Source organism: Nesterenkonia halotolerans (assembly GCF_014874065.1).
Taxonomy (GTDB): domain Bacteria; phylum Actinomycetota; class Actinomycetes; order Actinomycetales; family Micrococcaceae; genus Nesterenkonia; species Nesterenkonia halotolerans.
In genome coordinates this window covers 741414-1202786 of sequence record NZ_JADBEE010000001.1, presented here as the reverse complement: position 1 = coordinate 1202786, position 461373 = coordinate 741414, and the positions used below count along the sequence as shown (strand labels likewise).

Genomic DNA, 461373 nt, shown 5'->3' with positions numbered 1-461373 from the left:
CTACGCACACGTGGACGAGAAGGCGCAGCTGGTCTCCGAGGCGCTGACCGCGGCACTGGATGATGCCGGCGTCGACCACACCGTGCAGAAGGTCGGCTCGCTGTTCTCGGTGGCCTTCGGCACCTCTGCCACAGGGGTCCACAATTACGCCCACGCCCAGGCCCAGGAAGCCTTCCGCTACGGCCCGTTCTTCCACGCGATGCTCGACGCCGGGGTCTACCTGCCGCCGAGCGTGTTCGAGGCCTGGTTCCTCTCCTCCGCCCACGACGACGCCGCGATCGGCCGCATCCTCGATGCTCTGCCCGCCGCAGCGAAGGCCGCCGCGGACGCCCGCCCCTGACATTCGAAAAGCAGGGATTCCCCGTCGACCCACATGGGATGGTGACAGGAGGTACTGAGATGCGAGCCGGACTTTTTGTGCTGATCTTCGCTCTTCTGGTGATCGGCGCACGGATCACCGGGGTGGAGAATCTGGCCTTCGTGCTGTGCATGAGCGCATGTGTAGCTGCCATCGGGGCCACGGTGATGACTGCGAGCGGCCGGGAGGTACTGCGTCGGATTCGTCAGAATGTGACGCGAGGATGGTCTCTGCGCAGTTCCGATTGACAACATCCGATCACTCCAACGTGGGCGCTATCTGAGCCTGATCACGCGATCCCCGGGTTGATCATCGTCATCCCCGGGGTCGCGGAGCGCTGCATCTCTGGCAGCAGCACGGCGGCCTCCTGCAGCCCGACCACGCGGTCGATCAGGTCCTGCGGGCGCAGTGCGCCGCTGGCGATGAGACCGAGCATTCCGGGGTAGTCCACCGCGGCCATGCCGTGGCTTCCCAGGAGGTCGAGCTCCCAGGCGATGGCCCGGGCCATCGGCACCTGGGACAGGCCCGACTCCGTGGGGAGCAGTCCGATCTGGACATGCCGGCCGCGGCGGCGCAGGCTCAGGACGGCTGTCGCGCAGGTCTGCTCGCTGCCGACCGCATCGATGGAGACCTGGCTGCCCTCGCCGGTGATCTCGCGCACCGCATCCGGGACCTCGCGCCCGTCGGCAAGCACCACATGATCTGCGCCGAGCTGCTGAGCGGCCTCCAGTGCCGGGGCGCTGCGATCCACCGCGATCACCTGGGCGCCAAGTGCTTTCGCGATCATCACAGCGCTCAGTCCCACACCACCAGCACCCACCACGGTGACCCACTCCGCGGGCTTCACCTCGGCGCGCGCGGTCAGCGCCCGGTAGGCGGTGGCGAACCGGCAGCCCAGCGCCGCGGCCGCCTCGAAGGAGACTGTCTCCGGGATCGCCACGAGGTTGGTGTCCGCGGCGTGGAGGGCGACGGACTCGGCGAATGAGCCCCAGTGGGTGAACCCCGGCTGCTGCTGATCCGGGCAGACCTGGGCGTTGCCGGAGCGGCACCAGTCGCAGGCACCGCAGCCGCAGACGAACGGGACCGTCACGCGGTCCCCCACGGACCAGTTCTGCACCTCGGGGCCGACTGCTGAGATGAGGCCGGCGAGCTCATGGCCGGGCACGTGGGGGAGGGCGAGGTCTTCATGGCCCGCCCAGGCATGCCAGTCGCTGCCGCAGAGCCCGGTCGCGCGGACCTCCACCACGACCCCAGCCGCTGGCGGGGTGGGATCAGGCACCTCGCGGACCTCCATCGGGGCCTGCGTCTGGGACATGACTATTGCGCGCATGGGGATGCACTTTACCGAATGCGCAATCACCAAAGTCACCGCGCCTCAGGACGTCCCGAATCTCGGACGTCCCATCTCTGGCACCCTCATCTGTGGGGCACAAACGGGCGGAATGATCCGGTTTTCCCCGATCATTCCGCCCGTTGTCGCCCCAGGGATGTGCTCGGGCCCCCGGAAGCAGCCGCAAGGCTAGCCCCTCAGGGAGCGTCAGCTCAGCGGTTGCCGCCGCGGATCGTGCCGTACTCCAGTGAGCTCCAGAAGTCGCCGCGCACATACCGCTGCTCCGGATCCGGGTTGTGGTCGAAGGCGCGGATCTTGCCCATGGAGAGCGCCTCGGCGACCAGCCGGCGTCGGTCCTGGCTGGCCAGGATCCCGGACTCCAGCGCGGTCAGGTCGTAGCGGGCATCGAGCTCCCCGTGGAGCTGGGCCACCCGACCGGCATGCTTCTCCTCACTCGCCACATTGTGCAGCTCGTCCGGGTCAGACACCAGGTCGAACAGCTGCTCCGGGTCACCCGGGCAGAGCACGTACTTGTACTGCCCGCGCACCAGGGTCAGCTGCGGCCGGTAGGTCCCCTCGGCCAGGTACTCGATGACCACGGGCCGGTCTTCGGGCGTGATCTCACCGGCCTGCTCACGCGTGGCGATCTCCAGCAGAGAGTCACCGGCGGACTCGGTCTTCCGGGCCCCGGCGAGGTCGACCAGGGTGGGCATCAGGTCCAGCAGCGAGACCGGGGTCTGATACCGGCCTGCGGGCACGAGATGCTCGGGGCCATAGGCGATCATCGGCACCCGGGAGGAGCGCTCGTAGGGGGACATCTTGTACCAGAGGCCCTTCTCGCCGAGCATGTCCCCGTGATCGGAGGTCACCAGGATCACGGTGTTCTCGAGCAGTCCCAGGGTCTCCAGGCGCTCGCGGATCTTGCCCACGTGATCGTCGATGTAGCTCACGGCTGCGTAGTACGCGCGGCGGGCGTTGCGGACCTGCTCGATGTCCGGGTAGCGCTGATCGAAGCCGCTCATCGCCCGCAGCCGGTGGCTGTGCGGATCCTCGGCGGCATCGGGCACCTCGGGATGCATCGGGTCCGGGATCTCACCCTCGGCGAACCGGTCCCAGTGCTCCTGCGGCGGTTCATAGGGGTCATGCGGGTGGATGAAGCTGCTGACCAGGAGGAAGGGCTGCTGCTCTTCTCCCTTGGCAGCCGCCGCCTGGTTCGCGCGCACCCGGTCATTGAGGTGGCGCAGACTGCGGAAGCCCACCTCGTCGTCGAAGTCCTGCTGGACCGAGGCCTTGGAGACTCCTGCCGTGAAGACGGCGTCGGCGTCGTGGTACCACTGCAGCTTCTCCTCCAGCGGCAGCGTCCAGTCCGGGACCATGTCCAGGTCAGCGGGGTAGACGTCGGTGGTCAGCCGCTCTTCGAATCCGTGGTGCTGGTCCGCGCCGATGAAGTGCATCCGGCCCACCAGAGCGGTGTGGTATCCGGCATGGCGCAGGCGATGCGCGAAGGTCGGCACGGAGGAGGGGAAGTCATCGCCGTTGTCGAAGCAGCCAAGCTCCGAGGGCATGACACCGGTCATCATCGAGGCGCGCGACGGGGCGCACAGCGGAGAATTGCAGTAGGCGCGGTCGAAGACGGCGCCCTGCTCGGCAAGGGCATCGATGTGCGGGGTCTTCGCGGCGTCGTCGCCGTAGGCACCGAGAGCCTGGGCGGCCATCTGATCAGCCTGGATGACCACGATGTTCGGAGGTGAGACGCTGGGCGGGGGCGAGACGGTGGACGAGTGCTCCGGTGGAGACACGGTTCCGGTGTGGTGTGAGATGTTCTGTGGGTCAGACATAGTGTGTCCCTCCTTCGTGGTGAGCACTGGAATGGGCATTCGCGTACATGAGTGCAAGAGGCACGCTCGGCCAGGCTACAGGTCATTTTCAGCACCCACCCAGCAACCCCGGCTATCCGCTAGACGCAGCCGAACATCAGGAGGTCAGCCGCATGAGCAACCCTGAGACGGGACCCACAGCCGGTGCCTGCTGCGGTCCCAGCCGGACACCACCCTCCAGAGAGACCAAGCGAACGACGACGCCGGCCAGCCCCACCACGGATGCTGCCGCGAAGGCCGCAGTGGTCGCTGAGCTGGCCGCCAGCGCGGCAGGGGAGCTGCAACTCATCGGGCTCGGCGCGGCAGAATTCCGGATAGGCAGCGAGGAGGCCCTGGCCTACCCCGCGGACGGTGAGGGACCCGTGCGCATGGTCCGCGTCGAGTCCTTCGCGATCAGCGCCACCGCGGTCACGGTGGCCGAGTTCGCTCGATTCGTGCACGCCACGGGTCATGTCACCGATGCCGAGAAGTACGGCGATTCCCTGGTCTTCCAGGGGCTGCTCGCCCCGGAGATGCGGGACCGGATGCCAGCACCGGTGGCCTCCACGCCCTGGTGGCGGCAGGTGCTCGGCGCCTGCTGGTTCGCTCCCGAGGGAGCTGGCTCCACTGCGCGGGGCCGCGAGGACCACCCGGTCACCCAGGTGTCTCAGCGCGATGCGCTGGCCTACGCCGCCTGGGTGGGGGCCCGGCTTCCTCACGAGGAGGAGTGGGAGTACGCCTCTCGCGGTGGACTGGACCAGCAGACCTATCCCTGGGGGAACGTCCGCGATCCCGAGGGACAGCGCCGGATGAACATCTTCCCGGGCGAGTTCCCCGAGGGAGTCGCCGGGGAGGTGGGCACGAAGCCGGTGACCTCCTTCGAGCCCAACGGATTCGGGCTCTACAACACCACCGGCAACGTCTGGGAGTGGACGGCGTCAACGTTCAACGGCGCGACTGCCGATCCGGTGATGCGCGGCGGGTCCTATATGTGCCACAGCTCGTACTGCCGGCGCTACCGCACCTCGGCGCGAACCTCAGCCTCCGCCGACAGCTCGCTGGGCCACACCGGATTCAGGCTGGCGTTCACACCGGCCAGGCCGGGCTGACCTCAGCGTCGGGACGGGTGCGGCGCAGGTACTCTTGCAGGTCCGCCGACTGATCGACCTTCCACTCCGCCTGCAGCCGGTGCAGCTCGGGGGCGGGAATCTGCAGCTGGGGGAACCGCTCCGCCTGACAACCGGCCACCTCCACAGCGGCCCAGGCATCCGGGGCCGCGGAGTGGGCGCCGTCGAGCTCCACCTCATAGTGGGTGCACATATGACTCAGCGTGCGCTTTCCGCGACGATACTTGTCCACCTGTTTGTCGATCACCAGCGGGTCGATGATCCCCGCCGGCTCCGGGAACTCCACTCCGTGCCGCTCGGCCTCGTACTTCAGCACGGTGAAGTCATAGGGAGCGTTCATCACCACCACGGCGTTGCCCTCCGCGAACTCCTGCGCCAGAGCCGTGGTGATCTGGGCCACTGCCTCGGCCGCCGGCTGACCGTTGGCCTGGGCGTACTCTGTGGAGATCCCATGGATGGCGGTGGTCTCGGCTGGGATCTCCACCCCAGGGTCCACCAGCCATTCCCGCGTGCGCACGATCCGCTCAGGCGGTCCCGGGGTGGGAGCCGCACCGAGCGCCGAGGTGGTCTCGAGCAGGGGGTCGCGTTCCACCTCGGCATCGAAGATCACCAGCGCGGCCGAGACGATGCGAGCCACGCGCGGGTCCCGGGAGGTGGTCTCCAGGTCGAAGCCGACGCGACGCCGGGTGTGCCAGGAGTCGGTGCTGGGGGTGATCTCGAAGAGAGCGGGAGTCTCGGCCATGACACTACGGTAGCGCGCGGGTGGGACATGGCCGTGTCCGCCCCCTCTGATTGAATGAGGCCCATGGAGTTCGATGAGTCTCAGCAACAGGTGCTCGCCGCCGCGGATCACGCTGGACATGGGCCGATCCTCAGCTTCGGAGGCCCCGGCAGCGGGAAGTCGACGCTGGCCACGGAGCTGGCGCTGCGCCACCTGGAATCCGGCCAGGACTCCTCTCGGCTGCTGCTGCTCTCACCCACCCGCGCCACCTCAGCGACGCTGAGGGACCGCATCGAATCTGGCTGGGCGGTGCGCGACACCAGCGCCCGCGGAGGGTCACTCTCCGAACAGCCCTCGCGCTCGTTCTCCTCCTACGCCTTCTGGCTGCTCGGAGAGGCCCGTCGCCGGGAGATCCTGACCTTCCGTGCCCGTCGGCCGCGGCTGCTCTCCGGGGCGGAGCAGGACAGCATCATCCGTGAGCTGCTGGCCCAGGACGCCTCCAGCGGCATTCCGCTGATCGAGTGGCCGGCCGCGCTGCAAGAGGCGGCAGGCACCGACGGGTTCCGCAAGGAGATCCGCGAACTCTTCGATCGCGCCGCAGAGTACGGGGTCTCCCCGGAGCAGCTGCGTGGCCTCGCCGAACAGTGCCGCCGCCCCGAGTGGGCTTCCGCGGCGGAGCTCTATGAGCGCTACCGCGAGGACCTCGACGCCGGTGCCAACGCCGACGCGTTCGACCCGGCGGGGCTGATCAACGAGGCCTGCAACCTGCTCGAGGAGAACCCCGAGTTCCTCGAGACCGAGCGGGCGCGGCTGCGCCGGATCGTCGTCGATGACCTCCAGGAGGCCACTCCCTCCGTTTACCGGCTGCTGCGGCTGATCGGCGCCGGTGCCGACGTGCTGGCCTTCGCCAATGCCGAGACCGCCGTCCAGGGCTTCCGCGGAGCCCGCCCGGACAAGCTGCGCAGCTGGACCGTGCCGCCGCGCCGGGTCACCGCAGACAGCGTGCTGGGGCTCAACCCGGAGACCGACGCCGAGATCGACGGCATCATCCGGCGCAGCATCTCCGGGTCCATGACCCCCGATTCACATGGTGGGTTGCCCGGCGTCGATCCGCACGTGATGGTCCTCGAGCACAATCACCGGATCGCGCCCAATGTCGGCAAGGCCTACGCCAGAGCCCTGCGCCGGATCGCCCCGGCAGGGCCCCAGCAGCCACGCCAGCGCTGGCTGGAGCTGCTCAACGAGGCACCCGCGGAACCGGCGGAGGAGGAGACGCTGGAAGGAACGGCCGGCTCCTGCGCCGTGGAGATCGTCCCCGGAGACTACCTCGCCGAGCAGTTCGTCCTGCAGGAGGTGCTCGATCGGCATCACCGGCACAACGTGCCCTTCGATCAGATCGCCGTCATCGCGCGCAACGGCGCGCTGCTGCAGCGCCTGGTCCGGATGTTCCAGACCCAGGGCGTTCCGGTCCGCCAGTCCATGAGTGACGTCATCCTCAACCAGGAACCGGCCGTGGCTCCCTTGCTGCGAGTGCTGCGACTCGTCGCCGCCCACCACACACCTGCCCTAGACGCCGACGCCGACCGCGGAGACGGTGACCACCCCGAGGCGGTGACGCTTCCGGAGGTGCTGGCGCTGCTGACCAGCCGCTATGGCGAGACCGACTCCATGACCCTGCGCAGCCTGCGCCAGGTGCTGCGCGGCCAGGAACGCCGTCGGATCCGGCAGGCAATGAACGACGCAGGTGTCGAGCCGGAGGGCCCGGGTGCGGCGGAAGCTCCGGTGGAGCCGCGCAGCTCGGATGACCTGCTGGTCGTCGCCGCGAACGACGCCAACGATCCGGTCTTCCAAGCGGTCAGCTCGCAGAGCCGCTTCCAGCACCTGACCCGCGGCCTGCTCCGAGTCGCGGCGATGCTGGCCGCCGGCCGGGCCGCGTCCTCTCCCTCGGTGGGACCGGAGGAGCTGCTCTGGGAGATCTGGAACGCCGCCGATGTCAGCCGACACTGGGCAGGCCTGACCCGCCGCGCCAGTGCCGAAGGTCGCCGTGCCGATCAGGACCTCGACGCCGTGATGGCGCTGTTCCAGGCGGCCGAACGGTTCTCGGACCAGAACCCCGGAGCCTCCGCGCTGAGCTTCGTGGACCATATCGAACGTCTCGAACTTCCCATGGACACCCTGGCGAAGACCTCGGCCGGGGACGCCGCCATCGAGGTGCTCACCCCCGCCAGTGCCGCGGGCCGGGAATTCGACACAGTCATCCTCGCCGGTCTTCAGGAGGGCGCCTGGCCCAATCTGAACCCCCGCGGCCAGCTGCTGGGCAGCGGGCACCTGGTGGACGTGGTCGAGGGACGGGCGGAGGCGTCGGCCCAATCGCTGCTGGTCAAGCGGATGAACGTGCTGCAGGACGAATACCGGCTCTTCGCCTCCGCCGTCTCCCGGGCCAAGAACCGGCTCTACGCGGTGGCCGTTCATGCCCAGGAGGAGAGTCCCTCGCTGCTGCTGGACCTGGTGGTCCCACCTGGGGAGCGTGAGGCCCGCAGCGCCGCGATCCCGCGGCCCATCACCGCACCCCGACTGATCGCTGAGCTGCGCCGTCACCTGGAGATCAGCATCCAGGCCGAGCTCGACGACGACGCCGCTTATCCGGCTCCGAGTGACCCCGGCCAGGCCCGGAATGTCGAAACCCCGGACGCCACCGCCTCAGCCTTGACCGGCTCCGCAGACGCGAGCGCGCAGATCCAGTGCGAAGCCGCGGCCCGAGCTCTCTCGGTGCTGGCCGAGGGAGGCCTCACCGGAGCGGAACCCAGCACCTGGTGGGGCCTGCCAGAGCTCAGCACCACCGAACCCCTGCTCGGCCCTAAGGACACCGTGCGCGTGTCGCCCTCCTCGGTGCAGAACGCCATCGAGTCTCCGCTGCAGTGGTTCACCGGCGCGGCCGGGGGAGTGGAGGCCACCGACTTCAGCCGCATGCTCGGATCACTGATCCACGAGATCGCTGAGCATCATCCCACAGAGACCCGGGTCGAAGTCCTGAACCAGGAGCTCGACGAGCGCTGGGACGGCCTGGGCCGCGAAGAGGGCTGGGAGACCGAGAAGGACCGCAGCCGCGCTCAGGTGATGCTGAAGAAGCTCGCGGGCTACTTCGGGCACGCCGAGCGCGAAGGCCGCCAAGTCATCGCCCGAGAGCTGCAGGTGGAGGCAAGCCTCGAGATCCCGGTGGGCCAGGCCGACGCGCCGGGTGGGACAGAGGCGGGCGGGTCTGAGGCGGGGGCGGCTGAAGCCTGGGGAGAGACAAGGACAGAGACAGAGACGCGATCAGTCCTGATCCGCGGAGTGATCGACCGGGTGGAGCGCACCGAGAACGGCGAGCTCTTCGTGATCGACCTGAAGACCGGCAAGCACAAGCCAGTCAAGACGGAGATTCCCACCCACGGGCAGCTCGGGTCCTATCAGCTGCTGGTGGCGCTAGGGGCGGTGGACCAGGCGCTCGCCGAAGCTGCCGGGGCCACCGAAGACGGTGATCCAGCAACCACTACCGCCCCGTCACCAGGACGCGGTGCAGCCCTGCTGCACGTGGGAACCACCGTGGCCAAGCTGGATCTCCAGGAACAGCCTCCGCTGGGAGCCGATGACAGCTGGCCGCTGGAGCAGCTGACCCAGGCTGCCCGCGCCATGTCCGGATCCGAGTTCGCCGCCTATCATGCGCCGAATCAGCAGCGCTGTCTGGTGGGAGCGCTCTGCCCGCTGTGCGAGAACACGAAACAGGTGACCCAGCCATGACCACGACCCCCACCCTCCGGTACACCGCCCGCGACATCGTCGACGCGCTGCAGCGCGACACCCCCGCCGAGAAACGGCAGTACCCGACATCCGAGCAGCAGGCCGTCATCGAATCGGGACTGGACCCGATGCTCGTCGTCGCCGGCGCCGGCTCAGGCAAGACCGCGACCATGGCTGACCGCGTGGTCTGGCTGGTCGCCAACGGGATTGTCCGCCCGGATGAGATTCTCGGCGTGACCTTCACCCGCAAAGCTGCCGGAGAGCTGCGCGAACGAATCACCCGCAAGCTTGAGCAGCTGCTGGAGGCCGAGCTGATCTCTCCCGAGGACGTCATGCCGGCCGAGGTCGCCACCGCGGTGGAGCATGCCGATATCTCTGAGCTGCTGGCACCCTCGGTCTCCACCTACCACTCCTATGCCAACACGCTCGTGAGCGAATACGGCCTGCAGATCGGGCTCGAGCCCGAGACTCAGCTCATCGGCGAGGCCAAGGCCTGGCAGCTGGTCCACCAACTGGTCAGCGCCTACGACCGCGCCGATGTGCTCGTGGAGTCCGATCAATCCGCGGGAAGCCTCGCCGGGTACGTGATGCGTCTGGCCGGGGACTGCGCCGAACATCTGCAGACCCCCGAAGATGTGGAAGCCCACCTCAACGCAGAGCTCTCGCGGGTGGAGGCCTGGCAGGAGGCGGGCACGAATCCCAGCAGCGAACAGGCCAAGTTGATCCGCACCCTGCGGGTACGCCGGGAGATGACCGAGCTGGTGCGCCGGTATCAGCGCAGAAAGCTCACCGAGGGACTCATGGACTATGGGGACCTGCTGCGCTTTGCCGCGCAGATCGCACTCGAGGTCCCGAGCGCGGGTGAGGCCGAGCGAGAGAAGTACAAGGTCGTGCTGCTCGATGAGTTCCAGGACACCTCCTACGCCCAGTTGGCGCTGTTCAGCAGTCTCTACGGGGCGGGCGGCTCCGCGGGAGGGCTTGGGCATGCCGTCACCGCGGTGGGTGATCCGAATCAGTCCATCTATGGATTCCGCGGCGCCTCAGCAGGTCAGCTCTTCGACTTCCCGCAGTCTTTCCCTGCGCTGGATGCTGACACCAGTGTCCGCCGCCCCGCGGATCTGTTGCAGCTCACCGTGGCCTGGCGCAATGGGGAGCGGATCCTAGATGTGGCGAACCGCCTGGTCACGCCTTTCCAGCCGGACACCGCCGACTCTCAAGACAAGCCGTGGAGGCAGCACAACGCGCATCTGCGCGCTCAGCTGAAGCCGCTGAGTCCCCCCGAAGGTGCACACACAGCCACCGTGCGCTACGGGTGGTACACCTCCGAGGTGGAGGAATCCCTGGCGATCACCGAGCAGCTGGCGGCCGTGCTGGAACCCGATTCCCAAGGCGAGGTCCCCAGCTGCGCTGTGCTGGCCCGCACACGCGCCCAGTTGGAGACGATCGCCGAGCACCTGCGGGTGGCGGGTCTGGACTACGAGCTGGTGGGACTCTCAGGGCTGTTGAGCACCCCCGAGGTCGCCGAGGTGCTGGCGTACCTGCGCGTGATCTCAGACCCAGGTCGCTCCGACGCGCTGATCCGCATCCTCGGGGGAGCGCGCTACCGCATCGGCCCCCGGGACTTGATGCGTTTGCAGCAGTCCGCGCGCGATCTCGAGGGGCTGCGGAAACGCTCTCCATCGCCGGCCGAGCCTGACAACACCCCCTCGCCGGACGAGCCCCAGCGAGAGACGTCGACCGAGACCGACGCGGAGGACCGCCACGAGTCCACCGAGCTGGAGATGGACGAGCGGGCGTCGCTGGTGGAGGCTTTGGAACGCCTGAAGGATGCACCCGAGCAGGCGGAACAGCTGGGACTCTCCGCAGAAGGCCACCGTCGACTGCTGCTGGCCAGGGACCAGATCCGGCGACTGCGCCAATGGGCCACCCTGGACCTGGGTGTGCTGATCCAACGCATCGTCAGCGACACCGGCCTGGACATCGAAGTTGCTGCCCGCCCCTGGGAGGAGCAGCACTACGCGGCGCGCCAGCTGGACGCCTTGATCGATCAGGCGGAGAGCTACGCCGCGACCGAGACCACACCAGATCTGCGCAGCTTCTTGGACTGGCTGGATGCGGCGGAGGAGAAGGAACGCGGCCTGGAACAAGCGGACATCGAACCCACCCTCGGTGCCATCCAGCTGCTGACCATCCACGCCTCGAAGGGGCTCGAATGGGATGTTGTGGTGGTGGCCGGACTGCGGGAGGAGAAGTTCCCGAGCAAGAAGGCCGACCGCTGGACCGGCAGCAACGGAATGCTGCCCGCGCCGTTGCGCGGAGACCGGCGCAGCATTCCGCAGTGGGAATCCGAGCAGCCCGACATGCGGTCTTGGGCGGTGGCTGCCGGCGTGGGCGCCTGGAAGCCGTTCACCGAGGAGAACCGCGTCTACACCCAGGATGTGCAGGACTTCAGCCGTGAGGAGGAACGTCGCCTCGCCTATGTCGCAGTGACCAGGGCCAGGGCTCTGCTGCTGTGCACCGGTGCCTGCTTCTACGGGACGACTGCCGGAAAGGAACCATCAGAGTTCCTCCTGGAGATCCGGGAGATCGCCGACGGGTTCGGGGACGCCTCGGCGGCGCTGGAATGGGCCGAGATCCCGGATATGAAGGACAACCCCGTGGGCAACGATCTCTTTGGTGCACAGTGGCCCTACGACCCCTTGGCCCCACTGCCCATCGGCAGGTACCGGAAGAAGGCCGCCCCAGAAGGCGAGGTGCGGCTGCCGGAGATGATGGCCGTGGAGGCGCCGCAGAACCGGCCGGGACGCCGCGAGGCACTGACCCGCGCCGCGGAACTGGTGGAACAGGCGCTCGCGGAACGCTCCACTGCCTCCGGTGAGGAAGTGCTGCCGCTGACCCCATGGGAGCAGGAGGCCGCATGGGTGGTGGATCGGGCGCGCACTCAGCAGCGAGGCACCGGGAAACCCCGGTTCCCTGGCCACATCAGCGTTTCTGGAGTGGTGGGCATGGCGCGCAATGCTGAGTCCATGGCGGAGTTCGCCCGCAGGCCCGTGCCGGTCAAACCTTCGCAGGCTGCCCGCCGCGGCACGGTGATGCACGAGTGGATCGAGGAGTTTTACGAGACCCGCAGCCGTCTGCCCGGTATCGAGGAACCCAACCGAGGTGACGAGGACCTCGACGACGCCTTCGACCTCGCCACGGTGAAGGCGCGCTTCACGCAGACCGAGTGGGCTCAGCGTCGCCTCTACGCCGCCGAGATCCCGGTGGAGACCACCCTGGATGGGGTGGTCATCCGTGGACGGATCGATGCCATCTTCGGCAAGGACGACGCCGGCCGGGACCTGACCGCGGAGGACTTTGAGCGATGGGAGCTGAAGCCGGCCGCGGAGCGCAATGCCCAGATGCAGCAGTGCACTTGGGGTCTGGTCGATTGGAAGACCGGCATGGTGCCCACTGGCAAGGATCTGCGCGAGAAGCAGATCCAGCTGGCGGTCTACCGGCTGGCGTTCCACCGGCTCTATGGCGTTCCCCTGGAGCAGATCGAAGCGTCGTTCTTCTACGTCGAGCACGGTGAGACGGTCCCAGGTGTTGATCTACCGGAGGAGGACGCCCTTCAGGAGTACATCCGTGGGGCGCGTGACTACTTCAGCTAGAGGATGCAAATGAAGACATTCGCTGATTTCGATACTTCATCCGTGAGAATGGTGTCATGGCTCCCTTCGACCTGACTCAAGATCTTGAATTCCGCCGGCTGGCTTTCTCATGGCTTGATAGCAAATCCGCTAGAGGCAGCCGTTCATTAAGCCGGATCGAGATTAACGAGTTCAAGGATCATGTTCCCCAGGCGCGCCACAGGTTATTCAACCAGGAAGGCATCTGGAAGCCAGCAGACTTGGTCGGCACACTGTCTGTCACTTCCGGTCTCGCAAGCAGCCGACACAACCCGTATATCGATCGCATCACCAGCGACGGGCTTGTCGAGTACGCGTTCACCGATGCCCCGACGAAACAATCGCACAATGAGGGACTTCGACTCGCCGAAAAGTATGACCTGCCGATCATCTACTTTCGCGCGGTTCAGCGGTCTCTCTACGATGCATATTTTCCGGTTCGAGTTCGAGGAATTGACGAGAACCGAAGAGTGGCCCTCCTCGATCTAGCCTCGGGGATGACGTCCTCCAGTCGGGCGGATATCGACTTCGGTGCTGAAATCGCGGGAGTCAAGGTCTAGTACCGGGAGCAATTGGTGAGAAGGCGGTTGCACCAACGAGATTTTCGGTCCAATGTGATGGTTGCCTACACAACGAAGTGCTCTGTTTGCTCGTTGGGGTACGCCCAACTGCTTGACGCCGCGCATATCTTGGAGGATGCGCGCGGTGGTCTCGCTGAAATCAGCAACGGACTAGCGATGTGCAAGCTTCACCATGCTGCCTACGATTCGAACATCCTCGGCGTTGATCAAGACCATCGAATTCATGTCCGTGAGGACATCTTGCAACATGTGGATGGCCCCATGCTCCGCCATGGACTTCAAGAGGAGCACGGTCGGAAGCTCAGAATCATCCCGAAAGGGCCGAAACTCATGCCAAATCAGGAGCACCTCGCCGCTCGATTCGAGAAATTCCTATCCGCCGGCTAGCGGCCCAAGTGGCACCGAGGAGTACGCCGCATCGAAGAACGCCCGTTCAATCCCGACAACACGCTTCCACCGTTCGGACAACCGGGCGCCGTCGTCGGACTCCAGCGGAGGAGCCACACGGTTGAGCTCGTCGATCAGGAACTGAGTCCAGGCACGGAACTCATCGCCCCGGTGCAGCTCGATCCAGCCCCGGTGTTTCGGAGCCTCAGGCAGTGGCAGGTCGCGCTCGCCCCAGTCCAGGTACAGCCACTCGGCGATGACCAGCACCACGAGCAGATCCGCATAGTCTCGGGACTGCGCCACCTCCCACATTTGGGTGACGAAGTCCGTCGTGGGAGTCGCCGACTCCGGCGAGGTGACCTCGGAATCAGGCACGCCCAGCTCAGTGAAGGTCTGCCGGAAGTAGCCATCCTCATCCGCTGCGAGCATCCCGAGCTGCGCGGCGAAGCGCAGCCGCGCCGGTTTCGAATCGGTGGTGGCCACGCAGGCGCCGAGCATCGCGATGAACGCGTCGAAGAACTGGTAATCCTGCACCAGATAGCGGGCCAGGACCTGATCGCTGACAGTCCCGGCGAAGAGCTGATCGACAAACCGGTGATGCACCGAGGCGTCCCACTCGGCCGCAGTGGAGAGACGAAGCTGTCCGGCGAAACTCTCCGCGGCGACGTCGGCGGTCGTGCTGAAGGGCGTGGCTGAAGTCATGGCATCAGCCTAACCAGCAGCCGCCACACGCTGGGGCAGCGAGCGGCTCAGATCGCCTGGCGGGGGGACTTCATCCGGCGCGTCAGCCGGATCGCGTAAAGCGCGACCAGCACGCCCAGCGCGGCGGCCACGGCACCCACGTAGCTCGGGGCGCGCAGACCCAGGTCCGCGGCGATGACCTGTCCGCCCACCAGCGCGCCGAGCGCATTGGCGGCGTTGAATGCAGAATGGTGCAGCGAGGCCGCGAGCTGAGGAGCATCGGGGGCGGTGTCGATCAGGTGAGTCTGCATGGAGGGGCCCAAGGCGCTGGCGGAGACGCCCACCAGGAAGAGGAAGATCAGCATCAGCGCAGGAATGTGCGCGGTGGAGGCAAAGAGCACCATGAACACCGCCACGAGTCCCATGGCGACCACCACGGTGCCCAGCACGGACTTGTCCGCCGCCCAGCCACCGACGAAGGTGCCGACCACCATGCCAGCGCCGAAGAGCCCGACGATCCAGGGCAGTGAGCTCTCACTGAACCCAGTGACCTCGGTACTGAGCGGGGCGATATAGGAGTACAGCGCGAACATCCCGGAGAAGCCGACCACGGCGAGCATGATGCCCACCCAGAGCCGCTTGTTCTTCAGGCCCTTGATCTCGGAGAGCATCGTGGCCTTGGCCGGGGGCATCTGCCGCGGGGCGTAGCGGGCCACCGCCGCGATCGTGATCAGGGCGAGCACGATCACGCTGATGAACATCCAGCGCCAGCCGAACTGCTGACCCATGGCCGTCACCACCGGGACGCCGATCACATTCGAGATAGCCAACCCACCCAGGACGACGGCGATCGCGCGGCTGCGCTTGGCGGGTCCGGCCATCTCGGCGGCCATCAGCGCCGCCACAGCGAAGTAGGCACCGTGGGGGAGCCCGGAGATGAATCGGGCCGCCAGCATGGTCTCGTAGTTCGGGGCGAAGAAGCTCAGCACGTGACCCAGGACGAAGATCCCGAGCAGCAGCAGCGCATAGAACTTTCGCTCACGCTTGGCCCCGAGGATGGACAGCACGGGCGCGCCGATCACCACGCCCACGGCATAGGCGCTGATCAGCATGCCGGCCTGGGGGATGGTGATGCCCAGGTCCTGCACGGCCTCGAGCTGGAGGCCCATGATCGCGAACTCGGTGACGCCCACGGCGAAGCCGCCGATGGACAGCGCGAGAATGGCCATCGCCACCTGCTTGCGCGAGAACCTGCGCTTGGTCGAGGTCTGTTCCGCCGTGGTCATGATTGTCATCCTGTGCTGCAGCCGGTTGGGTGAATGCGCGCCCGTCACGGCGCAGATGTAGCCCCAGAGTCTGACGAGTCGGGAGACGACACTCACCCGACAACTGCGCGGCACGGGGGATCATTCCCGTGATCGCGCGTCACCTCGGCATTGAGGGTCAGACAGAGAAGCGTTTGGGAGACCCGGCAGCTCAGCAGTGAGGCGCCGAAGTCCGGTGAACCAAGTCTCAGGAAGGCAGGGGCTCAGGAGGTCGGCGGGCGCAGACCGGGGTGTCGCTGGTAGATCGACTCGTCCCCGTTCTGGTCCTGACCGGCATTCTGATCCTGCTCAACGCCGTGGGTCTCGTCCGTGGAGCCAGCGCGCTCGGAGCTGGAGGGCTCGGCAGCGGAGGCCGGCGAATCAGCGGAGGGAGCCGAAGGTGCGGAATCCGCTGAGTCTGCCGAACCCGCTGAATCAGCGGAGTGTGCCGAGGCCACCGACTGGGCCGAGGTCGCCGAATCCACTGAGGCGGCGGAGGCCGCAGAGCTGGCAGAGGTGGGGAAGAAGTTCTTCTGCTTGGCCCGTCGCTCGGATGTCTCGTCAGCGTGGATCGGCAGATCCGTGTCCTCATCGGGATTCGTGTCATGCACCATCGGGATCGCCCCGGTGGCGTCATCTGTGGCGTCGTCCGCGGGCTGCGGACGCGGATGGAAGGCCGGCACCTTGCCGGTGGCGTCTGGGTCGTCGATGACCTCTTCATGGTCAGCGGTCGCGGTGGACGCAGCCCCGGAGGCCGGGGAATCGGTAATGACGGCGGGCTCGTCGTCGTCCTCTCCGGACTCCGCCCACTCGCCGGTATCGGCCACCGTCGCGGCAGCGCCGGCGCGGGCCACGGGCCGGGAATCCTGCACCTCGGCAGGAGCCGGTGGTTCCTCGCCCTCCATCGGAGTCAGCGCGATCGGCTGACCGCCATAGGTCTCGATGTCGACCTTGAGCTGCTCCAGCAGCCCCTTGGCCTCGGTGACCATCTCCGGGTTCTCGCTGGCGTGACCGCGAACCAGCCACTGGGCCAGCGCGAACTCCGCGGTGAGCGCGGCACGTCGCATCAGATGCTCATCGGCCTGCCCGGTGCGGTGACGGTGATACGCGGCGAGCACCTTCTCGGTGAACTCCGCGTCTCCGGCGGCGGTCAGCCAGGCGAAGTCATCGGCCGGGTCTCCGCTGTGCAGATCGGTCCAGCCGGTGACGGCGACGACGCGCTCGCCCTCGATCAGCAGCGAGTCCTCGTGCAGGTCCCCATGGGTCACCGCAGGGGAGAACCGCCACAGTTCGCGGTCCTCCATGGCGTGCTCCCAGCGGCGCAGCAACAGAGCCGGAATCTCCCCGGTGGTCGCCGCCTGGTCCAGCTCGTTGAGCCGGCGCTGGCGGTAGCGCTCCGCGGAGTAGCGGGGCAGATCGGCGTTGTCCACGACTGCGTCATCGAGGTCATGGATGGCGGCGATGGTGCGTCCGATGTCATCGATGACGGCTTCGGACGCAGACGTGAGCTCGCTGAGCTCCAGCGAGGTGCCGGGCAGGTGGTTGTACACGAAGGTGCGCATCTCCCCTCGGCGGACGGCGCCGGCCACGGAAGGGACCCGGAAGGGCAGTTCGGCGCGGATGCCGGTGGAGAATCCGCGCAGCACCTGCAGCTCGGTCTCCAGGCGCATCGCTGCCTCCTGGTGCTGAGGGGAGCGGATCCGCCAGCGGTGGCCCTCGGAGTCGATGACGACGGCGGACGTGAAGTCGCGGGCATCATCAGCCGCCACGGCCACGCCGGTGGGGGAAAGGCCCGGCACTGCCGCGGTCGCCAGGGCCGCAAGTTCCATCGAAGTCCATCGCACGAGGACCAGCGTATGGGGTCAGAGCCCTCCACCGGTGCGCAGCCACGGCGTTTTCCAGAAATCAGGAGGATTTCGCCTGCGGGCATCGCGCCCGGGGCGCGCTCAAGGTCACTCTCCACAGCGGTCTGGACGGTGCTCGTCCCAGGGCCGGGCCAGTTACGGTAGTAGGTATGCATATGCGCCGCCGCGACCCTGGTGAAACTCTGCTCACGCTTCCCCAGGACGGGGCCCGGATCGACCGCCTCGACGCCGAACGCAAGCGTCCGGAATGGCTCAGCGAGGTCTGGGCCACCCCGGGGACCCGGGTGTTGAACCTCTATGGACGGCGCGCCCAGCTCAGCGGAGACCGGCTCAAATATGAGCCCGCCACCGGTGAGCTGCCCGCCGGTGCCGTGACCCTCGGCGCGGTGGACCCGGCTGATCTACCCGGGGGCGAGGACCTTGCCGAGGGAGAGCAGAACGGCCGCGTGCACGTGGTCGTGGTCGCGCATCCGAAGCCGGAGGAGAACGGCCACGCGAACGGGACCACCGAGCCCTCCGACACCACCGGAACCAGCTGGGCCGACCTGGCCTTCGCCGGCTCCCAGCTGACCCCGGTCGACGCAGCCCTGCTCACCCAGGCGCTGGCCATCACCACCTGGCATGCCCGCAGCTCCTTCTGCGCGGCCTGCGGCACCGCCACCGAGGTGGATGCCTCCGGGTGGCGCCGCGTCTGCCCGAACTGCGGCGCGCAGACCTTCCCGCGCACCGACCCTGCGGTGATCACCGCGGTCCTGGACGCCGAGGACCGGATCCTGCTGGGCTCGGCCTTCCGCTGGGATGCCACGCGCTACTCCACCTTCGCCGGATTCGTGGAGGCCGGGGAGTCGGTGGAAGCGGCACTGGTCCGGGAGATCGAGGAGGAGGCCGGCGTCGTCGTCTCGGAAATCCAATACATGGGCTCGCAGTCCTGGCCCTTCCCGCGCTCGCTGATGCTGGGGCACTTCGCCATCACCGAGGACCCCTCGATGGCGCGGCCCGATGGTGATGAGATCCGCGAGGTCCGCTGGTTCACCCGCGAGGAGCTCGCCGCTGCTGCCGCCGCCGGCGAGGTCTCGCTGCCCACGCGTTCCTCCATCTCCCGGGCGCTGATCGAACACTGGCACGGCTCACCGATCGAGGCCGCCGCCGACGCCCAGCCCCCGCAGCCCCGCGGATCCGCCCGACCGGCTCCACGCGGACAGCAGGCCCGATGAGTCGGCCCGCATTCACCTCCACCTCGACTCCCGGCTCCGCGCTGACCGCGGCCCAGCTGGCCGCCTCCCCGCCCGAGGCGATCCTCGACGGGCTCGATGAGGAACAGCGGCTGGCCGCCTCCACGCTGAACGGTCCGCTGTGCATCCTCGCCGGCGCAGGCACCGGCAAGACCCGCGCCATCACTCACCGGATCGCCTACGGGGTCCGCGCCGGGGTCTATGACCCGCACCGGCTGCTGGCGGTGACCTTCACCGCGCGCGCCGCCGCAGAGATGCGCTCGCGGCTCTCCGCGCTGGGCGCCCCCGGGGTGCAGGCGCGCACCTTCCACGCCGCAGCGCTGCGCCAGCTGCAGTACTTCTGGCCTATGTCGATCGGCGGCACCATGCCGCAGATCCTGGACCACAAGGTCCGCCTCCTCGCCGAGGCCGCCCGCCGGCTGCACATCACCACGGACCGTGCCACCCTGCGGGACCTCGCGAGCGAGATCGAATGGGCCAAGGTGTCCACGCTGACTCCGGAGTCCTATCTGGAGGTCGCCACCGCCGAGGGCGCGGGCCGCCCCGAGCCCGGGGGAGTCGACCACCGCACCTTCGCCAAGCTCTATCAGTCCTACGAGGACGTGAAGCTGGACAAGCACCTGATCGACTTCGAGGACGTGCTGCTGCTGATCGTGGGCATCCTCGAAGATGACGAGCGGGTCGCCGCCCAGGTCCGCCAGCAGTACCGGCATTTCGTGGTGGACGAGTACCAGGACGTCTCCCCGCTGCAGCAGCGACTGCTGGACCTGTGGCTCGGCGGGCGCGACGAGATCTGCGTGGTCGGCGACGCCGCGCAGACCATCTACTCCTTCACCGGCGCCACCCCGGACTTCCTCCTCGGCTTCAAGCGCCGCCACCCCGAGGCGAACCTGGTCAAGCTGGTCCGTGACTACCGCTCCACCCCCGAGGTGGTGAAACTCGCCAACGGTCTGCTGGCAGACCGCACCCGGGAGGCGTCCCGACTCTCCGATCCCGCCCCTTGGCCGGAGCCGCTGCAGCTGATCTCCCAGCGTGAGCGCGGTCCGATGCCGAAGCTGATCCAGCACGCCGACGACGACGCGGAGGCCGCCTGGGTGGCCGCCGAGATCGCGGCGATGCAGGAGCAGGGCGTGCCGCTCTCCGAGATGGCAGTGCTCTACCGCACCAACGGGCAGTCGCAGGCCTTCGAGCAGGCGCTGGCCACCGCGGGGATCTCGTATCAGCTGCGCGGCTCGGAGCGCTTCTTCTCCCGCCGCGAGGTCCGCGAGGCGCTCGCGGCCCTGCGCACCTCCTCGCTGGTGGTCGACGCCGGGGATGCGGTGTCCAAGAGCGTGCGCGACATCCTCTCCTCGCACGGGTACTCGGAGAAGGCCCCGCAGGCCACCGGTGCGGTGCGTGAACGCTGGGAGTCCATGTCCGCGCTGGTCGCGCTGGCCGATCAGCTCTCCACCGAGCGCGAGGGCTTCACCATGCGCGGGTTCATCACCGAGCTGGAGGAACGCTCGGCCGCGCAGCACGCCCCCACGGTGGAAGGCGTCACGCTGGCCTCGCTGCACTCCGCGAAGGGCCTGGAGTGGGAGGCGGTGTTCCTCGCCGGGCTCTCCGAGGGGCTGATGCCGATCACCTTCGCCAAGACGCAGAAGGAGGTCGACGAGGAGCGTCGGCTCTTCTATGTCGGCATCACGCGTGCCCGGAAGTACCTGTTCCTCAGCTCATCCTCCTCCCGCCACACCGGGGGACGCGGCCGACGCACCCCCTCGCGCTTCCTGCGCCCGCTGCGCCGCGAGATGGGGCTGGAGGAGCCCGGCCGCAAGATCGCGCCCTCGGCGGGCGGACTGAGTCCCAATGCCGCCTCGCGGAAGAAGAAAGCCACCACCTGTTCCACCTGCGGGAAGGTGCTGACCGTGGCCACCGAGGTCAAACGGCGGCGCTGCGAGGACTGCCCCGCACGCTACGACGAGGCACTCTTCGACAAGCTGCGCGCCTGGCGGATGGAATACGCCAAGGAGCTCGAGGTCCCGGCGTTCGTGGTGTTCACCGATGCCACGCTGGAGGTCATCGCGGAGCTGAAGCCCAGCACGGACGAGGAGCTGCTGAAGGTTCCCGGCATCGGGGAGCGCAAGCTCGAGAAGCACGGCGACCGGCTGCGCGAAGTCCTTTCCGAAGGCTGAACGGTCTTCCTCCCCGCCCCTGCGTTTTACCTCCCCTTGCGAGGAATACCGGCCCGACGGTCGACCCGGTAGAACTCGTAAGGCCCGGTAAAACGCTGGGGGGTGGGTCAGGGAGAGTGGTGGTCCGCCCAGCTCACCCCGGCGAGGAAGGCGTCCGCCTCCGCGGTGCGGGGGTACTTCGCCGTCAGAGCCTTGAACCGTGGACCGTGTCCGGGTTCGATCAGATGTGCCAGCTCATGGACCAGCACCGAATCCTGCACCCACACGGGCATCTCGCGAAGCCTCCAGGAGAGCCGGATGGTGCCGGTGGTGGAGGTGGTCGAACCCCAGCGCTGATGCTGCTGGGCGGACCAGTTCACGGACTCGGGCTGCGGCACGCCGTCCAGGTATCGGGTCGAGAGCGCGCGTGCCCGCTCCAACAGATCAGCATCGCTGCGCGGCTTTCGCGCCGCGCGTTGGCTGAGCTTCTTCTGGAAGGCCCGGGCATGCTTCTCCACCTCGCGCTGACTCAGTCGCAGCGGGACGCGCAGACGCAGCGTGCCCGCGACCTGATCGGCGCTGACCGTGCGGGTGCGGCGGGCCGAGCGGATCACCAGCACCGGCTGGTCATCCACTGTGATCTGCTGCTGGAGCTGCCGCGTCGCCATAGCAGGAGCCTAGCCCGGCCCTGATCTGTGGAAAACTCCGGCAGTCACGCAGGGGCTTGGCACCATAGGTGCATGGATCCCGCTCGACTCCTCGCCAGCTGGCAGCGGCTCATCATGCTTGATGAACGCACCGTGCAGCTCGGGGACGATGAGGACGCAGTGCGCATTATCGGACCTGCTCAGCGCGTCTTGGAACAGCTGCGACCCCACCTCGACGTCACCCGCGCAGGGCAGGGCCCCGACGCAGAGGGTTCCGACGGAGAGTCCCGTGCTTCCGAGCTGCGCCTCCATGCAGGCGCGCGCCGGCAGCTCGCCGCGGTGCTCCTCGAGGGGCTTCCCGCACCAGCGAAGCTCGTGGCCGAAGAACTCACCCGGCTGAACATCGGCATGTTGCTGCTCAGCGACGAACACCTCGTCTCATCCCGCGACATCGCCGCGGGGTATCCCGCGACGTCGCTCGGTCTCACTCGCACAGCCGCGGTGCGGCGAACCTGCCTGCGGCTGCGCCCGGACGCCACCATCGCCACGCGCACGTCACCGCGCCAGGAGGAGGCGGGCGGCGACGTCGTCGACATCCATGTGCTCTTCGCGGAGAAGGGCATCGCCCCTGCCCGACTGGCAGATGCGGCGGAGCGCGCCCAGGTGCTGCTGCCGGTGGTGCACACGCGGCACGGGTGGCGGATCGGCCCGCTGCTGAGCGGGGAACCGGGTCCCTGCCCGCACTGTCTGTTGCTGCATGGCCAGGACCGGGACCCGCACTGGGAGACGTTGCAGACCGCGCTCGCCGCACCCGGCGGGACAGAACTGGGGAGTACAGAACACGGGCACGGGCCCGGCGGCGCAGGACACGATCCCGCGCACCCCACCGACCCCGCGTCGGTGGTCGCGAGCATCGTCGCCCGCGAGGTCCAGCTCGCCGTGGACGGACAGCACGCGCCGCAGACCTCGTTCGGGATCCTCTGCCTCGCCGGCCCGGCGGGGCACATCAGCGTCGAACCGGTGCACCCGCACCCCGAATGTGAGTGCCGCCTGCGGGCATCGAGAACCCCGCGACTTCATCCTGTGGCGAACTGACCGCGCTCGTACAGACAGCACGGAGGCGCGCTGGATACGCTGGAGGTTCTCAGGCCGAACCAGGATCACCACAGGGAGCGTCCGATGAGCGAGAACAACTCCGGCAACAACAACCAGGGCAACGGGGATGACCCACGTGACCCCATGGAGGAGTTCTTCAAACAGCTCTTCAACGGTCAGATGCCCGGCCAGGAACCCGACGGCGATGACGCCAAGGACAAGAACGACGCCGGGAACCGCGGCCCCAGCATCGGCTTCACCGGCACTCCCGGATCCGGCCAGGGCAACCAGTCCGGAGCTGGCGGCCAGGGTGGATTCCCCGGATTCCCACCCGGCTTCGACCCCTCCCAGATCCCCGGCATGGCGGACATGAACCCGCAGATGATGCAGCAGATCATGGGCCAGGTGCAGTCGATGTTCTCCGCCATGCAGAACCCCTCGGACGAGGACAAGGGACCGGTCAACTGGTCCATGGCCCGGCAGGCCGCCCGTCAGGCAGCCGCCGGGGACGATCCCAGCGTCTCGGCCGCCGAGCGCAAGGAGATCGACGACGCGCTGCGCCTGGCAGACATGTGGCTGGACGGAGCCACCACCTTCGAGACCGCAGGCCAGATCGGCAAGGCCTGGTCCCGCGCCCAGTGGGTCGAAGAGACCTTCGACTCCTGGAAGCGGCTGACCGAACCCGTGGCGGAATCGGTGTCCAAGGCTCTCTCCGGCGCCATCAAGGACCAGCTGGGCGAAGAAGGCTCCGGCCTGCCTCCCGAGCTTGAATCCATGATGGGCGGAGCCGGAGCGCAGCAGATCACCGGCATGGTCGAGTCCATGGGCGGCATGGCCTTCGGCATGCAGCTGGGTCAGGCCATCGGCGAACTGGCCAAGGAGGTCGTCTCCTCCTCGGACACCGGTCTTCCGCTGGCGGGCCACACCACCGCGCTGCTGCCCAAGAACGTGCGCGAGTTCGGCAAGGACCTCAGCGTGGACAGCCGTGAGGTGCTGCTCTACCTGGCGCTGCGCGAGGCTGCCCGGATGCGGCTGTTCATCCAGGCCCCCTGGCTCGAGCAGGACCTTTTCAATGCAGTGGGCCAGTACGCCGCAGGGATCCACATCGACATGGGCCGCATCGAAGAGGCCGCGAGCCAGATGGACCCGAGCAACCCCGAGGCCATGAACTCCATCCTGGGGGAGGGGCTCTTCCCCGAGGAGCGGACTCCCATGCAGGAAGCCGCACTCAAGCGGATCGAGACCACTCTCGCCCTGGTCGAGGGCTGGGTCGATGACGTGGTGACCCAGGCGGCTGAACACCTGGAGTCACTGTCCCGGCTGCGCGAGACGATGAACCGCCGTCGTGCCTCGGGCGGGCCGGCGGAAGACACCTTCGCCGCCCTGGTCGGACTGGAGCTGCGTCCGCGCCGACTGCGCGACGCCGCAGCACTCTGGGCACACCTGCGCGAGACCGAGGGCATGGCCGGGCGCGACGACGTCTGGGGTCACCCCGACGTCCAGCCCGACGAGCAGGACCTCGACGATCCGACCGGCTTCCAGCAGCGCCGTGCTGAGCGCCAGGAGGAGACCGCCAAGATCGACGAGGAGCTGCAGAAGCTGCTCGACGGCGGATATGACGGGAAGTCTCCTGAGTCCTGACACACTTTTCGTGACTGCTCAGCCCAGATGAGAAGATGAGTGACGATCATCATGACTGAGCAGCCGCCGAAATCCCCCAAGCCCCGCCTGCGGAGAAGTCTGCAAGCCGTCGCCGGCACTTCAGCGCTCATCATCGGGCTGCTCAGTCTGCTGCTGCCCAGCCCCTATCTGATCGAAACCCCCGGACCGGTGTTCAACACCATCGGAGAGATCGAGGACGAAGCGGTGATCTCCGTGACCGGAGAGCCGACCTACCCCACCGACGGTGCGCTGAACCTGACCACCGTCTACGTCAGCGGCGAGCCCACCTCCACGGTCCGGGTCCCCGAGGCAGTCCTGGGCTGGGTCAACCCCGGCACCGATATCCAGCCGCACGAGCTCATCTACCCCTCCGGCACCACCGCCGAGCAGGTGCAGGAGCAGAACAGCGCCGCGATGACCAGCTCACAGGACCTGGCCGTGGCGGCGGCGCTGCAGGAGCTCGGCATCGACTACAGCCAGCAGCTCTCCGTGGTGGACTTCACGCCCGAGGCGGACGAGGTCGGCACCGACGAGCAGCTGCAGCCCGGTGACACGGTCACCGCCGCGGCCGGAAGCGACATCACCGGGCTCGAAGGACTGCGTGACGCAGTCAACACCGCCGCAGGTCAGCCGGTAGAATTGACGGTACGTCGGGAGGGTGAGGAGCTCGAATATGAGGTCCCCACCTACCAGGAGGCCGACGGGGCCTACTACGTGGGAATCATGCTCCAGAACGAGTTCTCCTTCCCGGTGGACGTGGACATCCAGCTGGACGGCGTCGGCGGACCCAGCGCCGGACTCATGTTCACCCTCGGGCTCGTGGACTCGATGACCGAAGAGTCCATGACCGGCGGCGTGAACTGGGCTGGAACCGGGACCGTTGATCCCGACGGGACAGTGGGACCGATCGGCGGGATCGCTCAGAAGGTGGTGGGTGCTCGATCGCAGGGCATCGAGAACTTCCTGGTGCCGAGCGAGAACTGCGCGGACCTTGAGGGACGGGTCCCCGAGGGCCTGCAGACGTACTCGGTCGCAGATGTCTCCGAGGCGAGGCAGATCGTCGAGGCGGTCCGCGATGAGGACGAAGACTTTCTCGCAGGACTCACGTCCTGCGGATCACAGTAGAAGAACGCAGCAGAACCAGCAGCACAGACGTATCCAAGCACCAATATAGAGACGAGGGTTTATCCGTGAGTTTCTCTCAGGGATTCGGGTCTGCGAACCCGTTCGGCGGGGGCCTCTTCGGCTCCGGCTCGGGCGGGGACGACGGCGACAACTCCGGCGGGTCCGGTTCCGAGCGGCGTGAGCGGGGGTCAGGGCCACGGCGCCCGTCAGCACTGGTGCTGACGATCATCATCATCGCCGTGCTGATCGGTGCCTTCGTGGCGTCCTCCGGCTTCTACGCGGAGATCCTCTGGTTCAACCAGCTGGGCTACCAGGACGTCTTCTGGACTGAGCGGATCGCCCGCGGTGTCATCTTCCTGGTGGCCTTCGTGCTGATGGCCGCCCTGGTCTGGCTGAGCCTGTTCCTGGCCTTCCGCAACCGACCCATGTCGGTGCAGAGCCAGATGAACGAATCGGTCATCCGGTATCAGCGCACGCTCAACTCCATGCGCCGCCTGTTCATGATCGGTCTGCCCGCGCTGATGGGCTTCTTCGCAGGCACCGCGGCGCAGGGCAGCTGGGAGACGGTGCTGCTGTTCATCAACCAGCAGCCCTTCGGCATGACCGATCCTGAGTTCGGCATGGACTTCGGCTTCTTCATCTTCACGCTGCCCTTCCTCGGGCTGCTCAACGGCTTCCTGGTCTCTGCGGTGCTGGTGGCCGGAATCGCCGGCATCCTCACCCACTACCTCTTCGGCGGCATCCGGATCGAGCCCAGCGGCAAGTTCGTGGTCGAGACGGCCGCCCGCTGGCACATCGCCGTCACTGCCGCGATCTTCCTGCTGCTGCAGGCAGTGAACTGGTGGCTCGACCGTTACGCCACCCTGCAGAACCAGAGCGGGAACTGGGCCGGCGCGCTGTACACCGACGTCAATGCTGTGATTCCTGCCCAGGCGATCCTCGCCGCCGCCGCCGTGCTGGTGGCCCTGGTCTTCATCGTCACCGCCGTCACCGGACGCTGGCGCTTCTCCATCATCGGTTCCGCGATGCTGCTGATCACCGCGATCATCGGCGGCGGGCTCTACCCCTTCCTCGTGCAGGAGTACCAGGTCCAGCCCTCGGAGCGGACCCTGGAGATGCCCTACATCGAGCGCAACATGGAGCTCACCCGCTACGCCTACGGCCTGCAGGAGCTCGAGCAGGAGAGCTACGACGCCGACTCCTCGGCCACCGAGGGAGCCCTGGCAGAGGACGCAGGAAACACCGAGAACATCCGCCTGCTGGACCCCAACCTGGTCTCCGCTGCCTTCGGTCAGTTCCAGCAGTTCCGCCAGTACTATTCCTTCCCGGACACGCTGAGCTTCGACCGCTATGAGATCGACGGCGAGCGTCAGGACACGGTGATCGCTGCTCGTGAGCTGAACATTCCGGACGACGCCTCCTGGGTCAACCGGCACCTCGTCTACACCCATGGCTACGGACTGGTCGCGGCCAACGCCAACACCGTCACACCCGAGGGCCGGCCGAGCTTCACCCTGCAGGGCATCCCCACTCGCGGTGAGCTCGCCAGCGATGACGACTACGAGCCACGCATCTACTTCGGTGAGAACTCGCCGGAGTACTCCATCGTGGGCGCCCCGGAAGAGGAGGAGCCGCTGGAGCTTGACCGCCCCGCCGCGGCTGACTCCGAGGCCGAGACCGTCTACACCTTCGAAGGTGACGGCGGTCCCGACGTCGGCGGACTGTTCAACCGACTGGTCTATGCGATCCAGTTCCAGTCCCCAGAGATCCTGCTCTCCGGAGACATGACCGAGGAATCCCAGATCCTCTACGAGCGCCAGCCACGCGAACGCGTGCAGGAGGTTGCGCCGTTCCTCGAGGTCGACCAGAACGCCTACCCGGCCATCGTCGATGGACGGGTCAAGTGGATCGTGGAGGGTTACACCACCTCCAACGACTTCCCGTACTCCGACCAGCAGCAGCTGGAGCAGGCCACCACCGACGCGCTGACCCAGGGAGCCCCCACGCTCGCCGGACAGGTCAACTACATCCGCAACTCGGTCAAGGCCACTGTGGATGCCTACGACGGCTCCGTGGAGCTCTACGCCTGGGACACCGAGGATCCGATCCTGCGTGCCTGGCAGGAGGTCTTCCCCGAGGCGCTGCAGCCCTACGAAAACATGTCCGCCGAGTTGATGGACCACGTCCGATACCCCGAGGACATGTTCCGCGTGCAGCGTGAGCTGCTCGGTCGCTACCACGTGACCGATCCCGGCACGTTCTACGAGAACAACGACGCCTGGTCAGTTCCCTCGGATCCCACCGCGGATGACGAGTCCGCCCAGACGCAGCCTCCGTACTACATGACCCTGCAGATGCCGGGCCAGGAGGAGCCGGCGTTCTCGCTGACCGGCACGTTCATCCCGCAGATCGCCGAAGGCGCCCAGCAGCGCAACGTGCTCTACGGATTCCTCGCCGCCGCAGGTGATGCGGGAACCGGAGAAGACGGAGTCAAGGCCGAGGACTACGGCCAGCTGCGTCTGCTCGAACTGCCCCGTGACACGGTCATCCCAGGACCGGGTCAGACCCAGGCGAACTTCGACTCGAACTCGCAGATCTCCCAGGAGCTGAACCTGCTGCGCCAGGGTGCCTCCGAGGTGATCAACGGCAACATGATCACGTTGCCCGCCGGCGACGGCATCCTCTACGTTCAGCCGGTCTACGTGCAGTCCACCGGCACCGAGGCCGCCTACCCGGCGCTTCGCAAGGTGCTGGTGGCCTACGGCGAGGAGGTTGGCTTCGCCGACACCCTCGATGAGGCACTCGATCAGGTCTTCGGCGGTGACTCCGGTGCCGCAGTGGCCGATGGTGCCGGTGTTGAGGGTGAAGCCGTGGACGACGAGCTCGATGTCCCCGAGGGCGAGGCCCCGTCTGACGAGGCCCCGGCCGAGGAAGAGCCCGCCGACGAGGCCGAGCCCACGGAAGAGGCGGAAGCTCCTGCCGCTCCCACGGGACCGGCCCAGGAACGGCTGAACGACGCACTGGATCGCGCAGGCCAGGCGATCCAGGACTCCGACGCCGCACTCTCCGATGGAGACTTCGCCGCCTACGGCGAGGCCCAGGAGCAGCTGCAGCAGGCCATCGACGATGCCCTGCAGGCCGAGGCTGACCTCGAGGAGTAGACACCTCCTCGCGGGGGTCCTGACCCCCGCAGCACCCGACGCCGTCCCCGCCCGTACCTTCCAGGTCAGGGCGGGGACAGCGGGTGTTGGAGGTCACGCTCCACTGAGTTCATCTCGATTTTGCACAGCAGATATGTGTGCGTAGACTAAACAAGTCGCAACGCGGGGTGGAGCAGTTCGGTAGCTCGCCGGGCTCATAACCCGGAGGTCGCAAGTTCAAATCTTGCCCCCGCAACTGTGAAGGGCCGTTGACTAGGAGTTTTCTAGTCAACGGTCCTTTTTTAATGCCTGGAATGCGGCGACCCTTGCTCAGAACCTTGCGCAGGACTCCGAAGAACAAGAGAAGTAGGGTTCAAGCGTGAGCTGTTCCCCACCGTGACAGTGGGTTTGCCCGTCTCCTCGGGTTTGCCAACGACTGCTGAGAGGCCTGTGTGCCCCAGACGTAGACGACGTGCGTTTCCATACGTCGTCAGGCATGCGCGTCCTTCAGCCCAGTAGGAGCGTGGTCACAATCCGGGGTAGCAACAGCGATTGCAGGCGTTTTGCTCAAACGTGGTCGAAGGAGCAAATGAGTCTTCACTGAGGTCTTGCTGGCGTTGAATCGTGCCTCAGCCTCACGAAGGACCTGGATCAGCAGGACCGGAAAATATTTCGCAACTGTCGTCCTAGACCAGCTTCACTGGAACTCCCGCAATGCTCTCGGAGGGCGCGCTGCGACTTCTCGTATCTAACGTCAATCAAAAATCCTGATCGACTCGGGTTCGCGGCGACGCACACGGAAACCGTCTGCGCGCCTGACTTTGTGCCCACGAAACAGTCACGATGTTCCGGGTGGGGTTGCACGCGGGTCCAGGAGCGTTCGGGTCGCCTAAACGCTGAGAGAGCGGCATCAAGGTGGGAAGGAGACCATTGACGCTCCATAACATCTGCCGATAGTGATCGATTGACTACGTCTCGAAGGCCTCGCGGTAGGTGGGGCGCCGCCTCCCAGATGTCCGGGACCTGGGTCTTGGCCAGGTCCGGGTATGACATGAGGGGCCTCGGTGGAGCCCCGGCGAGCATCCAGTACACGCAGGCACCGAGGCTAAAGACCTCGCTAAGAGCGCTGTAACATCTTGGCGGGGTCAAACCCGCCATCCCGGCACAGACTTCTGGAGCCATAGTCAAAGGACTTCCGGCGGCGAGCACGACTCCGTTCGGGTCTTCTAGTTGGGCCAGGCCTAGATCGCCGACCAGAGCGTCACCACTTCCGTTCAAGAAAATGTTCTCTGGCTTCAGGTCGCAATGGAGAAGCCCAAAGTCATGCAGTCGCGCGATGCCCTGGCACATCTGACGTCCCCAGCGGATGGCCCTGTCGATGGGCATCCCAACGTGGGGCGTGATTTGCTCCGCGATCGATCCATGCGTGGCCAGGTCTGTGACGATAAAGGGGACCCCGGCTGCGAGGTCGGCGTTCTGCACGGGAAGTAGGTGTTCTCCGGCTACGCGCCGCAAGACCTGCGCTTCCTCCCAGATGCCCAGCGGATGGGACTTCAGGAGCTTCAGCGCAGCAGTAGTCCCACCCAGGTGATGGTCAATGACTTCATACACCTCTCCAAAAGCACCGCCACCTAGGTCGCGAACCTTCTCATATCGGTCAGCGATCATCACTGGAGCCGGAGTGGATGTCATTGAATCATCGTATGCATAATGAAGCATGCGTGCGATGGGACTGGCAACGAGGATCAACGGCAATATGGCGTCCACGTCAGTGGTAGTTCTTAAAGATGTTGGAGGCCCAACTGGTCCCCTGGATCTCACACAAGTCACCGTTGAGACTGTCTTCGACATCAACAGCGGAGTGGGGGAGACGGCCGTCCAGCTAGGAGACTGTGCAAAGAACCTATTGGGACGTTTGCAATCGCTTCAGCCCGAAGCCGTCGTCGTAAGAAGGGCTGACCTGTCGGCGAAGGCGAGAAACACCGAAGGTCCGCGCTTCCGTCTCCTCATGGAGGGCGCGTTGACAGGTGCGGCCCAGCAAATTGTCCCGAACACGGTGATCCGCAATGGCAAGGACTGCGGTACCGCTTATGGGTCGTCAAAAGCTGACCTTGACGGTGACGCTGAATCCGTGAAGGGCGGCAAGTACAAGGAGGCGGCCGCGGCCGCGCTCTCTGAACTCGCTGCTCACCGCGCGAGGGCAGCATCGAATTCTTGAGAGGGTCGAGCACGTGGCGCGAAGTGGTTACGAAGGTTGCCCATCATGGGCCATACTGAGCTCATGGCCAGTTCGCTCAGCCTTCTGGACCGCGTTTTCGGGGCTCAGACAGGCAATAGCACCCTCCGTGGCGAAGAACTCAGCGCCGCTGCCCGCAACCTTGCGGACCGCGTAGCGCACGATGACTGGCGCCTAATGGCCGTGGATGGCGCCGGAGAGCGGATCATCGCCGCAGCACTCGACCTCTCGCCTCAGCTCCAACTTACAGACGCTTCGAGGCGTCTCGACGGTCTCAGCATCATGCTTGTGGCAGGTTATGCTGCGGGGGAGGCGGGCATCCAGCATAAGGCCGGTCTAGCGCGTCGGTTGGGTGCCGTGGCGGTGCAGGTGACGCACCTTGGCCAGGCGAATCGTGAGACAACCGCCTGAAGCCGAACCGTGGATTGCCCGCAGGTAGGTGGCGAGCCGTCGCTTACCTGTTTTCCTTGGTCTGGCCGTGTGGCTGATACGTGACCACTCTTGGAGGACGCTTCTGACACCTCGAAGCCCCTGTTCGGACGGCCATTGGCGCCCAAACAGAGAGCTCAGGTGGGAGACGTGACCTGGTGGCGGAGCAGCTGCGGGACATAATGAGGATCAGGAGGACACAGATCATGGCCACGACGGACATCCGAGAGATCACTCGTCAGCTCAACAGCGCCCTCGGACCGACCCTTGTCGCTGTACGGGGCCGTGTCACCGCACGAGATCTCCCCGGCAGGTGGGCCCGAGCAGACGGGCCTCTACCGGCGCCTGAAGCGCAGGAGAGGCTGCAGCTGGCTCACAGGGCGTGGAGGATGGTCTCCAGCTCGGAGAGCGACGACACAGCGCGTCTCTGGTTCATCGGGGCCAACCCGTGGCTGGGGGACATCTCGCCGGTCGAGGCGATCAGCCGGCTGCGCACATGCGAGGTTATGACGGCAGCTACAGCCATGGTCGAGGACACCTTCGCCGGGTAACGTCCCGCCTAGCGCGAGGTCTCCCCACAGACGGTCATTGGTGCCTGCACAGAGAGCTCAGGTGGGGGATACGACCTGGTGGGGGGAGCAGCTTCTGGAGATAATGAGGACCAGGAGGAAGCTGATCATGCCCGAGCAACCACACAAGCACACCACCAAGACCAAGGCGCAGATGTTCGTTACCCTGCGTCGCGAGATTCTCGCCGCGCGGCTGAAGATCACCCTCGATGAGAGACAGGGGCGCACGACAGCACCCGAGTTGCGCGATCTGGCTGCGATGGATGTGCCACCGGCGAGCTGGGCGATGCCCGATCACACAGCGCGCACAGGGGAGGGGTGACCATGGCTGCTGCTGCCGAGAGAAGCTACGACCCGAACAACCGGGATGAGGTCCAGGCGGTGCTGCGTCGAGAGATCCGCGCAGCACGCCTGAAGGTCACTCTTGACCGAGCGTTGAACCGCCCTACCTCGGCCGCTGTGAAACGCCTGGCATCCATAGGGCTGCCACCATTCGTGGATCCTAAGCCCGCGGGTCAGAGGCACTGATGCACCCTTCACCAGCGTGTGACACCTGATTTCAGTGACACTTTAGAAACCTCGCCGAACACGCGAGAACTCCCGCAGTGCGGCGGCTGCTCGACGGTGCCTCATGAGCACCGAGACTTCGCACGGTGGGTTGCGGGGGAGTCACTGCGCGAGACCCACAAAGCTGGGTGTGGTTGCCGGCGCGAACCCTGCACATCAGTGAGCGTTCAGCGCGAAGGTGGCGGATGAAGTCGCATCAACACCTCAACTCCACCGCACAGGTGGGGGTGCTGCTGGTCAGCGAGCGGGTGCTGCGGCCAGTTGTACCTCCGGAGGCTTCCCTGTGGTACAACCGCGGTACAACATGAAATTGCTCTGACCTGTGGTTTTGTAGTCACCTAGGGCATATGTACCGTTGTACCTTAATTTTTCGAGTGGTTATGAGCTTCTCTCTTACTCTCGATATGCCCAGGAAGTTCCCGAGCTTCAAGAAAACGCGGTCCATCCTGAGAGGCGATCGATTAGCACTCATAAACCAGCAGAAACGACGTACCGCGCGCACGCGGTACAACCACTGCAAAGCCGCTCCCATGTGCTGACTTCGGAGGGAAAAGTCCCCTGGAGCCGGCAAGCGATCGTTCGGGCAGCTGATCACGTCGAGTCAGCTCGCTGCCTGACGGAAGCCTCATCCCCAGCTGTGGGCTCACCTTCCACCTGAGCCCAAGTGAACCTCCACGCCCTCAGCGCGGCCTGCGGGGCTCCTGCGGCCCCCGGCGTGCCGCGCGCGCTTGAAGTAGCTCCTGAAGCCGGAAGGAGGGCCCCGGTGGCATCACCGAGGCCCTCCTGGGCTGATGTGCGCATAGCCTCAGTCTGAGACTGCTGCATCCGTGTCGACGGCATCCTCAGGGCCCTTCGCGCTGGATGCAGGGTTGCGTCGTAAGACGCCCCTGTAGTGCACGCGGTTGGGCACATAGGCCGAGCGCATTGCCGGGTTGGACCCGACGTAGTTGGCGTTCATCCAGTCTTTGAGGTCGTACTCCGTGATCAGCAGCTCTGGCTCGATCATTTTCTGGCCGGGACGATGCTTCTTGTCCTTGTCTTCGTAGTCCCACTTGTCACTGTTGAACAGGAGCGCGCTGAGCGAGCTGATGAAGGTGCTCCTGCCCACCGGGAGCCCCGAGGGGTTGTTCTTCTTGAACCAGGAGATGAAGAGGTCAAAGAGGAACGGGGTCGGCAGCAGATCCCAGACGAACTCGTCTTCGAGTTCGTGCCAGAACTCACGCACCGCGTTGTTCTCGCGCTTGGCCTCTTCCAAGAGGTCCAGGCAGGCCTGGGGTTCGGAGAACTTCGCCAGCGGCATGTGCAGGGCCTCCTTCAGCACGTACTCCAGCACGTCATTGCGAGCGAGGTATTCATCCTTGATGTAACTGCGCTCTACGTCCTCCCCGTCGACCTTTCCGCCGAACCACTTACGGAAGGGGATCCAGAGCTGCCGACGTGCGAAGGAGTCGGACTTGTCCCGGGTCTTGGGGAAGTCGTTGACGCACTGGAAGATGGGCCCGACGAACACGAACTCCAGCGGGTGCTCGTTCTTCCGCTCCAGGGAGAACTTGTCTCCGGTGGCCACCGTCTTGAAGTCCTTCAGGTCATCTGAGAAGGCTCCGACTGGATTCTCGTGAGCGATGATGGCCTGCGCGTGGAGCAACGAGCTCAGGGCGAACCGCTGACCAAAGCTGGCCAGGGGGATGGCAGCTGCCCCCTTGAGCCCCAAGAGATTGTCAATGACCTGGCAGTAGGCGCCCTTGCCGTTGTTGCCCCGCTCGGAGTGTAGGAACAGTGCTTTGTTCCTCTTGTAGTAGGGCCACACTGCTGCGGCGATGCCCTCCCAGAGCAACTCATAGACGCCTTCGTCATCGGTCAGTCCCTCCAGCCAGGTGCTGAAGGTCCACTTTTCACCGTCATGCATCGTGATCTCGGGATCTTCGGCGTCAGGGTTGTAGTTCATGGGGATCTTGTGGACAGCCACATAGTCCGGGGTGAACGGTTCCAGCTCCTTCGTCTCGTGGTTGAAGACCCCGTTGTTGACGGCACGGAGGTGTGGAATCCGTGTGATCTCCTTGATGGGCGCGTGCGCCTTCAGGGTGGCCAGCATGGACTTGACGGCGTTGGCCGACGCGCTGGGCTTGAGTTCGTGGATGAGCTGTTTTATCCGACGACTTCCGGTGGCGTAGATGCCGTGGTCACAGTCGCTCTTGTTCGCGTCGGCGGGAGGAGGAGACCAGATGCTGAGTTCGACGCGATCTTCGTCGCCCTGACCGTTGGCGAAGTCGAGACCGGCGATGGGATACCGGGCCAGCAGCACCTGGGCACAGGTGAGCTCGTCGAGGACCTTGGGCTTGACCAGCTTCGGGTGTTCGCCGCCGTTGAGCTGCTTGTCCCCGTCGCGGCGTGCCTGCTCGCGAGAGAACGCCTTGGAGATCCTGTTCAGCAGGTGGTCGCGGATCTGTCGAAGGCCGACGTCCTGGTCCTTGATGGATTCCAGGTATGAATGCGTCTCCATCTCCACGATGGTCTCTTCGGAGAGCGGCATGAACACGCCACCGAGAATGTTGGAGCTCGTTGTTACGTCGGGCGTGGTGGGGGCTGTTCCGCGCTGTTTCTGGGCAGTCGGGGCAGTGGGGTGATTGAGCTCGGCCGCGGCTTCGATACGGCTTACTAGGTCAGCCGCAGGGGAGGTCGACTCTTCGGTGGGGTCAGCGTAGAATGGGGACATCGTCGATGCCTTTCGTTGAGGTTGGTGCGTCGACTGATAACCGAGAGGAAGTGCTCCAACACTTCTCTCCCAGCTTCAGCCCCGGCCCCCTTTAGGGGGCCGGGGTTTTGCTTTGGGTCTTGACTTGGTTCATTGTTTCACAATTAATGTAATTATGCCTTTCTGTTTGTTTCTGTGAGATACCTGTGGGGAATGCCCGAAACTGGTTCAGGTTCGCGTAGCGACCGTGTGGGCCGCCATGATTTTCATGGCCAGGGCCCACATCACCCACACGACCCCTGTCATGGCGCCCAGGAAACACGCAGCGAAGATCGCCTGGCCCCAGAGGGTTTCGATGTCTGCGAAGATCCCCCAGATCCACTCGCTCAGCGGCGCGACACCCAGAAGCTGAGCAGCCGGTACGACCATAGCGACCAGTGCGAGCAGAACCAGTGCAAACGGGAGCAGCACCATCGACAGCCGGCCGAGGCCTCCCCAGAGCATTCCCGTCTTGACCCTGGAGGCCGTCTCTTCGGCCTTTCCTAGGGCCTCCAACGTCCTGTCCAGGTTCGTAGTACCGAGGGTCGCCATGCGTTCCTCCTGGGCCCGCAGAACGCCGTCCATGCGTGTGATGCTGTCGTCGATCATCCTGTTCATCCTCTTCTCCATCGTCTGGTCGAGGTTCTGCATCAGGATCCTGGCGAGCTTGTCGTGGTCGATGTCCACCGGCGCGCGCTTCCTCCGGACCTCCTTGCCCAGCTGCTCAGTCTCCGAGGCCACGGCCTTCATCTCGGCCTCGATCCGGCGCGACATATTGAGTGCGTCGAGGTCGCCCTGGCTGACGGTCTCCCCGCTGGCCAGCCTCACGGGCTGGCTGCTGAGGAGTTGGTCCTTCAGTGCGCGCACCGCTTCCTTCAGCTGCTGGAGTTCGTTCCGCAGCTTCTCGGCGTCGTTCTTCGAACTCTGCTCGGATCGACTCTGCGCTGAGATCTTCGCCAGAGACTTCTCGATCGAGGTCATCATCTCCTCGTTCATCCGCTGTCTCGCGGACAGGTCGGTCAGTCCGTTCGTCAGCGTCATGAGGCCCGAGGGGTCGATCTTCGGCGTCGAGGTAGATGTCCCCGATGCTGCCGTCGCGGTTGACCTCCTCTGCGGTGAGGAGCCCGATTCCTTGAGTGCCTGCTCCAACTCGTCCGTCTGCCCGTTCTTGTCCATGGATCCCATGCTGCTCGGCCTGCCTTTCTGCGTTGAGTTGTATGTTGCGTTCGAAGAGCCTCTGGGCTCCCTTGTGGGTGAAGTGCTGGCTCAGCGCCGACGCCTTGCGGCGCCGCATCCTGGACTTCTCGGTGGTGTCGTCGAACATCTTGTAGGTCCAGCCGACCGAGACCCTGGCGGGCTGCTCTCCGTCCGAACTGGCCCTGATCTCGTCCTCCCTCTCGACGAGTTCGATGTCTTTCTCTTTGAGGACCTTGCGGTAGCTCGGAGTGTCTACGCTGCGGAGGTCGAGGAGCGATTCTTTGATTCCGTCTCCGAGCTTGCGCTCGTAGCCGTTGATCGTCCCTCCTTCCCGGAGGCTCTCCCAGACCGCCCCGTTGTCCAGGCTCGCGCTGCCTCGTTGGACCACTGAGAGTCCGTTGCGCCGCATCACCCGATCGTTGACCGCCTGGTACTGCCAATACATCTCCTGGCCCTCCAGGGCCCGCCCGGTCTCGTTGCAGTGGTTGATCACCTTGCAATGCGAATGAGGGTGGCCACCCTTTGAGTCCATGTGAACGATCACCAGTACGTCGCTGTTGGGGTGGAGTTCCTTCATGTACTCGTAGCTGAGGTCTGCGACCTTGTCTGGGGTCTCCAGGTCGTTGCGGTCCATCTCTTCTTTGCTGAAGCTGTGGACATAGGACCGGGTCTCGATCTGTCGACCGTGAGCAACCGCCAGATCCTCTGACCTCTTCAAGAACTCCTCGACCGAATCGTGATCGCACCTGATCTCTGCGACCCGACTGGTGCCGTTCTTGATGTTCTCGTTGTACGTCGTGGTCCCACGGATGCCGTTGATCTCGTAGTCCACCGCCGGGCGAGTATTGCCCCGCGGCTTCTTCCTCATGCTTGAAGTGCTCACGCGTTCTCCGCCTTCTGCACCGGAGGCTTGATCTGCGGCTTCCCGACGAGGTCCTGCAGCTGGCGAAGAGATTCCGTGAGTTCAGCCATGACCCCGATGGCCTTGGGAGCGTTCAGCGTCTGGGGTCCCGCCTTGTTCACCTGTCGAGCGATCTGGTTGTAGTTGACCCCGATCCTGGTAATGGCAGTGCGGAGCTCTCGACCCAGCCTGATCTCGTCTGGGTTTGGAAATGATTCCTGCGAGGTCTCGATGGCGGCGGCGATCGAGGAGGGGACGGACTTTCCCTTGATCGCGTCCAGAGCCACGGCACGTACGAATGCTGACGAAGGAATGCCCATCGAACGAGCGCGCGCCCTAACCTTGGTGTCTTCGGCTTCATCGAATCTCACGGTGAGCCTATGACCTTTGCTCGATGGGCGGGTTTCCCGATTCGGGTTTGCCATAGTTTTCAACTCCTTCCCCGAAGAATGTTGTTTCGTACTGTGTAGCAATACATTAACACAGGCCGAAACAACGCGAGCTAGGGACTTGTCTGACAGCGCTTCGCTTGTCTTCCTCGTCCCGCCCGCTGGTAGGGCTCCGCCCTCCCAGACCCGCCCGGAATAGAACCGTCGTTCGCAAGCTCACTCCTCACCCCCCGCTGCGCGGGATCACTTCGTTTACTAATGCCCCGGTCCTCGACCACTGCGGCTCCGCCTCGTGCTCGTGTCCCTGGGCACGCATAGGCCCCAGCGCTGATCCGGTGCTGGGGCCTATGACCGCATCACTGCTGCTGCAGAATCACTGCTGCGGATCGCGCTTCGAGATCCCGCGTGGGTGCAGCTCGCCTCCCTGTCTCGTCGAGGAATCAATCACGCTGATCCTCTTCTGAGGTGCCGACTTCTGAGAAGCCGCCGCAGCGCTGAGGCTGCGCTTGATCCCCTTCGGCGCCTGGCCCCGCTGTGCTGCGGGCCGAGCACTCACGGTGCGCGTCCGCGTAGTGCTCGGCCGCATCGGTGGCGTGGTCGGTGCTCCCACCTTCTTCGGGGCCTGTGCTGTCCGTGCCTCCTGCTTCGGTGGTGTACTCCTGAGCCCACCGGTGATCGCTTCGCGCGCCGTACCAGTGGCAGTGCTCGCGAGACCGCGAGAGATGCTGGTCGGTGATGCCTTGGTGTGTCCGAGTGCTGCTCCCCTGATTCCGCCCCTGGTCGTCGCGCTCAGCGATCCCTTCCGAGGCTGCACGCCACGGGTCGGGTTCTTCGGTGCAGCGCTGTTGATCGAAGTGGGGGAAGGGGCCTTCCTGCTCGGGGTGTTGACCGCACCCGAGCCTGGGTTCTGCCCCGCCGTCTCGATCGTCGATGGTGCTGCTGGCCTCGGCTTCGGCTTTGTCGGGGTTGATGCGCTGGGCGCGGAGGTCTTCCTCTTAGAAGTCGACGGTCCCTGGTGGACGTCAGCACGGCGTGGAGTCTCCGTGCTGGTGATACCGGTGGACATGTCAGGGGTCGTGCCCATCGTGTTTGCGGTGGTGCGTTCCCTGATTCCCTGGACTGAACGATCCTCCGAGGCGACAGGCCTGGACTCCGTGTTCTGCTCGCTGGAGTTGTCCTGCTCGACCTTCTGCTCCTCGAAGCGCTTCTGGTCAGCACGGTTGTCCTGAGTGACCTTCTGCTCGCCACCCTGCTGCTTGGTCACCGTCTCGTGCGCGCTGTTCTCGATGGAGGAACCAGTGATCGGGCGTGGATCGGTCTTTTGGTTCTGTACCGAGACCGCACCTTCGTCCCGAGCCCTTGATGCATCGAGCTCTGCACGAGCAGACTCCGTCGAGCTATCACCGGCCTGGTCGGTGGTCATCGACTGAGAGGACGTGTGGTTCTGACGCTCACCCGGCTGCAGCTCCCGCTGAGGCCGGGTGGTGGTCCCTGCGGTCTCGGCACTCGTCCTCTCCAATGCCGTCTGGGCCTCCATGCGCTCACGCTCAGAGAGCTTCGAACTGGTCCCCCCGAGGTTGGTTGCCCCACGACGTTCCCCGGCCGCCACAACATCATTGCCCCGAGCGATGTTCTGCTCGTTGCTGTGGCTCTGTCGGCTCTTCTCCTGGCGCTGTGCCTCCGTGTGGGGCCTGCCGGTCTCATCAGAGACTGCCAGGCGCCGTGACGACTGCTCGGTCCCATTGGCCCTGCCCGATGTCTCTGTGGTCGCGACACGAGCCTGTGCTTCGGTCGTGGTGGAGGCGTCGGCGCTGCGGGTCGACTGTGTCTGAGAGTGCAGTGCCTCCGGGCGAGCGCGGTCCCCAGTGGCGCCCTTCTCTGAGCGTGCACCGTTGGTCCCGTTGAGGTTCTCCGGGCCATAGCCTCGACCATCGATGGACAGTCCTGACGCGCGGACCTTCTCTCCAAAGCTCTGCTCGTCAGAGGCATAACCCATCGTGGCGGTTCCGTAGCGTCCCTGCGGATCCCCGGGGCCCCCCTGATGGTCTGGACCCGAAGAGCCGCCGCGACCTCCCGACAATGCTGGAGTGTCGCCAGGGCCCAACGCGCGCCGGCCACCGCCCATGCCACCACCGTTGCGTCCCATGCTCGGTCCCGTCGTGATGTCTCCCGGGCCGTTGGAACCCGGAGCGTCAGAGTTAGTGCCCGAGACGTTGGAGTTGGTGGTGGGGTGTCCGCCCCTGCGGATGCGGTTGTGTGCGGTTGCGCTCATGCCGGCACCGACCCCCGAGGCGACGCCGTGGCCCATCCCACTCCCAGGGCCCGCTGTAGCGGGGGTCGAGTCCACGTCCATGAACTTCTCCACCAGCTTGGTGACTGCTTCGTCGGCGGCCTTGATGACTGCCTTGCGGGTGCGCAGCGCTGTGACGGTGAACGCGAGCAGCGAGACGATGCTGATGAACGTCACGATCATGGTGAAGGCGGGTCCACCGGTGATGAATGCCAGGAACCCAGCGAGTCCAGCGATCACTGCACCCTCACCATCGTCGTTGAGGATCCCGCTGAGTGGGGCCTCGATGATCTGGGGCAACGACAGCAGCATCTCGATGATGAACACATAGAGGAAGATCGTCAGAAGGATCTCCAGGATCGCGGCCACGCTGTAGATGACCACCTTCGCAATGCCGTGGAGAGCACCCAAGGTCGCGAACGGGATCGCTGCGATGATCTGGAAGCTGCGCTTCAGCGTCGTGAAGACCATGGCGAAGGCGAACACGAAGCCGAGCACCACGAAGGCAGCGAGCAGGAACGTGGCGTTGAGCCAGTAGAGCAGGCTCATGGTGCCGGTGCCGACCAGGTTCACCGAGGTGTGCATCTCCCGGGTGGCCTCGGACATGACGTTGCCGCTGCCGTACAGGGTGAGCTCGCTCTCCCCGAAACCGGTGTTCAGGTAGTTGTACATCGCCAACGAGGACATGTTGCAGTTCGCGGGAGCGCCGAGATTCGATCCGTAGGACATCCCACAGTTAGTGATCGAGGCGATGTTGCCCTGGTCCGTCCGGAAGGCCAGGACCCCGTCCCCGTCCTCGCTGGTCTGGAGCCCGGTGGCCTTCTCGCCCACAGAGACGACGGGGTTGCCCGCAAGGACCTCCGCGTTGAACGTTCCCCCAGACTCGGACCAGAACTGCGCGCGCTGCGCCATGTTCTGGAAGAGCCCGTCGATGGGCGAGGTCGTGTAGGAGCCGGCGGTGATGTTGCGGAACCATTCGACGACGGTTTCGGGGGAATCCATCCGATCCGACCACCAGGACTTGGTGCCTGTCTCATAGGCCGACGCAGTGATCTGCGCACCGCTCATGTGGCGCTGCAGCATGTCGGTGATGGTGCCGAAACCGGCCTCGTCGACGTTCGCGTCGTTGGAGTCGATCGCTGCCTGTGACCAGGCTGCGGGGTCGTCGCTCCCGACCACGCGTTCGAGATCGAAGTTGTGCGTCTGGTTGTTGATGGCCAGAGCAGTGTCCCGGGCGTTGCGCAGCGAGTCCCCGGAGGGTCGACCCTCGCTCACGTCCCACTCCACGATCGCGCCTTGGGCCGGCACCGCTAGGCGACCATTCTTGGCCCAGCCTTCGAAGTCCACGTAGGTGCTCGCAATCACCTGGGTGCCTCCGGTGCGTCCTGCGCTAAATCCCTCGTTCATCGTGTCGAGGGTGGCGGTGAACATCGAACCCAGCAATGGCAGACCGAGCCCCATGAACAAGAGTCGGATCAGCAGCTTCTTCAGTGCTGATCCCTTGTCGAGCTTCTTGAAGAAGACGATCCCCACGAGGAAGAGTGCGATGAACATCGGCACCATCGTCTGCCAGGCCATGGCGTCGAGGAAGCCGTACCAGTCGGCGATCCATGATGAGAGGCCACTGAGGAAGCCTGGAAGCTCATCGGCTCCGGTGGTGTACTGACCCCCGACCGTCTCCCGGATTGCTTCGTCGAAGAACCGGAACGGGTTGAGGAAGCTCAGGGTCGAGAGCACCGCGCGGAAGAGGAAGTCCACCGCGTAGGTCAGCAGGAAGAGCAGCAGCATGATCCCACCGCCGATCCAGCTGGTGATGTTCGACGAGAGGCCGGTGCTGGTGCCGTCGAGACCCATACCGTTGAGCGTGGCGCCGAAGAGGGCGAACTCCTGGAATCCTTGGCTGGCCGGCTCGGAGGAGTTCCCGTTCTCGTCGGTCAGTCGGATGTTCAGTGCCCCGTAGTCCATCGTGTTGGAGGAGGCCGACAGCTGCGAAGTGATCCAGCTCTTGTCGGAGTCTGAGTAGCCCAGGAAGGATCCGGCAGATCCGGGGTTCTGCAGGATGGTGTCCCAGCCTGCGTCGCTCCATTCCACGCTGTCGTCGTCGGGCTGCTGGGCAGTGGAGAACAAGTCCATCAGCGATGCGGAGACGCTGTAGAAGCTCAGGCCCTCGACCTCGTCGGTCTCCTCTGCGTGGGCGGCTCCGGAGAGTCCGAAGACCGTTGTCAGGCCCAGCAGAAGCATGATCAGCACGCTGACCACGCTGCGACGCAGAGTGGTGGGGCTGAAGAGAGCCCGCTTGGCGGTGTGCGGGCTCATTTTGCTCCACCGCTTTCGTTGGCGCGCAGAAACGCTTCCAGAGTCTCGATGCGGTAGACCACGGTGCGGCCGAGCTTGACGTATGCGGGCCCTGTGTCGCGGCAGCGCCACTGCGCGAGCGTGTTCTCGGAGAGTCCCAGGAACTCTGCTGCGGCGGGAGGCTTTAATGCCCCCCTGGAGATGCTGTGAATATCAGACACTCCTGATCCGTATTCACGCATGGGATTCTGTTCACAGGCGACGGACATAATAATTCCTCGTTCAATCTGGCGGGAAAAATTGTGTCGCCCTTGGGGCTGACCGGGTGTATATTAAAGACATTACGGAACACCTGTAAGAATTGCAATATAGGTCCAGACAACGAAAAAACCACAAGTTCACTCCCATGGAAAGGGCTTCCTATGAAGGCTCATCTGACACCAATCAAGCTCGTCCTCGTCGCTATGCTGTTCTTTTGGTCCACCGTCATGATGCTGGATTATGTCCCTGGCCTGACTGGTTCACTGATGGCGGCACCCCTTGCAGCGCTTGGCTTCTTTTCCATGGGCTGGGGAACGATTCTTCTGAGTCGCGAAGAACGAGCCGCCAAGCAAGTCGAAGCCGCAGAAGCGACTGATATCTGAGGAGATTCAATGAAGACCAAACACAGCTTTCTCGCCCTCTCGGTGGTCCTGCTGCTGGCTGGGACTGCCTGCTCTGCTGATGAGGCTCAGGCTGAGTCGCAGGAGACTCCTGCCCAGAGTCCAGAACAGTCCTCAGAGGAAGCCGAGGCTCAGGACTCGGAGCATCCACAGGAGACGGAGACGCTCCCGCCCGCCGATGGTTCGGGATTCGAGCCCATCCCCGAGTTCGAGTACTCGGTAGACGGCGGTTCTGGTGTCCCCGCCATCACCGAGACTCATATCGAGATCTATCGCGACCTCGTTGCCTTCATGGATGAGCAGGGCATTGCCGCCGATGAGACCAGCCTGGAAGAGTTCGGGTCCGTTGGGAACTACGGCCGCGCTGCTACTGAGCTGGAGTACTGGGGTGCTGGGCTGGCCATCCCGAACCACGACAGTGGCGACATGGGTGTCATCGAGGTCACCCTCTCTTCCGAGGACCTGGGCTTCGGTCCTGAGGTCACCCGAGACGACCGAGAAGCATTCGCGGATGAGTTGGTTCGGGTCCTCGTGGAGACGCCGCACATCGACGAAGTGCGAGACGCGCGGGTCACCATCCAGCCCGGCGATGATGTCGATCAGGTCGGAGTCTCCTGGACCGATGAGAACGGGTACTCGTCCGACCTCTGAGCCACCGGTGTGAATTCACGTCTCCTCTGGGCACAGATAAGCCCCAACATCGATTCGGTGCTGGGGCTTATGACTGTGTCAGTACTGGTGCGTCACAGCTGCAGACGTTGCGCTGAGCCGCCGGAGCCTAGGCTTCTTCCGTCTCCCGCGCCCCAGAATTCACAGCTCGTGTTGCGCCTGGCTCCGGAGGGTCTTTGGTGAAGCGGATCTTGAGTCTTCCGCACTGAAACATGAGTGGCACGGTCTGTCGTCGATGCAGTTGTTGCGTCGTTTGAGTACGTTACGTCCATCCGCCAATGGTCGCTTTTCGCGCGGTGAGACGTGTGCCAGATAAGGCACCTTTGCGGGCATCTTCTCCGGGCGGGTTAAACGGGCATCCCAACAGTGCCGCCGTCGATCGGTCTCTAGTGATCGAGTCGCGCGCGGTGAGCTACCGGCTTACGGGCGGGGGATAGCTCGCTTCGTCCGTCTGGCAGGATTGACACCATGGCTGTTGAATTGCGCCCTTGGAGCGATGAAGACGCTCCGGCTCTTTCGCATGCGTCCAGACAAAACCCCGACCTGAACGCCCAGTTCGGTGGCGTCGATCTTTCTACTGTCGAACGCGCCCGTCATTACATCTGCGGGTACCTTGTGTTCACTGAGTCCTGGCGCAACTGGGCTATCGTTTCGGACGGTGTTGCTGTCGGCAACGTCGGACTATCTGCCATCGAACGACGCCACGGCACTGCCTGGGTGTACTACTGGCTCACCGCCGAAGCGCGCGGCTACGGCTTCGCGTCACGTGCCCTCGCTACTGTCGCCGTTGAAGCCTTCTCGGATGGGCTTTTCCGAGTTGAGCTCGGGCATCGGGTAAACAACCCAGCCTCCTGCACAGTCGCTACCCGCGCCGGATTCCCAGCGGAGGGACTCGAGCGTCAGAAGCTGCGGTATGGAGCCGATCGCTTCGATGTGGAGACGCATGCACGTCTTCGCACTGACCCAAGGCCTGCTCTCGAGCTTCTTCTGATTGCGGGCTGAACGATCCTTTTCCGGGTGGATCAATCCTCGTAGGACGCGTGAAGGGTAGCCTCGTCACCATGAGCGGAACACCTCCGGCGCGGCGCATTATCAGGCTCTTTCCTGACTACTCGCGTGACTGGCCTCTGTGGGAGAACTCGACGCCGACTTGGGATGTCGGATACACCACTACGCCGGAAACATACGGGTTGTCGGAGGCTCTTACAGCCGATATGGCTTCCTGGAATGCGCTCTGGGAGCACCACTTCGATCCCATCGATGGGTGGGATGACGGTGTCAATTATGAGCGGTGGGCCGCAGCGGGTGAAGCCATTGCGGCTCGGCTGCAACGTGAAGTGAAGGCCTTCGCTAATGTCCAGTACGAGGGTGACCAGTACAAGCCATAACCGGCCAAACGTTGAATGCTCCCAAAGCTGATCATTCCAGTCAGATTTTCAGGAGCGTGCAGATCGGGTCCGTCTTGCGGGCGCCCGTGTCTTAGTAGAGCAGACGGTGCACGCTGAGGGATCGGTTTGTGAACGACCCGTACAGTCCACCGAGCGGCGAGGCCACGATCTCTCGACAGGAAGGCACTAGGGACCTCTGTATGCTTGGGTCACCGACCAACACTGGCGGCTAGGGTTCCGTCGACGCACTACGGGCGTCGAGTCTGGTTCAAGCGCCGCGGTAGCCCGCTCAAGAGCGGAATTGATCTCAAGGGATAGAAACCTGCAGGAATGGTGTCGGCATCTCACGATGCCCACCCACCAGAAGGTTTCAACACATGTCCCAAACTCCGCCACCTCAGACCAACCCAGCGCCGCACTTTGGTCGACTGATCTACCCGCTCGCATTGAGCGTCGGGGTCAGCTTTGGCGCTATTCTCTTCGGCACCTCCGTGCTGATCACCTCAACCGCGGCCGGCGCAGAGTTCTCCATTGCCCTTTTGTCCGCGGCGTTCTCGGGGTCCGTCCTGACCGGCGCGATCTTCGCCGTACCGGTAGGTCGCTACGGGGACCGTCATGGAATCCGCGGTATCACTGCGCTCGGAGGCACTCTGGTGGCCCTGGGTTTCATCGGGTTCGCTCTGAGTCAGACGCCGTGGCAGGTGCTCGGTTGCTGGTGGGCGTTGATCGGTCCCGGAAGCGCTATGGTGCTCTTCGAACCAGCCTTCATCGGGATCCAACAATGGTTCGACAGGACAGCCAGGAACAAGGCCGCTGGCACTCTGACCCTGATAACCGGGCTGGCCGGACCCATCTTCATACCCACCACCACTTACCTCGCTGAGGAACTTGGATGGCGGGCCACCGCAATCGTGCTCGGCACAGTCGTTCTCATGGTGAGTCTCGCGGTGGCGGGATGGTCCTTGCGCATTCACCCGCCTCCCCCGAGTACCGGCGGGGAGGAAGCCATTACGCCGCGCAAGTCAAAGTCTCTGAGAAGATTCCCCACGGGGTTTGTCCCGCTGACTCTGGGCGTGCTGCTGACGATGGCGGTCCTGGAGGCGTTCAACGTCCACCGCATCGCGCGATTCGAAGACAGTGGTTTTGATCCCACGATGGTGGCCTGGTGGGCCGCGGCTGTTGGATTGCTCAGTCTTCCGGCGAGGTTCTTGCTCCCGGTTCTGGCGAACAGGTTTGACCCGGCGAAGCTGTGGCTGATCATCACGGCACTGATCATGCCCTCAGTATGGATGGCGGTACGCGGGACCGAAGCCTGGGAACTCTATGGGCACTTCATCATCTTCGGCCTGCTATTCGGTGCCTTCATGCCGCTGCGCGCCGTGATCATGAGCGACTGGTTTACCGGTCCGCGTTTTGGGGCACTCATGGGTGTCCAGGCTGTGGCGATCGCTTTAGGCCGTGCCGGCGGTCCTGCGCTGGTGGGCTGGATGGCGGGTTCGCATCTCGGATACTCCACGGCGATGTTCTTACTGTCATTAATCCTGTTGGGTAGCGCGGTGATGACCGCGGTGGCGATCGCGAGACGGTCACAGAACCACTGACCATGAGCTACCAGTACGGAGCTGGCGCGGTGAGACCTCGCCGGGTTGATTGGTCAGCGCCCATGGCCTTTGATGGTCCCAGCTACGCGCGCTGTGTTCCTCAATGCCCGCTAGACCATCCTCCACCGTGCTGTTCTGCTCGATCTCCTTTGCTTGGCGCACGTTTGCTCCACGGACCCTCCCAACTCGTGTGTCTCCCTGGGGTTCTCACCGATCGCGCATTGTTGGACGACCTGTGTTGATGGCTACTCGGTATATGCAGATCCTGGACTGACGGCACCCGCAATTCTGGAGACTGCTGCGTCCAGTGCTGCCGTCACGGACTCAGTGTCTGTGGACTCTGAGTCATAAACGAATGCGGTTCCACCGCGTCGCATGCCGCAGAAATCGAAGATCCCGGTCTCGACCTGAGTGGCGAACGCCTGGGTGTATCCGTGTCTTTCGAAGGATCCGGCTGCCGTACCCGCAGTTGCCAGCACGTGGACTGTGAGGCGTCCCAGTTTCGGAACGAGCCGCCCAGCGGTGTCGAAGTCGAAGGCCCACCCTGCGATGAACACCCGATCAAACCACCCTTTCAACAGTGCAGGCATGGACCACCAATAGATCGGGAACACCAGGACCAGGTCAGAGACATGGTCCAACCGGTCTTGTTCGGCCACGACATCCGCCGCAGGGGCTCCGCGGCCCAGATAGAGCCGGCGGTCCTTGAGGGTGAACCTCGGATCGAAACCTTCCTGTGCCAGGTGACCAATCGTGGTGGTCTCGTGTCCCAGAGCATCCCGGAGGCGTGTGGCCGCGTGGTCGGTCAGTGATTCGGTGTCTGGGTGGGCGGTGATGATCAGAGTGCTCACTTCTGTCCTTCTGGGTCGTGTTGCGGCCTACCAGGGGCCTCCTCGTTGAGGGTGGTGAGGCTGTCGCGGACTTTCTCGAGGACGGCCTGCTGGGCCGGGGTGAGGTAGTTCGTGGTGTGTTGCTGGTAGATGCGCTCCGGGGGCTCCGAGAGGTCGGGCAGGTCTTGGGTCAGTGCAGGGAGTTCAGCAATGACAGGTAAGAACAGGTCGATGAGCTGGTCGGCAAGATCCAGGATCTCCTCCGATGTGCTCTCGACATCAAGGCTCGCCCAGGCCGTCATGGCCGCTGCCACGGAGGAGGCCCGGTCGGGGTGGCTGAGCAGCTCATAGATCGTTCTCAGGTAATCCTGTCCTTCCGGGCCGATGAGGTGCATCAAGAGAAGGGTGTGGTCCCGGTCGGTTGCTGCTGCGCTCTCGGGTAGACCAGATTCTCGAAGCACCCGGTGGAACGGGGCGAGCTCTGGGGGAAGATCGGGGAACGCTTCGTATCGTCTGAGATGGGCGAGCAGTTCGCGTTGGCGGGTCAGGTTCACGATCTGTGCCGCGTATTCAGCATCCAAGGCGTCAAAAACGGTATCTGGTGGGGGATCGGTGCCTTCTAGCATGGTCGCGATCTGAGGGAGGGAGAACCCGAGTCCGACCAAGCGGCGGATCCGCAGCACGGTGACCAACGCGTGAGTGTTGTAGTCGCGGTACCCGTTGCTGGACCGTGCTGGTTCCTGAAGGAGCCCTATCTGGTGGTAGTGGCGCAGTGTACGCACGGTGATACCGGCACGGCTGGCGAGGTCGCTGCTACGCATCCCGCATCACCTCTACCTCGTGATTGGTCCCCTCGGTGGGGACGGGTTTATCCAGGTTACGCATGGATCGGGCGCACATTGCCACGAGGAGCCCAAGGGACCACAGTGCGGCGAGCATCACCAGGGCAGTATGGAGACCCAGCAGCTCCGTCATGGCCCCAGCTAGGAAGATGCCCAAGGGCGAGGCTGCTGTGACGAACGTGTTCTGAGTGCCAAGGACACGTCCGCGTTTATCTTCTGGGATGCGTTCGATGGAGAGCACCCCGACCAGTGCCCCGAAGAGCCCGACCGAGAAGCCCAGCACGAAGGCGCCGAGAAAGAGTATCCACACCGACATCAGGGATGCCACGATCCCGAGGCCGAGCACACTGCCCAGAGAGCCTGTGACGAACCATCCGCGACGGGAACCTCGTGTTCCGGCCACGGCGTAGATCCCACCCCCGACCAGTGACCCTGCCGCGATAGCGCTCATGACCAGACCCAGCAGCCCGGGACGGTTGATCTCGGTGAAATACAGCGGAAGGATGATTCCTTGGAGCCCTCCAATGGCGATGACTGCGGAGGTGGTCAGGATGGTGGTGACCAGGACGAATTTGTTTCGGATCATCTCGGCCCACCCTTCACGCAGTTGCCCCCAGACCCGACGCACCGGGGCCCCGCTGACCGTGGTCGCCTCTTCGAGTGTCCCCACATGGTGGGGAATGAACAGGGTCAGCAGCGCAGCGGCCAACGAGGTGCCAGCAGTGACCCATAGGGCGGTGGTGCCGTCCCAGGTGGTGAGCATGAACCCTGCGGCTGCCGGGCCGACGAGGATAGCGACCGCGCCGAGTGCTTCGCGGGTGCCGGTGATGCGTTCCGCAGAGACCCCGCCGTGCCGGATCACGGCAGGCAACAGGGCTTCGCGTGCGGTGATCCCTGGGACATCCCCGATGGCGCCGATGATTCCAAACAGGACGAACCAGCCCACTGAGAGACCGGTGATCAGGTCAATCAGGGGGAGGGCTCCCATCGCGAGAGTGGAGATGAGGTCGGTCAGCACCGAAGAGGTGCGTCGATTGATCCGGTCGATGACCACACCCATGAAGATGCCGGCCAACACTGCGGGCACAATGGTCGCAGCCGCCACGGTGCCCGCTGCTAGGGCGCTGCCTGTTGTTTGGAGCACCAACAAGGGCAGCACGATGGCGGCGATCGAATTCCCCAACGCGGAAAGCGTGTAGGAAGCCAAGTATGTTGCGGGGAGAAGTGTCATGGGATGAGCTAAAACTATGACGCCGCGTCGGAGTCAACTGGATTAGCGTCAAACCTCATCGACTCCGGATCCACACCCGCCCGCTAGACCATCGGCTAGCGGGCGGCGGGGTGACATCGAACGCTGCGAATAGACCGCCACTCATAGAGGCGATTCACGCCATCGGACGTAAGGCCTCCCATGGAGGCGTGTCCCACCACCAGGAACTCGGACAGCCCTCACAGGCCCGCTGGGTAGGGTGATGGCAACTGCTACGAGCACTCCAGATCTGCGCGCACCTCTATGACCCGAGTCGGAGCATCCGGGTACCCGGCCTCCTCCAACCCCTCCCGCACCTTCAACCTCACTTCCTCGATATAGGCATACCCCTCAAGCTCATCCGGAGGAAGGTCTTGATCGCCGGACTGCGCATCAAGCAAGGTTTCCTCCCACCCTTCAATGTCTGCAGAGGAGACCGTCGCCTCTTCAAGAGCACGACTCGCCGCACTGGATGCTTCGGGTGGGACATCATCGGCCAAGGGGTCGAGCCACCATTGGGCGGTGCACTGGCTTCCCGCAGCATCGAAGGCTTCCATGCGGTCCGGCTCGCCTTGTCCAGGGATACAGGCAGTCAGTGCTCCAAGGCACACCGCGGCGGATATAAGCCGAACACCAGATCGCTTCATACTGTCACCGTACTAAGGGAAGCGCTTCTGGGTGAAGGTCCAGGTGAGGACGGGCCAGTCTGAGATGGCGGCGCGGTAAGTGATGACGCGCTGTCGTATCGGTGGCCAAACCGCCTCCGCTTGCCTAACACTGCTGTGATACGACAGGCCTGCTCACGGCATCCACCTGCGACATTTATCGTCGTGAGAACACCGCCACTTATCGCTGCGATTCACAGCCTCGATGCGCGTTGAGGGATGGCCTTACGTGCAACGGGTGATGCCCGACGCTGCGAATCACAGACGAATAGCACCGTGCACCAGCTAGCCCGATCATGCACTGCGACGGTCCTCATCAAGCCCGCTGATAACGTCGCCAGGTTCGCGCCGCGTGGAGCGATGACTACGGCTATTTATTCGAGAACTGAGCTGATCGCCAACGTCAAAATCTCAGTGGCAGATAAGCCCCAGCGCCGATTTGGTGCTGGGGCTTATGCCTGTGTCGAGCGCGAAGCGTTATTGAGGAGGATCCTGCGCCGGTCCACCCTGTTGCCCCCAGATGCCGCGATCCTCGGGTGTCTCGTTGTGCTGTGCTGGGCTCGCCGCGTTCTTGGCCCGCGCTCGGCGCTTCTCCGCAGCGTCCTCGAAGCGGCGTCGGGCCTTGGCCTCCACCTCAGCGAACAGGTCCGGGTGTTCCTCATTGAGGACCGTGATCATGATCTCTCTGATCCTGGAGGTCTCGGTCTCCTGACGGCGCTTGAGCACGGCGATCTTGGCGTCGTGGTCCTCCTGAGTCACCTCGATCTCGGCCTGGATGTGGGAGATTCCCTTGTTTAGCTTCTCGTTGATGCGCTCGTTGCGGGTTTTCTTCTTCGCCATGGGGTCCCTTTCAAAGGATCTTCACGATCCCAGTCAGCTATGAGCTGCTGGGTTGCTCGTGGCGATCGCGGTACCGCTTCTCTTCCGAACCCATGAGGGCTTCCTCTCGCTATCTCATAACAACTTCTCTAATTTTTATGAGTTAGGACCTAACTCATAACGCGCGACCCTGACCTGCAGTTATTCAGTGGTCGCGGTTTGTGGCGCGTCGCCGACCTGCTCGTATCGCCCAGTGCCTGCCAATGCTGCGTAGAGCGTGGAGCGTGAGACCCCGAGGTCACGGGCGACCGCAGCCTTAGGGACACCGAGGTCGATGCGCTCACGCGCCTCGGATATCTGTTCCTTGGTGAGCTTGGGTCCGCGGTCGTAGACGCCCCGCTCTTTAGCCAGCAGGATCCCCTCGGCCTGACGCTCCCGGATCGTGGCACGCTCCATCTCGGCCACGGCGGCGAGGATCGTGATCATGAAGCTGCCCATCTTGTCGTCGGTGTTCAGTTGCGGGTTATCCACGAACTCCACCGCAACGCCCTTGGCTTTGAGCTCCTTGATGATGTTCAGCAGGTCGATCGTGGAGCGGGAGAGCCGATCAGGACTCTTCACCCGGACGGTGTCCCCGGCTCGGGCGTAGTCGATCATCTCGGTCAGCTCCGGCCGATCACGGTTCTTGCCGCTGAGCTCGTCTGTGAAGGTCTTGTCCACGGTGCCGAGAGCGTCGATCTGCCGCGCAGGGTTTTGGTCCGCGGTGCTGACTCGGACGTATCCGATGATCTGGCCGGTGGCGCTCGACGACATTAAGACTTCCTCACATAAGTGTTAAAGGAAATATTACATCCACCCTGTTGTACACACAATAGCGCAACGAAAGAGATGTTTATTCAGGTGTACCCCGATGGACAGAGCTTGATGGATAGCCAGATAGCTGTGGAGATACCCCTAGCGAGACGGATAGTCAGCCAGGGAGCCGCCGGCGTTGCGCAGAAGATCTTCCGTCGTGACGCCCTGTCGCCGGGCGACCATATCCAGCGCGGCTGCGCTCTCCAGGCCGAAGATCTGAATCAGTGCACCCGGGTTCGACCCCACCACGCTGGGGTGCCCACCGTGGTGGGGCTTAGGTGGTCTCCGGCGTAGGCTGTGCTGACTCCTTCCCGAGCTCAGCGCTCGACGCCGGCGTCGGTAAGCTTCCTACCGCCGAATGCGGGGGCTCGGTAGAGCATGCTGGATTAGAGGCCCCTTTGCTTCCGGGGTTGGACGGGGTTCATCGAGAACGTCAGTCTCCATATTCCTGTTCACGAACATCCATGTAGGCCGACACAGAAATCTCGCTGGCTTGGACTCTGATGAGATCATCCATTGCATGAGGAACAAACAAATAGTCGCAGGCATCCTTGGAGTAGTCGTGCTTCTGAATACCGGGTGTGTGTCACCGGGAACGAATGGAACTTTCAAACCGACCCCCGAATCCTCGGAGACCCTACTCCCAGGAGGTCTGACGCAGGACTCCTACGACCGACATTTGCAGTGGATCCGAGGTCATGAGTATGCACCCCAGGGCACGACACTCGCTGATGCCCGGTTGGTCCTGCAGCAGTCGTACGACTACGAGGCGACGGCCCCGATGGGTATCTGTGACGGTGTTTCGATGACTGATCCGGATAGCGCCTACGAGCAACTCTTGCTCGATTCGGCGACCCGAGAGGGTTACCAGCTTGATCAGGTGTACGCAGAGAACGCTGGGGCGGACACCTTCCAGCCGGGTGAGGATTATTTGTTCGTGCAGGTGGCCTACGCGTTGTTCGTCGATTGTCCTGAAGAGACACCTGAGTATCACAAGTGGGTTGAGGATACGTTCCTCACCAGTTCTGAGACTGCGCCCGAAGATGATGAAGGGAGAACTTCCACTCCATCAACAGACTCCGATCCGGTTGAGGCTGAACTGACGGAAGACCCAGAGGCATGGCTCATGGAACATGAGCTGGCGCCACCTGGATTCGATCAGCGCGACGCCCGCGGGATCGTCAGGTTCTGGGATGGGGAGGGTCCTACGGACATATTGGACATGGATATGGAGGCGCTAGAAGGGCTCTGCACCATGCCCTCCACGGTTGACGACGAGGCGCTCAAGAAGGATCTGTACCAACTGATCGCCGATGAACTAGAGGTCATCAATGGAGACTTGTCCAAGTTCAGCCTCGTCTACCTCTACGCGTCACAGTGCCCGGAGAACCTCCCTAGCTACGAAGACTGGCTCGACGACGCGCTGTAGGCGCGGTCGTCTAGGCTGAGCTTGAACAGCACCGTAGGCACTGCCCGAGAATCCGCCTATCTGTCGATAGTGTTTAGGCATGGTGGATTTCTGGGGCGAAGGGGTGCCCAATTGGCTAATGTCTGTCAGCACGCTGCTCACACTGGTGGTAGCGGGCGTGGCCGCGTTCTTTGCGTATAAGGCGGCGCACTGGACGAAAGATCAGGCGGAAGCATCTCGGGACCAGGCGAAGTACGCGTTAGAAGCTTTGGAGGTCGCTCAGCGGGACTCGGAGTTGGCCAACGCGACCTCGGAGCGTCAACGCGCCGAGGCTGATCGCTCATACCGACTGCTGGTGGAGGCGCAGCTTGATTCTCTAGCCCCCGTCGTCTTGGCGACCGCCAGGCCCTCAAACTTTGGTCCGAACGGTGCCTATCTTTGGTCACACCGGTATGTGGGGGGTATTTGGGAGAGCAATTGGAACCCCATCACCGACGATCTTGAGGTCGGTGGCAATGAGCAACTCCAGTTCAGGTATAGCGCGGCCTTACGGTTCAGGAACGTTTCGGACACCGTGGCCCACATTGAGATCCTGGGCAACTCAGGAGGCAAGTTCCCTGACTACCCCGATTTCACCCTGCCCTCCGTCGTGGTGCCTCCCCACGAGGAGCGCTTCGTCAATTGGTCCCGCTACTGGCTATCAGATGCCCTGCGATCAGCGGAAATCCCGCAGGATCCGTGGCGGGATCACCTGAAGATGCAATTTCGAGTTCGCGACCAGGGCATGAATGTCCGAGACACCTATGAGTTCCTCGCAGACCTGAGGTTCTTCTCCCAAGACGGATCACGTCTCATCGTGAAGCCAAAGCAAGATCGCCCCTGGGATGAGAGCGTGGCGACTTCGATTCCCGGACGTGTGTATGAGCGTTTGGACCAACAAGGGACCCAGATGGCCCCCGAGCCGGGGGTTTAGAAATCTAGGCCTTGGTCACTTCGCCGTCGAGACCCTCGTAGAGGTCGAAGTTTCTTTCCCCGATGGGAGCTATGAGCGTGTCTATCGCGTCGGAGAGGGCCACCTCGGTGCCCCAGTCATTGACCTCGTAGGTGCGGATGCTCGGTGAGAACTGATTCGGGTCGGCCAGGAGCACTTAGAACTTCTGGTATTGCTCATCTCGGCCGGCCGGATCCTGCCTGCTGCCAGACGCCCGGCCTCGGCGATGGCCCCCTTGAGATCCTCGATCTGGGTCTCCGACGAGATGAGGCCATTGGTGAGGGCCTGGTTCTCATCGCCTGAGGAGGTGTGGACGTGAGTTCCTCGCGATCGACATCGAACTCAGCAGTCGCGGCGCGCTACTAAGGGTTCGCCCGGCCACCCTGTGCGAGGCGCTCAGCACCAGTCACAGCCTAGATCGGGCCCCAAAGCCGTGTGGTGCGTGCGATCGAGCTCAACTCCTCCGCTGAGAATGTTCGCTGCTACGAACGAGCCCTTCTGCGGCTCGCTGCCCCAGCTTGGCCCTCCGACCCTCGTGAGCCTGCAGGCCGAGCACTAGAATCTGTTGACTGGACTGTCCGGTCGCGACGGAAGGTGCGGGACATGGTGGAGATGAGACCCGAAGACGCCGCCCGGGGGACGCTCGATCGTCTGAACCAGGACCCGCAGACTCGACTGCTCACCGCGGATGAGATGGCTGTGTACGCCGATCGGAGTCGCAGCTGGCCCTCAGAGGCCGCGCGCGAGAGTCGACTGATCTCTGTCAGGCACGATGAGGAGACCTACTACCCCGCTTTCCAGATCGACCCGGTGCAGCGAGAGCCCTGGGACTGGGTCTCGACCATGGCCCGGATCTTGGAGAACGAGGAGATCACCGGCAGGTCATTCACCCTGTGGGCGGCGATACCTTCGTCGCGCTTCGGTCACGACACCCCGGCCACGCACACAGGTGACTCGGACTTCATGGCCAAGGCCGCAGCTGATCTGGCTGAACTATGAGTCGAATCCCGGCCATTCAGCTCCGCCAGCCCGATCAGCGCGTATCGCGGAAGCCCAGGCCTCTGCGTCGACGAGCAGGTACCGAGCTTTAAGGTTGCCGAGCGGACGCTGTTCACGCAAGAGGTCAACCACCGCCCAGCCCGCGAGAGCAACTCGGATTCAACGTGGTCCGCGAGCAGGCGGTGAGAGTCCTTGATGAAGCGGATCTCATCGTCAGAAGAAGAGTCACTGGCGCCTCTCTTTCATGAGACGCAGCGCAGCAGCCGTCGCCTTATTGGGCGATCGACGAGGTGGCTGTGGTGGACCTATCGAGAAGGTGAGACCAAGCGCGCGGACCACGTCGAAGAGCTTTGTCGCGTCAGGACCATCGATGGCACCGGTCTCGATGCCGATCAGCCATCGTCGCGAGACGTGGGCGAGCTTGCTCAGCTCTAGCTGGGTCAATCCGGCGGTCCGGCGGGCATCGCGAATCATGAGACCGACATCGCGAACGTTCCTCATCTCAGCCATAAATGTGACTGTACCTGCACTTTCGTGAAAGTGCACGTACGGTCACATTTGATCGAGAGCCCAAGCCCGTGACGATCCCGTAGACCGATGGGGCTCTAGTTGTACTGATTTGGTGTCGTTCTCGTGCCAATACTGTTCCTTGCTCCGGCTGAGCACCCGTTGTACTGATTTGGTGCGAATCTCGCCTCTTAATGGTGCAGATATCGCACCGACCCCGTATCGGCCTCACCTCGACCCGAGATCGGTCTCATAACGATGCGCCCCAGGGTGATAGCGATATGAGATCGACCTGATATCGGTGTCATACCGATGTGATCCCGGAGCGATAGCGATGTGCATTCACAGTGATAGCAATGTGCAGTCAGAGCGATAGCGATATGAGATCGACCTGATATCGGTGTCATACCGATGTGATCCCGGAGCGATAGCGATATGCAGTCAGAGTGAATGCGATGTGCATTCACAGTGATAGCAATGTGCAGTCAGAGCGATAGCGATATGCAGTCACGGTGACAGCAACGCAGAAGCGATCAGTACCCGAGGTCGCGGCGTCGGAACTGGGCTTCTCCCGGGTGCCGACGGGGCCTCAGAGAGCTCCATGAGAACGATCCTGGCGGAGTCTTGCTGGTGGTCCAGCAAAGACGCACTCTGCGATCACCGATCGGCGGCCAATGCGCGGTCATAGGTCCCCTGCAGGTTCACCCAGAAGCGCTCAGAGAGCTCGAAGCGCTGCGCGAGCAACGCGGCCACCTCAGCGGTGATGTCCTGGGAGCCCTGCGTGATCGAGATGAACTGCGCCGGGTTCAGGCCGAGCTCCTGTGCCACCTGCTCCGGTGCCAGCCCGAGCGGTTCGATGAACTCCTCCAGGAGGATCACCCCGGGGTGGATGATGTGTGTTGAGGAATCAACGGCAACAGTCTGTGGGCTGCTGGCCGCGTCGTAAGCCCGCGCACGCTCGAACTCAGCGTGGTCGGGGAGTTTCATCTTGGCCAGGCGCAGCACAGGACCTGGGGTGGTATGCCCGAGCTGCTCATCCAGTGCGACAGTGACGCGGGCACCCAGTATCTCTCGGTGCAGGAGCTCCAGAGCCTGCACCCGAGGAAGGTCTCGCCCGTACTGAGCACGTGCCAGGCCGCGTTGGGACGGAACCTTCATCTTGACCAACTTTCTCACGTTCTTCGGGCTCGGTCCGCCCAGCTGCTCATTCAGAGTGGAGGTGACCTGTGCAGACAGGATGTGCCAGCGCAGCTCGCTCCTGGCCAGCCATCGCCCGGGTTCTCGGGACGCTTCACCTGATCAGTATCCCGTGGCAGGAGCGAAGCAGGGAAGACCCTAACTCGTGCGTCCAAACGCCGATAAGCGACTCGTGCGTCGTCGTTTCCATGGAAAGGTGCCTCAAGACGATATTTACGAGTGCGGGCGACCCCTCCTAGAGAAAGGGGCAGGTCTGTTCTTGAGGTAGCTCGGAGATAGGCGGGACTGGTTGGGCAACGCACCTCCAGGGGCAAGTGGCAGATGGATGACCACACCGCCAGTTAGGTTTCACGAGGCGCCGCCGTTAGGAAACGAGTCCTTCGATCGATCGAACTGCCGCCGACGCGGCACCGCTCGGTGGCTGAATCGTAGGTCTTCCTTCCCGAAGTTCACACGCGGTCCGGGTCCGCGCATTATGAACAGGTAATGTCCAGTTATGACCGCTACCACTGAGAAACCAAACATGACGGCCCTACTTTCAGCAGTCGACTCTCTCCCTCTAGAATTTTTCACGGCCTACCGGGGTGGTTACCCGAATTCGATCGGGCTAGCACTCGTAGACGCCGTCTATTCCATCCAGGCCTCCTATGATTCGGAACACTCGGGCAAGGGCGTGCTCAACCGGGTGAAACAGTTCAGGTCCGATCACTCCAACGCGGTTGACGACCTATGTGTACTTGCCGATCTGGACGAAGATGCCATCCAGAAGGTCATGGGGGAGGGCAAGACCAGCCAGCGGACCAAGAGTGGGGCAGTCCTAGAAGCTGCGCGAGCATTAGCGGCGCTGGAACCTCCGATCGTCCGGGCTGCGGATTTCACAGCGGAACGCCGTGAGGACGCGCGGGGGGCATACACGCGGGTGCACGGACTCGGTAAGGTCACCTTCACCTACTTCACTATGCACCTGGGGGTGCCGGGGGTGAAGGCAGACTCGCTACTGACTCGTTTCGTCGCTCGCCACGCCTACGGAGATAAGTCTTTGAAGCTGAGTTCAGACCATGTCGTCGCTTTGGTCAACCAGGCCTACGAATCTCGTCCCCAGATCGCCGAGACCGTGACGCACTTTGAGCATGCGCTTTGGCGCGCGGAAAGCAAGGGTGACGCCAACTGACGGATCCACGCCAAGTGAAGTGCTTCAGTAAGAGTCCGAGAATCCTCACCGCTGAGTGGAGGGGGCTGTGTCGGGGAAGTGCCTGGGCTGATGGAGCGAAGGTCGCGAGTCCCCTGGGGCGGGTTTAGCCACTGGTCATCTGTTGCAGGCGCGTGTCCGGGGCGCCGGGGTCCCTTCGTGGGCAGGTGCAACTAGATGCCGGCGCAGGGCGCTGCATATGGACGGAGTTCAGAGCCCGGCGAGCAACTTCGTTTTGGCCGCAGTGAACTCATCGTCAGAGAGGATTCCGTCTCTGTGTAGGTCAGCTAGCTCGCGGAGCCGCTCCGAAAGGGTCGGACTCGTGGCGGTCGGAGCAGGGTGCGTCTCGACCTGATGAGGTTCTGTCGGAGCTTGAGGTGCCGCTACATCGACGATGTCGATGACCGAGTTCCCTGCGGTCTCTAGAACCAGACCCACCTCGTTGTGCCCTTTGAGGCTCCTGTTCATCACACCGTTGTGGACCTGATTTATCAGTGTGTAGATCTCTTTGTCAGTAACGATGGTCAAGAAGGACTTCCGCGCCTCGTTCTTGGCGAGGTGTGCGATCCCCGCGGCCGCGAGCCCAGGAGCACTGCTTTTCATGAAGGCCCTGCCGCCCTTCATCAGTCCGGACACCGCTGGGCCAAGTGAACTTTGAAAGCCGGAAGATTGCTCCTGCCCAGGCTGTGTGAACTTGATCGAACGCAGCTGTTCGTACGGCGTCTTCTTGGAGATCTTGGCGGGTTGCTGCGCATTGTCTGAGGCCGTCGCGACGCGGACGTAGCCGCCCTGGTAAATCTCGACTGCCGAGGTGCCGAAGACGCCACTTGTAACGAGCGGGCCAGCAGCCTCCGCGTCCGCCAGGAACTTGCGGCCCAGCTCTTCTCTCGCAGCCTGCCTGTCCGTGGAGGCCTTCTTGACCGCCGCTCCGAGCTTGGAGAAGGCGCCTTCCTTCTTCTTTCCCGAGTTGACGGTCGCCGGGTCTTGATCCGCGTTCCAGCCTGTCGGTGTCTGATCCTCCATGGATAGATTCTGACACAGCCCGCAGCTCACGCGAGGTCGTCGTCGGCGAGCCACGAAGCTAGGGCGCTCGTGATTCTGTCGCATTGCTTTCGAAGGTATGTTCGATAGATACTGAGGCTCCCATGCGTATCGAACAGATCCAGAGTCTCGATGAGACCGACGTAGCTCGGGGCCTCTTGCGGGCTCCTGAGTCTGTGGCTGCTGGTTATCCGTCCCCGGCTCAGGATTACCAGACGGCTCCGATCAACCTCTCTGAGTACCTCATCCGAGATCTCAACAGCACTTTCCTTGTCCGGGTCTCGGGTGACTCGATGGAAGGTGCGGGGATCAGTGACGGCGATGAACTGATCGTGGATCGTTCACTGACCGCGGGAGACATGTCCGTAGTGATCGCTATTCTCGACGGTGAAATGACCGTGAAGCGGCTGAGGCTCATCAATGGGGGAGTGGTGCTCCAAGCGGAGAACCCCTCCTACCCCCCGATCGAGGTTCAGGAGCTCTCAGAACTAGATATCTGGGGAGTCGTCGTCAAGTGCATCCACAACGTGTAGCCGACCCGACTGAGCGCGCGGGCCGTGACTTCATAGGCCTCATCGATGTCAACAGCTTCTACGTCTCGGCTGAGCGAGTCTTTGACCCCAAACTCCGGGACCGCCCCGTAGTGGTGCTTTCAAACAACGACGGGTGCTGCGTGGCGCTCAGCAAGGAAGCAAAGGCCCTCGGTATCCCGATGGGGGAGCCGTGGTTCAAACTCGCAGCCTCGGCCGCACGGTTGAACCTGGTGGCCAAGTCCTCAAACTATGAGCTCTACGGGCAGATGTCGGATCGCTTTATCTCGGTCCTGCTGGACTGCACGCCGGAGGTGGCGCAGTATTCGATCGATGAGGCGTTCGTGAAAGTCCGCGGCACTATGTCTGAGCTTTTGAGCTGGGCGAAGATGGTGAAGGACCGGCTCTGGAAGCACCTGGGTCTGCCGGTGTGCGTGGGGATCGGGCGCGCCAAGGTCTTGGCCAAGCTCAGCAACCGGGCAGCCAAGAAGCTCGACCATCTAGGTGGGGTATGTGTCTGGGAATCCGTGCCCGAGCGGCATGGAGAGCAGCTCCTGTCCAATCTCCCCGTGGATGAGGTCTGGGGAATTGCCGGTCGCATGGCGAAGCGGTTCAACGCAATGGGTATCGAGACGATCCAGCAGCTCCGGGATGCGGACCCGGTGATGATCCGGGACCGGTTTAACATCGTGATGATGCGCCTGGTCCTTGAGCTGCGTGGGGTGCCGTGTCTTCCCTTCGAAGAAGCCACCGAGATCAAGGATCAACTGATCTTCTCGCGGTCCTTCTCTGAGCCGGTGACTACTCGGGCGACGATGGAACAGGTTCTGGGGATCTATGCCCAGCGTGCCTCGGCTCGGCTTCAGAAGCATCATCGTCAGGCCAAGGTCGTCACTGTGTGGGCGATGACCAGCCACTTCAACGCTGATGGCGCCCATGGACCGTCGGTGACGATCAAGTTGCCCAGTGCCACGGCGGACCCAGTGATCTTGACGCGAGCGGTGAAAGCGATTCTGCCGAAGATCCACGAAGGGGTCCGCTACGCGCGCGCCGGGGTGGTCGTGACAGATCTTCGAAAGACTGGGCTGGAGCCGACCTTTGACGTGTTTGCGGACGCGCACGAGGACCGTGGGATCGGACCGCTGATTGAGTCCATCCGCACGAAGCTCGATCAACCGGCTATCGGCCTCGGTGCAGCGGGATTAAAGACTGGTCCTGCGTGGGAAATGCGTCGAGAGATGCGGAGCCCTCGATATACGACCCATTGGGACGAGCTGCCGGTCGTTCACGCGGTTTAGGATCGTCCTCCTGGACCGCGCCAGCGGGTTGCCTCCCGAATGTTGGACTAGACCAAGTACCCGGTGGAACGGTTGGCATGGAGATAGATGGGCAGCTAGATAGACGAGGAGATTGATGGGTAGCCAGATATCTACCCACCTAGAGGTTTGGCAACGTTGCCTGCGAGCAGTCTCTCCGGGTTGAAGTCCCACCCTGCATCACCGGTCCCAGAGGGGCGCACGGCTTAGGCCCAGGCCTCAGCGTCGACGAGCGGGTGCCGCACGTTGGGGCGGTAGGCCTGAATGTGATCCCCTCCGGTAGTCATCTGCAATGATTATTCTTCTGTTCTCTCTATGAATTCAGGAGTCTGGCTGAATGGCACTCGAAGACCAGAACGCGCAGGTCCTAGGGCCGTCGAATACCCGAAGCTGTCTCGGATGTGGAATCTTCACCGTGCTGGGGCTTGGCGGCGCAGCAGCAGGCGTGAGACTTGCGGCCTACTTACAAGAGGATCTCGGTCTTGCCTTTGGTTGGGCCGGCCTGGGCGGGTTCATAGTATTCGTCCTTCTTGTGCTCTTTGCCAGGGTGCTATTCACCCGGCTTCCTGTTGCACCTGATCGAATCATCTGGGTTACAGGGCAGGTTAGCGGGGTCGAAGAGCACGGGCAGGAGCCCCAATCTGGCGCACCGGGCACTGTAGCCGCTTTCAAGAACGGCACCCTCAGAATCGAGCTCGAAAACAGTCCCCTGGAGGAAGTACACGTCAACTCCACGCTTTCCGCGAGCGTTTCGGTGTACGAACCTGATATTGATGATGAAGGTGGTGAGAAGTACTACTGTTTGTACCTCTCTGACGCCTCAGACGAGAATTTGGAGATGGATCGATGGTTCTCCTACGCCGGGGAGTCCTACCCGTGCATCGCTGTAAAGCTGTCCGCTACTGACGGTGAACAGGCCGCCAAGATCATCAATGACTTCAACGCTGAGAACACCGGGCCCGCGCTTAGACCCCCAGAGCCTGCCGAACGCTTTGTAAACACTGCCCGGGAGGCCGAAGAATTGGCTGCTGAATGGATCAGGTGGATGGGCTGGAATGATGTCTCTGTCACGGTAACCACTGGGGATAGTGGTATCGACGTCGTGGGCGAATCGTCTGCTTTTGGCAAGGTAGTGGCGCAGGTGAAACTGGAGGGGCGACCCACAGGCCGGCCAGCATTACAGAGTCTGCGCGGGGCAGCTGTCGGCGAGAACGCTGAGCATTGGATGTTTTTCTCAGCAGCCGGGTATACCCGTACCGCAGCTGAGTGGGGCAACCAGGTCGATATGGCACTTTTTCAGTTCTCCCGCGATGGCAAAGTTGAACCTATGAACGCGCACGCCCAACGTTGTTTCGGTGACACTCGTCAGTGAAGCTGTCACGCTCCGGAGCGGGTATTAGGGCATCGTCCCAGACCGCTCGTATGCAAGCCAGATCCAGATGCCACCTATTGGTCCGGCAGGCCCAAAGAGGGGGTCGCGCTGGCACGCTCCAGGAACTGCCCGGCTTCGCGGTGGTGCCAGATGTCCAGCAGGTCTGGCGCAGGCGAATGCGCAGCACAACACACTTCGCCATGTAACGTTTTTGATACACGCCATCGATGAAGGGGATTAATGACTCCGAGCACGGCAGCACAGGCACAGAGGGCGGCCAACGCGGCCAGCGTCGTCTGGGCGACGGCCGACAAGTTCCTGCGCAATGTCGTCGAGGAGACCGAGTACGGCGACTATATCCTCCCCTTCACGGTCCTCCGACGGCTGGAGTGCCTCCTGGCCGACACCAAGGAGCAGGTGATCGAGGTCGTGGACGGCCTCGTCGAGAAGGACACGCCCGAGCGATTCATCGATGCCGAGGTCAAGCGCCGGTTCGGGCTCAGCTTCTACAACACCTCACTGCTGAGCTTGGCGACCATCGCCTCGACGGACGACAACGTGGAAGCCTCGGTGCAGGACTACGTTGCTGGCTTCTCGCACAACATCGCGGACATCTGGACCTCGTTCGAGTTCCCCCGCCTTGTGAAGAAGCTTGCCGACGCAAACCGTCTGCACGCCGTCGTGCGGCACTTCTCAACGCTCGACCTGTCGGCCGAGGCGATGCCGAACAACGCAATGGGTGACCTGTTCGAGAACGTCATGTACCGCGCCTTCGACAAGAAGGGGAAGGCTGCGGGTGGCTTCTACACCCCGCGCGACGCGATCCGTCTGATGGTCGATGTCCTGTTCGCATCAGATGAGGACTCCCTGGCCGGCCGCAACACCACGCGCTCGATCTACGACCCGACGGCCGGCTCCGGTGGCATGCTCCTGGTCGCCAAGGAGCATCTCGGCGAGCTGAACCCGGACATCGAGGTGAACCTGTTCGGTCAGGAGCTGATGGATCAGGCATACGCGCTCGGCAAGGGTGATCTGCTGGTCCAGGGTGGATTGCCAGATGCGATCCGCCAGGGCGACACGCTTCTGCGCGATGAGTACGCCGACCGGCAGTTCGACTACGTGCTGTCGAATCCACCGTTCGGCACCGACTGGAGCGTGCAGCACAAGGACGTCTCCGAGCAGGCGAAGGTGCCCGGCTCGCGCTTCTCCCACGGCCTGCCCGGCAAGGGCGATGGGCAGATGCTCTTCCTGGCCCACTGCGCCTCGAAGCTCGCGCCGGCCGGCACCGCGGGGCATGGCGGCCGGGCCGCCGTCGTCTCGAATGCCTCTCCCTTGTTCACCAGCGACAAGGGACCTAACGCGATCCGGCAGTGGCTCTTCGACGAGGATCTGATCGATGCGATCATCGGTCTTCCCACGCAAATGTTCTACGGCACCGGGATCGCGACTTACGTCTGGATCCTCGATACGAACAAGGACCTGGAGCGCCGAGGCAAGATCCAGCTCATCGACGCCTCGGATCAGTGGGAGCCGATGCGAAAGGGCATGGGCGACAAGCGTCGCGAGATGACCGAGGACAAACGCCGCGTCGTGCATGCGGCGTACAAGGCATTCGAGGACGCAGATCCGGCGATCTCGCGAGTGATGGTCAAGGAGGACTTCATGTTCCGCGACGTGCCGGTCTACAAGCAGGCGCGGCTGCGGACGGTATTCTCCGAGGAAGCCGTCGACGCCGCGCGCGAGCACAAGGCCTTCGTCGACGAGCACGCCGAGATCATGCGCGGGCTAGACGGTTTCGTGTGGAACAACCTGCCGACAGTCTTCCAGCAACGCTGCAAGGCCGCGAGGCTGAAAGCACCCATCGGGCTGGTCGATGCGGTGGCTCGGGCGATGGCGGTCCAGGACGACGGCGAACCGCTCGCCATCGACCGCAAGGGCGGCCCCGTCCTGCTCGACGGGTGGAAGATCACCGAGCGCGTACCGATGAGCGAAGACCTCGACGAGCACATGCAGCGCGAGGTGCTGCCCTTCGCCGAAGGAGCCACCTGGGACGAGTCGAAGGCCAAGGAAGGCAACGAGATCCCCTTCACCCGGCTCTTCTACGTGCCCGAGGAACCGTGGCCCCTGGAAGAGATCGACGCCGACGTCGCGCGGCTTATGGGTGAGCTCGGCGAGATGTTCGAGGCGGTGCATCGCGATGCGTGAGGCAGCCCCCTTCTGGTCGCTCGCAACGCTCGTGACGGATAGCGACGACCCGGCTGAGTTCCAGGTTTCGCTCGAAGACATGATCTCCGATAGCGGGGAGCTGGTTCAGGGCGAACTCTCTCAGTACAACGCGAAAGGCACGCCGTTCTCTGCAGGCGATGTACTCTTCGGCAAGTTGCGTCCTTACCTCGCCAAGTACTGGCTCGCTGACCGTGAGGGGACAGCGGGCGGAGACATCCATGTGTATAGACCAACGGATGACGTCGAGCCGCGCTTTCTGAGCTACGTCGTGGGAAGTCGCGGCTTCGTTCGGTACGCTGCTGCCGCGTCCAAGGGTGTCAAAATGCCTCGCGTCGAATGGATGGGCCTACGTGAGTTCATCGTGTATCGGCCGGAACTCATCGTTCAAAGCCGTATCGCCGACTACCTCGACCGCGAGACGGGCGAGATCCGCGCGATGCTGGGCAAGCTGGACGAGTTGGCGAACCATCTGGGGGCGCGACGGACATCGGTTATCGATCGGGAACTGATGCCGCACGTCGGTGTCTCAACTGCCCGCCTCGGACTGGTTGCCGAAGCGATCACAGGTCTGACCTATGTCCCAGCCGATGTGGTGGGCTCGGGCGGGACCGTTGTGCATAGGTCCGGGAGCATCCAGGACTCGCGGATGGACAGGAGTGATCTCGTCCGCGTTACCACCTCGATCCCTGAACGGCTCCGCCTTCGCGAAGGAGATTTGCTCGTGTGCAGCCGGAACGGTAGCGCGCACCTGGTCGGGAAAAACGCGCTGGTTGGCGCTGAAGAAGTGGGTGAGACCTGGGGGGCCTTCATGACCGTCCTGCGCTCACCCAACAACCGGTATGTGCGCTGGTATCTTCAGTCCACGCTGTTTGCGGATGAGCGCAGTCAGTACGCGACTTCCACGATCAATCAACTCACGATCGGAATGATCAACCGGATGGAGATCCCATACCCGGGATCCGACGAGCAAGAGCGCATCGCCGACCACCTCGACGAGGTTACCGGCAAGATCGACCAGATGCTCGCTAAGGTCGCCGAGCTGAAGGCTCTGCTCCTCGAGCGCCGTTCGGCACTCATTACCGATGTCGTCACGGGACGGAAGGAGATCGCGTGAGCGACCTGCAGCTACTCGAGCAGGAGTTCGAGGACAATCTCTGCGGCGAGCTCGCTGAGCGCGGCTGGCTCTACGAGGATGCCGGCAATCCGGCGAAGGCCGGTTGGGACATCGCCCGCGCCATGGTGCCCGCCGACGTGCTGCACTGGCTGGCTACGCAGTACCCGGATGAGTACGAGAAGGCCGTGCCGTCGGATCTCGCCAACGGTGCACTCGAGCAGTCGCAAACGAAGCTCCTCGAGCACATCGTCAAGGAGCTGAGGAAGCAGACTCGGATGGATCCTGTCTCGGGGCATCCGGTCGGCGGCTTGCTCGGGGTGCTTCGGAAGGGCTTCAGCTACGCGCAGGTGGGGCGGCCGGCGGCGCGGTTCGGTCCGCTCGTTGCGTTCCCACCTTCGAACCCGAACCTGACCAGCGTCGTCGAGCAGTCGGATGCAGTGCGCCTGCGAGTGCTGCGGCAGGTGCGCTTCGATACGGGGACGAGCGAGACGATCGACGTCGTGCTCTGCGCCAACGGCCTGCCGGTGGTTACCCTCGAACTGAAGACTGACAACACGCAGACGGTCAATCACGCGATCGCGCAGTACAAGAACGACCGTGTCCCCGGGCCCACACGCGCGCTGCTGGAGCCGGGACGCGCTCTGGTGCACTTCGCCGTGTCGAACGACCTGGCCTACATGACCACAAAGCTCGACGGTGGGAGTACCCGCTTCCTGCCGTTCAACAAGGGCGACGCTGGACATGAGGGAAACCCGCCGTCTGCCACGGGATCGGCGACTGACTACCTCTGGCGAGAGATCCTCGCCCGGCAGATGTTCCTGCGCATCCTCAAGGACTTCGCGCTCTATGAGCCGAGCAAGTCGGGCAAGAAGAACGACGGCCGGTTGATCTTTCCGCGATTCCACCAGCTCCGGGCCGTCGAGCGCGTCGTCGCCGACATCGAGCGTCAGGGTCCCGGTGGCCGGTACCTCGTGTGGCACTCGGCAGGGTCGGGCAAGACCAAGACCATCGCGTGGCTCAGCCACCGGCTCATCCGGCACATGGGGCCGGATGCCACCTCGACCTTCGACTCAGTAATCGTCGTGACCGACCGCACCGTGCTCGACGAGAACGTGCGCGACGATATGAACCTCGTGCAGTCCTCCTCCGGGCTCGTGGTGAACATCGGCACGGACTCGGGGGCGAAGTCGGCACAGGTCAAGGACGCCCTGCTCAACGGCGGGCACATCATCACCTGCACCCTGCAGACGTTCCCGCACGTCATGAAGCTCATCGAGGACACCGACTCCCTGCGCGGTCGGCATTGGGCGATCGTCGCGGACGAGGCGCACTCCTCGCAGACGGGATCGTCTGCCCGCGCTCTCAAGGGGCTCCTCGCAGACGTCGAGCTCGACGGCGACGACATCAGCGCCGACGATCTGCTGGCGGTCACCGATTCGGCGATCGCCGCCAGCGCGAACATCACCTTCATCGCGCTCACTGCGACGCCGAAGGGCAAGACGCTGCGCCTGTTCGGCACGAAGGTCGATGGCAAGGACCAGTGGGAGGCCTTCGACAACTACACGATGGCCCAGGCGATCGAGGAGGGCTTCATCCTCGACGTGCTGACCAACTACTCGACCTACGACATGTTCCTCCGCGTGAAGAACGAGCTCGAGGACGAGGACGCCACGGGCGAGGTCGAGACTGGTCGTGCCGTGAAGGACATCGTCCGCTTCGTGCGGTTGCATCCGACGGCGATCGCGCAGAAGGTGCAGGTCGTCGTCGAGCACTTCCGCCGCAACGTCGCGCACATGCTCGATGGGCAGGCTCGTGCGATGGTCGTCACCTCCGGCCGCAAGGACGCCGTGCGGTGGTCGGAGAAGATGAACGCCTACATCGCCGATCGCGGGTATCAGGGACTCGAGACCCTCGTTGCTTTCTCCAGCTCCGTAGCGAACGACGCCGGCGACGAAGTCACCGAGGTCGGCATGAACGAGCGCAGCGACGTGGCCCGCGCCTTCCGCGAGGAGGACGAGGCTCGGGTCCTCATTGTCGCCAACAAGTTCCAGACCGGCTTCGATGAGCCGCGGCTGATGGCGATGTACGTCGACAAGGTGCTCACCGACATCGCCACGGTGCAGACATTGTCGCGGCTGAACCGGATCTACCCCGGCAAGTCCGCGCCAATGGTCGTGGACTTCATGAACTCGCCGGAGAACATCCAGAAGGACTTCGCGCGCTACTACACCGACGCGCACGTTGACGGCGAGGTGGACGCGAACGCACTCTTCGAGCTCGCTGATCGCCTGGACGCCGTCGGCCTGTACACGGAGGCTCAGCTGCGCGCGGTCGCCGAGGCGTACATCGAGAACAAGGGCGGCGAGGCCATCCAGCATGCGCTTGGTCCGATCAAACGCGCATGGAAGACCCAGCTGCATCAGGCCAGGCTCACTGGGGACAAGGAGCGCTCCGAAGCCCTGAAGCAGTTCCGTTCCGACGCGATCAGCTATCGCAACGCCTGGCAGTTCCTCTCCCAGATCGTCGACTACCAGGACGAGGAGTTGCGCCTACGCGCCGTGCTCATGACCCTTCTCAGCCGGAATCTGCACCTCTCCCCCGTGGCGTACGACGACAGCTACATGGAGGGTGTGCAGCTCGGCGGCGTCAAGCTGGTGCCAGCGATGGTCGGCGAGAACTATGCCGTCGGACAATCGGACGGGCAGCAGGCCATCGACCTTCCGGACTTCGTAGGAGAGCCGCGCGGCGAGACGGCGAAGCAGAAGGGCCCGCTCGACGAGGCGATCGAGAAGGTCAATGAGATGTTCAGCGCCAAGGGCATCGATGCGAACCCGACGAGCATCGAGGGCTTCATCACGGCCTACTGGGGCTATCTCGATGCGGACGACGAGGCGGTCGCGATGGCCAAGAGCAACACGGTCGAGCAGCTCAAGGGTTCGACCAAGTTCTCCGACGCCGTCGACTACGCCATGTACCAGGCGTTCCAGGCCTCGGACGAGATCAAGAAGGCCCTCGCCGACACCGATGTCCTGCGCCAGCTTGCGGCGATCAGCGCCGAGACTCTCCACGCCCAGCACCACAACAGCGGCGACGGCGATGCTGATGCCCGACAGTAGCGCTCCGATGCTCGAGATCGCCGGGCGGGTGCCCGAGGCCCGCCTGGCTCTCGGGTTCACACAGCACGAACTCGCCGAGCGTGCGGGATATCGCGTCCGTCCATCGCGCGGGTTGAGGCCGGCGAAGACGTGAGCACAGCGACGCTGTCCGTGTATGGGTGCGTGTAGGAGAGCTTGTTGTGCATCGGTTCCTGGGCCTTATGGACGGCCGTTGCGGCGGCCCCTCAACCTCGGACTCACTCCAGCGACGCAGTAGGGGACTGTGGAAGTGCTGACGTTGCGCTCCGACGAGAACAGCTAAGGCCTCCCGGGCCGGTGAATCGTCGCCAAAGATCCTTTGGCGTGAAGCCAGCTACATGCCGCTGGGACGATCCCAAGGTACGAGTGTTCCGCATCAGTTGCCACCGACCATGTGGCGCTCCAGGTAATCATCGAGGTCTGAGACGCGATAGGTGATGCTTCGACCGTCCTGGACGAACGGCGGGTCGGTGATGCCCAGGGAGCGATTGTTCTTGAGAGTGCCTTCAGCCTTGCCAATGTAGATTGCGGCGAGTCTTGTGTTGAGGGCTGCACGATCCTTCAACGGCGTGGACGCGGCGCAGCCACAAGTGGACTGCGCGGCGATAGGGCTGGCGAGACGAGTATTCGCTGACACGGAAAAACCTCACGTGAATATGAGTATTCTTCCGGACCTCCGGGGCTTCAGATGCCCTTTTACCGATTGATTATCGGGCCATCTGAGGGCCCGTGAGGCGTTTTAGTATGACCTTAAGGTAGCAAGCGTTCCCCCAGGTGTCTAGCTGGATTGAACAACTGATAAAAACTATGCTCAGACCATGCCCAAGAAACTCGAGCCTGGTGAGCACTCTGATCTCGCTGACAACAAGATGTCGCAGCTGGAGAACGGCTCGTGGCAGATGTGGTGGACTGTCAGGCTCCACGATGGCCGAAAAGTCAGGCGTCCATCCCAGGGTCCCACCAAGGGTGAGGTCAGGCGTCGGGCCAGGGCGGCGATCGCGGAGCTTCTTGCCACGTCGGGAAGCAGCTGGAAGACCTCTGCCAAGCTGACGGACTACATCACAGAAGTCACCGTGCCTGCCATCGAGAATGCTCGTCTTTCGGAGAACTCGAAGCGTCAGTACCGACGGGGTGTGGCGATGCTCACCGGTGAGTGCGAACTACACCGACACAATGACAGCCTCAAGGGCCACAGCATCGCTTCCGGTACCAAGTTTCGAGCCTTGGAGCGCTGCCTCAAGGAGGTCGCGCAGCTACATGGACACGAGAGCGCACACCAGTCACGGAGCGTGCTCAGCAGGTATCTGATGCAGGAGCTCCTCCGTGATGAGCTGATACCTGGCGATCCCATTCGAGGTGTGTCTCTGGACTTCGGGGCCAAGCCGGAACGCAGCAGGGGAGGGAGGGCCCTGACCGTGCTGCAGCGACGCCAGGTCATCGACTATCTGCTTGAGCTGGATCCGTCCGATGGGCTCAAGGTGAAGCAGCAGGGCCGTTGGTCATTGGAACACCGGGTGGCCAAGCGTCAGTCGGCGATCGACCTGACTCTTCTCCAGGCCACGACCGGGGTGCGTGTCTCCGAAGCCAACGCGTTGACTGTAGACGACCATCTACTGGAAGAGGGGAAGCATCTGGTCGTCAACATCACCGGCGACATCGCCAAGAACTCTGTAGCACGGAGAGTCCCCCTTCTCTTAGACTCCGGCGACGCGGTGGCCGAGCGACTGCGTCGCCGTCGGAGTTCTGCTCCAGCAGGCGGCTTTCTCATCGGTGCACCGGCGGACCGGACCAAGATGTGGGAGAGCGGCAACTGCAACAAGGAGACGGCGAAGCTGTACCAGGAAATGGGTGAGATGCTCGGTATCGAGGCCTTCGAGAAGGAGCGAACGCATATCTGGCGGACCACTCTGAATTCCCTTCTGGAGAGTCAGGTCTCGGAAGGCCGGCGGGCTGCGCTATTCGGGCACGATGCGGAGATCAATCGGCAGCACTACACTGACCTCGACGACATATCGCAGCTCGTTGAGGTACGTGGGTGAGCTGCTGAAACCTTGCCCAGAACCTTGCTCAGAGGGTGTGATGTCGGGTGATCTACAGTGACCTGCTGTTACCTCGGCAGCTTCGGCAGTGCGGCACTGACATGGGTATATGCAGGTAATACCAGGGTTCAACCCACTTCACTCTTGATAACCCGGAGGTCGCAAGTTCAAATCTTGCCCCCGCAACGAATGCCTCGCAAGAGGACAAAGAACCCCCAGCACTTCGGTGCTGGGGGTTCTTTCGTGTCCGCTAAGCTCGCGCCATGGAACCTGTCTCGGAGAACGTGGACGCCTACCTCCGCTCCGCCGACCGTGCCGAAGAGATGACGGCTCTGGACGCACTGATCACCGCGGAGGCGCCTCGGCTGAGCAGGGTGCTGTGGCGCGGGACCATGTGGGGCGGCACCGAGCAGGCCATCATCGGCTACGGCAGAATGCGCCAGCCGCGGCCGCGCGGCGCCGACGTCGAATGGTTCCTCATCGGCCTGGCCGAGCAGTCGAAACACCTCTCCGTCTACCTCAATGCGGTCGAGGACGGCAGATACCTGCTCAAACAGCGAGCGGCACGGCTCGGGCGGGTCAAGATCGGCGCCGCCGCGCTGACCTTCACGAAGCTGGAGAACCTGGAGCAGGCAGAGTTTCGCAGCATGATCGCCCGCGCGGTCGAGCTGCACCCTGAGGTGCAGGGATGAGCGAGATCCGGATGAAGACGGCTCCGGGGCGTTGGATCCTGCTGGCCACCGTCCTCGGCTCGGGCATCGCGGGGATCGACGCGACCGTGGTCAACGTGGCACTGCCGACCATCGGCGCTGACCTCGGCACCGACTTCGCGGCCCTGCAGTGGATGGTCACCGGCTACACGCTGACGCTTGCCTCGTTCATCCTGCTCGGTGGCTCGCTGGGGGACCGGTACGGACGCCGACGCATCTTCGTCATCGGAGTCGTGTGGTTCGCGGTGGCTTCCCTGCTGTGCGGCCTCGCACCGGATGCGGGACTGCTCATCGCCGCGCGGGCTCTGCAGGGCATCGGTGGTGCGCTGCTCACGCCGGGAAGCCTCGCCATCATTCAGGCCAGCTTCTCCGGCGAGGACCGGGCCAGGGCGATCGGCGCCTGGTCCGGCCTGGGCGGGGTCGCCACAGCGATCGGCCCGTTCTTGGGCGGCTGGCTCGTCGAAAGCGTCTCCTGGCGCTGGGTCTTCCTGATCAACGTGCCGATCGCCGTCGCCGTCGTCTGGATCGCGGCGCGCCATGTGCCGGAGACGCGCGACCCCGATGCGACGGGCCGTCTTGACATCCCCGGCGCCGTTCTCGGGGCCCTGGCCCTCGCCGGGACCACCTATGCCTTGATCGAAGCCCCCGCGCAGGGGGTGACGGCTCCGGCGGTCCTTGGATCAGCGGCCGTGGGCCTCGTCGCCGCAGCGTTGTTCCTTCTCGTGGAACAACGCACGGAGCACCCGATGCTGCCCCTGCGGATCTTCAGGAATCGACAGTTCACCGCCACGAACGCCGTGACATTCCTGATCTACGCGGTGTTCGGCGGGACCTTCTTCCTCCTCGTCCTCCACCTCCAGGTGGTGGCAGGATTCAGTCCGCTCGCTTCCGGCATTGCGATGCTGCCGGTCACTGCCTTGATGCTTCTCCTCTCCCCGTGGGCCGGCGCCCTGAGTTCGCGGATCGGCCCGCGCCTCCCGATGACGGTCGGGCCACTGGTGTGCGCCGTCTCCCTGGTGCTGATGCTGCGCATCGGCCAGGACGCCTCCTACCTTCTCGACGTCCTGCCGCCTGTGTTCATCCTGGGCCTGGGGCTTTCACTGCTGGTGGCGCCGCTGACGGCCACCGCGCTGTCCTCAGTGCCCGAGCGGCAGGTGGGTCTGGCCTCGGGTGTGAACAACGCCGTCGCCCGTGCCGCCGGCCTGATCGCCATCGCGGTCCTGCCTGCCGCCGTGGGACTCACCGGCGAGGTGTACAGCGACCCGGTCCAGTTCGCTGCAGGGTTCGACGCCGCCTGCCTCATCGGGGCAGTCGTGCTCGTCCTCGGTGGGCTCCTCGCGGCATTCGCCATCCGCGATCCCGGACCGGCACCCGTGGGCACTTCCGAAGCCGCGCATCCGGCGCACTGCGCGGTGGACGGGCCTCCGACGGCGCCTGGTGCGCTGGAGGATCGCCCGCACCAGAACTGAGCTGTTGGAAGTCTGAGACCGAGTCAGTAGGTGGCGTTGCGGCTGGCCGAGAGGTTGATCCCCTCACCGGTGAGCTGGTTCCAGCAGGACATCTGTGACTGGAATGACGAGCAGGCGAAGAACTCATTCGAGGCGGTCTGCCCGTAGCCGAGCTCGGGCTGACCTGCTGGCTCCACCGGGTCCCCGCAGTCCGGCTCGGCCGCTCGGTCCACCTCGATCGCGTAGGTGACGCCGCCGGTGCAGCCCTCCGGGGCGGAGAAGCTGTGTTCCAGGACCGTGCAGCGCAGCGCATCCCCAAGCTCGCAGACCACGTTGCCTCCCGGCGCGGCGAAGCTCTCCAGCGGCTGCCCCTGGGCGGGGAAACCGGTTCGAATCCACGCCGGGCCCATCGACTCGACTGTGGCACGCAGCGCCGCAGGCACGTCCTCGGCGGATCCCTGCAGGTCCAGATAGATCCGTGCGGCATGGGAGCTGCCGCAGCTCTCCTGCAGCGCCAGCAGGGTCTCCTCCACGAGACTCGCGTCAGCAGGGTCGCTCCAGGCTGCATCCTCCCCGGCGGTGGCACCGAAATCGGTCAGTGCGGCACGGTCCTCCTCCGCAGCCTCGCAGCTGCTCTCCTCGGGCAGAGCAGCGACCGTGTCCCGCAGCTCGTCTTCAGTGGGCGGAGTTTCGGCCTCGTCAGTGGACGCGGCGTCAGGCTCCGATTCCCCCAGTTCCGATTCCTCGGTCGCCGATTGTCCGGACTCAGCGTCCGGCGGGGCGGCCTCCACAGCGCTGGTGTCTGCCGAGGAGTCACCGGCGGCGTCTGAGCCGGTCCAGAGGTTCAGCACCAGCGCCGCCACGGCGACGAGTGCCACCAGTGGCAGCGCCACCGCGAGCAGGAGCCGGCTGGTGGAGGGCCGCCTCCGCCGGGCCGGTCCGGTCGAGGGCGGGACAGTCTCACCGGGAGCGGGAGTGGGAGTGGGTGCGGTGAAGGAATCGGAGTCCGAGGATCCAAAGCCGAACCATTCCTCCTCCGCGTCGGAAGTCGTCTCGACCGGGGGCGAAGGGGTCGCTTCCTCCGGTGTCGCGATCCACCAGGACGACGATCCTTCCTTCGCAGAACGTGCCGGTCCTCCCGAGCCCGCGGCAGTCTCCGGAGGCACCGGAGTCCGCGGCTGGCTGTGACGACGGGCGAGTGCCGAGTCGATCTCAGGGTCGCCGATGGCCCTCAGCGCATCGAGCAGTTCGGGATAGGTGGCGGGATTCTCCGCCACGGCGGGGCGCAGCTCAGGATATTTCTCCGCGATCCAATGCAGCGTGTCCCAATCAGTGTGGGGATCAGCAGCGATCGCCGCGAACTCGTCATAGATCGAAGCCATGCGTTCCCTTTCGGTCCCGTCGGTGGCGCGCCGAACCCCCGTGCTGAGTGGACAGTCCACGTCGGGTGAAGCCTACTCCGATTGCTGCCGCTGGGTGCTTCGAGTCGGCGAATCACCTGCTCAGAGCCAGTGCAGCGCTGAGCGGTTCCAGAAGCCGACTGTGTCGTCCTCGGCGGTCTCGAACTCCGTCCAATGGAAGTATGGCATCAGACTGGTGGCCTCACCCTGGGTGATCTCAAACTCGAGCTCCCAGCAGGTCTGCTCGTCCCAGGGGAGCGCGGTGTCGGTGCCCTCGGGCGGCCGCAGGCACTCATCGGACTCCACCAGCTCGTAGCGGCTCTCCAGCAGCCAGGCCGGTTCATCGAGCTCTGTGGAATCGAGCATCGATTCGAGTTCACGGACATTGCCGCGGTCCACCACGCGGGCAAGCTTCATGGAGATGTCCGTGCCGCCATGCTCCTCCGCGAGCAGCTCACCCAGGTGGTAGAGCTGATTGAGGTACCAGTACTGGTCCAGGATCTCCTGCGGCTCGTCCTCGGCGCTGGCAGTCTCCACCGGGTTGTAGGCATCGAGCCCCTCCTCCGGCGCGAAGTGCTCGGCATAGTCGCTGCTCAGCTCCGCGTAGTGCCAGAGCAGCTGGAACCGCTGCTCGCGGCTGACCTCACCCGAGCGGAACTGCTCGTAGGGCATGTCCTGCAGCTCAGCGAGGCTGAACTCCTCGGCCTGCGCATCTTCACGCGGTGCACTCGAGGTCTCGGACTCGGCCGGACGCTCATCGGCTTCGGTGTGCGGACCCCGATCCAGCACCAGCACACTCTTCTGGTCCTGCTCGGAATCGGCCTGCACGACCTCCCCGCAACCGGTCAGCGCCAGCACACAGATCAGGGAGCCTGCAGAGATCGCCGCGGAAGTCAGAGCACGCTGATCTCCCACGCTCAGTCCTGGAGCTGGTAGCTCTGCCGGGCCATGAAGAAGCCGCTGCCGGTCTCGGTGTTCCAGCACTCGAACCCGGACTCCGAGGAGACGCAGGCGAAGCGTCCGTTGCTCGCGGACTGACCGTACTGCAGCGTCGCAGACTCGGCGCCGCCGGTCTCCCCGCAGCCCAGCTGGGCCTCCTCGGAGGCCAGCGAGAACCGCGCGGGGCCGTCGCAGTCCTCGGGGCTGTCGAAGGTGTAGTCGAGGATGCTGCACTCGAGCTCATCGGCGTTCATGGTGCAGTTGATGTTGCCCGAGGGCGCGGTGAAGGCAGGGATGTCCTGGGCGCCGTCGGGCGCGGGACGAGTCGTCCCCTCTTCGGTCTCTGCTTCGGGATCTTCCTCTGCGGGGGTGCTCTCCTCCGCGTTCGGCTCCTCCTCGGGGGCCTGCTCCTGCTCACCGTGGACCTCGCCCTGGGAGACGGTGTCCTGGTCGGCGTCGTCGTCCCCGCTGAACACGCCGCCGAAGATCAGGAAGTAGGCGGCGACCACGGCGGCGACGGCCAGCAGGATGATCAGGAAGACGATCGCACAGGTGCCTCCGCTGCGACGGCGCGGCTCCTCCTCGCGTTCGACCGGATAGGCGCCGGCAGGGTACGACGCCGCCGGGTGCGGTGCCTGCCACGGAGCACCCTGCGCGGGAGCCGAGGGGTAGTAGCCGGCTCGGGGCTGCGGTTCGGCGTAGCCCTGGGAATAGCCGGACTCGTAGGGCGCCGGCTGACCAGGCTGCTCATAGTCAGCGGGCCGATCCTGCCGCACTGCGGAGAACTCTTCGGTGCCGCCGCCCTGGCCAGGGCCGGTGGCCGGAAGCATGGTGGTGTTCTGCTCGGCGGGGTCGATCCCCCCGCCATGGCCGGCGCGGCGCGCCAGGGCGGCGTTGACGGCTGGGTCATCGAGACCGGCGAGCCATTCGAGCAGCTCGGGGTAGGTGTTGGGGTTCTCGGCGATCAGCGGGCGCAGCTCGGGATGATCCCCGGCGAGCATGTGCAGCTGGACCTGAGGCGTGTTCGGATCGGCGGCGCGGGCCGCTGGCCCCGTTGAACTCTGCCCGTTCTCTGGTCCATCTGTCATGGTCTCTCCTATATATAGGGTCCCGTGGGTCCGTTCAGCATCCCTGAGACATCATGCCTGACCCCGGCCCAGTTTTCAGGTCAGCTGCTGAGCCGAGCTCCGGCGATCTGGACGAAATGCTCGTGAAGGCGGTGATCCGGAGTCAGCTCCGGGTGGAAGCTGGCGGCCAGCACCCGGCCCTGCCGCACGGCCACCGGTCGGTCCTGCCAGGAGGCGATGACCTCGACCTCGGAGCCCACAGATTCGATGATGGGAGCCCGGATGAACACCGCCTGCAGCGGGGTGAGGTCGGTTCCGGGCAGTCCGCTCACGGTCAGCGCGCCGGTGAAGGAGTCGAGCTGGCTGCCGTAGCCGTTGCGACGCACGACCACATCGAGCCCGCCGATCCGCTCGAAGCCGGTGAGCGCCTCCGCGTCGAGGATCTGATCTGCCATCAGGATCATGCCGGCGCAGGTGCCGAACATGGACATCCCCTCGGCGTGACGTTCGCGGATGGCTTCCATCAGGTGCACCGGGGCGGCGAGCCGGGCCATCGTGGTGGACTCGCCTCCGGGGACGATCAGTCCGTCGAGGCCCTCGAGCTCGGCCGGACGGCGCACCGTGGAGACCTGGGCCCCGGCGGCCTGCAGGGCGCGGGCATGTTCTGCCACGGCCCCCTGCAGCGCCAGGACCCCGATGTGGGGTGTGCTCACCAGCCGCGCTCGGCGAGGCGGTGGGGTGCGGGAAGATCGGCCACGTTGATGCCCACCATGGCTTCGCCCAGGCCCTTGGAGGCCTCGGTGACCACGGCAGGGTCATCGAAGTACGTGGTGGCCTTGACGATGGCGGCCGCACGCTCCGCGGGGTTGCCGGCCTTGAAGATGCCGGAGCCGACGAACACGCCGTCCGCGCCCATCTGCATCATCAGGGCGGCGTCGGCAGGGGTGGCCACGCCACCGGCGACGAAGAGCACCACGGGAAGGCGTCCTTCGCGGGCGACCTGCTTCACCAGGGCGTACGGGGCCTGGAGGTCCTTGGCGGCGAGGTAGAGCTCGTCCTCGGCCAGGGAGGTCAGCCGGGCGATCTCGGCGTTGATGGTGCGGATGTGCTTCATGGCCTCGGAGACGTCTCCGGTGCCGGCCTCGCCCTTGGAGCGGATCATCGAGGCGCCCTCGGTGATGCGGCGCAGCGCCTCGCCCAGGTTGGTGGCGCCGCAGACGAAGGGCACCTTGAACTTGGACTTGTCGATGTGGTGGACATAGTCGGCGGGGGAGAGGACCTCGGACTCGTCGATGTAGTCGACCTTGAGGTGCTCCAGGATCTGCGCCTCGACGAAGTGACCGATGCGTGCCTTGGCCATCACCGGGATGGACACCGTCTCGATGATCCCGCTGATCAGGTCCGGGTCAGACATCCGGGCCACACCGCCGGTGGCGCGGATGTCGGCGGGCACACGCTCCAGAGCCATGACGGCGACGGCGCCGGCCTCTTCGGCGATGCGCGCCTGTTCGGGGGTGACCACGTCCATGATCACGCCGCCCTTGAGCATCTGGGCGAGCCCGGTGTTGACGGCGGTGGCGCCGGTGGCCTCGGTGGCGGGCGTGGTGGCCTCAGTGGTCACGAGTATCTCCTGAAGTGTTGAGTGCTGCGGTGTCGACGGGGTGCCGGGGTGATGAACGACGGCGGCGACGACAATGGGGAGTGAACATCGCGTTCACTCCCCATTGTTTCATCACTTCGGCGCCGCTCTTCGCGGGCGCGTCATACTCGGTATCAGCCGCGCTCGCGGTCCTCCGTCTCGAGCTGGGCAAAGTCCCGCTCGTCGACTCCGGCCTCGGCGCTGCCAGTGTTCTCGGCGCTGCCGGTGCCGGCGCCCAGGGCACCCTGGGAGGAGCTGCCGCTCTTCAGCGCTGCCAGGCGGGCATCGACCTCAGCCTGCTCGCCCAGGTCCTCCAGGGACTCGAACTGCGCATCCAGGGAGGAGGCGGCGAGCTCGTTGCGTCCGCGCACCCGGGCCTCTTCGCGGCGGATCTTCTCTTCGAAGCGTCCGACCTCCGAGGTCGGGTCCATCACGTCGATGGACTTCACGGCGTCGTGGACCTGGGACTGCGCGTGGGCGGCGCGGGAGCGTGCGATGAGCTCATCACGCTTGGACACCAGCTGCTGGCGCTTGGTCTTCATCTGCTCAAGACCGGTCTTGAGCCGGTCCACGATCTCGCGCTGGGAGGTGATGGTCGGCTCGGCGGACTTGGCCGAGGACTCGGCCTCCATCTGGCGCTGGATCGCGACCTTGGCCAGATTGTCGAACTTCTGCGCGTTGTCGGTGTTGCCGCTGTCGCGGAACTCGTCGGCCTTGCGGGAGGCGGCGAGGGCCTTCTGGCCCCAGGAGCGAGAGTTCTCGAGATCCTCGCTGTAGTCGTCCTCCATCATGCGCAGGTTGCCGATGGTCTGAGCGATCGCCTCTTCAGCCTCGGAGATGTTGTTGGTGAAGTCTCGGACCATCTGGTCGAGCATCTTCTCCGGGTCCTCGGAACGATCCAGCATGGCGTTGACGTTCGCGCGTACCAGCTGGGACATGCGACCTAGAATGGACTGCTTGCTCACGGTGCTCACCTTTCCTCAGGCGTCAGGTTCTATGAATTGCTCTCGGTGTCGATACTAGTCACGGCTCCTGGTCACGGCCATGACACTGGCGCAGAAGTTCTCGCAGGGAGTATGGCCGGGGCGGTGGCACGGGGTGGGTCAAGGCGTGGGTGACAGCGTCGGGCCCAGGGTCAGAACATCCGACGACGGCGCCCGAATCCGCCCATCGAGCCGCGGCCGAAACCTCCGCGGCCCATGTGTCCGTAGCCGCCGGGCATGCCGAAGCCGCCGAAACCACCTCCGTAGCCGCCCCCGCCCCCGTTCATCAGCGCGTCCTCGGCTGATTCCTGCCGGGCGATCTGTGCCGCCTGCACTGCAAGGGTCTTGGCCTGGGTCGCGAGCTCCAGGGCCTTGGCGGGTTGGCCGTCACCCAGGGACTCGGCTTCGGCGAGGCTGCGCTCCGCCTCGGCCATGCGGGTCCGGGAGGTCGACCCGCCGCGTCGGGCCCCCAGGTAGTCGCGCGAGGACTGCACCTGGTGCCGGGCGGTGAGGATCTCGGTCTGCAGCACCTCCCGGGCGCGTCGGTCCCGGGCCTGCTGGTCGCGGACCGCGTTGAGCGGCTCGTCCAGCTCCCGGTGCGCCACCTCCAGGGAGTTCAGCAGCTCCAGCGGGTTGATCTTCTCCCCGGAGTCCAGGTCCCGGCGGACCTGGGTGACCGCGGCCTGGGCGGCGGCGATGGGTCCAGCCAGATCATGAGACTGGCCCGCCTCCATGGTGGCGCGCGCCTGGGCGATGTCCTGCTCGGTCTGATCCAGGCCGACGCTGAGGTTCTGTTCTGCGCTGCGCAGCCTCAGCTGAGTCTCCTCCAGGGATTCGATCAGCTTTCCTGCCTCCCCGGCGGACTCCTCGCCGGTGTGGATGGCGACCACCGCCTCTGAGGGCTCGGCGGACTCGAGGGCTGACTCTGCGGCGTCGGCCGCGGTCGCGGCTGCCTGCAGACTGTGTGCAGAGCGGTCGAGACCCTCGGTGAAGGAGGTGAGTGCCTCGTCGTCGTACTTGGACTGCAGGTCCGAGAGGCGCTTCTGTGCCTGTGTGCGGCGCTGGTCAAGCTCCTCGATGCGTGTCCGCAGCTGACTCAGTGCCGGCCGTGGGTCAAGCTCGAGGCTTCGCAGCGATTCGAAGTCCTGCCGGTGGGATTCCAGCGTCTCGCTGACACGCTGGCAGTTGGCGATGACCTTGCGCAGCAGATCACGGGCCTCGTCCTCGGACTCCGGCGGATCACGATCCACCTGATGCTGCATCCGGAAGGACTCCTGGAGGTGTTCGCGGGCCTCTTCGACGTCGCGCTGGAAGGGTGCCACCTGGTCATCTCCGTAGGCGGCGCTGGCGAAGAGGATCTCCTGCTCCGAGGAGTTCACCGCATTGTCTGCGGCGATCAGCAGCGACCCCGCCTCGCGCCGCAGCTCCTCGAGGCTCATCTGCTGCAGCCGCCGCTGCTCGGCGGTGAGCTGGCGGGCTGATTCTCGGCGGCCGCCGATCTCCTGCCCGCCCCCGGCGCCCTGGAGCCGGCGGGTCTGCTTCTTGCCGCCGGAGAGCCATACTGCCCCGAGTCCGATCAGGCCGAGGATCACTGCGCCGATCAGCAGGGGACCGATGAAGATCGCCCCGAGGGTGATGGGTGGATTGAGGACTGCGTCGGGCACCATGGACCGAGTGTATAAGTGCCCCCTGACACCGTCCATCGAGGACCTGTGAAGCTGTGGAGCGAGGGCCTGTGAGGCTGACCTGTGCCGAGCGCGGCGGCGGACTCCGCGTCCACTGGAATCGTCCAGCAGACGTCCAGGAGGCTATCGTCATCGGTACAGGATGAGCGCAGACAATAGCAGGCAGGCCAATCGTGGAGTGCTCGCATCACACTCACGCTCTATTGCTTCGCAAGACCGCAAAGGTAGGTTTCACCATGAGCTCAGATCCGAACAACACCGGAGATCGCGATCCGGTCCATCCCGCTGAGGATGCCACGCAGCGGATCGACCCGGTCTCCTCCGCACACGACGCTCCGCAGGACCCTGCGCAGGACGCGCCCCAGGACACTCCACACGATTCCGCGCAGGGCGCCCCGCAGAATCCCGTTCAGGAAGCCCCGCAGGAGACGTACTCCGCGGGATGGCCCGCCGCCGCGTCCACGCCGCCGCAGGGAGAGCCGACCCAGCACGGCCAGCCCGCTCACCAGGGTGAGCCCGGCCAGCAGGGTCAGCCGTTCTATGGCCAGCAGTCCTACGGTCAGGAACAGTATGGTCAGCAGCCCTACGGCCAGAACCAGTACGGGCAGCAGCCTTATGGCCAGCAGCCCTATGGGCAGGATGCACACGGCAATGAACAGTATGGCCAGCAGGCCTATGGGCAGAATGCCCACGGCCAGCAGGCCGGATTCAGCCCCTACGCCTACGGTCAGGCCCCAGGCGCCGCGCAGACTCCTCCCGGACAGCGGCCTCCACGCCCCAAGCGCACCGTAGGTGTGGGGGGAGTGGCGCTCGCCGTCGTCCTCGCGGGTCTGCTGGGCGGTGGAGTCGGAGCCGGCACCGCTGCCCTGCTCGATGACGATGGTGTGACCACGTCCTCCTCCGGCGGCGTGGAGATCAACAATCCCGAGACTGCCACCGTCGTGACCGCGGCCGCCGCCAAGGCATCGCCCTCGGTGGTGACACTGGCCGTCAGCGAGGGCGGACAGGGCGGGTCCGGCTCCGGAATCATCCTTGATGATCAGGGCCATGTCCTGACGAACACCCACGTGGTGACCCTCGGCGGCGCCGCAGCCGATCCCGAGATCCAGGTGCGGATGAATGATGGTTCGGTCACCAATGCGGAGGTCGTCGGCACCGACCCGCTCAGCGACCTCGCAGTGGTCCAGCTCGAAGACGTCGAGGGCATCCAGCCCGCCGAGCTCGGCTCCTCCGCAGACCTCAATGTGGGCAATCAGACCATCGCCATCGGCTCCCCGCTGGGTCTCGCGGGGACCGTCACCGATGGCATCGTCTCCACGCTGAATCGCACGATCTCCGTGGCATCCTCCGCTGTGGAAGACGACGCCGCAGACGCCCCCGACGCTCCGGAGGAGACCCCGGAGGGTGAAGGCTTCGAGTTCTACTTCCCTGACATGGAGGGCTCTCCCACCCAGGGCTCGATCCACCTCAACGTCATCCAGACCGACGCCGCGATCAACCGCGGAAACTCCGGCGGTGCCCTGGTCGACGATCAGGGTCGCGTGATCGGTGTCAACGTGGCCATTGCCTCCTCCGGCGGTGCCGCCGAGACCGACGCGGGCTCGATCGGCGTGGGCTTCGCCGTCCCCATCGACTACGCGCAGCGGGTCGCCGAGGAGATCATCGCCAACGGCGAGGTCTCCCATGGTCTCCTCGGAGTCACTGTCGCGGCGGCAGGCTCCCAGTCCGGTGCCGAGCAGGACGAGTCCGGAGCACCCACGATGTCCGGCTTCACCGTCGGCGCCCTGATCGACGACGTCCCGGAGGGCTCACCGGCGCAGGAGGCCGGCCTCCAGGCGGGAGACATCATCACCGCGGTCAATGATCGTCGGATCGAGGATTCCATCGCGCTGACCGCCACCATCCGCGAATATGCCGCCGATGAGTCCGTCACCGTGACCTACCAGCGCGACGGACAGCAGGACGAGGTCGAGGTGACCCTTGGCACCATCTGAGTCGGCGCTGATGACTCCGGATCAGCTCGTCCAGCAGCATGGGATCACTCGGGTCCTGGCCTTCGGAGCCCACCCCGATGACATCGATTTCGGGGCGGCCGGCACGATCGCCGGGCTGACCGCCTCCGGCGTCGAGGTCACGGTGTGTCTGCTCACCTCAGGTGACGCCGGTGGCTTCGAGCTGGGACGCGACTCCGCAGAGATGGCTCGGCTGCGCGAGGTCGAGCAGTGCGAAGCCTCGGCGCTGCTCGGAGTCCACGACGTGATCGTGCTTGATGAGCGCGACGGATTCGTGAGACCCACCGATGAGCTCGTCGGCAAGATCGTGCGGGTGATGCGCCAGGTCAGACCCGAGGTGGTCATCTCGCCGCATCCCGAGCGGGCCTGGGACAGGCTGCAGAAGTCTCACCCGGACCATATGGCCTGCGGGGAGGCCGTGGTCCGCGCGGCATACCCGTATGTGGAGAATCCCTTCGCCTACCCGGAGCTGCAGGCCGCGGGTCTGGAGGCGTTCAAGATCGGGCACCTGCTGCTCACCACGGCGCCGCAGCACCAGGTGAACCTGCGCCTGGACGTCACGGGTCAGGAAGCCGTGAAGATGGCGGCCCTGCGCCAGCACTTCAGCCAGCACCCGGACGCCGAACGCATGGAGGGCTTCGTGCTGGATCAGATGCGCGAGATCCATGCCGGAGACGGATTCGCCGAGGAGTTCCACTGGGTCACCGTCAACGCTCCGGACACGATCAGCGGATTCTGATCCGCCAACCCGGTGGATGCACCGGTGTCTCGGCCGAGGCGGGTCTCGCCCGGGCCCGTCTCAGGCGGGGGTGACCAGCACTCCGTCCTCGTCGGACCACAGCGTGGCTCCCGGGACGAAGGTGACGCCGCCGAACTGCAGCGGCACGTCGATCTGCCCCAGGCCGTCCTTGACGGACTTGCGCGGATTGGACCCCAGGGCGCGCACGCCGAGGTCCATTCGCGCGAGGTCCACCCGGTCGCGGATGGCGCCGTGGATGACGACCCCGGACCAGCCGTTCTCGATCGCGGAGGCGGCCATCAGGTCTCCCATCAGCGCGGAGTCGACCGACCCGGCGCCGTCGACCACCAGCACCGAACCGTCGCCGGGGGAGTTCAGCACCTCCTTGACCAGGCCGTTGTCGCGGAAGCAGCTGATCGTGCGCACCCGGCCGGTGAAGCGTGGCTTCCCGCCGAGGTTGAGCAGCTGCAGCGACAGCGACTGCAGCGACTCATCGGCGTCGTAGAGGTCGCAGGTGGTGAAATCGGTGTCCATGAAGTCTCCCGCCCTAGGGTTGTGGCTGATCAGCCGCTGCTGCTCAGTTCTGCTCCTCGTCCTCCGGTGACCCGCCGTACTGGGGGCCGTCGGTGATCCTTTCGCGCAGCTGGACCTCGGCGACGGTCTCGCCCATGGGCCTCTCGACCCCGCGGATGTCCTCCACGGTGATCTGCAGCGCACGGTGGGAGGATATGCCGTCCACGGTGACGACCTCCTCCTCCAGCTCCTCGGCGGTGAAGTTGCCCAGCGAGCTGGGCTGCCCGGTCTCATGCGGCATCAGCCACAGCTGGTAGGTGTCATCACCCTCGAGTTCGCCGACCTCGGAGAAGTCCACGTAGCCGACATCCTCGGCGGAGGACATCACCGCCCGGGCGGTGCCGCCCTGGGAGAGTTCGATGCCCTCGGTGACGCGGGCCTCCGGATCCCCATCCGCAGTGGCCTCGATGTCCTGACCTGCGGTGAACCCCCAGATCAGCAGCACCGCGGCCAGCACCACGACGGCGAGGCCCGTCAAAATCATCCACCGCTTCATCAGCGGCTCCCGCTTCGGCGCCTCTTCGGTATGGCTGGAGATCGATTCGACCATTCCCATCCCGACCTCCTGGTCGGAGAGGTTGTGCAGCACCTCATCGAGCAGGTGGCTGGGCGGGACCACCGGATGGGCGGTGAAGATCTCGGCAAGCGTGCGTCGAGCGGCCAGCACGCGGGTGTCCCAGGCGCGTGAGGTCGCCTCGTCCGCGGTCAGCGCCGCCTCGTCGAGCAGCGCGCGTTCGCGGGTGTCGATCGCGTCCAGCGCGTGGATCTCGGCGAGCTCCACGAGCAGGCCGTGCTCGACGTCGGAGCCGATGTCCTCGGTGAAGTTGCGGTTCACCGCCCCAGAGCGTTCCACGTCTCGCTTGGTCACCGCCGCGCGCAGGATCGGATCGAGCTCCGATTCCCGCGTGGTGCGCTGGGCGTGCATGCGGGTCATGCCGTCACGCAGCCGCGACTTCACGGCGGGGACGGCGGCACCGACGGCCTCGGCCACCTGCTGGTGGGTTCCGCCGGCCAGGTAGCTCAGCGCAAGGGCCTGGGTCTGTGAGTCCGAGAGCGAGTCGATGTCCTCGATGATCTCCTCGGGCAGGCCCGCCACCCCTCCACCCTGTTCGGGGGGCACTGCGGAGAGCGTGATCGGGGTGGCCACACCCTCGCGGAAGCGCTCCACCATGATCTGGTGCGCCAGCGGAATGAGCCACTCCAGCACGAGCTCATACTCCGTGGGCCGGTAGGCGTTCTCCGGATCCACCTCGTCGGCGGCGTGCTCATCGGTGAGCAGCTCCGAGGCCTGGGACTGCAGCCGCAGATCCTGGGCGCGCTCCTCCGCCTGATCCCATAACTGGTGGTAGACGGCCAGGGTCGAGTCCTGGGCTCCCTCGGCGTCGGCGTGCATGAGCAGCGCAAGACCATAGACGACGTCGGAGGTCGCCTCATAGAAGGTGGCGAAGGAGGGCTGGTCGCCGCGCGCCGAGCCCGCGAGCAGCTCACTGAGCGTGGGGTCGCTCAGCTGCTCCGGCGCATCCTCCTCGGGCATGTCCTCCGGGAACGTCTCCTCCTCGGATTCGACGTATTCGGCGTGCTCATCCTCGGTGTGATCCGAGGGTGTCGCGGCACCGTCAGGACGGTCCTCAGGACGGTCCTCGGGGCGGTCCGATGCGGGGCGGTCAGAGGCGGTGTCCATGATTGCTGAGTTTAGCGATGCTCAGCTGGTCCCAGCGCCACCAACACCCTGACAGGGATCAGACGGAGCCGGTGAAACCGTCTTGGCGCCAGGCCTCATAGACGGCGATGGACACCGAATTCGCCAGATTCAGCGATCGTCGGGAGGCCAGCATGGGGATCCGCACTCGTTCGGTGATGCGTGGATCTGCCTTCACCGTGTCATCCAGCCCGGTCGACTCCCGTCCGAAGAGCAGCACATCGCCCGCCCGGTAGCTGATGGAGGTGTGCGAGACCGAGCCGTCCCCGGTGAAGGCGAAGATGCGCTCGGGGGAGAGCGCGGCGTAGGCGTCCTCCAGGCTCGGATGCACCGTCATCACCGCAAGGTCGTGGTAATCCAGTCCCGCCCGGCGCAGCTTCGCGTCGGCGAAGTCGAAGCCCAGCGGCTCCGCGAGGTGCAGCTCCACCCCGGTGACCGCCGCCAGCCGGATCAGGTTGCCTGTGTTGCCGGGGATCTCAGGCTGGTCCACCAGCACACGAATCGGAGTCTTCACGCCGGTCATCCTACCGTCGGTCCTTCTGGCCCCTGGTGGGATCGCCGTTGAATCCTCGACCGGGGCGGCGGGTCATTCTCGCCTCTGACGGGACCGCTGCTCAGTCCTGCGTGACGGGACCGCTGCTCAGTCCTGCCTGACGGGACTGCCCTTCAGTCCTGCGGGTGCTGAAGCTGATCGCGCAGTGCGGCGAGCAGATGTCGGTCGATCACGTTGGCCTGCGCGGAGGCGGCGAGCTGCTCGCGAATGCTGCGGAAGGCCCGCGCCGGAGCCAGCGGGGTGCGGACACTGCCGGACGGCGTGCCGCGGGCCTCCACCACCGGACTCTGCATGCTTCGGTCCGGGGCGTAGAGCACGACCTGCTGGCCCAGGTTCAGACTGGTCTCGCGACCGGTCTCGCGCATCGCCGCCTCCAGGAGGGTGCGCAGTGCGCGGGACTGTCCGGTGAGGTCCGGCAAGGCGAGTGAACGGCCGGCTGCGTGCAGCGAGCGTCCGTCAAAGGACGCGGTGGCCGCGTGGACCTCCAGCGAAGAGACGACGACGAGCGTGTCACCGCACACCAGCACGTGCTCCGCTGCTCGGCCCTTCGGCGGCCGAGCCTGGCCCCAGCGGTCGCGCCCGGAGGGCTGCAGCGCCACCGTGTTGAAGAGCCGCGCGGTGGGCAGATCGGAGAGCACATGCTTCTCCAGCAGCTCCGCAGTCTGCTGGGCCCGGCGCAGGGCGCGGCCCCCACCGAAGAGGCCACCGGATCCGAAACCTCCGTGGGTCCGCTGACTGGTCAGCGGAAGCGAGAGCGGTTCGGGGCTGGAGAGATCAGGAATGTAGACCGGTGCGAGGTGCGCCGCACCGGAGGGCGTGCGCGCTGATTCGGAGCCGCTCCGAGTGGGGGAGGTGCTGCCTGCGGCAGTGGTCCTGAAGCCCCCGAAGCTCGAGCCGCGACCGTAGTGCGGTGCGTCCTCCGCCTGGTCTGCGTCCTCGGCGGAGTCGGCTCCGCGCGCTGGGCGGCGCAGCTCGCGGTCATAGGCGGCTCGGGCTTCGGAGTCGCCGAGGACCTCCCAGGCAGACTGCACCTCGTGGAACCTCTCGGCAGTGCCCCCGGCATCCGGGTGGGCACGTCGCGCCTGCTTGCGGTAGGCCGCGCGAACGGCCTGCGCGTCGGCGTCGGGGCCGATGCCCAGGACGCTGTAGAGATCTGTGGGTTGACTGCTCATCGAGGATTCACGATATCCCCAAAAGCGTAGAATCGTGGACACGATGTCATCTGCAGACCACACCCTGAGCTCCTACTTCGACCACGCGGCCACCACGCCGGTGAAGCCCACCGCCATGCGCGTGCTCACCGAGGTCATGCCGGCGCTCTCCAACCCTTCCTCGCTGCACGGATCCGGGCGGCGTGCTCGCCTCGCGGTCGATTCGGCCCGCGAACAGCTGGCACGTGCGGTCGGCGCCCACGCCTCCGAGGTGATCTTCACCTCCGGCGGCACCGAGGCGGACAACCTCGCGGTCAAGGGACTCTACTGGCAGCGCCGCGGGCAGGACCCCGCCCGGGCGCGGGTGCTGCTGCCGGGGATCGAGCACCACGCCGTGCTCGAGACCGCCGAGTGGCTGGAAGCCCACGAAGAGGCCGAACTGGGGATCATTCCGGTGGATGCTGAGGGGATCGTGGATCTGGTCCAGCTGGAGGCGATGCTCACCGAGTCTGCGCCCAGCGTGGCGCTGGTGACCGTGATGTGGGCGAACAACGAGACCGGTGCCGTCCAGCCTGTGGCCCAGATCGGGGAGCTCTGCGCCCGCTTCGACGTGCCCCTGCACACCGACGCGGTCCAGGCCCTCGGGTCCGTGCCTGCCGGTGCCTCGCCGATGAGCTTCCGCGAGTCGGGAGCCGCGACCATGGCGATCAGCGGTCATAAGATCGGCGCTCCGGTGGGAGTCGGCGCGCTGCTGGTGCGGCGCGACGTGTTGCTGACTCCCGTGCTCCACGGTGGGGGACAGGAGCGCGATATCCGCTCCGGCACCCTGGATGTGGCCGGAATCTGTGCCTTCGCCGCCGTGGCCGAGGAGCTGGTGGCCGCTCAGGCGGAGGAGTCCCAGCGGCTGGCGCAGCTGCGCGATCAGCTGCTGGCCGCCGTCGTCGGACTTGATGGTGTGACCCTGCGCGGACCGGACCCCAGGACGCACCCGGAGCTGCGGCTGCCGAACAACCTGCATATCACCGTGGATGCGGCGGAGGGGGATTCGCTGCTGTTCATGCTGGACATGGCCGGATTCGACACCGCCACGGGCTCCGCCTGCACGGCGGGGGTGCCGCGTCCTTCGCACGTGCTGCTGGCGATGGGCCTGAGCGAGGAGCAGGCCCGTGGCGCGCAGCGTTTCACCCTGGGGTGGACCACCACCGAGCGCGAGGTCGAGGCGCTCGCCGAGGCGCTGCCCGCGGTCATCGCCCAGGCGCGCACCGCGGGAATGGCTGCCGGACGCCGCTGAGCTGAGTCCCCGCATCCTGGGTCCAGTAACCGTGTCCCTGCCCCACGGATGGGGAGCCGGGGCAGAAGGGTGGGGAGTGGACGATCAGTCAGCGTGGGGAGCCGGAGGCAGCACGATCTCGTTGACCTCTCCCGGTGCCCATGCAATCTCCCAGCGGAATCCATCGGGATCCGCGAAGTACCCGGTGTAGCCGCCCCACGCGCGGTGCTCAGCCAGGCGGACCTCCTCCGCGCCGGCGGCACGCGCCTGGTCCAGGACCTGATCGACCTCCCGCGCAGAGCTCACGTTGTGCGCAAGCGTCAGCGGCGCGATGCCGGAGCCGATCGGCCCGACCTCGGCCTCGAATTCGCGGCGATCCCAGAACGAGAGCAGCAGGTGCTCGCCCGCCCGCAGCATGAGGACTCCCGGTGCCTCCACCGCAGGCTCCCATCCGAGGCCGTCGATGTAGAAGGCCCGGGTGGTCGGCAGATCTCCCACGGCCAGTGTCACAAGAGACAGTCGCTGGTCCATGGTGAGGCCCCCTTGGTCTTATTGACGGCTTGTCGGCGATCGCCGACATCCATTGGGCGAGAATCGTCGGAATGAGGCCCAGACGAGGACGCTATTCCGACAGATTATGCCCAATAGATGTAAGCGGGAGAAGGGGTCAGGCCTCGCGGATCTGCTCGCGCAGCGCCTCGGCGGTGTCCCGGACGCGGGTGATCACCCGCATCGCGGAGGGTTCGCTCAGCGAGGCGAGCTGGGACCTGGCCGGCTCTCCGCGGTGGCGATCCGAGGAGCCCACGAGCAGGAAGTTCTCGAGCCCGTCCAGCGGCATCCCGAGCCGATGCCAGGGCTGCTGCACGCGCCTGGCCAGCTCGCTGACCTGGGGCAGCCCAGTGGTCGCGGCGGCGGTCTCCGCGCCGGTGAGCGTCGAGGCGAGCACCGTCGCGCCGGATTCGACCAGTTCGGCAGTGCGCTCCCACCCCGCCGCCTGCATCACGGGCAGGTCCACGCCGAAGCCATGCACCGAGGGGCCGCGGCCGGCACGGAAGTCCTCGAGGTGCTCAGACTCCACCGCGCCGCCGAGGTCCAGCAGGATCTCCTCGACGCCGGAGCTCTGCAGCGCCTCGATCATCAGCCCGATATGCGCCCGGGTCTCCTCCCGGCCCAGGGAGCGGATGGTCCGGTAGCCGCTGACCGTGGGGATCTTCCCTTCCCGGGCGCGGGCATAGTCGGGTTCGGTGATGATCACGGTCAACGACGACGGCGAACAGGCCCGCCTGACGTGGGCGACATGTTCTGCGGCCCCGTTGGCCAGAGAGGCGGCCAGATCGCGGCGTGCCCCGTGATCGATGAGGGTCTTCTCGCCGGAGGGCAGCGCAAGCCCCGCCATGAGGCTGATCGGGCCCATCAGTTCGAGGACCAGGGGAGGGGCGAAGCCGTCGTCGTCGGGGTCTGCGCCGCTCTCGGCACGGTCTCCGCGCACATCGGCGAGGGTGTCCACATCCGAGCGCAGCCAGCCGCGGATGCGCTGATCGTCCGCGCCGGGCCGCTGGGTCAGCCGCCAGCCGTAGGAGGTCAGCTCGGCGGAGAGCTCGGAGAGCTGGGCCAGGCTGCGGGCGAGCAGGCCCGAGTGCAGCCCGCGGTCGGGAAGCTCGGGCAGGCTCGGAAGATGTGGCGCGGGCAGCTCGGCGGCCTGCAGTCTGGCGCTGCGCATCAGATCGATGCCGGGCATGACTCCGGCTGCGGCAGAACGCAGCGTCATCGGTTCTCGGTCTCCGCCGCGTCGTATGCGGAGCCGGCCTCAGACGTGTCGGCAGAGCTGTGGGCGGCGGTGTCCTCGGTGGTCGCCCCGGCAGAGGCGGAGATCGCCTGATGGTGGCGGATGACCTCTTCGATGATGAAGTTCAGGAACTTCTCCGCGAATTCAGGATCCAGCTGAGCGTCGTCAGCCAGCCGCTTGAGCCGTTCGATCTGCTTCTTCTCCCGGGCAGGGTCTGCCGCGGGGAGCCGATGCTTGGCCTTGAGCACGCCCACGCGCTGGGTGGCCTTGAAGCGCTCCGCGAGCAGATAGACCAGAGTCGCGTCGATGTTGTCGATGCTGGCACGCATCGACACCAGCTCCTCGAGGATCTCGGGCTCTACATATGCTGCGGCCTCGCCGGCGCGGGGATCTGTGCTCATGCGTCCAGCCTACTTGCCGGGCACGGGTCGGTTCAGCTGGCGACCGGGTGGTAGTTCTTCGAGCGGGCGGTGTCGATCGTGGCCTGTCCCAGCACGCGCGTGCCCTGGTACATGACGGCCGTCTGACCGGGCGCGACGCCCTGAAGGGCCTCCTGCAGCTCGACCATCAGTCGCGGGGCGCCGTCCTCGGTCTCCGGGTCCTGTGCCTCGACCCGGGCGCGTGCCGGGACCGGGTCGGCGTGGGCGCGGATCTGCAGATCCAGGTCGAACCAGTCGCCCGTGGAGGCCTCCGCCACCGGGGTGCCCGCCCAGGAGAGCCGGATGCCGGAGAGCCGGTCGATCTCGAGCAGCTCGCGGGGACCGGCGACGACGGTGTTCTCCTTCGGCCGGATCTCCAGCACGAACCGCGGCTTGCCGTCCGGTGCAGGGTGTCCGAGCTTGAGTCCGCGCCGCTGTCCCACCGTGTAGGCCTCGGATCCCCCGTGCTCGCCGATCTGTGCACCTTCGGCGTCGACGATGGGGCCGTTGCGCAGCTCGATCTGCTCGGCGAGCCAGCCGCGGGTGTCACCATCGGGGATGAAGCAGATGTCGTGGGAATCCGGCTTCTTGGCCACGGAGAGTCCGCGCTCTTCGGCCTCGGCGCGGACCAGGTCCTTCGAAGGGGTCTCACCGAGCGGGAACATGCAGTGCTCGAGCTGCTCGGTGGTGAGCACGCCGAGGACATAGGACTGGTCCTTGGTCCAGGTGGCGGCGCGGTGGAGCTCAGGATTGCCCTCCGCATCGCGGAAGACCTTGGCGTAGTGCCCGGTGGCCACGGCGTCGAAGCCCAGCGCGATCGCCTTGTCCAGCAGCGCCTCGAACTTGATCTTCTCGTTGCAGCGCATGCAGGGGTTCGGGGTCCGGCCGGCGGCGTACTCGCTGATGAAGTCATCGACGACGTCGGCCTTGAAGCGCTCCGAGAAGTCCCACACGTAGAAAGGGATGCCGAGCTTCTCACAGGCGCGCCAGGCGTCGGAGGAGTCCTCGATCGTGCAGCACCCGCGGGAGCCGGTGCGGAGCGTGCCGGGCATGCGGCTCAGCGCCAGATGCACGCCGACCACCTCGTGGCCGGCCTCGACGGCGCGGGCTGCGGCCACGGCGGAGTCGACTCCGCCGGACATGGCTGCCAATACCTTCATGAGATGACTTTCGGTTTGAGGATGCGCCCGGCGGCCGTGCCGAGGCTGGTGCCCAGTATTCAGCAACCCAGGGGGTCAGCGCATTCCCGCCGGTCAGGACTGTCTCAGAACCGCCCGGAGCAGGTGACAACCAGCAGGGGCAGCTCAGAGCCCGCCAGAGCAGCTCAGAGCCGTCCGGACGCCTTGAGACGGATGTAGGTGTCGGCGAGCTGGGGCGGCAGCTGGTGCGGGGTGGCTTCGACGACTTCCACACCGAGCGAGCTCAGCTGCCGACGCAGCGCCTCCTTCTCGATCAGTGCGCGTTCCGCGGCCGCTGCCCGGTAGACCTCGCTGGTGGTCTCTCGTGCGTGGGCTCGCCGGTCGAGTTCGGGATCGCGCACCGCGGCCAGGACAACGAGGTGCCGCTGCACAAGCGCCGGCAGCACCGGCAGAAGTCCCTCTTCCAGGGAACCGGAGTCTAGCGAGGTCAGCACCACCAGCAGGCTGCGCTGAGCGGAGATCGCCCGCACCTGGGCCGGGAGCTGAGAGAAGTCCGCCTCGACCAGCTGCGGCTGGACCCCAGACATCGCATCGGCCATCCGGTGCAGCAGGTCCCCGCGCATCCCAGAGCGAGCCTGCCCGCTCAGCCCGCGGTCGAAGGCGAAGAAGTCCACCCGATCGCCGGCTCCGGAGGCCAGCGCGCCGAGCAGCAGGGCCGCCTCCATCCCCGAGTCCAGGCGTGGCTCGTCCTCGATCCGCACCGCGGAGGTGCGGGAGGAGTCCAGGGCGAGGATCACCCGGCGATCCCGTTCGGGACGCCAGGTCCGCACCACCAAGTGCTGACCCTGTGAGGACTGCCGGCGTGCGGTGGCGCGCCAGTCGATGGAGCGGACATCATCGCCGCGCACATAGTCCCGCAGCGAATCGAACTCGTGTCCCGCGCCGCGGATCTGCACCGCGGTGGCGCCGTCGAGCTCGCGCAGCCGCTGCAGCTTCGAAGGCAGGTGCCGACGGGAGTGGAACGGCGGCAGCACGCGCAGGGTGTGCGGCACCCGATGGACCACCTGACGCCCGGCCAGACCCATGGGTCCGATCGAGCGCAGGCTCAGGTGCTCGCTGTGCAGATCTCCGCGGCGCGAGGGTCGCAGCGCGGTCTCGATCCGGCTACTCCGCCCCGGGCCCAGGTCCACGGAGGTGATCGGTCGGCGCGCTCCGGCGGAGGGCTGCCACCCGTCCTTGACCTGCCCGCGCAGCCGACGCGAGCCGTGGTGGTGCAGCGCGGTGCTCGCCGTCGTCGGCTGTCCGAGCCGCACCGGGGTGCTCGGCAGCCGTTCCACGCGGACGCGGCGCGGCGAACCTGCCAGCGCCATGTCGAGCGCCGCGAGCAGGATCAGCAGCACTGCGCAGCCGAGCAGAGCCTCCCACCCGGGCAGCACGACGACGACGGCGCTGAGTCCCAGCGTCAGGTAGAGGAACCGTCGGGTCAGCACCATCGGGATCCCTCAGCGAGGAACCGGGACGGTGGCCAGGATGGACTGCAGCACATCATCGATGCTCACCCCGTCCATCGCGGCCTCGGGGCGCAGCGTTACGCGGTGGCGCAGGCAGGCCGGGGCGAGCGCCTTGATGTCATCAGGGGTGATGAAATCTCGTCCGGAGAGCCAGGCCCAGGCGCGGGAGGCGTTCATCAGAGCCGTGGCGCCGCGCGGGGAGACGCCCAGCTGGAAGCTCGGGGTCTCCCGTGTGGCCCGGGCGAGATCGACGACGTAGGCGAGCACCTCGGGCGCGATCGAGACCTGACTGACCTGGGCCCGGGCTGCGATCACATCGGCGGCACCTGCCACGGGGGTGACTCCGGCGCCGGCGAGGTCTGAGGGGTTGAAGCCTGCGGCGTGGCGGCGAATGACCTCGATCTCCTCGCCGCGCTGGGGCAGGTCCAGGTGGACCTTCAGCAGGAAGCGGTCCAGCTGCGCCTCTGGCAGCGGGTAGGTGCCCTCGTATTCGATGGGGTTCTGTGTGGCGGCCACCAGGAAGGGATCCGGCAGCGGGCGGCTGATCCCGTCCACCGAGACCTGACGCTCCTCCATGGCCTCGAGCAGCGAGGCCTGCGTCTTCGGCGGCGTGCGGTTGATCTCATCGGCCAGCATCAGGTTGGTGAAGACCGGGCCTTCGCGGAAGCTGAAGTCTCCCGTCGTGGAGTCATAGACCAGGGAGCCGGTGACGTCACCGGGCATCAGGTCCGGGGTGAACTGGACCCGAGCGGTGTCCAGGCTCAGCGAGGCTGAGATCGCGCGCACGAGCAGGGTCTTGGCCACCCCGGGGACGCCCTCGAGCAGCACGTGGCCGCGCACCAGGAGTCCGATCAGCACGCTGGTCACCGCCGTGTCCTGACCGACCACGGCCTTGGCCACCTCGACGCGGACCTGCTGAAACTTTTCGCGGAGCTGGTGCTGCCCCTGCGCTGACGCTCCTGTGGGCGCGGAGTTTTCCTGGATGTGCTGGGAGCCGTTGTGAGGTTCAGTCATTGCTGCGGTTCTTCCCTTGCTGAGAGTCGGGCTGGGTGTTCGGGGGTGGATTCTGCTGGACGTCCGACCGGAGGTCTGCTGGTGAATCCGACGCTGGCCCTGGTGGGTGGTCGGGCTGGGCGGGCACGTTGCGGGCCCGGGTGTGCACAGTGAGCACTGCGCGCTCGGCGTCCTGCTCCAAGCTCGCCAGCGCCTGGGCATAGCCCACCAGTTCGGCGTTGTTGCGCGGACGCTGGGCGAAGAGCCCTGCCACCTCGGCGGGATCACGACGCACCTGCCGCGCGGCTGCCTCCAGGACGCTTGATTCGTCGGGAGCGGAGCCCAGCCGGAGCAGCCGGGCGAGTCGGATCAGGTGCGCGCTGCGCAAAGTCTGCGCCGAGGCCTCCACCGCATTGGCGCTCTGATACATGCGACCGCGTCCCTCGGCCGTCTCCGCGCCGGGAACCCGGACCGGCAAAGGTTCACCGACCACGGGGCCCGGACGCCGTCCCACCACGAGCATCAGCACGAGGGCGCACAGCAGCAACCACCAGGCCAGTGGAATCACCCAGCCGGGAAGCAGATCAACGGGGGAGGCCCAGCCCTCGGCGCCCATCGCGTCCAGGCCCATCGGGGTGTACCAGATGAGGTCCTCGCGCTCGCCGAACAGGGCGAGCGCCAGGGCGGCGTTGCCGGCCTCGGTGATGTCGTGATTGCTGAAAGCCTCAGGGGCGCCGAAGAGCAGGCCGGCCGGGGTCTCCACAAGAGCTTGGGCTGGGCCCGCGCCGTCCTCGAAGCCGGTGAAGCATCCGGGATCTTCGCTGTAGAAGAGTGCTCCCGGAGCGCGCAGGTCTCGCGCATCGACCGCACCGGGCAGGGGACATTGCTCACCTGCGTCCAGTGTTGCCTCCTCCGCGGGGCCGCCGCCTGCATGAGCCCCGGCGTAGCTGACCTCTCCTTCGAGAAACAGGGCGCTGACCAGCTGTGCGGATTCATCCAGCAGCACCACCGGCCGGTCCGAGCCTTCGCGCAGCTGCGCCAGGAATTCCTCATCCGGGACGTCTCCGCGGGAGAGGACCACCAGCGCGGCCTCGGGGTGCTCCTGCATCAGCTCCTCGGCGGTCTGCGCGGAAGCGGCTGGGTGCAGGGTCACACCCTGGTCCGCCAAGACCTGTGCCAGTGCGGCGTAGCCGTCCAATGAGGTGTTCTCCAGGCCGTAGCGGTCCATGTCCTCCTCTGCCATGGCCTGGACCAGCATCACGGAGAGCAGACCGAGCACCAGCAGCAGCAGCCAGAACTGCCAGCGCTGGAAGCCTGAGCGCACTGCGGAGCCCAGCGTCGCCGTCGTCATCTGCTCACCGCCTGTTCGTCACGGTGCTCTCCCGAGAGCTGCCCGGGACGTGGACCCGACGACTGCTCGAGGCGCTGGTCGAAGGCGAGCAGCGTGTCGTAGTCGGCTCGCTGCAGGGACCGGCCGCCGTAGCGGGAGTAGTTGAACAGCTCCGCGGCGCGCACTGCGGCTGCGGCCTCGTCCGAGTGGACCCGCGCCAGTGCCTGACCTGCCTCGGTGGCGGTGCGTCCGGCCTGTTCCGCGAGATCCTGGCGCTCCTCGGCGGCGCGGATGATCGCGCGGAAGCGCTCGCGGCAGGCCTCATCGAAGCGGCCGACGGCGGCGTGAGCCTCTGCCCGCTCGCGCAGCGCCCCGGCGGTGACGCCCGCCGGGCTGAGGCTCAGCTCCTCGGCCTCTGCGCCGCGCTGCAGCCGCGGGCGCACGAGCACGATGCAGAGGATCACTGCGGCCAGCAGCAGGACCAGCAACAGGATGGGGCCCAGTGGAAGCTCCACCGGCCCCAGGTTCAGCTGCATCTGGTCCAACCAGGCGAAGAACCGGTCGGCGGCCTCGCGCAGCGGACCCGTCGCGTCGCGCTGGTAGCGCGGGTGGCTCAGCTCCTCCTCGAGCAGCCGTCTGGCCTCATCGCGTTCCGGCTGCATGCTGATCCACCCCCTGAGGGGACTGGGTGGCTGGGTGCTGGGGAGAGCCTGGCAGGGTGGCCGGATGCGTCGACGAGCCTGGCGGGGTGCTCTGGTGCGGAGCAGAGGTCTGCTGGAAATGCTCGCGAAGGTGCTCGATGGACCCCGGCACCAGGCGGTCCTCCGCGTTCTGCTCCCGCCGGTTCGGCGCCTCCGCGGCGGCGAGCAGCGTCACGTCCAGAGCCTCCTGCCGGATTCTGGCGTTGAGGTACATCAGAGCGACCACGGTCCCGACGACACCGATGAACAGCGTGGTCACCACGGTGCCGTAGAGCTCGGTGAGCGCGAAGACCAGGAACGAGGCCCATTCGCCGGAAGCGGGGGGCAGCGCCGATCCCTGCAGGATGTCGGCGGCGGCCACGGTGATCATCAGTGGGGCGGAGGCGATGGTGAACACGATGCCCAGGATCACGTAGAGCAGCGCCACCAGCCCGATGTTCCTCCACCAGCGGCCCCGGTTGAGACGCCAGGACCGCGCGATCGCAGCCAGCGGACCCAGCCGTTCCACGATCACCGCGGCGGGGGAGTACATGACCGCCGCCGTGACCCAGCACAGCGCGAGGAAGAGCGCGGGGAAGACGACCACGGCGCCGATGAACAGCGTGATGACCAGCAGCAGCACAGCGACGACGATCACCGGCAGCGTGAAGATGCTCAGCAGCAGGCCGAGCACGATCAGGTTGACCACCACGGGGCCGAGCCTGCCCCATCGAAGTCGCATGGTCTGCGCCATCGAGGTGCGCAGACCGTAGGCGGCGCGCAGCGTCGGGAGGACCATATAGGCCGCAGCCGCCGTGAGCACCAGCGAGGTCAGCATTCCGCTGGCGAGTGTGAGCCAGATGAATGCGGTGTCGGCGGCTATGCCCAGGGCGAGGTCCGGATCCTCGAATGCGGAGGGATCGGTGAGCATGCGCATGAAGGAGGATGAGGGCAACAGCACCATCAGCGCGAGCGTGAAGCCGAAGTTCAGCAGACCAGCCAGGAACGGGACGCCGAGCACTGCACGCGGGGAGCGCCTGATCACCGCCACAGCGGCGCTGAAGAGCTCATCGGCGACCATTCGGCGCAGCGGGAAGACGCGCCCCGGACTCAGCGGCTCCGCTTCGGGTGGATCCTCGGGCCCGCTCGGAGCGGACCACGAAGAAGTGGTGCTCGACTGACGCCGAGCACCACGGTGTGTCGCCGCCGTGCGGATCATTGCCCCTCCTCAAGCGCGCCTGCGCGAGTGCCCTCCGCGCCCAGCCTACCGCTCTCATATATCCTGAACGCGGTGCAGCGTGGAAACGCGCACCAACCTGTGCGCGGGAGGGACTGTGCCGCAGGACCTCAATGGACGGAGAGCAGATGAAAGCCAGGATCCTGGTCGTCGATGACGACGAAGCGTTGGCCGAGATGATCGGCATTGTGCTGCGCAATGAAGGATTCGAGCCGACGTTCTGCTTCAACGGCGATGACGCCCTGGAGACCTTCCACAGCTCCAAGCCCGATGTCGTCCTGCTGGACCTGATGCTGCCCGGCAAGGACGGCATCGAGGTGTGTCGCGAGATCCGGGATGAGGCGGACACGCCGGTGATCATGCTGACCGCCAAATCTGACACCGCCGACGTCGTCCGCGGACTTGAAGCCGGTGCAGACGACTACGTCCCCAAGCCGTTCAAGCCTGCCGAGCTGGTCGCCCGCGTACGTGCCCGACTGCGTCCGGCCGATCACGGCGCCCGACCGGAGGGGGAGACGCTCTCCATCGGTGACCTCAGCATCGACGTCGCCGGCCACGAGGTGCGCCGCGGCGAGAGCCGCATCTCGCTCACCCCGCTGGAGTTCGACCTTCTCACCGCCCTGGCGAAGAAGCCCTGGCAGGTGTGGAACCGGGAGATGCTCCTCGAGGAGGTCTGGGGCTACCGCCACCAGGCCGATACTCGTCTGGTCAACGTCCACGTGCAGCGACTTCGTTCCAAGATCGAGAAGGATCCGGAGAACCCCGAGATCGTACAGACCGTGCGCGGCGTGGGCTATAAGGCCGGAGGGCAGGGGTAGTCATTCCTCCTGAGTCGGAGAACTCCACAGAACACCTCGCTTCCCGAGCCTCAGCGGCTTCGACGGGCAGCATTCCGGTCATCCGTGACCGGGTGAGGCCTCCCCAGTCCGGTGACCAGGACGCCAAGGCCGAAAGCGGCGGCACCAGCGCAGCGGCCGGGCGTGCAGAGACTGACGCGTCGGGGGCTGACCGGGGCAGGCTCATGCACGGCGTTCGTCGGGTCACGGAGTTTCCCAGGATCTGGGCGCGTTCGCTGCTGATCCGTGCGGTCTTCTTCACGGGTCTGCTGACCATGATCAGCACGCTCGCAGTGGCGGCCTTCCTGGTGCAGCAGGTCACCTCCGGCCTCTTCCAGGAGCGCTTTGACCAGGCGGAGCGCGAGGCTACGGCTGGCCTCGAGGAGGTGCGAAGCAACATCTCCGCGCTGAACACCGGAAGCCGTTCGGAGGCGCAGCAGGACATCGCTGCCATCCTCGAAGATGTGGGTGACAGCGGCGCAGACATCCGGCGCGACACCGTGCTCACACCCCTGGAGAGCGGAGAGAACCTCTCCGTAGCTGGCATCTCCACCAATGAATCCCTCGACACCGAGATCTCACCGGAACTGCGTGACGCCATCGCTGAGGGCCAGGGTCAGTACTGGCAGGCGGTGGCCCTCCAGGACGAGGAGAGCGCCGGCGTGGCGCCCGGGGTCGCCTTCGGCACCCAGGTGGATGTGCAGGGCAACCCCTACGCGCTCTACTTCGTCTACGACTTCTCCCCGGTCCAGGAGAACGTGTCCTTCGTCTTCCGCACCATGCTGGCCGCAGGAGTGGCGATCCTGCTGATCAACATGGCCATCGCCGCCTGGGTGGCACGTTCAGTAGTGCGCCCGGTCTCGCAGGCGGCAGAGGTCTCGGAGCGCATCGCCGATGGCCAGCTCGATCAGCGTCTCGCAGTGCGGGGAGAGGATGAGATCGCCCGACTGGGGCTCTCCTTCAACCGCATGGCCTCGAATCTGCAGGAGCAGATCACTCGGCTGGCGAATCTCTCCAAGATGCAGCAGCGCTTCGTCTCCGATGTCTCCCACGAGCTGCGAACACCGCTGACCACCGTGCGGATGGCCGCTGAAGTGCTGCATGAATCACGCGATGACTTCGATCCCATCAACCAGCGCTCCGCCGAGCTGCTCTATCACCAGGTCGAGCGATTCCAGGCGCTGCTCTCGGATCTGCTGGAGATGTCGCGCTTCGACGCCGGAGCCGCTGAACTGGCCACGGCGGAGGTGGACCTGCTGGCCCTCTCTCGCGAGGTGCTGGTGAGCTCGAAGCCTCTCGCGGAGGGCTCGCACACGCCACTGGGGCTGGTGATCCAGGGGGAGAACTTCCTGGCCGAGGTGGATGCACGCCGGATCAGCCGAATCCTGCGAAACCTGGTGAACAACGCCATCGAGCATGCTGAGGCTCGGCCGGTGGATCTCATCATCGCCTCCAGCCCGACCGCCGTCGGCATCTCGGTGCGCGACCACGGCATCGGCATGAGCCCCTCCGAGGTGGCCCACGTCTTCGACCGCTTCTGGCGCGCCGACCCGGCCCGGGCGCGCACCACCGGCGGCTCGGGGCTCGGTCTGTCCATCGCCACCGAGGACACGCGTCTTCACCAGGGGGCCCTGGACGCCTGGGGCCAGAAGGGCCAGGGGTCCTGCTTCCGACTCGTGCTCCCGAAGCGGCAGAGCGTGCCCTACCGCGCCTCACCCATGGCCCTTCCACCGGTCTACCGCGCCTCTGACCGGCACCGCATCGAGGCCATCCCGCTGACCACCACGACGGGCGACCCTGAACATGACCGGATCAACGAGCAGGCGCTCTATCAGCACAAGGAGGAGTCATGAGTCATCGTTCCTCCACGCGTATCCACACCCCTGCTCGTCTGCTGGCTCTCATGACGGCGCTGATCATGGTGCTCGGCGCGTGTTCTCCGATGCTGCCCACCGACGGTCCAGTGGGGACCTCGGCTCCCGATGCCGATCGCGGATTCAACTACTCCACTGTTCCGGACTCGCCGCAGCCGGACGCCTCACGGGAGGAGATCGTCGATGGATTCATCCTCGCCGGCGCTGGCCCCCAGGACGACTACGCCGTGGCGAGAGAGTTCATGGCGCCCGAGGCAGCGAGAGAGTGGCGGCCTGACGCGCGCACTGTCGTCTACACCGAGGATGGGTTCCCCAACCAGTTCTCTGGGGATAACACCCGGAACGTCCAGCTTTCGGTGGAGTCGATCATCGACTCCAGCGGCATCCGGACCCGTCTTCCAGAACGCTCCACGGAGAGCCTGGACTTCACGTTGGAGCAGATCGAGGGCCAGTGGCGCATCACCGATGCGCCCGACGGGACGATGCTGCCTGCAGGCACCCTGGACCAGGTGTTCCGGCCGCACACGCTGTATTATTTTGATCCGCAGCTGCGCTATGCGGTGCCGGATCAGCGCTGGTTCCTCAACCGCCCGGGCATCTCCTCCGCGATCGTCGCCGGGCTGCTCGAAGGACCGGCTCCCTACCTGGAGCCCGCCGTGGTCTCGGCCTTCCCCGAAGGCGCTGAGCTCCATCGCGCCTCGGTGCCGGTGTCTGAAGGCACCGCCGCGGTGGACCTGGCGGCCGAGGGCGTGGCGGATGCCGAACCCGCTGAACGGGCGCTGATGCAGGAGCAGCTGAGCCTGGCGCTGGGATCACTCACCAGCATCGAGGAGGTCGCGCTCACGGTGGAACAGCGCGAGCTGGAGATTCCCGTGGAGGATGACCTCCCGGAGGAGGACCGGCTGGACATCAATGCCTCGCCGCAGGTGGAGTCCACTCAGGTCGGCATTGTCGACGGGCAGCTGCGACGGCAGAATGACCAGGTCACCCTGTCCGTTGGCAGTCTGCCCGACATCTCGGACCTTGACCCGCAGGATCCTGCCGTGCCCAATGATGCCGATGACGACGTCTTCGCCTTCCTCGACGGCGACGCAGAGGAGCTCTATCATCTGCGCCCCAACCGAGAGCCCGATCTCGTGCTGGAGGAGGAGAACCTCACTCGGCCGTCGATGGACAACTTCGGCTGGACCTGGGTCGCCTCGGAGTCCGGGGGCGAAGCGGCCGTCCACGCCGTGGCCTATGACGAGTCCCTCGAGCCGAGTCGCGCAGAGGTCAGCGTCGACTGGCTGGCAAGCCGGACCATCACCTCGCTGCGCATCGCACAGGATGGCGCCCGGGCGGCCATGGTTCTGGATGACGACGGCGAACGTGGGCTCTATGTGGCAGGCGTCATCCGCGATTCGGCCGGCGCCCCGCAGGGCCTCGGCCAGCCGATGCGCGTGCAGACCTCTGTGGAGCTCGAGGAGGTCCGCTGGCAGGGCCCGGACGCACTCTACGTGTGGGCCAGCTCCGAGGAAGAGCCGATGACCCCCGAAAGGGTGACGCTCACCGGGGGCAATCGGGTGGACCCTGCGCTGCTGGGACTGTTGAACGTCTCAGTGGGCGAGGGTCAGGACATCATTTTCGCAGAGACGGTGGATGTGCCCTTCCAGAATCTTGCCACTGACGCCTGGGTGGCGAACGAGGAGATCGAGATTCGGGACCTGGCGTACCCCGGCTGATCCCGAGCCACGGGGTTCGGCGGTATGAGTGCGGCGGCACGAGCGCTGCGCCCCGCGCTGTGCGGGGTCTTCCCGATGTTCGGTCTTCCCCAGGGTGGGTGCCGAATCCAGGGTGCCTTCTGATCTCCACAGCTGCAGCCTCTTGGTCGGACGCAGGGCATGGCCCGTCCACGCTGTGAACATGCTTCGTGGTCTTGCGGGTTCTGCGGACCGAGCCTGGTTCTCCGCCGCCGGTCGGTCGGCGCGTTCCGCGCTCAACGCTGCTTTGGGCCTGCTCAGCCCCACCTGGTGCCACGGCTGCGGTGCCGAGGACACGGTGTTCTGCCTCGCCTGTTCCGAAGACCTCCATGCGCTGACCCGCGCCCCGTTCCCGGCGGAGCAGCAGGCGCTGGCTCTGCCGCTGCTCTTTCAGGGGGAGGAGGTTCTGGTCCTTCCGGTCGCCGCGGCAGGCCGATACGAGGGCCTGCTCTCGCGTGCTCTGCTGGCGTTCAAGGATCATGGCTCGATCACGCTGGCCGGGCACCTCGCACCGGGGCTGCGGCGTTCACTGGAGCTCGCGCTCGAGCGGGCCGCACCTGGAACACGCGGCACGGGACCCGCCGTCTGGACGGTGGTGACTCCGCCGCCGTCGCTGAAATCTCGGCTCAGCCGCGGATTCGATCCGCTGCAGCTGCTGCTCCGCCACGTTCTGGCGTCTCCCGGTGGGGGAATCCTGTGCGGGCATCGGCAGCTCGTCTATGCGCCCGGGGTGATCCGGCAGTCGAAGCAGGCGTCGCTGCGGTCCCTGGCTCCACATGGAGGCAGACAGAAGTCCCGTGGGGCTCGCGCCCGGCGTCGTTCCCTCGGTGGTTCGTTCGAGATCACCGCTCACGGTGCTCGCATGCTTCCGGGCGCCGATGTCCTGCTCCTCGATGACGTGCTCACCAGCGGTTCCACGCTGGGGGAGCTCTACCGGGTGCTCGACGCGGCAGGCGCCGCGGTCCACGGGGCCGCCGTGATTGCTGCCACCCCGTCACCCGGTGCTGAGGACGAGTTTCTGCTGGTGAGCGCTTCGCCCGACGCATAAAGGGTGACGTGAATCGCTTCGTGCATCTAGTCTGAGGTATGGGTACTTCGATACGGTCCCATCGCGACGGCGAGGGGAACAGCACTCCCGTCACCGTTGCGTCTGACATCGGATACGAGGAGGACAGAATGACTCTGCAGGTCAACTACACTGGCCGAAATATCGCGATCCCCTCCACTTTCAAGGAGCACGTCGAAGAGAAGCTCGGCAAGATCGAGCAGCTCGCTGATAAGGGACACCGCCTTGAGATCAAGGTTTCCAGCGAGAATTCCCACCGCCGAGCCGATACCAGCATCACCGTTGAGCTGACGGTCATCGGACGCGGCAAGGTCATTCGTTCCGAGGCGCAGGCGGGGGACAAGTTCGCCGCCTTTGAGATCGCCATCAACAAGCTCACCGAGCGTCTGCGGCGCACCAGGGACAAGAAGAAGTCCCGCGCCCACGCCTCCCATAATGGGGCCCCCGACGTCGCCGCCGCCATGGCGAGCGTCGCTCCGGCTGCCACCGACCGGCCGCTCTACGAGCAGGTCCTCGACGCGGAGCAGGCCGATGACGTGCCGCCCACCGAGGAAGAGGCCGAGTCGCAGTCCACGGTCAAGATCCGGCGCAAGGTGTTCCCTGCACGGCCGGTCAGCGTGGATGCCGCGGTGGACGCCATGGAGCTGGTCGGGCACGACTTCTACCTGTTCGTGGATGCGGAGACCGGTCAGCCTTCGGCCGTGTATCGCCGCCGCGGATGGACCTACGGCGTGATCTCGCTGGACGAGCACTCCGACGGAGCCGAGGCTCCGGTGGTGGAGGAGCGCGACTACCACGCCGACAACGGCGCACCGGCGCACTACGCCGACGCCGTCTGAGCTGTTCACCACCCCACCCCAGCGTCGAGCGGCGGATTCTCGGGGCATCTCATGCGGAGATGAGCCCCATATGGTCGGAGAATCCGCCGCTCACGTGTGGGTGGGAGTGAGCGCGTAGACTTGTTGCTGGCGTTTCATGTCCGACGTGAATCCCTGCCGTACCAGTAGACACCGATGGAGAACTGGCTGTGCCCACTCTGCTTGAACGAATCCTCAAGACTGGGGATAAGAAGGTCCTGAGGACTCTGCGCGCCTATGCGGACGCGGTCAACCTCCTGGAGGACGAGTTCAAGGAACTCAGCGACGCCGAGCTGCGCGCCGAGACTGAACGCTTCCGTGAGCGTCTGCGCGACGGCGAGTCGCTGAACTCGCTGCTCCCGGAGGCCTTCGCGACGGTGCGTGAGGCGGCAGACCGGACACTCGGTCAGCGCCATTACGACGTCCAGCTGATGGGCGGCGCGGCCCTGCACCTCGGCGACATCGCCGAGATGGGCACCGGCGAGGGCAAGACCCTGGTCGCCACGGCACCGGCCTACCTCAATGCGCTCACCGGCAAGGGCGTCCACGTGGTCACGGTGAACGACTACCTGGCCAAGTACCAGGCCGAGCTGATGGGCCGAGTGCACCGCTTCCTGGGCCTGGACGTCGGCATCATCACCAATGACATGTCGCCCGCGGAGCGCCGCGAGGCCTACGCCGCCGACATCACCTATGGCACGAACAATGAGTTCGGCTTCGACTTCCTGCGCGACAACATGGCCCAGTCACTGGATGACCTGGTGCAGCGCGAGCATCACTACGCCATCATCGACGAGATCGACTCGATCCTCATCGACGAGGCTCGTACGCCGCTGATCATCTCGGGTGCGGCCTCCGGAGACATCTCCCGCTGGTACACCGACTTCGCGACACTCGTGAAGAAGCTGACCATCGACGAGGACTACGAGGTCGACGAGAAGAAGCGCACCATCGGTGTGCTCGAGTCCGGGATCGACAAGGTCGAGGACTACCTCGGCATCGAGAACCTCTACGAGACGCAGAACACCACCCTGATCCAGTACCTGAACAACGCGATCAAGGCCAAAGAGCTCTTCAAGCGCGACACCGACTACGTGGTGGCCGAGGGTGAGGTGCACATCGTCGATGAGCACACCGGTCGCATCCTGAAGGGTCGCCGCTACAACGAGGGTCTGCATCAGGCGATCGAGGCCAAGGAGCAGGTCCGGATCAAGCCCGAGAGCCAGACCCGGGCCACGGTCACCCTGCAGAACTACTTCCGCAGCTACGCGAAGATCTCCGGCATGACCGGCACGGCCGAGACCGAGGCCGGGGAGTTCATGTCCACGTACAAGCTCGGCGTGGTCCCGATCCCCTCGAACCGGCCGCTGCAGCGCATCGACCACAACGACCTCGTCTACAAGAACGAGGTCGTGAAGTTCGATGCGGTCCTCAAGGACATCATCGAGCGCCATGAGAAGGGCCAGCCCATCCTTGTGGGCAGCGAGTCCGTGGAGAAGTCGGAGTACCTCTCCAAGAAGCTCGCCAAGGCCGGCATCCGCCACGAGGTGCTCAACGCGAAGAACCACGAGCACGAGGCGGCCATCGTGGCCCAGGCCGGGCGCAAGGGCGCGGTCACCGTGGCCACCAACATGGCCGGTCGAGGCACCGACATCATGCTCGGCGGCAACGCTGAGTTCAACGCCGTCCGCGAGATGGAGAAGCTGGGTCTGGATCCGGTGGAGGACGGCGAGGCCTACGAGGCCAAGTGGGACGAGGTCTTCGGCAAGGCCAAGGCCGAGACCAAGGCCGAGGGTGACCAGGTCCGCGAGCTGGGCGGGCTCTACGTGCTCGGCACCGAGCGCCACCAGTCCCGCCGCATCGACAACCAGCTGCGTGGTCGCTCCGGCCGCCAGGGGGACCCCGGCGAATCCCGGTTCTACATCTCCCTCACCGATGATCTGATGCGCCTGTTCAACCAGGCGGCTGCCGCCCGCATCATGAACTCCAAGGCGATGGACGACGAGATCCCGGTGGAGCACAAGTTCGTGTCCTCGGCGATCGCCAACGCCCAGCAGCAGCGCGAGGGGCAGAACACCGAGACGCGCAAGAACGTGCTCAAGTACGACGATGTGATGAACCGCCAGCGCCAGGCGATCTACTCGGACCGCCGTCGCATCCTCGAAGGCGACGACGTCCACGAGAAGGTCCAGCACTTCATCGAGGACGCCGTGACCCTCATGGTCGAGGAGAAGACCACCGCCAATTCCTCCGAGGACTGGGACCTCGAGACGCTCTGGGAAGAGCTGAAGTCCCTGTACCCGGTGTCACTGAGCATCGAGGACCTGGTCGAGGAGGCCGGCGGCATCGATCAGCTCAGCGTGAAGATGCTCAAGCGCGAGCTCATCTCCGACGCCAAGATCGCCTACGAGAAGAAGGCCCAGGAGATCGGCGAGACCGCCATTCGCCAGCTCGAGCGCCGCGTGCTGCTGACCGTCATCGACGAGAAGTGGCAGGAGCATCTCTACGAGATGGACTACCTCAAGTCCGGCATCGGCCTGCGCTCGATGGCGCAGCGCGATCCGCTGGTCGAGTACCAGCGCGAAGGTTTCCTGCTCTTCCAGACCATGGCGGACAGTGTTCGAGAAGACTCTGTCCGACTGCTCTTCAGCGCCGAGGTCACCGCGGCAGCACCAGCGACGAAGGCGCCCAACCTCCCCGGAGTCAAGGACGGCCGCATGTTCGCCGCAGGCAAGCGACTTCGGGTCCCCGGCCTCCAGGACACCACTTCCACTCAGGGCTGATTCCCGCCGCTGCCGCCGGGCGTCGGTGGTCTTCGCGGTTCAGCCGAGCTCCATGGCGACCACGCGCCAGCGACGGCGGTGCGCCTCCAGGCGCATGGCGCAGGCTCGGATGCGTGTGGCGTCGCCGAACACCACGGAGACCTCCCACGCGCCGCGGGCTGCTCGATGTGCGCGGACCGTGCCGAACCGCAGCGGCTGGGGTCGTGGCACTGTTGCGCCACGGTCAGCCCCAGTCCGCTCAGGCGGTGATGCAGGGGTGCGGTGGCCAGCAGGACCCCGGCGCGCGTCCGCCAGCACTGCAGCACGCTCCTGCACCTTCTGCTGGACTTCGAGATCCATCCACCGAGTCAACTGGTTCGCGGGCCGAAGCCCCAGGAGCACTTCACTGGTCACCTGGCACACGATCCTGGAGATGGCGCAGATCTGTCGACGTTCCTCCCGAAAGGTGGCCAGGGCCGTCGGCGGCTCGGTGGGCTTCGATGGCTGAGACTCGCCGCGCGGATCGCCACGGAGTCGTCGGATGAGGGCCGGCACCTCGTCCTCACGCCGCAGTCGGTACCTGGCGCGGTCGTGGTCGGACGGACCGGTCGCTGAGGGCCCCATGGGTCGTGGGGCCGGTATGACTGTGGTCTGACCGCGCAGGAGCGGGTCGGCGTCGAGGAGTGTCCTCAGCAGCGTGATCGCCTCCTGCGCCTCGGACTGTGCTGGCGAATCTTGTTGACCTGCAGGACTGGCAGACATGGTGTTCTCCTGGGTGGACGGGGTGGCTGTTCTTGAGGTGTCGGGCTGCGTCAGAGGGCTCGCTGTACAGGCTCTCTGGACGGGCAGGTGCTGAGACTCAGGTGGGCGGGAGCAGGCTCATGCCGGGCTGGATGAGCCCGGGGTCATCGCCGATCGTGTGTCGGTTCGCCTCGTACCAGCGCGGCCAGCTCTCAGCGATCTCCCAATCTGTGGCGCCCGAGCCCAGATGCTCCGCCGCGATATCCCAGAGGGTGTCGCCTGGCCGCACGAGAACTTCCTCCCCGGAGCCCGAATCCTGCTGAGGAGGTCTCACGTCCGGTGTCGAGCCCCGGTGACGTGGCGTGAAGAGTCCGGACATCGGTGTCTCCTTCTCTCGTGTCTCTTCTGCGGGTCCTTCTCTGAAGAGGGCCGTGTCGAGACTGGCGTCTTTCGGCTCAGCGGTCAGCACGACCGCGGGTGTTGCGTGGCTCGGTGGACCTGCCGTGTGATTCGGCAGACCCGTCCAGGCGCCCGCTGCAGTGGAGGACAGGGCGAGACCTGCGCCCAGCGTGAGGGCTGCGGCTCGCTGGAGAGACTCCGGGGTCAGCCGTGCCAAGACATGTTCGACTCGAGCCGCTCCGTGGTGGCGGGCCAGAGCCTGAAACAGACATGCCCCCATGGCCAACACCGAGAGCAGCGAGCCCAGCAGTCCGGCGCTGACGGCGAGCAGCCCGATCACCACCTCCGCCGAGTGCATCCCCGACCGGTCCAGGCTGGACCACGTGCTGGCCACGATTTCGATCAGGGCCGTCCCCGGACCTTCTGTGCTGGAGGACGCGGGTCGGGTGGAGGGGAGGCGGCTGTTCAGAATGATGTTGCTGTAGGCCCAGAGGGCTGGACCGCCGCCGATCATCGCCGCGCTCGACAGCAGATCAAGGAGGGCCTGTCGGCGCACCGACCGAGCGGGTGATGGTGCTGGAAGTGGAGACACGACGTTCACCGAGGGATTCTTTGAGTGACGTTTGATAACGTTTGGTATTGATGAATTGTACACAGCGACCCGGGGTCGTCAATAGTCACAAGTCACGGGGTGTGTACGCTGGGCACCTGACGGCCGGTTCTGGAGACGAGGCAGTGATGCGCTGGGACGCCCTTTTCGCTGATCTTCAAACACAGTTGGACGCAGCACAGAAGGCGGAGTTCGACGCCGCCGTCGTCGAGGCCGCCCGCCTGGAGTCCTCTCGGGTGGAGCTGGCCGACCGTCTCCGTGCCCACCAGGGCCAGCAGCTGAGTCTTGTGCTGCCGGGGAACCGCCGGCTCTCGGTGCGCGTCGGGGCCGTCGGCAGTGACTGGCTCTCCGGGACACTGGCGCAGCAGAGCGTGCTGGTGCCGCTGTCGGCTCTGCGCGCCGTCGATGGGATGCACCGATCTGCCGCTCGGGCGGAAGCTGGCGCGACTCGTCGTCGCCTGGGAATCATGGAGCCGATTCGACGGCTGAGCCGGGACCGCTCGGTGGTTCAGGTGCAGGGCAGTGAGGGGCTCCTGGCGCAGGGTCTGATCTCCGGCGTCGGTCGAGACTTCCTGGAGATCGCCGATGTCACGGCGTCCGAGTCGCGTGGCTCAGCAGCCTTCTCCGCTGCCCGTCGTACGCTGCCGCTCCACTCCATCTGTTGGCTGCAGAGCGAGGAGCAGGGCGCGGAGCCCGGGTGAGTCAGGAGTCGGAGGGCTCTCTGGCAGACGTCGAGTGGGTCGCGGAGTCCGAGGCACGCGAGGCGCGCTGTGCGGCGTACTGCCGCTCGATGTACTCGTCGAGCTTCGCCTCCTCGACTCGCCACTGGCCGCGTCCGCCGATCTGAATTCCTTCGAGGTCACCGGTCTTGATCAGTGCGCGCGTCTGTGACATCGAGATGTTCAGTGCTTCTGCCACATCTGGCAGGGTCAGAAAGCGACGCATGGTGATCCTCCGTGGTGCTGGGCAAGTGGATCGCTGGCCTCAAGGGTCCAGGACTTGATGGTGACGTTTGATGGTGTTTCATTCATCATCCCATAGCGGCCAGCGCCTCTGGCGGGTATTCCCACCCGGGAATTGCGCCTTCTCTCCACATTTTTTCATTCACCGGTTCCATGCCGGGCGAGCTGTATTATTCTGAGCCTGTGCGCCCCCGTCGGCGGCATCCGGAAGCGCGCTCATCCCCGCCGAAACACGAGCAGGGCGACGTGCAGGGAGGCCTCATGCCGAAACCGTATTCGCCGAACACAGACTCGAGCCCCGGGGTGCGCAGCCATGGGTCACGTCCTGAGGTCCTGCCGGCCGAGCGGCTTCGACGGCCGAGCTGGCGGGATCCGCGCTTATTGGTCGGACTGCTCATCGTTGCGCTCTCGGTCTCTGGGGTGATCGCCCTGCTCGCGGCGCAGAATCGCACCGCACAGGTCTATGCCGCGGACCGGCTGCTCACCGTCGGGGACCAGCTGAGCGCGGAGGACCTGCGCGTGGTCGAGGTGCAGATCGACGAGGTCCAGGACTCTTACCTCTCGGCCTCCGAGCAGCTGCCACAGGAGTCGCAGATCATCACCATCGTGCAGGAGGGTGAGCTGGTCCCGCGGCGTGCCGTCGGCCCGCAGGATCCGCAGGGCCGGCAAGCGGTGACGGTCGAGGTCGATCACACCCTTGCCCGTGGCGTGGAGCCGGCGCGCATGGTCGACGTGTGGGCCGCCGACGCCGGAGCTGTGGGTCAGCAGCAGGAGGTCGAGGTCCAGCGCATCGCCAAGGGGGCCCAGGTCGCCGCGCTGAGCGAGGCGAGCAACACCTTTGGGGCCCAGGCTGCCGTCACGGTGGAGCTGCTCGTGGATCCCGAGGAGCTGCCTGCGCTGCTCGCGGCGAGGAGCTCAGCGGCGTCGCTGTCGGTGGTGCCCGCCGGTGTGGAGCCTGCTGCGGATGAGTCAGAGTCAGAACCGGAGTCAGAGCCAGAGGCTGAATCGCCCGAGCCGGAGTCACCCGAGTCCGACGCCGACGAGGAGGGCTAGATGCAACGGTGGGCAGTGGTGACCACGGGGCAGCTGCGCGCCGACCATATCGCCGCCGTGGAAGGCCTCCAGGGACCCGTGACGATCGAGCGTCGCTGTGCGGACCTTGCGGAACTCGTGGCCGTCTGTCGCACCGGCCGCTCCGATGCAGCACTGGTCATCGGCAGCACCGAGCTGCTCACCGCCACGGTGCTCGCGGACCTGCAGGAGGGGGACCGCCACGTGGTCGCCATCTCAGCCGTGGCCGAGGAGCGCGCGAGACTTCGCAACCTCGGACTCACCTGCTTCGATGACGACGTCGGCGCCGAGGCCCTCGCTGCGGCGCTCCAGGGACGAGAGCCCGCCCGACCCGGTGCATCCGCTGAGGATTCCGGGGATCCCGAGGAAACCGGGGATCCCGAGGAAACCTACCAGTCCAACGGGGGCGAGCCTCGGGGTGGCGTATGGTCCGACCGGAAGCACGGTGAGGAACAGTCGCCTCACGAAACAGCAGATCCGGCCACGGCCCAACGCGCCTCAGCCGCCCCGCCCAGCAACGTCCGCTCCAGCAACGTCCCCTCCAGCGATGACCAATTGACAGGCGACTCGCCCACAGAGGACCGGGAGGCCGTGCGCGGCATCCACGGCATCACCGTGGTCTGGGGTGCGCCCGGCAGCCCTGGTCGCAGCACGGTCGCCGTGAACCTGGCCGCTGAGATTGCGCTGCAGGGTACGGAGGTCCTGCTTGTCGACGCCGATACCCTGGCAGCCTCGCTCGTGCCTCAGCTGGGTCTCATGGAGGAGACCGCGGGGCTTGCGCAGGCCTGCCGAGCCGCGGATCTCGGGCGCCTCGATACGCAGGCGCTGCATGCGGCCACCTCGGCCGTTCAGGTCAGCGGCGCTCGACTCTCCCTGCTCTCGGGCCTGCCGCGCGCCGCCCGTTGGCCCGAGATCCGTGAGCGCAGCCTCCAGACTGTCCTCCAGCTCGCCAGAACCCGGTATGACTATGTGATCGTCGACGTCGCCGCCTGCGTGGAACAGGATGAGGAGCTCAGCTACGACACCCTCGCGCCGCAGCGCAACGGTGCCGCGCTGACCTGTCTGCGGCAGGCGGACCGGATCCTCGCCGTCGGCGCGGCCGATGCGGTGAGCTTCTCGCGGTTGGTCAAAGCGATCGAGGACCTCCAGCTCAGTCTGCCGGAGACTGCAGCAGCTCAGGTCGAGGTGGTCATCAACAAGGTGCGCAGTGAGGTGATCGGACGGTCGCCACGGGATCAGCTCGGGCAGACCTGGCGCCGACTGGGACCTGATCGCGAGATCTCGGCGTTCCTGCCCTGGGACGGTTCCGGCTGCGACGCAGCTCTGCTGACCGGGCAGGTCCTGGCCGAGGCCGCCGCTGAATCACCGCTGCGACGGGGCATCGCGGCCCTTGCGGGGGTGGATCAGGGGTCCCGTCGGAAGGGTCTGCTCAGTCGGCTCAGAAGGTAGGCTGAATCACACAGGCAGCGTGCGCCCTCCCCGGCGACGGGAAGCTCAGCGCGCACTCGCAATCCGAGGAAAGAGTGAGAGTACAGATGCCCGCTGAGAAGACTCTATGGACCAGCAATGACGCCGATCTTGAGACTTTGACCGATGCCTACTATGCGCACATCGCGCAGGATGACCTGCAGCTGGTGAGCACGGACCATCAGGTGCGCAGGGTCAGCGAGCACCTGACACTCGCGGAGTCCCGCACGGACTCCTCACCTGTCGTGCAGGTGAGCACCGTGGGTGGCCGCAGCGTCGTCCAGGTCGTCACCGATGACATGCCCTACCTCGTCGATTCGGTGACCGCCGAGGTCACCCGCCACGGGCACGGCATCTCTCTGGTGGTCCACCCCATCTTCCTGAGCAGCCGCAGCACCGGCTCCGGGGAACTGGCGGCGGTGAAATCGCTCCCCGCGGAGCACCGTGGGGTCTCCTCGGGGGACACCCAGACGCTGCCGAACCTGAAGGCCCTGCTCAACGACGACCACCAGGTCAAGATCGAGTCCTGGATCACCGTGGAGCTTGACCGCGTGATCTCTGCAGAGGACGCAGACGAACTGATCGACGGGCTGCGACGCGTCCTTGCCGATGTGCTGGCAAGTCACCGGGATCAGGACCGAATGGTCGCTCAGGTGATGACGGCGGGACGTTCTCTGCGCGGGGCCGAGGACCTCCCGGAGGCGGAAGAGTCCGCTGATCTCCTGGAATGGATGGGCTCCGGGAACTTCCTGTTCCTGGGCTACCGCGAATACGAGCTCGCCGAATACCCGGACGGCTCCGTGCACCTGGATCCGGTCACCGGCACAGGCCTGGGGATCCTCGCAGACAAGAACGGCAAACCGATCGCGCGGCGCTCCACCGAGCTCTCCGCCGCCGGACGCGAGCGCGCCGGGCAGCGCCGAGCGCTGGTCGTGACCAAAGCCAATTCCCGCTCCACCGTGCGGCGGCGCACCTACATGGACTACGTCGCGGTCAAGACCTTCAACGTCGACGGCACCGTCAAAGGCGAACGCCGCTTCATCGGACTCTTCAGCGAACGCGCCTACAGCCAGTCCATCGTCAACATTCCGCTGCTGCGCTCCCGCGCGGAGGAGCTGCTCAAGCGCTCCGGCTTCGCCGCCGACTCGCACTCGGGCAATGACCTGATGCAGATCTTGGAGACCTATCCGCGCAATGAGCTCCTGCAGATGGAGATCGACGAGATCGAGCAGGCCACCTGGCAGATCATGCAGCTCCAGGAGCGCCGCAGGGTCAAGCTGTTCCTGCGGCGCGACCACTACGGGCGGTTCATGACGGCGCTGGTCTACCTCCCCAGAGACCGGTACAACACTGCTGTGCGACGCAGGATCGAGCAGGAGCTGCTCGACTACGTGCAGGCCGAGTCCATCGACTTCACCGTGCGACTCACCGACTCCGTGCTGGCGCGGGTCTTCTTCCGGCTGCGCCTGGCCGACGACGCCGCAGAGCCGGCCTGCACCCAGGAGGAGCTCGAGAACCGACTGACCAGGGCCGTGCGGTCCTGGGCCGAAGGCATCGCGGCGGAGGCGCAGGAGCGCTACTCCAGCCGACATGCCGAGGCGGTCGCCGCGCGATGGAGCGATGCGTTCCCCGATGACTACCGCGTGCTCTACGAGGTTCAGGACGCGCTCGCCGATGCCGCGCAGTTCGAGGCCCTGGAGGAGGCGGCGCAGCAAGGCGAGGCGGTGCCGCGGATGAGCTTCTACAGCTCGCGTGACGGCGGCACGGCGGATATGCGTCTGAAGCTCTATCTCACGGAGCAGAAGACCCTCACCGACACCCTGCCGGTGATCGATGACTTCGGGCTGGAGGTCCTCGATGAGCGGTCCTATACGCTCAACTGCCCGGATGGGGCGACCTTCCACCTCTATGACCTGGGACTGTTCTACCCCGAGGGAGTCACCGCCGAGGACACCGTCTCGCTGCTGCAGGAGGCCTATCAGCAGGTGCTGATGGGCAAGGCCGAATCAGACGTCTTCTCCCAGCTCGTGCTCCGCCTGGGTCTGAGCATCCGCAGCGTCACGGTCCTGCGCGCCTACGCCAAGTACTACCGTCAGCTCGGCAGCACCAACTCCTACACCTTCGTCGCCGAGTCGCTGCTGCAGAACCCCGAGATGGCCACAGCGCTGGTCGAGTACTTCGGGACGCGCTTCGACCCGGACCTCGAAGGGGACCGCGAGCAGCTCAGCTCCTCGGCCCGCGAGAAGGTCACCGAAGCGCTGGAGCAGGTGCGCACCCTGGATGCGGACCGCGTGCTCAGCGCCCTGCTCAATCTGATCGACTCCACCCAACGAACGAACCTCTACCAGGGACACGACTGGCTCTCGCTGAAGCTGACACCGGCCACCATCGACGCCGCACCCAAGCCGCGCCCGGCCCATGAGGTCTGGGTCTACTCTCCAGTCGTCGAAGGTGTGCACCTGCGCTTCGCCAAAGTCGCTCGCGGCGGCCTGCGCTGGTCCGACCGGCGCGAGGACTTCCGCACCGAGGTGCTGGGCCTGGTCAAGGCTCAGATGGCCAAGAACGCCGTGATCGTTCCCTCCGGAGCCAAGGGAGGGTTCTACCCCAAGCAGCTTCCAGACCCTGCCGCCGACCGCTCGGCCTGGTTCGAAGCTGGCCGGGACGCGTACAAGATCTATATCCGGGCGCTGCTCGACATCACCGACAACCAGAGCGAACGAGACTCTCAGATGGTGATCACCCACCCGGACCGGGTCGTTCGCCACGACGGCGACGACGCCTACCTGGTGGTCGCTGCGGACAAGGGCACCGCCACCTTCTCCGACACCGCGAATGAGATCAGCAAGGAATACGGGCACTGGCTCGGCGATGCCTTCGCCTCCGGCGGTTCCGTGGGCTATGACCATAAAGAGATGGGCATCACCGCCCGGGGGGCCTGGGAGTCCGTGAAGTCGCACTTCTCTGAGCTCGGCGTGGACACGCAGAGCGAAGACTTCACCGTCCTGGGGATCGGCGACATGAGTGGCGACGTCTTCGGCAACGGGATGCTGCTCTCCGAGCACATTCAGCTGGTCGCGGCGTTCAACCACCTGCACATCTTCATCGACCCGAACCCTGACGCCGCCGCCAGCTTCGCCGAAAGGCAGCGGCTCTTCCACGCCCAGCGCTCCGGCTGGGGAGAATACGACTCCGAGCTGATCTCCGCCGGCGGCGGGGTCTTCTCGCGGACCGCCAAGAGCATCGAGATCACCGAAGAGATGCGCCAACGGTTCGACCTTCCCGCAGATCAGGACAAGCTGACCCCTCCGGAGCTGATCAAGGCGCTGCTGCAGACCCCGGTGGACCTCTTCTACAACGGCGGCATCGGCACCTACGTCAAGGCCTCCCACGAGACCCATGAGCAGGTCGGCGACCGGGCCAACAACGCCATCCGCGTGGATGGGAACCAGCTGCGCGCCAGGGTCGTCGGAGAGGGCGGCAACCTCGGCTTCACCCAGGCCGGTCGGATCGAGGCCGCGCAGACCGGGACCCTGCTCAACAGCGACGCCATCGACAACTCGGCCGGGGTGGACTGCTCCGACCACGAGGTCAACATCAAGATCCTCATCGACCAGCTCGTGGAATCGGGACACCTCGAGGCGGACGAGCGCAGCGAGCTGCTGGGCTCCATGACCGAGGATGTCGCCTCCCATGTCTTGGAGACGAACCGGGACCAGAACGTGCTGCTGATGACCGATCGGCATCGTGTGGGGGAGTGGTCCCCCAGCTTCCAGCGGCTCATCGCCTGGTTGGAAGAGACGGTGGACCTGGACCGCAGCATCGAGGTGCTGCCCAGCGATGACCTCTTCGCCGAGCGCGCGGCGGCGGGCCAGCGCATCCTGACCTCGCCGGAGCTCGCCGTGCTCGCCGCCTACGCGAAGATCCAGCTCAAGGCAGCGCTGGTGGAGAGCTCGGTGCCCGACGACGACTGGTTCACCCTCACCCTTGAGGAGTATTTCCCTGCCGCACTGCGCGAGCGGTTCTCTGAGGAGTTCTACCGTCACCCGCTGCACCGCGAGATCATCGCCAACGTGGTGGCCAATGATGTGGTCAACGTCGGGGGCGCGGCGTTCGTCTTCCGTGCGATCGAGGAGACGTTCGCCGCCGAGGAGCAGGTGGTCCGCTCCTTCGTGGCAGTCCGTCAGATCTTCGCCCTGGAGGCCTTCGACGAGGCCATGCGAGAGCTTCCGGTGAGCTTCGACCGGGATGCCTGGGCGAACACCTACCGCGACATGCGCCGGCTGCTGGATCGGGCGGTCCGCTGGTTCATCAACCACGTCAGCCGTGGAACCTCCGTGCGGGAGGATGTGGAGGCGTATGCCAAGCACATCTCTCCGCTCTACGGAGACCTCACCAGCTATCTGCGTGGTGAGGACCGCCGGCGGGTCGAGGAGCGTCGCGCCGAGGCGAAGGAGGCAGGCATGCCCGAGGAGCTTGCCACCTGGGTCTCCGAGCTCTTCGAGGCCTTCTCGCTGTTGGACATCGCCTCGCTCTCCACCGCCCACGTTCTCGACTCTCGAGAGGTCGCCGCGGTCTACTACGCGGTCTATGCGGAATTCAGCGCGGACTCGCTGCTGAACCGGATCACGAACCAGCCGCGCGAGGACAAGTGGCAGGCACTGGCCCGCGGAGCGCAGCGCGACGAGCTCTACTCCGCCATGGCCGAGATCACCGGGTCGGTGCTGCGCGGGACCTCCGCGGAGCAGGACCCGACTGAGCGGCTGGAGGAATGGAAGCAGGCGAACGGGGCGAAGCTGGCTCGCACCGAGCGGCTCATCGCCGAGGTGGATGCCCTCGCCGATGACAACATCGCCTCACTGACAGTTCTGCTGCGTCATCTGCGGGGCCTGATCGACTCCTGAGCTTCCGGCTCCGGGCCCGTGGTCGACTCCCGAGCCGCACACGGGCCCGCACGATGACCTTCCCTTCCCCGCCATCACTCATCGAGGAGAACAGACATGGCCGTCTTCCAGGATCCGCTCGTCGGTCATCGGTATCTCACCCAGGACGACGTCGAGTGGCTCCATGCCCTCGTCGGGGACTGGCAGCTGCTCTCTGATCTGGCGTTCTCGGATCTGGTGCTGTGGTTCCCGCACACCGAGGAGGGGTTCCTCTCCGCCGAGGGGCGTTCCTTCATCGCGCTGGCGCAGGCGCGGCCCTCCACCACACAGACGCTGATCCACCGTGACGTGGTCGGGGACCGGATCCGGGCCGACCTGAAGCCGATGGTGGAACGCGCCTGGACCTCACAGGTGGAGACGAACTCCTCCGATCAGGGACAGCCCTCACCCGCGCGCATGCGGGTCCAGGCGCTCCCGCTGCTGCACCGCGGCCGCACGGTCGGCGTGATCACCCTGCACTTCGCGGTGGCCGCCATGCGCAGCCCCTCCCGACTGGAGCTGACCTATCGACGCTGTGCGGATGACCTGCTCGCCATGGCAGCCGAGGGACGCTGGCCCGACGCCACCCAGGAGTTCACCGGCTACGGGGGAGCGCCTCGGGTCGGGGACGGGCTGCTGCGCCTCGACGAGGAGGGCCGGATCACCTTCGCCTCGCCCAATGCCGTGTCCGCGCTGCTGCGCCTGGGCGTCTCGGACACCCTCGAGGGGCGCTCCCTGGCGGGCATCGGCTCGGAGCTCCAGCGCGCGACCGGCGTCGTCGTCGATGAGTCTCAGCCGATGATGCTGACGGGTCGTCGGGCGATGCGTGCGGAACTTGAGGCACATGGGGCCGCGGTGACGCTGCGCTCGATCCCGCTCTATCACGCGGCCGGCAGCGAGGCGGCGCGACAAGCTCATGGAGAGCGCTACGCGGCCCTGGTGCTCTGCCGCGATGTCACGGAGCTGCGCCGCCGTGACAAGCAGCTGATGAGCAAGGACGCGACGATCAAGGAGATCCACCACCGGGTGAAGAACAACCTGCAGACCGTCTCCGCGCTGCTGCGCATGCAGTCGCGGCGGATGGATTCCCAGGAAGGCAGGGAGGGTCTGCGCCGTGCCATGCGCCGGGTGGAGACCATCGCCATGGTCCACGATTCGCTGTCGAAGGGCCTGGAGGAGAGCGTGGACGTCGATGAGCTGATGCGCCGACAGCTGCGTCTCGCCGCGGAGATGGCGCAGTCGGACCGGCAGGTGGTCACCTCGCTGGAGGGAAGCTTCGGTCAGCTTCCCCCGGACATGGTGACCCCGCTGGCGCTGGTGATCACGGAGATCGTGGCCAATGCGGTGGAACATGGATTCGGCCCGGTTCCGCAGCGTCGCGAGCTCAAGGTCGCGATGACGGTGCACCGAGCTGCCGACGCCGCGGGACGTCAGCGGCTCGAGCTGGATCTCACCGACGACGGCGTGGGTCTGCCCGAGCAGGAATGGGAGCCTGGTCTGGGACTGCAGATCGTGCGCACCCTGGTGCGCGGTGAGCTCTCCGGCTCCATCGAGTGGGAGACCGCCTCGGACGAGGAGCCGGACATGAAGAACGCGGTGAGGACCGGCACACGGGTCAAGCTCCGTGCTCCGATCCTCACCGCGTCAGCAAAGTCTGGTGGGTGAGGCGAAGGACCTCAGGAGGCGCGGCGGGCGCGAGCGGCCCGGCGCTTGAGCGCGCGGCGCTCGTCCTCGCTCATGCCGCCCCAGACGCCGGAGTCCTGACCGGTCTCCAGAGCCCACTGCAGGCAGGTGTCCATCACGGGGCACCGGCGGCAGACGCTCTTGGCCTCTTCGATCTGAAGCAGAGCTGGTCCGGTGTTGCCGACGGGGAAGAAAAGTTCGGGGTCCTTGTCCAGGCAGGCTGCTCGGCTGCGCCAATCCATGGGATCACTACTCCTAGGGCACCTCGTGGGCGCCGCTGTTCGGGTCTTGGGGCTTTGCGCGGAGCTTCCTCGACCAAGCCTTGATCTGTGGCGGCCGTCGGTGTTGCTTCGGGAGTCACCTCCGCGTCCAGGGGGCAGAATGTTCCCCGGTCGAATGACCGTGGTGCCTGGACGGCGGTGCATTTCCAGACCTCGGGCGAGGTATTCTGCCATCCCGAATAAGTACGAACTCAAGGCTGGCATGTTAACGCCTGGCAAACAAGACTTCGCACTGCCGAAATGACCGCGAAACAGTGTGTACTTTGTCACATGCTCATCCGTTCCAAACGTTGCACCAGGTCAGCGGTCGGGCGGCTGCTCCACGGGTGAACCCCGCGCCGAGTGGTTCAATGGAGAGATGGCCCCTGGAGACTCCGTCACCCCGGATTTCAATGCACCGCGTCCGCCGCGACGTTTCACTCAGGCACGGCCCCGGCCGGTGGCCGTCTGGGTGCTGTTTCTGATCCTCTTCATCCAGGGCATGGCGCTGGCATTCAATGCCGTGGCCAGTGCGCTGACCTCGCAGGCCCAGGTGCTCGATGCCGCCGGAGCCATCGCGCTGGTGGTGCTCTACGTCCTCTTCGGACTGGTCCTGGTGCTGCTCGGCTTCAGGATCTTCCTCGGGGCACAGGGTGCGCGGACCCCGGCGATGGTCGTGGAGCTGCTGATCGTCGTGCTGTCCTTCAGCTTCTTCTCCGGCGGGCTCCCCGCGGTGGGGGTGGCGTTCGTGCTGCCTGCCGCCGTCGCGCTGTTGCTGCTGTTCATCCGCCCCACGCAGGTCTGGCTCAGCGAAGCAGATCCGCAGGACTGAGCGGCCCGGTCAGCGCCTCGGCCCAGCGCAGGTAGTGCTCCTGCTGGTCGCTGCTCTCGGCCCCGGGAAGCAGTGACAGCAGCACGGCGGCGGTCCGTGCACGCAGGTCCTCCGAATCGTGCTCGCTCAGGCAGTGTGCCAAGAATCTGCGAGCCAGATCAGGGACAGCACAGTACGCCGCCCGGTCGAAGCTGGGCAGGGTGATCAGGTGTCCCAGCATCGTGGCGAGGTCGTCGACTCTGTAGCCCGGCCCCACCGTGTCAGCATCGATCAGTGCCTTGGCTGTGCTCGCTGGTTCGTCCAGAAAGAGGTTCGCCGGATGGAAGTCGCCGTGGGTGGGCACCACCGGTCCAGGCGTCGTGCTGAGCTTCGCGGCGATGCCATCTCCCAGCTCTCGGACTCGTTGTGGATCTGCGCCTGCACCGATGGCACCAGGTTCGAGGCTGCGGTGGCGCTGCGCAGGTGACTCTCGAGCCGGCAGCTCCAAGGTGTGCGGCATCAACGAGTCCAATGCCGAGGTGATCGTCTTCGGGTGTATATGCGGCGCGGGTTCGTGATGGTGTGCCGGGCCGCTCGTCGCCGTCGACGGTGCGGGCCGGTACAGATGGTGGGTCAGAGACCTCCCAGGGGCCTCTGGAATGACCAGGATCCCGTCGCCGGCGTCGGCGGCCGACGGGATCAGCATGGAACAGCGGTGTCGCTGCAGCAGGCCGGGCATCTTGGCGGGTTTCACGACCTTGAGGTAGAGCACCCTCTCGCCCCGAACCGAGGAAACCACCGCTCGGTACACGGCGCGTCGCAGCGGGCGCAGCACCAGGCGGCGCAGCTCCGTGAGGCTGCACTGTTCACCGAGCAACCGGCTCAGGCGTTCTTCAAGGGTCCCGGATCCACTGTGCTCGGCACCCGCTTCGACCTCGGCACCCGCTTCGACCACGAGCAGGCCAGGCAGCTCCGGGTCTACCGGATGCGCCCAGATGTGCACAGTCCCCTGAGCAGATTCGGCGCGCACCGCCCCCATCGCCTCGCGGTCCTGATCGGTCAGTGAGGCCGTGCTGATCACCAAGGTCAGCAGCATCCCCGGGGTTTCCACATGGTAGAGGGCGGATGCCTCCGCCCCCGGACGTGCGTAGACCTGTTCCAGCTTCCAGGCACTCGGGGCGACATCTGCAGGTTCAAGCACCAGCCGCAGCAGCTCGCCAGCGGTGGGACCGCGCAGCACCGAGACGAGGGCGGCGAGCTGATCCATGCCGTCATCCTGCCGTATTCAGATGAAAGAACTCTCATCGCGAGAGAGCCCCCTCGGCTCTCTGCGGGTGAGAAACTGAAGCTCATGAGCCACACGACTGCGCCGGGTGAGCCGGAGGTGTCCGCGCGTTCACCACGGCGTCGGCTGCGAAGGCGCGCAGCCCTGCGTCCGCTGAGCGTGCGGGCCAGGATTCTGGCGGCCGTCGTCGGTCTCGCTGCACTCGCGCTGGCCGCTGCCGGCTATACGGCTTTCGCGATTCAGCAGGCTCAGGTTGAGGGCCGAATCGATGCGGAGCTTGTCGCCGATGCCGAACAGTTCCGGGTTCTGCACGAGGTGGGAGTGGATCCCAGCACCGGTGAACCCTTCACCTCGCCCACGGAGCTGGTGCGCACAGCCATGGAACGCATCATCCCCACGCGCAACGAGGGGATCGTCGGACTTGTCGACGGGCAGGTGGCCTTCACCTCAGCGGTCACCCGGGTGCGTCTGGAAGAGGATCCTGAGCTGCTGAACCTGCTGGAGGATTATGCCGTGGCGGAACGTGCGACCGTGACCACGCTCAAGACAGAGACGACCACCTATCGCGTGGCGATCGTGCCGATCCACGGCAGCGCTGCGCCCGAGGATTCGGAGGCGGCGGAAGAGTCTCAGGTGGGAGCCCTGGTCATGGGCTACGACATGACTGCCGAGAAGGGAGTCTTTGCGGATGGATTTCTGATCTACGCCGCGGTGGCGGCGCTCTCCCTCGGGGTCGTCGCGATCGTCGGAGGGGTCATCGCCGGACGGCTGCTTCATCCGGTCGGAGTGCTGGCCTCCTCGGCCCGCCACATCGGGCGTGAGGACCTCTCGGAACGGATCCCGGTCACCGGCAAGGACGACCTCACGGAGATGACCAAGTCGGTCAACGAGATGTTGGACCGGCTCGAGGCCTCCTTCCGCTCGCAGGACCAGCTGATCCATGATGTCAGCCATGAGCTGCGCACACCCTTGACCATCGTGCGCGGTCATCTCGAGGTGCTCGACGCCGAAGATCGCGATGATGTGCTCTCCACCCGTGAACTGACTCTCGATGAGCTCACGCGAATGAACCGGGTGATCGATGACCTGACCACTCTCGCGCAGGCAGGCAGGCCTGACTTCCTGCGAAGGGCGTTTACCGATGTCGGGAAGCTCACCGATGAGGTCTATGACAAGGCGATCGCGCTGGGGGAGCGGCGGTGGATCGTGGACTCGCGCGCCGAAGGTGACTCCTGGCTCGACCGCGAGAGACTCACGCAGGCCTGGTTGCAGCTCGCTGCCAATGCCGTGAAGTTCTCTGCACCCGGGTCGGTCATCTCGTTGGGTTCGGAGCTCGCGGCTGGGGAGGTGCGGCTCTTCGTGCGTGACCAGGGCCAGGGCATCGCGGAGGAAGATCATGAGCGGGTGTTCCGGCGCTTTGGGCGCACCGACTCCAGCAAGCCGGGGTCGGGACTGGGGCTTCCCATCGTGGATGCGATAGCGCAGGCCCATGGGGGCTGGGTGAAGCTTGAATCGGCCCCCGGCATGGGTGCCCGTTTCACCATGGTGCTGCCGCATTTGGACGAGGACCCTATGGACCTGGTGTCCGAGGTCGCCGACTCGCGAGCGGCCGACAGCCCGGAGGTCTTGACCGCCTCTGAGCATTCCACGCAGACGAACAGCATTGGAGGCCGAGCGTGACGCAGATCCTGCTCATCGAGGACGAAGACCGGATCGCCTCCTTCGTGGAGAAGGGGCTGCGTGCGGCGGGCTACGCGGTCCTGCGCGGCGCCACGGCGGCCGAAGGTTACGAGTACGCGCTGAGCAGCGCTGTGGATCTGACCGTGCTGGATCTGGGGCTCCCGGATGACGATGGCCTGCGCCTCTTGGGCCGACTGCGCGCGCAGGGGTTCACGGCGCCGGTCATCATCCTCACGGCGCGCAGCACGCCGGCGGACACCGTGGCTGGACTGGATTCCGGGGCGGACGATTACATGGCCAAGCCCTTCAGCATCGATGAGCTGCTGGCTCGGATCAGACTTCGGCTGCGCGGTGGTTCCGCGGAGGAGCCGACCAGTTTGACTGCTGGCTCACTCACGCTCGATCTCCACGCGCGGCGGATCACGGCGGGAGAGAAGCAGCACGATCTGTCCTCACGGGAGTTCGCTCTCCTGGAGACCTTCATGCGTCATCCCGGACAGGTCCTCTCCCGGGAGCAGCTGTTGGAACGAGTCTGGGGCTACAGCTTCGATCCCGGGTCAAATCTGGTGGACGTCTATGTCCGCTACCTGCGCGCCAAGGTCGGGGCTGAGCGGATCAAGACCGTGCGCGGCGTGGGCTACCGGCTCGAGGCCTGAGCGGTCCCTCGCAGGTGTCGCGCGGGTCAGCTGCCCGCCGAGGGCGCTGACCAGCTCTGGGCGGACACCGAGCTCACCGGTGTCCACGCCGAGTCCGAAGCCAGTGGGGCAGGCTGATAAACCGCCGGTGGAGTGGGGCTGATAGTCGCAGGACCGGGCGCGGGCTCGGGCACTGGATCGGGGGCTGGTGCTGGTTCCGCCGCGCGAGTCGGTGTCGAGCTCGCGCGCGGTGCTGCCGATGCACTGGGGTCCTGATCCGCGTCGGTTGCGCGCGAGGGGGACGGACTCCGGCTCGGGGAGGGCTTTGGACTCGCCGAGGTTGGTGCAGCGCTCTGCTCGGCCACTTCCATCGCCGGTCCGAGGTCCTGTTCCGCGCTGTCTGAATTGAGCTGCGCCACTGCGGCGGTCCCACCGAGGGCGACTATGCTCAGGGCGCCGGTGAGGATCCAGCCTGTCTGCCTGCTCATGATGCACGTTTCCTTGCTCTGGTGATCCTCACCAGTTCGACGACGCACGCTGGTGCTGGTGCTGGTGCTTGGTCCGATCTGTTCTCATCCTGTACCTCGAGAGTGAGCGGACCGTGAGGTCGGGATGAGAAAGTTCTCATCTTCACGCTCCGGAGCGTCGAGCAGACGCAGCCCAGCGGTCACTGCGGAATAAGCCGGGCGAACCGCATAGACGCAGCCCAGCCGGAGAGCGGCGGCCTGCTCGTAGACGCGCAGCGCGGAACTCGACACGCCGATCTGAGCGGCCGCAGCCTCGACGGCGGCCACCACGGTTCTCGCCTCGTGTGGCGCCCACAGCTGCTGCAGAACGCGCAGGCGGGCATGGGCGCGGAGATTGCCCAGGTCCAGTGCAGGATCCGCGAGACATGCAGTGTCGACGTCAAGCAGTCCGGGACCTGCGCTCGGGCTCCACAGGAGCTGCTTGTCGTGCAGGTCGCGGTGTGCTGGCCGCAGCGGCACGTCGGGAAGCCCGCGCAGCCGCGCGGAGACGGTCTCGACATTCCTCCAGAGCAGATCAGGGTTCTCGATGAAGGGCTGCACCAGACCGGCCCAACGCTGCAGCACCTGGACCTCTTGGGCGGGCCCGTGCGTCACTGTCCCTGCGCCGTCGGTCAGTCGAGAGAGTCCGGGAACTTCGAGGCTGCTGGCCCCATCCCGGACTGCTCGCGTCCACGCCCCCATCACCTGGTGCCACGCGTGCCCCCATTCCACCGCGGAGAAGAGAGCGGGGTCGTGGAGGGTCAGACCCTGCAGCGCGGAGAAGGTCACGGTTGAATCATCCAGCTCCAGCACCTCCGGTGTCCTGAACGTCTCCGCGAAGACCCCGGCGCGGGCGATGCCCCGCATGATGGCGGAGCTGCGGCCGCGCCTCACGACTTTGATGTAGCGCTCGCCCTGATGCACGACCGCGCGTCTGCCCCATCGATGGGAGACGACGACGCCGCCCGGTGCAGCTTCTGCCAGTGCGCTGAGCTTGGTGTCAGTGGGTTGCAGTCGCAGTCCAGACTGGTCCCAGAGCGCGGCCCTGCGCTGTTCCCCATCCGCGCATTCGAGAATGAGGGCCGACTCTTCCGGGAGGGGCCAGGCGCGGGTCACGCGCAGCGCGACGCCCGCCTGGGTGAAGGTCTCTGGTGGCAGTGGCAGTGGCAGAGGAGTCATCGGTCCAGAGCCTCCTGTCCGAGCTGCAGCATGGTGTGCATCTGAGCGGGCCAGTCGGGTGCACGGTGCCGAAACGGGTCGGAGGCGGCGGCCAGCTGAGCGTAGGCCTCCCAGGTCGCTGCGCGGCGATCGTCGAGCTCCGCGTGTTCGCGGTAGCCATCCATGAACCCCGCACTCATGGACTCCAGGTTCTGTCGGCGGCAGGAGGCCAGCCAGCTTCCCACATCGCGCATCGGGTCCCCCGTGCCGGAGCGGTCGAAGTCGATGAGTCGGATCTTGTGGCTGCCCGGAGCAGCCATCACGACCTGGTCCGGCGAGAGGTCTCCGTGAAGCTCGCACGTATGGTCACCCCGTTCGGCGGTGAGCCGTTCCTGGACCCCTTCCGCGAGATGACTGGCGGATGCCGCCAACCAGGGAGCGATGGTCGAGATCGACCGCTCTGAGCTGCGCAGCTCAGAGGGGAGCGGCATGCGCTGGGAACCCCGGGTGAGCCGATGCAACCGACCCACGACCTCTCCCGCGGTCTGCGCGGCCGGCGGGTGCGGGGTGCTGTTCAGGTCGTCCCAGCCCCAACGTGGTGAACTCATGGCGGTTCCCCGACCTCCCAAGGAGGTGCTGCGCACCAGCGGAAGTCCCAGGGCTCTCCACCGCTGAGTCGCCTCGAGCGCAGCGGTCGTTCCCCTGGAGGCCACGCGCACGATCTTGTCCCCATGCCCCGATCGAGGATCCGGCACCACGGCCACCACTCGGCGCCGGGGATTATGCCGCAGAACCTGCCATGGCAGCGTTGCACCGGCCGTGGCTTCGATAGCCCGGCGTGCCTCCGCAAGGTCTTTGCCGAGCACCGGATCTGTCCAGAGGCTTCCGCTGAAGAGGTACGGGCCGATGTCTGTGTGGACACGGAAGGACGGCGACCCTCCGCGCTCTGCGGCGCGCACGCGAGCCTTCGCAAGCTTGTCGGTGTCCAGGGTGAGCATTGCCCAGCGTGGGTCCCTGGCCTCGGTCTGAAAGGCCGCGACGAGCGAATGTCCGGGTTTGGCGCGGATTCGGGTGATGGTCACCGGCTCCTCCACCAGTGTGGAGAGCTCCCCAGGATCGAGCAGCAGTCGGGCGCCGGGCAGACCCACAGCCCTGGCCGCGACCTCGTCTGCCTCGGTCCACAGTGATACATCCTGGTTCATCTCGACACCTCTTCTGCGCGCCGACGGGACCATGACCCCGATGCCGATGCCGATGCCGATGCCGATGCCGATGCCGATGCCGATCTCGGCTCTGCTCCGGCATCTGCCGTTGCGGGTTCAGCTTCGTCCGCCGTCGCTCCGGGCTCTGCGCCAGCTGCTCCTCGCTGACTCGCAGCCCACTGAGCCAGTCGCGAGCGGGGATCTGCGAGCAGCTCGGCCGGGGATCCGTCCTCGCGGATCTCACCGGCCTCCAGCCACAGCACGCGATCCAAGCCTTGAATCATGCTGAGGTCGTGGGTGATGGCCACTGTGGTGCGCTCGCGGGTCAGCTCCCGGATCGAGGCCTCGACGACCTCTCGAGCGGCAGGGTCCAGACCCGTCGTCGGCTCGTCCAGCAGCACGATGGGGGCGTCGCGGACCAGAGCTCGCGCAATGGCGACGCGCTGACGCTGCCCCCCGGAGAGGGTGTCACCGCGGTTTCCCAGTTCGGTCTCGTACCCTTCGGGCAGCGCCATGATGAAGTCATGGGCGCCCGCTCGCCGCGCCGACTGCTCCACCTCCGCATCGGTGGCGTCCTGGCGTCCGTAACGGATGTTCTCGCGGACCGTGGTGCTGAAGAGCACCGACTCTTGAAGCAGGATCGCGATATTGCGTCGAAGATCTGCTCGAGTGAGGTTTCGGGTCGAGCACCCATCGATGAGCACAGACCCGGAGTCGGGGTCCGCCAGTCGCAGCAGGTAACCCGCCAGGGTCGACTTGCCTGCACCCGAGGGCCCCAGCAGACCCACCCGCTGCCCGGCCGGCACCTGCAGGCTCAGTTCGTGGAAGAGCGGTGACCCTCGATGGTCCCTGGCCGTGACCCGCCAGAAGGTGAGGTCGCCCTCGGCCCGTCCCATCGACAGCGGGTGTGGAGGATCCTGAATCTCGATCTCTTCGTCAAGGAGATCCGCGATGCGCTCGCCCGACGCAGTCGCGCGGGCGATCCGACCGGTGTACTTGGCCATATCCCGAAGCGGCTTCATCGCGATCTTGAGGTACATCAGGAACAGGACCATGTCGCCCGGCGTCATCCCTCCCTGCAGCACCTGCCACCCACCGAAGCCCAGCACCACGGCAGTGGCCGTCCCCACCAGCAGGTCAGTTGATCGTTCGAGGCGCGCTGCCAGTCGTCGGGCGCGGATCCCTGCCTTCAACGCCTTGTTGTTCCCGGCGGCGAACCCTGACGCGACGGTCTCCTCCAGGCCATAGGACTGCACCACCCGGATCGCGGCCAGCGCTTCGGCGGCGTCTCCCACCAATCGGCCCTCGCCTTTGCGGGTGGAACGCGAGGCCGCAGTGATCATCGGGCTCAGCACGTGGCTGGCCAACAGGTACCCCGCTCCTGTGACGATCACGATCACGGCAAGCAGCGGATTCAGGAGGAGCACGACCACCAGCAGCATCACGAGCGTCAACAGGTTTCCGACCAGCGGCAGACCTGCCGTCACGGCGACCTCCTGAAGCCGACCCATGTCCCCGACCAGGCGCTGGGAGGTGTCTCCGATGGATGCCTTGGAGTGATATCGCAGGGAGAGTGACTGGATGTGGTCGAACACTCGGGTGCGCAGTCGTGCCGCCACCTTTACGCCGGTCCTGGCGAAGGCGATGGTGGAGGCGTAGTTGCACAGAGCGCGGCCACCCACGATCAGTGCCAGAGCGAAGGCCCAGAAGATGAGCATGCCCTCAACGTTGTGGCTGGAATCGATGGTCTCGTCGACGCTGGCACCCAGCGCCTCGGTGACGGCGTCCACCGCGAACTTCACCGGCCATGGCTCCAGGATGCGGAAGGCTACATCGCCCAGCAGAGCCAGCATCCCGGTGGCCACCAGAAGCTTGTGCTCACCCAGGTGGGGGAGGACCATGCGAAGGGTCCGGGAGAGTCCTCGTCGGTGCAGCGTGCGGGAGGTCTTCGCCTCGGCCCGTCCTTCTCGGCTCATACCTGAGACACCTCCGCGCGGGACACGCCACGTGCCCCGGTCTCGGGATTCAACCGCGCAAGGTCCTGCAACAGGTCTGCGGCTCGCTGAACCCAGGTGTGTTCAGTCTCGACCTTCAGCCGACCGGCCGCCCCCAGCCGCGCCCTCTGCGCGGGATCTTGGATCAGTGAGATCAGCGAAGCGGTCAGCGCGTCGACGTCGCCTGCGGGGACAGCTTCTCCCGCAGGTCCCGTGGACGCCGAACCGGCGAGGAGCTCTGGAAGCTCCCCCACGGCTGAGGCGAGGATCGGCACTCCGGCGGCGAGGTACTCATAGACCTTCAGCGGTGAGAAATAGTGCGGTGTGCCTGCCGGGGGTGCGGGATACGGGGCGGCTGCGATGTCGAACCGCCGCAGCGCTGCCGGCACGTGCTCTGGGGCGACAGGGCCGGTGAACTCGACAACCTCGGTGATCCCCAGCTCCGCGGTGAGCTCTTCCAAGGCCCTTCGTTCCGGGCCCCCGCCGACGATCAGCAGCTTCAGCTTCGTCGTCTGCGGGCCGCCCCGGCCGCTCCGGGCGCCCGTGGCAGCTGGGACGCCTGGGGACGGCGCGAGCTGCTGGAGCGCCCGCGCGAACGCGTTGATCAGCAGGTCTGTGCCGTGCCAAGGTTTGAGCGTGCCCAGGAATCCGATGGTCACGGTCTCGAGATCTGACTGCCGCGACCGGGTGAGCACTGAGCTCGAGTGTCGAAACCGAGCCGGGTCCACGCCGTTCGCCGTGACCCGGACTCCCGGCGGCTGAGTTGACGTGCCGCTCATCGTGCGCGCCCATTCGGCGATGGGTGACGAGACGCAGGAGAGGAGATCCGCCTGGGAGAAGGTCTCGCGCGTGGCGATGGCGGCGCCGTCGACGTCGTGCAGCGTCCGATGTCTGGCCTGCTCAGCCAGCAGCGGAGCATTGACCTCCACGACCAGCTGGCAGGCGCGGGAGCGCTTCACCTGTGCGCCGGCGGTGGAGAACAGGGAGTAGCGCTCATAGAGCAGGTCGAATTCCCCGTCGCCTGCGAGCGCCGCCATGGCGGACGAGGCGCGCGCGACCGCGATCTCGCGGGCGGCAGCTCCCTTGGCCCCTGCCACCGGGATCACATGAACCCGAAGGTCGGCGAGATCGTCCGGCCGTGACTCGCTGGCGGGGTCACCGAACCTGTCGCCGCGTTTGGTGCAGAAGACAGTGACGTCGTGGCCCAGGCTCCGGAACGCGCGGATCATCTCCTGGGCATGCACGCTGGCTCCCTTGGTGCCGAAGATCCCGATGCCGGGGTCCGCGAGCAGATAGGCGATTCTCATGCCGGCGCCTCCACGGGCATCATCTCCAGCGGGACCGTGGTCGGCGCGGGGCCGCTGCTGACGCGCGCCAGGCCGTCCTGAGAGACCACACTCTGCGGATCCTCGACCAGGGCGCGGAGTCTCTGCGCCTGGGTCCCGGAATCGAAGTTCTCCTCGATGCAGCTGCGGGCGGCATTCAACAGCTCCAGGTGTCCGGCGTCGAGGGTGATCGCCTCGAGCAGGGCTTGGGTCAGGGCGGCGATGTCTCCGGAGGGCACCAGCCACCCGGTCTCCGCGCTGCGCACCACTTCACCGACCGCGGTCACCTGCGCTGCCACGCAGCGGATTCCTCGCGCCATCGCCTCCAGGAGGACGGTGGGAAGTCCGTCGGCGTTGCCATCGGCGCCCACCACGAACGGCGCCACGAACACATCATGTGTGCCGAGCAGCTGGCAGACCTCTTCCTGGGTGCAGGGGCCGAGCAGCCGGACCCACGAGGTGAGTCCCGCGTCGTCGATCGTCTCCTGCAGCTCCGACCGCAGGGGACCGTCTCCGGCGATGCTGACCTGGACTGGGACGCCGAGGCTGTGCAGTCGGGCCGCCGCCTCGATGAGCAGATGGAATCCCTTCTTCTCCACCAGACGTCCTATGCCGAGCAGGCGGGGCGGGGCCTCGTCGTCGCGGCGGTGGTGCAGTCGAGGGGTGAAGGGGAAACGGGAGAGCTCCACCCCGTTGCGGACCAGGTGCAGCCGAGAGGTGGCGGCGGGAAAGCGACGTCGCAGGTCGTCCAGGTTGAACCCGGAGATGGTGATCGCGTGATGCGCCTCGGCGAGCTTGGTCTCCAGATCCGCCGGATCGACGTCCTCGTGGAAGATGTCCTTCGCGTGCGCTGTGAAGGAGTAGGGGAGGCCGCTGATCATCCCCGCGAGACGGGCCACGCTGGTGGCCATCGAGGCGAAATGCGCGTGGAGGTGCGTGACGCCGGCCTGTTCTGCGGCCAAAGCGAGCGCGACCGCCTGCTGCGCGTCGTCGTGTCCTGCGTTGAGCAGCTCGGGCAGGGCCCGTTGGACCCCTTCGGCGAGAGGGGGTGATGCTGTCGCCTCTGCGAACTGCGCCCAGAACCGGGAGGCCACCGAGCTGCGCGGGATGTGGATGACGGGGGCGCTCACGCGGGCAAGTTCGGGGTGGAACCGGGCATCGGTGCTGGGACGCAGGGAGAAGATCACGATCTTCTCACCGGCCGCCTCGCGAGCGAGGATCTCCGAGACGATGAACGTCTCCGAGAACCGTGGGTACATCTTCAGCACATAGCCGATGGTGTGCCGTACGGGACTGGCCGGCTCGGCAGGGCCTGCAGCGCGGGCCGTGGGATCAGCTGACATGGGTCTCGAACCTCGCTTCGATGGCTGGGACGGGGTCACCCGTCGGTGCAGGTGATGCAGAGGCGTAGGCGAGGGAGTCGTGCACAGCGGGAACGCTCGCTCGGGCCATGACGGCAGGCGCCTTGGAGAGTTCGGCGGCCGCCAGCAGGCCGATGCGGCCCAGCCCGTCCAGGTCCACACGATCGCGCACGGTTCGGTGGGTCACTGCCCGGGTGAAGAATCGACTGATCCGTTGAGGGCTCAGATTCTCCGACTCCAACACCTCCACCGCTCCGACAGCGGTCAGTGCAGCCGCCCGGCGTGGCTGTTCTGCGCGCCGTCTGCATCGCGGGATGAGCAGGGCAGGAGTGGTGGTCGCCATGATCTCCGCCGTGGAGTTGTATCCGGCCATGGAGACGACGGCGGCAGCCTCACGCACCAGCTGCGGGACATGCGGAGCCGAACGGGTCAGCTGGATGCGGTGCTGATCCACGGAGCCGGCGACGGCGCGCAGCACCTGGTCGTGGTCCTCCGGGGGCATCTGCGGTCCGGTGAGAATGACGTGTCGGTGTCCAGCGGGCACTCGTGCCTGGGCGGCGGCGAGAGCCAGCGCCCCGCCGTCGGAGCCCCCGCCGACCATCGTGAGCACGTAGGGCCGAGCGGGCCGCAGGCTGGAGTCGGTGAGATCATCGGTGGGCCGGCCGCGGCTCAGGTAGCCCGTGAAATGGGTCCTCGCCGCCAGCGGAGCAGGAATCTCTCCACTGGCCACCGGGCTGTAGACCAGAGGATCGCCGTAGACCCAGACCGCTTGATAGAACGCGGCCGCAGCGGCGGCTCCGCCCAGTGCGCGCCACTCGGCCGCTGCGGCGGGCGGCGAGTCCAGCACATCACGCATGCCCAGGACACATCGCGCCCCCCGCGCTCGCAGCCCTTCCAGCGCAACCAGCAGCTCGCCCCCGACGCCGAACGGGTGGCGATCCGCGATGAAGAGGTCTGGGGACATGGCGTCGACCGCCGCCGCGGCCGTCGCGCTGCGAAGGCTGAAGAGGCGATCGTTGCTCACATCGAGGCGTCTCGAGGTGTAGCCGTCGGCAGTGCGGGTGAAACCTGGCAGCACGAGCCAGTCCCACCCCTGAGGAAGGGCATCCGCCGTGGCATCGGGGTGTCCCGCGATCAGCAGGCCGCGGACCGACTGACCCGTCAAGCGGGGCAGATCGGCGGCAAGCGCGTGGGCAAGTGCCCGGTTGCGGCGGGCATGACCCAGGCCGACTGAGTCATGCGAGTACAGGACGATGGTGATGCTCATAGATGAACATCTTGCTGACTCCGTGTGAAGCAACGATGAGAGGCGCATGAGAAAAACCGAGGGTTTCTCTCATGCGCCTCTCATCGGGCTCTCATACAACGACCTCAGCGAGGTCCGGCGCCTACCGGTGTGGGTCTGGAGCTGACGATGATTGACCGGCGGGTCATCAGTTGACCGGGCCGGTCCACTTCTCGCCGGGGCCCTTCCCCGGGGCGTCCGGGACGGAGGACTCCTCGCGGAAGGCCAGCTGGAGCGAGCGCAGACCATCGCGCAGCGGCGCGGCGTGGGTCGAGCCCACCTCAGGGGCGGCCGCGGTGATCAGCCCGGCGAGGGAGGTGATCAGCTTGCGGGCCTCATCCAGGTCCTTGAGCTCCTCTGCCTGAGGATCATCGGCCAGGCCGAGCTTCACAGCGGCGGCGCTCATGAGGTGCACCGCCACGGTGTTGATCAGCTCCACGGCGGGAACCTCAGCGATATCGCGGGACTGCTGGTTGACCGCCTGGGCCATCGACGACTCGGCGCCGTGCTCCGCGCCGTGGGTCTGGCCCACATCGTGGCCATGGCCGTTCTCTGCGCCCTCGGCGCGGTTACTCTGCTCACTCTGCATGCTGGTAAGCTTGTCACAGTCTCTTCGGCCGCGCTAAACGCGCTCAGGAGCGTCACATGGCCTCCTTCGAGTCCGCACAGCGCATCCGCCGAGGACTCCCCATTCACCGAATTCCTCATAAACAGGAGCTAGACAGATCAGCGAACCACGCATCAACGAACGCATCCGCGTACCAGAAGTCCGCCTTGTCGGCCCCCAGGGGGAGCAGGTGGGAGTCGTTCGTATCGAAGACGCCCTCCGGCTTGCCACGGAGTCCGATCTGGATCTGGTTGAGGTCGCGCCGCAGGCCAAACCTCCCGTCTGCAAGCTGATGGATTTCGGCAAGTACAAGTACGAGGCTGCGGTCAAGGCCCGCGAATCGCGGAAGAACCAGAGCACCACGGTGCTCAAGGAAGTCCGCTTCCGACTCAAGATCGATGACCACGACTACAACACCAAGGTCGGACACGCTCGCCGCTTCCTCGAGGCAGGCGACAAGGTCAAGGCGATGATCCAGTTCCGCGGTCGCGAGCAGCAGCGCCCGGAGATGGGCGTCCGCCTGCTGCAGCGCTTCTCACAGGATGTCGCGGACCTGGGTGCTGTGGAGTCTTCCCCGCGCCAGGATGGTCGCCACATGGTGATGGTCGTCGGACCGCTGAAGACCAAGGCAGAGGCCAAGGCGGCGGCGAAGAACCAGGCCAAGAACCAGGAGCCGGTCGCAGAAGATGCCGAGGCCGAGCAGCCGGCGCCCAAGAATGACCGTCGTGCCCGGAAGAACGCCGAGCGACTTCCCACGGAGAAGAAGGACGCTGCGCCGCTCTCGAACTCCATGGCCGATTACCTGCCGGATGAGCTGAAGAACCTCTAACCAGGGCTTCACTGATCGCGGTGAACCTGCGCGCCGGTCTCATGACGTAGACTGGTGCGCTGGTGTGTGACGCGATGTCTCGACGTCGTCGTCTCCGCCACCATAAAAGGGGTCCCACGCGTGGACTTCCATGTGCTGCTTGCAGCACCTGCCACGCCACGAGGACCCACCTCTGCGCCGCCGCGGCCATGAACTGGTTCAGTCCGTTCATGGCAGAGCACAGGCGTTGCAGGTCCGAACGACATAAGGAGAACGGCACCATGCCGAAGATGAAGACCCACAGCGGGGCCAAGAAGCGGTTCAAGCTGACCGGTTCTGGCAAGCTCAAGCGCCAGCAGGCCAACCGTCGCCACTACCTGGAGCACAAGTCTTCACGCCTGACGCGCCGTCTGGCCGGTGACCGCATGGTCACCAAGGCTGACGAGAAGCGCATCAAGCGGATGCTGGGCATCTGAGCCTCCAGCACATTCATCACCGAAGACTTTAAGACTCAAGGAGATATCACGTGGCACGTGTGAAAAGGGCCGTCAATGGCCACAAAAAGCGCCGCAAGGTCCTCGACAGGGCCTCCGGCTACCGCGGACAGCGCTCACGCCTTTACCGCAAGGCCAAAGAGCAGCTGCTGCACTCGTACGTCTATAACTACCAGCACCGCAAGAAGCGCAAAGGCGACTTCCGTCGCCTGTGGATCCAGCGCATCAACGCTGCTGCCCGCTCGCACGGCATGACCTACAACCGCTTCATCCAGGGTCTGAAGGCCGCTGGTGTCGAGGTTGATCGTCGCATGCTCGCCGAGCTCGCCGTCTACGACGCGAAGTCCTTCGGCGTCCTGGTCGAGACCGCCCGCAAGGCGCTCCCGCAGGATGTCAACGCCGCTCGAGTCTGAACCGGCACATCGTGAGAAGGCGCCGTCTCCTGTCGGAGACGGCGCCTTCTTCGTGCCTCGGCGGTTCTCTGGTGCCTGCACGTCACGACACCGCCCCCGCATCACCCGCGCAGTAGGAGAAGATAGAGACATGTCTCAGCCCCTTGACCCCGAGCTCGTCGACAACCCCCGGTCCGATCGCGTCCGCCGCGTGGCGGGTCTCGCGAGCCGCTCCCAGCGGACCAAACAGGGGCTCTTCCTGGCCGAGGGACCCCAGCCGGTGCGTGAGGCGCTGACGGTCTGGCTGCGCCAGTGGGAGCAGGAACAGGGTGAGCAGCCCTTCCCGGCGCTGGACGCCCTCTTCTTCGACCCCGTCGCCCTCGAGAAGCATCCCGACGTGCTGGCGCTGCTGGACCGCGTCCGCGGCGTGCTCTTCAACCCCGAGATCAAGCTGCCCTCGCAGGCCGGGATCTTCCTGCGCGAGGCCACCCCCGAGGTGCTGCGCGTGATGGGCGATGCCGAGACCTCTCAGGGAATGCTCGCCGTGTGCCGCATCCCCGGCAGAGTCTCGAAGCTCGAAGCGCTGGATGCGCTCCTGGAGCGGCTCTCACAGCGCGAGGCTCCAGCGCTGATCGCCTCCATGCTGCGCCTGCAGGACCCGGGCAACGCCGGCACGATCATCCGCACCGCCGACGCCGCAGGAGCCGGCGCCATCATCCTGAGCCCCGGCACGGTGGACCCCTGGAGCCCCAAGGTGGTCAGGGCCGCCGCCGGATCCCACTTCCACCTGCCGCTGTTCACCGGCATCGAGGCCGCGGATCTGGTCGACGCCGCACGCGCCCGCGGATTCCAGGTGCTCGCCGCAGACGGACGGGGCGAGACCTCACTCTCCGACGTGCAGCGTCCGGCGGCTTCCACGCTCTGGCTCCTGGGGCACGAGGCCCACGGCCTCACCCACGCCGAGCGGGAACTCGCCGATCAGCGGGTGTCCATCCCGCTCTTCGGTGCAGCCGAGTCGCTCAATGTGGCCACCGCCGCCACGGTCTGCATGTACTCCACGGCCATGGCCCAGCATGAGAGCGCCGTTGCTGTTGCGGCTCCGGCGACCGACACCGCTGCCCATGCCGCCGCTTCTGCCGAGACGCCTGTCGTCGCCGCGCCTGAGGGTGGCCCGAGCAGCACCGAGGTATGAGCAGGCAGGCCGAGAACACCGGCTTCGACTGCATCCACTGCGGGCACCCGATCCCCAAGCAGCTCGGCGGCAGCTATCGCAATCACTGTCCGCGCTGCCTGTACTCCAGGCATGTGGACATCAGCCCGGGGGATCGCGCCGCGGACTGTGGTGCCCCCATGGAGCCGGTGGGTGTGGATCACACCGGGAAGAAGGGGTTCCTGCTCCTGCATCGCTGCACTGCCTGTGGGCAGGTCGATCGCAACCGTCTCGCGCCGGACGATGACATGGACCGAGTGATCGAGCTTCAGCGGCCCCGCTGAGTCGGCCGACCCGCGAGTTCATCGCCTCGGTCACAAGTGGCCGCCTCGGTCCAGGTCAGCCGTTTCGGTTCAGGCGGGTTGGTTGGTGAAGTACACGCCTGAACTGCCCCGGCGATGGGAACCCACGACATGGGTGTCCACCATGCCGATGGCCTCCATGAGGGCGAAGGCGGTGGTCGGGCCGACGAAGCGGAACCCTTCGGCCTTGAGGCGCTTCGCCAGCGCCGCAGACTCTGATGATTGCGTGGGCACCTCCTCCAGGCTCCGCGGCACGGGGGTCTCCGCCGGTTTGAAGGACCAGATCAGCTCCGAGAGCCCACCGCTGTCTCGCAGGGCCAGCGTCGCCTGGGCATTGTTGATGGTCGCGGTGATCTTTCCGCGGTGACGAATGATGCCGGCATCGGCGAGCAGGCGCTGGACATCGTCCTCGGTGAACTCCGCGACCAGCTCCGGGTCGAAGCCGGCGAAGGCCGCCCGGAAGTTCTCCCGCTTGCTCAGGATCGTCGACCAGGACAGACCAGACTGGAAGCCCTCCAGGCTCAGCCGTTCGAAGAGCCCATGCTCCTCGCGGATCGGCAGGCCCCACTCGGTGTCGTAGTACCGGCACATCATCTCGCTGCCCAGTGCCCACGCCGTGCGCGGGAGGCCGTCGGAGCCGATCACCAGCCCGGGGGTCGCAGCGGAAGCAGTGTCCCGGGCGGATGCGGTTCCCGCAGCGGGGGCGGTGTCCTCAGGTATCGCAGTCACGACACCAGGCTACCGCCGACCCGCCACTCGGGTAGTTGTAATATGCAACCATGTAATGCGGATTGCTGGTAGAACAAGGGCATGACACAGCGCAGCGAGCATCTCTTCTCCGACCTGGACCAATACATCGCACATCCTCGGCTCAGCGGTCTTGCGCTCAGCCCGGACGGAACGCGTCTGGTCACCACGGTCTCCGCGGTCAACACTGCCGGGGACGGCTACGCCGGTGCACTCTGGGAGATCGACCCCACCGGAGCCGCACCGGCTCGGCGCCTCACCCACAGCGTGCAGGGGGAGGGATCGCCAGCCTTCACCGCCTCGGGGGACCTCTATTTCACCTCGGCCCGGCCCGACGCCGAGTCCAAGGACAAGGACCCGGCGCTCTTCCGGCTCCCCGCGGCCGGCGGCGAAGCCGTGGAGGTGCTGCGTCGGGCGGGCGGCGTCACTCGGGCGCACTCTGCCGAGAGGGCGGAGGTGACCCTGGTCAGCGCGCCGCTGCTGCCCGGAGCCGCCACTGAGGAGCAGCAGCGCGAGCTGCACGCCGGGCGCAGGGATGCCTCTGTGGACGCGATTCTGCACACCGGCTACCCGGTCCGCTTCTGGGACCGCGACCTCGGTCCCGCTCGGCCGCACCTCTTCGCCCTGGACTCCCCAGCGTCAGCACCGCAGAACACGGCCGACGACGGCGGCGCAGCCGGCACGACTGGTTCGCCGCAGGCGCGCCTGCGTCATCTCACCGCAGGCCTAGGCGCCGGGTTCGGCGGGGAGGTGCAGCTGAGCCAGGGCGGGACGGCCGCGCTGATCAGCATCACGATGCCGGAGGCGCGCGCCTCGCAGCGCAGCGCCCTGGCCATGGTGGACATCGCCACCGGAGAACGCCGGATCATCGCAGACGAGCCGGGCTATACCTTCAGCACCGGGCCGATCAGCCCGGACGGCACCAGCGCCGCCGTCGTGCGCTCGGCCCAGCCCACCCCGCAGCAGGCGCCGCAGCCCCAGCTGCACCTGCTCGACCTGCAGACCGGACAGCTGAAGCGGCTCGGCCAGGACGCCGATCTGTGGCTGATCCCTTCCGCCTGGCTTCCCGACGGCTCGGGGCTGCTCGCGCTGGCGGACCAGGGCGGCCGTGGCCCGGTATTCGAGGTCTCGGCGCAGACCGGCACCGTGCGCCAGGTGACCACCGAGGATGCCACCTACTCCGCGGTCCTTGCGGCCCCGAAGGGCGGGATCGCTTACGGGGTGCGCTCCAGCTACGCGCACCCCGAAGAGGTGGTGTCCATCGACCTGAGCAGCGGAGAGACCACACGCCTGCAGAATCCCACTCCGCGCCCCGAGCTTCCCGGCAGGCTCACCGAGGTGCAGAGCACCGGGATCGACGGAGCCCCCGTGCGGGCCTGGCTCGCGCTCCCCGACGGCGCCTCCGCCCAGCAGCCTGCGCCGCTGCTGCTGTGGATCCACGGCGGCCCGCTGAACTCCTGGAACGCCTGGACCTGGCGGTGGAATCCCTGGCTGATGGTCGAACAGGGCTACGCGGTGCTGCTGCCGGACCCTGCGCTGTCCACCGGCTACGGGCAGGACTTCGTCCAGCGCGGCTGGAACTCCTGGGGCGGACACCCCTTCACCGACCTCATGGCGATCACCGACGTCACCGAGGCTCGCGAAGACATCGACCCCACACGGACCGCGGCGATGGGCGGGTCCTTCGGCGGATACATGGCGAACTGGATCGCCGGACAGACCGATCGGTTCTCCGCGATCGTCACCCACGCCTCCCTCTGGGCGCTGGACCAGTTCGGTCCCACCACGGACATGGCCTCTTACTGGCGCCACGAGCTCGACGAGACGATGGCGGCCGAGCACTCTCCGCATCATCACGTGGAGAAGATCGTCACGCCGATGCTGGTCATCCACGGGGACAAGGATTACCGGGTGCCGATCGGGGAGGGGCTGCGGCTCTGGTACGAGCTGCTGGCGAACTCGGGGCTGCCCGCCGATGCCGAGGGACAGACGCCCCACCGCTTCCTCTATTTCCCGTCGGAGAATCACTGGGTGCTCAAGCCGCAGCACGCGAAGCTCTGGTATCAGGTGGTCTCCGGCTTCCTCTCCGAGCATGTGCTCGGCGAGCCCAGCGAGCTTCCGCCGGAGCTCGGGCTCTCGATGACGGAACCCGGTGACCCCGAGGCAAGCTGAGGCCGGAGGCCTTTTGACGCCACCTGTCGCATCCTCCTGCCATGTCCCATCCCTGTTTCCGTCCAAAGCCATGGGACATGGCATAGAGGTGCGACATTGAGTGAATGAGCGAGGTGCAGGACGCGAAAACGGCCCCGGGTGAGAGACCCAGGGCCGTTTTCGCGGAATCGTTCCTCAGGCAGGAGCCGGATCAGCTCCCGGCGGGAGTGAAGTCTCGGCTGCCCAGGTGCTCAGGGCGGGGCTTGGAGGCCGCGAAGGGCTCCTCCACCGTGAGGTTCTCCACCGAGTTGTAGACGATGAAGACGTTGGAGCGGGAGTAGGGGGTCACATTCCCGTTGGAGGCGTGCATGCAGTTGCTGTCGAACATGATGGCGCCTCCTGCGGGGCCCTCGAGGACGTCGATGCCGAAGCGATCGGCGAACTCGGTCAGCGTGGCCTTGTCCGGCACACCGGCGCCCTGCATCACCAGGGACTGCTCGTGGTTGTCGTCCGGGGTGGCGCCCACAGCACTGATGTAGTGCTTATGCGAGCCGGGCATGATCATCAGCGGGCCGTTGAAGGAGTAGTTGTCGGTCAGTGAGATCGAGATCGAGACCGCGCGCGGCCCCGGCATGCCGTCCTCGGCGTGCCAGGTCTCGAAGTCGGAGTGCCAGGTGAAGTCCTTGCCGGTGAAGCTGGGCTTGTAGTTGATCCGGCTCTGGTGGATGTAGACATCCGATCCCAGGATCTGGCGGGCGCGCTCGACCACACGCGGATCATTGGCGATCTTGGCGAAGATCTCGTTCGTGCGGTGGATGTCGAAGACGGAGCGGACCTCGTCAGACTTGGCCTCCACCACGGTGCGGTGGTCCTTCTTGACGTCTGGATCCTCGGCCAGGCGCTTGAGCTCGTTCTTGAACAGCTCCAGCTCATCGCCGCTGATGAGCTGGTCGATGGTCAGGTAGCCCTTCTCCTCGAAGGAGCGCAGCTGATCGCTCTCGAGCGGGCCGTCCTGCTCGGAGCCGTGGACCACAGGATCTTCGCGGGTGAGCACGGCGGGGCCGGTCTCACCACGGGTGGGGTAGCGGTCCACTGCGTCGCTGGGTGCGGTGTCGTGTCGCGTGCGTGAATTTTCGGTGATAGTCGTCGTCAAAAGCAGACCTTTCGTGCGTTTCATTCGTCATGTTTCTGGTTTCGTATGGTTCTTTATTCGACGCTCTGCGGGCCCGTTCAACAGTCAGGATCGAGATGCCGGTCATGAGACAGGGGCCCTTACAAGCTGTCCTTCGACCGTAGCAGGACTGTGTGGCTTGGCAAGCGCCTGCTGTCTCAGCGGCGGATCTCGAAGCCGCTGCGCGGCAGTGAGGCAAGCTCCTCTGAGCTGGCCTCGCGCTGAGTCACCTCGCTGACCTGGGCGGACTCGGGGCCATCCTCGGCCCAGCGCAGCAGCGAGTCCACCGCGGGACCCGCGCCTCCGACGAGGAGCTCGACGTTTCCGGACTCAGTGTTGCGGACCCAGCCGACCAGGCCCAGGTCATCCGCCTCGGTCTTCGCCGCCGCGCGGAAGGACACCCCCTGGACCTGTCCGGCGATGCTCGCATGGGTTCCGACGGTGCAGCCTGAAGGGGAGAGGGGCTGTTCGGACTCGGGTGCAGAAAGAGGTTCGGTCATGCGCCCAGTCAAACACTAGGAGGCGCACCCCCACCAGAGCCGGGCCCCCGAGTGCAGGCCGCGTCCGCCACGCAGGCTTCGGTCTAGTCCTCCGCGTGGGCGTAGACCTGTTCCCCGTCGATCCAGGTGCGCAGCACTCGGTTGCGAGTGTCCAGCGGGTCCCCGGACCAGAGCGCGAGGTCTGCATCCTTCCCCGGTTCCAGCGAGCCGATGCGGTCCGAGACGCCGAGGACCTCCGCCGGGTTCAGGGTCACCGCCTTCAGTGCCTCAGTCGGGTCCATGCCCTCCCGGACGGCCAGCGCCGCCTGGTGGATCAGGAACTCGATGGGCACCACCGGGTGATCGGTGATGATCGAGACGCGCACACCGGCGCGGCTGAGGATTCCTGGAGCCTTGGGGCTGCGCTCCCGCACCTCGACCTTGGACCGCGAGACGATCATGGGCCCGTAGAGCACCGGGATGTCCCGCTCGGCGATCAGATCGGCGATCTTATATGCCTCCGTCCCATGGTCCAGGACCAGGTCGTAGCCGAATTCGTCGGCGATGCGCAGAGCGGTGGCGATGTCGTCGGCGCGGTGGCAGTGCTGGCGCCAGGGGATCTTGCGCTCCAGCACCATGGCGAGGGCCTCGGAGACGAGATCGGCCGGCCTCTCGGCGGGATCCTTCGTCTGCCATCTCCAAGCCTCGGTGAAGGCCTTCCGAATGGTCATCGCGACGCCCAGGCGCGTGTTCGGCGTCTGTTTGCGCTCGCCGTAGATCCGCTTGGGGTTCTCTCCCAGGGCCGCCTTGAGGCCGGAGGGCGAGCGCAGGATCATCTCGTCCACGATTCGGCCCTGTGTCTTGATTGCCACGGCCAGACCCCCGATGGGGTTGGCCGACCCCGGATTGACGTTGACCGCGGTGATGCCTGCTGCGCGGGCGTCGGCGAAACCGATGTCAGCCGGGTTGATCGCATCAAGGGCGCGGGCGGCGGCCGTCACCGGATCGGTGGTCTCATTGACGTCGGCCCCGGCCCAGCCTTCACCCTCCTCATGAACGCCCAGATGCACATGAGCGTCCACGAGGCCGGGCAGAACCCACCCGCCGCCTGCATCGATGACCTCGTGGCCGGAAGGCTGTTCCACGGAGGCTCCGAGCTCTGCGATGCGCCCCTCGGTGATCACCAGGGAGCCGGTGAAGGGTGCTGCGCTGATGGGTACGATCTGCGCGTTGACGATTACATAGTTTCTTTGAGCAACCATATGTGAACTGTAGCAAGAGGCCAGCGCAGGCAAGCTGATGAGAACGCAACTCATTTCGACTCGCAGCTTAGGAGATCGGCGCCCGGCGCAGGAGAATGGAGCCACGATGCATTCTCATGACCATGGCGGCTCATCCGCCGCGCGCGCAGACGGCGGAGGCTCCCACCGACGCCGGCTGGCCATCGCCTGCGCGATCACCGTAGGCATCGTGCTGGCGCAGGCCACCGGCGCCTGGCTGACCGGATCCCTCGCCCTGCTCACCGACGCCGTGCATTCGCTCACTGACAGCATCGGGCTGGTCGTCGCGCTCATCGCGGCGTCACTGATGTTCCGGGCCGCCACCGCACAGCGCACCTGGGGCTTCCGTCGCATGGAGATCCTCGCCGGTCTCATCCAGGCAGCTCTGCTGCTGAGCATCGGGATCTACGCGGCGGTGGAAGGCATCGCTCGGCTCAGCTCCCCGCCCACCGTCATGCACCAGGAGCTGCTGCTCTTCGGCGCGGTGGGACTGCTGGGCAACATCGTGTCGCTGCTCGTGCTCTCCGGCGGGCGGAGCGCGAACCTGAACATGCGCGCGGCGTTCCTGGAGGTCGCCGCCGACGCGCTCGGGTCGCTGGGAGTCATGGTCGCCGCCGTCGTCGTCTGGACCACTGGGTGGCAGCAGGCCGACGCTGTCGCAGCCCTCGCCATCGCCGCGCTCATAGTGCCGCGGGCGGCGCTGCTGCTGCGCGAGAGCGCCCGCGTGCTCCTGGAATTCACCCCGCGCGGACTCGACCTGGAGAAGGTGCGGGCGCACATGCTAGCCCAGGAGCACGTCCACGAGGTCCACGACCTGCATGCCTCGATGGTGGCCACCGGTCTGCCGGTGATCTCCGCCCATGTGGTGGTCGATGACGAATGCTTCCAGGAGGGCTGTGCGCCCGAGACGCTCAGCCGGCTCAAGTCCTGCGTGGCGGAGCATTTCGATCTGTCCGTGGAGCATTCGACGTTCCAGCTGGAGACCCGCGGCATCGCCGCCAGCGAGACCCACACCCACGCCTGAACAGGCGGTGCGCGAGCTTTAGGGCAGAACCGATGGGGATCCGCTGGTCACCGACTCGTGGGGGAGGGGTGGTCCCGGTAAGCTGTGCGGTCATGAGCATTCCACGTGTCAGTTCCTCCTCGCGACGGGCCGCGCTGCCCTGGACCGGGATCGCCCTGGTCGCGGCTCTCGCGCTGAGCGGTTGCGGAGACTCCGCCGAGTCTGAGCCCGCCGCACAGAACGAGGACGACTCCGCTGCGGTGGAAGAGGACGCAGATCAGGCGGGCGATGGAGCCGAAGAGGACGAGGGTGAATCGGGTGACGCCGAGGAGTCCTTCGCCACCGCCGAGATGACCGATATGGCCCAGAATGGCATCGGCACCGTGAGCTTCACCGAAGTGGAGAACGGAGTGCTGATCGAGGCGGAGGTCCATGACCTCCAGTCCGGATTCCGTGGCATCGCGCTGCACGAGAACGGCGTCTGTGAGCCGCAGTCCACTTCCGAGGCCGGCGTGGTGGGAGACTTCGAGTCCTCTGGCGGACATCTGGTCGGGAACGCGGAGGGCGATGCCGGTGTGGTCGAGGGCGAGGAAGCCCCCGAGGAGTCCACCGAACCCGACCTCGATGACCTCTCCGAGGATGACCCGCTCCAGGAGCCGGCACCTGTCGATCACCCCGACCATGCCGGTGACCTGCCCAGTCTCCTGGTCAACGAAGACGGCACCGGGTGGCTGAGCGTGGTGACGGATCGACTGGTCGCCGAGGATCTGCTCGCCGCCGAGGGCGCCTCCGTGATCGTCCACGCGGCGGCAGACAACCACGCCAATGTGCCGGACCGGTACAACGGGTACGGCCCGGATCAGGAATCGCTGACCAGCGGCGATGCTGGCGCGCGAGTGGCCTGTGGGGTCGTGGAGGAGCAGTAGGAATCAGGTGGTAGCACGAAACGTTCCGGCGCGCGGACAGCCGTCCACGATGCAGACTCGATTGCTGGGAGATCGACTCGATGGATATAGTCGATCACTGGTGTGCCGGGAAGTCTGGTCGGCGATGAGCTTCACCGCGCCGTCATATCCGCACCGACTGGAGGCACCATGCATTCGCGAAGGCCTTTCATGCGCTTAGGTGCGCTGGCGGTGGCCCGCCGATGACGCTCACGGTGCTGCTCCTGCTGACTCTGGCCCTGGTGCCCATCGCCGTGCTGGTGCACCGCGCGCTGGGCCGAGACACCGGCTTCTTCGCCGCAGTCGCGCTGACCGGTATCGGAGTCTCGGCACTGCCGTGGCTGCCCACGCTGCTCGACGGCGGTGTCATCCAGGAGCACCTCCCGTGGATTCCCACCATCGACGTCGGCCTGAGCTTCCGCCTGGACGGGCTCGCGATGGTCTTCCTGCTGCTGGTGATCTTCATCGGCGCGCTGGTGATGGCGTATTCGGCGCGCTACTTCTCCGTGCAGAAGAAGACCTCGGACTACTACCTGTGGATGCTGCTCTTCGTCTTCGCGATGAGCGGGATGGTGCTGGCAGACGATCTGATCCTGCTCTTCGTCTTCTGGGAGTTCACCACGCTGTGCTCCTTCTTCCTGATCAACCGTTCCGGGGAGAAGGCGCCCGCCCCCGCGCAGCGCACGCTGCTGATCACAGCCGCCGGCGGCCTCGGACTGCTCAGCGCGGTGCTGCTGATCATCGTGGAGACCGGCACCACCCAGATCTCCGAGGCGCTGACGCACAGCGCCTGGCAGGACAACACCACCTTCACCTCCGTGGTGGCCGTGCTCATCGCCTTCGCCGCGTTCACCAAGTCCGCGCAGTTCCCCTTCCACCTCTGGCTGCCCGACGCCATGGTCGCCCCAGCACCGGTCTCGGCGTATCTGCATGCCGCGGCCATGGTCAAGGCGGGCATCTATCTGCTCCTGCGCTTCTCCCCGGTGTTCGAGGACTCCACGCTGTGGCAGGTGCTGCTGATCAGCGCCGGACTGACCACCGCGCTGATGGGTGCGCTCTTCGCGCTCCAGCGCCATGACATCAAAGAGATCATGGCGTACTCCACCGTCTCGCAGCTGGGCTTCCTGGTCGCCGTCATCGGCATCGGCACGCCCACGGCCCTGGTCGCAGCGACCATCCACGTGATCGCGCACGCCCTGTTCAAGTCCGCGCTGTTCATGATGGTGGGCATCATCGAACATGAGGCGCATTCGCGCGACATCCGCCGGCTGCACGGGTTGAGCCGGACCATGCGCGTCTCGCTGATCATCACGCTGATCTCCTCGCTCTCCATGGCAGGGGTCCCGCCGCTGCTGGGCTTCGTCTCCAAGGAACACCTGCTGACCGGCTTCCTCTCCGCAGACATGCCGGCCCCGCTGACCTGGACGCTGACGCTCCTCGCGGTGCTGGCTGCGATCGGCACCTTCGCCTACTGCGGTCGCATCGTGCTCGGTGCCTTCACCGGCTACACCGGCGCGGGCGCCAAGGACGAGGCGCACGAGCTGATCGACCCCTCCGAATCCAATGAGGCCCCCGCCTCCTTCTACCTCCCCGCGCTGATCCCCGCCGTCGCCGGCCTGCTGCTGGGCTTCGTGCCCTTCGTCTTCGACGGCCTGGTCACCGAAGCCGCCGACGCCGCCCATACCGAGACCTATGAGGCGCACTTCCTGCTGTGGCACGGCTTCACCGTGGAGCTGCTGCTCTCCGCGGTGATCATCGTCGGCGGTCTGCTCGCCGTGCTGATGCGCGCCCGGCTGGACAATCTCATCCCGCGCACGCTGCTTCCCTTCACCGGTGTGGAGGTCGTGGAGGCCATGCGCTCCGGCGCGATCAACTTCGGGCGCCGCGTCGGGGACATCACCCGCTCGGACATGCATGGGCTGCATCTCGCCGCTCCTGGCATCCTGCTCGCCGGTCTCTTCATCGCCGGACTGGTGGTCTCGCCCGAGGTCGGAGAATTCGATCCGGGCCATACCCGCATGACCGACTGGGTGCTGATCATCCTGCTGGTCTGCTTCCTGACCGGCACCGTCATCGCGAAGAACCGAGCCGCCGCAGTGGTTCTGGCCGGCGGCGCCGGATTCGTCGTCGCCGCCTGGTTCTTCGCCCTCGGCGCCGTCGACGTCGGAATGACCCAGCTGCTCGTGGAGATCCTCACCGTGGTGGTGCTGGTCCTGGTGCTGCGCAAGCTGCCCAAGACCTTCCACAAGATCACCCGCAGCCGCCAGCTCCTCGCCATCGCGGTGGCGCTGGGCTTCGGTGTGATGGCCTTCGGTGCCACCTTCGCGCTGACCGGGCGCCGCGGGCAGTCCCCGGCCTCGCAGTGGTACATGGAGAACACCTACGAGACCACCGGTGCGCTGAATGTGGTGAACTCGATCCTGGTGGACTTCCGCGCGCTGGACACCTTCGGTGAGCTCACCGTGCTCGGCGTCGCAGGATTCGCAATCCTGGCACTGCTGAACTCAGCGTTCTCCACCTCGGACAACGAGCCGCCGGATTCACGGCAATGGACCGGCACTCCGTTGGATCACGCCGGAGACAACACCACCGCGATGCGCAGCGTGTTCAACTGGATGGCACCGTTCATCGTGCTGCTCTCGCTGATCCTGCTGCTGCGCGGCCACTACGAGTCCGGGGGTGGATTCATCGCGGCCCTGGTGGCCGGCGGCTTCTTCGCGCTGCGCTACCTCGTCGCCCCCTCGGACTCGGCGGTCAAGCTGCGCTTCGACTATGCCCTGGTCATCGTGGGCGGGGTGGTGACCGGTGCCGCCATCGGACTGGCCGGCTACCTCGAGGGAACCTTCCTCCGCCCGGTGGTCATCGCCGAAGGGCTCCCGCTGCCCTGGGGCTCCGACTCCGGCTTCTCCTTCACCACGGCGCTGATCTTCGACGTCGGCATCTACCTTGCCGTCATCGGTGCAGTGCTCGTCGCCCTGGACCGGCTTGGCCAGGCTCAGCGCTACCCGGCGGAGCTGCTCCAGGCGCACCGCCGCGCCCACGGCACCAGCGAGGCCGAGCTGTCCACGCTGAAGGTCCCGGCCGGGTACCACGCGGACCCCGGAGACCTTCCCTTCGAGGTGCAGTCTGGTGAGGCTGCGCCGGGGATCCATGCAGACGCCGAGCCGAGAGGGGTGAATGACCGATGAGCATCGCCATCGCCGTCGGACTGCTCACCGCTGCGGCCGTGTATCTGTTCATGCAGCGCGGCATGATCCGGGTCGTCCTGGGCTTCGTGCTGATCAGCCATGCCGCGAACCTGATGCTCTTCGCCTCCGGCAACACCGCCTTCCGCGGAGTCTCCTACATCGGTTCCGGCGATCCCAGCGAGCAGGCGGACCCGCTGCCGCAGGCCTTCGTACTCACCGCCATCGTGATCGCGTTCTCGATCTCCATGTTCATGGTCACCCTGGCGATCACCACCACCACCGATGATGACACCGAGGACGTGGAGGCTTCACCTGCCAGGCTGCTCGCGGCGGACCGCGGTGATACCGACGACGCCGGCTACTACGGTCTGACCACCGAGTCCGGTGACATCGTGGTGGACCACGGAGAAGACGAGACCGGGGATGCCTGGCCGGAGAAGGCCTCCGGGGTCGAGAATTCCGAGCCGGCCGCCCCCAGTGCGGCAACACCAGACGCAGAGGCCCCCGAGGCCGCTGCCGAGACCAGGGAGGGGGAGACCCGATGATCCAGACGCTCCCAGCCCTGCTGCCCCTGTTGGTGGCCGTGCCGCTGCTGCTCGGTGCGGTCGGCGTCGCCGTGCGCAAGAAGCGGATCATCCGCCACGTGCTCAGCCTCGGCACGCTGATCGCGATGTTCGGCTTCGCCATCGTGCTCGTGATCGCGACCAGCGATGGCAGCATCCTCGCGCACCAGGTGGGACTGTGGGATCAAGGCATTGCCATCCCGTTCGTGGTGGACTCGCTCTCCGCGCTGGTGCTCATGGTCATGATCGTGCTCGCGATCGCCAGCGTGCTCTTCGCGATGGCCACCCACGAGGCGCGGGCCCGCTTCTTTCACCCCTTCGTGCTGATTCTGATGGCCGGGGTCTCCGGGGCGCTGATGACCGGAGACATCTTCAACCTCTTCGTGTTCATCGAGGTCATGCTGCTGCCCTCCTATGGCCTGCTCGCCATGATGGGCGCCAAGCTCGGGGCCCATGGAGCGCGGATCTACGTCTCGGTGAACCTGTTGGCCTCGACCCTGCTGCTGGTGGGCATTGCGCTGGTCTACGCCACGGCGGGCACCGTGAACCTGGCCGAGCTGCATGGTGCGGCCAAGGATGACCCCGCCGTCGCCCTGGCCGGCGGAGTGGTGCTGACCGCCATCTCCATCAAGGCCGCCGTGGTGCCGGTGCACGGCTGGCTGACCCGCACCTACCCGATGACCTCTCCGGCGGTCACCGCGCTCTTCTCCGGGATCCACACCAAGGTCGCGATCTACGCGATCTATCGCATCTACTCGCTGCTCTTCGACGGCGACGAGCGATTCCTCTGGGTGGCGCTGGTGATCACCTCGGTCACCATGCTCGTCGGTGTGCTCGGCGCCGTGGGGGAGAAGACCACCCGCTCGATCCTGGTCTTCCACATGATCAGCCAGATCGGCTACATCCTCATCGGCGTCGGCCTGTTCACGATGCTCGGACTCACCGCGGCGATCTTCTATCTGCTCCACCACATGATCGTGAAGGCCTCGCTGTTCCTCTCCACCGGCGCCATCGAGGAGACCTACGGCACCGGTGAGATCGACAAGCTCGGCGGCATGCTCAAGCGTGAGCCGCTGATCGCGGTGACCTTCATGGTCGCCGCGCTCTCACTCGCCGGGCTGCCGCCCTTCTCCGGCTTCGTGGCGAAGTTCGCGATCATCCAGGCGACGCTGGCCGAGTCCCACTACGCAGTGGCTGCGGTCGCGGTGGTGGTCTCGATCTTCACGCTGCTCTCCATGCTGAAGATCTGGACCGGCGTGTTCATGGGCGCCGAGCCCGACGACCTGCAGGAGCGCGCGCTGACCTACCAGCAGCGCATGCATGGCAAGCGCTACCTGCGCGTGGAGGCTCAGGCGGAGACCCCCACGCTGACCGTGGGGCCTCCGACGGCGACGACCTCGGCCGTGCTCGCGGGCAAGCAGGCGGTGAAGGTTCCGCTGAAGCTGATCATGCCGGGGATCCTGCTGGCCTGCATCACGCTCTTCTTCGGGCTCGGAGCGGAGCTGCTGATGGGCTGGTCCGCCACCGCCGCCGAGAACCTGCTCAACCCGATGGACTATGTGAGGGCGGTGAACGGAGCATGATGAGCTGGCCCTTCCGGATCATCGGATTCCTGCTGTGGTACGCCAAGGAGTTCCTGCTGGCCAATCTCTCGGTCACCGCCGATGTGCTGCGTCCGCGCCGTCGGATGAAGATGCGTCCAGCCATCGTCGCCGTGCCGGCGGCCTCCCGGACCGACAGCGAGTGGACGCTGATCTCCTCGCTGATCACGCTGACTCCGGGAACGCTGACCATCACCCTCTCGCGCGAGCACGGCATCCTCTACGTGCATGGAATGTTCGTGGATTCCCGCGAACAGCTGGTGGCTGAGATCCAGGAGATGGAGGACCGGCTGCTGCACGCGATGCGCCGGGAGCCCGGAGACCTTTCGCGTCCCACCGAGCGTCCCGTGGTCCGCCCGCTCGATGAGGCCGCCCCGCCCTCGGCAACCTCCGAGAGGACCGAGACGGCTCCCCATCCGCCCACCGAGGCAGGTGAGAACCCATGATCTCCGAATGGACCCTCGAGGTCGCCCTCTTCCTGCTGGCCATCGGCATGATCATCGCCTCCGTCCGCGGACTGCTGGGCCCACGGACCATGGACCGCGCCGTGGCTGCGGACCTGATCTTCTTCGCCACGATCGGCTTCGTCGCCCTGATCGGACTGCGCACCGGCATCGACGCGCTCTTCGACATCATCCTCATCGCCACGCTGCTGGGCTTCATGGCCGCCCTGTCGATGGCACGACTCGGATCAGGAGGTCGTCGCTGATGGAACTCACCGACATCATCGAGGCGCTCGGCCTGGTGTTCATCTTCCTGGGCATCGGCACGATCATCGTCTCGGCCATCGGGCTGTTCAAACTGCCGGACCTCTACCTCCGAGCCTCCGCCGTGGGAACCTCCGCAGGACTGGGGGTCGCATCGATCGTGCTGGGTGCGCTGCTGATGGACTTCAGCGGGATGAACCTGATCAAGGCGGTCATCGCGATCATCGCCCAGCTGCTCACCTCGGCGGTGGGATCCATGGCCATCGCCCGAGCCGGCTACCTCAACAACGCGCTGCCAGCGGAGATCACCCATATCGACGAGCTGAGGCTGACGCGGCGCAGTCCAGACAGGAGCTGACCGGCAGTTGGTCTTGTGCTCACATCCGGATAGTTTGAGACCATGAGCACTCATTCGGACCCGCAGGGTCAAGCATCCAATCCCGATACGCGCGACCGCGTCGAGGGCGTCCTGCGGGCGCACCGCGAGCGTCGCCATCCGATTGAGGACCACGGAGCCCCGAGCTCCTCGCCCACCTATGCAGATCAGCTGCAGGTCGGCACCATCTGGGCGGCCGCCGATCAGCCTTATATGGTCAAGAATCGGCAGCGCGAGGACTATGCGGAGTCACGGCAGGCCACCGAGCATTCCGGAGCGGGACGGAAGATCAGGCGTCGCAAGCTCAAGTCACCCACCAAGCTCACCGGCACCACCTGGAAGTACAGCATCAAGCGCACCTTCGCGGAGTTCGGCCGCGACGGCTGCACTGACTTGGCCGCTGGGCTGACCTATTACACGGTGCTCTCGGTGTTCCCCGCGCTGATCGCACTGGTCTCCATGATGTCGTTCATCGGCCAGGGCGACACCACCCGAGACTTCCTGCTGGAAACCGCCGCCGGCCTGGTCGAATCCGACACCATGGATCAGGTCCGTCCGATCATCGAGCAGATCACCAGCGTGCAGGGCGCCGGCCTCGGACTCATCCTCGGCATCCTGACCGCCCTGTGGACGGCGTCGAACTTCGTCAACGCATTCTCGCGGGCCATGAATCGGGTCTACGAGGTGGAGGAGGGCCGCTCGATCCTGAAGCTGCGCCCGCTCTTCTACGTGATCACCGCCGCCCTGCTCGTGCTGGTCGCCGTCTCGGCGGTGCTGCTCGTCGTCTCCGGCCCCGTGGCTGAGTCTCTGGGCAACACCGTGGGACTGGGCAGCACCGCGCTGACCATCTTCAACTGGGCGAAATATCCTGTGCTCCTGCTGGTCATCGCGATCAGCATCGCGCTGCTCTACTACGCCACCCCGAATCTGCGGCAGCCCGGCTTCCGCTGGGTCTCAGCAGGCGCCCTCGTCGCGATCGTGGTGATGGTCCTCGCCACCGCCGGCGTGGCGTTCTACATCACCAACTTCGGGAGCTACCAGGCCACCTACGGCGCGCTGGCAGGCGTCATCATCTTCCTGATCTGGATCTACATCATGAACCTCGTGGTCCTGCTCGGAGCGGAGTTCGACTCCGAGCTCGAGCGCGGACGCCAGCTGCAGAGCGGAATCGAAGCCGAGCGGACCATCATGCTGCCCCCGCGCGATATGAGCACGGCTGAGAAGAAGTCCAAGAAGTATGAGGAACTGGTCGCGCAGGGCCAGGCGCTGCGGGTGACCAGGGGAGAGACCTCGGACCCGGAGGCCTCATGGCGCCGCTGAGGTCCGGTAGAGCTGTCCCAGGCAGTTTCGTAACAGTCTGACTTATTCGCAGGTCGGTGCCACCTACCGGTCGGTAGTCCGCCGTGAAGCCGCGTGTTACCGGCAGGTTTCACCTGTTCGTGTGGCGACGGTCACAACCCCTTTGAGGAGTCCCACGAGCGGGGCTCTCGCCGGCTCCACGCCCACGTCATTCCGCGGCAGAGCTCCGTTCCCTCTGTTTTCCCGGACCGTGTTACATCATCGGCACGTCGTCGCGGCGGAGATTGCGGGCGCCACACGGCATGCGTCGCATGTCAGGGCGTAGGCCCGTGTAGGAGCTGAGTGGGGCGCGCCAGGGTTAACGCAGGCTGGACTCAACCTGGGAATTCGCCCTGCTAGGCTCACTGCCACAGGTGACCCATACAACACTCTCGTACAGGTCCCCGATGTGCCCATGAAGCTCGCATTCCTCTGAGGAGAAACAGAATATGCACGTGAACAACATTTCCCGTCGCCGTCGTGCGACGGGTGCGGTCGCAGTGACCGCGGCGGCAGCCCTGGTGCTGTCAGCCTGCGGTGGCGGCGGCGACAATGGCGGCGACAACGGCGAAGCCGCGCAGGGCGTCGAAGGCGGCGGAACCGTCTCGGCGTACAACTGCGAGCCCCAGTTCCTGGTGCCGGGCAACTCCACCGAGGTCTGCGGATCCTGGGTTCTGGACTCCCTGTTCACCGGACTGGTCCAGACCGATCTGGACACCAATGAGCCGATGCCCGGCGTCGCAGAGTCCTGGGACACCGAGGACAACCAGACCTGGACCTTCACCCTGGGCGAGGACTGGACCTTCCACGACGGTGAAGAGATCACCGCTCAGACCTTCGTGGACACCTATAACTGGGTCATCGATCCCGACAACGCACAGCAGAGCGCCAACTTCTTCGACAACTTCGTGGGTTACCAGGAAGTCGTCGACGGCGACGCCGAGGAGATGGAAGGCGTCCGCGCAGTGGACGACTACACCCTCGAGATCGAGCTCACCGAGCCCTTCTCCCCGCTGCCCGACATGCTGACCTACACCGCCTTCTACCCGATGCCCTCGGTGGCGTACGAGGACATCGACGCCTTCGAGCAGGCTCCGGTCGGCAACGGTCGCTACATGATGGACGGCGAGTGGGAGCACGACGTGCAGATCGCCGTGGAGCGCTTCGACGACTGGGCGGGCGAGGATCCGGGTCTGCCGCAGCGCATCGAATGGCGCATGTACACCGATATCGAGACCGCCTACCTGGACGTCCAGTCCGGCAACCTCGACATCCTTGATTCGGCGCCGCCGAACCGCCGCGCGACTGTGGAGTCTGACTTCGGCGAGAACTACGCCGACTTCGACACCTCCTCCTTCACCTACATGGGCCTCCCGCTCTACCAGGAGGAGTTCCAGGACGTGGACGTGCGTCACGCGCTCTCCATGGCCATCGATCGTCAGGCCATCATCGATGCGATCTTCGACGGCGCTCAGACTCCGGCGGCGAACATCATCCCGCCGGCTCTCTCCGACGCCGGTGAGGGAAACTGCGAGTACTGCGACTACGACCCCGAGGCAGCAGCCGAGCTCTACGAGGAAGCTGGCGGTCCCACCGACCTGACCATCTACTTCAACTCCGGCGCAGGTCACGAGGAGTGGGTGGAGGCAGTCTCCAACCAGTGGCAGCAGAACCTGGGCATCGAGAACGTGACCTTCGAGTCACTGGACTTCGCGCAGTACCTGGCTCTGCATGACGAGCAGGAGATCACCGGTCCGTACCGCCTGGGTTGGAGCCTCTCCTACCCCAGCGCGCAGTACGCCATGGAGCCCATCTACTCCACTGGAGCTTCTTCGAACTACGCGGACTACTCCAACGAGGAGTTCGATGACCTGATCAACGAGGCCAACGCTGAGACCGATCCGGACACCGCTGCCGAGATGTACACCGAGGCAGAGGCCATCCTGCTCGAGGACATGCCGGTCATCCCGATGTGGTTCTCCAACTACCTCGTGGTGCACAGTGACCGCGTCGATGGAGATTCGATCTTCATGGACCAGGCCACCTACACCCACCTTGAGGACGTTGTCGTCACCGAAGAGTAATCTTCTCCCTGGCAAGGGCGCGGCCTACGCGGACACCGTGTAGGCCGCGCCCTTTCCATGTCGACCTGGGTCGATTCAGCAGAATCGACCCAAGTCTCTATCATTGATCGCGGCGTCGACCCCGACATCAGGAGAAGACCTCTCCGTCGAGCCAGTCGCTTGGTGCACCCGCGCCACCGCCCGTACCCACAAGGACAGCAATGACCCGCTATATCATTCGGCGTCTGCTCCAGTTCATACCGGTCATCGTGATCTCCACGTTGCTCGTGTACGCGCTGGTCTTCGCCATGCCAGGGGACCCGATTCGAGCCCTCGCCGGTGACCGTCCGATGAGCGACGCCGTCAGAGAGACGCTCCGGGAGCAGTACAACCTCGATGACCCCTTCTTCGTCCAGTACGCCAAGTACCTCTGGGGCATCATCACCGCAGGAGACTTCGGCACCACATTCAATGGGCGCCCGGTCACTGAACTGATCACCCAGCGTCTGCCCGTCACCGCCACACTTGCCCTGGTGACCTTCGTCATCCAGTCGATCATGGGCATCATCGCCGGCATCCTCGCGGCGCTCTACCGGGACCGCTTCTTCGACCGCTTCGTCCAGGTGGCCACCGTGACCATGGTCGCGCTGCCCACGCTCGTCATCGCCTTCCTCATGCAGCTGGTCTTCGGACTGAACCTGGGGCTCTTCCCGATTGCCGGAATCAACGACGGATTGATCAGCTACATTCTTCCGGCGCTGGCCATGGCCTCGGTCTCCACCGGCATTCTGGCGCGGCTGGTCCGCAGCGAGCTGCTGGATTCATTGTCATCGGACTACGTGCGCACGGCCACCGCCAAAGGGATGAAGCGTTCCCGAGTGGTGACCCGTCACGGCCTGCGCAACTCGCTGATTCCAGCGGTCACGTTCATCGGCGCCGACCTCGCCAGCATGATGGCAGGGTCCATCGTCGTGGAGACGATCTTCAACCTTCCCGGGCTCGGTGAGCAGGTCTACCGCTCGATCCAGGGTCAGGAGGGCACCGTCGTCGTCGGCATCGTGACGCTCTTCGTGATCTTCTTCGTGCTGATCAATCTGATCGTCGATGTCCTCTATGGCCTTCTCGACCCAAGGATTCGTTATGAGTGAGATGCACAAAGCCGAGGCTCGCACGGAGCCGATCGACTCCCAGCTGGAGTCCTCAGGCAAGGCAAAGAAGAAGACCGAAGAGGCCAGCCTGCTGGCCGACGCCTGGCGATCGCTCCGGAAGAACCCCTGGTTCATCATTTCGGCGGTGCTGCTGCTGCTCTTCCTGTCCATGGCGGTATTCCCGTCCCTGTTCACCAACACCGATCCTCGGGAATGCCTGCTCGCGCGGAGCCGACAGGACCCCTCGGCGGAGTTCTGGTTCGGCACCGATGTCCAGGGCTGTGACTATTACAGCCGGGTCATCTATGGCGCGCGGAACTCCATCGCGGTGGGCTTCATCGTGGCCATCGGCACCTTCATCATCGCGGTGCTGCTCGGCCTGGTGGCCGGGTACTTCGGCGGCTGGGTGGATGCCGTCATCTCCCGGCTCACCGACATGGTCTTTGCCGTGCCCTACATCCTTGGCGCGCTGGTCCTGCTGAACGCTCTCCAGGCCTTCCAGGCCCAGGGCGTGCGTGAAGTGGCGTTCGTGCTGATCATCTTCATGTGGCCGACCATGACACGCCTGATGCGCGGCTCGGTGATCTCGGTGGTGAACTCTGACTTCGTGATGGCGGCCCGCGCGCTCGGCGCGGGACCGATCACCATCATGCGCCGGCACATCCTTCCGAACTCGCTGGGACCGGTCATCGGCTACGCGACGGTGTTCACCGGCATCATCATCGGTGCCGAGGCGACGCTGACCTTCCTCGGCGTCGGCCTGCAGCTGCCCGCGATCTCCTGGGGCCTGCAGCTCTCAGATGCGCGGCAGTATCTGCAGACCTCTCCGCACCTGCTGCTGTTCCCGGTGATCTTCGTCGGGCTCACAGTCTTTGCGTTCATGACCATGGGCGACGCTGTTCGTGACGCCCTTGATCCCAAATCCAAGAAGTGAAGGGCTGGATCTCATGACTGAATCCCAGACCTCGACCCGCACCGCCCCCGGCACCCGCCCCGGCGACGCACCCCTGTTGGAGGTCAAAGACCTGCAGGTGGAGTTTCGCACCAAGGCGGGGGTCGCCCAGGCGATCAACGGGCTGAATTTCACCCTCCATGCCGGAGAGACCCTCGCGATCCTCGGTGAGTCCGGCTCCGGCAAATCAGTGACCGCGCAGACCATCATGGGCATCCTGGACATGCCGCCAGGACGCATCGCGGGCGGCGAGATCCGCTACCGCGGAGATGACCTGCTCACCATGAAGGAGGAGGCGCGCCGCGAACTGCGCGGCGGGAAGATCGCCATGATCTTCCAGGACGCGCTGTCAGCGCTGAATCCGGTCATGCCGGTGGGTTGGCAGATCGCGGAGATGTTCCGCATCCATCGCGGGATGAAGCGCAAGGAAGCCAGGGCCAAAGCCGTCGAGATGATGTTGCGTGTCGGCATTCCCGCCGCCGAGGAGCGGGCGGGAGACTTCCCGCACCAGTTCTCCGGCGGCATGCGCCAGCGCATCATGATCGCCATGGCCATCGCCCTGGACCCCGACGTGCTGATCGCTGATGAGCCCACCACCGCTCTGGACGTCACCGTCCAGGCCCAGGTGATGCGGCTGCTGAAGGACCTGCAGACCGAGTTCAACATGGGACTGATCCTGATCACCCATGACCTCGGTGTGGTGGCCGACGTCGCTGACAAGATCGCGGTGATGTACTCCGGCCGCGTCATGGAGGCGGCTGATGTCTACGAGATCTACGGCAAGCCCGGGCACCCCTACACGCGGGGGCTGCTGTCCTCGATCCCGCGGATCGACGACGAGGGTGGTCGCCTCCGCGCGATCCCGGGTCTGCCACCCTCATTGACCGACCTGCCCTCCGGCTGCCCATTCAATCCCCGCTGCGAGTTCGCCACCGACCGCTGCCGGACCGAGCGTCCGGAGCTGCGGCTGGTGGCCGAGGGACACCTCTCGGCGTGCCACTACGCCGAAGAGGTCTACGCCGGCACGGCGACCACTACGCAACGCCCGTCACCCACTGGCACGGGCATGATTCCCGTCTCCAAGGAGGCACCAGAATGAGTCTCTCAGCACCCGCTGCGGCGGATCCGTTCGCGGACAAGAAGTCAGTGCTCCAGGTCGATGGCCTGGTCAAGCACTTCCCGATCACCCAGGGGATCGTCTTCCAACGCAAGGTCGGCGCCGTCAAGGCAGTGGACGGCGTCAGCTTCAACCTGCGTGAGGGTGAGACGCTGGGCATCGTGGGGGAGTCGGGCTGTGGCAAGTCCACCCTGGCAAAGCTGCTGATGCGGCTGGAGGAGCCCGACGCGGGCAGTGTGAAGTTCCGCGGCGAGGACTTCCTCTCCGTCAAGGGCGATGAGCTGCGCCGACTGCGGCGCAAGATCCAGATCATCTTCCAGGACCCGTATACCTCGCTGAACCCGCGCATGTCGGTGGGCGACATCATCGCCGAGCCGTTCAAGCTGCACCCGGAGGAGAAGCCCAAGCAGGGCATCCGCAACCGGGTGAAGGAGCTGCTGGACCTGGTGGGCTTGAACCCGGAGCACATCAACCGGTACCCGCACCAGTTCTCCGGCGGCCAGCGCCAGCGCATCGGGATCGCCCGCGGCCTGGCGCTGAACCCGGACGTCATCATCTGCGACGAGCCGGTCTCCGCGCTGGATGTCTCGGTGCAGGCGCAGGTGATGAACCTTCTCGATGACCTGCAGAAGCAGTTCGGGCTCAGTTACATCTTCATCGCCCACGATCTCTCGGTCGTCCGGCACATCTCGGACCGCGTGGGCGTGATGTACCTGGGCAAGCTCGCCGAGCTGGGCACGCAGGATGAGATCTACAACGTGCCTGCTCACCCCTATACGCAGGCGCTGCTCTCCGCTGTGCCGCTCCCCGATCCCACGCTGCGCGGCGAGCGCGAGCAGATAGTGCTCCAAGGGGACCCGCCCAACCCGGCGAATCCGCCTTCAGGATGCCGTTTCCGCACGCGCTGCTGGAAGGCCACGGAGATCTGCGCCACCGAGGAGCCCGAGCTGATCTCTCGGGGTCGGATCACCCAGGCGGCCGCCTGTCACCACGCGGCGCCGAACGAGCGGGTGGCCCCTGCACACGGCTAGCCTGGCGTCTGCGTGTCGGGTGGGGAGAGGCCCTGCTCGCCAGGTACCTGCGCGAGTGGGCGCAGGGGCCTACCCTTGCTAGTTCTGCGCCAGGGGAAGCTGGCATGCACGCTCCCCGCCAGGCTTCTGACCTCGAGATCCGGAACCATCGAGGCGAGAAGCTACAGCCACTGCTGGTCTGCCTGATATCAGCCTGGACTGAGAATCTGCAGGTGGCTGGGTGGGTTGAACTCGAAGTGCGGTGCGTGAACGGAACCTGGTCCAGGTACCACGCGAAAGCGCCAGCCGGCGCAGTCGATCTGCATCCGGCTGGCGCTTCCGCGAACTTCAACGGTGGGCCGCTAGTTCAGAAGGGCAAAGGGGTGTAGATGCTGTCGATCCCGGAGTACCTCAGGCTGTCGCCGCCGGCGCCTCCGCAGAAGCACATGGCCCCGGTATCACCTTGGTCTCCGTCATAGGTCAAAGATTCAGCGCTTTGAATGAAGACACCTGTCACAGCAGCCAATGTCGCCGCCGTGAGTAGAATTTTCGATCGCATATCTCGCTCCACATCTCCGCTGGTGATCCGCGGTCGTTGGAATCAACTAGTTGCATCTACCAACCTAAAATTCACCGATCGTCGACGCAATAGGTTTTACGGAATTCGCAGTTCGCGCCGAGCTGGCGTTCAGCTTCCTCCCCGCAGACGCCACTTCGTCGTGTGTCAACGGTGGTTGCGATCGAGACGCGTTGCCGGTCTCGCGGCTTCAGGCCGTACACTTGAATGGTGTGGTCGCGACACAGCCGCGTTGCTGTGCGCTCTGACCCACCCGAATCCACACTGAAAAACACTGTTTGAACTACGACGTGACGCGGACGAGTCAGGACACGACACTGACGTCCACGAAGTCACATCTCCTCTATGGAAGGCGTTGCCCCACTTATGACCACTGCCGCCGCTCGCGCACTTGCAGGCACTGACGAGCGCCAGGATCTGCGCAACGTCGCCATCGTCGCCCACGTCGACCACGGCAAGACCACACTGGTCGACGCCATGCTCACGCAGACCAAGTCTGTCGGTGGCCACGGCGACCTCGAGGACCGAGTCATGGACTCCGGTGAGCTCGAGAAGGAGAAGGGCATCACGATCCTGGCCAAGAACACCACTGTGTTCTACTCGGGCCCCGCCGCCAAGGAGCGCGCAGGCACCGATGAGGTCACCATCAGCGTCATCGACACCCCCGGTCACGCCGACTTCGGCGGTGAGGTCGAGCGCGGCCTCTCCATGGTCGACGGCGTGGTCCTGCTGGTGGACGCCTCCGAGGGCCCGCTGCCGCAGACCCGCTTCGTGCTGCGCAAGGCACTGAACGCTCAGCTTCCCGTGATCCTGGTGGTCAACAAGACCGACCGCCCCGATGCACGCATCGACGGCGTCGTCTCCGACACCATGGACCTGCTGCTCGGCCTGGCCTCCGACGTCGCCGAGGAGAACCCCGAGCTGGACCTGGACTCCGTGCTGGACGTCCCCGTGGTCTTCGCCTCCGGCAAGGCCGGCCGCGCCTCCAAGACCCAGCCCGCCGACGGCGGACTGCCCGACAGCGAGGACCTCGAGCCGCTCTTCGACACCATCCTCGAGCACGTCCCCGCCCCCAAGTACGACGCCGAGGAAGTCCTCCAGGCCCACGTCACGAACCTGGACGCCTCGCCGTTCCTGGGTCGTCTGGCCCTGCTGCGCATCTTCAACGGCACGCTGAAGAAGAACCAGCAGGTCGCCTGGGCCCGCAAGGACGGCACGATGAAGACCGTCAAGATCACCGAGCTGCTCGCCACCAAGGGCCTGGAGCGCGTCTCCGCCGATTCCGCCGGGCCCGGTGAGATCGTCGCCGTCGCCGGCATCTCCGACATCATGATCGGTGAGACCCTGACGGATCTGGACAACCCCAAGCCGCTGCCGAACATCGTTGTGGATGATCCTGCGATCTCCATGACCATCGGCATCAACACCTCGCCGATGGCCGGCCGCGTCAAGGGCGCCAAGGTCACCGCCCGCCAGGTGAAGGATCGCCTGGACAAGGAGCTCATCGGCAACGTCTCGCTCAAGGTGTTCCCGACCGAGCGTCCCGACACCTGGGAGGTCCAGGGCCGTGGTGAGCTCGCGCTCGCCATCCTGGTCGAGCAGATGCGTCGCGAAGGCTTCGAGCTGACCGTGGGCAAGCCGCAGGTCGTCACCCGCGAGATCGACGGCAAGCTGCACGAGCCGATGGAGAACATGACCATCGATGCTCCGGATGAGTTCATGGGCGCGATCACCCAGCTCATGGCGGCCCGCAAGGGCACGATGACCACGATGACCAACAACGGCACCGGCTGGATCCGTATGGAGTTCATGGTCCCGGCTCGCGGGCTCATCGGCTTCCGCACCAAGTTCCTCACCGACACCCGCGGCGCCGGCATCGGCTCCTCCTATGCGGCCGGCTATGAGCCGTGGAAGGGCGAGATCGAGTACCGGGTCTCCGGTTCGCTGATCTCGGACCGCACCGGCACCGCGACTCCGTTCGCGATGATCAACCTGCAGGAGCGCGGCACGTTCTTCGTGGACCCGCAGGAAGAGGTCTACGAGGGCATGGTCGTCGGCGAGAACGCCCGCCACGACGACATGGAGGTCAACATCACGAAGGAGAAGAAGCTCACCAATATGCGTGCAGCGGCTGCCGACTCCTTCGAAGGTCTGACCCCGCCCACCAAGCTGACCCTCGAGGAGTCCCTCGAGTTCGCCAATGAGGACGAGTGCGTGGAGGTCACCCCGCACTCCATCCGCATCCGCAAGGTCATCCTGAACTCCTCGGAGCGCATGAAGGAAACTCGTAAGAAGAAGAGCGCGGCACAGTAGTGACCGTTGCGCAGGACACCGGGCAGCCCGAGGCTCCCGCGCGGAGACGCCGCTCCGTCAGCCCAGTGCTGATGGGAGTGTGCTTCTCCGCCGGGGTGGTCCTCGGGATCCTGGGCACCGTCCTGCACGGCAACATCCTGGTGCTCGGTTCCACCGAGACCGGCACAGTCGTCCCCTGGGGAGCGCTGCTGGCGCTCCTGATGTGCCTGATGGCCCAGCTCTGGGCGGGGCTGAAGAGCGGGTCCCTGGCCGAACCCATGGTCATGGGCGTGACCACCTTCTCGGTGGCCACCATCGCCTATCTCTGGCCAGGCCCTGACCAGCTTGTGGTCCCGTACAGCTCCGAGGCCATGGAGCTGCTTCCCGGGCCCACGCTCGCCTCGCTGATCTGGTGGCTGGGCGCTGCCGTGGTGACACTGCTTGCAATGATCCTGGTCAAGTGGATCGTTGTGCGAGACCGCGCCTCATCTCGGTAGACTCAAAGCACGCACTCGTAGAAAGACTGAGGAGTCCATGACGTACATCATCGCCCTTCCTTGCGTGGATCTGAAGGACAAGGCCTGCATCGATGAATGTCCTGTGGACTGCATCTATGAAGGTGACCGGATGCTCTACATCCACCCGGATGAGTGTGTCGACTGCGGCGCCTGCGAACCTGTCTGCCCCGTGGAAGCCATCTATTACGAGGACGACACCCCGGAGCAGTGGTCTGAGTACTACCGCGCCAATGTCGAGTTCTTCGATGACGTCGGCTCGCCCGGCGGCGCCGCGAAGGTCGGCCTGATCCCGAAGGATCACGAGATCGTCTCCGCTCTGCCCGTTCAAGAGCACTGACCATCCGCCCCACCGGCCACCTCGGCGAAGGAAGCCATGCTCACTCTTCCTGAGTACCCCTGGGACGCGATGGCTCCCTATCTGGAGCAGTCCCGGTCTCACCCCGACGGGGCCGTGAACCTCTCTATCGGCACGCCGGTCGACCCCACGCCCGAGGTCGTCCAGCGTGCCCTGGCCGGGGCCGCGGATGCACCGGGCTATCCCACCACCCACGGCACGCTCGCGCTGCGCGAGTCCATCTCCGGGTGGTTCGCCCGTCGGCGTCGGGTGCCGGATCTCGACCCCGAGCACATCCTGCCCACGGTCGGTTCCAAGGAGCTCGTGGCATGGCTGCCCACCCTCCTGGGTCTCGGCGCGAGAGCTGGGGCTGGAGCCGCCGACGTCGTGCTGCGCCCGCTGGTCGCCTACCCGACCTATGACATCGGCGCGCAGATCGCCGGGGCGACGCCGATCGCCACCGATGACCCCTTCAGCCTTGACGAGGAGACGCTGCAGCGGGTCAAGCTGATCTGGATCAACTCACCCTCGAACCCCACCGGCGCGGTCGCCAGCCTGGAGTGGATGCGCTCCGTGGTGGCTCTTGCGCGCCGGATCGGTGCCGTGGTGGCCTCCGACGAGTGTTACGCCGAACTTCCCTGGGAGGTGGACGGGGACGACGTCCCCTCGATCCTGGACCCCCGGGTCTGCGGCACGGACTCCGAGACCGGTGCCAGCGACCACCGCGGGCTGCTCGCCGTCTACTCCGCTTCCAAGCAGTCGAACCTCGCCGGATACCGGGCAGCGTTCGCCGCGGGCTGCCCCGAGCTGATCGCCGGTCTGGTCAACACCCGCAAACATGCCGGCATGATCGTTCCGGCTCCGATCCAGGCCGCGCTGGCGGCCGCACTGGACGACGACGCCCATGTGCAGGCTCAGCGCGAGGTTTACCGCCGACGCCGGGACCTGATGGTGCCGGCGCTGCAGGCCGCCGGGCTGCAGATCGAAGACTCCCACGCCGGGCTGTACCTCTGGTGCCGCTCGGCGGAGGCTGATCCCGCTCAGGCCACGGCAGAGGACACCTGGTCCTTGGTGCGGGCGATGGCGGAGCGGGGAATCGTCGTCGGACCGGGGGTGTTCTACGGCGAGCACGGCAACGGCTATATCCGCGTGGCGCTGACCGCCACGGATGAACGGATCGCTGCTGCAGTGGCTCGACTCATGGGTTGACCGGCGAAGGTTACACCCAAATCCGTGAACCAGGACACAACTGGCAACCGGCCGTGACCTCACGGTAGGTTTGTCATGATGTCCCCCGAGTGTGTCTGATAAGGAGACCCATGACTGAGCAGACTCCTGCCCGCCTGAGCTACCAGGGGGGCGATCTGGAACTTCCCGTGCAGTCCTCAGTCGAGGGCAACGACGGCCTTGATATCGCGCCGCTGTTGAAGACCACCGGTGCGGTCACCTATGACCCCGGGTTCATGAACACCGCCAACGCGAAGTCCGCGATCACCTACATCGATGGCGATGAGGGCATCCTGCGCTACCGCGGATACCCGATCGAGCAGCTCGCAGAGCACTCCAGCTTCCTCGAGGTCTCCTACCTCTTGATCTACGGCGAGCTGCCCACTCAGACGCAGCTCACGGATTTCGACCAGGTCACCCGGCGGCACACGCTGCTGCATGAGGAGCTGCGCGACTTCTTCGGCGGCTTCCCGCGCGACGCGCACCCGATGCCTGTGCTCTCCTCGGCGGTCTCCGCGCTGTCCACCTATTACCCGGACTCGCTGGATCCCTTCGACAAGGACCACGTGGAGCGCTCGACCTATCGCATGCTCGCGAAGGTCCCCACCATCGCGTCCTATGCGTATAAGAAGTCCATCGGACAGCCGATGCTCTACCCGGACAATAACCTCACGCTCACCGAGAACTTCCTGCGGGGCTGCTTCGGCGTGCCCGCAGAGCAGTACGAGCTGGACCCGGACATCGTGAAGGCCCTGGACACGCTGCTGATCCTGCACGCGGACCACGAGCAGAACTGCTCCACCTCCACCGTGCGCCTGGTCGGCTCCTCGCAGGCGAACCTCTTCGCCTCGGTCTCCGCCGGCATCAACGCGCTCTACGGCCCCGCCCACGGCGGCGCCAACGAGGCGGTGCTCAAGATGCTGCGCCAGATCCAGTCCGGCGACGTCAGCCCGGAGGCCTTCATGGAGAAGGTCAAGAACAAGGAGGACGGCGTCCGGCTCATGGGCTTCGGACACCGGGTGTACAAGAACTACGACCCGCGTGCCCGCGTGGTCAAGGGCCTGGCCGATGACCTGCTGGCCAAGCTCGGCGGCGACGACGAGCTCTTCGACATCGCGCAGCGCCTGGAGCAGAAGGCCCTGGAGGACGATTACTTCATCGAGCGCAAGCTCTACCCGAACGTGGACTTCTACACCGGCCTGATCTACAAGGCCATGGGCTTCCCGGAGAAGATGTTCACCGTGCTGTTCGCACTCGGCCGGCTTCCCGGCTGGATCGCCCAGTGGCGCGAGATGATCGAGGATCCCTCCACCAAGATCGGCCGGCCTCGCCAGATCTACATCGGCGAGCCCGAGCGCAACTACCCGGGAGTCTGAACTCCCGTTCGTTGATCCCCCTTCGCTGACCCCTTACGTTGAGCGGCGGATTCTCCGACTAGTCACGGGGCCCTTCGGCCTCAACTACTCGGAGAATCCGCCGCTCAACGCGTAAAGGGGGGGGGCGCTGCAGCGGGTCTCGCGCTCAGTCGCGGGAGAAGCCGATCTCGACGGCGTCGTCGCTGGCCTCGTCCACGCGCTCCCAGCGTCCGGTGTCGCGCTGCCACTCGTGTGTCCCGGCGTGCACCGACTGCACGCCATAGGTCTCCGCGGCCGCCACGGCCCACTGCGCCACCAGCCAGAGCGGGTCCCCGCGCTCAGCGGAGTCCTCATTGACGGGATCATGGACCCCTGCTTCGGGGTCCACCTCGGCGACCGAGACGCTCAACGAGCCGTTCTCTCCGGAGCCCTCGACGGCGATGGACTCCTCGCCGAGCAGGTTCGGCAGTGTGGACCGCAGCTCCTCGCTGAGACCTTCCGCGTCGGGTCCGGGAACGTCGATCTGGCTGAGCTGGCAGGTCATCCCCAGCGGCTGCATGCCGGTCAACGGACGGGCGAAGGCCCGCGCGAGCTCCTCGTGCTGCGGGTAGAAGCTGGAGTTGTGCGGACGGCTCAGTGCCTCGGCGGCTTCGTCCAGATCCAGCTCGGCGGACCACTCCGTCTCGGAGGTGCCGTCGCCCCGGCTGCTGTTCGAGAGTTCCTGGTAGAACTCGTCCGCGGTCCGCGGGGTGGGGTTCGAGGCGTCCACAGCATCCCACTGGGCGCCCCCGGCGGCGAAGAGGATCGGAGCCGGCACCTCAGCGGCTTCCTCCTCGCCATTGTCCTCCGCGCCCTCCGCGTTCTCGTCCGCCGCCTCCGCAGGATCTGCCCGGTTCTCCAGCTCCGTCTCCTGCAGCGACATGGCCAGCGCGTCGATCGCCGCCTGCACCGGCATGTTTCGATCAGCGGCACCGGCGGCAAGATGCGCGGCAGAGTAGGTCTGCGCGGGAGTGAGCCGATGCTCGGTCTCACCCACCGTCACCTGGCAGCGCTCGTCGAGGAGGTATTCGTTCTCCTCGATGAACTGCCAGGCCCCGTATCCGGTCGCGGCAACGACGGCGGCGACCACCGTGATGGCCATGACCGCCCGGGCGCGGCGGCGACGGCGGTGGACCTTGCGCGTGACGGTGATGGGACGATCAGCTCGCGGGCTCATCAGGACCTCTCTGTGCTCTCTGCTCAGTTCTTGTGCAGAGCCGCGTTGAGCTCCACCTTCTGGCCCTTGCGGGGGACTGCCTGGACTGCGCCGGTGACCGAATCGCGGCGGAAGAGCAGATTCGGAACCCCGGAGAGCGCCGAGGCCTTCACGGTGTCCTCCACGCTGCGGTCATCGCCGAGCACCGAGACCTTCGTGCCGGCGGTGACGTAGAGGCCCGCCTCGACGACGCAGTCATCGCCGATCGAGATGCCCACACCGGAGTTCGCGCCCAGCAGGACCCGCTCACCGAGGGTGATCTTCTCCTTGCCGCCTCCGGAGAGGGTGCCCATGATCGAGGCGCCGCCGCCGATGTCGGTGCCGTCGCCGACCACGACTCCAGCGGAGATGCGTCCTTCCACCATGGAGTTCCCCAGTGTGCCGGCGTTGAAGTTCACAAAGCCCTCGTGCATGACCGTGGTGCCCTCGGCCAGGTGTGCACCCAGCCGGACGCGGTCGGCGTCGCCGATGCGCACGCCCGAGGGCGTCACATAGTCGACCAGACGGGGGAACTTGTCGATGGAGTAGACGCTGACGTGGCCGCGGGCGCGCAGGCGCAGACGCGTGGTCTCGAAACCGGCCACCGCGCAGGGGCCGAAGTTCGTCCACACCACGTTGCTGAGGTGGCCGAAGATGCCGTCCAGGTTGATGGTCCGCGGCTTGACCAGTCGGTGCGAGAGCAGGTGCAGGCGCAGCCACACGTCGGAGGCAGAGGTCGCCTCGGCATCGAGGTCAGATTCGACGGAGACCAGCTGAGTTCTCACCCCGCGGTCAGCATCCTCGCCGGTGGCGGCCTCGAGGCCGGCGATGAGCGCGGCGTCGTCGTTATCGGAAAGCGGGGACAGAACGGGGTTCGGGAACCAGGTGTCCAGGACGGTGCCGTCGGCGGTCACGCTGGCAAGACCATGGCCAGATGCAATTCGGGATTCAGTGCTCATGGGCCCCATCCTACTTTTTCCCGCTGGCCTCGGGTCCGGCGGCGCCGCTTCGCGCGTTCCCCGCCTAGGCTGGAGCCATGGATATCCGTGCCCAGCTCTCCGGCGATGTCGCCGCGCTCACCGAGGCGATCATCGCCTGCGAATCCGTCTCCGGCGATGAAAAGACCCTGGCCGACGCCGTGGAATCGGCTCTCGCCGGGCTCAGTGGCCTGAGCCTGCACCGCGACGGCGACACCATCATCGCGCGCACCGACACCGGCGCGGGGCAGCGGGTCATCCTCGCCGGGCACCTGGACACGGTGCCGCTGCCCACCACCGCAGGATCCCGCGGTACGGTCCCGCCGCGCTGGGAGCGCGAGCAGGGCGGGGACGTGCTCTATGGCCGGGGCGCCACGGATATGAAGGGCGGGGTGGCGGTGCAGCTGAAGCTGGCCGACGACGTCGCGGCTCACCTGGAGGCCGGCGGCTCCCTGGACCGGGACATCACCTGGGTCTTCTACGACCACGAGGAGGTCGAGGCCAGCAAGTCCGGGCTCGGCAGGGTCCTGAGCAGCGTGCCCGGGCTGCTCGCCGGTGATTTTGCGGTGCTGCTGGAACCCACCCACGGGGTTGTGGAGGGCGGGTGCAACGGCACCTGCCGCTTTGAGGTCAGCATCCCCGGGGTCGCCGCCCACTCGGGCCGCGCCTGGATGGGGGAGAACGCGATCCACGGTGCCGCCGGACTGCTGCGCGTCCTGCAGGACTACGCGCCGCAGACCATCGGTGTGGAGGGGCTGGACTACCGCGAGGGGCTCAACGCGGTGCGGATCCACGGCGGAGTGGCCGGAAACGTCATCCCGGATTCCACCGTGGTGGAGATCAACTACCGCTTCGCCCCGGACAAGACCGAGGAGCAGGCCCACGCCCACGTCTACGAGGTGCTCTCCGGTGCGGGCATCACCCGGGATCAGGTGCGGATCACCGACAGCTCCGCAGCCGCACGTCCCGGATTGGAGCACCCCGCCGCGAAGGCGTTCATCTCCGCCGTGGGCGGGGAGCCGATGCCCAAGTACGGCTGGACCGACGTGGCACGCTTCTCCGCCAGGGGAGTGCCCGCGGTGAACTTCGGTCCCGGGGACCCGTTGCTGGCGCACACCGATGACGAACATGTCAGCGCCGATGCGCTGCGCGCCTGCCACGAGGCGCTGCACCGCTGGCTGCTGGGCGACGTCCTCTAAGCTGAATCCATGACCGAACAGCCCCGCCCCGCCGCGTCCACCCAGTCATCCAGCTCCCGATCAACCCGCCCCGTCGCGCTGATCACCGGAGCGTCCCGGGGGATCGGCAAGGCCATCGCGGAGGAGCTCGGCCAGGAGCACCACATCCTGGTCGGCGGCACCAACCCCGAGACGGTCAACGCTGTGGTGCAGACCCTGCCCAGCGCCGAGCCGTTCCTGGTCGACCTCACCGACCTCGACGCGATCGCCCCAGCCCTGGAGGCAGCAGAACTCAGCCGGCTGGACGTGCTGGTCCACTCCGCTGGACTTGCCTGGATGAACCCGGTCGCGGAGACCTCCCCGGCACAGTTCCAGCAGATGTTCACCGTCAACGTCTTCGCCGTGGCCGAGCTGACCCGTGCCGCGCTGCCGCTGCTGCGCGAGTCCTACGGCCAGGTGCTGAGCATCAACTCCGGGGCCGGGTACACCGCTGGTCCGGGCAGCTCCATGTACTCGGGCACCAAGTTCGCGCTGCGCGCGATGACCGATGCGCTGCGGGAAGAGGAACGCGGACGCGTGAAGGTGACCTCGATCCACCCGGGCCGCGTGGACACCGACATGCAGGTCGCACTGCAGGAATCCATGGGGAACGAGAGCTACGACGGCGGCATCTACATCTCTCCGCGGGCCATCGCTGAGGCGGCGCGCACCGTGGTCGACATGGAGGACGCCTCCATGGTCGAGACCCTCTCGATCCGACCCGTGCAGAAGTAGCGTCGTCATGGGTGAGCAGGACTCGCTGACCTCTCCGGTCGAGATCATCGACCTTCCAGAAGACCTGGTGGACGCCGCCGTCGCGCTCTGGCAGCAGACCGGCCTGACCAGGCCCTGGAACGACCCCCACGAGGACTGCCGACGAGCGCTCGCCGGCGCCGAGTCCACAGTGCTCGCGGCGGTGGACGCCCGCCATCGGCTGCTGGGCACCGTGATGCTGGGCCAGGACGGTCATCGGGGCTGGATCTACTACACCGCGGTGGAGAAGTCGCTGCAGGGTGGCGGGATCGGCAAGCGGCTTTTGACCGCCGCGGAGGACTGGCTGCGCGATCGTGGAGTCCCGAAGCTCATGCTCATGGTGCGTCAGGAGAACGCAGAGGTGCAGCAGTTCTATCGGGGCATGGGCTATACCGATCAGGACACCGTCGTGCTGGGGCGCTGGCTGGACTCGTGACGGTCAGCCCGCGGGCGTCCAGGCGCGCAGCTGATGGATCAGATCCTGCGGGTCTGCGCTGATCACCAGGGCGTCGCGACGGGCGGGGGACATGAACCCCTGCGCGACCATATGGTCGACCATACTCAGCAGCGGGTCCCAGAACCCCTTCACGTTATAGAGTCCGACGGGCTTGGCATGCAGGCCGAGGTACTGCCAGGTCCAGACCTCGAAGAACTCCTCCAGCGTGCCCATGCCTCCGGGGAGGGCGAGGAACCCGTCGCCCAGCTCAGCCATCCGGGACTTGCGGGTGTGCATGTCGGGCACCAGCTCCAGCGAGGTCAGGCCCTGGTGGGCCACCTCCCGGTTCATCAGCACCTCAGGGATGACGCCGTGCACCTCGCCGCCGGCCTCCAGGGCCGCATCAGCGATCTGGCCCATCAGCCCGACCGTGGCTCCGCCGTAGACCACGCTGAATCCAGCGGCAGCCAGGGCAGCGCCGAGGTCTCTGGTGGCGGTGGTGTAGTCCGGGTCGGCTCCGGAGGCGGATCCGGTGAAGACGGTGAGGCTGCCGAACGCAGCGTTGCCGCCAGGGGAGCCGGCCAGGGTGCCGCCAGGGGTGTGTGGTGGGGCGCTTGTGGGGGTGGTTGCGGGATCGTGGCTCACGAGGAGATGATGTCACAGCGGATGCTGGCAGATCCACCGCGGGGATTTCACAGCGACCCGGAACCCCTGCTAGACTTTTTTAGTCGCAATCCTCCATAGCTCAACGGCAGAGCACTCGACTGTTAATCGAGCGGTTGTTGGTTCGAATCCAACTGGGGGAGCAGATTCGCCCTCGCCCTTCTGGGCGGGGGCGTTTTTCATGCCCTGTTTCGTGTCATAGTGTCCATGGCGCGGTCCCGTCCGCCCGCACTGACCTGGCGATCCTGATTCGGAGACCTGATGAGCACCCCTGAGACCCAGACCCACGACATCGCCCGACTGATCATCTCCTGCCCCGATCAGCCCGGGATCGTGGCCGCAGTCTCTGAGGTGATCGCCGAGGTCGGCGGCAACATCATCAGCCTGGACCAGTACTCCACGGGCGTGGAAGGGGGACGCTTCTTCCAGCGCACTGTCTTCCACCTGCCCGGGCTCGCGGCCGCCAAGCCCGCCGTGGAGCAGGCGGTCCAGACCAAGCTCGCGGACCGCTTCTCCATGGACTTCTCGCTGACCGCGGCCGATCAGCCCAAGCGGGTGGCGATCTTCGCGTCCAAGACCGATCACTGCCTGCTGGACCTGCTCTGGCGCCACCGCCGTGGCGAGATCCCGATGGACATCGCGATGGTCATCTCGAATCACGCAGACCTCGCCGAGGACGTGCGGCCCTTCGGCATCCCGTATTTCCATGTGCCCATCGTCGACGGCGACAAGGCCGCGGCCGAGACCAAGCACTTGCAGCTGCTGCGCGGGAACGTGGACATGATCGTGCTGGCGCGCTACATGCAGATCATCTCGGAGAACTTCCTGGACCAGGTCGGAGCCCCGGTGATCAACATCCACCACAGCTTCCTGCCGGCCTTCATCGGCGCCGGCCCCTACCAGAAGGCCAAGGACCGGGGCGTGAAGCTCATCGGCGCCACGGCGCACTACGTCACCCGTGATCTGGACGAGGGTCCGATCATCGAGCAGGACGTCATCCGGGTCTCACACAGCGACGACGTCGCCCAGCTCACCCGCTTCGGCGCCGACGTCGAGCGCGCCGTGCTCTCCCGCGCGGTGAAGTGGCACTGCGAGGACCGCGTGATCCGCAACGGAAGCACCACGATCGTCTTCTGAGCGGGACCCCCACCTTCCACGTGAGGGGCGGAATCTCCGGGCATCTGACCCCGCAATGGGGTCACACTCGTCGGAGAATCCGCCCCTCAGCGGTGGGTGGCCCGCCCCTCAGCGGGTGGCGTCAGGAATCGATCGTCTGCTGGCGCTCGGTGGAGGAGATCTGGATCTTGCGCGGCTGTTCGGCGGCGTAGACCCCGGCCACGCGGACATTCAGCACCCCGGACTCGTAGTTCGCAGTGATCGCATCGCCGGAGACCTCGCTCGGCAGGGTGATCGTGCGGGAGAAGGATCCGTAGCGGACCTCGCGAAGGCCATCGGCTTCGGTCTGGCTTCGGCGTTCTCCGGAGACCGTCAACGTGCGTCCGGTCAGCTCCACGGAGACATCCTTGTCCGGGTCGATGCCCGGAAGGTCGGCGCTCAGCACCAGATCCTCATCCTCACGGTGGGCGTCCACGGGTGGGACGAAGCCCGACTGGCGCTGCGCCGCGTCCACTCCTGGGCTGCGCATGGTGCGGAACACGTCATCGATGAGGGTGAACGGATCCAGGCGGGTCAGAGAGGTGTTCATCACAGCAATCAGCTCCTTCAACTCATTGCTCAACGGGTACGTTTCTTGCCTTGCGGCACCGGTTCCAACGGAACCTGGACTCAGTATATTCCAAAGTTGAGCATAGTGCACTCAACTTTTTCGGCCACTGGAGCAGGTGGTGTGCGACCGATCAAGCAACGCAGGCGTGCGTCATAGTTCGGGTCTCAACTAAGGGTCACCTGACCTGTTGCCGCAGAGTGGAATAGAGTGCGCTGGTGTCCAAGACAAAGAAACCACGCGTGCAGCACGTCCTCCGCGTCGAGGCCAAGAAGCAGCTCAGTCCACATATGACTCGGGTGGTCTTCGGCGGCCCCGGCTTCGATGCCATCGAGTTCAAATCGGTGGGCGAGTCTCCGGCGACCGACCAATACGTCAAGCTGCTGTTCCTGCCCGCCGCCCTGGAGCGCGATCCGAGCGCGCAGCAGGACGTGGACCTGAGCCGCCCCTTCGACATGGAGGCGCTGCGCGAGCAGCTGCCCACCGAGCTGATGCCGGTCACACGCACCTACACGATCCGCCACGTGGATCACCTGAACTCACAAATCTGGGTCGACTTCGTGGTGCACGGTGATGAAGGCCTCGCCGGAGTCTGGGCGCAGAACGCCCAGCCGGGAGACCTGATCAGCTTCTTCGGTCCCGGCAGCGCCTACGCGCCGCGTGGCGAGGCCGACTGGCACCTGCTCGCCGGGGATGAGGCCGCCCTTCCCGCCATCGCCTCCGCCCTCGAGTCCATGGACGAGGACGCGCGCGGAGTCGCCGTCGTCGAGATCCGTGATGAATCGGAGCGTCAGCCCTTGACGGTTCCTGCAGGCGTGGACCTGGTGTGGCTGCACCGCGAAGCCGATTTCAGCCCGGAGACGACCATGCTCGCGGACTACCTCGCAGAGCTGAGCATCCCCGACGGAGACGTGCAGGTCTTCGTCCACGGTGAGCGCGAGCAGACCAAACGGATCCGCCGACTGCTGGTCGAGGACAAGGGGCTGCCGCGCAAGGGCATGTCTCTCTCGGCCTACTGGGCCCACGGCCGCATCGAGGACCAGTTCCAAGCGGAGAAGCGCACCCCGGTGGGACAGATCGACCCCGACTGAGGTCCTCGACCTGAGATCTTCACCCCCGGCGGAGATGGCAGCGCCGCGGGCCGATCAGCCGGTGACGCCCGCACTGGTGCCGATCATCAGGGAGATCATCAGCACCAGGGCCAGCAGGATCACGGTGATCGCGGCGCAGAGCCCGGCCCGCTCACGGTGCCCCGCCAGTCGCAGATCCTCTCGGTCACGCATCGACCCGGTGAGCAGCATGATCAGATCGATCAACGTCCACACGAACACCACGGTCACGCAGAGCAGCCCGAGAGTCTGCTGCCCAGCGACAAGAAGCACGGCGCCGGCCAGGGTGCTCAGCAGCATCAGCAGCGCTGAGACCCACCGAGTGAGATACCACCGATGGGCGCCGGTCGGACCCAGGAAAAGTGTCAGGGCCCAAGCAGGCACAAAACGTTTCTCCGAGGTCGGCTCCGTCTCATGCGCCAGCTGGTCAGCAGTCGTATAGGTGTTGGCGTAGAGCTCTTCGAAATCGTACTGATCAGCCATATCCCTCATGGTATAGGTGGTAGTTTGTAATCAACTCACCTGTCACTCACAAGCATGGAGGCGCTGACTTGTCTCAGCCAGAAACTGGCCGCACCAAGGGCACGGCGCCCCGCACATCGTTGCTCGATGTGATCAAGGTCGTCCTGCGACTCGGCCCCAAGCAGATCAACGACGAGATCCAGCTGGCCATCAGCCAGATGAAGACCAAGGGTGTGGCCGCCGGCATCGCCGTGGCGCTCATGGCCGTCGGTGCCGTGTTCCTCGCCTTCCTCGTGGTGGCTCTCATCGTCGCGGCCATCGCAGCCCTCTCGCTGGTCTTCCACGCATGGGCCGCCGCGCTGATCGTGGCAGGCATCTTCCTGGTCATTGCGCTGATCTTCGCGCTGATCGGGCTTCTCAAGCTCAAGAAGACCATGCCGCTGCTGCCGGAAGACGCCATCCGCGGCTTCCGTCTGGACCTCGGTGTGGCCCGTGAAGGCACCAGCTTCGACCCGCAGAGCCTGGACCGCGAGGACGCTGAGCGTCGCCGCGAGAAGGAGGAGTCCAAGCGGGAGGCCGCCGAGCAGGCCAAGAAGGACGCCAAGACACCCGGCGCCGGAGAGCCCACGGCCCCGAGCTACAGCGAGCTGCTGCGCCGGACCGCGCTGCGCCGCGAACATCTCGCCACGCTCCAGGACCAGATCACCACTGGGACCAAGCAGATCGGCGAGACCGTTCGCGAGAAGACCAGCCGTGACAAGACCAGCAAAGACAAGACCAACAAGGACAAGACCAGCCGCGCCACCAAGGGCGGAACGGCCAAGCCGCCCCGCGCGGACCGTCGCAGCACTGGCTCGGCCGAGCCAGGAACTCATGAGTCCACCGCGCACGCGGCCGGAGAACACGTGGCCGCGCGGTGGAAGCCGCTCGCCGTCGTCGCCGGCTCTGCCGCTGCCGGAGCCGTCTTCCTTCGCGAGCTTGTGAAGAAATAAACTGCGCAGGTGAGATTCATCGGTGCCGGAACCCGAGAGGGTTTCGAGTACACCATCCATGAGGGCTTCTGGACCGCGCCCAATGTCGTGACCGTGCTGCGCTTCCTGCTCATCCCGGTGTTCGTCGGGCTGGTCGCACAGGACCGCTTCATGACGGCCTTCTGGGTTCTGGTGGCACTCTCGAGCACCGACTGGATCGATGGCTACATCGCCCGTCGCTTCGACCAGCTCAGCACGGTCGGACGATGGCTGGACCCGCTGGCAGATCGGCTCTCGCTGATCATCGTCACCGCGACGCTCGTGGTCTTCGACATCGCTCCGGTGTGGGTCGTGCTGGCGATCGTCATCCCGGACGTCATCCTCTCCATCAACACCTACGTGCTCTTCAAAGGGCCGCCGGACCTGGACATCACCCTGCTGGGCAAGCTCCGCACCGCCTGCCTGCTGATCGGTCTGCCGATGGCGCTGCTGGGCGCAAGCCTGCACCAGGGCATGCTCCCCGCCATCGCCGTGGTGCTCCTGGCCGCGGGCTCTGGGATGCATATCATTGCTTCAGCCGACTACTTCATAAAAGCCCAGAACAAGGCGCGGCGGCAGCGACGCGAACAGCGCCGGCCGGGCATCGAGGAGGATTCGACCGCCTGATGGTCAACACTGTGCCCGCCGAGGCTCCCCGCAGTGAGCCCCCTGAGAAACTCCGCATCCTGATCGCCGCCGACACCTACCCTCCCGACGTCAACGGGGCCGCAGTCTTCTCCCATCGTCTGGCGAAGAACATGGCAGCCCGCGGCCACGAGGTCCACATCGCGGCAGCCCGCACCGAGCGTGGACCGGACATGGTCGAACACACCGAAGAAGCCACCGTGCACCGGTTCAGGTCCTTCAAGGCGCCGACCCACGAGTACATCCGGCTCTGCCTGCCCTGGCTCATCGAGCCGGCCATGGGTCGGCTCATGGACGAGCTCAAGCCGGATGTGGTCCACGTGCAGTGCCACTACATGATCGGCAAGGCAGCCATCGACGCCGCGTCCGACCGTGGCCTGCGGACCATCGCCACAAACCACTTCATGCCTGAGAACCTGGACCCGTTCCTGCCGTTCCCCGCATGGTTCCGCCGGATCGTGGCGAAGAACTCCTGGCGCGATATGGGCCGGCTCATGGGCAAGGCGGCCGTGGTGACCACCCCCACGCCGCTGGCGGCGCGAACCATGATGGAACGCGCAGGATTCAAGAACGTGCTGCCGCTCTCCAACGGGATCGACCTCGCGCACTACCGTGTGCAGCCCGGTGAGGCGCTCACCCGACCGGACCGACCCACGGTGCTCTTCGTGGGGCGACTCGCGGTGGAGAAGAACGTGGACGTGCTGATCGACGCCATCGCGGAGACCGACCCGGCGCTGAACATCGGCCTGGACATCGTCGGCGACGGGGAGCAGCGCGATGTGCTTGCCGAGAAGATCGCTACCCTGGGGCTGGGCGACCGTGTGCGCATGCGTGGGCACGTGACGGAGGAGGAGCTGCGCCTGGCCTATCTGCAGGCCGATGTGTTCGTTCAGCCCGGCACCGCCGAGCTGCAGTCGCTGGTCTCCCTGGAGGCGATGTCCGCAGGCCTGCCGGTGGTGCTGGCCGACGCGCTGGCCCTGCCGCACCTGGTCGATGAGGGCGTCAACGGCTATCTCTTCGAGCCCGGAAACGCCAAGGAACTGGCCGAGGGTCTGGTCCGTGTTCTCTCGCGGGATGCGTCCGGTCGGGCGGCCATGGGGGAGCGCAGCCGAGAGATGGCGGGCCGTCACAGCATCACGACCACGATGGATGCCTTCGAAGAGCTCTACCGCGGCGCAGACTGGGTGGAGAACCAGTACAAGAACAGCGGCCAGTAGCGCACCCGGGGCTGGTCGGACTTCGCTGACGCGGAATGGCGCCGCCGGCGCTGACCGGGCCCTGCCCGCGCTGACCTAGGCCCTGCCCGAGCCTAGTCCGGGGGAGTCAGGCGCAGCAGCGCTGCCCCGTCACCGTCTTCGACCACCCAGATGCTCCCATCCGGGGCCTCCTCCACGTCGCGGATCCGCGCGCCCATATCCCAGATCTGCTCCTCGCCCGCTGACTGGCCGTCCAGGTCGACGCGCACCAGAGCCTGCCCGGAGAGCGCGCCCATCACGGCGTCACCGGTCCAGTCGGAGAACAGCTCGCCCTGATAGATCATCAGGCTGCCGGGGGAGATGGACGGTGTCCACGAGGTGGCGGGCGCGGCGAACCCATCGGCTTCGCTGTGATCGGGGATGTCGCCCCCGCCGTAGTGCGAGCCGTTGGAGGCCTCGGGCCACCCGTAGTTCTCGCCCTCCTGCAGCAGGTTGAGCTCATCGCCACCCTCGGGGCCCATCTCGGAGACCCACAACTGGCCATCTTCGGTGACGTCGATGCCCAACGGATTGCGGTGGCCCCAGGTCCAGATCTCGGACGAGACGCCGCCTTCCTCCGCGAAGGGATTCCCGTCTGCGGGCTCACCCTCGGGGGTCAGCCGCATGACCTTGCCGAGACCGCTGGCGAGATCCTGAGCAGGGCTCATCTGCTGCCGGTCGCCGGAGGTGACGAAGAGGTGCTCCCCGTCGGGGCTGAAGGCCAGCCGATGGGAGAAGTGTCCGGAGCCGGAGGTCTTGGGACGCTGTTCCCAGATCACGGTGAGGTCCTGCAGCTCAGCCGAGGAGCCCGAGACGACCAGGCGTGCGTGACCGACGACGGCGCCTGTGCCGCCATCACCGGAGGCGACCCAGCTCAGGTAGACCCGCTGGCTGTCCTCGAAATCAGGTGCGACGACGACGTCGCCCAGACCGCCCTGACCATCGACGACAATGTCCTCGGGCAGACCCTCCACGCTGGTCTCTGCTGCGTCGGTGGAATCCTCGGTGCTGCGGAGCAGGAGCTCGCCGGTGCGTGTGGTGATGAGCATCTGCTCGGTTCCGGGGAGGAACTCCAGCGCCCACGGGGAGTCGTAGCTGCCCTGTTCTTCCACGGTGAAAGGTTCGCCGTCCTCGGACGCCGAGCTCGTGTCTGTGTCTGCTGAGGCGGGGGTGCTTGCCGCGCCGACGGCGGAATCAGACTCGGCGTTCGGCTCTGCGTCAGCGCAGCTCGAAAGGAGGATCGCGGTGGAGAGTCCGGCGGTGATGACAGGAAGACGTCCCATGAACCGACCCTAGTTCATCGTGACCGGACCACTGCGGGTTGTGACGGCACTCCGGGTTGTGGCGGCGGAGGGCGCGCGGGGTGCTTGTAGGGCGTCTGGGACTTGAACCCAGGACAAAAGGATTATGAGTCCTCTGCTCTAACCGACTGAGCTAACGCCCCTCGTGTCCTCCGCCGTGCGGTCTTGATCTGTCAGCCGAGGACACTGAGACATACTACCGAGCCGGTCCGGCTAAAGCTGAACCCTGACGGAGGCTCGAGCGCGTGGGTGCTCCTCGGCCTCCACCTCGACCGCGCTGAGTCCATGACCGGCCGGAAGTCCGGCGGCCAGGCGCTGGGCGATGTGCTCGATGATGACCTCGGTGGTGGTGAACCGGTCCCGGAACTCTTCGAGCTCGTCCAGGTTCTGATAGCGCAGCGGCTCGAGCGTGCTGGCGAGCAGCTCCGAGGCTGCCCCGATGTCCATCACGACCCCGAACTCGTTCAGGCTGTCACGGAAGAAGCTGGCCTGGATGCTCAGCGTCGCACCGTGGAGGTTCTGCGCGGGCCCGAAGAACGGGTCGTTCAGGCTGTGCGCGATCATGATGTGGTCATCGACGGTCAGGCGGAAGCGGCTCATGGTTCTCCTTGGGGGTTCGTCGTGGTTCCGGCGCGAGGGGGGTGTCAGCCGAAGGCGTGGTTCTCGGTCAGCGGGTGGTCGATGATGTGCAGGATCTGGTCTCGTGTCCAGGGCGCCCCGGAGGCGACGTCGCGCATCACACTGGGAAGCTCGGCCAGCGGGGAGCGACCGCTGATGAGCATGTCGAAACGCGGGTCCAGCATTCCCAGTGCGGTGGCCAGTCGCTGTCCTCGGGTCCGGCGCATCCGTCGTGGACCGGGAACCTCGCCGACCTGGGTGGCGACGATCCGCAGTCGCCGCGCATGGAAATCGGCGCCGAGTGGGATCTGCTGCTCGCCCGTGCCGTACCAGGACTGCTCCACGATCACGGCGTCGTCGCCGGCGAGCTGCAGTGCCGTGGCCAGGCCCGCGGAGCTGGCGGAACTGTGGAGCACCGCATCGTTGTCTGCTGCGGCGTCCTCGGGAGCCACCGCCTCCAGGCCGAGTTCACGGATCAGCTCACGCCGCTCGGCGTCGATCTCCACCACCTGCAGGCGCTGCAGCGGGAGCTTCGAGGCGAAGAGCGCGGTGGTCAGGCCGATGAGTCCGCCGCCGACGACGGCGACCCGGTCACCTGCCAGCACAGGGGCCTCCCACAGCGCATTGAGTGCGACTTCTCCGATACCTGCGAAGACCGCACGTTCCGAGGGGCAGTCCTCGGGCAGCACATGGCAGTCCGCCTCCGGCACCACGACGTGTTCACGGTGACCCGCAAGGGTGAAGACCGTCCGGCCCAGCAGCTCCTCGCTGCCCTGGCGGACCACGCCCACATTGAGATAGCCGTGCGAGACGGGGAAAGGGAGCTCACCGAGCTGGAAGGGGGCCTGCATGATGGAGGTGACATTGTCCGGGACCTCGCCGCGGTGCACGACCGATTCGGTGCCCCGAGAGATCCCGCTGTGCAGCGTCTCGATGAGCACCTCTCCGGGGCCGGTCTGTGGCAGGCGGACCTCGCGCAGCGCCCCGGTGTGCGCGGCCTCCGTCCAGTACTGACGAGAGGTGCTGGGCAGTCCAGTCGCGCCCTGTTCGTGCTGACTGACACCGGTGACACGTGACTCGCTCATGACTGTCATCATGCCAGAGGTGTCCGCCTGAGATGATTCCAGGCGCTGTGCCAGAATCAGGGGGTGCTGAAGCTCTTCTTCGACTGCCGGTACACCCGCACCCGGGTCCACGACGGCATCTCACGGTTCACCGCCTCACTCGTGGAGGCTGCCGCGCAGAAGGCCGATGTCACCATGCTGATCCACGACCCGGAACAGCTCAACCTGCTGCCTGACCTGCCGCATCTGCGCATTTCCTCGCCCACCTCAGCGAGGGAGCCTTGGGTGGCCCGGCAGCTGAACCCGCACCGGCCAGACGTGGTGTTCTCCCCGATGCAGACCATGGGCGGAATTGGCCGCCGGTATCCGCTGATCCTCACGGTCCATGACCTCATCTACTACGAGCATCCCACCCCGCCGAGGAACCTTCCCGCCGCGGTGCGACTCGGCTGGCGGGCCTACCACTGGAGCTATCTGCCCCAGCGGCTGGTGCTCAACCAGGCTGATGCGGTGGCCACCGTCTCGGAGACCACCCGTCGGCTCATCCGGGAGCATCGCCTCACCCGACGACCGGTCGAGCTGGTCTCCAATGCCCCACCAGCCGTGGACTGCCCCCGGAACCCGGGCGCCCCGCCGAGCCGAGAGCTCGTCTACATGGGCTCCTTCATGGGGTACAAGAACGTGGAATCCGTGATCGCCGGGCTCAACCGGCTGCCGGAGTACACGCTTCATCTGTGCAGCCCGATCGAGAAGACCCGCGAGGGCCAGCTGCGCGCGCTCGCGGCGGATCCCGAGCAACTGGTCTTTCACCGCGGCATCTCCGAGCCGGAGTACCGCGAACTGCTGCAAAGCGCCACGGCTCTCGTCACCCTTTCCCGGGCGGAGGGCTACGGTCTGCCAGTCGTGGAAGCGATGGCGCACGGTACACCGTGCGTCCTCTCCGACCTGCCCATCTTTCGGGAGATCGGCGGAGCGGCAGTGTCCGAGGACGGTGCGCAGCTGGTGCCGCCTCAGGATCCCGCGGCGTTCGCCGCTGCGGTCCGCAGGCTCGAGGTCCCAGCCCATTTCGCCCGAGCCTCTGCCGCCGCGCGCGAGCGCAGCATCGAGTTCTCTTGGGAGGACTCGGCGGAACGTCTGGTAGCGCTGGGGCAGCGGCTGGCCGGACACGGCAACGCTGCCCGCTCCCGCTGAGTGCTGCTCAGCCAGACGGAGCTCCGCTGAGTCCGACCGAGTCTCTGCTAGCCAGAGACCCTGGGGTTCTCTTCCCCACCCTCGCGAGCTTGGCGCGCTGAGGCAACGTCGTCGACGACGATGACAAGGTGCCGGAGGCTGGAGATCAGGGACCCGTAGATCGGCCACGATGTCTTGGGCAGCCCCTTGTCCTCTGACATCTCGGTGGACAAGGAGGTCAGATCCTCGTGCAGGGAAGCGACCTCTGCATCGGGGTCTGCGATCGCTCGGCCGACGTCGCCGACGATCCTGGCCCACCGTTCGCGGAAGTCATGATCCCAGTCGCCGTCGGTGTATGTCGCTTCGCGCAGGGTGCGAGCCAGGTGGCGCAGGTGTGAGATGCCCTCGTCGGCGCGTTCGAGGATCTCTTCGTAGCTGGCCTCTTCGGCATTCCAGCTGCTCTGCTCGAGGCTCTGGCGTCCCTGGCGCGCTCGCGGATTCGCGCGCCGTGATTCCCGGGCGAAGCGGACGACGGTCCAGGCCGAATTCAGTTCCTGCGTCATCGATTCCGTCTCCTGGAACCAGGACTCAGCCTTATCGGTGTCCCAGGAGTCGGAGAATTCTCGGGAGATGCTCACCAGGACGCTGCCCATGCGCTCGTTGATGCTGTCCACGTAGCGACCCGCCTGTTTGTCCCGCAGCGGCGGCAGGATCAAGAGGTTGACGAGCACTCCTGCGGCCACGCCGATGGCGACCTCGAGGATGCGGTCGTTGAGCAGCGGAGCCTGATCATCGAAGCCGCTGCCCAGCACGAAGATCGCCGTCGTGGCGATCGCGACCCCCTCATCCCGGATCCAAGAGATCCGGGCCGCGGTGACGCCCACGAGCAGCGCCAGTGCGAAGGTCCACAGGCTCACGCCCAAGAAGTAGCCGATCACGAAGGAGAGGCCGACACCGATGGTGGAGGCGATGGTGGTCTGAATGCCGTGGGAGAGTGAACGGTGGACCGTGGCGTGGACCGTGAGCAGCGCGGTCCATGGGGCCAGGAACGCCAGTTCGGAATCCAGCACCGAGGTGGAGATCCACCAGGCGAGGGTTCCCGCGATCACGGTCTTCAGGACCTGCAGCACATCGGTGAGGAACTCCGGTCGCCTCCCCAGCTCCGTCAACCAGTTGGTGGGCTCGCGCAGGGAAGGGGCTCGCTGTGAGGAGTTCTCGGCGTCGCGCTCGCGCTGGTCCATCTCACGCTGGTCTTGATCGCGCTGTTCCCGGTTTCGCTGGTCCTGATCGTGCGGGTTCATCGCATCGTCGGTGGAACTTTGGGCCACTCGTGCTCCTCCTTCTGGGTCGATGGTCGCTGACGAGACTGATGAGAATATTCTGACACTGCGGCGGGAGGACGTCACCGCCTTCGTTCATCATCCCCCAGCGGAAGCAACACCGAGGGTTCGAGGTCCCCGGTGAGCAGCAGCGGATTGATGTAGTCCCCGTGCAGGCGCACACCCCAGTGCAGGCAGGGTGCTGTGCAGTGACCTTTGCTCGGGGCAAGGGTTCCCACCGGATCTCCCGTCGAGACAGCATCTCCGACCTCCAGGGATCCTTCCACCGGTTCGAAGGAGCTCAGGTACCCGGACCCGTGCTCGATCGAGAGCACGGGACGGTCCACCACCACCCCGGCGAAGCTCACCTGCCCATCGGCCGGAGCGCGAATGGTGGCACCTGCGGAGAGAGGACCCAGGTCCACCCCGCGGTGCCCAGCACCCCAGGGGGATGGCGGAGCAGCAAAGGGACGAAGTTCCGCGGCTGACACCGGGCTGCGCCAGGGACCCGGCGTCTGCTGGTCGATGCGGGAACTCGGTGCGGGGGGAGAATCCTCCCCCGAGGCAGGGATCGGGGCAGCCGAGGAGGTCGCCAGCGCCAGGGCCAGCAGAAGCAGGAAGAAGCTCGAGAGTCGGCGCGGAGACAGCGGCCGGCGCCTCGGAGGAACAGGCTCAATGGCGTTCATGGCATGAGCCTGCCGCGCTGAGCATCTCCATCGGGAGCATGGCCTCGATCTGGGGAGAGCCGACGGTGTCGAGGGAGCCTGGGGACGGTTGGGGAAAACGCCGTCGAGCCGCTAAGCTGAACCCCAGCAGTTGACACTGGTGTGCCTACGCACGCCTGGATCAGCTGACTACGCGCAGAGACTGCCCGAGCAATCGGGGCGATTCTCATCGGTCCGCATCCCAGGCGTCCATTCAGGTCGCTCAGATGTGGCGAGGATCGCGGGAGAACTCCCTTCTCTGCCAGGAGCCCGAGAGAACCGGGCCATTGTCCAACCGAGAATCCCAGCCGGAGCTGCACCAGGTTCACTCTGCGTGTTCCAAGCCCGGCATTGAAAGGAAATACCATGCCTGTCGTCACCATGCGCCAGCTGCTCGACTCCGGCGTCCACTTCGGACACCAGACTCGCCGCTGGAACCCGAAGATGAAGCGCTTCATCTTCACCGAGCGCAACGGTATCTACATCGTTGACCTCCAGCAGTCGCTGTCCTACATCGACAACGCCTACGAATTCGTCAAGCAGACTGTCGCCCACGGCGGCTCCGTCCTGTTCGTCGGCACCAAGAAGCAGGGCCAGGAAGCCATCGCCGAGCAGGCCACCCGCGTCGGCCAGCCCTACGTCAACCACCGTTGGCTCGGCGGCATGCTGACCAACTTCCAGACGGTCTCCAAGCGCGTCCAGCGCATGAAGGAGCTCGAGGAGATCGACTTCGACGACGTCGCCGGCTCCGGTCACACCAAGAAGGAACTGCTGCTGCTCCGCCGCGAGCTCACCAAGCTGCAGTCCAACCTCGGTGGTATCCGCAACCTCACCAAGACCCCGTCAGCCATCTGGATCGTCGACACCAACAAGGAACACCTTGCCGTCGACGAGGCCAAGAAGCTGGGCATCCCCGTGATCGCCATCCTCGACACCAACTGCGATCCCGATGACGTCAACTACCCGATCCCGGGCAACGACGATGCCATCCGGTCCGTGGACCTGCTGACTCGTGTGATCGCCGACGCCGTGGCCGATGGCCTTATGGCTCGCGAATCCAAGCGCGGCGGCGGCTCCGGCACTGCCGCAGAGCCGATGGCCGAGTGGGAGCGTGAACTGCTCGAGCAGCACGCCACCGAGCAGACCGCGACGGCCGAAGCGCCGGCGAAGACTGAGGAGCCTGCACAGGCTGAGCAGTCCGAGCAGGCTGCTGAAGCACCCGCCGCAGAGTCCACCGAGTCCACCGAAGCTTCGGCTGAAGAAGCCAAGTAAGAGAGGAACTGCGTTTCTATGGCGAATTACACCGCTGCTGACATCAAGGCCCTGCGCGAGCGCACCGGCGCCGGCATGATGGACGTCAAGAAAGCTCTCGACGAGGCCGACGGCGACGTCGACAAGGCCATCGAAGGCATCCGCATCAAGGGTCTCAAGGGCGCTGCCAAGCGCGAGGGACGCTCCGCCGCAGAGGGCCTGGTCACCGCCAAGGTCGTCGACGGCACCAAGGGCTACCTGATCGAGGTCAACGCCGAGACCGACTTCGTGGCAAAGTCCGCGAAGTTCGTCGCGCTGACCGACACGGTCCTCGCGACCGCCGTCGCCCATGACGTGGACACCGTGGAAGCACTGCTCGAGGCTGAGGTCGACGGCAAGAAGCTCTCCGACGTGGTCACCGAAGAAGGCGCGATCCTGGGCGAGAAGGTCGTCGTCCGTCGTCTTGCCAAGCTGGAAGGCGCCTTCGTGGACGCCTACCTGCACAAGACCTCCAAGGATCTCCCGGCACAGGTCGGCGTGCTCTTCGCCGTCGACGCTGACTCGGACGCCGCGAAGGAAGCTGCACACGACATCGCGGTGCACGCCGCCGCACTGTCCCCGCAGTTCCTGACCCGCGACGAGGTCCCCTCCGAGACGGTGGAGAACGAGCGCCGCATCGCCGAGGAGACCGCCCGCGCCGAGAACAAGCCGGAGCAGGCCATGACGAAGATCATTGAAGGACGCACCAACGCGTACTTCAAGGACAATGTCCTGGTTGACCAGCCGTTCGCCAAGGACCCGAAGAAGACCGTCACCCAGGTCCTCGAGTCCGCTGGCGCCTCGGCCAAGGGTCTGGCTCGCTTCCGCGTCGGAGCCTGACACGCGATACTGCTGAACTGAGCCTCGCGTCCCATTAGACTGGTCGCGATTCATCAGTCCAGACGTCAAGGGGGTGACCACTTCACACGAGGTGGTCACCCCCTTTTCTGTGCCCACACCCCTGGATCTCAGGGTCCAGCCCCGACGTCGTCCCGCCACGCCCTGCATTCCGCCCCTACACTCCTGGAGGAACTCCATGACCGCACAGACACCGCCACATCGCCGCCGAGTGCTCCTGAAGCTCTCCGGAGAGGTCTTCGGCGGAGGTGCCGTGGGAGTCGATCCGGCCACGGTCCGCGGGATCGCTGAGCAGATCGCCGCGGTCAAGGGGCAGGTGGAGGTCTCCGTCGTCGTCGGCGGCGGCAACTTCTTCCGCGGCGCTGAGCTCTCCAAGGCCGGCATGGACCGCGCCCGCGCGGATTACATCGGCATGCTGGGCACCGTGATGAACGCTCTGGCCCTGCAGGACTTCCTGGAACAGGCCGGGCAGCCCACTCGCGTGCAGACCGCCATCACCATGGGTCAGGTCGCTGAGTCCTACATTCCGCTGCGCGCGGTGCGGCATATGGAGAAGGACCGCGTCGTCGTCTTCGGCGCCGGCGCCGGCATGCCCTACTTCTCCACCGACACGGTCTGCGCCCAGCGCGCCCTGGAGACCCGCTCGGACATGGTCCTGATGGCCAAGTCGGGCGTGGACGGGGTCTACACCGCCGATCCGAAGACCACTCCGGATGCGCAGAAGCTGGAACACCTGACCTACACCGACGCCCTGCGCAAGAACATCCGGGTGATGGATCAGACCGCGATGACCATGTGCAATGACAACGACCTCGACATGCGCGTCTTCGGCATGGAGGGGGAGGGCAACGTGACCCGCGCCCTGCTGGGCGAGGAGATCGGCACGCTGGTCACGCCCTGACCTGGCGCTGCCCCCACTAGACTGAACCCCTACGCGATCCTCAACGTCATCCCCGACGTCGTTCAATAAGGAGACCCCCGTGATTGATGAGACCCTGGCAGACGCCAAGGAGCAGTTCGAGCGAGCCATCGAGGCGACATCGGTCGACTTCAGCACCGTGCGCACCGGCCGCGCCAACCCCGCCCTCTACTCCCGCGTGCTGGTCGACTACTACGGCTCCGCCACCCCGCTGCAGCAGCTGGCCGCGTTCTCCACCCCGGACGCCAAGACCATCCTGATCACGCCCTACGACATCTCGGCGATGCGCGACATCGAGCGGGCCCTGTCCGACTCCGAGATCGGCGCGAACCCTTCCAACGATGGCAAGCAGATCCGCATCACCATCCCGGACCTCACCGAAGAGCGCCGCAAGGAGTACGTGAAGCTGATCAAGTCCAAGGGCGAGGACCACAAGGTCTCGGTGCGCAACACCCGCCGCAAGTCCAAGGACGTGATCGAGAAGGCCATCAAGGACGGCGAGGTCGGCAAGGACGACGGCGAGCGTGGCACCAAGGAGCTCGAGAACCTCACCAAGACCTACATCGAGAAGATCGATGAGATGAGCAAGCGCAAAGAGGCGGAGCTGCTCGAGGTCTGATGACGACCAAAGTAGGGAGGAACCTTCCCGCGGCCATCATCACCGGCATCGTCCTGCTGGTACCTGCACTGCTCGGGATCTTCTTCTTCGAGCTGATGCTGATCTTCGTCTGGACGATCCTGCTCTCGATGGGCGTCTGGGAGGTTGCGCGCGCCCTCGAGACGCGCGTCGCACCCACCGGACAGCAGCTCCGGCTGCCCAAGATCCCGCTGTTCCTCGGAGCCATCTCCATGCCCACCGCCGCCTACTTCGGCGGGGTGGAGGCGCTGACCCTGGCGCTCATGGCCACCGGGCTGGCCATCATCGTCGCGGCCGCGCTGTGGAAGGTCCGGGACCCGGGCCGCTCCATCCTGGCCTCGGTCTTCGTGGCCAGCTGGGTGCCGTTCATGATGTCCTTCGCGGTGCTGCTGCTGAACCTGGACCAGGGCGACTGGCGCCTCGTCGTCGTCGTGCTGCTGGTGGTCTCGAACGACACCTTCGGCTACATCTTCGGTGTGTTCTTCGGACGGCATCCGATGGCACCGAAGATCAGCCCGAAGAAGTCCTGGGAAGGCTTCGGCGGCTCGCTGCTCGGCGCCACCGGAGTCGGGGTGCTGGCCTCCTGGCTGATCTTCGACGAGCCGCTCTACGTCGGCGCGGTCCTGGCGATCACCGTGGTGATCGCCTCCACCGCCGGCGACTTCTCCGAGTCGATGGTCAAGCGCGAGCTGGGCATCAAGGACATGTCTCGACTCCTCCCAGGTCACGGCGGGGTGATGGATCGGCTTGACTCGCTGGTCTTCGCCATGCCCACCGCGTTCTTCGTAGTGGTCGCGCTTAACGGGGATGCCGGCGGAGTTCCATTAGGCTTATGACCATGGCGCAGAACGAGACCGCACTTTTCACCCTCCTCGACGACGGGGAGCAGGGGTACAACCGTCGCGAGGTTGACGAATTCATGGGACGGGCCCGCGTGGCCTATGACTCCGGGGAGGGCATGGCCCTTTCGGAGATCCGTGATGTGAGCTTCTCGATGACCGGCGGCGGCTATGACCCCGCAGAGGTCGACGGTGCGCTGGACCGGCTGGAAGACGCCTTCGCCGGTTCAGAGCGGGACAAGTACATCGAGGCCCATGGTGAGGACGCCTGGTACGAGCTGCTCGCAGAGCGAGCCGAGCCGCTGCGCGGACGCCTCGCCCTGCCCGACGGCAAACGCTTCCGCGAGCCCGCGCACTCCTCCTCCAACGGCTACCGCAAGGAGCAGGTGGATGAGCTGTGCCGCCAGCTCGAGCAGTACCTCGACGGCGAGAACCCGATGAGTGTGGACGAGGTCCGCACGATCACCTTCACCGGTGCCCACGGCCACAACGGCTACGACGAGGCCCAGGTGGACGCCTTCCTGGACAAGATGACAGAGATCATGGCCTCCGTCGGCTGATAGCTGGTCTTCACCCCCCTCTCTCGCTGAGCGGCGGAATTTACGGGTACCTCATGCGGAAGTAGCCCCCAACCGTTCGGAGAATCCGCCGCTCAACGCGAGTAGAGGCGGTGGATTTCCTCAGGGGTTCACCGCTGCGGCGTAAAACCTTCCGTTGTCCACAGCTCGATGTCCGGCGCCGCGAGCTCATCCGACGAGGCATTGACTGGGCCGTGTGGAACTGCTCAGCCATCCTCCCGACCGTCGGCGACGCCCCGCGGTGATCATGCCCGCGCTGGGCCGACGCCGGGCGAGACTGCTCGAGGAGGAGCTGACTCGCCGAGACCTCGAACACTCCGCGGCCAACGGCCTGGTCCGCCGCGTCGCCCATGGCATCTACACCGGCACCGAACTTCCCGGCATTGGCGGGCTCCCTGGCGAGTCGGAAGTCCTTGGTGCGTCGGCGGTCCCGGCACATCACGCGCTGCTCCAGGGACTCACCGAAGATTCCGACCGGGTGATCAGCTTCGATACTGCGGCGGTGCTGTGGGGTCTGCTGCCGGGAGAGCCGGGGCTGCCATTCCACGTCACGAGTCCGCGTGAGGGACCACGAGTGGAGCGGCCCGGCCTGGTCCTCGGGCACCGCATCGAGGTCTCCGAGAGATTCATCGTGACGCTCGACGGCGTCCGGCTCACCCACCCGGCATGGACCTGGCTGGATCTCGCGCTCCACCGACCCTTGGAGCAGGCGCTCATTCTGGGTGACCGTGCCGTGCGCCGCCCACGGCGCGAATACGGGGAGGAGGGAGCTCCTCTGGCCACACTGTCCGAGCTGCGCCAGGCCGCCGTCGCCCGGGGCCGCACCAAGGGGATCCGGCAGGTACGTGAGGTGCTGGAGCTCATCCGCGTCGGGTCTGACTCGCCGCAGGAGACGCGTCTGCGCTATTACATGCACTTGGCGGGTCTGCCCGAACCGCGCGTGAACCCGGTGATTGCTCACCCCAGCGGCTACCCCTGGTTCGAACCGGATTTGGCGGTGGAGGAGTTCAAGGTGTCCATCCAGTACGAGGGCGAGGACTTTCATTCCTCCCCGGCGAGCGTCCGCAAGGATGTCCGACGCAGCGAGATCACCGAGGAGCTGGGCTGGGTCGAGGTGCGGATCACCCAGGACCACATGGCTGATCAGGGGCGTCTCGCCATCGCGCGGATCCAGCGGGCCCTGCTGCAGCGCGGCTGGCGCCCGCCGCACCTGCCCACACACGGTTGAGGGGCGGATTCTCCGAGCATCTCATGCCGCATACGGCATCAAGTACTCGGAGAATCCGCCCCTCGGCGCAGGGGGAGCAGGAGGGAGCGGCTTAGTGCTCCGTGGCCTTCTCCGCGCCCACGCCCGTGAGCGAGCGGATCTCCATCTCGGCCTGCTTGGCCGGGTCCTCCGCCACCTTGGAGGTCAGCGAACCGATCCAGCCCAGCAGGAAGGCCAGCGGGATCGAGACCAGACCCGGGTTGGTGAGCGGGTAGATCGCCAGATCCACATCCGGGAAGAAGGAGGTGTCGCGGCCCCAGACCACCGGGGAGAAGGCGATCAGCAGCAGCGCGGAGCTGAGCCCGCCGTACATGGACCACAGTGCACCACGGGTGGTGAAGCGCTTCCAGAACAGCGAGTACAGGATCGTCGGCAGGTTGGCCGAGGCGGCCACGGCGAAGGCGAGCGCGACCAGGAAGGCCACGTTCTGTCCCTGTGCGCCGATGCCGCCGAGGATCGCCAGGATGCCCACCACGATCACGGTCATGCGCGCGGCCTTGACCTCACCGGCGGAGTCCAGCTTGCCCTTCTTAATGACCTGGGCGTAGACATCGTGGGCGAAGGAGGCCGAGGCGGTGATGGTCAGCCCGGCAACCACCGCGAGGATCGTGGCGAAGGCGACGGCGGCGATGAAGCCCAGCAGCAGCGTGCCGCCGAGTTCATAGGCCAGCAGCGGGGCGGCCGAGTTCTGCCCGCCCGGTGCTGCCAGGATCGTCTCGGTGTCCAGCAGCGCCGCTGCGCCGTAGCCCAGCACCAGGGTGAACAGGTAGAACGCACCGATCAGCGCGATGGCCACCACCACAGACTTCCGTGCGTCCTTGGCGGTCGGCACCGTGTAGAAGCGGATCAGCACATGCGGCAGCGCAGCGGTGCCCAGCACCAGCGCGATGCCCAGGGACATGAAGTCCAGCTTGGTGAACAGGTCTGCGCCGTACTGCAGACCGGGCTCGAGCAGAGCCTCCTCACCGGTGTTCTCCACGGCCGCGCCGAGCAGCTCCGAGAAGTTGAAGCCATAGAGCGCAAGCACCCAGATGGTCATCACGGCCGAGCCGATGATCAGCAGGGTGGCCTTGATGATCTGCACCCAGGTGGTGCCCTTCATGCCGCCGATGAACACGTAGAAGATCATCAGCGCGCCGACCACGGCGATGATCAGCGACTGACCCACTCCGGAGTCGATGCCCAGCAGCAGCGAGACCAGCGCGCCGGCGCCCGCCATCTGCGCCAGCAGGTAGAACAGGCAGACGGCCAGTGTGGAGATCGCCGCGGCGATCCGCACCGGCTGCTGCCGCAGGCGGAAGCTGAGCACATCGGCCATGGTGAATTTGCCGGTGTTGCGCATCAGCTCGGCGACCAGAAGCAGTGCGATCAGCCACGCCACCAGGAAGCCGATGGAGTAGAGGAAGCCGTCGTAGCCGTAGACCGCGATGGCCCCCACGATGCCCAGGAAGGAGGCCGCGGAGAGGTAGTCCCCGGCGATCGCCGTGCCGTTCTGGGTGCCGGAGAAGGAACGCCCGCCGGCGTAGTAGTCCGCAGCGGTGTTGTTGTTCTTCGAGGCGCGGATCACGAAGAAGAGCGTGACGCCCACGAAGACGACGAAGATGGCGATGTTCGCGAGCGGGCTGCCGACGTCGGAGCCCGCCTCAGCAGCGGCATTGGCTAGCGGCGCCGCAGGTGCATTCGCGGTGAACGCGGTGATCAGGGAGTTCATCAGTGCTTCTCCTCCTCAGGCAGGCCTGCGCCTCTGGCCTCGAGCTCGAGCCGGATCGCCGAGGACTTCGGGTCCAGCTTGGAATTGGTGAACCAGACGTAGAGTCCGGTGATCAAGAAGGTGGTCAGGAACTGCGCGAGTCCCAGGATCAGGCCGAGGTTGATGTTTCCCCACACCTTGATGGCCATAAAGTCGGGGAAGAACGCGGCGGCGATCACGAAGGCGATGTACCAGAGCAGGAAGAACGCCGTCATCGGGAAGACGAAGCTTCGGTGCGTCTTGCGAAGCTCCTTGAAGTCATCTCGCTGCTGCACCTCCCGGTAGTCAACGGGCCCCGCGTGCGGGGCATTGACGTGAGTCATGGCTGGTCCTCCTAGGTCGTCTCGGCTCACTCACGCGAGCCAGATTCACGGATGTATGTCCCCAGCGTGCAGTGTGACCAGGGTCACGCTCAGCCATTTTCAGGGGTCGTGCGACGAGCGGTGCCGAATTAGCGATGAATGGTCGGTCCGTGAGCTGTGCAACATCCTCGGCTCACCCCTCATAGGATGAACACGATGAACTCACTGGCGGCGTTCGCCCCCTTCGTGCTCGCCCTGGCCCTGGTGGTCGGGGTGGTCGGTGCTGCCGTGCTGCTGTACCGGACCCACCGAGCCGAAGCCACCGACGACGACGCCGGCCGTTCCCGCGCGGGGGAGTCGGTCATCAGCCCGGAGATCCGCGCTGAGTTGAGCGAGGCCTCGGTGGATGAGGCGATGCGGCGTCAGCTGGTGGAGGCGGAGCTGCGCTCGCTGCGCGCGCAGATCTCCCCGCATTTCATCTACAACAGCCTCAACGCCATCGCCGCGACGATCCCGGCGGATCCGGTGCGGGCCCGCGAGCTGGTCCTCGACTTCGCCGATTTCACCCGATACAGCCTGCGTGCAGAAGGAGACTTCACGACCCTGCGCGAGGAGCTCGCCGCGATCGAGCGCTATGTGCTGCTGGAGAAGGCGCGCTTCGGCGATCGGATCCAGGTCAAGCTGCAGATCGCTCCGGAGGTGCTCGGCGTGCAGATTCCGTTCCTGGCCGTGCAGCCGCTGGTGGAGAACGCGGTGCGCCACGGGGTGGACTCCGAGACCGGATCAGGCACCGTGTGGCTGCGCGCCGCGGACGCCGGGACCCACGCGGAGATCAGCGTCGTGGATGACGGCCAGGGCGCCGAACCTGCCGCGATGCGGGAGGTGCTGCACGGTGAGGCCGGCAACGCCCATATAGGTGTGCGCAACGTGGATCTCCGTCTGCGTCAGGCCTATGGCGCCGAGGCGGGGCTGGTGGTCGAGACCGCTCCCGGGGAGGGGATGCGCGTCTCGATGCGCATCCCGAAGTTCCAGCCCGGCCAGCTCCCGCCCTGCACCTCCCAAAGTCCTGCGGCTTCCGAGACCCCGTCGACCTCCCCGACCCCACCGCCAGCCCAGGATTCACCATGATGGACGCCGCGCCACTCGCCCAGGGCCTCACCGTGCTGGTGGTCGACGACGAGCCGCTCGCGGTGACCCAGATGGAGTGGCTCCTGGCAGCCGACCCCCAGGCGGGGGAGGTGTTCACCGCTTCCGACGCGCGGGCCGCCGAGCAGCTGCTGCAGACCCAGCAGGTCGATGTGGTGCTCCTCGACATCCATATGCCGGCTATGAGCGGTCTGGCCCTGGCGCGGCGCCTGCGCGAAGAGAGCCCGAACGAGGGGGAAGGTGAGGACGGCGCCTCGACCCCCAGCCCCCAGGTGGTGTTCGTGACTGCCGACGCCCACCCGGCGGTGGAGGCCTTCGAACTCGAAGCCCGGGACTACCTGCTCAAGCCGGTGCGGGCGGAGCGGCTTGCGGAGGCGCTGCGCCGGGCGGCCGCGGCACAGCAGACGGCGAGGCCCGAACGCGCTGATCCGGTCCGTGTCTCAGTGCTGCAGGGAGACTCCACCGTGCTCGTCAACCTCCAGGACATCCGCTGGGTCCAGGCCCACGGGGACTACGCGCGGCTGCACACCCAGGCGGGGACGTACCTGCTGCGCGCGCCGCTGGCCGAGCTGGAGGACCAGTGGGAGGTCCACGGGTTCCTGCGCACTCACCGGTCCTCCATGGTGAACCTCGCCCACGTCCGACGAGTGACGCGGCGACAGGGCCGGATGCTCGTCGAGGTCACCGGCGCGGAGCTCGAAGTCAGCCGACGCCTGATGCCACAGGTCCGCGAGCGGCTCGAGGAGCGCAGGCTGTGAGCTCGCCCGAGGAGCCCTCCCCGGCCACGTGGAGTGCGGTGCGAGGACCTCGTGCTGTGCCCAGCGTGCGTGAGGCGCTGCTCAGTAGCGGCCAGGCGGCAGAGCACGCGCTGGGCGCGGAGCAGGGAGACCTCTCCCGTGCCGAGTCGGCCGCGGCAGTGCGCCGACTCATGCGAGCCCAGCTTCGGTTGGCTCTGGTCCTCGGCGTCGGATTCTTCGTGTTGCTCGTGGTGGTGGGACTGCTGCTGACCGCCACCTCGATCGGCGGGCTGCTGCTGGCCGGCGTGCCGCTGGCATGGGTGGTGCCCGGCGTGGGCTTCTTCCCGGTGCTGCTCGGGACGGCCTGGTTCTTCCAGCGTCGGGCCGAGGCCAATGAGCGGCGCTGGGTCGAGGTGGTCGGGCTCACCCCACCCACCCCTGACGCAGACGGTGAGCCTCGATGACCGGGGAACAGATCACGGTGCTGTTCGCCGTCGGAGCGGTCTGCGCGCTGACGCTGCTGCTGGGAAGCCCCGGTCTCTCGCGCAGCACCAGTGACTTCTTCGTGGCCTCGCGCCGGGTGCCGCCCTGGATGAACGCCTCGGCGATCGCCGGAGAATTCCTCTCCGCCGCCAGCTTCCTCGGCGTGGCCGGCCTGATCCTGGCCCACGGGACCTACGGGCTGTGGTTTCCGGTGGGCTACACCGCGGGGTTCCTGATCCTGCTGCTCTTCATGGCCGCACCGCTGCGCCGCTCGGGGGCCTATACGCTGCCGGACTTCGTGGTGCTGCGCTTCCGTTCGGCGCTGATGCGCCGGATGACGGTGATCGTCGTCGTCGCCGCGGGATGGCTCTACATCGTCCCGCAGCTGCATGGCGCCTCGATCGCGCTCTCCGCCACCGGCGGGGCCCCCGGATGGGTGGGGCCGCTGCTGGTCTCCCTGGTCGTGCTCTTCGTGGTGCTCACCGGCGGCATGCGCTCGGTGACGCTGGCGCAGGCCGTGCAGTACTGGGTGAAGCTCACCGCGCTGCTGGTGCCCACTGTGTTCATCCTGCTGCAGGTCGGACTGTGGGATCGCCTCCAGCTGCCAGCCTTCGACGGCGCGTGGTCCACCTCGCTGGCGGCGTTAGGTCCAGCAGGGGATCCGTGGGCCGAGTTCTCGCGCAGCACCTCGGTGCTGCTGGCGCTGATGATGGGAACCCTCGGCCTGCCGCACGTGCTGGTCCGCTTCTACACGAATCCCGACGGGGCGGCGGCCCGCAGGACCACGACGGTCCTGATGGGGCTGCTGGTCCTGTTCTATCTGCTGCCCGTGGTCCTGGGCGTCGTCGCCCGTCTGGTCTGGGGAACACCTGCCGCCGCCGGCGAGATCGCGCGCAGCGGGGGGCTCAGCCATGACACCGCGATCCTGCGGCTGCCCGCCGCGGTCTTCGATGGACTCTCCAGCGACCTGCTCACCGCGCTGATCGCCGGGGGCGCCTTCGCGGCCTTCCTCTCCACCACCTCGGGGCTCGTCGTCTCGGTCTCCGGGGTGCTCTCTCAGGAGTTCTTCTCCGGGACGGTGCGCGGCTTCCGGCTGGGCGCGCTGCTGGCCATCGCCGTGCCGCTGGCAGTGGGGACCGCCACCTCCGAGCTCGCCCTGGCCGGAGCGGTGGCCATGGTGTTCACCTTCACCGCCTCCGCCCTCGCCCCGGTGATGCTGCTGGGAGTGTGGTGGCGCGGGCTGACCGCCCAGGGTGCGATCTGGGGCATGGCCGTGGGTGCCGTGAGCTCGCTGACCGCTCAGGTGCTGGGGCTCGCGCTGGGGGAGGGGCCGGTGCAGCCCGGAGCGCTGCAGCTGCTCGTGTCCCCTGCGCTGTGGTGCGTCCCGCTGGCCTTCGTCGTGACCGTGGTGGTCAGCAGGTTCGGGCGCGGGCAGCCGCCGGCCCATACCGACGCGGTGATGCTCCGGCTGCATACTCCGGAGGTTCCCGCGCGGCGGGACCGGCGATGACGGCTCAGCGCAGGCGCGGCTCCCCGGGGTAGCGCAGTCCGATCTGTGCGCGGATCTCATCCAGGGTTCCCATGATCTTCACCGAGTCGTCGAGCGTGAGCAGCTCGCCCTCCAGCTGACCGCGGGTGACGTAGTCCTCGGCGGCGATGGCCTGGTGCTGCATGCCGAATCCCTGCCGGGGCGTCTCGAAGCGCTCGACGACGGTGCCGTCGGTGGCAGTGTGGGTGAAGTCCGTGGAGGTGTACCAGACACCATCGATGTCGATCCGACCGGTGGTCCCGACGATGTGCGCCGTGTTCGGGCCCTTGCCCCGGGATGAGGTCATCGTGGTGGACAGCGCACCGGAGAGGTGGGTCATCACCGTCGCCACCTCGGTATCCGCGCCGGTGGCGCCGAAGTGCGCGGCCGCCTGGACGCTGATGGGCTCACCCAGGATGTCCCAGGCGAAGGAGATCGGGTAGATCCCGAGATCGAGCAGGGCGCCGCCGCCGAGTCCGAGAGCGTTGATCCGGTGCTCCGGATCGGTGGGCATGAACTGGGTGTGGTCCGCGAAGACGGTGCGCACCTCACCGATGCCTCCGGAGGCGATGATCTCGTGGATCCTGCGCATATGCGGCAGATAGCGGGTCCACATCGCCTCCATCACCAGCAGCCCCTTGTTCCGCGCAAGGTTGCGCAGCGCCACGGCCTCCGCCCGGTTCAGCGTGAAGGGCTTCTCCACGAGCACGTGCTTGCCAGCTTCGAGCATCATCCCTGCCGTCTCGCGGTGCATCGGGTGCGGAGTCGCCACGTAGACGATGTCGATCTCCGGGTCCGCGGCGAGGGCCTCGTAGGAGCCGTGGGCCGTAGGAATTCCATGGGTTGTGGCGAAGCGCTGGGCGGATTCGGCAGAGCGGGAGCCTACGGCCCGCACATCCAGGCCGGCGAGCTGCGCATCGCCGGTGAACTGCGCCGCGATGAATCCGGTGGCGAGGATGCCCCAGCGCAGTCCGGGGGTGCGCGGGGTGGGGGTGGACTCGGGGAATGTTGTGTGGCTCACAGTCATGGCCCGAGAATACACCGAGGAGGAGTTTCACCTCTCACGGCGAGACGGACACGAGTCCGCATAGCGTCAAACCCTAGGGTGGGACCCCAGGGTGCCCCAGGGGGTATGGACAATAGTCTCTATTACGCACCACGGCCCGCCGGTCCTTCCGCCGGCGGGCCACCCTTTGCAGGATCGCCTGCTCGAGACCCGGGATGTCATCTCATGTCTGTTTCCCCTGAACCAGCCCTGCCCACGTCGGCGCCTCATGCCCGCACGTCCACTTCCGCCGTGCCCGGCGCGGCAGCCTCTGCCGCCTCGCCGGGCGTGCCCGAGGGTGCTGCGGAGACCCCTGCCGCAGCCAGGCGCCGCCGCCAGCTCGGCGCAGAACGCCGCACGGAGCCGCTGCCCGTCGTCCACCCGCGCCCCAGCGTGCGGCGGATCGTGCTCAGCCGCGTGGCGATCCTGACCACCATCCTTGCCTGGGTCGGTTACATCATCTCCACCGTGCTCTGGCAGTTCCTGGAGTACGGGTCGCAGAACTTCCGCTTCACCATGGAGACCGTCGGGTACCTGCTGGTGGTCACCATGCTGACCTTCTCCGCACTGATGTACCTGGTGGCCCGGCACGGAGCGCTGCTGCGCTTCCGGACCCACCGTCGCGCCTCGCGGGCGGAGCTGGATGCTCATTTCAGCGGTCACAGCACCGTGTCGAAGCGGTCCGAGAATGATGCGCCCATCGTCGTGCTGGTGCCCTCCTATGCCGAAGAGCCCAGCGTGGTCCGACAGACGCTCTGGTCCGCCGCCCTGCAGGAGTATCCAGAGATCCACGTCGCGCTGCTGGTCGACGACGCACCCTATTCGGACAGTCCCGCTCTGCAGGAGACCCGAGCGCTCGCTGCACAGATCGAGGCGGCGCTGGAGCAGCCGGCCACCCGGATGCGTGACGCGCAGATCGTCTTCGAGATGGGGCTGGATGATCAGCGTCAGGTGAACTCGCTCCAGGCCATGATCCTGGCCGGACACTATGCCTGGGGCGGGGAGTGGCTGCGGTCGATGGCCGCCCAGGAGCCGCGAGTCGATCATGTGGATGACTTCTTCACCACCCAGGTGCTGGGCGGCCTGGCCGCAGAGCTGGAGCTCACTGCCGAAGCCCTGGAGATGGCGGCCGAGTCTGGTGAGCTTCCCAGCGCAGAGCGCATGCTGCAGATGCACCGCCGACTTGCCTGGATCTTCAGCGCCAAGCTCAGCAGCTTCGAGCGCAAGCGCTTCACGAACCTCTCCCACGAGGCCAACAAGGCGATGAACCTCAACGCGTACCTCGGACTGCTCGGCGGCGACTACACGATCGAGCAGGGGTTCTCGGGTGCTTCCCTGGAGCCGACGCAGCCGGGAGCGACCCCCGATCTCAGCGTCCCGGACGCCGAGTTCGTGCTGACCCTCGACGCCGACTCGCTGCTGCTGCCCGAGTACTGCCTGCGGCTCGTGCACCTGCTGGAGCAGCCGGGCAACGAGCGTGTCGCTGTCACCCAGACCCCCTATTCCTCCTTCCGCGGGGCTGGCTCCCGGATCGAGCGTCTGGCAGGGGCCACCACTGACATCCAGCACCTGCTGCACCAGGGCATGAGCCACGCAGGAGCCACCTTCTGGGTCGGCGCCAACGCGGTCATCCGCACGGCAGCGCTGAAGGACATCGCCGAGGTCAGCTGGGAGAACGGTGTCCTGGTGCAGCGCTTCGTGCAGGACCGCACCGTCATCGAGGACACCGAGTCGAGCATCGACCTCGGGACCCACGGCTGGACGCTGCAGAACTACCCCGAACGGCTCTCCTACAGCGCCACCCCGCCAGATTTCGGATCCCTGGTGGTTCAGCGCCGCCGCTGGGCCAATGGCGGGCTGCTGATCCTGCCCAAGCTGGTCCGTGAGCTGCGCGCGCGCCGTCGTCGTGGGGAACAGATCCGGCTCAGCGAAGTGCTGCTGCGACTCAACTACATGGCCTCGATCGCCTGGGCCTCGCTGGGGCTGATCTTCCTGCTCGCCTACCCCTACGACTCTCGCCTGCTGAGCCCGCTGATCCTGCTCGCCGCAGTGCCCTACTTCCTGACCATGGGCGCTGACCTGCGGCAGTGCGGGTACAAGTTCACGGACATCTTCCGGATCTACGGGTTCAACCTGATCCTGCTGCCGGTGAACCTCGCCGGCGTGGTCAAGTCTCTGCAGCAGGCGCTGACCGGGGAGAAGATCCCCTTCGCCCGTACCCCGAAGGTGAAGAACCGGACCGCCGCACCGTGGCTGTATGTCGTGGCCCCGGTCCTGATCGTCGGATTCTCTCTGCTCACACTGGCCCGTGACATCGGCCAGCAGAACTGGGGCAACGCCGCCTTCGCTGCATTCAACGCCTTCTGGGGCACCTGGGCCTTCGTCGCCTACATCGGACCGTGGAACGCCTTTGTGGACGTGGTGCTGGCGGTGCGCGGATGGTTCTACGTGGAGAAGAAGACCGAGTCTCGCCGCAGCGCCAGGTCGGCGCGGAAATCGAACTCCAAGGAACCCGCGGAGCAGAACGTGGATTGGCGAGTCGTCCTGGATGAAGGGACCATCGGGTCGCTCTCCGCCCAGCGTGACCAGCGGCAGCTCCGGGCGCCGTCGTCGTCATCGAAGCAGCTCGTGGTGTCCATGAAGACCATGCGCCCCCAGGAAACCAGCTCGACTGAGCCGAACAGCATCATGAAGGACGCAGCATGAGCACCACCGCACGTCTGTCCCCCTGGCGAGTCCTTCTCGCCGTCGTCATTCTTCTGGCCACTGCGGTGGCCGGCGTCGTAGGAGTCCGCATGTATGAGGCTGGGGCTTCTCAGGAATCGGCACCTCGCTGGTTCGCCGGCTATGTGGATGTCACCGCCACCCCCAGCTACGCCTTCGAGGAAGGGTCCCCGGACGCAGAGGGCAACACCTCCGACGTCGTGCTGTCCTTCATCGTGGCGGACAAGGACGGGACCTGCACGCCGAGCTGGGGCACCTACTACGGCCTGGATGAAGCCGGCCAGGAGCTTGACCTCGACCGCCGCGTCGAACGGCTCCGCGAACAGGGAGCCGGTGTCGTGGTCTCCTTCGGCGGAGCCATCAATGATGAGCTCGCCACGGTCTGTGATTCGCCCGAGGAGCTCGCCGACGCCTACCGGCAGGTGATCGAGCGCTATGACCTCGACACCATCGACCTGGACATCGAGGGGCCCGCGCTCACGGATTCCAAGAGCAACGCCCTGCGCGCCGAGGCCGTGGCCTCCCTGCAGGCCGAGCGTCGCGCCGAGGGCAAGCCGCTCGCGGTCTGGCTCACCCTGCCCGTCATCCCCAGCGGGCTGACCGCTGAGGGACGTGACGTGGTCAGCGGGATGCTGGACTCCGGCACGGATCTCGCCGGGGTGAACCTGATGACCATGAACTACGGAGAGGCCCGCGAGTCGCGGACCATGTTCGACGCCTCCGCGGCGGCCATGCGCTCCACGCACCGGCAGCTGGGCATCCTGTACGACCAGGCAGGCATTCCGCTCAGCGACTCCGCCCTGTGGGGCAAGCTGGGTGCCACCCCGATGATCGGACAGAACGACGTGCCCGGTGAGGTCTTCGATCTGGACGACGCCGAGCGTTTCCACGATTTCGCGGTGGAGAACGGTGTGGGTCGGATGTCGACCTGGTCACTGAACCGCGATGCGACCTGTGGGTCGAACTACCCGGACGTCACCCGCGTCTCGGATGCCTGCAGCGGCGTCGAACAGGGAGACACGCGGTTCGCCGAGGTGCTCAGCAAGGGCTACACCGGCCACGCCGCCGAGGCGGCTGACGCCTCCACTGAGCCGGACCCGACCGCTGCCGCGCCGGCCGAAGACGACCCGGAGACCAGCCCCTACCCCATCTGGAACAAGGAAGCCTCCTACCTCGAAGGCACCAAGATCGTCTGGCACCGCAACGTCTACGAGGCGAAATGGTGGACTCGCGGAGAGCTGCCGGACAACCCGGTCCTCGAGGAATGGGACACCCCCTGGGAGCTGATCGGCCCGGTCCTGCCCGGCGAGACCCCCGCCCCGGTCTTCACCGTGGAGAAGGGCACCTACCCGGAGTGGAAGGGCAACGCCTCCTACGACAAGGGGGACAGGGTGCTCTCCGAGGGCACACCCTATGAAGCGAAGTGGTGGACCGAAGGCGACAGCCCGGACGCGTCAGTGGCAGACCCGGACAGCTCGCCCTGGGTCCCGCTGACCGCCGAAGAGGTCAAAGCGGACGCGGCCGAAGAGTCCTGACGCAGCGTCGACACGGTCTGGCCAGGAGCCAGGCCGTGTCGACCCTTCGCGGCCGCCAGGCCCCCGAAGCGGTGCCACCCCGGACTGGACCGCCGCAGCCGGTTCCGTCAGACGTGGATCCCGGGGGAGAACCCCGGGGTCTGGTCCGGAGGGCTGGTCCGCTGCGACGCCACGGCGGCGGCAGTCCAGAGCTCTCGGCGCGAGGAGATCCCGAGCTTGGGCAGCAGATTGGAGACGTGGTACTCCACCGTCTTCACCGAGACGAAGAGGTTCTCCGCAATCTCTCGGTTGGTCCGTCCCTGGGAGATCAGATACGCCATGTCGCGCTCGCGGGGCGTCAGAGAGGCGTAGCGTCCCGCCACGGAGAGCAGCCTGCTCTTGACGTCGCTGAGCTCCGGCGCCGCGCCCAGCTGCGCGAAGATGTTGCGCGCCGCCTCGAGCTGTTCCTCGGCCTCCGCATGCTCACCGCGCTGACGGTGCACCACGCCGAGCGCATGATGCAGCCGCGCGCGGATATGCGGGAATTCGGCGGCGAGCCAGATCGAGGCGCGGTAGTCCGTCACTGCTGATTCAAGGTCCCCCCGCTTCGCGAAGAGCTTGGCCTGCAGCGCCAGCGGATGACCGTAGGGAAGCGGCAGACCGGGTCGCACCGCCACCTTCTGGGTGAAGACCTTCAGCAGGCGCTCGGCCTCAGCCAGGCGGGCAGGTCCGGGGTTCTCCAGGTCGACCAGCGCGCCGATCTCCAGCGCCCGCCAGCCGATGAGCCCGACGGTGTCGGTCCACGCGTAGAGCCTGGTGCGGCGGAAGTTCGCGAAGACGTCGAGAGCACGCTCATGGTCCCCGGACATCCTGGCCGTCCACGCCAGTGCTGTCATCACGTTGTACAGCGGCAGCGCGCTCGAGGTGGTGACGTGGTGAGTGAGCCAGTCCACATGCTCGGCGGCGGCGGTCTCATCGGCATGCGCGACGGCGACCATCGCCAGCACCGCATGCGAACTCGCGAGACCGCGCCAGTCCCGGGTGGTGCGCGCCATGGAGATGACCCGTTCGGCGCGCAGAATCGCATCCGACCAGCGCCCGAGGTGGAACTCCATCACGGCCTGCTCCGCCATCCCGCGCTGCGCCGCTGCCGGGACCACCATCTGATGGCGGCTCTCCTCTGCACGTTCCAAGTCATCGAGCGCCGCGGCGGTGTGTCCCGCGTAGAAGTGCACCCGTCCGCGGAAGTAGAGCGCATCGGTGTGTTCGGCGGTGTCAGCGGCTTCGATCAGGAAGACATCGAGGCAGCTGATGGCTTCATCGATGGCTCCGGTGTTCCACAGGGCGTAGACCTCGTGCATGACCATCACTCGCGCCATCACCTGGTCGATCGGGGTGTTCGGCACGATGCCGAGATCGCGCGCTTGAGCCACCGCAGCCTGCGCCGACTGCTCATTGGCGGCGGCGATCTCCACGCTGCAGAGCAGGATCAGCATGCGCCAGCGAACGATGTCCTCGAGGCGCTCCTCCGCACGCGGGCTGCGCAGCTGGGAGAGCAGCAGGCTGCGCGCTGCATCGAGATGCCCGGTGAAGAAGGCCATTCCTGCCTGAAGGAAGGCCGCCATGGGGCCGTCCCCGAGCAGGTCGATCTCCTCAAACAGCTCCAGGACACCCGGGGGACTCTCGGCGAGTCCCATCGTCAGACCTGCGGAGATCAGCAGTCTGCGCCTCTCCTCCCCGCGGCTGACACGCATGGCCAGAGCAAGGTACTCAGCGCTGGCCGAGTAGTTGCCCTCCCGCAGGGCGGCGTCGCCCTGAGCCTCGAGCTCTTGGGCCAGCCCGGGGTCACTCTCCGGTGTGGCCGCCGCGAGGTGCCGGGCCCGGGGGAGTCCCGTGGTGCGTTCGGCCAGCAGCAGGTGGATCAGCTGCTGGCGTGCTGGGGTGATCAACGCGAGGGCGGCCTCGCGCCAGGTCTGATCGCTGAGCCGGACCTCTCGTCCATTGCCGGTGAGGATCGGGCTGAGCGCGTCGAGCAGACTGTCCGTCTCCATGGCCTGGTCCTCCTCCGGGGCGAAGGAACGCAGAGTCTGGCCCGCGACGTCCGCGAGCTGCCCGGCCCGCGCATTGCGACCGTCCAGAGCCAGGACTTCCAGGAACGTCCGCAGGGGAGGAGTGAGGTGCTCCACGTCAGGACGCAGATAGGACTGCGGCACCGTGGAGGCAGAGACGTCGTCTGCGGTCAGACACGCACCCGCCAGGGTCACCGCGATGCCGGGGTTGCCCGCCGAGCGGGTGTGGATGCGGGTGAGCATCTCCTCGCTGAGCCGGTGGCCGTGAAGCTGGAGCAGGTTGGACATCTCGGCTCGGGTGATGCCACTCAGCGTGATGCGCGTGCCGGTCTGCGCGGCGGTCTTGGCGAACCTGCGAGCGAGCGGGTCCACTGTGGGGGAGACGGTCATCAGCAGCAGCACGGGGCAGGTCGCTTCGGGGCCGAACGCGCCCGCGTCGAGGAGCTTGTTCAGAGCCGCGTGGACCTCGGGCTCGGCGCGGTGGAAGTCTTCGGCAACCAGGCAATAGGGCGCTGGGCCATGGCGCCGCAGGGCGTCACAGACATGTTCGCCGGCTTCGACATCGGCGAAGGAGACCACCGTGAGTCCTGCCGAGGCCGCTCGGGTGCGTGCCTCTTCGGCCAGCGCAGTCTTTCCCGAGCCGATCGTGCCTTCGAGGAAGCAGACGGTGCTGCGTCCGGCACGCGCGCTGTAGATGGCGCTGAGGACCTTGGCGCGCTGGGGATCACGACCGATCACAGCCTCAGCAGCTCTGGCACTCACGTGGTCGTCCCCCATTCCGATCACGGCACCCCCGGCGCCACGATGATCCATAGTAGACGCCGGACCACGGTAGACAATGTCGTGCGTCACACTTTGAGACCTGTGTGACGTTTCTGAGCAGGAGTTTTCTGCCTGAGGAGGTCTCCGAGACGGCTCAGTTCAGCTGCAGGATCTTTTCCTGCACCACCTTGGCGCGCACGTTGGAGAAGCTCGACTCCTCGCCGACCTCGGAGAAGCCGAGCGACTCGAGGATCTTCAGCGTGCCGAGGTTGTCCACCACGACCCGTGCGGTGACGGGGCGCTCGGGGAACTCGGTGAGGAACTTCTCCACGGCCTCGGTGGTGATTCCCTGGCCCCAGAAGCGCTTCTCGATCCAGAAGGTGATCTCTCGGCTGGACTCATCCTCGAAGGCTGCGATGGAGCCCACCGGCTGACCATCACGGTCGATCGTGCGCACGATGGTGTCATCGGAGTTCAGCAGCTCACCCCAGTGATGGTCGAACACGCTGCGGTCCTTGGGATTGGTGGAGGCGAAGGCTGCCATATGGGCGGCGTCGGCGTCCTGCTGGAAGATGAAGAACTGTTCCAGATCCTCGGTCTCCACTTTGCGCAGTGTGATCATCGGTGAGGCTCCTTCATCGGCTTGTGGCCGCGTGGGTCTGCATCTGGTGTGCCTCCAGACTACTGTGCGCTCACAGCGCGGGCGAGCTGGTGCGCCATGAGGCGCGGGGGATCTGGTGCGCCATAATGGTGGAATGGCTTCCCCCAAGCGCCGCGTGGCGATCCTCGGTTCCACCGGTTCCATCGGAACCCAGGCCTTGGAGGTCATCGCCGCGCATCCCGAGCGGTTCGAGGTCGTCGCGCTCGCGGCCGGCACGAATGCAGGTCTGCTGGCCGAACAGGTCCGCGAGACCCGCGCTCGCCTCGTGGGGATCGCCGACGCCGCAGCCGCCGGGGAGCTCGACGCCGCCCTGCGCGCCGCAGGGCAGACAGTCGAGATCCTCACCGGAGACTCCGCGGCGGTGCAGATCGCCGCGGAGTCCGGGGCCGACGTCGTCCTCAACGGCATGACCGGTTCCATCGGCCTGCAGCCCACCCTCGCGGCCCTGAACTCCGGTGCCACCCTCGCACTGGCCAACAAGGAATCCCTGGTGGTCGGCGGCGCGCTGGTCGCAGAGGCTGTGCAGCGGCCAGGCCAGATCGTCCCCGTGGACTCCGAACATTCCGCACTGGCCCAGGCCTTGAGCTCCGGGCGCCACGAGCGAGGCCTCTGCTCGCTGCCAGCCTCCGGGGCCGCCGGTCTGAGCGGCGCCTCCGAAGTTTCACGGCTGGTCGTCACCGCTTCCGGGGGACCCTTCCGCGGCTGGGACCCCGCGGCGCTCGCCGACGTCGCCCCAGCCCAGGCGCTCAAGCACCCCAACTACGCGATGGGCCGCGTGGTCACCACCAACTCGGCCACCATGGTCAACAAGGCGCTGGAGGTGATCGAGGCGCATCTGCTCTTCGACATCGGTCTGGAGGAGATTGAGACCGTGGTCCACCCACAGCAGTGGATCCACTCGATGGTCCAGTTCTGCGACGGCTCCACCATCGCCCAGGCGGGCCAGCCGCGGATGCTGATCCCGATCGCGCTCGGCCTCTCCTGGCCGGAACGCCTCACCGAGGTGGACGCCCCGATCGATTGGACCCAGGCCATGCAGTGGGACTTCGAGCCGCTGGATGAGCGCGCGTTCCCCGCCGTCGCCCTGGCCAAGCAGGCCTGCGCCGCCTCGGACACTCACATGGCGGTCTACAACGCCGCCAATGAGCAGGCGGTCGAGGCGTTCCACGACGGTCGGCTCAGCTTCCCCGCCATCGTCTCCACCGTGGAGGCGACGCTGGAGCGCTACACCCCGTCCGCCGGGACGCTCTCACTCGCGGAGGTCCTCGAGGCGGAGACCTGGGCCCGCCGTGAGGCCGACGCCCTGATCAGCGCCGCGACTGTGCAGGCTCCCGCATGATCGCGCTGCTGATGATCCTCGGCGTCCTGCTGGTCGCACTGGGCATCGCGCTCTCCATCGCCCTGCACGAGGTCGGTCACCTGCTCCCGGCGAAGCTCTTCGGCGTCCGGGTGACCCAGTACATGATCGGATTCGGCCCCACCCTGTTCTCGCGGAGGCGCGGGGAGACCCAGTATGGGGTCAAGGCCATCCCACTGGGCGGCTATGTGGCGATGATCGGCATGTATCCGCCGCCCGATGAGACCGGGACGGTGAACCACCCGGCAGGCTCTCAGGACTCCGAGGCAACGGAGGGTGCTGCGGCGACCGCTGGTGCTGCGGACTCAGGGCCGCGGGACCCCTATCTCAGCGAGGTCGGCGCGCAGTACGGCGCCCCTGCCGCCGCGGAGAACCCGGGCCAGAACACCCGGGAGAACGCCGGTGAGACCACCACGACCAAGACGGTGCGGTCCCAGTCCACCGGACTCTTCCAGCAGATGTCCGCCGACGCCCGTGAGGTCGCCGCGGAGGACCTGCAGCCCGGGGATGAGCAGCGCATGTTCTACAAGCTGCCCACCTGGAAACGAATCATCATCATGCTCGGCGGCCCGGCGATGAATGCGCTCATCGCGCTGGCGCTGACCGCAGGGATCGTCTCCCTGCACGGCACCGCGCAGCCGAACACCACGGTGAACGAGGTCTTCGAGTGCGTGGTCTCCGCAGACGAGGCCGACGCCGCCGAGGCGGCGCAGAGCGAATGCGGACCCGACGATCCTGCCGGCCCCGCCTATGAGGCAGGCCTGCGGCCAGGCGATGAGATCCTCGCCTTCGACGGTCAGCCAGTGGAGGAGTGGGACGAGCTCACCGGACTGATCCGTGAGGCCGCGGGTGAGTCCAGCAGCGTCACCTACGTGCGGGCGGGCGAGGAGCGCAGCACCACGCTGACCCCGATCCTCACCGAGCGTCCGATCAGCGATGGCCTGGGACGAGCCCAGCGCGACGACGATGGCGCACTCATCACCGAACCGGTGGGCTTCATCGGCATGGGTGCCGACCAGGAGATGGTCCAGCAGCCGGTCTGGGAGGCCGGGCCGGTGGTGTGGGAGCAGTCGAAGGCGGTGGCCGGCGTCGTCGCCAACCTCCCGGTGCGCCTCTATGACGTGGCCGTGTCCACGTTCACCTCCGCCGAGCGCGACCCCGACGGGCCACTCTCCGTGGTGGGTGTGGGCAGGATCGCCGGAGAGCTCTCCGCCCAGGAGGAGATCCCGCTGGAGTCCCGCTTCGCCTCGCTGCTGTCCCTGGTGGCCGGGGTGAACGTGGCGCTCATGGTCTTCAACCTGATCCCGCTGCTTCCGCTGGACGGCGGCCACGTGGCCGGCGCCCTCTATGAGAGCCTGCGCCGGCGGCTTGCCAAGCTGCTCGGGCGACCGGATCCAGGGCCCTTCGACATCTCCAAGCTGCTGCCGCTGACCTACGTCGTGGCCGTGATGATGCTGGCCATGGGCGTGCTGCTGATCTACGCCGACATTGTGAATCCGATCAGACTCTTCGATTAGCCGCGCAGGTCACGGGCGGTACCATGGAAGGGTCGGATCACCCCGACGCCGTCCGTGAGAATCCAGCGTCCGCGAGGACCTTGGAGCAACTGATCCCTCAGGAGAGTCTGTGCCCGCCATCAATCTCGGAATGCCCTCCGCGCCGCCGCCAGTGCTGGCCCCGCGCCGGAAGACGCGCAACTTCCAGGTCGGGTCAGTGGGTGTGGGCAGTGACCACCGCGTCTCGGTGCAGTCGATGACGACCACCAAGACCCACGACATCAACGGCACCCTGCAGCAGATCGCCGAGCTCACCGCTTCGGGCTGCGACATCGTGCGTGTTGCCTGCCCCACGGACAAGGACGCTGAGGCGCTGAAGATCATCGCCGCAAAGTCGCAGATCCCGGTGATCGCCGATATCCACTTCCAGCCCAAGTATGTCTTCGCGGCGATCGACGCCGGCTGCGGCGCGGTCCGTGTGAACCCGGGCAACATCCGGCAGTTCGACGACAAGGTCGGCGAGATCGCCAAGGCCGCCGGCGACGCCGGAGTCTCGCTGCGCATCGGCGTCAACGCCGGTTCGCTGGACAAGCGGATCATGGACAAATACGGCAAGGCGACCCCCGAGGCGCTGGTCGAGTCCGCCGTCTGGGAGGCCTCGCTGTTCGAGGAGCACGGCTTCCACGACTTCAAGATCTCGGTCAAGCACAACGACCCGGTGATCATGGTCCAGGCCTACCAGATGCTCGCCGAGCGCGGGGACTGGCCGCTGCACCTGGGTGTGACCGAGGCCGGCCCCGCCTTCCAGGGCACGATCAAGTCCTCGGTGGCCTTCGGCACGCTGCTGGCCCAGGGCATCGGAGACACCATCCGGGTCTCGCTGTCCGCGCCGCCGGCCGAAGAGGTCAAGGTCGGCAACCAGCTGCTGGAGTCGCTGAACCTGCGTCCACGCAAGCTGGAGATCGTCTCCTGCCCCTCCTGCGGCCGTGCCCAGGTGGATGTCTACACCCTCGCCGACGATGTCACCGCCGGCCTCGAGGGCATGACGGTTCCGCTGCGCGTGGCAGTCATGGGCTGTGTGGTCAACGGTCCGGGTGAGGCGCGCGACGCCGACCTCGGTGTGGCCTCCGGCAACGGCAAGGGCCAGATCTTCGTCAAGGGCGAGGTCATCAAGACCGTGCCCGAGGACCAGATCGTCGAGACGCTGATCGAAGAGGCCAACCGGCTGGCTGAGGAGATGGAACGCGAATCCGATGGAGATGCTCAGGCAACGAGTGCCCCTGTGGTCTCCGTCAGCTGACGCCGCCGCAGCTCGAGTGCACCGCGCGACCCGCGGCCAAGTCCGCGTGCTCACCCACGGGGACACCCCTGCCCTGCACCGGCTGCTCGCCACCGATCCGGTCGCGCATGTCTCGGTGACCACCACCGTGCGTGCCCGGCAGAGCGCCGGACCCGGGCGAGGCCGCAACAGCGCCGTGGTCATGGGCATCGACGGCGAGAACGGACTCGAGGCGGCCTGCTGGGCGGGCAGCAACATCATCCCGGTGGCCGCCACGCCGGAACAGGCTGAACTCTTCGGTGTGGCGGTGGGTGCGCTGCGCCGCCGCGTGGCCTCCATCTATGGGGAGGCCGAGGCCGCCGTCGAGCTCTATGACGCCACCGGCTGGACCGACGCCCGTGACGTCCGGCCCGAGCAGCCGCTGATGTCGATGACCGAGCCTTCCCCGATCCCGCCGCTGCCGACCGCGCGGCTGTCCGTGCCCGAGGATTTCTCCCGGGTGGAAAAGGCCAGTGCGGCGATGTTCACCGAGGAGCTGGGCTTCTCTCCCTATGCCCAGGGAGCAAGCCAATACCGCGAGCGGGTCCGAGGACTCATCGACGCCGGGCATTCGATCATCGCCGAGGACCCGCAGACCGGAGAGATCGCCTTCAAGGCCGAGTTCGGCGCCGTCAGCCCCGACGTCGTGCAGATTCAGGGCGTCTGGGTGCGGCCGAGCTTCCGCGGACAGGGCCTCGCCGCGCCGGGAATGGCCGCCGTGGTCGAGCATGGACTCAGGCTGGCGCCCACGGTGAGCCTCTACGTGAACAGCTACAACACCGCGGCGATTCGGACCTACCAGCGCGTCGGATTCACTCAGGTGGGGACCTTCGCGACCATACTGTTCTAGATGACTTTCTTCCCCGCTTCCTCTGCCGTGCCTCCGCGGCGCGCCCACGCCGGCATCACACTCGGACTGCTCGCCATGGTGCTGCTGACTGGGTGTGAGACGGCGACGGTGGAGGACTCCACAGAACCGGCGGGCGACGCCGGCACCAGCGCGGGGGACTCCCAGGCGCAGGCGCCGGAGCCCACGGGCAATCAGCTCTCGCATGAGGATATGCGCGCCCAGCTCGAAGCCAGGTACCCAGAGGCCACGCTGACCGACACCGATGATTACTGGTCCGGTCTGCGGGACATCGAGACCGAGCTCCAGAAGCTGGTGGTGGATCCCCCGGAGTGCAAGCAGTACGTGGTGCGATCGGCCGTTCCGGTGCCCGCCGGGGCCCTGGTGGCCTTCGCCGATGGGTCCGGAGCTGTCGAGTCTGGCGCAGACGAGGAGTCTGGCGGAGCTGCGGAGTCCGGCGGAGACGGGGCAGAAGCGGAGGAGCCCGAGGCTTCGGGTTCTGGCCTGGGTGCAGCTGTCCAGCTGGCCAGCACCGAGGAGGACTCCGAGGACGGCGCCGACGGCGGGGACTCTGACGGCGCAGAGAGTTCCAGCGATTCGCGCGAAGACGGGAACTCCGAGGATTCCGAGCAGGACGGGGAGGACTCGGAAGAGGAGCCGGAACCGGTGACCGTGGAGCTTCCCGCCGAGCGTCAGGCCGTCATCTACACCTTCCCCGACTGGCGCGCGGCGGACTCCCACTTCACCGCCGAGCAGGATGGCTTGGATGAGTGTGACTCCTACACCGCGCAGCGCAGCGCCGATGACGCCGTCGAGACCTCGACCTCGATCGATCGAGTGGACCTCTCCTCAGACGCCGACGCCGCCTACGGGATCACCCGGCGGATCAGCTCTGCGGGGGAGAACGAGCACAGTGCGGCGGTCACGCTGCGCACCGGCTCGCACATCGTCACCGTGATGGTCCCGCTGCAGGACTCACTGTCCGAGGAGGAGGCGGAGGTCGCCGTCGTCGAGCTGGAGGAAGAGGCGGCGGACCTGCTGACCAGCCTCGACTAGCCCCTTTCGGCGTTTTACCTCCCCTTGCGTGCTTTACCCCGGCGACGGTCTTGCCGGTAGACCTCGGAGGAGGGGGTAAAACGCGGGGGCCGGGGTCGCGGTGGTGCGGGCTCAGCCGAAGAGGTCGACGGCGACGTCGTAGCCCAGCTTGATCACCAGGGCGAAGACCACGATCAGGAACACCACCCGGATGAACTTCGAGCCCTTGGCGATCGCCATCCGCGCTCCGAGGTAGCCGCCGGCCATGTTCGCGGCGCCGAGCACCAGGCCCAGGCCCAGCAGCACGTGCCCGGCGGGCGCGAAGTAGAGCAGCGCTCCCAGGTTGGTGGCCACGTTGACCACCTTGGCCTGCGCGGAGGAGTTCAGGAAGTTATAGCCCAGCACGGTGACCAGGGCGATGACCAGGAACGTTCCGGTGCCGGGACCCAGCACGCCGTCGTAGAAGCCCAGAATCATGCCGATCATGACGGCGCGCGCCAGATGCCCCATGCCCACGTGTCGCAGCTTCTCCAGCTGGCCCACCTGCGGTCGGACAGCGGTGAACACGCCGACGCCGATCAGCGCCAGCAGGATCAGTGGCAGGATGATCCGCTCCGGCAGCGAGGCGGCGACGACGGCGCCGCAATAGCTTGCCAGCAGCGCGGCGACAGCCATCGGAAGGGCCGTGCCCATCGCCGGCTTCACCCGCCGGGCGTAGGTGATCGCTGAGGTGGTGGTGCCGAAGATCGAGCCGAGCTTGTTCGTGGCCAGCGCCTGCACCGGGGTGATCCCCGGGATCATCAGCATCGCCGGCAGCTGTAGCAGACCGCCCCCGCCGACGACGGCGTCCACCCACCCGGCCGCGAAGCCTGCGGCGATGAGCAGCAGCAGGGTCACCCAGGTGATCTCGAGGCTGCCCCCGACCAGCAGATCAGTGGCAGCCTCGAGGGCCTCGTTCAGCGCGCGCCCTTGAGGTTTTGCAGACCCTTGACGTGTTCGAGCACCGCCGCTGCGGCTTCATCCACGGCGACCTCATGAGACTCGCCCGAGCGACGATCCTTGAGCTCGATCGTGCCGTTCTTCAGACCGCGGCCCACGGTGACCAGCATCGGAACTCCGAGCAGCTCGGCGTCGCCGAACTTCACGCCGGGGGAGACCTTCGGACGATCGTCGTAGATCACGCTGAGGCCGGCGTCTTCGAGCTGGGTGATCAGCGACTCGGCGGCGGCGTAGACCTCGTCACCCTTGCCGGTGGCGACCAGGTGCACGTCGGCCGGAGCGATGGCGGCGGGCCAGATCAGGCCTTTCTCGTCATGCGTGGCCTCGGCGATGGCGGCCAGCGCGCGGGTGACGCCGAAGCCGTAGGAGCCCATGGTGACGGTGGCGAGCTTGCCGTTGACGTCGAGGACTTGCAGGCCCAGCGCCTCGGCGTAGCGGGTGCCGAGGTGGAAGATGTGTCCCATCTCGATGCCGCGACGGGTGCGCAGCGGGCCCGAGCCGTCGGGGGCCGGATCGCCCTCTTGGACGACCACGGCCTCGATGATCCCGTCCCAGCCGAAGTCGCGCCCGGCCACCAGGCCGAACACGTGCTGATCGGCCTCGTTGGCGCCGGTGATCCAGCTGCTGCCGGCCACCACACGGGGATCCACCAGGTAGGTGATCCCGGTGCTGCCTTGAGCTCCGAGGACGGGGGCGTCCAGGGACAGGCCGGGACCGATGTAGCCGCGGACCAGTCCGGGGTTCTTCTTCAGGTCGGCCTCGTTGGCCGCCTCCAGGGCCACTTCGCCGCCGACGCCGATGATTCCGCCGATGGTGGCCTCCGCGCGCTTGAGGTCCACGTCGCGGTCGCCGGGCACGCCCAGGACCACGATGCGCCGAGAACCATCGGGCAGCACGGCCGCGACGACCACGTTCTTCAACGTGTCCGCGGCGGTCCATTCCCGGTCTTCCCGGGGCTGGTGGGTGTTCGCGGCGTCGACCAGGGTGGCGATGGTGTCGGTGCCGGGGGTGTGGTGCACCTGCGCGGCGGGCAGGTTCGTGTGGTCGATGGGCTCCGGCGTCGGCGTGGTGACGGCCTCGACGTTGGCGCGGAAGCCGCCGTCGGACTCGACGAAGGTGTCCTCGCCGATGTCGCAGGGGAAGAGGAACTCCTCCGAGGCGGAGCCGCCCATCGCACCGGAGACGGCGTTGACAGGGACCACGGGCAGCCCCAGGCGGTCGAAGATGCGCAGATAGGCCGCGCGGTGGTCGTCGTAGGCCGCGCGCTGGTCCTCTTCGGTGAGCGCGAAGGAGTAGGAGTCCTTCATGATGAACTCGCGTCCGCGGAGCAGGCCTGCCCGGGGGCGTGCTTCGTCGCGGTACTTGGTCTGGATCTGGTAGATCGAGAGCGGCAGGTCCTTATAGGAGCTGTAGAGGTCCTTCACCAGCAGGGTGAAGACCTCCTCATGGGTGGGCGCGAGCAGGTAGTCCGCCTCTTTGCGGTCCTTGAGCCGGAAGATGCCGTCGCCGTAGTCGTCCCAGCGGCCGGTGGCCTCGTAGGGCTCCTTGGGCAGCAGTGCGGGGAAGTGGACCTCCTGGGCGCCGATCCGGTGCATCTCCTCGCGGACGATCTCCTCGATCTTCCGCAGCACGGTCAGCCCCAGCGGCAGCCAGGTGTAGACGCCCGGCGCGGCGCGGCGGATGTAGCCGGCGCGGACCAGCAGCTGGTGGCTGGCGACCTCGGCGTCGGCCGGGTTGTCGCGCAGCGTGCGGAGGAACAGGTGGGACAGGCGGAGCGGCACAGGTGTTCTCGTTTCCGGTGAGGGATCTTCTACCGGCCCAAGTCTAAGGGGCACCCGTCCCTAGGCGTTTTACCTCCCTTTGCGAGCTCTACCGGGGTGACGGTCCGCCCGGTATTCCTCGGAAGGGGAGGTAAAACGCTGGGGCGGGGAGGGTTATCCACAGTGCGGCCGAATTCACTCGGGGAGGGCCGCCGCAGGAGCAGGCTTCTCCCATGACTGCACACCTCGCCCCGCTTGCCGCCACCCTGCCACGCGGCCGACTTCTCCGGGCCAGGGACCTCTGGGAAAGCTCCGGTGCTGCTCGCGGCATAGAAACGGGAGCTGGCCGCGATGTGGAGGAGATCGGGCGCAGGCTCAGCGCACTGGTCGATGCCGGAGAGCTGTTGCGCATCCGCCGCGGCATTTACCTCCACCCCGCCACCTGGTTCGAGTCACCGCCCTGGGACCGGCATCTGATTGCGGCAGCAGCCGTGCACCTGCTGGCACCACAGACGCATTTCTGCCGGACGACTGCTCTGGCGCTGCATGGTGTCGGGCTGCTCCACCCTCCCGATGCCGTGACTGTGCGCACCGCACGCAACTCGGAGAGTGGCCTCCACTCGGCGCCCGCGCTGACCGGACGAGCCTCCACCACCGCGATCGAACGTCTCCTGCGGGCTCATACGCAGGCGCACGACGGCGGCGCCCCGAGCCCCGCAGCGCTGCGCGCCATCGGTACCCGTCATCACCAGTATCCGCGGGCCCTCCGGGACCGGTTGCGGGATGGACTGGGAGAGGAATGGAAACCTGGGTATGAGCTGGCACTCTTCCGGCAGCCCTTTCCGGGGCTGGAGAACTTCGACGCGGAGAGCTCCGCAGGGCGTGAGCTCTGCGTGGAGCCGCTGGGTCTGGTGTTGGCCGACACCGTGCCCAGGCTGGATTTTGCGGATGCGGTGGTGGTGCTCGACGCCTACAAGGCAGGCCGCGTGGGTGATCGTCGGCATCCGGCGGGCCCGCTCTCCCTGGTCGAGCCCTGGTTGGGTCAGGTGGCATCGGCGCGAGGTCGCGCGCGATGGGACGCGGCATGGAACTTCGCCGACGGTGGGGCGGAGTCGGCGGGGGAGTCCTGGGCGCGAGTGCGCATCGCAGAACTGGGATTCGCCGCCCCGATTCTGCAGCGCATGTTTCAACTGCCGAACGGGCGGTTCTGCATCACCGACTTCTTCTGGGAGGGCCCGGGAGTTGTCGGCGAGTTCGACGGGCTTATGAAGTACCGGACCTCGAGGGCGCTCTCGGGCCGGAGCGCCGAGGAGGTGGTGATCGCAGAGAAGGAGCGTGAGGACGGGCTGCGCGCCCTCGGGCTGACCGTCCTGCGTTTCACCTGGGCCGACCTGCAGGATCCTTCTCGCCTACGACGCCTGCTGAGCATGGCGGACGTCCCCTGTTCCCAGCGTTTTACCGGCGCGGACGCGTTCTACCAGGGCGACCGTCGGGCAGGTAGAACTCGTAAGGGGAGGTAAAACGCGAAGGGAGGTCTCAGGCACAATGGAGACGCACCGCCCGCCACTGAGAGGACCGTCATGGCCATCGCCCCACGCCCCACCGGAGCGCAGCGCTTCACAGATGCCCGCACCGCGAAGATCGCCGAGCTGATCATCCCCACGGTCACCGACCAGGGCCTCTACCTGGAGGAGCTCGAGCTCAGCCCCAGCGGCGGGACCACCACGCTGAAGGTCTCGGTGGACCAGCCCTCGGGCACCGACCAGGTGGACCTGGACACGGTCGCCGCCCTGTCCCAGGCGATCTCCGCGCGGTTGGACGAGGAGGACGTGCTCCCCGAGCTCGACAGCTACGAGCTGGAGGTCTCCACCCCGGGTGCGACCCGGCCGCTCACCGAGCCCCGGCACTTCGAGCGCAACCTGGGTCGGCTGCTGGAGATCACCCCGACCGGAGGCAGCCCGATTCTGGCCCGGCTCACTGCGGTTCACGACGACTCCATCACGGTGGCCGAGCAGAAGCCCGCACCCAAGAAGGGCATGCCGGTGAAGTACGCGGATCCCGCCGAGATCGGTTTCGCGTCGATCACCCAGGCGCGAGTGCAGGTAGAGTTTTCCCACACGGAGTAGATACTGGCATAACCGGAGGCACAAGTGGATATCGATATGAGCGCACTGCGCATGCTCGTCAAAGAGCGAGAGATCCCGCTGGAGCGGCTGATTCCCGCCATTGAGCAGGCGCTGGTGTTGGCTTATCACAAATCACCCGGTGCGCTGCAGCACGCTCGGGCAGAGATCGATCAGTCCACGGGTCACGTCACGGTCTGGGCCAAGGAGCGCGACGAGGACGGCACGGTCATCGGCGAGTTCGACGACACTCCCCGCGACTTCGGCCGCGTGGCCGCCTCCACGGCGCGCCAGGTCATCATGCAGCGCATCCGCGACGCCGAGGACGATCAGGTCCTGGGTGAGTTCCGCGGCCGCGAGGGTGAGCTGATCTCCGGCACCATCCAGCAGGGTCGCAACCCGAACATGATCCAGGTGGATCTGGGCAGCGTCGAGGCGCTGCTTCCCCCGCAGGAGCACGTCCCCGGCGAGGAGTACATCCACGGCCGGCGGCTCCGCGCCTTCGTCGTCGACGTCCACCGCGGCATGCGCGGCCCCTCCATCACACTGTCCCGCTCCCACCCGGGCCTGGTGAAGAAGCTCTTCGAGCACGAGGTCCCGGAGATCGCCGACGGCAGCGTGGAGATCACCGCCATCGCCCGCGAGGCCGGGCACCGCACCAAGATCGCGGTCCGTGCCCACCAGTCGGGCATCAACGCCAAGGGTGCCTGCATCGGCTCCATGGGCTCCCGCGTCCGCGCGGTGATGACCGAGCTCAACGACGAGAAGATCGACATCATCGATCACTCCGACGACGCCGCCGAGTTCATCGCCCACTCGCTGTCGCCTTCTAAGGTGAAATCGGTGACGATCCTGGACGAGGCCACCCGCAGCGCCCGCGTGGTCGTCCCGGACTATCAGCTCTCGCTGGCCATCGGGAAAGAGGGGCAGAACGCCCGGCTTGCCGCGAAGCTCACCGGCTGGCGGATCGACATCGTCTCCGACGCCACGCTGGCCGCTCCCTGACCGGGTTCGTTCGGGCAGAGGGTTCTGCTCGAATCAGTGAGAAGGGGTAGACTGTCATGGTTCCAGTGCGTACCTGTATCGGTTGTCGCCGTCAGGTCGCCCAGGACGACGTGGTGAGGCTTGTCCTCATCGCAGCCGACGACGCCGGATCCGCACCTGAGCAGGTGGTGTGGGACGCCGCCCGGGTTCTTCCCGGACGGGGCGCCTGGCTGCACCCGCAGCGCGAGTGCTTCGACACCGCAGTCAAGCGGAAGGCCTTCAACCGGGCGTTCCGCCGGCCTGTGGATACGAGCTCACTTGAGCTGCACGACATTATCGGCACCAACGGCCCCAGCTCGTCGGTCAGCACTTCGGTGCAGACATCAAGAGACTGAGGCCAGAAAGCGGGTTCAGAGAGATGGATCCCCGATGAACACCGACGCATGAGTTCGCCGCGATGACTTTTCAGAGCAACTCCGTCACGGTTTCAGAGAAGTTCAAACGGCCTTCGCCGATGAACCGCTGACATCAGCCCCGCTGGTGCCGGCGGGGAAGCGTGGGCCAGACAAGGAGAAATGTGGCCAAGGCCCGCGTACACGAGCTCGCCAAAGAGCTCGGCATCACCTCGAAAGAAGCCCTCGCGAAACTGCAGGGTATGGGCGAGTTCGTGAAATCGCCCTCCTCCACCGTGGAGCCCCCGGTGGCGAAGAAGCTGCGTCAGGCATTCCCCGACGCCAAGCCCGCCGAAGCTCCCGCTTCCAATTCCACTCCGGCCTCCCGGCCCGGTCCGCAGAAGTCCGACGGCGCGTCCACACCCGCCGCTGACTCCTCGGCCCCGGCTCAGTCCGGTTCCTCCGCGGCACCGTCTCCAGGTTCCTCGGCTCCGCGTCCCGGCGGCATCAAGCCCGGACCGAAGCCGGCGCCCAAGCCTGCCGCAAAGGCCGAACCCGAAGCCCCCCAGGCTGCGGAGAAGCCTGCCGAGAAGCCTGCACAGCAGGAGCCAGCCGCCCCTGAGGCGTCGAAGCCCGCTGCCAAGCCGGCCACCGGCTCCAAGCCCGGCGGACCCCGCCCGGGCAACAACCCCTACGCCACGAGCCAGGGCATGGGTGCCGAGCGCCAGGCCCCGCGTCCCGGCGGAACCGGCGGCCCCCGCCCCGGTCCCAAGCCGGCTGGACCACGTCCGGGCAACAACCCGTTCGCACCCCAGCAGGGCATGCGCACCGAACGCGGCGGCGGACCCCGTCCCCGCGGCGGTCAGGGCGCCCCCGGTGGCGCACCTCGTCCGGGTGCACCTCGCCCGGCAGGCGGCGCACGTCCCGGCGCACCGGCAGCAGGCGGCGCAGCCCGTCCGGCAGCCGCACGTCCGGGAGGCCCCAAGCCTTCGATGATGCCCAGCCAGACCCCGGCACCCGCCGGTGGTCGTCCGGGCGCACCGGCCGGTGGACCGCCTCGCGGCGGTCGCGGCGGCGGTCCTCGTCGTGGCGGCGCAGCAGGTGCCTTCGGGCGCGGCGGCTCCAAGGCCAAGGCTCGCAAGTCGAAGCGCGCAAAGCGTCAGGAGATGGAGCAGCGCCAGTCCCGCGAGATCGGCGGCGTGCGCGTTCCCAAGGGTGACGGCAGCGTCACCGTGCGGCTGCGCCGCGGCTCCTCGCTGGGCGACTTCGCCGAGAAGATCAATGCCGAGCCGGCAGCCATGGTCACCGTGCTGATGAAGCTCGGTGAGATGGCGACGGCCAACCAGTCCCTCGACGAAGAGACCTTCCACCTGCTGGGCGAAGAGCTGGGCTATCCGGTCCAGATCGTCTCCCCGGAGGACGAGGATCGCGAGCTGCTCGAGACCTTCGACATCAACATCGAGGACGAGCTGGCAGCAGAGGGCTCCGAGGAGCTCTCGGCCCGCGCAGCAGTCGTCACCGTCATGGGTCACGTCGACCACGGCAAGACCCGACTGCTGGACTCCATCCGTAAGGCGAACGTGACCGCAGGCGAAGCCGGCGGCATCACCCAGCACATCGGCGCCTACCAGGTCCACGTGGACCACGAGGGCGTCGAGCGCGGCCTGACCTTCATCGATACTCCCGGTCACGAGGCGTTCACCGCCATGCGTGCCCGTGGTGCGAAGGTCACCGACATCGCCGTGCTGGTCGTCGCCGCCGATGACGGCGTCATGCCGCAGACGGTGGAAGCGCTGAACCACGCGAAGGCCGCCAACGTGCCGGTCGTCGTCGCAGTCAACAAGATGGACAAGGAAGGCGCCTCGCCGGACAAGGTCCGCGGTCAGCTGGCCGAATACGGTCTGGTGCCCGAGGAGTACGGCGGCGACACCATGTTCGTCAACGTCTCCGCGCTGAACAACCTGCACATCGACGAGCTGCTGGAAGCCGTTCTGCTCACCGCAGATGCGGCCCTGGAGCTCACGGCGAACCCGAACAAGGCAGCACGTGGTGTGGCCATCGAGGCGAACCTGGACAAGGGTCGCGGCGCCGTGGCCACTGTGCTGGTCCAGTCCGGCACGCTGCGGGTGGGCGACAACATGGTCGCCGGCACTGCCCACGGCCGTGTCCGCGCCATGTTCGATGAGCACGGTGAGACCGTCAAGGAGGCCCTGCCCTCCCGTCCGGTCCAGGTGCTGGGTCTGTCCTCGGTGCCTCGCGCCGGTGACACCTTCCTGTCCACTTCGGATGACCGCACCGCGCGTCAGATCGCTGAGAAGCGTGAGGCGGTGGAGCGCAACGCTCAGCTGGCCAAGCGCCGCAAGCGCATCAGCCTGGAAGACTTCGACCAGGCTGTGGCCGAGGGCAAGATCGACACCCTCAACCTCATCCTCAAGGGCGACGTCTCCGGTGCCGTGGAGGCCCTGGAAGACGCTCTGCTCAAGATCGATGTGGGTGCCGACGTGCAGCTCCGCGTCATCCACCGCGGCGTCGGTGCGATCACGCAGAACGACGTGAACCTGGCCACTGTGGACAACGCAGTGATCCTCGGCTTCAACGTGCGTCCTGCGGAGCGCGTGACCGACCTGGCTGACCGTGAAGGCGTGGACATGCGCTTCTACTCGGTCATCTACGCGGCCATCGATGACATCGAGGCAGCACTGAAGGGCATGCTCAAGCCCGAGTACGAGGAAGCGGCACTCGGCAGCGCCGAGGTCCGCGAGGTCTTCCGCTCCTCGAAGTTCGGCAGCATCGCCGGTTCGATCGTCCGGTCCGGTCTCATCCGCCGCAACGCCAAGGCCCGCCTGGTGCGCGACGGCAATGTGGTCGCAGACAACCTCACCATCGAGTCGCTCAAGCGGTTCAAGGACGATGCCACCGAGGTCCGCGACGGCTTCGAGTGCGGTATCGGCCTCGGATCCTTCAACGACATCCGCGAAGGTGACAGCATCGAAACCTGGGAGATGCGCGAGATTCCTCGCTCCTGACCAGGCCCGCCGGTTCGCCCGGCGACAGTTCCGGGGACTCTGCCACACGGCGGGGTCCCCGGACCTGTCAGCACCCCATGCCCAGCCGGGCCCCACGCCGGGGCTAGGCTGGGACACAGAATTTTTGAAAGGACCATCCCATGGCAGATCCAGCACGCGCCGCCCGACTGGCGCAGCGCATCAAGGTGATCGTGGCCGAGGCGCTGCGTCGCCGGGTCAAGGATGAGCGCGCCGAGCTCATCACCGTCACCGACGCCCGCGTGACCAACGATCTCCAGCACTCCACCGTGTATTACACGGTGATGGCCCCGGACGAGGACTCCCGCGCCGGCGCCGAGGCGGTCCTGGCCGCGAACCAGGGCGTGCTGCGCCACGAGCTCGGCAAGAACCTCAACATCCGGCTGACCCCCACCCTCGAGTTCGTCGCCGACGAGATCCCCGAATCGGCGGCGCACATGGAAGATCTGCTGCGCAAGGCCCGTGAGCAGGACGAGCAGGTCGCCGCGCTCCGCAAGGACGCCCAGCCCGCCTCCGAGGAGAAGCCCTACCGCTGGCAGGTCGAGGAGGACGAGTCCTCCGAGGACGACGACGGGTCCGGCACTCGCCGCGCATCCGAGGCCAACTGAGCACCCATGGGTAAGAAGCAGAAGCCCGAGGAGCTGGAGGTCGGCTCCGGCCTCGTCCTGGTGGACAAGCCTGCGGGCTGGACCAGCCACGACGTGGTCGGGCGCCTCCGCAAGCTCGCGGGAACGCGCAAGGTCGGCCACGCGGGGACATTGGACCCGATGGCCACCGGCGTGCTGGTGGTCGGCATCAACCGCGCCACGCGGCTGCTCACCCACATCGTCGGGGTGGACAAGACCTATACCGCCACCATGCGGCTGGGCCAGTCCACCACCACCGACGACGCCGAGGGCGAGCTTCTGCAGACCCGGTTCGCCAATGCGGTGGGCGCCGAGGACATCCACGCCGAGGTGGCCCGACTCACCGGCGAGATCCAGCAGGTCCCGGCGACGGTCTCTGCGATCAAGGTGGACGGTCGGCGCGCCTACGACCGGGCGCGGGCCGGTGAAGAGGTGGAGCTGAACTCCCGGGCGATCACCGTGCATAGCTTCGAGGTTCTCGACATCCGCCGGATCGAGGGCGGCAAGCTGATCGACGTGGACATCGAGGTGCGGGTCTCCTCCGGCACCTACGTCCGCGCGCTGGCCCGAGACCTGGGCGAAGCGCTCGAGGTGGGCGGCCATCTCACCGCGCTGCGCCGCACCGCCGTGGGTCCCTACAGCATCGATCAGACCCTCACCTTGGAACAGCTGGGTGAGGACTTCGGCTATATCGGTCTGGCCGAGGCGGCCGCTCAGCTCTTCCCCGCCCGCGAGCTCACCGCCGAGGAGACCGCGAACCTCGGCTTCGGGCGGCGCGTGACGGCCTCCGGCACGGGTGAGGCCCCCCAGCTCACGGCCGCCTTCAGCCCCGAGGGTGATCTGGTGGCTCTGCTGCGCGACGTCCCCGCCAAGAAGGGGGCCTCGGCCTCACCCGACGCCGCCGACGCGGCCGAGTCCAGCAGCTACCAGGCCAAGCCCGAGCTGGTCTTCGCCCCCGCCACCGCCCCCGCTGCGGCGTCAGGTTCGACCGCGGCAGCAGCGCCCACCGCCCCCGCGGAGACCCCGACACAGTCCGAGGAATCCACTGCATGACGGTGATGTTCCTCATAGGCACCCTCGTCTGCGCACTGTCGGTCGTGGTGTGCTGGGTCATGACCGCGGTGCGCGATCACCCGGCTGATTCCTCGATCATCTCGCTGGGGCTGATCGAGCTCTACCTGATCGTCTACGCGGTCTACGCCGGAATCCGGCAGGCCGCCGGCGCCTCGATCACGGGAGAGGCCTGGGAGTTCTGGGGCTATATTGTCACTGCACTGATGCTCCCGGTGGGAGTGTTCGTCTGGGCCATGATCGACAAGACCCGCTGGTCCAACCTGGTGATGAGCTTCGTCGGGCTCGTCGTATTCGTGATGATCTACCGCTTGGAGGAGATCTGGTGGGGAAGCGCGCTATGAGCGAGAACTTGAGCAGTACCACGGCCGACGGCGGCCAGGCCCGCACCGACGGCGACCGGGCCACCGCCGCCCGCACCGACGGCGGCCCCGCCAGCACCGGTGCTAAGACCCCCACGCCGCGCAACCGCGGTGTCGGCATGCTCATCATCACCGCCTACGGCATCTTCGCCGTCTCCTCCTTCGCCCGGGCGCTTTATCAGATCCTCACAGACTTCGAGGCCTCCCCGGTGGCGTACGCGCTCAGCGGGTTCGCCGCGGCGGTCTACATCGTCGCCACCCTGGCCCTGGCCCGCATCGGTGCGCGCGCCTGGCTCATCGCGCTGATCGCCGTCCTGGTCGAACTGACCGGGGTGCTCGGCGTCGGACTCTGGACCTACCTGCAGCCGGAGCTGTTCAACGAGGCGACCGTGTGGTCCCACTTCGGTGAGGGCTACGCCTTCGTGCCGCTGGTGCTGCCCTTCATCGGACTGTTCTGGCTGCTGCGCCACCGCCCCGGACGCTCCGCCGCGCGCGGCACCCAGGCATGAGCGATAGGCTTTCGGACGTGCAGTTCTGGAACGGTCGCGAAGAAGTCCCCCAGGGACTAGGACCCACCGCAGTGACCATCGGCAATTTCGACGGCGTCCACCTGGGTCACCAGGAGGTGCTCTCCCAGCTTGTTGCCGCTGCCCACAGCGAAGAAGACACGCAGGCCGTGGCCATCACCTTCGACCCGCACCCGCTGCAGGTCCACCGCCCCGACGACTGCCCGGTGATGCTCACCGGCACCGCGGAGAAGGTCCAGCGCCTCTCCGAGTCCGGCATCGATGCGCTGCTCGTGCTGCACTACAACCTGGACCTGGCAGGACTCACCGCCGAAGAGTTCGTGAAGACCTATTTCGTGGACCTGCTCAATGTCTCCGTGGTCGTGATCGGTCATGATGTCCGCTTCGGACGCGGCAACTCGGGCAACTTCGAGACCATGGTCGAACTCGGCGAGCGGTACGGCTTCAGCGTGCTGGGCGTGGACGATTTCGCGCTCTCCGGTCACACCGTGGCCGAGACCTCGCGCCGGTGCTCATCCACCTGGGTGCGCGAGGCACTCGACGCCGGGGACGTGGCCGCCGCCGCAGAGGTGCTCGGCCGTCCCCACGCCGTGCTCGGTGAAGTGGTCCACGGTGCAGCACGCGGCCGCGACCTGGGCTTCCCCACCGCCAACCTGGCCAGTGCCTCCGAGGGCATGATCCCCGCCGACGGCGTCTACGCCGGCTGGCTGGAGGACGCCGCCGGAGCACGCTGGCCCGCGGCCATCTCGGTGGGCTCGAACCCCACCTTCCACGGGCTCGAACGCGTGGTGGAGTCCCATGTCATCGACCGGCCCACCGAGGCGGTCGAAGACTTCGACCTCTACGGCCAGCACGTGCGCGTGGAGTTCGTTCAGCGGCTGCGCGGGATGGTCGCCTATGAGGGTGCGGCGAAACTGGTGGAGCAGATGCACCAGGACGTGGCGCAGACCCGCCAGGTCCTCGCCGGGCTCCCCATCGACTAGCGGCGGCTCCTGTGCCATCCCGTCCCAAGTCACGTCCCGGTCAGCCGGCGCTGATCACCGACCCCGACCGACGACGACGGCTCGGCGCCTCCTTCTCCACGGACACCTCCCTGCAGGAGGCCTGGCGTTATGACGCCGTCCGGCCGCGCTATCCGCGCGAGGTGGTGGCGAGGATGTTGGCGCTCTCGCCCGCAGCCCACCCCGTGGTCGCCGATCTCGGCGCCGGCACCGGAATCCTCACCCGAGCGCTGCTCGAGCACGGGGCCGACGTCCATGCGGTGGAGCCCTCGATCGCGATGACCGAGGTGCTCGCAGCACGCAGCGCGGAGCTGCTCCGGAATCAGACGAGCCCGCGCCTTCAGGTGCACCGGACCACGGCGGAGGCGACCGGTCTGGAGGAGGCGAGCTGCGACGTCGTCGTCGCGGCCCAGGCCTGGCACTGGTTCGATGACGCGCTGGTCCAGCAGGAGGTGCGCCGGATTCTTCGGCCCGGGGGAGTGTTGGCCGTGGTGGCCAACTATCTCGATACATCCGTCCCCTGGGTGCACCGGCTGACCCGGATCATGCGCGCCGGGGATGTCTACCGGCCCGGCTGGACCCCGGCCGTGGACCCTGCGCTCTTCGGTGCCTGGACCACGCAGGAGACGCGCTGGGAACGGGCGATCACCCCGGAGGAGATTCGCACGCTGTCCACCACGCTGAGCTCCTGGCTCTCGGCCGATGGGCCGGCTCGGGAACGCCGCCGAGCGAACCTCGACTGGTACCTCGATGAGCACCTGGAGCTGTCGCCGGGGGAGCCCGTCCAGCTTCCCTACCTCACCGTCCTGCACACCAGCGTTTTACCTGGGCCTACGTGATCTACCCCGCCGGCGGTCTGCCCGGTAGAACTCGCACGGGGAGGTAAAACGTCAGGGTGGGGGAGGTAAAACGCAGGGTGGGTGGGCGTAAACGCAGGGTGGGTGGCCCCTTGTGGCTGGCTCCTGTATCGTAGACGGGTCGCTTAGGCGGCAACGTCATGCTGCAGTCCGCGGTGGCTGACACTGGTCCCTGGCCCGCAAGGGCAAAGCCCGGTCTTGTTCGCGGTACAACAATGAAGGAGCTCTTCCATGGCTTTAGATCCCGTTGTCAAACAGGAGATCATCAAGGAGTACGCAACTTCCGAGGGTGACACTGGTTCACCCGAGGTTCAGGTTGCGGTTCTGACACGTCGGATCTCCGACCTCACCGAGCACCTCAAGGTGCACAAGCATGATCACCACACCCGTCGCGGTCTGATGATCCTGGTGGGTCGCCGTCGTCGTCTGCTGAAGTACCTTGCTGCTACGGACATCGAGCGCTACCGTTCGCTGATCAAGCGTCTCGGTATTCGCCGATGAGCTTCAGCGTCAAACGCTGATCACCAAGCAACGAATCAGGCGGCTCCTTACACGGTCAACACGGCCGTAGGAGTCGCCTGCTTTGTATGCGAGACTAGTGGGTGGCGCTCCCGCCAGTGAGAGGGATCGAACTCATATGTTCCGGTCCTCGGTAGTAGCCTCCGGGAGGCACAGCACGTGCCGGGCCCGTGGGCTTCGATCGATGACCGACCATATGTACGCAGATCCTTCTCTCTCACTGGCGCGCCAGTAATGCAAGACAACTGAGAGGAGACACCTGTTATGCAGGGTCCCGAGATTCACACCACCGAAGCCGTCATTGACAACGGCTCATTCGGTACACGCACCATTTCCTTCGAGACCGGCCGCCTCGCCAAGCAGGCCGCCGGTTCCGTCCTGGTCACCATGGACGACGACACGAGCCTGCTCTCGGCCACCTCGGTGGGCAAGTCCCCCCGTGAGGGCTTCGACTTCTTCCCGCTGACGGTGGACGTTGAAGAGCGCATGTACGCCGCAGGTCGCATCCCCGGCAGCTTCTTCCGTCGCGAGGGTCGCCCCTCCACCGACGCGATCCTGGCCTGCCGCCTGATCGACCGCCCGCTGCGCCCCGCCTTCAAGAAGGGCATCCGCAACGAGGTCCAGGTCGTCGAGACCGTGCTCTCGATCAACCCGGATGACCTCTACGACGTGGTGGCCATCAACGCCGCCTCGATGTCCACCCAGCTCTCCGGTCTGCCGTTCTCCGGCCCGATCGGTGCAGTCCGCGTGGCACTCGTCGAGGGTGCCAACGGCGCCCAGTGGGTGGCCTTCCCGAAGCACTCCCAGCTGGAGAACGCTGTCTTCGACATGGTCGTCGCAGGTCGAGTCGTCGACGGCGACATCGCTGTGCTGATGGTCGAAGCCGAAGCCACCGATGACTCCTGGAAGCTCATCATGGAGCAGGGCAAGACCGCTCCGACCGAGGACATCGTCGCCGAAGGCCTCGAGGCTGCCAAGCCGTTCATCAAGGTCCTCTGCGATGCCCAGGCTGATCTGGCAGCACGCGCCGCCAAGCCCGAGATCGACATCCCCACCTTCGTGGACTACGAGGATGACGTTCTCGCCGCTGTGGAGGCTTCCGCCTCCGAGCGCCTGAGCAAGGTGTACCAGATCGCCGACAAGCAGGAGCGCGACACCGCGGACTCCGAGCTGAAGGCCGAGGTCCGCGAGGAGCTCGCCGGCGAGGGCAAGGAATTCGAAGGCCGCGGCGGCGAAGTCGCCAAGGCCATCGGCGCGGTGACCAAGCAGGTCATCCGCCAGCGCATCCTGCGCGATCAGGTGCGCATCGACGGACGCGGTCTGACGGACATCCGCCAGCTCACCGCCGAGGTCGAGGTTCTTCCCCGCGTGCACGGTTCGGCGATCTTCGAGCGCGGCGAGACCCAGATCATGGGTGTCACCACGCTGAACATGCTCAAGCTTGAGCAGAACATCGACAGCCTGTCGCCGGTGAAGACCAAGCGCTACATGCACAACTACAACTTCCCGCCCTATTCGGTGGGTGAGACCGGCCGCGTGGGTTCGCCCAAGCGCCGCGAAATCGGTCACGGTGCACTCGCTGAGCGCGCCATGGTTCCGGTGCTGCCCTCCCGCGAGGAGTTCCCCTACGCGATCCGCCAGGTCTCCGAGGCGCTGGGCTCCAACGGCTCCACCTCGATGGGCTCGGTCTGCGCCTCGACGCTGTCGATGCTCAACGCCGGCGTTCCGCTGAAGGCCCCTGTGGCAGGCATCGCCATGGGCCTGGTCTCCGACCAGGTCGACGGCGAGACCCGCTACGCCGCACTGACCGACATCCTCGGCGCCGAAGATGCCTTCGGCGACATGGACTTCAAGGTCGCCGGCACCTCCGAGTTCGTCACAGCCATCCAGCTGGACACGAAGCTCGACGGCATCCCGGCTTCGGTGCTCTCCGCAGCGCTGAAGCAGGCCCGCGAGGCTCGCCTGCACATCCTGAGCGTCATGGCAGCTGCCATCGACTCTCCGGATGAGATGTCAGAGTTCGCACCGCGCATCATCTCGGTGATGGTCCCCGTGGACAAGATCGGCGAGGTCATCGGCCCGAAGGGCAAGATGATCAACCAGATCCAGGAGGACACCGGCACCGACATCTCGATCGAAGATGACGGCACCGTCCTGATCGGCGCGACCAACGGCGAGGCTGCAGAAGCAGCACGCGCCGCGGTCAACGCGATCGCCAACCCGCAGGTCCCTGAGATCGGCGAGCGGTACCTGGGCACCGTGGTCAAGCTGACCACGTTCGGCGCGTTCATCTCGCTGACCCCGGGCAAGGATGGCCTGCTGCACATCTCCGAGCTGCGCAAGCTCAACGAGGGCAAGCGCGTGGACGACGTCGAAGACGTCGTCAGCGTCGGCCAGCGCATCCAGGTCGAGATCTCCAAGGTCGATGACCGCGGAAAGCTCAGCCTCGCCCCCGTGGTCGAGGGCGACGGTTCCTCGAACACCGAGGACGACGACGCGTGATCAGCTCCTGCTGAACGGCTTCAGCTGAACAGCCCCGGCTGAGCAGCTTGAGCCGCACAACGGCCGGTGAGGTTTCCCTTCGGGGGGCCTCACCGGCCGTTTTTGCGTGCCCTGACCTGTGTGCCGCGCCATTGTGGCCGAGTCCCCACCGCGGCTACTCTGGCGCCGAGCAGCTGCCGCGCCGCCGTCGTCGGCGCTGTTGCCCGGCCCCTCGACCCGCCCCTTCGACACCAAGGGATCAGCGCGATGACCACTGTGCACGCTCGGCTGGGCTTGAGGCGCATGCGCCCGCGGGACCCGCAGGAGGAGCACCGTGCGGCCTCCCCGTTGGAGCTCTTCTTCGACCTCGTGTTCGTCGTCGCTGTCTCGCAGGCCGCTGTCGAGCTGCACCACGCCGAGTCTGCGGGGCACATTGCCAGCGGAGTCGGCGCGTACCCATGGTGTTCTTCGCGATCTGGTGGGCATGGATGAACTTCACCTGGTTCGCCACATCCTTCGGCACGGAGGACTGGCTCTACCGGATCCTGACTTTCTTCCAGATGGGCGGTGTGCTGGTGCTCGCCGCCGGTGTGAACCCCGCGGTGACCGAGACGGACTACCGCCTGGCCACGCTGGGGTACGTGATCATGCGCCTCGCAGTCGTCGCGCAGTGGCTGCGTGCGGCGCAGGCAGATGCGCGGCTGCGCGGCACGGCGCTGAGGTATGCGGCGGGAATCTCCGTGGTGCAGCTGCTGTGGGTGGGACGGCTGCTGCTCCCCGAGCAGTGGTCCGTGCCAGGGTTCCTGCTGCTGGTGCTCGCCGAAATCTCAGTGCCGATCTGGGCGGAGCGATCCCGCCCCACGCCCTGGCATCCGCACCACATCGCCGAACGCTACGGGCTGTTCACCATCATCTTGCTCGGGGAATCGATCCTCGCCTCCGCCAATGCTGTGATCGACGCTGCAGAAGATGCCGAGCGCCTCGGTGCACTGATCACGATCGCCGTCTGCGGGCTCATCCTCGCCTCCGGGATGTGGTGGATCTACTTCGCGCGCAGCCATCACGAGAAGTTCGATCGACTTCGGAACTCGCTGATCTTCGGGTACGCCCACTACGCGATCTTCGCCGCGGCCGGGACGTTCTCCGCCGGGATCGAGGTCGCGATCGACCTCGACTTGGGCGCCACCAGCCTCAGTCCCGAGGCGGCCGCGGCCACGCTGACGGTCCCGGTGGCGGTCTTCATCCTGGGGATCTGGTTCCTCACGCTCAAGGAATCCCTCACCCGGGCCAAGAACGTGCTCATCCCAGCCCTCGCCGTGGGGATCGCGCTCAGCGCGCTGGCCCCGCAGAGTCTGGTCCTCACGGCCGCCGGTGTCATCGCACTGGTGGTCGTGCTGGAGCTGCGCAGACCACCGGTTGTGGACTCACTGGCGGAGTGACGCTGGTTGGTGCTGGCCTGACGACCGGGAGGCAGATCAGCACCGCGAGCCGGGCCGAGATCAGCCCTCGGATCCCTCCCGGGAGTAGTCCCGGCTGTTGCTCACGCCCAGCGCGTTGCCGACGGCCGCGAGGATGATCAGCAGCGCCGCCACCAGCGGAACGATCGCGGAGATCTGCGTGCCGAAGTTCTCGGCGATGAACCCGGTGATCGCCGTGGAGGAGGACTGGCCGATCACGATCGCCGTGGTGAGCATGGACATCACCGTGGCGGAGCGTCCATGCGGGCTGCGCTCGGCCACCAGGCTGAACTGCGTGACCAGGGTCGGGCCGATGCCCACGCCCATCACCAGCAGCACCAGGATCAGCACCGGCAGCACAGAGGCGAACTGCAGCCCGATGGTGCCCAGCAGCAGCACCCCGCCGAAGCTCAGCCAGCGCGCCTCGAGGCTGAAGCTCGCGGGGAACAGGGCCGCCGCCAGCGCGAAGATCGCAGAGCCCACACCCATGGCGCCATAGACCAGGCCCGCGCGCTCGGCGAAGCCCAGATCGGCCATGAACGAGGTCAGCACGGTCAGCGTGGAGCCGAAGATCAGACCGATGCCCAGGGCGCCGGCCAGCAGCACCAGCAGTCGCGGCGCGAAGAGCTCGCCCACCGGGGCGGGTTCGCGGTGGGTCGCGGTGTTCTTGGGCACGACGTCGGCGGTGGGGTGCATCGCGAAGGCGAGCAGGAAGACCAGGGTGAGCACGGCCGCGCCGATGATCGGCGCCGCGCCGCCCAGGGTGGCCGCAAGCAGGCCCACGATCACGGGGCCGAAGACGAAGGTGATCTCATCGGCAGCTGACTCATAGGCCATCGTCGAGTTCATCGTCTTTTGCTGCCGGGCCGCGGGGAGCTTCCGGAAGATGACGCCCACCAGGCGGCTGCGCGACATCGGCGGAACCTGCGGTGCGGTGGCGCCCACCAGGAAGGCGGAGACCAGCACCGCCCAGGTGCCCAGCGGGCTGTAGACCACCCAAGCCAGGGCGAAGAGCGAGAGGCTGCTGGCAAGACCAGCGATCAGCAGCACCGGGCGCTGGCCCCACCGGTCCGCGCCGGCGCCGATGAGCGGCCCGAAGATCGCCGTGCCCAGGCCCACCATCGCGGAGGTGACACCGCCCAGGGTCAGCGAGTCCCGCGCCGCGACCACCAGGGTGAGCACCCCGACCACCATCATGGCGTAGGGGAAGCGGGCCAGCAGCGCCACGGGGAAGTAGGCGGGGCCGACGGCGCCGCGCAGCGTCGGAGTCGTGGTGTGGCTCGGAGCCTCGCTGGGCGCGAAGTCGGGCTGGGTCGCGGGCATGGTGATAGGTCCTTTGGTGTCGGCTCTGTCTTACTCAGTGCCGCCTTGGCCGCTGCGGCGGGAATGCCGCGCAGGCCAGGTAGATACACACGATTGCTGCTCGCGTCCGCACACAGGTCGCCGGGCGGGCGCGCTGGGGGAGGGCAGATTGTCCACCCTACCGGCTCGCGTTTCAGCAGTGTTAACGCGGCCTCTCAGAGCGGTATTCGCGGCAGCACGTGGCGACCCCGAATGGAGCAGCTCACTCATCTTTTTCCGTCGAACTTGTATACCCCCGGGGGTATGTGCGACAGTAGTTCATATACCCCATGGGGTATCCAACGACTGTCAAGGAAGGGAGCGATCTCATGCTTCTGGAACGGATCTACGACGAGGACCTGGCCCAGGCCAGCTACTTCATCGGCTGCCAGGCCACCGGCGAAGGCATGGTCATCGACGCCCGCCGCGACGTCGGCGAGTACTTCGACCTCGCCGCGAACCACGGGATGCGCATCACCAAGGTCGCCGAGACCCACATCCACGCGGACTACCTCTCCGGCACCCGCGAGCTCGCGGCCGCCGCAGACGCCGAGGCCTTCATCTCCGGCGAGGGTGGCGAGGACTGGCAGTACGGCTTCGACGCCACCCGACTCCAGCACGGAGACGTGATCACCCTGGGCAACATCCGTGTGGAGGCCCGCCATACTCCCGGCCACACCCCGGAGCACCTGATCTTCCTGGTCACCGACGGCGCCTTCAGCGATGATCCCGGCTACATGATCTCCGGAGACTTCGTCTTCGCCGGAGACCTCGGCCGCCCGGACCTCCTCGATGAGGCCGCCGGGGGAGTCGACACCCGCTTCGAGGGAGCCAGGCAGCTCTACCGCAGCCTGAAGAACGAGTTCCTCGCCCTGCCCGACCACATCCTGGTCTACCCCGGCCACGGCGCAGGCAGCGCCTGCGGCAAGGCCCTGGGCGCGCTGCCGGCCACCACGGTCGGCTACGAGCGGACCAACGCCTGGTGGTCCAAGCATCTGGCCAACGATGACGAGCAGGGCTTCATCGACGAGCTCCTCGACGGGCAGCCCGACGCCCACGCCTACTTCGGGCGGATGAAGCGCGAGAACAAGGACGGCCCCGCCGTGCTGGGCCCGCTGTCTCCGCTTCAGGCCTTCACCTCGGACCAGGTGCGCAGCGCCCTGGAAGAGGACCGAGCGATCTTCGTGGACACCCGCGCCAACGCCGAGGTCAAACAGGGAACCGTCATCGGTGCCCTGAACATCCCCGCCGGCGGCAAGTTCGCCAGCTTCGGCGCCTGGGCCTACGACCCGGAGACCGAGACCCAGCCGCTGATCCTCCTGGCTGAGGATCAGGACCAGGCTGAGATCATGCGCGCTCACCTCATGAGGGTCGGCATCGACCGGGTGAAGGGCTACACGATCAGCCTCGCCGATCTCCCCACAACCCAGCCGGCCACCATCACCCCTGAGGAGCTTCAGGACTTCGAGCCCGCGCTGCTGCTGGATGTGCGCAACAAGTCCGAGCACGCTGCGGGCCACATCCCCGGCTCTCAGCAGCTCAGCGCCGGGCGGGTGCTCTGGCACCAGGACCAGCTGCCGGGCAGCGGGCCTATCGTGACCTACTGCCAGTCCGGGGTCCGGAACTCCGTGGCCGCCAGTGCGCTGCGCAGAGAAGGCCACGATGTCCGTGAGCTGGTCGGCAGCTATGCCGGCTGGTCCGAGTGGAAGCAGTCCCGCTGAACCGGTGGAACTGAGATCAATACCGGCGTCAGCAGCGCCAGCACCCCGTACTTCTTGAAAGGAACACCCAGCCCTATGGCGAACACCACCACCACGACGACGGCGCCCGCCGCCCCGATGAGCCCGACCGAACTCGCCGAGAAGCTCCAGTCACAGCGGGCCCCGCTGCTCGTGGACGTGCGTACACCCGCGGAACATGAATCGCTGCGAGTCCCGGGCTCGCACAACGTGCCGCTGGACCTGCTGCAGAAGCACAAGGAGACTCTGGCCGAGCAGTTCACCGGAGACATCGTGCTGATCTGCCAGACCGGCAACCGCGCCAACCAGGCCCTGCAGCACTTGCGCGCTGCAGGAGTGGACTCGGCGCGAGTGCTTGACGGCGGCGTCGTCGCGCTCGAAGCCTCGCATCAGCAGCACACCCAGCGGGGCAGACAGCGCTGGGCCATGGACCGGCAGGTGCGCATGGTGGCGGGCTCCCTGGTGCTCACCGGATTCGTCGGCAGCAAGCTGATCTCACCGAAGGTGGGATACCTCGCTGGCGCGATCGGCGCGGGGCTGACCTTCTCGGCGCTGACCGATTCCTGCGCCATGGCCGCGGCGCTGAACAAGATGCCGTGGAACAAGGTCGAGGCGGACCCGAGCGTGGAGAAGCTGCTCGCCGAGATTCCGCGCTCGACACAGATCCAAGACCAGCGCGAAGCACAGAACGAGCGGGCAGCGGATGCCCAGCGGGCCTCTCGGGTGCGGTCGCGGCCATGAGCAGCGGGCTGATCCTCGCGATGGTTCTCGCCGTCGGGATCGGGCTCTCACTGGGCCTGCTCGGCGGCGGGGGCACCATCCTGGCCGTCCCGCTGCTGACCTACGTAGCGGGCTTCCCGCCCAAGGAGGCCATCGCCGCGTCGATGTTCATCATCGGGGTGACCTCCCTGGTGAGCGTGATCCCTCATGCCAGGCGCGGGAACGTGCAGTGGCGGACCGGATTCATCTTCGGCGCCGCCGCGATGGCCGGGGCGTTCGGCGGCGGACTACTGGGGGCTCAGCTTCCCAGCGTTGTGCTCATGGTGGCCTTCGGGATCATGATGGTCGCCACCGCGCTAGCCATGATCATGGACCGCCGGCCGCAGACCAGCGGCGAGGCCCGGAAGAAGCTGCCGTTGGTCAAGATCCTCGCCGAGGGACTCGTCGTCGGACTGGTCACAGGCATGGTCGGCGCCGGCGGCGGATTCCTCGTGGTCCCCGCCCTGGTGCTGCTCGGCGGGCTGTCCATGCCGGCAGCGGTGGGGACCTCGCTGCTGATCATCTCGATGAAGTCCTTCACCGGGCTGGCCGGGTACATGACTGAAGTGAGCATCGACTGGGTGCCGGTGTTGATGATCACCATCATCACAGTGGTGGGCGCGCTGATCGGCACGGCCTTCGGCAAGCATGTCCCCGAGAAGGCGCTCAAGAAGGTCTTCGGCTACCTGGTGCTGATCATGGGAATCGTCGTCTTCTTCCAAGAGTTGCCCCTGGTCTACGGGGTGGCCGCAGCCGTGCTGGTCCTCACGCTGCTGGGGACCTTGGTGTTGAGGCGGCGCCGGCAACTGCTGGCATCATAGAGACATAACAGTGCGAGAAGCAGGGAGAGCACCATGAGAGAAGCCGATCCAGAGACCCAGCGCAAGATCGTGAACCGGCTCAAGCGAGCCCGCGGTCAGCTGGACTCGGTGATCAACGCGGTCGAGAACGGCGGCAGCTGCCGTGACGTGGTCACCCAGCTCTCCGCGGTGTCCACCGCGCTGGACCGGGCCGGCTTCAGCGTGGTCTCCTCCGCGATGCAGTTCTGCATCACCGATCCCGAAGCCGCTGCGGAGACCGAGGACGGACTGACCGTGGAAGAGCTCGAGAAGCTGTTCCTCTCACTGTCCTGATCCGCTCGACCACCGTCAAAGGAGATCGCGCGTGACACTACTGGTCGTGGGATCCGTGAACCGAGACATCACCGCACAGCTGACCGAGTTCCCCCAGCCAGGGGAGACCGTGCTGGCCCATGCAGCGGAGACGGCCACCGGCGGCAAGTCCGCCAACCAGGCGGTGGCGGCCGCGCTGGTCGGTGCGGAATCTCATCTGGTCGCCCGCTGTGGCGCCGATGCCGCCGGTACCGAGGCTGTGGCCTCGCTGTTGGAGGCCGGTGTCCAGGCCGAAGCGGTCACACCGGGACGCGGAGCGCAGGGGACGGCTTTCATCACGGTGCGCGCGGACGGGGAGAACACGATCGTCGTGGTCCCCGGCGCGAACGCGGAGCTCAGCGCCGACGACTGCCCGCCGGCGCTGCTGGACCAGGCCGAATGGGTGCTGCTGAGCCTGGAGGTTCCGCTGGAGGCGGTCCTGGAGACTGCCGCCCGGGCGCACGCCACCGGGACGAAAGTGGCCCTGAACGCCTCACCGCTGCCGACCGAGGCCGTGGATCTGCGGAACGTGGACATGGTCATCGTCAACGAGGGGGAGGCGCAGCACCTGCTGGAGCGCGCGGCCCAAGTCGGCGGTGGGCATCGGGCCGAGCATCCGGCTGAGAGTCGGACCGATTATTCAGAGCCCGCGCGCTCAGGCTTAGCTGACCCGGCGGCCCAGCTCGGCGTCGAGACGCTCATCGTCACCCGCGGTGGGGAGGGCGCGTTGCTGCACCGCAGCGGGCAGCCGGCCGTCGATGTCCCCGGGGTGCCGGTGAAGGCCGTGGATACCAGTGGTTGCGGAGATGCCTTCGCGGGCGCACTGGTGGGACGCCTCACCTGCGGAGACAGCCTGGAGACGGCAGCGGCCACCGCCTCGCGATTCGCGGCAGACGCGGCGACCCGCTTCGGCGCGCAGAGCTCCTACCCGCGGGACTTCTCCGTCCGCTAGCGGCCCTGAAGAGACGTCACAGCCTCGACAGGTTCGTGACGGCGGGCCCTTCCAGCAGTTCGCCGTCCGCAGCGAATCGAGAACCATGCAGCGGGCAGTCCCAGGACAGCGCGGCGTCGTTCCACTTCAGGACCCCGCCCAGGTGGGGGCAGATCGCGGAGACCTTGCAGGTCTCGCCCTCCACCGTGGAGACCGCCACCGGCTTGCCGTGCTCCCGGCCCACTGCGCCCTCACCCTCGGCGGGTGCTTCCTTGGGCAGGGCGTGAACCTCCGCCGCGGCCCAGCCGGCGACCATGGTAGCGCCGACCTCAGCGTTGTCCTTGAGTCCGGTGAGCACATCTGACGGCGAGGTCATCCGCGCCCCGAGCGTCTCGGCCCAGGCCATATGCCCGCCGAGGATCTGCGCGGAGATCGCTAGGGCGGCAGCCACGGCATTGGACATGCCCCATTTGTTGTATCCCGTGGCCAGGTAGATCTTCCCGCCCCCGCGGGGCAGCTTCCCGAAGAACGGCACGTACTGGGAGGTGCGGTAATCCTGAGCGGACCAGACGTGGGTCCGTTCTGCGCCGGGGAAGTGCTCCTGCGCCCAGTCCTCGAGGTCCTGCACGGCGGCGGCCTCGGACGGGGAGCGGCCCACCACGTGGTCATTGCCGCCGATCAGCAGCAGCTCCTCGCCATTGACGGGCACCGTGCGCAGGGTCCGCCCCGGTGAATCCGCGCTGAGGTACATCCCCTCCGGGATGCTCGCGGGGGAGCCCGGCACCCGGTAGGTCATCGCGTAGGAGCGGTTCGGCTTGAGCTTGGCGAAGTATCCGCCGCGATCCAGCACGGGCACACCAGTGGCCAGCATCAGTCGAGACGCCGTGACGCTGCCCTGACTGGTCTCCACGGTCAGCGGCGCTGAATCTATGAGCGGTGAACCCTCGGTGTCATCATCGGTCGAGCTTCGTGCCGCATCTTCCTCGGTGTCACGCCAGGAGCCGTCACCGGAGCTCGCGCCGGTGACCCGCACACCCTCGATCAGCTCACCGCCGCGATGACGCAGCTCCGCGGCAAGCGCTCCGAGGACCTCCATGGGGTGGAACTGGATCTGGTCCTTCAGCGCGATCGCCCCGCTGACCGGGAACGGAAGATCGGTCCTCTCGGTCCATTCCACCGGCAGGCCCGCGTTCTGGCAGGCCGCGAGCTCCTCCCGCAGCGAGGAGAGTCCAGATCCGGTGGCCGCATAGGTATAGGCGGTGCGCCGCTGATACGGGACGCCGTGTTCCTCCAGGTAGCGGACCAGCCAGGACTGCCCCTCCTGGTTGCCGTCCACATAGGCCTGCAGGATCTCGTCGGAGTGGTGCTTCCGGATGCTGGAGAGATTGGTGCCCTGCAGCAGGGACAGCTTCGCCGTGGTGTTGCCGGTGGCGACGACGCCGACCGAGCGGGCCTCCAGGACTGCCACCTTGTGCCCTGACCTTGCGAGAAGCACCGCCGTGGTGAGACCGGTCAGTCCCGCGCCGGCCACCACGGTGTCGTAATGGGCGCCCTCGGTGAAGGTATCCGTGGGAATCGACTCGGGGGTGTGGGTGTCCAACCAGAGGGAACGATGAGTATCGGCCGGCTCGTAAGTGGAGTGCGTCGTCTGGGAGTTCATCGTGACGGATCGTCCTTCCTCAGGATGTTGCGAGTCGTGAGAACTGTGCGGCTTCGTTCCTCATCCTGGGGGCTGGAGCTGGGAGTATCCAGCATTGGCGCCCATGGGTGCCGGTCAGCGCACCTATCCGCGCATCCCCAGCGTGAAGGGAAGCACCTGTGCAGCACCGGCGCCGCGCAGCTCTCGCGCCGCCACAGTGAGCGTCCAGCGGGAGACCACCTCGTCATCGACCAGCAGCACCGAGGCGCCCTCGATCCGGCCGGCAAGTTCTGAAGAGACCCCGAACTTTCCCAGCAGGCCGGCCAGGCGGAAGGCGCTGTTGGTGTCCGGGGTGCTGGTGGGACCGCCGTCGGCCCATTCCAGCGCGCCGGCATAGGGCAGCTGCCCGACCCGCGCCAGGGACTGGGCCAGCGAGTCCACGAGCACCGGATGCTGCCGTGAAGGCATGGACACGACGACGTCGGGGCGCCGCGCCCATCCCCATTCGGCGAGCACCCGGATCGCTCCGCGCACCAGCTGCTCGCTGACCTCGGCGTCTTCACCCTGCAGGGCCTCGCGCACGGGGGTGCCCCAGCCGAGATCGCTCAGCCGGGCCAGCGCTCGTCCGGGCTCGGCCAGCGCTTCGGTGGGAAGCTTGCCCTTGAGCGAGAGGCCCAGCGCGCCCAGACCGGTGGGCCATTGCTTGCGCGGAGCGATCTCCAGTCCGACCCGATCCAGGCTGGCCTTGGCCTCCGCCAGGGCGGGCTGGGAGACGTCCTGCGGGAACCAGGGTTCTGCGCAGGTGTCACAGCGGCCGCAGGGCTGGGCGGCGTCGTCGTCGAGGGCGTGGGCCAGGAAGACCATCCGGCACTGTCCCTGGGGGAGACGCTCGTAATCGAGCATGAGCTGCTGCTCGGCGCGGCGCATCGCCAGAATGGTGTCATAGCGCTCGGCGTCATAGGTCCAGGGCACCCCGGTGGAGAGCCAGCCACCCGAGACGCGGCGGACGCTGCCGTCGACCTCGAGGACCTTGAGCAGCAGCTCGAGCGGGGAGCGGCGGATCTCCACCATGGCCTCGAGCTTCGCCACGGAGAGCGTGGTCTCCGGGGAGAGGGCATTCAGCACGGCGTCGGCGCGTTCCTGGGTGGGCATGGAGGCCTGGGCGAAGTACTCCCAGATGCGGACGTCCTCCTTGCCCGGCATGAGCAGCACGTCGGCGCTGTCCACGGCGCGGCCCGCACGGCCGATCTGCTGGTAGTAGGAGACCGGGGAGGAGGGGGCGCCGAGATGGACCACGAACCCGAGGTCGGGCTTGTCGAAGCCCATGCCCAGCGCGCTGGTGGCGATCAGGGCCTTGACCGTGTTGTCCTTCAGCGCCTGCTCCAGCTGCTGGCGCTCGTCCGGGTCGGTCTGGCCCGTATAGGCGGCAACCTTGTAGCCATGCGCGTTCAGGTGCGCGGCGAGGTCGGTGGCCTGGGAGATGGTCAGCGCATAGACGATTCCGCTTCCGGTGAGGTCCTCTAGGTGCTGGGTCAGCCAGGCGATGCGCTGCTCGGAATCCGGGAGCGAGAGGACGCCCAGGCGCAGCGACTCGCGGCTGAGCGTGCCGCGCAGGACGAGGACCTCTTTGTCCGCATGGTCGCCGACATGACCGGCTTCACCTGCGGGGGTCAGCTGGGCGGCGATGTCATCGACCACCCGCGAGTTCGCCGTGGCAGTGGTGGCCAGCACGGGGACCTCGGTGGGGAGGTTGCGCACGATCTCCGCGATGCGCCGGTAGTCGGGCCGGAAGTCGTGCCCCCAGTCGGAGATGCAGTGCGCCTCATCCACCACGAGCATGCCCATGCGCTGCAGCAGCCCGGGCAGCACCTCGTCGCGGAAGCGGGGATTGGCGAGGCGTTCGGGGGAGATCAGCAGCACGTCGAGCTCGTCATTGCGCAGGGACTCCATGATGGTGTCCCATTCATGGGCGTTGGCGGAGCTGACCGCCTGGGCGCGCACTCCGGCGCGGGTGGCGGCGGCGATCTGATCACGCATCAGCGCGATCAGCGGGGAGACGATCAGGCTGACGCCGCGGCCGCGACTGCGCAGCAGGTGCGCGGCGAGGAAGTAGACCGCAGACTTGCCCCAGCCCGTCTTCTGCACCACCAGCACCCGGCGTCGTTGCTGGACCAGCGCGGAGATCGCCTCGAACTGACCCTGCCGGAAGTCCACCTCGGATCCGGCAAGGGCGGCCAGGCGCTCGCGAGCCTCTGCGTGGAAGGCCGGGTCCTGTTCGACCAGGTGTGCCTCGACATCGGAGGGTGAAAGGTTGGCTGCGTCCGTGCTGGATGTGCTCACACGTTTACTCTGTCACAGCCCTCGGACACGAGCGGAGGTCACTCAGGCCGAGGATTCCGGGACAGGCTCGCTCGCCCGCAGTTCCCGGGTGACTTCGACCCACCGCCGCAGGAACGCCGGCTCGTCGAGTCGCCGTCGTCGCATCCAAGACGTGACCTCTGCATTGGACTTGCTGGCGTTGCAGGATCCGCAGGCGGGTACAACGTTGTCGATCGTGTAGCGGCCGCCCCGGGAGATGGGGGAGACGCAGTCCTTCTGCAGCGCGGCGCCGTCGGCCCCGCAATAGGCGCAGCAGGCCCATGCCTCCAGGATGCTGAACCACTGGTCCGCGGTCAGGTCGCTTCCGGAGGCCGCGACGCGCTTGGTCCGCTTCCGCGCGGCGCGGGCGCGACGGGAAGTGGCAGCAGGCATGGGCTGAGGTTAGCACCGGGCCAGTCACGACCGTGGAGGACCCGCGCACCTCCCAGCCGCTGGTGAGCACTGCCTGGTAGCGTTCCGGCTAAGCTGCCGCGCTGAGTCGACCAGGAGGCATTATGCCGATCTTCGAGTACGAGACCCACCTGCCCTTTTCCCGCGAAGATGTCTTCGACTGGTACTCCCGCCCAGGCGCCCTGGTGCGACTGCATCCGCCCTTCGCCGGACGGGTGATCGAGGAGCCGAGCAACGGCCTGAAGGACGGCTCCGAGTCGGTGCTCGGGATCAACCTGCCCAGCATCTTCGGCACCACGCTGGCCGCCGTCGCCGATATCGCCGGATCCGCAACTCCACTGCCGGTGCGCGGCTACACCAAATGGCGCGCGCGGCACACAGATTTCAGGCCCGGACGGGGTTTCGCCGATGAGATGATCTCCGGCCCGGCCAAGTCCTGGCGGCACGACCGCAGCTTCGAGGACGACGGCACCAGCATGGTGCTGCGCGAGAAGGTCACCTACGAGCTCCCGGTGGTCGGCAAGCTCCCCTCCGCGGTGCAGAAGCTGGTGTCGCGTCAATTCGAGGCGGAGCTGACCCGCATCTTCGCGTTCCGCGGCCGGCAGAGCAGCGACGACCTGGCCTTCCATCAGGCCCACGGCCGGCTTGCCTCCCAGCTGGCGCTGGATCCGCACCACGTGCCCGGGGCGGCACCGGTGAAGGTGGTCGCGGTCAGCGGAGCCACCGGACTGATCGGGCGGCAGGTCTGCGCGCTGCTCGGCGGCGCGGGCATCGAGGTCCGCCGCATGGTCCGCGGATCCGCCGATCCCCAGGCCGGCGAGATCGCCTGGGATCCCGACGCCGGAACCCTGGACCCGGAATCCCTGCGCGAGGTGGACGCGGTCATCCACCTGGCCGGACACCCGCTGGCCTCCCGCTTCACCGAGGAGCACAAGAAGAAGGTCCTGGACTCCCGCGTGGAGGGCACCGCGCTGATCGCCACCACCCTGGCCAGCCTGGAATCCGCCGACCAGCGTGGCCGAGTGCTCATCAGCGGTTCAGCCATCGGCTACTACGGCGCGACGCCGGCCGACCGCTCCGGCATCTCAGGCCCGCTGACCGAGGACTCACCTGCCGGCTCCGACTTCCTCGCCGAGGTCTGCGAGAAGTGGGAGGAGAGCACCGCACCGGCGAAGAACGCCGGAGTGCGCACCGCGATGATCCGCACCGGAATCGTGCAGACTCCTGCCGGTGGCGCTCTCTCCCAGCTGCTGCCGCTCTACACGGTGGGCGCGGGCGGGCCGCTGGGGGACAAGGAATGGCAGAGCTGGATCAGCATCGATGACATCGCCGCGATGATCGTGCACCTGGTGTTCAACCCCGAGGCCGAAGGCCCGGTCAACGGCGTCGGCCCGGAACCGGTCACGGCCAAGCAGTACTCGAAGATCCTCGCCTCGGTCATGCGCCGCCCGTCCGCGATCCCGGTGCCCGCCTTCGGTCCGAAGCTGGTGCTCGGCGAACAGGGCGCCAAGGAGATCGTCGGCGCGGATCAGCAGGTCAGTGCCGAGAAGGCGCAGACCCTGGGCTACGCGTTCCGTCACCACACGCTGAAAGAGGCCCTGGAACACGTGCTGGGCAGTTGAGAGTGCTGAGCAGTCGAGAGGAGAATAGAGCGATGACATCACCTTCACAGATCCGCATGTTCGGCGCGCAGTGGTGCCGCGACTGCCGCCGCACCAAGGCGCAGCTCGATGAGCTGGAGCTGGACTACGAGTACATCGACCTGGAGGCCGATCCCGCCGCCGCGAAGGTGGCGGAGGAGATCTCCGGGCGCACCCGCATCCCGGTGGTGCTGTACCCGGACGGGTCCCACCAGGTGGAACCCTCCAACGCCGACGTCGAGGCGAAGGTCCGCGAGCTGCTGCTCTCCGACTGAGCTGCAGCCGCGGGTCCGTGGCAGTCCTGTCGCCGTGAGGCTTGCCGTAGGTCAGGTGCTCAGTCGGTCAGCGCGATGTAGAGGTTCAGCGTGGAGGCATAGATCGTCCACGCCAGGTACGGGCTCAGCAGCAGCGCGGCCACCCGGGAGATCGGCCAGAACCTGCGCATCGTCTCGATGATGGCGAGGATCAGCACCAGAATCAGCGCCAGGGCCATCCACAGCGCGGCGGCGCCGAACCAGGGGTAGCCGCCGAAGAACAGCGGGGACCAGATGCTGTTCAGGACCAGCTGGGTCACGAAGATGCTCAGCGCCGGCCGGGCGTTGAGCCAGTGCCGCTGGCGCCAGATCAGCCACGCGCCCACCCCCATGAGCAGATACAGCACAGTCCAGACCGGACCGAAGACCGCATCCGGGGGAGTCCACGCCGCTTTGTCCGCTTCGGCGTACCACCCGTCGACCTGATCTTGGGTCAGCAGGCTCCCGAGCAGACCCACCGCCTGCGGGATGACCACGAAGAGGATCAGAGCAGTGATCTGCCTGAGTGAGGAGTCCGGGCTGCACGTGGTGCCGGTGTCGACCGGGGTGTCCGGGCTGGCGGCGGAGGGCGTGTACTGCGTCATGATTGTGGTCCTTCCCGTACCCAACTGATGCCCTCGACCTTACACTTGGGCCTATGACCTCTACAGCTTCCGAGCAACGCCAAGCCCTGGTCACCGCCCTGCGCGGCGTGACTGCCGATGCGCCGACGCTCTGTGAAGGGTGGGCTGCCGAGGACCTCGCGCTGCACATCGTGATCCGTGATTCCCGCCCGGATCTGATGGTCGGCCCGCAGCTGCCGCTGGTCGGGGATTGGGCGAGCAACGCCCTGAAGAATCTGCGCAACACCGGGTACGCCGAGCTGGTCAAGCGCGCGGAGGCCGGACCTCCGCCGTATTTCCCGCAGTCCTTCCCGCCGCTGAATGACATGATGAACACCGCGGAGTTCTACATCCACACCGAGGACGTTCTGCGCGCGCAGCCCGAGTTCGATCCGAACAGCCCACGCGTGATCTCCGAGAAGCTGCGCAAACGCCTCTGGGGACAGGGCGGCATGATGTTCCCGATGGCGGCGCGCGGCGCGAAGCAGCGCATCACCTTCATCAGCCCCGGCTACGGCACGAGGACGGCCGGGCCGGCCTCAGCCCCGCAACTCCAGATCAAGGGTGCACCTGAAGAGCTGCTGCTCTGGGCATTCGGCCGCAAAGAGAAGGCACAGGTCGAGATCACCGAGGTCTGATCCCGGTCCCGGAGGTCGATCCTCGCTGAGTCACGACCATCGCGGTGAGGCTCAGGGCGATCATCCCGGTCATGACGAGCAGGATTCCTCCTGCCCCCAGCGTCAGCGTGATGACCCCGGAAAGGACGAAAGCTGCCCAGGCGGCGAGGAGGGATTTCCTCAAGTTGGTCTGCATTTCGTCCTCCGGTGATGGTGACGTCTGACTGGCGCCAAGGAGTTCGGCACCCGCTGGAATTCGTCCATCGAGGCTATCGACTCTGCGCGACGCTGAAAAGGGAGGCCCGCGGCAGACCGGTTCCCCGGCGGGACGAACTCTGGTAGGCATGAGAGTGGACCAAGAATCAACGGCCCCGCCTGCGGGCGAGCCACCCGCCCCAAGGAGACGCCGTGCCCCAAGATGACCAGAACCTCGCCCCGCTCGATGTGCCGCTAGCAGGTGTTCCCGGCCCCAAGGGCGCGAAGAAGACCCCGTTCGACGGCGACCCGCGCAGTCTCTGGCGAGTCAGCCAGTTCGCCTCCCCGTTCAGCCTCTCCGATGCACCTACCCGCAAGAAGGTCGGGTTCAAGGGAAAGAAGGACGACGGCGAGGATGCGCTCGCCGAACGTGCCGAGATGCTCGCCGATCTGCAGGAACTGATGTGGGCCCATGTGGTCTCGGCTCCGGAGGCCGAGCAGCGCGAGGTCGCCAAGGCCATCGCCGCCCGGGTGCCGCGCCGCTCCCCACAGGAGAAGACCCGTCGCGAGGAGCTGTTCTCCCCTGAGGTGGAGACCGCGCTGAGCAATCTGGCCCGCGGGCCCCGGGTGCTGCTGATCCTGCAGGGTATGGACGCCGCCGGCAAGGGCGGGGTGGTCAAGCAGGTGGTCAGCTCGATGGACCCCATGGGTGTGGAGGTGGCCGGGTTCGGCGCACCCACCGCGGAGGAGAAGCGCGAGCACTACCTCGAGCGTGTGATCCGCAATCTTCCGCGGCCCGGTCATGTGGGCGTCTTTGACCGCTCCCATTACGAGGATGTGCTGGTCCCCACCATCACCGGCACCGAGGGCCCCGAGGAGCTGGAGCGCCGCACCGAGGCGCTGGTCCTCTTCGAGCGCGAACTGGTCCGGCAGGGCTTCGTCATCATCAAGGTCATGCTCCACGTCTCCCCGGAGGAGCAGCTGGACCGGCTGGTCTCCCGGTTGGACCGCGAGGAGAAGCACTGGAAGTACGACCCCTCCGATGCCGGCTCGCGTGCCCAGTTCTCCCTCTATCAGTCGGTCTACGCGTACCTGGTGGAAGCCACCGACGCCGACCACGCGCCCTGGCATGTGATCGGCGCCGACCGGAAGTGGTACTCCCGCCTGGCGGTCCAGGAGCTGCTCATCGCGGCCTTCTCAGATCTGAAGCTGCGCTGGCCCGCGGCCGACTATGACATGGAGGCCGAACGGAAGCGGCTGCTGGAATCGTGATGTACAACGGTGCGACGGTGACAGTCCAGGAGAGTTCACCGGCCATGATGATCTCCGCTGCGGCGGCGCTTCTGATCGCCGGAGCCTCGATGAGCTTGTCCCTGGAATCCGGCAGCATCGTGGTGATCATCTGCGCCTGGGTCGGAGTGGCCTTGTCGCTGGTCTTGCTGGCCTGCGCTCGGGTGCACGTGATTGCTGATCACGAGGACCTGCGCGTTCGCTCGTGGTTCCTGGGCCTGCCGCTGCTGCGTGCGCGGCTTGAAGGAATCCTCAGAGTGCGTGTGGAGCAGGTCGCCTCGCCGGGGTGGGGAGGCGGAGGGGGCCTGCGTCTGACGCTCCGCGGCCGGACGCTCGCAGTCCGTGGAGACCAGGTGCTCGTTCTGGAGATGAAGGACACGGGACGCGACGTTCGAATCCAGGTGCGGGAGTCCGAGAGCCTCGCTGACGAGCTGAAGCACCAGCTCCTGTTGCGGGGGAGCCGAAGACGACGTTTCTGTTCGGGTATGAGTCGAAATCCCCATGTCTGAGGTGACCCGTTCCTCGTTCGGCTGGCTCGACGCCGACCCTGAACGTCGGCGACATATGCTTGAAGTTCTCGACAGCTTCGTAGACAAGACCACAGTGGATGACCTCGGAATCGGCACTATGCGCGACGCGCTCGCCGACACCATGTTCCCCGGCACCTCGGTGTTGCACACCCGTCTGCGGTATGTGCTGCTGGTCGCCTGGGGCCTGCGGCAGGCCGGACAGCAGCCCACGGTGGATCAGATGTGGGCTGAGCTGCGTCATCACGAGTGGCGAACTCTCGCAAGTCTTCAGAAGGGTGGCGAGGAGCAGGGTGTCATCGGCAGCCGCGCGCAGAAGACGCTCCAGCGCATGCCCAGCAGCATCTACTCCTCAGCACTGAAGAGCTGGGGCATACGGAAGTCCTCCACTATCGGCGCCTACTTCCAGCTCTGCCACCTGGGGGCCAGGCACCAGGACCCGGGGGCGGGCGAGTTGGGCGCGCCGAGTGCGCTCACCTCAGCTCTGGATCCCAACCTGCCCGCAGCCCCAGCTGGTGTGCTTCGCGAGGCGAGCTTCGCACTGCGCAGGGAGGAAGCCGAATACCTGAGGGAGCGGATCCGACGATCACACCCCCATTCGATCTTCGCCTGGCTGGCCGATCACGAAGCGGTGGACCTCACCGGCAGCCGTGCACCGTGGGACATCACTCCCCTGGTGGAGCTGCCCAAAAAGCTGCGCCATCTGGTCGAAGCCTCCCGCGGAGTCTCCTTCAGCATCCTTGGTGCGTCCCTGTTGTACAACCTCCTGCTGGCCGAGCTGCGCGAAGATGAGGAGCGGGTCGATCACTATCGGGCCGCGCTCAGCGGATGGTTCAGCGATCCTGAAGCAGACGATCCGCTTCCCTCCTTCCGCCAGGGGGAGTTGAACACTGTTCTCTCGGCGGCAGACATTCAGCGCATCGAGTCCTCGCGAGCCTTCCTCGCCGAATGGACCGGACATGTACGCACCGCCGATTCAGCGGAATCCCTCTCTGGCAGCCGGGAGGTTCGCCAACTGATCAGTCATCGAGAACGCCGGATGAAGGGCAAACGGGCCCGCCTGCACAACCCTGCCGCTTTGGACCAATGGTCAGGGGCCAGCGGCACGGCCCGGTTGACCTTTCGCTGGCCCGTCGTGCGTCAGCACCTGGAGGATCTTTATGAGGCGGGAGCAGAGGCATGACGTTGAACCCGCAGAACAGGATTTTGCTGCAGCATTTTCTGCAGCCGCCACCTGGCTACAGGGTCGATCTCGCTGTGGGCACGACGTACTCCTTGGACTTGGTGTCGCTTCTTGCCGCGTCACTCTCCTTCGCCTCGCACGACGCCGCAGAGGCAGTGGGTGACCAGAGTGATCCCGTCCAGCTGCTCGAGGCCGTCCAGCGCTGCGCCGAGAAGACACTCATCTTCACGCAGGCGGGCGGGATCTACGTGCCCTCCAAGTACCGGACCGTGCTGACCTTCATAGAAGACAGCATCCACGAAGTGGCCGCCCCCAACCCTGAGGGCATCTTTCATCCCAAGATCTGGGCGTTGCGCTTCACCGACGACGACGGCGCGCTGCACCACCGGCTGATTGTGCTGAGCCGCAACATCACGCAAGACCAGGCCTGGGACACGGCGCTGGTTCTGGATGAGATGCCAGATTCAGCTGACGAGGACCAACCATGTCTGGACGCGGCTCCCGCCGCGGAATTCCTGCGGGCGCTTCCTGGCTTGACCACACGAGGCCTCGACCGACAACGATCCCGGCAGGTCGAAGACCTCGCCGCGACCTTGAGCCAGGTTGACCTGATGCTGCCCGAGCCATTCAGCGACGGAGAGCTCTTACCGATCGGACTCGACGGCTCCGACACCTGGCCCTTCGCTGATATGAAGGCGACGAAGCTCCTGGCGGTGAGTCCCTTCCTCTCGCCCCGGGCGGTCACTGCCCTGAAGGACATGACACCGGGAACCTCCTCGAACAAGCGGACGTTGCTCTCCTCACCGGTGGCCCTGGATATGCTCGGCCCTGCGATCACCGAGGGTTGGCAGCTGCGCGTGCTGCCGATGACCTCTACTGATACCCCTGACCTCACAGACCGGGAACAGGAACAGCCGCACGTCGAGCTCGAGACCTCCAACGGTCTCCATGCCAAGACAGTGGTGCTGGACCTGCCCAAACGGCGATCCGTGATCGTGACCGGAAGCGCCAACCTGACCGGGCACCCGGCCTGGGGCCGCAGCGTGGAGTTCAACGTCCTGCTCACCGGCCCGACCCGCGAGTGTGGCGTGCAAGCCATGCTCGGCACCGGTGCAGGTAAGCCCGGCCTGGAAGATCTGTGGGAGAGCTATGCGCCTGCTCTGGAGGAGACTGCCGCGCAGCAGGAGCACGAGGCGGAGCGCAAGATCGAACAGTGGCATCTTGCACTTGCATCAGCCCGCCCTGTCCTAGATGTGCGCGCCACAGGGGAGACCACAGTGGAAGCCACGCTGAGGCTTGACATGCCGCGCGCTGAGATCGGCACCACCATGATCTGGCCGATCTCATTGACACACCACGCCAAGACCCTCAGCTCTCGGGTGCAGTGGTCGCGTCTCTCGAGACTCAACGTCACGCCCTTTTTGGCTGTAGAGACCACGCTGGGGTCCGGAGCGACGCGGGTGACCCGGCGCCGAGTCATCATCGCTGAGCTCTCGGGGGAAATCGAAGGCAGAAAGCACGCCGCGTTTCGGGAGATCATCAAGGACAAAGCAGACGTGCTGAAGTACCTCATGCTGCTGCTCAATGAAGCCTCCTACGCCGAGTTGGTCGCCGAGATGGATCTGGTGGACTCCTCGAGCACTGGGCTTGCGGCGGTTGATCCGGGACGGATCTTTGAGGACTTCGCCCTCTTCGAACCCCTGGTCCGAGCCATCGGACGCGATCCGGAGACGCTCGTGCGCATCAGCACTCTCATGGAACAGCTCCGCGCTGCGCCCGAGGCCGAAGACCTGGTCCCGGCCGGTCTCGATGAGCTCTGGTCTACGGTGTGGGCGATCCACGCGGAGGTGTCTTGATGGAGCGACCTGACGTCTCCTCCACGCTGAGCGGGCTCAAAGACTTCCAACGAAGCACCGTGGACTACGCCTTCAACCGGCTATGGGGTGAACACGACCCGGTCCAGAGGTTCCTAGTCGCCGATGAAACTGGACTCGGGAAGACCATGGTGGCGCGCGGCGTGGTGGCTCGAACCGTCGACCACCTCTGGAAGAAGAAGGATCGCATCGACGTGGTTTACATCTGTACTAATGCACAGATCGCTGCGCAAAACCTCGCCCGGCTCAATTCAGTCGGAGCCCACCAGGTCCGTCACGCTGACCGACTTACTTTGCTACCCAGCGTCACCGGTCCCCTCAGCCGCAATAAGGTCAACTTCATTGCCCTCACCACTGGGACGTCGTTCACCCAGGGAGACCGGCTCGGACGCGGCGATGAACGACTCTTGATTCTGCATATGCTCGTCCAAGGTGGAGTGCCTGAAGCAGCGGAAAATCATTCGTGGCGAGAGATGTTCCGCGGCGAGATGAGACGGGACAACTTCGACCGAGAATTCGACACCTTCAGCGTCCAGGAATTGGACAGAGGCACCTGTGACACCTTTATCCAGGAATGCCGGGTGCGCCGAGGGCCAGACGGCAGAGGGCTGTTGGACGAGGTCACGGAGTGTGCCGCAGAGTTTGAGGCGCTCGACGGCATGGTACCCTGATGCGCTCCTACGGGAGCGGCGCATGCGCGTCATAGCGCGCCTCCGAGCAACAGTGTCCGAGATAGCCCTGGACCTCTTGTCGCCGGATCTCGTGATCCTTGATGAGTTTCAACGCTTCAAAGATCTTCTCGACGCGCCCGCAGAGACGGACGTTCCCGGGGCGAAGCTGGCGCAACGCATGTTCAACCAGGAGAAGGCCAAGATCTTGATGCTCTCCGCCACCCCCTACAAGATGTATACGCTGCACGACGACGAGGACGGCGATGACCACTACCGCGACTTCATCAAGACCGTTGAATTCCTTGCCGGGCCACCCCGAGCGGTTCGGGTGGAGTCACAACTGAAGACGATGGGCCGAGCGATGGAGCGGCTTACCTCGGATCCGGCGGAGACGGCGTTGGCCGCGGAGGCCAAGGATGCAGTGGAGAGCGAGCTGCGCCGGGTCATGTGTCGCACCGAGCGGACCGCATTCACCACCGAGGCCGACGCGATGGTGAAGCTGCGTCACCTGCCGGAGCCGCAGGTCACGCCACAAGACCTGCGTTCCTGGGTCACTCTGGATCGCGTGGCCAAACATGTCGGTTCACGCGACGCCCTTGAGTACTGGCGCTCCAGTCCATATCCGCTCAACCTCATGGAGCGCGACTCGTACATGCTCCGCAAGAACTTTCATGATCGCGTCGATATGGGCGACCCCACCCTGGCTCGAACCCTGTCCAGTGCCTCAGGACTGCTGGACTGGCGCGTCATCCGGGACTACAGGAAACTCGACCCTGGGAACGCGAAGCTGAGATCACTCGAGGAAGATGTATTCAAGTCAGGCGCTGCCGATGTCCTCTGGCTGCCGCCGTCGTTGTCCTATTACCGCCCCAGCGGGCCGTTCTCCCATACGGGACTCGGGTCCTTCACCAAACGGCTGGTGTTCTCTGCGTGGACGGTGGTGCCTAAAGCCATTTCGACCCTGCTCAGCTACGAAGCAGACCGGCGCAGCCGCGAGAAGGAGCTCGCGTCAGCCGCTCTCACGAGTTCAGCATCGGATCCACGGAGGTACGACGATCAGCTCCGAGCCGTTGCGCCGCTCACCTTGAAGATCACCGAGGACCGTCCCATGTCGATGCCGACCTGGTCGTTGACGTATCCGTTCGCTGAGCTGACCCGCGTCACTGACCCCTTGGCGGTCGCGAGGCACGTGCGCCGACGCGACCTTCCCCAGCAGGAGGTACTCGACATCGCCGAGCAGGGAGTCCGAAGCCTTCTGGCTGAACTCCTCCCGGAATCTTTGGCGACGGTAGACGACTTGGGCGCCGAAGACCCCCGCTGGTACTGGGCGGCTCCGATGCTGCTGGACCGGCGTCGAGATCCGGCGGCAGCTGACGCGCTCGCGCGAGCGATGCGTGAGTTCCTCTGGGGACTGCCTAAAGGCTTGCTCGAGGGAGAGGAGCATGCCGGGCAGGCCGCCAGTTCCCGTGCGGCTCGGCTTCACCTCGATGAGACGCAGAGATTGCCGGACAATCTGGGACGTCCCCCTGTGGATCTGCCAAGGCGGATGGCGGAGCTCGGCGTGGGAGGGTTTGGAACCAGTGCGATGCGCGCCTTGACGCGCATCGCAGGAGATCACTCGGCCGAAGAGGTGAAAGACCGTAGCGTGGCTGCGTTCAGCATCGCCCGGGCCTTGAGGTTGCTGTTCAACCGGCCTGAGGTCGTCCCAGTCGTCCGGTCTTCCGGAGACCGGGCCTACTGGCGTGATGCGCTCCAACATGCTCTCGATGGGGGCCTGCAATCAGTGTTAGACGAGTTCGTCCATGTGCTGGTCGAGTCAGAAGGACTGTCCAACAAGGATCCTGCCGAACGAGTGGCCGGAGTTTCCATGGCTGTCATCGAGGCGCTTGGTCTGCGCAGCACCGTCAATGAGATTGAGACCTTCGAGGTAGACGGGCCCCGCATCTACTCGCATCAGCACCGTATGAGCACACATTTTGCCGCACGGTATGGGGGTCGCAGAGCAGCTGATGACAAGACCTTCCACCGTGAGTCCTCGGTCCGCAGAGCGTTCAACTCGCCGTTTAGGCCCTTTGTCCTGGCGTCAACGTCCGTGGGGCAGGAGGGGCTGGACTTCCATCCCTACAGTCATGCGGTGGTGCACTGGAATCTTCCTTCGAATCCCGTGGACATGGAACAACGAGAAGGTCGAGTGCACCGGTACAAGGGCCACGCGGTCCGGAAGAACATTGCCGAAGACTTCGGTGATCTGGCGGTGCTGGGGGAGTCGGAAGATCCATGGCAGGGAGCGTTCGACGCCGCCGTGGTGCAGTCCACCGCGCAGGGCATCTCCGAGCTGGTGCCGTACTGGCTGCACACCACTCCAGGTGGGGCGACGGTGGAGCGGTATATCCCCGCGATCCCGTTCAGTCGCGAGGTCGGACACCAGCGGCGACTCACCAGGACAGTGGGGGTGTACCGCCTGGCGTTCGGCCAACCGCGACAGGACGATTTCATCAGTGTGGTGGCGGATCGGCACGAAGAGCTCGCCTGGATGAAGGTCGACCTGAGCCCACCGGGGACGCAAAGCAGTCGACGTGACCCGGCAGCAGATGAGAGGTGAAAGAGACGCGCGTGGTCTCGTGGAACATGGCGTACATGAAGCCGGGGAAGTTTCGAGGACGGGAGAACCGACGTCGTCAGTGGGCTCTCTTGGCGGCGCTTGCCCCTGACCTCGCATTGCTGCAGGAATGCCAACCTGCAGACCTGAATGTTCTGGCTCCGCAATGGATGTCCGGTCGCTACGACATCAACGGTGTACCGCGCAGCAGCCGGGTAGGGGGAAGCTCGATTCTGGCCAAGAAGGAGTTCGGGCTGCGTTCTGGACCGGAGGTTCCCGCCCAGCATGAGCATCTCTGGGAAGCGTTTAGAGGCTATGTCACGACTGGCGTAGTCGATCTGGAGAATTACGGCCTCCTGACTCTCGCCTCCGTGCATGCGTTGGCCGGTTCGGATACGCCCTCCACGGTGACTGACACGGACAGTGCTGCAGCGCGTCGGCCATCCAGGGATCGCGCTGGTCACAATGATCTGGCTGCCCTCATGCTTCAAGAGGTGCAGAGCGACCGTTTCATCTTCGCCGGGGACTGGAACGTTGCCCGACTCTTCGATAACACGGCGCCCAAAACGGCCCCGGGCAACAGGGAGTTCTTCCAGATGAGAGACAGTCACGGCTGGCGAGACGCGATGCGCAGATTCCATTCCGATGAAGTCCGGACCTATCTGTCGTCGGGAACAGCACCCTTTGAGCTGGATCATGCTTTTCTCGATGATGTTCTATACGAGTCCTTGACCCGCGCCGATGTGATCGAGGGAGCGCCGGCCGACGAGCTGAGCGATCACGCGCCGCTGCTGTATGAGTTTGGTTCGAGGCCTCCCCAGAAGACGGAGGAATTCTGAAGCATGAGTGCACGGTCAACACGAATGCGACGGCGAGTCGCGCCACTAGCGATCTTTACCGCCACCGCTGCCGGGCTGCTCACCGCGTGCTCAGGCGGGCCGCCGGAACCGCAGAGCGTGGAAGAGGAGGCGCTGCAGTCGATGAGTCATCTCCCGCAGGTCAAAGGTGCCGCGTATTCCTCCCAGGATGGCGTCTTGGAGGTGACGATCTGGGACCCGGAGGAGGAGATCAGCGAAGACGAGGTTCGCGAGTACACGGAGGCTGCAGAAGACGCGACGGATGGCGTGGACGTCCAGATCCACGTCGAGGTCTCACAACCTCCGCAGGGAAACTGAGCATGTCGGGGGAGTTCCGGTACGTGCCTGATGTAGGACGCGGTGAATGGCTTCGTCCCATGGAGGCTGAGCCCTTCGGCAGTGTTCTGTCGATAGTGCCTCGCGGCTACGAGATGTATGCGCGAGTGTTTCACCCTCTCGAGCGTGACCGCCCGGTGGCTGCCAAGACATGGCTCGGCGTTGACGAGGCGACCTACTTTGAAGGCACCTCGGACATCGACGCTTCACTTGAAACGGAGCGCACCACCTGGGCAAGCGTCGCGGAAGCGTTCGGCACCACCATGCACTCAGAAGCCCAGTACGCACGCCTGCAGCGGTCCCTCCACGATGACGCGCAGGAGGCTGTCGCTCCTGATGGGTGGCGCTACGGTGTTCCATCTATGGGAAGCCTCGAGGCGAGGTCGCTCTCGGTCCTCGCCCGCGTGCTTGCCCGGCATACTGCGACCCCCGATGCCGGTATTGCTGCTGTCTGGGAAGGATGGGGTGGCCTCGTGAGCTCGGCTGGGGTGCAGTTCATGGTGGTCGAAACGGGTGACGGCTCTTCGGCTGACCACCACGCCGAGGCAGTTGTGTGGCGCGCCGCGGTGTCGTTTCGTAGGAGGGCTGCTGCCGCCCGCAGGTTCAGCAGGAGGATCCTCCGGTTGGTGAAGCGGACTCTCCCGACGATCGCTTGGAATACGCCGAAACCAGGCTCTGGCGTGCTTCCCCCTGAGATCGCGACCGGTCCGCGGTTCGACCTCCATGGAGAGACCGGGCGGCACTATTTCCTCTTTCAGGCCGGTGCAGAGCACTTCTCCGACCCTGATTGGCCTGCACGGGCGCCGTGGGCCGAGCACCCCCAGTGGGTCCAGTCGCCCAGCCTCCTGTGGCCAGACGATCACTCCTGGGTGCTCGCCACAGAGATCGATTGCGACTCGACGCTGGTGGCGGGAACCAGCGAACTCATCGGCGAGCTGATGCAGACACCCGGCCTCGAAGTGCTCCTCATCCGGACAAACGCTGACCTGACGTGGGACGGTGACGGACTCAACCGTCCTGTGTAGCCGTCTCGCCGGCTCGAGCCCAACACTGATGACGCGTTTCCATTTATGTCAATCACTATGTTCATCACTTGTGTTCAGCTCTGTAGCGCTCTAAGCTGAACCACAGAATCACGAGTTCCGGACCACAGCCCTGGCTGTCCGGACAGCAACCCTCTCACCGTAGTGGGGTGCTCCAGGTGATGATTCGGCCCGGTGTCGCAACCGCCCGGGCAAGTACGGTGCCCCTGCGCCAGCTCCCTCGGAGTACGCAGGAGTGCCACGGTCAAAGAGAGACGTGGATACCTCATGCCTGAGCAGAACTCCGCACGCACCCCGCTGCACTTCAACGCCTTCGTGATGAACACGAACAGCCACATCCACCACGGTCAGTGGCGCCGAGAGGACGCCCAGCAGACCGAGTTCACGGATGTGGCCACGTGGATCAACCTGGCCAAGATCCTCGAGGACGCCAAGTTCGACGCCATGTTCTTCGCCGATGTCTCCGGCCACTACGGAGACTCCGATGCCGACTACTCGGTCTACCTCAACGAGGGGCTCCAGATCCCCTCCAACGACCCGACGGTGCTCCTCGGTGCCCTCGCAGTGGTCACGGAGAACATCGGCCTGGCCACCACCTCCAACGTCTTCCAGTCGCACCCGTTCCAGTTCGCCCGGCAGATCTCCACACTGGATCACATCTCCAAGGGGCGGATCGCCTGGAACATCGTCACCGGCATGCAGGACAACGGCTCCCGCAACTACGGAATGCCACGACTGACCGAACACTCCGAGCGCTACCGCTGGGCCGAAGAGTACGTCGACGTGACCTACAAGCTCTGGGAAGGCTCCTGGGACGAAGGTGCGGTCATCAAGGACCGTTCCGGCTCCCAGTACTCGGACCCCGCCAAGGTGCATAAGATCTACCACCAGGGCGAACGCTACTCGGTGGAGGGCCCCCACCTTCCCTCACCCTCCCCGCAGCGCACCCCGGTCCTCTTCCAGGCCGGCTCCTCCGCCTCCGGTCGCGACTTCGCCGCCCGCAACGCCGAAGCGGTCTTCCTTGCAGCACCGAACCCAGAAGTCGCCAGAGCGCAGATCCAAGACACCCGCGCCCGCGCCGTCGAAGCCGGACGGGCCCCTGAGGACATCAAGTTCTTCCAGGGGCTGAGCTTCATCATCGGGGACACCGAGGAAGAGGGGCAGCGCAAGCTCACCGAAGCCGAAGAGTTCGCCTCGCTGGACGGCTACCTCGCGCACTCGGCGCTGGTGGACCCAGAGGGTCGCGTCTACCCGCCGGAGACTCCGCTGAAGGACGTGCAGACCAACACCCGGCGCGGGTTCACCGAATGGGCGTCCAAGACCATCACGGACCGAGAGCCGCTGGTGGCCGACATCGCCTGGCGCTCCAACCGCAACAACCGGATCGTCGGCACCCCGGAACAGATCGCGGATCAGCTCCAGCAATGGCAGGACGCCGGGGTGGACGGGGTCAACGTCGTCAACTGGGTGATCCCGGGCTCCTTCCAGGAGTTCGCCGACAAGGTGCTGCCCGTCCTGCGCGAGCGCGGACTGGCCCAGCGCGAATACACCCCAGGCACGCTGCGGCAGAAACTGTTCGGCCGCGACCGCCTGCCGGAGACCCACCCCGGTGCGCGCTACCGCGGCGCATTCGCCCAGGTCCCTGCCACCGTCTGAGCGCTGCGCGCCACCATTCTTCCCCTCTGAACCACTCCGAGAAGGAGCCCCATGACCACCCCGCCCTCCCCGAACGCACCCATAAACAAGTGGAGATCCAGACTTCCCATGGGTGCAGCAGCACTGCTCAGCGCCGCCGTCCTCACCAGCTGCGGCAGCGCCTCCGGCCTGGTAAGCACCGAACAGGTCGCCGAGCGGCAGCCCACCGGTGAACCCCAGTCCGGCGGCATCATCGAATACGGCCACCTCCAAGAGCCCAAATGCGTCTACGGAGGCTGGATTCAGGAGAACTTCACCGCGCGCCAGATCCTGGACTCACTGGTCTCTCAGGACAACGACGGCGAGATCGTCCCCTGGCTCGCCACCGACTGGGAGGTCTCCGAGGACCAGCTCGTCTGGACCCTGGACCTGCGCGAAGACGTCTCCTTCACCGACGGCACCCCGGTCGACGCCGAGGCCGTGGCGTACAACTTCGACTCCTGGCTCGACGGCGGCAACGGCACCGCCGCCGCCCACCTGGGCGGGTTCTACGAAGACGCGACTGCCGTGAACGAGCACACCGTGGAGATCCAGCTCTCCGCGCCGTTCTCGCCCTTCCTCTCCACGCTCTCCCAGTCCTACTTCGGCATCCAGTCACCCACCGCGCTGGAGAACCGCAGCGCAGAGGAGAACTGCCGCGCCCCCATCGGCTCCGGGCCCTTCACCGTGCAGGCCTGGGAGAGCGGGCAGTACCTCGAGTTCGCCCGCAATGAGGACTACAACTCCGCCCCCGAGAACGCCAAGCACCAGGGCCCGGCCTACGTGGAGGGCATCCGCTGGAGCTTCATCCCGGACAACACCTCGCGCTACGGCTCGCTGCTCTCCGAAGAGAGCGACGCCGTGGGCGAGATCCCTGCGGTGAACATTGCCGAGGCCAAGGAGCGGTTCGACTTCGAGCAGTACATCACCCCGGGCCGTCCCGTGGTGATCAACCTGAACACCGAGAAGGGCGTCTTCACCGATCAGCAGGTCCGCCAGGCCCTCAGCTTCGCCACCGACCGGGAAGCCAACATCGAATCCGCCTTCCTGGGCACCGTCCCCTTCGAGCCCAGCGGGTATCTCTCGCAGAGCACCCCCGCCTACGACGCCGAGGCGGCCAGCGAGTATCCCTTCGATCTGGACCGCGCCAATGAGCTCCTGGACGAGGCCGGCTGGACCGAGCGCGCCGAGGACGGCACCCGGATCAAGGACGGCGAACGCCTGGAGGTGCTTTTCACCTACGGGTTGAACACCATCGTCACCCCCGACGGGAACACCGCGATCCAGAACTTCCAGGAACAGGCGCGCGCCGCCGGCTTCGACATTCAGCTGCGCCCGCTGACCCCCTCGGAGAACTCCTCCGGGGCCTTCTCCGGCCCGGATGCCTACGACGCCCAGGTCGGCTATTGGACCTCACCCCATGCCGGGATCCTGAACATCAACTATCGCCCGGGGACCGAAGAGGCGCCCAACGGTGCGAACACCACGTTCCTGGTGAATGAGGGCGTCTACGAGACCATCCAGCAGGCGCTGCAGGCCCCGACCTCGGAGGAGGTCGCCGAGCACTTCTCCGACGCGCAGCACCAGCTCAGCGAACTCGCCCCGGCGATCGGGCTCTACACCCAGACCAACACCATCGCCGTCTCGGATTCACTCGCCGGCGTCTGGCTCGAGGAGTCCCAAGGCTCACCGGTCTTCCACGACGCCTACTTCGTCACCGATGAATCCGGTGCTGATAAATCCGACGCCGAAGAATCCACAGAAGAAGAGGGCTGACCCATGACTCTGACCCCCTCCACCGTGCTCACCGAGCCCCTCCAGGCCACACCCGCGCCACCACCATCACAGTCCCCGCGGCAGCGCACCCGACCGGCGCTGATCCTCAGCCTGCTTCTGCGCAAACTCGGAGCGGCCGCCGTCGTCGTCTGGGCCGCCGCCTCGCTGACCTTCCTGATGCAGGCGCTGCTTCCGGGGGACCGGGCGACCATGTTGTTGAACCAGCAGACCGGCCAGGTCCAGGAACGCTCCGCCGAGGAGCTCGCGCCGATCAATGAGATGTTCGGCTTCACCGACCCGCTGCTCGTCCAGTACCTGAGCTTCCTGGGCGGCCTGCTCCGCGGAGACCTCGGCGTCTCCTACCAGCTGCTGCAGCCGGTCACCACCGTCATCGGGGACCAGATCGCCCCGACCGTCATCCTGACCTTCTCCTCCCTGGCAGTCGCCTGGGCCGTGGCACTGGTCCTGCTGGTGCTCACCGCACGCCGCGTGGGCTGGGTGTCCCGGCTGTTCTCAGGGTTCGAAGCCGCCGCCGCCGCGCTGCCGCAGTACTGGCTGGGAATCATCCTGCTGGTGGTCTTCGCTCTCGGCTTGGGACTGTTCCCGGTGGTCGGGGGAGAGGGGCTCATCGGGCTCGTGCTTCCCGCGCTGACCCTGGGCATCCCGCTGGCCGGCTTCCTGGGCCAGACCATGCGCACCGAGTTCGAACGCACCCTGGACGAGCCCTTCGTCCTCACCGCGCGGGCCCGCGGCATGAGCGACACCGCCGTGCGGATCAGACACGTGCTGCGCCACGCGCTGCTGCCCGGACTCACGCTGACCGGCTGGGCCATCGGGTCGCTGTTCTCCGGGGCCGTGATCGCGGAGAACGTCTTCTCCCGGCCAGGCCTCGGCGGGGTGCTGGTCGACGCGGTCAACGGGCGCGACCTGCCGGTGGTCTGCGGCGTCGTGATGCTGGTGGCGCTCATCTACGTCATCGCGAACCTGGTGGTGGACACCGCCTATGTCCTTGTCGATCCGCGCCTGAAACTGACTCACTGAGTCAGAACTGGAGAAACCCATGACCACCACCCTGAACCCAGCGTCAGACACCAAGCCGAGCACAAGCCAGCCGACGACGGCGGCCTCTCAGCTGCACTCCTCGCTGCAGTCCCGCAGACCCAAGAGCAGACTCCGTCAGGTCCCGCTGACCGTCTGGATCGCCGGAATCGTCGCGCTGCTCCTGCTGACCGCCAGCCTCGCGCCCTCGCTGCTGGCCACTCACGATCCCCGCGCCATCCAGCTCGAGTCACCGCTGGCAGCGCCGAACGGGGAGCACTGGTTCGGCACGGATCAGTCCGGACGTGACCTCTACTCCCGGATGGTCCACGGCACGGGAGAGTCTCTGCTGATCGGACTGGGGGCCACCGGCATCGGCGTCGGACTGGCCCTGCTCTTCGGTGCCTGGGCCGGGCTCGGCGGACGATGGGCGGATGCGCTCATCGGCCGGGGACTCGAAGTGTTCTTCGCCTTCCCGACCCTGCTGCTGGCCATGGTCTTCATCACCATCTACGGGCCCTCGGCGCCCACGCTGATCCTGGCCGTGGGGTTGGGGACCGCCCCTGGCTACACCCGCATGGTGCGCGGACAGATCCTCGCGGTGCGCCACTCCGGCTACGTCCAGGCTGCTGAGGCGCTGGGGCATTCACCCTGGCGGATCCTGAGCCGACACATCCTGCCCAATGCGCTGCGCCCGCTGCTGGCGATCCTGACCCTGGGCATCGGACAGTCGATCGTCTGGGCCTCCGGCCTGGCTTTCCTCGGCTTTGGCGTCGCCCCGCCTTCACCGGAATGGGGCGCGCTGCTGGAAGCCGGCCGCCCCTACATCACCGAAGCCTGGTGGCTCGAAATCTTGCCAGGCCTGGCCGTACTCGCCACCGCACTGACCGCCACGGTTCTGGGCAAACACCTCGAAACCGCCTTGGAAGGATCACAGTCATGACCACCACCATCACGAACCCCACCCTCGACACCGCGACCCCGGCACGCACTGAACCCATGTCAGCACTGACCGCCGCAGCCACCTCCCTGGTGACGCTGGAGGACCTCAATGTCTGGTTCACCGACGCTGCCGGCGTGGCACACCATGTGGTGCATGACCTCTCCCTCGAGATCAATCCTGGGGAATGCGTGGCGGTGATCGGGGAATCCGGGTCCGGAAAGTCCGTGACCGCCCGGACGCTGATCGGTCTGACCGGATCCAACTCCCGTATCCAGGCCACCCGCGCCACGGTGGGCGGACGCGATATCCAGCAGACCACCGACGCCCAGTGGCGCAGGATCCGTGGAACGAAGATCGGATTCATCCTCCAGGATGCGCTGGTCTCCCTGGACCCGCTGCGGACTATCGGCGCGGAGATCGGGGAGTCGCTGCGGCTGCACGGGGTAACCAAGGCCTCCCAACGGCGGGACCGGGTCATCGAGCTGTTGGAAGCCGTGGGTGTGCCGGAACCCGAACTGCGAGCCCGGCAGCGTTCCGGGGAGCTCTCCGGAGGCCTGCGGCAGCGCGCGCTGATCGCCTCCGCGATCGCCAATGACCCCCCGCTGCTGGTCGCCGATGAACCCACCACCGCGCTGGACGTCACGGTCCAAGCCCAGGTGCTGGACCTGTTGGCGCAGCGCAAGGCGGCCGGCTCGGCGATCCTGCTGATCAGTCACGACTTCTCCGTGGTGGGCAGGCTGGCCGACCGGGTCCTGGTCATGCAGGGCGGACACATCGTGGAACAGGGCACCGCAGAACAGATCCTCAAGAATCCGCGCCACGAGTACACCCGGCAGTTGCTGGACGCCGTGCCCTCCGGAACTACCAAGGGCGAGTACCTGACCTCAGCGAAGCGCGCCGAGGCCCTGGAGGCCCCTAAGCTCTCCCCGGTGCGGGTCACGGAATCAGGAGATGCGCCGCCGGTTTTGCAGGCGACAGGACTGACGAAGTCCTTCCGCGGCCCCGACGGGGTCACCCGGACTGTAGTCAAGGACGTCTCCTTCGAGGTCCGAGGCGGTCAGACCTTGGGGATCGTGGGGGAGTCCGGTTCAGGAAAATCCACCACGGCCTCCATGGCCCTGGGCTTCCTGCAGCCCGATTCCGGCACGGTGCTGCTGAACGGCAAGCCGTGGAGCGAACTGGGAGTGGCAGGCCGGCGCAGCCGACGACGTGAAGTCACCGTGGTGTATCAGGACCCGCTGAGTTCCTTTGATCCTCGCTGGACCGCAGAACAGATCCTCACCGATGCGCTGGAACCAGCCACCGGTGGCATCGCGTTCGGCGCTCGCCGGAGGCAACGAGTCTCGTTGCGGGAACGAGCCGAGGAGCTGGTGCGCCTGGTGGGGCTGGACCCGCAGCATCTGTCCAAGCACCCGCTGCAGCTCTCCGGCGGGCAGCGTCAGCGGCTTTCCATCGCCCGGGCGCTGGCTCCAGAGCCTGATGTGGTGGTGTTGGATGAGGCGGTGTCAGCGCTGGACGTGTCTGTACAGGCCCAGGTCCTCGACCTGCTCACCGAGCTGCAGCAGCGGCTTGGCACCACGTACGTCTTCATCTCCCATGACCTGGGCGTGATCCACCACATGAGTGATCACATCCTGGTCATGAAGGACGGCGAAGCGGTGGAGTACGGGAATGCCGAGCAGATCTTCCACTCACCGGCGCATCCGTACACGCAGGAGCTGCTGCGCTCGCTGCAGATGCCGACGGCTCACACACCCGTACGTCTTTGAGCCACCGGCGCAGTTGACTGTGTCTCGGGAGGGTCCGGGAAGGAGCGGTCGCCGAACAGAACCTTCCGTGCCGCGGCCCTCCCGAACGGGGTCCGGAGTACCCCGAACCCGGCGCTCGCCATCGTCGGATGCTTCACCTGCGCCAGCGCGTGGCGCATCATCAACCGTCCGGTGAACTTCCGGCGCAGCGCAACGCCGTCGTATTCCCGCAACGCGTTTCTCTGTCCGGTGCGCAGTGCCTCATCCACGGCGACGGCCGCGTAGTCGGAGAGCCGCAGACAAGGATCCAACCCGCCGGCGGTCAGCGGTGACACCGCACCGGCTGCGTCACCGACCAGCAGCCCGTCCGGTGAGCTGATTCGCCGGAGCAGCCCGCCCACGGGGATGGGACCGCCGCGACGTTCTACGTCAGCGGGGGAGCGGTCGGCCTCGGCCAGTCCTGGAGCGCGGGCAGCGAACTCGTCCAGCGTCCCGCGCACCCCGCCGCGGAATCGTCGGGAGTACCCGGCCGTCCCTACATGGGCGTGCTTGCCATCGTTGATCACCCACCCGATGTACCCGGGTGCCAGCCGCGGGTCCAGTACGCAGTGGAAGGCGGGGGAGTCCACCGGCTCCGAGACGTTGAAGACGTCTTCGGCGCCGACCAGGAGGTGCGTGTTGCGGTCCAGCCCCAGGTCACGCGCCACCCTCGATCGCGCTCCGTCCGCTCCCACCACAAACCGCGCGTTCACTGCCACCGACCCCTCAGGTCCGGACACTTCATATCGGCCATTGGAACCGCCTAAGTATCTGGTTCCCAGCCGAAGCTCTGCGCCAGCCTTCGCAGCGGCCCGCGCGCCCGCAGCGTAGAGCGCACCCATCTCACCGACGCGGTATTCATCGCGCTCGCTCACCAACTCCACGGGATCCTGCAGGCTCGGCGGGTAGAGCACCACGCGGCGTATCGCCGGTCCCAGCAGGTGATCGGGCAGGTCGTAGTCGTCCAGAGTGCGTCGGACGAAGATCCCGGTGGTCCTGATGGAGGTGGTCAGGTCCCGGCGCCGGTCGATGACCACCACTGAGTGCCCGTTCTCCGCCAGCAGGGTCGCGACGCGCAGCCCGGCGAGCCCCGCTCCGACCACAAGCACATCGGTGTGTCGCACTTGGGCGCTCATTCCTCTACCCACTCGATGAGGTCGCCCGGCTGGCATTCCAGCACCTCGCACATGGCTTCCAGCGTGCTGAACCGGATCGCCTTGGCACGGCCGTTCTTCAGCACCGCCACATTCGCCGGGGTGATTCCCACCCGTTCCGCGAACTCACCTACGCTCATCTTCCGCTTGGCCAGCTCCACATCAATCCGCACGACGATCGGCATCAGATCACGGCTTCCATGTCAGTGCGCAGCGTCGTCGCCTGCTTCAGCAATGCACGCATCACCACAACCACAAGACCGACGACGGCGCCCACTGCCACCATCAGCGCGAGCACCAGCGGCATCCCGGGGTCAGTGGCGTGGAATCCGATGTAGAGGAAGACTCCCACGAGGGTGAGCCAGGCGGCACCGATAGCGCCAAGCACCAGGTTCACCCACCGCATGGAGGTGGAGCTGAAAATGCGGTCCTTCTGGACGAGGGTGAGCAGCTGCCAAATGCAGATGATCACCACCTGGACACACAGCACCCAGAAGATCGTGATGACCGTAGCTGGCCAACGCAGGAATGCCATGTCAGGCGATTCCTGAGCCATGTGCGCGAACTGTCCTGGCAGAGACATCGTCTGAAATATGAGCAGCAGCCCGAAAAGCAGGACCAGTGATGCCTTGAGGGTGGCAACTACCCAGCGTTGACCTGTCATGAATTGAGTATCGATGAAGATCTATCGATAGTCAATTGATAGGCGCTACATCTGGATGGTAGGGCTACGCACTACAAGGGCATCCACGTCTAAGACCCACCCGCGTTTCAGCGGACCGAGCGTCCGTGACTTTGGCGCGGTAGCGTGTCCCTATGTCGTCTCAAGAAACCAAATTGGCGCTGAGAAGTTTCGTCGCAGAACGTGATTGGGGACAGTTCCATAGCCCCGAGAACTTGATTAAGAGCATCGCGATTGAGTCAGGCGAGCTGCTTGAGCGTGTGCAATGGGGTGGGCAAAGTGACTCCGAGGAAATTCGTTCGGAACTTGCGGATGTTTTGACGTACGCATATTTGTTGGCGGATCGGATGGGCTGGGAACCGGACGAGATCGTCCTTGAGAAGCTTCAGACGACTCGTGAGAAGTATCCCGTAGACAAAGCGAAGGGTACGAGCGCCAAATATGACCAGTTATGAGATCTCGGGATCGCGGTTCGAGAAGGATGCCGTATCTATTCTCACCGAGCGCGATGTGCGGTATACAAACTGGCCTGCCGTCTACACGTTGCGCAATGACACCTCGATCTACGTGGGGGAGTCCCGAAACGTCGCCTCCCGGATTAGGCAACACCTTGCCACGGACAATAAGAGCGATCTACATCGAGTGCAGATAATCCTCGACGAAACTTTCAATAAATCCGCGGCGTTGGATCTAGAGGCATACTTAATCGAACGTCTAGGTGGCGACGGGCGCTACGCAGTGCGCAACCGGAATAAAGGCATAGTTGATAGCGAGTACTTCGGCAGACACGAGTACCAGAAGACGTTCCGGGAGATATTCCAAGCACTTCGCACGGAAGGCATTTTCGAGCGTACGCTCCCCGAGATAGAGAACAACGATCTTTTCAAACTGTCTCCGTTTAAAGCGCTCACGAGTGAGCAGGCGATGGCTGTCGAAGACATCCTTCGTGACTTCTTCCAGCGCGGGCCCGTTCGGGATCACGATGTTCCGATCGTCGTTCAAGGCAATCCGGGCACAGGTAAGACCGTTGTCGCGATTTATCTCATGAAGCTTCTTGCTGACATCGCGACCGCTGAGGACGCAGAACTAGACACTTCGCTCGATGAGTCAGATGCCCGCTTCACGGAGTTCTTCACGGCCGAGAACCGAGATCGCCTGAGTCCGCTGGCCATCGGGTTCGCAGTCCCTCAGCAGTCCTTGCGTGCTTCCGTCGCCGACGTTTTCAATCGAACTCCGTACCTCGAGCGTTCCATGGTGCTCGACCCGTTTGCGGTCGGCGAATCTGATCAGCATTTCGATGTACTCGTTGTAGATGAAGCCCATCGGTTGAACCAGCGCGCCAACCAACCCTCCGCCAACCAGAACTCACGCTTCACCGAGATCAACCGCAAGTTGTTTGGCAGCGACGAGCACCACTACACCCAGTTGGACTGGATCAAAGCAAAGAGCGACCATCAGATTCTATTCTTGGATGGCGCTCAGAGCGTGAGACCGGCCGATATTCCGAGTTCTACTTGGGAATCGCTGTTGGATGCCGCCAAAGATGGGGGTCGGCACCACGAGTTGCGCTCGCAGATGCGAGTACGAGCGGGGCGAGGCTATATCGACTACGTTCGGTCGATACTGAGATCCGAAGCCCCGGAGCGGGAGACTTTCGCCGGGTATGAGGTCGACATGTTCCGAGACTTCGAGTCGATGCACGAGAAGATTCGTGAACGGGACGCAGAGCACGGGCTCGCTCGATTGGTGGCGGGCTACGCGTGGAAGTGGATAAGCAAGAAGGACGAGAACCTTGCTGACATAGTCCTCGATGGCTATGGCCTTCAGTGGAACCGCACGGCCAAAGACTGGATCAATTCAAGGACGTCCCTGGAGGAAGTCGGCTCAATCCACACGGTTCAGGGATACGACTTGAACTACGCGGGCGTGGTCATCGGGCCCGACTTGAGGTTCGACACCCGCCAGCGGCGGATTGTGTTCGACCGCGCCAATTATTTCGACTCCAAGGGGAAAGAAAATAATCCGCGGCTGGGCCTCAAGTTCAGCGATGAGGGTCTTCTGGAGTACGTCACGAACATCTACGGGGTTCTACTGACCCGAGGTATCAAGGGAACCTACGTCTACGTCTGCGATCCGGACCTGCGTGAATACCTGGCTCCATATTTCATGGCGGCTGGGACGAGTCAGTCGAGGACTGACGTAGGAGTCGCACCTGCGAGGACAGTGGATGTCCCCGAGTCCGGAGGGCAGGACCGGAAGGTGGTCCAGGAGAGTTCAGGGCAACAGTGAAAGCAGGGGCGGGCCACCAACGTGACCCGCCCCTGCTTCGGAGTCTGAGCTGATTACAGCTCCACGCGCCCCTGGTCCCCCATGTTTGGGGTCTCGGAGGAGAACGACGCCTTCGCCATCTTCACGAGTGCCGCGGCCTTGCCCGGGCCCTCCCAGTACTGGGCGGTCTCCGGGGTCACCTCGATCAGCACCGCGTTGGGGTCCTCAGGCCCGCCCTCGAAGTAGGCCTTCGGGCCAAGGTCCCACAGCTCCTTCTTGCGCTCGAGATCGGCGATCACCTGAGCGCTGCCCGCGATGGAGACCCAGCTGTGGTCATCCACGAAGCCGAGGTTGACCTCGCCCTCCCCGATGATGTCCTCGACCTTGTCAGAGTTCAGCGGGGTGAAGAACCAGAACTTGTGCTGGTCATCGATCTCGGTGACGCCCATGGGGCGGGAGACGATCCGGTGGTTCTGATCCACCGTGGTGAACATGCAGGTGCCGATGTTGTTCAGCTTTTTAATGAGCTCGTTGGCAGTCATATCAGTCATATCGTTCTCCTGTGTTGGGTCTGTGCGTCTTGGTTCGCAGTCTACGGATCAGAGGTTTTGAGTACAGCGCGTACGCGCTGAGCAAAGTTCAGGGCCCGTTGTTCATCCGAATGCCCCGCCACGTGGGGTGGCGCAGCCGGTTGTCCCTGGTCACCCCGGAATGACGCACCTCGGCCGTCAGCTTCGGCGTGACCCAGGTGGCGTCCGAGGAATCCTCGGCGGGGACGTCCTCCACCGGGGCGGTCTTGCGGATCAGCTTCTCCAGCTGGGCGCAGAGATCCGTCAGTTCGACGTCGCTGAAGCCGGTGCCGACCCGTCCGGCGTAGCGGAGTTCGCCGTCGTCGTCGGTCATGCCCAGCAACAGGGAACCGAAGGTCTTGGCGCGGCCGCCCTTGCCCTGGCGCCAGCCGATGATCACCACATCGGCGTGGTTCTCATGCTTGATCTTCACCCAGTCCTCGGACCGGCGGCCGGGCCGGTACGGGCTGTCGGTGCGCTTGGCCACCAGCCCCTCAAGCTTGAGCTCGAGGCTGCCGTCCATGGCTTCCTGCAGCGAGTCGCCCATGTCCGCCGGGACCTGCACGTGCTTGCCGCTGCCGGCCAGCTCCTCCAGGATCTCTCGGCGCCGCGAGTAGGGCTCACCGGTGAGGTCGCCGTGCTCGGCGGTGTGCAGCACGTCGAAGAGCATCAGGTGCACGGGAATCTTCTTCGCGGTCTGTTCGATCTCGCGGCTCTTGGTCAGTTTGCCGCGGCGCTGCAGGAGACCGAAGTCCGGGCGGCTGGCGGAGTTCAGGGCGACGATCTCGCCGTCGACCATGGTGCCGGCGGGGACGAGGTCTGCGATCTCGGCGAGTTCGGGGAAGGTCTGGGTGAAGTCCTTGCCGTTGCGGCTGCGGATCTCCACGCGGCCGTCGGCGTGGACGGCGGCGATGGCGCGGTAGCCGTCCCACTTGCCCTCCAGCACCCAGCCCTTGCCGCGGATGTCGGTGGGCTTGCCGGGGGAGGCGAGCATGGGGGAGGGCAGCGGGTCGGGGAACTCGGAGTCCTCTTTGGCCGTGGCGTTCTTGCTAGGCCTCTTCGTGGACTTCTTCGGCGTCGACGCGGCCTTCGATGATTCCTCGGCCTTCGGCTGGTCCTTGGTCATCCGGATGAGCCAGTTCTTGCCGGCCTCGTCGGTCTGCACCAGCGCGTAGCGGCGGGGGACGCCGCCGAGGCCGCCGTCCGGTGCCCCGTGCAGGACGAAGACCACCTTCCCTGAGCCCTCGGCCTGCTCCCATTTCTCGATCTCCACGGTGCCGGTGTCCCAGATGGTCACCTCGCCGCCGCCGTATTCGTTCTTGGGGATGGTGCCCTCGAACTCGGCGTACTCGATCGGATGGTTCTCGGTCATCACCGCCAGCCGCTGCTGACCGACCTTCAGTGGAGGGCCCTTGGGTACCGCCCAGGAGACCAGCACCCCGTTGCGCTCCAGCCGGGTGTCATAGTGCAGCGCGGTGGCGTGGTGCTCCTGGACCACGAAGATCGGATCCGCGGTTCTAGAGGCAGGGGAGTCGGAGGGGACCGGCTCGGGGGTCTTCGCGGCATCGCGCATCGACCGGTACGTGCTCAGCGCATCCTGCGTGTGCGGCAGGGCGTCCGCGGCGTCGTCGTCGGCGGTGAAGTCCACCAGCGGGTCTGTGCCCTCGGAGATCCGCTCCATGACCTGGTGCATGTCCAGCTGGCCGAGGTCGGGATCCTCGAGCTCCTCCCAGGTCCGCGGGGCGGCGACATGGGGACCCTCGGCGGATCCGGGACGGCCGCGCAGCGAGTAGGGGGCGATGGTGGTCTTGTTGCGGTTGTTCTGCGACCAGTCGATGAGCACCTTGCCCTGGCGCAGAGACTTCTTCATATCGCTGACCACCGCGTCTGGGTGATCGGCCTCCAGTGCCTTGGCCAGCTCGTGGGCCACCTGGGAGACCTGCTCCGAGGTGTAACTGCCGTTGAGCCCGGCGTAGAGGTGGATGCCCTTGGAACCGGAGGTGACCGGGACCGAGGGCAGGTTCATCTCATCGAGGATCTCGCGGCACCAGCGGGCCACCTGCGCGCAGTCTGTGAGGTCAGCGCCGGGGCCGGGGTCCAGGTCCAGGACGAGCCGGTCCGGGTTCTGCGGCTCTCCGTTGTTGTTGAAGCGCCACTGCGGGACGTGAATCTCCAGGGCGCCGACCTGCCCGAACCAAGCCAGGACGGCGGGTTCATTGGCGAGCGGGTAGGTGTTGCTGTGATCGGAGTGCTCCAGCTCCTGACGCGGGACCCAGGCCGGGGCGGAGTCTTCGAGGTTCTTGCGGAAGAACGGCTCATTCGGCTTGTCTGCGGGGCCGACGCCGTCGGGCCAGCGCTTGCGGGTGGCGGGCCGGTTCCTGGTGTGCGGGAGCATCACGTCTGCGACGGTCTGGAAGTAGTGGACGACCTCGCCCTTGGTGGTGCCCGAGGCGGGGAAGAGGACCTTGTCCAGGTTGGAGAGCCGGAGCTTATGACCGCCGACAGTGACGGTCTGCTGCTTCTTGCTTGCCATGGTTCAACCCTGGTGGGGGAGGCTGGGCGTTGGCTGAGTGTTGGTTGTGTATGTCCGAACGGCTACCCGCCCTGACCCAGGACAGTCCTGGGATGAGGCCAGGCCTTCAGTGCTTCAGCAACAGCTTGCAGCGTTTCGTTCTTCACGGCCACGGCGGATGCCTCTTCGAGCATCTCGTCGATCGCGACCCGTTGCCCCGTCTCTGCGGAGCGGACCGATGCCTCCACCATAGCCAGGGTGAGGATATTGCTGTGCACCTCGCCCGAGGGGACAGCCCCCGTGCGCAGAGCGTCGACGAATTCGGCCAGCGATCCATGAATCTCTTCCGGCATGGGGGCGACTTCTGCGCCCGTCGTTGCTGTGTTCATGGCATCCGCGGTGAGCTCGAATGATGGCTGGTTCTCACCGTCCCAGAGAGCTGTCCCGTGTTCACCGTTGATGCGCCAGTGACCGTTCCAGGAGGTCTCGTGCCCGTCGCTGCACCAGCTGCCCGAGTAGGAGTAACGGGCTCCTCCTTCGAACTCGAACAAGGCGTTGGCTGCGGCTCCGTGGGCGTACCAGCTCCACTTCGGGTTGAACTCCTCGCAATACACGGACACCGGGTCGTCCTCGAGCAGGAACCGTGCGACGTCGAAGGCATGAATGGCCATGTCCACCAGCAGCACGTGCCGCATGTCCTCGCGGAACCCGCCGAAATGGGGCGCCTTGAAGAACTCGGTGGTGATCACCCCCAGGTCCCCGAGTGTTGGAAGTCCTGCCTTGAGTGCAGACAGGTGGTTGAAGTAGCGACGCGACTGACTGGTCATCAGGAGCTGTCCGCTGGCCTCTGCGGCGGCGGCCAGGGAGAGTGCTTGGCTGAGCGTCGGGGCGATGGGCTTCTCACACAGAACCGGCAGGCCCCGGAAGAGCGCATCCACGTTCACCGCGTGATGCGCCTCCGGGATGGTCACGTTCACGACAGCATCGGCGTCGGTGCTCTGCAGCACCTCTTCCACACTGAGGCCAACGTGTACGCCGGTCAGTTCCGCTTCGGCGAGTGCGGCCTGGGCGACGTTGATATCCAGGTCGACGAGTCCCACCAGCTGTGTCTCATCGGACTGGTCGATGGCGGAGATCCACTGCCTCCCCATGCCCCCGGCGCCGACCTGCACGATCCTGACGGGCGGGTGATTGCTGTGCTCTGGACTGAGACTCAATTCTCCATCGCCCCCTGGTAGTCGTGGCCGTTGTAGAAGTCGTCGGTCTCGTACCGCAGCAGCTGCGGGTCTGTGCGCTCGGGTCGGAGGGTTTGGGCCCAGGCGACGCCGTTCGCGACCACGCGACGGACGTCCTTGTGGTGATAGACCGGGTAGTCCTGATCACCGGGGCTGAAGAAGAAGATCTTTCCGAAGCCTCGCCGGAAGGTGCAGCCGCTGCGGAAGGCCTCACCGCCGCTGAAGGTGCTGATGAACACCAGCTCCTCTGGAACAGGGATGTCGAAGTACTCTCCGTACATCTCCTGCTGGGGAATGATGAACGGGTGCGGCACCCCCTGCGCGATGGGGTGGGTGGGGTTCACTGTCCACACGACCTCGCGGTCCTGTTCCGCACGCCAGCGCAGCGTGCAGCTGGTGCCCATGAGCTTGACGAAGATCTTCGACCAGTGACCTGAATGCAGGACGACGAGTCCCATGCCCGCCAGGACATGCCGGTGCACGCGGTCGACGACGTCGTCGCTGACCTCCTCATGCGCCGCGTGGCCCCACCAGACCAGCACATCGGTCCGCGCGAGAACCTCCTCGGTCAGTCCATGCTCTGGGTCATCCAGCGTCGCGGTCTCTGCGGAGACTGCCTGGCCCAGATGCTCCTCGATCGCTTCGCGGATCGTGGTGTGCATGCCGTCTGGGTACAGGTCGGCGACGTTCTGTTCCAGCTGTTCGTGCCGGTTCTCGCCCCACACCAGAACACTGAGTGGGCGCGAACTGTGAGTCTGTGTCATGGAAGAATCCTTCATCAGAGGAACTGGGTGGTGGGCTGTGTGCCCGGCTGAGCTCTCACCTGTTGTTCATTCGAGGGCTTGCCCCGCTGCGCGTTCCGCCGCCAGCCCGGCGACCCACCGGTCCAAGAACCGGGCGTAGTCAGCGACCTCGGCATCTGTGGGTGTCACGGTCTCGACCTCAGAGGCAGCAAAGACCTCCTCATCCAGCCAGTCCGGCAGGGCCCGACCTGAGGAGGCCCCGGTGGCCGCGGCCCTGGCATAGCTGGCCAGCACCGCAATGCCCCACGCGCCGCCCTCGGTGGAGTCCTTGGTCACCGCCACAGGCGTCCCGAGGGCGGCCGCCAGGGCCTGCTGGGCCACGCCGCCGGTGCGCAGCAGCCCGCCGTGGGCGGAGAACCGGTCCACGCTCACGCCCTCCTCGGCCAGCACTCCCATTCCGACGCTGAGTGCGGCGAACACGCCCAGCAGCTGGGCTCGGGCGAGTCCCGCCAGGGTGAGCGGGGTCTCGGGGGTGCGCACGATCATGGGCCTGCCGGCGTCCACTCCGATGATCGGTTCAGCGGCCAGCAGGTTATAGGCCAGCAGTCCATTCTGATCAGCGTCGGCCTCCAGGGCGCCGCCGAGCATCGCCTGGAAGACCTGGTCTGGATCAGCAGCGTGACCCATGTTCGTGAGGAATTCACCGAAGAGTCCGGCCCATGCCCCGAGCTCACTGGCACCGTTGTTGCAGTGCACCATCGCGACCAGCTTCGCGTCCGGGGTGGCTACGATGTCGATCTCACTGCGCGTGGTGCGCAGCGAGTCCTGGAGCACGAGCATCGCGAAGATGCTGGTGCCCACACTGACATTGCCGGTCCTGGCTCGCACCGCATTGGTCGCGACCATGCCGGTGCCGGCGTCGCCCTCGGGCGGGCAGAACATGATCCCTGGTTCCAGGGCCCCGGTGGGATCCAGCAGCTGGGCACCCTCGGGGGTGAGGAAGCCTGCCTGTGCCCCGGCAGAGGCCACCGGTGGCAGCAGCTGGTCCAGGGGCCGGCCGGTGTCCTGCTCAGCGGTCAGCTGGCTGAACCGCTCGAGCAGCTCGGCGTCGTAGTTTCCCGTGGCCGGGTCGATCGGGAACATTCCCGAGGCGTCCCCGACTCCGAGAACATGGGTGCCGGTGAGCAGGTGATGGACGTATCCGGCCAGCGTGGTCAACGTGTGGGCCCTGGGCACGTGCGGTTCGGCGTCGATGATGGCCTGGTAGTGGTGCGCGATGGTCCAGCGCAGCGGGATGTTCTGCCCGAATTCCTCAGTGAGACGGGCGGCGGCCGGCGTCGTCGTGGTGTTGCGCCAGGTTCTGAACGGGGTCAGCAGGTCTCCTGCTGAGTCCAGGGCCAGGTATCCATGCATCATGGCCGAGATGCCGATCGTACCGACGGCGCGCAGCTCGATGCCGTGGAGTCGGCGGACGGTGGCAGCAAGGTCGGCATAGGCCGCGGCCAGGCCTTCGTGGACTGCGTCCAGGGAGTAGGTCCAGACCCCATCGAAAAGCTGGCTCTCCCAGGAGCTGGACCCCGTGGCGAGGGTCTGGCCCGCTTCACCGACCAGACAGGCCTTGATCCGGGTGGATCCGAGTTCGATGCCCAGGGTGGTGTGCTCCTGGTGGATCTGTTCATGGCTCATCTGTTGGTCCTTCCACATTGGCAGCGCTGGGGTCCTCTCCCGACAGCCTGACATGCGGCGCCACGGGTACGAAGACGCGCATCGTGGAGGGACCACGTTCGGCCCACCGGTGGTACGGCACGAAGATGAGGTCGAAGTCCTCGGATGTGGTTCGACCGCTCGGCGCGCGTCCGAAGGGCGGGGTGCCATCGGCCGGACCGACCACGTCAAGGACCCTGGCGCGGCCCCGGGCGCCGTCGCCCTCGTTCTCCAGCGAGGCCGAGGTGTCCAGCGTGATGGCGTCCAGCACGATGCCGCCGGGAACATCGTGTGACTCGATGCATAGCACGAGAGGGCCGCGTTCCACGGCAACAGTTCCGCGCATCGCATCGATCCGTGCGTCGGGCCAGGTCAGTCGCGGTTCCACCGGCAGCACCAGGCGGATCTCATCGCCTTCGGACACGGGCTGCCGGAGGTCGAACCATCCCGGCTCGATCTGCTCGGCGGGTCCTGCGTTGACAGTGACCTGGGCGTCGATGGCCCAGTACGGAACACGGAGTCTCAAGGGCGCACCGCCAGGAGGGGCGTCGTGGACCTTGAGGTGGACCTCCGAGGCATGGGGGTACTCAGTGTGCACCTGCACTCGCAGGAGACCTGAGCTGAGCTCGAACCGGTACTCGCCTGCGGCGTATTGCAGCACCACGGCGACGTCGCCCTCGTCGTCATTCCCAGCGTCGATGGCGGCTGAGTAGGACTGCCAGGAGGCCAGAGTTCGGGCGAGGTTGGTCGGGCAGCAGGACACGTCGAACCAGGGAGCACGCACTCCTCCCTCGGCCCGGGAGTTGACGGCATCGGGGAGCACGTCGGAGCTCTCGGAACGCTGCTGCAGGGGGTTGGCGTAGAAGAAGGCCGTACCATCGGGGCTCGGCGACGTGGCGATCACGTTGAAGAGCGTCCGTTCCATGAGGTCGACATACTCGGACCTGCCGGTGGCCAGGTAGAGGCGCCAGGAGACCATCAAGGAGGCGACGCCCGCGCAGGTCTCACAGTAGGCGCGGTCCGTTGGCAGCTCCCAGTCCTCCCCGAAGCCCTCGTCCTGGTGACGGGAACCCATTCCCCCGGTCAGGTAGGTCCGGCGTGCCACGGTGTGGTGCCACTGGTCCTCGAGCGCCGCGAGCAGTTCCGCGTCTCCTGCGTCCACGGCGATGTCCACCGCTCCGGCCGCGAGGTAGAGGGCACGCACTGCGTGCCCGTGCCATGATTCAGTGTCACGGACAGGAATCTCGTCCTGAAAGTACTCGCGGCTGAGCAGGGGGATGGGGGAGAGGGTGCCGTGCCCTCGACGCTCCACGAAGAGCTGGGCCTGATCCCGGTACCTGGTCTCGCCCGTGGCGCGGGCGAACTCGGCCAGCGCCACCTCGATCTCGGGGTGCCCGCAGACACCGTCCCGGCCCTCTGGTCCGAACTCGCGCAGCACGTGGTCCGCCACACGTCGCCCCAGCGCCACGAAACGATCCTCCCCCTTCGTGCGCAGCCTGGCAACGACAGCCTGCAGGAGATGCCCCGCACAGTAGAGCTCATGCCCCATGGAAAGGTCGCTGTAGCGTTCGGGACGTCCGGGGTGCCCGAAGCAGGTGTTGAGGTATCCGTCGTCGTCCTCTGCCGCGGCGACGCGGTCCACCAGCGATTCGAAGATCTCGTCGATCTCCGTGTCGCGAGTTCGTCCATATTCCCAGGCCAGGGCCTCGAGAAGCTTGTACACCTCGGAGTCTGAGAACTGCCACCCGGGCCGATTCTCGTCCATGGTGCCCGCGGCGACGCGGTCGAAGTTGGCGAGCCAGCCGAGACGTTCCATCCAATCGATGCAGTGTCGCAGCGTACCGGTGGAGTTCGCGTCCTGGAGGGTCTTCCAGAAACCCGTCTCGAGGGAGACCTGGTCGATGCCGAGACCGTGCCGCGTCCCGCGGGCGGGGTCGACTGGTGTGACAGCTCGGCGGTCATCTGTCACGGACCCGGAGGACTGGGGAGGGGAGGTGGTCACAGGTGTTCCTTCACTAGTCTTTGACCGAGCCGGCTGTCACGCCTGCAGCGACGTAGCGCTGCGCGAGCACAAGCAGGACGGTGGCGGGGATCGAGGCGACCACGGCTGTTGCCATGATGGCGTTCCACTGCGTCGTGTTGTTGCCGATGTATTGGTAGATGCTCAAGGTGATCGGGATCATGTCACCGTTGCGATTCAACGTGGACGCGAAGATGAAGTCGGACCAGGCCCAGAGGAAGGCGAACAGCGCGACAGTGATCGTGGAGTTCCTGCTGACGGGGAGCACGACCGAGATGAAGGTGCGCCAGGCTCCCGCGCCGTCCACGCGAGCTGCCTGCAGCAGTTCCTTGGGCATGCCTGCCATGAAGGCGGTGTAGAGCAGCACGCCGAAGGGGACCGCGATCGTCGAGTTGGCCAGGATCAGGCCTCCGACGGTGTTGAGCAGGCCGAGCCTGACATAGATGGCGTAGAAGCCCATCGCCATCACCACGGCGGGGATCATCTGCGCCACGATCAGGCCGAAGCTGAGCACCCGTCCGCCGCGCAGATTGAGCAGGGCGATCGCGTAACCCGCCGGCGCCGCGATGAGCACCGTGAGCACCACGGTGCTGAGTCCGATGAGCAGGCTGGTGCCCAGCGCCGGCAGCTGCTGGTCAAGGGCTGTCGCATAGCCCTCGAACGTCGGCGCCCAGGGGAACCAGTGGGGCGGTGAGGAGCGGAGGTCGCTTGTCTGCGTCAGCGAGACATTGAACATCCAGTACACGGGGAAGAGCATGATGCCGGTGAAGACCAGTCCCAGGACTGTCTTCCACCAGGCGCGGCGGGCTGTCATCGGGCCTCCTGACGTCGTTGCAGCTGAAGATGGAGCACTCCGAAGAGGAGGGCAACAAGGATGAGGATGTTGCCCACTGCAGCGGCCGGGGAGAAATCGGGCTGTCCGGTGCCGAATGCCTCGCGGTAGGACCAGATGGCCAGGGTGGTCGTAGAGCTGCCGGGCCCGCCAGCTGTCATCACCCAGATCACGTCCACGACCTTCAAGGTGTAGACGAGTCCGAGCAGCAGTGTGATGGCGGAGACCGGACGAAGCAGCGGGAACGTGATGCTCCAGAATTGGCGCCACGCGCCGGCACCATCCAGCGAGGCCGCTTCATAGACATCGTCTGGAATGTTCTGCAGCCCTGAGTAGAGGATGACCAGGTTGAAGGGGATGCCCAGCCAGATGTTCGCGAGCGTCACCGAGAGCAGCGCTGTCTCGGGAGAAGTGAGCCAATTGATCTGGCCTATGCCGAAGGCTCCGAGAAAGGAGTTGACGATTCCGTTCTCGCTGTTGAGCATCCACGACCAGGTCGACGCCGAGACGATCAGCGGGAGCAGCCAGGGCATGAGGAACAAGGCGCGCAGCGGAGCTGAGAGTGGAAAATAGTTGCGGAAGAAGACCGCGAGCGCCAGCCCCAGTGAGAACTGGAAGGCGATGGAGACGATGGTGAAGAACGCTGTATTCGCCAGCGCCTGAGCGAAGAGCGAGGAAGAGAAGATCTCCGCATAGTTCTGCCAGCCGACGAAGTCGGCATCGCCCTGCACGAAGGCTCGGATGTTGTAGTCGTGGGTGCTGAGGTCGATGTTCCGCCACAGAGGGTAGGCGTAGAACATCGCGAGGTAGGCGAGCAGGGGAGCGGCGAAACCTATTGCTGCCCACTGAGCCCCGTGGGGCCTGCGCCGCCGCAGCTTCTCGGGTGGAGCGGGCGGGACATCGCTGCCCGCTCCACCCGTGCTGCCGCGACCCGCCTTGGTGTCGGCGAGGGTCGTCATGGTGGTCCTTCCGATTGCGGTGATCCGGCCCGGCTTCAGCCGAGTTCAGCCTCGACGTTCGCCTGTGCCTCTTCCAGCGCTTCCTGGGGAGTTGCTGCACCGGAGAGGGCGTTCTGGACTGCGGTCCAGAGCTCCTCGGAGATGACGGGGTAGTCGGTGCCGAGGTTGTCACTGGTGCGGCCCTTGGCTTCCTGGACTGCGGAGACCCAGGTCTCGAGATCCTCGTTCTCCTCGAGCAGCGCGTCCTGACCCTCTTCTGTCGGAGGAATGTAGTACGCGAACGTGTTGGCGGTCTCGACGAAACCTTCGGGAGTCGTCATGCACTCGACGATCTCGCGGGTCACGTCGTATCGCTCGACGTCCTCCTGCATCGGGGCGACGATGAACTCGCCGCCCGTGGGTGCGGGGGCGACACCACCGTCCTTGGCTGGAATCTCGATGACACCTGTGGCGAAGTCCGCGTCGGCGGCACTGTTGACCTGCCAGGTCCCGTTCTCCACGAATCCGAAGTCCCCGGTGAGGAACTCCTCCCACGTGGTGTTCTGGGAATTGTTGATCACGGTGTTCGGGACCAGTCCCTCGTCGACCCAGCCCTTCCAGAGTTCCAGGGCCTCTACGGCCTCGGGAGAATCCAGCTCGGTGAGATCCGCCCCGGAGCCCCAGAACCATGGGAGGAACTGGAAGGAGCCTTCTTCGGTGCCGATTCCGGCGAAGGTCATGCCGCCGTTGCCGGAAGCCTCGATCTCTTCGAGGGCGCTCGTCAGGCTTGCCCAGTCGGTGACAGAGGCTGGATCCACCCCGGCTTCTTCCAGGACGTCTTCGTTGTAGTACAGGGCGAGCGTGTTCGCGCCGATGGGGATCCCGTAGGTCTCGCCGTCGAGCTCGCCCGCAGCAACCAGGTTGGGGTCTACTGCGGAGGTGTCGAACCCAAGTTCGTCCACGGTGCTGAGCAGTCCGCTCTCAGAGAGGGTGGAGACAGCAGGGTTGTCGAGCAGGACGACGTCGGGGGAGTTGCCCTCCTGTGCCGCAAGGATCGTCTGGTTGGTGAGGGCGGTGGTGTCGTACGCCGTGCGTTCAATGGTGACTCCAGCCTCCTCGCCGCATGTTTGCACGCGGTTCTCCCAATCAGAGTCCCCTTCGTGCTGCGGGTAGGGGTCCCACCAGGTGTACGTTCCGGAGGCGGCGCCATTGCTGCCTTCGCCTTCCGCGTCCCCTCCGGAGCAGCTGGCCAAGAGGGTGATCGCGGCCAAGGCTGCGGTCACGGTAGTCGCCGTATGAAAGGTGCTTCTCATTGCGTTCCTCCTTGGATCATCGAACAGGTGTCGAACCGGTTCGATTTTGAGTGATACGGGTGCACATCAGATTCGGATCTCAGCGGGGCGGGGCGGTGCTCCCGCGGTCGATGAGGTCGGGCGTGACAAAACGGACAACATTGGGCTCCTCGGGCCCTATCTCACCCTCGATGCGGCGGACGAGCTGGCGCACGGCCATGCTGCCCAGACGGTCAGGCGCGCTCTCGATGGAGGAGAAGGGCAGGGAGAACGTGCGGGCGAACTCATCGGAATACCTCCCGAGCACCGAAAGGTCCTTCGGGGTGGAGAGTCCGCGTTCATGGAGCACTGAAGGCAGCGCTGCCGCAGCTGCTTCGTTGTTGATCAAGAGGCCGGTGGCAGTTGGATGCGCGTCGAGGAGCTCATTGAGGGCATCGCCGACTGCAGGCTGCGATGAGGGTGCGAAGACTGTATGGAGCGTGATGTTTCGGGCCTCGGCTGCCGCAAGGGCTGCATTCTGCAGGCGCCAGACGTAGGCGCCGCCTCGGTCAATCACGTGCTGGGGCTGTGAGATCAGGATGAGCTCGCGGTGTCCCAAGCGGTGCAGGTGATCAACCATCGTGCGGCCGGCTTCTTCGAAATCCAGATCGAAGACGTCCAGGCCGTCGCAGTCTTTGGGCAGCCCCACTAGGGCGCCCGGTTGCTGGGCCGCGCGAAGGTGATCCAGCCGGGGGTCGTTCTCTGCCACATTGAGGAGAACGATCCCGTCGATCATTCGGGAATCGCTGATTCTGCGCAGCGCCGAGGTGCCGTCTGCGTCGGTGACCAGCAGGATGTCGTATCCGAGCTCTCTCGCCGTGTTCGACACTCCCAGGATGTACTGGAGCATCGCGGGGGCGAATTCGTCGTCGAGGAACTGGGCGAGCAGACCGATGACCTTCGTCTGCGAGGTCGCCAGGGACCGAGCGCCGGCGTTCGGGGTGTACTGGAGGGTCTTGACGGCCTCATTGACGCGAAGGCGCACGGCATCGGAGATGGACCTCTTGCCGGAGAGGGCATACGAAGCTGTACTCCGGGAGACCCCTGCCGCTTTTGCGACATCACCAATTGTGACCATCATCACTCCTTCGAACTGGTTCGACGGTACATCTGAGGTTTGGCGAAAGCAAGCCCTTGTTCCAAAGGAGTTTTGATCGATGTTGTCGAATCGGTTCCTAGCAGTTGCTGGCCAATTCAGTCCATCGCGCCAAGACGCAGCATAGGCCGGGTTCAGACTCCTGTGAGTCTGAACCCGGCCCATACTGGCGGTCTTGTGCTGCGGCCTGCTCCGCGTCGCGGTTCCGGTTTTTCAATCAGCCGGTCGGAGTCTCGTGCCGCAGGTGTTGCCTATGCCCGGCGCGTGACCGCCAGTTCGATCTCATCGGCGCGGACTTCGCGGTCCACCGAGGAGTCGGCGGAGGCCTCTTCGGCCCAGCCGCCCAACAGCGTGCAGTACTGCTCGTAGACCTCGGGGACCCAGACGTCGGTGGTGGCGTCGGGCCAGGCGTCGCGGGAAAGGTTCGCCGCGACGTCGCGGTCAAGGCTCAGGTGCTTCGGGTCCGTGGCGGCACCCTGGGCGAAGTAGAGGAACTTCGTGGAGAAGGCGGGGCCGAACCAGGGGATCCGACCGGCGCCGTCTTCGGTGGTCAAGATGATGAACGCGTCCTTGACCGAATCGCTGTCCCGGGCGGCGTTCCATGCGGAGACCAGCAGCTCGGAGGCCTCCTCGCGGTGGGAGGCGAAGTTGTCCAGGCGGTGATGCAGGCGCGGAGCCTTGATGCCGAGGCCCCACGCCAGCGAGTAGTAGAACAGCTGGAAGGCATTGTCGGGGGTGCGCTCGCGGTCGCCGACCTCGAACACGTCGCGGCGGGTCAGCGAGGTGCGGTCGATGTTGCCGAGGGTTCCGGTCAGCGTGGGAAGTCCGCGCTTGGAGAGTTCGGCGCGCCAGCGGGCGGCATCGACGTCGACGCCGTGCTTCATCACCGCGTTCGAGCCGGGGAGGGCGTGCAGGATGTCCTGTGGCAGTCGTGCCTCTTCATTGATCATGTTCCAACCCTAATGCGCGCAACTGAACTCGCGCCCCACCTGGTGGACGCCGAGGCGGTTCTGAAAGTGGTCTGGGTTTCTGCACTGTGTGACCACGTGAGCAGGACTACGGCATCTTCGAGAGCCTCCAGCGAATGCACTTTGTCCGAAACGGCCCCCGGATGACTCATTCCAGAACGCCTCAACCGAATTCAGCAGCACCCTGACGGCCAGCACCTACAGAGTGCCTCTCCCGGGTTCTCGTGCTCCGGATGCTGCCACCGGCTCGCAGCGCGATGAGCGTCTGTCACCGCTGCTGCTCATGGCAGCGAAGCTCGGTAAACCCCCGGTATCCGATCAGTTCCCACTCACACTAGATCCACCGAATGCCTTGGCATCAGCGCACCAGACCACCCCGGTAGCGGGAGCTGAATAGCCGAGGCGTGTTTCATCGGGTCTCGTAAGCTGGGAATCCCAAAGGATAGGTGGGCATAGCGGATCGGTAAGATTCGCAGTCCGTTTTCTCTGGCGCGCCAAAACAGGCAATACAGATTCTCTTCAATTGGTAATGTGGCACACATCCAATCGAGAGGTAGCCGTGGGGCGTAAACGAGGTTTCTTAGCAGAGCTGCAGCACCAGAATAAGCTTGCCGCGCAGCGACAGCGGGCCGCTGAGCGTGAGCGCGAGGCTGCACAGCGTCGGAGAGAGCAGGCGCGGAAGGCAGAAGAGCGGGCAATCATGGCCGCGAGTCGGGCTTCAGAGGCTGACCGAAAGCGTATGGAGAGAGAAGCGACGGCGGCGCATGTTGAAGCCAAGCAGGCTGAGGTTGAACAGCTCAACGCCGAACTCGCAAGTGTCTATGACGGCCTAGACACGCTTCTCGAAGCGACACTCAACGTAGATGACTTCGTAGATCTCGAGAAGCTGCGTAGGACGGTCCGGCATCCGCCTTTCGCCGGCGATCACTTGAGAAAGCCAGTGCCACCCCCCGCTGTACTTCCCGATCCCGAGGCGCCGGTCTACCGGCCGCCAGCCGCTCCCTCAGGTTTATTTGGACGGAAGAAGAAGCTCGCAGAGGCGCAGGCCAAAGCCGAATCAGACTTTGAGGTGGCCGTTGCTGATTGGGAGAGGGAGATTCGGCAACTTCCGCTTGAGCGCAAGAGACTTGCAGAACGCCATGCAAATCAGGAAGTCGAACGACAGCAGTCGCTTCAAGCGAAGCTGGACCAGTACGAAGAAGATTACGCTCGGCGGGAAAGGGCGGTCGCCGAACACAACGCTTCGCTGGACCAGTTCATCGCAAACCTCAGCTACGGGGCAGTGGACGCGGTGCAGGAGTACATAGGAATCGTCCTAGCGAACTCTGTGTACCCGGAGGGATTCACCGTGGAGCATGACGCAACGTTCGATCCTGCGAATGCCGAGCTCGCCCTCAAGGTGCAAATACCAGCTCCAGACTCCATTCCGAGGATCAAGACATACCGGTACGTCAAGGCGAGTGACGAAGTAACTCCCACGGCGCTATCCCAGAAAGATGCGAAGGACCGCTACTCGGGTGTGGTTCACCAAGTTGCCTTGCGGACGATTCATGAAGTCTTCGAGGCTGACCGTCGAAACCTTGTTCAGGGCATCGCCTTGGAAGTTGGAACGAACGCGGTGGATCCAGCTACCGGGCGGGAAGCCTATGTTCCCTTCGTTGCAGTAGCAGCCTCGCGTGAGGTCTTCTCGGAGCTGGATCTGTCCGCAGTTGTACCAGCTGCCACGCTAGAACATCTTGGTGCGGCCCTGTCCAAGAACCCTCTGGGACTTGTCCCCGCCAACGGTTCAGGGGTTCGGCGCTCGTGAGCCGAGAAGAAGGACTCAGTCCGGTTTTCAATCCGCCGCCAGGCTGGCCAAAGCCCCCTCCTGGCTGGCGGCCTCCAGTCGGATGGACTCCAGACCCAGCATGGCCCGAACCTCCGGCGGGCTGGGAGCTTTGGATCCAGCCCGAGGGGAGTAGTGGTTCGGCAGCGGAAGCCGCTGCCCGTCCTGTGGCAGAGCCAGCTCGGGAACCCCAATCGTCGGAGCCGGCGCAAGGATCTGCCCGGGTCGCATTCCTGGAGGCCGAGAACTCTGCACTGAGGCAGCAACTGGCGGCGCAGGCATCTAGTTCAACCGAGTACGTCGAACTCGACGATTCACGAGTCTTGCAGGAAGTTGGAATCTATCGATATCACCACCCTCTAGAGAATGCCGCAGCATTCAGAGACCGCCTGAATGAGATAGAGGCCCAGGTCGTAGAGCTTGTCAAGCTGGATAGGGCGATCGTGAAGTCGAATCGCTTCACGTTCGACAACTCTCTGGCCAAGGGCCGACGTATGGCTCAGGATCTGGCCAAACTAATGCTCCGTGCCTACAACGCGGAAGCAGACAACAGCATCCGATCCCTGCGGGTCGGCAACGTCGTCACCGCCAAGCGGCGACTTGAAGCGTCACGCACCGCAATCGCCAAGCTCGGGAACATGATGGAAATGCACATAAGTGAGGAATTTCATCAGCTGAGGAACCAAGAGATCGAGCTCACTGCGGATTGGTTGATGCGGAAGCAAGAAGAGAAGGAAGCTGAACGCGAAGAGCGAGCGCGGTTACGGGAAGAACGACGCGTTGAGCGTGAACTAGCCGAAGAGCGTGCACGCCTCGACAAGGAGCGTAGTCACATCATGAACGCTCTAGACGCATTGCGTGCCAGCGGACAAGCGGATAGTGGGCTAGAACACCGTTTGGAGAGCATCGACGAAGCCATCACTCAGAACGATTTTAGAGCCGCGAATATCCGGGCTGGGTACATTTACGTGATCTCCAATAGGGGTGCCTTCGGAGACGGGGTCGTCAAGATTGGTCTGACAAGAAGGCTTGAGCCCGCAGATCGAGTAACCGAACTGGGTGGCGCATCGGTGCCGTTCCGCTTCGACATCCACACTCTGTTCTTCTCTGAGGACGCCGTTACGCTAGAGAATGAACTCCATGTTCACTTCGCAAGCAGGGCACTCAATCAAGCCAACTTCCGCAAAGAATTTTTCTTCGCAACGCCTTCCGAAGTACGCGGGGTATTGATGGACAAGGTGGGTAGCCTCTTGGAGTTCACAGAGGATGCAGCAGCCACCGAATTTATGCAGTCTCGGAGTCTCTGGCCGGAACGATCAGTCGCTGGTCCGGCCACAGGCCACCTGAAGTAGGCGTTCGTTGAACGCATGCGAAAGCGTGAGCGCCCCATTGCATAAGGTGGCCCCGCAAATGACGGCAGATGGATCTACCTGTCGTCGCCTCAATTCCAGTCCGTAATTGAGCGGTCGCGACCATGTTAAAGAATCCGGCAGACGCAGTGATGAGGAGTCGTGTGGAGCAGCAGCTGCAACAGCTCGAATCTGCGGTCACCCGCATCGCTGCAGATCAGCCGTTCGCGCTTTCTTGGGAGATCCGACCCATCGGCACCGGCGAGGTGATCGGCTGCGATTCCACCCGCGCCGTCGCCTCCTTCAGCACTCGCAAGGTCAGTGTCCTGCTGGCCTGCCTTGCGCTGGTGGAGACCGGCGAGCTGAGCCTCGAGGACCGTTCGGTCATCACCGAGGAGATGAAGGACGGGGTTCAGGCCGGGATCATGCGGAACCTCTCCGCCGGGATCTCGCTGAGCCTGCGCGACTCCCTGGCGCAGATGATGAGCACCTCGGATAACATCTGCACCCAGCTGGTCTTCGCCGCCATCGGCTCCGTCCGCCCCGACCCGTTGCAATGGGTCAACGACTACTGCGCCTGGATGGGCCTGCACGCCACCCTGCACCGCGAGATCTTCCCGCGCACCGGCGACCTGACCTGGAGCCACTCCCTGGACACCCTCACCACGACGACGGCGCAGGACCAGTCCCGCCTGCTGGAGAAGTTGGGCCGTGGCTGCGTGGATGACGCTGCCGCCGCTCAGCTGTTGGTCTCGCGTGAGCTTTGCGAGTTCGCCCGGGACGCGATGCTCGGGCTGTTCACCCCCGCGTTAGGGGTCGCCTGCAGCCGGATCCGGTTCGCAGAGAAGAACGGACGCGGCCTGCGCAGCCTCTCCCAGGTGGGGCTGGCACTCTCTGGTGCTGGCACGCCCCTGGCGGCGGTCGCGGCCTACGCGGAGAACATCCCGACCCTGCTGCCCTCGGGGGTTCCGGGACGGGCAGCGGCCTTCGACGTGTTCGCGGAGCTGGGTCTGGCCGTGGAGGAGTGGGCACATGGTCGCTGAGGTGAGGATGCTGAGTCTGCAGGAGTGCGCTACCGCGTATCCCGAGCTGCGGTTCGCGGTGGGCGCCGCTGATGCGAAGCCGGTCACCGGTTATGGCACGGACACACCTGCGTCCCGGGCAGAGGAGGCGCATGACCTGGCCGGCGTCGGAAAACTGTTCCTCGGGCTGACCCTGGCGCATCTCGGCGAGGGCGATGAAGGATTCCTGGAACACACGTTGACGGTCACGGTCGAGCACCGCGCGGGCGCCCGCACCGGGACGCTGCAGCTGATGTCCGGAGACCTTGAGCTCAGCGTCGATGACGCGGTAAACCTAGTCTTCTCTACTGGCGATGCAGCCTGCGTCCTGGCGCTGCTGGAGTTCACGAAGTCGGAGGGGGTCGACCTTCTCGCAGAGGCCCAGAGTCTGGTGGACACGCTGGGCCTGAACACGTTCCAGTTCACGGGTACCGAGGAAGCCGAGTCCTGGGGCGAGGGGTTGCTCGGTCGGACCACCTGTGCGGGGACGCTGGAGCTGCTGCGCGCCCTCAGGATTCCGAGTGATCTCGAGACTGCAGCAACCGCCGCGACAGAACTCGCTGAGCCCCCGGTCCTGTCGGTGGAGACCCGGCAGAGGATGCATGGCTGGATGGGCAGGGTCTTCGAACCTGCCGGGCTGGCCTCAGCCCTGCCAGGATTCGGCCCCAAACGGGTGCCTCACCAAACGCTCTCGGGTCTGGAGCTCACCGCCCGCGGGGCGGAACGCGGCTACAGCTCGGTCCTCACGCTGCCCACCGAGGCAGGGGAGTGGGTGCACCTCGCGGCCCACCTGCCGCCGTCGTCGGCTGTTTTCCAGTCACCGCGGGACGTCTCGGCAGTGCTGGGCACCCTGGGCCTGGCGGCATATCACTCCGCCACGGTAGACGACCCCACAGGCTTAGAACTAGCAGGACGCGCCCGAGCCGGGGCTGGTACCTTGTACTCATGGATATTGAAGTAGACAAAGCCTAGCCATCTGACGTTCGGTGGCTTCCGGGTCTGGGGCGTTCTAGCGCGAACGGTGGCAACTTCTCTCTTCAGCCGTCTGTGATCACCGATCCCGGCTATTTTCTTGAGTGGTCCGTACGTCCGGCTTGTTGGCCTCCGTGCTCGCGCATCTCAGCGCCCGGAGGGAATCACATCTACCGCGTATGCCCGGATCAGGGCGAGTATCCAAGGACTTCATTCCATGTCAGCACCATCAGCCATCACCCTGCACGATCTTTCCTTCGAGTGGCCGGACGGCACGACTGCTCTCCACCAGCTCAACGGAACCTTGACCACTGGCCGCACCGGTTTAGTCGGTCGCAACGGGGCCGGGAAATCGACACTTCTGCGCTTGATCGCCGGTCACCTGACCCCTACATCCGGGCTCATCAGCACGACGGGCGACGTCGGCTACCTCTCCCAGACCCTGACGACTGAAGCGGGGGCCACCGTCGCGGGACTGCTGGGAATCGAGGACACGCTTTCGGCGCTCCAGGCAATAGAAGGTGGCGATGCGGACGTTCGCCACTTCGATGCCGTAGGTGACGACTGGGACATCGAGGCCCGCGCTGACGCGGCGCTGAACGAGATCGGATTCTCCGCCGCCGATCTGCGTCGACCGATCTCTGACGTCTCCGGGGGAGAAGCGATGCTCATCGCGATCACCGGATTGCGCCTCCGGCGCGCGCCGATCACACTCCTCGATGAACCCACCAACAACCTCGATCGTCCCACCCGGGCAAAGCTCACGGAGTTCGTCGACGATTGGCAGGGCACCCTCGTCGTCGTCAGTCACGATCTGGAACTGCTCGAGCATATGGACTCGACCGCGGAACTGCATTCCGGACGCGTCGACGTATTTGGGGGCCCGTACAGCCAGTTCAGCGAGCACCTCGAGCATCAGCAGGCGGCCGCTGTCCAGGCCGCACGGACTGCTCAACAAGCGCTCAGGGTCGAGAAGAAGCAGCGCGTCGAAGCTGAAACCAAGAATGCCCGGCGGGAGCGAGCGGGGAAACGGACCCAGGCCAGTGGGGGCATTCCGAAGATCCTCGCCGGGAACCGTGCGAGCAAGGCGCAGGTCTCGGCAGGAGCCATGCGTTCGACCCACCAGGACAAGGTGCGGGCGGCTCAGGCGGTGGTAGACGCTTCAGATGCCAAGGTGCGGGACGATGAGCACATTCACCTCGCGCTGCCTGACCCCGGTGTACCGCGGGGTCGCAAGATCGCCGAGCTGCGCGATGGGACCCGGACCGTCACGATTCAAGGGCCGGAGCGCGTGGCTCTGGTGGGGCCGAATGGTTCCGGTAAAACGACCCTGCTCGAGCGACTGGTGCATAAGAGTGGTTCCGAGCTCCCCGCGAAGACCACAGGAGAGCTGCTGATTGATCGAGTGGGGTACCTGCCACAGCGGCTGAATGAGCTCGACGAGTCACGCTCTGCCGTGGAGAACGTGCAAGAGGCCGCCCCTGCTTCCCCAGCTGGGGACGTGCGGAACCAACTTGCCCGGCTGCTGCTGCGTGGGTCGACCGTCGATCGACCAGTCTCCAGCCTTTCCGGGGGAGAACGCTTCCGCGTCAGCCTCGCGAGATTGCTGCTGGCGGAACCACCCGCGCAGCTTCTGATCCTCGATGAACCCACGAACAATCTCGACATCACCAGCGTCGAGCAACTGGCAGAAGCGCTGGACGCGTATCGCGGAGCACTCCTTGTTGTGAGCCACGACCTCGAGTTCCTCGCCCGGTTGAGCATCGATACGGTGATTGAGCTGGATGGGCGAGGGGCGTTGAAGGAAAACGCACAGTTGTTCGAGTGACTCTCCTCGTGGGCGTTCATGTGACTTGCCGTGACGGAAATTGATCGATACTCTTTCCGCTATGGAAAACTACTCCGCTCCTCCGTCATCAGATGAAGCCATCGGTGCCCTGGATGCGCTCTCCGCAGACCGGGAGCGCCTTGCTTCCAGCGTCCACGTGCCCTGGGTGCTGCTCGCGGCGTTCGGTGGCATCGGTGCGTGGTGGGTCTCCGGTGCGGCCTCCGCGAATCCAGGAGCGGACTATGAGCCGCCCACCTCGGGTTGGCTCGCTCTCGTAGGCGTCCTCGTTGTCGCGCACCTGATCAGGCGCGAGACCGGAGTTCGCTTCCGGGCGATGGGCGCGCGAGCCGGCTGGGCCGTGGTGGGCATCGTCGTCGTCTGCCTGGTGCTCTTCAGCATCTCGCTCGGGCTGGTCTCCTTCGGCCTGCATTGGGTCGTTGTGCTGACCAGTCTCCTCGCCTTCGCTGGGACGACGTGGCTGGCCGGCGTCGCGTACCGCTCAGCCGTGGAGCGACTGCGCGGTGCCTGAGGCGAGGTTCGACGAGACGATCCACGCCCCGGTCCGCCTGCGGATCTGCGGGCTTCTGCACCCCGTGGATCACCTTGACTTCGCCGTGCTGCGTGACACCCTGGAGGTCTCGGATGCCACGCTGTCCAAGCACCTGAAGACTCTCGCGGCGGCCGGCTACGTCTCTTCCAGCAAGTCCGCGTCCGAGGGCCGGGGTGACGCACGCAGGATCACCTGGCTGTCTCTGACCAAGCCGGGGCGCTCTGCGTTCGCCGCGCATGTGCGGGCGCTGCAGGAGATTGCAGGGTCTTCGGCTGGGATATCGACGTTTGACCAGTAGTTTTTCCCCAACTCCCGCCGGTAGCGTGCGTTGTATGAGTTCATCACGCACCGAGAGGTTCGGCGACTGGTTAGGTCTGACCGGAGCGGAGTCTCCATCCGGCTCACCTGGCGATTCGACGAGTGTCCGCCGCGCCAGTCTCGCGACAAGGATCGGGTTCCTCGCAGCATGGGCGGCGATCGCCGTCGTCGTCTTCGTGTACCTCCAGATGAGCGCGACCGGGGAGGATGGGCTCGGCGGCTACCTTCCCCTGGTCACCGCCGGCCTCGTCTTCAGCACAGGCTCGCTGCTGACACAGTCAGCGTTGGCACACTCCGAGCACCGAGGCTCGGAGTACGGAGAATAAACGGAGGCAACGGCCACCGGGCGTCCAGGTTGCGGCCGTAGGTTCGTGTCAGGTTCCCGGTTTGCCCGGGTACTGACAACGATCACTTTGTGAGGAGTCACATGCTTTCCATACTTCATAACCTCGGCCTTCGTTCTGATCACGCCTATAACGCTGGATTGGCGTCGGTGGGACTTTCGTTCCTCAGCTGGACGGTTTCCCGCTTCAAGCCTGAAGATTCCAAGCCGCAGGCTGATCGGTGGGGCATCTTCGTCGGTCACTGGGCGCCCACTTTCTTCGGTCTCGGACTGGCGCTGTCGCAGTACGAGAAGGGCACCAAGAAGCGCTGATTCAAGAACCTCTATCGAAGGGCACTGCCGCGCATTGGCAGTGCCCTTCGGTGTATGACGCGCCTCTGACTGCGGAAAAGTCCAGTTCAGGGGTTTGAACAAAACGCTGAATCAGTAGAATCTCAGCATGTCGAAGATCGCCGAGCGGGTCCTCACCGGCGTCGCCGCGCTGTTGATCTGTTGGTGGCTCTCACTCGTCATCGGCAACGATCCAATGGCGTCCCAGCCGTGGATCTCGGGGGCCATGTCCGGAGTCACGCTCGCTGCCGGATGGTTGCACAAGCGGAACAAGCGGCTTGATGGTGAATCCCCGGAGTGGCCCGAGTCTCCGCCGCAGCCCTCTGGTCAAGAGGCCTATGTCATGGCCCAGGCCGTCGAGTCGCATGGCGATCCACTCGGACGATGGTGGCGGCGCTAGGCGGCTGCGGCACTCGATTGACTCTTGTTTCGACTTCATTACGGAAATTCGCTGATCGGTTGTATTTACGTAATTCCGTGATTTGGCTAGGGTTGTCTCATGAGTGATGACGATCCTGTGCGTGAACTTTCCCAACGTGTCGCCCAGGTCGAAGAGCGTCTTGCGGCTCTGGAATCTTCCGCGGCTCCCCCGAGTCCTGAGACCCAGGAAGAGATCTTCTGGGCGTTGGAGGCGCTCAAGCAGCGCGCCCCGGACCCGGGGGGATCGGTGCTCATGACCGGTGCGGTCACCGTGCCGAAAGGCCACCGTGCCGAGTGGCAGATGCAGGTCGCGGCGTCGGAGCTGTTTGAGACGGACTTTGGCGCCCGGGCCGAGTCGCTCTCCGCGCTGGCGCACCCCGTGCGGCTGCGTCTGCTGCAGCGACTGCTCACCGACGCCTCCACGGTGGAGGAGATTCTCGAGGCTGGCGACTTCGGCACCAGCGGCCAGGTGTACCACCACCTGCGGCAGCTGGTCGCCGCGGGATGGGCCACCGCGCTGGGGTCCGGTCGCTACGAGATTCCGCCGGCGCGCATCGTGCCGCTGCTGGTGATCCTGCTGGGGGTTGATCGCTGATGCGCCGAGCCATTTCCCGTCTCAAGCCGCTCTGGCTCCTCCCGGTCCTGCTCGGGGTCACGCTGGGGGTGCTGGGCGTGCTCGGTGCCGTCCCAGACTTCGTCAGATCCGTGCCGTCCATGGTGTTGCTGGTGGTGATCGCGCTCGGCGCGCTGCTCTCCGGTGTTCATCCCAAGGCCGACGAGCACGAGCCTCACGTCATGGCGTCACCCGTCCGTGGCCGATGGGCGGCGCTGAACACCCCAGGCCAGCAGCTGCCGAGCCACGGCAGTCGATTCCTGGGCCAGTACGCGGCGGTCGACATCCTCCAGCCGGCGACGGCGGCGACTCCCGCCAAGGTGCGCAAGGCCTGGCGCGGGTCTCGCCCGCAGGAATACCCCAGCTTCGGTGCACCCGTCTATGCCATGGCTCCCGGTGTGGTGACGCGGACATGGTCCCGCTCCCGCGATCATCGGGCGCGGAACACCTGGCAGGCCCTGCTGTACATGATGACCCTCGAGGGGGCGCTCCGCACTCTGGGCGGGCAGCGGGCGATCATCGGCAATCACGTGATCGTCCACCACGACGATGGCACGGCCGCGGTATACGCCCACCTCAGGACCGGCAGCGTCGTCGTCGGGGTGGGTCAGCGAGTGGATGCTGGTGACCCGCTGGGGGAGGTCGGCAATACCGGGAACACCTCGGAGCCGCACCTGCATGTGCACCTCATGGACCGGCCGAACCCGAACGCGGCGGCTGGGCTCAAGATGACCTGGGCGAACATTGCGCGACCCGGAGAGATCGAGCCGTCCCTCGCGGAGATCGCGAAGGAGCCTGCGGAGAACGCGGTGCTGAGCATGCCGCGCAACGGGGAGATCTTCGAAGCGTAGGTCCCGGCGAGCGATGGGAGCTCTGCGCGCGCCTGCCCCTAACTGTTGGGCAGAAAACGTCGGAAAGAGGAGCGGGCGGGGCCTCATAGCGACGATTTCCGCCCAATCGATGAGGGGAGCCCGTGAGGAGCCCCTCGACGAACCCCGCCGAGCATCCCTGGGGCGCCAACGGGCGGAATAACGCCGTTGATTCGTTTCATGGCGCCCGTAATCGCCCCAGGGATGCGGAGGGCGTTGCCCCAGGGGCGCGAAGGGTGCTTCTGCGCGCTTCAAGAGGGGGCCACCGACCCTTGTAGCCCCCACTACTCAGTGTTACTTTGTACTGGTAGTCAACATCACTGAGTAGCTAAGCAGGGGGAGTCATGGGCAAGCAGGCCACCGAAATGCTCAAGGGAACCCTGGAGGGCATCGTCCTCGCGCTGCTGGCCGACCGCTCGGCCTACGGCTATGAGATCACCGCCTGGCTGCGTGAGCAGGGATTCACCGACATTGCCGAAGGCACCGTCTATGCACTGCTGGTGCGGATCGAACAGCGCGGCCTCGTGGATGTGAAGAAGGTGCCCTCCGAGAAGGGGCCCCCACGCAAGGTCTATTCCATCAATGCGCAGGGTCGTGAATATCTCGACGAGTTCTGGAGGACCTGGAGCTTCCTCTCAGAACGTCTTGAACAGCTCCGCAAAGGGGAGAAGTAGTCATGGCACCACGTTGGATCGAGAAGGTCACCGGGTCGCTCGAGGGCAAGAAGCGCTACCGCCAGTACAAGGCTCGTCGGGAGCAGCTCCCGCCCAGCTATCGCACTGCCATCGAGGCCCTGGAGCGGTACCTGATGTACGCCGGGGCGATCGCCACCGGCGAGGTGCTGATCAAGATGCTGGAGGACCTCGTTGACCTCTTCGAGCAGAGCGCCGCGGACGGCACCCCCGTCAGTGCGGTGGTGGGGGAGGATCCGGTGGAGTTCGCCGAGACCTTCCTCGCTAACTACTCCGAGGGGCAGTGGATCAATAAGGAACGCGCACGCTTGACCCAGGCCATCGAGCGTGCCGAGGAGGAGGAGCAGTCGCCGTGATCGCGGTTCTCTTGGCGAAGACGGTGGACGGGGCGAGCGCTTTCGCCTATCCACTGATCTTCCTGCCTTTGATCAGTTCCGCCTTCGTGCCCACCGAGACCATGTCCGGCCCGGTGCGTTTGGTGTCTGGGGCTGCTCGTCGGGGCCCCTCTGCTGGCTCGGGCCGCGTACCGCCGTCGGGTGTGCTAGCTGCCCGAGGGCGGAAGGTCGATGAGGTTTTCGGTCACACCGGCGAGGAACTCTGAACCCAGATCCGTCAGCCTGATCTGTTTGCGCTTGGCGCCCGTCCGGGCTGCCGCGACTTCGGTACTGGTCAGCAGGCCGGAATCCTCCAGTCGTTTGAGGGTGCGGTAGAGACCCCGCTCGGTGATCTGCCACCCCGTCTCGCGGGCCACTTGCTCCGCCACCGTTGAGACAGTGAGCTGCGGGTGTCGGGCGACGACACCGAGGATCACCGGGCCCAACATTGATTTCTTATATGTCTCCACCCAGGCGTCGACGCGAGCGGATACCCATTCCTGGTTTTCGTTGGGACGACCACCGGTCACGCTCAGTCCTCCCATCCGCGACCAAGGATCGAACCGATCAGGTGGATCAACAGTCCCAACCCCCAGGCGCCGCTCATCAGCAGGGTTGCGCCGAACCAGGGGCCCGCGAGCATGACTTGCGCGGCACTTTCCAGGTCCGCCCCGCCCGAGCTGAGACTCATGGTGTGGAGGGCGGCGTGGAGGTTGAAGGACGTCGTCACTGCGGCAAAGGCAATGGCGTGCGCTATCGCAAGGCCGAAGCGGACATGTGTGAGCTGCCGGTAGTTCCGCCATACCCACAGCAGGATCCCAGCGCCTACCACCGCGGTCAGCACTCCGGCGAGCAGGGTGATCTCCCCGCCGGCGAGAGCGATGACGGCCTGGATGGCGAGCATGGAGCCGAGCAGGATGAGGGTGTAGGGCAGAAGAAGGGACCGCGCGTTGACCGAAGACGGGAACTCCGTAGTGTGTGTCATGTTGGTACTGTACCAATGGTTCACTGCCTCCGCCAGACCCTTCTTGGCCGTCATCAGGTGAGTCTTGGAATCCAGATGAGGGCTCCTGTCCGAATGTGGTGCGTCGGTCACCAGCCGGTCCTGGAAGACCGAGCCCGCGCCGTCGTCGTTGGCCGCGTCTTTCCTGGTCAGGGCAGCTGTGGTGTCATGGAGCCAGCGGCACCGAGGAACAACCATCACGAGCAACCACAGGAGTGAGCCATGCGGGCGATCTGGTCTGGCGAAGTGTCTTTTGGGCTGGTGACGGTGCCGATCAAGCTGTATTCGGCCACGCAGAGCCACGATCTGTCCCTGCATCAGGTCCACGACGACGACGGCGGCCGGATCCGCTACGAGCGCCACTGCGAGGTCTGCGGTGAGAAGGTCGACTACAAGGACATCGACAAGGCCTACGATTCCGGTGAATCCACGGTGGTCCTCACCAAGGAGGAACTCGGGGACCTGCCCGCGGATGACTCCAAGGAGATCGCCGTGGAGCAGTTCGTGCCTGAGGACCAGATCGACTCGATGGAGCTGGACAAGTCCTACTACCTCGAGCCCGCCGGGAAGTCAGCGAAGGCCTATGTGCTGCTGCGCCGAACCCTGGAGGAATCCTCGCGAGTGGCGATCGTGACGTTCACGCTGCGCTCGAAGACCCGACTCGGCGTGCTGCGCGTCCGCGATGACGTGATCGTGCTGCAGGGGCTTCGCTGGGCCGATGAGCTCCGCGAGCCCGATTTCGACATTCCCAAGTCACGGCTGACCAAGAAGGAACAAGAGATGGCCACCTCGCTGGTGGACTCCTACTCCGAGGATTTTGATCCGGATCGGTTCAAGGACGAGTACCAGGATCAGCTGCACACCTTGGTGGAGGAGAAGCTTGCCCATGGGGAGGACATCGATACCGAGGCCACCTTCGGCGATGTCGAGGATGAGGAAGAAGGGGACGGCAACGTCATTGACCTCATGGAGGCGCTGAAACAGTCCGTGGATTCCCGGCGAAAGAGCTCCGGGAAGGGGTCCGGGGACTCGGGCTCGAAGAGTGGCTCAGCGAAGGGGTCGTCCAAAGGCGGGGCAACGAAAGGTGAATCCAAGGGCGCCTCGTCCAAGGGCACTGCGAAGAGCAGCGGCAGCAGACAGAAGCAGAAGGCCAGCTGAAGCAGGAACGAATGCACGCGGCAAGGAAGATGGTTTTGGCAGGCGGTGCGGCGGCGATTCTCACTGGATGCAGCGCCGGCGGTCCCAGTGCTGAGGATCCGGGGTCGAGCGGACTGCTCTCCAAGGTGAGGCAGCACATAGAAGACGAAGGCCGCGACTATATTGTGGGATCGAGTGCTGCGAACGCCGGGCCTGCAGGCGGCAGGTCTGAATGGACGGCCACGGAAGACGAGGTCTCACTCTTTGCCGCGTGCAAGGGTAGCCCCGAGGGAGGCGAGTTCCTCCTCGACGGCGAGGTGCTCGATATTTCCTGCGGTGAAGAAGGCTCCGTCCAGCTCATCGAGCCGAACTACGAGCCTGATGGGGAGGTTGTCATCACCAACGAAGGCCTCGAGCAAGGCACAGAATTTGCGATAGCCATGGCCTCCACCGCTGAGGATGAGAACTGACTCAGGTTGATCCGGGTGGCTCCGGCCAACTCACGCCGCGGCGGGCCCTCGGTGCGATTCCCTCAGGGTCGGCTGAGGTACTCACCGAGCACGTTCAAGGCACTGTCCCAGCCGTCGTAGAAGTACTCATCACCCTCAGCGCCATCGACCCCACGGAGTTCGAAGCTCATGTGGGTGCCCTCCGCGGTGGGGGTGAACACGAGAGTCACCACAGGGGTCTCGTCCGGATCGCCCAGCGGGTCGCCCCAGGTGAAGACCAGGCGCTCATACGGTGAGACCTCGCGATAGACCCCGCCGGTGACGTACCTGGTGCCATCGGCGTCATTGACCATCGTGTAGGTATAGCGACCGCCTTCGCGGACATCCATCTCCACAGATTCTCGTGGTGTGGAAGCTCCTTCGGGGTGGAACCACTGTGCCGCTTCATCGGGGTTGGTCCACGCGGACCAGACCTCCTCGGGGGTGGCGGCGAATGTTCGAGCCAGGGTGAAGCCTTTGGTTTCGTCGATCATTTCTCTTCGCCTTTCTCGGTGTGTTTCTCATGGAGTGCGGTCTTCCGGTCGAGGTGTTCCTCGAGGCGGTCGAGTCGCTCTTTCCATTCGGCGCGCTGCTGTTCGATCCACTCCGAGGCGGGATCCAATGCCGCGGGGGAGAGGGTGCATTCCGTCCACTGTCCCCGCCGGCTGCGCTGGACCAGGTCTGCGCGCTCCAGAACCGTGAGGTGCTGGGAGACACCGGCCCTGCTCATGGCGTAGTGCTCGGCGAGGTCGCTCACGGTGAGGGGATGTTTGCGGAGCCGCGCGAGGATGTCGCGTCGGGTGGGATCGGCCAGCGCGCTGAAGGTCATGCTCAGTGGATCCTTGAGTGGCACGCTCGCCTCCAACGCGTAAGTAGTTGCTTACACGCTAGGTGGGTCTTCTGCCCCGGTCAAGGGTTTGGGCTTCGCTTTCGATAGGGGTACGGGGTTGCAATTCGCGTCAGGTGTGAGACGGTGTGATATCCATGTGACGCACCACACTTGGCGAAAGAAGCAATGCAACGTTTATCAACGCGTACAACTACAGACTTGATCAGAGCACTTAAACGGAGATCCCTTAACGGGATACCCATCGAGGCACAATTTTCGGGATACACCGTTCGTATCCGCGGATTGGACCCTTTCACTGGCGCCGCCGAACCTGGGCGCCACCCGAGGGTCGAACTTTGGTATGGCTCCTTCAGTCATGCCGCGAACTTCGAGATTCTCGACCCCACCTGGCCGAAGTCCCAGTGGAATCTGCTGCAGGCTGCGCTGAGCCAGTGCATCCGGCTCAAACCCGCGGAGGACTGACACTCCTACACGCGCACCCCTGGGTGGTGCACTAGGGCTTGATCCCGCGCGGGTGGTCCACCCAGGGCGCCCGCGCGTCGCGCAGCTCTCCGGCCCCGGTGCGCAGCGCATGCAGCGCCAGAATTCCGGTGACTGCGCTGGGGTTATGGATCTGACCGGCCAACACCGCCCGCACGGCCTCGGCCAGCGGGAGCCAGGTCTTCACGATCTCGGCTTCCTCGCCCTCACGTTCGTGCTGGTCCTCCTCGGGCGTCGCGGAGATGCCCTCGGCGAGGTAGATCCGGATGGCCTCATTCGAGGCGCCAGGCGTGGTGGTGAAATCCGCGAGCGTATGCCAGGTCTCGGCGCTGATGTCAGCTTCTTCGTGCAGCTCTCGTGCTGCGGCGTCGAGCATCGACTCGCCCTCGGTGTCCAAGAGTCCGGCGGGGACCTCCCACATGTTCTGCCGCAGCGGATGCCTGTACTGGCGAATCAGCAGCACTCGGTCCTGCTCGTCCACGGCGATGACCGCGACCGCGCTGAGATGCATCAGGAACGCCCTCGTGAGCGTCTCTTTGGCCTCGCCGAAACGGAAGGTCTCCTCCACCAGGTCATAGATGGGCGTCGTCTGGAGGGTCTTGGATTCGAGGATCGGGTGGTGTGCAGGGGCGTCATGAACGGGCATGAGGTCAGCCTAGGTGAGGTTTCTGCTCGGGGGCTGGTAGGCGAGCTGGCGCCGTCGTCGTCCTCTTCGTGACTTGCCGCATAGGCGGGCGGCGCGACGGGGTCATAGACTTCGAACATACGCGCCGCTCGCCTGCGCCGGCAGCGGCGAACCTCTTGGAAGGACGCCATGCCGACAGTTGCACGGAACATCGTTGACACCTTGCACGCCAGTGGAGTGGAGAGGATCTACGGAATCTCCGGGGATTCACTCAATGGTCTGACCGATGCGTTGCGGGCCGCGGGCACCATCGAGTGGATACCGACCCGTCATGAGGAGGCCGCTGCTTTCGCGGCCAGCGCTGAGTCCCAGGTCACCGGCGAGATTGCGGTCTGCGCCGGGAGCTGCGGACCGGGCAACCTGCACCTGATCAACGGGCTCTTCGACGCACAGCGCTCGCGGACCCCCGTGCTCGCGATCGCCGCTCACATCCCCAGCGAAGAGATCGGGTCGACCTACTTCCAGGAGACCCACCCGCAGGAGCTCTTCCGCGAGTGCAGCGTCTACGTGGAACACGTGTCGCACGCGGACCAGATGCCGCGGCTGCTGCGGGTGGCCATGCGAGAAGCCATCGAAAAGCGCGGAGTGGCCGTGCTGGTGATCCCCGGGGATGTGGCGCTCGCGGACATCACAGCGGCGGCCGAAACGATCCTGCCTACTACCTCCCGCGTCATCCCGTCCGAGACTGATCTGGACCGGGCCGCCGAGGTGCTCAACACCTGCGAGCGCGTGACCATCCTCGCCGGAGCAGGCACCGCCGGGGCGCATACGGAAATGCTCGCCATCGCGGAGCGGCTGCAGGCCCCGATCGTGCATGCGTTGCGCGGCAAAGAGCATGTCGAGTGGGACAACCCTTACGACGTCGGGATGACTGGCCTGCTTGGGTTCTCCTCCGGCTACCGGGCGATGGATGTCTGCGAGACCCTGCTGGTGCTTGGCTCGGATCTGCCTTATCAGCAGTTCTATCCGGAACACGCGAAGGTGGTGCAGGTCGATATCCGCGGATCCCAGATCGGCCGGCGCACGCCGGTAGATGTGGCCCTGGTCGGCACGGTCAAGGACACGGTGGACGCACTGCTGCCCAAGCTGGATGCGAACCACAGCTCCAAGCACCTGAAGGACTCCACCGAGCACTACAGGAAGACGCGGAAGGATCTCGACGCACTGGCCACGCCGTCGCGGCGAACCATCCACCCGCAGTACCTGACCAAACTGATCAATGAAGCCGCCGACGACGACGCCATCTTCCTTCCCGACGTCGGCTCACCGGTAGTCTGGGCGTGCCGGTATCTGACAATGAACGGTAAGCGGCGACTGCTGGGCTCCTTCAGCCACGGGTCCATGGCGAACGCGATCTCTCAAGGAATCGGCGCGCAGATGGCCGAACCGGAGAAGCAGGTCATCGCGCTCGCGGGAGACGGTGGGCTGGCGATGTTGATGGGGGAGCTGCTGACCATCACGCAGAACGAGCTGCCGATCAAAACCGTGGTCTACAACAACTCCTCGCTGAACTTTGTGGAGGTGGAGATGAAGGCCGCCGGAATCGTCAACTACGGCACCGAGCTGAAGAACCCGAACTTCGCCAAGGTGGCTGAAGCGATGGACATCAAGGGGATTCGGGTAGAAAAATCTGAAGATCTTCCCGCGGCCGTGGACGAGTTCCTGGCCCACGACGGGCCCGCGCTGCTGGACGTGGTGACCGAGCGTCAGGAGCTCTCGATGCCCCCGACGATCACCGCTGAGCAGGCGAAAGGCTTCACCCTCTACGCCGTGCGAACGGTGCTCAGTGGTCGCGGCGATGAGTTGGTCGACCTCGCGAAGACGAACTTCCGCCAGTTGTTCTAGATCCAGCTCTGTCCACAGTCCGCCCCGGCCCCTTTTGTGCCGGGGCGGATCTGTTTAGTCTGTTGCCCCACAGGTGGTTGGGCAGGCAGTCACAGGCTGGACGGAACAGGTTCATGAACACGTCATCGGGTGGGCTCAGTGCGGTGGGCCTCGCGGTTGTCCTTGTGTTGAGTGTGAGTTCTTGTGGAGGTGAAGATGCTGGGGCAGAACCTGATGGGACGAGTGATGAGCCGAGTGCGGGGGAGACCGCGCCGGAGGGCGGATCTTCGGGTTCAGAAGAGCCGAGTGGTGAAGGGGGCGCGGCCGAGGATCCTGAATCGTCGCCGACGCCGGTCCCTGCGTCTTCGGATGGACCCGCAGAGAACTGGCCCGAGCCTGAGATTCCAGAGGAGATCTACGAAGAGACCGAAGAAGGTGCGCTGGCGGCTCTGAGGTACTGGTTCGACTCAGCTACCTACTTGCAGTTGACAGGTGATCCTGAACCTTTTGAAGCAATGTCGGGTCCCGACTGTGTAATTTGCACTCGAACGACGGAACAGTTCGATGAGGTGTACAACGTCGAGAACGCCTGGCATGTGACTGAGAACGATGCCGTGAGCGATCCACTCACTTCGACCATCACCACCGAAGGCGACATCGATATCCTTTTCACGCTTTCCGAAAGCGCGACGCAGGTTTACGACTCTTCTGGAGATCAAGTGCTGGATCACCCAGGAGACGATTTGGAAGCCGAGGCGAGCCTTTCATTTGGAGATGGCTCTTGGCTTATCGAAGAGGTGGCCTTTTTCCCGAGTGAGGATGGTTGACCGTGAAGCTGTTCACGCGAACTAGCCTCGTGCTCGCAATGCTCATTTCCGTCCTCATCGTTGCTACGCCTTCCGGAGCCAGCGTTGCTTTAGCCGCAGGTAGCGGCCCATGTGCAGGTATTACCGGCATGTGGGGGGACCGGTCGGGCGCGCAATCTCCACCAAGCGCCACGGTGGGTGGTTCTTCGTGTGCCCCGATCAAAGGGCCCGTTAGAGAATCCCCGGGGATGCCGCGGGATTCGACGCCGATTGCTGGAGGCGGCGGAAGCCAGGGTCCCCCCTCCTCCGAAGGTTCCTCTGTACCCGTGTGGTGTTCAGAAACATCCGGCGTAGAGCGGGTCGATTGTCGTGAGCGTCTCGATCGGGCGTGCATCGCGGAGGGTGACGGCCAACTGACATCAGTCGCGGATGGGGCTACCGGAAACGCAGGATTCGCTTGTCTTCCGGAAGTGGAAGTACCTGAGGCTGTGGCGGAAGAAGTGGACGAAGAGGAGGCCGTGGACATCATGGCCCTTCTGCCCGGAGCAGTCCAGGAAGCGTTCGCCACGCTCCCCATTGCCGGCGGTGAAGTGCAGTTCGAACCAGACCTGCTCGGCTTCGGGTACAAAGACCGCCACACGCATATGTTCGCCGAGGTGGACACGCAGACGCTCAACGAGACCCTCCTCGGCATTCCGGTTGAGATCCGAGTCCAGCCGCAGACCTTCAGCTGGAACTACGGCGACGGCACGCACGGCGTCACCTACGACCCCGGTGAAGCCATGCCAGACAACTGGGCTGGTGAGACCGTGGTCAAGACGAACCAGGAAACCCCTACGAGCCACGTCTATACCGACACCGGGCGCTTCCCGGTCGCGCTGACCACAACATTCGTGGGCGAATACCGAGTAGGTGGCGGCGGTCCCTGGATCGTCATCCCCGGATCGGTGGACGTCCAGGCTTCCCCGGGAGAGGCTGACATCTGGCGGGTCGCCGCACGGAACGTCTCCGGCTCCTGCCGCGACGCGAGTCACTGGGGATGCAACGGCCCCGTCACCCTCGAACCCGGTGACACCCCGCCGAAGATCTTCGCCGATCAGTACGACGCGAACGGCAACTGGCTGGGCAACTGACCGGAGCGCCGCACCCGGGCCTCCGGTGGGGGCGACCGGGCGCCGTCGTCGTCGGCTATCAGCGTCGGCGGAGGTGGTTGCCGGCGATCATGCAGCGCACCGATCCTCCCGCGGCCTCCACGGTGGAGACATCCACTGCCACCAGCGTGCAGAACTCGGAGATGCTCTCCCGCTGCTCGCCCGTCAGGGACCGTTCGGCCGTGGTGGAGAGCACCAGGTAGCGCTGACCGTGCGCGGTCAGCTCAAGGCAGTTCCCGGCGAACCGAGTGATCTGCTCCATGCTCAGGTCCACCACGGTCCGTCCGGAGTCACACAGGACGCCGAGCACGTGCTCGCGCTGGGAGCGGTCACGGATCATGTCGCTGCTGATCAGCGCCAGCTCGGTGCCCACCGACATCATCACATTGGTGTGATAGACCTGCACCCCGGCTCCGTCGGTGGCGTCGAAGAGCACCGGCGCGTATCCGAAGTCGCGGCAGAATTCGCTGAACAGCCCTGGTGAGAGCCGCCGCGAACGGCAGGCGTAGGCCAGGCGCTCGCAGTGATCCAGCACCATGGAACCGGTGCCCTCCAGATACTCACCGAACCGCTCCGCCGAGGAGTAGTCCACCACCCGGCGCACCCGGTAGGTCTCCTGAAGGTGCGCGAGGATGTCCGTGCGTCGCTCGCCCCGACGATTTTCGGCGTACATCGGATACAGCGTCACCGTGCCGTCGGGATGAGTGCTGAACCAGTTGTTCGGGAACACGCTGTCAGGCGTCTCAGCCGATGGGTCATCGAAGAGATCCACGCCGATGCCCAGTGCCTCCAACCTGCGTCCCAGTTCGGTGACCTCGGCGTAGGCCGTAGCAGCGACCCGTCGCGCCGATTCCTGAGCCGTCCGCTGACCGGCTCCCTGCACCGCGGAGGGCAGCAGCGCTTCGAGCACACGCTGCTGGAAGCTATTGTCCGCCGCGGTCTCCGGGTTCGGCGTGAACTGGTGCGGCCGCACGAGCACCACCCGGGAGGGTGACTGTTCGGGTTTGGAAGCAGTCGCGGCGACCTTCGCTGCGCCATCGGCGTCCAGGGTGAAGCGCGCGACCGGGGACTGAACCATTTCAGTCACGGCCGCTCACCCCACCGGCTTCATCGAGCTGACCAGCGAGAACAGATCCTTCGGGTCCTCGGGATCGGCCACAAGGTCCAGCGTGGTCTGCAGATCCGTGCCAGCGGTGGCGTCACGGACGAACCGCAGCGCGGAGAGATCGGCGATGGCGAAGCCCACCGAGTCGAAGATCGTGATCTGCTCCTCGGACTGGCGCCCGGTCTCGGCCCCGGTGAGGACCTTCCAGAACTCGACCACGGGGAAATCCGCCTCCATCTGCTGGATCTCGCCCTCGATCCGGGTCTGCTCGGGGTACTCCACGAACACCCGGCCGCGGCGCAGGATCTCGGCGTCCAGCTCGGTCTTGCCCGGGCAGTCCCCACCCACGGCGTTGATGTGCACGCCGGGGGAGACCTGTGCGGAACTGAGGATGGTGTTCTGCGCCTTGTCAGCGGTGCAGGTGGTGATGATGTCGACTCCGGCCACCGCCTCATCGGTGGACCGTGCCGCGAGCACGCGGAAGCCCAGCGGCTCGAGGTTCCGGCGCAGCTTCTCCACCGCAGCCGGGTCCACGTCGAAGACCTGAAGGTCCTCGATGCCCAGCGCAGAGCGGAACGCCAGCGCCTGGAACTCGGCCTGCGAACCGGCGCCGATCAGCGCCATCCGGCGGGAGTCCTTCCGCGCCAACGCCTTGGCGGTCATCGCCGAGGTGGCGGCGGTGCGCAGCGCGGTGAGCAGGGTCATCTCAGCGAGGAAGGTGGGATAGCCGTTGTCCACATCGGCGAGCATGCCGAAGGCGGTGACGGTCTGGAACCCGCGCGAAGGGTTCAACGGGTGCCCGTTGACGTACTTGAAGGCGTAGGTCTCCAGGTCGGAGGTCGGCATCAGCTCGATCACGCCGAACGGGGTGTGGCTGGCGATGCGCGGGACCTTGTCGAAGCTCTCCCAGCGGCGGAAGTCATCCTCGAGGTAGTGGATCATCTCGGTCATCAGATGCTCCACGCCTTCGCGCTGGATCCATCGGGCCATGTTTCCGACGTCGACGAACTGCGTCATGACGAACTCCTCTGCTGATGCTGGGTGGATCGTGTCAGGTTGATGCACTTCAGCCTAGAGATCTCGATGTGTACATGTAAGAGAAGTTCTGTTGAATTTCGGGGCAATCAGGTGTCAATGTGTCGGGTTCGAGTTAGCATGTTGTGCATGCCTCGCCTCACCGACCTCGACCGCCGCCTGATCTCCGCGCTGCGCAAGGACGGCCGTGCTCCGGTCGCGGCCCTGGCCGAACAGCTCGGGGTCGCCCGCGCCACGGTGACCAGCCGGATCGAAAAGCTCAAGGCGGCAGGGGTCATCGTCGGCTTCAGCGTGCGCGTCCACGACCACAACGAGACCGGGGAGGTCCGCGCCATCTCCTTCATCGAGGTGGTGGGCCGCACCACCGACCATGTCATCGCGGAGCTGCGCGGCTTCCCGGAGATCATGGCCCTGCACACCACCAACGGCGGCTGGGACCTGGTCGCGGAGATCTCGTGCGAGAACCTGCGCGACTTCGACGAGGTGCTGCGCCGGGTCCGCGGGATCAAGGGCGTGGTCAACAGCGAGACCAGCCTGCTGCTGAGCTCCGTGGTCCGCTGAGCTCTCCGGTCCAGACGCAGGTGCCGGATCACTCAGCGGCACAGGTAACCTGGGGAACCTATGCGCGTCACCATTGATCCCCACACCGAAGGCGTCCTGAACCACGACGCCGGCTCCACCGTCCGCCGCTCCGTGCTTCCCTCTGGAGTGCGCGTGCTCACCGAGGAGATGCCGGGCCAGCGCTCGGTCACCCTCGGATTCTGGATCGGCGTGGGCTCCCGCGACGAGGCCGCCCACCAGCACGGCTCCACCCACTTCCTGGAGCACCTGCTCTTCAAGGGCACCAAGACCCGCTCCGCGCTGGAGATCGCCTCGGCCTTCGACAGCGTGGGAGGGGAGTCCAACGCCGCCACCGGCAAGGAGCACACCTGCTACTACGCGCGGGTGCTCGACACCGATCTGCCCATGGCCGTGGACGTGCTCACCGACATCGTCACCTCCGCCCTGCTCGATCCGGCCGAGATGGAGATCGAGCGCGGGGTCATCCTCGAAGAGCTCGCCATGGCCGAGGACGATCCCGAGGACGTGGTCCACGAGCGCTTCGGCTCCCAGGTCATGGACGGGCACCCGCTGGGCCGACCCATCGGCGGCACGCCCGAGGAGATCAACGCCGCCAGCCGCGACGACGTCTTCGACCACTACCAGCGCTGGTATCGCCCCGACGAGCTGGTCATCACCGCGGCGGGCGGACTCGACCATGACCACGTGGTCTCGCTGATCGCCGAGGCTCTCGACAAGTCCGCCTGGGACATGACCGTGGCAGGTTCACCGGCTGAGCGCCGGGTCGGCCAGGAGACCGAGATCCCGGTCCGCGCCGGCACCGAGACCATCATCAAGCCCGTGGAGCAGTCCCAGGTGATCCTCGGCGGACGCGGCATGCCCGCCGCTGACGAGGACCGATTCGCGCTCTCGGTGATGCACGCGGTACTGGGCGGCGGCATGTCCTCCCGGCTCTTCCAGGAGGTCCGCGAACGCCGCGGCCTGGCCTACTCCACCTACTCCTTCTCCTCCGCGATGACCGACGCCGGCTACTTCGGCCTCTACGCCGGATGCCTGCCGAACAAGGTGGAGAAGGTCACCGAGGTCATGGCCGCCGAGCTCGAGCGGATCGCCACCGACCACGTCACCGCCGAAGAGCTGACCCGCGCGAAGGGCCAGCTGCGCGGAGGCACCGTGCTGGGCATGGAGGAGACCTCCTCACGCATGTCCCGGCTGGGCCGCGCGGAGCTGGTGCGCGGGGAGTTCGTGGACATCTCCGACACGCTGAACCAGATCGACGCCATCACCGCCGAAGACCTGCGCAAGGTCGCCGCCCGGCTGGCCAGCTCCCCGCGAGCGGTCACCGTGGTCGGCCCCAGCTAGATCACGATGCGCGGCGGGCGCAGGACGCTGCTGGTTCTCGCCGCCGCGGCCCTCACGCTGGCCTCCTGCGCGGAGCCCGGCGATATAGACGCCGGCGATGGTGACGAGCCGACAAGCCCGCCGGCTGCCGTGCATCCCGACGACGACGGCGCGGCGCCCAGTCCCAGCGACGGCGCCAGCGTCTCTCCGGATGGGATGCCGGACCCGATCCAAGAGACCGAGGAGATGGTGGCTGAACACCTCTCCTCCTGGCAGGACTACGCGGTTCTCTCCGAGACCGAGCTGCAGCTGGCGTTCTACACCGGCAATCCTGCCTGCTACGGCGTGCGCTCGGTGGTTGCTGAGAATGATCGCGAGGTCCGCGTGGCGACGATCTCCGGGACCCTGCTCGACGCCACCGATTCAGCCTGCACCCAGGAAGCTCGGTCCGTCTCGGTGGTCGTGGAGCTGGATCAGCCGCTGGGAGACCGCGAAGTGCTCCCGCTGACCGAGGTCGAGCTCAACCGGTAGTCGAGGTCGGCGGCGAGGTCTCGACCCCGCCGAAATAGACCTGGATCTCGGTGATGAGCCCTTCGGCCACGCTGATGATCTCCACGTTGCTGAACGGCTGCTGTCCCGGCAGCTGGGCCATGTAGCGCAGCAGCACCGTGCCGGGGGAGATCTCCACGGCGGTGGTGATCTCTTGGCGCAGGAACCGTCGCGCGGTGGGAAAGCAGGTCTCCAAGAAGGTGGCCTTGTCCAGGTGGTCATCCTGCGGGGAGGTGAAGGTCATGTCATCGTCGAGCAGCATTCGGGCTGCGCGCAGGTCTCCGACCCGGTAGGCAGCGAACTGCGCCAGTGCGGTCTCCAGCGGGGTACGAGTCATCACGCGCTCCGGTTCAACGATCTCTCCAGGTCATCCCCGGAATCTACTCCGCGGTCCCACTGAATGTCAGGAGCTGATCCCCTCGAGGATCCTGCTCAGCCTCCGGCGAAGGGCGGCAGCACGTCCAGCTGGTCACCCGGCTGGACCTGGGTGCTCTCTGACCGGGCGCGCACTCCGTTGACCAGGAACGAGCTGCGCGCACATACCCGGTCCAGGCTGGGGGCGGCGGAGGGGGATGTGCCCGAGGTGGGCGCGCCGTCGTCGTCCGCCGTGTGCTCAGCAGTCTGCTGCCGGACCAGCTGCGGCAGGTCTGCGATGAGCTCAGCGAGGGCAATTCCTGCAGCGGGCAACGGCCTGGGCAGTGGAATCTGGAGCTGCTCGGCGCCGGCGGCCTCTGCGGCGGCGGCGAAGAACCGGACGGTGATCTGCTGGTCTCCGGTGCTTTCCGCGCCGGTTGAGCCGGTTGTGGCGCCACGGGAGGCGGCGTCTGCGTTCTGCGCGGGCGAGGGGTCCTGCATGGTCACGGCGCTCAGCCTCCGATCGCTGACATGGAACGGTCAGGGCGGTGGAAGCTTGCCAGATCAAATCCGGGGCGGTCGGTGCCGTGCGCGGCGGGCTTGACCCACATGGCCTCGGCCCAGGCCTGGGCGATGTCCGCGTCCGTGCTCTCGGGGGCACGCAGCAGGTGCATCAGGTCGAACTCCTCGTTGGAGAACAGGCAGCTCATCACGCGCCCCTCCGCGGTGAGCCGGGTGCGGCGGCAGTCGCCGCAGAACGGCTCGGTCACCGAGGCGATGATCCCCACGCGGCCCAGCGGTTCGGGCGCCGACTCAGGGGAGGCCCCGGGCGCGGTGTCCAGCGGGAAGACGTCGAAGCGCTCGGCTGGGGCGCCGTCGCGGTTCTCCTGGGTGGGGGCGAGTCGGAACCGCTCGGAGAGCAGGCCGCGGGTCTCGGCGGCGGAGATGGTGCCCTCGGCCTTCCACTGCTGGTCCCCGTCCAGTGGCATCTGTTCGATGAAGCGCAGCTCGAAGCCGCGCGCGACGGACCATTCCAGCAGATCAGCGGCGTGGGTGTCATTGACCCCGCGCATCAGCACCGCGTTGATCTTCAGCGGAGTGAGTCCGGCGGCTGCCGCGGCCTCCACGCCGATCAGCACCTTGTCCAGGGAGTCGCGTCGGGTCAGCTGGGCGAAGGTCTCGCGATGCACCGAGTCCAGGGAGATGTTCACCCGGGTCAGCCCGGCCTCGGCGAGGGCCGCGGCCTTGCGTTCCAGGCCGATGGCGTTGGTGGTCATGGCGATGGGCAGATCGGGGTGATCGGCGCGCAGCCCGGCGATGATGTCCACCAGGTCGGCGCGCACCAGCGGCTCCCCGCCGGTCAGGCGCAGTTCGCGCACGCCGAGCGTGTTCACACCGATGTGGACGAGGCGGCGGATCTCAGCGGCCGAGAGCAGCTGGTCCTTGCTGAGCCAGGGGAGTCCCTCAGCGGGCATGCAGTAGGTGCAGCGCAGATTGCACTTGTCGATCAGCGAGATCCGCAGGTCGGTGGCGCGGCGGCCGAAGGAGTCCATGAGCCCGCGTGAGGGATCGGGCCCGGTGGTGTCGGGGCCGGTCGCCCCGGTGGGCGGACGATCGCTGGAGCCGGACCGGCTTCGCAGCGCCGGCATTCCCAGCTGCACCGGCGCCGTATGGCCCGGAGCAGGGGTGAGGTCATGCTGAGCCTGCTGCATGCGGCCATCGTATCCCCGCCGGCTGGACCCCCGCTGGCCGCCTCGGGAGATGTCAGAGGCCCCGCGTAGACTGGGCCCCATGTCAGAGACCACTACTCGAGTGCCCGTTGAAGAGCACATCAGCCGCCTGAAAGACGTCCTGGGTGCCGCGCTGGGTGCCCGTGCCACCGAGACCGTGGAGATCTCCGCCGGCGGCGTGGCCGGCCGAATCATCGCCGAACGGCTGGTCTCCGAGGTCCCGCTTCCCGGGTTCGACAACTCCCAGATGGACGGCTTCGCCATGCGCGCCGCTGATCTCACCGTGCGCGACGGCGAGGCGAGGCTCCCCGTGGCCGGCACCACCGCCGCGGGCAATGAGCCTGCGCTGCTGCCGCTCGGTGCCGCCTACGAGGTGATGACCGGCGCGCCCATTCCCGCCGGCGCGGACCTGGTCATCCCGGTGGAGTTCACCGAGGGCTTCGGCGCCAAAGAAGTCCACTTCGCCGGGCTGAGCGAGGCCGACGTCGCCCGCGGACGCTACATCCGCGCCATCGGCTCGGACATCGCCGCCGGCGAGCTGCTGGCCGAGCCCGGTGATGTCATCAGCCCCGCCCAGCTGGCGGTGCTCGTGGCCTGCGGCTACGCCGAGCTCGAGGTTCTCGAACCCATCCGCACCCTGGTGCTCTCCACCGGAGACGAGATCCGCCGGCCCGGCTCCGAACTGCGTCCCGGGCAGCTCTACGACTCGGACACCCCGCTGCTCGGCGCTGTACTGGAGACCTTCGGCCACCAGGTCGTGACCTCCCGGGTGGGCACCGATGACCCGGCCTGGTTCCTCGACGCACTCGATGCTCTCGTGGCCGTGCACCACCCGCACCTGATCATCACGGCCGGGGGCATCAGCAAGGGTGCCTACGAGGTGGTGCGCCAGGGCCTGGGCAACCGCGGCATCTCCTTCGGCACCGTGGCCCAGCAGCCCGGCGGACCTCAAGGATGGGGCCTCCTCGAAGGTGACCTCGAAGGCCGAGGACTGCTGCACTGGCGCTCCCAGCAGGAGGACCCCCACGCACCGATCGCCGTGATCGCGCTGCCCGGGAACCCGGTGTCCTCCGCCGTGAGCATGGAGACCCTGGTCCGGCCCGCGCTGGCGGCGGTGGATCCCAACTGTGCCCCACCGCGCCGCATCACCGTGCGCACTGTGGAGGACATCAGCTCCCCACAGGGCGTGCGGCAGTTCCGCCGCGTGCGCATCCTCGACGATGCCGCCGCCGAGGCAGGCGGGGTGCCCACCGTGGCGCTCGAAGGCGGCCCCGGCTCGCACCTGCTGGGACACCTGGCCCGCGCGGACGCCCTGCTGGAGCTGCCCGAGGACGACGTCGAGGTCCCCTCCGGCTCGGAGCGGCAGGCCGTGCTGATCACCGGCCGGGGAGTGGGCACCCGATGATCGCCCAGCACGGTCGTGAGCCGGCCGAGTCAGCCCAGCCCACCGGCGACCATCACGAGAACGCGCAGAGGCTGACCCATGTTCGGGGCGACGGCAGCGCCCACATGGTGGATGTCTCCGGCAAGGAGGTCACCTCCCGCGTGGCGCGAGCCCAGGCGGTGCTCATCACCACCAGCAATGTCACCGCCCTGCTTGCAGGGGACGGTCTGCCCAAGGGCGACGCGCTCGCCACGGCCCGGATCGCGGGCATCATGGCGGCGAAGAAGACGCCCGAGCTGGTGCCGCTGTGCCATCCGCTGCCGGTGGCGAAGGTGACCGTTGACCTTGAGGTCGATGCTCCCGCACCGGGATCGGTGCTCATCACCACCGAGGTGAAGACGACCTCACGCACCGGGGTGGAGATTGAAGCATTGACCGCGGCGGCAGTCGCGGCGTTGACTCTGTACGACATGATCAAGGCCGTGGACAAGGCCGCCGTGATCACGGACCAGAAGGTTCTGTTCAAAGCAGGGGGCAGAAGCGGCGAATGGACCAGGACTGAGACGGAGACTGGATGACTGACACCCCGGAACTGGGAAAGACCGACTACTCCGACGCCGAGACCTCGCGCATGATCGCTCCGGTCATCGTCTCCACCCGGGCGGCCACCGGCGTGACCGAGGATCGTTCGGCGCCGGTCATCGCGGAACTCGCACAGACGATCGGATTCTTCTCGCGGCCTCCGGTGATCATCCCCGACGGCGAAGGCGTGCTCGCGGCCATCTCCGAGCTGCTGGTGCAGATCGAACCGGCCGTCATCATCACCTCCGGCGGCACCGGCCTCACCCCGGATGACCTCACCCCGGAGTTCACCAAACCGCTGCTGGACAAGGAGATCCCCGGCATCATGGAGGCCGTGCGCGCCCATGGCCTGTCCAAGAATCCGCTGGCCGCGCTGAGTCGGGGCGTGGCCGGGGTGACCGGCAAGACCGTCATCGTGAACCTTCCGGGCTCGCCGAAAGCCGTGCGCGAAGGCATGGAGGTCCTCGTCAAGCTGCTGCCGCACCTCTGCGATCAGGTCTCCGACATCCGCGACCACGACTCCTGGGGCACCGACTCATGAGCGCGGAGGAGCCCCAGTCCCTGAACCAGGCGGGGCTCTCTGCGGATGAGCCCTTCGAATTCCCGCAGGAGCGGGTGATCCTCGCCGAGCTCAGCGACCAGCCGCTGAGCCTGACCCAGGCTGAGGTGGAGGTCTGGGCGGACCGGGCAGGCGCCGTCGTCGGCTTCTCCGGCATTGTCCGCAATCATGATCACGGTCAGCCCGTGGACCGGCTCAGCTACACCGCGCACCCCTCTGCCGCCGAGGCGATCGCGCAGGTGGCCGTGGACATCGCCGCACGCTTCCCGACCGTGCGGGTGTGGGTGGCGCACCGGGTGGGCCAGCTGGAGATCGGTGATCACGCGCTCGTCGCCGCGGTAGCGTCAGCTCACCGCGCCGAGGCGTTCCAGGCCTGCGCCGAGCTGGTGGAACAGACCAAGGACCAGGTGCCGATCTGGAAGGAACAGTTCTTCTCCGACGGCACCCGGGAGTGGGTCGGCAGCTAGAGCACGCGGATCAGCGTGCCGCGCGGGAGGACTTCTCCATCGAGATGGCTTTGCGCATGGTCTTGCGCGCGCGGACCCGGTCCCCGGCGGTGTCATAGGCGATCGAGAGCCGGAACCAGGAGCGCCAATCCTCCGGTGCGGCCTCGGCCTCTGCGGCATAGACCTTGAACTGCTCGTCAGCCTGCTCGCGGTTCGCCCGACCACCGGCCGAGCGTTCCACCGTGTCCTCGGGCAGCCCGCCCTCGTCCTCCAGTCGACGGCCGAGCCGCTCGGTGCCGATGCCGAAGAGCAGCTCGCGCCCGAGCACCCACACGCCCAGCACCACGATCAGCATGGCGCCGGCGCCGATCAGCTGCGCCGCGAGGTCGTCCACGCGCAGGAATCGCCAGGCAGAGGCCGCCGCGCCGACCAGCATGATGGCCAGCAGCGCAATGACCAGCCCGGTCCAGAATTTTGCCTTCATCGGCTCTACAGCCCCAGGTCCAGGTAGCCGTCGAGCCCGTGGGTCAGGCCGGGCCGCGATCCCACGGTGCGCAGTCCGAGCAGCACGCCGGGCATGAAGGAGGCGCGGTCGAAGGAGTCGTGACGGATGCTCAGCTGCTCGCCGGCGGAGCCGAGCAGCACCTCCTGGTGGGCGACCAGTCCGCGCAGGCGGACCGAATGCACGTGGATGCCGGCCACCTCGGCGCCGCGAGCGCCCTCGAGTGCGGTCTCGGTCGCATCGGGGGAGGGGGCGACGTCGGCGGCCTCCCGCGCCGCGCCCATCAGCTCCGCAGTGCGCACCGCGGTGCCGGAGGGGGCGTCGACCTTCTGCGGATGGTGCAGCTCGATGACCTCCGCAGACTCGAAATACTGCGCGGCCTTGGCGGCGAACGCCGTGGCCAGCACGGAGCCCAGCGCAAAGTTAGGGGCGATCAGCACGCCGGACTCGGGGTGCTCGGAGAGCAGCTGCTCGAGGCGTTCCAGCCGGTCGGCATCCCAGCCGGTGGTCCCGACCACGGCGTAGATCCCGTGCTCCACGGCGAAGCGCACATTGGCCTCGGTGGAGTCCGGCACGGTGAGGTCCACGATGTGCGTGGCACCCGCGGAGAGGATCTCTTCCAGGGTGTCGCTGCGACCGTGGGCCGCGACCAGCTCCATGTCCGGGGCGTTCTTCACGGCCTCGACGGCCTCGCTGCCCATGCGCCCACCGGCACCGAGCACGGCGACTCGAATCTCTGCATTGCTCATGAACCCAGCCTAACGCTCACCCCACCCAGCGTTTTACCCGGCGGGGCTTGGTTTACCGGGCACACGGTGGGGCCGGTAGACCACGGAAGGTGGGGTAAAACGGCAGGAGGGTCTGTTGGAAAGTGTTCACTTGTGTTTGAATGTGATCGTCGGGTTCACGTGTCTTGAGGAGGTCCCATGCTTGCAGCTCAGCGCCGCGCTGGGATCGTCGCTCTGCTGGAATCGGCCGGTGGGGTCAGCGTCTCGGAGCTGGCCGCGCGCTTCGAGGTCTCCGATATGACCATCCGCCGCGATCTCGAGAACCTCGCCGAGGCGGGGCTCATCGCGAAAGTCCACGGGGGTGCGGTGGCTCCCGCAGCAGACGCCGCTGCGGTGGCTCGTCGCACGGAGGAGCCCGGCTTCGAGGCCAAATCCGCCCAGATGCTCCCGGAGAAGCAGGCCATCGCGGCCGCCGCGGCAGAGCTCCTCGCCCCGGGAATGTCCGTCGGGCTCTCGGCCGGTACCACCACCTGGGCCCTGGCCCATCACCTGCTCACCGTCCCTGAGCTCACCGTGGTCACCAACTCACCACGGATCGCCGCGATCTTCCACCGCGCCGCCGACGCTCACACTGACGCCCATACCGCTGGGCAGACACGGGACGCGGCAGACCCGAGGGTGATCCTCACCGGCGGGGTGCGCACTCCTTCCGACGCGCTCGTCGGCCCGATCGCGAATCAGGCGCTGCGCTCCCTGCACCTGGACCTGGTCTTCCTCGGCACCCACGGCTTCTCCTCCGCCGCAGGGTTCACCACGCCGAACCTCGAGGAGGCCGAGACCAATCGCACCCTGCTGCAGTCCGGGGCGCGCGCCGTCGTGCTGGCCGATCACACCAAATGGGGCGCCACGGCCCTGGGCACCTTCGCCCGGATCGCGCAGATCGACACGCTGATCAGCGACACCGGGCTCCCGGACCCGGCCGCCGCAGAGCTGCGCGAACAGCTGATGCTGACCCTCGCCGAGACCACCGAGACCAGGAGATCCTGATGACCACCGCCCACGAGGCCCCCGAAACCCAGCACCGGCGGGCGCACAAGTCCCGTGCGCAGCTCGCCGATGGCCGCGAGATCATCTTCTTCGACGATGCGCCGCGCACCCGGACCGTCCAGGATCGCCGGGAGATCACCCGGCCCGAGGGTGGCAATGAGATGCGCTATGACCCGCTGCTGCGCGAATGGGTGGCCATCGCCGCGGCCCGCCAGCACCGCACCCACCTGCCCTCTTCCGATCAATGTCCGCTCTGCCCCACCACCGAAGACCGCGCCAGCGAGGTCCCACAGGCCGAGTACGACGTCGTCGTCTTCGAGAACCGCTTCCCCTCCTTCCGGGGAGACGTCCCGGTCCCCGGTGACTTCCTGAGCACGACGACGGCGGCCGCCGAGTCCGCAGGAATCCGCCAGCACGGCTCGGGCCGGTGTGAGGTGGTGTGCTTCACCGATGACCACACCTCGCAGCTGGCCCAGGTCAGCGCCGAGCGGATGCGCACCGTGGTGGACGCCTGGGCAGACCGCTCGGAAGCGATGCTCGCCGAACCTGGAGTCGAGCAGGTCTACTGCTTCGAGAATCGCGGCGAAGAGATCGGCGTGACCCTGCATCATCCGCATGGGCAGATCTATGGCTACCCGTTCATCACCCCGCGCACCCGGACCCTGCTGGAATCCGCCGCGGACTATCGCGAGCGCCGGGGTGCAGATCTCTTCGCCGACATCCTGGCCGCGGAGGTCTCGGACGGCCGGCGGATCGTGGCGCGCACCGAGCATTGGACCGCGTTCATCCCCGCGTGGGCGCGCTGGCCGGTGGAGCTGCACATCTACCCGCACCGCGCCGTGGAGCGGCTCCCGGAGCTCACCGGCGCCGAGCGGGATGACTTCGCCGCGCTCTACCTGGACTTGCTCCAGCGCGGCGACCAGCTCTTCGACGGCCCGCTGCCGTATATCTCCGGCTGGCAGCAGGCCCCGGCCTCCGCGGAACCCGGACTGATGCGGCTGCACCTGCAGCTGTTCTCCATCCGGCGTGCGGAGAATAAGCTGAAGTTCCTGGCCGGCTCCGAATCCGGCATGGGGGTCTTCATCAATGACATCGCACCCGAGGACATGGCCCGCCGGCTGGTGGACCTGGGCGCGGGGTCTGCCGACGCTGACGCCGCCGGCGCGGATTCTGCTGAACCATCGACAGACGCTGAACCACCGATAGACGCTGAACCACCGACAGATGCTGAACCACATACAGAGGAGACACGATGAAGCTGCTGGTCACCGGGGGCGCCGGATACATCGGATCTGTGGTGGTGCAGCAGCTGCTCGCCGAAGGCCACACCGTGGAGGTGCTGGACAACCTGAGCACCGGCCACGCCGACTCCATCCTCGGCGGAGCGATCTGGCATGAGGCTGATCTCCTCCAGGTCGGACGCATCCTGGACTCCAGCTTCGACGGAGTGGTCCACCTCGCCGCGCGCTCGCTGGTCGGGGAATCGGTCTCCCACCCGGAGCGATACTGGCACGGCAACATTGTCGCCACCCTCGCCCTGCTCGATGCGATGCGCGAGGCAGGGGTGCCCCGCCTCGTGTTCTCCTCCACGGCGGCCGTCTACGGGGAGCCCGCCGGCGCCAGCATCGCCGAGACCGATCAGACCATGCCGACCAACCCCTACGGCGCCTCGAAGCTCGCGATCGATCACATGCTCACCGCCGAGGCACACGCCCACGGCCTGGCAGCCATCAGCCTGCGCTACTTCAACGTCGCCGGCGCCTCCGGGGAGCTGCGCGAGCGTCACGACCCGGAGACCCACCTGATCCCGAACCTGCTGAAGGTCGCCGCGGGGGAGAAGGAGAGCGCGAGCATCTTCGGCACCGATTACCCCACCGAGGACGGCACAGCGGTGCGGGACTACATCCACGTCCGCGACCTCGCCGAGGCGCACCTGCGCGCCCTGAAGGCCGCCGTGCCCGGCACCCACGAGATCTACAACCTGGGCACCGGCACCGGCACCTCGGTGCGCCAGGTCATCGACGCCGTCCGCGAGGTCACCGGACGCGAGGTCCCCGCCGTGGAGGAGCCCCGCCGCGCAGGAGACCCCGCCGTGCTCGTGGCCTCGGGGCAGCGCGCCCTGGACGACCTCGGCTGGCAGCCCACCCGAGACATCCGCCAGATGGTCTCCGACGCGTGGACCGCGCTGGGCTCGGACACCGCTAGCCCCGACGCCGCGAGCTCGGGCACCGCGACGCCCACCGCCCCCACCTCCGCCGGAGGCCTCGCATGAGTGCCGCACAGCTCGCGCTCGCAGACGCCTTCCAGGAGGCTTTCGGCCGGGACAGCGCAGGGATCTGGGCGGCCCCCGGACGGGTGAACCTGATCGGGGAGCACACCGACTACAACGGCGGCTTCGTGCTGCCCTTCGCGCTGCCGCAGACCAGCCGGGTCGCCGCCGCCCCCCGCAGCGACCGGATCGTCCATGTGCGGTCCCTGCTCAACGGCGAGACCGCCGAGTTCAGTCTGGACGGGCTGGCCCCCGGCGTCGTCGAGGGCTGGGCCGCCTATGCCGCGGGGATGCTGTGGTCGCTCGAGCAGGCCGGGCACCTGCTGCCGGGCCTGGATCTGCTCATCGATTCGGATGTTCCGATCGGGGCGGGGCTGTCGTCCTCGGCCGCCCTGGAATGCTCCGTCGGCCTGGCAGCGACCGAACTGGCCGGCGTCGAACTCTCCCACGCTGAACTGGCTCAGCTGGCCCAGCACGCAGAGAACGACTTCGTCGGAATGCCCTGCGGGATCATGGATCAGATGGCGTCCATCGCCGCGCAGGCCGAGCGCGCGCTGCTGCTGGACACCCGGAGCATGGCGATCGAACACGTCCCCTTCACGCTGGCGCAGGACGGGCTCGCGCTGCTGGTCATCGACTCCCTGGCCGAACACCGACTGGTCGACGGCGAGTACGCCGCCCGGCGCGCCCAGTGCGAGACCGGAGCCCGGCAGCTGGGTCTCGAGAGCCTCCGCGAACTCAACGACGACGGCGTCGCCCCTGAGGACCTGGCCGCTCGGCTTGAGGACCCGGTCATTCTGCGACGGGTCCGCCACGTGCTCACCGAGAACACCCGTGTGCTCGCCGCCAAGGAGGCGCTGAGCATCGGCGCCTACGCCGAGCTCGGTGAGATCCTCAGTGCCTCCCATGCCTCGCAGCGCGATGACTTCGAGATCACGGTCCCGGAGACCGACACGCTGGTCGAGACGCTGATGTCCCCGCACCAGGATCATGGGGCACAGCCTGCGCTCGGTGCCCGACAGGTGGGTGGAGGCTTCGGCGGGTGCGTGATCGCGCTGATCGATGCCGATTCCTTCGACGGGCTGCTCGGTGCCGTGCAGGAGAATGCCCGCCAGCGCGGCTACACCGAGCCCACCGGGTTCCTCGCCCAGCCCTCGGCCGGCGCCCACCGACTCAGCTGATCCGGTCCCTCCCAAGCGTTTTACCCCCGCGTCCGTGGTCTACCGGGCACACCGTCGGGAAGGTATTCCACGGAGGGCCGGGTAAAACGCGGGAGCGCGGGAGAGCGGCGGGGCGGGGACTTCAGCGGCGGGCGACGGCGTTGCCTGCCGCGTGCGTGAGGGCCTCCAACGGGCCGCGTCGGCGCAGCAGGAACCGCAGCAGACCCGCCGCCAGTGCGCCCAGGATCAGGATCGTGATCATCTGCGTGGCGGAATACTGGGCCAGGAAGGTCATGAACTCCGGCACCTGAGCCCCGTTCCAGTAATGCAGCACCACGAGGTGAGCCACATACAGCGTCAGTGGCATCGCCCCGGCGCCGATCAGCGGAGCCAGCACCCAGCGCAGCTTCTCCGCGATCAGCAGACACACCCCGAGCACCAGCATCGAGGTCCCCAAGGTATGGATCAGGTCCATCGTGGAGCCCTGATGCGGGGTGGCGAGCAGGAACCAGGCGTTCTCGGTCACCAGTGGAACCTGATAGGTGCCGGCCAGCAGCTCGGCGCGCAGCTCGGCGGTGGACCAGCCGTAGCGGCCCGCCAGCTCGCTGATGAACTCGGACTGGAAGAGCATCCACAGGTGGACGCCATAGCTGATCAGCGCGAGGACCAGGCCCGTGCCCGCGAGCTTGAGCGCCGTGCCCGTGCGCTGCAGCTGCAACCGGCCGATGGCCATGCCCGCGAAGAGGTACGCGGGCCAGATCAGCAGCGGGTAGTACCCGGTCAGCGCGAGATCCATGCCCAGCAGACCGGGGTCCGCGAGGTCGGTCAGCGAGGGGGAGTGCCACAGCCTCCAGGTGTCGGGGAACTGGGTGAGGCTGCTGCGCAGATCATTGTGCAGCCACCAGTACGCCACCGGGGCGGCGGCCACCCAGAAACCCGCGAGAGCGAACAGCGGGACGGCGCCCAGACGAAGGAACGGGATCGCGAGCAGGAACAGCAGTCCGTAGTGGACCAGGATGATCGCCACGCCGGAGTCCAGATAGGCGATCAGCAGCCCGATGAGCACCACGATCAGCGCCCGCACGGCGATGGCCTTGCGGTCCCCGGAGAGCTGCGTCTTCGAGTGTGCGCGTCCGGCGCCGCCGCTGAGCAGCGCCAGGCCGACGCCGGCCAGCAGGGCGAACAGGGCCGAGGGTCGCCCGGTGAAGAGCAGCCCCGCCCAGGTGGCCTCGTGACCGGGCTCGGAGATGGTGGGAAGCACATGGACGGTCATCATCCCCAGCAGAGCGAGGCCGCGGGCGGCGTCGACTCCCGAGATGCGACGAGTGCGTGCGGAGGCGGTGCCGGCTGTGATCACAGACCGTACGCTACTGCCTCCTGGGCGTCGGCCGGAGATCACCTGACGCGGAACCTGAAAAAACTTTGCTGGACTCTGCATTCTTTCTGCGGCCGCGGCGTTTTACCACCCGCTGCGCGGTCTACCGACCGGACGGTCCCTCGGGTAGAACACGTTCGGCCCGGTAAAACGCGGCAGGGTAAAACGCGGGACGCGTCAGCCCGGCACAATGCGGGATGGGGGAGCGGCACAGGGGCACGGTAGGCTTGCCCTATGGCAAGCGACAACGAGCCCACACACGAATTCGATCCTCATCTCACCCAGGGACAGGTGCAGCACCCGGATCAGACCGACCCGCATTTCGGGCATCTGATCACGGCGATGGTCACCCCCTTCACCCCGGATGACAAGATCGATTTCGACGCGTTCGAGGCGCTCGCGGCCAAGCTCGTCGATGAGGGAAACGACTCCCTGGTGGTCTCCGGGACCACCGGCGAGACCTCCACGCTGGAGGACCACGAGAAGGAATCCCTGGTCCGGGCCGCCAAGTCCGCCGTCGGGGATCGTGCCAAGGTCATCGCCGGCACCTCGACGAACCACACCGATCACGACCTGCTCATGGCCAAGCGTGCCGAGCGGGCCGGAGCCGACGGGCAGCTGGTCGTCACCCCGTACTACAACAAGCCCAGCCAGGACGGTGTGCTCGCGCACTTCACCGCCGTGGCCAATGCCGCCGACCTGCCGCTGATGATCTATGACATCCCCGGCCGCACCGGCATCCCGATCTCCACCGAGACCATCCTGAAGCTCTCCGAGCACCCGCACATCATGTCGCTCAAAGACGCGAAGAATGACATCACCGCCACCACCGAGGTGCTGACCAAGACCGACCTCGAGGTCTACTCCGGTGATGATCAGAACGTACTCGCCTGGATGGCCATGGGTGCCGCCGGCGTCGTCTCGGTGACCGCCCATGTGGCCTCCCCGACCTTCCGCCGGATGGTCGACGCGGTGCTGAACTATGACCTGCGCGAGGCCCGCATCGCCCACGGCGAGCTCGGACCCGTCATCCGCGCCATGATGACCCGCGTGCAGGGAGCAGTCTCCTGCAAGCAGGTGCTCAACTGGCTCGGCACCGGGATGCAGCCCGGCGTCCGCCTGCCGCTCGTGCAGGCCAACGAACTTGAGAAACAACTGATCATCGCCGACCTGCGAGAGGCAGGCTGGCAGCTCTGAGAGCTCATCCGCACCCCGGAGAGCCCACGGAGCAGACCATGAACGACCTACACAACGGACGCCCCGACAGGGACGTCTAGAGGAGGAACATCACCTTGGCAGCACAGCGCCTCATCACTCCACCGAAATTACGCCGCGGCACTCTGCGCACCGTCGCCCTGGGCGGCCTGGGGGAGGTCGGGCGCAACATGACGGTCTTCGAGATCGGCGGCAAGCTGCTGATCGTCGACTGTGGCGTCCTCTTCCCTGAAGAGGAGCAGCCCGGCGTGGACCTGATCCTTCCCGACTTCAGCTACATCGAGAACCGACTCGACGACGTCGTCGGTCTGGTCCTTACCCACGGCCACGAGGACCACATCGGAGCCGTGCCCTATCTGCTCCGCAAGAAGCCCGACATCCCGCTGATCGGCTCCACGCTGACGCTGGCCTTCATCGAGGCCAAGCTGGCCGAGCACCGGATCAAGCCCTACACGCTCGAGGTCAAAGAGGGCGATGTGGAGGACTTCGGTCCCTTCCAGTGCGAGTTCGTCGCGGTCAACCACTCCATCCCGGACGCACTGGCAGTGTTCATCCGCACCGAGGCCGGCACCGTCCTGCACACCGGTGACTTCAAGATGGACCAGCTCCCGATGGACGGCCGGATCACCGACCTGCGCCACTTCGCCAAGCTCGGCGAAGAGGGCGTGGACCTGTTCCTCACCGACTCCACCAACGCCGATGTCCCCGGGTTCACCACCCCGGAGAAGGAGATCGGTCCGACCCTGGACCAGCTCTTCGGCAACTCGAGCCGCCGCATCATCGTGGCGTCCTTCTCCTCCCACGTCCACCGCGTGCAGCAGGTGCTCAACGCCGCTCAGGCGCATAACCGCAAGGTGGCCTTCGTCGGCCGCTCCATGGTGCGCAATATGGGCATCGCCTCCAAGCTCGGCTTCCTGGACGTCCCCGAGGGCATCCTCGTGGACATGAAGAAGGTGGACAACTACCCGGACTCCGAGGTGGTCCTGATGTCCACCGGCTCCCAGGGCGAGCCCATGGCCGCGCTCTCCCGCATGGCCAACGGCGATCACCCCATCCAGGTGGGTCAGGACGACACCGTCATCCTCGCCTCCTCGCTGATCCCGGGCAATGAGAACGCAGTCTTCCGCGTGATCAATGGCCTGCTCAAGCTTGGCACCGATGTGATCCACAAGGGCACCGCAAAGGTCCACGTCTCCGGACACGCCTCTGCCGGTGAGCTGCTCTACTGCTACAACATCGTCAAGCCTAAGAACGTCATGCCGGTCCACGGCGAGACTCGCCACCTGATCGCCAACGGCAAGCTCGCCGAGGAGACCGGGGTTCCCAGCGACCGCGTGATCATGGCCGACGACGGCACCGTGGTGGACCTGCACAAGGGTGTGGCCCAGATCGTGGGCCAGGTCGAGTGCGGCTACGTCTACGTGGACGGCTCCTCCATCGGTGAGATCACCGACACCGACCTCAAGGACCGCCGCGTCCTGGGCGAAGAAGGCTTCATCTCCGTGGTCGTGGTGGTCAACCGGCAGACCGGCAAGATCATCTCCGGGCCCGACATCCACGCCCGCGGCGTGGCCGAGGAGGACCAGGTCTTCAAGGACATCAAGCCGAAGATCTCCCGCGCGCTCACCGAGGCGATCCAGGACAACAAGGAGCACACCACGCATCAGCTGCAGCAGATCGTGCGCCGCACCATGGGCTCCTGGGTGGCACGCAAGCTGCGCCGCAAGCCGATGATCGTCCCGGTGGTCGTCGAGACCTGATCGGTACGCGCCGCACCTGATCGGTACGCGCGCCGCGCAGCAGGCCCGCACGCGCCCTGCGTCGAGCCGCAGCACCTTTGGGCCCCGCAGTCAGCGGGGCCCAAAGGTGTGCCGATCGATGACCTGAGTCGGCATCGAGGGTAAGTTAGCCCCTATGGCGACACGTACTTCCCCCTCGCGAGCCGCCAGCACCAAAGGAAGCAAGCCTTCCAAAAGTGCGTCCGGCCGCGGGACGACGTCGAAGAATTCCTCCAACGAACCAGCAGAGTCCCCCAGCGGGAACCTGCTGGCCTCTGCTGCGCGCGGCCTCTGGCTGGCCCTGGCCACCCCGGTGGCCTCGGCGGTGCGGGGCATCGGACGGCAGGTGAAGATCCACCCCGAAGACCGCCGCGACGGCGCCGGGCTGGTCTTCTTCCTGCTGGCCCTGCTCACCGCGGTGGTGGACTGGTGGGGCGCGCGCGCCATCGACCACTGGACGTTCAACCTCGTCCACACCTCCACGGCCGGCACCTTCGGCTGGGCCTCGGTGATCCTGCCGCTGATCCTGCTGATCGCCGCCGTGCGCTATTTCCGCGCACCGCAGGATCACTCCGGCAACGCCCGGATCGCCGCGGGCAGCACCATCATCCTGGTCTCCGCCGCAGGAATCGTGCACCTGGCCAATGGCCTGCCCACGATCAACGAGGCCTTCACCGTGGGCCCCGACGGCACCTTCACCGCCCTGCTGACCTCGGGCGGCGTCGTCGGCTACCTGATCAGCGTGCCGCTGGCCTCGCTGGTCACCCCCTATCCGGTCTGGGCGCTGCTGATCCTGGCGCTGCTCGCCGGACTGCTGATCCTCACCGACACCCCGCTGCGCCGCGTGCCCGAGCGCGCCGCCGTGGCCAAGAGCTACCTGGTGGGGGAGCGCCGCGAAGTGGAGCAGGACCCGAACCTGCCCTCCGGCGGAGCCTCCCAGCAGCGCGACCCCTCCGAGCCCTCCAGCGCGAAGTCCGCGGCCCGGTCCGCTGGGAAGTCCCCCGACGACGACGCCGTGGCTCGCCCCCGCCGCTCAGCCCGCCATGCCGAGGATCCCGCCGCCGCCGAGGCCGGCACGAAGAAGTCGCTGCTCGCCAAGATCATGGGCACCAAGTCCGCAGACTCCGAGGCCGCGGATGCCGAGTCCTTCGGCAATGACCACTCCAGCGAGTCCGAGGCCCAGCGCGCCGCCGCCGGAGCCTATGAGGATCCGGTGACCGAGGAGGCCGCCGAGGAGTCCTTCGGCTCTCCCGCCGTGCCCGCCGGGGTGCGCCGCCCCACCGCCCAGGAGCTCGCCATCCAGCGCGCCCGGGAGAAGGCGGCACCGACCACCGAGACCCAGCCCACCGCCGCTGCAGGGGCAGCAGTGCCCTCCTCCGCGGCGCTGATGAACAACCCCGAGCGTGAAGCCCCGGCCCCGGCCGCAGCCATGCCGGTGCGTTCGGAGCAGCTCGCGCTCGGCGGAGACGTCACCTACACCCTCCCCGAGCAGGGTCTGCTGCCCTCGGGTCCGCCGGCCAAGGAACACACCGCGGCCAACGACGAGGTCGTCCATGCGTTGAACCAGACCTTCCAGCAGTTCAAGGTCGAGGCCCAGGTCACCGGGTTCTCGCGCGGCCCCACGGTCACCCGCTATGAGGTGGAGCTGGTCCCGGGCACCAAGGTGGAGAAGGTCACCGGACTGGAGAAGAACATCTCCCTGGCGGTGGCCTCCAACGAGGTCCGCATCCTCTCGCCGATCCCGGGCAAGTCCGCCATCGGCATCGAGATCCCGAACAAGGACAAGGAAGTCGTCGCCCTGGGCGACGTGCTGCGCTCCAACGCCGCACGCAAGACCGACCACCCGATGATCATGGGCGTGGGCAAAGACGTGGAGGGCGGCTTCGTGGTCGCCAACCTCGCCAAGATGCCGCACCTGCTGGTCGCCGGTGCCACCGGTGCCGGCAAATCGGCGTTCGTGAACTCCATGGTCACCTCCATCCTGATGCGTGCCACCCCGGACGAGGTCCGCCTGGTCATGGTGGACCCCAAGCGCGTGGAGCTCACCGCCTACGAGGGCGTCCCGCACCTGGTCACTCCGATCATCACCGACGCCAAGAAGGCCGCCGAGGCGCTGCAGTGGGTGGTCAAGGAGATGGACAACCGCTACGACGATCTCGCCCACTTCGGCTATAAGCACGTCGATGACTTCAACAAGGCGATCCGTGCGGGGAAGATCCAGCTGCCGCCGGACTCCAAGCGCGATCTGCGTCCTTATCCGTACCTGCTGGTCATCGTCGATGAGCTCGCCGACCTGATGATGGTCGCCCCGCGCGACGTCGAGGACTCGATCGTGCGCATCACCCAGCTGGCGCGTGCCGCCGGCATCCACCTGGTGCTGGCCACCCAGCGCCCCTCGGTGAACGTGGTCACTGGTCTGATCAAGGCCAACATCCCCTCCCGCATGGCCTTCGCGACCTCCTCCGCCACCGACTCCCGCGTCGTGCTGGACTCGGTCGGCGCGGAGAAGCTGCTGGGTCAGGGCGATGCGCTCTTCCTGCCGGCCGGACGCCCCAACGCGATGCGCGTGCAGGGCGCATGGGTCAACGACTCCGAGGTCCACGCGGTGGTCGAGCACGTGAAGTCCCAGCTCAAGGCCCAGTACCGCGAGGACGTGGTGCCGGAGAAGGTGTCGAAGAAGATCGACGAGGACATCGGAGACGACCTCGATGTGCTGCTGCAGGCCACCGAACTGGTGGTCACCACGCAGTTCGGCTCCACCTCCATGCTCCAGCGCAAGCTGCGCGTCGGCTTCGCCAAGGCTGGTCGCCTGATGGACCTCATGGAGTCCCGCGGCGTGGTCAGCGCCTCGGAAGGCTCCAAGGCCCGCGACGTGCTGGTCTCCCCGGAGGAGCTCCCCGGACTGCTCGCCACCATGCGCGGGGAAGAGCCCCGGGCGACGGCGCCCAGTGAGGCGGCACCCGAGGCCTACGACAACACCGGGATCGAGTACGAGCCCGGACAGTCCGTGCAGACCGCGCCCACCGGAGTCCTCGGCGCAGACCAGAGCGCCGCGGGCAGCAGCCACACGCCGGGATATGCGGCCTCCGCGCCCTCGGCGGGCCATTCGGCGCCTTCGGCGGGCACGTCTGCCCTCTCCGGGGCCTCCGCCCCCTCGGCCTCCTCAGCGGTGGAGTACGCGGCGTCCGGGCAGTCCGAACCCCGGTCGACTGAGTCGGTCTCCTCCGAACCCAGCGCCACCGGACCGGGTTCCGCTGAGCCCACACAGGCTGAGCCCACACAGACCGCGCCCACCCAGGCGGTCGGGGAGCGCCGCGTCAGCCGCGCTTCGCTCTCCAGTGCTGATCTGATCGCCCGCGATCTGGCCGAGCGCACTGCCGCGCTGCCCCAGGCGAACGACTATCATGACGGTCATGACTCCACATCCGGCGAGGATATGTGGGAATTGACCGGACGCTGAGAGGCCCATGACTGACACCCCCCGCGACACATCGGCGCAGACCGGACAGGCTCCGCTGCTGAACATCGCGAACATCTTGACCATGGTGCGCATCGCCCTGGTGCCCGTCTTCATCTGGTTCCTGCTTCTGGACTCCGAGGGCGAGCTCTTCGGCGGCGACGCCGAGCCGACCAACGGCGGCTGGCGCTGGGCCGCCGCAGTCATCTTCGCCCTGGCGGTGCTGACGGACAAGATCGACGGCGACCTGGCTCGTGCGCGCAATCTGGTCACCGACTTCGGCAAGATCGCCGACCCCATCGCGGACAAGCTGCTGATCGGCGCGGGCCTGATCATGCTGTCCCTGCTCTCCGAGCTTCCCTGGTGGGTCACGATCGTGATCTTGGTCCGCGAACTGGGAGTCACCGTGCTGCGCATGGCGGTGATCCGCTACGGGGTCATGCCCGCCTCCCGCGGCGGCAAGCTCAAGACCGTGCTGCAGTCCGCTGGCCTGCAGCTGATGCTGCTGCCGCTGGTGGTGCTCGCCGGCTGGCTGGCCGACGTCGCGTTCTGGATCATGATCCTCGCCCTGGTCGTCACGGTGATCACCGGCGTGGACTACCTCATCTCAGCGCTGAAGATGCGGCGCAGCGTGCGCGCTTCCCGCGCGAGCGGAACCGGAGCGCCCCACCGGGACGCCCATGGGTGAGGTCTCCAGCGAGGACCTGCTGCGCTCCAGGGATGCCGGCATGCTGGCTCGTGAGGCCCAGCGCACCACCGTCCCGACCGCGATCATCCAGACCCTGGGGCACCGGGGCGCGACCCTGGCCACCGCGGAGTCGCTGACCGCTGGCGGCCTCTCCTCGCGGATCGCCGAGGTTCCCGGGACCTCGGTGGCTCTGCTGGGAGGCGTCGTCGCCTACTCCAGTGCCGTAAAACGTCATGTGCTCGGGGTCGACGCCGAGCTGCTGGCCGAGTGCGGAGCCGTCGATCCGGATGTCGCGGCAGCCATGGCCCGCGGAGCAGCTTCATGCACCGGCGCCGACATCGGGATCTCGACCACCGGAGTGGCCGGCCCGGAGCCCCACGAGGGCAAGGAGGTCGGGACCGTCTATCTTGGCCTGGCCTGCAGAAAGACCCAGGCGCAACGCCTCGGGCTGAGTCTTCCCGCCGGATGCGTTCCCCCGCAGGCCGGGCTGAGCGCCGCGGATGCCGAGGAATGGCTCTCCGGCTCGCTGCTGCTCGACCTCGAGGGGGACCGCGAACAGATCCGCGACGCTTCGGTCGAGGGCGCCCTGAAACTGATCGAGGACTTTCTTCTCACCGTTCCTCCGGGGATCGGCGATCGGGACTAGAGTGGAGACAGAGGACCTGCAGCCGCACCGGGAAGAAAACACCTGCGAAGACCGTTGACCACAGGTGGAACATACCGAAAGAGGAGTGAGTCCATGGTGAGACAACCAGTCACTGTCAACGGGGTGACCCGTTGGAAAGATATGGACGTTGACGGCGTCGCCGCCACCGAGACCCGAGAGTCCAAAGGCGTGATCCTGCGCCAGGAGATCGGCGACGTCCTGCGCAGCATCCGCCAGGCAGAAGGCCGCACCCTGCGCGACGTGTCCCACGATGCGCGAGTGTCGCTGGGATACCTCTCCGAGGTCGAACGCGGACAGAAGGAAGCCTCTTCGGAGCTGCTGGCCTCTATCTGCTCGGCGCTCGATGTCCCGCTCTCCACGATGCTCTCCCAGGTCGCAGAGCGCATCGCCAACGCTGAAGGGCTGCACGTGCCCGACACCGTGCCCACCGAATTCCAGCGCGAGTTCGGCGGCGGAGTGGTTCCCGACCGGGTGCCCGACAACATGACGCGCGAAGAGCTTGCACGCAGCGGTTCCTGACGCTCCGTGGTGACTGCCTGGCCTGATCTGCAGTGACCACAGTTCTCACCGAAGCGAGCAAGGGAGGGTCCCCCTCTGGGGTGGCCCTCCCTTGCCGTGTCATTACTGTCTTAGACTGAGCTGCATGGAAAGCCTTGATCGTCGCGCCAAAGTCCATGAACTCGAGCAGGAGTTCAACAGACTCTTCGTCCGGCGCCGGTTCAACGCGCTGCAGCTTGCCCGGCAGATCGACCCGGAGATCGAGCCAGCCTCGTACTCGGTCCTGGCCACGCTGCAGCAGATGGGCCCACAGCGGATGACGGCGATCGCTCGGCATCTGGGCATCGGCAAGCCCACCCTCTCGCGTCAGCTGAGCACCCTCGAGGCCCGCGGGTTCGTCGAGAAGGCCACCGACCCGGACGATGGACGCGCGCAGATGGTCTCGCTCACCGAGGAAGGACGCAGTCGACTCGAGTCCGCCCAGGGGGATCGAGCCGAGCGCTACCTGCAGATGCTGCAGCCCTGGGAGGAGCAGGAGATCAACCTGCTCTCCGGACTGCTGGCGAAGCTGAACCGCACCTATACCGAGTTCGACGCCGAGAACGACCCGGCCCTGGGCAACGGGTCGGCGGAGCACCAGGCCGCGAAGACCCAAGCGAACGAGGGAGATTCATGAGAGAAAGTCGATTCTGGTTCCTCATGGAGGGAGAGTTCGGCGCCGGCTACGCTCATGTCCTTGCCGACTCTCTGGTCCTCAGCGAATACCAGAAGACGGCGAAGGCGGCCCTGGAATCCGGGGTCAGCCCGCGCGACGTCTGGGAAGCGGTCTGTGATCAGCAGGACGTGCCCGTGGATCGGCGGCTGGGCCGCGATATCGCACCCAAGCCGTGAAGGATCCAGTCCACGTCGCGGGCGCACCGGCCTGTGCGGTGAAGGACCCGGTCTGTGCAGTGGAGACCCCGGAACTTTTCGGCGGAGACACGCGGGTCGCAGTCGAAGATATGTTCGATCCGATGCGTTAGAGTTTTCCCCAGAAGGCCCGGACGGCGGGGTGGAGCTCGATTGAGTGCACAGGCCCCCTGGTGCACGCGGGCATGTCAGAGGGTCCGCCTAATCTGGCACCACATACCAACAACGAATCATCGAGGTGAATCATGGCAGTGAGCCAGGATCGTGAAAAGGCGCTCGAAGCAGCGCTGGCCCAGATCGACAAGCAGTACGGCAAGGGTTCGGTCATGCGTCTGGGTGACGACACCCGCGCGCCGATCGAGACCATCCCGACCTCCTCGATCGCCATGGATGCGGCACTCGGCATCGGTGGCTTCCCCCGCGGTCGCGTGGTGGAGATCTATGGACCCGAGTCCTCGGGCAAGACCACGGTCGCCCTGCACGCGGTGGCCAATGCGCAGAAGATGGGCGGCATCGCCGCCTTCATCGACGCGGAGCACGCCCTGGACCCGGTGTATGCGCAGAAGCTCGGCGTGGACACCGATGCACTCCTGGTGTCCCAGCCAGACACCGGTGAGCAGGCCCTGGAGATCATGGACATGCTGGTCTCCTCCGGGTCCATCGACATCGTGGTCATCGACTCCGTGGCGGCCCTGGTGCCCCGTGCGGAGATCGAGGGCGAGATGGGTGACTCCCACGTGGGCCTGCAGGCACGTCTGATGTCACAGGCGCTGCGCAAGATCGCAGGACGGCTCTCCCAGACCAAGACCACCGCCATCTTCATCAACCAGCTGCGTGAGAAGATCGGCGTCTTCTTCGGCTCCCCGGAGACCACCTCGGGCGGCAAGGCGCTGAAGTTCTACGCCTCGGTCCGCGTGGATGTGCGTCGCATCGAGACCCTGAAAGAGGGCACCAACGCGGTGGGCAACCGCACCCGCGCCAAGATCGTGAAGAACAAGATGGCTCCGCCGTTCAAGCAGGCCGAGTTCGACATCATCTACGGCGAGGGAATCTCCCGCGAGGGAGGACTCATCGACGTGGGCGTGGAGAACGGCCTGGTCAAGAAGTCCGGCGCCTGGTTCACCTATGACGGTGACCAGCTCGGGCAGGGTAAGGAGAAGGCCCGCACCTTCCTCAAGGACAACCCTGACCTTGCCGATGAGATCGAGCGCCGCATCCGCGAGAAGCTCGGCCTGATCTCTCCGCTGGAGGAAGAGGGCGGTCCCGCACTGAAGGCGGTCGACGCCTGATAGGAGGTCTCCATGGGTGACCAGCAGCAGACCATCAACGCGCTGCGCGAGGCCTTGACTCGCATCGAGGAACGAGACCCGGACGCTCCGGTGCCGGACTTCCTCGATGTGAGCAAGCCCGCGGGGGAGTTCCCCGAGGACGCGAGCCCGGAGAGCGCACCTTCCGCCGCGGAAGGATCCAGCTCGGAGGCCCTCGCCGCGGGAGGATCGGCTCCTGGGCTGACGCCGGGCAGCGAGAACCTCGGCGGCGAGTCCTCCCGCACGGAGGTTCCCGATCTCTCTGCGGACCGCGTGGATTCCGAGCCCTTGAGCACGGAAGACCAGGACGATGCCGAGGAGGTGGCAGGTGACCTCGAGGCGCTGAGTCCTGAGCAGCAGTATGAGAAGGCGCGCACCGTGGTGCTGCGCAAGCTCACCGGGTCGCCCAAGACCCGGCAGCAGCTGGCCACGGCGCTGACTGAGAAGGAGTTCTCCTCCGAGGTCATCACCCGGGTCCTGGATCGCATGGAGGAAGTCCATCTGATCAATGACGCCGAGTTCTCCCGAACCTGGGTGCGGGGGCGTCACGAGATCAAAAACCTGGGCAAGTCGGCGCTGCGCCGCGAACTGCGCGAGAAGGGCGTCAGCGAACCTGACACGGAGCAGGCACTGGAGCAGCTCAGTGACGAGGATGAGCTCGCGGCCGCACGTGAGCTGGTTGAGCGCAAGCTGCGAGACAAGCCGGTCCCCGCCGGCTCAGGGCCTGAGGAGCGGGCCGAACGGGACAAGATCACCCGGCGCCTCGTTTCCATGCTGGCCCGACGCGGCCATGCCCCCGGAACAGCCTTCCAGATCGTGCGCGAGGTGCTCGACGAACGCGCCAGCGCGTAGAATTCTCAGCGATGACTGATGTAGTGATGGACCGCGCCGATGCCACCGCCCTGCACCCTGCGACCGCAGAGACCCCGGCGGTGAAGGCCCGCACCTACGAGGTGCGCACCTTCGGCTGCCAGATGAACGTCCATGACTCAGAGCGCATGTCCGGTCTGCTTGAGGAAGCCGGGTACACGTCTGCCTCAAGCGACGCGACCCCCGATCTGGTGGTCTTCAACACCTGTGCGGTGCGGGAGAACGCGGACAACAAGCTCTACGGCAACCTCGGCATGCTGCGCCAGACCAAGGCCAAGCACGAGGGCATGCAGATCGCCGTCGGCGGCTGCCTCGCCCAGAAGGACCAGGACACGGTCCTCGCCAAAGCTCCATGGGTCGATGTCGTCTTCGGCACCCACAACATCGGCTCGCTGCCCACGTTGCTTGAACGCTCGCGCCACAATGCCGAGGCGGAGCTCGAGATCCTCGAATCTCTGGAGACCTTCCCCTCCACTCTTCCGACCAAGCGCGAATCGGTGCACTCCGGCTGGGTCTCGATCTCGGTGGGCTGCAACAACACCTGCACCTTCTGCATCGTTCCCTCGCTGCGCGGCAAAGAACGTGACCGGCGCCCGGGCGAGATCCTCGCCGAGGTCCGTGCACTGGTGGCTGACGGTGCGGTGGAGGTGACCCTGCTGGGGCAGAACGTGAACACCTATGGCGTGGAGTTCGGCGACCGCGGCGCCTTCGCCAAACTGCTGCGCGCCTGCGGAGAGATCCAGGGCCTGGAGCGAGTGCGCTTCACCAGCCCGCACCCGGCCTCCTTCACCGATGACGTCATTGATGCCATGGCCGAGACGCCCAACGTCATGCCACAGCTGCACATGCCGCTGCAGTCGGGCTCCGACAAGGTGCTCAAGGACATGCGCCGCTCCTACCGGTCCAAGAAGTTCCTCGGCATCCTGGACAAGGTGCGTGAGCGCATGCCCCATGCTGCGGTGACCACCGACATCATCGTCGGCTTCCCCGGCGAGACGGAAGAGGATTTCCTGGAGACCATGCGCGTGGTCGAAGCTTCACGATTCTCCTCGGCCTACACCTTCCAGTACTCTCCGCGGGCAGGAACTCCCGCCGCCACCATGGAGGACCAGATCCCCAAGGCCGTCGTGCAGGAACGCTTCGAGCGGCTCTGCGCCCTCCAGGACCGCATCTGCGCCGAGGAGAACGCCACGCTGCTGGGCACCTCCCAGGAACTCCTGGTGACTGCAGACTCCGGAGCCAAATCCGCGGAGACAGGCCGCCTCTCGGGGCGTGCGCCCGACAACCGGCTCGTGCACTTCTCCGTTCCGGCCGGGGAGCCCGCGCCGCGTCCGGGGGACTTCGTCACGGTGACCATCACCAAGGCCGCAGGCTTCCACCTGCTTGCGGACCCGAGCGGCGCCGAGGACTACCGGCTGCGCCGTTCTCCGGCGGGTGACGCCTGGGACCGTTGGCAGGCAGACTCCTGCGGAGTCGGCACCACACAGGTGAGCGGCTCCAGCGCGGCAGCAGTGTCGCTGGGAATGCCCACCCTTCGCGTCGGACCCTGATGACACCGCTGGTCGTCATCGTCGGGCCCACCGCCTCCGGCAAGTCTGCGCTGGGGATCGAGCTGGCGCGTCGGCTGGACGGGGAGATCATCAACGCCGACTCCATGCAGCTCTACCGGGGCATGGATATCGGCACGGCCAAGGTGACCCCCGCGGAAACAGGTGAGATTCCGCATCATCTCCTCGACGTGCTCGAGGTGACCAGCGAAGCCTCCGTGGCAGCGTTCCAGGAGCAGGCACGTCAGATCGTCGAGCAGATCCGCTCCCGAGGACGGACCCCGATCATGGTGGGCGGTTCCGGGCTCTACGTGCGGGCCGCCATCGACGTCATCGAGTTCCCGCCCACCGATCCTCAGCTGCGCACCCGGCTCACCGAACGCCTCCAAGAAGAGGGCGCCGCCGCCCTGCGACTGGAGCTGCGTGCAGCCGATCCGGAGTCAGCCGCCGTCATCAAGGATGATCGTCGGCTTGTGCGCGCTCTGGAAGTGGTCCAGCTGACCGGACGCACGTTCTCCTCCTTCATGCCGCAGCGCACCTATGAACCAAGTCTTGGTCCCGTGGTGCAGCTGGGCCTCGACGTGGACCGAGCCCTGCTGCATGAGCGCATCGCCTTGCGGGTGCAGCAGATGGCCGAGCAGGGCATGCTGCAGGAGGTGCAGGCGCTGGAAGCCGCGGGGCTGCGGGAGGGCAGGACTGCTTCGCGCGCCATCGGGTACCAGCAGTTCCTTCAGGTTCTTGACGGGCAGATCGACCAAGCTGAAGCCGTGGAGTCCACCACTGTTGCCACCCGAAAGTTCGCCCGACGCCAGGAGACCTGGTTCCGTGCGGATCCACGCGTCAGCTGGCTGAGTGCTCCGTCGGAGCACCTCACCGATGCCGCCCTGGAAGCGATCGGCGCTGCCGGGCGTTGAAGACCATGAGACGACGCAGGGATCTGCGTCCCTCGTACGAGCGATGAAGTCTTGAAGCTATGAAGGAGAACTGCGTGGCCCACCACCTCACCGGCCTCGATGCGCTTGCCGGCATCATCGTCACCAAGGCCCATGCCACCGGCAACGACTTCGTGATGCTCGCGGATCCTGCCGGTGAGCATGAGCTCGAAGCCCACCAGGTCGCCGCGCTGTGCGACCGGCACCTCGGGATCGGCGGTGACGGCGTGATCCGTGCCGTGCCGGCCCACCAGGTCTTCGGTGACGCCTCAGTCTCCAGGATGCTCGCCGAGGATCCCGAGCTGACCAGCACCGAAGACGCTCCGCTGTGGTTCATGGACTACCGCAACGGAGACGGGTCGATCGCTGAGATGTGCGGCAATGGTGTCCGCGCCTTCGCCCATTTCCTCATCGCGGAGGACCTGGTGCAGCTCTCCGAGGGTCAGGAGCTTCCGGTGCTGACCCGTGCGGGGCTGCGCAGCGTGCGGAAGGTGCCCGAGGGCTACGCGATCGGGATGGGCGTCTGGTCCTTCATCGACCCTGAGCTCGCCTCGTCCAATGCCTCCGATTCACTGGTGATCGCCTCCGGACTCGACGAGCCCCGGCCTGCGCTGAGCATCTCGATGGGCAATCCGCACACCGTCGTCGCCCTTGGTGACACTGATGTGCTCGAAGGCCTCAATCTGCATGAGGAGCCCAAGGTCGATCCCGTGCCGCCCCATGGAACCAATGTGGAGTTCGTCGTCCCGGCGGACCCGCTGGTGAGCACGGACGAGGCGGGCGAGCCGGTGGGGCGGGTGAGGATGCGAGTGCATGAGCGCGGGGTGGGGGAGACCATGTCCTGCGGCACCGGGGCTTGCGCGGCCGCAGCAGCGGTGCGCGTCTGGGCCTCGGATGACTCGGTCACCGCCTGGAAGGTCGACGTGCCCGGAGGGCAGGTCACGGTCCGCTTCACCGCCCGGCCCGACGGCGCCGAAGATGTCGAACTCGCCGGCCCCGCCGAGCTGGTGCTCCGCGGCACGCTGAGCTGAGCCGCCGAACTCTTGAGACGCTGAGCGCCAGAGCCGTCGAGGCCGCTGAGCCGTGAATCCGCTGAGCCGCGAGTCCGCTAGCTCCGGGCGATGCGCAGCAGTCGGAAGCCCTTGGAGGTCTCCGCGCGGTCGCTGCGGAACTCACCCGCCGCACCGCCCAGCATCTCGCCGATCCAGCCCAGCAGCGAGTCTGCGCCAAGGTTCTTCTGCACCACGAGCCACGCCGCGCCGCCGGGCTGCAGGCGTGGCAGCCAGTGCTCGAGCAGGTCGTGCAAGGCCTGTTTGCCCACCCTGATCGGGGGATTGGACCAGATGGTGTCGAAGTGCAGGTCTGAGGGGATGTCCTCGGGAGCCATCACCCGCACATTGCTCAGTCCCAGCGCCGCGGCGTTCTCCGCGCACAGGGTCCGTGAGCGTTCGTTGACATCCACTGCCCAGACGGTCGCCTCCGGGGAGCGCATCGCCAGCACCAGCGCGATGGGACCCCAGCCGCAGCCGATGTCCAGCAGGTTGCCCGTCGCTGCAGGATCCGGAGCGTGCTTGAGCAGCACCGCAGTGCCCTTGTCCACACCCTCCGGGGAGAAGATCCCGCCCGCGGTGTTGACCGCGACGGGACGTCCGTCGAGCGTCACCTCCACTCGGCGACGCGTGAAGGGGCCCTCGGGAGAGGCGGAGAAATAATGCTGGGAGCTCACAGGGTGAATCGTAGTAGACTTGTCCCCATGTGGATTCACCTGACGTACTCCCGCCCTCGCGGTTGAGTCACCCCTCACCAGCCCGCCGGACGTCTGTGCCGGCGATGGAAGTCATCCACATCCTCGAACAAGTCCCGCAGCGTATCCACAGGGGCCCCGCACACTTACTCGTGTCCGTGGCTGAACGTAGGATGGATACCCACAGCGGGCAGGGCCAGCCCGAAAACTGGTCCTAAGGAGATCATGACCAAGCAGAACCACACGCCAGAACCCTCAAGCGAGACCCCCGACGAGCAGGCAGCGCAGGACAACGTGCAGTCCTCGGTGGATGCCACCATCGAACGCATCCTCGCCGCTGACCGAGCACGCGAGGAAGCCCCGGCACGCACCACCCGGTTCGAGGCCGAGCCGGACTTCAAGCGCCGCGGCATCCTGGGTGAACAGGCACGCGAGCTCGCTCAGGACACCTCCCACTCCGACTCAGAGGGGGAGAACTACGATCTGCTCGAACGGCGCTCCCTGCGCCGCGTCGACGGACTCTCCACCGAGCTCGAAGACGTCTCCGAAGTCGAGTACCGGCAGCTTCGACTCGAACGCGTGGTCCTCGCCGGCCTCTGGGGCGAGGGAACGGTCGCCGAGGCGGAATACTCGCTGCGCGAGCTCTCGGCCCTGGCCGAGACCGCCGGATCCACCGTCCTGGATGGCTTCCTGCAGCGCCGGGCCAAGCCCGACCCGGGCACCTTCTTCGGCTCCGGCAAGGCCGAGGAGATCCGCGAAGCTGTGGCCGAGCTCGGCGCCGACACCGTGGTGGTGGACTCCGAGCTGGCGCCCTCCCAGCGCCGCGGCCTGGAGGACATCGTCAAGGTCAAGGTCATCGACCGCACCGGCCTGATCCTGGACATCTTCGCCCAGCACGCCAAGTCCCGCGAGGGCAAGGCCCAGGTCGAGCTCGCCCAGATGGAATACATGCTTCCGCGTCTGCGTGGCTGGGGCGAGTCGCTCTCCCGCCAGGCTGGTGGCCAGGTCGGCGGCGCCGGCGCCGGGATCGGATCCCGCGGTCCCGGTGAGACCAAGATCGAGCTCGACCGCCGACGCATCAACAAGCGGATGGCGAAGCTGCGCCGCGACATCACGGCCATGAAGCCCGCCCGCGACGCCAAGCGTGCCAATCGCAAGCGCAATGCGGTGCCCTCGGTGGCCATCGCCGGATATACCAACGCCGGCAAATCCTCACTGCTGAACCGGCTCACCGACGCCGGAGTGATGGTGGAGAACGCCCTCTTCGCCACCCTGGATCCGACCACGCGCAAGGCGGTCACCCCCGACGGCATCGGCTACACGCTCTCGGACACGGTGGGTTTCGTCCGGCAGCTGCCGACTCAGCTCATCGAAGCCTTCCGCTCCACGCTGGAGGAGGTCGCCGACGCTGACCTCATCCTGCATGTGGTCGACGCTTCGCACCCCGAGCCGGAGGGCCAGATCCGCGCCGTGCGCACGGTGCTGGCCGAGGTGGACGCCCACGAGGTGGACGAGATCATCGTGCTGAACAAGGCCGACCTCGCCGACTGGGACGTGGTGGAGCGAATTCGCCGGCGCGAACCGCACACGATCGTGGTCTCGGCGCACACCGGGGAGGGGATCGAGGAGCTCCGCGAGCTGATCAGCAACTCCATCCCGCGGCCCAGCGTGCCGCTGGATCTCATGGTCCCCTACGCCCAGGGCGATGTCGTCTCCCGGCTGCATGCCGAGGACGCCGAGATCCTCTCCACGGAGTACCTCGAGGAAGGCACCTTGCTGAAGGTCCTGGTCCGCCGCGAACTGGTGGCAGACCTCTCGGAGTACCAGGTCCAGCCCGAGCCGAAGGCTTGAGCGTGCCCACCACCCGGTCCACCGGGTACCGGGAGACCACCGAGCTGCTCGGGCGGGCGGTCAGCGCCATGGGCGGTGTCGAGCGTCCCGGGCAGGTGACCATGGCCGAACACGTCGCCATGGCCCTGCGCAAGCGCCGGCACCTGCTGGTCCAGGCCGGCACCGGCACGGGCAAGTCCCTGGCCTACCTGGTGCCGGCCGTGGTCCACGCGCTGGACGCCGAGAAGCCCGTGCTGATCTCCACCGCCACGCTGGCTCTGCAGGCTCAGATCATGGGCCGGGACCTGCCGCGGCTGTTGGAGAACATCGCCGATCACGTGGACCGACCGGTCGACGTCGCGCTGGTCAAGGGTCGCTCGAACTATGTGTGCAAGCACAAGATCGACGGCGGCTTCCCCGAGGACGACGACGAGCAGGCCCTCTTCTCCTTCGCCGATGAGCCCACCGGCGGGGCCGCGCTGGAGCCCGGTTCGCAGCTGGGCCGGGAGATCGTCACCCTGCGCGAATGGGCCGAGGTCACCGAGACCGGTGACCGCGATGATCTGCCCACGGGGGTCACCGACCGCGCCTGGCGGCACGTCTCGGTCAACGCCGTGGACTGCATCGGTGCCCGCAAATGCCCCATGGCGGCCGAGTGCTTCTCCGAACGCGCCCGCGAGAAGGCCAAGGACGCGGACCTGGTCGTCACCAACCACGCGATGCTCGCCATCGATGCCTTCGAGGGGCTCGATGTGCTGCCCGATCACGATGCGGTCATCGTCGATGAGGCCCATGAGCTCGCGGACCGCGTCACCTCTGCCGTCACTGCGCAGCTCTCCGCCCAGATGATCAAGGCCGCCGCCTCCTCGGCGCGCCGGCATACGGCGATCAACGTGGAGGCGCTGCAGAGCGCTGGCACGGCGGTGGAGGCCGCCTTCCACCGCGTGGACTCGGGACTGCTGGCCCGCGGGCTGAACCCGCAGCAGCGTGAGGCCGTGGAGCTGGCCCGCAACGCGGCGCGCACCGCGCTCTCGGATTCCAAGCCCTCCGGCGACGGCGAGGCGGATCCCGGTCGGAGCACGGCCCGGTCCCGCATGCAGGCCGTGCTGGAGACAGCCAACCGCATCCTGGAGTCTCCAGAGACCCCGGACGTCGTGTGGCTCAACCGGCAGGGATCCTTCGTCCCGGGACGCGGCTATCAGGAGGCCGACCTGGAGGAGCCGCCGATCATCTACGTGGCTCCCACCTCGGTGGCCGGACGGCTGCGCGAAGGACTCTTCGGAGACCGCACGGTCATCCTCACCTCTGCGACCCTGACCATCGGCGACAGTTTCGACCCGGTGGCGGGTGCGCTCGGTCTGGCCGGAGAGAAGGCCCCCGCCTGGGATGCCGTGGATGTGGGAAGTCCGTTCGACTATCCCAAACAAGGCGTGCTCTACGTCGCCAAGCACCTGCCAGCACCCTCGATGAACACCGCCCAGGCTCAGCGCGATGAACTCGCCGGGCTCATCGAGGCCTCCCGTGGGGCCACCCTGGCGCTGTTCTCCTCGCGCCGTGCCGCCGAGGACGCCGCCGAAGACCTCCGCCAGCGTCTCGACGTCCCGATCCTCTGCCAGGGCGACTCCACGATGTCGGCGCTGGTGCGCGAATTCGCTGAGGATGAGGAGACCTGCCTCTTCGGGACCATGAGCCTCTGGCAGGGAGTCGACGTCCCGGGACGGGCCTGCCGGCTCGTGGCCATCGATCGCATTCCTTTCCCGCGCCCGGACGATCCGCTGCTCAGTGCGCGCAGCCAGGAGGTGGCGAAGAACGGCGGCAACGGCTTCATGCAGGTCGCCGCCACCCACGCGGCGACCCGACTGGCTCAGGGTGCCGGTCGGCTGATCCGCACCTCTGACGACAAGGGCGTGCTGGCGATCCTCGATTCACGTCTGGCCACCGCGCGCTATGGCGGCTTCCTCAAGCGTTCCATGCCCGACTTCTGGCCCACCGTCAACGGCGATCTCGCCCGCGGTGCGCTGAGCCGATTGGCCGACCTGGAGCGCTAGTCCGGCGCGGAAGACTCCGCGTAGTCCGGCACGGAGGACTCCGCGTCGTCGGGCTCGTAGGATTCCGCATAGTCCGGGGCCGGCGACCGGTCCCAGAACTCTTCCAGAGTGAGTCCGCTCTCGTGGACCTCTTGTGCGGTCTCCGTGCCGAGGTAGCGAAGATGCCAGGGCTCGTAGGCGAAGCCCGTGATCGCCTCGGCCCCTTCCGGGTAGCGGATGATGAAGCCAGACTCATACGCATGATCCGCCAGCCATCGTCCCTGCTCAGAGTCGCCGAAGCAGGGGTGCAGATAGCACTCCCGGTCCTGCAGGTCGGCCACGTCCACGGCCAGGCCGGTCTGGTGCTCGGAATGCCCCGGCCGCGCGCTGACCCGGTCCGCAGCCTCAGGGCCGTCCTCGAGGCGTCGCTGCTCATACAGCGTCTCCTGGAAGTCCCCGTCGCGGTACGCGGTGGTCGCCCAGAGATCGATCCCCTCCTCGGCCGCCGCCGCATGGAGCTCTTCATAGGCTCCGGCGGCCTCCTCGCGCAGGGGAGCGTCGGCGAACTCGTGAGGCGCGTCCACGTTGCGCAGGTCATCGGGCGCGTAGTCCCGGGGACTCAGCGGATTCTGCTTGTTCACCAGCACATGGACGGAGTCGGGGCTCTCCTGCGCTGGCGCGGGCTCCCGTTCCAGCTCGGTGGGGACCTCTGACGTGGAGCTTTCCTGGGGTCCCGCGTCCGGGGATTCATCGTCGCCCGATACCATCAACAGGAGAGTCACGCAGGCGGCCACCGCCAGGATGCGCGTCAGGAGAACGTTACGGGTAGCCACGCTAGGAGATCGTAGACGATGGCGGATGCACAGAGCGCCAGGGGCTCGGTCCCCGTGTTCCTCAGCTGGGTGCTGGCAGCGGCGCTCGCACTCTCCGGCTGCGCCAACGCCGACGGCGGCAATCGTAACGGCGACGACGCCGCGGACGAACTGTCAGCGGCCGAAGAGCCGGCGCCTGGAGAATCCGCGTCCGATCAGTTCACCATCGCGGCCACCGGCGACGTGCTCCTCCATGACAACATCCTCGACGAGGCCGCTGAGCTCGCCGATGGGCAGGACTACTCGTTCGCGCCGCTGATGAGCGGAGTCGAAGATCTCATCGACGGTGCCGATCTTGCGCTGTGCGGACTGGAGGTGCCGATCGCACCGCGAGGCGTGGACCCGGTCGGATACCCGGTCTTCGCCGCCCCGGCAGAGATCGCCGCCGATCTCGCTGAGGTCGGATTCGACGGCTGCTCCACCGCGAACAACCATTCCTTCGACCAGGGGACGGACGGTCAGGAACGCACGCTCGAGGTCCTCGACGAGGCCGGACTCGGACATGCAGGCACTGCGCGCACCCCGGCCGAAGCTGCCCAGCCCCAGCTCTACAGGCTGGAACGTGGTGGCAGGGAGGTGACCGTGGCGCATCTGGCCACGACGATGCTCCACAACCAGGGGTACCCACCTCCGGAGGATGAGCCGTGGCGAGTCTCCGATGTCGGCCCCGAGGAGCTCACCACGCAGGCGGCCCGAGCGCGTGAGGAGGGTGCCGACGTCGTCGTCGCCTCGGTGCACTGGGGTGAGGAGTACACCGACGCGCCCGCGGAAGCGCAGCGGGACTACGGTGAGCAGCTCGCGGTCGGGGGCGAGATCGACGCGGTCTTCGGCAGCCACCCACACACGCCCCAGCCGGTGGAACGCCTCGACGGAGGCCCGGCGGAGGAGGGCATGTGGCTGGTGTGGTCCATGGGGAACTTCCTCTCCAACCAGGACGAGGCCTGCTGCGCCCCAGAGGCCGCCAGCGGTACGGTCGCCTACGCCACTGTGGAGGTCGACGACGACGGCGCCCGGGTCAGCTCCATGGACTGGCTGCCGGTGACCGTCGACAGGGGCCCGACCGACGAGGAGCCACACCGGGGGATCTGGCCGCTGCGTGAACTCGCTGAGGAGGACGTTCCCGCCGAGGTTGAACTCAGCGAGGAGACCATTGCCGACCGGTGGTCGGGAATCCTCGACGTGATGACGGACCGGGACCTCCGGGAGCAGCCGCCCTCGTCCACCGGGGACGCGTCCGTGGTGGTCCCGCGCAGCGGGTAGGGGAGACCTCGCTCAGAGGCTGCGACTCAAAGGCTGCGTAGCACGGTGACGACTTTGCCCATGATGGTGGACTCGTCGCCGAGGATGGGCTCGTACTGGCGGTTCTGCGGCAGCAGCCAGACATGGCCATCGCGGCGCTTGAGCGTCTTCACCGTGGCCTCGTCCTCCAGCAGCGCAGCCACGATGTCACCGTTCTCTGCGGTGTTCTGACGCCGCACCACGACCCAGTCGCCCTCGAAGATGCCGGCCTCGATCATCGAGTCACCGCGGACCTGGAGCATGAAGAGCTCGCCCTCGCCGGTGAGCTGGCGCGGCAGCGGCATGATGTCTTCGACCTGCTGATCCGCGAGGATCGGCCCACCTGCGGCGATCTGTCCGACCATGGGGATCTCTGAGATTCGGCTGTCCGACTGCACGCGATACCCCTGCAGGTCGACCACGGTGTCCTCGGACGGGTGCTCTGCCTCTGGGGTGGGCTCGCTCAGCAGCAGCTTGCCCGTGGAGTCCCGCAGCACCTCCATGGCCCGGGGGCGCCCGGGCACCCGCATCAGGTACCCCAGCTCCTGGAGACGCGCCAGCTGGTGAGTCACCGAGGAGAGCGAGGCCAGGCCGCAGGAGTCACCGATCTCACGCATCGACGGCGGGTAGCTGCGCTCCGCGAGAGACGCCTGGATGACGTCGACGATCTGACGCTGCCGATCCGTCAGTCGCGGCGCCGCCGATGTGCCTTTGGTGTCCTGCGCCATTGCCGCCTCCTGGTTGCGTCGCCGTCCGTGTCAGACCCTGCTGATGGACTGTTCACGGTGAGATTCGGATCGAAGATCACTTCGAACTTGGCGCTCAGGTTACGCGAAACCGTAGAGATATTCCATTGATTCCGCGGCGAGTCTGGCCAAGCTTCGAAACTATGTGCTAGAAATAGAACACACGTTCGATTGAAAGGTTCTTCCCCATGCGTACAGCACAGCTTGCTCTTGCACCTGTTGTCACCGCGCCCAGCGTCCCCGCAGCGTCCATCGCCGCGGATCGCGTCACTGAACCACACAGCCACGCCTCTTCAGCCGGCGCCCTGCACCTCACCCGCCGCGGACGGTTCCTGCTTCTCGGTCTTCCCACTCTGGCGGCACTGGCCTTCCTGATCCTGGGCGCCATGATGCTGGCCACGTCGCTGCTGAACCAGGCCCAGGCCTCCTCAGCTGGGGCTCCCGGCGTCGACGCCCAGGTCATCACCGTCGGTGCAGGGGACACGCTCTGGAGCGTGGCCAACGCAGTGGAGTCCGAGGAGCGCACCCAGGTACTGATCGGACAGATCGCCGAGCTCAATGACCTCAGCTCCTCGGAGCTCACACCGGGCCAGGAGCTCTTCATCCCGGTGGACTGACCCAGCGTCAGTCCCCGCGGGCCTGTCACCGCTCGTGACTAGACTAGGGCGGTGACTTCACCCCGCTCCAGGAATCTGTCCCGCCTCCCGCTGCGAGAGGAGCTCCAGGGCCAAGAGCCCTACGGAGCCCCCCAGCTGGCCGTGAAGGCCATGCTCAACGTCAACGAGACCACCTATGACGTCCCAGCGGACGTGGTGGACGCGATCGCCAAGGAAGTGCGCAGCGCGGCGGCCCGGCTCAACAGGTACCCCGACCGCGAGTTCTCCACACTGCGTGAGAAGCTCGCCGACTACCTGAACCGGGACCTCGCGGCCGAGGGCGAACCCGCGGTTCTGACTGCGGAGCACATCTGGGCCGCGAACGGCTCCAACGAGATCATGCAGCACATCCTGCAGGCCTTCGCGGGGCCGGGACGGTCCGTGTTGTCCTTCCCCCCGACCTATTCCATGTACCCGCTCTACGCCCGCGGGACCTACAGCGAGTACATCGCCGGGACTCGCAGAGCGGACTTCACCCAGACTCCCGAGGATGTCGCCGCACAGATCCGCGAACACCGGCCGAACGTGGTGATCCTCTGCTCGCCGAACAATCCCACCGGCACAGCACTGAGCCTGGAGACCGTGGAAGCCGCCTATGAGGCGGCCACGGAGTCCGAGACCATGGTCGTGGTCGACGAGGCGTACGGCGAGTTCCGCCAGGCGGGCACCGGCTCCGCGCTGGCGCTGCTGCCTGGCCGGGAGCGGCTCATCGTCTCGCGGACCATGAGTAAGGCCTTCGCCCTGGCCGGAGGTCGACTGGGCTACCTGGCTGCCGCACCCGAGGTCACCGACGCCATGCGCCTGGTCCGGCTGCCGTACCACCTCTCTGCGGTGACTCAGGCAACCGCTGTCGCCGCGCTGGACCACTCGGCCACCCTGATGGCGAATGTAGAGCGGATCAAGGAGCAGCGGGACCGCATCGTGGCCTCCCTTAAGGAGATGGGTCTGCACCCAGCCCCTTCGGACGCGAACTTCGTCTTCTTCGGCGGACTTCACGATGAGAAGGCAGCCTGGCAGCACCTGTTGGAGGACGGCATCCTGATCCGCGACGTCGGCATCCCAGGACACCTGCGGGTCACCGCGGGTACCGAGTCGGAGACCTCCGAGTTCCTCGTCTCGCTGCGGCGGTTCATCACCAGCGCCACCGCGTAGAATAGGGCGTCGGCGTACCCCCACCACCGAGCAGGAGCTATGGGAGCAGAACTGATCTCTGGGCGCATCGCCCAGATGGAACGAGTCACCAGCGAGTCCAGCGTCAAGGTCCGCATGGACCTGGACGGCACCGGCGCCTCCACGATCAGCACTGGCGTGCCGTTCTACGACCACATGCTCACCGCGCTGTCCAAGCACTCCCTGATCGACCTGGACATCGAGGCCTCCGGCGACACCCACATCGATGTGCACCACACCGTGGAGGACACCGCGATCGTGCTCGGCGAGGTGCTGCGCACCGCGCTGGGCGACAAGCGTGGCATCCGCCGCTTCGGCGACGCCACCGTCCCGCTGGACGAGGCGCTGGCCCACGCCGTCGTCGACGTCTCCGGACGGCCCTACCTGGTGCACTCCGGTGAGCCTGAGGGACAGCAGTACCACCTGATCGGCGGGCACTTCACGGGTTCCATGACCCGCCACGTCTTCGAAGCGATCACCTACCACTCCGGGATCTGCCTGCACATGAACCTGCTCGGCGGTCGCGACCCGCACCACATCGTGGAAGCCCAGTTCAAGGCCTTCGCCCGTGCGCTGCGCCAGGCCGTGGAGTCCGACCCGCGCACCGATGACATCCCTTCCACCAAGGGTGCTCTGTGATCGGCAGGCCAGACGTCGTCGTCCTGGACTACGGCTCGGGCAACATCCACTCCGCGGTCCGGGCGCTCGAACGTGCCGGCGCGGACGTGACGCTGACCCGTGACACCGACGCCGTGCTCAACGCCTCCGGGCTGGTGGTGCCCGGGGTCGGTGCCTTCGCGGCCGTGATGTCTGCCCTGCGGGAGATCGACGGGCCCCGCTGGATCGGCCGGCGGATCGCCGGGTCGCGTCCTGTGCTGGGCATCTGCGTGGGTCACCAGGTCATGTTCGAACGCGGGGTGGAACACGGCATCCCCGCCGAAGGACTGGGGGAGTGGCCCGGAGAGGTCACCGCCCTGCCCGAGGACGCGGTGGTCCCGCACATGGGCTGGAACACCGTGCGCCCGCCGCAGGACAGCGTGCTCTTCGAGGGACTCCAGGATGAGCGATTCTACTTCGTGCACTCCTATGCGGTGCAGTCCTGGGACTTCGATCAGAGCATCGAATCGATGAACCCACCGAAGGTGACCTGGAGCCACCACGGCGCCGACTTCATCGCCGCGGTGGAGAACGGGCCGCTCTCGGCCACCCAGTTCCACCCGGAGAAGTCCGGGGACGCCGGGATGCAGCTGCTGCGCAACTGGATCCTGAGCCTCTGACCCTTTCGGCGTGCCCCCGCTCGGCGCGCCTGCTCGAGCACCTGACCACACCGACACACCAGCCGAAAGCAGATTCATGACTGACGCCCCCTCCTCCTCAGCCGTTCCCGCGCTGGAGCTCCTGCCCGCCGTCGACGTCGCCGATGGTCAGGCCGTCCGCCTGGTGCAGGGTGAGGCCGGCTCGGAGACCGGCTACGGCGACCCGCTGGAGGCGGCGCTGAACTGGCAGCAGCAGGGCGCCGAGTGGATCCACCTAGTGGACCTCGACGCCGCGTTCGGCCGTGGAGACAATCGCGACATCATGGCCCGGGTCGTCAACGAGCTCGGTGTGAAGATCGAGCTCTCCGGCGGCATCCGCGACGACGAGTCGCTGGACCGCGCCCTCGAGCTCGGCGCCACCCGGGTGAACCTGGGCACCGCCGCCCTGGAGGACCCGGAATGGACCGCGCGCGCGATCGAGCGCCACGGCGACGCGATCGCCGTGGGCCTGGACGTGCGCGGCGAGACCCTCGCCGCGCGCGGCTGGACGCGCGAGGGCGGCAACATCTGGGAGGTCCTGCAGCGCCTGGAGGACGCCGGCTGCCCGCGCTACGTGGTCACCGATGTCACCAAGGACGGCACCCTGCGCGGCCCCAACACCGAGCTGCTCGCTCAGGTGTGCGCCAAGACCAAGAAGCCTGTGGTGGCCTCGGGCGGCATCTCCTCCCTGGACGACATCGAGGCGCTGGCCAAGATGGTCTCCCTCGGGGTGGAGGGTGCCATCATGGGCAAGGCGCTCTACGCCGGGAAGTTCGAGTTCCCTGACGCCCTGAAGGTGGCCGCAGCCTCCGCATGAGCCAGCGCGAAACCCCCCGCGACGCCCTTAGCAGCACCCCCGGCGGAAGCCCTGTCGGTGACCCTGCAGACTCCCGGGCCGACGCGGGCAAGGACCTTCCCGGTCACATCGCCGCCCTGTTGCAGCGTCAGGCCCGGGATGACCAGGGACGTCCGGCGGACTCCGCCGGTGTCGCCTGGGAGGATCGTGACCTCTCGGGTGAGGGCAACCCGCTGCACACCTTCGACGGCGACGACGGCCTGGCCTCCCCGGCGGTCCGCGAGGCCCGTGAGCGTCTGCTGGCCGGAGGGTTGGACGAGGCTGGGTTCGTCAACGCCCTGTCGGGGCAGCGGCTCTTCGTCCCGGTGCTTGCCGAGCTGGCCGAAGAAGCTGAGGCTCCTGCGTCTGACCCCCACACAGGTCCGAGCAGCGGATCGGTGGGGGACAAGCAGGCCGATATCACCTTGATCAGCATCACCAGCCGCGACGGACGGCAGACCATGCCGGTGTTCACCTCCGTCGAGGCGCTCACCGCGTGGCATGGTCAGGCACGACCGGTGGCCGCCGAGGCGGAACGCATCATGCTGGCCGCGCTGGCCGAAGGTGCCGAGCTCGCGGTGCTGGACCCCGGTGCCGAGTTCACGTTCGTGCTGCGCCGCCCTGCCCTTCAGGCGCTGGCCCAAGCGGCCCGCTGGGTGCCCTCCTACCAGGATCCCGAGCTGGCAGAGGCGCTCGGCGGAATCCTGGACCTGTGTCCCGGAGTGGCCCAGCTGCAGGTCCAGCCCGGCGATGGCGTCGGCTCGGTCATAGCGGATGGCCGGTCGGTGCCCGGGGGTGGAAGCGGCCCAGAGCTGAGCATCGGCGTGGTGCTGGTGCCCGGAGCTGACGACGTCGACGCCCGGCTCGCGCTGGCGAGCGTGCAGGCGGCACTGGCTGATGTGGAGCTGCTGCGCGAGCGCGCCGACTCGGTTCAGGTGAAGCTGGTCCGCTGACCGGGTGTGGTCCGGCTAGGCCTGGTCTTCTGCGGTGGCTGTGGCTTTGATCTGGTCGCAGATGAGCTTGAAGATGCGTGCTTCCTCATCATCCAGCGCGGGGTGGAAGAGCTGCTTGATGTGCTGACCGTGCAGCCGAGAGGCCTGTTCAAAGACCTCTCGCCCCTCGTCGGTGAGCTGAGCGGTCATGCCGCGCCGGTCCTCGGGGTCGGCGAACCGGGTGATCATGCCGCGCTTCTCCAGCGATTTGACCTGGTAGGAGAGGCGTGAGGGGGAGAAGACCATGCCCTCCGCGAGTTCACCCATGCGCAGCTGATGGTTGTCGGCCTCGGCGAGCAGCAGCATCAGGTTGTAGTCGGTCAGGCGCAGACCGGTGCTGGAATGCAGCCGCTTCTCCATGCGGTCACTGATGATGGCTGAGGTCTCGAAGAACGCGCGCCAGGCGCGGGCCTTGGGGGAGCGTCCGGTGAGGTCATGGCGCCCGCGCTGGTCACTACCAGTTGCGGGCCCGCCGTTGCTGGCCGTCACGACCCCACCTCATCCCTGGCGTAGAAAGCTGATTCGCGTTCAGCTCAGTCTATGTCAGTTGTCCACCCGGTCGACATCGCCCGAGGCCACATCCACATGGACCTCGGAGCCGTTGTCCAGCTCGATCTCCCAGGTCACGGCCCCGTTCTCTTCGTCAAGGTCTGCCTGTTCCGGGACTCCGCCGCCCTCGTCGGCAGCTGTGCGCAGCGCCTCAGCGAAGTCGATCTCCACGGCCTCGGCGTTGGCCTGGTCATCGGTGTCGATCTCGTCTTCCTGCGTGTTGGAGATCTCGAAGCTCTCGCGATCCACGTCGAGCTCCCACTCGGAACCTGCCTCGAAGATGGTGAACTCGTAGGCACTGCCTTCAGTGTCCAGGTCCATGATCACAGCGTCCGGGTATTCCTCCACGACGGCCTCCACCGCCTGGTAGACGCCGTCGTCGCCCTCAGCCTCGGATGAGTCGGAGGGATCCTCGGTGGGCTCTGCGTCTGCGGACGCTTCTTCCGTGGCGTCGCTCTGGGGAGTCTCGGAGGATTCCGCCTCGACGGTCTCGGTGACCGTGGCGGTGGGCTGCGCCTCGTCCTCTTCGGACTCCATGTCCTCGGAGGCGCAGGAGCTCAAAGCGAGAGCTGAGATGGCGGCGACCGAGAGCAGGGCGGAGGAGTTGTTCCAGCGGGAGTTCATCATGGTCGGTCTCTTTTCGCGAGGTGGCTGCTGATCTGATCCCAGTTATAGCGCGCGCGTCTCGATGCCGGCTGAATGAACTCTGGGGTTCGGAGGAGTGACTGAGGTGGAGTTCGTCCCTCAGTGAAGCCACCACTGGATGATCTGGGGGCCCTCGTGCTTGAGCCATACTGCTCGTCCAGGAATGCTTGAGCTGAACACAGGTATCGGTATCCCAAAGACATCCCCCTGACCCCTGCTGGTGGGACTGAGCAGAAAGTTGGCAGGACCTCCCCGGGCACGGTGCGCCCACGGCAACTGACTGAACACCCTCATGCTGGGATGTGCCGTCGCGATCACCCTTCCGCCCGAAAGTATCCACGCCTCGACTTGTTGGTGCTGCACCAGGGAACAGCGGTCCGCATCATCGACCAGCAGCAACGGAAGCTGCTCAGAACCGACGGATGGAGTGATCGGCTCTTCACCGAGGTCCGCTGGGGAGATACAGCGCTCTTGGGCGGCGAGTATCTGCAGAGCATTGCTCTTCCCCGTTCCAGCGGCACCAAGGATCAGACCGACGTGGAAGCTCTGGGGGTCCAGGACGGCAGGTTCATGGGAGAACTGTTTCAGCCCCAATGACAAGGGCGGTGAAGACTGCATCGAGCGCCGGACCGATGCCGGCAGCGCCTGAACACGCAGCATCTGCACCGGGTCGAGGTGCCTGGTCCGCATCGGTGAAGGGTGCGGGAGATCTCTCACTCCGGTGATGATCTGAACCGTTCGTCCAGGTGGCCCCTGTGCGGGTTCCACGAGGACTCCACGTCCAGGCAGGGGGTCGCTGACGCGAAGCTTGGGCCAGAGGTACTGAGTGTCCTCCGGGACGGCGTAGGGCAGATATACCTTGCGAGCAATGCGCGAACCGAGTCTTCCGGTGGCCAGTTCGCGTCCTCCTGAGATGACGACGCTGATTGCGGAACCGTGGCACTCAGCGAGAAGCGTGTTCAGGCGATGCTCCAAGCCAGCTCCGCCCGGGAGCTGACCGGCGGCGTGCCATCGAGCGTGAGCGCTGATGACCAGTACGATCGGTGCCCGCTGGGAGGCTTCCGCTGCGCGTCGTCCGGCGATCGACTCTTGCAGCTGGTTCAGCAGGTACACGGCCTCTTCGACGTCGTCTTCGCTCAGCCAGGCGCCCACTCGAGGGTGTGAGCGAAATTCTGAGAGCGATCGGTCGCCGTCGAGCAGATAAACATGGGTCTGCTGGGGCCTTGTGAGGAGCTGCCGGGTCAGCGCGGGGAGGGCCTCGGTTGCCCCTGATTCGGGCTCGCCCACCAGGGCGATGGTCTGCCCCTCCTCCACACTCAGGTTCAGCCGGCGTTGACGCTGATGTGCAGGTTCGTCGACGAGGCCGAGGAGAATGTCGTTGTCCCCGACACATCCGGTGACCACCTCTGGGAGGGGTGGACACAGCGGGGTGTGGGGACGGGCGCGTTGTTGATGCTCCATAGCTGCGTGGAGGGCAGCGGTGACGATGGAGGTTGCTTCACTCCGAGGGCCGACGCTCGCTGTCTGGGACGCCTCGGAACGAATCGACAGTTGAGCTGCGGTGTCATGAAGTTGGACTGCTTGGAAGGGTGTTGGTGTTTCTCCGGGACGCCGGATGATTCCCCGTCCCGGCAACCCTCGCGGAATCAGGGCCGCCTCGGTGGTGCCAACGAGGTCTCGTGATTCGTCCTCGCTGCGCAGCCGCAGGCAGAGGACCGTCCCGATGTTGGCTCGAATGTCTGCGGTGACGACACCCTGGGGTCGTTGGGTGGAGAGCACGAGGTGGAGGCCCAAAGACCGACCTAGCGTTGCCAATCGCATCAGCTCCTCCATTGCACGTGGCAGTGAGTGGGAGAAGACTCGGAATTCATCGATGACGATCAAGATCCGGGCGAGATGGCGATCGTGGCCGCTGGCTCGGTACTCCGCGAAGTCCGAGACTCCGGCGTCGAGGAAAAGCCGCTCTCGGCGCGTGAGCTCCGACCGCACGGCTTCGAGGGTCCGTTCCGCCTGTGCCTGGGAGAGGTCAGTGACCAGGCCGAGACAGTGTTCCAGGTGTGCGATGTGCTGGAAAGTCGATCCACCCTTGAAGTCGAAGAGAATCAGATTCAACTCTTCAGGCCCATATCGACTGGCCCACCCCAGAAGCATGGACTTCAACAGCTCTGACTTGCCGGAGCCGGTGGTGCCAGCGAGGAGGATATGAGGCCCGTCCTCAACGATGTCCAGCATCTCCACTCGGTGAGGGCCCATGCCGATCAGGGTTCGCAAGGAATGCTGAGCACGGTGAATCATGAGCGGGACCTCGAGGGCGCGGGTGAAGTACGCAGGCGTCCCCACCGAGGTTCCAGGTGCCCACAGTCCCTGAAGGCCTACTCGGAGATGCTCGGCGAGGGAGCGTCGGGAAAGGCCATCCGACACCAGGTCGGTCGCTATGACACTGGTCATTCCAGCGTCGACCCGACGCAGCTCCCCCTTGTAGAGGTCCAATTCCCACCCGGTCACAGGTTTTCGTTGTTGAGGTGTCTCGTCATGGGGAATCGCGGAAGAGGGGGCGATGACATGCCACCCAGCCCTGCCTGCCGTCTCATAGAGGGTCGCATCGATGGGGACGGGGCTCAGGAGCACCGGCGCCAGTGCGCCCGGAACGAGAATCGGGGCGGTGCTCAGCTCTCTGCTGACACCTTGGCTCGGCACGGCGCGCACCAGCGACCAATCGCGCAGATCCCCGGGATCCACCAGGGTCTGAGCACCACCGGGTTTGGGTGCGGTCTCGGGACGCGAAACGAGGGTCCAAGGTGAGAAGGAACCGAATCGCTGCGCCAGCTGGACGAGCACCCAGCGCATGACCCCGTCCTGCTCGTGGGGCGAACCGCTCACGGTGGTGATCTCACCCGCAGCCAGGTAAAGAGCGGCCACCGAATGGACCATCCCCTCAGCGAGGGTGAGGGAAGCGCTCTGGTGATCCTCGGAGTCGAGTTCGGCCTTCTGGCGTGCATGTCCAACTGTGACCACAGCGGCTCCGCGACCTTCCACACTCACCGTGGGGTTATCGGGTGCCAGCTGCGCGCGGAGGAGTCTGATGGCCCGACCCGGAGACGCCAGCACCTCGTCACGCCGGCGTGCCCAGGTTATTGCCGCGGCCTCCACCGCCCGACGGAATCGCCGTCGAACGCGCGCCGCGTGAACCGTCATCGCCAGCGCCATGAGGGCTGATGCGACGGTGAAGAGCAGGAAGATCCACATGCCCGTGACGAACACAAGCACCAGCCCTACGACCAGCGGCGCCAGAGACATCAGGAGCATGGAGCGGTGGCGAGCCTGGGGTGGGCGCTCGCCGATGTTCTCCGGCGGAATGGGCCACGAGGAAGGCGGCTGCGAGACGGGGTGACCGTGAACGAGTTCGAGCTCTGAAGCCCCCAGGGTGAATGTTGTGCCCGCCTTGATCGAAAGGGGGCGGGTTCCCGGCTTGCGCAGCGTTGCGTTCTGCTCGCCGACCGCCAGAGTTGCATGAATGCGCTGGAGCTGGGGGTCGTTGATCCGAATATCGGCTTTCCCTTCCGACGAGGTACCCCTGCCCAAGGTGTAGAAGCCTCGGCGGAGTCTGACCAACCGTCCGGAGTCGGGTCCTGTGTTGACGCAGAGTCGAAGCTCCGCAGTCTGTGAGGGGTGATGGTGCTTCCCTCGAGCTCGGGGATGGAGCACCACGGTCATGCCGGGATGGATGGCGGGGGAGTCTGGACCGTAAGTGCTCAGGTGCGCCCCGTCCAGGTGAGCGGCCCAAGTGGTCGCTACGGGTTGGGCTTCGCGCGAGGCTCCTTCGAGCTCTTGCCTCATCAGTCCGTGGATCCAGTCTGTCAGCGCCTGATCCAATTCGTCTCCGGAGGGAGTCATCAGCCCCTCAGCGACGACCCTCAACTCGTGGTTGGCGGTGCCCCCAGCCACGTCCCAAAGTCGCTCCCAGACCGACTCAGAGACGGAGCCGGGTGCATGGACCACCGTGCACGTCAGCGCCTCTGTCCGGGCGATGGCCATTCATCCCCTCCTTCGTTCGTCTTCGCACCAGCGGGCGCCTCTGCAAGAGCAGAACGCCAGTCTCAGATTAGAAGGGGAAGGTTCTGGGCCCGGATGAGTCCGATCTGCTGTGGATAACGAGAGGGGAGAAGAAATTTTCCACAGGAGTTGAACAATCTCTGGCGGGCCCCTTGATACCTCGTTATCGTGAACTCACCACGCTGGAATCCTAGACAAGGCCGAGCCGGTGGACGCTTTGACGATCGTTGAAGATGAAGTGCGGGAACAGATCCGCCAACGCGGACTTGACCCTGCTGAGGATTCCTATGGTGTTCGGCAGCTCGTGGAAGACGCTGTCACGCAGTACGACCGCCGCTCGATGGTGACTGCGCTGCCGCTCATCGGCCCTGTGGAGAAGGCAGTGAAGCACATCGTGGATGCCGTCGCCGGCTTCGGTGAGCTGCAGCCGCTCCTCGACGATTCCTCCATCGAAGAGATCTGGATCAACGGACCCAGTGAGGTCTTTGTGGCCCGAGCAGGTCGATCCGAGCTGACGTCGCTCACTCTGTCGGAATCGCGCATCCGGGACCTCGTCGAGAGGATGCTCAAGAGCTCAGGTCGGCGCCTTGACCTGTCCTCCCCTTTCGTCGATGCCTCTCTCCCCGACGGATCTCGCCTCCACGTCGTGATTCCTGACATCACAAGACGCCATTGGGCCGTGAATGTCCGCAAGTTCATCTCCCGCGCTGCCACCCTCGACGACCTCGTGCAGGGAGGCTCGTTGTCCCGGGAGGCGGCGGAGTTCCTCACCGGTTGTGTAGACAGCGGGCTGAATATTCTCGTCTCTGGAGCTACCCAGGCCGGAAAGACGACGATGCTGAACTGCCTCTCGACTGCCATCGGCCCGAGAGAACGCGTCATCACGGTCGAAGAGATCTTTGAACTTCAGCTTCCTCTGCGCGACGTCGTCGGGCTGCAGTGCAGACAGACCAACCTCGAGGGTGAGGGGGAGATTCCGCTCAGAAAACTGGTCAAGGAAGCACTGCGAATGCGCCCAGATCGCCTCATCGTAGGAGAGGTTCGTGAAGCCGAAAGCTTAGACATGCTCATTGCACTGAACGCCGGGCTTCCTGGGATGGCAACCGTGCATGCCAACAGTGCGCATGACGCGGTGACGAAGATCTGCACACTCCCGCTTCTCGCAGGGGAGAACATCTCCAGGAACTTCATTCTTCCGACGGTGGCATCCTGCATCGACCTCGTGGTGCATTGCGTCAGGGAGAGAGACGGCCGGCGCCATGTCGGGCAGATACTCGCCGTGGGGAGTCGCGTGGAATCCGAGACGATCGAGACGTCGATGCTGTTTCAAGAGCGTGACGGCGTTCTGCGGATCACTGATTCCGCAGTCTTCGACCTCCCCAAACTGAGCCCAGAGATGCAAACTCGGCTGACCCGGGCAGGGGTGCTGGGATGAGTCTATTGCTGGGACTTGCCCTGGGCCTCGGTCTTCTACTCGTCTTCTCGTCCTTCTGGCCCCGCAGACTCCCCGCGACGCGTGTTCGACGAAGACACCGGGATCCGCTGCGCAAGCTCCTAGACGAGGCCGGGCACCCCAAACTCCCTGTGACTGGCGTGGTCACAGCGGTGCTCATGTGTTCAATCACGGCTTTCTTGCTGGTGCTGGTGCTCACCTCTGCCGTTCCGATCGCACTGTGTTTTGCTCTGTTCGCCGCAACGGCACCCATCTTCGCGCTGCGCTGGCAAGCGGGCCGGCGACGCGCTCTGCTGCGGGAAGTCTGGCCGGATGCTGTGGACCACCTCCGCTCGGCAGTCCGCTCCGGAATGTCGCTGCCCGAAGGGCTTATCCAGCTCGGGAATTCGGGCCCGGAACCGCTCCGTGAGCCTTTTGTGGAGTTCGCGAAGGACTATCGGTCTGGACACACGATGGCCACAGCACTGGACCGGCTCAAGCTCCGCCTGGCCGATCCCGTGGGTGACAGGATCGTGGTTGCACTGCAGATCACCCGGGAGGTCGGGGGGTCAGACCTTGGCCGCCTGCTCGGTACCTTGGCGGAGTTTCTTCGTGAGAACGCGCGCACCAGGAGCGAACTTGAAGCGCGCCAGTCGTGGACGGTCAATGCCGCCAAGCTCGCAGTCGCCGCTCCTTGGATTGTCGTGCTCCTGATCTCTCTCCAGGCTGAGGCGGCGCAGGCCTATCAGAACGCCACAGGCATGGTGGTCCTGGGTGGGGGATTGATCGTTTCGGTGGGCTGTTACCGGCTGATGCTGCGCATCGGTGCTCTTCCTCAAGAGGTTCGGGTCCTGGCATGAATGCGACGAGCCTGGGGTGGGTCCTCATCTGTGGGCTGGCCCTCGGTTGTGGCCTGGTGACCATTGTCAACGCGCTGCCGCTGAACAATCAGCCGAGTTTCACCACCCGGGTCGCTCCGTACCTGCGGTCCAGGGATGCGCGCTTCGCCCTCTCGGCAGGTTCCACAGACCCGGCCCCCGCACTGGGGACGCTGGCCAGAATCATGTCTCCGGTCTTCCGGCATGCCCTTCGCCAGCTCGACCGGTTCAGTTTCGACACCCACGAGCTTCGCAGGCGCCTGGACCAGGCGAATTCCCGCATCGGGCCGAATGAGTACCGGCTCCAGCAGCTGGCAATGGGAATCTTCGGTGGCGTCCTCGGAACAGTGCTGAGCCTGTTGGGCTTCTTGGCAGGAAACTTCAACGGGGCCCTCGCCGTAGTGACCGTGATCGTGCTGGCGACACTCGGTGCCGCGCTCAGGGAGAACCTCCTGAGCAGCCAGATTCGGCGACGCCAATCTCGCATGCTGGCTGAGTTCCCGACCGTCGCGGAGATGATCGCTCTTTCCGTCAGCGCCGGAGAGAGCGCGGCCGGGGCATTCGAGCGGGTCGGACGTCTGGCTCGAGGGGAACTGGCTGCTGAACTCACACTAGTTCTGCATCAGACGCAGGCGGGGTCCGGTTTCACGCAGGCGTTGAAGCATATGTCCACCCGCGTCGGCTCGGCGCCGATCTCCCGGTTCATCGAAGGCCTCATCGTGGCGATGGACCGTGGCACGCCATTGGCCGAAGTGATGCAGGCGCAGGCTCAAGACGTCCGCGAACTCGGCCGCAGGGACCTGATGGAGACGGCAGGCAAGAAGGAGATCGGCATGCTCGTGCCTCTGGTCTTCGGCGTCCTGCCACTGACGGTGTTGTTCGCCATCTATCCGGGGCTCTCCCTGCTCGAGATCGGGATATGACACACGTTCAACAACACACCGCTGCACATTTCGAGGCAGCTGACGAAAGGAAAAGAGTATGAGACTCATTGATGACCAGGTTCGAACGCTGATGGCGGTTCACGCGGAGGAACGCGGCGACGTTCCTGGGTGGGTGATGATCACACTGATGAGCGCCGTGCTTGTGGCAGGTCTGCTGGCAATTGCTCAACCTGCACTGCAGGGGCTGTTCAATGACGCGATCAATCAGGTCTCGCGCTGAGCCGTACGCTCACGCAACCTATTGGTCCCGTGCTGGCGAGCGGGGAGCGGCCACTGCCGAGTTTGCGATGGTCTCCTCCCTTCTGGTGGTGCTCACCTTTGCGATCATGCAGCTGACGCTGCTGGTGCATGTGCGCAATACGTTGATTGACGCAGCCTCCACGGGAGCAAGATTCGGAGTGCTCGAAGACCGAACCGCGCAGGATGGCGTTGCTAGGACAAGAGCTCTGATCGATTCTTCTCTCTCATCCCGCTACGCCCAGGGTGTCCACTATCGGTACGAGACCGAGGTCGAAGGTCAGGTTCTGACCATCACGGTGCGGGCCCAGGTGCCAGTTCTCGGACTGGTCCCGGGAGTGGGCCAGCTGGAAGTCACCGGAGGTGCCTATGAGTTTGAGTGAGCGGGTCAGGCGCCGGGTCGAGACTCTCCACGCGGAGACCGGGTCTTCGCTTGTCGAGTTCGTCATGTTGGCGGTCCTGGTGCTGATCCCGGTGATCTACTTCATCCTCGGAGTGGCAGGGGTTCAGGCGGCGGCCTATGCGAGCATCGGCGCATCCGATCAGGCCGCCAAGATGTACGTTGGTGGCAGCGAGGACCTGGCCCCCGGTGTGCGAGCAGCCCGCAGCCAGGCGGCTGCCACCGCTGCGTTGCAAGATTTCGGCATCGCTCCGACTCAGGCGCAGATCAGCATGTCCTGTCCGAAAGGAAGCTGCGACAACGACGGTGATCTCGTGACGTTCACCGTCGTGGTCCGCGTGCCCGTGCCACTGATCCCCGATATGGGCAGCTGGCAATCGACCTTGGTCACGGTCTCCTCAACATCCACCCAGGTCCAGGCGGGTTGAGATGGGTACCGTTCCCGCAGCCGGCCGTTCCGTGAAGAGCCGAGGCCGGGATCACGCGCGGATGCTTCGGCGTCTGCACGCTGAGGAAGGGGGTCAGTCTGCCGTGCTGATTCTGGGACTCCTGCTGGTGGTTCTCCTGCTCGTGACGGTGATGGCGGGGGCCACGGCCGTCAATCTCGAAGCGCGAAAGCTCCTCTCGGCAGCCGATGGCGCCGCCTCGGCCGCTGCGCAGGCGGCCGAGCAAGGGGTTTCAAGTCCGACGCCGAAGGTCAGCGGGGCTCAGGTCCGCGCCCAGGCGGAGGACTACCTGGCGGCGTCGGGCGCTCACGGGCAGTTCGGCAGTCTCGCGGTCTCCCAGGCGTGGGTCAGCGACGCGGGGGAGACCGCGCACGTGGAGCTGGCCGCCGTCGTCGATCTGCCGATGGTCTCCACGATCCTCCCGGCACAGGTGTCGATCAGCGTGGAGTCTCATGCCCGGGTGAGTCTCAACCGTTGAGACCGCAGTCGACGGTACTGTGGTGCTGTTATGGCAGAGACTGATTTCCCCACCGCAATCCGTGACCTGCGCAATACCCTGCGCCGCATCACGGAGGTCACCGACGTCGACAAGCTCAAGGCACAGGTCGTCGAGCTCAGCGATATGGCCGTCGCACCCGACCTCTGGGACGACCAGGCCAACGCGCAGAAGGTCACCTCCCAGCTGAGCCACAAGCAGACCGAGCTGGAGCGTCTGGAGCGCCTCGAGACCCGCATCGACGATGTCGAGATGATGGTGGAGATGGCCAAGGAGGAAGGCGACGACGAGGTGCTCGCCGACGCCACCCGGGAAGTCGAGTCCATCCACAAGGCCTTGGAGTCCCTGGAGATCGTCACCCTGCTCTCCGGTGAGTACGACGAATACGACGCGGTCATGACCATCCGCTCCGGGGCAGGAGGCGTGGACGCCGCAGACTTCGCCGAGATGTTGCTGCGCATGTATACCCGCTGGGCCGAGCGCCGCGGCTGGAACGTGAAGGTGCTCGACACCTCCTACGCCGAAGAGGCCGGGCTGAAGTCCGCGACCATCGAGATCAACGCCCCCTACGCCTTCGGGACGCTCTCCGTGGAGGCCGGGACCCACCGCCTGGTGCGCATCAGCCCCTTCGACAACCAGGGCCGCCGGCAGACCTCCTTCGCCGCCGTGGAGATCATCCCGCTGCTCGAGGGCACCGAGAGCATCGACATCGATGAGAACGACCTCAAGATCGACGTCTTCCGCTCCTCCGGCCCCGGCGGACAGTCAGTGAACACCACCGACTCCGCCGTGCGCATCACCCACCTGCCCACCGGCACCGTGGTCTCCATGCAGAACGAGAAGTCGCAGATCCAGAACCGCGCCGCAGCCATGCGCGTGCTGCAGTCCCGGCTGCTGGTGCTGAAGAAGGCCGAGGAATCGGCCGAGAAGAAGGCGCTCGCCGGAGACATCAAGGCCTCCTGGGGCGACCAGATCCGCTCCTACGTCCTGCACCCTTACCAGATGGTCAAGGACCTGCGCACCGAACACGAGGTCGGCAACACCCAGGCCGTGCTCGACGGCGACATCGACGGCTTCATCGACACCGGGATCCGCTGGCGCAACGAGACCGCGGCCGAGGAATAGTCCATGATCCGCTTCGAAGAGGTCACCCGCCGCTACGAGTCCGGGGGGCGTCCGGCGCTTGATGATGTGACTGTGGAGTTCTACCGGGGAGACTTCGCCTTCCTCATCGGAGCCTCCGGCTCCGGCAAGTCCACCCTGTTGCGGATGATCCTGCGCGAGGGCCTGCCCCAGCGCGGCAAGGTCACGGTGGCCGGACAGAACCTGGGACTCATGCTGGATCGCCGCGTCCCGGACTTCCGCCGCAGCATCGGCATGGTCTTCCAGGATTTCCGTCTGCTCCCGGACAAGACCGTGTTCGACAACGTGGCGTTCGCCATGCGGGTGCTCGGCACCAAGCGCAGCGCCATTCGCAAACGTGTCACCAAGGTGCTGGAGAAGGTCGACCTCGCGCACCTGGCCAAGCGCTACCCGCATGAGATCTCCGGCGGTGAGCAGCAGCGCGCCGCCATCGCCCGCGCGATCGTCAACGGCCCCGCGATCCTGCTCGCCGACGAGCCCACCGGCAACCTGGACCCGCGGGCCTCCGCCGAGGTCATGAAGGTGCTGCGCTGGATCAACGCCTCGGGCACCACGGTCATCATGGCCACTCACGATCGCGCGATCGTGGACCAGGCGCACAGCCGGGTGGTGCAGCTGCACCGTGGACGCCTCGTCCGCGACGAGCCCCACGGCTTCTACGACGCCCCCGAAGGCTCCGAAGCCTGGGACGTGCTCGCCCAGGAAGAAGGGGAGTCGGGCCTGCGCGCCCACGACCCCGCGCCGCTGAAGACCGGAGTGGTGCCGATGATCGGCCGCGACCCCGCGGACGGTTCCACGACCGAGGAGCCATTCTCTTCGGACACGGATCAGCCGGCCGACCTCCCCGAAGGCCCGGCAGAGCAGTCCTCGGTCCCGGGTGAGGACCCGTCGGTCCTCGCCTTCGAGAATGACCCGGTGCTTCAGGAGACCACGCCACAGGATTATGCCGAGGAACTCGAGGGCATGGAGCTGACGCCCGAGGAGTTCGACGCGCAGCTGGCAGATTCGCATGATTTCCCCACCGACGAGCAGCCTGCTTTTCAAGACGAGGAGCATCCGGCAGAGTACGACGCCGAGTACACATCGCATCAGGACGATGATCACCTCGCGGCGGTCGACGACGAGCACCTCGCCGACCCAGAGGATGCCGAGCACGTCGAAACCGAAGACACCGTCGGGGACGATGAGCACGACGACGACGTGGCCGACGATGAGCACGATCACCACACGGTTGAGCACACCGTCACGGACGGTGCGTTCATCCGTGAAGACGAGCCCGAGGACGACGAATCAGAGATTGACGACGACGGTGAGTTCGAGGACCGAGAGCATGCAGAGGAGACCGGTCTGCACGTGACCTGGCCGGAGCATCTGCGCCAGGAGGCGCTGGGGTACGACGTTCCGGAGATCCACGGCGACTTCAACGGCACCGAGCTGCCCGACCTGGAACAAGACGGCTACGCCGAGGAAGACTTCGAGGTCGAGGAGCCGCTCCCACAGGACTACGTGACGCAGGAGCGGGTTCTCGCGGAGCCCATCGCCGAAGAACCACCCACCGGTGAGATCGCGCCGATTCCCGCCCCGCGGCGACGGCTGCCACCGATGTATCCGACGCTTCCCCCACCTGCCCAGCGGCCTGCCTCCCAGCAGGCGCCGCAGGAACCGCTGCCCCAGCAGGAACCGGCCCCACAGCACCCCGCGCCGCGCTCAGCCGCCCAGCCCGACGTGGCTGGTCACCCGACCGGCTCCCCGGAGCAGGATGCGGCGACCCGCTCGCGGCTCTCCTGGCTCGCCCATGTCGAGGAAGACGCAACAGAGTCCACGCCCCCAGCGCAAGAGGCCACCGTGCCTCGTCCGCTGCCACGCCCCCAGTCCTCGGCCGCGCAGTCCACCTATACCGACGCGCGTCGAACGGCTGAACATCTCGGAATCTCCCGGTCCCGCCGGTCGATCCTGCGCCGCCTGAGGAGGGACGTATGAACCGGCTGCTCTACATGCTCGGGGAGACCTTCAGCTCGCTGCGGCGCAACGTCGCGATGGTCGCTTCGGTCATCCTGGTCACCTTCATCTCGCTGACCTTCGTCGGCTCAGCGGCGCTGATGCAGACCCAGGTCAATGAGATGACCGATGACTTCTACGACCGGCTTGAGCTCTCCGTCTTCTTCTGCACCGAGAACTCGCCGCAGACCGCCTGCCCCACCGGCGCGGTGAGCTCGGACCAGCGGGATTCCCTCGAACACACGCTCACCGACGGCGCAGCAAGCCAATACGTCGCCAGCTACCGGCATGAGACGCAGCAGCAGGCCCTGGACGAACTCCTCGAGAGCAGGGGAGAGGACTCCCGCACCGCCTCGCTCACCGCGTCAGACATGCCGGAGTCCTACCGGATCCTGCTCAATGATCCCGAGGAGTTCCCTGTGGTCACCGAGCTGTTCAGCTCGGCGCCCGGCGTGGAGACGGTGGCAGATCAGCAGGAGGTCCTCGATCAGATCTTCGGCATCCTCAACGGCCTGACACTGGTGGCGCTGATCATCGCCGGAGTCATGATCGTCTGCGCGCTGCTGCTGGTGGCCACCACGATCCGACTCTCGGCGTTCAGCAGGCGCCGCGAGACCGGCATCATGCGTCTGGTCGGAGCCTCCAAGTCGATGATCCGCATGCCGTTCGTCTTCGAGGGAGCGATCGCCGCGCTGGTCGGCGGGCTGCTGGCCTGCGCCGCCACCTGGGTCGTCGCCGAGTTCGTGCTGGGCCGCTGGATGGCCCAGCAGGTGCCCAGCATCCACTTCATCGATGCAGCTCAGTCCTGGATCATCATGCCCGGGCTGCTGCTGATCGCGGTGGCCCTCGCGGTGATCGCCTCCTGGGTGACCGTGCGCCGATACCTGCGTGTATGATCGAAGGTCGGCTCTTCTGGCCACTGCAGAAGACCGCCCAGATCAGCGAGCAGTCGAGGAGGTGGCACGGTGGCTAAGAAGAAGGGGCCCAAGCGGGACCCGAACAACAGCGTCGTGGCCACGAACCGGCGTGCCCGCCACGACTACGAGATCCTTGACCGCTACGAAGCGGGAATGGTGCTCACCGGCACCGAGGTGAAGTCCCTGCGGGAGGGCCAGGCCAACCTGACCGACGGGTTCGGCGGATTCGCCAGCGGCCTGGAGCTCTGGCTCGAGCAGGTGACGATCCCGGAGTACCTCAACGGGACGTGGACCAACCACTCCGCGCGGCGCAAGCGCAAGCTTCTGCTGCATCAGAAGGAGCTCGTGAAGATCTCACGCCAGATCGAGGACCCGGGCCTCACGATCGTCCCGCTGCAGCTGTACTTCAAGGACGGCAAGGCGAAGGTCGAGATCGGCATCGCCCGCGGCAAGCGCGAGTTCGACAAGCGGCAGACCCTTCGCGAGAAGCAGGACAACCGCGAAGCCCAGCGTGCGATGCGCTACCGGAACCTGCGGTCGTCCTGATCCTGCGTCTGCTTCTGGCTGCGGTCTAGCTGCCGAGAATCCCAGCGATATAGCCCACGAAGATCAGCAGAACCACCACCGCGATCGCGATGACCGCCGTGGTCAGCACTGCCTTGGACTTCGGCGGTGAGGTGGGAGCCTCCTGGCTCGGCGAGGCCGTGGCCGAGTTTGAATCCGGCGGGGTGTCACCGGGTCTCACACTTCCGCCTTCTTCCAGTCCCGGTGTCTCGTCAGGGCTGGGATCCAGGCCGGGGTTCGGCCCGTCCTGAGCACGCTCCGGCTCGTCGTGATGTTCCTCGAGCCTGCCGCCGCGCTGGTGCGGCGGAGTCTCGAGGGACTCACCCTCGACGGAGCCCGCGGTCTTGTGCTCCCCGGCGGGGCGCACGTCCTCGGATCGATTCTGTTCGGTGGTCATCTGACACCTCTTCTGTATGGACGGTCTGATCTGAGCCTAGTCAGGTCAACCGGAGGTCTTGTCCCTGTGAGCTGGACGCCAGCTGGTCACGCGTCGAACTTCTCGCTGAGCTCACGCTTGGTGGTCGCCATGATCGACTCATCCGCGGGGCTCATCCGCTCACTGGCCATATCAGCCTGGTGCCAGAAGGGGTATGCCAGAGGTGGCCGGCCGGCGTCGTCGATGGCCTGGCGATCCTCCGCGCTCAGGCTCAGCTCCAGGCTGCCGAGGAGATCATTGAACTGATCCAGGCTGCGCGCGCCCACGGCGAGGTTGGTCACCCCCGGCCGCTCCATGAGCCAGGCCAGGACCACCTGGGGGATCGTGGCCTCACTGCGCTGGGCGACCTCGTCGAGGACATCGACCACGCTGTAGAGCTTCTCCCAGTCGGCCACGCGCATCTCCGAGCCGTCGCCATCGACCATGCGGGAACCCGACTCTGGCTGGGAGTCACGCCGATACTTGCCAGTGAGCAGGCCCATGCCCAGCGGACTCCACACCTGAGTCCCGATGCCCTGGTCGATGCCGGCCGGGATCATCTCGTACTCGGCCTCGCGGGAGTAGGGGGAGTAGTGGATCTGCTGCACCACAGGCTTGATGAAGCCGTGGGTCTCGCAGACCTTCAGGGCTTTCATGAGCTGCCAGCCGGTGTAGTTCGAGACTCCGTAGTAGCGGATCTTCCCGGAACGGACCAGCCCGTCCATGGTCTGCAGCGTCTCCTCCAGGGGAGTCTCCCCGTCCCAGTGGTGGAGGTAGAACAGGTCGATGTGGTCACGCTGGAGCCGCTGCAGGGACTTCTCCACCTCATCGAGCAGGTGCCAGCGGGAGGCACCGCCGCCGTTGGGCCCGTCCCCGACCACCATGCGCGCCTTGGTGGTCACGAGAAGCTCGTTGTACCGGCTGCTGCGCGCCAGAGCTTCTCCGAGGACCTCCTCGGCCACACCGAGGGAGTAGAGATTCGCGGTGTCCATCAGGTTGATTCCTGCGTCTAAGGCCCGGTCCAGCAGCACCGTGGCGTCATCGGGTCCGAGGTTTCCCATGTGACTCATGCCGTTGGCGCCGCCGAAGGGAAGCGTGCCCAGCGCCAGCGGCGAGACCCGCAGCCCGCACGTGGGGGAGAGGGGGCGGTAGAAGGGGGTGCTCATAGGGATTCCTTCGTGTAGAGGAGAGTCGTACCTGCCGGATAATACTCCGACTCCGCGGCGTGGCGGCGGTGACGGGAGGTCCCTGGTGCGCAGAGCTGAACCTGATGCGGCGTGTCCGGCGCAGGGTTAACCTGGCCCCATGAATGATTCTGATCTGGTGCTTCAGCTCGGCCATGAAGAACTTGTGATCCGCAGCCGTTATGAGACGTTGAGCATCGCCAACGACTTCCTGATCGCAGTGGCGTTCGCGGTGGGCAGCGTGATGTTCTTCTACGAATCCACCATGCACGCAGGGACCTGGCTCTTCGTCATCGGCAGTGTGCTGCTGATGGTTCGCCCCACGATCCGCCTGGTGCGCCGGTTCCACCTGGTGAAGGTGGGCGGCCAAGGCTCGGAGTCGGCGCGGGACTTCTGAAGCGGCGGTCGGCCATCTGCCCGACGTCTGACTCCGTGACCCGCCTCGGGTATCGCGCCATGCAAAGGTGATCGGCTGATGTCGTTGCCGCGAGCCGGACCCACTCTGTAGCTTGTGTGAGGGATGGCCGTCGTCGCTGTGCCGTCAAGGTGCGAGGAGAGTCCACCGTCACGCAGACCATGACCTTGGAAGGCCCTCAATGCCCACGGGACCAGGCGAGACCCTGATATGACCATCGACCGTCGCCGTCTCGTCGATCGGCATCGCATTCGCCGCACCACGACCGAACCGCGATCACCTCTCCAGCTGGGCAATGGTGAACTCGGACTCAGCGTGGATGTGACCGGGATGCAGACCTTCCCGGACCTGCATCCCCACATTGGACGCGATCCTGGGAACCCCGGCAGCCTGCTCGGCACGCAGGCGCAGTGGGGCTGGCACACCACCCCTCGGGACCCCCGACCGGAGCTGCGCTCCGCGACACGCACGTTCGACACTGCCCGGGGCCGCGTGCCATACGTGGACCTCTCCACCCGCACCTTCGGGGAGGGGCCAGAGACCGGAACCGAGGACGAGCTGTGGCTCCGCGAGAATCCCCACCGGCTCATGCTGGGGTGGATCGGGCTGGCGGCGTCCTCTGTCGGTGAGGAGCAGCTCTCCGCCGAGGACCTCCGACCGCTGGGCCAGGAGCTCGACCTCTGGACGGGGATCGCCGAATCTGTGTTCACTCTGCGCGGGTTTCACTTCACCGTGCGCACTGCGGTGCACCCCACTCGAGATGCGCTCGCCCTGTCCATCGACACTGATTCCCCGTACCCACCTGCGCTGAGGTTCCGCTTCCCCTATGGCAGCGGTGCCTGGGGCAACGCGGTGCACTGGGAGGACGAAGCACATACCACTACGGTGCAGAGCCGGGGGAAGGCTGCACAGATCTCGAGGACTCTGGATGAGACGCACTACCGCGTGGGGCTCCTCGGCAACCAAACGATGAACACAGCCCAGCCGGCACGCCACGAGGTGATCCTCACGGCCCAGGCGCTTGCAGAAGACCAGCCGTGGAGCATCACCGTCGACTTCCATCCAGGGCCGACGCAGTCCGATCACGTCGAGTCCGTCGCCGTGCCGCCCGAGCAGGTTTTCGAGGCCTCGCGCGGCTGGTGGGAGCGTCATTGGAGCACCGGAGGCATCGTCGACCTGAGTGAGAGCACGGACCCGCGGGCCGCCGAGCTCGAGCGCAGGATCGTGCTCTCGCAGTATCTGACGGCGATCAACTGCTCCGGCAGCACCCCTCCTCAGGAGACAGGTCTCATGGTCAATTCCTGGCGGGGCAAGTTCCACCTGGAGATGCACTGGTGGCACGCTGCCCATTTCGCTGTCTGGGGCAGGCCCGAGCTGCTCGAGCGCAGTCTCGCCTGGTACACCACGGTCCTCCCGCAGGCGCAGCAGACAGCTGCGGCCCAGGGAGTCACGGGTGCGCGGTGGCCGAAGCAGGTCGGTCCAGACGGCGCAGAGACCCCGAGCGACATCGGGCCCTTCCTCCTCTGGCAGCAGCCGCACCTGATCTACTTCGCCGAGCTGCTGCGCAGAAGCAAGGGCCTGAAGGCAGCAGAGCAGTACGCAGAACTGGTCTTCGAAACGGCTGAGTTCATGGCGACTCACCCGGTGGACGACGGCGGCGCGGCGAGCCTCGGGGCCCCGCTGATCCCTGCCCAGGAGTGCTATGGCGAGGTCAAGGACGAGCTTGCCGATCCCACCTTCGAGCTCGTGTACTGGCGCTGGGGCCTTGACACCGCGATCCGGTGGCGGGAACTGCTGGACCTGGAACCCGTGGACCACTGGGAGCGGACCCGTGATGCGCTGCGGCCGCTGGAGACCCGCGAGGGCGTCTACCCGGCCATCCGCCACCCCGTGCTGGACCGACGCACGGATCACCCCTCGGTGCTCGGCGCGCTGGGATTCGTCCCTTCCACGGAGATGGTCGAGAACGCAGTCATGGAGCAGACCCTGCTGGAGGTTCTGCAGGACTGGAGCTGGGAGACCACATGGGGCTGGGACTATCCGATGATCGCCATGTGCGCGGCCCGGGTCGGTCGCCCCGAGTTGGCTGTGGACGCGCTGCTCATGCCCGCGGCGAAGAACACGTACCTCTCCAATGGCCACAACTGGCAGAACGAGGGCCTGCCGCTGTACCTCCCGGGCAACGGCGGTCTGCTCATGGCGGTGGGGCTGATGGCCGCGGGGTGGGACGGCACGGGCGACGCACCAGGCTTCCCGCCCGGCTTCACCGTGAAGCACGAGGGTCTGACTCCGTTGCCCAGCTGACGCGGGAAAAGGGCACAAAAAAGGCCCAGACACTAGGTGCCTGGGCCTTGACTGTGGAGACGGCGGGAATCGAACCCGCGTCCGATCTGGATTCACATGGGCTTCTCCGGGTGCAGTCTGCTAGTAGATTTTCTCGGCCCCAGCCGTCACACAGACAAGCAGCTGACGGGCCCAGTCGTGGAAATTGTCGACCCAACTCCCCACGACGAGGAGTTGGAACCAGTGGCTATCTAGCTGATGCCAGGATCTGAGTCGATAGCAGACTCAGGCTGACAGACTCGCGTCGCTGCTTAGGCAGCGAGGGCGAAGTCAGTGCGCTTAGTTTCGGCACTTATTGTTTTGCAGAGGGGTTTTATACGAGGTCACTCTGCATCCTCGACCCGCTTCACCATGATCAACTCAGATCGTCGAAACCGATCGTCCCCTTATGGTGTTATCAATGACTCGCAGAAACCTGCGGGTCGTCGCCTGCGCATCTCGGCCAGGCTGACATATCAGTATAGCCCCGGCAGTCTGGACAGTGCAATGCCCAGCGCGGCCGCCCCGAAGCCCAGTCCGATATGCGCCGTCCAGAGACCGATGGCGCGAAGACGCTGTCCCGCCATCCAACGCTGCGCGACCCGCAGCGAGACCGTGGCGAAGGTGCTCAGCCCGCCCAGGACGCCGAGCGCGAGCGTGGTGGCCACCGGACCCGAGAGCAGTCCGTCCTCGGCCACCCGCCCGGTCTCGGCGAGCCAGGACAGCTCCCCGTAGAGGTATCCCAGCGCGAGGCAGGCAAGAACATTGGCCGCCAGCAGGCCACCCGGAAGGTACCGATCCAGCAGGAAGCGCAGCACGGCGCCCGCGGCGCCTCCGACGGCGACCCCCAGGACGATCAGCAGGCTCAGTTCGGAGATCATGGCCTCCTCCGCAGATCGGCAGACTCGGCGCCCAGCTGTCCGAGCAGCGCGCGGCTGATCGTCATACCGGCGGCGGCAGCTCCGGTGCAGCCCAGCACACTCAGGAACAGGTAGGTCAGCATCTCCATCGCTCCGGGGCTCACGTAGGTCACGGCGGCGAGACCGTCGTAGGCGTCACCGGGGACGGACGGCATGACGGCGAGGATCACCGCGGAGAAGGTCGTGTAGGACGCGATCAGGCCCGTGCCGAAGGTCGGCACCACCCAGTCGGGCATCCATGGTCGAACATGCGCGACCCCGGTCAGCAGACCCAGCAGACCCGACCCGCTCAGGTTGATCGCCAGCGTGGTCCACGGGAACTTCATCCCCTGCTCGGGGATGAGCTCACCGACGAGCAGCCTCAGCAGCGCACCGCAGGCTCCTGCGAAAGCCACCAGTGCGATCAGCTTCACCAGAGAGGTCTGCCGCTTGTTCCGGAGGGACCGGCGGGTGGCCGCAGGCTGAGGCGCTGCAGACGGTTCGGATGGAGACACCAGTACAGGATACGTCGCAGTGCGCCGCGGTCAGCGAATCAGGCTCACCCGCATGGCGTGGGTGATCTCATGGGTCAGCCGGATGTCCTCGGCAGCCTGCTCACCCATGGTTCCCATGGGGGAGAGGACGACGGCGCCGCCCTCGGTGGCGGTCACCGTGACCTGCGCACCGATGGGCACCCGGTGGGTGTCCAGCGCGAGCAGCGCATCCGGGACGGCGTCGTCGACCTGCTCCAGGCGCACCTCAGCGGCGGCAGGCACACGGCAGAGCAGCTCGGTCTCGGGGTAGTCCAGCGTGAGGTCCGGGCCCGGGATGGGGTCTCCGTGCGGGTCCACTCGAGGGTGTCCCAGTCGCATGTCGAGGCGGTCCACGAAGGTCTCAGAGACAGCATGCTCGAGCCGCTCCGCCTCGTCGTGGACCTCGTCCCAGCCGTACCCCAGCTCGCGCACCAGCCAGGTCTCGATCAGTCGGTGGCGGCGCACCATGGCCAGTGCCAGCTGCCGCCCGGCGTCGGTGAGGGCAATCGGAGCATAGGGCCGGTGCTCGACCAGGCCCAGCTCGGCCATCTTGCGCACCATCAGCGTCACCGAGGGGTTGGAGACCCCGAGCGTCTTGGCGAGGGCCGAGGCGGTCACCGAGGCTCCATCCCACTCCGCGAGACCGTAGATGGTCTTTGCGTAGTCCTCCACCGAGGTGGTGGCCGTATGGAACGCGGTCGAGCGGCCCTGAGCCGAGGTGCGGGGAGTCATCTACGCGGGATCTTTCACATCGAGGGGCGGGAAGGTCGAGAGCGGGGCGACCCGGCGTCCTCGTCCTTGGCGAAGCCGGGGAATCATCCCCTTCGCCGGAGCGAAGAGATAGGCCAGCGCGAACTGGGCCGACTGTGCCAGCACGATCGAACCGCCGGTGGAGGTGTCGAACCAATAGCTGGCGTAGACCCCGAGCACCGCAGAGGTCGCGGCGCTGCTGGCGGCCACCACGAGCATCGATCCGAAGCGCCGGCACAGCAGCAGTGCTGTCGCCCCTGGTATCACCAGCATAGCGACCACCAGCAGAATGCCCAGAGTCTGCAGAGAGGTCACCGTGGTCAGCGCCAGCAGGCTCAGCAGCAGGATGGACAGCGCACCGGTGGACATCCCGATGGTGTGGGCGTGGATCTTGTCGAAGGCCAGCAGCACCAGGCTGCGTCGCAGCGCCAGGAGCACGGCCACGGTGGCCAGGCCGAGCCCAGCAGTCTGAAGCAGATCTGCTTGCGAGATGCCCAGCACATTGCCGAAGAGGATATGCGTCAGGTGCGTCTGGCTCGGGGTGCGTGAGATCAGCACCAGGCCCAGCGCGAAGAGCGAGGTGAAGACCACGCCGATGGAGGTGTCGTGCTTCAACGTGGAGTTTCCGCTGATCCCGCCGATCAGCAGCACCGCGAGCATCCCGAACCCGAAGGCGCCCAGCGCCATCGGCAGCCCGAAGATCTGCGCGAGCACGATTCCGGGAAGGATCGAATGGGCCACCGCCTCACCCATCAGGGACCAGCCCATCAGCACCAGCCAGCAGGAGAGCATGGCACAGACCACCGAGGAGATGACTGCCGCGGCCAGCGCGTGCTGCATGAAGGTGAACTCCAGCGGCTGGGTGAGGATCTCCATCAAGGGTTCTCCCGCAGCACGGAGCCGAAGCTGCGCCCGAGCTGCTCCTCGGTGAGCACGTCCTCGGGGAGGCCGGAGGCCAGCACGCGCTGGTGCAGCAGCACCACCTCGTCGGCGAGGTCGGCGACCCCCGCGAGGTGGTGGGTGGAGATGACCACCGTGGTGTCGGACTCATCGCGCAGCGCCTGGAGCACCGTGCTGATCAGGTGCTCCGAGCCGCGGTCGACTCCGGCGAAGGGCTCGTCCAGGAGCATCAGCGGCGAACGCTGCGCGATCGCCCGCGCCAGGAAGGCCCGCTTGCGCTGACCCCCGGAGAGCTCACCGATCCCGCGACGGCGCAGCTCGGTCAGCCCGACCTGCTCCAGCGCCTGGTCACAGGCGAGCCGGTCTTCCGGCCGAGCACGGCGGCTGAACCCCATGTGCCCGTAGCGTCCCATCATCACGACCTGTTCCACGCTGACGGGGAAGCTGGCGTCCACCTGCTCATGCTGCGGGACATAGCTGACCTGGTTGCGGCGTCGCGCCTTGGCCGGTTCGAGTCCGAAGAGCCGGACGCTGCCGGAGCTGGGGCGATGCAGCCCGAGCAGCGACTTGAACAGCGTCGACTTGCCCGAGCCGTTCGCGCCGAGCAGAGCACAGATGCTGCGTCGAGGCACCGTGATGGACACCGACTCCAGCGCGCGCACCCCGGGGTAGCCCGCGCTCAATTCGCTGACGACGACGGCGGCCGGCTCCTCGGTCATAGCTGCGCTCCTTCGATGATGAGATCAAGATCGTGCTGAAGCAGCTCGAGATAGCTGGGCGCCGGCCCGTCTGCCTCAGTGATGGAATCCACATGCAGCGGTTCGCTGAGCTCCGCGTCAGTGGACTCGGCGACCTGCTGCTGGGCTGCGTCGTTCACCGTGGATTCACAGAACACCGCCGGGACCTGATTCTCCGTGACGTAGCGAATCTGGGCCTCCACCTGCTGCGGGCTTCCCTGGTCCTCGGCATTGAGCGGCCAGAGGTAGTGCTCACTGAGTCCGAGATCCTGCGCGAGGTAGCTGAAGGCCCCCTCGCAGCTGACCAGGTGGACCGGGCCCGCAGCCTGCAGCGGGTCCAGCTGTGCGGCCGCCTCCTGCCAGATGCGCCGGATCTCACCGCGGTAGTCCTCGGCGTTCTTCGCGAATGTGTCGGCATCGGCGGGAGAGAGCTCACTCAGCGCGGCTTCGATGTTGTCGACGTAGATCATGGCCTGGGCCGGGGACATCCAGGCATGGGGATTCACCGGCAGATCCTTCTGCTCAGCTTGAGCCGCTTCGTCATCTGTGGGCTCGCTGGCGCTGGGCAGCCGCGTTACCGGGAGGGTCTGCACGCCCTCGGAGACCATGAGCACCTCGGCGGAGGTGTGGGTGAGGAACTGCTCGTACCAGGCCTCCAGTCCCAGGCCGTTGAAGAGGATCAGATCCGCCTCTGCCGTGTCGCGGAGATCCCCGGGGGTGGGGGAGTACTCGTGGACCTCTGCTCCGGGAGGCGTGATGCTGCGCGTATCGACCCGATCCCCGCCCACGGCAGAGGCCATGTCTTCCAGCACGGAGAAGCTGGCGAGGACCACGGGCAGATCACCCGCCTCACCCTCCTGTGTTCCCCGCTGCGCGGAAGAATCAGCAGGCGCGCAGCCACTGAGCAGCAGCACCAGCACGAGGCTGCCGATGCTCGCCGGGAGAAGGGTTCTGCGCATGCCGCCAGTATGGTTTAGGCACACCTAAAACTGCAAGTGGAACGGGTGGTGCCAAGCGGGCGGCAGCGCCCCCAGGCGCAGCGGGTGCTGTGGGGCTCAGAAGGGTGCGGGATGATCAGCAGCGAGAGCGCCCAGGGCGGCGTCGTGCAGAAGACCGTTGGTGGCCAGGCCGTTGGTGCCGGTGCACCCGGGTTCACCGTCCAGCGATGTGAAGATGCCGCCGGCTTCGCGGATGATCGGGACCAGGGCCGCCATATCGTGCAGGTTCAGCTCGGGCTCGGCGGCCATGTCGACCTGGCCTTCCGCGACCATGCAGTAGGACCAGAAGTCGCCGAAGGCACGGGTGCGCCAGACGGTCTCGGTCAGTTCCAGGAAGTTCTGGCTGCGGCCGATCTTCCGCCAGCCCGCCAGCGAGGAGTAGGAGAAGAACGCGTCTTCGAGTGTGGGCACCTTCGAGACCTGCAGCCGCTTGGCCGCGGCCAGCGACTTGCCGGTGTAGGCGCCTCCGTCTTTGGCCGCCCACCAACGCTTCCCCAGAGCGGGGGCGCTCACCAGTCCCACCACAGGCTCGCCCTCATCCACCAGGGCGATGAGGGTGGCCCAGGCGGGGACTCCGCGGATGAAGTTCTTGGTGCCATCGATGGGATCGACGATCCACTGCCGGGCGCCGGATCCGGTGGAGCCGAATTCTTCGCCGACCACGGCGTCGCGGCCGCGGGCCCTGCTGAGCTGACCGCGGATGAGCTCCTCGGCCTGACGATCCGCCTCGGTGACCGGGGTGAGATCGGGCTTGGTCTCCACCTCGAAGTCCATGGAGGAGAAGAAGGACATCGTCTTGGCATCTACCGAATCTGCGATCATATGCGCCAGGCGCAGGTCATCGGTGTAGGCGCTGGTGTTTGAGCTCATGCGGCCACGCTAGCAATGTCTCAGTGCCCGAGGCGGGATTCGGCGGACTTACGCGCCGAGCCGCTTCTCCGCGGGAGCCTCCTCGGTGCCCGCCATGGAGCTGATCAGTCCGCGCAGCGAGGCCAGCCGTGCCGCGCCGTGTTCGCCGGCATGGCCGTCGGCGACCCAGGCGTCCAGCGCGCAGCCGCCCTCGGGTGACATGTGGGCGCAGCCGGGTTCGCAGTCCACGGACCCCTCGACCAGATCCGAGAACGCGCCGAGCACGTCGTCGGGGGCCACATGGGCCAGGCCGAAGGTGCGCACCCCGGGGGTGTCGATGATCCATGAGTCCCTGGCGTCAGCCGCCTCGAGGGACCCGATGGGCTCTAGATTCAGCGCCACCGCCGAGGAGGAGGTGTGCCGTCCCCGGCCGGTGACTGCGTTGACCCCGCTGGTCGCGCGGTCTGCACCGGTCAGTGCGTTGACCATGGTGGACTTGCCCACCCCGGAGTGTCCGATCATCGCCGTGACGCGACGGGTCAGTGCGGTGCGCAGCGCCGTCACGGCCTCGGCGTCCAGGGAGGGCTCTCCCGAGGCGGAGCCGGCTGCCTGCTGGGAGACGACGACCTGGAGGTCCAGCTCTGCGTAGTGACTCATCAGCCCGGCCGGGTCCAGCGGATCCTCGACGAGGTCGGCCTTGGTGACCAGGAGGATCGGCACGATGCCGGCGTCGTAGGCAGCCACCAGCGCCCGGTCGATGAACCCGGTGCGAGGGGCGGGATCGGCAGCCGCGACCACGATCAGCAGCTGGTCTGCATTGGCCACGATGACTCGCTCGGCGTCGTCGGTGTCCTCCGCGCTGCGGCGCAGCAGCGTGGAGCGCTCCTCGATGCGGATCAGCCGGGCCAGGGAACCTTCATCGCCTGTGGTGTCACCCACCAGGCCGACCATGTCACCGGGAACCACGGGGGTCCTGCGCAGTGCCCGGGCGCGGACTGCAGAGATCACGCGTTCATCGCCTGCAGAGCTTTCCACCCGGACGGTGTAGCGCCCGCGATCCACGGTGACCACACGTCCCAGCTCCGAGTCGGCGTAGTCGGGGGACTCTTTGGTCCGCGGCCGTGAGCCCTTCTTATTGGGCCGGACCTTCACGTGGGATTCGTCCCAGTCGGACCAGCGGCTCACGGCTGGCCATCCGGTGTTCGGTCGATCATCCCGGCCCAGAGTGCGGGGAAGTCCGGCATGGTCTTTGAGGTGGCCGAGATGTCCTGCACCTCGACGGCGTCGACCACGAGGCCCAGCACCGCGGCGAAGGTCGCCATGCGGTGGTCGGCATAGGTGTGGACGAGGCCGCCGTGGCTCACGGGGGAGAGGACCTCGAAGCCGTCTGCGGTCTCCTCGGCGGTGCCGCCGAGCCGACGGATCTCGGTGACCAGCGCGGCGATCCTGTCGGTCTCATGACCGCGCAGGTGTCCGACCGAGGTGAACCGGGTCGGTTCTGTGCACAACGCCGCCAGCGCTGCCACGGTGGGGGTCAGTTCAGCGGTGCCGTCCACGGTGCCCGGGCTGCGCAGTGAACCGCCGCGCACACTCAGCGTGACCGTGGCGTCGGTCTCGGGGTGCTCGGTCACGGATGCGCCGAAGGCGGGCAGCAGCTCGGTCCAGCGTCGCCCGATCTGGGTGGAGTGCTTCGGCCAGCCGCGCATGCTCACCTCACCGCCGGTGACCGCTGCGGCGCAGAGGAATGGGCCTGCGTTGGAGAGGTCCGGCTCGACTCGCACGGTGAAGCTCTCGATGGGTCCTGGTTCCACCTTCCAGGTGTGCAGCGCCGGATAGCTCACCTCGATGCCCACCTGGCTGAGGACCTTGCAGGTCATCTCGACGTGCTCCAGCGAGGGGACCGCGTCACCTGCGTGGCGCAGCGTCAGCCCGTGCGGCATCCGGGCCGCGGCGAGCATCAGTCCGGAGACGAACTGTGAGGAGGCGGAGGCGTCCATCGTGATGGCGTCGCCGGTGATGCCGGTCGGCGCCTGGATGGTGAAGGGCAGGCAGCCTTCCTCGCCATGCTCTGGTGCGCCGTCGCCGGTGACCTCGACGCCGAGATCACGCAGCGCATGCAGCACCGCACCCATGGGGCGGGCGCGCGCGCCGGGATCACCGTCGAAGTGCACGCGCTGACCGGTCAGCGCGGCCACGGCGGGGAGGAAGCGCATCACGGTGCCGGCCAGTCCGCAGTCGATGCGTGGTTCTGTCGCCTCGGCACCAGGGGTCGGCTCGTCGAGGTTGGGGATCGGCGAGATGCGGACCGCGGCGACCCCGCTGTGCTCCCAGTCCTGGATGTGCTCCACGGCCGCGCCCAGCTGTTCCAGAGCGGCGAGCATGAGCTGGGAGTCCCGAGAGTGCAGGGGATTGATGACCACGCTGGGTCCCTGGGCCAGTGCCGCCAGCAGCAGGTACCGGTTCGTCAGAGACTTGGAGGCGGGAACGGTCACCTCAGCGCGCAGCGGTGCCCCCGCCCGTGGCGCTGGCCACGGCTGCGGGGGCACCGTTGATGCGTGTGAAGATGTGGTGGTCACGGCGCTGAGATTCAGGCTCCGACCTTCTTCTTGGCGCCCTGGGCGGACTTCTTCGCACCCTTGGAGGCGTTGTTGATCGCCTTCAGCGCGTCACGCTCGGCGCGCTGGAAGTTCTTCTTGGCGTTCTTCTCGAAGTCGCGGACCTTCTTGGTGGCGCCGTTGCCGAAGTCATCGGCCCACTTGAAGGTCTTGTCCCCGAACTGGGCGCCCTTCTTGCGGGTGTTCTTCGCCAGGTGCTCGGCGCGCCAGCCCAGTGAGGGCTTGCCGTCGAGGTCCACCACGGCGAGCCACAGGCCGCCGAGGATCGAGACGTTCTTCAACAGCGTGCTGCGCTGCGCGGTGACATCGGCGTCGCTCTCGAGTTCAGCGGTGCGGTACTCGACGTAGCTGTCGAACTTGTGCACTCCGGTGAGCATCAGGGCGGCTGCGCGGGGGAACCGGCCGGTGGCCAGGGCGACGCCGGCGACGACCTCGACTCCTCCGAGCACCTGGGTGGTGAGCTTGGGATTGGAGACCAGAGGCTCAGCCTGGGTGACCAGCGAGCCGATCTCCTCCAAGGTGGACTCGATCCTCGCCGAAGCATCATCGGTGTTGCGCAGTCGGTCGACACCGTTGGCGATGAAGCTTGCCCCCAGCAGCGGGCGGGCGAATTTGCGGAGTAGAGACATAGTGTCCTCCTGTAGGAGTGTGGCGCTGAAGCATCGTCCGTGGTCCAATCTACCCAATCCGGCCCGGGACGGGAATCAGCGGCACGAGCCAGGAATGCGGAGCCCGGCGTCGTCGTTGTCCTGGGTATGACGCCGACGACTCTGACTCAACGACGCACCAGCGCTCCCGGCGCGGTGCGGGAACGCCCAGTGGTTCCTCTGCGAGTAGACTCAGCTGTGATGGAAAAGCCTGCAGCCACCGGCACCGCCCCTGACTCGAGGAGCACGGACTCGAGCAGCGTCGTCGTCGCCGAAGAGACCGAACAGCAGCGTCGCGTGCGTTTCGAGAGCGAGGCTCTCCAGTACGTGGACCAGCTCTACTCAGCTGCCATGCGGATGACACGAAATCCGCAGGATGCCGAGGACCTGGTCCAGGAGGCCTATACCAAGGCGTATTCGGCGTTTCACCAGTACAAGCCCGGCACCAATCTCAAAGCCTGGCTGTACCGGATCCTGACGAACACCTATATCAACATCTATCGCAAGAAGCAGCGCCAGCCGCAGCAGGCCAACACGGACACTGTGGAGGATTGGCAGATGGCTCAGGCAGCTGAGCACACGTCTTCCGGGCTGCGCTCTGCCGAGGCAGAGGCTCTCGATCATCTGCCGGATTCAGACGTGAAGGATGCGCTGCAGCAGATCCCTGAAGAGTTCCGTCTGGCGGTGTACTTCTCCGATGTTGAGGGCTTTGCCTATAAGGAGATCGCCGAGATCCTGAACATTCCCATCGGCACCGTGATGTCACGACTGCACCGGGGCAGAAAGTTGCTGCGCGAACTGTTGCACGACTATGCCCGTGAACGTGGCTTCAAGAAGCAGGAGGCCAAGAAATGAACGATTCCGATCTCAGCCCAGCCGCTGGCGTGAGCCCCGGCAAATGGCTCGATGAGAACTGCAAGGACGGGGACTGCACCGAGACCCAGGTCCGCATGGAGCGGATCTACGAGTACGCCGACGGCGCGCTCAGCCGCGAAGACATCGGCGAGGTGGAAGCGCACCTGCAGGCCTGCCCGGAGTGCGCCAAGGACTACGACCTGGAGTGCATCATTCGGACCGTGGTGCGACGCTCCTGCGCTGAACGCGCCCCTGAGACGCTGAAAGTGACGATTCTGGAGCGGATCAGCCAGATCCGTGTCGAGGCCGGACACGGCCAGGACGAGGAACACCGCTGACCTGCTGAAGACGACGAAAGAACCCCCTGCAGAGCTGCTCTGCAGGGGGTTCTTTGCTTCTGCGCTGTCGCGGCGACCGCGGGAAGGCCTCGGACTCCTGAAATCAGGAGTTGGGGCGCTTGCCGTGGTTCGCGTTCTTCTTGCGACGCGCGCTGCGCTTACGTCCACGCTTGCTCATGATGAACTCCTTTCGTCGGCTGGAGCTAATTCTAGGCCACCGGCTCTTGGAGCCCTAACCACTGATACCAGCCGCGATGAAGAACGAGCCAGGCCATCAGCCCGTACCCGGCCTGGCCGGGGAGCCCGCCGTTGGCCGCGAGGTCGCTGCGCCACTGCTCGTGGCTGACCAGGGGTGTATACGAGTCCACGTAGACATGGGAACGGCGGGAGGCCACGTCCCGGTAGGCAGCGTTGAGTTCAGAGATCCGCTGGTTCCGGTCGCTGTCCAGAGTGGGCACCGGGCCGATCACCAGGCACCGGATGCCCTCCTGGGACGCTCGGTCCAGGATATTGGCCAGGTTCAGCCGCGAGCGGGCAGAGGAGGTTGCGCTGTAGAGGTCCTTGTCGTTCAGCGCGACCACCAGATGACGTTCTGGTGGCTCCGGGGCGCTTGCCTCGAAGCGGGCCAGCGTCTCGTGCTGCCAGCGCTCCGAAAGCGCCTCGGTGCCCTCCCCGGGCATCGCGAGGACATAGTGTTCCAGCGCGATGCCTTCGATCGGGGTCTTGGAGATCACGCGACCGAGCCATCCCAGCGCTCGGGGGTCACCGATCCCGGTCAGCAGCTCGTCGCCGAGGGCCACGATCCGCAGATGACGCCGCGGGCCTATGACGGAGGAACGCAGATCCTGAGTGGTCTCTTCCATCAGGTCACAGGTCCAGGTGCGGGAAAGCCTTGCTGAGCAGGCCCTCCAGCTCCTTGGCATGCCGCTTGGCCTGCCCCACGGAGGTGGCGGCCGACTCTGCGCGGGAGACCAGCTTGAGGTCCTGCGTGAGACGTGGCTGCAGGTTCAGCCCCAGGAACGGCCAGGGCCCCTGGTTGATCGGCTCATCCTGAGCGTAGACGAACTCCTCGGCCGAGGTGAAGCGATCCAGCTCCGCCTGCAGCTCCTCCACCGGCATGGGGTAGAGCTGCTCGAGCCGCACGATGGCGGTGGTCTCGTCCTTGTGCTTGGCTCGGGTGGCGATCAGATCGTAGTAGAGCCGACCCGAGACGATCAGCACGCGCTTGACCTTGGAGGCGTCCACCTCGTGGTCCCCGATGACCTCCTGGAAGGTGCCGGTGGTGAAGTCCTCCACCGAGTTGGCGGCTGCCTTGAGCCGCAGCAGCTGCTTCGGGGAGAAGACGATGAGCGGACGGCGCGGCCGGGCCACGGCCTGGCGGCGCAGCAGATGGAAGTAGTTCGCTCCCGAGGAGGGCAGCACCACGGTCATGTTGTCCTCGGCGCAGAGCTGCAGGAAGCGCTCCGGGCGCCCTGAGGAGTGATCCGGGCCCTGACCCTCATAGCCGTGGGGAAGCAGCATGACCACGGAGGACTTCTGTCCCCACTTCTGCTCGGCCGTGGCGATGAACTCATCGATGATGATCTGCGCCCCATTGACGAAGTCGCCGAACTGGGCCTCCCAGAGCACCAGCGCATGCGGGTTCTCCACGGAGTATCCGTATTCGAAGCCCAGCGCGCCGTACTCGGAGAGCAGCGAGTCGTAGATGAAGAACCGGGACTGATCCTCGGTCAGGTTCTTCAGGGGGTACCACTCATCACCGTTGACACGGTCATGGAACACCGCGTGACGCTGCACGAAGGTGCCGCGTCGCGAGTCCTGGCCTGCGAGTCGGACCTCGGTGCCCTCCATGAGCAGCGAGCCGAAGGCCGCGATCTCGGCGAAGCCCCAGTCGATGCCACCCTCACGCGCCATCTTGGCGCGCTTCTCCAGCAGGGACTTCAGCTTCGGATGCGGCGTGAAGCTCTCCGGGATGTTGGTGTGGACCTCGCCGATGTGCGCCAGCGAATCCTCGCTGATGGCGGTGTCGGTGGCCTCTCGGTCCGGAGTGCTGGTCTCTTCCTGGGAGGCCATCGGCGCCATTCCCTTGGTCTCCGAGTCCGAGGTGTTCGCGGTGGAGATCGGCTGGGTCTGGGCCGCATGGGTCTCGGTGAAGACCCGCTCCAGCCGCTGCCGGAAGTCCCGCAGCGCCTGATCGGCCTCTTCCTGGGTGATGTCGCCGCGTCCGACCAGAGCCTCGGTGTAGAGCCGGCGCGTGGTGCGCTTGGCCTCGACCAGGTTGTACATCTTCGGCTGGGTCATCGAGGGGTCGTCGCCCTCGTTGTGTCCGCGTCGGCGGTAGCAGACCAGGTCGATCACGACGTCCTTGTTGAACCGCTGGCGGTAGCGGAAGGAGAGCTGGGCCACGCGGGCCACTGACTCTGGGTCATCGGCGTTGACGTGGAAGACCGGCGCCTGGATGGCCTTGGCCATATCGGTGGAATAGGTCATCGACCGCGCCGCCGAAGGTGCGGTGGTGAAGCCGACCTGGTTGTTCACGACCACGTGCACCGTGCCGCCGGTGCGGTAGCCGCGCAGCTGAGACATGTTCAGCGTCTCGGCGACCACGCCCTGTCCGGCGAACGCCGCGTCGCCGTGGACCAGCAGCGGCATCACGGAGAACGAGTTCAGCGCGTCCGCACCCTGATTGATCCGGTCCTGCATGGCCCGGACGATCCCCTCGAGCACGGGGTTCACCGCTTCGAGGTGGGAGGGGTTCGCCGCCAGGTACACGCTGGTGGAGTTGCCCTTGTCCGAGGTGAAGGACCCGCGGGTTCCCAGGTGGTACTTCACATCGCCGGAACCGGTCACGGACCCGGCCTCACGGCCCTCGAACTCGCGGAAGACCTGTGCGTGGGTCTTGCCGGCGATGTTGGTCAGCACGTTGATGCGGCCACGGTGGGCCATGCCGATGGCGACCTCGTCCAGGCCCTCATCGGCGGCCTCGGAGAGGATCGTGTCCAGCAGCGGGATCAGCGACTCGCCGCCCTCGAGGGAGAAGCGCTTCTGTCCCACGAACTTGGTCTGCAGGAAGGTCTCGAAGGCTTCGGCCGCGTTGAGCCGGCCCAGGATCCGGAACTGCTCGTCACGGGTGGGCTTCTCGTAGGGGTGCTCGATCTCGTCCTGGAACCACTGGCGTTCCTCGGGAGATTGGATGTGCATGTACTCCACGCCGGTGCTGCGGCAGTAGGTGTCGCGCAGCACGCCGAGGATGTTGCGCAGCGGAAGCATCGACTTGCCGCCGAAGCCCCCGGTGGGCCATTCGCGGTCCAGGTCCCAGAGAGTCAGCCCGTGCGACTCGATGTCGAGGTCGGGGTGGCTGCGCATCTGGTACTCCAGCGGGTCCACCGAGGCCATCAGATGGCCCCGGACCCGGTAGGAGTGGATCAGCTGCTGGATCCGCGCGACCTTGTTGATCTGGTCTTCAGGGTTGACCTGGATGTCCGCGGACCAGTGGATCGGCTCGTAGGGGATGCGCAGCGCCTCGAAGATCTCCTCGTAGAAGCCGTCCTTGCCGAGGAGGTACTCGTGGATGGTCTTGAGGAACTCGCCCGAGCCGGCGCCCTGGATGACGCGGTGGTCGTAGGTGGAGGTCAGGGTGATGACCTTGGAGACCGCGAGGCTGTTCAGCGTCTTCTCCGAGGCGCCCTGGAACTCTGCGGGGTACTCCAGCGCACCGACGCCGACGATGACGGCCTGGCCCTTGGACAGGCGCGGCACCGAGTGCACGGTGCCGATGCCGCCGGGGTTGGTCAGTGAGACGGTGGTGCCGGCGTAGTCCCCGGGGGTGAGCTTGTTGTCCCGGGCCCGCTTGACGACGTCGTCGTAGGCGCCCCAGAAGTCGGTGAAGCTCATCTCCTCGGCGGCCTTCATGTTCGGGACCACCAGCGCGCGGGTCCCGTCGGGACGCGGCATGTCGATGGCCAGGCCGAAGTTCACATGCGCCGGCTGGATCGCCACCGGCTTGTTGTCCTTCACGTCATAGGTGACGTTCATCGACGGGTGGGCTCGGAGCGCCTTGAGCAGCGCATAGCCGATCAGGTGGGTGTAGGAGACCTTGCCGCCACGGGTCCGCTTGAGGTGATTGTTGATCACGGTGCGGTTGTCGATGAGCAGCTTGGCCGGCACGGCGCGCACCGTGGTGGCGGTCGGGACGGTCAGCGAGGCGTCCATGTTGGCCGCGATGGCCTTGGAGATCCCCTTCAGCGGGGTGACCTTGTCCTCTTTCTCAGACGGTTCCTCGGACTCGGCCTTCGCGGAGGAGGGCTCCGAGGGGATCGGCGTGCTGGAGGAACCTTCGGACTTCTTCGTCGTCGGTGTCCGTGGAGCAACCGGCTTGTTCTGCGTGGAGGAGGCGCTCTTCTCGGCGCTGGGCTTCTGGGCGTGATCCGGCTCAGCGGGCTTGGCCGTGGCGGGAGTCGATTCGGCCCGGGATTCACGCTGGTTGCCAGCGCTGGGCGTCGAATCCGCGGAGGCGCGAGACGCGGCGCCGCTCTTGTCGCCCGGGCTGGCCGCGCCGTTGCCGGCCGAAGCGGTGGACTTTGAGGACTCGGACTTCGAGGGTGCCGACTTCGGCTTCTCGGATTCCGAGGTGTCGGAGTCTGAGTCTGAAGGAGCAGATTCAGCAGAGTCGGAGGAGGTCTTGGAACTCGTCGAGGCAGAATCACCGTCGCCCTCGAGCTGGCGGAATATCTCAGCCCATTTACGATCCACCGACTCGGGATCGTCCTTGAACTTGTCGTATATGTCGGCGACCAACCATTCGTTACCCGGGAACTCCTCGGCAAGACGGCTGGACGTTAGCTCTGGCACTGTGGATACGCCTCTTCCATTGTGTTGTGTAGTTATTCGGCACAGCATCGTGCTCTCGAATCTTCACCTCGTCCAAGCATAGTGACTTTGTGCACCGTGCCGCCACCGGCCACGGTATCGTGTCAGGGGTCGCTTCCGCCGGAGACATGATCGTCTCGCGCGAGCCCTGAACACCTGACATCCAGCACCAAGAAGGGCACGGATCTCCGTGAAATTTCTGAACGAACCCGTCACCGACCTCACCTATTCGGACGTGTTCCTCGTCCCTTCCCGCTCGCAGACTCAGTCCCGGATGAGCGTGGACCTCTCGGCGGAAGACGCGACCGGCTCGACCATCCCCGTGGTGGCCGCCAACATGACAGCTGTCACCGGGCGCCGCATGGTGGAGACGATGGCCCGCCGCGGCGGTCTCGGGGTGCTGCCCCAGGACGTCCCGCTGGAGGTCATCCGCGAGGTCACCGACTGGGTCAAGTCCTGCCATCCCGTGCTGGAGACCGCCCTCAAGGTCCAGCCCACGGACACCATGCTCGATGTCCTGCACCTGCTGGACAAGCGCAACCACGACGCCGTCTGCGTGGTCGACGAAGACCTGCGCCTCGCCGGAGTGGTGACCGCCAGCGACGGTCTCGGCGTGGACCGCTTCTCCTCCGTCGCCTCGGTGATGCGGATGCCCCCGCTGCGCTTCACCGCGGATGAGGTGCTCGGCGAGGGCGGCCTGGAGCAGGCCTTCGCGGCGATGGACGCTGCGGGCGCCGGCTACGCCCCGGTGACCACCTCCGACGGCGTGCTGGCAGGGGTGCTCACCCCCAAGGGTGCGCTGCGCTCCACCCTGTACCGCTCGAACCTGGACGAGCATTCGCGGCTGAAGGTGGCCGCCGCCGTCGGCATCAACGGCGATGTCGCGGCGAAGACCGACTCGCTGCTCGGCGCCGGGGTCGACGTGCTGGTCGTGGACACCGCCCACGGCCACCAGGAGAAGATGTTCGAGGCCCTGCGTGCGGTCCGCGAGACCGTGGACGCCAGCGGGCGCAAGGTGTCGGTGGTCGCCGGAAACGTCGTCACCGCCGACGGCGTCCGTGACCTCATCGAAGGCGGCGCCGACATCGTCAAGGTCGGCGTGGGCCCGGGGGCGATGTGCACCACCCGCATGATGACCGCCGTGGGACGTCCGCAGTTCTCCGCGGTGCTGGAATGCGCGGCCGCGGCCCGCGAGCTGGGCAAACACGTCTGGGCCGACGGGGGAGTCCGCTACCCCCGCGACATCGCCCTCGCGCTGGCCGCCGGAGCCTCCCAGGTCATGGTCGGCTCCTGGTTCGCCGGCACCTATGAATCTCCCGGGGACATGCTCACCGGAGTGGACGGTCGCCGCTATAAGGAGAGCTTCGGCATGGCCTCCTCGCGGGCCGTGCAGAACCGCACCGCCACCGAGAGCGCCTTCTCCCGGGCCCGCAAGGCCATCTTCGAGGAGGGCATCTCCACCTCACAGATGTATGTGGACCCGGCCAAGCCCGGAGTGGAGGACCTGCTGGACTCCATCACCGCCGGAGTGCGCTCGGCGATGACCTACGCCGGGGCGGAGTCACTGCATGAGTTCCGCCAGCGCGCCGTGGCCGGGGTCCAGTCGGCCGCCGGCTACGAAGAGGGCAAACCGCTGACGGCATCCTGGTGAGAACCCGGTAAGATTCGAGTTCTCATGGAGTACCGACAACCTCGCTTCCGCCTGACCCGCCCCCGCGCCACCGCCCTCTGCGGCGCCGCTGAGCCCGGCGCATCCGCCGTCGACCGGGGGTGGCAGCGCTAAGTGGAACTGCTGCTCCTCGGGGTCGGCTTCCTGCTGATCCTCGGCACCGGCTTCTTCGTCGCCGTCGAGTTCTCGCTGGTCGCTCTGGACCAGTCCACCGTCCAGCAGGCCATCGACCGCGGAGACAAGCGGGCGCCGGCGGTGATGCGGTGTCTGAAGTCGCTCTCGACCCAGCTCTCTTCGTGTCAGCTGGGCATCACACTGACCACGCTGCTCACCGGCTACGTCGCCGAACCGGCGCTGGGCGTGCTGCTCACGGCGCCTCTGCAGGCGCTCGGAGTCCCCGGTGCGGCGCTCTCGGCAGTGTCGCTGACCCTTGCGCTGATCATCGCCACGATGGTCACCATGCTCCTGGGCGAGCTGGTCCCGAAGAATCTCGCCATCGCGGAGGCCTATCCGGTGGCCCGCACGCTGGCGGGGCCGCAGCTGTTCTTCACCGCCATGTTCAAGCCGCTGATCATCGTGCTCAACGGCTTCTCCAACAAGGTCCTGCACCGGTTCGGCCTCGAGGTCAAGGAGGAGCTCTCCGGGGCCCGCACCCCGGAGGAGCTCTCCTCCATGGTGCGGCGTTCAGCGATGCTGGGCACCCTGGAAGAGGGCACCGCGACCTTCCTCGACCGCACCCTGCGCTTCTCGGACCAGACCGCCGCCGATGTGATGACCCCACGGCCACGGATGGCCAGCATCGAGGCCGACTCCTCGCTGGAGGCCCTGATCGACCTGGCCCGGCGCACCGGCTTCTCCCGCTTCCCGGTCCTCGGGGACTCCGTCGACGACGTCCGCGGAGTGACTCACGTGAAGAAGGCTGTGGCCGTTCCGCGCGAGAAGCGCGACGGCCTGGTCGCGGCGACCGTCATGTCCGACATCACCCGGGTGCCGGAGACCATCCACCTCGACGCGCTGCTGCCCGTGCTGCGCGAGGCCTCGCTGCAAGTGGCCATCGTGGAGGACGAATACGGCGGCACCTCGGGCGTGGTGACGCTGGAGGACCTGATCGAGGAGATCGTCGGCGAGGTCGCCGATGAACACGACCGGATCGCTCCCGGAGTGCTGCAGAGCGCCTCGGGGGACTGGTTCTTCCCCGGGCTGCTGCGCCCGGACGAGATCAACGCACAGATCCTTGAGCTCAACGTTCCCGAGCATCCGGCCTACGAGACCGTCGCGGGCTTCGTGCTGCTCACCCTGGGTCGGGTGGCCGGGCTGGGCGACGAGGTGGAGGTCGACGGCGGCAGACTCGCCGTCGTCGACATCGACGGCCGCCGGATCGACCGGCTGCGCTTCACCCCGGATCCGGAGGCCCGCCAGGCCGCCCTCGAGCACGCGGCGGCACGCGCCGAGAAGCTCGCCGAGGAGCGCGCCGATCACGACCGCCACGCCCGCGAACGAGGTGAGCGACGATGAACCCCGATCTGCTGGGAATCCTCTGGCTGGTCGTGCTGCTGGCAGGCAACGCCTTCTTCGTGGCCGGCGAGTTCGCCGTGATGAGTGCCCGCCGGAGCCAGATCGAACCGCGGGCCGAGGCCGGGTCAGCCCGCGCCAAGACCGCCATCTACGCGATGGAACATGTCTCGCAGATGCTGGCGATCGCGCAGCTGGGCATCACCGTGTGCTCGCTGCTGATCCTGATGGTCTCCGAACCTGCCATCCACCACCTGCTCACCGACCCGCTGACCTCGGTGGGACTGAGCTACACCGTCGCGAGCGTGATCGCGTTCATCATCGCGCTGGCACTGGTCTCCTTCCTGCACGTGACCATCGGCGAGATGGTGCCGAAGAACTTCGCCGTCTCGGTGGCGGACCGCGCCGTGCTGCTGCTCGCCCCGCCGATGGTGTTCCTCTACCGGGTGCTGATGCCGCTGATCTGGCTGCTCAACCTGGCGGCGAACCTGGTGCTGCGCGCCTTCAGGGTCACGCCGCGAGATGAAGTGGTCTCGACCTTCACGCTGGAGGAGATGGAGTCCATCGTCGCCGAGTCCAAGCGCGGCGGCACTGTGCGCGATGATGCCGGGATCATCGCCGGCGCCATGGAGTTCAGCGACTACACCGCCGGCGAGGTCATGGTCCCCGTCCAGGAGGTGGTGACCGTCCCCACCGACGTGACTCCCAGAAAGGTGGAGAAGGCGGTGGGTCGCACCGGATTCTCCCGCTTCGTCACCGCGCAGGAGGATGGCCTCTACACCGGATACGTGCACCTGAAGGACGTGATGAGCCTTCCGGCCACCCAGTCCAAGGATCCGATTCCGGTCACCGTGGTGCGTTCGCTGGGCAATATGGGCACCGGTGATGAGATCGAGCAGTGCCTGGCCCAGATGCAGCGCACCGGATCCCACCTCGCCCGGGTGATCGACGAGGCGGGTGTCACCCAGGGGATCCTCTTCCTGGAGGACGTGTTGGAGGTGCTGGTCGGAGAGATCCACGACGCCACGCAGTCCTGGGATTCCCGCCGCCGGCATACGGTCTCTGAAGAGGGGCACTGAGGAACGGGCCACAGAGGGGCTAGTTGAGATTTGTTCTCAACAAAGACTGGACGTACGCTTTCCTCAGTTGCCCGAACCGTTCGCGGTCTCCCGTCAGAAAGTGCGTGTCATGCCTGCCTCCCGCCTGTCCTCCTCCGTGGCGATCCTCGCCGCGTCCACGATGCTGCTCAGCGCCTGCGGCGGCTCCACGGACGCCTCGGACTCCGGTGGCGGCGAGGGGACCTCCGGCGAGGGGCTCACCGTGGTGACCTCCACCGACGTCTACGCCGACCTCGCCAGCCGCATCCTGGGGGACACCGCGGAGGTCAGCGCCCTCGTCGATGACACCGCCGCGGACCCCCACTCCTACGAAGCCTCCCCGCAGGACCGGCTCAGCGTGGACCGCGCGGACGTGATCGTCGCCAACGGCGGCGGCTATGACCCCTTCATCACACGCCTGGCCGCGACCTCCGGCAAGGAAGACGCCGTCTACCAGCTCATCGACGGTGAGAACGAGCACGCCCACGCCGAGGAAGACGCGGATCACGAGGGCGAGGAAGATCATGAGGAGCACGAGGGCGAGGAGGATCCGCATGACGGTCACGATCACGCCGAAGGGTTCGTCAACGAACACCTCTGGTACGACCTCGCCGCGATGAGCGACTTCGTGCAGGACTTCAGCGTCCACATGGGCGAACTCGCCCCCGAGGACGCCGAGCTCTACCAGGAGAACGCCGATGCCCTCGCCGCCGAGATCGACGCGCTGGATGAGCGCAACCGCGCGATCGACGCCGAGTCGATGAGCTTCCTGTCCACCGAGGCCGTCTCCCAGTTCCTGCTGAGCGACGCCGGTCTCGAAGACAGCACCGATGAGCAGTTCCTGGCCGCTGTGGAACACGGCGACGACGTCGCCCCCCGGCTCTACCAGCAGGCGCTCACCGCCGCGGCAGACCAGCAGATCGATCTGCTCTCCTACAACCCCCAGACGGAGACCAATCAGTCGGCGCAGATCCGCGAGGCCGCGGAGGACGCCGGGGTGGCAGTGCTGGAGTTCAACGAGACGATCCCGCAGGAGCACGACTCCTACGTGGAGTGGATGGAGAGCAACATCTCCGCCGTGGAGACGGTGGTGGAGGATGCCCGTGGCTGATCCCCGCCCCGCCCCCACAAGGCCCGCCTCCACAATTCCCGCGACGCCATCGGCCGCACCCCGCAGTCCGGAGCCGGTCGTGCAGCTGCGCGAGGCCAGTGTGGGCTTCAACGGGCGCATGCTCTGGGAAGGCCTGGACCTGGAGCTGGTGCCCGGTGAGTTCCTTGCGGTGCTGGGACCCAACGGCGCGGGCAAGTCCACCTTCCTCAAGGTGCTGCTCGGTCTGACCCGGCTCAGCGCCGGGTCGGTGGAGATCAGCGGAGAGCCCGTGCGGCGGGGCAGCAGCCGCGTCGGCTACATCCCGCAGCAGCAGACCATGCCCGAGGAGACGCCGCTTCGAGCCCGTGACATGGTGGCCCTGGGTCTGGACGGCCATCGATTCGGCATGCGACTGCACCCCCGGAGGCTGCGCCGCCGTGTGGATGAGCTGCTCCATGCCGTCGGCGCCTCTGCCTACGCTGACATGCCGGTGGGACTGCTCTCCGGAGGAGAACAGCAGCGACTGCGCACCGCTCAGGCGCTGGCCTCCAACCCCGAGGTTCTGCTCTGCGACGAACCCCTGCACTCCCTCGACCTGCACCACCAGCAGGCAGTCACCGAGCTCATCCGCCGCCAGGCGGTGGACCGCGGCTCCGCGGTGGTCTTCGTGACCCACGAGATCAACCCGGTGATCGAGCACGTGGACCGTGTGCTCTACTTCGCCCGAGGCCAATACCGCATCGGCACCACCGAGGAGGTCATGCGCTCAGAGGTGCTCTCCGAGCTCTATGGCTCATCGGTCGACGTCATCGAGCACAAGGGCCGCCTGGTGGTCATGTCCGCCCACGACGAGGGCTGCCACTACCACCCCGAGGAGCTGTCGCTTCCATGATGGAGACTCTGACCGGCTCGTTCAGCACCGAAGGGTACTGGGAGCTCTTCTCACTGGTGCAGAACTCCGTGATCACGGCCGGGGTGCTCGGCCTCATGGGCGGACTCATCGGGGTGTTCATCATGCTGCGTCGCACGGCCCTGGTCGTGCACGGCATCGCGGAGATCTCCTTCGCCGGGGCAGCGCTGGCGCTGCTGATCGGGGTGGATGTGGTCGCCGGCTCCGCCGTGGGGGCCGTCGCCGCGGCCATGCTGATCGGCGTGCTCAGTCTCAAGGACCGCGACACCAGTGCCGTCACCGGAGTGCTGATGCCCTTCGGCCTGGGACTGGGGATCCTCTTCCTCTCGCTCTACCAGGGACGCAGCGCCAACAAGTTCGGCCTGCTCACCGGGCAGATCGTCGGAGTCGACGACATCCAGACGCAGACCCTGGTCACCGGGGCCGTGCTCATCAGCATCGTGCTGCTGCTGATCTGGCGTCCGCTGATGTTCGCCTCGGTGGATCCGCAGCTGGCGCGTGCCCGCGGAGTCCGGGTGAACCTGCTCTCCATGGTCTTCATGGTGCTGCTCGGCGTGGCGGTGGCCATGTCGGTCCAGGTGGTGGGGGCCCTGCTGGTGCTGGCGCTGCTGGTGGTCCCGGCGGCGGCCGCGCTGAAGGTCACCGTGCGTCCGTACCTCGCGGTGCTGCTGTCCATGGCATTCGCGCTGGTCTCCTCGGTGGGCGGCATCATGCTCGCGATCACCGGAACCGTCCCGATCAGTCCCTACATCACCACGATCTCGTTCCTCATCTACGTGGTGTGCGTGCTGATCGGTCGCGGCGGCAGGATCCGGCACAAGCGAGCCTCCGCCGCGCTGGTGGGCTGACGCTCCGTCGGGGGTGCTCCGCTGGCTGAGTCAGCGGCGGGGAAGCGCGGCGCAGGCGGCGCAGAGACCAAAGATCTCCAACGTGTGCCGAACCTCGGAGAAGTTGTGCTGGGCCGCAAGCTTCGCCGCCCAGTCTTCGATGTCCGGGGCCTCAAACTCCACGGTCAGCCCGCAGGAGCGACACACCAGATGATGGTGGTGCTCCTCGCGCTCACAGAGCCGGTAGATGGCCTCGCCGTCGTCGGGTCGCAGCACATCGACGAGCCCCTCCTCCTGGTGGGACTGCAGCACCCGGTAGACCGTGGCCAGTGAGACCTTCTCGCCGCGGTCATCGAGGATCTTATGCAGCTCCTGGGCGCTCACGAAGTCCTCGAGCGAGTGAAGCGCCGCCCAGACGGCGCGCTTCTGACGGGTGGAGCGACCGCGCGCCGGAGGGGTGGTTGAGATCTCGTTCATGCTCGCCCCAGACTAGCAGTCAGGACTAGAGTGGCACCCATGAGCACAGTCTTCAGCAAGGTCATCGCCGGTGAGATCCCTGGACGCTTCGTCTGGCAGGACGAGACCTGTGTCGGATTCCTCTCGATCGCCCCCCTGGCCTACGGGCACACGCTCGTGGTGCCCCGCCAGGAAGTCGACAGATGGACCGAGGCAGACGGGGAGCTGATGGCCCATCTGATGCACGTGGCCCATCGCATCGGCAAGGCGCAGGTCGAGGCCTTCGGATCCGAGCGCGCAGGGCTCAGCATCGCCGGTTTCGAGGTCCCGCACCTGCATATCCACGTGTGGCCCTCTAACTCCATGGCCGATCACAGCTTCGCCCAGGCCGACGACGATCCGGACGCCGCGATGATGGACGAATCCGCCGAGAAGCTGCGTGTGGCGCTGCGTCTGATGGGAGACGCCGAGCACGTCCCCGCCGAAGCCGACTGAGCACAGCCGGCCGCTCGGGAACAGATCCCCGGGACCCTACTGGCGTGCCTGCTTGAGCGCGCGCCGGATCCGCTTGGCCGACACGGTCTGGGCCGTCCCCAGCTGCTGGGCGAAAAGGTTGACGCGGAACTCCTCGAGCATCCACTTCACCGCAAGCAGCTCATCCGGGACGGCAAGCTGTGCGGGCACCGCCTCCAGTGCGGCGTCGTACTCATCCTCCAGCTCCTGCACCGCTGCCATGTCCGTGGCGTCGCGGCTGAGTCCCTGACCCGCCTCGAGGCGGTCGAGCCGCAGCGCGATGGCCCTGAGGTAGCGCGGCACATGCTGCAGCTGAGACTGACCCGTGGCGGTGACGAACCCCGGGTAGACCAGCTGCTGGAGCTGGGTGGACATGTCGCTCAGCGGCGCGCGCAGCGCATCCGAGCGGCTCCGCGAGAGCCGGGTGGTGAGTTCGGCGGACTGACCCAGGACCTGCGCGAGGACATCGGTGAGCCGCAGCACCGTCTCGATCAGCTCCGCCCGCGCGCCGCGCGCGAGCTGCTGGAATTCGGCCTCGCGGAACGGCAGCTCTGCCGGGACGAGGTGATCCAGCGCCGCCGTCGTCGCATCTTCGACCAGGGATTCCACTGTGCCGTGGGGAGACTGGCTGAAGGCCAGGCGCTCTCGGTTGCTCAGGTTGTCCAGCACGTAGCGCTGCGGCGACGGAAGGACTTCGCGCAGCAGCGCGACGACGCCGGCCCGGTGCACTCGACGCTGGGCCTGGGCGGAGTCTTGGATCGTGGAGGAGACTCCCGAAGCGGCCGGGGCCAGCGCCGGGTAACCGGTGATCTGGCGACCTGCCACCACGGTGGTGATCTCCCGAGAGAGGTCTCCGAAGGTCCAGCTCGTCTGGTTCTGCTTGCCTGCCGCGGCGGCGTCGGCGGTCTTCTGCTGCGGCTTGCCGCCAGGCTGTGACGCCTTGGTGCCCGGGGAGTCCGTGCTGGATCTCGGTGACCCGTGCCGGGGTGCGGAGCCCTCGTCGGCGCCCTGGGTGTCCTCGGAGAGGCTGCGCCCGATGGCCTGCCGGTTCTCGCCGGAGAAGCGGATCTGCAGCTCGCGGAGGTCGTAGCCGGTGTCCAGCACGCGGCCGCGATCACTGATCACTGCGAAGGTGAATCGCAGGTGCTCGGGCAGTGCGCTGGTGTCGAAGACCGCGGGATCGACCACATGACCTCTGAGCCTGCGCAGCACGGTGGCGAGGGCATCGGTCAGTGAATCCACGCCGGGGGCGAAGTCCGCCTCGAGCTGCTCCCGCGCCTGTGCTGCGACATCGGGCGCCGGGACGAAATGTTTGCGCTGCGGCTTGGGCATGCCGCGGATCAGCGCCGTGACCAGCTCGGTGCGCAGTCCGGGGATCAGCCAGTCGAAGCGTGCCGGTTCCAGCTGGTTCAGGAACAGCACCGGGACCCGCACCGTCACGCCGTCGGCAGTGGCCGTGGCTGCGGATCCGCTCTCAGCGGTGTAGCGGGTGGGGTTGAACTCGTACTGCAGCTCGAGCTGGAGCCCGTCATGGTCGAAGTGCTCGGGGAAGGACTCGACGTCCAGCTCTTCTGCTGCCTCGGCCATCAGGGCGGCATCGGTGAGGTCCAGCAGCTCCGGGGTCTCATGACGCTGGGTCTTCCACCAGGAGTCGAAGTGGCGCTGGGAGACGATGCTCGCGGGCAGGCGGGCGTCGAAGAAGGCGAAGAGCTCCTCGTCGGAGGCGCGCAGGTCCTTGCGCCGGGCCCGGTTCTCGAGCTCTTCGAGCTCCGCGAAACGCTGTCGGTTGCGCCTGTCGAAATGATGGCGCGTGGACCAGTCGCCGTCCACCAGAGCACGCTGGATGAAAAGCTCACGGCTGTACTCCGGGTCCACCTTGGAGTAGAGCACCTGCCGGTCCGCGACCACGGGAACCCCGAAGAGGGTGACCTTCTCCGTGGCGACCACGGCGCCCTTCCGGGCGGACCAGCGCGGCTCGGAGTGGCTGGTCTTGACCAGATGCGGGGCCAGCTCTTCGACCCAGGCGGGATCGATCTTCGCCACGGTGCGTGCCCAGAGCCGCGAGGTCTCCACGAGTTCGCTGGCCATGACCCAGTCATGGTTCTTCTTGAACAGGTGGGAGCCGGGGAACACCGCGAATCGGGTGCCGCGCGCTCCCTGATAGTCGCGGGTCCGGGGGTTGTACAGACCGACATGGCTGAGCAGCCCCGACAGCAGCGACTGATGGATCTGGTCGTGCTTCTGGGCCGGGTCCACGCTGGGCATCCTGCGCCCGCGCCGACCCTTGGAGGAGCGGTGCTCGGAGGAGCCACGACGCCCGGAGCCCTGCGAACGGAACTCCACCTGTTCGGCGATCTCGCCGAGCTGCCCGACCAGATCCTGCCATTCACGCACGCGCAGATAGTTCAGGTGCTCGCGGTGACAGAGCTTGCGGAACTGATTGCCGGAGAGCTCGGTCTGCTTCTCCTGGAGATAGCGCCAGAGGTTCAGCAGCGCCGAGAAGTCGGAGTTCTCATCCTTGAACCTGGCGTGCAGCTCATCGGCCTGGGCTCGCTTCTCCGCGGGACGCTCGCGGGGATCCTGAATGGTCAGCCCCGCGACCAGCACGGTGACCTCGGGCAGGCAGTCCCGACGGGCCGCCTCGACCATCATCCGGGCCATCCGCGGATCCACCGGCAGCTGGGCGAGCATGCGCCCCACGGGGGTCACGGAGCCGCTGCCGCGGGATCCAGAGTCTCTGCCGGTGTTCAGCGCCCCGAGTTCGGTGAGCAGCCGGACGGCGTCGTTGACAGCCTTCGCGTCGGGCTTCTGCACGAACGGGAAGTCCAGCAGGTCGTCGGGCGTCCGGGTGATGCCCATCGAAGACATCTGCAGCAGGACCGAGGCCAGCGAGGTGCGCAGAATCTCCGGGTCGGTGAACTCGGGACGCGACTCGAAGTCCGCCTGCGAGTACAGCCGGATGGCGATGCCGTCGCTGGTCCGCCCTGAACGCCCGGAGCGCTGGTTCGCGCTGGCCTGCGAGATCGCCTCGATGGGCAGGCGCTGGACCTTGGTGCGGGTGGAGTACCGCGAGATGCGTGCTGTGCCGGTGTCGATCACGTACTTGATGCCGGGCACCGTCAGCGAGGTCTCCGCCACGTTGGTGGCGAGCACGATGCGTCGTCGTCCGCCGGGGGAGAAGACCCGCTTCTGCTCGGCCATCGAGAGGCGTCCGAAGAGCGGCAGGATCTCAGCGTTGTTGAGCCTGCGCTCACGCGAGACGGTCTCCGCCAGTGCCTCCGCGGCATCGCGGATCTCGCGCTCGCCGGGGAAGAAGATCAGAATGTCGCCCTCCGGCTCGCGGGCCAGCTCCAGCACCGCGTCGCTGACGGCGTCGAGCAGATCACGGCCCTCCTCCTCGGCGCTGGAAGGGGAGGGGCCCCTGGTGCTCGCGGCGGCGGAGCCGGGGCGGGTCGAGGCGGCCTGTCGGGCACCACCGTCCTCGTCCTCGCCGAAATGTTCGGACTCGTCGAAGTCTTCGAGCTCTGCCTCGGGGTTGATCGGCCGGTAGCGGATCTCCACGGGGTAGGTGCGTCCGGAGACCTCGATGATCGGCACCTCGGAGGTCTCTCGCGTCCAGTTCTCCGGGTCGGGACTGAAGTGCCGGGCGAACCGTTCAGGGTCGATGGTCGCCGAGGTGACGATCACCTTCAGATCGGGTCGGGTGGGCAGCACCCGACGCAGATAGCCCAGGATGACGTCGATGTTGAGGCTGCGCTCGTGGGCCTCGTCGATGATGATGGCCGAGTATCGGCTCAGCTGCGGGTCACGCTGGATCTCGGCGAGCAGGATGCCGTCGGTCATCAGCTTCACTGCGGTCGCCCCAGAGACCTCCGAGTTGAAGCGGACCTGGTAGCCGATGTCTCGGCCCACCGAGGTGCCCAGCTCCTCCGCCAGGCGTTCGGCCACGGTCCGGGCCGCCAGGCGGCGAGGCTGCGTGTGGCCGATCATGCCGTCTCGATGCAGCCCCAGCTCCAGCGCCATCTTGGGCAGCTGGGTGGTCTTGCCTGATCCGGTCTCGCCGGCGACGACGATGACCTGATGATCCGCCAACGCGCGCAGAATCCGCTCGCGCTCGGCGGTGACCGGGAGCTGGGCGGGGTAGCCGAGGTCCTCGGCGGAGAACTGGTCACGGCGGGCTGTGGTGGCTTCAGACATATCCCTCCAATACTAGGGTTCCTGGGCTGTTCTGGTGGTCTCGACCGCTGAGGCTGGGCGCCCGGTGCCTGAGCCGTGCCGCTGCCGGCGGCGATTAGGCGTACAGCTGGCTCTGTGGGTAATATGTTTCTCGCTGCCGGGAAGAAAATGCCGGGAGCGGGTCGGGTCGCTGAGGCCTGACAAGCAGGTATGCGCGAGTGGCGGAATAGGTAGACGCGCTGGCTTCAGGTGCCAGTGCCTTCACGGGCGTGGGGGTTCAAGTCCCCCCTCGCGCACATATCGCAGAGAAGAGCCCCGGAGCGATCATCATCGCTTCGGGGCTCTTTCGTGTGCGCCTGGGCCGCGCCCGGCCTGTGGCCCGCCCGGCCGCCAGCTAGTCGGCGCGCCCCTCGGGCGTCTGGCCGGGATGGCGGTGCACCCGGCGCGCTGCCTTGGCGGCGGCCTTCTCTGCTTCCAGCTGGCGCTTGACGTCGGCAGCGTAGACGTCCACGTACTCCTGGCCGGAGAGTCGCATGATCCGGTACATGATCTCGTCGGTCACCGCGCGCTGAGCGAAGCGGTCCTCGGCATTGCCGTAGTAGGACTCGAAGGTCATCGGCTCGCCCACGATCATCCCCACGCGTCCCAGCCGGGGGATGTTCTTCCCGATCGGCTGGACCTTGTCGGTGCCGATCAGCGCAATAGGGATCACCGGTGCCTGGGTGTTCAGCGCCAGCCGGGCGATGCCGAGCTTGCCCCGATACAGCCGCCCGTCGGGGCTGCGGGTGCCCTCGGGGTAGAGGCCCAGCACGCCGCCGTCGCGCAGCAGCTGCTCCCCGGCGTTCAGCGAGTTCTGGCTGGCCTTGCCCCCTGAGCGGTCCATCGGGATCTGCCCGGAGAGGTCGAAGAACTTCTTCATCACCCACCCCGAGGCTCCCTGCCGTGCCCAGTAGTCGTCCTTCGCCATGAAGTGCACCTGACGCGGGGCCTTGACCGGGATGAACACGGAGTCGGAGAAGGAGAGGTGATTCGAGGCCAGAATCGCGGGCCCCTCACTCGGGATGTTGTGCAGCCCGCGCACCCAGGGGCGGAAGGCTGTGTTGACCACTGGGCCCACGACGATGTTCTTGGCGACGCTGTAGAACGACACTGGGCAGGGGTCCTTTCCGGCGGCTGAGCTTCGAGACCACTGTAGAGGCAATACAGTGACCCCATGCACACTTCCGCCATGGGAATCGCCGTCTTTCATGGATTCACCTCGACCCGAGCCTCGATGGAGCCCGTCGCCGAGTCCCTGCGCGAGGCGGGTTTCACCGTGGATCTGCCGCTGCTTCCCGGACACGGCACGCGGTGGCAGGACCTGAACCGCACGAGCCGCCACGAGATCACACGGGCCGCGCTGGCCAGCTACGACCGCCTCGCTGCGCGATGCGCCGCCGTCGCCACGGTCGGACTCTCCATGGGTGGTTCGCTCGCCCTGCACGTGGCGGCCCATCGCCGGGTCGAGGCCGTCGCCGTGATCAACCCGGGGCTCCGTCTCGCTCCGCTGACCGGTCCCACCGCATGGGCGCTGGGTCGATTCCGTCCCACGGTGGCGAGCATCGCCGGGGACATCGCCAAGCCCGGGGTGACGGAGGAGGCGTATGCCCGGACCCCGCTGCGCGCCGTCGTCCAACTGGATCGACTCTTCGCCCAGGTCCGCGGGGAGCTCCCCGGGCTGAGACGCCGTGGGACCCCTGTGCTGCTGTTTCGTTCGGGCACCGACGATGTTCTGCCACCGTCCTCCGCCAATACACTGATCAAGATCCTGGGTGAGGATCAGCTGCGGGTGGTGGATCTGCCGCGCAGCCGCCATGTGGCGACGCTGGACTACGAGGCGGACACGATCCAGCACCAGCTGCGCGACTTCCTGCGCTCGCCGGCACCGTGCCCGCGAGCCCTCTGAGAGGATTGCCCCATGAGCAACTATCGCGATGATGAGCCCAGCAGAGTCTTCGGCCGAGGTGGTCAGTCCCGACCGCTGCCCGGTCCGGGTCAGGGTCCGCGGGACCACCGGGTCGACGACGACGCGCTCGACGACGTCGACGACTTCCAGCCGCCGAACCCCAAGAACCCCCTGGCCGGAGCCCGGCCGGCGGTGGTCCTGGGTGCGGTGCTGAGCATCGGGGCGATCCTGGCACTGATCATCGTGCCGTTCCTGCCGCTGAACGCTCCCAGCTGGACGGTCCCCGCGCTGATCGGCCTGGTGCTCGCGGGTCTGGTGATCCTCTTCCTGCAGATGCCGCGCAGCCGCTCCGGGAACGGGGACGGCGCGCAGGTCTGAGGCCTGGTTACTGATCAGTATCCGGCTGTGGCAAGATGGTGTGACCGAGCACACATGATGGAGGAGTCCACCGTGAAGGAATTCGCAACACCCCCGGCTGTCGAGGTCCCTGCCGATCTCAACATCACCGACCTGCTGGAACGCCAGGTCACCGCCGATCCGAAGAACGTTCTCTTCGGCCGGCAGCTCAGCCCTGGGCAGTGGACTGACGTCAGCGCAGCCGAGTTCCGCGACCAGGTGGTCCAGATCGCGAAGGGCCTCATCGGGTCCGGCATCGAGATCGGGGATCGCGTGGCCATCATGGCTCCCACCCGCTATGAGTGGACCCTTCTCGATTTCGCCATCTGGTACGCCGGGGCGATCACCGTTCCGGTGTACGAGACCTCCTCGCCTTCCCAGGTCGCCTGGATCGTGGAGGACGCCGGCGTGAAGCTGCTCTTCGCTGAGACCCCGAATCACCAGCGGATCGTGGAGCGCGCCGTCGCCCAGGAGAAGCTGCAGGGTCTGCACCAGGTCTACACGATCGAAGGCACCGGGCTCGACGAGATCCGCGCCAAGGGCACCGAGGTCCCCGAGGACGAGGTCATCGCGCGCCGCAACGTGGCGGTGGGTGAAGACCTGGCGACCATCATCTACACCTCGGGCACCACCGGTCGCCCCAAGGGCTGTGAGCTCACCCATGCAAACTTCACCGAGCTCTCTCTCCAGGCGCTCGGATCCTCGCTGGGTTCCGTGGTGCACAAGGACGCCTCCACGGTCATGTTCATCCCGCTGGCCCACGTCTTCGCGAGGTTCATCTCCGTGCTGGCAGTCGCCGGCGGGTCGCGCGTCGGGCACACCTCAGACATCAAGGAGCTGGTGGACGACCTCGGCACCTTCGAGCCCACGTTCCTGCTGGCAGTGCCTCGGGTCTTCGAGAAGATCTACAACGCCGCGATGCTCAAGGCCGAGTCCGAGGGCAAGGGCGCGATCTTCACCAAGGCGGCTGACACCGCCATCGCCTGGTCCCGCGCCAAGGCCCACGGCAAGGTTCCCTTCACGCTCGGGCTCAAGCACGCGGTCTTCGACAAGCTCGTCTATTCCAAGCTGCGCGCGCGGATGGGCGGCCAGGTCCGTCACGCGGTCTCCGGCGGCTCCCCGCTGGGGGAGCGGCTCGGCCACTTCTTCTTCGGCGTCGGCGTGCAGATCCTGGAGGGCTACGGGCTCACCGAGACCACGGCCCCGCTGACGGTGAACACCCCGGAGCTGAGCAAGATCGGCACTGTGGGAGCGCCGCTTCCGGGCTGCGCGGTGAAGATCGCCGACGACGGCGAGATCCTCGGCCGCGGAGTCTGCGTCTTCCGCGGCTACCACAACCGTCCCGAGCTGGATCAGGAGATCTTCACCGACAACGGATGGTTCCGCACCGGCGACGTCGGAACGCTGGATGCTGATGGGTGCCTCACCATCACCGGGCGCAAGAAGGAGATCCTGGTGACCGCGGCCGGGAAGAACGTCTCGCCCGCCCAGCTCGAGGACCTCATCCGTGCGGACGCCATCGTCTCCCAGGCAGTGGTCGTCGGCGACAACAAGCCTTTCGTGGCCGCGCTGATCACCCTCGACGTCGAGACGCTTCCGCAGTGGCTCAAGCGGCAGGGTCTGGACCCCGAGACCCCGGTCGCGGAGCTGGCGAAGGACGAGAAGGTGCTCACACATGTCCAGTCTGTGGTGGACCGCGCCAACGAATCGGTGTCCCGCGCGGAATCGATCCGCGAGTTCCGTCTGCTGAACACGGACTTCACCATCGAGTCCGGACACCTCACACCGTCGATGAAGATCAAGCGCCCGCTGGTCATGAAGGACTTCGCCGACGAGGTGGAGACCCTCTACTCGGACGCAGCGAAGAACAAGGCCTGAGCGGCGGCGTCGTCCGGATGTTGGAACTCGGCTGCGGCATTAGGTATGACTGAGTCGCGCGGTCTACGCTGATCTGGTGACTACCACGCCAGAGCCCCGATCTGATGCCCCGCTGACCGCTCCCGGTGAGATCCTGCACGTGGGTGCAGCCGACTATCCGGGCCTCGACGAGTGGCGTTCCCTGCCGCTGCGGCAGCAGCCTGACTGGCACGGACACGCGGACTTCGACTCTGCCTACGCCGAGCTCTCAGCGCACCCGCCGCTGGTCTTCGCCGGTGAGGTGGACAAGCTCAAGCGTCGCCTGGCCAAGGTGGCCAACGGTGAGGCCTTCCTGCTCCAGGGCGGCGACTGTGCCGAGACCTTCGACGGGGTCAGCGCCGACCGGATCAGCGCCAAGATCAAGACCATCCTGCAGATGGCGGTCGTGCTCACCTACGGAGCGTCGCTGCCGGTGGTCAAGATGGGGCGCATGGCGGGTCAGTATGCCAAGCCGCGCTCCTCCGACGTCGAGACCCGAGACGGCGTCACCCTGCCGACCTTCCGCGGGGAGATCGTCAACGGTTTCGCCTTCACCGAGGAATCCCGGATGCCGGACCCCAAGCGGATGGTCGCGGCGTACCACAAGTCCGCAGCCACGCTGAACCTGGTGCGTGCCTTCACCGAGGGCGGCTTCGCGGATCTGCGCGCCGTCCAGCAGTGGAACAAGGGGTTCATGGCGAATCCCGCCCACGCCCGGTACGAGCAGCTTGCCGGTGAGATCGACCGCGCCGTGCGCTTCATGGAGGCCTGCGGCGCCGACTTCGAAGGTCTCAAGCGCACCGAGTTCTACGCCGCCCACGAGGCGCTGCTGCTGGACTACGAACGAGCACTGACTCGCATCGACTCCCGCACCGGGAAGCCCTACGTGACCAGCGGACACTTCGTCTGGATCGGGGAGCGCACGCGTGAGCTCGACGGCGCCCACATGGACTACCTCTCGCGGGTGCAGAACCCGGTGGGGGTCAAGCTCGGCCCGAGCACCACGCCCGAGACCGTGCTCGAGATCATCGAGAAGCTCGACCCGGAGCGCGAACCGGGTCGCCTGACCTTCATCGTGCGCATGGGCGCCGCGAACGTCCGGGAAAAGCTTCCACCGCTGGTGAAGGCAGTCCGGGACTCCGGGGCCAAGGTCGTCTGGGTGACCGACCCGATGCACGGCAACACCATCACCGCGGACAACGGCTACAAGACCCGCCGCTTCGACGACATCCTCGATGAGGTGCGCGGCTTCTTCGAGGTCCACCGCGAGCTGGGGACCTACCCGGGCGGCCTGCACGTGGAGATGACCGGCGACGACGTGGCCGAGTGCCTCGGCGGCTCCGACGTCGTCGACGAGTCAGCCTTTGATCAGGGGTATGAGTCCCTGGTCGACCCGCGGCTGAACCATAAGCAGTCTCTTGAACTCGCCTTCCTGGTGGCGGAGTCCCTGACTCAGGTCAACTGAGCGGGATCATCCGCCTCCGCCGAGGCTGGGGATCAGTGCGTCTGAGACGCCGATCCAGCCTGCCATCAGCATCAGCAGGGCGCTGCCGATCATGATGGCAGCGATCATCAACCATGCCCGGGTGGGCGTGGGGCGGCTCAGCTCGATCGAGGGTCGCTGACGCTCCCGCCGATCGGTGCGCTCTCCCGCGGCGGGGCGACGCACGGAAGGGGCGACGGCCGGCTGGACGCCTGTCAGTGGGTCGTCGGCGCTGAGTCGCGGCGGAGTGAGCTGGAATCCCGTGGTGGGCACCTCGGTCACCAGCTGGCGGTCTTCCTCTGCCAGGCTGGGCTGCTGGGCGCCTGCCGCGCCGCGATGTTCCTCTTCCAGATGAGTGGTGCGGGCATGACCGAGGGCGGCGTCGATGTCCTCATCCCAGGGTTCAGCGACCGTGCGCTGGTCATCTTCCTCGTGGAAGGCCTCGGTGGAATCCCCGGGCAGCATGGTCGTGGCGTGCTGCCCCGGTGCAGGGGCCGCCGCGGCGGCCGCACCCATCGAGGGGATGGGTCGCGTTCGAGTGGGGGTGAGCGCGCCGTCGAAGTCGAGCTCCGCGTCGCTGAGCGCTCCGCGAGCCTCCCGCAGCATCGTCAGCAGCTCATCGGCGTTCTTCGGGCGCAGTGCGACCTCGGGACGCGTGGAGATGCTCACCAGGTCATCGAGCTCTGCGGCGAGCCCGTCCACCTGGGCGGAGGGCACCGGAACAGTGGAATTCACGTGCTGGTAGGCCACCCGCACCGGAGAGTCCCCGGTGAACGGCTGCACGCCGGTGAGCATCTCGTAGAGCAGGATGCCGATGGCGTAGATGTCCGAGCGCTCATCGGCCCCCTCGCCGGAGAGCAGCTCGGGAGAGATATAGGCCACCGTGCCCATGAGCGTGGAGGTGCCGGAATGGTGCGTCGCGGCCCTCGCCAGTCCCAGGTCCGCCAGCTTGATGCGTCCATCATGGGAGACCAGGACGTTCTCGGGCTTGATGTCTCGGTGCACCAGACCCGCCCGGTGCGCCGCAGCCAGGCCTTGCAGGATCGAGTCCATATAGGTCAGGGCGAGTCGCGGCGTCATCGCTCCGTGCTTGAGCAGCGTGCGCAGGGTGGCGCCCGGGACGTACTCCATCACCAGGTAGGCGGTCTCCCGGGCCTGCCCCTGATCCAGCACCTGGACCACGTTGGGGTGGGCGATGAGCGCGGAGTTGCGCGCCTCCTGCTCGAATCGGTCCACGACCTTGCGGTCTTCGGCCATATGCGGGAAGAGCACCTTCAGTGCCACCTCGCGGCCCAGGCGCTGATCCTGGGCGCGGTAGACCGTGGACATGCCGCCGCGCGCAATGCGCTCATCGATCACATAGCGGTCGTCGATTCGGGAACCGATCCACGGGTCTGACTGTTCGGTGCTCACCGCCCCAGGGTATCGAACCCGAACAAGTCCACACAGTGCGGATCGCGGAATCTCACCAGGTGCACGGCGCCAGATTCTGATGGGTCGCGACGCCGGAGCCAGTCCGGGCGCGGCACCGGGGTCAGACCGTGCGCAGCACCAGGTTCCCGCGCAGCCGGTCGAACTCCTCGAGGACCTCGGCAGCGACACCGAGCTCGGCCAGGGCTGCGGTGTGCTCCACGCTCTGCGCGGTGAGCTGTTCGATGCTGCGCTCCACCTCCTCGGCCGCGCCGGCGTCGAGCAGGATCTCGCGGGCGCGCTCCACCTGGCGTTCGCTCAGCTCGGGGTCCCCGAGCATCTGCGCCAGCTCTGCCGAACCCTGCGCCGAGGCGCGGAACAGTCCATAGGCGATCAGTTCAGTGCGCTTGCCCTCCCGCAGATCGTCGCCGACGGGTTTGCCGGTGGTGTCCGGGTCCCCGAAGACTCCGAGGAGATCATCGCGGAGCTGGAACGCCTCACCCACGGGCAGCGCCGCTGCCGCGAAAGCACGGCAGAGCGCGTCGGACCCGCCCGCGAGAGCAGCACCGAGGACCACGGGGTACTCGGTGGAGTACTTGGCCGCCTTATAGCGCAGGACTCCGCGGGCGCGGGCGACAGCGTCGGCTTCGGTCTCGGCGGGGGTGCGCACCTCCTCGAGGACGTCGAGATACTGTCCGGTGATCACCTCGGTGTGCATCCGGTGAAAGGTCGAGGCCGCCAGCGGGTTGATCGCGACGCCGTCCTGCATCGCGGTGGCTTGCGCATGGAAGAACGCTTCGGAGGCCCAGGCCAGCGAGAGGTCGCCGGAGAGGATCGCCCCGGTGGTGCCGAAGTGGGCGTGATCGCCGCTGAACCCGGACTCGCGGTGCAGCGACTCGAAGCGCATATGTGCGCTCGGCAGACCGCGCCGCGTGGCCGAGCGATCAATCACGTCGTCATGGACCAGAGCGGCGGCCTGGAACAGCTCCAGCGCCACCCCGAGCTCGACGACGGCGTCGCCACGACCGCCGGCAGCCTGCCAGCCGAGCCGGGCCAGGGCCGGGCGCATCTTCTTGCCGCCGCGGGTCAGGGCCATCAGCGCGGTCACCAGGGGAGCGGCGTGCTCGGAGACTGCGCGCACCTCCTCATGACGCTTCTCCAGGAACAGAGCGCATCCGGAGTTGACCTGGCCGATGAATTCTTCGCGGTTCATGGCGGATAGCCTATCGGTATGGCCCCGTCCCCAGCGGCTGACCCGCGCGTCCTCGCCCACGTAGATATGGACGCCTACTACGTGGAGGTCGAGCTGCTCACTCAGCCGGAGCTGCGCGGTCGGAAGATCATCGTCGCCGCGGATTCCGGCCGGTCTGTCGTGCTCTCCGCCTCCTACGAGGCCCGCGTCGATGGGGTGCGCTCGGCCATGCCGCTCTCCCGGGCGCGCCAGGCAAGCCCCCATGCCATCGTGCTGCCTCCACACATGGAGCGCTACCGCGAGATCTCCCGGCAGATCATGGCGTACTTCGACACCATCACCGATGCCGTGGAACAGCTCAGTGTGGACGAGGCCTTTCTGGATCTCACCGGATCACGACGTCGACTCGGCGGCCCTGAACAGATCGGGCAGAAGATCCGCCGCGAGATCCGCGAGCAGTTCGGCCTGCCGGCCACGGTCGGGATCGCCGATCGCAAGTTCATCGCCAAGATCGCCTCCACCCGGGCCAAGCCGGACGGGCTGCTGCTGGTGCCGCCTCACCGCCGACTCGAATTTCTGCACACGCTGCCTGTCACCGCCATGTGGGGTGTGGGGGCGAAGACGGCACAGTCCCTGGAAGCCTTCGGCATCACCACGGTTCTGCAGCTCGCGCAGACCCCGGAGCCTGCCCTGCGCCGCCGGTTCGGCGTGACCGGCACAGCTCTGCACCGGCTGGCATGGGGTGAGGACGCTCGGGCCGTGCAGCCGCATCGCATAGAGAAGTCCATCGGCGCCGAGGAGACCTTCGCGCAGGATGTGGCAGATGACGCGGTGCTGCGGGCGGAGCTGCTCCGGCTGAGCCATCGGGTGGCCGCCCGGCTGCGCGAGTCCGGGGTCTCGGCGCAGGGGCTGAGCCTCAAGCTGCGCTACAGCGATTTCGAGACGCTCACCCGCTCCGCGACGCTGACACACCCCACGCACTCGGCCCTGGCCATCTACGCCAAGATGCTGGCCCTGCTGGAGAAGCTGGGGGAGCGCTCCCAGTCGGTCAGACTCATCGGGATCCGGGCGGAGCGCCTGGTCGACGACGCAGGGGGCCTGCAGCTGAGCTTCGACCGCACCGAGACGAACTGGGTGGACGCCGAGAGTGCACTGGACGCGGTGGCGAAGAAGTTCCCGCACGTGCAGACGGCGCCTGCCTCACTCCTGCGCGCCCGGCGGGAGGACCCGGGACTAGGGGATTCCTGAGCGCCAGCCCAGAGATCCCCTCACGCTTGAATTCGGGCTAGGTCTGCGGTCCACAAACGGCTAGACTATATACCCAGGCGTATCCACACCGGCCAGCACGCCACACGACGATCGCGAGGAGCTTCACGATGCCACTGTCGGAGCGTGAACAGCGCATGCTCAAGCAACTGGAAGACCAGCTGCAGTCGGAGGACCCGAGCTTCGCAAGCTCCATGCAGGACGCCCCCACCGGCAAGCTGAACGTTCGCAACGTGGTGCTGGGCTCCCTGGTGGCCGTCCTCGGCATCGTCGTGCTGTTGCTCAGCATCTATAACCAGTGGATCCCTGTCGGCGTCATCGGCTTCCTGCTGATGGGCGCAGGCGTCTACTACGCCACCACCGGTGGTGCCTCCGGCAACTCCCGTGGGAACGGTGGAGACGGCGGCCACGGAGGCGGCGGCGGAGGCGGGGGAGGACCACGCAGCTCCGCGCCGAGCCCCTCCGGATCCGGAACCTTCATGACGGGACTCGAGCAGCGCTGGGAAGAACGTCGCCGTCAGGACTAGCCCGGCCCAGCTGATGCTCCGCCCACAGGCTCCACACAGACCGCTCGTCGCGCAGCAGTAGAAGACGCAGAACGAGAGAAGATTCAGAAGAAGGCCCCTCTTCGGAGGGGCCTTCTTCTGTGTGTGGCCGGTGCCGAGCCCCGAATGCCCCGCTGTCGGTGCGGTGCGGTGCTGAGCTTCATCGATGTGCTCGGGGCATCCTCCACTTCCCACCACACCGCAGCCCGAGCGCGGCCCATCGACCGGATCGGGCCGCCTCAGGCGCGCTGACCTGCTCGAAAGGCCGTCATTGAGGCCTCTCGGTCACTCCTGCGCAGTCTCCGGCAGCCTGGACCTTCCACCGTCCTCCACTGAGACGCGATGATGAATCCCCAGGTCAGGGCGCCCTCATCGAGCCACAATGTCGATTCATGGGTCTCTGCGCCCAAGAATTGGTTGCAAGTGGGGGGAAGTGGGGTAAAGTGGAGCTCAGTAGAGGGAGAAGGAATGAGTCTCCTCAACAAGTGAGGCGGTGGGTCCATGTTCTTGGGCACGTACACGCCTCGCATGGATGAGAAGGCTCGCTTGATCCTTCCCGCGAAGTATCGCGAGGAGCTGGCCAACGGCCTGGTCCTCACTCGCGGGCAGGAACGGTGCATCTACGTTTTCAGCACAGAAGAGTTCAAGAATGTGCACAACCAGATGCGCCAGGCTCCTTTGACCTCTCGCCAGGCACGCGACTACATCCGCGTCTTCCTCTCCGGAGCCTCCGATGAGATTCCGGACAAGCAGGGTCGGATCACCATCCCGGCCGCGCTGCGGGAGTACGCGGGGCTGGACCGTGATGTGACAGTCATCGGGGCGGGAGACCGCGCCGAGATCTGGGACACCACGGCCTGGAACTCATATCTGGAGGCCAAGGAATCGGAGTTCTCGTCCACCGACGGGGAAGCCATCCCCGGTCTCTTCTGATCAGCAGAGCATTGACACAGCAAGACGAAGCATCACAATCACAGACGGTTTGAACACTTCAGGGGATCCTTGGGTGAGTTCTTCCGCCGCCCGGCCCGCATTCCTGACTTATCTTCCCCGATGGCAGGCAGCTGACCGGAGCGGAGGAGGAGCTGGTCCAAGGATCCCTTCCCTATTCGCGGAGGCACGATGGCGCAACGAGAGACAGCAGACCGGCATGTGCCGGTGATGCGTGATCGATGCATCAAGCTGCTGACCCTCGGTGTGGAGAACATCCGCGCAGACGGTCACCGTCCGGTGGTGATCGATGCCACGCTAGGCATGGGTGGACACGCCGAGGCCATGCTCGAAGCCGACGGTGACGTCACCGTCCTGGGTCTGGACCGCGACCCGCAGGCTCATGAGCTCGCGGCGGCCCGACTTGCCCCCTACGGCGACCGCTTTCGCGGCATCCACACGGTGTATGACCGGGTGGACGAGGTCGCCGTGGAGGAGCTCCAGGCCGATCAGCGAGTGGCAGGGGTGCTCCTCGACCTCGGGGTGTCCTCGCTGCAGCTGGATGAGGCCTCCCGCGGCTTCGCCTATTCCTATGACGCCCCGCTGGACATGCGCATGGACGCCTCCGCCGAATCGCCCGATGAATCGGTGGCCGAGCTGCTCGCCCACATCGAGGCTCCCGAGCTGAGCCGAATCCTGCGCGAATATGGCGAGGAACGCTTCGCCGGGCGCATCGCCAAGGCGATCGTCACTCGTCGAGAAACGACGCCCTTCACCACGACGGCGGACCTCGCCGCAGTGGTGGACCGCGCCGTGCCGGCAGCCTCCAAGCGCACGGGAGGCCACCCCGCCAAGCGGACCTTCCAGGCGCTGCGCATCGCGGTCAACGAGGAGCTCGAAGTGCTCGGCCGGACGATCCCGCATGCGATGGACGCCGTCGCCCCGGGCGGTCGGATCGTGGCCATGAGCTACCACTCCCTGGAAGACCGGATCGTCAAGCAGGCTTTCGCCCGCCGTACCAAGTCCTCGGCGCCTGCCGGACTGCCGGTGGAGCTGGAGGAGCACAAGCCCACATTCACCTCGCTCACTCGCGGCGCTGAGCTTCCCGATGAGACGGAGATCGCGGAGAACCCCCGCGCCGCCTCGGCGAAGCTGCGCGCCGTCGAGAAGCTCGTGGACCCCAGGAGGACTCAGGCATGAGCGCAGAAGCACACTCGATGGCCCTCCCGGAACGCACCCCCCTGGAGTCAGCCGGCTCGCGGGCCGCAGCCCCGGTCCTGCGCGCCCTGCCGAAGCTCAAGCAGCGCCAGAAGGGCCTGATCGCCGGGATCATCGGGCTGCTGGCACTCGCGCTGACCGTGGTGCTCGCCGTGAACATCCACGTGGCCAACTCGCAGTACGCCGTCGTCCAGCTTCAGAATGATCACCGCACGCTGACGCAGACGAACCAGGCGCTCACCGAGCAGCTTCAGCACCTGGAATCTCCCCAGGCGCTCTCCCGCGCGGCCGTCGGCCTGGGCATGGTCATGCCCGCCGAGGCCGCGGCGTTCGACCTCGGCGACGGAGAGGTCGTCGGAACCGCGGAGGCTGCCGACAGCGGTGACCGCCCCTCCGGGTTCGTCGCCACCCCAGAAGCACCTGGCGACGACGCCGCAGCTCCGCTGAACGTCTCGGAGAGCGCGACCGGTGCTCCTGCAGGGATTCTCGGCGCGGGCGCGTTGAACACGCTCACCACGCCCCCGAACGGGCAGAATGGCCAAGAGGAATCCGCAGGGACGCGGAGCCAGTTCAGCCCTGATGAACTCAACGGCGGGACCATTCCGGCGCCCTCGTTCGACTGATCGACCCGTTGGGAGAACGCAGACGCTATGGCAGCCGCCCAGAAGAAACGCGCAGATCGAGTGCTCTCGTTCCGCATGCGCATCGGATTGACCATGATACTGGTGATGCTGCTCGTCCTCGGCGGCAGACTCTTCCATGTCCAGGGACTCGATCCCGCCGGGCACGCGCAGGCGGCGGTCTCTGAGCGGCTGCGCAGCATCCCGCTGCCGGCGCATCGCGGGGACATCCTCGATGCCGACGGTCGCGTGCTGGCGACCTCGGTGGATCGCTATGACCTGGTCGCCGACCAGCAGGTCGTCGATGACTTCGTGCGCTACGACGAGTCCACGAAGCTCCGCGAAGAAGTGCCGGTCGAGACCGGGATCGCCGAGCTCAGCGAGGTCCTCGACATGGATGTCGAGGAGCTCACCGAGCTCGTCCTCGGTGAGGACCGCTACTCCGTCGTCGCTCGATCGCTGACGCCGGAGCAGAGCACCGCGGCCACCGAGATCGGGATACCGGGCTTATACGCCGAGCCCGTCTCCGAGCGCAGCTACCCCTCCGGATCGGTGGCCGGCTCGATCATCGGGTTCATGGGTGATGACGGCCCTCTCGAGGGCATCGAGGCCGCCCAGGATGAGGCGCTCAGCGGCACAGACGGCGAACGGATCTTCGAGGTCGGCGGCGACGGCATCCGCATCCCGATCGCCACCTTCGAGGAGCTCCCCGCCGAGGACGGCCAAGACATCCGGCTGACCGTCGACCAGGACCTGCAGTGGTTCGCGCAGGAGGCCATCGCGGAGAAGTCCCACCAGTACAACGCGGCCTGGGGCAACGCCACGGTGCTGGATCTGAAGTCCGGGGAGATTCTGGCCATGGCTGACTCCGAGACCGTGGACCCCGCCGAGCCCGGAGCCACTGACGAGCTCTTCCGCCGCCCGCTGGCGCTGACCCAGGCCTTCGAACCGGGCTCCACGGGCAAGGCCATCACCTTCGCGACCGCCCTGGAAGAGGGCACGCTCAACCCCACTGACAGCTTCCAGGTGGACAACCGCTATGAGGAGGATGGGCAGACGATCAGCGACGCGACGCGGCACCCCACCCTCGACATGACGGCTGCCGGAATCTTCGCGCGCTCCTACAACACCGGCACCGTGATGATCGGCGGCGAGGTTCCGCAGGAGACCCGCTATGACTACATGAAGCGGGTCGGCATCGGGGAGCCCATCGACATCGGCGTCGGCGCCGAGACCAGCGGCGATCTCCGGCCTCCGGAGGAATGGGACGCACGACAGCACCTGACCACCCAGTTCGGCCAGGGGTACACCACCTCGGTGCTGCACAACATGCAGACCTTCCAGACCATCATGAACGGCGGCGTCAGCGTTCCGCTGCGAGTCATCGACTCCTATATCGACGCCGACGGAAGCGAACACCCCGCCGACACCGGGCCCGAGGAACGGATCTTCTCGGAGGAGACCTCCGAGGAGATGCTGGGCATGTTCGAAGGCGTGGTGGACTACGGAACCGGCAGCGAGGCCGCGATCGCCGGGTACCGAGTCGGCGGCAAGACCGGCATCGCAGAGGCCGCCGGCGCCGGCGGCGGATTCGACGGACACACCCAGACCTTCATCGGTGCTGCCCCCCTGGATGACCCGCAGTATCTGGTCTCGGTCACCGTCCACCGTCCCCAGGGGTACTGGAAGGACTGGGAAGTCACGGACACGTTCCGTGAGATCATGTCCTACGTGCTTAGCAGTTATGACGTTGCGCCCGCTGGGGCGGAGAGCCAGGCCTACGACGGCTTCACCGGTGAGAACCAGGATCAGCCCTGGTGAGCGGGGACGCCGCAGCACTGAGCATCGCCCAGCAGGACCGGGTCTTCCGGCCGCATGGGGTCGCAGGGGCCTCCGTGGAGGAGCTCGTCGCCGAGCTCACGCGCACCGGCTACGACCCGCTGGTGACGCCGGTGGGCAGGGCGGCCGGTGAGATCCCGCTCACCGGTGCCGCCATGGACCCGAAGACTGTGGGGCCGGGGGACCTCTTCGTCGCCGTGGCCGGCTCCCGCGCCCACGGTGCCGACTTCATCGCCACCGCGATGGCCGCAGGCGCGGCAGCGGTGCTGACCGACGACGCCGGCGCCGACAAGATCCGCGAGATCGCCGACTACCGCATCCCGGTGATCCAGGTGACTCGCGTGCGCGACGCCGCGGGACCCTCGGCGGCGCTGATCTACGGCAACTCCTCCACCTCAGGCCCGGCACTCTTCGGCGTCACCGGGACCAACGGGAAGACGACCACCACGTACTTCCTGCGGTCTCTGCTCGACGCCGTGCTGCGGCGTCACGGGCAGTCCACCGGATTGATCGGCACGATCGAGATCGCAGCGGGAGAGGCGACCATCCCCTCGAAGATGACCACCCCTGAAGCGGTGCAGCTGCACAGTCTCATGGCGCTCTTCCGCGAAAGCGGCATCACCGCCGCGGCCATGGAGGTCTCCTCCCATGCGATCTCCTACCAGCGCACCTCAGGGCTGTTCTACAACGTCGCGGGATTCACCAACCTCACCCAGGACCACCTGGACCTCCACGGCTCCATGGAGAAGTACTTCGAGGCCAAGGCCGCTCTCTTCGCACGGAGCCGCACCCGCAGCAGCGTGATCATCGTCGATGACGCCTGGGGTCTGCGCATGGCCGATGCCGCCACCGGTCACGTGGTTCAGCTGGCCACATCCGACGAGCCCGCAGCAAGCGCCGACTGGGTCGTCACGGAGGTGGCAGCTGAGCCGCTCGGGAGCAGCTTCACCCTCATGCACCGGCGCACCGGTGAGACGATCCGCTGCCGCACCGGTCTCCCGGGTCGGTTCAACGTCTCCAACGCCGCGCTGGCGGCGGTCATGGTGCTCACGGCGCAGGAGACCGCAGAGCTCCGCGTCCCTCGCCAGGAGGTCGTCAGCGCGCTCGAGCACGCAGATCCCTTCACCATCAGCGTTCCGGGACGAATGCAGGTCATCGGCACCGCACCGGCCGCCATCGTCGACTTCGCACATAATCCCGATGCCATGATCCGCACGCTGGAGGCCGCCGCCAGCACCTCACAGGGCAAGACCATTCTGGTCATCGGGGCGGCGGGGGAGCGCGACAGCGCCAAGCGTCCCCTGATGGGGGCGATCGCCGTGCGCATGGCCGATCACGTCATCATCAGCGACGACGACCCGCACGGCGAAGACCCCAGCCAGATCCGTGCCGGGCTGCTCGAAGGTGCGCGCGCCGCACTGGACGAGGAGGCCCTGGACGCCACGCTGGAGGAGATCACTCCGCGGCTGGACGCGATCACCCGTGCCGTGGAGGTCGCGGAGGCCGAGGACACCATCATCCTGGCGGGACGAGGCCACGAGGTGCACCAAGACTTCGCAGGGACCAAGCACCCGATCGACGATCGGATCGAACTGGCCCGAGCTCTGCGCCGGCGCGGCTTCCCCACCGCACCTGACGCTCCCGTCACCGCTGAGGCCGCAGATGCTGTGAGCCTCTCCCCGTCAGACTCCACTGCAGAAGGAGGGCACACCGCATGATCGAGCTCTCAGCCCATGACATCGCCGAGATCACCTCCGGGACCCTCCGCGGAGTCACCGCAGACACCTCGCTGCTGGTCACCCATGCAGACACCGATTCCCGTGCCATGCGAGCCGACGCGCTCTTCATCGCCAAGCCCGGAGAACACACCGACGGGCACCACTTCATCGACGCCGCGATCGACGCAGGCGCCTCGCTCGTCCTGGCTGAGCGCCCGACCGACGACCCGTCCGGCACCGCCCACCCCGCGGTGCTCGTCGACGACGTCGTCGCAGCTATGGGACGACTCGCCGCCGCGATCCTGGTCAGAATCCGAGCGCACTCTCCGACGACCGTCATCGGCATCACCGGTTCAGCGGGCAAGACCACCACGAAGGACCTGCTCCGTGCGCTGCTGGAGCCGGAAGGGCCCACCGTGGCCCCACAAGGCTCCTACAACAGCGAAGTAGGGGTTCCGCTGACGATCTTCACCGCCGAGCTCGACACCCGGTACGTCGTGGTCGAGATGGGCGCCGACGCTCCGGGCAACATCCGGGATCTTGCCGAGATGGTGCGCCCCGACATCGGGGCCGTGCTGATGGTCGGATCTGCTCACGCGGGCAAGTTCGGCGGGGCCGACAAGATCGCTGCGGTGAAGCAGGAGCTCGTGGAAGCGATCCCCGCGCAGGGCCACGTCGTCCTCAACCGCGACGACGCCCAGGTCTCCGCGATGGCCGCTGTCGCCCAAGCGCCCATCACCTGGTTCTCCAGCACCGAAGATTCCCCTCCGGCCGGAGATCCCTCCGAGGCTGAAGACTCCTCCCGCAGCCGGGGACAGGCAGCACCCGATCAGCTCGGCGCCCTCGGTCTGAACCTGGACGAGGACGGGCACCCGCGGTTCACGCTGCGGTTCTCGGAGTCTGGCGAGGAGTTCGCCGTCGTCTCCGGGCTCACCGGCGGACACCACATCTCGAACCTGCTGGCCGCAGCTGCCTGCGCGCACCGCGCGGGACTCCCCCCAGCAGACATCGCCGCGCGGTTGAACGGCCTCGGACCCGTGAGCCGCTGGCGGATGGAACGCACCGAACGCGCGGACGGCGTCACGCTGATCAACGACGCCTATAACGCCAACCCCGAATCCATGCGCGAGGCCCTGCGGACGCTGGCCATGATCAGCCGACCAGGAGACGGGCGCCCAGCCCGACGCTCGGTTGCGGTTCTCGGTGCCATGCTCGAACTCGGCGACGTCTCGATCCCCAAGCACACCCAGCTCGGCGAGACCGTGGTGCGGCTGAACATCGACAAGACGCTGGTCGTGGGCGACCTCGCATACCCGCTCTACCGCGGGGCGATCGCTGAAGGCAGCTGGGGCTCCGAGGTGCAGTGGGTCGCCACCGTGGAGGAGGCGGAAGCCTACCTGGACGCGGAGCTGATGCCGGGAGACGTCGTGCTGTTCAAATCCTCCAACAGTGCAGGACTTAGACTTCTGGGTGACCGAATCGCCGCGAAGGAAGGGGCCCTGTGATTGCTGTAGTCATCGGTGCCGTCCTGGGCCTGGGACTCACCCTCGCCGGGACACCGCTGTTCATCCGTTTCCTGGTGAAACGGGGGTACGGACAGTTCATCCGTGACGACGGCCCCACCACGCACCACGTCAAGCGCGGCACGCCCACCATGGGTGGCGCCGTGATCCTGATCGCGGTGCTCGTGGCGTACTTCGCGACCCACCTGATCCTCGGGCTCACCGGAGACACCGGAGGCCCCACCGTCTCGGGACTCCTGCTGCTCCTGCTCATGGTCGGCATGGGCCTGGTGGGCTTCGCCGACGACTTCGCCAAGATCAGCAAGAAGCAGTCCCTGGGTCTGACTCCCTGGCGCAAGATCGCAGGTCAGGGCGCCATCGGCATCCTCTTCGCGGTGCTGGCCCTGAGCTTCCCAGACTCCGACGGACTGACGCCCGGCTCCACGAACATCTCCTTCGTCCGCGAGACCGTGCTCGACCTCGGGTTCGCGGGTCCGGTGATCGGACTGATCCTGTTCATCATCTGGGCGAACCTCATCATCACCGCCACCACGAACGGGGTGAACCTCACCGACGGGCTGGACGGACTCGCTGCGGCGGCCACCGCGATGGTCACCGCGGCCTACACGATCATCTCGATCTGGCAGTACAACCAGTCCTGCGGCGGATCCACCAGCGCAGTGGAAGGCGTCTGCTACCAGGTCAGAGACCCCATGGACATGGCGATGATCGCCGCCATCATCACCGGCGCGCTGATCGGCTTCCTCTGGTGGAACACCTCCCCGGCGAAGATCTTCATGGGGGACACCGGTTCCCTGGCCCTGGGCGGCGCGCTGGCAGGTTTCGCGATCCTGACGCACACCCAGCTGCTCTTCGTCATCCTGGGTGGACTCTTCGTGCTCATCACCCTGTCGGTGATCATCCAGGTCGGGTACTTCAAGCTCTCCGGCGGCAAGCGTGTCTTCCTGATGGCTCCGCTGCAGCATCACTTTGAGCTCAAGGGCTGGGCCGAGGTCACCGTGGTGGTCCGCTTCTGGATCATCGGTGCCCTGGCCGTCGGCATCGGACTGGCCCTGTTCTACGGAGAATGGGTGATCTTCCAGTGACCGTGAACGCGCATGACTCAGCTGCCGAGCCGGCCGAGCCCGCTCGTCAGCCCCAGATCCGTCCCGATCTTCGTGGCTGGGACGCGCCGTGGTCCGGGCTGCGCGCCGTCGTCACCGGCCTCGGCGTCTCCGGCTTCGCCGCCGCAGACACCCTCGCCGAGCTCGGCGCGCGCGTCGTCGTCGTCGATGGATCTGACGGTCGGAAGAAGCGTCGCGAAGCCGAGACGCTGCGGCTGGTGGGCGTCGAGGACGTGCTTCTGGGGGAGGAGCACCTCTCCTGGCTCCCGCTCGTCGGAGGAGAGCCTGCCGATCTCGTCGTGACCTCACCCGGCTGGCGCCCGGATTCGGCGCTGATCGCGCAGGCGCGCGCCGAGTCGATCCCGGTCTGGTCCGAGGTCGAGCTGGCCTGGAGGCTCGGAGCCCGTCCGGGTGCGAAAGAGCCGCAGTGGCTCGTGCTCACCGGCACCAACGGCAAGACCACCACCGTCACGCTTCTGGAGTCCATGCTCCTCCGCGATGGGCAGCGCGCCATCGCCTGCGGCAACATCGGCGTCCCGGTGCTCGATGCCATCCGCGATCCCGAGGGCTACGACAGCCTGGCCGTGGAGCTCTCCAGCTTCCAGCTCGAATACACCGAGCTGCTCTCCCCGCTGGCCTCGGCCGTGCTCAACATCGCCGAGGACCATGTGGACTGGCACGGCAGCTTTGCCGAGTACCGCGCGGCCAAGGCCAAGATCTTCGAGAACACCGAGCTGGCCTGCGTCTACAACGCGGACCAGCCGCTCACCGAAGACATGGTCGCCGAGGCCGACGTGCGCGAGGGCTGCCGAGCGATCGGGTTCACCACGGGAGCTCCGGCACGATCCATGCTCGGCATGGTCGATGACCTGCTGGTGGACCGTGCGTTCCTGGACAACCGCGCACACCAGGCCTTGGAGCTGGCCTCGCTCTCCGACTTCGGGCCGCTGGCCCCGCAGCATCTGGTCGCGAACGCCCTGGCGGCCGCCGCGCTCGCCCGTGCGGCAGGCGCATCTCCAGAATCGATCCGTGCGGCCATCCAGGCCTACGAGGCGGGTGACCACCGCATCCAGCCGGTGGCGAAGGCCGATGACGTGCTGTGGATCAATGACTCCAAAGCCACCAACCCGCATGCCGCCGCCGCCTCGCTGCGCAGCTTCACCGACGTCATCTGGATCGCCGGAGGGCTCCCCAAGGGGGTCGTCTACGACGAGCTGATCACCGAGATCGCGCCTCGACTGCGTCAGGTGATCCTCATCGGCACCGACTCCTCCCAGCTGAGATCCAGCCTGGAGCGACACGCGCCGGGAGTCCCGGTGATCGGTGGGCGCCTGCGAGAGGATGAACACGGCAGCGAGATCGACGCGGTGCTCGCCGGGACAGACGGGGTCCGCGCGATGCGCGCAGCCGTGACCGAGGCCGCGAAGGTGCTCGCACCGCACCACACGGTCCTGATGGCCCCGGCGGCCGCATCGATGGACCAGTTCGCCTCCTATGCAGCACGAGGCGAAGCCTTCATCGACGCGGTGGCGGAGCTGATGACCGACTGAAGCTGAGGTGGACTCCCCGCAGGGCGCCCACCAGGAGGAGGACTGAATGGACAAGCGGAGACCTCGCGTCCCAGCCTCCCCAGAGAAGAACCGGCCCCGGCTGCGCGTGGTGGAAGACGACACCACGGAACCGGAGGCCCCGGCACCCGCCGCCCGAGAGACCGAGGAGGCGCCGCGGCCACGCGAGGCCCGGCGACCTGAACCCACAGCCGATCGCACCCCCTCGCGGCGAGACCGCATCCACCGCTTCTGGCAGTTCGCCGAAGAGGGCAACCCCTACACCACCTTCTGGCTGCTGCTCGGTTCGGCCCTGGCGCTGACCGTCTTCGGGCTGGTCATGGTGCTCTCCGCCACCGCGGTGGAGTCGGTGGGCACCGTGGATGGCGCCTACGGGGTCTTCCTGCGTCAGCTCACCTGGGCCGGGATCGGCCTGGTCGGCATGTTCGTGGTCGCGTTCATGCCGCGCGGCTGGCTCAAGAAGCTGGCCTGGCCCGCCATGGCGCTCGGCGTCCTCGGGCTGGCGCTCGTGCTCACCCCGCTGGGCTATGACGTGCAGGGCAACAGGAACTGGATCAGGATCGGCGGCTTCAACGGCCAGCCGGCCGAGCTGGCCAAGATCGCGCTCTGCCTGTGGACCGGGGTGGTGCTCGCCCGCAAGGGGCCCCGCGTGCGCGAGCTCCAGCACACCATCGTCCCGGTGCTCATGCCAGGCGCAGCGCTGATCTTCGCCTTCATCCTCTGGGGGCGTGACCTGGGAACCGCTCTGGTCTTCGGCTTCTTCCTGGCGGCCATGCTCTTCGTCTCCGGGACCAAGGCGCGCTACTTCTTCGTCGCCGGGGCCACCGGCGCCGTCGGCGCGGTGCTGCTGGCGCTGATGAGCCCGAACCGCACCGTCCGCATCCAGGCCTGGCTCGGCATCAATGACGCCTGCAGCCTGCCGCAGGACTTCTGCTACCAGTCACAGCAGGGCCTCTACGCGCTGGCCTCGGGCGGATTCTGGGGGGTCGGACTGGGCCAGTCCCGGCAGAAGTGGAACTACATCCCCGAGGCGGAGAACGACTTCATCTTCACCATCCTGGGGGAGGAGCTGGGGCTCCTCGGCGCGCTGACGGTGCTGCTGCTCTTCGCGACCCTCGCGCTGGGAATGTTCCGGGTGGCGTCGCGCTCCACCGAGACCTGGGTCAAGATCACCACGGTGGGCATCATGGCCTGGGTGATCGGGCAGACCTTCATCAACCTCGCCATGGTCACCGGCCTGCTGCCGGTGATCGGCGTGCCGCTGCCCTTCATCTCCTACGGCGGCTCCGCCCTGACCGCAAACCTCATCGCCGTCGGCGTGGTGATGAACTTCGCGCAGACCCAGCGCATCGAGGCGCGGGAACGCGCTGCCGGGTCCCGGTCCTCCGGCGGAAAGCGCGCCAAAGGGTCCAAGCGGTCCACGTCTGCGAAGGGTGCCGGCGTGAAGTCCCGCCGGAAACCTGCAACAGTATGATTCGCGCACCATGGCCCCATCGGCCGCACAGGCCGCACCGAGCTTCAGGAGTATGAGACACAGATGAGCACACCTTCAGTGGTTCTCGCCGGCGGCGGGACCGCCGGACACGTCAGCCCGCTGCTGGCGGTGGCACGCGCCGTCGAACGCCTCGTCCCTGACGCCCGGCTGAGCATCATCGGCACCGCCGCAGGACTGGAGACCCGGCTCGTGCCCGAGGCCGGCTACCGGCTGCGCACCATCGAGAAGGTGCCCATGCCGCGGCGGCCCACCCGCGACATGCTGCACTTCCCCGCGCGCTTCGGCCAGGCCGTCCGCGACGCCGCCGAGATCCTGCGCAGCGAAGAGGCTGATGTGGTGATGGGAGTCGGTGGATACGTCTGCACCCCGGTGTACGTGGCCGCCCGGCGGCTGGGCATCCCCGTGGTGCTGCATGAGGCGAATGCGCGCCCGGGTCTGGCGAACAAGCTCGGCCACCGCTTCGCGGCCTTCACCGGGGTGGCCTTCGAAGGCACGCCGCTCAAGGGCGCCGAGTGGGTCGGCATGCCCATGTCCCGGGAGATCTCCCAGCTGGACCGGCGCTCCGCCCGTTCAGAGGCTCTGCAGAGCCTCGGCCTGGACCCGGAGAAGGTGACCCTCGTGGTCACCGGCGGCTCCTCGGGGGCACTCTCGCTGAATCGTTCGATCGAGGACTCCCTGAACGACGTGGTGGGCACCGGCGCCCAGCTGCTGCACCTGACCGGGCGCGACAAGGCCATCACCGACGACTCCGGGACGCTTCTCGAGCTGCCCGGGTACCACCAGCGCGAGTACCTGGACGGGATGCAGCTGGCATACGCCGCCGCCGATCTGATCATCGCCCGCGCCGGCGCTGCCACCGTCAGCGAGGTGGCGGCGGTCGGGCTTCCCGCCGTGTTCGTCCCGCTGCCCGTGGGCAACGGCGAGCAGGAGCTCAACGCCCGCGAGCTCGTCGCCGCCGGAGGCGCGCTGCTGGTCAAGGACGAGCACTTCAACAAGTCCTGGATCCGTCGCAACATCCTCCCGCTGCTCGAGGACCGGAGCCTGCTGGAGACCATGGAGCAGCAGTCGGCTTCGCGCGGCATCACCGACGCCGATGAGCGCATGGCCCGCGCCACGCTGCGCGCTGCAGGTCACGAGCTCGACGATGCGGAGGCCGGTCAGTGACGTCTCCGCGCACGCATGCCGCCGAGTCGCCGAACGGGCCCTCCGAGGTCGCCGCGCGCCTCGGACACGTCCATTTCCTCGGGTTGGCCGGAGTCGGCGTCTCCGCCGTCGCACGCCTGATGGCTGCCGACGGGGTGCCCATCTCCGGCACCGACGCCAAGGAGCTTCCGGTGCTCGAAGAGTTCCGCCGGGCCGGCGCCGCCGTCCACGTGGGCTACAGGGCCGAGAACCTCGCCGAGGCCGAGCACCAGATCGGGCGACCCATCAGCACCGTGATCGCCTCCTCCATCGCGGCCGCGGGCAATCCTGAATACGATGAGGCGGTGCGCCGCGGTCTGCCGATCCTGCACCGCTCCGAGGGTCTGGCCGCACTGATGCGGTCCCGCCGCGCCGTGGCCGTGGCAGGCACGCACGGGAAGACCACGACCTCCTCGATGGCCACCGTGCTCCTGGAGCAGGCAGGGCTCTCGCCCACCTTCGCCGTGGGCGCCAATGTTGCGGGCATGGGGGTCAACGCCGCGCTGGGATCCGGGGAGTGGTTCATCGCCGAGGCTGACGAGTCCGACGGCTCGCTGCTGAACTACGCGCCCGAGATCGGCGTGGTGACCAATGTGGAGCCCGATCATCTGGATCACTACGGCACTGCGGAAGCCGTGGAGCAGGTCTTCGTCGATTTCACCGAGCGCATCAGCGACGGCGGCCACCTGGTCCTCTGCGCGGATGACCCCGGGGCGCGCACGCTCTTGGACACGGTGCGTGCACCGCTGACCGCGCGCGGAGTCAGCATCACCAGCTACGGGACCGCCGACCAGGCAGATCTTCGGCTCTCCGAACTCGCCCCTGACGGAGGGATGGTCTCCACGGGGTCAGCTTCGGCGCCTCTGCGCCTGGGCGTGCCAGGTCTGCACAACCAGCTCAACGCGCTGGCCGCGATCGCCGTAGGCCTGCATGCCGGGCTCAGCCTGGAGACCAGCGTCGAGGCTGTCTCCCATTTCCAGGGAACCTCCCGGCGCTTCGAGCTGCGAGGTGAGTTCGACGGCGTGCGCGTGTACGACGACTACGCCCACCACCCCACGGAGGTCTCCGCGGTGCTGGCGGCTGCCCGGTCCTCGCTCACCGGGCCCGGGGCACGGGTGCATGCGATCTTCCAGCCACATCTGTTCAGCCGCACCGCTGCCTTCGCCGAGGAGTTCGGCCAGGCCCTGACTGCGGCCGACACCGTCGCCGTGCTGGAGATCTACCCGGCCCGAGAGGAGCCGATCGAAGGTGTCACCGCCGAGCTGCTGGGACATCCCGTGCTCAGCGCCGCCGACGCCGTGGCGGCCGTGGTCGGTGCGGCCGAGCCAGGTGACATGATCATGACCTTGGGAGCGGGAGATGTGACCGCGCTCGGTGCCGATGTACTCGCTGCCCTTCAGGCGCTGCGATGAGGATGCGGTTCCGCCGCACCGCCGCACCGGGCGAGGACCGAGAGACCACGCAGACCGCGGCCGCCCATGCCGTACCCGGCGAGGATCAGACCGAGACGCCGCTGGATTTTCCCGAGCCGGCAGCTGTCACCAGCCGACGACGACGCCGCCGCAGAGCCCTGACGGGTCTGATCGCACTGGCGGTGCTGCTGGGACTCGTGGCGATGCTCTACTTCTCGCCGCTGCTGGCGCTGCGCAGCATCACCGTGGAGGACAACGACCTGGTCACCGACGCGCGCGCCCAGGAGCTGCTCGAACCCCTGGGCGGCACGCCGCTGCCCCAGGTCAGCGAGGCCGACGTGAGCACGCTGCTGCAGGATGAGCTTGCTGTCGCCGAGGTCGTCGTCGCGGCGGAGCTGCCCGCAGGACTTCAGGTCCGGGTGATCGAACACCCGCCCGTGGCGGAGGTCCGCGTGGGGGAGGAGATCCACTTCTACAGCCAGCAGGGCGAGGTGATCAGAGTCTTCGAGGGCTCGGAGCTCCCGGACGCCGAGGGCTATGCCACTCCCGAGATTTCCGCGGAGGCCGCGCTGCAGAACGAGTCGGTGTTCAGGACGATCGTCTCGGTGCTGGGTCAGCTGCCCGAGGGCGCCCGCGACGAGCTGGACTCGGCCACCGCGGAGTCACGCGACAGCGTGCAGCTGGAGCTTGCGGACGGACGCACCGTGGTCTGGGGCAGCGACGACCGCGGAGCCGAGAAGGCGACGGTCCTCGAGGCGATCCTCAGCTCGGACGCGGAGGACTTCGACTCTGCCGATGTCCTCGACATCTCCACTCCGAGCGCGCCGGTGACGCGGTAGCCGTGCCCGACGCGTAGGGTGAGAGGAACGAACGGACCCACCGTGGCCGGTCCTCACCCGAGGTCCTCTCAGGTTCAAGTAAAGCTTGAACGTTGCTGTGGGTTCGCAGGCAACAGAACAATGTCTTAGGTACGGAGGCTCCCGTCCGCTTCAAGAGCCGCTGCGACGTCTCGGACTGCCGCCCATGACCGAACCGATGTACCCGCGAATGACATCGGCACGATCAGGCGGTCTGCGACGGGTGAAGACAGTGAGGAGTCGCGCTGCGGCTCCTGGGGCGACGGGGGCCTTCGTGCATCTGAGACCAGAGACGAGCAAGGGACACACAACGTGGCATCACCCAATAACTACCTGGCCGTGATCAAGGTCGTCGGCATCGGTGGCGGCGGCGTCAACGCCGTCAATCGCATGATCGATGTCGGTCTGCGTGGCGTTGAATTCATCGCCATCAACACTGACGCCCAGGCACTGCTCATGAGCGACGCCGACGTGAAGCTCGACGTGGGGCGTGAGCTGACCCGTGGACTGGGCGCCGGTGCCAACCCGGAGGTCGGCCGACAGGCCGCAGAGGATCACTCCGAGGAGATCGAAGAGGTCATTCGCGGCGCCGACATGGTGTTCGTCACGGCCGGCGAAGGCGGCGGCACCGGAACCGGCGGCGCCCCCGTGGTGGCTCGTATCGCTCGTTCCCTGGGCGCTCTCACCATCGGCGTGGTCACCCGCCCCTTCACCTTCGAGGGCCGCCGTCGCGCGGGCTCCGCAGAAGAGGGCATCGAGCAGCTGCGCGACGAGGTCGACACGCTCATCGTCATCCCGAATGACCGCCTGCTCTCCATCTCAGACAAGAACGTCTCGGTGCTCGACGCCTTCCGCTCCGCCGACCAGGTGCTGCTCTCCGGCGTGCAGGGCATCACCGATCTGATCACCACTCCGGGCCTGATCAACCTTGACTTCGCCGATGTGAAGTCGGTGATGCAGGGCGCTGGTTCGGCCCTGATGGGCATCGGCTCGGCCAACGGCGAGGACCGCGCTGTGAAGGCGGCAGAGCTGGCCATCGCCTCACCGCTGCTCGAAGCCTCCATCGACGGGGCTCATGGGGTGCTGCTGTCCATCCAGGGCGGCTCTGACCTCGGACTCTTCGAGATCAACGAGGCGGCGCGGCTCGTGCAGGAGGTCGCCCACCCGGAGGCGAACATCATCTTCGGCGCGGTCATCGACGACGCACTCGGTGATGAGGCTCGCGTGACCGTGATCGCGGCAGGCTTCGACCAGGTCGACGCCACCTCACGCCCCGCGCAGCCGCTGCAGAATCAGGCCCCCGCCCGCAGCGTGGGCTCCGCAGCCCCCGCCGCCCGCACGGCACCGCCGGTCCCCGGAACAGTGCCGGGAACCGTTCCGATCGCCGCCCAGAACGCCGGATCCCAGGACACCGCTCCGCAGCAGCGGGTGGACCCCGCCCGCCGTCGTTCCGAGAACGATGAGCAGCAGGACATCCCGGACATCGTCGAGTCGGACTACAACGGGGGTCGCAACGACGACCTCGATGTGCCTGACTTCCTGAAGTGAGCCTGCCCCCCGTTCCCGCCGCGACACCCTCACCCTTCTGGTGGCGGCAGAGCACCGGTGACGGGGTGCACCTGGCCTTCACCTCGGTGGAGGCAGGAAATCTGGCCCGACACGTTGGGCCCCAGCATGATGTCGAGTCGCACCGGCTCAGACTCCAGGAGGCGATGGGCGTTCCCGCAGGGTCGCTCCGCTTCCTGGACCAGGTCCACTCGGCCCAGGTGCTCGACGCTGACGACGTCGCACCGACAGTGGCGCCTCCGCCTGACGGCGGAGCGACGACTGTCCCCACCGGTGACGCCTGGGTCTGCTCCGACGGATCCGTTCCGCTGGCGATCATGGTGGCCGACTGCCTTCCGGTCCTGCTCGTCGGTCAACGCGACCGAGACGACCCCCGGACTGCGGCGGTGACGGCCGCGGCCCACGCGGGACGTCCTGGACTTCTGGCCGGAGTCCTGGAGAACACCGTCACCGCGATGCGCGACCGCGGGGCCGTCGCGATCACCGCCTGGATCGGCCCCGGCGCCTGCGGGTCCTGCTACGAGATCCCCGACGAGATGCTCGCCGAGTACGCCACCGTTCGACCTGCCCTCGCGTCCACCACCAGCTGGGGGACCAGTGCCATGGATCTGCGCGCGGAGGCCGAGCAGGTGCTGGCTCAGGCTGGGGTCACGCTCGCCCCGCTCGCCGGCTGCACGCTGGAGGACGCCTCCCTGTTCTCGCACCGCCGCGCCCCCGGCCAGGGGCGGTTCGCCGGACTGATCTGGATGGACCCGCTGGCGCCACCCCATCGCTGAGCCCGGCTGTCTTGAGTCCGGCACTCTCGGTAGGCTTCCGATCGTGGACACCAGCGGAGAAAGTCAGAGATTGCGCAGCGCAGCGCGGCAACTCGCCGAGACAGGTGAGGACCCACGGAGCCAGGAGCTCGCGGAGAACCTCGCCTCGGTCCATGAGCGCATCGATCAGGCCGTCGAGGCGGCAGGCCGGTCGGATCGCCCCGCCCTGATCGTCGTCACGAAGTTCTTCCCGGCAGCCGATGTCGCCCGGCTCTATCGCCTCGGTGTGCGCGATGTCGGCGAGAACCGCGACCAGGAGGCCGCAGCCAAGGCCGCCGAGGTCCACGAGCTGCTCGCCGCAGGGAATTCAGCGGAACCAGCGGCTGCCGGCCAGGATCTGCACTGGCACTTCATCGGCCAGCTGCAGTCGAACAAGGCCAGGTCGGTCGTGGGCTACGCCGATCACCTGCACTCGGTGGACCGGGCATCTCTGGTCAAGGCACTCGCCAAGACCGCTGAGGCGCGTCCGAGAGCTGTGGTGACATGTCTGATCCAGGTGGACCTCCGCGACCCGCTTCCCGCCGACGCCAGGGGAGGCGCCGCTCCAGAGGACATCAGCACCCTCGCCGATGCCCTCGAGGAGGCGCCCGGGCTCAGACTGGGCGGCCTCATGGCAGTGGCCCCGCTCGAGGAGCCCCCCGCGCCGGCCTTTGCACGCCTGGCGGAGCTCTCGGCGACGCTGCGGATGCGCCGACCTGAGGCTGACATGATCTCCGCCGGTATGAGCGGAGATCTCGAGGCCGCCGTCGCGCACGGCGCGACACACCTGCGGGTTGGCAGAGATGTCCTCGGTGAGCGTCCGCTTCAGCGATAGTCTCGGAATCGCGCAGTGACATCACAACCTTCCCCCTCAGGAGAATCCTCATGGCCGGTGCCTTCAAAAAGACCATGATCTACCTCGGCCTCGCCGACGGAGACGACTACAGCGAGGACCACTTCAACAAGGAGCCCTCGAGCACGACGCAGAGCACCCAGGGTTCCCCGGCGGATTCTGCCCCGATCAGCCGCGGCGGATCCGCTTCGGCCACGTCCGTGCGCGAAGCTCCCACCTCGACCAGTGCCCCCTCGACCGCTGCAGGTCGCGGAAGCGAAGTCGTGTCACTGGGTCTAGCTTCCGAGCACACCGAGACCAGCACTCATGCAGGCCAGTACAACAGCTCCAACTTGGCGGTGGATCCGGATTACCGCGCTCCGGTGACCCCGATCAAGCGAGCTCCCTCATCCCGGGATGAAAGTTCACCGATGCGAAAAATCACCACTGTCCACCCGCGCTCCTACAACGACGCGAAGGTCATCGGGGAGTCCTTCAGGGACAGCATCCCGGTCATCATGAACGTCACGGATATGGGAGAGGCCGAGGCCAAGCGACTCGTCGACTTCTCCGCCGGACTCGTCTTCGGCATGGGTGGGTCCATCGAGCGCGTGACGAACAAGGTGTTCCTGCTCACCCCGAAGAACGTCGAGGTGCTGGCTGAAGAGCGCGCCGCCGCGGAGACTCCGTCCTCGGCCCAGTTCTTCAACCAGAGCTGAACCAAGTACTGTTTTCAGCTGTGGATCTCTTTACTGCGCCCCTGTACCTGCTGCTGACCATCTACCAGTTTGCGCTGGTGATCCGGATCATCTTCGATCTCACTCAGCAGTACGTCCGCAGCTGGCGACCCAAGGGCTTTGCGCTCATGCTCGCCGTCGGCGTGTATTCCATCACTGACCCGCCGATCCGGTGGATCCAGCGCAAGGTTCCGCCGCTGAACCTGGGCGGAGTCTCCCTGGACATGGGTTTCCTGCTGGTCTTCCTGGTCATCGTGATCGCCAAGATGGTGCTGCGCGGCTTCGCCTGAGCGCATCGCCCCCTGTGTGGCGTCGTCGAAGGTCTTCGGCTGAAAGCCCGGCTTGAAGGTTGAAGTCGAGGGCCGTCAGACGCAGTGGGTATGCTGGTCGTTGACCCAAAGACCAGCTTCACAGCTTCCCCAGCCACTCGATGAGGTGACACCGCATGGCCCTGACTCCTGACGATCTCCTGAACAAGGAATTCCCCGAGACCAAGTTCCGTCCCGGTTACGACAAGGACGAGGTCGACGACTTCCTCGACGAGGTCGTCGTCGAATGGCGACGACTGACCCAGGAGAACGAGGATCTCACCGCCAAGGTCGCGGCCCTCGAAGAACAGCTTGAGGAGAACCCCGCCAACCTCGAGCCGGACGAGCTCAAGGACGCCGGCCTCTCCGGATACGCCGGCACCAGCGCCACCATGACCGGCTCGATCGACCGGATCGGCGATGAGCAGGAGCCCAAGGCCGATTCAGCCGTCACGGCATACCCCGAGTACGAGTTGGGCACCCGTCCCGCCCAGGAGCGGCCTCAGGAGTCCGCCGGGGCAGACCACGCGGCCTCAGCCACCGGTGTGCTGGCCATGGCGCAGAAGCTCCACGACCAGTATGTCTCGGAGGGCGAGCAGACGCGCGCCGCCTACATCGCTGAGGGCGAGTCCAAGCGAGCAGAGTACCTGGCAGAAGGTGAACAGGCCCGCGAGGCCTACATCGCCGAAGGCACGCAGACCCGCGAGGCGTACATCGCTGAAGGTGAATCCACGCGCGCCGAGTACATCGCCGAGGGCGAGACTCGCCGCGATGAGCTGATCGGCGCGGCGGAGAGCACCCACGCCCAGCTGCTGGCGGAGGCCGAGCGTCGCCGCAGCGAGATCGTCACCGAGGCCGAGACGCGCGCCGAGAACATGATCGAAGAAGCCGAGCTCACCTCCACGCGCACACTCAACGCGCTGGAGCGCAAGAAGGCCGACCTCGAGTCCAAGGTCGGAGAGCTCACCAGCTTCGAACGCGACTACCGCGCCCGTCTCAAGGACTACATCGAGGGCCAGCTCGCGGACCTGAACAGCCGCGGCTCGATCGAGAAGGAAGCCACCGGCGCCTGATCCTCTCCCTGGGGTCACGGCGTTCGCAGGCCACCCGGCCTGTAGAATTCAACGGTGTCTGAACAGCCTGCTCCCGTCCATCAGCGGTCCACGCGAAACCCGTCACGCCGAACTGCCATCCTGGTGGCAGCGGCACTGGCGGTCTTCGCCTGGGCCGCTGATCAGTTAACGAAGATCTGGGTCGAGTCCACGATGACTCTGGGGGAGCAGACCGAGGTCCTTCCTCCCGTGCTCTACTGGCGCTACCACCTCAACCCCGGTGCCGCCTTCTCCATGGGCACCGACCACACCTGGATCTTCACGCTGATCATGTGTCTGGTGCTGGGGTACGTCGTCTTCAAGAGCCGCGCCCTCGGCGGCTCCTGGCTCTGGACGCTGGGGCTGGGGGGACTGGCGGGGGGAGTGGCCGGAAACCTGACGGACCGCATCTTCCGTGATCCCTCGCTGGGCGGCGAAGGACTCGCCACCTTCGGACAGGGACACGTGGTGGACTTCATCGCCGTCCCCAGCTTCGCGATCTTCAACATCGCCGATTCGTTCATCGTGTGCTCGATCATCGGCATCTGCGCGATGCTGCTGTTCGGACTGAACCTCGATGGCACCCGCGAGCAGACCAGCACACGCGGCGAGGACGAGACGCCCGCCGACCCGGCAGGCCCAGAAGAGAAGCGGGCATGACCGCGCAGGAGAGTTCCGCGCAGACCGCCGCGCAGGTCGAGGTTCCCGGCGCGCTGGACGGTTCGCGCGCCGACGCGGTGCTCGCGACGATCTTCGAGGTCTCCCGCACGGAGACCACCCAGTGGCTCAAGAATGGACTGGTCACCTGGGCGCAGGAGCGGACCCAGGGCCGCGCGGCCGGCCGAGCCGTGAAGAAGTCAGACCGGCTCCAGGCCGGAGCCCTGCTCAGCGTGCTGGTGCCCGAGTCGCACGACCCCCTGGAGGTGAGGATCGAAGCTGTGGAAGATATGTTTCTGCTGCATGAGGACGACGACATCGTCGTCGTGGACAAGCCGGTCGGTGTGGCGGCGCATCCCTCGCCAGGGTGGACCGGACCGACCGTCATAGGCGGTCTGCTGGCCGCCGGGGTGGAGATCTCCACCTCCGGAGCCCAGGAGCGCAAGGGGATCGTCCACCGGCTCGACGTCGGCACCTCCGGGGTGATGGTCGTGGCCAAGAAGGAGCGGGCCTACACCGCGCTCAAGGATGCGTTCCGGCAGCGCAGCACGAAGAAGACCTACCACGCGCTGGTCCAGGGGCTGCCGGACCCGGTGGACGGGACCATCGACGCTCCCATCGGTCGTCATCCGGGCCACGACTGGCGCTTCGCCGTGCTCGAGGGCGGCAGGGAGTCTCGCACCCACTACAAGCTCATCGAGGCATACGGGCGCGCGAGCCTGCTCGACGTGACCCTGGAGACCGGACGCACCCATCAGATCCGTGTCCATTTCTCCGCCCTGGGTCACCCCTGCGCGGGAGACCTCACCTACGGGGCAGACCCCCAGCTGGCCGTCGAACTGGGTCTCACCCGGCAATGGCTGCACGCGGTGCAGCTCGGCTTCCACCACCCCGGCACAGGGGACTGGGTCAGCTACCGCTCCGACTATCCCGCTGACCTTGCCCAGGCCCTCACACTCTTGGAGAACGGCTGACCATGGCTGCCACTGGCGACTTCGTCCACCTGCACAACCACACCGAATACTCGATGCTCGACGGGGCGGCGAAGATCGGTGAGCTCTTCGAGCAGACCCAGAACCTCGGCATGCCCGCCGTGGCCACGACCGACCATGGGTTCCTCTTCGGCGCCTACGAGTTCTGGAAGACCGCGCAGAACTACGACGTGAAGCCGATCATCGGGCTGGAGGCCTACCTCTCTCCCGGCACGCATCGCTCCGACCGCACCCGGGTGAAGTGGGGCGACGGGGTCATCGGTGAGAAGGACGTCTCCGGCGGCGGCGCCTACACCCATATGACCATGTGGGCGGAGAACACCACCGGCATGCACAACCTCTTCCGGATGGGCTCGAAGGCCTCCCTGGAGGGGTACTTCTACAAGCCGCGCATGGACCGCGAGCTGCTGCAGACCTACGGCAAGGGGATCATCGCCACCACCGGCTGTCCCTCCGGAGAGATTCAGACCAGGCTGCACCTGGGCCAATACGAGGAGGCGAAGAAGGCCGCCGCGGAGTATCAGGACCTCTTCGGGCGCGAGAACTTCTACTGCGAGCTCATGGACCACGGGCTGGACATCGAGCGGAAGGTCAAGCAGGACCTGATCAAGCTCGCCCGCGAGCTGAACATGCCCATGGTCGCGACCAACGACCTGCACTACACGCATCAGCATGACCACAAGGCCCATGGAGCGCTGCTGTGCGTGCAGTCCAACTCCACCCTGGATGATCCGAACCGGTTCAAGTTCGGCTCCGAGGAGTTCTACCTCAAGTCCGCCGCCGAGATGCGTGATCTCTTCCGCGATTTCCCCGACGCCTGCGACAACACTCTGGCCATCGCCGAGCGCTGCCAGGTCGAGTTCAACGAATCCGCCTCCTATATGCCCCGCTTCCCGGTGCCTGATGGCGAGTCCGAGGAGTCCTGGTTCGTCCAGGAGGTCGAGAAGGGTCTGCACTACCGTTTCCCGAACGGCATTCCGGACGAGGTCCGCAAGCAGGCCGAGTACGAGATCGGCGTCATCACCCAGATGGGCTTCCCGGGCTACTTCCTCGTCGTGGCCGACTTCATCACCTGGGCCAAGGAGCAGGGCATCCGAGTGGGTCCCGGACGCGGCTCGGGCCCCGGTTCGATGGTCGCCTTCGCGATGCGCATCACCGACCTCAACCCGCTGCAGCACGGGCTGATCTTCGAGCGCTTCCTGAACCCCGACCGTGTCTCCATGCCCGACTTCGACGTCGACTTCGATGACCGGCGACGCTCCGAGGTCATCCAGTATGTGGTGAACAAGTACGGCGACGAGCGTGTGGCCATGATCGTCACCTACGGCACCATCAAGTCCAAGCAGGCCCTGAAGGACTCCGCCCGCGTGATGGGCGAGCCCTTCTCCACCGGTGATCAGCTGACCAAGAAGATGCCGCCGGACGCCATGGGCAAGCCGATGCCGCTGGGTGACATCTACGAATCGAAGTCAGCTCGGTACTCCGAAGCCTCCGAGATGCGCGAGTTCCTCGACTCTGACCCGCGGATGAAGGAGATCTTCGACCTCGCCTCCGGCCTCGAGGGGCTCAAGCGCCAGTGGGGTGTGCACGCGGCCGGGGTGATCATGTCCAGCGATCCGCTGATCGACATCATCCCGATCATGAAGCGCGAGCAGGACGGCGCGATCATCACGCAGTTCGACTACCCGATCTGCGAAAACCTGGGTCTGATCAAGATGGACTTCCTGGGTCTGCGCAACCTCACGATCATCTCGGACTGTCTGGAGAACATTCAGCTCAACAAGGGCATCGAGCTCGACCTGGAGAACCTCGAGCTGACCGACCGTGCGGCGTACGACCTGCTGGCCCGAGGCGACACCTTGGGCGTCTTCCAGCTCGACGGCGGCGGCATGCGCTCGCTGCTGCGACTGATGCGCCCGGACAACTTCGAAGACATCTCCGCAGCTCTGGCGCTGTACCGCCCCGGGCCGATGGGTGCGAACTCGCACACCAACTATGCGCTGCGCAAGAACGGGCACCAGGACGTCAGCCCGATCCATCCGGAGCTGGAGGAGCCGCTGCGCGAGATCCTGGGCACCACCCACGGCCTCATCGTGTACCAGGAGCAGGTGATGGCCATCGCGCAGAAGGTGGCCGGCTACTCGCTGGGCCAGGCCGACATCCTGCGCCGCGCCATGGGCAAGAAGAAGAAGTCCGAGCTGGACAAGCAGTACGTGAACTTCTCCGGCGGCATGGAGGAGCACGGCTACTCCGCGGCGGCGATCAAGGCGCTCTGGGACGTGCTGCTTCCGTTCTCCGACTACGCCTTCAACAAGGCGCACACCGCCGCCTACGGACTCATCGCCTACTGGACCGCCTACCTCAAGGCCAACTACCCGGCCGAGTACCTGGCGGCCCTGCTCACCTCGGTGGGTGAGAACCGCGACAAGCTCGCGCTCTATCTCTCCGAGTGCCGCCGCATGGGCGTCACCGTCACCTCCCCGAGCATCAACGAATCCGCGCTGACCTTCACCCCGGTGGGCGATGACACGATCCGTTTCGGCATGGGTGCGGTGCGCAATGTGGGCTCCAACGTGGTCGCCGGCATGGTCTCGGCGCGAGAGGAGAAGGGCCCCTACGAGACCTTCGCCGACTTCCTGAAGAAGGTCCCGATGCAGGTGTGCAATAAGCGCACCATCGAATCGCTGATCAAGGCCGGTGGATTCGACGAGCTGGGTCATACCCGCCGGGCCCTGGTCACCATCCACGAACAGGCCATCGACCAGGCGATCTCGGAGAAGAAGGGCTCGCAGGCCTACGAGACCGATCTCTTCGGCAGTGCAGATATGGAGCTGGGGGATTCCCTCTCGGTCAGCGTTCCTGACCTGCCCGAATGGGAGAAGATGGACAAGCTCTCGTTCGAGCGGGAGATGCTCGGGCTCTACGTCTCGGACCACCCGCTGCAGGGACTCGAGCGCGTGCTCGCCCACCATGCCGATCGCTCCATCAGCTCGGTGATGGGTGAGGATGGACCGGCCGACGGCGCCGGCATCACCATCGCCGGAATGATCACCTCGCTGCAGCGGCGCGTCGCGAAGTCCTCGGGCAACCCCTACGCCAGGGCCGAGATCGAGGACATGGCGGGAACCATCGAGGTGATGTTCTTCGGCAAGACCTATCAGGCGGTGTCGATGATCCTCGCCGAGGACCTTGTGGTCTCGGTGAAGGGGCAGACTGATCGGCGCGAGGACGGCAGTGTGACGCTCAAGGCGATGGACGTCGTCGTGCCGGAGATCAATGAGGACGGCAACGCAGGCCCCGTGGTGGTCTCAGTCTCCGCGCAGCGCGCCTCCGAACGACTGGTCACCGAGCTGGGCAGGACGCTTCGGGCTCATCGCGGCACTTCCGACGTGCACGTGCGGCTGCTCTCCGGAGACCGCATCGAGGTCATGCGACTCGGGCACGAGTATCAGGTCAGCCCCTCGCCGGCGCTCTTCGGTGACCTGAAGGTCCTGCTCGGACCGGGGTGCCTCGAGCTGTGAGTCGGGCGGCGCAGGAGAAGGTCGTCGCCACAACATCTTGTGGTGGATGATTTGAAGCGCACTATATGTGGTGGGTAGACTGGTCCCATGTACTGCCCCTACTGCCGCCATGACTCCTCGCGGGTCGTCGATTCACGCATGTTGGACGACGGCTCCGGCATCCGCCGTCGTCGTCAGTGTCCGCAGTGCTCCAAACGCTTCACCACCATGGAGACCACCAGTCTCAATGTGATCAAACGATCGGGTGCCGCAGAGCCGTTCGACCGCTCGAAGGTCATCAACGGGGTCCGCAAGGCCTGCCAGGGCCGCCCAGTGTCCAATGATGACCTCGCAGTGCTGGCCCAGGAGGTCGAGGAGACGATCCGCGCTGCTGGCAACGCCGAGGTCGATGCCAATGACGTGGGCCTTGCGATCCTCGGGCCGCTGCGCCGCCTCGACGTCGTGGCCTATATGCGCTTCGCCTCGGTCTACCGCGGGTTCGAGTCCCTGCTGGACTTTGAGAACGCGATCGCGGAGCTGCGCCGGGAAGAACTCCACGGACCTTCAAGTTCAGGTGCAACCGTTGTCCAGCCCAGGTTCGGATTCCGCTAGACTCGTTGACGTACCGGCGGTGCTCTCTTCTGGGGAAGGTTGAGAGCATCGCCGGTTTTCGCGTCTCCGCCCTCGGGGTCTCCCGGCGCCGGACGCACTGATGGTCCGGAGAGAACCCCCTGAGTTTCTCTCCGAACCATCGGCGCCTCCGAGAAGGCCCTTCCATTAGACGCCCCGTGCGTCCCTCCGCCGCGCAGAACAGCGGGAACCCCGTAGCTCAGACGGATAAACCCAGTAGAAGATACGGGCCGGTATAGTCTTCACCAACTGATCTCTCGACCAAGGAGCCCGCGGTGCACCGCAGTGACCCTTTCGTGGGCAGACGCGAAGAGATCGCGCTGATCCAGCGGGCCGCTGACCGGGCGCGAAACGGCAAGGCCCAGTTCGTGATGGTCGAGGGCCTGACCGGCTCCGGCAAGACCCGTCTGCTGCATCAGGCCATGGAGAGCTACCCGGAGTGGAACGAGCGCACGATCCTGCTCGATGAGTCCTTCACGGCTCAGCCGGGGTCCGCGATCCATCATCTCCTCGGCGCAGACCTCTCCGCCTCGGCTGGACTCTCCGGTTTCACGGGCACCAGCGGGCACGCCGAGGTCGAGGATCTCCTGGCAGCGGGCTTCGACGCCGCCCAGACGCTGCAGCGGCCGTACCTGCTCAGCGTGCAGAACCTGCACCTGGTCGACGAGGCCTCCGCCGACGCGCTCTGGCGTGCGCTCAGCCTCTTCCAGAACGGTCCCGTCCTGGTGGTGCTGAGCACGCAGGCCTCCGTGCGTCCCGAGGTCCAGCGGCTGATCCAGCTCGCCCAGGCAAGTCCGCGCGGCACCTACATCTCGCTGCAGCCGTTGGGACTGCGCGATGTCTCGGATCTGTTGGAAGCCTATTCCAGCCTGCCCATCTCCGACGCCGTAGCGGCGCGGGTGATGGAGGAGACAGACGGCTACCCCGGTCTGGTGGAGCAGGTGGGGCTGTGGCTTCGGCGGACCCCGGTGGGTGCGCGCAGCATCGACCAGGCCCTGGTGCACACCGTGAAGTCCGCCGACTACAGCGGGATGCATCGCGATGTGCTGACCCGGATGAACTGGCTGCAGGACAGCGATCGTCGAGCCGTTGAACTGCTCGCGGCCGCCGAGGGCTCGCTGAGCCGGAGCCAGATCGAGGCGGCGCTTTCGACCACCGTGGATCCGGCGGCCCTGTTGAGCACCTCGCTGCTGTCCTGGGAAGAGCTGACCGGCCGATATGCCGTGGGCAGGCGCTCGCTCAGCCGCGCCGTGCTCAGCGGCACCTCGGAGGTTGAACGAGCGGGACTGCTCCGATCGCTCGCCGAGGTCCTCGAGGGGGAGGGCTCTGTGCGCCACCTGGCCGAGGCGATTCGGCTGGATCCCAGCTTGGCAGACGGGGCCCAGGTGATCGCCGAGCTGCAGGCCCACGCTCGGCACGCCGCGAAGCGACACGATTTCCGGGACGCCTTTGACCACCTGATGGCGGCGGTCTCCACGGATCTCGACGACGTGGACTCGCTGTGTCTGCTAGCAGGCCTCGCTGTCCGCACCGACAGGGTCACCGCTCTGCAGGAGCTCGAGCCCTCCATGCGGGCGCTGCCCCCATCGACCTGCCGCGCCGGGATCCTGGCCCTGCTGATGTTGGAGCAGTCCGACACCGAGGCGGCGCTCTTCGAGCTCGAGTCGCACCGGCCCGAGCAGGACCCGGGGCTGCCCATCTACGCGGAGGCCGTGACCGAGGTGAGCGGAAGGCTGCTCTCGGAATCACTGCGAAGCCGGGGTGCGGCATTGGCCCAGGACGTCTCTGCCTCCCTCCATGCGGTGCTGGAGCGGCCCGACGGGCTCGACCTGGTCGGATACATCTGGGACCGGGGCTACCTGTTGGGGCTCAGCGCGCTGAACACGCTCTGGATCCAGCTCTCCGCCGAGCGGCCACAGAACATCGACGCGATGATCGCACGCGCCTCCGAGCGGCTCGCCGAGCTGCGCGGGGAGCCCGGCGTCGAACGCTTCGAGACCGCCCTGCACTGCGTGCGCGGCTCCCTGCTGCGCCAACGCGGCTCGATGAACGACGCCTATCACGATCTCGCCCGGGCGGCAGCTCAGGACGACTCCAGCAGCTATGTGATGTACGCGAGGACTCAGCTGGCTCTGCTGCTGTTCAGCTCCGGATACTGGGATGAGGCCGCCAAGATGGCCGAGCGGGCCGCCGGGGCCGCACTGCTCCGTCGAGAGGACGCGGTCTCGCACGTGGCCTATGCGGTCTCGCTGGTCGTGCCTGCCGCCCGTGGCCAGGTGGAGAAGGTGCGAGCGGGACTGGAGCGCCTGAGTGAGAGCGAGCATGCTCATGGACCGCTTGCCGCAGGGACCATCGACTGGGTGGAGGCCTGTCTGGCAGCCTCGCAGAACGACTTCCGCGGGGTGGCGCGAAACCTGCTGAGCATGCGCGACGACAGCAGCGCATGGTGGGCGATGGAGCCCCAGGCGATGAGCATGCTTGCTCGAGCGCTGCATCTGAGCGGCTGGGCGGCCATGCTTCCCGCGCTGCTGCGTGGCGCAGAGAGCGGGAATGCCGTCCGGGATTTCCAGCAGCCCCTCACGACTCCCTACCTGAGGGGCTTTGAACGCTGGGCAGCCGGTGAACCGGAGCAGGCGATGGAGAGTCTCCTGCAGGTGCTGCGCGGCTATGACGCCAGTGAGACGATCCGTCCCACGCAGCCGCCAGGGGAGGGAGGCGGTTTCCGCATCTTCCGGGCGATGCTCGGGCTCGACATCGGCGCGCTGGTCTCCGGCTATCCGGTGGAACTCGCGCGGCACCGAGCCACGGCACTGGAGTTCGCCGTCTGGTCAGCTTCGGTGCTGCAGGCCTGCGGCGCCGAGACTCACCTGGAGCGGGCGAATCAGCTGATGGAGACCCTGCGGCCGCGCCTCCTCAATGAGCACCCGGCCACCCGATCCCATGCAGCCGCGCTCCTGGGGCCGAAGCAAGCACCCGAGCCTCAGGTCGCCGAGGCCGAACGGACGGCGAAGGCCGAGCCCACACTCGGAGCCGATGTTGAGCAGGCCCTGCGCCACCTCTCCCGCCGTGAGCGCCAGGTGACTCTGCTGGTCTCGGAGGGCAGCACGAACCGGGAAGTGGCTGAGCAGCTCGTGCTCTCGGTGCGCACGGTGGAGTATCACGTGGCCAATGCCATGACCAAGCTGCAGGTGCATTCGCGGCGGGAGATCCGCCGGCTCGTCCGACCACGGTGAACCGCCCGGCGTCGTCCGGGGGGGGGCGGCCAGGTCCAGCGCCTGGCTCAGCCCAGTCTTCGCGTCAGCTCAGCCCGCCAGTGCCCGGAGCTCTGCGATCGCGGCCTCCGGGTCCGCCGCCGAGTACACCGCAGAGCCTGCCACGAAGGTGTCGGCGCCAGCCTCTGCCGCCCGGGCGATGGTCTCGGCGCTGATTCCACCGTCCACCTGCAGCGCGATCTCTCCGCCGAGGTCATCGACGGCGGCCCGCGCCCGGCGGATCTTGGGCAGGATCAGGTCGAGGAAGCTCTGTCCGCCGAATCCTGGCTCCACCGTCATCAGCAGGAGCATGTCGAGCTCCCCGAGCATGTCCAGGTAGGGCTCGACGGGGGTGGCCGGCTTCAGCGCCATGGCCGACCGTGTGCCCTGTGCGCGAAGCTCCCGCGCCAGCCGGATCGGGGCCTTCGCCGCCTCGGCGTGGAAGGTCACCGACTCACAGCCGACCTCGGCATACTGCGGCGCCCAGGTGTCAGGGTCCTCGATCATCAGGTGCACATCCAGCGGCAGCTCGGTGGCTGCCCGCAGCGACCTCACCACCGGGAGTCCGATCGTCAGATTCGGCACGAAGTGGTTGTCCATCACGTCCACATGCACGGCGTCGGCCGTGGTGATGCGGCCCAGCTCGCGCTGGAGGTTCGCGAAGTCGGCGTTGAGGATGCTGGGGTGGATGCAGGTGCGGCTCACGGGGTGATCCTACCGGTCTTCAGCTCATCGGCTCCGCTGACCTGCAGCGGTCGCTGGAGCAGCGCGAAGAACATCGCGTCGGTCCCGTGGACATGGGGCCAGAGCTGCACGCAGCGCTGCGCAGTCCCCGTGCCGTGCTGCGCGTCGGGTCCGTCCATCAGCGCCACGCCGGCGTCCAGTGCCGCGGCGCGCATCGGTTCGTGGGCATCGAGCAGCTCGAGCTCCGGATGGCGACGCAGCAGGTCATCGACCTGGATCACGGTCTCCGCGGCGTGCGGAGAGCAGGTCACATAGGCCAGCAGGCCCCCCGGCGCCAGGGCTCCGGCGGCGGCGTCGAGCAGCTCCAGCTGCAGGGCGGTCAGGCTCGAGAGGTCCCCCGGAGTTCGGCGCCAGCGGGCTTCGGGTCTCCGCCGAAGCGCCCCGAGTCCGGTGCACGGAGCATCCACCAGGATCCGTTGGAAGCCTGCGGCTCCGGCTTCCTCGCCGATGGTCCGGCCATCCCCGGTGCGCACGGTCCACGCCTTGGGAGACACAGCTGCCAGGGCTCCGGAGACGAGCTTCGCGCGGTGCGGGGCCGGCTCGTTGGCGAGCACCGTGGCGCCGCGTTCAGCGGCGAGCGCTGCCAGCAGGGCCGCCTTGCCTCCAGGTCCGGCGCAGAGGTCCAGCCAACGCTCGGCACCGGGGGCCCCGGTGTCGTCCGGCAGGGCGGCAGCGGCGAGTGCTCGGGTGACCCACTGGGAGCCGATGTCCTGGACGCGAAGCTCGCCCTCACGGGTGCCGGGAAGACGACCGATGTCGCCCCCGCGGAAGACCGCAGCCCCCGGCAGCAGCGGGGAGACCGTCGCCCCGGCCTCCGTCGCACTGCGCAGGCGCTGCCCGGGCTCCTCGAGCACACCGGGAAGCTCCACGAGGTGGACCTCGGGGGCGTCGTTGTCGGCTCGCAGCAGGTCCTCGAGCTCTTCGCCTCGACCGTGGAGTCGCAATGACTGCCGCATGGCTCGGACCACCCAGGCCGGGTGCGCATGCTTCAGCGCGAGCGCGTCGTCGCCGCTGAGGCTGCCGTCGACGGCGAGGCGCTCGGTCCACTCGTCCAGCGAGGCGGCGCTGACCTTGCGCAGCACGGCGTTGACCAGTCCGCTGGGACCGGCGCCGATCTCGCTGCGCACCAGAGCGACGGTTTCATCCACCGCGGCATGAGTCTCGACGCGCATGTTCAGCAGCTGGTGTGCGCCGAGGCGCAGGGCGTCCAGCACGGGTGCGTCGAGCTGCGTCAGCGGCCGGTCCACGCAGGCGCCGAGGATGGCGTCATAGGTGCCCGTCCCGCGCAGCGTGCCGTAGGTCAGCTCCGTGGCGAAGGCCGCATCCCGCTTGTCCAGGCGCCGACGTCGGATCTCGGCGGGAAGCGTCAGGTTGGCATAGGCATCATCCCGGCTGACCGCGCGCAGCACCGTGAACGCGGTGAGCCTGGCGGGATCGGCCCGACGCTTTCGCTGTCCGGGGGCTGTGGCGCTGAAGCCGCGGGCCGAGCCGGGCCTGTCAGACCGAGCACCGCCGCGGTTGCGCTCACGCCCCTTGTCGTTTCGGCGGCTGGACTGCGGGTCTCGGGACTGGCCGCTGTGACTCATGCGTGGTGCTCTTCCGTGGGAGTGGATGTGGTCTGCTCGGTTCGGCCGAGTCGCACCGGCGACTGCAGGCCGCGGTACCAGTCGGCGGCGTTGAGCATGGTCTTCCCGGCTGGCTGCACGCCGGAGAGCACGACTGGCTCCCCGTCACCGGCCCGGAACGCGATCACGCTCCTGGCCTCGCGGCTGGCCGATGTGTGGTTCCCCGCCGTGGCGGCGCTCGGGGTGTCCGCGCCGGGCAGGCTCAGGACCTGTCCCGTGGCGGCCTCGGTCAGTGCAGCCTTCAGACGCTGCGCAGCCTCCGGGTCCGAGGGTGTCCGGTGCAGCCTGGCCACGCCGAGCTTGATCCGCTGATCCCCGTTCAACGTCCAGGCTCCAGGTTCCGGGATCGTGGCATTGATCCGCTGCACCAGCTCGGCGGCCGGGCGGGAGGGATCGATGAAGGCGTCCTCGCGGGTGAGCTTGGGCGCGAAGCTGGGTTCGCCCTGCTGCGCCTGCGGCGTCGAGGTGCCGGTGAGCAGACTGGGCAGCAGCACGGTGAGCAGCGAGGCTCCGAGGTTCGTCAGGTCCTCGAGCACTGTCCCTGCCGAGGTGGCCTCGGGGATCGCGTAGCTGCACAGCCCGTGCACAGGGCCGGTGTCCATACCGCGTTCGAGCTGGAAGACCGTGGCCGCGGTGGTGCGTTCCCCGGCCAGCAGGGCATGTGGCACCGGGGCGGCACCGCGGTAGGCGGGAAGCTGGGAGTAGTGCAGATTGACCCAGCCGCGCGCCGGCGCCTTCAGCGCCGCGTCGGGCAGCAGCGCGCCATAGGCGACGACGACGCCCAGATCGGCCCCTGCTGCCGCGAGCTCGGCGGTCACCGAAGAGTCTATGGAGGCGGCCTTGATGACCGGGATACCGGCGGCTTCGGCAGCCTGGGCGACGGGGGAGGCGGTGAGCCGGCGTCGTCGTCCGACGGGGGCATCTGGCCGGGTCAGCACGGCGGCGACGTCTGCACCGTCGCTCAGCAGGCTGCGCAGGCAGGTGGCGGCGATCTCCGGGGTGCCCGCAAAGAGGACTCGGCCCCGTCCGGGACCCTCGGACGCCGCGCGCGCCGCGGCGAGGGAGTCTGCGGTGAACTGTTGCATGCTGGGGCCTTTCAGGACGCGAAGAAGCTGCTGCTGGTGCGCCGAGTGACCTGCGCCTGGTCCAGCGCCTGGCCGTACTCCCGGGATCGCAGCGCGCGGGCGGCCGAACTCTTCTCGGTGCCGGTGAGCCGGTCGACGAACAGGCGTCCGTCCAGGTGATCCACCTCGTGCTGGAAGCAGGCGGCAAGCAGCCCGGTCGCGTCGACCTCGATCTCGCCGCCGTTCTCGTCGCTGCCGGTGAGCCGCACGAGCTGGGCGCGAGCGACGGGGGAGTAGATCTCGGCCACCGAGAGGCACCCCTCGCGCAGCAGGTTCTCGCCCTCCGCCGGACCCGCCTCGGGCTCCCGCGGCGTATAGGTGCGCTCGCCGAGCAGCTGCAGCTGCGGATTGACGACGGCCCCGCGCTGACCGCTCACGTCATAGGTGAAGATCCGCCGTCCCACGCCGATCTGCGGAGCCGCCAGGCCGATGCCTGATACCGCATCCATGGTCTCGAACATGTCCGCGATGAGCTCGCGGACGGTGTCATCGATGGAGTCCACGGCATGAGCAGGCGTGCGCAGCACCGGGTCGCCGATCATGCGGATGGTCAGGACAGTCATGGAGCCATTCTTTCATTGTCCGGGTCCTCGGGATTCCGCACGGGCGGCGGCGAGATGGGCCGCAGCGCGGGCCCGGCGCTGGCAGTGGTCCGACTGTGTTCCCAGACCTGTCGAAGCACACAGAACTTGAACCAGTGCGCCTTCAGCAGGGCGGGGTTCGACTGTGCGGCGACGACCTCCGCCTCCGAGATCGCCACACCGAGCAGGATCGGGTCACCACCGTAGGGCCAGGGCGTCCATTCCCCGGCGGCGGCGTCCACCAGCATCTCCTCGCCCTTCATGCCGGCCACCAGCTGCATCACGACTGATTCGTTCAGCGGCTTCGATCGGCCGTCCCGAGTGAGTCCCTTTGTCTTGAAGTCGATGATGCACGTGCGCCCTCCGATCTCGGCGACGAGGTCGAGGGTGCCGGCGTAGCCGAGCGTGTGATTCCACACCGTCACCTCAGCGGCCAAGGGCGTCACACCGTAGAGCGACCACCACTCATCGAATCGGTCGGCGAATCGCGTCTCGCGGTGCTCCTGAAGCGCCGCACGCGCCGCCTGGGTGGTCTCGGCCAGACCCAGCGCGCGCAGCGCCACCTGCTCCGCATAGTGGTGCACCCGGTCTCCACGGGCGGCCGCTGCGTCCCGGAAGCGCTCCGCCGCCGAAGAGGCCTGCCGCGCGAGCCGCTTGAGCTCGGCGGGGGAGCCGACCGCTGCTGCGAGTCGCTGATCATTGACCAGTTCAGAGGTCGCCATATGACCCGCCCACCCGGTCATGTCCTTATGCTCCTGGGAGATCACCGTCGTGATCGAAGGCACCTCGGGAGAGCCGCTGGTCGAGCGCGAATACATGCGGCCATAGTCGGTGGCGTGGGCGAGGCTTGGCTGTGTCATCGGTACAAGTCTGCCACCTGTGCCTGACATCTCTGCCTGCCGCCCAGATCGGGACCCGCAAGGGGTCTGATCACTTGCGATCGGGAGGAAGCCCCTGCTCGATTGGACGAGCGGCCGAGACCTGCGCTATCGTTTCAAGTCGTTGAAACGCCGCAGAAAATGCGGTCGGGACGACACTGCGGATGTAGCTCAGCTGGCTAGAGCATCACCTTGCCATGGTGAGGGTCGCGAGTTCGAATCTCGTCATCCGCTCGCAGGATCTGGGGAAACCCTTGAACGATCAGCAGGATCACTGCACGGCAGCCAGGTCTTCGACGACCCGGTCGCCGGATGTCAGTCCGGGACGGTGTAGTGTTTCGGGGATGGCTACGGTGGGGTGGCCGAGTGGCGAGGCAGCGGCCTGCAAAGCCGTTAACGCGGGTTCGATTCCCGTCCCCACCTCGCAGCTTCGTTCGAGCACCGGGCGGAGAACAGAGCAGGAAACAACTGAATAAGTCTGAACGGATGAGAAAGTCCATACGGGCGCGATTAGCGCAGCGGTAGCGCGCTTCCCTGACACGGAAGAGGTCACTGGTTCGATCCCAGTATCGCGCACTGAGTGCAGGAGCTCCTGCCACCGATGAGGTGGCGGGTCACCCTGGACTCATGCGGATGTAGCTCAGCTGGCTAGAGCATCACCTTGCCATGGTGAGGGTCGCGAGTTCGAATCTCGTCATCCGCTCAGCACACAGGGAAGGGCCCGGGACCTCATGGTCTCGGGCCCTTCCTGCATGTGCCAGCAGTTCGCGGCTGCCTGCCCCAGACTGTTGATTGCCCCAGATTGCGGTGCCGGACGGGCCGCGCCAGCGCATGTGGCACACTTGGTGCTACACAATTCGTGCTCCGGGATCGGTGAAAATCCGAACCGGCGGTCAAAGTCCGCGACCCGAGTCAGGTGCAGCCCCGCTGCTCCGGTCTTGGTTGAACCGGTGGAACTCCGGTACCGACAGTCACAGTCTGGATGGGAGAAGCACAAGAGTCCGCGCCTGTGGACTCCGCATCGCGCGGAGCCCACGCAGGCGGACTGCGTCGACGCCTCGCCGCATCGGCCTTCCCGGAGTGCCTCGACACGCTGGGAGGAGATGGCCGTTGCTTCACGAGTCAGCGATGACCCAAGCCCTGGAGCTGGCGTTCTCAGGCGTCCGAGGAGCCAATCCGCTGGTGGGAGCCCTGCTCGTCTCCGCGCAGGGCGAGGTGCTCGCTCAGGGCCACCATCGAGGAGCCGGCACCTTCCACGCTGAGCGCGCCGCCCTCGCGAACTTCTTCGCCCATCACCCGGCCGGTGTCGACCTCAGCTCCGCCACCCTGTACTCCACATTGGAGCCGTGCCGTCATCAGGGCCGTCAGCCCGCCTGCACCCAGCTGATCATCGAGGCCGGCATCGGCCGGGTCGTCCACGGCGCCTCCGACCCGACGAGCAACGGCGGGGGAGCGGCTGTGCTGCAGCGCGCGGGAATCGAGGTGCTCTCCTCCGTGTTGAGGGAAGAATGCGAGGCGCTGAATCACCGGTGGACGGCGGCCCAGGAGCAGCACCGTCCCTTCGTCACGGTCCATCTGGCTCAGACCCTGGACGCGCGGATCGCGGCCGCCGACGGGACCAGCCAGTGGATCACCTCGCAAGCCTCGCGGGAACACACGCATCGGGTCCGCAGCCGTGCCGATGCCATTCTGGTGGGCACCAACACCGTGGCGGTGGATGACCCCCGGCTGACCGCGCGCACTCCCGCCGGAGACCTCACGCAGCGGCAGCCGCTCCGTGTGGTCATGGGCCTGACACCCGTCCCGAAGCGCTGCAAGCTGACCCAGGCGCTGCCCGAGGGTGAGGGCTGGGTGCAGCTGCGGACCCGAGATCCGCTCGAAGCCCTGCAGGAGCTCGCCCAGACCACGCATGGCGGGTACCCCGTCAAGCACGTCCTCGTCGAGGGTGGGCAGAGCGTGCTCTCGGCCTTCTTCGCGGCAGGGCTAGTGGACGAGGTCTTCGCCTATCACGCACCGCTTCTGCTGGGCGCTGGGACCGCCAGCATCGGCGACATCGGTGTGACAACACTTCGCGAGGCGCCCCGCTTCGCACTCGACCCCGCCGAGAGCGGGCCGGTGCAGATCATGGACTCCGATGTCTGTGTGCACCTGCAGCCGAAAGGAGACACATGTTCACCGGAATCGTGACTGGTCTGGGAGAGGTCCTCGAACGACGCTTCGAACCCACCAAGTCCGTGGAGCGGCTGAGCTTCGCCGCACCCGGGCACACCGAAGGTCTCGCCCTGGGCGGCTCGATCGCCGTGAACGGGGTCTGCGTCTCCGCTGTGGACATCGACGGTGACCGGATCAGCGTGGAGCTGATCCCAGAGACGCTGAAGCGCACTGCGCTGGGCCAGCTCAGCGTGGGCGATGGGCTCAACCTGGAGCGCTGCCTGCCCTCCGGCGCCCGCCTGGACGGCCATGTGGTCCAGGGTCACGTCGATGGTCTCGGCGAACTCGTGGAGCGGGATCCGCAGGACGGGCGGCACCGATTCCAGATCAGCGCCGAGCTCGCCCCCTATCTCGCGGAGAAGGGCTCCATCGCTGTCGACGGGGTGTCGCTGACCGTCACTGCAGTCGCGGACCCCGCGTCCACGCAGCCGTGGTTCGAGGTGGGCCTGATTCCGACGACGCTGGCCGAGACCACCCTCGGGGGCCTCTCGATCGGCGGAGCGGTCAACCTCGAGGTGGACGTGCTCGCGAAGTACACCCGCCGCATGCTGCAGTTCGGCCATCACCTCCCCGACCCTGCCTCCCAGGCGGTCGAGGGCGCTGCGGTCGGGAACAATGCGGTGCACGGCGCTGCGGGCGAGGGTGCCGAGGCCGAGGGTGCCATTGATCAGCCTGCAGACGCAGGGTCGTCCTCCCCGATCCCCAGCATTCCCCAGCCGGAGACCCCGGCCCCGCTGCTGGATCCCATCGACGTCGCCCTCAACGAGCTCGCGGCGGGGCGTCCCGTCGTCGTCGTCGATGACGCCGACCGGGAGAACGAGGGCGACATCATCTTCCCGGCCTCGCTTGCCACCGAGGAGCTCATGGCGATGACGGTCCGGTACACCTCGGGAGTGATCTGCGTGCCGATGACGCCCGAGCGGGCGGAGCACCTGAAGCTGCCGCCGATGGTCACCGACAATGAAGATCCCAAGGGCACCGCGTACACGATCAGCGCCGACGCCGCCGCAGGAGTCAGCACCGGCATCAGCGCCGCGGATCGCGCGCTCAGCGTGCGCGTCATGGCGGACGCCGCCACCACCGCGGCCGATCTGAGCCGGCCCGGTCACCTGTTTCCGCTCATCGCGGACCCCGCGGGGGTGCTCGGGCGTCCGGGGCACACCGAGGCTGCCGTGGACCTGTGCCGACTCTCGGGGCTGCCCGAGGTCGGTGTGATCGCCGAGCTGACCCACGACGACGGCCGCATGATGCGCCTGCCCGCGCTGCGCGACTTCGCCGACGCACACAGGCTCGCGCTCGTCTCCATCGCTGACCTGATCGCCTACCGCGGAGGGACGTCGAGCAACGGCGCCGCGATGGCTTCGGTGGCGGCCAGCTGGGATGCCCCCAGCGATGAGCTGGCAAAGCTGGTGACCCCGGGCCCCGTGGTCACGCTGCCCACCGATCATGGTGTCTTCGCCGCTCAGGTCTGGACCGAGCACGCGACGGGTCACGAGCACATGCTCATCTCGGCGCTCGCCCAGGCCCCCGGGGAGGGCAACGAGGACGCGTCCCGTCCGCTGATCCGGATGCACTCCGAATGTGTCACCGGTGACGTGCTGGGATCCCGGCGCTGCGACTGCGGCACCCAGCTGGCCTCGGCGTTGGAGTCCATCCAGCGCGACGGCGGACATCTGCTCTACCTGCGTGGCCACGAGGGGCGCGGCATCGGCCTGGCCAACAAGATGCGCGCCTATAAGCTCCAGGAACAGGGGGCGGACACGGTGGAGGCCAACGAGATGCTGGGCCTCGCGGCCGAGCTGCGCGACTTCACCGGGGCGGCCGCGATCCTGCATTCCGCCGGCATCCGTCGTCTGCGGCTGATGACGAACAACCCGGTCAAGGTCGACACGCTGCGCGGAGCTGGCCTGGATGTGGAGCTCGCTCCTTCGACCGGCGTGGTGCACGAGACCAACCTGCGGTACCTGCAGACCAAGCGCGACCGGATGAACCACACGCTGGACCACCTGCAGCTGCACGAGCAGTGACCGCTTCCTCCTCCTGAGACCCAGCCAGCTCAGCAACCTCTGGCCGTCCCAGACCCACCGCACGCCCCATAAACGCCCCACACCCCAGACGAAGGAGACCGCGCAGATGAGCGGCACCGGAACGCCACAGATCCAGCAGGACGAACTCGACGCACTCGCCAGCGCGGCGGCACAGCACGGACTCAAGGTCGCCGTCGTGGCCTCGCGCTGGCATCAGGAGGTCATGGACGGGCTGATCGCCGGTTCCGAGCGCTTCTTCGAGCAGGTCGGGGTCCAGGATGTGACGCTGCTGCGCGCTCCCGGGTCCTTCGAGCTGCCGGTGATCGCCTCCCATGCCGCCGCGCGCTTCGACGCGGTGGTCGCCCTGGGCGTCGTGATCCGCGGTGGCACCCCGCATTTCGAGTATGTCTGCACCGCCGCCACGGACGGGCTGAGCCAGGTCGCCCTGACCTCGGGGACCCCTGTCGGGTTCGGCCTGCTCACCTGCGACGACGAGGCGCAGGCGCTGGATCGTGCGGGTCTGCCAGGCTCGAAGGAGGACAAGGGGTTCGAGTCCGCCCATGCCGCTCTCGCTGCGGCGGCGGAGATCGCCGCGCTGGCCTCGTGAGATACCCTGAAGCGGTGAAAACCTTCGATCAGCTGTACGCCGAACTTGCCCAGAAGGCCGAGACCCGTCCGGAGGGCTCGGGCACCGTAGCTGCCCTTGATGCTGGCGTCCATCAGATCGGGAAGAAGATCGTGGAAGAGGCCGCCGAGGTCTGGATGGCGTCGGAGTACCAGACCGAGGCCGAGACCGCCGAGGAGATCTCTCAGCTGCTCTACCATCTGCAGGTCATGATGATCGCCAAGGGGATCTCCCCGGAGGATGTCTACCAGTACCTCTGATTCCGCTCGCCGACATCAGCTGAGAAGAATCGCCGACCACTCCATCACCTGCACACGAAAAGACGAGATTGACTATGCTGCGCATTGCTGTTCCCAATAAGGGTGCCCTCTCCGAGGCTGCCATGGAGATGCTCTCCGAGGCTGGCTACGTCCAGCGCCGCGACCGGCGCGAACTGGTCATGCTCGACGAGGAGAACCAGGTGGAGTTCTTCTACCTGCGCCCCCGCGACATCGCCGTCTATGTGGGCGCCGGAACCCTCGACGTCGGCCTGACCGGGCGTGACCTGTTCCAGGACGCCCGGGTCGATCACGGGGCCGAGGAGGTCCTGGGGCTGGGCTTCGGCAAGTCGACCTTCCGCCTGGCGGGACCCGCCGGACGCTTCACCAGCGCGGCGGACCTCGCCGGGACCCGGGTGGCCACCAGCTATGACGGCCTGCTCGCCCACTGGTTCGAGTCCCAGGGCGTGGCAGACGTCGAAGTGGTGCACCTCGACGGTGCCGTGGAGACCTCCGTGCGGCTCGGCGTCGCAGACGCCATCGCTGACGTCGTGGAGACCGGCAATACGCTCAAGGCCGCCGGGATGGAGACCTTCGGCGAGCCCATCATGGACTCCGAGGCCATCCTGATCTCGGGACGCGACCAGCGCCCCGAGGGGCTTGACCGGCTGATCCGCCGACTGCAGGGCGTGCTGGTCGCGCGGCAGTACGTGATGATGGACTACGACGTGCACCGGGACCTGCTCGCCCAGGCCGCCGCCATCACTCCCGGCCTGGAGTCACCGACCATCTCCCCGCTGGCCGATGAGAACTGGGTCGCCGTGCGCTCCATGGTCCCGGCCAAGAAGACCAACCAGCTGATGGATGAGCTCTACGACCTCGGAGCCCGCGCCATCCTGGTCTCCTCCATCCACGCCTGCCGCGTCTGAGATCGAGGTCACCGATGACACTGGCAGTCCGAGTCATCCCGTGCCTGGACGTCGACGCGGGCCGCGTGGTCAAGGGAGTCAACTTTGCCAATCTCCGCGACGCCGGGGACCCGGTGGAGCTTGCCCACCGCTACAACCGCGCGGGCGCCGATGAGCTGACCTTCCTGGACGTCACCGCCTCCACCGCCGACCGCGAGACCACCTACGATGTGGTCACCCGCACGGCCGAAGAGGTGTTCATCCCGCTGACCGTGGGCGGCGGAGTCCGCTCACCGGTGGACGTGGACCGGCTGCTGCGTACCGGAGCCGACAAGGTCTCCATCAACACCGCCGCGGTGTCCCGCCCCGAGGTGATCAACGAGATCGTCGCTCGCTTCGGCAATCAGGTCCTGGTCCTGTCCCTGGACGCGCGGCGCAGCCCCGCGACCGAGTCGGGCTATGAGGTCACCACCCACGGCGGACGGCAGGGGACCGGCATCGACGCGCTGAGCTGGTGCCGCGAGGCTTCCGAGCGCGGCGTGGGCGAGATCCTGCTGAACTCGATCGACGCGGACGGCACTCGCGACGGCTTCGACACCGAGATGATCGCCGCGGTGCGGGCCGTCAGCTCCGTGCCGCTGATAGCCTCGGGCGGCGCCGGCACGCCGGCGCACTTCCCGCCCGCGATCGCTGCGGGAGCCGATGCGGTCCTCGCGGCCTCCATGTTCCACTTCGGCCCGGATGACATGATCGCCCAGGTCAAGACCGCCATACGTTCTGCCGGTTATCCGGTGAGATGAGGACTTCGATGAGCACCGCCGACTCCACCGACCCCGGCTCAACAGCATCTGGATCCGCAGCACCTGGATCTGCAGCACCGGAAGGCGCCGTGCCTGCAGGGAGCCTGCCTGAATCGGTCCTGGACGCGGTGCGCTTCAACGCCGATGGCCTGGTCCCGGTGATCACCCAGGATGCCGACTCCCATGAGGTCCTGATGCTGGCCTGGATGAACTCCGAGGCGCTGGGCATCACGCTGGCAACGCGCCAGGGCGTGTACTTCTCCCGCTCGCGCGGTGAGCTCTGGCGCAAGGGAGCCACCTCGGGCAATGTCCAGCACGTGGTCTCCCTCGCGCTGGACTGCGATGGCGACACCGTGCTGATGAAGGTGGAGCAGACGGGCCCCGCCTGCCACACCGGCACCCCCACCTGCTTCACCGGACGGGAGATCACCCATGCATGACCTCGGCACTGTGGTGCCCACTCGGGAACAGTTCCTCGACCTTGCCCAGGATCACCGTGTCATCCCGGTGACCATGACCCTGCTCGCGGACGCGCACACCCCGTTGAGCATCTACCGGGCGCTGGCCACCGACTCCGCCGGCTCCGCGCGCCCGGGCACCTTCCTGATGGAATCCGCGGCGCCGGGCGCCGCCTGGTCCCGCCATTCCTTCATCGGTGTGCGTTCCTCGGCCACGCTCAGCGAGAAGGACGGTGCAGCGCACTGGATGGGGAAGCCGCCCCAGGGGACCCCGCTGCACGGCACCACTGCGGATGTGCTGCGCGATACGCTCACCTTCCTCGCCGGGACTGCCCGCGACACTGCGGTGGGCGCGGAGCGCACGACCCCAGGCCGTCCCTTCATCGAGGAGCTTCCGCATCTGACCTCCGGGCTGGTCGGCTACGCCGGATGGGACGTGATCCGCCACTGGGAGAAGCTGCCGAACCCGCCCAGAGATGATCTTCATGTGCCCGAGATGGCCATGAACCTGGTCTCGGACCTTGCGGTCCATGACAACCGGGACGGGACCGTGACGCTGGTCGCCAACGCGATCAACTTCGACGGCCTCGACACCGGAGTCGAGGGAGCCTACTCCGACGCTGTGTCCCGGCTGCACGACATGGCCGCCAAGCTCGCCGAGCCTGTGGCCCCCGTGATCTCGACCGCCGAGCGAGACTGGGGCGCCGCCGTCGAGCGGGACCTCCAGGAGCGCGTCGCGCATGCCTGGGACGAGAACGAATACCTGGCGACGCTCACCAAGGCCAAGCAGGCGATCGTCGACGGCGAGGTGTTCCAGATCGTGGTCTCGCGACGATTCGAGGTCGACACAGAGGTGGACGCACTGGCGGTCTACCGGATGCTGCGCCTGCTCAACCCGAGCCCCTACATGTACCTCATGCACTTCGAGACCCCCGACGGCGAGCCCTACCAGCTGGTCGGGGCCTCGCCTGAAGCGCTGGTCACCGTGGAGGACACCACGGTGGTCACCCACCCGATCGCCGGCACCCGGCCGCGCGGAGAGACACCGCGCCAGGACGCCGAGCTCGCCGAGGATCTGCTGGCGGACCAGAAGGAGCGCGCCGAGCACATCATGCTCGTGGACCTCGCGCGCAACGATCTGGCCAAGGTGTGCGTGCCCGGCTCGGTGCAGGTCACGCAGTTCATGGCAGTCGAGCGCTTCAGCCACGTGATGCACCTGACCAGCCACGTGCAGGGAGAGCTGGCCAGCGAGTACAGCGCCTATGACGTCCTGGCGGCGACCTTCCCTGCCGGGACCCTCTCCGGAGCGCCCAAGCCGCGGGCACTGCAGCTGCTCGACGCCTGGGAGCCGACGAGGCGCGGCATCTACGGGGGAGTGGTGGGCTACTTCGACCTGTCCGGCCGCATGGACGCCGCCATCGCCATCCGCTCGGCGCTGCTGAAGAACGGACGCGCCTATGTGCAGGCTGGCGGCGGGATCGTGGCGGACTCCGAGAACGACGCCGAACGCCTGGAGACCGTGAACAAGGCCGCCGCTCCGCTGCGCGCCGTGCTGGCCGCCGACCGACTGGAGCACACATGAGTGAGACCACGACGCCCGAACCCCAGGGCGCACAGCCCGGCCCAGAAGCATGGTCCGCCCGACTCCGGCGCGCACTGACCCGACGCACCGTGGTCTGGACGACTCTCCTCGGCGGGGCGCTGCTGCTGATCTCCTCGACCATGACCTGGGTGACCGCCACCGGGCTCGGCGCCACCTCTGCCGTCCAAGAGGTGGAGATCTCCGGGGCGGACCTGGTCGACACCGTCACCGCCATGGGGCTGGTCGGTCTCGCCGCCGGACTGGCAGTCTCGATAGCGAAGCTGATCGGGAGGGTGCTGATCGGGTCGGTGCTCTTCGGTGCTTCGATCATCGTTCTGCTCTCCGTCCGTGCCGTGCTCGCCGACACCGCATCCACCGCCGCCACTGCGCTCGGGGAGATCACCGGGACCACCGCCGAGGCGCAGAGCTACGAGCTCTCCGGGGCCGTCTGGCTGGGCTTCGCCGGCGCGCTGCTGCTGCTCGTCGCGGCGCTCGCGCTGCTGCTGCTCTCCCACCGCTGGCCGGATCGCCAGTCGCGCAAGTACCAGGTCTCAGGATCCGATGCCGGCGTCGAGCAGCGAGCCCACGAAGGCCCCGCCGGGGAACATGGTCCGGGCACGGCCGCCGGCTCAGGCTCGCAGACCCGCAGCGGTCGCGACACCGACCCGGACGAGTTCGACCTCTGGGACGGGCTCTCCGACGGCGAGGACCCCACCGACTCCCGGCGCTGAGCGGCTCCTGCGGATTCTTCGGCCGGTGACTCCGCGTCACCCGACGTCGTCACCGACCGCGACTGAGGGCCATACGTGGCAGAATGGTCAGCAGACTGAATGAGCACTGAAGCACGTTCCAGAGAGGACCAGGATGAGCACCACCTCAGCTTTGCGCGACACCGAGCCGGCACCCGGCGAGAAGGTGGATGACGAGTACATCCATCACGATCACATCGGTCACGGCTCCACCCCCGCCGCCTGGTCGCTGAGCATCTGCATCATGGTGGGCTCGATCATCGCCGGCATCGGCATGGTGACCCAGGTCTGGGTGCTGGTCTGGATCTCGATCCTCTTCCTCCCGCTGGCCATCGTCCTGGGCCTGGTGCTCAAGGCCAAGGGCTACGGCGTGGAGATGGACGCCAAGAAGGTCATCAGCGAGCACGAGAGCGCCCGCGATCACCAGGGCCCCGCCAATGCGGACAACTCCCGAAGCAGCAAGGACAAGCGGCGGCCCGAGACCGCCGCGCACTGAATGGTGAGCGTTCTCGATTCGATCATCGCCGGAGTCCGCGAGGACCTCGAGGAGCGTCGGAGTGCGGTCCCGTTCGAGGAGATCGTCGCTCGTGCCGCCGCAGCGGCCCCCGCACTCGATGCGCATGCCGCGCTGACCGCGGGGCGCAGCGATCCCCAGGGCGTCCGGATCATCGCTGAGGTCAAGCGGTCCTCGCCCTCGAAGGGTGAGCTGGCCGAGATCCCCGATCCGGCCATTCTGGCGCGCGCCTACCAGACCGGTGGGGCCGCTGTGATCAGCGTGCTCACCGAGGGACGACGCTTCAAGGGAAGCCTGGCGGACCTCGACGCCGTCCGAGCCGCCGTTCAGCTCCCCGTGCTGCGCAAGGACTTCATGGTCGATGAGTACCAGTTCCACGAAGCTCGCGCGCATGGGGCGGACCTGGTGCTGCTCATCGTCGCCGCGCTCGATGACGAGACACTCGCCCGCTTCCTCGCACTGACCCACGAGCTGGGCATGGAGGCGCTCGTCGAGGCGCATACTGAAGAGGAGATCTCCCGGGCAGTGGCTGCCGGGGCCAAGATCGTCGGAGTCAACGTGCGCAATCTGAAGACCCTGGAGGTCGACGTCGCCCATTACGCCACGATGGCGCGTCACCTTCCCGCCGATGTGGTGCGGATCGCCGAGTCCGGCGTCACCGGCCCCGCCGTCGTCGCGGACTACGCGCTGGAAGGCGCCGACGCCGTGCTGGTCGGAGAGGCCCTGGTCAGGGACGGGGAGCCCGCAGAGGCCCTGCGTCGCTTCCGTACCGCGAGTCTTGTCCACGAACACTGAGGAGAGACCATGAGTGCTCCCGCTGAGGAGACCCAGAAATACCGCGACCACGAGGGTCCCTACTTCGGGAACTTCGGTGGCCGCTGGATGCCGGAATCACTGGTCGCGGCCCTCGATGAGGTGGAACGCACCTTCCGTGACGCCAAGGAAGATCCTTCCTTCATCGCCGAGTTCCAGCGCCTCGGCCGGGACTACACCGGACGACCCTCACTGCTGACCGAGGTCCCCCGCTTCGCCGCCCAGGCTGGTCGCGCCCGGATCTTCCTCAAGCGCGAGGACCTCAACCACACCGGTTCGCACAAGATCAACAACGTCCTCGGACAGGCGCTCCTGGCGCAGCGCATGGGCAAGACCCGGCTGATCGCCGAGACCGGTGCCGGCCAGCACGGTGTGGCCACGGCCACCGCGGCCGCCTTGATGGGCATGGACTGCGTGGTCTATATGGGCTCGGCAGACACCAAGCGGCAGGCGCTCAACGTCGCGCGCATGCGCCTGCTCGGGGCAGAGGTGGTCCCGGTGGACCACGGCGCGCAGACGCTCAAGGACGCCATCAATGAGGCGCTGCGCGACTGGGTCGCCTCGGTGGAGAACACCCACTACCTGCTCGGCACGGTCGCCGGCCCACACCCGTTCCCTGAGATGGTCCGCTGGTTCCACCAGGTCATCGGCGAGGAGGCGCGCGAGCAGATCCTCTCCATGGAGGGACGCCTTCCCGATGTGGTCGCGGCCTGCGTGGGCGGCGGCTCCAACGCGATGGGCCTCTTCCACGGGTTCCTCGATGACCCCGAGGTCGCGCTCTACGGCTTCGAGGCCGGAGGCGACGGGGTCGAGACCGGTCGGCACGCCTCGGCGATCACGCTGGGCCGCTCCGGCGTGCTCCATGGCGCGCGGTCCTACCTGATGCAGGACGAGGATGGACAGACGGTGGACTCGCATTCGATCTCCGCCGGATTGGACTATCCTTCCGTCGGCCCGGAGCACGCCTATCTGGCTGAGACCGGTCGCGCCACCTACGAACCGGTGACCGACACCGAATGCATGTCCTCCTTCGAATCGCTGTGCCGCACCGAGGGCATCATTCCCGCCATCGAGTCCGCCCACGCGCTGGCCGGCGCCGCCCGGCTCTCCCGCAGCTGGGGCGCGGACGGTGAGGGCAAGATCATCATGATCAACCTCTCCGGACGCGGGGACAAGGACGTGGAGACCGCCGCTGAATGGTTCCGGATGCTTCCGGGCCAGGAGAACGACCCGGTGGCCGAGACCGAGACCGCAGACAAGACCGGTGACGAGAGCCCATCTCCTGCACCCGAGACGGGAGTTCAGGCATGAGCACCGAAGCCACTCCGGCGCAGCCCGGCGCACAGGCGTCGATGACCGCGTCCAAGACCGCGCGCGCCATCGAGGCGGCGCGTGCCCAGGGACGCGCCGCCTTCGTGGGCTACCTGCCCGCCGGGTACCCGGACAAGGACACCTCGATCGCGGCGGCCATCGAGCTGGCCCGCAACGGCGCCGACGTCATCGAGATCGGTGTTCCCTATTCGGATCCCGTCATGGACGGTCCGGTGATCCAGCAGGCCACCACGGAGGTCCTCGCTCGCGGGTTCCGCCTCCCGGAGGTCTTCGAGATCGTGGAGGCAGTGGTCGAGGCCACCGACGCCGCAGTGCTGGTGATGACCTATTACAACCTGATCGACCGCATGGGCGCCGAGGAGTTCGCCAGCCGTCTCGCGGCTGCCGGGGGAGCGGGCGCGATCACCCCGGACCTCATCCCCGATGAGGCCGGCGAGTGGATCGCCGCCACGGATCGTCATGGGTTGGATCGGGTCTTCCTGACGGCCCCGTCCTCCTCGACTGAGCGCGTGGAGAAGATCGTCGCCGCCTCCCGCGGCTTCGTCTACGGGGTCTCGGTGATGGGCGTGACCGGTGCCCGGGATCAGGTGTCCGACGCCGCGGAACGCGTGGTCGCGGCGGCCAAGAGCGCCGGAGCCGAACGGGTCTGCGTGGGCCTGGGCGTCTCCACCCGCTCCCATGTCGAGGAGATCGGTCGCTACGCCGACGGTGTCATCGTCGGCACCGCGCTCGTCGTCGCACTGCGCGACGGCGGACCTGAAGCAGTTGCGGAGCTGACTGCCGAGCTCACCGGAGCCGGCGTCCCTCGATGACATAGACTGCACCGGATCACGAATCAGCCAGGTCAGCGCTCCGGCGTCGTTCTGGCGAATCATCATTGCGAGAGGACACCGTGTCTCACACCTCCAGTCCGGTCAGCGCGCTGCAGACCGTCGTGGAAGCCGCCGCGCCAGCGGGGGCCCAGATCACTGCCGCCTTTCCCGCCCCGCCGACCGACGGGATCGACCTCGTCGGCCCGTTCCAGATCGGCTTCTACGGGCTGGCCATCGGCCTGGGCATCCTCGCGGCGTACTTCGTCGCCAGTCGACTCTGGAAGTCGCGCGGAGGACAGCCGGAGAACGTCTTTGATGCACTGATCTGGGCCGTGCTGCTCGGCATCATCGGCGGCAGGCTCTATCACGTGTTCACCTCTCCCGACGCCTACTTCGGGGAGGACGGCGATCTGTCGCTGATTCCGCAGGTCTGGCTCGGCGGCCTCGGCATCGTCGGTGCAGTGGCCCTGGGCAGCGTCGGCGTCTGGTTCGCCTGCCGCCGCTACGGGATGAAGTTCGGCGCCTTCGCCGATGCGCTCGTCCCTGGCGTGCTGCTCGCGCAGGCCATCGGTCGCTGGGGCAACTGGTTCAACCAGGAGCTCTACGGCGGCCCCACCAATCTTCCCTGGGGCCTGGAGATCGACACCTCTCAGCGCCACCAGGCGCCCCCGCTCGGTGCCGGCGAGGACACGCTCTTCCACCCGACCTTCCTCTACGAGAGCATCTGGAACCTGGTGGGCTTCTTCCTGCTCATCGCGCTCTATCGCCGCTTCGCCGTCAAGCAGGGTCTGCTCGCATGGACCTATGTGGCCTACTACGCCCTGGGTCGCTTCTGGGTCGAGTCCCTGCGCGTGGACGAGATGACGAAGTCCACCCAGTGGATCGACATCTTCGGCCTCGAATGGCGACTCAACATGTGGATGTCAGTGTTCCTCTTCATCCTCGCCCTGGGCATGCTCATCTGGCTCTGGACCCGCCGTCCGCGCACCGAGGTCGCGCTGGCCGAGGAGCTGGAGATCTACCGGCCCGGCCAGGGGCCCCGCGGAGCAGAGGACCACAGCGTCCTGATCGGCGAGGAGAACGACGACGCCGCCTCCACCACGAAGGAGCGCAGCGCCGCGGCAGCCGAGGAGCGTCCAGGGGAGTCGGAGGAGTCCGATCTGCCCCCGAACGAGTCTGATCGCCCAGCTGAATCCTCCAGCCCCGCCGAACAAGACCGTCCCAAATCCTGAGATCGAACTTGCAACGGCTGTGGGCTGGCAGGAGGATTGGGGCATCCCCTGCCCACCAGCGGGATGACGACGAAGACGGTGCGCCGACCAATCCGCACCGCTTGAGCACCGAGCGCCGGGACACACCCGAGCAGCGCAGGGTCACAGCCTGACTGCGCCACGCAGGACAGAAGACCGACGGATCCGCTGGAGACTTTTTCCGAGCAGGACGCACAGTCCCGCTGAAATTGGGAGAATGGTCCCAGACTCCGTGTATCACGAAGGGGCCGAAGACGTCCCCTCCCCATGAAACGTCCGCATGCGGAGGAAGGAAGACCGTCATGTCTACTCTCGAATCATTCGAGGCAGCGCTCGGCGCAGACGCGCTGAAGGTCACGAGTCCCTATCAGCGCTTTGCCGCTTTCCCCGAGAAGGCCGGCCTCTACGATCCTGCCAATGAGCACGAGAACTGCGGCATGGCCGCCGTCGCCACCCTGCGGGGGACCCCCGGACACGACATCGTGGACCACGCGCTGGTGGCGCTGCGCAATCTCGAGCACCGCGGTGCAGTGGGCGGCGACGTCGGCACCGGCGACGGCGCGGGTCTGCTCACCCAGATCCCGGACGAGTTCTTCCGCGCCGTCACCGAGTTCGATCTTCCACCGGCGGGGGAGTATCTCGCAGGGACTGCCTTCCTGCCGCAGTCTGAGGCCGAGCGGCAGACCATGTGCGCGAGCTTCGAAGACCTCGCCACCGAGCAGGGACTGAACGTGCTGGGCTGGCGAGACGTCCCCGTGGACGCCTCCATGATCGGCACGCTCGCCAAGGAATCCATGCCCTTCTTCCGCCAGGTGTTCCTCGGCGCCGCCGCCGAAGACTCCTTCGAGTTCCAGGACTCCGCCTCGGGCTCGCTCGACCAGCGCGGCTGGCGGCTGCGCAAGCGCGGCCAGAACCGCCTGGGCGTCTACTTCCCCTCGCTGTCCTCGAAGACGATCACCTATAAGGGCATGCTGACCACCGCGCAGCTGGAGCCCTTCTTCCCCGATCTCTCGGATGAGCGGTTCAAGACCACGCTGGGCATCGTCCACTCCCGCTTCTCCACGAACACCTTCCCGTCCTGGCCGCTGGCCCAGCCGCTGCGCAACATCGCGCACAACGGCGAGATCAACACGGTCAAGGGCAACCGGAACTGGATGCGCGCGCGGCAGTCCATGATGGCGTCTGAGCTCCTGGGGGAGGACCCCGAGTCGCTCTTCCCGATCTGCACTCCCGGCGCCTCGGACTCGACCAGCTTCGATGAAGCCGCCGAGCTGCTGATGCTCTCGGGCCGTCCGCTGGCTCAGGCCATGCGGATGATGATCCCGGAGGCCTGGGAGAACCACGAGACCATGGACCCGGGTCTGCGCGCCTTCTACCAGTACCACGCCCAGCTCATGGAGGCATGGGACGGTCCGGCGGCCATCGCCTTCACCGACGGTCAGCAGGTCGGCGCCATGCTCGACCGCAACGGCCTGCGCCCGGCGCGCTACTGGGTCACCGATGACGGTCTGGTCGTCATGTCCTCCGAGGTCGGCGTCATCGACCTGGAGCCCTCCTCGATCGTGCGCAAGGGCCGGGTCGCCCCGGGCATGATGCTCCTGCTCGACACGGTCGAGGGGCGCATCATCGAAGATGAGGAGATCAAGGCGGACCTGGCCTCCTCCGCACCGTGGGCTGACTGGGTGAAGGACAACCTGGTCGAGCTCGCAGACCTTCCGGAACGTCTGCATGTGCGCCACCCCCCGGAATCCGTGCGGCTGCGCCAGCAGACCTTCGGCTACACCCACGAGGAGCTGCGCATCCTGATCGGCCCGATGGCCACCGCCGGCGCCGAGCCGCTGGGCGCGATGGGCACCGACACCCCGATCGCGGTCCTCGCCGACCGCCCGCGGCTGCTCTTCGACTACTTCGTGCAGACCTTCGCCCAGGTGACCAACCCCCCGCTGGACGCGATCCGCGAGGAACTGGTCACCTCGCTGGGTCTGCACATCGGCCCGAGCGGGAACCTGCTGAGCAACGAGCAGGTCAGGTCCCAGCAGGTCGCCCTCGACTTCCCGGTCATCAACAACGATGAGCTGGCCAAGATCGCGAACATCCGCAACGACGACGGCGCGAAGATCGCGCTGAAGGTGCGCGCCCTCTACCGGGCAGGCTCCCGCGAGGAGGAGCTGCGGCAGCGGATCCGTGAGATCTGCGAGAAGGTCTCCGCGGCGGTCAACCGCGGGGTCAGCTACATCGTGATCTCCGACCGTGACTCCAACGCGCAGTGGGCACCCATCCCGTCGCTGCTGATGCTCTCGGCCATCCACCACCACCTGCTGAAGTCGGCCAACCGCACCCGAGTCTCACTCGTGGTGGAGGCCGGCGATGTGCGCGAGGTCCACCACGTGGCCTGCCTCATCGGCTACGGCGCCGCAGCGGTCAACCCCTACCTGGCCATGGAGACCGCCGAGGACATGGTGCGCCGCAGCGAGATCAGCGGCGTCTCCGAGGAGCAGGCGGTGCACAACCTGCTCACCGCGCTGGGCAAGGGCGTGCTCAAGATCATGTCCAAGATGGGCATCTCCACGGTGGCCTCCTACTGCGGTGCACAGACCTTCGAAGCCGTGGGCCTGGCGCAGAACGTGGTCGACCAGTACTTCTCCGGCACACATTCGCCGATGGGCGGCGTCGGACTGGACGTTCTCTGCGACGAGACCCTGCAGCGCCACTCCCGCGCCTACCCGGCGGACGGCAATGACCTGGGGCGCGGCGATGAGCTCGAGATCGGCGGCGAGTACCAGTGGCGCCGTGAGGGCCCCCCGCACCTGTTCAACCCGCAGACGGTGTTCAAGCTCCAGCACTCCACCAAGACCCGCCGCTATGACATCTTCAAGCAGTACACCAAGTCGGTGGACGACCAGTCCGAGGCGCTGCTGACCCTGCGCGGGCTGTTCAAGCTCACCGCGCAGCGTGAACCGGTGCCCATCGAAGAGGTCGAGTCCGTCGGGGAGATCGTCAAGCGGTTCAACACCGGGGCGATGAGCTACGGCTCCATCTCTCAGGAGGCCCACGAGACCCTGGCCATCGCGATGAACCGGCTCGGCGGACGCTCCAACACCGGCGAGGGCGGCGAGCATCCGGCGCGGCTCGAGGACCCTGAGCGTCGCTCGGCGGTCAAACAGATCGCCTCCGGACGCTTCGGGGTGACCAGCCAGTACCTCACCCACGCGGACGACCTGCAGATCAAGATGGCCCAGGGAGCCAAGCCCGGTGAGGGCGGCCAGCTCATGGGCAAGAAGGTCTACCCCTGGGTGGCCGAGACTCGGCACTCCACCCCCGGCGTCGCGCTGGTCTCCCCGCCGCCGCACCATGACATCTACTCCATCGAGGACCTGGCCCAGCTGATCTTCGACCTCAAGCGCGCCAACACCGGCGCCCGGGTCCACGTGAAGCTGGTCTCCCTGCATGGAGTCGGCACCGTGGCGGCCGGTGTGACCAAGGCCAAGGCCGACGTCGTGCTGATCTCCGGGCACGACGGCGGCACCGGCGCCTCGCCGCTGAACTCGCTCAAGCATGCCGGCACCCCCTGGGAGCTCGGACTGGCCGAGGCGCAGCAGACGCTGATGCTCAACGGCCTGCGTGAACGCGTGACCGTCCAGGTCGATGGCCAGCTCAAGACCGGTCGCGACGTCGTGATCGCGGCGCTGCTCGGAGCCGAGGAATACGGCTTCGCCACCGCGCCGCTGGTGGTGTCGGGCTGCATCATGATGCGCGTCTGCCACCTGGACACCTGCCCGGTGGGCGTGGCCACGCAGAACCCGCTGCTGCGTGAGCGCTACACGGGCAAGGCCGATCACGTGGTCAACTTCTTCGAGTTCATAGCCCAGGAGGTTCGCGAATACCTCGCCGAACTGGGCTTCCGCAGCCTGGACGAGGCCATCGGGCACATCGACTCGCTGAACATGGACGACGCGAAGCGGCACTGGAAGTCCGCCGGACTGAACCTCGGCGCGGTGCTGGACGGATACGACCCCAACGATCCGATCACCGCCTCGATGCTGCGTCGCACACGCGGCCAGGACCATGAGCTGGAGAAGCACTTCGACATGGGCCTGATCGAACTGGCAGGCTCGGCGATCACCCACGGCGAGAAGGTGCAGATCGAGAAGAAGGTCATCAACACTGACCGCTCGGTGGGCACCATGCTCGGCCACGAGGTGACCAAGGCTCAGGGGCTCAAGACGCTGGAGAACAACACCATCGTCGTGGAGCTCACCGGTGAGGCCGGTCAGTCCCTCGGCGCGTTCCTGCCGCACGGGATCACTCTGCACCTGGCCGGCGACGCCAACGACTACGTGGGCAAGGGGCTCTCCGGCGGGCGGATCATTGCACATCCGGACCCAACGGCGCCGTTCGTCGCGGAGAAGAACGTGATCGCCGGCAACGTGATCGGCTATGGAGCCACCGCTGGTGAGATGTTCCTGCGCGGACAGGTGGGCGAACGCTTCCTGGTGCGCAACTCCGGTGCCACCGCCGTGGTCGAGGGCATCGGTGATCATGGCTGCGAGTACATGACCGGCGGCCAGGCGCTGATCCTGGGACCCACCGGGCGCAACTTCGGTGCCGGTATGTCCGGCGGCACGGCCTTCGTGCTGGACTTCGACGACCAGCGGATGAACTCTCAGGCGCAGCGCAACGGCGACCTGCTGCTGCTGGAACCCGACGAGGAGGACCGCGGCATCATCGGTGATCTGCTGCGCCGCCATCACGAGGAGACCGGCAGCGCGGTGGCACAGGCCCTGTTGAACGACCCCGAGAAGACCTATGCGCGGATCACCAAGGTGCTCCCGCGTGACTACGACGCCGTGCTGCGCGCCCGCTCCAGCGCCCTCGACGAGGGGCTGGATCCCGATGGCGATGCGGCATGGCAGAAGATTCTGGAGGCGACCCGTGGCTGATCCCCGTGGATTCTTGAAGCACCGAGACCGTCAGGACCGGCCGTCTCGCCCCGTGCCGGTGCGCATCATGGACTTCAATGAGGTCTATGAGCGCAACGAGCGCGGCATCGTGCAGACCCAGGCGAGCCGCTGCATGGACTGCGGCATCCCGTTCTGCCACACCGGCTGCCCGCTGGGGAACCTGATCCCGGAGTGGAATGACCTGATCTGGCGCGACCAGTGGGAGGAAGCCTCCTCCCGGCTGCATATGACCAACAACTTCCCGGAGTTCACCGGGCGCATCTGCCCGGCGCCCTGTGAGACCTCCTGCGTGCTGGGCATCAACCAGCCCGCGGTCACCATCAAGCAGTCCGAGGTCGCCATCGCCGACGAGGCCATCGCGCGCGGCTATGTCGAGCCCGTGCTGCCCCAGCGGCTCACGGGCAAGACCGTGGCAGTGGTCGGCTCCGGGCCGGCGGGGCTCGCGGCAGCCCAGCAGCTGACCCGCGCCGGACACACCGTGGCCGTCTACGAGCGCGACGACCGCCTCGGCGGACTGCTGCGCTACGGCATCCCGGACTTCAAGATGGAGAAGCACCACGTCGAGTTCCGCATCGATCAGATGCGAGCCGAAGGCACGCGGTTCTACACCTCCACCGAGATCGGGGCCGACATCACCTGGGACGCCCTGGAGGCCAGCTACGACGCGGTCATCCTGGCCACCGGTGCCATGGTCCCGCGCAACCTCGGAGTCAACGGGCGCGAGCTCTCCGGCGTGCACTTCGCGATGGAGTATCTGGTGCAGTCGAACAAGGCGACCTCCGGCGATGAGGTCGCCGACCAGATCCGCGCCGATGGCAAGCACGTCGTCATCCTCGGCGGCGGTGACACCGGTGCGGACTGCATCGGCACCGCCCACCGCCACGGCGCGAAGTCGGTCACCACCCTGGCCATCGGCAAGGAGCTCCCGGGCGAGCGCCCGGAGCACGAGCCCTGGCCCATGGACCCGCGCGTCTTCGAACTCACCAGCGCCGATGAAGAGGGCGGCGAGCGCAGCTACCTGGCCTCCACCGTCGAGTTCCTCAGCGACGACGACGGCCGGGTCCGCGCCCTGCAGGTCGCCGAGACCCAGTACAACGCGGACGGCTCACGCTCGCCGAAGCCGGGCTCCGAGCGCGAGATCCCCGCAGACCTGGTGCTCCTGGCGCTGGGCTTCACCGGGGCCGAGTCAGACACGCTGACCGGTCAGCTGGGTCTGGACTTCGACAAGCGCGGCAACATCACCCGCGCCGAGGACTACCAGACCTCCGTGGAGGGTGTCTTCGCCGTGGGCGACGCCGGACGCGGCGCCTCCCTGGTCGTCTGGGCCATCGCGGAAGGCCGTGCGGCGGCCGCGAAGGTCGACGAGTATCTGGAGGGGGAGACCCGCCTGCCGGCTCCGGTCAAGCCCTCTGATCGTGCGATTTCGCTCACAGGCTGACTGTTATAGGCTCGGAGAAAGAGGTCCTGGTCCAGTGTCGTGCCAGTCCATCAGCAACGCTTAGCAGCAATGAAGATAGGACAGAGTAAGACATGAGACACGCCAAAATCGTTGCCACATTCGGCCCCGCCACAGCAGGCTACGAGACCACCCGCCGCCTCATCGAGGCCGGGGTCGACGTCGCCCGAGTGAACATGAGCCACGGTGACTACAGCGTCCACGAGGACACCTACAACACCGTGCGCGAGGTCTCCAAGGACCTGCGCACCGCCGTGGGCATCTTCGCGGACCTGCAGGGCCCGAAGATCCGCCTCGGCCGGTTCATCGAGGGTGAGCACTACCTCGACGTCGGGGATCGCTTCACGATCACCGTCGAAGACATCCAGGGCACCAAGGACCGCTGCTCCACCACGTTCAAGGGCCTGCCCGGAGACGTCAACGTCGGCGACACGCTGCTCATCGACGACGGCAAGGTCTCGCTGCGCGCCATCGAGGTCACCGAGACCGACGTGCTCACCGAGGTCGAGGTTCCTGGCAAGGTCTCGAACAACAAGGGCATCAACCTCCCCGGTGTCGCCGTCTCCGTCCCCGCGCTCTCCGAGAAGGACGAGGAGGACCTGCGCTGGGCGCTGCGCACCGGGTTCGACATGGTCGCGCTCTCCTTCGTCCGCGACGCCGCCGACATCGAGGCTGTGCACCGGATCATGGACGAAGAGGGACGCCGCGTCCCGGTCATCGCCAAGGTGGAGAAGCCCCAGGCGGTGGAGGCGCTCCAGGATGTGGTCGACGCCTTCGACGCCATCATGGTCGCCCGCGGCGATCTCGGCGTGGAGCTGCCTCTGGAAGAGGTTCCGCTGGTGCAGAAGCGCGCGGTGGAGCTCGCCCGCCGCTGGGCCAAGCCGGTCATCGTCGCCACCCAGGTGCTCGAGTCCATGATCGAGAGCCCCCGGCCCACTCGCGCCGAGGCCTCCGACTGCGCCAACGCCGTGCTCGACGGCGCGGATGCGGTCATGCTCTCCGGCGAGACCTCCGTGGGCAAGTACCCGGTGGAGACCGTGGAGACCATGTCCCGGATCATCCAGACCACCGAGTCCAAGGGCTTGAGTCGCATCCCCGAGCTCGGCACCCGCCCGAAGACCCGCGGCGGCGCCATCACCCGTGCCGCGAAGGAGATCGCGGATCAGCTGGACATCGCCCATCTGACCACGTTCACCCGCTCCGGGGACTCGGCCCGCCGGCTCTCTCGGCTCCGGCCCAAGCAGAACATCTTCGCCTTCACCCACGTGGAGCACACGCACAACATCCTGACGCTCTCCTGGGGTGTGCAGCCCCGCTGGGTGGAGTTCGCGACCCACACCGACACCATGACGGCCCAGGTCGACAAGCTGCTGCTCGAAGAGGGCGCGGCCGAGCTGGGCGAGCTCGTGGTCATCGCCGCCGGCTCCCCTCCAGGACAGGCCGGCACCACGAACATGGTCAAGGTGCACCGCATCGGTGATCTGCATGACTCCGGTGACATCGAGACCCTCCGTCGCGGCGATACGGCTCCGCCGAACAAGGAGCCCGTCGGACCCTGGCCAGCCGCCAGCGCCTCCAGCGCGGGCTGAACCACTCGACAGACTGCCCGGCCCAGGCCAGGTAGAATGATGCTGTCCTCGCACGCCACCTCGGCGCCGAGGGCAGCATCGCTGAGTCCGGGACCGACCGACTCAGCACAGCCCGAATGGCGGAATCGGTAGACGCGCCGCACTCAAAATGCGGTACCACTGGTGTGTGGGTTCGAGTCCCACTTCGGGCACCACGATCGACAAGGGACCAGAAGGAGAACGGTGAGCGAACAGACTCAGTCCGGCGGCGCTGGTGCCTCCGAGGAATCATCCACCGACGCCACACCTGCGACCGCTGCGGCGGCCGCCCAGGAGACGCAGCACGGTGACGCGCCGCGGCGAGTCCTGGTCGCCGAGGACGAGACACTCATCCGACTGGACATCGTCGAGATCCTCGGCGGGGCGGGCTATGAGGTCGTCGGCGAGGCGGACAACGGCGAACGTGCCGTGGAGCTCGCCCGGGAGACCGAGCCGGACCTCGTCGTGATGGACGTCAAGATGCCGATCATGGACGGCATCACTGCCGCCAAGATCATCGCGGAGGAGCGGATCGCCCCTGTGGTGATGCTGACTGCCTTCTCCCAGCGTGACCTCGTCGAATCTGCGCGGGAAGCTGGCGCCATGGCCTATGTGGTCAAGCCCTTCACAGAGAATGACCTGGTCCCCGCGGTCGAGGTGGCCATGGCACGCTTCGACGAGATCCGCGCTCTGGAGGACGAGGTCACCTCGCTCGCGGACAAGTTCGAGACGCGCAAGCTGGTGGAGCGGGCCAAGTCACTGCTCACCACCAAGATGGGCCTGACCGAGCCGGAGGCTTTCCGCTGGATCCAGAAGACCTCCATGGACCGTCGCCTCTCCATGCGTGAGGTCGCCGAGACCGTCGTCGATCAGATGACAGACTCCCCGCCCTACCTGAAGTAGCTCCCCGTTGAGGGGCGGATTCTCCGACTACTTGAGGCCGTTTTCGGCCTCATATGCTCGGAGAATCCGCCCCTCAACGCATGGGATGGGTTCAGGTCTCGAAATAGAACTGGTGGTGGGCTGCGCAGCCCGGGTTGAACGGTGCCGAACACTGGGCGCACGCGTCAGCGAGGAGGTACTCCTCGATGCTGAACCGGCGGCGGCAGACCCCGCAGAGCAGCGCGAGCTCGGCCCGGCGCTCGAGCGGCCAGCGGCTGATCGCATGCTCCTCGGACTCCTGGTGACACGTCAGGCAGGGATACCAGCGGTCGCAGCAGAAGAACCTGATCGCGACGACGTCCAGCGGCCCGGCGTAATGCCGGCAGCGGGTCTGATCGTCCACCGCGGCGCCGCGGACCTGAGGCTCTTCCATGCCCCCGAGGCTATCCGACCCCTGGCTCCCAACCCCCGTTGAGCGGCGGATTCTCCGGGCATCTCATGCGGTTTCTGGCCTTCGATGTACGGAGAATCCGCCGCTCAATGGGATGGGGCGCCGTCGCTCAGCGCAGGGGAGATCCAGCATCCCTCCACCCCAGTGGAATTCTGCATGGTGAGACGAGTGGCGATGCGGGTGCGTTGGGACACGTTCTCAGGCATAGAATTCAGAGCATGGTTGAGCCGACTGCGCAGAGCACCCAGAAGAGCACGTCCGAGGGCACCGCACCCTTCACCCCTCCCGTCGCCGTGACCGGACCGTCGAGTCCGGAGAAGCCGCGAAGCTGGGAAGTCACCGACGGCTACACCCGTGCTCCAGCTCGCGGCATGCTCCGCGCCGTCGGCATGGGGGACGAGGACTTCTCGAAGGCACAGATCGGGATCGCCAGCTCTTGGAACGAGATCACTCCCTGCAATCTCTCCCTGGACCGCCTGGCCAAGGCCTCCAAGGAAGGCGTCCACTCCGGCGGCGGCTACCCGCTGGAGTTCGGCACCATCTCCGTCTCCGACGGCATCTCCATGGGCCACGAAGGCATGCACTACTCGCTGGTCTCCCGCGAGGTCATCGCCGACTCCGTGGAGACCGTCATCCAGGCCGAGCGCCTGGACGGCTCCGTGCTGCTCGCCGGCTGTGACAAGTCCCTTCCCGGCATGCTCATGGCCGCGGCCCGGCTGGACCTGGCCAGCGTGTTCCTCTACGCCGGCTCGATCATGCCCGGTGTGGCCCGCTTCGCCGACGGCAGCGAGAAGCAGGTCACGCTCATCGATGCCTTCGAAGGTGTCGGGGCCTGCGCCCGCGGCACCATCAGCGAGGCTGACCTCGACGTCATCGAACGCGCCATCTGCCCGGGCGAGGGTGCCTGTGGCGGCATGTACACCGCCAACACCATGGCCTGCATCGGGGAGGCGCTGGGCATGTCGCTGCCCGGCTCGGCCGCCCCGCCGTCGGCCGATCGCCGCCGTGACCACTACGCCCACAAGTCCGGCGAGGCCGTGGTGGAGCTGCTCCGCAAGGGCATCACCACCCGCGACATCCTGACCCTGAAGGCCTTCGAGAACGCCATCGCGGTCACCATGGCCTTCGGCGGGTCCACCAACGCCGTGCTGCACCTGCTGGCCATCGCCCGTGAAGCCGGGGTGGAGCTCAAGCTGGAGGACTTCAACCGCATCGGGGACAAGATCCCGCACCTGGGCGATCTCAAGCCCTTCGGCCAGTACGTGATGACCGACGTCGACCGCGTCGGGGGAGTGCCCGTGGTGATGCGCGCGCTGCTCGATGCCGGCCTGCTTCACGGCGACGCGCTCACCGTGACCGGCAAGACCGTGGCCGAGAACCTCGAAGCGATCAATCCGCCTGACATCGACGGCAAGATCATCCGAGCCCTGAACAACCCCATGCACCACAACGGCGGGATCGCGGTGCTGTCGGGCTCGCTGGCCCCTGAGGGTGCCGTGGTGAAGTCCGCCGGCTTCGACGCCGAGGTCTTCGAAGGCACGGCCCGCGTGTTCGAACGCGAGCAGCAGGCGCTCAAGGCCCTGGAGGAAGGTCGGATCCAGGCCGGCGACGTCGTCGTCATCCGCTACGAGGGTCCCAAGGGTGGACCGGGCATGCGCGAGATGCTCGCCATCACCGGGGCGATCAAGGGTGCAGGCCTGGGCAAGGACGTGCTGCTGATCACCGATGGCCGCTTCTCCGGAGGCACCACCGGTCTGTGCATCGGCCATATCGCCCCCGAGGCCGTCGACGGCGGGCCGATCGCGTTCGTGGCCGACGGGGACACCATCCGGGTGGACATCGCCGGACGCACCATCGACCTGGTGGTGGATCCGGGCGAGTTCGCGGCCCGGCAGCAGGACTGGACCCCGCTGCCTCCCTTCATCACCACCGGAGTCCTCGGCAAGTACGCCAAGCTGGTGCGCTCCGCCGCCGAAGGTGCCTACTGCGGCTGATTCGCTGCCACGGTGCGGCGGCCCGCTGTCGGGCCGCCGCATCACACCGAGGTCTTCCACCATGTGAGACGGGCATAGCGGATGTTGACACGGATCACAGGCCACGGAAGCATGGACGCCATGCGTCAACTACTAGCGGTAGTACCCGTAACCGCCGCCGGGGGAAGTGTGGAGTGATCCACACGCCCCAGCTTGGTCACTCGAAAGCCCCGCACGGGGTTGCCGAACGGCTGAACTGGAGCTGACGCAGACGCTCACCCCGGCAGAGAGCCCCACAGAGGCTTATCAGCCGGGGTTTTCTCTTGACCGGAGTGGATCCTCCACGGACCAGAGACTTCTTGGACCAGCAATTCGGGAACCAGAGACTGAGGAAAAGATGAGCAATCTGACAGCCACGAGCCCAGCGCTGCTGAGCTCGAAAGCCACCAGCAGCGCCGCTGGAACCTCCGCCGATCAGCGACTCTACGGCCCCGGCCGCACGGTGGAGCCGGTAGCGGTCACGGGCTCCCAGTCGATCATTCGCAGCCTCGAAGAGCTGGGTGTGACAGACGTCTTCGGCATCCCCGGTGGCGCGATCCTGCCCACCTATGACCCGCTGATGGACTCCGAACAGATCAACCACATTTTGGTGCGCCATGAGCAGGGTGGCGGACACGCCGCTCAGGGATACGCCATGGTCACCGGTCAGGTGGGCGTCTGCTTCGCCACCTCCGGCCCCGGCGCCACGAACCTGGTGACCCCGCTGGCAGACGCCCATATGGACTCGGTCCCCATGGTCGCGATCACCGGACAGGTCAACGCGTCGGTCATCGGCACCGACGCCTTCCAGGAAGCCGACATCGTCGGCATCTCCACGCCGATCACGAAGCACTCCTACCTCGTCACCGACGCCGACCAGATCCCTCGCGTGATGGCAGAGGCCTTCCACCTGGCCTCGACAGGCCGGCCCGGCCCGGTGCTGGTGGACATCACCAAATCGGCACAGGCGGCGCAGACGACCTTCTCCTGGCCCCCGAAGATCGAGCTCAACGGGTACCGCCCGGTCACGCGCGGTCATTCCAAGCAGATCCGCGAGGCCGCGAAGCTCATCCAGGGTGCCTCCCGACCGGTGTTCTACATCGGTGGCGGCATGATCAAGGCCGAGGCCTCCGCAGAGTTCCACGCGCTGGCGGAGACCGTGGGCGCACCCGTGGTCAACACGCTGATGGCCCGCGGTGCCTTCCCGGACTCGCACCAGCAGAACCTGGGCATGCCCGGCATGCATGGCACGGTCTCCGCCGTCGCCGCGCTGCAGCGCTCCGACCTGCTGATCACCCTCGGGGCGCGCTTCGATGACCGGGTCACCGGGCAGCTGGAGAGCTTCGCGCCGGATGCCAAGGTCATCCACGCCGACATCGACCCGGCCGAGATCTCGAAGAACCGCGCGGCCGATGTGCCGATCGTGGGCTCGCTCAAGGAGATCGTGCCCGAGCTGACCACGGCCTTCGACGCCCTGGTCGCCAAGCACGGCCGCACCGATCTCACCGCCTGGTGGAAGCAGCTGAATCACTTCCGCGAGACCTACCCGCTGGGCTACACCGCCCCCGAGGACGGGCAGATCGCGCCCCAGCAGGTGATCGAGAAGATCAACCAGGCCGCGGGCCCCGAGGCCGTCTACGTGGCCGGGGTCGGACAGCACCAGATGTGGTCCTCACAGTTCGTCAAGTACGAGCGCCCCCGCCAGTGGCTGAACTCCGGCGGACTGGGCACCATGGGCTACGCGGTGCCCGCCGCCATGGGCGCTCAGGTCGGCAATCCCGACCGGGTGGTCTGGGCCATCGACGGTGACGGCTGCTTCCAGATGACCAACCAGGAGCTCGCCACCTGCGCGATCAACAAGATCCCGATCAAGGTCGCGATCATCAACAACTCCTCGCTGGGCATGGTGCGCCAGTGGCAGACGCTGTTCTACGAGTCCCGCTACTCCAACACCCACCTGAACACCTCGCAGACCGCCGCCGGGGGAGAGGTCGTGCGCATCCCCGACTTCCTCAAGCTCGCCGAGGCCTATGGCTGCGTGGGACTGCGCTGCGACAAGCCCGAGGACATCGACGCCGTGATCGCCGAGGCGATGTCCATCAACGACCGTCCCGTGGTCGTGGACTTCGTGGTCTCCCGTGATTCCATGGTGTGGCCGATGGTCCCCGCCGGGGTCTCCAACAGCGACATCCAGTTCGCCCACAACCTGACCCCGGAATGGGACGAGGAGGAGTAGAGCATGGCCACCACTGACATCGCCTCGGCCGCCCAGCCACGCACTCTCTCGGTGCTGGTGGAGGACGTCCCCGGCGTGCTGACCAAGGTCTCCGGACTCTTCGCCCGCCGCGCGTTCAACATCCACTCGCTGGCCGTGGGACCCTCCGAGCTGCCCGGACTGAGCCGGATCACCATCGTGGTGCATGCCGACTCGGTGCTGCTGGAGCAGATCACTAAACAGCTGAACAAGCTGATCAATGTCATCAAGATCATCGAGCTGGCACCGGAGAACTCGGTCCAGCGCGAACACCTGCTGATCAAGGTCAAGGCTGACTCGCCCACCCGTCTGCAGGTCACCCAGGCCGTCGAGCTCTTCCGCGCCAAGATCGTGGACGTCTCCGTGGACTCACTCACCGTTGAGGCCACCGGCGCGCCTGACAAGCTCAACGCCCTTCTGGACGTCCTGGAGCCCTTCGGGGTCCGCGAGATCGTGCGATCCGGCACGCTCGGGATCTCCCGCGGCGCGAAGTCCATGACGGACAGAGCCCTGCGCTGAACATGGCTTGAAGAACACCGACCTGACAACCACCCATCTTCAACTTGAGGAGACCTCACTGTGACTGATCTCTATTACGACGACGACGCCGACCTGTCCGTGCTCAGCGGCAAGAAGGTCGCTGTCATCGGCTACGGATCGCAGGGCCATGCCCACGCGCTGTCCCTGCGGGACTCGGGCGTCGACGTCGTCGTCGGCCTGAAAGCCGGATCCAGCTCCAAGGCCAAGGCCGAGGAGCAGGGCCTGACCGTGAAGACCGTGGCCGAGGCCTCCGCCGAGGCCGACGTCATCATGATCCTGGTCCCGGACCAGCACCAGGCCGAGGTCTACTCCTCCGAGATCGCACCGCACCTGACCTCCGGGAACACGCTGCTGTTCTCCCACGGCTTCAACATCCGCTTCGGCTACATCGAGGCTCCGACCGAGGTCGGCGTGGCCATGGTCGCTCCCAAGGGACCGGGTCACGTGGTGCGCCGTGAATACGAGGCAGGCCGCGGCGTGCCGGCACTGATCGCCGTGGAGCAGGACCCCTCGGGTCAGGCCAAGTCGATCGCGCTGGCCTACGCCAAGGGCATCGGCGGCACCCGCGCCGGCGTCATCGAGACCACATTCACCGAAGAGACCGAGACCGACCTCTTCGGCGAGCAGGCAGTCCTCTGCGGCGGCGCCTCCCAGCTGGTGCAGTACGGCTTCGAGACCCTCACCGAGGCCGGCTACAAGCCCGAGATCGCCTACTTCGAGGTGCTCCACGAGCTCAAGCTCATCGTGGACCTGATGGTCGAGGGTGGCCTGACCAAGCAGCGCTGGTCCATCTCCGACACCGCAGAGTTCGGCGACTACGTCTCCGGTCCGCGCGTGATCTCCCCGGAGGTCAAGGAGAACATGAAGGCAGTTCTCGCCGACATCCAGTCCGGTGCCTTCGCGAAGCGCTTCATGGATGACCAGCGCGACGGCGGCAAGGAGTTCAACGAACTCCGCAAGAA

At 66.3% G+C, this 461373-nt stretch carries 411 protein-coding genes, 9 tRNA genes, 1 other RNA gene, 1 pseudogene and 2 riboswitches (2 of these 424 running past the window's edge); of the genes and pseudogenes, 276 read left to right on the top strand and 146 right to left on the bottom strand.

The window, feature by feature from the left end; all coding sequences use genetic code 11:
- Positions 1-340, top strand: partial view of a glutamate-1-semialdehyde 2,1-aminomutase gene (hemL, locus tag H4W26_RS05455; protein WP_192591098.1) — the 3' end only. Its footprint begins 968 nt before the window's first position; 340 of the gene's 1308 nt are visible here — the last part of the coding sequence; the start codon falls outside the window, past its left edge; the stop codon is at positions 338-340.
- 307 nt (positions 341-647) lie between these two features.
- Here the strand turns inward: hemL and H4W26_RS05450 are convergent, their stop codons facing one another.
- Complete coding sequence (locus H4W26_RS05450) at positions 648-1688, bottom strand: zinc-dependent alcohol dehydrogenase family protein (protein ID WP_192591097.1); 1041 nt, start codon at positions 1686-1688, stop codon at positions 648-650.
- Between the two features lie 212 nt (positions 1689-1900).
- Entirely contained in the window at positions 1901-3526 is a 1626-nt protein-coding gene (gene betC, locus H4W26_RS05445) for a choline-sulfatase (protein WP_192591096.1), read from the bottom strand.
- Positions 3527-3678: 152 nt separating this feature from the next.
- Here betC and H4W26_RS05440 point away from each other — a divergent pair, with 152 nt between their 5' ends.
- Positions 3679-4653: an SUMF1/EgtB/PvdO family nonheme iron enzyme gene (locus H4W26_RS05440; protein WP_192591095.1), complete on the top strand. Its 975-nt coding sequence runs from the start codon at positions 3679-3681 to the stop codon at positions 4651-4653.
- Here the strand turns inward: H4W26_RS05440 and H4W26_RS05435 are convergent.
- Positions 4631-5413 (bottom strand): 3'-5' exonuclease, encoded by a 783-nt coding sequence (locus H4W26_RS05435; protein ID WP_192591094.1) that lies wholly within the window; start codon positions 5411-5413, stop codon positions 4631-4633. The genes H4W26_RS05440 and H4W26_RS05435 overlap by 23 nt on opposite strands.
- A gap of 63 nt (positions 5414-5476) precedes the next feature.
- Here H4W26_RS05435 and H4W26_RS05430 point away from each other — a divergent pair, with 63 nt between their 5' ends.
- From H4W26_RS05430 to H4W26_RS14115, 4 genes are read left to right on the top strand one after another with little or no spacing between them, the layout of a single operon-like run.
- Positions 5477-9172, top strand: a complete 3696-nt coding sequence (locus tag H4W26_RS05430) for an ATP-dependent DNA helicase (protein ID WP_192591093.1) — start codon at positions 5477-5479, stop codon at positions 9170-9172.
- Positions 9169-12825: an ATP-dependent DNA helicase gene (locus H4W26_RS05425; RefSeq protein WP_192591092.1), complete on the top strand. Its 3657-nt coding sequence runs from the start codon at positions 9169-9171 to the stop codon at positions 12823-12825. Before H4W26_RS05430 ends, H4W26_RS05425 begins: the two co-directional genes overlap by 4 nt.
- Positions 12826-12881: 56 nt before the next feature.
- Positions 12882-13403 carry a hypothetical protein gene (locus tag H4W26_RS05420; protein WP_192591091.1) on the top strand — a complete coding sequence of 174 codons (522 nt, stop codon included), beginning with the start codon at positions 12882-12884 and terminating at the stop codon, positions 13401-13403.
- Between the two features lie 57 nt (positions 13404-13460).
- Positions 13461-13811 carry an HNH endonuclease gene (locus H4W26_RS14115; protein ID WP_378626031.1) on the top strand — a complete coding sequence of 117 codons (351 nt, stop codon included), beginning with the start codon at positions 13461-13463 and terminating at the stop codon, positions 13809-13811.
- Here the strand turns inward: H4W26_RS14115 and H4W26_RS05415 are convergent.
- From H4W26_RS05415 to H4W26_RS05405, 3 genes are all read right to left on the bottom strand, one after another.
- Positions 13797-14513, bottom strand: a complete 717-nt coding sequence (locus H4W26_RS05415; protein ID WP_192591090.1) for a TenA family protein — start codon at positions 14511-14513, stop codon at positions 13797-13799. The two genes, H4W26_RS14115 and H4W26_RS05415, sit on opposite strands and share 15 nt — an antisense overlap.
- A gap of 47 nt (positions 14514-14560) precedes the next feature.
- Positions 14561-15778, bottom strand: coding sequence for an MFS transporter (locus H4W26_RS05410; protein WP_192591089.1), 1218 nt, complete (start codon positions 15776-15778; stop codon positions 14561-14563).
- Between the two features lie 242 nt (positions 15779-16020).
- Positions 16021-17640 carry a phosphotransferase gene (locus H4W26_RS05405; RefSeq protein ID WP_192591088.1) on the bottom strand — a complete coding sequence of 540 codons (1620 nt, stop codon included), beginning with the start codon at positions 17638-17640 and terminating at the stop codon, positions 16021-16023.
- Between the two features lie 170 nt (positions 17641-17810).
- On the opposite strand from H4W26_RS05405, the gene nudC reads away from it, so the two are divergent.
- Together nudC and H4W26_RS05395 are read left to right on the top strand one after the other, a co-directional pair.
- Complete coding sequence (gene nudC / locus H4W26_RS05400) at positions 17811-18875, top strand: NAD(+) diphosphatase (protein ID WP_192591087.1); 1065 nt, start codon at positions 17811-17813, stop codon at positions 18873-18875.
- On the top strand, positions 18872-21064 hold the full coding sequence (locus H4W26_RS05395; RefSeq protein ID WP_192591086.1) for an ATP-dependent DNA helicase UvrD2: 2193 nt from the start codon (positions 18872-18874) through the stop codon (positions 21062-21064). The genes nudC and H4W26_RS05395 overlap by 4 nt, the downstream gene beginning before the upstream one ends.
- 107 nt (positions 21065-21171) lie before the next feature.
- Here the strand turns inward: H4W26_RS05395 and H4W26_RS05390 are convergent, their stop codons facing one another.
- Positions 21172-21711, bottom strand: a complete 540-nt coding sequence (locus H4W26_RS05390; protein ID WP_192591085.1) for a M48 metallopeptidase family protein — start codon at positions 21709-21711, stop codon at positions 21172-21174.
- Between the two features lie 72 nt (positions 21712-21783).
- On the opposite strand from H4W26_RS05390, the gene H4W26_RS05385 reads away from it, so the two are divergent.
- From H4W26_RS05385 to H4W26_RS05365, 5 genes are all read left to right on the top strand, one after another.
- Positions 21784-22785, top strand: coding sequence for a hypothetical protein (locus H4W26_RS05385; protein WP_192591084.1), 1002 nt, complete (start codon positions 21784-21786; stop codon positions 22783-22785).
- Between the two features lie 84 nt (positions 22786-22869).
- The gene (locus H4W26_RS05380) at positions 22870-24426 is read left to right on the top strand and encodes a zinc-dependent metalloprotease (protein WP_192591083.1); all 1557 of its coding nucleotides are present in this window, start codon (positions 22870-22872) and stop codon (positions 24424-24426) included.
- 51 nt (positions 24427-24477) lie between these two features.
- Positions 24478-25572 carry a YlbL family protein gene (locus tag H4W26_RS05375; protein WP_192591082.1) on the top strand — a complete coding sequence of 365 codons (1095 nt, stop codon included), beginning with the start codon at positions 24478-24480 and terminating at the stop codon, positions 25570-25572.
- Between the two features lie 65 nt (positions 25573-25637).
- A complete protein-coding gene (locus H4W26_RS05370; protein WP_192591081.1) occupies positions 25638-28733 on the top strand; it encodes a UPF0182 family membrane protein in 3096 nt (1031 codons plus the stop codon).
- 161 nt (positions 28734-28894) lie between these two features.
- Positions 28895-28968 (top strand) — tRNA-Met (locus H4W26_RS05365).
- Between the two features lie 395 nt (positions 28969-29363).
- On the opposite strand, the gene H4W26_RS14110 is transcribed toward H4W26_RS05365, so the two are convergent.
- Complete coding sequence (locus tag H4W26_RS14110) at positions 29364-30380, bottom strand: serine/threonine-protein kinase (protein WP_225939853.1); 1017 nt, start codon at positions 30378-30380, stop codon at positions 29364-29366.
- Between the two features lie 58 nt (positions 30381-30438).
- Here H4W26_RS14110 and H4W26_RS05355 point away from each other — a divergent pair, with 58 nt between their 5' ends.
- Complete coding sequence (locus H4W26_RS05355; RefSeq protein WP_192591079.1) at positions 30439-30930, top strand: hypothetical protein; 492 nt, start codon at positions 30439-30441, stop codon at positions 30928-30930.
- A gap of 63 nt (positions 30931-30993) precedes the next feature.
- Positions 30994-31359 carry a hypothetical protein gene (locus H4W26_RS05350; RefSeq protein ID WP_192591078.1) on the top strand — a complete coding sequence of 122 codons (366 nt, stop codon included), beginning with the start codon at positions 30994-30996 and terminating at the stop codon, positions 31357-31359.
- 391 nt (positions 31360-31750) lie between these two features.
- Here H4W26_RS05350 and H4W26_RS05345 read toward each other — a convergent pair whose 3' ends face one another.
- Complete coding sequence (locus H4W26_RS05345; protein ID WP_192591077.1) at positions 31751-31903, bottom strand: hypothetical protein; 153 nt, start codon at positions 31901-31903, stop codon at positions 31751-31753.
- A gap of 152 nt (positions 31904-32055) precedes the next feature.
- Between H4W26_RS05345 and H4W26_RS05340 the strand changes: the two genes are divergently transcribed.
- Complete coding sequence (locus H4W26_RS05340) at positions 32056-32268, top strand: hypothetical protein (protein ID WP_192591076.1); 213 nt, start codon at positions 32056-32058, stop codon at positions 32266-32268.
- A 1050-nt stretch (positions 32269-33318) separates the two neighbouring features.
- Here the strand turns inward: H4W26_RS05340 and H4W26_RS05335 are convergent.
- The 6 genes from H4W26_RS05335 to H4W26_RS05310 all read right to left on the bottom strand — a co-directional run bounded on the left by H4W26_RS05335 (position 33319) and on the right by H4W26_RS05310 (position 42537).
- Positions 33319-35226 carry a DNA primase family protein gene (locus H4W26_RS05335; RefSeq protein WP_192591075.1) on the bottom strand — a complete coding sequence of 636 codons (1908 nt, stop codon included), beginning with the start codon at positions 35224-35226 and terminating at the stop codon, positions 33319-33321.
- 207 nt (positions 35227-35433) lie between these two features.
- Entirely contained in the window at positions 35434-35985 is a 552-nt protein-coding gene (locus H4W26_RS05330; protein ID WP_192591074.1) for a hypothetical protein, read from the bottom strand.
- Complete coding sequence (locus H4W26_RS05325; RefSeq protein WP_192591073.1) at positions 35969-37324, bottom strand: relaxase/mobilization nuclease domain-containing protein; 1356 nt, start codon at positions 37322-37324, stop codon at positions 35969-35971. The genes H4W26_RS05330 and H4W26_RS05325 overlap by 17 nt, the downstream gene beginning before the upstream one ends.
- On the bottom strand, positions 37321-37713 hold the full coding sequence (mobC, locus tag H4W26_RS05320) for a plasmid mobilization relaxosome protein MobC (RefSeq protein WP_192591072.1): 393 nt from the start codon (positions 37711-37713) through the stop codon (positions 37321-37323). Before mobC ends, H4W26_RS05325 begins: the two co-directional genes overlap by 4 nt.
- Before the next feature lie 391 nt (positions 37714-38104).
- Positions 38105-42337 (bottom strand): hypothetical protein, encoded by a 4233-nt coding sequence (locus tag H4W26_RS05315; RefSeq protein ID WP_192591071.1) that lies wholly within the window; start codon positions 42335-42337, stop codon positions 38105-38107.
- Positions 42334-42537 carry a helix-turn-helix transcriptional regulator gene (locus H4W26_RS05310; protein WP_318779777.1) on the bottom strand — a complete coding sequence of 68 codons (204 nt, stop codon included), beginning with the start codon at positions 42535-42537 and terminating at the stop codon, positions 42334-42336. The genes H4W26_RS05315 and H4W26_RS05310 overlap by 4 nt, the downstream gene beginning before the upstream one ends.
- A gap of 201 nt (positions 42538-42738) precedes the next feature.
- On the opposite strand from H4W26_RS05310, the gene H4W26_RS05305 reads away from it, so the two are divergent.
- The 5 genes from H4W26_RS05305 to H4W26_RS05285 all read left to right on the top strand — a co-directional run bounded on the left by H4W26_RS05305 (position 42739) and on the right by H4W26_RS05285 (position 46636).
- Complete coding sequence (locus tag H4W26_RS05305) at positions 42739-42960, top strand: hypothetical protein (protein WP_192591070.1); 222 nt, start codon at positions 42739-42741, stop codon at positions 42958-42960.
- A gap of 9 nt (positions 42961-42969) precedes the next feature.
- Positions 42970-43629 carry a hypothetical protein gene (locus H4W26_RS05300; RefSeq protein WP_192591069.1) on the top strand — a complete coding sequence of 220 codons (660 nt, stop codon included), beginning with the start codon at positions 42970-42972 and terminating at the stop codon, positions 43627-43629.
- A 486-nt stretch (positions 43630-44115) separates the two neighbouring features.
- Positions 44116-44649: a GNAT family N-acetyltransferase gene (locus H4W26_RS05295; RefSeq protein WP_192591068.1), complete on the top strand. Its 534-nt coding sequence runs from the start codon at positions 44116-44118 to the stop codon at positions 44647-44649.
- A 59-nt stretch (positions 44650-44708) separates the two neighbouring features.
- On the top strand, positions 44709-45035 hold the full coding sequence (locus H4W26_RS05290; RefSeq protein ID WP_192591067.1) for a hypothetical protein: 327 nt from the start codon (positions 44709-44711) through the stop codon (positions 45033-45035).
- Positions 45036-45412: 377 nt separating this feature from the next.
- On the top strand, positions 45413-46636 hold the full coding sequence (locus tag H4W26_RS05285) for an MFS transporter (RefSeq protein ID WP_192591066.1): 1224 nt from the start codon (positions 45413-45415) through the stop codon (positions 46634-46636).
- 245 nt (positions 46637-46881) lie between these two features.
- Here the strand turns inward: H4W26_RS05285 and H4W26_RS05280 are convergent, their stop codons facing one another.
- The 6 genes from H4W26_RS05280 to H4W26_RS05255 form a co-directional block, all read right to left on the bottom strand.
- Positions 46882-47487, bottom strand: coding sequence for an NAD(P)H-dependent oxidoreductase (locus tag H4W26_RS05280; RefSeq protein WP_192591065.1), 606 nt, complete (start codon positions 47485-47487; stop codon positions 46882-46884).
- Entirely contained in the window at positions 47484-48287 is an 804-nt protein-coding gene (locus tag H4W26_RS05275) for a MerR family transcriptional regulator (protein WP_192591064.1), read from the bottom strand. The genes H4W26_RS05280 and H4W26_RS05275 overlap by 4 nt, the downstream gene beginning before the upstream one ends.
- Positions 48280-49539 carry an MFS transporter gene (locus H4W26_RS05270; protein WP_192591063.1) on the bottom strand — a complete coding sequence of 420 codons (1260 nt, stop codon included), beginning with the start codon at positions 49537-49539 and terminating at the stop codon, positions 48280-48282. Before H4W26_RS05270 ends, H4W26_RS05275 begins: the two co-directional genes overlap by 8 nt.
- A gap of 251 nt (positions 49540-49790) precedes the next feature.
- Entirely contained in the window at positions 49791-50114 is a 324-nt protein-coding gene (locus H4W26_RS05265) for a hypothetical protein (RefSeq protein WP_192591062.1), read from the bottom strand.
- A gap of 585 nt (positions 50115-50699) precedes the next feature.
- Positions 50700-51062 (bottom strand): hypothetical protein, encoded by a 363-nt coding sequence (locus H4W26_RS05260; RefSeq protein ID WP_192591061.1) that lies wholly within the window; start codon positions 51060-51062, stop codon positions 50700-50702.
- Between the two features lie 180 nt (positions 51063-51242).
- On the bottom strand, positions 51243-51854 hold the full coding sequence (locus tag H4W26_RS05255) for a recombinase family protein (RefSeq protein WP_192591060.1): 612 nt from the start codon (positions 51852-51854) through the stop codon (positions 51243-51245).
- A 535-nt stretch (positions 51855-52389) separates the two neighbouring features.
- Between H4W26_RS05255 and H4W26_RS05250 the strand changes: the two genes are divergently transcribed.
- Both H4W26_RS05250 and H4W26_RS05245 read left to right on the top strand, forming a co-directional pair.
- On the top strand, positions 52390-53325 hold the full coding sequence (locus H4W26_RS05250) for a hypothetical protein (RefSeq protein WP_192591059.1): 936 nt from the start codon (positions 52390-52392) through the stop codon (positions 53323-53325).
- Positions 53326-53404: 79 nt separating this feature from the next.
- The gene (locus H4W26_RS05245) at positions 53405-54277 is read left to right on the top strand and encodes a hypothetical protein (RefSeq protein ID WP_192591058.1); all 873 of its coding nucleotides are present in this window, start codon (positions 53405-53407) and stop codon (positions 54275-54277) included.
- A gap of 4 nt (positions 54278-54281) precedes the next feature.
- Here the strand turns inward: H4W26_RS05245 and H4W26_RS05240 are convergent, their stop codons facing one another.
- On the bottom strand, positions 54282-54452 hold the full coding sequence (locus H4W26_RS05240) for a hypothetical protein (RefSeq protein ID WP_192591057.1): 171 nt from the start codon (positions 54450-54452) through the stop codon (positions 54282-54284).
- Positions 54453-54898: 446 nt separating this feature from the next.
- Here H4W26_RS05240 and H4W26_RS05235 point away from each other — a divergent pair, with 446 nt between their 5' ends.
- Positions 54899-55294 (top strand): hypothetical protein, encoded by a 396-nt coding sequence (locus tag H4W26_RS05235; protein WP_192591056.1) that lies wholly within the window; start codon positions 54899-54901, stop codon positions 55292-55294.
- A gap of 225 nt (positions 55295-55519) precedes the next feature.
- Here H4W26_RS05235 and H4W26_RS05230 read toward each other — a convergent pair whose 3' ends face one another.
- Positions 55520-55804, bottom strand: a complete 285-nt coding sequence (locus tag H4W26_RS05230) for a helix-turn-helix domain-containing protein (RefSeq protein WP_192591055.1) — start codon at positions 55802-55804, stop codon at positions 55520-55522.
- A gap of 654 nt (positions 55805-56458) precedes the next feature.
- Positions 56459-56959 carry a HigA family addiction module antitoxin gene (locus H4W26_RS05225; protein WP_192591054.1) on the bottom strand — a complete coding sequence of 167 codons (501 nt, stop codon included), beginning with the start codon at positions 56957-56959 and terminating at the stop codon, positions 56459-56461.
- 535 nt (positions 56960-57494) lie between these two features.
- On the opposite strand from H4W26_RS05225, the gene H4W26_RS05220 reads away from it, so the two are divergent.
- Positions 57495-58169 carry a hypothetical protein gene (locus tag H4W26_RS05220; protein WP_192591053.1) on the top strand — a complete coding sequence of 225 codons (675 nt, stop codon included), beginning with the start codon at positions 57495-57497 and terminating at the stop codon, positions 58167-58169.
- Positions 58170-58397: 228 nt separating this feature from the next.
- On the opposite strand, the gene H4W26_RS13705 is transcribed toward H4W26_RS05220, so the two are convergent.
- The gene (locus tag H4W26_RS13705) at positions 58398-59210 is read right to left on the bottom strand and encodes an SHOCT domain-containing protein (RefSeq protein ID WP_225939606.1); all 813 of its coding nucleotides are present in this window, start codon (positions 59208-59210) and stop codon (positions 58398-58400) included.
- A 122-nt stretch (positions 59211-59332) separates the two neighbouring features.
- Between H4W26_RS13705 and H4W26_RS05210 the strand changes: the two genes are divergently transcribed.
- From H4W26_RS05210 to H4W26_RS05185, 6 genes are all read left to right on the top strand, one after another.
- A complete protein-coding gene (locus H4W26_RS05210; RefSeq protein WP_192591052.1) occupies positions 59333-59761 on the top strand; it encodes a LexA family protein in 429 nt (142 codons plus the stop codon).
- A complete protein-coding gene (locus H4W26_RS05205; protein WP_192591051.1) occupies positions 59743-61056 on the top strand; it encodes a Y-family DNA polymerase in 1314 nt (437 codons plus the stop codon). The genes H4W26_RS05210 and H4W26_RS05205 overlap by 19 nt, the downstream gene beginning before the upstream one ends.
- 355 nt (positions 61057-61411) lie before the next feature.
- Positions 61412-62446, top strand: coding sequence for a restriction endonuclease (locus H4W26_RS05200; RefSeq protein ID WP_192591050.1), 1035 nt, complete (start codon positions 61412-61414; stop codon positions 62444-62446).
- 240 nt (positions 62447-62686) lie between these two features.
- Positions 62687-64651: a type I restriction-modification system subunit M gene (locus H4W26_RS05195; RefSeq protein ID WP_192591049.1), complete on the top strand. Its 1965-nt coding sequence runs from the start codon at positions 62687-62689 to the stop codon at positions 64649-64651.
- Positions 64644-65786, top strand: a complete 1143-nt coding sequence (locus tag H4W26_RS05190) for a restriction endonuclease subunit S (RefSeq protein ID WP_192591048.1) — start codon at positions 64644-64646, stop codon at positions 65784-65786. Before H4W26_RS05195 ends, H4W26_RS05190 begins: the two co-directional genes overlap by 8 nt.
- Positions 65783-68902, top strand: a complete 3120-nt coding sequence (locus tag H4W26_RS05185; protein ID WP_192591047.1) for a type I restriction endonuclease subunit R — start codon at positions 65783-65785, stop codon at positions 68900-68902. The genes H4W26_RS05190 and H4W26_RS05185 overlap by 4 nt, the downstream gene beginning before the upstream one ends.
- Positions 68903-69296: 394 nt before the next feature.
- Here H4W26_RS05185 and H4W26_RS05180 read toward each other — a convergent pair whose 3' ends face one another.
- Positions 69297-69557 carry a hypothetical protein gene (locus H4W26_RS05180; RefSeq protein WP_192591046.1) on the bottom strand — a complete coding sequence of 87 codons (261 nt, stop codon included), beginning with the start codon at positions 69555-69557 and terminating at the stop codon, positions 69297-69299.
- Between the two features lie 181 nt (positions 69558-69738).
- Here H4W26_RS05180 and H4W26_RS05175 point away from each other — a divergent pair, with 181 nt between their 5' ends.
- The 3 genes from H4W26_RS05175 to H4W26_RS05165 all read left to right on the top strand — a co-directional run bounded on the left by H4W26_RS05175 (position 69739) and on the right by H4W26_RS05165 (position 73138).
- The gene (locus tag H4W26_RS05175) at positions 69739-70959 is read left to right on the top strand and encodes a tyrosine-type recombinase/integrase (RefSeq protein WP_192591045.1); all 1221 of its coding nucleotides are present in this window, start codon (positions 69739-69741) and stop codon (positions 70957-70959) included.
- Positions 70960-71222: 263 nt separating this feature from the next.
- Positions 71223-71651: a DUF1801 domain-containing protein gene (locus tag H4W26_RS05170; protein ID WP_192591044.1), complete on the top strand. Its 429-nt coding sequence runs from the start codon at positions 71223-71225 to the stop codon at positions 71649-71651.
- Positions 71648-73138: an MFS transporter gene (locus H4W26_RS05165; RefSeq protein ID WP_192591043.1), complete on the top strand. Its 1491-nt coding sequence runs from the start codon at positions 71648-71650 to the stop codon at positions 73136-73138. The genes H4W26_RS05170 and H4W26_RS05165 overlap by 4 nt, the downstream gene beginning before the upstream one ends.
- 23 nt (positions 73139-73161) lie before the next feature.
- Here the strand turns inward: H4W26_RS05165 and H4W26_RS05160 are convergent, their stop codons facing one another.
- From H4W26_RS05160 to H4W26_RS05130, 7 genes are all read right to left on the bottom strand, one after another.
- Entirely contained in the window at positions 73162-74499 is a 1338-nt protein-coding gene (locus H4W26_RS05160) for a variant leucine-rich repeat-containing protein (RefSeq protein ID WP_192591042.1), read from the bottom strand.
- A 120-nt stretch (positions 74500-74619) separates the two neighbouring features.
- Positions 74620-75432 (bottom strand): hypothetical protein, encoded by an 813-nt coding sequence (locus H4W26_RS05155; RefSeq protein ID WP_192591041.1) that lies wholly within the window; start codon positions 75430-75432, stop codon positions 74620-74622.
- A gap of 2 nt (positions 75433-75434) precedes the next feature.
- Entirely contained in the window at positions 75435-76544 is a 1110-nt protein-coding gene (locus H4W26_RS05150; RefSeq protein ID WP_192591040.1) for a variant leucine-rich repeat-containing protein, read from the bottom strand.
- Between the two features lie 80 nt (positions 76545-76624).
- Positions 76625-77236: a pyridoxal 5'-phosphate synthase glutaminase subunit PdxT gene (gene pdxT / locus H4W26_RS05145; protein WP_318779776.1), complete on the bottom strand. Its 612-nt coding sequence runs from the start codon at positions 77234-77236 to the stop codon at positions 76625-76627.
- Positions 77233-78144, bottom strand: coding sequence for a pyridoxal 5'-phosphate synthase lyase subunit PdxS (pdxS, locus tag H4W26_RS05140; RefSeq protein ID WP_318779775.1), 912 nt, complete (start codon positions 78142-78144; stop codon positions 77233-77235). The genes pdxT and pdxS overlap by 4 nt, the downstream gene beginning before the upstream one ends.
- A 152-nt stretch (positions 78145-78296) precedes the next feature.
- On the bottom strand, positions 78297-79127 hold the full coding sequence (locus H4W26_RS05135) for a PspA/IM30 family protein (RefSeq protein ID WP_192591039.1): 831 nt from the start codon (positions 79125-79127) through the stop codon (positions 78297-78299).
- 170 nt (positions 79128-79297) lie between these two features.
- On the bottom strand, positions 79298-80812 hold the full coding sequence (locus H4W26_RS05130) for a coiled-coil domain-containing protein (protein ID WP_192591038.1): 1515 nt from the start codon (positions 80810-80812) through the stop codon (positions 79298-79300).
- Between the two features lie 254 nt (positions 80813-81066).
- Between H4W26_RS05130 and H4W26_RS05125 the strand changes: the two genes are divergently transcribed.
- Both H4W26_RS05125 and H4W26_RS05120 read left to right on the top strand, forming a co-directional pair.
- Complete coding sequence (locus H4W26_RS05125; RefSeq protein ID WP_192591037.1) at positions 81067-82824, top strand: S1C family serine protease; 1758 nt, start codon at positions 81067-81069, stop codon at positions 82822-82824.
- A 10-nt stretch (positions 82825-82834) separates the two neighbouring features.
- Positions 82835-83581: a PIG-L deacetylase family protein gene (locus H4W26_RS05120; protein ID WP_192592029.1), complete on the top strand. Its 747-nt coding sequence runs from the start codon at positions 82835-82837 to the stop codon at positions 83579-83581.
- A gap of 60 nt (positions 83582-83641) precedes the next feature.
- Here H4W26_RS05120 and rraA read toward each other — a convergent pair whose 3' ends face one another.
- The 4 genes from rraA to H4W26_RS05100 form a co-directional block, all read right to left on the bottom strand.
- Positions 83642-84115: a ribonuclease E activity regulator RraA gene (gene rraA, locus H4W26_RS05115; RefSeq protein WP_192591036.1), complete on the bottom strand. Its 474-nt coding sequence runs from the start codon at positions 84113-84115 to the stop codon at positions 83642-83644.
- A 43-nt stretch (positions 84116-84158) separates the two neighbouring features.
- On the bottom strand, positions 84159-85835 hold the full coding sequence (locus H4W26_RS05110) for an anti-sigma factor domain-containing protein (RefSeq protein ID WP_192591035.1): 1677 nt from the start codon (positions 85833-85835) through the stop codon (positions 84159-84161).
- Between the two features lie 58 nt (positions 85836-85893).
- A complete protein-coding gene (locus H4W26_RS05105) occupies positions 85894-86376 on the bottom strand; it encodes a tRNA (cytidine(34)-2'-O)-methyltransferase (protein WP_192591034.1) in 483 nt (160 codons plus the stop codon).
- Positions 86377-86519: 143 nt separating this feature from the next.
- Positions 86520-87578, bottom strand: a complete 1059-nt coding sequence (locus H4W26_RS05100) for a J domain-containing protein (protein ID WP_192591033.1) — start codon at positions 87576-87578, stop codon at positions 86520-86522.
- Positions 87579-87621: 43 nt separating this feature from the next.
- Between H4W26_RS05100 and H4W26_RS05095 the strand changes: the two genes are divergently transcribed.
- Positions 87622-88848: a cysteine desulfurase family protein gene (locus H4W26_RS05095; RefSeq protein ID WP_225939605.1), complete on the top strand. Its 1227-nt coding sequence runs from the start codon at positions 87622-87624 to the stop codon at positions 88846-88848.
- An 84-nt stretch (positions 88849-88932) separates the two neighbouring features.
- Here the strand turns inward: H4W26_RS05095 and H4W26_RS05090 are convergent, their stop codons facing one another.
- The 9 genes from H4W26_RS05090 to H4W26_RS05050 form a co-directional block, all read right to left on the bottom strand.
- On the bottom strand, positions 88933-89358 hold the full coding sequence (locus H4W26_RS05090; RefSeq protein ID WP_192591032.1) for a VOC family protein: 426 nt from the start codon (positions 89356-89358) through the stop codon (positions 88933-88935).
- Between the two features lie 136 nt (positions 89359-89494).
- Positions 89495-90595, bottom strand: a complete 1101-nt coding sequence (locus H4W26_RS05085; RefSeq protein WP_192591031.1) for a uroporphyrinogen decarboxylase/cobalamine-independent methonine synthase family protein — start codon at positions 90593-90595, stop codon at positions 89495-89497.
- Positions 90592-91014, bottom strand: a complete 423-nt coding sequence (locus H4W26_RS05080) for a chorismate mutase (protein WP_192591030.1) — start codon at positions 91012-91014, stop codon at positions 90592-90594. Before H4W26_RS05080 ends, H4W26_RS05085 begins: the two co-directional genes overlap by 4 nt.
- A 32-nt stretch (positions 91015-91046) precedes the next feature.
- Positions 91047-92192: a tRNA 2-thiouridine(34) synthase MnmA gene (gene mnmA / locus H4W26_RS05075; protein WP_192591029.1), complete on the bottom strand. Its 1146-nt coding sequence runs from the start codon at positions 92190-92192 to the stop codon at positions 91047-91049.
- A gap of 164 nt (positions 92193-92356) precedes the next feature.
- Positions 92357-93664 carry a DUF58 domain-containing protein gene (locus tag H4W26_RS05070; protein ID WP_192591028.1) on the bottom strand — a complete coding sequence of 436 codons (1308 nt, stop codon included), beginning with the start codon at positions 93662-93664 and terminating at the stop codon, positions 92357-92359.
- A gap of 9 nt (positions 93665-93673) precedes the next feature.
- Positions 93674-94696 carry an AAA family ATPase gene (locus H4W26_RS05065; RefSeq protein ID WP_192591027.1) on the bottom strand — a complete coding sequence of 341 codons (1023 nt, stop codon included), beginning with the start codon at positions 94694-94696 and terminating at the stop codon, positions 93674-93676.
- Entirely contained in the window at positions 94689-96026 is a 1338-nt protein-coding gene (locus tag H4W26_RS05060) for a DUF4350 domain-containing protein (RefSeq protein ID WP_192591026.1), read from the bottom strand. The genes H4W26_RS05065 and H4W26_RS05060 overlap by 8 nt, the downstream gene beginning before the upstream one ends.
- On the bottom strand, positions 96023-96667 hold the full coding sequence (locus H4W26_RS05055) for a DUF4129 domain-containing protein (RefSeq protein ID WP_192591025.1): 645 nt from the start codon (positions 96665-96667) through the stop codon (positions 96023-96025). The genes H4W26_RS05060 and H4W26_RS05055 overlap by 4 nt, the downstream gene beginning before the upstream one ends.
- Entirely contained in the window at positions 96648-97904 is a 1257-nt protein-coding gene (locus H4W26_RS05050; RefSeq protein WP_192591024.1) for a hypothetical protein, read from the bottom strand. The genes H4W26_RS05055 and H4W26_RS05050 overlap by 20 nt, the downstream gene beginning before the upstream one ends.
- Positions 97905-98050: 146 nt before the next feature.
- Here H4W26_RS05050 and mtrA point away from each other — a divergent pair, with 146 nt between their 5' ends.
- The 6 genes from mtrA (at position 98051) to secA (ending at position 107077) form a co-directional block, all read left to right on the top strand.
- The gene (gene mtrA / locus H4W26_RS05045; protein WP_192591023.1) at positions 98051-98740 is read left to right on the top strand and encodes an MtrAB system response regulator MtrA; all 690 of its coding nucleotides are present in this window, start codon (positions 98051-98053) and stop codon (positions 98738-98740) included.
- 92 nt (positions 98741-98832) lie between these two features.
- Complete coding sequence (gene mtrB, locus H4W26_RS13875; RefSeq protein WP_318779773.1) at positions 98833-100611, top strand: MtrAB system histidine kinase MtrB; 1779 nt, start codon at positions 98833-98835, stop codon at positions 100609-100611.
- A complete protein-coding gene (locus tag H4W26_RS05035) occupies positions 100608-102353 on the top strand; it encodes an LpqB family beta-propeller domain-containing protein (protein ID WP_192591022.1) in 1746 nt (581 codons plus the stop codon). Before mtrB ends, H4W26_RS05035 begins: the two co-directional genes overlap by 4 nt.
- A 181-nt stretch (positions 102354-102534) precedes the next feature.
- Positions 102535-103419 (top strand): ComF family protein, encoded by an 885-nt coding sequence (locus tag H4W26_RS05030; protein WP_192591021.1) that lies wholly within the window; start codon positions 102535-102537, stop codon positions 103417-103419.
- Positions 103420-103547: 128 nt separating this feature from the next.
- A complete protein-coding gene (gene hpf, locus H4W26_RS05025; protein ID WP_192591020.1) occupies positions 103548-104276 on the top strand; it encodes a ribosome hibernation-promoting factor, HPF/YfiA family in 729 nt (242 codons plus the stop codon).
- Between the two features lie 188 nt (positions 104277-104464).
- Entirely contained in the window at positions 104465-107077 is a 2613-nt protein-coding gene (gene secA / locus H4W26_RS05020; protein WP_192591019.1) for a preprotein translocase subunit SecA, read from the top strand.
- 39 nt (positions 107078-107116) lie between these two features.
- On the opposite strand, the gene H4W26_RS05015 is transcribed toward secA, so the two are convergent.
- Together H4W26_RS05015 and H4W26_RS13995 are read right to left on the bottom strand one after the other, a co-directional pair.
- Complete coding sequence (locus tag H4W26_RS05015) at positions 107117-107818, bottom strand: Rv3235 family protein (RefSeq protein ID WP_192591018.1); 702 nt, start codon at positions 107816-107818, stop codon at positions 107117-107119.
- A gap of 97 nt (positions 107819-107915) precedes the next feature.
- The gene (locus tag H4W26_RS13995) at positions 107916-108752 is read right to left on the bottom strand and encodes a LysM peptidoglycan-binding domain-containing protein (RefSeq protein WP_192591017.1); all 837 of its coding nucleotides are present in this window, start codon (positions 108750-108752) and stop codon (positions 107916-107918) included.
- Positions 108753-108973: 221 nt separating this feature from the next.
- Between H4W26_RS13995 and H4W26_RS05005 the strand changes: the two genes are divergently transcribed.
- Positions 108974-109507: a hypothetical protein gene (locus H4W26_RS05005; RefSeq protein WP_192591016.1), complete on the top strand. Its 534-nt coding sequence runs from the start codon at positions 108974-108976 to the stop codon at positions 109505-109507.
- A 1-nt stretch (position 109508) separates the two neighbouring features.
- Here H4W26_RS05005 and H4W26_RS05000 read toward each other — a convergent pair whose 3' ends face one another.
- Positions 109509-109751 carry a helix-turn-helix domain-containing protein gene (locus H4W26_RS05000; RefSeq protein WP_192591015.1) on the bottom strand — a complete coding sequence of 81 codons (243 nt, stop codon included), beginning with the start codon at positions 109749-109751 and terminating at the stop codon, positions 109509-109511.
- 278 nt (positions 109752-110029) lie between these two features.
- Here H4W26_RS05000 and H4W26_RS04995 point away from each other — a divergent pair, with 278 nt between their 5' ends.
- From H4W26_RS04995 to H4W26_RS04980, 4 genes are all read left to right on the top strand, one after another.
- On the top strand, positions 110030-110821 hold the full coding sequence (locus H4W26_RS04995) for a CpaB family protein (protein WP_192591014.1): 792 nt from the start codon (positions 110030-110032) through the stop codon (positions 110819-110821).
- The gene (locus H4W26_RS04990) at positions 110822-112288 is read left to right on the top strand and encodes an AAA family ATPase (protein WP_192591013.1); all 1467 of its coding nucleotides are present in this window, start codon (positions 110822-110824) and stop codon (positions 112286-112288) included. It abuts the gene before it with no gap.
- Positions 112289-112374: 86 nt separating this feature from the next.
- Positions 112375-117207, top strand: coding sequence for an NAD-glutamate dehydrogenase (locus H4W26_RS04985; RefSeq protein WP_192591012.1), 4833 nt, complete (start codon positions 112375-112377; stop codon positions 117205-117207).
- A gap of 96 nt (positions 117208-117303) precedes the next feature.
- On the top strand, positions 117304-118890 hold the full coding sequence (locus H4W26_RS04980; protein ID WP_192591011.1) for a sensor histidine kinase: 1587 nt from the start codon (positions 117304-117306) through the stop codon (positions 118888-118890).
- An 11-nt stretch (positions 118891-118901) separates the two neighbouring features.
- Here the strand turns inward: H4W26_RS04980 and H4W26_RS04975 are convergent, their stop codons facing one another.
- Positions 118902-119150: a WhiB family transcriptional regulator gene (locus H4W26_RS04975; RefSeq protein ID WP_036474112.1), complete on the bottom strand. Its 249-nt coding sequence runs from the start codon at positions 119148-119150 to the stop codon at positions 118902-118904.
- A gap of 397 nt (positions 119151-119547) precedes the next feature.
- Here H4W26_RS04975 and H4W26_RS04970 point away from each other — a divergent pair, with 397 nt between their 5' ends.
- On the top strand, positions 119548-120000 hold the full coding sequence (locus tag H4W26_RS04970; protein WP_192591010.1) for a hypothetical protein: 453 nt from the start codon (positions 119548-119550) through the stop codon (positions 119998-120000).
- On the opposite strand, the gene H4W26_RS04965 is transcribed toward H4W26_RS04970, so the two are convergent.
- Positions 119975-121246, bottom strand: coding sequence for a phosphotransferase family protein (locus H4W26_RS04965; protein WP_192591009.1), 1272 nt, complete (start codon positions 121244-121246; stop codon positions 119975-119977). The genes H4W26_RS04970 and H4W26_RS04965 overlap by 26 nt on opposite strands.
- An 84-nt stretch (positions 121247-121330) precedes the next feature.
- On the opposite strand from H4W26_RS04965, the gene H4W26_RS04960 reads away from it, so the two are divergent.
- Both H4W26_RS04960 and H4W26_RS04955 read left to right on the top strand, forming a co-directional pair.
- The gene (locus H4W26_RS04960) at positions 121331-122944 is read left to right on the top strand and encodes a sensor histidine kinase (protein WP_225939604.1); all 1614 of its coding nucleotides are present in this window, start codon (positions 121331-121333) and stop codon (positions 122942-122944) included.
- On the top strand, positions 122941-123600 hold the full coding sequence (locus H4W26_RS04955) for a response regulator transcription factor (protein WP_192591008.1): 660 nt from the start codon (positions 122941-122943) through the stop codon (positions 123598-123600). Before H4W26_RS04960 ends, H4W26_RS04955 begins: the two co-directional genes overlap by 4 nt.
- A 551-nt stretch (positions 123601-124151) precedes the next feature.
- On the opposite strand, the gene H4W26_RS04950 is transcribed toward H4W26_RS04955, so the two are convergent.
- The 7 genes from H4W26_RS04950 to H4W26_RS04920 form a co-directional block, all read right to left on the bottom strand.
- Positions 124152-125264 carry a phosphotransferase family protein gene (locus H4W26_RS04950; protein WP_192591007.1) on the bottom strand — a complete coding sequence of 371 codons (1113 nt, stop codon included), beginning with the start codon at positions 125262-125264 and terminating at the stop codon, positions 124152-124154.
- Positions 125261-126445 (bottom strand): phosphotransferase, encoded by a 1185-nt coding sequence (locus H4W26_RS04945; protein WP_192591006.1) that lies wholly within the window; start codon positions 126443-126445, stop codon positions 125261-125263. The genes H4W26_RS04950 and H4W26_RS04945 overlap by 4 nt, the downstream gene beginning before the upstream one ends.
- Positions 126442-128421 (bottom strand): ABC transporter ATP-binding protein, encoded by a 1980-nt coding sequence (locus tag H4W26_RS04940; RefSeq protein WP_192591005.1) that lies wholly within the window; start codon positions 128419-128421, stop codon positions 126442-126444. The genes H4W26_RS04945 and H4W26_RS04940 overlap by 4 nt, the downstream gene beginning before the upstream one ends.
- Positions 128418-129746 carry a glycosyltransferase family 4 protein gene (locus H4W26_RS04935; protein ID WP_192591004.1) on the bottom strand — a complete coding sequence of 443 codons (1329 nt, stop codon included), beginning with the start codon at positions 129744-129746 and terminating at the stop codon, positions 128418-128420. Before H4W26_RS04935 ends, H4W26_RS04940 begins: the two co-directional genes overlap by 4 nt.
- Positions 129743-131107, bottom strand: coding sequence for a glycosyltransferase (locus H4W26_RS04930; RefSeq protein WP_192591003.1), 1365 nt, complete (start codon positions 131105-131107; stop codon positions 129743-129745). The genes H4W26_RS04935 and H4W26_RS04930 overlap by 4 nt, the downstream gene beginning before the upstream one ends.
- Entirely contained in the window at positions 131097-132392 is a 1296-nt protein-coding gene (locus H4W26_RS04925) for a glycosyltransferase family protein (RefSeq protein ID WP_192591002.1), read from the bottom strand. The genes H4W26_RS04930 and H4W26_RS04925 overlap by 11 nt, the downstream gene beginning before the upstream one ends.
- A 166-nt stretch (positions 132393-132558) precedes the next feature.
- Positions 132559-132999: a DUF1844 domain-containing protein gene (locus tag H4W26_RS04920; RefSeq protein WP_378626037.1), complete on the bottom strand. Its 441-nt coding sequence runs from the start codon at positions 132997-132999 to the stop codon at positions 132559-132561.
- A gap of 136 nt (positions 133000-133135) precedes the next feature.
- On the opposite strand from H4W26_RS04920, the gene infC reads away from it, so the two are divergent.
- The 5 genes from infC (at position 133136) to H4W26_RS04895 (ending at position 136205) form a co-directional block, all read left to right on the top strand.
- Entirely contained in the window at positions 133136-133846 is a 711-nt protein-coding gene (infC, locus tag H4W26_RS04915; RefSeq protein WP_192592024.1) for a translation initiation factor IF-3, read from the top strand.
- Positions 133847-134106: 260 nt separating this feature from the next.
- Complete coding sequence (rpmI, locus tag H4W26_RS04910) at positions 134107-134301, top strand: 50S ribosomal protein L35 (protein WP_192591001.1); 195 nt, start codon at positions 134107-134109, stop codon at positions 134299-134301.
- Positions 134302-134351: 50 nt separating this feature from the next.
- Positions 134352-134732, top strand: coding sequence for a 50S ribosomal protein L20 (rplT, locus tag H4W26_RS04905; RefSeq protein ID WP_192591000.1), 381 nt, complete (start codon positions 134352-134354; stop codon positions 134730-134732).
- Between the two features lie 130 nt (positions 134733-134862).
- Positions 134863-135903 (top strand): TrmH family RNA methyltransferase, encoded by a 1041-nt coding sequence (locus H4W26_RS04900; protein WP_192590999.1) that lies wholly within the window; start codon positions 134863-134865, stop codon positions 135901-135903.
- Complete coding sequence (locus tag H4W26_RS04895) at positions 135900-136205, top strand: RNHCP domain-containing protein (protein WP_192590998.1); 306 nt, start codon at positions 135900-135902, stop codon at positions 136203-136205. Before H4W26_RS04900 ends, H4W26_RS04895 begins: the two co-directional genes overlap by 4 nt.
- 69 nt (positions 136206-136274) lie before the next feature.
- Here H4W26_RS04895 and H4W26_RS04890 read toward each other — a convergent pair whose 3' ends face one another.
- Positions 136275-136817 carry a DNA-3-methyladenine glycosylase I gene (locus tag H4W26_RS04890; RefSeq protein WP_378626038.1) on the bottom strand — a complete coding sequence of 181 codons (543 nt, stop codon included), beginning with the start codon at positions 136815-136817 and terminating at the stop codon, positions 136275-136277.
- 216 nt (positions 136818-137033) lie between these two features.
- Between H4W26_RS04890 and H4W26_RS04885 the strand changes: the two genes are divergently transcribed.
- Positions 137034-139142 (top strand): S9 family peptidase, encoded by a 2109-nt coding sequence (locus H4W26_RS04885; RefSeq protein WP_192590996.1) that lies wholly within the window; start codon positions 137034-137036, stop codon positions 139140-139142.
- Between the two features lie 190 nt (positions 139143-139332).
- Here H4W26_RS04885 and thpD read toward each other — a convergent pair whose 3' ends face one another.
- From thpD to H4W26_RS04870, 3 genes are all read right to left on the bottom strand, one after another.
- A complete protein-coding gene (gene thpD / locus H4W26_RS04880) occupies positions 139333-140274 on the bottom strand; it encodes an ectoine hydroxylase (RefSeq protein WP_225939603.1) in 942 nt (313 codons plus the stop codon).
- Positions 140275-140450: 176 nt separating this feature from the next.
- The gene (locus tag H4W26_RS04875; protein ID WP_192590994.1) at positions 140451-140792 is read right to left on the bottom strand and encodes an acylphosphatase; all 342 of its coding nucleotides are present in this window, start codon (positions 140790-140792) and stop codon (positions 140451-140453) included.
- 83 nt (positions 140793-140875) lie between these two features.
- Positions 140876-142033, bottom strand: a complete 1158-nt coding sequence (locus H4W26_RS04870) for an amidohydrolase (protein WP_192590993.1) — start codon at positions 142031-142033, stop codon at positions 140876-140878.
- Positions 142034-142139: 106 nt separating this feature from the next.
- On the opposite strand from H4W26_RS04870, the gene H4W26_RS04865 reads away from it, so the two are divergent.
- The 19 genes from H4W26_RS04865 (at position 142140) to H4W26_RS04775 (ending at position 164385) form a co-directional block, all read left to right on the top strand.
- Entirely contained in the window at positions 142140-143075 is a 936-nt protein-coding gene (locus H4W26_RS04865; RefSeq protein WP_192590992.1) for a cation diffusion facilitator family transporter, read from the top strand.
- 92 nt (positions 143076-143167) lie between these two features.
- Positions 143168-143980 carry a superoxide dismutase family protein gene (locus H4W26_RS04860; protein ID WP_192590991.1) on the top strand — a complete coding sequence of 271 codons (813 nt, stop codon included), beginning with the start codon at positions 143168-143170 and terminating at the stop codon, positions 143978-143980.
- 221 nt (positions 143981-144201) lie between these two features.
- Positions 144202-147186, top strand: coding sequence for a DUF4040 family protein (locus H4W26_RS04855; protein WP_192590990.1), 2985 nt, complete (start codon positions 144202-144204; stop codon positions 147184-147186).
- A complete protein-coding gene (locus H4W26_RS04850; RefSeq protein WP_192590989.1) occupies positions 147183-147731 on the top strand; it encodes a sodium:proton antiporter in 549 nt (182 codons plus the stop codon). The genes H4W26_RS04855 and H4W26_RS04850 overlap by 4 nt, the downstream gene beginning before the upstream one ends.
- The gene (locus tag H4W26_RS04845; RefSeq protein WP_192590988.1) at positions 147728-149332 is read left to right on the top strand and encodes a monovalent cation/H+ antiporter subunit D family protein; all 1605 of its coding nucleotides are present in this window, start codon (positions 147728-147730) and stop codon (positions 149330-149332) included. The genes H4W26_RS04850 and H4W26_RS04845 overlap by 4 nt, the downstream gene beginning before the upstream one ends.
- Positions 149332-149796, top strand: coding sequence for a Na+/H+ antiporter subunit E (locus tag H4W26_RS04840; RefSeq protein ID WP_192590987.1), 465 nt, complete (start codon positions 149332-149334; stop codon positions 149794-149796). Before H4W26_RS04845 ends, H4W26_RS04840 begins: the two co-directional genes overlap by 1 nt.
- Positions 149793-150059 (top strand): monovalent cation/H+ antiporter complex subunit F, encoded by a 267-nt coding sequence (locus H4W26_RS04835; RefSeq protein WP_192590986.1) that lies wholly within the window; start codon positions 149793-149795, stop codon positions 150057-150059. Before H4W26_RS04840 ends, H4W26_RS04835 begins: the two co-directional genes overlap by 4 nt.
- On the top strand, positions 150059-150415 hold the full coding sequence (locus H4W26_RS04830; RefSeq protein ID WP_225939602.1) for a cation:proton antiporter: 357 nt from the start codon (positions 150059-150061) through the stop codon (positions 150413-150415). The genes H4W26_RS04835 and H4W26_RS04830 overlap by 1 nt, the downstream gene beginning before the upstream one ends.
- A gap of 42 nt (positions 150416-150457) precedes the next feature.
- Positions 150458-151753, top strand: a complete 1296-nt coding sequence (locus tag H4W26_RS04825; protein ID WP_225939601.1) for a YihY/virulence factor BrkB family protein — start codon at positions 150458-150460, stop codon at positions 151751-151753.
- Between the two features lie 473 nt (positions 151754-152226).
- On the top strand, positions 152227-153855 hold the full coding sequence (locus tag H4W26_RS04820) for a peptide ABC transporter substrate-binding protein (protein WP_192590985.1): 1629 nt from the start codon (positions 152227-152229) through the stop codon (positions 153853-153855).
- A gap of 200 nt (positions 153856-154055) precedes the next feature.
- Positions 154056-154982, top strand: coding sequence for an ABC transporter permease (locus H4W26_RS04815; RefSeq protein ID WP_192590984.1), 927 nt, complete (start codon positions 154056-154058; stop codon positions 154980-154982).
- The gene (locus H4W26_RS04810) at positions 154975-155916 is read left to right on the top strand and encodes an ABC transporter permease (RefSeq protein WP_192590983.1); all 942 of its coding nucleotides are present in this window, start codon (positions 154975-154977) and stop codon (positions 155914-155916) included. Before H4W26_RS04815 ends, H4W26_RS04810 begins: the two co-directional genes overlap by 8 nt.
- A 13-nt stretch (positions 155917-155929) precedes the next feature.
- On the top strand, positions 155930-157033 hold the full coding sequence (locus H4W26_RS04805; protein ID WP_192590982.1) for an ABC transporter ATP-binding protein: 1104 nt from the start codon (positions 155930-155932) through the stop codon (positions 157031-157033).
- Positions 157030-158082 carry an ABC transporter ATP-binding protein gene (locus H4W26_RS04800; RefSeq protein ID WP_192590981.1) on the top strand — a complete coding sequence of 351 codons (1053 nt, stop codon included), beginning with the start codon at positions 157030-157032 and terminating at the stop codon, positions 158080-158082. Before H4W26_RS04805 ends, H4W26_RS04800 begins: the two co-directional genes overlap by 4 nt.
- A gap of 922 nt (positions 158083-159004) precedes the next feature.
- Complete coding sequence (gene typA, locus H4W26_RS04795) at positions 159005-160951, top strand: translational GTPase TypA (protein WP_192590980.1); 1947 nt, start codon at positions 159005-159007, stop codon at positions 160949-160951.
- A complete protein-coding gene (locus H4W26_RS04790; RefSeq protein WP_192590979.1) occupies positions 160951-161427 on the top strand; it encodes a hypothetical protein in 477 nt (158 codons plus the stop codon). The genes typA and H4W26_RS04790 overlap by 1 nt, the downstream gene beginning before the upstream one ends.
- A 37-nt stretch (positions 161428-161464) precedes the next feature.
- The gene (fdxA, locus tag H4W26_RS04785) at positions 161465-161785 is read left to right on the top strand and encodes a ferredoxin (RefSeq protein ID WP_192590978.1); all 321 of its coding nucleotides are present in this window, start codon (positions 161465-161467) and stop codon (positions 161783-161785) included.
- A 36-nt stretch (positions 161786-161821) separates the two neighbouring features.
- Complete coding sequence (gene dapC / locus H4W26_RS04780; protein ID WP_192590977.1) at positions 161822-162991, top strand: succinyldiaminopimelate transaminase; 1170 nt, start codon at positions 161822-161824, stop codon at positions 162989-162991.
- A 110-nt stretch (positions 162992-163101) separates the two neighbouring features.
- Positions 163102-164385: a citrate synthase gene (locus H4W26_RS04775; protein WP_192590976.1), complete on the top strand. Its 1284-nt coding sequence runs from the start codon at positions 163102-163104 to the stop codon at positions 164383-164385.
- Positions 164386-164530: 145 nt separating this feature from the next.
- On the opposite strand, the gene H4W26_RS04770 is transcribed toward H4W26_RS04775, so the two are convergent.
- Both H4W26_RS04770 and dapD read right to left on the bottom strand, forming a co-directional pair.
- Positions 164531-165580, bottom strand: a complete 1050-nt coding sequence (locus tag H4W26_RS04770; protein ID WP_192590975.1) for a hypothetical protein — start codon at positions 165578-165580, stop codon at positions 164531-164533.
- 23 nt (positions 165581-165603) lie between these two features.
- A complete protein-coding gene (dapD, locus tag H4W26_RS04765) occupies positions 165604-166557 on the bottom strand; it encodes a 2,3,4,5-tetrahydropyridine-2,6-dicarboxylate N-succinyltransferase (RefSeq protein ID WP_192590974.1) in 954 nt (317 codons plus the stop codon).
- Between the two features lie 77 nt (positions 166558-166634).
- Between dapD and dapE the strand changes: the two genes are divergently transcribed.
- Genes dapE through H4W26_RS04750 form a run of 3 tightly spaced genes read left to right on the top strand, consistent with a single transcriptional unit; the run spans position 166635 to position 168981 of the window.
- Positions 166635-167774, top strand: a complete 1140-nt coding sequence (gene dapE, locus H4W26_RS04760) for a succinyl-diaminopimelate desuccinylase (protein WP_192590973.1) — start codon at positions 166635-166637, stop codon at positions 167772-167774.
- Between the two features lie 9 nt (positions 167775-167783).
- Positions 167784-168527 (top strand): SDR family oxidoreductase, encoded by a 744-nt coding sequence (locus tag H4W26_RS04755; RefSeq protein ID WP_192590972.1) that lies wholly within the window; start codon positions 167784-167786, stop codon positions 168525-168527.
- Between the two features lie 7 nt (positions 168528-168534).
- Complete coding sequence (locus tag H4W26_RS04750) at positions 168535-168981, top strand: GNAT family acetyltransferase (RefSeq protein ID WP_192590971.1); 447 nt, start codon at positions 168535-168537, stop codon at positions 168979-168981.
- A gap of 3 nt (positions 168982-168984) precedes the next feature.
- Here H4W26_RS04750 and H4W26_RS04745 read toward each other — a convergent pair whose 3' ends face one another.
- Positions 168985-169626, bottom strand: a complete 642-nt coding sequence (locus H4W26_RS04745; RefSeq protein WP_318779772.1) for an LOG family protein — start codon at positions 169624-169626, stop codon at positions 168985-168987.
- 89 nt (positions 169627-169715) lie between these two features.
- Here H4W26_RS04745 and H4W26_RS04740 point away from each other — a divergent pair.
- A tRNA-Asn gene (locus H4W26_RS04740) sits at positions 169716-169787 on the top strand.
- A gap of 118 nt (positions 169788-169905) precedes the next feature.
- Positions 169906-170781 (top strand): formyltetrahydrofolate deformylase, encoded by an 876-nt coding sequence (purU, locus tag H4W26_RS04735; protein ID WP_192590970.1) that lies wholly within the window; start codon positions 169906-169908, stop codon positions 170779-170781.
- 121 nt (positions 170782-170902) lie between these two features.
- Here purU and H4W26_RS04730 read toward each other — a convergent pair whose 3' ends face one another.
- Entirely contained in the window at positions 170903-171349 is a 447-nt protein-coding gene (locus tag H4W26_RS04730) for an Hsp20/alpha crystallin family protein (RefSeq protein ID WP_192590969.1), read from the bottom strand.
- Between the two features lie 236 nt (positions 171350-171585).
- On the opposite strand from H4W26_RS04730, the gene H4W26_RS04725 reads away from it, so the two are divergent.
- Positions 171586-172458, top strand: a complete 873-nt coding sequence (locus H4W26_RS04725; protein WP_318779771.1) for a siderophore-interacting protein — start codon at positions 171586-171588, stop codon at positions 172456-172458.
- A 54-nt stretch (positions 172459-172512) separates the two neighbouring features.
- Here the strand turns inward: H4W26_RS04725 and H4W26_RS04720 are convergent, their stop codons facing one another.
- Positions 172513-172959 carry a TM2 domain-containing protein gene (locus H4W26_RS04720; protein WP_192590968.1) on the bottom strand — a complete coding sequence of 149 codons (447 nt, stop codon included), beginning with the start codon at positions 172957-172959 and terminating at the stop codon, positions 172513-172515.
- Between the two features lie 68 nt (positions 172960-173027).
- Here H4W26_RS04720 and H4W26_RS04715 point away from each other — a divergent pair, with 68 nt between their 5' ends.
- Genes H4W26_RS04715 through H4W26_RS04705 form a run of 3 tightly spaced genes read left to right on the top strand, consistent with a single transcriptional unit; the run spans position 173028 to position 175810 of the window.
- The gene (locus H4W26_RS04715) at positions 173028-173930 is read left to right on the top strand and encodes a phage holin family protein (RefSeq protein WP_192590967.1); all 903 of its coding nucleotides are present in this window, start codon (positions 173028-173030) and stop codon (positions 173928-173930) included.
- Between the two features lie 9 nt (positions 173931-173939).
- Positions 173940-174575, top strand: a complete 636-nt coding sequence (locus H4W26_RS04710; RefSeq protein ID WP_192590966.1) for a CDP-alcohol phosphatidyltransferase family protein — start codon at positions 173940-173942, stop codon at positions 174573-174575.
- Positions 174575-175810 carry a glycosyltransferase gene (locus H4W26_RS04705; RefSeq protein WP_192590965.1) on the top strand — a complete coding sequence of 412 codons (1236 nt, stop codon included), beginning with the start codon at positions 174575-174577 and terminating at the stop codon, positions 175808-175810. The genes H4W26_RS04710 and H4W26_RS04705 overlap by 1 nt, the downstream gene beginning before the upstream one ends.
- 92 nt (positions 175811-175902) lie before the next feature.
- On the opposite strand, the gene H4W26_RS04700 is transcribed toward H4W26_RS04705, so the two are convergent.
- The 4 genes from H4W26_RS04700 to H4W26_RS04685 form a co-directional block, all read right to left on the bottom strand.
- Entirely contained in the window at positions 175903-177111 is a 1209-nt protein-coding gene (locus tag H4W26_RS04700) for a PQQ-dependent sugar dehydrogenase (protein WP_192590964.1), read from the bottom strand.
- Positions 177112-177198: 87 nt separating this feature from the next.
- Positions 177199-177272: transfer RNA gene (locus H4W26_RS04695), tRNA-Ile, on the bottom strand.
- A gap of 70 nt (positions 177273-177342) precedes the next feature.
- The gene (locus tag H4W26_RS04690) at positions 177343-177729 is read right to left on the bottom strand and encodes a 6-pyruvoyl trahydropterin synthase family protein (protein ID WP_192590963.1); all 387 of its coding nucleotides are present in this window, start codon (positions 177727-177729) and stop codon (positions 177343-177345) included.
- A 44-nt stretch (positions 177730-177773) separates the two neighbouring features.
- The gene (locus H4W26_RS04685) at positions 177774-178832 is read right to left on the bottom strand and encodes a zinc-dependent alcohol dehydrogenase (RefSeq protein WP_192590962.1); all 1059 of its coding nucleotides are present in this window, start codon (positions 178830-178832) and stop codon (positions 177774-177776) included.
- Between the two features lie 66 nt (positions 178833-178898).
- On the opposite strand from H4W26_RS04685, the gene H4W26_RS04680 reads away from it, so the two are divergent.
- On the top strand, positions 178899-180002 hold the full coding sequence (locus H4W26_RS04680; RefSeq protein ID WP_192592019.1) for a glycosyltransferase family 4 protein: 1104 nt from the start codon (positions 178899-178901) through the stop codon (positions 180000-180002).
- Positions 180003-180049: 47 nt separating this feature from the next.
- On the opposite strand, the gene H4W26_RS04675 is transcribed toward H4W26_RS04680, so the two are convergent.
- Positions 180050-181309: an FUSC family protein gene (locus H4W26_RS04675; protein WP_318779770.1), complete on the bottom strand. Its 1260-nt coding sequence runs from the start codon at positions 181307-181309 to the stop codon at positions 180050-180052.
- 74 nt (positions 181310-181383) lie between these two features.
- Entirely contained in the window at positions 181384-181986 is a 603-nt protein-coding gene (locus tag H4W26_RS04670) for a M23 family metallopeptidase (protein ID WP_192590961.1), read from the bottom strand.
- A 384-nt stretch (positions 181987-182370) separates the two neighbouring features.
- On the opposite strand from H4W26_RS04670, the gene rpsB reads away from it, so the two are divergent.
- From rpsB to H4W26_RS04635, 7 genes are all read left to right on the top strand, one after another.
- On the top strand, positions 182371-183276 hold the full coding sequence (gene rpsB / locus H4W26_RS04665; protein WP_192590960.1) for a 30S ribosomal protein S2: 906 nt from the start codon (positions 182371-182373) through the stop codon (positions 183274-183276).
- Between the two features lie 18 nt (positions 183277-183294).
- The gene (tsf, locus tag H4W26_RS04660; RefSeq protein WP_192590959.1) at positions 183295-184134 is read left to right on the top strand and encodes a translation elongation factor Ts; all 840 of its coding nucleotides are present in this window, start codon (positions 183295-183297) and stop codon (positions 184132-184134) included.
- Positions 184135-184330: 196 nt separating this feature from the next.
- Complete coding sequence (gene pyrH, locus H4W26_RS04655) at positions 184331-185053, top strand: UMP kinase (protein WP_192590958.1); 723 nt, start codon at positions 184331-184333, stop codon at positions 185051-185053.
- A gap of 79 nt (positions 185054-185132) precedes the next feature.
- Entirely contained in the window at positions 185133-185690 is a 558-nt protein-coding gene (gene frr / locus H4W26_RS04650) for a ribosome recycling factor (RefSeq protein ID WP_192590957.1), read from the top strand.
- Entirely contained in the window at positions 185690-186544 is an 855-nt protein-coding gene (locus H4W26_RS04645) for a phosphatidate cytidylyltransferase (protein WP_192590956.1), read from the top strand. Before frr ends, H4W26_RS04645 begins: the two co-directional genes overlap by 1 nt.
- Before the next feature lie 2 nt (positions 186545-186546).
- On the top strand, positions 186547-187107 hold the full coding sequence (locus H4W26_RS04640; protein ID WP_225939599.1) for a DivIVA domain-containing protein: 561 nt from the start codon (positions 186547-186549) through the stop codon (positions 187105-187107).
- A gap of 214 nt (positions 187108-187321) precedes the next feature.
- Complete coding sequence (locus H4W26_RS04635; RefSeq protein ID WP_192590954.1) at positions 187322-188353, top strand: hypothetical protein; 1032 nt, start codon at positions 187322-187324, stop codon at positions 188351-188353.
- A gap of 91 nt (positions 188354-188444) precedes the next feature.
- Here the strand turns inward: H4W26_RS04635 and H4W26_RS04630 are convergent, their stop codons facing one another.
- Together H4W26_RS04630 and H4W26_RS04625 are read right to left on the bottom strand one after the other, a co-directional pair.
- The gene (locus tag H4W26_RS04630; protein ID WP_192590953.1) at positions 188445-190103 is read right to left on the bottom strand and encodes a solute symporter family protein; all 1659 of its coding nucleotides are present in this window, start codon (positions 190101-190103) and stop codon (positions 188445-188447) included.
- Complete coding sequence (locus H4W26_RS04625) at positions 190103-190465, bottom strand: DUF485 domain-containing protein (RefSeq protein WP_192590952.1); 363 nt, start codon at positions 190463-190465, stop codon at positions 190103-190105. The genes H4W26_RS04630 and H4W26_RS04625 overlap by 1 nt, the downstream gene beginning before the upstream one ends.
- A 195-nt stretch (positions 190466-190660) precedes the next feature.
- Between H4W26_RS04625 and H4W26_RS04620 the strand changes: the two genes are divergently transcribed.
- Genes H4W26_RS04620 through H4W26_RS04605 form a run of 4 tightly spaced genes read left to right on the top strand, consistent with a single transcriptional unit; the run spans position 190661 to position 194320 of the window.
- Entirely contained in the window at positions 190661-191572 is a 912-nt protein-coding gene (locus H4W26_RS04620; RefSeq protein WP_318779769.1) for a sensor histidine kinase, read from the top strand.
- Complete coding sequence (locus tag H4W26_RS04615) at positions 191572-192348, top strand: LytR/AlgR family response regulator transcription factor (protein WP_192590950.1); 777 nt, start codon at positions 191572-191574, stop codon at positions 192346-192348. Before H4W26_RS04620 ends, H4W26_RS04615 begins: the two co-directional genes overlap by 1 nt.
- A complete protein-coding gene (locus H4W26_RS04610; RefSeq protein WP_192590949.1) occupies positions 192345-192791 on the top strand; it encodes a hypothetical protein in 447 nt (148 codons plus the stop codon). The genes H4W26_RS04615 and H4W26_RS04610 overlap by 4 nt, the downstream gene beginning before the upstream one ends.
- Positions 192788-194320, top strand: a complete 1533-nt coding sequence (locus H4W26_RS04605) for a sodium/solute symporter (protein WP_192590948.1) — start codon at positions 192788-192790, stop codon at positions 194318-194320. The genes H4W26_RS04610 and H4W26_RS04605 overlap by 4 nt, the downstream gene beginning before the upstream one ends.
- 4 nt (positions 194321-194324) lie before the next feature.
- Here the strand turns inward: H4W26_RS04605 and H4W26_RS04600 are convergent, their stop codons facing one another.
- Positions 194325-195365 carry a Gfo/Idh/MocA family protein gene (locus tag H4W26_RS04600; RefSeq protein ID WP_192590947.1) on the bottom strand — a complete coding sequence of 347 codons (1041 nt, stop codon included), beginning with the start codon at positions 195363-195365 and terminating at the stop codon, positions 194325-194327.
- A gap of 204 nt (positions 195366-195569) precedes the next feature.
- On the opposite strand from H4W26_RS04600, the gene H4W26_RS04595 reads away from it, so the two are divergent.
- On the top strand, positions 195570-198089 hold the full coding sequence (locus H4W26_RS04595; RefSeq protein WP_192590946.1) for a glycosyltransferase family 2 protein: 2520 nt from the start codon (positions 195570-195572) through the stop codon (positions 198087-198089).
- Positions 198086-199642, top strand: coding sequence for a chitinase (locus H4W26_RS04590; RefSeq protein ID WP_192590945.1), 1557 nt, complete (start codon positions 198086-198088; stop codon positions 199640-199642). The genes H4W26_RS04595 and H4W26_RS04590 overlap by 4 nt, the downstream gene beginning before the upstream one ends.
- Positions 199643-199749: 107 nt before the next feature.
- On the opposite strand, the gene H4W26_RS13990 is transcribed toward H4W26_RS04590, so the two are convergent.
- Positions 199750-202452, bottom strand: a complete 2703-nt coding sequence (locus tag H4W26_RS13990) for a LuxR C-terminal-related transcriptional regulator (protein WP_192590944.1) — start codon at positions 202450-202452, stop codon at positions 199750-199752.
- Positions 202453-202606: 154 nt separating this feature from the next.
- A complete protein-coding gene (locus H4W26_RS04580) occupies positions 202607-203074 on the bottom strand; it encodes a GNAT family N-acetyltransferase (RefSeq protein ID WP_192590943.1) in 468 nt (155 codons plus the stop codon).
- A 133-nt stretch (positions 203075-203207) separates the two neighbouring features.
- Between H4W26_RS04580 and dxr the strand changes: the two genes are divergently transcribed.
- The 5 genes from dxr to H4W26_RS04555 all read left to right on the top strand — a co-directional run bounded on the left by dxr (position 203208) and on the right by H4W26_RS04555 (position 209187).
- Positions 203208-204452 (top strand): 1-deoxy-D-xylulose-5-phosphate reductoisomerase, encoded by a 1245-nt coding sequence (gene dxr, locus H4W26_RS04575; protein ID WP_192590942.1) that lies wholly within the window; start codon positions 203208-203210, stop codon positions 204450-204452.
- Positions 204449-205987: a M50 family metallopeptidase gene (locus H4W26_RS04570; RefSeq protein WP_192590941.1), complete on the top strand. Its 1539-nt coding sequence runs from the start codon at positions 204449-204451 to the stop codon at positions 205985-205987. The genes dxr and H4W26_RS04570 overlap by 4 nt, the downstream gene beginning before the upstream one ends.
- A gap of 130 nt (positions 205988-206117) precedes the next feature.
- Positions 206118-207266, top strand: a complete 1149-nt coding sequence (gene ispG, locus H4W26_RS04565) for a flavodoxin-dependent (E)-4-hydroxy-3-methylbut-2-enyl-diphosphate synthase (RefSeq protein WP_225939838.1) — start codon at positions 206118-206120, stop codon at positions 207264-207266.
- A complete protein-coding gene (locus H4W26_RS04560) occupies positions 207220-208134 on the top strand; it encodes a GNAT family N-acetyltransferase (protein ID WP_225939598.1) in 915 nt (304 codons plus the stop codon). Before ispG ends, H4W26_RS04560 begins: the two co-directional genes overlap by 47 nt.
- Positions 208135-209187, top strand: coding sequence for a hypothetical protein (locus tag H4W26_RS04555; RefSeq protein WP_192590939.1), 1053 nt, complete (start codon positions 208135-208137; stop codon positions 209185-209187).
- A 111-nt stretch (positions 209188-209298) separates the two neighbouring features.
- On the opposite strand, the gene H4W26_RS04550 is transcribed toward H4W26_RS04555, so the two are convergent.
- Together H4W26_RS04550 and H4W26_RS04545 are read right to left on the bottom strand one after the other, a co-directional pair.
- Entirely contained in the window at positions 209299-210093 is a 795-nt protein-coding gene (locus H4W26_RS04550; protein ID WP_192592016.1) for a TSUP family transporter, read from the bottom strand.
- Positions 210094-210122: 29 nt separating this feature from the next.
- On the bottom strand, positions 210123-211946 hold the full coding sequence (locus H4W26_RS04545; RefSeq protein WP_192590938.1) for a proline--tRNA ligase: 1824 nt from the start codon (positions 211944-211946) through the stop codon (positions 210123-210125).
- 212 nt (positions 211947-212158) lie between these two features.
- Here H4W26_RS04545 and H4W26_RS04540 point away from each other — a divergent pair, with 212 nt between their 5' ends.
- The 15 genes from H4W26_RS04540 to H4W26_RS04475 all read left to right on the top strand — a co-directional run bounded on the left by H4W26_RS04540 (position 212159) and on the right by H4W26_RS04475 (position 227351).
- A complete protein-coding gene (locus H4W26_RS04540) occupies positions 212159-213445 on the top strand; it encodes a hypothetical protein (RefSeq protein WP_192590937.1) in 1287 nt (428 codons plus the stop codon).
- A gap of 60 nt (positions 213446-213505) precedes the next feature.
- On the top strand, positions 213506-214051 hold the full coding sequence (locus tag H4W26_RS04535) for a ribosome maturation factor RimP (protein ID WP_192590936.1): 546 nt from the start codon (positions 213506-213508) through the stop codon (positions 214049-214051).
- A gap of 24 nt (positions 214052-214075) precedes the next feature.
- Entirely contained in the window at positions 214076-215053 is a 978-nt protein-coding gene (nusA, locus tag H4W26_RS04530; RefSeq protein ID WP_192590935.1) for a transcription termination factor NusA, read from the top strand.
- Between the two features lie 56 nt (positions 215054-215109).
- The gene (locus H4W26_RS04525; protein ID WP_192590934.1) at positions 215110-215427 is read left to right on the top strand and encodes a YlxR family protein; all 318 of its coding nucleotides are present in this window, start codon (positions 215110-215112) and stop codon (positions 215425-215427) included.
- 182 nt (positions 215428-215609) lie between these two features.
- A complete protein-coding gene (gene infB, locus H4W26_RS04520) occupies positions 215610-218450 on the top strand; it encodes a translation initiation factor IF-2 (RefSeq protein ID WP_192590933.1) in 2841 nt (946 codons plus the stop codon).
- Between the two features lie 140 nt (positions 218451-218590).
- Complete coding sequence (rbfA, locus tag H4W26_RS04515; protein ID WP_192590932.1) at positions 218591-219076, top strand: 30S ribosome-binding factor RbfA; 486 nt, start codon at positions 218591-218593, stop codon at positions 219074-219076.
- 6 nt (positions 219077-219082) lie between these two features.
- Positions 219083-220147 carry a tRNA pseudouridine(55) synthase TruB gene (truB, locus tag H4W26_RS04510; RefSeq protein ID WP_192590931.1) on the top strand — a complete coding sequence of 355 codons (1065 nt, stop codon included), beginning with the start codon at positions 219083-219085 and terminating at the stop codon, positions 220145-220147.
- The gene (locus H4W26_RS04505) at positions 220144-220509 is read left to right on the top strand and encodes a hypothetical protein (RefSeq protein ID WP_192590930.1); all 366 of its coding nucleotides are present in this window, start codon (positions 220144-220146) and stop codon (positions 220507-220509) included. Before truB ends, H4W26_RS04505 begins: the two co-directional genes overlap by 4 nt.
- An 8-nt stretch (positions 220510-220517) precedes the next feature.
- On the top strand, positions 220518-221036 hold the full coding sequence (locus H4W26_RS04500) for a hypothetical protein (RefSeq protein WP_225939596.1): 519 nt from the start codon (positions 220518-220520) through the stop codon (positions 221034-221036).
- Positions 221037-221053: 17 nt separating this feature from the next.
- A complete protein-coding gene (locus tag H4W26_RS04495) occupies positions 221054-222037 on the top strand; it encodes a bifunctional riboflavin kinase/FAD synthetase (protein ID WP_378625961.1) in 984 nt (327 codons plus the stop codon).
- Between the two features lie 11 nt (positions 222038-222048).
- Positions 222049-222894 (top strand): class I SAM-dependent methyltransferase, encoded by an 846-nt coding sequence (locus tag H4W26_RS04490; RefSeq protein ID WP_192590928.1) that lies wholly within the window; start codon positions 222049-222051, stop codon positions 222892-222894.
- Between the two features lie 249 nt (positions 222895-223143).
- Entirely contained in the window at positions 223144-223413 is a 270-nt protein-coding gene (gene rpsO / locus H4W26_RS04485) for a 30S ribosomal protein S15 (RefSeq protein WP_036473966.1), read from the top strand.
- A 282-nt stretch (positions 223414-223695) separates the two neighbouring features.
- Positions 223696-225933 (top strand): polyribonucleotide nucleotidyltransferase, encoded by a 2238-nt coding sequence (locus H4W26_RS04480; protein ID WP_192590927.1) that lies wholly within the window; start codon positions 223696-223698, stop codon positions 225931-225933.
- Positions 225934-226179: 246 nt separating this feature from the next.
- The gene (locus H4W26_RS13985; RefSeq protein ID WP_318779767.1) at positions 226180-226404 is read left to right on the top strand and encodes a low temperature requirement protein A; all 225 of its coding nucleotides are present in this window, start codon (positions 226180-226182) and stop codon (positions 226402-226404) included.
- Complete coding sequence (locus H4W26_RS04475; RefSeq protein ID WP_318779766.1) at positions 226371-227351, top strand: low temperature requirement protein A; 981 nt, start codon at positions 226371-226373, stop codon at positions 227349-227351. The genes H4W26_RS13985 and H4W26_RS04475 overlap by 34 nt, the downstream gene beginning before the upstream one ends.
- Positions 227352-227411: 60 nt before the next feature.
- On the opposite strand, the gene H4W26_RS04470 is transcribed toward H4W26_RS04475, so the two are convergent.
- Positions 227412-228692: an MFS transporter gene (locus H4W26_RS04470; RefSeq protein ID WP_192590926.1), complete on the bottom strand. Its 1281-nt coding sequence runs from the start codon at positions 228690-228692 to the stop codon at positions 227412-227414.
- A 347-nt stretch (positions 228693-229039) separates the two neighbouring features.
- Between H4W26_RS04470 and H4W26_RS04465 the strand changes: the two genes are divergently transcribed.
- The 5 genes from H4W26_RS04465 (at position 229040) to H4W26_RS04445 (ending at position 233311) form a co-directional block, all read left to right on the top strand.
- On the top strand, positions 229040-230431 hold the full coding sequence (locus H4W26_RS04465; RefSeq protein ID WP_192590925.1) for an MBL fold metallo-hydrolase: 1392 nt from the start codon (positions 229040-229042) through the stop codon (positions 230429-230431).
- A 75-nt stretch (positions 230432-230506) separates the two neighbouring features.
- Positions 230507-231190: a rhodanese-like domain-containing protein gene (locus H4W26_RS04460; protein ID WP_225939595.1), complete on the top strand. Its 684-nt coding sequence runs from the start codon at positions 230507-230509 to the stop codon at positions 231188-231190.
- Positions 231187-232029, top strand: coding sequence for a sulfite exporter TauE/SafE family protein (locus H4W26_RS04455; RefSeq protein ID WP_192590924.1), 843 nt, complete (start codon positions 231187-231189; stop codon positions 232027-232029). The genes H4W26_RS04460 and H4W26_RS04455 overlap by 4 nt, the downstream gene beginning before the upstream one ends.
- Positions 232030-232062: 33 nt before the next feature.
- A complete protein-coding gene (locus H4W26_RS04450; protein ID WP_192590923.1) occupies positions 232063-232341 on the top strand; it encodes a metal-sensitive transcriptional regulator in 279 nt (92 codons plus the stop codon).
- A gap of 31 nt (positions 232342-232372) precedes the next feature.
- Positions 232373-233311, top strand: a complete 939-nt coding sequence (locus tag H4W26_RS04445; protein ID WP_192590922.1) for a ribokinase — start codon at positions 232373-232375, stop codon at positions 233309-233311.
- Positions 233312-233327: 16 nt separating this feature from the next.
- On the opposite strand, the gene H4W26_RS04440 is transcribed toward H4W26_RS04445, so the two are convergent.
- From H4W26_RS04440 to H4W26_RS04430, 3 genes are all read right to left on the bottom strand, one after another.
- Complete coding sequence (locus H4W26_RS04440) at positions 233328-234950, bottom strand: FAD-dependent oxidoreductase (protein ID WP_192590921.1); 1623 nt, start codon at positions 234948-234950, stop codon at positions 233328-233330.
- 123 nt (positions 234951-235073) lie between these two features.
- Positions 235074-237269, bottom strand: coding sequence for a RecQ family ATP-dependent DNA helicase (locus H4W26_RS04435; protein WP_378625962.1), 2196 nt, complete (start codon positions 237267-237269; stop codon positions 235074-235076).
- Between the two features lie 42 nt (positions 237270-237311).
- On the bottom strand, positions 237312-237680 hold the full coding sequence (locus tag H4W26_RS04430) for an HNH endonuclease (RefSeq protein ID WP_192590920.1): 369 nt from the start codon (positions 237678-237680) through the stop codon (positions 237312-237314).
- Between the two features lie 122 nt (positions 237681-237802).
- Here H4W26_RS04430 and H4W26_RS04425 point away from each other — a divergent pair, with 122 nt between their 5' ends.
- Positions 237803-239320, top strand: a complete 1518-nt coding sequence (locus H4W26_RS04425) for a TIGR01777 family oxidoreductase (protein WP_192590919.1) — start codon at positions 237803-237805, stop codon at positions 239318-239320.
- 32 nt (positions 239321-239352) lie between these two features.
- A complete protein-coding gene (locus tag H4W26_RS04420) occupies positions 239353-239613 on the top strand; it encodes a glutaredoxin domain-containing protein (RefSeq protein ID WP_192590918.1) in 261 nt (86 codons plus the stop codon).
- A gap of 59 nt (positions 239614-239672) precedes the next feature.
- On the opposite strand, the gene H4W26_RS04415 is transcribed toward H4W26_RS04420, so the two are convergent.
- Positions 239673-240236, bottom strand: a complete 564-nt coding sequence (locus H4W26_RS04415) for a TspO/MBR family protein (protein ID WP_192590917.1) — start codon at positions 240234-240236, stop codon at positions 239673-239675.
- A 53-nt stretch (positions 240237-240289) separates the two neighbouring features.
- On the opposite strand from H4W26_RS04415, the gene H4W26_RS04410 reads away from it, so the two are divergent.
- Entirely contained in the window at positions 240290-240892 is a 603-nt protein-coding gene (locus H4W26_RS04410; RefSeq protein WP_192590916.1) for a TIGR03085 family metal-binding protein, read from the top strand.
- On the opposite strand, the gene H4W26_RS04405 is transcribed toward H4W26_RS04410, so the two are convergent.
- A complete protein-coding gene (locus H4W26_RS04405) occupies positions 240879-241055 on the bottom strand; it encodes a hypothetical protein (RefSeq protein WP_192590915.1) in 177 nt (58 codons plus the stop codon). The genes H4W26_RS04410 and H4W26_RS04405 overlap by 14 nt on opposite strands.
- Before the next feature lie 224 nt (positions 241056-241279).
- Here H4W26_RS04405 and H4W26_RS04400 point away from each other — a divergent pair, with 224 nt between their 5' ends.
- The 14 genes from H4W26_RS04400 to H4W26_RS04340 all read left to right on the top strand — a co-directional run bounded on the left by H4W26_RS04400 (position 241280) and on the right by H4W26_RS04340 (position 258646).
- Complete coding sequence (locus tag H4W26_RS04400; RefSeq protein ID WP_192590914.1) at positions 241280-242338, top strand: PPK2 family polyphosphate kinase; 1059 nt, start codon at positions 241280-241282, stop codon at positions 242336-242338.
- A gap of 44 nt (positions 242339-242382) precedes the next feature.
- Positions 242383-242865: a hypothetical protein gene (locus H4W26_RS04395; RefSeq protein ID WP_192590913.1), complete on the top strand. Its 483-nt coding sequence runs from the start codon at positions 242383-242385 to the stop codon at positions 242863-242865.
- The gene (locus H4W26_RS04390) at positions 242858-244066 is read left to right on the top strand and encodes a DUF6361 family protein (RefSeq protein WP_192590912.1); all 1209 of its coding nucleotides are present in this window, start codon (positions 242858-242860) and stop codon (positions 244064-244066) included. The genes H4W26_RS04395 and H4W26_RS04390 overlap by 8 nt, the downstream gene beginning before the upstream one ends.
- Positions 244067-244167: 101 nt before the next feature.
- The gene (locus H4W26_RS04385; RefSeq protein ID WP_192590911.1) at positions 244168-245922 is read left to right on the top strand and encodes a phospholipase D family protein; all 1755 of its coding nucleotides are present in this window, start codon (positions 244168-244170) and stop codon (positions 245920-245922) included.
- A 59-nt stretch (positions 245923-245981) separates the two neighbouring features.
- Entirely contained in the window at positions 245982-246611 is a 630-nt protein-coding gene (locus H4W26_RS04380; protein ID WP_192590910.1) for a hypothetical protein, read from the top strand.
- 52 nt (positions 246612-246663) lie between these two features.
- Complete coding sequence (locus H4W26_RS13980; RefSeq protein ID WP_192590909.1) at positions 246664-249213, top strand: helicase-related protein; 2550 nt, start codon at positions 246664-246666, stop codon at positions 249211-249213.
- The gene (locus H4W26_RS04370) at positions 249210-250049 is read left to right on the top strand and encodes an endonuclease/exonuclease/phosphatase family protein (RefSeq protein WP_192590908.1); all 840 of its coding nucleotides are present in this window, start codon (positions 249210-249212) and stop codon (positions 250047-250049) included. The genes H4W26_RS13980 and H4W26_RS04370 overlap by 4 nt, the downstream gene beginning before the upstream one ends.
- 3 nt (positions 250050-250052) lie before the next feature.
- Positions 250053-250385, top strand: a complete 333-nt coding sequence (locus H4W26_RS04365) for a hypothetical protein (RefSeq protein WP_192590907.1) — start codon at positions 250053-250055, stop codon at positions 250383-250385.
- 59 nt (positions 250386-250444) lie between these two features.
- Entirely contained in the window at positions 250445-251428 is a 984-nt protein-coding gene (locus H4W26_RS04360) for a hypothetical protein (protein ID WP_225939594.1), read from the top strand.
- Positions 251429-251534: 106 nt separating this feature from the next.
- Positions 251535-251650: riboswitch (SAM riboswitch) on the top strand.
- Positions 251651-251713: 63 nt separating this feature from the next.
- On the top strand, positions 251714-253102 hold the full coding sequence (locus tag H4W26_RS04355) for an LLM class flavin-dependent oxidoreductase (protein WP_192590905.1): 1389 nt from the start codon (positions 251714-251716) through the stop codon (positions 253100-253102).
- Positions 253103-253210: 108 nt separating this feature from the next.
- On the top strand, positions 253211-254896 hold the full coding sequence (locus H4W26_RS04350) for an ABC transporter substrate-binding protein (RefSeq protein ID WP_192590904.1): 1686 nt from the start codon (positions 253211-253213) through the stop codon (positions 254894-254896).
- A 3-nt stretch (positions 254897-254899) separates the two neighbouring features.
- Positions 254900-255937, top strand: coding sequence for an ABC transporter permease (locus H4W26_RS04345; RefSeq protein ID WP_192590903.1), 1038 nt, complete (start codon positions 254900-254902; stop codon positions 255935-255937).
- Positions 255938-255956: 19 nt separating this feature from the next.
- Positions 255957-256877 (top strand): ABC transporter permease, encoded by a 921-nt coding sequence (locus H4W26_RS13675; RefSeq protein WP_225939593.1) that lies wholly within the window; start codon positions 255957-255959, stop codon positions 256875-256877.
- Positions 256874-258646 (top strand): dipeptide ABC transporter ATP-binding protein, encoded by a 1773-nt coding sequence (locus H4W26_RS04340; protein ID WP_225939592.1) that lies wholly within the window; start codon positions 256874-256876, stop codon positions 258644-258646. Before H4W26_RS13675 ends, H4W26_RS04340 begins: the two co-directional genes overlap by 4 nt.
- On the opposite strand, the gene H4W26_RS04335 is transcribed toward H4W26_RS04340, so the two are convergent.
- The 3 genes from H4W26_RS04335 to H4W26_RS04325 are packed head-to-tail and all read right to left on the bottom strand — an operon-like array spanning position 258625 to position 260401.
- Entirely contained in the window at positions 258625-259788 is a 1164-nt protein-coding gene (locus H4W26_RS04335; protein ID WP_318779765.1) for an NAD(P)/FAD-dependent oxidoreductase, read from the bottom strand. The genes H4W26_RS04340 and H4W26_RS04335 overlap by 22 nt on opposite strands.
- An 8-nt stretch (positions 259789-259796) precedes the next feature.
- Positions 259797-260003: a helix-turn-helix domain-containing protein gene (locus tag H4W26_RS04330; RefSeq protein WP_192590900.1), complete on the bottom strand. Its 207-nt coding sequence runs from the start codon at positions 260001-260003 to the stop codon at positions 259797-259799.
- Positions 260003-260401 carry a DUF2975 domain-containing protein gene (locus H4W26_RS04325; protein WP_225939591.1) on the bottom strand — a complete coding sequence of 133 codons (399 nt, stop codon included), beginning with the start codon at positions 260399-260401 and terminating at the stop codon, positions 260003-260005. The genes H4W26_RS04330 and H4W26_RS04325 overlap by 1 nt, the downstream gene beginning before the upstream one ends.
- A gap of 233 nt (positions 260402-260634) precedes the next feature.
- On the opposite strand from H4W26_RS04325, the gene H4W26_RS04320 reads away from it, so the two are divergent.
- On the top strand, positions 260635-260955 hold the full coding sequence (locus tag H4W26_RS04320) for a nucleotide pyrophosphohydrolase (protein ID WP_192590898.1): 321 nt from the start codon (positions 260635-260637) through the stop codon (positions 260953-260955).
- Complete coding sequence (locus H4W26_RS04315) at positions 260942-262789, top strand: DUF2075 domain-containing protein (RefSeq protein WP_192590897.1); 1848 nt, start codon at positions 260942-260944, stop codon at positions 262787-262789. The genes H4W26_RS04320 and H4W26_RS04315 overlap by 14 nt, the downstream gene beginning before the upstream one ends.
- Positions 262790-262842: 53 nt before the next feature.
- On the opposite strand, the gene H4W26_RS04310 is transcribed toward H4W26_RS04315, so the two are convergent.
- From H4W26_RS04310 to H4W26_RS04260, 11 genes are all read right to left on the bottom strand, one after another.
- Complete coding sequence (locus H4W26_RS04310) at positions 262843-263319, bottom strand: pyridoxamine 5'-phosphate oxidase family protein (protein ID WP_192590896.1); 477 nt, start codon at positions 263317-263319, stop codon at positions 262843-262845.
- A gap of 88 nt (positions 263320-263407) precedes the next feature.
- Positions 263408-265870 carry an ATP-dependent DNA ligase gene (locus H4W26_RS04305; protein WP_192590895.1) on the bottom strand — a complete coding sequence of 821 codons (2463 nt, stop codon included), beginning with the start codon at positions 265868-265870 and terminating at the stop codon, positions 263408-263410.
- Between the two features lie 62 nt (positions 265871-265932).
- Positions 265933-267066: a Gfo/Idh/MocA family protein gene (locus H4W26_RS04300; protein ID WP_225939590.1), complete on the bottom strand. Its 1134-nt coding sequence runs from the start codon at positions 267064-267066 to the stop codon at positions 265933-265935.
- Positions 267063-267848 (bottom strand): ThuA domain-containing protein, encoded by a 786-nt coding sequence (locus tag H4W26_RS04295; RefSeq protein WP_192590894.1) that lies wholly within the window; start codon positions 267846-267848, stop codon positions 267063-267065. Before H4W26_RS04295 ends, H4W26_RS04300 begins: the two co-directional genes overlap by 4 nt.
- Before the next feature lie 66 nt (positions 267849-267914).
- Positions 267915-269513: an FGGY-family carbohydrate kinase gene (locus H4W26_RS04290; protein WP_192590893.1), complete on the bottom strand. Its 1599-nt coding sequence runs from the start codon at positions 269511-269513 to the stop codon at positions 267915-267917.
- Positions 269503-271533 (bottom strand): glycoside hydrolase family 127 protein, encoded by a 2031-nt coding sequence (locus H4W26_RS04285; RefSeq protein WP_318779764.1) that lies wholly within the window; start codon positions 271531-271533, stop codon positions 269503-269505. The genes H4W26_RS04290 and H4W26_RS04285 overlap by 11 nt, the downstream gene beginning before the upstream one ends.
- Positions 271534-271546: 13 nt before the next feature.
- Positions 271547-272365 carry a carbohydrate ABC transporter permease gene (locus H4W26_RS04280; protein ID WP_192590892.1) on the bottom strand — a complete coding sequence of 273 codons (819 nt, stop codon included), beginning with the start codon at positions 272363-272365 and terminating at the stop codon, positions 271547-271549.
- The gene (locus H4W26_RS04275; protein WP_192590891.1) at positions 272362-273342 is read right to left on the bottom strand and encodes a carbohydrate ABC transporter permease; all 981 of its coding nucleotides are present in this window, start codon (positions 273340-273342) and stop codon (positions 272362-272364) included. The genes H4W26_RS04280 and H4W26_RS04275 overlap by 4 nt, the downstream gene beginning before the upstream one ends.
- Positions 273343-273377: 35 nt before the next feature.
- Positions 273378-274634, bottom strand: a complete 1257-nt coding sequence (locus tag H4W26_RS04270) for a sugar ABC transporter substrate-binding protein (RefSeq protein WP_192590890.1) — start codon at positions 274632-274634, stop codon at positions 273378-273380.
- Positions 274635-274713: 79 nt separating this feature from the next.
- The gene (locus H4W26_RS04265; protein WP_225939589.1) at positions 274714-275733 is read right to left on the bottom strand and encodes a LacI family DNA-binding transcriptional regulator; all 1020 of its coding nucleotides are present in this window, start codon (positions 275731-275733) and stop codon (positions 274714-274716) included.
- Between the two features lie 266 nt (positions 275734-275999).
- Positions 276000-276698 (bottom strand): 8-oxoguanine DNA glycosylase OGG fold protein, encoded by a 699-nt coding sequence (locus tag H4W26_RS04260; protein WP_192590889.1) that lies wholly within the window; start codon positions 276696-276698, stop codon positions 276000-276002.
- Positions 276699-277455: 757 nt separating this feature from the next.
- Between H4W26_RS04260 and H4W26_RS04255 the strand changes: the two genes are divergently transcribed.
- The 15 genes and pseudogenes from H4W26_RS04255 to H4W26_RS14105 all read left to right on the top strand — a co-directional run.
- Positions 277456-278523 (top strand): hypothetical protein, encoded by a 1068-nt coding sequence (locus H4W26_RS04255; protein WP_225939588.1) that lies wholly within the window; start codon positions 277456-277458, stop codon positions 278521-278523.
- A gap of 185 nt (positions 278524-278708) precedes the next feature.
- Positions 278709-279893 carry a DUF4041 domain-containing protein gene (locus H4W26_RS04250; protein ID WP_318779763.1) on the top strand — a complete coding sequence of 395 codons (1185 nt, stop codon included), beginning with the start codon at positions 278709-278711 and terminating at the stop codon, positions 279891-279893.
- Positions 279894-280054: 161 nt separating this feature from the next.
- Positions 280055-280933, top strand: a complete 879-nt coding sequence (locus tag H4W26_RS04245; RefSeq protein WP_192590887.1) for a serine hydrolase — start codon at positions 280055-280057, stop codon at positions 280931-280933.
- Positions 280923-281912 (top strand): serine hydrolase, encoded by a 990-nt coding sequence (locus tag H4W26_RS04240; RefSeq protein WP_192590886.1) that lies wholly within the window; start codon positions 280923-280925, stop codon positions 281910-281912. The genes H4W26_RS04245 and H4W26_RS04240 overlap by 11 nt, the downstream gene beginning before the upstream one ends.
- 228 nt (positions 281913-282140) lie before the next feature.
- Entirely contained in the window at positions 282141-283751 is a 1611-nt protein-coding gene (locus tag H4W26_RS04235; protein ID WP_192590885.1) for an ABC-F family ATP-binding cassette domain-containing protein, read from the top strand.
- A 61-nt stretch (positions 283752-283812) separates the two neighbouring features.
- Positions 283813-284280 (top strand): hypothetical protein, encoded by a 468-nt coding sequence (locus H4W26_RS04230; protein WP_192590884.1) that lies wholly within the window; start codon positions 283813-283815, stop codon positions 284278-284280.
- Entirely contained in the window at positions 284273-284599 is a 327-nt protein-coding gene (locus H4W26_RS04225; RefSeq protein ID WP_192590883.1) for a transcriptional regulator, read from the top strand. The genes H4W26_RS04230 and H4W26_RS04225 overlap by 8 nt, the downstream gene beginning before the upstream one ends.
- 34 nt (positions 284600-284633) lie before the next feature.
- Positions 284634-284945: a hypothetical protein gene (locus H4W26_RS04220; RefSeq protein ID WP_192590882.1), complete on the top strand. Its 312-nt coding sequence runs from the start codon at positions 284634-284636 to the stop codon at positions 284943-284945.
- 101 nt (positions 284946-285046) lie between these two features.
- On the top strand, positions 285047-285274 hold the full coding sequence (locus H4W26_RS04215; RefSeq protein ID WP_192590881.1) for a hypothetical protein: 228 nt from the start codon (positions 285047-285049) through the stop codon (positions 285272-285274).
- 127 nt (positions 285275-285401) lie between these two features.
- Entirely contained in the window at positions 285402-285692 is a 291-nt protein-coding gene (locus H4W26_RS04210) for a hypothetical protein (RefSeq protein ID WP_192590880.1), read from the top strand.
- 99 nt (positions 285693-285791) lie between these two features.
- Positions 285792-286307 carry a helix-turn-helix domain-containing protein gene (locus tag H4W26_RS04205; RefSeq protein ID WP_192590879.1) on the top strand — a complete coding sequence of 172 codons (516 nt, stop codon included), beginning with the start codon at positions 285792-285794 and terminating at the stop codon, positions 286305-286307.
- Positions 286307-287176, top strand: a complete 870-nt coding sequence (locus H4W26_RS04200; RefSeq protein WP_192590878.1) for a M23 family metallopeptidase — start codon at positions 286307-286309, stop codon at positions 287174-287176. The genes H4W26_RS04205 and H4W26_RS04200 overlap by 1 nt, the downstream gene beginning before the upstream one ends.
- A gap of 362 nt (positions 287177-287538) precedes the next feature.
- Complete coding sequence (locus H4W26_RS04195) at positions 287539-287868, top strand: PadR family transcriptional regulator (protein ID WP_192590877.1); 330 nt, start codon at positions 287539-287541, stop codon at positions 287866-287868.
- Between the two features lie 2 nt (positions 287869-287870).
- Complete coding sequence (locus tag H4W26_RS04190) at positions 287871-288242, top strand: DUF1048 domain-containing protein (protein ID WP_192590876.1); 372 nt, start codon at positions 287871-287873, stop codon at positions 288240-288242.
- Positions 288233-288361: pseudogene (locus H4W26_RS14105) on the top strand (ABC transporter permease); the annotation flags it as partial. The gene H4W26_RS04190 and the pseudogene H4W26_RS14105, both read left to right, overlap by 10 nt.
- 66 nt (positions 288362-288427) lie before the next feature.
- Here the strand turns inward: H4W26_RS14105 and H4W26_RS04185 are convergent.
- Positions 288428-288790: a PadR family transcriptional regulator gene (locus tag H4W26_RS04185; protein WP_192590875.1), complete on the bottom strand. Its 363-nt coding sequence runs from the start codon at positions 288788-288790 to the stop codon at positions 288428-288430.
- Between the two features lie 2 nt (positions 288791-288792).
- A complete protein-coding gene (locus H4W26_RS04180; RefSeq protein WP_192590874.1) occupies positions 288793-289245 on the bottom strand; it encodes a hypothetical protein in 453 nt (150 codons plus the stop codon).
- Positions 289246-289485: 240 nt separating this feature from the next.
- Here H4W26_RS04180 and ku point away from each other — a divergent pair, with 240 nt between their 5' ends.
- Positions 289486-290421: a non-homologous end joining protein Ku gene (ku, locus tag H4W26_RS04175; RefSeq protein WP_192590873.1), complete on the top strand. Its 936-nt coding sequence runs from the start codon at positions 289486-289488 to the stop codon at positions 290419-290421.
- A gap of 11 nt (positions 290422-290432) precedes the next feature.
- Positions 290433-290870 carry a hypothetical protein gene (locus H4W26_RS04170; RefSeq protein ID WP_192590872.1) on the top strand — a complete coding sequence of 146 codons (438 nt, stop codon included), beginning with the start codon at positions 290433-290435 and terminating at the stop codon, positions 290868-290870.
- Between the two features lie 62 nt (positions 290871-290932).
- Here the strand turns inward: H4W26_RS04170 and H4W26_RS04165 are convergent, their stop codons facing one another.
- Positions 290933-291382, bottom strand: coding sequence for an SRPBCC family protein (locus tag H4W26_RS04165; RefSeq protein WP_192590871.1), 450 nt, complete (start codon positions 291380-291382; stop codon positions 290933-290935).
- Positions 291379-291717, bottom strand: coding sequence for an ArsR/SmtB family transcription factor (locus tag H4W26_RS04160; protein WP_192590870.1), 339 nt, complete (start codon positions 291715-291717; stop codon positions 291379-291381). The genes H4W26_RS04165 and H4W26_RS04160 overlap by 4 nt, the downstream gene beginning before the upstream one ends.
- A 303-nt stretch (positions 291718-292020) precedes the next feature.
- Between H4W26_RS04160 and H4W26_RS04155 the strand changes: the two genes are divergently transcribed.
- Complete coding sequence (locus H4W26_RS04155; protein ID WP_192590869.1) at positions 292021-292200, top strand: hypothetical protein; 180 nt, start codon at positions 292021-292023, stop codon at positions 292198-292200.
- Positions 292201-292231: 31 nt separating this feature from the next.
- Here the strand turns inward: H4W26_RS04155 and H4W26_RS04150 are convergent, their stop codons facing one another.
- Positions 292232-292864, bottom strand: a complete 633-nt coding sequence (locus tag H4W26_RS04150; RefSeq protein ID WP_192590868.1) for an NUDIX domain-containing protein — start codon at positions 292862-292864, stop codon at positions 292232-292234.
- Between the two features lie 168 nt (positions 292865-293032).
- On the opposite strand from H4W26_RS04150, the gene poxB reads away from it, so the two are divergent.
- From poxB to H4W26_RS04135, 3 genes are all read left to right on the top strand, one after another.
- A complete protein-coding gene (gene poxB, locus H4W26_RS04145; RefSeq protein ID WP_192590867.1) occupies positions 293033-294748 on the top strand; it encodes a ubiquinone-dependent pyruvate dehydrogenase in 1716 nt (571 codons plus the stop codon).
- Positions 294749-294861: 113 nt separating this feature from the next.
- Complete coding sequence (locus tag H4W26_RS04140) at positions 294862-295554, top strand: DUF6318 family protein (RefSeq protein ID WP_192590866.1); 693 nt, start codon at positions 294862-294864, stop codon at positions 295552-295554.
- 449 nt (positions 295555-296003) lie between these two features.
- Positions 296004-296666: a hypothetical protein gene (locus H4W26_RS04135; protein WP_318779762.1), complete on the top strand. Its 663-nt coding sequence runs from the start codon at positions 296004-296006 to the stop codon at positions 296664-296666.
- A 58-nt stretch (positions 296667-296724) separates the two neighbouring features.
- Here the strand turns inward: H4W26_RS04135 and ctlX are convergent, their stop codons facing one another.
- Positions 296725-297762 carry a citrulline utilization hydrolase CtlX gene (ctlX, locus tag H4W26_RS04130; RefSeq protein WP_192592007.1) on the bottom strand — a complete coding sequence of 346 codons (1038 nt, stop codon included), beginning with the start codon at positions 297760-297762 and terminating at the stop codon, positions 296725-296727.
- A 15-nt stretch (positions 297763-297777) separates the two neighbouring features.
- Positions 297778-298806: an ornithine cyclodeaminase gene (locus H4W26_RS04125; RefSeq protein WP_192590865.1), complete on the bottom strand. Its 1029-nt coding sequence runs from the start codon at positions 298804-298806 to the stop codon at positions 297778-297780.
- 147 nt (positions 298807-298953) lie between these two features.
- Between H4W26_RS04125 and H4W26_RS04120 the strand changes: the two genes are divergently transcribed.
- The 3 genes from H4W26_RS04120 to H4W26_RS04110 are packed head-to-tail and all read left to right on the top strand — an operon-like array spanning position 298954 to position 301257.
- The gene (locus H4W26_RS04120; RefSeq protein ID WP_192590864.1) at positions 298954-299385 is read left to right on the top strand and encodes an Lrp/AsnC family transcriptional regulator; all 432 of its coding nucleotides are present in this window, start codon (positions 298954-298956) and stop codon (positions 299383-299385) included.
- 60 nt (positions 299386-299445) lie between these two features.
- Positions 299446-300747, top strand: a complete 1302-nt coding sequence (locus H4W26_RS04115) for a M16 family metallopeptidase (RefSeq protein ID WP_192590863.1) — start codon at positions 299446-299448, stop codon at positions 300745-300747.
- A 6-nt stretch (positions 300748-300753) separates the two neighbouring features.
- On the top strand, positions 300754-301257 hold the full coding sequence (locus H4W26_RS04110) for a hypothetical protein (protein ID WP_192590862.1): 504 nt from the start codon (positions 300754-300756) through the stop codon (positions 301255-301257).
- On the opposite strand, the gene H4W26_RS04105 is transcribed toward H4W26_RS04110, so the two are convergent.
- The 3 genes from H4W26_RS04105 to moaA form a co-directional block, all read right to left on the bottom strand.
- Positions 301247-301612 (bottom strand): nuclear transport factor 2 family protein, encoded by a 366-nt coding sequence (locus H4W26_RS04105; protein WP_192590861.1) that lies wholly within the window; start codon positions 301610-301612, stop codon positions 301247-301249. The two genes, H4W26_RS04110 and H4W26_RS04105, sit on opposite strands and share 11 nt — an antisense overlap.
- A gap of 95 nt (positions 301613-301707) precedes the next feature.
- Positions 301708-302130 (bottom strand): MoaD/ThiS family protein, encoded by a 423-nt coding sequence (locus tag H4W26_RS04100; RefSeq protein WP_225939825.1) that lies wholly within the window; start codon positions 302128-302130, stop codon positions 301708-301710.
- A gap of 11 nt (positions 302131-302141) precedes the next feature.
- Positions 302142-303278: a GTP 3',8-cyclase MoaA gene (moaA, locus tag H4W26_RS04095; RefSeq protein WP_192592005.1), complete on the bottom strand. Its 1137-nt coding sequence runs from the start codon at positions 303276-303278 to the stop codon at positions 302142-302144.
- A 142-nt stretch (positions 303279-303420) separates the two neighbouring features.
- On the opposite strand from moaA, the gene H4W26_RS04090 reads away from it, so the two are divergent.
- The 4 genes from H4W26_RS04090 to H4W26_RS04075 are packed head-to-tail and all read left to right on the top strand — an operon-like array spanning position 303421 to position 306351.
- On the top strand, positions 303421-304764 hold the full coding sequence (locus H4W26_RS04090; RefSeq protein WP_192590860.1) for a molybdopterin molybdotransferase MoeA: 1344 nt from the start codon (positions 303421-303423) through the stop codon (positions 304762-304764).
- A complete protein-coding gene (gene moaC / locus H4W26_RS04085; RefSeq protein WP_192590859.1) occupies positions 304761-305321 on the top strand; it encodes a cyclic pyranopterin monophosphate synthase MoaC in 561 nt (186 codons plus the stop codon). The genes H4W26_RS04090 and moaC overlap by 4 nt, the downstream gene beginning before the upstream one ends.
- A complete protein-coding gene (locus tag H4W26_RS04080; RefSeq protein WP_192590858.1) occupies positions 305318-305866 on the top strand; it encodes a MogA/MoaB family molybdenum cofactor biosynthesis protein in 549 nt (182 codons plus the stop codon). The genes moaC and H4W26_RS04080 overlap by 4 nt, the downstream gene beginning before the upstream one ends.
- Positions 305863-306351 carry a molybdenum cofactor biosynthesis protein MoaE gene (locus H4W26_RS04075; protein WP_192590857.1) on the top strand — a complete coding sequence of 163 codons (489 nt, stop codon included), beginning with the start codon at positions 305863-305865 and terminating at the stop codon, positions 306349-306351. The genes H4W26_RS04080 and H4W26_RS04075 overlap by 4 nt, the downstream gene beginning before the upstream one ends.
- Positions 306352-306361: 10 nt before the next feature.
- Here H4W26_RS04075 and H4W26_RS04070 read toward each other — a convergent pair whose 3' ends face one another.
- Complete coding sequence (locus H4W26_RS04070; protein ID WP_192590856.1) at positions 306362-306814, bottom strand: hypothetical protein; 453 nt, start codon at positions 306812-306814, stop codon at positions 306362-306364.
- A gap of 5 nt (positions 306815-306819) precedes the next feature.
- Entirely contained in the window at positions 306820-307581 is a 762-nt protein-coding gene (gene dapB / locus H4W26_RS04065) for a 4-hydroxy-tetrahydrodipicolinate reductase (protein WP_192590855.1), read from the bottom strand.
- A 177-nt stretch (positions 307582-307758) separates the two neighbouring features.
- Here dapB and H4W26_RS04060 point away from each other — a divergent pair, with 177 nt between their 5' ends.
- From H4W26_RS04060 to galK, 4 genes are read left to right on the top strand one after another with little or no spacing between them, the layout of a single operon-like run.
- Entirely contained in the window at positions 307759-308607 is an 849-nt protein-coding gene (locus tag H4W26_RS04060; RefSeq protein WP_192590854.1) for a DeoR/GlpR family DNA-binding transcription regulator, read from the top strand.
- Complete coding sequence (gene galT, locus H4W26_RS04055; protein ID WP_192590853.1) at positions 308607-309863, top strand: galactose-1-phosphate uridylyltransferase; 1257 nt, start codon at positions 308607-308609, stop codon at positions 309861-309863. The genes H4W26_RS04060 and galT overlap by 1 nt, the downstream gene beginning before the upstream one ends.
- Positions 309860-310879, top strand: coding sequence for a UDP-glucose 4-epimerase GalE (galE, locus tag H4W26_RS04050; protein WP_192590852.1), 1020 nt, complete (start codon positions 309860-309862; stop codon positions 310877-310879). The genes galT and galE overlap by 4 nt, the downstream gene beginning before the upstream one ends.
- Positions 310876-312057: a galactokinase gene (galK, locus tag H4W26_RS04045; RefSeq protein ID WP_192590851.1), complete on the top strand. Its 1182-nt coding sequence runs from the start codon at positions 310876-310878 to the stop codon at positions 312055-312057. The genes galE and galK overlap by 4 nt, the downstream gene beginning before the upstream one ends.
- 121 nt (positions 312058-312178) lie before the next feature.
- On the opposite strand, the gene H4W26_RS04040 is transcribed toward galK, so the two are convergent.
- A complete protein-coding gene (locus tag H4W26_RS04040) occupies positions 312179-313393 on the bottom strand; it encodes a heparan-alpha-glucosaminide N-acetyltransferase domain-containing protein (protein WP_192590850.1) in 1215 nt (404 codons plus the stop codon).
- A gap of 252 nt (positions 313394-313645) precedes the next feature.
- Between H4W26_RS04040 and dapA the strand changes: the two genes are divergently transcribed.
- The 13 genes from dapA to dapF all read left to right on the top strand — a co-directional run bounded on the left by dapA (position 313646) and on the right by dapF (position 328310).
- Positions 313646-314608 (top strand): 4-hydroxy-tetrahydrodipicolinate synthase, encoded by a 963-nt coding sequence (gene dapA, locus H4W26_RS04035; protein WP_192590849.1) that lies wholly within the window; start codon positions 313646-313648, stop codon positions 314606-314608.
- 95 nt (positions 314609-314703) lie between these two features.
- Complete coding sequence (locus H4W26_RS04030; protein WP_192590848.1) at positions 314704-316386, top strand: ribonuclease J; 1683 nt, start codon at positions 314704-314706, stop codon at positions 316384-316386.
- A 154-nt stretch (positions 316387-316540) separates the two neighbouring features.
- The gene (locus H4W26_RS04025) at positions 316541-319864 is read left to right on the top strand and encodes a DNA translocase FtsK (protein WP_192590847.1); all 3324 of its coding nucleotides are present in this window, start codon (positions 316541-316543) and stop codon (positions 319862-319864) included.
- A gap of 7 nt (positions 319865-319871) precedes the next feature.
- Positions 319872-320549, top strand: a complete 678-nt coding sequence (gene pgsA / locus H4W26_RS04020) for a CDP-diacylglycerol--glycerol-3-phosphate 3-phosphatidyltransferase (protein ID WP_192590846.1) — start codon at positions 319872-319874, stop codon at positions 320547-320549.
- The gene (locus tag H4W26_RS04015; RefSeq protein WP_225939586.1) at positions 320542-321195 is read left to right on the top strand and encodes a CinA family protein; all 654 of its coding nucleotides are present in this window, start codon (positions 320542-320544) and stop codon (positions 321193-321195) included. The genes pgsA and H4W26_RS04015 overlap by 8 nt, the downstream gene beginning before the upstream one ends.
- Positions 321196-321288: 93 nt before the next feature.
- Entirely contained in the window at positions 321289-321735 is a 447-nt protein-coding gene (locus H4W26_RS04010) for a helix-turn-helix domain-containing protein (protein ID WP_192590845.1), read from the top strand.
- Between the two features lie 124 nt (positions 321736-321859).
- The gene (locus H4W26_RS04005) at positions 321860-322390 is read left to right on the top strand and encodes a MarR family winged helix-turn-helix transcriptional regulator (RefSeq protein WP_192590844.1); all 531 of its coding nucleotides are present in this window, start codon (positions 321860-321862) and stop codon (positions 322388-322390) included.
- Positions 322387-322605: a DUF3046 domain-containing protein gene (locus H4W26_RS04000; RefSeq protein WP_192590843.1), complete on the top strand. Its 219-nt coding sequence runs from the start codon at positions 322387-322389 to the stop codon at positions 322603-322605. Before H4W26_RS04005 ends, H4W26_RS04000 begins: the two co-directional genes overlap by 4 nt.
- A gap of 263 nt (positions 322606-322868) precedes the next feature.
- A complete protein-coding gene (gene recA, locus H4W26_RS03995) occupies positions 322869-323912 on the top strand; it encodes a recombinase RecA (RefSeq protein WP_192590842.1) in 1044 nt (347 codons plus the stop codon).
- Positions 323913-323924: 12 nt separating this feature from the next.
- Complete coding sequence (locus H4W26_RS03990; protein ID WP_192590841.1) at positions 323925-324782, top strand: regulatory protein RecX; 858 nt, start codon at positions 323925-323927, stop codon at positions 324780-324782.
- Between the two features lie 26 nt (positions 324783-324808).
- Complete coding sequence (gene miaB / locus H4W26_RS03985) at positions 324809-326350, top strand: tRNA (N6-isopentenyl adenosine(37)-C2)-methylthiotransferase MiaB (protein WP_378625974.1); 1542 nt, start codon at positions 324809-324811, stop codon at positions 326348-326350.
- Positions 326350-327261 (top strand): tRNA (adenosine(37)-N6)-dimethylallyltransferase MiaA, encoded by a 912-nt coding sequence (gene miaA, locus H4W26_RS03980; protein ID WP_192590839.1) that lies wholly within the window; start codon positions 326350-326352, stop codon positions 327259-327261. Before miaB ends, miaA begins: the two co-directional genes overlap by 1 nt.
- 59 nt (positions 327262-327320) lie before the next feature.
- The gene (dapF, locus tag H4W26_RS03975; RefSeq protein WP_192590838.1) at positions 327321-328310 is read left to right on the top strand and encodes a diaminopimelate epimerase; all 990 of its coding nucleotides are present in this window, start codon (positions 327321-327323) and stop codon (positions 328308-328310) included.
- Between the two features lie 77 nt (positions 328311-328387).
- On the opposite strand, the gene H4W26_RS03970 is transcribed toward dapF, so the two are convergent.
- A complete protein-coding gene (locus H4W26_RS03970) occupies positions 328388-329005 on the bottom strand; it encodes a class I SAM-dependent methyltransferase (protein WP_192590837.1) in 618 nt (205 codons plus the stop codon).
- A 243-nt stretch (positions 329006-329248) separates the two neighbouring features.
- Between H4W26_RS03970 and hflX the strand changes: the two genes are divergently transcribed.
- Positions 329249-330874, top strand: a complete 1626-nt coding sequence (gene hflX / locus H4W26_RS03965; protein WP_192590836.1) for a GTPase HflX — start codon at positions 329249-329251, stop codon at positions 330872-330874.
- Between the two features lie 2 nt (positions 330875-330876).
- Positions 330877-332901: an ATP-dependent DNA helicase gene (locus H4W26_RS03960; RefSeq protein ID WP_318779760.1), complete on the top strand. Its 2025-nt coding sequence runs from the start codon at positions 330877-330879 to the stop codon at positions 332899-332901.
- Here the strand turns inward: H4W26_RS03960 and H4W26_RS03955 are convergent.
- Entirely contained in the window at positions 332898-333713 is an 816-nt protein-coding gene (locus H4W26_RS03955) for a M15 family metallopeptidase (protein ID WP_192590835.1), read from the bottom strand. The genes H4W26_RS03960 and H4W26_RS03955 overlap by 4 nt on opposite strands.
- Positions 333714-333731: 18 nt before the next feature.
- Here H4W26_RS03955 and H4W26_RS03950 point away from each other — a divergent pair, with 18 nt between their 5' ends.
- The gene (locus H4W26_RS03950) at positions 333732-335012 is read left to right on the top strand and encodes a CapA family protein (protein WP_192590834.1); all 1281 of its coding nucleotides are present in this window, start codon (positions 333732-333734) and stop codon (positions 335010-335012) included.
- A 26-nt stretch (positions 335013-335038) separates the two neighbouring features.
- Here the strand turns inward: H4W26_RS03950 and lexA are convergent, their stop codons facing one another.
- The gene (gene lexA, locus H4W26_RS03945; RefSeq protein WP_192590833.1) at positions 335039-335758 is read right to left on the bottom strand and encodes a transcriptional repressor LexA; all 720 of its coding nucleotides are present in this window, start codon (positions 335756-335758) and stop codon (positions 335039-335041) included.
- Positions 335759-335964: 206 nt separating this feature from the next.
- Here lexA and H4W26_RS03940 point away from each other — a divergent pair, with 206 nt between their 5' ends.
- The 6 genes from H4W26_RS03940 to H4W26_RS03915 all read left to right on the top strand — a co-directional run bounded on the left by H4W26_RS03940 (position 335965) and on the right by H4W26_RS03915 (position 340685).
- On the top strand, positions 335965-336393 hold the full coding sequence (locus H4W26_RS03940) for a LysM peptidoglycan-binding domain-containing protein (protein ID WP_192590832.1): 429 nt from the start codon (positions 335965-335967) through the stop codon (positions 336391-336393).
- A gap of 51 nt (positions 336394-336444) precedes the next feature.
- Positions 336445-337584, top strand: a complete 1140-nt coding sequence (locus H4W26_RS03935; RefSeq protein ID WP_192590831.1) for a histidinol-phosphate transaminase — start codon at positions 336445-336447, stop codon at positions 337582-337584.
- Positions 337585-337623: 39 nt separating this feature from the next.
- Entirely contained in the window at positions 337624-338241 is a 618-nt protein-coding gene (hisB, locus tag H4W26_RS03930) for an imidazoleglycerol-phosphate dehydratase HisB (RefSeq protein WP_192590830.1), read from the top strand.
- Positions 338238-338879: an imidazole glycerol phosphate synthase subunit HisH gene (gene hisH, locus H4W26_RS03925; protein WP_192590829.1), complete on the top strand. Its 642-nt coding sequence runs from the start codon at positions 338238-338240 to the stop codon at positions 338877-338879. The genes hisB and hisH overlap by 4 nt, the downstream gene beginning before the upstream one ends.
- A 76-nt stretch (positions 338880-338955) precedes the next feature.
- Entirely contained in the window at positions 338956-339714 is a 759-nt protein-coding gene (gene priA / locus H4W26_RS03920) for a bifunctional 1-(5-phosphoribosyl)-5-((5-phosphoribosylamino)methylideneamino)imidazole-4-carboxamide isomerase/phosphoribosylanthranilate isomerase PriA (RefSeq protein ID WP_192590828.1), read from the top strand.
- On the top strand, positions 339711-340685 hold the full coding sequence (locus H4W26_RS03915) for an SseB family protein (protein ID WP_192590827.1): 975 nt from the start codon (positions 339711-339713) through the stop codon (positions 340683-340685). The genes priA and H4W26_RS03915 overlap by 4 nt, the downstream gene beginning before the upstream one ends.
- 15 nt (positions 340686-340700) lie before the next feature.
- On the opposite strand, the gene H4W26_RS03910 is transcribed toward H4W26_RS03915, so the two are convergent.
- The 3 genes from H4W26_RS03910 to H4W26_RS03900 all read right to left on the bottom strand — a co-directional run bounded on the left by H4W26_RS03910 (position 340701) and on the right by H4W26_RS03900 (position 345953).
- Positions 340701-341213 carry a MarR family winged helix-turn-helix transcriptional regulator gene (locus tag H4W26_RS03910; protein WP_192590826.1) on the bottom strand — a complete coding sequence of 171 codons (513 nt, stop codon included), beginning with the start codon at positions 341211-341213 and terminating at the stop codon, positions 340701-340703.
- Positions 341214-341267: 54 nt separating this feature from the next.
- Entirely contained in the window at positions 341268-341900 is a 633-nt protein-coding gene (locus H4W26_RS03905) for a PepSY domain-containing protein (protein ID WP_192590825.1), read from the bottom strand.
- Positions 341901-342017: 117 nt separating this feature from the next.
- A complete protein-coding gene (locus H4W26_RS03900) occupies positions 342018-345953 on the bottom strand; it encodes an FtsK/SpoIIIE domain-containing protein (protein ID WP_192590824.1) in 3936 nt (1311 codons plus the stop codon).
- A 226-nt stretch (positions 345954-346179) separates the two neighbouring features.
- On the opposite strand from H4W26_RS03900, the gene H4W26_RS03895 reads away from it, so the two are divergent.
- From H4W26_RS03895 to smpB, 11 genes are all read left to right on the top strand, one after another.
- The gene (locus H4W26_RS03895) at positions 346180-347406 is read left to right on the top strand and encodes a CpaF family protein (RefSeq protein ID WP_192590823.1); all 1227 of its coding nucleotides are present in this window, start codon (positions 346180-346182) and stop codon (positions 347404-347406) included.
- Positions 347403-348263 (top strand): type II secretion system F family protein, encoded by an 861-nt coding sequence (locus tag H4W26_RS03890; RefSeq protein ID WP_192590822.1) that lies wholly within the window; start codon positions 347403-347405, stop codon positions 348261-348263. Before H4W26_RS03895 ends, H4W26_RS03890 begins: the two co-directional genes overlap by 4 nt.
- A complete protein-coding gene (locus H4W26_RS03885; protein ID WP_192590821.1) occupies positions 348260-349204 on the top strand; it encodes a type II secretion system F family protein in 945 nt (314 codons plus the stop codon). The genes H4W26_RS03890 and H4W26_RS03885 overlap by 4 nt, the downstream gene beginning before the upstream one ends.
- A 58-nt stretch (positions 349205-349262) precedes the next feature.
- Positions 349263-349445: a hypothetical protein gene (locus tag H4W26_RS03880; RefSeq protein ID WP_192590820.1), complete on the top strand. Its 183-nt coding sequence runs from the start codon at positions 349263-349265 to the stop codon at positions 349443-349445.
- A complete protein-coding gene (locus H4W26_RS03875; protein WP_192590819.1) occupies positions 349417-349845 on the top strand; it encodes a TadE family protein in 429 nt (142 codons plus the stop codon). Before H4W26_RS03880 ends, H4W26_RS03875 begins: the two co-directional genes overlap by 29 nt.
- The gene (locus tag H4W26_RS03870) at positions 349832-350290 is read left to right on the top strand and encodes a hypothetical protein (protein ID WP_192590818.1); all 459 of its coding nucleotides are present in this window, start codon (positions 349832-349834) and stop codon (positions 350288-350290) included. The genes H4W26_RS03875 and H4W26_RS03870 overlap by 14 nt, the downstream gene beginning before the upstream one ends.
- Position 350291: 1 nt before the next feature.
- Entirely contained in the window at positions 350292-350786 is a 495-nt protein-coding gene (locus H4W26_RS03865) for a hypothetical protein (protein ID WP_192590817.1), read from the top strand.
- Between the two features lie 30 nt (positions 350787-350816).
- The gene (prfB, locus tag H4W26_RS03860) at positions 350817-351929 is read left to right on the top strand and encodes a peptide chain release factor 2 (protein ID WP_192590816.1); all 1113 of its coding nucleotides are present in this window, start codon (positions 350817-350819) and stop codon (positions 351927-351929) included.
- Positions 351930-351932: 3 nt separating this feature from the next.
- On the top strand, positions 351933-353927 hold the full coding sequence (gene ftsE, locus H4W26_RS13665; RefSeq protein ID WP_225939584.1) for a cell division ATP-binding protein FtsE: 1995 nt from the start codon (positions 351933-351935) through the stop codon (positions 353925-353927).
- Positions 353924-354841 carry a permease-like cell division protein FtsX gene (gene ftsX, locus H4W26_RS03850; protein WP_192590815.1) on the top strand — a complete coding sequence of 306 codons (918 nt, stop codon included), beginning with the start codon at positions 353924-353926 and terminating at the stop codon, positions 354839-354841. Before ftsE ends, ftsX begins: the two co-directional genes overlap by 4 nt.
- A 69-nt stretch (positions 354842-354910) precedes the next feature.
- On the top strand, positions 354911-355408 hold the full coding sequence (gene smpB, locus H4W26_RS03845) for an SsrA-binding protein SmpB (protein WP_192590814.1): 498 nt from the start codon (positions 354911-354913) through the stop codon (positions 355406-355408).
- 25 nt (positions 355409-355433) lie between these two features.
- Here the strand turns inward: smpB and H4W26_RS13660 are convergent, their stop codons facing one another.
- Both H4W26_RS13660 and H4W26_RS03835 read right to left on the bottom strand, forming a co-directional pair.
- Positions 355434-355823 carry a DUF6480 family protein gene (locus tag H4W26_RS13660; protein WP_225939583.1) on the bottom strand — a complete coding sequence of 130 codons (390 nt, stop codon included), beginning with the start codon at positions 355821-355823 and terminating at the stop codon, positions 355434-355436.
- Positions 355824-355909: 86 nt separating this feature from the next.
- Positions 355910-357007, bottom strand: coding sequence for an aldo/keto reductase (locus tag H4W26_RS03835; RefSeq protein ID WP_192590813.1), 1098 nt, complete (start codon positions 357005-357007; stop codon positions 355910-355912).
- A 139-nt stretch (positions 357008-357146) separates the two neighbouring features.
- Between H4W26_RS03835 and H4W26_RS03830 the strand changes: the two genes are divergently transcribed.
- Entirely contained in the window at positions 357147-357422 is a 276-nt protein-coding gene (locus H4W26_RS03830) for a YrhK family protein (protein WP_192590812.1), read from the top strand.
- A gap of 228 nt (positions 357423-357650) precedes the next feature.
- On the top strand, positions 357651-359744 hold the full coding sequence (locus H4W26_RS03825; protein ID WP_192590811.1) for a hypothetical protein: 2094 nt from the start codon (positions 357651-357653) through the stop codon (positions 359742-359744).
- Between the two features lie 51 nt (positions 359745-359795).
- Here the strand turns inward: H4W26_RS03825 and ssrA are convergent.
- The 11 genes from ssrA to H4W26_RS03770 all read right to left on the bottom strand — a co-directional run bounded on the left by ssrA (position 359796) and on the right by H4W26_RS03770 (position 368672).
- Positions 359796-360169, bottom strand: a transfer-messenger RNA (tmRNA) gene (gene ssrA / locus H4W26_RS03820).
- Positions 360170-360238: 69 nt separating this feature from the next.
- Positions 360239-360643: a fluoride efflux transporter FluC gene (locus H4W26_RS03815; protein WP_192590810.1), complete on the bottom strand. Its 405-nt coding sequence runs from the start codon at positions 360641-360643 to the stop codon at positions 360239-360241.
- Positions 360640-361176, bottom strand: coding sequence for a fluoride efflux transporter FluC (locus H4W26_RS03810; RefSeq protein ID WP_192590809.1), 537 nt, complete (start codon positions 361174-361176; stop codon positions 360640-360642). Before H4W26_RS03810 ends, H4W26_RS03815 begins: the two co-directional genes overlap by 4 nt.
- Before the next feature lie 30 nt (positions 361177-361206).
- Positions 361207-361926: a metal-dependent transcriptional regulator gene (locus H4W26_RS13975; RefSeq protein ID WP_192590808.1), complete on the bottom strand. Its 720-nt coding sequence runs from the start codon at positions 361924-361926 to the stop codon at positions 361207-361209.
- A complete protein-coding gene (locus H4W26_RS03800; RefSeq protein ID WP_192590807.1) occupies positions 361927-362820 on the bottom strand; it encodes a metal ABC transporter permease in 894 nt (297 codons plus the stop codon).
- Entirely contained in the window at positions 362820-363563 is a 744-nt protein-coding gene (locus H4W26_RS03795; protein WP_192590806.1) for a metal ABC transporter ATP-binding protein, read from the bottom strand. Before H4W26_RS03795 ends, H4W26_RS03800 begins: the two co-directional genes overlap by 1 nt.
- The gene (locus H4W26_RS03790) at positions 363560-364540 is read right to left on the bottom strand and encodes a metal ABC transporter solute-binding protein, Zn/Mn family (protein ID WP_192590805.1); all 981 of its coding nucleotides are present in this window, start codon (positions 364538-364540) and stop codon (positions 363560-363562) included. The genes H4W26_RS03795 and H4W26_RS03790 overlap by 4 nt, the downstream gene beginning before the upstream one ends.
- A 96-nt stretch (positions 364541-364636) precedes the next feature.
- Positions 364637-365449 (bottom strand): histidinol-phosphatase, encoded by an 813-nt coding sequence (gene hisN, locus H4W26_RS03785; RefSeq protein WP_192590804.1) that lies wholly within the window; start codon positions 365447-365449, stop codon positions 364637-364639.
- A 48-nt stretch (positions 365450-365497) separates the two neighbouring features.
- Complete coding sequence (gene rsgA / locus H4W26_RS03780; protein ID WP_192590803.1) at positions 365498-366613, bottom strand: ribosome small subunit-dependent GTPase A; 1116 nt, start codon at positions 366611-366613, stop codon at positions 365498-365500.
- Positions 366610-368004, bottom strand: a complete 1395-nt coding sequence (gene aroA, locus H4W26_RS03775; RefSeq protein ID WP_192590802.1) for a 3-phosphoshikimate 1-carboxyvinyltransferase — start codon at positions 368002-368004, stop codon at positions 366610-366612. The genes rsgA and aroA overlap by 4 nt, the downstream gene beginning before the upstream one ends.
- An 11-nt stretch (positions 368005-368015) precedes the next feature.
- The gene (locus H4W26_RS03770) at positions 368016-368672 is read right to left on the bottom strand and encodes a DoxX family protein (protein WP_192590801.1); all 657 of its coding nucleotides are present in this window, start codon (positions 368670-368672) and stop codon (positions 368016-368018) included.
- A 126-nt stretch (positions 368673-368798) separates the two neighbouring features.
- Between H4W26_RS03770 and H4W26_RS03765 the strand changes: the two genes are divergently transcribed.
- Complete coding sequence (locus H4W26_RS03765; protein WP_192590800.1) at positions 368799-369545, top strand: sigma-70 family RNA polymerase sigma factor; 747 nt, start codon at positions 368799-368801, stop codon at positions 369543-369545.
- Positions 369542-369883: a mycothiol system anti-sigma-R factor gene (gene rsrA, locus H4W26_RS03760; protein ID WP_192590799.1), complete on the top strand. Its 342-nt coding sequence runs from the start codon at positions 369542-369544 to the stop codon at positions 369881-369883. The genes H4W26_RS03765 and rsrA overlap by 4 nt, the downstream gene beginning before the upstream one ends.
- A 103-nt stretch (positions 369884-369986) precedes the next feature.
- On the opposite strand, the gene H4W26_RS14100 is transcribed toward rsrA, so the two are convergent.
- Genes H4W26_RS14100 through H4W26_RS03750 form a run of 3 tightly spaced genes read right to left on the bottom strand, consistent with a single transcriptional unit; the run spans position 369987 to position 374734 of the window.
- A complete protein-coding gene (locus H4W26_RS14100; RefSeq protein ID WP_369699669.1) occupies positions 369987-370061 on the bottom strand; it encodes a 50S ribosomal protein bL37 in 75 nt (24 codons plus the stop codon).
- Between the two features lie 31 nt (positions 370062-370092).
- Positions 370093-370746, bottom strand: a complete 654-nt coding sequence (locus H4W26_RS03755; protein ID WP_192590798.1) for a GDSL-type esterase/lipase family protein — start codon at positions 370744-370746, stop codon at positions 370093-370095.
- 4 nt (positions 370747-370750) lie between these two features.
- Positions 370751-374734 carry a multifunctional oxoglutarate decarboxylase/oxoglutarate dehydrogenase thiamine pyrophosphate-binding subunit/dihydrolipoyllysine-residue succinyltransferase subunit gene (locus H4W26_RS03750; protein ID WP_318779759.1) on the bottom strand — a complete coding sequence of 1328 codons (3984 nt, stop codon included), beginning with the start codon at positions 374732-374734 and terminating at the stop codon, positions 370751-370753.
- Positions 374735-374942: 208 nt separating this feature from the next.
- Between H4W26_RS03750 and guaB1 the strand changes: the two genes are divergently transcribed.
- From guaB1 to H4W26_RS03720, 6 genes are all read left to right on the top strand, one after another.
- Positions 374943-376403 (top strand): GMP reductase, encoded by a 1461-nt coding sequence (gene guaB1, locus H4W26_RS03745; RefSeq protein ID WP_192590796.1) that lies wholly within the window; start codon positions 374943-374945, stop codon positions 376401-376403.
- Positions 376404-376535: 132 nt separating this feature from the next.
- Complete coding sequence (locus H4W26_RS03740; RefSeq protein WP_192590795.1) at positions 376536-377936, top strand: hemolysin family protein; 1401 nt, start codon at positions 376536-376538, stop codon at positions 377934-377936.
- On the top strand, positions 377933-379012 hold the full coding sequence (locus tag H4W26_RS03735) for a hemolysin family protein (RefSeq protein WP_192590794.1): 1080 nt from the start codon (positions 377933-377935) through the stop codon (positions 379010-379012). The genes H4W26_RS03740 and H4W26_RS03735 overlap by 4 nt, the downstream gene beginning before the upstream one ends.
- Positions 379013-379121: 109 nt before the next feature.
- Positions 379122-380141, top strand: coding sequence for a metal ABC transporter substrate-binding protein (locus tag H4W26_RS03730; protein ID WP_192590793.1), 1020 nt, complete (start codon positions 379122-379124; stop codon positions 380139-380141).
- A complete protein-coding gene (locus tag H4W26_RS03725) occupies positions 380128-381012 on the top strand; it encodes a metal ABC transporter ATP-binding protein (RefSeq protein ID WP_192590792.1) in 885 nt (294 codons plus the stop codon). Before H4W26_RS03730 ends, H4W26_RS03725 begins: the two co-directional genes overlap by 14 nt.
- Complete coding sequence (locus H4W26_RS03720) at positions 381009-381878, top strand: metal ABC transporter permease (RefSeq protein ID WP_192590791.1); 870 nt, start codon at positions 381009-381011, stop codon at positions 381876-381878. Before H4W26_RS03725 ends, H4W26_RS03720 begins: the two co-directional genes overlap by 4 nt.
- Positions 381879-381908: 30 nt before the next feature.
- Here H4W26_RS03720 and H4W26_RS03715 read toward each other — a convergent pair whose 3' ends face one another.
- Positions 381909-382334, bottom strand: coding sequence for a Fur family transcriptional regulator (locus H4W26_RS03715; protein ID WP_192590790.1), 426 nt, complete (start codon positions 382332-382334; stop codon positions 381909-381911).
- Between the two features lie 39 nt (positions 382335-382373).
- On the opposite strand from H4W26_RS03715, the gene H4W26_RS03710 reads away from it, so the two are divergent.
- Positions 382374-382808: an HIT family protein gene (locus tag H4W26_RS03710; protein WP_192590789.1), complete on the top strand. Its 435-nt coding sequence runs from the start codon at positions 382374-382376 to the stop codon at positions 382806-382808.
- A 36-nt stretch (positions 382809-382844) separates the two neighbouring features.
- On the opposite strand, the gene hrpA is transcribed toward H4W26_RS03710, so the two are convergent.
- Positions 382845-387023: an ATP-dependent RNA helicase HrpA gene (gene hrpA / locus H4W26_RS03705; protein ID WP_192590788.1), complete on the bottom strand. Its 4179-nt coding sequence runs from the start codon at positions 387021-387023 to the stop codon at positions 382845-382847.
- Between the two features lie 191 nt (positions 387024-387214).
- Here hrpA and H4W26_RS03700 point away from each other — a divergent pair.
- Positions 387215-387298 (top strand) — tRNA-Leu (locus tag H4W26_RS03700).
- Positions 387299-387396: 98 nt separating this feature from the next.
- Here H4W26_RS03700 and H4W26_RS03695 read toward each other — a convergent pair.
- Positions 387397-388152: a lysophospholipid acyltransferase family protein gene (locus H4W26_RS03695; RefSeq protein ID WP_318779758.1), complete on the bottom strand. Its 756-nt coding sequence runs from the start codon at positions 388150-388152 to the stop codon at positions 387397-387399.
- A 63-nt stretch (positions 388153-388215) separates the two neighbouring features.
- Between H4W26_RS03695 and H4W26_RS03690 the strand changes: the two genes are divergently transcribed.
- From H4W26_RS03690 to H4W26_RS03675, 4 genes are all read left to right on the top strand, one after another.
- Positions 388216-388947, top strand: a complete 732-nt coding sequence (locus H4W26_RS03690) for an alpha/beta hydrolase (RefSeq protein WP_192590786.1) — start codon at positions 388216-388218, stop codon at positions 388945-388947.
- Between the two features lie 12 nt (positions 388948-388959).
- The gene (locus H4W26_RS03685; protein WP_192590785.1) at positions 388960-389325 is read left to right on the top strand and encodes a hypothetical protein; all 366 of its coding nucleotides are present in this window, start codon (positions 388960-388962) and stop codon (positions 389323-389325) included.
- 72 nt (positions 389326-389397) lie between these two features.
- Positions 389398-391221, top strand: a complete 1824-nt coding sequence (locus H4W26_RS03680) for an AMP-dependent synthetase/ligase (protein WP_192590784.1) — start codon at positions 389398-389400, stop codon at positions 391219-391221.
- A gap of 112 nt (positions 391222-391333) precedes the next feature.
- Positions 391334-392704 carry a class II 3-deoxy-7-phosphoheptulonate synthase gene (locus tag H4W26_RS03675; RefSeq protein ID WP_192592001.1) on the top strand — a complete coding sequence of 457 codons (1371 nt, stop codon included), beginning with the start codon at positions 391334-391336 and terminating at the stop codon, positions 392702-392704.
- A gap of 6 nt (positions 392705-392710) precedes the next feature.
- Here H4W26_RS03675 and H4W26_RS03670 read toward each other — a convergent pair whose 3' ends face one another.
- Both H4W26_RS03670 and H4W26_RS03665 read right to left on the bottom strand, forming a co-directional pair.
- Complete coding sequence (locus H4W26_RS03670; protein WP_318779757.1) at positions 392711-394135, bottom strand: protein kinase domain-containing protein; 1425 nt, start codon at positions 394133-394135, stop codon at positions 392711-392713.
- A 121-nt stretch (positions 394136-394256) separates the two neighbouring features.
- Positions 394257-395345 carry a polyprenyl synthetase family protein gene (locus H4W26_RS03665; protein ID WP_192590783.1) on the bottom strand — a complete coding sequence of 363 codons (1089 nt, stop codon included), beginning with the start codon at positions 395343-395345 and terminating at the stop codon, positions 394257-394259.
- 18 nt (positions 395346-395363) lie between these two features.
- Here H4W26_RS03665 and dinB point away from each other — a divergent pair, with 18 nt between their 5' ends.
- From dinB to H4W26_RS13970, 25 genes are all read left to right on the top strand, one after another.
- Positions 395364-396572 (top strand): DNA polymerase IV, encoded by a 1209-nt coding sequence (gene dinB, locus H4W26_RS03660; RefSeq protein WP_192590782.1) that lies wholly within the window; start codon positions 395364-395366, stop codon positions 396570-396572.
- A gap of 128 nt (positions 396573-396700) precedes the next feature.
- Complete coding sequence (locus H4W26_RS03655) at positions 396701-397117, top strand: DUF3040 domain-containing protein (protein ID WP_192590781.1); 417 nt, start codon at positions 396701-396703, stop codon at positions 397115-397117.
- A 519-nt stretch (positions 397118-397636) separates the two neighbouring features.
- Positions 397637-398068, top strand: a complete 432-nt coding sequence (mraZ, locus tag H4W26_RS03650) for a division/cell wall cluster transcriptional repressor MraZ (protein WP_192590780.1) — start codon at positions 397637-397639, stop codon at positions 398066-398068.
- Between the two features lie 189 nt (positions 398069-398257).
- A complete protein-coding gene (gene rsmH / locus H4W26_RS03645) occupies positions 398258-399265 on the top strand; it encodes a 16S rRNA (cytosine(1402)-N(4))-methyltransferase RsmH (RefSeq protein ID WP_192590779.1) in 1008 nt (335 codons plus the stop codon).
- On the top strand, positions 399262-399906 hold the full coding sequence (locus H4W26_RS03640; protein WP_192590778.1) for a hypothetical protein: 645 nt from the start codon (positions 399262-399264) through the stop codon (positions 399904-399906). Before rsmH ends, H4W26_RS03640 begins: the two co-directional genes overlap by 4 nt.
- A 27-nt stretch (positions 399907-399933) precedes the next feature.
- Complete coding sequence (locus tag H4W26_RS03635; protein ID WP_192590777.1) at positions 399934-401724, top strand: peptidoglycan D,D-transpeptidase FtsI family protein; 1791 nt, start codon at positions 399934-399936, stop codon at positions 401722-401724.
- Complete coding sequence (locus H4W26_RS03630; protein WP_192590776.1) at positions 401721-403460, top strand: UDP-N-acetylmuramoyl-L-alanyl-D-glutamate--2,6-diaminopimelate ligase; 1740 nt, start codon at positions 401721-401723, stop codon at positions 403458-403460. Before H4W26_RS03635 ends, H4W26_RS03630 begins: the two co-directional genes overlap by 4 nt.
- On the top strand, positions 403457-404965 hold the full coding sequence (locus tag H4W26_RS03625) for a UDP-N-acetylmuramoyl-tripeptide--D-alanyl-D-alanine ligase (RefSeq protein WP_192590775.1): 1509 nt from the start codon (positions 403457-403459) through the stop codon (positions 404963-404965). Before H4W26_RS03630 ends, H4W26_RS03625 begins: the two co-directional genes overlap by 4 nt.
- Positions 404962-406068 carry a phospho-N-acetylmuramoyl-pentapeptide-transferase gene (gene mraY, locus H4W26_RS03620; RefSeq protein ID WP_192590774.1) on the top strand — a complete coding sequence of 369 codons (1107 nt, stop codon included), beginning with the start codon at positions 404962-404964 and terminating at the stop codon, positions 406066-406068. The genes H4W26_RS03625 and mraY overlap by 4 nt, the downstream gene beginning before the upstream one ends.
- Entirely contained in the window at positions 406050-407636 is a 1587-nt protein-coding gene (gene murD, locus H4W26_RS03615; protein WP_192590773.1) for a UDP-N-acetylmuramoyl-L-alanine--D-glutamate ligase, read from the top strand. Before mraY ends, murD begins: the two co-directional genes overlap by 19 nt.
- A gap of 46 nt (positions 407637-407682) precedes the next feature.
- On the top strand, positions 407683-409128 hold the full coding sequence (ftsW, locus tag H4W26_RS03610; protein WP_192590772.1) for a putative lipid II flippase FtsW: 1446 nt from the start codon (positions 407683-407685) through the stop codon (positions 409126-409128).
- A gap of 63 nt (positions 409129-409191) precedes the next feature.
- Entirely contained in the window at positions 409192-410313 is a 1122-nt protein-coding gene (gene murG / locus H4W26_RS03605) for an undecaprenyldiphospho-muramoylpentapeptide beta-N-acetylglucosaminyltransferase (protein ID WP_192590771.1), read from the top strand.
- The gene (gene murC, locus H4W26_RS03600) at positions 410310-411743 is read left to right on the top strand and encodes a UDP-N-acetylmuramate--L-alanine ligase (protein WP_192590770.1); all 1434 of its coding nucleotides are present in this window, start codon (positions 410310-410312) and stop codon (positions 411741-411743) included. Before murG ends, murC begins: the two co-directional genes overlap by 4 nt.
- Positions 411740-412582, top strand: a complete 843-nt coding sequence (locus H4W26_RS03595; RefSeq protein WP_192590769.1) for a cell division protein FtsQ/DivIB — start codon at positions 411740-411742, stop codon at positions 412580-412582. Before murC ends, H4W26_RS03595 begins: the two co-directional genes overlap by 4 nt.
- 330 nt (positions 412583-412912) lie before the next feature.
- A complete protein-coding gene (ftsZ, locus tag H4W26_RS03590) occupies positions 412913-414148 on the top strand; it encodes a cell division protein FtsZ (RefSeq protein WP_192590768.1) in 1236 nt (411 codons plus the stop codon).
- Entirely contained in the window at positions 414145-414942 is a 798-nt protein-coding gene (locus H4W26_RS03585) for a laccase domain-containing protein (RefSeq protein ID WP_318779756.1), read from the top strand. Before ftsZ ends, H4W26_RS03585 begins: the two co-directional genes overlap by 4 nt.
- A 70-nt stretch (positions 414943-415012) precedes the next feature.
- Entirely contained in the window at positions 415013-415795 is a 783-nt protein-coding gene (locus H4W26_RS03580) for a YggS family pyridoxal phosphate-dependent enzyme (protein ID WP_192591998.1), read from the top strand.
- Between the two features lie 50 nt (positions 415796-415845).
- Positions 415846-416511, top strand: a complete 666-nt coding sequence (sepF, locus tag H4W26_RS03575) for a cell division protein SepF (protein ID WP_225939581.1) — start codon at positions 415846-415848, stop codon at positions 416509-416511.
- Positions 416512-416531: 20 nt separating this feature from the next.
- Positions 416532-416819: a YggT family protein gene (locus H4W26_RS03570; protein ID WP_192590767.1), complete on the top strand. Its 288-nt coding sequence runs from the start codon at positions 416532-416534 to the stop codon at positions 416817-416819.
- A 155-nt stretch (positions 416820-416974) separates the two neighbouring features.
- The gene (locus H4W26_RS03565; protein ID WP_192590766.1) at positions 416975-417910 is read left to right on the top strand and encodes a DivIVA domain-containing protein; all 936 of its coding nucleotides are present in this window, start codon (positions 416975-416977) and stop codon (positions 417908-417910) included.
- Between the two features lie 54 nt (positions 417911-417964).
- The gene (locus H4W26_RS03560; RefSeq protein WP_318779755.1) at positions 417965-418588 is read left to right on the top strand and encodes a signal peptidase II; all 624 of its coding nucleotides are present in this window, start codon (positions 417965-417967) and stop codon (positions 418586-418588) included.
- Positions 418585-419559: an RluA family pseudouridine synthase gene (locus H4W26_RS03555; protein ID WP_192590765.1), complete on the top strand. Its 975-nt coding sequence runs from the start codon at positions 418585-418587 to the stop codon at positions 419557-419559. The genes H4W26_RS03560 and H4W26_RS03555 overlap by 4 nt, the downstream gene beginning before the upstream one ends.
- A gap of 2 nt (positions 419560-419561) precedes the next feature.
- Positions 419562-423098 carry a DNA polymerase III subunit alpha gene (gene dnaE, locus H4W26_RS03550; RefSeq protein WP_192590764.1) on the top strand — a complete coding sequence of 1179 codons (3537 nt, stop codon included), beginning with the start codon at positions 419562-419564 and terminating at the stop codon, positions 423096-423098.
- 87 nt (positions 423099-423185) lie between these two features.
- On the top strand, positions 423186-423689 hold the full coding sequence (gene nrdR / locus H4W26_RS03545; RefSeq protein ID WP_192590763.1) for a transcriptional regulator NrdR: 504 nt from the start codon (positions 423186-423188) through the stop codon (positions 423687-423689).
- Between the two features lie 293 nt (positions 423690-423982).
- Positions 423983-426940 carry a helix-turn-helix transcriptional regulator gene (locus H4W26_RS13970; protein ID WP_192590762.1) on the top strand — a complete coding sequence of 986 codons (2958 nt, stop codon included), beginning with the start codon at positions 423983-423985 and terminating at the stop codon, positions 426938-426940.
- Between the two features lie 69 nt (positions 426941-427009).
- On the opposite strand, the gene rpe is transcribed toward H4W26_RS13970, so the two are convergent.
- From rpe to H4W26_RS03515, 5 genes are read right to left on the bottom strand one after another with little or no spacing between them, the layout of a single operon-like run.
- On the bottom strand, positions 427010-427663 hold the full coding sequence (gene rpe, locus H4W26_RS03535) for a ribulose-phosphate 3-epimerase (RefSeq protein WP_192590761.1): 654 nt from the start codon (positions 427661-427663) through the stop codon (positions 427010-427012).
- Complete coding sequence (locus tag H4W26_RS03530; protein ID WP_192590760.1) at positions 427660-429288, bottom strand: RsmB/NOP family class I SAM-dependent RNA methyltransferase; 1629 nt, start codon at positions 429286-429288, stop codon at positions 427660-427662. The genes rpe and H4W26_RS03530 overlap by 4 nt, the downstream gene beginning before the upstream one ends.
- On the bottom strand, positions 429285-430412 hold the full coding sequence (locus tag H4W26_RS03525; protein ID WP_192590759.1) for a methionyl-tRNA formyltransferase: 1128 nt from the start codon (positions 430410-430412) through the stop codon (positions 429285-429287). The genes H4W26_RS03530 and H4W26_RS03525 overlap by 4 nt, the downstream gene beginning before the upstream one ends.
- 11 nt (positions 430413-430423) lie before the next feature.
- Positions 430424-431014, bottom strand: coding sequence for a peptide deformylase (gene def, locus H4W26_RS03520; protein ID WP_192590758.1), 591 nt, complete (start codon positions 431012-431014; stop codon positions 430424-430426).
- Positions 431011-431892: a PD-(D/E)XK nuclease family protein gene (locus H4W26_RS03515; protein ID WP_192590757.1), complete on the bottom strand. Its 882-nt coding sequence runs from the start codon at positions 431890-431892 to the stop codon at positions 431011-431013. Before H4W26_RS03515 ends, def begins: the two co-directional genes overlap by 4 nt.
- A gap of 178 nt (positions 431893-432070) precedes the next feature.
- Between H4W26_RS03515 and H4W26_RS03510 the strand changes: the two genes are divergently transcribed.
- From H4W26_RS03510 to H4W26_RS03405, 23 genes are all read left to right on the top strand, one after another.
- A tRNA-Gly gene (locus tag H4W26_RS03510) sits at positions 432071-432144 on the top strand.
- Positions 432145-432262: 118 nt separating this feature from the next.
- A tRNA-Cys gene (locus tag H4W26_RS03505) sits at positions 432263-432333 on the top strand.
- Between the two features lie 81 nt (positions 432334-432414).
- A tRNA-Val gene (locus H4W26_RS03500) sits at positions 432415-432486 on the top strand.
- Between the two features lie 53 nt (positions 432487-432539).
- Positions 432540-432613 (top strand) — tRNA-Gly (locus H4W26_RS03495).
- A 152-nt stretch (positions 432614-432765) separates the two neighbouring features.
- Positions 432766-432909, top strand: a riboswitch (FMN riboswitch).
- Positions 432910-433020: 111 nt separating this feature from the next.
- Positions 433021-434097: a bifunctional diaminohydroxyphosphoribosylaminopyrimidine deaminase/5-amino-6-(5-phosphoribosylamino)uracil reductase RibD gene (gene ribD / locus H4W26_RS03490; RefSeq protein WP_225939580.1), complete on the top strand. Its 1077-nt coding sequence runs from the start codon at positions 433021-433023 to the stop codon at positions 434095-434097.
- A complete protein-coding gene (gene ribB / locus H4W26_RS13965; RefSeq protein ID WP_192590756.1) occupies positions 434079-436148 on the top strand; it encodes a 3,4-dihydroxy-2-butanone-4-phosphate synthase in 2070 nt (689 codons plus the stop codon). The genes ribD and ribB overlap by 19 nt, the downstream gene beginning before the upstream one ends.
- Positions 436149-436254: 106 nt before the next feature.
- Positions 436255-436755: a 6,7-dimethyl-8-ribityllumazine synthase gene (ribH, locus tag H4W26_RS03480; RefSeq protein ID WP_192590755.1), complete on the top strand. Its 501-nt coding sequence runs from the start codon at positions 436255-436257 to the stop codon at positions 436753-436755.
- A 14-nt stretch (positions 436756-436769) separates the two neighbouring features.
- Complete coding sequence (locus tag H4W26_RS03475) at positions 436770-437033, top strand: phosphoribosyl-ATP diphosphatase (protein ID WP_192590754.1); 264 nt, start codon at positions 436770-436772, stop codon at positions 437031-437033.
- A 74-nt stretch (positions 437034-437107) separates the two neighbouring features.
- Positions 437108-437959, top strand: coding sequence for an ATP phosphoribosyltransferase (gene hisG, locus H4W26_RS03470; RefSeq protein WP_192590753.1), 852 nt, complete (start codon positions 437108-437110; stop codon positions 437957-437959).
- A 14-nt stretch (positions 437960-437973) separates the two neighbouring features.
- Positions 437974-438738 (top strand): imidazole glycerol phosphate synthase subunit HisF, encoded by a 765-nt coding sequence (gene hisF / locus H4W26_RS03465; protein ID WP_192590752.1) that lies wholly within the window; start codon positions 437974-437976, stop codon positions 438736-438738.
- Between the two features lie 8 nt (positions 438739-438746).
- Positions 438747-439178, top strand: coding sequence for a phosphoribosyl-AMP cyclohydrolase (gene hisI / locus H4W26_RS03460; RefSeq protein WP_192590751.1), 432 nt, complete (start codon positions 438747-438749; stop codon positions 439176-439178).
- Positions 439171-440778: an anthranilate synthase component I gene (locus H4W26_RS03455; RefSeq protein WP_192590750.1), complete on the top strand. Its 1608-nt coding sequence runs from the start codon at positions 439171-439173 to the stop codon at positions 440776-440778. Before hisI ends, H4W26_RS03455 begins: the two co-directional genes overlap by 8 nt.
- Entirely contained in the window at positions 440775-441509 is a 735-nt protein-coding gene (locus H4W26_RS03450; protein ID WP_192590749.1) for a Trp biosynthesis-associated membrane protein, read from the top strand. The genes H4W26_RS03455 and H4W26_RS03450 overlap by 4 nt, the downstream gene beginning before the upstream one ends.
- A 133-nt stretch (positions 441510-441642) precedes the next feature.
- Positions 441643-442023 (top strand): HGxxPAAW family protein, encoded by a 381-nt coding sequence (locus tag H4W26_RS03445; protein ID WP_192590748.1) that lies wholly within the window; start codon positions 441643-441645, stop codon positions 442021-442023.
- The gene (trpC, locus tag H4W26_RS13640; protein WP_225939579.1) at positions 442024-442836 is read left to right on the top strand and encodes an indole-3-glycerol phosphate synthase TrpC; all 813 of its coding nucleotides are present in this window, start codon (positions 442024-442026) and stop codon (positions 442834-442836) included.
- A 9-nt stretch (positions 442837-442845) separates the two neighbouring features.
- Positions 442846-444165 carry a tryptophan synthase subunit beta gene (gene trpB, locus H4W26_RS13635; RefSeq protein WP_225939578.1) on the top strand — a complete coding sequence of 440 codons (1320 nt, stop codon included), beginning with the start codon at positions 442846-442848 and terminating at the stop codon, positions 444163-444165.
- Positions 444162-444998: a tryptophan synthase subunit alpha gene (gene trpA / locus H4W26_RS03435; RefSeq protein WP_225939577.1), complete on the top strand. Its 837-nt coding sequence runs from the start codon at positions 444162-444164 to the stop codon at positions 444996-444998. Before trpB ends, trpA begins: the two co-directional genes overlap by 4 nt.
- Before the next feature lie 80 nt (positions 444999-445078).
- A complete protein-coding gene (gene lgt / locus H4W26_RS03430) occupies positions 445079-446230 on the top strand; it encodes a prolipoprotein diacylglyceryl transferase (RefSeq protein WP_318779754.1) in 1152 nt (383 codons plus the stop codon).
- A 320-nt stretch (positions 446231-446550) separates the two neighbouring features.
- A complete protein-coding gene (gene gltB, locus H4W26_RS03425; RefSeq protein WP_192590747.1) occupies positions 446551-451188 on the top strand; it encodes a glutamate synthase large subunit in 4638 nt (1545 codons plus the stop codon).
- Complete coding sequence (locus tag H4W26_RS03420) at positions 451181-452647, top strand: glutamate synthase subunit beta (protein WP_192590746.1); 1467 nt, start codon at positions 451181-451183, stop codon at positions 452645-452647. The genes gltB and H4W26_RS03420 overlap by 8 nt, the downstream gene beginning before the upstream one ends.
- 92 nt (positions 452648-452739) lie before the next feature.
- Positions 452740-454254 carry a pyruvate kinase gene (gene pyk, locus H4W26_RS03415; RefSeq protein ID WP_192590745.1) on the top strand — a complete coding sequence of 505 codons (1515 nt, stop codon included), beginning with the start codon at positions 452740-452742 and terminating at the stop codon, positions 454252-454254.
- A 110-nt stretch (positions 454255-454364) separates the two neighbouring features.
- A tRNA-Leu gene (locus H4W26_RS03410) sits at positions 454365-454448 on the top strand.
- A gap of 151 nt (positions 454449-454599) precedes the next feature.
- Complete coding sequence (locus tag H4W26_RS03405; protein ID WP_225939800.1) at positions 454600-455175, top strand: ANTAR domain-containing response regulator; 576 nt, start codon at positions 454600-454602, stop codon at positions 455173-455175.
- Positions 455176-455266: 91 nt separating this feature from the next.
- On the opposite strand, the gene H4W26_RS03400 is transcribed toward H4W26_RS03405, so the two are convergent.
- On the bottom strand, positions 455267-455587 hold the full coding sequence (locus H4W26_RS03400) for a CHY zinc finger protein (RefSeq protein ID WP_192590743.1): 321 nt from the start codon (positions 455585-455587) through the stop codon (positions 455267-455269).
- Positions 455588-455823: 236 nt separating this feature from the next.
- Here H4W26_RS03400 and ilvD point away from each other — a divergent pair, with 236 nt between their 5' ends.
- From ilvD to ilvC, 4 genes are all read left to right on the top strand, one after another.
- Positions 455824-457599, top strand: a complete 1776-nt coding sequence (gene ilvD, locus H4W26_RS03395; protein ID WP_192590742.1) for a dihydroxy-acid dehydratase — start codon at positions 455824-455826, stop codon at positions 457597-457599.
- Between the two features lie 376 nt (positions 457600-457975).
- Positions 457976-459853 carry an acetolactate synthase large subunit gene (locus H4W26_RS03390; RefSeq protein WP_192590741.1) on the top strand — a complete coding sequence of 626 codons (1878 nt, stop codon included), beginning with the start codon at positions 457976-457978 and terminating at the stop codon, positions 459851-459853.
- A 3-nt stretch (positions 459854-459856) separates the two neighbouring features.
- Entirely contained in the window at positions 459857-460390 is a 534-nt protein-coding gene (gene ilvN / locus H4W26_RS03385; protein ID WP_192590740.1) for an acetolactate synthase small subunit, read from the top strand.
- 60 nt (positions 460391-460450) lie between these two features.
- A protein-coding gene (gene ilvC / locus H4W26_RS03380) for a ketol-acid reductoisomerase (protein ID WP_192590739.1) crosses the window boundary here: on the top strand, positions 460451-461373 show its 5' portion. 103 nt of this gene lie beyond the right edge of the window; the window shows 923 of its 1026 coding nt (coding positions 1-923); it begins with the start codon at positions 460451-460453; the stop codon falls past the right edge of the window.

Excerpts from the sequence above, each read along its gene's own strand:
- H4W26_RS05450 (WP_192591097.1), bottom strand. The coding sequence starts at position 1,688 with ATGCGCGCAATAGTCATGTCCCAGACGCAGGCCCCGATGGAGGTCCGC.
- betC (WP_192591096.1), bottom strand. The coding sequence starts at position 3,526 with ATGTCTGACCCACAGAACATCTCACACCACACCGGAACCGTGTCTCCA.
- H4W26_RS05440 (WP_192591095.1), top strand. The coding sequence starts at position 3,679 with ATGAGCAACCCTGAGACGGGACCCACAGCCGGTGCCTGCTGCGGTCCC.
- H4W26_RS05435 (WP_192591094.1), bottom strand. The coding sequence starts at position 5,413 with ATGGCCGAGACTCCCGCTCTCTTCGAGATCACCCCCAGCACCGACTCC.
- H4W26_RS05430 (WP_192591093.1), top strand. The coding sequence starts at position 5,477 with ATGGAGTTCGATGAGTCTCAGCAACAGGTGCTCGCCGCCGCGGATCAC.
- H4W26_RS05425 (WP_192591092.1), top strand. The coding sequence starts at position 9,169 with ATGACCACGACCCCCACCCTCCGGTACACCGCCCGCGACATCGTCGAC.
- H4W26_RS05420 (WP_192591091.1), top strand. The coding sequence starts at position 12,882 with ATGGCTCCCTTCGACCTGACTCAAGATCTTGAATTCCGCCGGCTGGCT.
- H4W26_RS14115 (WP_378626031.1), top strand. The coding sequence starts at position 13,461 with ATGGTTGCCTACACAACGAAGTGCTCTGTTTGCTCGTTGGGGTACGCC.
- H4W26_RS05415 (WP_192591090.1), bottom strand. The coding sequence starts at position 14,513 with ATGACTTCAGCCACGCCCTTCAGCACGACCGCCGACGTCGCCGCGGAG.
- H4W26_RS05410 (WP_192591089.1), bottom strand. The coding sequence starts at position 15,778 with ATGACCACGGCGGAACAGACCTCGACCAAGCGCAGGTTCTCGCGCAAG.
- nudC (WP_192591087.1), top strand. The coding sequence starts at position 17,811 with ATGCATATGCGCCGCCGCGACCCTGGTGAAACTCTGCTCACGCTTCCC.
- H4W26_RS05395 (WP_192591086.1), top strand. The coding sequence starts at position 18,872 with ATGAGTCGGCCCGCATTCACCTCCACCTCGACTCCCGGCTCCGCGCTG.
- H4W26_RS05390 (WP_192591085.1), bottom strand. The coding sequence starts at position 21,711 with ATGGCGACGCGGCAGCTCCAGCAGCAGATCACAGTGGATGACCAGCCG.
- H4W26_RS05385 (WP_192591084.1), top strand. The coding sequence starts at position 21,784 with ATGGATCCCGCTCGACTCCTCGCCAGCTGGCAGCGGCTCATCATGCTT.
- H4W26_RS05380 (WP_192591083.1), top strand. The coding sequence starts at position 22,870 with ATGAGCGAGAACAACTCCGGCAACAACAACCAGGGCAACGGGGATGAC.
- H4W26_RS05375 (WP_192591082.1), top strand. The coding sequence starts at position 24,478 with ATGACTGAGCAGCCGCCGAAATCCCCCAAGCCCCGCCTGCGGAGAAGT.
- H4W26_RS14110 (WP_225939853.1), bottom strand. The coding sequence starts at position 30,380 with ATGATCGCTGACCGATATGAGAAGGTTCGCGACCTAGGTGGCGGTGCT.
- H4W26_RS05355 (WP_192591079.1), top strand. The coding sequence starts at position 30,439 with ATGGGACTGGCAACGAGGATCAACGGCAATATGGCGTCCACGTCAGTG.
- H4W26_RS05350 (WP_192591078.1), top strand. The coding sequence starts at position 30,994 with ATGGCCAGTTCGCTCAGCCTTCTGGACCGCGTTTTCGGGGCTCAGACA.
- H4W26_RS05345 (WP_192591077.1), bottom strand. The coding sequence starts at position 31,903 with ATGGCTGTAGCTGCCGTCATAACCTCGCATGTGCGCAGCCGGCTGATC.
- H4W26_RS05340 (WP_192591076.1), top strand. The coding sequence starts at position 32,056 with ATGCCCGAGCAACCACACAAGCACACCACCAAGACCAAGGCGCAGATG.
- H4W26_RS05335 (WP_192591075.1), bottom strand. The coding sequence starts at position 35,226 with ATGTCCCCATTCTACGCTGACCCCACCGAAGAGTCGACCTCCCCTGCG.
- H4W26_RS05315 (WP_192591071.1), bottom strand. The coding sequence starts at position 42,337 with ATGAGCCCGCACACCGCCAAGCGGGCTCTCTTCAGCCCCACCACTCTG.
- H4W26_RS05305 (WP_192591070.1), top strand. The coding sequence starts at position 42,739 with ATGAAGGCTCATCTGACACCAATCAAGCTCGTCCTCGTCGCTATGCTG.
- H4W26_RS05300 (WP_192591069.1), top strand. The coding sequence starts at position 42,970 with ATGAAGACCAAACACAGCTTTCTCGCCCTCTCGGTGGTCCTGCTGCTG.
- H4W26_RS05295 (WP_192591068.1), top strand. The coding sequence starts at position 44,116 with ATGGCTGTTGAATTGCGCCCTTGGAGCGATGAAGACGCTCCGGCTCTT.
- H4W26_RS05290 (WP_192591067.1), top strand. The coding sequence starts at position 44,709 with ATGAGCGGAACACCTCCGGCGCGGCGCATTATCAGGCTCTTTCCTGAC.
- H4W26_RS05285 (WP_192591066.1), top strand. The coding sequence starts at position 45,413 with ATGTCCCAAACTCCGCCACCTCAGACCAACCCAGCGCCGCACTTTGGT.
- H4W26_RS05275 (WP_192591064.1), bottom strand. The coding sequence starts at position 48,287 with ATGCGTAGCAGCGACCTCGCCAGCCGTGCCGGTATCACCGTGCGTACA.
- H4W26_RS05270 (WP_192591063.1), bottom strand. The coding sequence starts at position 49,539 with ATGACACTTCTCCCCGCAACATACTTGGCTTCCTACACGCTTTCCGCG.
- H4W26_RS05265 (WP_192591062.1), bottom strand. The coding sequence starts at position 50,114 with ATGGAAGCCTTCGATGCTGCGGGAAGCCAGTGCACCGCCCAATGGTGG.
- H4W26_RS05260 (WP_192591061.1), bottom strand. The coding sequence starts at position 51,062 with ATGGCGAAGAAGAAAACCCGCAACGAGCGCATCAACGAGAAGCTAAAC.
- H4W26_RS05255 (WP_192591060.1), bottom strand. The coding sequence starts at position 51,854 with ATGTCGTCGAGCGCCACCGGCCAGATCATCGGATACGTCCGAGTCAGC.
- H4W26_RS05245 (WP_192591058.1), top strand. The coding sequence starts at position 53,405 with ATGGTGGATTTCTGGGGCGAAGGGGTGCCCAATTGGCTAATGTCTGTC.
- H4W26_RS05235 (WP_192591056.1), top strand. The coding sequence starts at position 54,899 with ATGGTGGAGATGAGACCCGAAGACGCCGCCCGGGGGACGCTCGATCGT.
- H4W26_RS05230 (WP_192591055.1), bottom strand. The coding sequence starts at position 55,804 with ATGGCTGAGATGAGGAACGTTCGCGATGTCGGTCTCATGATTCGCGAT.
- H4W26_RS05225 (WP_192591054.1), bottom strand. The coding sequence starts at position 56,959 with ATGAAGGTTCCGTCCCAACGCGGCCTGGCACGTGCTCAGTACGGGCGA.
- H4W26_RS05220 (WP_192591053.1), top strand. The coding sequence starts at position 57,495 with ATGACCGCTACCACTGAGAAACCAAACATGACGGCCCTACTTTCAGCA.
- H4W26_RS13705 (WP_225939606.1), bottom strand. The coding sequence starts at position 59,210 with ATGGAGGATCAGACACCGACAGGCTGGAACGCGGATCAAGACCCGGCG.
- H4W26_RS05210 (WP_192591052.1), top strand. The coding sequence starts at position 59,333 with ATGCGTATCGAACAGATCCAGAGTCTCGATGAGACCGACGTAGCTCGG.
- H4W26_RS05200 (WP_192591050.1), top strand. The coding sequence starts at position 61,412 with ATGGCACTCGAAGACCAGAACGCGCAGGTCCTAGGGCCGTCGAATACC.
- H4W26_RS05195 (WP_192591049.1), top strand. The coding sequence starts at position 62,687 with ATGACTCCGAGCACGGCAGCACAGGCACAGAGGGCGGCCAACGCGGCC.
- H4W26_RS05190 (WP_192591048.1), top strand. The coding sequence starts at position 64,644 with ATGCGTGAGGCAGCCCCCTTCTGGTCGCTCGCAACGCTCGTGACGGAT.
- H4W26_RS05175 (WP_192591045.1), top strand. The coding sequence starts at position 69,739 with ATGCCCAAGAAACTCGAGCCTGGTGAGCACTCTGATCTCGCTGACAAC.
- H4W26_RS05170 (WP_192591044.1), top strand. The coding sequence starts at position 71,223 with ATGGAACCTGTCTCGGAGAACGTGGACGCCTACCTCCGCTCCGCCGAC.
- H4W26_RS05165 (WP_192591043.1), top strand. The coding sequence starts at position 71,648 with ATGAGCGAGATCCGGATGAAGACGGCTCCGGGGCGTTGGATCCTGCTG.
- H4W26_RS05160 (WP_192591042.1), bottom strand. The coding sequence starts at position 74,499 with ATGGCTTCGATCTATGACGAGTTCGCGGCGATCGCTGCTGATCCCCAC.
- H4W26_RS05150 (WP_192591040.1), bottom strand. The coding sequence starts at position 76,544 with ATGACAGATGGACCAGAGAACGGGCAGAGTTCAACGGGGCCAGCGGCC.
- H4W26_RS05130 (WP_192591038.1), bottom strand. The coding sequence starts at position 80,812 with ATGGTGCCCGACGCAGTCCTCAATCCACCCATCACCCTCGGGGCGATC.
- H4W26_RS05125 (WP_192591037.1), top strand. The coding sequence starts at position 81,067 with ATGAGCTCAGATCCGAACAACACCGGAGATCGCGATCCGGTCCATCCC.
- H4W26_RS05120 (WP_192592029.1), top strand. The coding sequence starts at position 82,835 with ATGACTCCGGATCAGCTCGTCCAGCAGCATGGGATCACTCGGGTCCTG.
- rraA (WP_192591036.1), bottom strand. The coding sequence starts at position 84,115 with ATGGACACCGATTTCACCACCTGCGACCTCTACGACGCCGATGAGTCG.
- H4W26_RS05110 (WP_192591035.1), bottom strand. The coding sequence starts at position 85,835 with ATGGACACCGCCTCTGACCGCCCCGCATCGGACCGCCCCGAGGACCGT.
- H4W26_RS05105 (WP_192591034.1), bottom strand. The coding sequence starts at position 86,376 with ATGACCGGCGTGAAGACTCCGATTCGTGTGCTGGTGGACCAGCCTGAG.
- H4W26_RS05100 (WP_192591033.1), bottom strand. The coding sequence starts at position 87,578 with ATGAGCAGTCAACCCACAGATCTCTACAGCGTCCTGGGCATCGGCCCC.
- H4W26_RS05095 (WP_225939605.1), top strand. The coding sequence starts at position 87,622 with ATGTCATCTGCAGACCACACCCTGAGCTCCTACTTCGACCACGCGGCC.
- H4W26_RS05090 (WP_192591032.1), bottom strand. The coding sequence starts at position 89,358 with ATGGACCAGCGACTGTCTCTTGTGACACTGGCCGTGGGAGATCTGCCG.
- H4W26_RS05085 (WP_192591031.1), bottom strand. The coding sequence starts at position 90,595 with ATGACGCTGCGTTCTGCCGCAGCCGGAGTCATGCCCGGCATCGATCTG.
- H4W26_RS05080 (WP_192591030.1), bottom strand. The coding sequence starts at position 91,014 with ATGAGCACAGATCCCCGCGCCGGCGAGGCCGCAGCATATGTAGAGCCC.
- mnmA (WP_192591029.1), bottom strand. The coding sequence starts at position 92,192 with ATGAAGGTATTGGCAGCCATGTCCGGCGGAGTCGACTCCGCCGTGGCC.
- H4W26_RS05070 (WP_192591028.1), bottom strand. The coding sequence starts at position 93,664 with ATGGTGCTGACCCGACGGTTCCTCTACCTGACGCTGGGACTCAGCGCC.
- H4W26_RS05065 (WP_192591027.1), bottom strand. The coding sequence starts at position 94,696 with ATGACTGAACCTCACAACGGCTCCCAGCACATCCAGGAAAACTCCGCG.
- H4W26_RS05060 (WP_192591026.1), bottom strand. The coding sequence starts at position 96,026 with ATGACGACGGCGACGCTGGGCTCCGCAGTGCGCTCAGGCTTCCAGCGC.
- H4W26_RS05055 (WP_192591025.1), bottom strand. The coding sequence starts at position 96,667 with ATGCAGCCGGAACGCGATGAGGCCAGACGGCTGCTCGAGGAGGAGCTG.
- H4W26_RS05050 (WP_192591024.1), bottom strand. The coding sequence starts at position 97,904 with ATGATCCGCACGGCGGCGACACACCGTGGTGCTCGGCGTCAGTCGAGC.
- mtrA (WP_192591023.1), top strand. The coding sequence starts at position 98,051 with ATGAAAGCCAGGATCCTGGTCGTCGATGACGACGAAGCGTTGGCCGAG.
- H4W26_RS05035 (WP_192591022.1), top strand. The coding sequence starts at position 100,608 with ATGAGTCATCGTTCCTCCACGCGTATCCACACCCCTGCTCGTCTGCTG.
- H4W26_RS05030 (WP_192591021.1), top strand. The coding sequence starts at position 102,535 with ATGCTTCGTGGTCTTGCGGGTTCTGCGGACCGAGCCTGGTTCTCCGCC.
- hpf (WP_192591020.1), top strand. The coding sequence starts at position 103,548 with ATGACTCTGCAGGTCAACTACACTGGCCGAAATATCGCGATCCCCTCC.
- H4W26_RS05015 (WP_192591018.1), bottom strand. The coding sequence starts at position 107,818 with ATGTCTGCCAGTCCTGCAGGTCAACAAGATTCGCCAGCACAGTCCGAG.
- H4W26_RS05000 (WP_192591015.1), bottom strand. The coding sequence starts at position 109,751 with ATGCGTCGCTTTCTGACCCTGCCAGATGTGGCAGAAGCACTGAACATC.
- H4W26_RS04995 (WP_192591014.1), top strand. The coding sequence starts at position 110,030 with ATGCCGAAACCGTATTCGCCGAACACAGACTCGAGCCCCGGGGTGCGC.
- H4W26_RS04990 (WP_192591013.1), top strand. The coding sequence starts at position 110,822 with ATGCAACGGTGGGCAGTGGTGACCACGGGGCAGCTGCGCGCCGACCAT.
- H4W26_RS04985 (WP_192591012.1), top strand. The coding sequence starts at position 112,375 with ATGCCCGCTGAGAAGACTCTATGGACCAGCAATGACGCCGATCTTGAG.
- H4W26_RS04980 (WP_192591011.1), top strand. The coding sequence starts at position 117,304 with ATGGCCGTCTTCCAGGATCCGCTCGTCGGTCATCGGTATCTCACCCAG.
- H4W26_RS04975 (WP_036474112.1), bottom strand. The coding sequence starts at position 119,150 with ATGGATTGGCGCAGCCGAGCAGCCTGCCTGGACAAGGACCCCGAACTT.
- H4W26_RS04970 (WP_192591010.1), top strand. The coding sequence starts at position 119,548 with ATGGCCCCTGGAGACTCCGTCACCCCGGATTTCAATGCACCGCGTCCG.
- H4W26_RS04965 (WP_192591009.1), bottom strand. The coding sequence starts at position 121,246 with ATGGATCAGCTCGCCGCCCTCGTCTCGGTGCTGCGCGGTCCCACCGCT.
- H4W26_RS04960 (WP_225939604.1), top strand. The coding sequence starts at position 121,331 with ATGAGCCACACGACTGCGCCGGGTGAGCCGGAGGTGTCCGCGCGTTCA.
- H4W26_RS04950 (WP_192591007.1), bottom strand. The coding sequence starts at position 125,264 with ATGACTCCTCTGCCACTGCCACTGCCACCAGAGACCTTCACCCAGGCG.
- H4W26_RS04945 (WP_192591006.1), bottom strand. The coding sequence starts at position 126,445 with ATGAACCAGGATGTATCACTGTGGACCGAGGCAGACGAGGTCGCGGCC.
- H4W26_RS04940 (WP_192591005.1), bottom strand. The coding sequence starts at position 128,421 with ATGAGCCGAGAAGGACGGGCCGAGGCGAAGACCTCCCGCACGCTGCAC.
- H4W26_RS04935 (WP_192591004.1), bottom strand. The coding sequence starts at position 129,746 with ATGAGAATCGCCTATCTGCTCGCGGACCCCGGCATCGGGATCTTCGGC.
- H4W26_RS04930 (WP_192591003.1), bottom strand. The coding sequence starts at position 131,107 with ATGTCAGCTGATCCCACGGCCCGCGCTGCAGGCCCTGCCGAGCCGGCC.
- H4W26_RS04925 (WP_192591002.1), bottom strand. The coding sequence starts at position 132,392 with ATGAGCATCACCATCGTCCTGTACTCGCATGACTCAGTCGGCCTGGGT.
- H4W26_RS04920 (WP_378626037.1), bottom strand. The coding sequence starts at position 132,999 with ATGCAGAGTGAGCAGAGTAACCGCGCCGAGGGCGCAGAGAACGGCCAT.
- rpmI (WP_192591001.1), top strand. The coding sequence starts at position 134,107 with ATGCCGAAGATGAAGACCCACAGCGGGGCCAAGAAGCGGTTCAAGCTG.
- H4W26_RS04900 (WP_192590999.1), top strand. The coding sequence starts at position 134,863 with ATGTCTCAGCCCCTTGACCCCGAGCTCGTCGACAACCCCCGGTCCGAT.
- H4W26_RS04895 (WP_192590998.1), top strand. The coding sequence starts at position 135,900 with ATGAGCAGGCAGGCCGAGAACACCGGCTTCGACTGCATCCACTGCGGG.
- H4W26_RS04890 (WP_378626038.1), bottom strand. The coding sequence starts at position 136,817 with ATGATGTGCCGGTACTACGACACCGAGTGGGGCCTGCCGATCCGCGAG.
- H4W26_RS04885 (WP_192590996.1), top strand. The coding sequence starts at position 137,034 with ATGACACAGCGCAGCGAGCATCTCTTCTCCGACCTGGACCAATACATC.
- H4W26_RS04875 (WP_192590994.1), bottom strand. The coding sequence starts at position 140,792 with ATGACCGAACCTCTTTCTGCACCCGAGTCCGAACAGCCCCTCTCCCCT.
- H4W26_RS04870 (WP_192590993.1), bottom strand. The coding sequence starts at position 142,033 with ATGGTTGCTCAAAGAAACTATGTAATCGTCAACGCGCAGATCGTACCC.
- H4W26_RS04865 (WP_192590992.1), top strand. The coding sequence starts at position 142,140 with ATGCATTCTCATGACCATGGCGGCTCATCCGCCGCGCGCGCAGACGGC.
- H4W26_RS04860 (WP_192590991.1), top strand. The coding sequence starts at position 143,168 with ATGAGCATTCCACGTGTCAGTTCCTCCTCGCGACGGGCCGCGCTGCCC.
- H4W26_RS04855 (WP_192590990.1), top strand. The coding sequence starts at position 144,202 with ATGACGCTCACGGTGCTGCTCCTGCTGACTCTGGCCCTGGTGCCCATC.
- H4W26_RS04850 (WP_192590989.1), top strand. The coding sequence starts at position 147,183 with ATGAGCATCGCCATCGCCGTCGGACTGCTCACCGCTGCGGCCGTGTAT.
- H4W26_RS04845 (WP_192590988.1), top strand. The coding sequence starts at position 147,728 with ATGATCCAGACGCTCCCAGCCCTGCTGCCCCTGTTGGTGGCCGTGCCG.
- H4W26_RS04840 (WP_192590987.1), top strand. The coding sequence starts at position 149,332 with ATGAGCTGGCCCTTCCGGATCATCGGATTCCTGCTGTGGTACGCCAAG.
- H4W26_RS04835 (WP_192590986.1), top strand. The coding sequence starts at position 149,793 with ATGATCTCCGAATGGACCCTCGAGGTCGCCCTCTTCCTGCTGGCCATC.
- H4W26_RS04830 (WP_225939602.1), top strand. The coding sequence starts at position 150,059 with ATGGAACTCACCGACATCATCGAGGCGCTCGGCCTGGTGTTCATCTTC.
- H4W26_RS04825 (WP_225939601.1), top strand. The coding sequence starts at position 150,458 with ATGAGCACTCATTCGGACCCGCAGGGTCAAGCATCCAATCCCGATACG.
- H4W26_RS04815 (WP_192590984.1), top strand. The coding sequence starts at position 154,056 with ATGACCCGCTATATCATTCGGCGTCTGCTCCAGTTCATACCGGTCATC.
- H4W26_RS04810 (WP_192590983.1), top strand. The coding sequence starts at position 154,975 with ATGAGTGAGATGCACAAAGCCGAGGCTCGCACGGAGCCGATCGACTCC.
- H4W26_RS04805 (WP_192590982.1), top strand. The coding sequence starts at position 155,930 with ATGACTGAATCCCAGACCTCGACCCGCACCGCCCCCGGCACCCGCCCC.
- H4W26_RS04800 (WP_192590981.1), top strand. The coding sequence starts at position 157,030 with ATGAGTCTCTCAGCACCCGCTGCGGCGGATCCGTTCGCGGACAAGAAG.
- typA (WP_192590980.1), top strand. The coding sequence starts at position 159,005 with ATGACCACTGCCGCCGCTCGCGCACTTGCAGGCACTGACGAGCGCCAG.
- fdxA (WP_192590978.1), top strand. The coding sequence starts at position 161,465 with ATGACGTACATCATCGCCCTTCCTTGCGTGGATCTGAAGGACAAGGCC.
- dapC (WP_192590977.1), top strand. The coding sequence starts at position 161,822 with ATGCTCACTCTTCCTGAGTACCCCTGGGACGCGATGGCTCCCTATCTG.
- H4W26_RS04775 (WP_192590976.1), top strand. The coding sequence starts at position 163,102 with ATGACTGAGCAGACTCCTGCCCGCCTGAGCTACCAGGGGGGCGATCTG.
- H4W26_RS04770 (WP_192590975.1), bottom strand. The coding sequence starts at position 165,580 with ATGAGCCCGCGAGCTGATCGTCCCATCACCGTCACGCGCAAGGTCCAC.
- dapD (WP_192590974.1), bottom strand. The coding sequence starts at position 166,557 with ATGAGCACTGAATCCCGAATTGCATCTGGCCATGGTCTTGCCAGCGTG.
- dapE (WP_192590973.1), top strand. The coding sequence starts at position 166,635 with ATGGATATCCGTGCCCAGCTCTCCGGCGATGTCGCCGCGCTCACCGAG.
- H4W26_RS04755 (WP_192590972.1), top strand. The coding sequence starts at position 167,784 with ATGACCGAACAGCCCCGCCCCGCCGCGTCCACCCAGTCATCCAGCTCC.
- H4W26_RS04750 (WP_192590971.1), top strand. The coding sequence starts at position 168,535 with ATGGGTGAGCAGGACTCGCTGACCTCTCCGGTCGAGATCATCGACCTT.
- purU (WP_192590970.1), top strand. The coding sequence starts at position 169,906 with ATGAGCACCCCTGAGACCCAGACCCACGACATCGCCCGACTGATCATC.
- H4W26_RS04730 (WP_192590969.1), bottom strand. The coding sequence starts at position 171,349 with ATGAACACCTCTCTGACCCGCCTGGATCCGTTCACCCTCATCGATGAC.
- H4W26_RS04720 (WP_192590968.1), bottom strand. The coding sequence starts at position 172,959 with ATGGCTGATCAGTACGATTTCGAAGAGCTCTACGCCAACACCTATACG.
- H4W26_RS04705 (WP_192590965.1), top strand. The coding sequence starts at position 174,575 with ATGGTCAACACTGTGCCCGCCGAGGCTCCCCGCAGTGAGCCCCCTGAG.
- H4W26_RS04700 (WP_192590964.1), bottom strand. The coding sequence starts at position 177,111 with ATGGGACGTCTTCCTGTCATCACCGCCGGACTCTCCACCGCGATCCTC.
- H4W26_RS04690 (WP_192590963.1), bottom strand. The coding sequence starts at position 177,729 with ATGAGCCGCTTCCGCCTGACCGTCGATGACCACATCATGATCGCGCAC.
- H4W26_RS04685 (WP_192590962.1), bottom strand. The coding sequence starts at position 178,832 with ATGAGCGAGTCACGTGTCACCGGTGTCAGTCAGCACGAACAGGGCGCG.
- H4W26_RS04670 (WP_192590961.1), bottom strand. The coding sequence starts at position 181,986 with ATGAACGCCATTGAGCCTGTTCCTCCGAGGCGCCGGCCGCTGTCTCCG.
- rpsB (WP_192590960.1), top strand. The coding sequence starts at position 182,371 with ATGCCTGTCGTCACCATGCGCCAGCTGCTCGACTCCGGCGTCCACTTC.
- tsf (WP_192590959.1), top strand. The coding sequence starts at position 183,295 with ATGGCGAATTACACCGCTGCTGACATCAAGGCCCTGCGCGAGCGCACC.
- pyrH (WP_192590958.1), top strand. The coding sequence starts at position 184,331 with ATGACCGCACAGACACCGCCACATCGCCGCCGAGTGCTCCTGAAGCTC.
- H4W26_RS04645 (WP_192590956.1), top strand. The coding sequence starts at position 185,690 with ATGACGACCAAAGTAGGGAGGAACCTTCCCGCGGCCATCATCACCGGC.
- H4W26_RS04640 (WP_225939599.1), top strand. The coding sequence starts at position 186,547 with ATGGCGCAGAACGAGACCGCACTTTTCACCCTCCTCGACGACGGGGAG.
- H4W26_RS04630 (WP_192590953.1), bottom strand. The coding sequence starts at position 190,103 with ATGAACTCCCTGATCACCGCGTTCACCGCGAATGCACCTGCGGCGCCG.
- H4W26_RS04625 (WP_192590952.1), bottom strand. The coding sequence starts at position 190,465 with ATGACTCACGTCAATGCCCCGCACGCGGGGCCCGTTGACTACCGGGAG.
- H4W26_RS04620 (WP_318779769.1), top strand. The coding sequence starts at position 190,661 with ATGAACTCACTGGCGGCGTTCGCCCCCTTCGTGCTCGCCCTGGCCCTG.
- H4W26_RS04615 (WP_192590950.1), top strand. The coding sequence starts at position 191,572 with ATGGACGCCGCGCCACTCGCCCAGGGCCTCACCGTGCTGGTGGTCGAC.
- H4W26_RS04605 (WP_192590948.1), top strand. The coding sequence starts at position 192,788 with ATGACCGGGGAACAGATCACGGTGCTGTTCGCCGTCGGAGCGGTCTGC.
- H4W26_RS04600 (WP_192590947.1), bottom strand. The coding sequence starts at position 195,365 with ATGACTGTGAGCCACACAACATTCCCCGAGTCCACCCCCACCCCGCGC.
- H4W26_RS04595 (WP_192590946.1), top strand. The coding sequence starts at position 195,570 with ATGTCTGTTTCCCCTGAACCAGCCCTGCCCACGTCGGCGCCTCATGCC.
- H4W26_RS04590 (WP_192590945.1), top strand. The coding sequence starts at position 198,086 with ATGAGCACCACCGCACGTCTGTCCCCCTGGCGAGTCCTTCTCGCCGTC.
- H4W26_RS04580 (WP_192590943.1), bottom strand. The coding sequence starts at position 203,074 with ATGATCACACTGCGCAAAGTGGAGACCGAGGATCTGGAACAGTTCTTC.
- dxr (WP_192590942.1), top strand. The coding sequence starts at position 203,208 with ATGGCTTCCCCCAAGCGCCGCGTGGCGATCCTCGGTTCCACCGGTTCC.
- H4W26_RS04570 (WP_192590941.1), top strand. The coding sequence starts at position 204,449 with ATGATCGCGCTGCTGATGATCCTCGGCGTCCTGCTGGTCGCACTGGGC.
- ispG (WP_225939838.1), top strand. The coding sequence starts at position 206,118 with ATGCCCTCCGCGCCGCCGCCAGTGCTGGCCCCGCGCCGGAAGACGCGC.
- H4W26_RS04560 (WP_225939598.1), top strand. The coding sequence starts at position 207,220 with ATGGAGATGCTCAGGCAACGAGTGCCCCTGTGGTCTCCGTCAGCTGAC.
- H4W26_RS04555 (WP_192590939.1), top strand. The coding sequence starts at position 208,135 with ATGACTTTCTTCCCCGCTTCCTCTGCCGTGCCTCCGCGGCGCGCCCAC.
- H4W26_RS04540 (WP_192590937.1), top strand. The coding sequence starts at position 212,159 with ATGACTGCACACCTCGCCCCGCTTGCCGCCACCCTGCCACGCGGCCGA.
- H4W26_RS04535 (WP_192590936.1), top strand. The coding sequence starts at position 213,506 with ATGGCCATCGCCCCACGCCCCACCGGAGCGCAGCGCTTCACAGATGCC.
- H4W26_RS04525 (WP_192590934.1), top strand. The coding sequence starts at position 215,110 with ATGGTTCCAGTGCGTACCTGTATCGGTTGTCGCCGTCAGGTCGCCCAG.
- rbfA (WP_192590932.1), top strand. The coding sequence starts at position 218,591 with ATGGCAGATCCAGCACGCGCCGCCCGACTGGCGCAGCGCATCAAGGTG.
- truB (WP_192590931.1), top strand. The coding sequence starts at position 219,083 with ATGGGTAAGAAGCAGAAGCCCGAGGAGCTGGAGGTCGGCTCCGGCCTC.
- H4W26_RS04505 (WP_192590930.1), top strand. The coding sequence starts at position 220,144 with ATGACGGTGATGTTCCTCATAGGCACCCTCGTCTGCGCACTGTCGGTC.
- rpsO (WP_036473966.1), top strand. The coding sequence starts at position 223,144 with ATGGCTTTAGATCCCGTTGTCAAACAGGAGATCATCAAGGAGTACGCA.
- H4W26_RS04480 (WP_192590927.1), top strand. The coding sequence starts at position 223,696 with ATGCAGGGTCCCGAGATTCACACCACCGAAGCCGTCATTGACAACGGC.
- H4W26_RS13985 (WP_318779767.1), top strand. The coding sequence starts at position 226,180 with ATGACCACTGTGCACGCTCGGCTGGGCTTGAGGCGCATGCGCCCGCGG.
- H4W26_RS04475 (WP_318779766.1), top strand. The coding sequence starts at position 226,371 with ATGGTGTTCTTCGCGATCTGGTGGGCATGGATGAACTTCACCTGGTTC.
- H4W26_RS04470 (WP_192590926.1), bottom strand. The coding sequence starts at position 228,692 with ATGCCCGCGACCCAGCCCGACTTCGCGCCCAGCGAGGCTCCGAGCCAC.
- H4W26_RS04465 (WP_192590925.1), top strand. The coding sequence starts at position 229,040 with ATGCTTCTGGAACGGATCTACGACGAGGACCTGGCCCAGGCCAGCTAC.
- H4W26_RS04460 (WP_225939595.1), top strand. The coding sequence starts at position 230,507 with ATGGCGAACACCACCACCACGACGACGGCGCCCGCCGCCCCGATGAGC.
- H4W26_RS04455 (WP_192590924.1), top strand. The coding sequence starts at position 231,187 with ATGAGCAGCGGGCTGATCCTCGCGATGGTTCTCGCCGTCGGGATCGGG.
- H4W26_RS04450 (WP_192590923.1), top strand. The coding sequence starts at position 232,063 with ATGAGAGAAGCCGATCCAGAGACCCAGCGCAAGATCGTGAACCGGCTC.
- H4W26_RS04440 (WP_192590921.1), bottom strand. The coding sequence starts at position 234,950 with ATGAACTCCCAGACGACGCACTCCACTTACGAGCCGGCCGATACTCAT.
- H4W26_RS04430 (WP_192590920.1), bottom strand. The coding sequence starts at position 237,680 with ATGCCTGCTGCCACTTCCCGTCGCGCCCGCGCCGCGCGGAAGCGGACC.
- H4W26_RS04425 (WP_192590919.1), top strand. The coding sequence starts at position 237,803 with ATGCCGATCTTCGAGTACGAGACCCACCTGCCCTTTTCCCGCGAAGAT.
- H4W26_RS04420 (WP_192590918.1), top strand. The coding sequence starts at position 239,353 with ATGACATCACCTTCACAGATCCGCATGTTCGGCGCGCAGTGGTGCCGC.
- H4W26_RS04415 (WP_192590917.1), bottom strand. The coding sequence starts at position 240,236 with ATGACGCAGTACACGCCCTCCGCCGCCAGCCCGGACACCCCGGTCGAC.
- H4W26_RS04410 (WP_192590916.1), top strand. The coding sequence starts at position 240,290 with ATGACCTCTACAGCTTCCGAGCAACGCCAAGCCCTGGTCACCGCCCTG.
- H4W26_RS04395 (WP_192590913.1), top strand. The coding sequence starts at position 242,383 with ATGATGATCTCCGCTGCGGCGGCGCTTCTGATCGCCGGAGCCTCGATG.
- H4W26_RS04390 (WP_192590912.1), top strand. The coding sequence starts at position 242,858 with ATGTCTGAGGTGACCCGTTCCTCGTTCGGCTGGCTCGACGCCGACCCT.
- H4W26_RS04365 (WP_192590907.1), top strand. The coding sequence starts at position 250,053 with ATGAGTGCACGGTCAACACGAATGCGACGGCGAGTCGCGCCACTAGCG.
- H4W26_RS04360 (WP_225939594.1), top strand. The coding sequence starts at position 250,445 with ATGGAGGCTGAGCCCTTCGGCAGTGTTCTGTCGATAGTGCCTCGCGGC.
- H4W26_RS04355 (WP_192590905.1), top strand. The coding sequence starts at position 251,714 with ATGCCTGAGCAGAACTCCGCACGCACCCCGCTGCACTTCAACGCCTTC.
- H4W26_RS04350 (WP_192590904.1), top strand. The coding sequence starts at position 253,211 with ATGGGTGCAGCAGCACTGCTCAGCGCCGCCGTCCTCACCAGCTGCGGC.
- H4W26_RS04345 (WP_192590903.1), top strand. The coding sequence starts at position 254,900 with ATGACTCTGACCCCCTCCACCGTGCTCACCGAGCCCCTCCAGGCCACA.
- H4W26_RS13675 (WP_225939593.1), top strand. The coding sequence starts at position 255,957 with ATGACCACCACCCTGAACCCAGCGTCAGACACCAAGCCGAGCACAAGC.
- H4W26_RS04340 (WP_225939592.1), top strand. The coding sequence starts at position 256,874 with ATGACCACCACCATCACGAACCCCACCCTCGACACCGCGACCCCGGCA.
- H4W26_RS04330 (WP_192590900.1), bottom strand. The coding sequence starts at position 260,003 with ATGCCGATCGTCGTGCGGATTGATGTGGAGCTGGCCAAGCGGAAGATG.
- H4W26_RS04325 (WP_225939591.1), bottom strand. The coding sequence starts at position 260,401 with ATGTCTCTGCCAGGACAGTTCGCGCACATGGCTCAGGAATCGCCTGAC.
- H4W26_RS04320 (WP_192590898.1), top strand. The coding sequence starts at position 260,635 with ATGTCGTCTCAAGAAACCAAATTGGCGCTGAGAAGTTTCGTCGCAGAA.
- H4W26_RS04315 (WP_192590897.1), top strand. The coding sequence starts at position 260,942 with ATGACCAGTTATGAGATCTCGGGATCGCGGTTCGAGAAGGATGCCGTA.
- H4W26_RS04310 (WP_192590896.1), bottom strand. The coding sequence starts at position 263,319 with ATGACTGATATGACTGCCAACGAGCTCATTAAAAAGCTGAACAACATC.
- H4W26_RS04305 (WP_192590895.1), bottom strand. The coding sequence starts at position 265,870 with ATGGCAAGCAAGAAGCAGCAGACCGTCACTGTCGGCGGTCATAAGCTC.
- H4W26_RS04295 (WP_192590894.1), bottom strand. The coding sequence starts at position 267,848 with ATGACACAGACTCACAGTTCGCGCCCACTCAGTGTTCTGGTGTGGGGC.
- H4W26_RS04290 (WP_192590893.1), bottom strand. The coding sequence starts at position 269,513 with ATGAGCCATGAACAGATCCACCAGGAGCACACCACCCTGGGCATCGAA.
- H4W26_RS04280 (WP_192590892.1), bottom strand. The coding sequence starts at position 272,365 with ATGACAGCCCGCCGCGCCTGGTGGAAGACAGTCCTGGGACTGGTCTTC.
- H4W26_RS04275 (WP_192590891.1), bottom strand. The coding sequence starts at position 273,342 with ATGACGACCCTCGCCGACACCAAGGCGGGTCGCGGCAGCACGGGTGGA.
- H4W26_RS04270 (WP_192590890.1), bottom strand. The coding sequence starts at position 274,634 with ATGAGAAGCACCTTTCATACGGCGACTACCGTGACCGCAGCCTTGGCC.
- H4W26_RS04265 (WP_225939589.1), bottom strand. The coding sequence starts at position 275,733 with ATGATGGTCACAATTGGTGATGTCGCAAAAGCGGCAGGGGTCTCCCGG.
- H4W26_RS04260 (WP_192590889.1), bottom strand. The coding sequence starts at position 276,698 with ATGATCAATGAAGAGGCACGACTGCCACAGGACATCCTGCACGCCCTC.
- H4W26_RS04255 (WP_225939588.1), top strand. The coding sequence starts at position 277,456 with ATGGAGAGAGAAGCGACGGCGGCGCATGTTGAAGCCAAGCAGGCTGAG.
- H4W26_RS04240 (WP_192590886.1), top strand. The coding sequence starts at position 280,923 with ATGGTCGCTGAGGTGAGGATGCTGAGTCTGCAGGAGTGCGCTACCGCG.
- H4W26_RS04235 (WP_192590885.1), top strand. The coding sequence starts at position 282,141 with ATGTCAGCACCATCAGCCATCACCCTGCACGATCTTTCCTTCGAGTGG.
- H4W26_RS04230 (WP_192590884.1), top strand. The coding sequence starts at position 283,813 with ATGGAAAACTACTCCGCTCCTCCGTCATCAGATGAAGCCATCGGTGCC.
- H4W26_RS04220 (WP_192590882.1), top strand. The coding sequence starts at position 284,634 with ATGAGTTCATCACGCACCGAGAGGTTCGGCGACTGGTTAGGTCTGACC.
- H4W26_RS04215 (WP_192590881.1), top strand. The coding sequence starts at position 285,047 with ATGCTTTCCATACTTCATAACCTCGGCCTTCGTTCTGATCACGCCTAT.
- H4W26_RS04210 (WP_192590880.1), top strand. The coding sequence starts at position 285,402 with ATGTCGAAGATCGCCGAGCGGGTCCTCACCGGCGTCGCCGCGCTGTTG.
- H4W26_RS04205 (WP_192590879.1), top strand. The coding sequence starts at position 285,792 with ATGAGTGATGACGATCCTGTGCGTGAACTTTCCCAACGTGTCGCCCAG.
- H4W26_RS04200 (WP_192590878.1), top strand. The coding sequence starts at position 286,307 with ATGCGCCGAGCCATTTCCCGTCTCAAGCCGCTCTGGCTCCTCCCGGTC.
- H4W26_RS04195 (WP_192590877.1), top strand. The coding sequence starts at position 287,539 with ATGGGCAAGCAGGCCACCGAAATGCTCAAGGGAACCCTGGAGGGCATC.
- H4W26_RS04190 (WP_192590876.1), top strand. The coding sequence starts at position 287,871 with ATGGCACCACGTTGGATCGAGAAGGTCACCGGGTCGCTCGAGGGCAAG.
- H4W26_RS04180 (WP_192590874.1), bottom strand. The coding sequence starts at position 289,245 with ATGACACACACTACGGAGTTCCCGTCTTCGGTCAACGCGCGGTCCCTT.
- ku (WP_192590873.1), top strand. The coding sequence starts at position 289,486 with ATGCGGGCGATCTGGTCTGGCGAAGTGTCTTTTGGGCTGGTGACGGTG.
- H4W26_RS04170 (WP_192590872.1), top strand. The coding sequence starts at position 290,433 with ATGCACGCGGCAAGGAAGATGGTTTTGGCAGGCGGTGCGGCGGCGATT.
- H4W26_RS04165 (WP_192590871.1), bottom strand. The coding sequence starts at position 291,382 with ATGATCGACGAAACCAAAGGCTTCACCCTGGCTCGAACATTCGCCGCC.
- H4W26_RS04160 (WP_192590870.1), bottom strand. The coding sequence starts at position 291,717 with ATGACCTTCAGCGCGCTGGCCGATCCCACCCGACGCGACATCCTCGCG.
- H4W26_RS04150 (WP_192590868.1), bottom strand. The coding sequence starts at position 292,864 with ATGCCCGTTCATGACGCCCCTGCACACCACCCGATCCTCGAATCCAAG.
- poxB (WP_192590867.1), top strand. The coding sequence starts at position 293,033 with ATGCCGACAGTTGCACGGAACATCGTTGACACCTTGCACGCCAGTGGA.
- H4W26_RS04140 (WP_192590866.1), top strand. The coding sequence starts at position 294,862 with ATGAACACGTCATCGGGTGGGCTCAGTGCGGTGGGCCTCGCGGTTGTC.
- ctlX (WP_192592007.1), bottom strand. The coding sequence starts at position 297,762 with ATGGTTCAGTCCCCGGTCGCGCGCTTCACCCTGGACGCCGATGGCGCA.
- H4W26_RS04125 (WP_192590865.1), bottom strand. The coding sequence starts at position 298,806 with ATGACGCAGTTCGTCGACGTCGGAAACATGGCCCGATGGATCCAGCGC.
- H4W26_RS04120 (WP_192590864.1), top strand. The coding sequence starts at position 298,954 with ATGCCTCGCCTCACCGACCTCGACCGCCGCCTGATCTCCGCGCTGCGC.
- H4W26_RS04115 (WP_192590863.1), top strand. The coding sequence starts at position 299,446 with ATGCGCGTCACCATTGATCCCCACACCGAAGGCGTCCTGAACCACGAC.
- H4W26_RS04110 (WP_192590862.1), top strand. The coding sequence starts at position 300,754 with ATGCGCGGCGGGCGCAGGACGCTGCTGGTTCTCGCCGCCGCGGCCCTC.
- H4W26_RS04105 (WP_192590861.1), bottom strand. The coding sequence starts at position 301,612 with ATGACTCGTACCCCGCTGGAGACCGCACTGGCGCAGTTCGCTGCCTAC.
- H4W26_RS04100 (WP_225939825.1), bottom strand. The coding sequence starts at position 302,130 with ATGCAGGACCCCTCGCCCGCGCAGAACGCAGACGCCGCCTCCCGTGGC.
- moaA (WP_192592005.1), bottom strand. The coding sequence starts at position 303,278 with ATGCCGGCGCTGCGAAGCCGGTCCGGCTCCAGCGATCGTCCGCCCACC.
- H4W26_RS04090 (WP_192590860.1), top strand. The coding sequence starts at position 303,421 with ATGTCAGAGACCACTACTCGAGTGCCCGTTGAAGAGCACATCAGCCGC.
- moaC (WP_192590859.1), top strand. The coding sequence starts at position 304,761 with ATGATCGCCCAGCACGGTCGTGAGCCGGCCGAGTCAGCCCAGCCCACC.
- H4W26_RS04080 (WP_192590858.1), top strand. The coding sequence starts at position 305,318 with ATGACTGACACCCCGGAACTGGGAAAGACCGACTACTCCGACGCCGAG.
- H4W26_RS04075 (WP_192590857.1), top strand. The coding sequence starts at position 305,863 with ATGAGCGCGGAGGAGCCCCAGTCCCTGAACCAGGCGGGGCTCTCTGCG.
- H4W26_RS04070 (WP_192590856.1), bottom strand. The coding sequence starts at position 306,814 with ATGAAGGCAAAATTCTGGACCGGGCTGGTCATTGCGCTGCTGGCCATC.
- dapB (WP_192590855.1), bottom strand. The coding sequence starts at position 307,581 with ATGAGCAATGCAGAGATTCGAGTCGCCGTGCTCGGTGCCGGTGGGCGC.
- H4W26_RS04060 (WP_192590854.1), top strand. The coding sequence starts at position 307,759 with ATGCTTGCAGCTCAGCGCCGCGCTGGGATCGTCGCTCTGCTGGAATCG.
- galT (WP_192590853.1), top strand. The coding sequence starts at position 308,607 with ATGACCACCGCCCACGAGGCCCCCGAAACCCAGCACCGGCGGGCGCAC.
- galE (WP_192590852.1), top strand. The coding sequence starts at position 309,860 with ATGAAGCTGCTGGTCACCGGGGGCGCCGGATACATCGGATCTGTGGTG.
- galK (WP_192590851.1), top strand. The coding sequence starts at position 310,876 with ATGAGTGCCGCACAGCTCGCGCTCGCAGACGCCTTCCAGGAGGCTTTC.
- dapA (WP_192590849.1), top strand. The coding sequence starts at position 313,646 with ATGGCAAGCGACAACGAGCCCACACACGAATTCGATCCTCATCTCACC.
- H4W26_RS04025 (WP_192590847.1), top strand. The coding sequence starts at position 316,541 with ATGGCGACACGTACTTCCCCCTCGCGAGCCGCCAGCACCAAAGGAAGC.
- pgsA (WP_192590846.1), top strand. The coding sequence starts at position 319,872 with ATGACTGACACCCCCCGCGACACATCGGCGCAGACCGGACAGGCTCCG.
- H4W26_RS04015 (WP_225939586.1), top strand. The coding sequence starts at position 320,542 with ATGGGTGAGGTCTCCAGCGAGGACCTGCTGCGCTCCAGGGATGCCGGC.
- H4W26_RS04010 (WP_192590845.1), top strand. The coding sequence starts at position 321,289 with ATGGTGAGACAACCAGTCACTGTCAACGGGGTGACCCGTTGGAAAGAT.
- H4W26_RS04005 (WP_192590844.1), top strand. The coding sequence starts at position 321,860 with ATGGAAAGCCTTGATCGTCGCGCCAAAGTCCATGAACTCGAGCAGGAG.
- H4W26_RS04000 (WP_192590843.1), top strand. The coding sequence starts at position 322,387 with ATGAGAGAAAGTCGATTCTGGTTCCTCATGGAGGGAGAGTTCGGCGCC.
- recA (WP_192590842.1), top strand. The coding sequence starts at position 322,869 with ATGGCAGTGAGCCAGGATCGTGAAAAGGCGCTCGAAGCAGCGCTGGCC.
- H4W26_RS03990 (WP_192590841.1), top strand. The coding sequence starts at position 323,925 with ATGGGTGACCAGCAGCAGACCATCAACGCGCTGCGCGAGGCCTTGACT.
- miaB (WP_378625974.1), top strand. The coding sequence starts at position 324,809 with ATGGACCGCGCCGATGCCACCGCCCTGCACCCTGCGACCGCAGAGACC.
- miaA (WP_192590839.1), top strand. The coding sequence starts at position 326,350 with ATGACACCGCTGGTCGTCATCGTCGGGCCCACCGCCTCCGGCAAGTCT.
- dapF (WP_192590838.1), top strand. The coding sequence starts at position 327,321 with ATGAAGGAGAACTGCGTGGCCCACCACCTCACCGGCCTCGATGCGCTT.
- hflX (WP_192590836.1), top strand. The coding sequence starts at position 329,249 with ATGACCAAGCAGAACCACACGCCAGAACCCTCAAGCGAGACCCCCGAC.
- H4W26_RS03950 (WP_192590834.1), top strand. The coding sequence starts at position 333,732 with ATGGCGGATGCACAGAGCGCCAGGGGCTCGGTCCCCGTGTTCCTCAGC.
- lexA (WP_192590833.1), bottom strand. The coding sequence starts at position 335,758 with ATGGCGCAGGACACCAAAGGCACATCGGCGGCGCCGCGACTGACGGAT.
- H4W26_RS03940 (WP_192590832.1), top strand. The coding sequence starts at position 335,965 with ATGCGTACAGCACAGCTTGCTCTTGCACCTGTTGTCACCGCGCCCAGC.
- hisB (WP_192590830.1), top strand. The coding sequence starts at position 337,624 with ATGGGAGCAGAACTGATCTCTGGGCGCATCGCCCAGATGGAACGAGTC.
- priA (WP_192590828.1), top strand. The coding sequence starts at position 338,956 with ATGACTGACGCCCCCTCCTCCTCAGCCGTTCCCGCGCTGGAGCTCCTG.
- H4W26_RS03915 (WP_192590827.1), top strand. The coding sequence starts at position 339,711 with ATGAGCCAGCGCGAAACCCCCCGCGACGCCCTTAGCAGCACCCCCGGC.
- H4W26_RS03905 (WP_192590825.1), bottom strand. The coding sequence starts at position 341,900 with ATGATGAACTCCCGCTGGAACAACTCCTCCGCCCTGCTCTCGGTCGCC.
- H4W26_RS03900 (WP_192590824.1), bottom strand. The coding sequence starts at position 345,953 with ATGGCCATCGCCCGGACAGAGGCGCTGACGTGCACGGTGGTCCATGCA.
- H4W26_RS03890 (WP_192590822.1), top strand. The coding sequence starts at position 347,403 with ATGAGTCTATTGCTGGGACTTGCCCTGGGCCTCGGTCTTCTACTCGTC.
- H4W26_RS03885 (WP_192590821.1), top strand. The coding sequence starts at position 348,260 with ATGAATGCGACGAGCCTGGGGTGGGTCCTCATCTGTGGGCTGGCCCTC.
- H4W26_RS03880 (WP_192590820.1), top strand. The coding sequence starts at position 349,263 with ATGAGACTCATTGATGACCAGGTTCGAACGCTGATGGCGGTTCACGCG.
- H4W26_RS03875 (WP_192590819.1), top strand. The coding sequence starts at position 349,417 with ATGACGCGATCAATCAGGTCTCGCGCTGAGCCGTACGCTCACGCAACC.
- H4W26_RS03870 (WP_192590818.1), top strand. The coding sequence starts at position 349,832 with ATGAGTTTGAGTGAGCGGGTCAGGCGCCGGGTCGAGACTCTCCACGCG.
- H4W26_RS03865 (WP_192590817.1), top strand. The coding sequence starts at position 350,292 with ATGGGTACCGTTCCCGCAGCCGGCCGTTCCGTGAAGAGCCGAGGCCGG.
- prfB (WP_192590816.1), top strand. The coding sequence starts at position 350,817 with ATGGCAGAGACTGATTTCCCCACCGCAATCCGTGACCTGCGCAATACC.
- ftsE (WP_225939584.1), top strand. The coding sequence starts at position 351,933 with ATGATCCGCTTCGAAGAGGTCACCCGCCGCTACGAGTCCGGGGGGCGT.
- ftsX (WP_192590815.1), top strand. The coding sequence starts at position 353,924 with ATGAACCGGCTGCTCTACATGCTCGGGGAGACCTTCAGCTCGCTGCGG.
- H4W26_RS13660 (WP_225939583.1), bottom strand. The coding sequence starts at position 355,823 with ATGACCACCGAACAGAATCGATCCGAGGACGTGCGCCCCGCCGGGGAG.
- H4W26_RS03835 (WP_192590813.1), bottom strand. The coding sequence starts at position 357,007 with ATGAGCACCCCCTTCTACCGCCCCCTCTCCCCCACGTGCGGGCTGCGG.
- H4W26_RS03830 (WP_192590812.1), top strand. The coding sequence starts at position 357,147 with ATGAATGATTCTGATCTGGTGCTTCAGCTCGGCCATGAAGAACTTGTG.
- H4W26_RS03825 (WP_192590811.1), top strand. The coding sequence starts at position 357,651 with ATGACCATCGACCGTCGCCGTCTCGTCGATCGGCATCGCATTCGCCGC.
- H4W26_RS03815 (WP_192590810.1), bottom strand. The coding sequence starts at position 360,643 with ATGATCTCCGAACTGAGCCTGCTGATCGTCCTGGGGGTCGCCGTCGGA.
- H4W26_RS13975 (WP_192590808.1), bottom strand. The coding sequence starts at position 361,926 with ATGACTCCCCGCACCTCGGCTCAGGGCCGCTCGACCGCGTTCCATACG.
- H4W26_RS03800 (WP_192590807.1), bottom strand. The coding sequence starts at position 362,820 with ATGGAGATCCTCACCCAGCCGCTGGAGTTCACCTTCATGCAGCACGCG.
- H4W26_RS03795 (WP_192590806.1), bottom strand. The coding sequence starts at position 363,563 with ATGACCGAGGAGCCGGCCGCCGTCGTCGTCAGCGAATTGAGCGCGGGC.
- H4W26_RS03790 (WP_192590805.1), bottom strand. The coding sequence starts at position 364,540 with ATGCGCAGAACCCTTCTCCCGGCGAGCATCGGCAGCCTCGTGCTGGTG.
- hisN (WP_192590804.1), bottom strand. The coding sequence starts at position 365,449 with ATGAGCTCAAACACCAGCGCCTACACCGATGACCTGCGCCTGGCGCAT.
- H4W26_RS03770 (WP_192590801.1), bottom strand. The coding sequence starts at position 368,672 with ATGTCTCTACTCCGCAAATTCGCCCGCCCGCTGCTGGGGGCAAGCTTC.
- H4W26_RS03765 (WP_192590800.1), top strand. The coding sequence starts at position 368,799 with ATGACGCCGACGACTCTGACTCAACGACGCACCAGCGCTCCCGGCGCG.
- rsrA (WP_192590799.1), top strand. The coding sequence starts at position 369,542 with ATGAACGATTCCGATCTCAGCCCAGCCGCTGGCGTGAGCCCCGGCAAA.
- H4W26_RS03755 (WP_192590798.1), bottom strand. The coding sequence starts at position 370,746 with ATGGAAGAGACCACTCAGGATCTGCGTTCCTCCGTCATAGGCCCGCGG.
- H4W26_RS03735 (WP_192590794.1), top strand. The coding sequence starts at position 377,933 with ATGAACCCCGATCTGCTGGGAATCCTCTGGCTGGTCGTGCTGCTGGCA.
- H4W26_RS03730 (WP_192590793.1), top strand. The coding sequence starts at position 379,122 with ATGCCTGCCTCCCGCCTGTCCTCCTCCGTGGCGATCCTCGCCGCGTCC.
- H4W26_RS03725 (WP_192590792.1), top strand. The coding sequence starts at position 380,128 with ATGCCCGTGGCTGATCCCCGCCCCGCCCCCACAAGGCCCGCCTCCACA.
- H4W26_RS03720 (WP_192590791.1), top strand. The coding sequence starts at position 381,009 with ATGATGGAGACTCTGACCGGCTCGTTCAGCACCGAAGGGTACTGGGAG.
- H4W26_RS03715 (WP_192590790.1), bottom strand. The coding sequence starts at position 382,334 with ATGAACGAGATCTCAACCACCCCTCCGGCGCGCGGTCGCTCCACCCGT.
- H4W26_RS03710 (WP_192590789.1), top strand. The coding sequence starts at position 382,374 with ATGAGCACAGTCTTCAGCAAGGTCATCGCCGGTGAGATCCCTGGACGC.
- hrpA (WP_192590788.1), bottom strand. The coding sequence starts at position 387,023 with ATGTCTGAAGCCACCACAGCCCGCCGTGACCAGTTCTCCGCCGAGGAC.
- H4W26_RS03690 (WP_192590786.1), top strand. The coding sequence starts at position 388,216 with ATGCACACTTCCGCCATGGGAATCGCCGTCTTTCATGGATTCACCTCG.
- H4W26_RS03685 (WP_192590785.1), top strand. The coding sequence starts at position 388,960 with ATGAGCAACTATCGCGATGATGAGCCCAGCAGAGTCTTCGGCCGAGGT.
- H4W26_RS03665 (WP_192590783.1), bottom strand. The coding sequence starts at position 395,345 with ATGAACCGCGAAGAATTCATCGGCCAGGTCAACTCCGGATGCGCTCTG.
- dinB (WP_192590782.1), top strand. The coding sequence starts at position 395,364 with ATGGCCCCGTCCCCAGCGGCTGACCCGCGCGTCCTCGCCCACGTAGAT.
- H4W26_RS03655 (WP_192590781.1), top strand. The coding sequence starts at position 396,701 with ATGCCACTGTCGGAGCGTGAACAGCGCATGCTCAAGCAACTGGAAGAC.
- mraZ (WP_192590780.1), top strand. The coding sequence starts at position 397,637 with ATGTTCTTGGGCACGTACACGCCTCGCATGGATGAGAAGGCTCGCTTG.
- rsmH (WP_192590779.1), top strand. The coding sequence starts at position 398,258 with ATGGCGCAACGAGAGACAGCAGACCGGCATGTGCCGGTGATGCGTGAT.
- H4W26_RS03640 (WP_192590778.1), top strand. The coding sequence starts at position 399,262 with ATGAGCGCAGAAGCACACTCGATGGCCCTCCCGGAACGCACCCCCCTG.
- H4W26_RS03635 (WP_192590777.1), top strand. The coding sequence starts at position 399,934 with ATGGCAGCCGCCCAGAAGAAACGCGCAGATCGAGTGCTCTCGTTCCGC.
- H4W26_RS03625 (WP_192590775.1), top strand. The coding sequence starts at position 403,457 with ATGATCGAGCTCTCAGCCCATGACATCGCCGAGATCACCTCCGGGACC.
- murD (WP_192590773.1), top strand. The coding sequence starts at position 406,050 with ATGGGTGATCTTCCAGTGACCGTGAACGCGCATGACTCAGCTGCCGAG.
- ftsW (WP_192590772.1), top strand. The coding sequence starts at position 407,683 with ATGGACAAGCGGAGACCTCGCGTCCCAGCCTCCCCAGAGAAGAACCGG.
- murG (WP_192590771.1), top strand. The coding sequence starts at position 409,192 with ATGAGCACACCTTCAGTGGTTCTCGCCGGCGGCGGGACCGCCGGACAC.
- H4W26_RS03595 (WP_192590769.1), top strand. The coding sequence starts at position 411,740 with ATGAGGATGCGGTTCCGCCGCACCGCCGCACCGGGCGAGGACCGAGAG.
- sepF (WP_225939581.1), top strand. The coding sequence starts at position 415,846 with ATGGCCGGTGCCTTCAAAAAGACCATGATCTACCTCGGCCTCGCCGAC.
- H4W26_RS03565 (WP_192590766.1), top strand. The coding sequence starts at position 416,975 with ATGGCCCTGACTCCTGACGATCTCCTGAACAAGGAATTCCCCGAGACC.
- H4W26_RS03555 (WP_192590765.1), top strand. The coding sequence starts at position 418,585 with ATGACCGCGCAGGAGAGTTCCGCGCAGACCGCCGCGCAGGTCGAGGTT.
- dnaE (WP_192590764.1), top strand. The coding sequence starts at position 419,562 with ATGGCTGCCACTGGCGACTTCGTCCACCTGCACAACCACACCGAATAC.
- nrdR (WP_192590763.1), top strand. The coding sequence starts at position 423,186 with ATGTACTGCCCCTACTGCCGCCATGACTCCTCGCGGGTCGTCGATTCA.
- H4W26_RS03530 (WP_192590760.1), bottom strand. The coding sequence starts at position 429,288 with ATGAGTCACAGCGGCCAGTCCCGAGACCCGCAGTCCAGCCGCCGAAAC.
- H4W26_RS03525 (WP_192590759.1), bottom strand. The coding sequence starts at position 430,412 with ATGCAACAGTTCACCGCAGACTCCCTCGCCGCGGCGCGCGCGGCGTCC.
- def (WP_192590758.1), bottom strand. The coding sequence starts at position 431,014 with ATGACTGTCCTGACCATCCGCATGATCGGCGACCCGGTGCTGCGCACG.
- H4W26_RS03515 (WP_192590757.1), bottom strand. The coding sequence starts at position 431,892 with ATGACACAGCCAAGCCTCGCCCACGCCACCGACTATGGCCGCATGTAT.
- ribB (WP_192590756.1), top strand. The coding sequence starts at position 434,079 with ATGTTCACCGGAATCGTGACTGGTCTGGGAGAGGTCCTCGAACGACGC.
- ribH (WP_192590755.1), top strand. The coding sequence starts at position 436,255 with ATGAGCGGCACCGGAACGCCACAGATCCAGCAGGACGAACTCGACGCA.
- hisG (WP_192590753.1), top strand. The coding sequence starts at position 437,108 with ATGCTGCGCATTGCTGTTCCCAATAAGGGTGCCCTCTCCGAGGCTGCC.
- hisF (WP_192590752.1), top strand. The coding sequence starts at position 437,974 with ATGACACTGGCAGTCCGAGTCATCCCGTGCCTGGACGTCGACGCGGGC.
- hisI (WP_192590751.1), top strand. The coding sequence starts at position 438,747 with ATGAGCACCGCCGACTCCACCGACCCCGGCTCAACAGCATCTGGATCC.
- H4W26_RS03455 (WP_192590750.1), top strand. The coding sequence starts at position 439,171 with ATGCATGACCTCGGCACTGTGGTGCCCACTCGGGAACAGTTCCTCGAC.
- H4W26_RS03450 (WP_192590749.1), top strand. The coding sequence starts at position 440,775 with ATGAGTGAGACCACGACGCCCGAACCCCAGGGCGCACAGCCCGGCCCA.
- H4W26_RS03445 (WP_192590748.1), top strand. The coding sequence starts at position 441,643 with ATGAGCACCACCTCAGCTTTGCGCGACACCGAGCCGGCACCCGGCGAG.
- trpC (WP_225939579.1), top strand. The coding sequence starts at position 442,024 with ATGGTGAGCGTTCTCGATTCGATCATCGCCGGAGTCCGCGAGGACCTC.
- trpB (WP_225939578.1), top strand. The coding sequence starts at position 442,846 with ATGAGTGCTCCCGCTGAGGAGACCCAGAAATACCGCGACCACGAGGGT.
- trpA (WP_225939577.1), top strand. The coding sequence starts at position 444,162 with ATGAGCACCGAAGCCACTCCGGCGCAGCCCGGCGCACAGGCGTCGATG.
- gltB (WP_192590747.1), top strand. The coding sequence starts at position 446,551 with ATGTCTACTCTCGAATCATTCGAGGCAGCGCTCGGCGCAGACGCGCTG.
- pyk (WP_192590745.1), top strand. The coding sequence starts at position 452,740 with ATGAGACACGCCAAAATCGTTGCCACATTCGGCCCCGCCACAGCAGGC.
- H4W26_RS03400 (WP_192590743.1), bottom strand. The coding sequence starts at position 455,587 with ATGGAAGAGCCTCAGGTCCGCGGCGCCGCGGTGGACGATCAGACCCGC.
- ilvD (WP_192590742.1), top strand. The coding sequence starts at position 455,824 with ATGGTTGAGCCGACTGCGCAGAGCACCCAGAAGAGCACGTCCGAGGGC.
- H4W26_RS03390 (WP_192590741.1), top strand. The coding sequence starts at position 457,976 with ATGAGCAATCTGACAGCCACGAGCCCAGCGCTGCTGAGCTCGAAAGCC.
- ilvN (WP_192590740.1), top strand. The coding sequence starts at position 459,857 with ATGGCCACCACTGACATCGCCTCGGCCGCCCAGCCACGCACTCTCTCG.